This is a genomic window from Schaalia odontolytica (assembly GCF_009730335.1).
Classification (GTDB): Bacteria; Actinomycetota; Actinomycetes; order Actinomycetales; family Actinomycetaceae; genus Pauljensenia; species Pauljensenia dentiphila.
Map to the genome: position 1 here is coordinate 288358 of NZ_CP046315.1, position 461373 is coordinate 749730.

Below are 461373 nucleotides of genomic sequence, written 5' to 3' on the forward strand. Positions count from 1 at the left end.
CTATCACCGCAAGTAGTTGCGGTGGCGCGCTCGAGGCCGCTTGGTGGCTGTTCCCGCGATTGTTTCACGTGAAACATTGACGCTGAGGCCCCAGCCCACGATGGTGGGCTGGGGCCTCAACATTCAGATTCCTGAAGATGCGGGATCACACCGCCTGCCTCATCTATGAATTTCTATGGAGTCAATCAAGGGTTCTATGAGATAGAAATGGGCTTCTATGACATAGAGGTGAGGGTCTATGAGATAGATGGGCGGGTCTATGAGATGGTGCCATCGGAGGGGCGGCTGCTCCTGCTGCGCCATCGTCGACGATAGCGATGAGGAGGCCCTCAGCAACGCCGGTGTACGTGGAACAACAGCGAGTATCAGGAGCGCTTCGGTGTGAGTGTGGAAGAAGTGCGTTCCGATCTCCGTGATCTTGTTTCGTGAGGCCTGGTACGGTCCACCGGACAGCGCCGTTGGGTGCGTTACGAGCTTGTTCAGGGGAACTGAGAGCTTCTTATTGCTGTCCTGGCAGTAATTGCACGTGAAACATCGCTGCTGAGGCCCCAGCCCACGGCGGTGGATTGGGGCCTCGGCATATGGTGCGTTTGAGCTATGGCACCACGGATGCGTAGGTAAGGGTCAATGAACAAAGTTGATTCCGCATCCTGTTGTGATCAGTGACTAACGATTTTCGGCGGTTATTAGTGATACCAGATGTGGGTGACGACCCATGTGTCCCCCCGCTCTTCAAGAAATAGGACACGGAAGAGTGTTTGTTCGTTGTTGCTTTCCTCGTCGGTCACTGTGCTTATGGTGTCGTATTGTTCTGATGCCTTTTCTTCTGTTAGGTGGTGGAATCCTGCAGGTGTTTGCAAATATGTGAATTCGATACAAATTCCTTGAGTGCCTGCCTTTTGGAGTGAGCAGTCATAAATCTTATTTGTTTGAAGATACGTATTGGTGAGCGGCTTGACGAGATATGCATCTGTATGCATGCGTTCCAGGTCATGTGCAAATGCATCGCAGTAGCCCTCAACCTGGCATACCTTCATAAAGTCTTCTGTGTCCCCGGTGTTGAACGCATACGCCCATAGGTCGATGTACCACTGTGATGTCGCTTGGGCACCAATTTGTCCGCCTGCGTAGAGGTGAGGCGGGGGAGTGGGCTTCGTAATCTCGGCCGGTGTTGGTTCTGCGGATTGAGGGGCGTCTCCTGATTGGGGGCCAGATTGTTCGGTGCTGTCAGACTGGGGTGACTGCGCTCTGGACTGAAGCTCAGCATTCGCGTGGGCTCGAGCGTTGAACGCGTGGAAACCTGTGAACGATGCGCCGATGATGACAACAGTGGCAATGACGGCGATGATCCACTTGCCGATGGTGGAGAGTTTGCTGATCATGGTGCATCACTCGCTTAGTGGCCTTGTTTTTCTTCTGAGGTGTCGGTGTTGTTGACGATGAGTTGGCCGAGGGGGAACGGGCCGGTTGTTTCGGTGGTGGTGACCAGGCCATTGATCGTCTGGGTGTCGCCCGTGAAGGGGTTGGTGGCCGTGCCCGCCCACGTCGTGGTGAGTGTGATGGTGCGCGTGGCACTGGGATATGGGCCGTCCAGGAAGGACTTCCACCCGTTGGGAGCCGTGTAGTAGTGGCGGATGAGCCTGGGGTCCTTGTTGGGGTCCATACCTTTTTCGAAGGCCATTCCTTGGTAGGCGGTGATGGTGTTCGGGGTGCCGTCGCCCCAGTCCCATTCGTATTTGGTGGCCTTCAGCGTGATGGTGATGTCGTGTCCCAATAGGTTGATGATGTGAGTCTGGGTCGGGTTGGTGACTGAGACGAGCGTAGGAATGTACTTGTTCGTGTACGAGACATGTGGGGGCTGCTTGTAGATCCCTGCGCCATCCGCGTGAATTGTGGCAGCAGCGTGACGCAGAATCTTCTGGGTTGAAGGAGGATCTGATGGCGTTTCTACGGACGGCGGAGGATCGTCGCATCTCCAGTAGGTAGGGAACATCAGATGACCCGAATCGTAGGAAACTGGGTGTTCACAATGGTAGCCAAGCGCAAAATCCAAAGCGCTGTTCGTGGTTGTTGGTTCAGTTGCTCGAGGTGAGCCCGTGTCATCTTCTGATGGTTGAGAGGGGCTTCCTACTGTGCCAGGACTATCTTCGTTCTCATCCTCCCACATATCAGTGTTGACATCCCTATCGATTCCGTTGGCGTCAAAACCTGAACTTGGTGCGAGGGCTATCGCGGGTAGGCAATTTAAAATTAGTAAAGAAGATGAAGTGGCGGTGATTGCAAGGAAAATACGTAATTTATTCGTCATCATGATCGGTGGCGCTTCCTTGTACCTCTGTCCAGCGGTTATCTTTCCATGTCATGAATAAGGTAATTGTTGAACTATGCTCAGAATCGTCAACAATAATGCTCTGCCCCTTGCACCTTGTTCCATTATTTGCGCTGACACGAAAGCGAACTCCGACGGTATTTGGTGGAATCGTTCCATCTTGCGATGAAACTGCTTCAAGACGAAGCACCTCCTGTACTGTTACTGAGTTTCCAAATGACCAGCCATTTGTATACATTTCTTGAGTATTGGCAATGTGGTTCTTTGCAAAGTTTGATGACGGGTCAGACATATCGGCTAGTGGCTGAGTGTCGCCAGTATTCCAAGAATAGATCAGGAGCGCGAGGTAGTGTTCTGCGGCTGCTTCTGCTCCTCGTTCTGTGTTTTCCTTGGCTTCTTCAGGTAGTTCGGGTTTGGTGTAGGTGTCTGCCGCGAACTGGGCGGGGCGCACGAGGACTCCGTCGGGGCCGATCTCGTAGCCGCCTGACATGGCGGCCTCGCTCGATACTGACGGCATGGGTGCTGGGTGCACGGTGGGTGTCGCCGCAGTGCTGGGGCGATCGTTCCACGAGCCGATGCTCGCGCCCAGCGTGTAGGCACCAACAGCTGCCACAGCCACCAGTACGGTGAGCCCGATACCTATTGCCCACGGGCGCAGCGCAGCGCGCCTGGCTGCTAGGGAGCGCTTCTTGCGGCGCGACGGTGGGGCGAGGAAGTCTTGCTCTTCTTCCTCGGCGTCGGGTCGCTCGGATAGGGGTGGGACCTTCATGGTGTGTGTGCCTCCACGGTGAGGTGTCCTCCGGCGCCCCCATCGTTGGGGGCCCGTCCTTTCTCATCAGGGTACGCGCAGAACCGACACGAAACACCAACAATGCTGCGCAACCATCACGCAAATCCTCCCACCCAAACCCCGAAAACCGCACGGATGTGCATGCCTGGCCCCGACCTCGTCGGGAGATGCGGGTACGAGAGTTCTCCCGGATTGCCAGCGACCACGATGCTGAGTTGCTGCCATCTAAATTGCCGCGTTCTGCCACCTCCGTGCGGTATGGTTATTGAGCAATGAAGCGGCTTTGCTCATCGACGCGCGGGAACGAACGACGCATGTCGGCGCGATGTGGCGGCGTATTTCTCGCATCGGAATCCACACCGTATAGAGAAACGGCAGAAACGACGAGAGCTCTCGAGGCAGAGAGGCCTTCCGTGGAGACACAAGGAGCACAACTATGGAAGCCATCGATGAGTTGATTAGTGCTGCGCAGACTTTCTACGACGATGCGCGCGCGAATGAGAATGGTCGCTCCCGCTCGTGGGAGCATTGCTATCGCGTCTTTCGAGATGCGCGGACCGACCCTTCTCCGGACTACGACTATTTGAGCCTGCACCTCGCTTTCTACCTGGCGAGCTGGGGGATGTATCGGGGTTCGTCCTTCCTGCTTCAGAAGGACTACAAGGTGCTGTCGCCCGTTGTCGAGGAGGTCCTGAAGCCTGAATACGATTGCCTATTTGGGGTCGCCTGCGTGGGTCTGCGGGAGGACGAGGTTCAGGCGAGGCTCACGGAGGTAAACGAGCGTATCTCCGCCCATTTCTGGCCGATCCGCAATGACATTGCAGGGCGCACGGTCGCGAGCCCAGTGTCGCCGGTCCTCATCACGAAAATCCTGATGGGAACGCTCGGGTGCGTGCCCGCGTACGACAGGTTCTTCGTCGACGGCATCAAGACATACAAAGTGACGACCCAGGAATACAGCCCGAAGTCAGTCCTCAAACTCGTGGACTTCTACGAGGCCCACAACGACCGCCTCGAGGAAGCGCGGCGCGGAATGCAGGCCGATGACCTGACCTATCCCCAGATGAAGCTGCTCGATATGGGGTTTTGGCAGATCGGGTTCGAAAAAGAAGCGAAGGATGCCAAGTGACCCGTCACTGACCGTCTGTGGGGTCGGCGACGCCGGGTTTATCGGTCGTCGCCGACCCCACCAAGAGTCGCTTACCCCCTCGATGCGCACGTGCCGCCCGCCGTGACGACGGTGGGTGGCCGAATGCTTATGGGCCACCCTCACAACCGAGTACTACTACCGGCGCACCTTCACCACCCGCAACCAGGTCTACACCGGGGTCGCCACCTGGATCGAAGACTTCTACAACCCCCGCCGCATCCACACCAGCCTCGGCGCCAAATCCCCCCATCGAAGACGAACGACACGAAGCAGCCTGGACAACAGCCGCATAAACAAACCGTCAACAACTTGCGCACAGGCCCAGACCCCAACTACACCCCAATTATGAAGAGCCCCAAAAGATGAGTCAGCCATGGGAATTTCCTCCTGTGTTCACGCTCATTCGGGCTGTAGACTTGGGGTATGTCAACGACCATCGACGTCTATCCGACAACGAGCTTCATGCCGCTCGTGGAGCAGACACGCGCCCGCACACAGGAGCTTTTCCAGCAGCTCCTTGACAGACACGGAGTCGGCTCTCGGATCGAAGTCAAGGCGTTCTACCCCTCTGCGGGGGGCTCGCAGCTCCGCTTCGTTGGCGAAAGTTTGGCCTGGGAACCAGGTATGGAACTTGGCTTTGGCTACTGGATTAACGGCGAGTGGGACTCCACCTCTTGGCCTGGTTGTTTCGCTGTCGAGGATGATGATCGGATCACTGAAGAAGATCTCATTTATCCGTTCAACTCAAAACCAGAACATCTTGGACTGTGGAGCATTGTTGAGGAGTTTGAGGATCTACTGCCACCCGAGCAGCTAACAAAGGTACTTCGTCAAGATCATTACTGGTATGAATACCGAAACATGGCCGGCCCTGCTGTTGCGTCGACAGGGTACGGGCTGGTTGCAGCAGCTCTTGCCGAAGCAACCAACGGAGTCATCGCCTCATTCGACAGCGCATTCGACATTGAACACAATGGCGAATCTGCTCAAAAATTCCTCACCTGGTGGGGCGAGAAGCAAATGACTTTCTACGGAACTGAATCATTTAAGAAGTCGCGTAACGTTTAGATGCCGGCTGGGATGATGTCGTCGATGAGCCAGATGCGTGCAGGCACGGCTTGATAGGGGACCACACGGTATTCCACGTGGTTCCTCACTGGCGAGCCAATCCTGCAATGATGGCTCCCTCAAAGCGCAACTGTCGGATCGCCCAGCGGATCGCCCGCACACCCAAACGTGCCCGGGGTGCGCACACCTTCTCGCTATGCTCCAGGAATGTCGCCGTCTGGCAGGTGCGTTTGCGGCGCATCCAGCGGCGTTTGTGCCACCGGATCCGCACGGGACCCCGGCCCAAGGGCGCGTCGATCACCTCCACCACGACGCACCCGTGACCGTGAGCAAGTCACCCCACAACTCGGGCAGCCAGCACAGCGGTCACAGGACTCTCTGTCGAGCACCAGAGCATTTGGGGTGCGAACCACGATCATCGGATGGAAACCCTCCAAGTCAACGAGCAGATCACAACGATCAAGCGACACAGAGCAGCAGCAGGTGGGTGATACACCGCCCGGTGCCCTTGAAGACAGCGGGGGTTGAAGTCCGCTCATCATCAAGGACCTTGACCTCTACCCGCAACCCCGACCAACACCCGGTCACCCACACTCACCTCAGAAGAGCCCTATTTCCGGCCGATCCCTGACGAGGTCGCAGGGCGTGAGGTCGCGAGCCCGGTGTCACCGGTCCTCATTACGAAAATCCTCATGGGAACGCTCGGCTGCGTGCCTGCGTATGACAGGTTCTTTCAGGATGGTGTTGCGAAATACAAAGTGACGACGCAGGAATACAGTCCGGAGTCCGTCCTCAGGCTCGTGGACTTCTACGAGGCCCACAACGACCGTCTCGAGGAAGTGCGGCGCGGAATGAAGCGCGATGACCTGATCTATCCGCAGATGAAGGTGCTGGATATGGGATTTTGGCAGATTGGGTTCGAGACTAGCTGAGGTGTCAAAATGGCGCTGAGGTGCTCATCTTCGGAATCAGTGTGTATGCGGTCTGTCAGCGTTGATAAGTCGATTGGTTAAATTGTTCAACACTTGATTACCGCACAGCTTGCTGTGGGGCGTTCGCAGTTTGATACATATGTTTGTGAAGTAATGTCCGGTGATAAAGTCTCAGTGAGGCTGTCGATGTGGACATGACTTGACTGACGAAGGAGTAGTTGTGGAGTGGATTGACTATGCTGTGAAAGGCATTGGTTTCCTCGTAGCGCTCGGAACATTCACAAAATTGGCGATCGAAATTTATAAGGTAATTAAGAATGGTTTCGATTTTAAGAATTGGTTTAGTTATCGACGAAAGGTGAAAGGGCTCAAGTATCTGCGCATTTTTCAAAAGCGTGGCGCGCTCGGATTTAGGAATGAAACATCAAATATGGTGAGACAGCAGCTGACGCGTGAAATTGCCAAAGATATTGTCCATTCTTATAGTCTTGAAAAGCGTGTAAGTAGATTTACTAGGAGCACTAGGGAAGTAGTCAAAGCTCTCGTAACACTTTTCATCCAATTTGTTATCCTGGTATGTATTGCTGCATTGTTGAGTATTACAGAAGCTACGCCCTCGCAACAGAAATTAATTGATGCAGGCAAATATGCGCTTTGGTGGTTTTTTGTAGGTACCGTTGGAATATCGATATTGCAACTAATTGTTGCTTTGAGTCGCGCTTGCGAGGAATTCCGAAGCATGGTTGAAACCTCACGCCTCAATGTAGTACAGGTTCCGATTGAATCGATTCCCTACTGTGTTGAGAAAGATAAAGACTACATCTTCGTTGACGCGACCATCAGAAAGCGATATCAAGTCCCGTTTATGGGGAGAGCGGACAGTGTACAGATGCTCCTCGATCATGGTGCAGTCACAGAAGTCGAAGTGGCTTTGAAGAAGTCTGAAGCCAAACAAATCAAGGCTGACGACTACGAAGAAGTGGCCGCTCAGCTTGTCGATTCGTTCCTCGCAAAGACTCGGGAGCATGGCAGCGAGCCGGTCTGTTTCGTCTTCTCACAGGCAGGTATTACCGCAGTTCTCGTCACGCAGCTGTTGCGAAGTAAAGGGCTACGAGCGTTCTATATTGGCGCTACAAATGGCTACGAGTCGGAAGTCAGAGAGGCTATTCGGGAGATTCGTATACTCCGTGAGAGTGGTCTGATCTGAGTTGCTCAGAGCTTTGTTGGTGTGCTGCATGAATAGATTGACGGGCGACAGCCCGGATCGAGACCAAATGTTGATGCTGGCAGAGCGACGACTTAAGCGGCTTGCGACATGGCGGGGCGGTCAGAGGAGAGTAGTCGTTTCACTTGGCTGCGGATCGCGAAGTGCAGCATGACCGCCGCATCCACACCAGCCTCGGCGGCAAATCCCCCCATCGAAGACGAACTACACCAAGCGGCCCGGACAACAGACGCAAAACAAACCGTCAACAATTTGCGCACAGGCCTACTCTTGCGTTGGCGGGTTGTGGCACGGGGTGTGTATCGGGTGTGGGGCGTGTGGCTTCTACGGATGAACGCATCTAAGCCTGCGATTCCTGTTGCTTTACACGAGCCGCTTGGATGATTGCCTGGAGAAAGGGCGCGTCCGCCGATCGTGTTTCAGCATCGAGTTGGTCAAAAGGACGAGCAGCTTCATGGTCGGGGTCCGTCTCGCTGATCCAAGCCGCCCAAGCGTCGTGGACGTCTTCGCAACGGGTGTTCGCCCCCTTGGCTCTCATGAGAACCGCATAGGCGCGGAAGAGCGCCTCCGAATGTGCCGGTATCTCGGTACCGTCGGGAATCTGCTGTCGGATTAGTTCAGCATCACGTTCGATGTAGTTCATCTACGCACCCAAGCATCCCAACACAACATAGAGTGCCGCATACACGAGTGGGACGTACTTTTCGACGTTTCCCAGCTGCTTGTACTCAACCTTTAGTCGCTGGATGCGGCTAATGGGCTCATCAGAATTCCCCAATTTGATCCATTCATCTCTGAAGGGCTGAACTGGCAAATACTCATGTTCGATAGCGTTGATGACCTTAAACTTTGCCTTGTTGAGTTCACGGTAATTGCGCAATAGCAAGAACCAGCAGAACGCTAGTACAGCACCCGCTAAACAGGTCGCCCGCAATGCCCAGGGACCAGAGTTGGAAGGAAACAGTCCGGCTACCGCGACTAAGCCTGTGTTGACGGTCAGAAAGAAGGCATTTGCCGTAGCACGCCGGGAAGAGACCCGATCCGCCATTTCAACCGCCAACTTGTAGATGTCAAGGACTTGGGGGTCAACTGAAGCTGGCTGATCGTTCATCGACTTCCTCCGACCAGGATCTTGAGGTTGTCCCAAGTCCACTCGTAGAGCTTGTCAGAGAGCAGTGCTGTGCTCGGCTTAGTGACATCACCGGTGGAGTAGCCTGCAAGAAGGAAATACGGGATGCCTTCCTCCTGCGCCATCTTAAGTTCTTCGGCGACACCGGTCGCCGTGTGTGCATGACGACCGCACAGGACGATCACCACGTCACATTGGCGAATTCTCCTGCGTGCCTCGCTCTTCCAAGTGGGCGATGCTTCCTTGATGGACCAGTCGGCGATAGCGAATGGGCTGTCGCTCAGTTCGGATTGCGCCAGTAGCGCGACCTTAATTTCGAGGTCGTGGTCGTAGTCGAAACTGACGAAGGCTCGAGTAAGCATTGTGTGCTCCAATCTCTAGATTCGTTTGAATTTCACAATATGCGATGACTTGGGATGTTCCCTTGCCTCAAGAGACCTCCCAGGACACGGTGAATAGTTCGTTGGTTTCTTCCTTGGGTTCGAGGGCCATCGAGGCTTTGTCGAGGTAGGCGTCGGATTCGTCGCGGAGTTTGTCGCGTTGGCGGCGGTATTCGTCGTCGGCTTCTTCGGCTTTGCGCCGCCATGAGCGTGCTTCACGGGTGAGTTTGAGTTGCTCGGCCGTGTTCTTGGCTTTGCGTGCTGCCTTGGTGGCGGTCGTTTCTTTGGCGTGGTAGTCGCGAATCTTCGCGTCGAAGATAGCCTTGAGGTCCAGGCGGGCGGCGTCGATGAGTTCTTCTTGCTGGAGGTAGAAGGTGGCGTTGCGCTCTTGCACGTCAACCCCAACGGTTTGGCGCAGCTGCTCGATCGCGTCCTCGAATCCTTGGGTGTTCACCTGGTTGGGTTGTGTGGAGACGCAGTTCAGGTCGAGTAGGTCGCGGATTTGTTCTTGGTCCATGGGGGTGCCGTCAGCGAAGAAGCCTGCCAGGAGTAGGTAGGTTTCTTTGAGGGGCTGGTCTGCGGCTTGCATGGTGAAGGTGACCTGGTGGGCGCTGATCCGTCCGCTGCGGCCACGCAGCCGTTTGGCGATGGCCGTAGCCCTGTCGCTTCCGTGGGTTTGGAAGACCAGGTGTGCTGGTGGGGTGGTGCGTGTCTTAGCGGTGGTGACTACCCATTGGGCTAGATCGCTGGCGTAGCGGTATTGGTGTGCGCCGGTGCGTGGCTGGGATTTGAAGAAGTAGTTGCCTGTGGGGATACCTGCTGCTGGGGCGCTGGTGAGGGTGAACTGGGTGCCGGTGTCGTTAAAGGACGCGTAGCCGCCTAGTTCGTGGCGGGTCAGGTCGATGAGGAGGCGTTCGAAAGCGTTGAGCACGACGCCAGTTTGAGCGTCGTAGGACTTGAGCTTGTCGCGCACCTTGGGGTCGAGGTTGTCGAAGACTTTCTTGCGGGTGCGTTTCATTTCCCGGTCGATTTGCGCACTGTAGCGGGCTTCGAGCTCGTTGAAAGCTTCCTCGATCTGCTCTGCGGTGGTGCACCGTTCGAGGATCGCGGCAATGTTTTTCTCGAAGTCCAGGCCGTCTTCGATTTGGCCGAGGACTTCGTCAGAGGCCCCGAACACGGAGGTGAAGAGTTTGAACTTTTCGGTCAGCAACTGCAGGATGCGTTCTTCGGCGACGTTGCCTTTGTTGGAAAAGTTCACCACGATCACGTTGTGTTTCTGCCCGAAACGGTGGACGCGGCCGATGCGTTGTTCCACGCGCTGAGGGTTCCATGGCAGGTCGTAGTTGACCAGCATGGAGCAGAACTGCAGGTTGATACCTTCTGCGGCGGCTTCGGTCGCGATCATGAGCCGGCCACGCTTGCGGAACTCATCGACCAGGGCTTTGCGCCGGTCAGCGGCCGGGATACCAGTGATCAGGTCACTGCCCTCGTTTTCTTTGAGCCAGGCCTGATAGATCTGGTTCGCGTGGGCACTGTTGTTCGTGCCGTTAAACATGACAATGCCTTCACCCCATCCAGCCTCCGCAAGGCTGCGGGCGAGGTAGTCCTGAGTGACGGTGGAGTCGGTGAAGATAATGGCTTTTTCAGGCGCGCCGATCTCACGTAGCCGATCAAAACCTTGCTCGAGCGCGTCGACGAGTTTGACGGCTTTCTGGTTAACCGTGATCGAGCGCGCCAGATCCGCATAGGAGCGAAGCTCAGCAACCTCAGCCAGCATCGACTCCCGCTCCATGCCAGACAAGGGGGCAGAATCAGATGCAGTGTCGGTTTCGTTGCTCTCTTGGGCATCTTCTCGTTCTTCACCGGTCAAGTCCGGGTCGCTGATGAAACCACCAGCGTCGTTACGCCGCATGCCTGCTTTGGCTTCTGCCTCCAGGCGGGCGGCGATAGACGCCAGTGTGGAAGCGACCGCGTAAGACGACGAGCCCAGACGCTTACGCACGATGAGCGCTGACAGGTGGCGTTGGGATTTGGAAAACGCCCATAAAAACGGCCGCTGCAGGTAGGCGTTGATCTTCTCATACAGTTCGACCTCAGCCTGGCTGGGGTTGAACGCGACTGTCAGCGGCATGCGGGTAGTGAAACGAATGTACTTATCCGCATCCCGCCGCAGCGTGCGCTTAGCGATCTGAGCGATCCGCTTAGACAGATCATCATTACCCACGCCGCCTGGATTCTTGACGTAGCGTTCTTTGAACGTGTCTAGGGAGCGGAAGAAATCCGGATCAAACACGGCCACGAGCCCGTAGAGTTCTTCGAGCCGGTTTTGCAGGGGTGTGGCTGTGAGCATCACGGTCTTGGACGAGGCCCGGCAGATACGTGCCACGTTCGTCGCGATCTTGGCCTGCCCGGTCCAGTAGGCGCGCAGCCGGTGGGCCTCATCGCATACCACCAAATCCCAATGACGCGTCAAGGTCAGATGCTGGGAATTAGCGAACTCATAGGAGCAAATCAACACCTGCTCAGCAGCATTGGGGGCCAGCAGTTCATCCAGGTTTCCGCGCTCAAGCAGTGAGGCTGGGAGTGCGAATTTCTCGTCCAGCTCTTGCCGCCACTGCTGGCGCAGCGAGGAGGGCACGATGATGAGGATGCGGCGTTTGCGTTCAGCCCAGTACTGGCTGATCACGATCCCGGCCTCGATGGTTTTACCCAAGCCCACCTCGTCAGCCAGGATCACGCCCGGGGTGAAGGGGGTGCGCAAAGCGAACAGTGCCGCGTCCACCTGGTGGGGTTTGGGCTCGACCTGGGCGTCAAAGAGCAACCCCGCCAGTTTACCTACGTGATCACACGCGTAGGAGCGATCCAGTTCGTAGGCGTAGAACTTGGCTTGGTAATCGCTGAGCACACCACCCTCCATCACGTTTACAGCCCCCAGTTGTCCGGTGCGGCGACCTTGTAGTTCACCCCGATGGCTTCGAAGTGCTTGATCGCCGCGTTAATCTTCGCGTTCTCACCCGGGCGACGCTTAGTCGGATCCAGGCTCGACTTCGTCTCCCGGATCAAATACAGGCGGTCCTGGCCGTCCTCGGTTTTGATGATCGCCCAGTCCGGGTTGTAATCCCCAACAGGGGTTGGGATACGGAACTTGTTGGGCAGTTTCATGAACAAGCGGATGTCTTCTAGCCCGTCCAGGTACTCGGCGAACTGACGCTCGACCGCGGAGTCAAAGACGACGTAGTCAAAGTCCGTCTTGTCCGTGTTGGTCACCTTGTAGAGCTGGTCAAGGAAACGGTCTTTCTCCTCAAGGCCGTCTTCTTGCAACTCGCGAAGCTCGTAAATGCTCCCGCCGATCTTCTCGTACTGGATACCCTCAACCACCACGTGAGCGAGCTCTTCTTGAATACAGACAGTGGCCATCTTGATGAAGTCGTTTGGGTTACCCAAAAACTCTCCAAGCCGCCCCGAGCCGATGAGGATGTCGATGATCGTCCGCCGGGTCAGCGAGGTCGCTTCCTGTAGCTGGGCCACGATATCGGGCAGCGGGTAGGAGCCGGTTAGGTCTGCGCCACGCGACCCTAGCGTGTTGCCCTTGGTGCCACCACGAGTCATCGTCATTTTCGTGCGCGTGACCTGGATACGGATCGGCTCGGTCCTGGGAGCCGTCTTGATCCGGTTCACGCACGCGTCCACCAGTGCTTGGCGTTCAAAGTTGACCCGGTAGGTGGTGCGCTGGGTGATTTTGTCCCAGAACTCCTCAAACCCAGGGGCCGCATACAGTTCCTTGTTCAGTTTGCGGGCCACACGCTTGCGCTTGCGCTTGATGATGGTTTCCATCTTGCACGCGTTAACGATGTTGATGACATCGTCCTCATACTCCGCATAGGGCTCGGGCAGATCAACAGTGAAGCCAAGCTGCTCGGGCCCCCAGCTTCCCTGGACCTCACCCTGCTCGTTAATGAAGCCGCGCCGGTGGAGGTGATCCCAGATCTCGGCCGACCGCTTCGCACCCAGCGCGGTCTCTTTTCCATCAACCGTGATCGGCAGGCGCGAAAACTCCTGCTTACGCACAAACCCGATCGCCACGCCCGCCTTCTGGTACTCGTTCTGCAGTGCTGAAGCGAACGCCTTATACGACTCGTTAGACACCACCGTCAACTGCGCCAGCCCAGTATCGCTGATGCGCTCACCGTCCTGGTTCACTGGTAGACGCAGGCCACGACCGATCGTTTGGCGGCGCTCGGTTTCCGAGGCCATGTCACGCAGCGTGCAGATCTGGAATACGTTCGGGTTATCCCAGCCCTCACGCAAAGCAGAGTGGGAGAAAATGAAGCGCACCGGCTCATCCATACTCAACAAGCGGGCCTTGTCACGCATGATCAACTCATACGCGTCATCATCAGCCTTGGTCTTGCCAGACGAGTCCTTGAACGTCATCACCGCGTTCTTGCCCTTACCAGACTTCATCTGGGCGAAATAGCCACTACGCGCATCCAACGCCGTAGCAGGCATGATGTCCCTGGCTTCGGGCTGGCGATCTAGTTCCTCGGTGTAAAGCTCATCGAACCAGGTAGCAAAGTCGCCGTTTGCGTCCAGGTTGTTGATCCCGTCCCCCAGATACGAGGCGACCTTGTCGATAAAGAACAAGGACAGCACCTTGATGCCCCGGGCGTGGACCTGGAGTTCTTTACGGATGTGTTCGCGGATGGTCTCGCGGATCATTTCCCTGAACACCGCGTCCTGGTTCGAGCCGATCTCATCCCCAACAGACAGGTATCCGTAATTGGACAGTTCGATGCGTTCAGGCTCAACGCTGATCTCGCTGACCCGCCAGTTACCCTCATAAGCCGGGTTACCGCCAGAGATACGCTCCAAGTCATCACCCTGAGCGGCGATCACTTTGCGCTTGGCATACGATCCGTCCTTCTTACGGCACACCAACTCCAGGGAGGCTTTGAACGGGTCACGAGACACCCTAAGTAGCTTCACATACGGTTTAGCGCTCCCGCCAAGCTCCTGAGCGTCCGAGACCACGATCGTTTTCACCAGACCCAGCTGATGGGCGTCCAGCGGGTCCAGCCGGTACACCACGTTACGGGTCACCCGGTGGGTGGCGGAATAGCGCAGCGTGCACAACGGATCCAGATCAGCCACCGCTGACTGAGCTAGCATCGACTCCATGTTCTGGGGCTCATCCATGATCACGATCGGACGAGTCGCCCGCAGATAATCCAGGGGCCGTAGCCCAGCAAGCTTGTCCCTGTTCTGGTACATGATGCGCGTGTTCTTATCCCCACGCAGCGAATCGATCGTCATCACCAGAAACTGCAAACTCGTCGCCGACGCGAAATCACGCACCTCCTCAGCACGCTCGCCCGCATACACCGAAGCATCCATATTGATCTCCGGATACAAATGGCGGAAATGCTCCCGCATCAAGTCAATAGAGGTCTTCACGCCCTCACGAATCGCCACCGACGGCACCAGAATGATGAACTTGGTAAACCGGTAACGCTTAGCCAGCTCAAACGCGGTACGCAAGTACACGTAGGTCTTGCCCGTACCGGTTTCCATCTCCACATCAAACTGCAAACCATCAGCAAGCGCCTGCGCACTCTCCAGGCCGTTACGATCTTGGACCCGCTGCAAGTTCGCCAGGATCGTGTCCTCATCCAGCACCAGGTTGTTACCCACCGCGCCAACCTCGGCAGCGATATCCAAACTCACCTGACCAGACACCTCAGCACGGTCAAACAAGGCAGGCTCGGACGGCAACAGCCGGAACGTGGTCACCAACTGGTCCGCGTCCGCGGGCTGCCCATCGAACAAGTCCGTGACCGCTTCGATCGCGGAAGCCTGATAAGGCTGATGGGGATCAAACTGAAAACGCATCACACCCGCTCCCTCTTAGGCCGTCCACAAGTCCACGCCGTGGGAGCGGCATTCCTGAACCAGGTTTGTCTTGAGCACGTCGTCACCCTGGAAAGCGTCTTCCAGCACCACCAGGCGACCCGGTTCAAGGGCGACCATGGCGCGCAGTTGCTCCAGGGTGGGCTTGACGTGCTCGTTCAGGTAAGCGACCAGCAGGCCATCAGCGACGCTGAACGCCTCCAGCCCGGCCACATCCACACGCTCAACCTGCTCGGTCAGCGAGAAACCAAGCTTGAGCAGCACCTCGGTCAGTAGCGCTTCTGGGCGGGCGTCATCATCCGCAGACTCTCCCATTCCAGCGAACAAATCGGCCAGCTCCTCCTCGGACAGTGAGGAATCCGCACGCCACTTCGCAAAGTTCGTGTCAACAAGCTTGTAAGCACGGAAGCCGATATCGAGAGAATCTGCTCGACCGTCGGGCTTGCTTACCTCATTTTCAAGGATTTTTTTGCCAGCACGACGGATGCGCTCGCGCGAAATTTCAGCGATAGTTTGAAATCCTGCTTCCTGTGCCGCCGATCCTGCCGGCGTCGGCTCCGGTAGCTGCACAGAAATGCTTCGACGGTTCCCCCTGTCTTCAGCGTTTAGCTGCATGACCGCATGAGCAGTCGTACCCGAACCCGCGAAGAAGTCGAGAATTATGTCATGGCTATGAGGCTCGGTTGCGATTGAAACAAGAAATTTGATCAATCTCGCGGGTTTTGGAAAGTCAAAGACCCCCGCAACCCCTAGAGCATCCTCCGCCTCCTTCTTTCCAGTACGGGTAACGCCGAACGTCTCTCCCGCTAGTAAGCTTCTGACTTTGACTCCAGATTTCTTGTAGTTCTTCGTATAGACATTCCCGTTGTGGAAAACTAGCTGATCCATGCATTCGGCGACCTTTTCACGCGACCAACGCCAGATCGCGTTCGGTGCCTGTGGGTTCCTGTGACTGAGACGATAGATTTCACCGTCCGGGCCGACGAGATCGTAGTCAAGGGACGCAGAATACTGTAGGTTCTGCTGATCTAACCGAACCAGAGAATAGTCGCCATGCTCGTCAGAGTGATTGTATTGAGTCGTGGTCTGCCTATACTGGTCAAGACCAAACCGAGCTTCAGTGTACCTGCGGGCATAAACCAAGATGTATTCGTGCTCCACGACCGCGAACTGCGAGTCGTTCTTGCCTGTTCCACCCTTCTTCCAAACTAATTCTGCAACGAAATTTGCTTGCCCGAACACTTCATTGCAAAGCAATTTCAGATGTGCAACCTCGCTGTCATCAATACTTAAGAAAATAAGACCGTCTGGCACCAACAGGTTTCTGGCTAGCTTAAGACGCGGATACATCATGTTGAGCCAATTGGAATGGTAGCGACCATCACTCTCAGTGTTTGAAGATACTTTCCCAGATTCGTTTACCTGGTTGGTCCACTCAAGGTAGGCGGACATGCCATCGCGGAAATCATCGTGGTAGACGAAGTCCTTACCAGTGTTGTAGGGAGGGTCGATGTAGATCATTTTGATCTTGCCGTAGTAGTGCTTCTGCAGTACTTTCAACACTTCGAGGTTGTCGCCCTCGATGAACACGTTTTGGGTGGCGTCCCAATCTACAGAGTTCTCTTTGTCGGGCATCAGGGTTGCCGTCGTCGGTGTTTGCGCTGCACCGATGGCTTGTGCCTTGCCCGGCCAAGTTAGTCCGAACCTCTCACGGGCGTCATCAACATGGACTCCGAGGATGGTTTTAAGCTTCTCGATGTCAACTTTTCCGTCCGCCACGACTTCCGGGAACAGTTGAGCGAGTTTGTTCGCTGCCTCTGTCGTGAAATCGGGTGTGGTGTCTGGGACTTGATTAATTGTGTCTGACATTGATTGCTCCGTTGCTTAGTAGGTGGAAGTCTGGGGGTCGCTATGCGTGCTCATGGTTTTCGTCGCTTGGATCGCTGCGCGACGTAGCTAGGGCGATTTGTTCCAAGCTGCAGTCGGCGTGGCAGATGCGGGCGAGGACGTTGGTAGTGACGTTGCCGTCTTTGCTGGGTTTGCCCTGCGAGGGTGGCGTTGACGATCGTGAGTCTGTTGTTGATCTCGTCGAGCTGCTGTGTGAGCGGTCGCAGTTCGGAGCGGCGCAGCGCCTGTTCCTCCCTGGCTCTCCGCTCGGCGTCGAAGAGATCAAGGTCGGCGTGGGTTCGCAGCTGTTTCGCTTCGCTACGAGCCTGGAGGAGTTCTTTCTGCGGGGCGTTACGTTCTTTCTTCGTCGTGAACTTGATGTAGTTGGAGTACTTGCCTTTCGCCATCGCGCTGAGCGCGTCGACTTCTTTGCGTACCTGGTCGTAGGGGAATTGGATCTTCTCGATCTCCTCGTACGCGCCGAACAGTCGCAGGAGTGCTTTCGCACCTTCGATGTCGTTGGCACGCTCCGCGCGCGCACGGTACTCGTCCAGCAGGGCGTCGAGAGCGGACTTCGAGGAGGCCGGGGTCGCGTCATCCGAGCGGAGTCGAGCCGTGTCGTGGGCGTTGGAATCCGCCTCCATACCGGGCAGTGCCATGAAGTCGTCGTCGCGCGCAGCAGTCATGTGACCAAGGATAGCGGGTAATCTACGACACACAAGCTAGGTGCGTGTTGCGGGCGGGGATACAAGGGGATTGCTGCGACACTGCGCCGCGGCAGCGCGCCGCATTCCACGCTTAACTCTGCGCGACCTCAGCCCGGATGAGGGGGATCGGGTATGCCGCCGCCGAGATGGGGGAGAGGAATGAGTCCGTGATGCCCGCCGTGAACGCGTCAATGCCGAGGACCTTGTACAGGGCGTTGCGGCCGAACTTCGTCGAATCCGCGACGAAGTAGGCGGTCGACGCGATCGAGCGGACCTTCTGCTGCAGCTCGATCGAGTAGCCGGACGACGCGTAAATGCCGTCCTCCATCACCGAATTCGCCCCGAAAACGGCGGTGTTCACGCGGATGTGGTCCAGCTGGTCGATGGCGGTGGGCCCCCACATGTGGGTTCGGTTCGGCAGCAGCTCGCCGCCTACGAACACCAGGTTGAGCGACGGCTTCTTCAGAATCTCGAGGCCCACCAGCAGATCGTGCGTCACGACGGTCACGCGGCGCGCGTCGAGGGCCCGAGCCACCTCGAGACACGTCGACCCCGAATCGATGAACACGGACTGGCCGTCGAGGATGCGCTCCGCCATGGCCGGGCCGATCGCCCGCTTCTCCGCGCGGTTCGGGGAATCCTGCAGGAACTCCTCGGTGTCCTCGTCCTGGGGGATCGGGATCGCGCCACCGTGGGTGCGGCGCACGAGGCCGGCCTCGGCCAGGTGCTCCAGGTCCCTGCGGATGGTTGACACATTGACGTCGAGAGCCTCTGCCAAGGAGGACACGGTCTCGAAGCCTGTTGCCTCAATCATGGAGACAATGGTGTCTTGCCGGGTCACGATGGTTCCTTCTGCTGGCTATGGTCTACGCGGGTGCGACGAGGGGTACGGATGATGCCTGCAATAGTGCATCGTGATCGCCGCCCGCTTGACACTGTACCGAACTTTCGGCGCGAATGTGCGCGATACCGCGCAACGATGGCATTTGCCTAAATCACCAGTCCATAGGGGCGTTTTTCGCTCAGCATTTGCGTATAACCGTGCGTTGAGCTGCGCGTCCATGAGCAGTTATCGGCGAATCAAGCCGTCAGATATGCGCGAAAGTGAGTTGCCACTGCGCGAAACCGCGTGTAATGTAAGTGATTGCGACGCGGGTCACGCCATGATGCGTGCGTCATCGCAGGAGATGGCGAACCCGGAACGTCCGACAACTAGATCACGAGGAAGTGACGACATGAAGATCGGAAGACTGACGGCAGCATCGGTGTCCATTGCATCGATGCTTGCTCTGACTGCCTGCTCGACCGTCGGAGGGACGACAGGCGACAACTCCGCATCAAACACCGGCTCGGCCGCGGGCGATTCCGGCAAGACGATGGTCACCGTCGTCAAGGTCAAGGGCATCGCATGGTTTGATCGCATGGACGTGGGCGTCAAGGAATGGGGCGCCGACAACGGATACGACACGCGAACGGAGGGTGGAACCGACGTCGCACCGGAAAAGCAGATCCAGATCATCCAGGACCTGATCGCGCAGAAGCCGGTCGCCATCACCGTCGTTCCCAACTCGCCCGAAGCCCTCTCCGCAGTCCTCGAACAGGCGCGCGCACAGGGCATCAAGGTGGTCTCTCACGAGGCGACCGGCATTAAGAACGTTGACGTGGACATCGAGGCATTCGACAACGCCTCCTACGGTGTCGACATCATGAAGAACATCGGGGAGTGCACGGGCGGCACCGGCAAGTACGTGCAGTTCGTCGGTGGTCTGACCGCCAAGACCCACATGGAATGGGTCGAGGCCGCCTACGACTACCAGCAGAAGAACTTCCCCGGCATGGAGCGCGTCGAGACGCCCATCGAGTCGACCGACAACGAGACCGCAGCCTACGAAAAGGCCAAGGAAGTCCTCGGCAAGTACCCGGACATCAAGGCCTTCCAGGGCTCCGCCGGTAACGACGTGCCCGGCATCGCCCGCGCGATCGAAGAGGCCGGCCTGTCCGATCAGGTCTGCGTCATGGGCACCTCCATCCCCTCGGCCTCCGCGAAGTACCTGGCAACCGGATCGATCGACAAGATCTTCTTCTGGGATCCCGCCCTCGCCGGCAAGGCCCAGCTGCAGATCGCGAAGATCCTCGCTGACGGCGGCACCATCACCGAGGGCACGGACCTCGGCATCGAGGGTTACAACAACCTCCACAAGCTCGACGGCTACGACAACGTCTGGGTCGGCAACGCCCAGATTGCTGCGGACGCCGAGCAAGCGAAGAACTACGACTTCTGATCACGCAGCCCCGGCCTCGTGACACATCGGCACGAGGCCGGGGCGGGCGTCCCACGACAGCGCAGTCGACAAGACACTCGAAGGAGAGCACATGCGCAGCAATGTGGATGAAGCACCGCGCCCCCACGGAGAAGGCGTCAGCGTGCAGGAGAACCCCTTTCTAGAGGTTCGGGATATCGTCAAGAACTTCGGCGGTGTTCGCGCCCTCGATGGCGTCAACATGGCCGTCTGGCCGGGAGAAGTGCTGTGCCTGGCCGGCGAGAATGGCTGCGGAAAGTCCACTCTCATCAAAGTCATCTCCGGAGTGCACGCGCCCGACGCGGGACGCATTCTCATCGACGGCCACACCGTCTCCTCGCTGACGCCGCTGAGCGCCATGGACGCCGGCATCCAGGTCATCTACCAGGACTTCAGCCTGTTCTCGAACCTGACGGTCGCCGAGAACATCATGATGACCTCCTCGGTCACGGAAAAGAAGAAGTTTTTCAGCTCCACGAGCGCGAAACAGCAGGCCGCGCAGATCGTCGAGCGCCTCGGCGTCCCGCTCCCGCTCGACGCCGACGTCGAACAGCTCTCCGTCGCGGACAAGCAGCTCACCGCCATCTGCCGCGCCCTGGCCGGCAACGCGAAGCTCCTCATCATGGACGAGCCGACGACCGCCCTCACCCAGCGTGAGGTCGCGCGCCTGTTCATGGTCGTCGAAAAGCTGAGCGCGCAGGGCGTCGCCCTTATCTTCGTGTCGCACAAGCTCGACGAGGTCATGGCGATTTCGCAGCGTGTCACCATCATGCGCTCGGGACGCAACGTCATCGATTCGCCGGTCGAAGACCTCGACCGCGAGAAGATCACCCACTACATGACAGGCAAAGAACTCGACCAGAGCCGACGCGTCCCACCCCTCGCGGAGGACGCCGAGGAGCGCCTGCGCGTCGAATCCCTCACCTCCCAGGGAGGCTTCGAGGACGTCAGCTTCTCCGTGAAGAAGGGCGAAATCCTCGGAATCACCGGGCTTCTCGGATCCGGGCGTACCGAAATCGCCCAGGCTCTCTTCGGCCTCCTGCCCATCGACTCCGGTCGCGTCTACATCGATGGCGAACACGTCGAGGTGGGCTCCATTGGACAGGCCATCAAGGCCCACATCGGATACGTCCCCGAAGACCGACTCACCGAGGGCCTCTTCCTCGACAAGTCGATTGCAGACAACGTCATCGCCGCGTCCATCGACCACCACACCTCGAAACTCAACACGCTGCGCAAAGACAAGATCCGCCAAACCATCGCCCACTACTTCGAGTCGCTGCGCATCAAAGCCCCCGACGTCCTCGCCCCCGTGCGATCCCTGTCCGGCGGCAACGCCCAGCGCGTCGTCCTCGCGAAGTGGCTCGCGCGCCACCCCAAGGTCCTCATTCTCAATGGGCCCACGGTCGGCGTGGACGTCGGCTCCAAAGCCGAGATCCTCGACATCCTGCGCGAACAAGCGGAAGCCGGCATGGCCATCGTCATCATCTCCGACGACGCGCCGGAACTCGTCTCCTGCTGCCATCGAGTGCTCATCACCAAGGGCGGCCACATCGCCGCCGAACTGGCCGGCGATGACGTCGATGCTCGAACGATTAGAAAGATGGTCGTGTCATGAACATGAATACCGTCGCACGGCGCGTCCTGCGCTGGATCTGGGGACCCAACCGTGAAGGAATCGTCCTGTCCGTACTGGTCCTCCTGACCATCATCATGTCCGCAATCAGCCCCGCGTTCTTCACGGTCTCGACGCTCTTCTCCCTCCTGCGTTCCTCCATCGTCCCGATGATCTACGCCCTCGGCGTCCTCCTCGTCATCATCTCCGGCGGCATCGACGTCTCCTTCGCGGCCATCGCCTCGTTCGCCTCCTACGCCACGATCGTGTTCCAGCTGAGCCGAGGAATCAACATCGGCCTTGTCGGGTCCTTCGCGATGGCGCTGGCCATCGGAGCGCTCCTCGGCCTACTCAACGGCTACCTGATCTCCAGGTTCAAGCTCCCGACCCTCATCGTCACGCTCGGCACCCAGGGAATCTTCCAAGGCTTCCTCCTGGCATACATCGGCTCGAAGTACATCGCCCAGCTGCCCGAGGGCATGGCGTCGGCCTCGACCGCGAACCTCGTCTCCGTCGAAACGTCGACGGGCGTCGCGCTGCTGCACTCCATGATCATCCCGGCCATCATCCTCGCGATCGTCATCGCACTGGTACTCAGCCGGACCATGTTCGGGCGCGCAATCTACGCGATCGGCGGCGACACCGAATCCGCCCACCGAGCCGGCATCAACGTCAAACGCACCCAAATCTGGGTGTACGTCATCGCCGGAACCCTCGCCGCAACCGCCGGCATGGTCTACATGATCCTCGGCAGGTCCGCCAACCCCCAGGAGCTCGTCGGCCACGAACTCGACATCATCGCCGCCGTCGTCCTCGGAGGTGCGTCGATCTTCGGCGGACGCGGGTCGGTGCGCGGAACGATCCTCGGTGTGCTGCTCGTCCAGCTCATCAACAACTCGCTGATCCTCATCGGCGTCCCCAGCGCCTGGCAGCGCGCCGCCGTCGGCCTGCTCCTCGTCGCCGGTGTCGGCATCCAAGCGCTCGCCGCAAAGCGCGCCGCGCGAACGCTGCGCGCCAAGAGCGCCCAGGCCGACAACAGCAACGCCGTCCCCCAAGCCGTCGAAGGATGAGTCCCATGAACAAAACACTCCGCGACACAAACTCCCGGATTGATGGCTTCAGCGCCTCGCTCCTCTCCCGGCTGCGCCGCGACCGGTCGATCGCCCGCATGGTCCTCATCCTCCTCGTGGCCATCGGAGTCTTTTCGATCCTCTCCCCGAGCGTGTTCCTCACGGGCCTCAACCTGCAGAACATGCTGCTCGGCGTCGCAGAAATCGGCATCCTCTCCATCGCCATGATGATCTCGATGGTCACCGGCGGCATCGACCTGTCGCTCGTCGCCATCGCGAACCTCTGCGCGATCACCGTGTCAACCCTGTACACCTCGAGCGCGCTGGGCGGATCCGAACAATGGGGCCCCGTCATCATCCTCATCGGGCTGGGGGTCGGACTCCTGTGCGGCCTCGTCAACGGCGTCCTCATCGCCTACGTCGGCGTCACCCCGATCCTCGCCACGCTCGGCACCATGCAGATCTTCAACGGCCTCGCAGTCGTGTGGACGGGCGGCAAAACCCTCTACGGATCCCCCGAGGCGTTGACGGCGTTCGGTAAGACCGCAGTCGCAGGAGTTCCCCTCCTCTTCATCGTCTTCGGACTCGTCGCCCTCCTCGTCGGATTCATCCTCAACCGCTCCCCGCTGGGACTGTCCCTCTCCCTCGAAGGGTCCAACGGGACGGCCGCCCGATTCTCCGGAATTCGTTCCTCCCGAATCCTGCTGAGCTCCTACCTGCTCACCGGATTCCTCGGCTCCCTCACGGGCATCGTGTTCATTGCACGAAATCCCACGGCCTCGGCGGACTATGGCGCCTCCTACGTGCTGCTCGTCATCGTCATCGCCGTCCTCGGTGGGACCAATCCGAACGGCGGTTTCGCCACCGTCGGCGGTGTTTTCCTGGCAGCCCTCACCCTGCAGGTCGTCCAAAGCGGCTTCACCTCCATGCGCCTGTCCGCCTTCCAGTACGCGATCGCCCAGGGCGTCATCCTCATCGGCGTCCTCGTTCTCGACTGCGTCGACTGGAAAGACGTTCGAACACGCCTGACGTCAACGTTCAGGCGCCCACAACCAGCAGCCGCCCTCAATAGCGGCGCAACAGAAAGGAAATGATCATGAAGAAGATCATTAACAACCCCGACCAGTTCGTCGATGAGATGGTTGAGGGCATTCTCCTGGCACACCCCGATCAGGTACGCACCCCCGGAGACGACAGGCGCGTCCTCGTCCGCGCTGACAGCCCCGCACCCGGCCGGGTCGGCATCGTCACCGGCGGCGGCTCCGGTCACCTCCCCCTCTTCAAGGGCTACGTCGGCAAGGGTCTGTGCTCCGGCGTCGCCATTGGTAACGTGTTCTCCTCCCCGTCTGTCCAGCAGTGCGCCGACGCCGCCAAGGCCGTCGACGGCGGAGCGGGCGTGCTCTTCCTCTACGGCAACTACGGCGGCGACGTCTTCAACTTCGACCTGGCCGTCGACCTCCTCGAACTCGACGGCATCGAGACGCGCACCGTCCTCGGCTGCGACGACGTGGCCTCGCAGCCCAAGGAACGCGCGAAGGACCGCCGCGGCGTCGCCGGCATCTTCTTCGCCTACAAGGCCGCAGGCGCTGCCGCTGAGCGCGGCGACAGCCTCGACGAGGTAGCCGCCGTCGCGCAGAAGGTCGTCGACAACACTGCCACCATGGGCGTCGGCCTGTCCCCAACGATCCTCCCGACCACGGGTGCCGCATCCTTCGACCTGCCCGAAGGTGAAATGGAAATCGGCATCGGTATCCACGGCGAACCCGGCATCCACCGCGGCCCCCTCGGAACCGCCGACGAGATCGCGGACCAGATCCTCGACTCCGTCATCCCCGACCTGGGCCTGGCTGAAGGGGACCGTGTCGCCGTCCTCGTCAACGGCCTCGGTGCCACGCCCCTCGAAGAGCTCTACCTGCTCTACCGCCGCACCCACCAGAGGCTCGTGGACCTCGGAGTCGTCATCGAGCGCCGCTACATCGGTGAATACGCGACGTCCCTCGAAATGGCCGGCGCCTCGATCTCGCTGCTCAAGGTCGACGACGAGCTCCTCGAACTCCTCGATGCGCCCGCCCAGTCCCCGTTCTTCAGGGAGGCATGACAATGCGTTCACCCGAACTCATCCAGCGCATTCAGGATTCGATGACGCTGCTCATCGAATCATCGGACGAGCTGCGTGACCTCGACCAGGTGCTCGGCGATGGCGACCTCGGCATCACGATCTCCGCGGGAGCCCGCGCGGTCATCGAGGCGCTCAAGGCCATGCCGACCGAGCCCGAACCCGCCCCCTCCGACGTCGCGCGCGCCTGCGCGAAGGCGTTCGCCAACGCCAACCCGTCAACCATGGCGGCGTTGGTCGCCGGCGGCCTTCTCGCCGGGTCCAAAGTGTGGGTCGGCTGCGAGGACGTCACTGCCGTCGAAGCCGAGGCCTTCATCCGCGCTGCGGCAAGCTCCATCTCTCACCGAGGCAAGAGCCAGGTGGGCGACAAGACCATCCTCGACGCGATGGTCCCCGCCGTCGATTCTCTCGCCCGCAGCATCGAGGCCAACCCCGCGGTCGCTTCGGAGAGCGCGCTCGCGGCGGCGGCCCTCGACAGCGCCATCGCCGACGCCGCCGAGGCCGTGGTCGCCACCCGAGACCTCCAGTCGCAGCGCGGCCGCGCCTCCTGGCTGCAGGACCGCTCGATCGGCCTCCAGGACCCCGGCGCCACAGCGTTCTTGCGGGCCCTCGAGGCCTGGCGCGACGCATCCACAGGCGAGCGCGGCCCCCGCGCGGCGGTCGTCGAAAACCTCTGAGGCTGCGGCTTAGTTGGTGGGGGGTGGGGTTCCCGGTTGGGAACCCCACCCCCTCTCCCTATGTTGTGCATTCGTTGGTTGCCCGAGTGCCGTGCCAATGCGGCAGCGAAGCGCGCGTCACGTCGACGCGCATGTCTGCCAATGGCAGCGTTAAGACTCTTCTGCTGGCGATTCTGACTCTTGAGTATCGACCGAGCCGACTTCGGTGTTAGCGGCTTCCTTGGAGGAGTCAGACGCTAGGCCCCACAGCTTGACGAGATCGATCGTCTCGTTGTCGGGTCTGCGCTCCGCGGGCAGTTCATCGATCTTAACGATCGCGGGAATCTGGACGCTGGTGCCGGAAATGATGCAGGTGCCACAGGGTAATAATGGAATCGATTCGAATGATTTCCCGTCGATAAACGTAACGGCGTTCTTCACGGACCCAAGGTCGACAGAACTGATCAGTCGGTGAAGAAAATAGTGGTGAAGCTGTGAAGAAATTGTCGGAGAAATCTCGGCAGGCCTCTGTGATGCGAGAGTGATAAAGACGCCGAACTTTCGCCCCTCTTTGATAATTATTTCGAAGGTTTCAAGGCGTGTATTTCTCCATGAGTCGCTCGCCAAATTAACTTCACGAGATAAAATATTATGTGCTTCCTCAATTATAATATTAAGATAATGAGAGCCTTTAGAGGAAGTCTGAAGCCTTTTATGTTCCACATACTTCGCGCGAGTGACAATAAGTGGAATCAGCTGGCGTTCGTCAAGTGAGGCAAACTTGAGGTTGATGATCTCCAATAGATGATGCGGTGTTTCAGACTTACTTGTAAAAGTGAACCAAGAGCGAAGCATGTGAACGCAATTGTCAAGTCTTAACATGAGAGGGTGAAGAGTGTTTTCATTGGCGATGCTACTAATGATTTCTTCCATGAAGCGAATCTTCACCTTGATTGTAAACAGCGACAGGTCGCTCAGGTTTGGTAGAAACCCTTGGGGAAACAATGATGCAAAGATGTTATTTAGCTCACGTCGAAAATTTGGATCACTGGGATATGTGTATCCGGTAGCTGTTTTGATGTGAAAAGATTGAGTCCCTGTATGAAATCGAAGTTCATTGCGAAAGCTGTCAAGGATGTTTAGAAAATCGTGGTTCCATTGCGGGGTGAGATGGTGTACAGAAACTAGGAAATCAAATAAATGATTTACTTCGGTAGCATGCTCATGTAGAACGGTGAAAAACTGTATGAAAATGGCGTGAATTTGTGAAGCTAGGTCGAAGTTGTCTAATAAGCGACGAAGTGCGCTTAGGATGAAAGGGCGCTGGATTTGCTCAGATGCTTCAAGAAGTGTGAACCAAAAGTCCTTGTCATTGAGAATCTTGTAATCTAGCGGAATGTGTGCATATTTAGGGCAGTTACCCATGGTTCCTGAGTTTGCTGGGCCGTACACTATTCGAAATGCGTCTTCGCAAAGCACTTGGTCTGAGTGGCTTGAGCAATACTCTCCGTTGAAGTCGAAGAGTAAAAAGTGTGAATTTGTGAGTAGTGTTCTTGATGACTTGGTTTGTTTGAGCTTCGTAAATAGTTGTGTATAAAGTTGGGTGAGTGTATATGATTTTCCCGAACCGGTCGTTCCGAAAATTCCGATATGACCAGAGAAGAGTGTGTTGATGTCAAGGTTGATTGGAATTGTGCTGTCGGATGCGAGATGGCCGATTGTTATCTGTGTGTTCGGTTTGAAGGATGATACGTAAATTTTTGAAGTTTGTTCTGGAGATGCTAGGTAAGCGATATTGCCGATCAGTGGACTTGTTTGCGATCCCGAGACAAAGTGCGTCTGGAACGGTGATACCGAAGTGTCCTTTTGGAATTCACCGAGCAGAGAGGTCTTTAGGATGCGTGTGTTGCGATCTACATCCCGCTGGTAGTCGCTGTTTTCCCAAGCGCTACTCTCGATGAGCTCTTCTTCATCGACCTGTACGACGAGGTGTGCGTAACCCCGACGGACGACAAGAAACGAGCCGATCGAGACGTTACTGATGATCTCGCCCTGAAATATCAGGCTGGAGTCGTTTTTGTCGACGTCAACAGTGATGTCAATCCGCCGTCCACGTACCGCCGTCACCGTACCGATTCGCAGCGATGAGATCTCTTTCCCGGTATAGGAGGTCATGCGCTTGCCTTTCGCAGAATATCCGCGATCGCGTGGATATCAAGACGTTGATGGTCTTTCGCTTCGGTTCCGAGCGCTTGCCCAAAACGGGGGCCGACCACTAGCTCGATGTTCGGGTATTCTTTGGGGGAGTAGCCCAGGTAGTCCGCGATCGTCGTCGTTGTGTCTCTGGAGTAGCAGAAGATAATGACCTTCAGGGTTGGATTCGCCTTAGCGGCACGAGTTACGAGTGAACGGATGTGCTCGTCTGCGAATGAAAAGCCCATCACAAGAAGGCTCGTATTAGGAAGCTCTAGCTGGTTCGAAAGGCGCCGTAGTTGGTCGTAATACGTCTCGTTGAGAACGGTTGAGGCGAACTTTCCTTTATTTGGAAGCACGACGGCCAACTTGTTGCGCGCTTTGTCTAGCTCATCGAGCTTTGCAACTAGATTATTCTTTCCGTGTTTGCGCTTTTTTGCGAGCTTAAATGTGGTCTCCGCTTGAATTTTCAGCGTCTCGAAGTCTGCTGATGTTTTGGTGCTGGTCTCTGTTGTGCGTGATTCGCTCGGCTCCGAGGTGTTCGGCCTGATCTCAGGCTGGCGTTCACCAAATCGGCTAATTGCGCCAAACAGTTCCTTGATCTCTTCGAGAATTTGGTAGCTATCATCTATGGTCAGCTGGTCACCGTCGTGGCGCCACGATGCGCATCCGTGAATCTTCACGAGGTTCGCCGATGGGATTTCGGTTCGGTACCCAAGGCCGATTCCGTTCGAGAAGACGCGATTGCCAAACGTTTGTTGCCCGACAATGCGGGAAAAACGACCCAGGTATGCAGAGTTTGTCGGGATTCCCGCCTCATCCAGAGCCAGGTCCATACCTAGGTCGTAATTTGAGGTGAAGAACGTGACCTGTTTTGGCTTATCAACAGATTCGCGGTTTGCAACCGTCTGAATTGCCTCGGTGCAGAAGTCCTTGTAGGCAGCTCGGGTTTGTTGAATGTCGTCTTCGGAGTCCTCTTTACTCCCAGTCACATATTCGATATTTCGATAGATGGAACCCATGAAGAAACGGCGATCTATCTCCGCCTCGATCAGGCGGTAGATCACTTCGCGGTCTTTTCCTAGGGTGTTTTTCTTGTCGTCGAGTTTTACGCGCAGCTCTTCCAAATTACCCAGAGTTCGGAACGCAGGCATCGAGCATCCAGCGCCGAGGAGGAAGTTGATGTTCGTGCTTTCCAGGGTCTTGCGCAAGTCACTGAAGAAGTCCTGGTCTACCTCCCTGAATGGAACGTGCGTCGTGTCGTTGGCTGCGTGATCTTCAGGCACGGTTCTTCCTTCATTGGCTAGTTGGACTGCAGAATCTTGTTGCTGAGACGTCACTTGAGCGAGCGAGTTGGACCGTGTTTGCCCTCGCCATTCATGTACGTCTTTGTCATGTGTCTCACGATAGCGTGTTTGTTAGTAAGTGTGTGCGTTGAGCCTCGGGGCATCGTACATACAAGTCGAATGCTGCTCGCCTACGCGCCTCATGGAGTCCACACAACAAGGTGGGGGACCCCCACCCGGGGGTCCCCCACTTCAACAACAAACTCTCAGCCCTCCGCTTCGAGGGCTTTCTGCTCCTCGGGCGTGAGCTTCGCGATGCCGATGCCCGTGGCCGCCCACACGAGGGCGAAGAAGATGGCGATCCAGTTGGAGATCGCCCAGGGCATGTAGGCGAGGGTGGCGACGCCCAGGGTGCCGGCCATGTAGGCGCCCGCAGACGTCCACGGCAGGATGGGTTCCCACACGGTGGCCGCGTCCTCGATGGTTCGCGACAGGTTCTTCGGGTGCAGGCCCCGCTTGATGTACTCGCCGCGCAGCATCTCGCCCGGGATCAGCAGGGACACCTGGCCGTTCGACGTAATGCCGATGACCGCCAGGCCGATCACGATCGTCGACGCGATCAGCGCGAAGGTCGACTTCACGGGAGCCAGCAGGCTCGAAATCAGCACGTCCAGCGACCCCGACACGGACACGGTGCCCGCGAAGGCGATCGCGCAGAAACAAATCAGCAGGACGCTCATCATCGAGTTCATGCCGCCGCGCTCCAGCAGGCGCGTCACGTCCTCGATGACGGAGTCGGCCTGGAAGCCGCTCTTGCCGACCATGTCAACCTTGAAGCCGTTCACGGAGGCGACGACCGAGTTCGAGAAGGACACTCCCTGGAACACGACCGCGTTGAACATGGCGGTCGCGCATGACACCAGCATGACGGGCACGGTCGGCATCTTCATGACCGAACCGACGAGCACGACCAGGACGGGCACCAGCAGGAGCAGGTTCCAGTTGAAAGCCGAATCGAGGGTCGAAAGGATCGTGCCGACCTTCTCGGGCACGGTTCCGCCCGAGGACTGCAGGCCGAAAATCAGGTACACGACCGCCGAGGTCAGGAACGCCGGAATGGTCGTCCACATGAGGTGTCGAATGTGCGTAAACAGGTTCACGCCCGTGGCCAGCGACGCGATGTTCGTCGTGTCCGACAGGGGAGAGAGCTTGTCGCCGAAGTAGGCGCCCGCCACGATAGCGCCCGCCACCATCGGCAGGTTCGCATCCATGCCGACGGCAACGCCCATGAAGGCGACGCCGATCGTGCCCGCGGAACCCCACGAGGTACCCGTGCACAGCGACACGATCGCCGTCACGACCAGCGCGATGAGCGCCAGGAACTGCGGGTTAATGATCTTCAAACCGTAGTAGATGAGCATCGGGATCGTGCCTCCCGCCATCCACGTGCCGATCAAGGCGCCGACGACGATGAGGATCAGAACAGCCGGCATGGTCTTTGCGATCTTCTCGGAGATCGCGCCGATGATCTCGTCCCACGTGTAGCCCAAGGTCATGGCGACAATGCCGGCAACCACGGCCGACGCGATGAGCAGCGGCTCCACCGGGAGGCTCGCCGCAATGTAGCCGCCGCCCAAAAGGACGATCAGTGTGACCGCGGGAATCACCGCGACCAGGAGAGATGGAGTGCGGTGAGCCCGCTTCTCCGAGGAGGTGACTGACATCGTCAATCCTTTCTTTTTCATTGCGTCCGCGCGCCAGTGCGCGTCCGCTTAGTTCGATGCGAGCGCCGTGATCGCTTCGCACAAGCGCTCCAAAGCCCGCACCAGGTCGCGCTCGGGAAGCGCCACGTTGATGCGGAAAAATCCCTCGTACTCGGAACCGAAGTCCTCGCCCGGGGACACCGCGACCCGGGAGGTGGCCACGGCCTCGTCGAGAGAAGCGGACGAGGCCAGGTACGCCCGGGCGTCCACCCACACCAGGTAGGTACCGTCGGGGTCGACGACTCGTGCCCGAGGCAGCGTGTGGCGCAGGTACTCGACGGCCACGCGAAGGTTTGCGTCGATGCGATCGCGCAACTCATCCACCCAGGCCTCGCCGAGGTTCCACGCGGCGATCGTCGCGGGAATCGCGAAGAAATTCGGGTTGTGCAGGCCCATGAGGCGCTTGGCTTCCTCGAGGTGCGCCCCGAGTTCGCCGCGCACCGCGATCGCCGAGGCCTCCAACCCCGCGCTGTTAAACGTCTTCCCGGGGGATGCGCACTGAATGAGGCGCCCCGTCTCCCACAGGCGCGGCGCGACGGCCGCGAGCGGCCGGTACCGGTTCCTGCCCGGCCGTTGGAAATCCGCGTGAATGTCGTCGGAAAGCACCAGCAACTCCCACTGACGTGCGAGAGAAGCAACCATCTCCATCTCGCTCTCAGTCCACACGCGACCCGTCGGGTTGTGTGGGCTGCACCAGAGCAGCAGGTCCGCGCCCTCCATCGCGCGGGCGAACACATCCTCAGGAATCCGAGGGGTATCGCCCGACAGGTCGAGGGGCACCCGGCGCAGCTCGCACCCGGCGCGTTCCACGACCTCGATGATCGGCCCATACGCCGGTTCCAGCGTCACCACGCGCGGAGGGCGCCCCAGTGACCCCGGAAGGACTATCGAGCACAGGGCCGACACGCACTGGACGATGCGCGGGAAAAAGTGCACGTCGCCCGGATCGACCGCCCACCCGTGGCGGCGCTCCTGCCAGCGGGCCGCGGCCTCGCGAAAGTCATCGAAGACCTCCGTGTAGCCGAAAATCCCCTCCGCGCACGCGTCCACGATCGCGCGCGACACCTCCGGGCACGTCGCGAACTCAATGTCCGCGACCGACAGGGACAGCGCATCCTCGCCCAGGTGCGCGGCCAGCAAGTCCCACTTCGCGCTGTGCGTCCCCCAGCGGGTGATCGTCTCGTCAAACATCGGAGCCGCCCGCCCCCGGGTCCGCCACGTTCAGGGCGGCCGCCTGCTTCGCCGCCCCCAGGGCGACGTACTCGGCGGGGGAGGGGACCTCCACCTCGGCCCCCAGGATGCCCGAGGCCAGGGCCCGAACCGCTCTCGACCGCGCCCCGCCGCCGACCATGACCACCCGCTCGATGGGCACACCCTGCGCGCGCACCGCGTCCAGAGCCCCGCGCATGAGCGTCAGCAGCCCCTCGACCGCCGCGCGAGCCACGTGCGCGGGGTCGCAATTCGCCAGCGTCATGCCCTCCAACGTCGCCGTCGCATCCGGCAGATTCGGGGTGCGCTCGCCCTCGAAGTACGGGATCAGGCGCAGACCTCCCGCGTCCGGAACCGACAGGGCGGCCTCGTCGAACTCCTCGTACCCCAGGCCCGTCACCCGCCTCATCGCGTCGATAATCCGCGACGCGTTCAGCGTGCACGCCAGCGGCAGCCACCGGCCCGACGCGTCCGAAAAGCCCGTGACCAGGCCGGACGGATCCGACACGGCAGACTCCGACACCGCCGCGACCACGCCCGACGTCCCCAGACTCAGCATTGCCGCGCCCGGACCCAAGTCCACGCCGAGGGCCGCCGCCGCGTTATCACCAGCGCCCGGCCCCAGGGCGATCTCGCCCCAGCCGCGCGCCTCGTCCCCGTGAGCCACAACCTCGTACGGTTCCGCGATCCGCGGCAGCACGATGTGCTCGGCCCGCTCCTCGTCACAGCGCAGCGCCTGGGCGAGAATGTCACGCCGATACGCCGACCCCGACCGATCCACGTACCCCGTCCCCGAGGCATCCGACCGATCCGTCGCCAAGCCCTCCAGGCCCAAGCGCTCGAAACCGCCCGCGATCCGCCACGTCAAATAGTCGTGCGGCAAGCACACCGCAGCCACGCGCTGCGCCGCCTCCGGCTCGTGATCCGCCAACCACCGCAGCTTCGTGACCGTTAACGACGCGACGGGAACCGAGCCCGTGGCATCGGCCCACCAGGCCTCGCCCGTCGAATCCCCCTCGCGCTCCGCGATCAAATCCCGAGCCGCGCCCGCGCTCCTCGTGTCATTCCACAGCAGCGCCGGACGAATCACCTCACCGCGCTCATCCAACACAACCATGCCGTGCTGCTGGGCGCCCACGCTGAGCGCCCGCACGTCATCCAACCCGCCGGCCGCAGCCACGGCCTCGTTCAACGCGTCCCACCAGGCGCGTGGATCAACCTCGGTGCCCTCCGGATGCGGCGCGCGACCCTCGCGCACCACCTCGCCCGACACCGGATCCCACACGACCACCTTGCATGACTGCGTCGACGAATCGACGCCCGCAACGAAAGGCCTCTCGCCCATCACACAACTCCTCGTCGAAGAGACGATCAGCCGATCAGGTGACGCATCGCCTGCTGGTACAGCTCCACGAAGTGGTACTCGCGCTCGCCGGCGGCCTGCGCGTCGAACTCCTCGTAGGAGCTGCGATCCGCCAGGAAGTCCTCGAGGGACTCGCCCGCGGCCAGCGTCGACTCGCCCAGCTCGGGAACCGATGCAGCCTCGAGCAGTTCCTGGGTGACCGGATCCTCGCGGAACCCGCGGGCCTTGGCCGCCAGCGTCAGGTACATCTCGATGTTCGCGCGCGCGGACTCCCACACGCCCTCCATGCCCTCCGTGCGGCTCGGCTTGTAGTCGAAGTGGCGCGGACCCTCGTAGCGCGGGCCACCTCCCGGGAAGCCGTTTTCCAGCAGATCGACCGTGAAGAACGCGCTGGCCAGGTCGCCGTGACCGAACGCCTTGTCCTGGTCGTACTTAATACCCGACTGGCCGTTGAGGTCAATGTGGAAGAGCTTGCCCGCGTTGAGCGCCTGCGCGAGCGCATGCGTGTAGTTCAGGCCCGCCATCTGCTCGTGGCCCGTCTCCGGGTTCAGGCCCACGATGTCACCGTGCTCAAGCTGCGCGATGAGGGCCAGCGCGTGGCCGACCGTCGGCAGGAAAATGTCGCCGCGAGGCTCATTCGGCTTCGGCTCCAGGCCGATCTTCAGGTTGTAGCCGCGCGACTTGATGTAGGCGGCGACCGTATCCAGGCCCTCCTTGTAGCGGTCAAACGCCGCATTTAGGTCCTTCGACGAGTCGTACTCCGCGCCCTCGCGCCCGCCCCACATGACGAAGGTCGTCGCGCCCATCTCCGCAGCCAGATCCACGTTGCGCAGGATCTTGCGCAGGCCAAAACGGCGGATCGAACGGTCGTTGTTCGTCAGGCCTCCGTCCTTGAAGACGGGGTGCGTGAACGTGTTCGTCGTGACCATCTCAATGACGAGGCCAGCCGCGTCGGCCGCCTCCTTCACCTTCATGACGCGGTCGTGACGCTCCTGATCCGACGCGTCAAAGCCGAACACGTCATTGTCGTGGAAGGTAATGCCCCATGCGCCGACCTCCGCGAGCTTTTCCGTGTACTCCCACGGATCCAGGACCGGGCGGGTCCCCGTACCAAAGGGGTCGACCGCATTCCAGCCGACTGTCCACAGGCCGAAGGAGAACTTGTTGTCGGGGGTGGTTGTCATGGTGGTGTCCTTTCGAACGTCGGTGTTCAGTTGGAGGCGATGGTGCTGCGTCGTCGGTGGCGCTGCGTATCGTTGTGCGGTGGCGGATCTTGGTGCGTGTGCCGGTCCCGCGGATTTGGTCGCGCGGGCGTTGCGCGCCGTGTTTGCGTCGTCACAATTTATTTGTTGTGGGATAAAACTTAATACCTGTGTGCGCGTTCGTCAAGGCCCTCCGACAAGTCCGTGCGACGGGTGGGCACCGCTACCCCGACACGGTAGCCTGGGTCCATGCTGACCCGTTCCGACAGCGCCAACGACGCCGGCCGCATCAGTCGCGGACCGGTCGCTTCGCCGTGCCCCTCGGAGCGGGGGATGGGTGCTCAGAACCGTGGTGTGAAGTCGGAAAATGTGCGCGCATCCAACATGTCGACGGTGCTGCGCAACATCCTCACCTTGCCGGGCGAGGTCACGCGTGCAGGCCTCTCGCAGCGCACCGGAATGACGCGCGCGACTATCTCGCGGCTCGTGGACGACCTGGTGGGTGCCGGACTCGTGCGAGAACTCGAACCTGGCGACGGCGGCGGTCGTGGCCGACCGGCCAACCGCCTCACCCCCGCGGAGGGCAGCGCCGTCGCCCTCGGCGTCGAAGTGGACGTCGCGAGCCTCGATGTCATGCTCGTCGACATTGCAGGACGGGAGCTCGGGCGCCGCCGGATTGAGCGCGATTTCGCCGACAGCGCACCGGAGGAGACGATGGCGCTCGCGGCCCGAGAGGCCCACGCTCTGTTAGAGGGCACCCTGCCCGATGGCGCCCTGTTCCTGGGGACGGGCGTCGGGTTGCCGGGCTTGGTGTCGCCGACCCGGCTGGCGCTCGCCCCGAACTTGGGGTGGCGAGACATCCCGCATGACCAGCTACTTGCCCCGCTCGCCGACCTGAACCCGGTGGTCGTCGCGAACGAAGCGGACCTGGCGGCCTACGCGGTTGCTTACACACGACCGGGGGTGGCCGGTGGTCCGTCGACATTCGTGTACGTGTCGGGCGAGGTGGGCGTCGGTGCTGGCGTCATCGTCGATCATCGACCGATGAGTGGGGCGCGTGCCTGGTCCGGCGAAATCGGGCACATGTGCGCGGATCCGAATGGGCCGCTGTGCCGCTGCGGGGCGCGCGGATGCCTCGAGGCTTACCTGGGTGTGCGCGCCCTCGCCGAGCATGTGGGCGCCCCCGCGGGGTCCGGGCCGCGTGGGATTCTGCGTTGCGCGGGCCTCGTCGACGAGGCCGGGGCGAAGACCTCCGGGTCTCTTGGTGTGAGCGCGGAGCAGGAGCGTGCCCGAGCCGTGCTGGCGGAGGCCGGGGCGGCCCTCGGGCGCGTGTTGTCGGGGGTCATCAACGCGATGGACATCCCGCACGTCGTGCTGGGCGGTGCCGTCGCCGAGCTGAGTGGTGCCCTGCTGGATCCGGCGCGCGAGGAAATCGAGACACGCACGCTGCAGGCCCCGTGGTCCTCGCCGATCGTTGAGGTGCTGCCGGATTCTGCGTCGCTGACGGTTCGGGGTGCGGCGTTCCGAGTGCTGGATGCACTCGTGGATGATCCCGCTGCCTTCCTGGGTTAAGCGCGTTCTATCGGAGCGCTCACCAGTTGCCCAAGCCCAGGTAGTACAGCGGGTGGGTGAGGACTGCGACGACGCGGTCGCGGTATTCGAGGGGCAGCATCGGGAAGATGACGATCGCGGCCAGGACCGCGACGATCAGCGTCACGAGGATGCGTTTCTTGGTGCTCATGCGTGGCTCCTTTGTGTGGTTGCGAGTTCCATGTGGGCCTCGGCGAGGATGTCGTTGACGAGGTCGACGCCGTCCGGTGTGGCCAGGAGCGGGCGGTCTTTGGGGTGCTCGTTGAAGTGTCGCATGAGGGCGTCGAGGCCGGTGAAGGGGATGCCGATGCGCTCGGAGGACATGCTCCACGGCCCGCCGTATGTGTCGGGGTCTGCTTCGAGAAACATCGTTGGATGGATGATGTCATCGATGGTGACGTTATCCGTCCACAGGATGGTGATGTCCCGGTCGTTGGAGTCTTCCTCGACGGACAGCAGCTCCGGGAAGTGGAAGGAAATTCCCTCAGGGGTCAGAGTTGTCTTTTGCTTGTCAGTGAGGGCGATGACGAGATCCTTGCCGGGGTTACGTGTGCACTCGAGATAGGCCATGGACGCAGCGGCGAACACATACAGCGCCGCATGGAAGGGTTGTCCGGTCGTGAAACCCGCGGCCATCGTCCAGCCTGCGAAAGCGTAGAGCAGGAATCCAGTCGTGACGAGCGCGATGGACTGGTGGTTGCCCGGAATGACGATGGAGCCGTCCTCGTAATGGGGACGTGATGACCAGAATGGTCGCACACTTTGCTCGACGAGGTGGGGGAGTGCGGCGGCCAGGTACAGAGGGAACCAGATGAAAATGAGCGGTATTCCGTCGGTGTGAGTGAATGAGGAAATCCCGTAGGCGCCCACCGCCAAGGCGGCGTTAACAACAATGGCGATCGCAGTGAGCTTCCAGAAACCTCGTGCCGCCAGGTCCACACCCCGAGGAGAACTGTCGTGGGGTCTTCTTGCCAAAAATGAGGAAGGCCGAGCCACGCTTACCACTCCACCTGTGCACCGGTGGTCTGCCTCCGAAGGGTGCAGAAAGGCTCGTTGTTCATGATCCGACGCTACCAGGAGTGTGACGGAGGCAGCAAGCATGAGCGTCTGAGCGCCTTGCTACGAATCAGCAGCCCTGATTCGATGTCTGATGAAACCGGCGACGCCTTTGCGGGTGCTCGGCGAGGGGTGCATGAAACCCGTGACACCTTTGCGGGCGGAAAATGGACTGAATTTGGCTGTTTTGTGCGAGCAGAGGTGTCATCGGTTTCAAACGTGTGCGCCAAGGAGCTCGCAGAGGTGTCAGTGGTTTCATCTCGGGGCAGTGATCCACCCGCATTGGTGTCATCGGTTTCAGGCGAGGTGGTTGGCGGGTGTTGTGAGGCGGCTGTGACTCTCAGCGGCGCGAAAAAACTCGCCCAGCAGGAGTGGATTCTGGAACAAACCGCGAAAAAGTTCGCCCTGCGAGTGAAAATAGGCTGATTTTGGGCAGTTTTGGCGGTGCTGGGCGAACTTTTTCGCGCGTGGACACTGATGGAGGCGAGCAGGGCGAATTTTTTCGCGCTTGTGTGGCCTAGTCGCGGGTGAGGGGCCTGGCTGTGGTGACTGTGGTGGTGTTCGGAGTCGGCCCCCCGAAAAGTCGCATGCAATTCGATTGGGAGAAGTTTCAATAAAGTCTGAAAACGTTGCAATTCCAATGATCTCAATTCAAGGTTTGAAATAGTGTCGGGGGAATTGCATGCGAAATTGCGTGTGGGTTCAGGAATGAGGGGCGTGAGGGCCGGGTGTTAGGGCTGGGGGCGAGCGACGGGGTCCCAGTAGGGGCCTGGCTGCGGTGCCCGTGGGCGGTGGCGGGGCCTGGCCGGGCTTCGAGACGACGCGCCGAGCGAAGCTCGCGGCGCGGACGGCGAGCGGGCGGGCCGCCGCCCACGGGCACACCAAGCAGCCAGGCCTGACACAGCACGCGGCGCCCAGGCAAGCAATCGAGAACACAGCAAGCAAAACCCCAGAAACACAACGAAAAGTGCCCGCTCAAACACTGGCATTCACAGCTTCACAGCAACATGCCGAAAAGTCATATGGGAAATATGAGAGCTTCATAGGTTCTTCATAGGGTCGAGTGGGGAAATTGGTGCATCGACAAAAGGAGACACCAATGACCGCCCTGATTCTGATCGCCATTGACCTGGTTGCCATGGCCGCTCTCGTGTTCGGCCTGTACTTCCCACGGCACCGCCGCGCTGACCTGGTCGCAGCTTTCCTCGGTGTGAATGTCGGCGTCCTCGCCGTCACGATCATCCTCGCGAACTCGACAGTGAGTGCGGGCCTCGGCCTCGGCCTCTTCGGTGTTCTCTCGATTATCCGACTGAGGTCCGACCAGATCTCGCAGACGGAAATCGCCTACTACTTCGCCTCGCTGGCCCTCGGCCTGCTGACGGGCATGTCCTCGGCGGTGACCCCGCTGCTGGGAGGACTGATCGCCCTGATCCTTGTGGCCCTGGCCTTCGGTGACTCGAAGCTGATCTTCGGCCGCTACACCTCGCAGACCGTCCAGCTGGACCGCGCGATCGCCGACCCGGCCGAACTCAAGGCGGCCCTCGAGCAGCGCCTCGGCGCGTCCGTCGCCTCGGTCAGCGTCGTCAAGCTCGACCTCGTGAACGACCTGACTCTCGTGGATGTGCGCTCGAAGGTCGCCTGACACGCCAGCCCACCCGCCGCCCGCCAGCGAACACCCCACAGACCGCCACTACCAAGGACACGACTCATGAACGCCACCCTGAACTCGATTCTCGCCGACCTCGACTCGATCGGCCTCGATGAACTGAATAAGCGCGCGGCGATGCTGACCCGAGTGGACCGCAAGTACGCGCTGGACGCCGCCACGGCCTCGGCGATTCTGAGCCGCCTCCCCGAGGACGTGTTGGTCCTGAACATCGACGGCCAGGTGTCCCAGGGCTACGCCTCCACCTACTACGACACCCCCGACATGGATTCGTACTTGCTGACCGCGCTCAAGCGTCGCCGTCGCTTCAAGGTCCGCACCCGCTCTTACCTCTCGTCCAAGGCCTCGTTCCTGGAGGTCAAGACCCGCGGCCCGCGCGGCGTGACCGTCAAGAAGCGTATGCCGATCTCTTGGGACGAGGCCGGGGCTCCTCTCGCGGGTGAGCGCCGCCAGTGGGTGACCGGCAAGGTTGAGAAGACGGGATACGGCCATCTGGTGCCCGCCCTTGAGCCGGTCCTGGCTGGGTCCTACGAGCGCAACACCCTGCTCCTGCCCGGTGGCGTGGGACGCGCGACGGTGGACACGAACCTGTTGTGGCGCTCGCTGCGCACGGACGGCACCGAGGTTGCTCGCCCCGACCTGGTCATTATCGAAACGAAGTCGGGTGCGACCCCATCCGTGGTGGACCACCTCCTGTGGGAGGGCGGCGTGCGACCCGTGAAGATCTCCAAGTACGGGACCGCGATGGCCGCCATGCACCGCCTGCCCGCGAACAAGTGGCACCGCACGCTGGACCGTTACTTTCACGAATACGTGGAGGTCCCCGAGCTCGCGCACGACGCGCCCCTCGCGATGGCGGCCTGACAGACCTAACACCGGCGCCCGCAGTTTCGACAGCACATGAAACGAAAGCGCTGAGCATAAGAAACACAAGCTTTAACTGCACGAAAGAGACAGACATATGAAAGCCCTTCAGAAAATTTGGACCCCCGCCCGGACGATCGGCGCGATCGCCCTCGTTGGAACGCTGGCGCTGGGTGCGTGCAGCGCATCGGGAACGGCCTCCTCGTCCTCCGCGACGACCACCGCCACCGCAGCCGTCGCCGCCTCCGGAACCAACGGCGACACGACCGCGCCGCCCACCGCGGCCGACGCCCTGGCCTCGAACGCGAAGGCCTCCCACGTGAAGGACAGTGACTGGAAGGCCTCGGACGCCGTCGACGTGACGCTCAGCGGCGCGACCGCGACCTCCTCGTCCGACGCCGTGTCCGTCAGCGACGGCGTGCTGACCATCTCCAAGGCTGGCGTCTACAAGCTCAGCGGCTCCTTCACCGGAAAGGTCGTCGTGGCCGCAGGGTCCGAGGACCAGGTCGTCCTGATTCTCGACAATGCGACCATCACCTCCTCCACGGGCACCGCGATCGAAGCGACCAGCGGTGACGACCTCGTCCTGTCTCTCGAGGGCACCTCGACGATCACCGACGGCACCTACACCGGCACGGAGGACGCGAACGCGGCCATCTACGCCGACATGGACCTCACCGTCACCGGCTCGGGCACGCTCAACGTGACCTCCGGCGCCTCGGACGCGATCACCTCCAAGGATGACCTCTACGTCCTGAGCGGCACGATCAACGCGACCGCCTCGGATGACGGCCTGCGCGGCAAGGACTCCCTGACGATTGCGGGCGGCACCGTCACTGTGAACTCCGGCGGCGACGCCCTCAAGTCCGACCAGGACAACGACGACACCAAGGGCTACGTGTCCATCGTGGACGGCACCGTCACCCTGACCTCGGGAGGCGACGGCATCGACGCGTACACCGACGCGATCGTCACCGGCGGCACCCTGTCGATCACCTCGGGCGGCGGCGCCTCGGCCGGCAAGCCCTCCACGGGCTCGACCAAGGGCATCAAGGCTCAGACCTACATCATCGTCGACGGCGGCACGACCACCATCGACGCGGGGGATGACGCCATCCACTCCAACGGCGCGCTGCGCTTGAGCTCGGGCACGATCACCGCCGCCTCCGGCGACGATGGCGTGCACACCGAGGTCGCGGCCGTCCTGGACGGCGCAACCGTGACCGTCACGCAGTCGAACGAGGCCCTCGAGGGCGGCCTCATCACGATCTCCGACGGCACCGTCGACCTGACCTCGAGCGATGACGGCATCAACGCCTCGGGTTCGATCACTGTCGAGGCCGGCCTGGCCGCCGTCGCCGAGTCCAGCTCCGATACGACCACCACCACGACCACCACCCAGCAGATGGGCCCCGGTGGCATGGCTGACGGCGGCGGCTCGATGGAGGACACCGGCGAGCAGCTGAACATCACCGGAGGCACCGTGACCGTCAACGCGAACGGCGACGGCCTCGACTCCAACGGCTCGCTGACCATCAGCGGCGGCACGACGACCGTCTACGGCCCGGCGTCCGGCGCGAACGGCGCCCTGGATTCCAACGGCGCCATGAGCATCACGGGCGGCACGGTCATCGCCTTCGCCACGAACGAGATGGTGGAGACGCCGACCACGACCGACGGCCAGGGCTGGATCTCCGCTGCGGCTTCCGGCTCCGCAGGGGCGACCGTGACGATCACGGACTCCTCCGGCTCCGTCCTGGGTACCTACACCTCGCCCAAGGCCTTCGGAAACGTCATCTACTCGACCTCCGGCATGACCAACGGCTCCACCTACACGGTGAGCGTCGACGGCACATCCACTGAGGCGACCGCCGGCCAGGGCGGCGGAATGGGCGGCCCCATGGGCCCCGGTGGCCCGGGTCAGGGTGGCCAGCCCCCGGCGGGTGGCCAGCCCCCGGCGGGCGGTCCGGGTCAGGGCGGTCAGCCCCCGGCCGCACCCCAGGGCTGAGGCTTCCCAGTAGTGCGCCCCGCGTGATTGTCGACACGTGGGGCGCACGCATGCCTGCATCGCGTCTTTTTCGCCGAGGCCTCGGCCGGTATCTCACGCCCGCACCCTCGCTCGCCACCCCCGGGATCAGCGCAACTAAACTGGACCCAAAGGACGAGGCCCCGGCCTCGTCGATGACAATGAAAGGACCCCTCATGCTCCCCTCCGAAAAGCTCGCCGAGCTCGGCCTCGAACTGCCCGCCGTCGCCACGCCCGTCGCCGCGTACGTGCCCGCCGTCATCGACCGTGGCGTCGTGCGCACCTCCGGCCAGATCCCCGTCGTGAACGGCGAGCCCGTGTGCATCGGCGCGGTCGGCGAGGACGGCGCGGACCCCGAGGACGCCAAGGACGCGGCGCGCGTGTGCGCCCTCAACGCCCTGGCCGCAGCCGCCTCCGTTGCGGGCGGCATCGACAACCTCGCGGGCGTCGTGAAGGTCGTGGGCTTCGTGTCCTCGCGCCCCGACTTCTACGGGCAGGCCGGCGTCATCAACGGCGCCTCGGAGCTGTTCGGTGAGATCTTCGGCAGCCAGCACGCGCGCAGCGCCGTGGGCGTCGCCGCGCTGCCCCTCAACGTCAGCGTCGAGGTCGAGGCCGAGTTCCTCATTAAGTGAACGCGCGGACGCGGCTGAGGCATGCCTACACTGGGTAAGGTTCGCTGAAATGGCCCGTCGGGCCGAAGGATAAGGAAAAGACATGACTGACCGTCAGATGTTCAAGCTGGTCGACGCCAACACCGTCCCCTCCGAGGGCGGCGGCTGTGGTTGCGGCTGCGGTGGCGAGGGTAAGAAGGCGCGCGCCGAGCAGGCTCCCGAGCAGGCGCCCGCCGAGCACGCCGGCTGCGGCTGCGGCGGCCATGAGGCCGCTGAGCAGGCCCCCGCCGAGCACGCCGGTTGCGGCTGCGGCGGACACGACGCTCCCGCCGAGGCTGCTGAGGCCCCCGCCGAGCAGGGCGGCTGCGGCTGCGGTGGCCACGACGCTCCCGCCGAGCGTCCCCACGAGATGGCCGCCGAGCCCATCGAATCCACGGCCGGTGGCTGCGGCTGCGGCGACGGCGCCCCCTCGGCGGGCAACGTCCACGCTGGCGGCGCCGGCGTCATCCACCGCCCCGGCGCGGACGAGCTGGTCATCCACTCGATCCCCCGCGTTGTGCGCCACGCGGTCCTCTTCGCGGCGGTCGATAACCTGCCCGTCGGCGAGAACATCCAGATCTGCGCGCCCCACCAGCCCGAGCCGCTGTTCGCGCACCTGCAGGACTCCGAGCAGCACTACCGCGTGGAGACCCTCGAGGTCGGCCCCGTGGATTGGCGCTACCGCATCACGCGTCTCGCCTGAGGCTCTTTGACACGACGAGGCCGTGGCCGACTCTCGCTTTCCCGCGTGGCTGGCCACGGCCGCGTCGTATGCGCACGAAGACGTGGCCTTCCAATGCCTCGCGCATCTGTGCGCCGACGTGCTCGCACGGGCGCCTATTCCCATGACTGGTCCGGTGCCTGACGACGTGCGGAGATGGGCGCGCGTTGGGGTGTCCATTCGCGTGCCTGGGAGCGTCCGACCCGGTACCGTTGGTGTATGAGCTTCTTTGACATGACTTCTGACGCCGACGTTGAGGACGACCTGGATCGCGTTGAGACCGACGTGGTCGTGGACTGCGACATTGAGGCCGCGTGGGCGCTCGTGTCGGAGCCGGGCTGGTGGGTCAACGATGGCCCGCTGGGTGACCACGAGGTGACGCTCGGGGATGACGGAATTTATCGCGTGAGCGACCCGGACGCCGGCGACTGGCTGATCGAAAAGGCCGACGAGGATCCGACGGACGTCGTCGCCTTCCGCTGGTACCCGCTGGCCGACGACGAGCTGCCGGACGAGTATGCGACCCGCATCGAAATCTCCCTGTCCGAGGAGCGTGGCGGCGTCGCCATCCACGTGGAGGAGTCGGGTCTGGCGTCGGTCTCCGACGACGAGGCCGAGGCCCGCCAGGCGTACGAAGACGAGGTCGGCATGTGGGAGCAGGTCCTGAGTGCCGCGAAGAACTACCTCGAGGGCCGCTGAGTCTCTGAGTTTCTGCGCCGGCATCTGGGGATGCCGGTGGTGTTCCGCTGTCGTGGCATTTCGCGGGCGAATGACGCGTAGTGAGCGCGTTGCCCGACTTTGCACCCCCGCAGCCTCACGGCTGCGGGGGCTGTTTGTTAGCGGTGTGGTTCATGGATCGTGAGCTGAGTGTCCGTCCGTGTGTGTCCCCGAAATTTCGCATGCAATTCCCGTGCGGATACTTCAAAAGTTTAAGTCAGAACGTTGAAATCCTGCGGTTTTCAGCGTGTTGTTGTGTGTGGCCGTCAGGGAATTACGTGCGGAATTGGTGAATGTGGGAACAGTGGCGGGGCATAGGCTGCGGGCTGCCGGGCGCTCGCCGAGGTTGTGCTTGTGGGCGTGGGCGCTGCACCCGATCCGTAGGCAGTGCACCCGTTCTGATCGGGTGTAGCGTCCCGTAAGAGGTGTAGCGTCCCGTAAGAGGTGCAGTGCCGGGTGTAGGAGTTGTCGGGCGAACCATGGTGGAGCTTGTGACTCCGAAGCGTTGCGCCATTTTGGGGAGCAATGCACTAGATGGGGGGCATTGCACTGGATAGTAGCTAGTGCAATGCCCTGCTAAGTAGTGCAATGCTGGCGAAAATAGTGCAATGCCTCCCGGTGCACGCCTCCTGCGCTGTGAGCTGCGCTCTACCGTTCCGAGGCCTCTCGTTCTGTTGCCACATGATCAGTGGCCTCACGTTCAGCCGCCTCACGCTCCGCCTCGCGGGCTGCCTTCTTGGCGCGGGCGTGCGCTTCGACCTCTTCGGGGGTGAGGGGTCCCTGCGTCGAACCTTCGCTGCCGTCGGTGCGCTCCCACGAAATAGCGAGGCTGTCGCGTGCGCCGAAGCGCGCCAGGTGGATGCCGACGATGAATTCGAGGCGATCGGCGCGCTCGGGCTCCGTGCGCAGCTCAAGCCTCAGATCAGAAGCCGACGCGATCACGTCAAAGCGCCCCAGAACCGGACCCTCGCGGTCGAACAGCAGGTATCCGCTGCCCGCCTCCTCGTCCCAGGAACCCGTGATCTTGTGGCCCATGTGGCTCACGAGCTGCTTGCCGTAGCGCGCAGCCCGCTCGGTGGGAACCGTGGCCACGGAGATCAGGGGGTACGAGGTCTCGCCCGTCGAACGCGTCGAATTCTGTGTCATAAGGCAAACCTAACTTGAATGCGCTTGCTCTGCCATGCGTAGCTCTGGATTCGGTTATGAGCGTACCTGTGCGGTAGCGTTGGATAGTCAAGCGCGTCACGCGAGCGCGCAAAGGCCTCGCAAAAAGTCCCCGGGCAGGGAGCAGGCGGAAGGAACAACGATGACAGTTGAGCACGTCGAACACGGTAAGCCCCAGCAGGGTGGTGAAAAGCTTCAGCGCACGCTGAAGAACCGCCACATTCAGCTGATCGCCATCGGTGGCGCGATCGGTACGGGCCTGTTCATGGGCTCGGGTAAGACGATCTCGGTCGCGGGCCCCTCGATCCTTCTGGTCTACATGATCATCGGCGCGGTCCTCTTCCTGTTCATGCGCACCCTCGGTGAGCTGCTGCTCTCCGACCACAAGTACGCGACCTTCGCGGATATCGCCCGCGACCTCATCGGCCCGTGGGCCGGCTTCGTGACGGGGTGGACCTACTGGGCGTGCTGGGTGGTCACCGGCGTCGCGGACATGATCGCTATCACCGGCTACACGCACTTCTGGTGGCCGGACCTGCCCGCGTGGATCCCCATCGGCGCGACGACTCTGCTGCTCTTTGCCCTCAACGCGATGACGGTCAAGGCCTTTGGTGAGACGGAGTTCTGGTTCGCGCTCGTCAAGATCGTCGCGATCATCGCCCTGGTCATCGTCGGTTTCGCCATGGTCGCCATGGGTACGGTTGACGAGGAGGGAACCGTGGCCGCAGTCTCGAACCTGTGGAGCCATGGCGGCTTCTTCCCGACCGGATTCACCGGCTTCCTCGGCGGCTTCCAGATCGCCCTCTTCGCCTTCATCGGGATCGAGATGGTCGGCACGACAGTCGCCGAGACCGACGACCCGGACAACACCCTTCCCAAGGCCGTCAACTCCATCCCCGTTCGCATCATGCTCTTCTACGTGGCGGCGCTCGCGGCCATCATGATGGTGACCCCCTGGGATCAGGTGAGCCCCGAGAAATCGCCCTTCGTCACGATGTTCTCGCTGACCGGGCTGGGCGCCGCGGCCACGATCGTCAACCTGGTGGTCCTCTCCTCGGCCGCGTCGAGCGCGAACTCGGGTATCTACTCCACGTCGCGCATGCTCTACGGCCTGGCCCGCCAGGAGCAGGCGCCCGGCGTCTTCGCCCGTCTGTCCAGCCACCATGTGCCCCTCAACGCCCTGTTCCTGTCCTGCGTGTGCCTCCTGTCGGGCATCGTCATCATGGGGATGGGCGGCTCGATCTCCGCGGCCTTTACGCTGGTGACCTCGGTGTCGGCCACGCTGTTCATGGGCGTGTGGGTGGTCATCGTCGTGTCCTACCTGGTCTACCTGCGTAAGCGCCCGCAGCTGCATGCCGCCTTGAAGTTCAAGGCCCCCGGCGGCGCGATTAGCGCCTGGATCGTGCTTGCGTTCATGGGCTGCATGGGCGTCATCCTGGCGATGTGGGACGATACTCGCCCCGGCCTCGTCTATTCCCTGATTTGGATTGCGTTCATCGTGGGCGCGGCCTTCGCGAACCGCCATTTCCTGCTGCGTCGCGCGTCGCGCGGTGTCCTCGGTGACGGGGGCACGGGAGAGGGCCCTCATACCGGCCCCCACCTGCATGAGTAGCGCAATGAATACCAAGTGACTATGCTCACCAGAGTGCCACGGGAGCTCGAACCGAGCTGAGAGGGGACCACCCCCGACCGTAGAACCTGATCCGGATCATACCGGCGTAGGAAGGCTCTTCCCTCGTGGCCGCTGTGCAACACGAAGGGAGTATTTTCGCATGGCATCCACTGCTCCGTCCCTCCGCTGGAGGGTCATTGACATCGTCACCGCCGCCGTCCTGGGCGTCGCCTGCGGCCTCATTTTTGTTGTCTGGAACCAGGTGGGCGGCGCAAGTTACGAGTTCCTCAAGACCATCGGCCCCGGCGTGGGTGGCCTGGTGACGGGTGTCTGGCTGCTGGGCGGCACGCTCGGTGGCTACGTCATCCGCAAGCCCGGCGCCGCGCTCTTCGTCGAGCTGATGGCGGCGACCGTCTCCATGGCCCTGGGTTCCCAGTGGGCCGTCGAGACCATCTACTCGGGTCTCGCGCAGGGCCTCGGCGCGGAGGTCGTCTTCGCCCTGGTCGCCTACCGCCGCTTCAACGCGACGATCGTGGGTGCTGCGGGCGCCGTGTCCTTCGCGTTCGAGTGGGTTCTCGAGCTCTTCCTCTCCGGCCACCTCGCAAAGGGCGTGCTCTACAACGTGATCTACCTCGTGTGCGGCATGGCGTCGGGCATCGTTCTGGCCGGCCTGCTCGCGTGGGCGCTGACGAATGCGCTCGCGAAGACGGGTGCCCTGGATCGCTTCGCCTCCGGCCGTGGAGCGCGTGAGCTTGTCTGATTCCCGATCCATGGACGAGGCCCACTCCGCCTCCTCCCGCCCCGCTTCCTCCCCGGACGGCCAGGTGCCGCTGGGTGAGGGCGCGCGCGTGTGCGCGCGCGGCTGGGGATGGCGTCACGCCGGGCGCAAGAACGCCGTGCTGTCGGGTGTTGATCTCGATATCGCGCCGGGCGAGCGCGTGCTGGTGTTGGGCCCGTCCGGGTCGGGCAAGTCGACGCTCATGGGTGGCTTGGCCGGCCTGCTGGGCGGCGCTGAGGAGGGCGATGCCACCGGCACGCTCACCGTCGACGGCGTCGCTCCGGCCGAGGCGAGGGGCCGCGTGGGCCTGCTCATGCAGGACCCCGAGGCTCAGGTGGTTCTCGCCCGCGTGGGCGATGACGTGGCCTTCGGCATGGAAAACCTGGGGGTTGCGCGCGAGGAGATCTGGCCGCGCGTGGAGAACTCGCTCGAGGCAGTGGGCCTGAGCGTCCCCCTGGATCATTCGACGACGGAGCTGTCGGGCGGGCAGAAGCAGCGGCTGGCCCTGGCGTCGATTCTCGCGATGGGCCCTGGCCTGCTGCTCCTGGACGAGCCCACCGCGAACCTGGACCCGAGCGGCGTCGCCGAGGTGCGCGCCGCCGTCGAAACCGTCGTCGAGCGCACGGGCGCGACCGTGGTCGTCGTCGAGCACCGCGTCGACGTGTGGGCCTCCCTCGTGGATCGCGTCATCGTGGTCGCGGACGGTGCGATCGCCGCAGACGGCCCGCTCGACGAGGTCCTCGCGCAGCAGGGCGACGCCCTGCGCGAGCGCGGCATCTGGCTTCCCGGCGACGACGTCGCCGCCGAGGTCGGACCCGCCCCCAAGGTCCCACCGGCCTCGTCCGAAAGCCCGGAAGGGGGAGCGCGAGGCACCACCCCGATCACCCGCGTCACCGACCTGACGATCGGCTACGACGCGTCCGCCCCCGTACGCAGCGGCATCGACCTGACGATCGAGCGCGGCGTCTCCACCTGCATCGTTGGCGCTAACGGCGCCGGAAAATCAACCTTTGCCCTGACGCTCGCGGGTCTCCTGCCGCCCCTTGCGGGCACGGTCGAGGTCGAGACCGCCGACGGCACGGACGGTGACCCGCACGAGTGGAGCAGCAAGCAGCTGCTCGGCCGCATGTCCATGGTCTTCCAGGAGCCGGAGTATCAGTTCCTGGCCGCCACCGTCGCCGAGGAGCTCGCGATCGGCCCGCGCGCCGCCGGCATGACCGACGAAGAGATTGCCCCCCTCATCGACGAACACCTCGAGGCCCTGGGCCTGACCAAACTCGCGCGCGCCAACCCCATGACGCTGTCAGGCGGCGAGAAGCGCCGCCTGTCGGTGGCGACCGCGCTCATCAGCGCCCCCGAGCTGCTGATCCTCGACGAGCCGACCTTCGGCCAGGACCGCGGCACATGGCTGGGCCTCGTGCGCCTGCTGCGCGCCGCCCTGGAGCGCGGCGTCACCCTGGTGTCGATCACGCACGACCCCGCGTTCGTGGCCGCGATGGGCCAGCGCGTCGTCGACCTCGGGCAGGTCGGCACGCGCGGCGCGGCCCCCGAAGATTCCACGGACGAGGCCGGGTCCGCCCCCGCCGGGAACGTTCACGATCGCGGCCCGAAGCGCGGCGCCCGAGGCCTCCTCGTGCGTACGAATCCCGTTGCCCGCGTGCTCGCCCTCCTGGTCGCAACCACGCCCCTGCTGATCACGATTGACCCGGTGAGCGCGGCCGTTGCCGTCATTCTCGAGCTCGCGCTCATGCCCCTGTCGGGCGTGTCGGCGCGCAGCTTCTTCCTGAAGGCGACGCCGCTGCTGCTGGCCGCGCCGCTCGGCGCGCTGTCCATGCTGCTCTACGCCTCACCGGGAGGAACCGTGTACTGGCAGTTCGGGCCGGCAGCGGTTTCGGACCACTCGATGTGGCTGGCGCTGGGCATCGGCCTGCGCATGTGCGCGATCGTCCTGCCTGCGATTGCTCTGCTCGACCGCATTGATCCGACAGACATGGGTGACGGGCTCGCGCAGATCCTGCACCTGCCCGCCCGCCCCGTGCTGGCGGCGCTCGCGGGCGCGCGCATGACGTCGCTGATGGCGGCCGACTGGAAGGCCCTTGAGCGGGCGCGCCGTGCCCGAGGCGTGGGTGACTCCTCGCGCATCCGTTCCTTCCTGCGAGGCTCCTTCTCGCTGCTGGTGTTCGCGCTGCGTCGCTCCGGCAAGCTGGCCACCACGATGGAGGCAAGGGGCTTCGGCGCGGAAGGCAAGCGAACGTGGGCACGCCCCTCGCGCCTGCGCGCTGCCGATGCCGTCCTCATGGTTGTCGCCATCGCCCTGCCCGCGATCGCGCTGGCCGCGAGCATCTGGGCGGGTACCTTCGCCCCGGTGGGCCGATGAGAGGCCCGACCTGGGAAGACGTGAGCGGGGGAGTGGGCCTGAGGGTCACCGTCCCCGTCACGATGGGCCCCGATGAGGCCGCCCGCGAGCTCGCCCCCCGCCTGAGTGCCCTGGCGGGGGAGCGGGCCCCGGCCTCGTCTGGTGAGGCGGGCGCGCGCCCCGGCGTCCCGGTCGTCACGATCGACGGCTACTCCGGCTCCGGCAAGTCCACGCTGGCCGCCGCGCTTGCTCGGCTCGTGAACGGCTGGCAGGTCCTGCACCTTGACGACTGGTACCCCGGCTGGGACGGCCTCGCGGAGGGCGCCCACATCGCGCGTCGAATTGCCGCCGATCTGCGGGGAGGGCGTGCCTCCTCCTACGAGGCCTGGGACTGGGAGAACGGTAGAACCGGGGCGACGATCAGCGTCCCCCTCGCCCCGACGATCATTGAGGGCTGCGGCGCCATCGACGCCGAAGCCGACCTCAGCGTGTGGATCGCCGACCCCGGCGAGGACGAACGACGCAGCAGGGCGCTCGCGCGCGACGGGCAGACTTACGCGCCGCATTGGCAGCGGTGGGCCGACCAGGATCTGGGGCGCTCGCTACCATAGGTGTATGCTGCCGCCACATCCTGAACTGCCGCTGTGGGCGTGGCTCCTCTTTGGGGCTTTCGAGTTCGCCATCCGTATCATTGCGCTCGGCATCGTCCCCAAGCATCGCCGCGCCTCCACGTCGACGGCGTGGCTGCTGCTGATCTTCCTGTGGCCGCTCCTGGGTGTGCCGCTGTATGTCATCTTCGGTTCGTGGTGGGCGATGGGTCGGCGGCTCGACGACGACCCGGAGGCCCGCCAGCTGGTCGATGCCATCGTGGCCGGCTCGACCGCGCCCGACCCTGAGAACTACGAGGTGCCGGACTGGCCCGACGGCTTGCCCGCAGGCTCGGACGATGACACCGCCTCGATCATGCGACTGTCCGGGACCCTCAGCGGCTTCCCGGCCTCTGTGGGACGGGTTGGTCGCCTCTACAACGACACTGCCGAGACCTTCCGGGCCATGGCCGCCAGCATCGACGCGGCGACCCACCACGTGAACGCCCTGTACTACCAGACGTCCTGGGATGAGTACACGGCCCCCTTCTACGAGGCCCTCGAGCGCGCGGTCGCGCGTGGCGTCACCGTCCGCCTGCTCGTCGACCACCACGGCATGCGCACGATCCCGGGCCACAAGGACTTCCGCCGCCGCCTGAACGCCATGGGCATCGAGTGGCACGAGATGCTGCCCTTCGCCCCGCTGCGCGGGCAGATTCGCCGCCCCGACCTGCGCAACCACCGCAAGATCCTCGTCATCGACGGGCGTGAGGCCTACGTCGGCTCCCACAACCTCGTGGCCCCCGACTACGACACCCCCTCGTACGCGAAGTCCGGCATGCTCTACGACGACACGAGCGTGTCCGTCACCGGCCCCATCGTCGCGCAGATCCAGGCGGTCTTCGCCGTCGACTGGTACTACGCGTGCAAGGAGATCCTCACGCCCGAGGTCCTCACCCCGCCCGCCGCGCAGCTGGCGGCCAAGAACGAGGACACGCACATCTCGGCCATGCAGATCATCCCGTCGGGTCCCGCGTTCAAGGGCGAGCCGAACCTGCGCGCCTTCGTCCACATGATTTCGTTGGCGCGCACGCACGTGTCGATCACGAGCCCCTACTTTATCCCGGACGAGGCGCTCATGACCGCCCTGATGAACGCGGCGCTGTCGGGCGTGGAGGTCGAGCTTTTCGTCTCCGAGCAATTTGACCAGTTCCTGGTCGGCCACGCGCAGCGCTCGTACTATGGGCCGCTGCTCAAGGCGGGCGTGCGCATCCACCTGTACCGCAAGCCGCGGATGCTGCACTCCAAGTACATGATCGTCGACGGCAGCCTGTGCTTCATTGGATCGTCTAACATGGATGTGCGCTCCTTCGGCCTCAACTACGAGATCGTGCTCGTCGCCGACAGCTCGCGCCTGGTGGAGATGCTGCATGGCAACGACGAGCGCACACGTCAGCAGTCGCGCGAACTGACCTACGAGGAGTGGCGCGGCCTGCCGTGGCACGTCCATTACATCGACAACGTGTGTCGACTGGGGAGCTCGCTCCTGTGAGCGCTCCCGACAACGAGGCCGTGGCGGGGCGCGCGGCCACCACTCATTCGTGGCCTCAGTACGGGGATCGTGACGCGATATCGAACAGTGTGTCCGCTTCGCTCGATGTCAATCCCTTCGTCGGTGAGGGCGGCGCCTACGATTCCGTGCGCCCCGCCTACCCGGACGAGGCTGTGGCCGCGTTGATCGACGCAGCGCAGCGCGCGCGGAGAGAGAACATGCCGGGCCGGGGCGGCCCACTGCGCGCCGCCGACATCGGCGCGGGCACCGGCAAGATGAGTGAGCTCCTGGCTCGCGGCGGTCTCCTCGTCGACGCGGTCGAACCGTCCAAGGCGATGCGCACCCAGGCCTCGTCGATCGAAGGCGTGACGTGGCACGGCGGCGTTGCGGAAGACATAGGGTTACCGAACGGCGTGTATGACATCGTCGTGTTTGCCCAGTCCTGGCATTGGATGGATCCGGAGCGTGCGGGCCTCGAGGCCGCCCGGATCCTGGCACCCGGCGGCGCGCTCGCCATCGTGTGGAACCAGATGGCCGTGTCGATTCCGTGGGTGCATCGCCTGACGCGCATCATGCGCTCGGGCGACGTACACCGCCCCGACAGGCCGCCCATGCCGGGCGGCGGCTTCGCCCCGATGACCCTCACCCAGGTCGCATGGGAGGACCGTATGACCCCCGAGGAGATCCTCACCCTGGGCACGACCCGCTCCTCGTACATCCGCTCGTCGGAGGCGGGGCGTGCGCGCATGCAGGAGAACCTACGCTGGTACCTCTACGAGCACCTTGGGTACGCGCCGGGGGAGCTGGTCACCATCCCGTACGCGACCCTCGTGTGGCTCACCCACCTGTGAGAGGTGGGCGAGCCGAGCGCGCGGGACGTCAGTGAATGGGCTCCAGGAACCTGTCCGAGGAACCCTCAGGCATGGGGAGCGGGCGCTCCCGCGCGGCACGCAGAGCGGGGTCAAGGACGGCCAGGACCGGGTCCCAGGTGTGCAGCGGATGAGTGATCGTGAAGCCTGCTGACTGGCTGTTCAGAACGATCTCCTCGTAGACCTGGATCGTCACGCCGTTGTACTCGTGAGCGACGTGCTGGAGGAAGTAAGAGTTCGGGAGGTAGGTGACCTCCTGGAGGTTGAAGTTGGGAGCCCCCTGAAGGATCGGCGTGAGGTCGCGCCCGTTGGCGCCGACGACGATGGCGACCTCCGGCCGGGCTAGGTTGTTCGTCGCGATCTCGAGGCTGTGCGTCGTGGCGGTGAGCGTCGGCGAGCCGACGACCCGCACCCGGTCCACTGCGCGATCGACGTAGCCGCGGAAGGTGATCTGCGGCTTGGCGGGCAGCTTGTTGAGGAGGTTGAGGAGCGCGCGGGTCTGATCGGAGTAGTTGTCGGTCATCGGTCTTCCTGGGTCGTGTGGGGTGCGTCGTGGGTCCGTTGCGCCGTTGTTTGAACCGTTTCCGGTGGTGACGAAGTCGGTGGTGCTATGCCCACGGTATCCGATTGTGACCGTGTGGGCGACACTGAATGATCGGGCCCCGTATGAACGTCATGCGCGACGTGAATGCGGTGGTCGTGTGCTCAGCCCAGAAACGTGTGGGAGCAGGTGCCTCGTGCCGCTCCTGAACGCCTCGGCTGCGCCTGGCACAATGGGGGCCATGGCTGTCTCGTTTCTGGGAGTGATCGCCGCCCTCGCCATGTACGCGGTGAGCGTGGCGCCGTCGCTGATGGCTCGCTCGTGGGCGTGGCATGCAGTCGCCTCGGGCGTCCTCGTGTCCTGCGGGTACATCGCGGGTGTGGTCATCCAGAACGTGGGTGCCCGCGTCATCGCCATGACAGGCCTGACGATCCGCGCATCCGAGCCCGTCGAGATCGGCTTCCGCGTCTGCGTCGCCGCCCTCTTTGCGATCTGGTGGCTTTACGCGGTCATCCAGTCCCACCGTCGCGCCCGCGTTGCGGCCAGGCTCGTGAACATGCCGGGGGAGACCTTCGGCGAGTATCTCCTGGGCACGGCCGGCACGGTCGTCATCGCCTGGTGCCTCATCGCGATCGTGGCTGGCCTGAATCGCTTGGGGCGCATGCTGATCGGGGTGCTCGGCGGCTACATGCCGCGCCCGGCGGCGATCGTCGTGGGCGTCGCGATCCTGGCCGCCATCGTCTTCTTCCTGACCTCCAACGTGATCCTGCGCGGTGGGATCGGCTTCTTCCGCCACCATGCCGAGCAGATGAACACGCGTACCGCTCGCGGCATCTACAAGCCTTTCGTGCCCGAGCGCTCCGCCTCCCCGGCCTCGCCCGTCACCTGGGAATCCGTCGGCGGTCAGGGGCGCGTCTTCCTGGGGCGCGGCCCCTCGCGCCTCGACATCGCCCAGGTCACCGGCGGCGAGGCCATGGAGCCGATCCGCGTCTACTCCGGCATGCCCGCGGGTGGGGCGGGCATCGAGCAGGCCGCGGCGACGGTGGTCGCCGAGCTGCGCCGCACGGGTGCCTTCGATCGTGCCGTCATTCTCATCGCCGCGTCGACCGGCTCCGGCTGGGTTGACGAGTGGCAGGTCCAGCCCCTTGAGTTCCTGACGCGCGGTAACTGTGCCACCGCTTCGCTCCAGTACTCCTACGTGCCCTCGGCCCTCAACTGGCTGACCGGCCTCGAGCCAGCGCAGGAGGCATCGGCCGTGCTATTTCGGGCGGTGCGGGCCGAACTCGACGCGATGGACGAGGCTGACAGGCCCGCTCTCTTCGTCTGCGGTGAATCCCTGGGGGCTTTCGCCTCGCAGTCGGTTTTCTCCTCGGTCGAGGAGGCGCTCTCCCAGGTGGATGGGGCCCTGTGGGTGGGGACCCCCGCCTTCACACCGATGCACGCCGAGCTGACGAGTGCCCGCCACAAGGGAAGCCCCGAGGTCGCGCCCGTCGTCTACAACGGTCGGCGCGTGCGCTTCGTGAACGAACCCTCCGACCTGCGCACCGACCTCTACGGGCGCGAGCTGGGGCCGTGGGGCTTCCCGCGCATCGTCTACGCCCAGCACGCCTCCGATCCGGTTGTGTGGTGGAACCGCAAGCTCCTGTGGACCCAGCCGGATTGGCTGCGCGAGCGGGCGGGCCGCGATGTGTCGCCCTTCGTTGAGTTCACGCGCTTCGTCACCTTCATTCAGGTGCTCGCCGACCTGCCCGTCGCGGGGACCGCTCCCGGCAGCCATGGCCACACCTACAACGAGGAGCTGATCCCCCTGTGGCGGGCGATCCTCGGCTTCGATCTCCTCTTCGATGAGGCCCCGACCCACCCGCGCTTGGCAGCCCTGGATGGTGAGTGGGTGGACGAGGAGATGGTGGAGCGTATCGGCATCGTCGTGCGGGCGAACCTGGAGCTGTCGGACCGGCAGTAGGGGGCCCGCGGCGTGCCGGGACGTGTTTGTCGAGGTCGCAGGCCTACCGCGTGCCTGTGTGTGTTAGTTCGCGATGATAGTTACCGTGTCAACTGAATTCTGGATCATCCAGAATTTCAGTCTTTTAAGAGGGTTGTCGGCGAACATGTGCACTTTTGTCGCGAAATGTATGTTCATCGGTCAGTGAATGTGTTGAAACCTCGCTGATAAGAAGGTTAAGGATCTCCTTTTTCCCTCGCAATGCCTTGTAGCTACTGAATGGTAAGTCAGTAACGCATTGCTAGGTATCTGGTTACACGTATCGCGTAAATTGTGAGCTGCTGAACCTAACCGTTTGGAATGGCTCGCACGAATCAACATTGGAGTGGGCATGTCATACACATTTCACAGGGCGTTGATCGCAGCCCTGGCAGTAACCTCTCGCCCGACGCGATCCTCTATCGCCGCGTCGTCGATTTCCCCGGCAACGTCACCGCTGACGGGAAGCACCACCACACGTTCACCATCACGTTGTCGGACATCCAGGCAGCCTGGTCCAAGGACGGCCACACTGACGCCCTGCCCGCGACCGTCAAGCTCGTCGCATGGGGCAGCGACGGCCTGCCGGAAAATGCCAACATGACGAAGGTCAATTGGTCCGGCGACGATATTGACGTCCTCAATGTCGATGAGAAGTCAGGCCTCGTGACTGCCCAGAAGGAAGGCTGTTCGGATGTTAGGGCTGTCGCCGACTACACGGATCCGACGGTCTTCGACCCGGTGATGGCCAGCGTACAGGTCTGTGTCAGCGAGCTGGACAAGGACGAGATTGCCGTCAATCACCTCTGCGTGGACCTGGAGGAGGGTGAGACTGTTACCCTTCAAGCCGTTGCTTCCCGAGAAGTTCAAGGATGCCACCCTGCCCGATGGAACTGTCACAACGGCGGCGACAATCGCCGTTGTGAAGTCTGTGAAGCAGGATGCGAATGCGCCTGCTCCGTGGGTTGAGCCCCAGCCTGCTCCCGATCCGCAGCCCGCTCCCGCCCCGATGGGCGCCTGGGTGATGGACTCGGTCGGCTGGTGGTACCGCAACGCTGATGGCAGCTACCCGACGAACACCTCGATGGTGATCGACGGACGCACCTACCGCTTCGATGGACGCGGCTACATGCGTACCGGCTGGGTCCTGGTCGACGGCACGTGGTACTACCTGCACGGCTCGGGCGTGTGGGTCATATGATCTGATCGAGGCCTCGACACCGGGCAATACTCCGGGTCCGGGATCGCAGCAACGCGCTCCCGGACCCTGTGCGTTAGACGCTTCAGCTCCTCTTCACATATCAGTAAGCAATACCGTGATTGTCAGGGGGATCACGTGAGGTATGTTGTAAGGAGACGGCTGGTACACCGACGTACCGGGTGCCACTGGCATTCCGTCCCCCAACATATCGGAGAAGGTTTATGTCAACGAAGAAACCGGCTGCCCTCCTCGCCTTCGTCGGCGCGTGCGCGCTCGCGGTCACCGGGCCGGCCACCCTGGCCTCGCCCGTGTCCCCGGGCTCATCCGGCGTCAGCGATGGCGCAGCTGCCCTGCCCACGGGCGACATCGATACGGCGCTGACCTCGAAGAGCGGGCAGTCCGCGCCCTCCTCGACCGACACAGAGGCGGACCCGGCGCGCGTCGTCGGCGTCATCGTCCAGCTTGAGGACAGCGCGTCCCGAGAAGGCACGATCAGTGAGATCAACGAGGCCGTGGCCTCCCTCTTCCCCGGCGCCTCGGCACAGGTGGAGCGCGAGTACGACAACGTCATGTCGGGCTTCTCCCTCAAGGCCCCCGCTGGTGCGCTGGACGCGATCCGCCGTGCCCCGGGCGTGCGTGCCGCGTTCCTTGAGCGCGAGGGGCGTGTCAGTGATGTGGCCACGCCCGATGCCGAGGGCGGCATCGAGTCCTCACAGACCGGCGGGCAGGACCCCGCTAACCTGAGTGCCCATCTCATGATGCATATCGACCAGGTCGCCCAGAAGGGCGAAGGAAAGGTCATCGCCGTCATCGACACGGGCGTCGACATGACGCATCCGGCTTTTACTGGCGAACTCGCGGGAACGCCCCCGCTCACCCCGCAGAAGGTCGCTGCGATGACCTCGCAGCTGGGTGAGGGCAAGACCGGCGTCTACGTCTCGCAGAAGTTCCCCTTCGCCTACGACCACGCGGATGGCGACAATGACGCGTCGCCGGCGAAGACCCCGAACGGCTCCCACGGGACCCACGTCGCCGGCATCGCCGCAGGTAACGCTGACAAGATCGTCGGCACCGCTCCGAACACCCAGGTGATCGTCGCGAAGGTGACACGCAGCGAGGACGATGCGCTGCTGGACTCGGCGCTGCTCGCCTCGCTTGACGACATGCTCGTCCTGCACCCTGACGTCATCAACCTGTCGCTCGGGTGGACGGCTGGCATGGATAACGAGGCCGACTCGGTGTACGCGACCGTGTACAAGAAGCTGCAGGAAGCGGGTATCACCGTCAACGCGGCCTCGGGTAACGCCTTCTCCACCGGGTACGGAAACAACTCTGGCAAGGGTCTGCCCTATGCCTCGGACCCCGACTCCTCGGTCATGGACGAGCCGGCCACGTATTCCTCGGTGGTTGCCGTCGCCTCGGTCGAAAACGCCCTGCTCCGCAACGCCTTCACCGTCAATGGGAAAGACATTGGATACCAGCGCGCTCGCGGCCTCAACGGTGAGAAGGTCGCCTTCTTCTCCGACCTGCCCGCCGGCACCTACGAGTACGTCGACGCCGGGTTCGCCTCCGAGGAGGACGCCGCCGCGCTCAAGGCGAAGTACCCGGACGGCCTCGCCGGAAAGATTGCGCTCGTTTCCCGCGGCAACATGACCTACCAGAAGAAGGTCGAGAACCTCTACGACCTCAAGCCCGCCGGAATCGTCGTCTACAACAACGTGTCGGTTGGATCCCTCATCGCCATGAATCTGACGACGCAGGACATGCCCGCCGCGTTCATCTCCCAGGCTGATGGCCAGGCCATGCTGGACGCCCCCGAGCACAAGCTCTCGATCGCCGAGGGCCAGGTCCTGCCGCAGTCCACCGTCTACGAGGCATCGGAATTCTCCGCGTGGGGCGTGTCCCCGGACCTGCGCCTCAAGCCCGAGATCGCGGCGCCCGGTGGCGAGGTTTTCTCATCGATACCGGACGGTGCGTACGAGCAGTCCTCCGGTACGTCGATGGCCACGCCGCAGATGGCGGGCGTCAGTACGATCGTGCTTCAGCGTGTGCAGTCTGATCCGCTGTTTGCGTCGATGAGTGCGCGTGAGAAGGTTGATGTGGTGCAGAACCTGATGATGGGTACGGCCCGGCCGCTGACGGACGCTGCGCAGACTTCGGGTGCGCTTTATTCGCCGCGTAAGCAGGGTGCCGGCCTTGTGGATGCGTTGGCGGCGACGACCTCGTCGGTGTATCCGACCGTTGTGGGTGCGCCCGAGCAGTCTCGTCCCAAGGCGGACCTGGGGGATGGGACGAAGGGTTGGCATTTTGATGTCACTTTGCACAACCTCTCGGGTGTTTCGGCTACCTATGAGTTGAGTTCGCAGGCCCTCTCTGAGATCGTCGAGGGTGGTTTCTTTACCGAGCATTCCGCCGATTGGCGAGGCCGGGGCGTGGAGATCGCGTACTCGGGCGCGGCGTCCGCGTCGGCTGAGGGCGCGACTGTCACAGTTCCCGCGAGCGGTGAGGTTAGCGTCGGCATTGACGTCACGCCCGGGGCTGAGTTTGCTTCCTACGTCGCGGACAACACGCCGAATGGCACGTTCCTTGATGGTTTCGTGCGCTTTGCGTCGAAGACCGAGGGCCAGCCCGACCTCTCTGTGCCTTACCTGGGCTTCTACGGTGACTGGGGCAAGGCACCTATCTTCGACGCCCTCGCCTCGGATGGCGGAGCGCACACCCGGGCCTCGGCTATCGTGAACGGCAAGACCGGGGAGTCCCTCGGCTACAACCCCCTCGTCAAGGCAGCCGACCGCACCGGAAACCCCAACCCGCAGCGCTACGTGATCTCCAGGTCCACAGCCTCGGGCGCATCGACGATCCTCGAACCCCGCACGGGCACGCTGCGCAGTGTCCACTCGCTGACCAGCACCTACACGAACGAGGCCGGGGAGACAGTCTTCTCCGTGACCAACCACCAGAACTGGAAGTCCGTCTACCTGACGAGCACCGAGGAGAACACCTGGGTCGAGGCCTACCACGAGTCCACGGCCTTCGATGCGAAGGCTGAGAAGTTCGCGCACATGCCCGACGGCGCCTACACGCTGCGGATTGCCGCCTCCAACGATGGCCCGTCGCGTGCCGAGCAGTCGATCTCCTATCAGTTCCGCCTCGACACGACGGCACCGTTCATCTCCGAGCTGTCGTATCGCCAGAAGGACGAGGACTTCGTCGTGACCTTCGATGTCGCCGACGACTCGCCGCTGGCGGCCGTCGACCTGCACGATCCCGCCGACGGGCTGTGGTTCTACCGCCACGTCTTCACCGAGAGTGAGGGTAGCGTCGGCCCCGACGGTCGGTACATGTACCACGTCGAGATCCCGCTCAGTGTTATCGAGCAGGCGTGGGCCGACCAGGGCGGCACTGGAGACGTCATCGCCAACCCCTACGTCCTCGCGTGGGACTACGGCCTCAACCCCTCCGAGGTCTTCCCGATCGACCTGCCCAGCGGCAACCTGGGCACGGCCAGCGCGTGCACGGATATAGCGGGAGGCCGCTGGATGCAGGACTCGGTCGGCTGGTGGTACCAGTGCGCCAACGGCAGGGACTACCTCTCGGGCGGCTGGTTCACCATCAACGGCCGTGACTACCAGTTTGGGCCCGCCGGGTATATGTCAACCGGTTTCGTCAAGCGCGACAATGTTGGCTGGATGTACATGGATTCCGAGGGCACCCCGGTGAGTGGCTGGGTGCTTGATAGCGTCTACGGTGGCCCCTACTGGTATTACCTCGATCCTGAGACAAAGGTGATGCGTACCGGATGGCTGGCCGATGGTGGCTCCTGGTACTACCTGACGGGCTCTGGTGCGATGGCTGTCGGCTGGGTCAACGACGGTGGGACCTGGTACTACCTGAGCGCCTCGGGCAAGATGGCGACCGGCTGGGTCAACGACGGTGGTACCTGGTACTACCTGTCTCCCTCGGGAGCCATGTTGACGGGCACGCACGTGATCAATGGGCGCACCTACGTCTTTGACGATTTGGGAGCCTGGGTGCGATAAGCTCCCCGTCTCTCATTCTGTCAAGACCCTGACCCGGGCCCGAGAACGTTGCTATGTAAGTGTTCTCGGGCCCGGGATTCATTACTGGGTAAAATAACCGTCATCTGTTTCTCTTTGTGAAATAAAGTTTGTCACAAGACTTGTCTGCGGTATGTTGGCAGTGACGGCCGACACGACGAGATTCTCGCCGTGCTCGAACACGGCCGTCCGTCGACACATTGGAGTAGGCATATGACAACGAAGAAACCAGCGACGCTCCTCGCGCTGGCTGGCACCGCCGCGCTCGTGGTTGCCGGCCCCGCGGCCCTCGCATCCCCGCCAACCCCGGCGGATACCCGACCCGACGCGGGCGCCACGGCCTCGTCCCTGCCCGTTGGTGACGTGGATACCGCGCTCACCTCGAAGAGCGGGGAGACCACCCAGACTGAGCAGGCCCCGACGACCGACGAGGTTGACCCCGCCGCAGTCGTCACGATCGTCGTCCAGCTCGACGACGGCGTAGACCGCACGGCCTCCCTCGCCTCGATCAACGAGGCCGTGGCCGGCGCATTCCCCGGCTCCTCCACCCAGGTGGAGCGCGAGTACGACAAGGCCCTGCAGGGCTTCGCGCTGAGCGCCCCCGCCGGATCCCTCGACGCGATCCGCGCGGTGAACGGCGTCAAGGCCGCCTTCCTCGATCGCGACACCCACGTCGATGGCGTCGACGATCAGGTCGCCGGAGAGGGTGCGACGAACTCCTCGCGCATCGCCACCCAGGACCCCGCCAACCTCAGCGCGCAGCTGATGATTCACGCTGACCAGATCACCCAGAAGGGCGACGGCAAGGTCGTTGCCGTCATCGACACGGGCGTGGATATGACGCACCCCGCGTTCGCGGGTGCCCTGCACGGGACTCCCGGGCTTTCCGAGGACAAGGTTGAGGCCCTGACCCCCCAGCTGGGTGACGGCAAGACCGGCAGCTACGTGTCAGAAAAGTTCCCCTTCGCCTACGACTACGCGGATAACGACCCGGACGCCTCGCCGACCGGCGAAGCCGGATCGCACGGCACGCACGTCGCCGGCATCACCGCGGGCAACGCGGGCGAAATCGTGGGCATCGCCCCCGACGCGCAGATCATCGTCGCCAAGGTCGCCCGCAGCAGCAACGGCGGCATCCCGGACTCGGCACTGCTCGCCGCTCTCGACGACATGGTCATCCTGCACCCCGACGTCGTGAACCTATCCCTCGGACAGACCGGAGGCATGGATAACGAGGCCGACTCCATGTACGCGACCGTCTTCAAGAGCCTCCAGGACGCCGGCGTCACCGTGAACGCGGCCGCCGGCAACGAGTACACCGCCGGATACGGCAACCTGTCCGGCAAGAACCTGCCCTTCGCCTCCGACCCTGACTCCTCGGTTCTGTGCGAACCGGCGTCCTACTCCTCGGTCGTGTCCGTGGCCTCGGTCGACAACTCGCTGGCGCACAGCGCCTTCACCGTCGGCGACCGCGACATCGCCTACCAGCGCGCCGGTGGCGCCGACGGCCAGAAGATGCCTGACCTGTCCGACCTGACCGGAGGTCCCTTCGAGTACGTCGACGGCGGCATCGGTTCACCCGAGGACGGCGAGGCTTTGAAGGCCAAGTACCCCGAGGGCCTCGCGGGCAAGATCGTGCTGGTCAAGCGCGGTTCTCTTACCTTCCAGGACAAGTTCAACAACATCGCCGGCTCCAAGCCCGCCGGCTTTATCGTCTACAACAACGTGCCCGGTGACTCGCTCGTGGTCATGAGCCTGGCGACGGACGGCGTTCCCGCCGCCTTCATCTCGCAGGCTGACGGCGAGGCCATGCTGGCCGCCGCCGACCACCACCTGAGCGTCGCCCCCGGCAAGGTCGTGCCCCCGAGCTCGAAGTACTCCATGTCGAGCTTCTCCTCGTGGGGCGTCACTCCGGACCTGCGCCTCAAGCCCGAGGTTAGCGCCCCCGGTGGCAACATCTACTCGGCCGTGCCCGGCGGCACCTACGAGTTCATGTCCGGCACCTCGATGGCGACCCCGCAGATGGCGGGCGTGAGCGCCGTCGTCCTGCAGCGCGTCCAGAACGATCCGCTGTTCGCGTCCATGAGCGCGCGCGAGAAGGTTGACGTCGTCCAGAACCTCATCATGAGCACGGCGGCCCCCATCGTCGACCCGCTCCAGGACACCGGTGCCCCGTATTCCCCGCGCAAGCAGGGCTCGGGCCTGGCGAACGTCCTGGCGGCCACGACCTCGTCCGTGTACCCGATCGTCGTCGGAGCCCCCGAGCAGTCCCGACCCAAGGCGGACCTGGGGGACGGCACGAAGGGCTGGCACTTCGACGTCACGCTGCACAACCTGTCCGGCGCCGAGGCCACCTACGAGCTGAGCTCGCAGGCGCTGTCGGAGATCGTTGAGGGCGGGTTCTTCACCGGCCACTCCGCCGATTGGCGAGGCAAGGGCGTGGACATCGCCTACTCCGGCGCGGCCGTGAGCGGCACCGATGAGGGCGCGATCATCACCGTTCCCGCGAACGGCGAGGCGACCGTGGGCGTGGACGTCAAGCCCGGCGCCGACTTCGATGCCTCCGTCGCACAGAACACACCCAACGGCACCTTCCTCGACGGCTTCGTGCGCTTCACCTCGAAGACCGCGTCCCAGCCCGACCTGACGGTGCCCTACCTGGGCTTCTACGGAAACTGGGGCAAGGCCCCCATCTTCGACGCCCTCGCCTCCGAAGGCGGTGCCCACACGCTCGCCTCCTGGGTCTACAACGGCACGACGGGCCAGCAACTGGGATACAACCCCCTGGTCAAGGACGCTGATCGTATCGGACTGCCCACCTCGAGCAAGAACGTCATCTCTCGCTCGGATGCCTCGGGTGCTCCCACGGTTCTCCAGCCCCGCACGGGCACGCTGCGCAGCGTCCACACCCTCAACGCCGCGTACACGAACGCCGCCGGAGAGACAGTCGCGACCTTCACGCGATTCATGAACTGGAAGTCCGCGCTCGATTCCTCCACCGGCAAGATGACGTGGGTCGAGCAGGGGCACGATCCGATGTCCCTGGACGCGCGCGCAGACGCGTACAAGAACCTGCCCGACGGCGCCTACAAGCTGACGCTGTCCGCGCACAACGACGGCCCCTCGCAGGCCGATCAGTCGATCTCCTACGAGTTCCGCCTCGACACCGCCGCGCCCGTCGTCTCCAACCTGGAGTACAAGGGCGAGGGTGCCGACACGGTCCTGTCCTTCGACATCACGGACGCGTCGCTGCTAGCCGCGATCGACCTGCACGACCCGGCCGACGGCCTGTGGTTCTACCGCCACATCTTCACCGATAACGAGGCCACCACCGCCGCGGACGGCACGCGCGCCTACCACGTTGAAATCCCCTTCAAGGACATCGCCCAGGCGTGGACCGACCAGGGTGGCTCTGGTGAGGTCATCGCTCACCCGTACCTGTTGGCCTGGGACTACGGCCTCAACCACTCCGAGGCCCTGACCCTGAACCTGCCCAGCGACAACACCGGCACCGCCGACGCGTGCGCGAGCACCGAGGGCGGCCACTGGACGAAGGACGCGGCCGGCTGGTTCTACACCTGCGCCGACGGTACGAGCTACCTCAAGGGCGGCTGGTACACGATCAACGGCTCGGACTACCTGTTCGGCCCGTCGGGCTACATGGCGACCGGCTTCCTCAAGCGCGCCGATGGCCAGTGGGTCTACGCGAACGAGTCCGGCGCCCTCGTGGGTGGCTGGGTGCGTGACGGCGGCTCCTGGTACTACCTCGACCCCACCACAAAGGTCATGGCCACCGGTTGGGTCGCCGACGGCGGCTCGTGGTACTACCTCACGTCTTCCGGTGCTATGGCCATCGGCTGGGTCAACGACGGTGGCTCCTGGTACTACCTGTCCGGCTCGGGCGCGATGGCGACGGGCTGGATCAAGGTTGGCGGCCTCTGGTATTACCTGGGACCCGATGGTGCAATGCTCACCGGCACCCAGGTCATCAACGGACGCACCTACGTCTTTGACGGTAGCGGCGTATGGGTTGGGTGAGATGAGGTGATCAGCACCTAACGGTGTTCATGTTCGGGTCCGGGAACCTTGCTGCGTAAGTGTTCCCGGACCCGAAATCATGCTGACAGTAAAATAATGTCCAATCGTTTCCCAATGTGAAACAAAGTTTGTCACATGCGTCTTGTGCGGTATTTTGACAGTGACGGCCGGCACGGTGGAGTCCCCTCCTCCTGCCAACACAGTCACCCGTCGACACATTGGAGTTACCCACATGACAATGAAGAAAACAACGGCGTTCCTCGCGTTCGCCGGCGCCTGCGCGCTGGCGGTGACAGGGCCCGCGACGCTCGCAGCGCCGCCAAGTCCCGCAGACGCGCATCCCGCTACCGGAGCCACGGCCTCGTCCCTGCCGGTCGGTGACGTCGATACCGCGCTCACCTCAAAGAGCGGGCAGACCTCCCAGCCCGACCAGGTCACGCCGACCGCCGAGCAGGATGCTTCGGCGATCGTCGGGATCATCGTGCAGCTGCACGAAGGCTCGGACCGCGCGGCATCCCTCGCCTCGATCAACGAGGCCGTGGCCTCGGCATTCCCGGGCGAGAGCGCCCAGGTGCAGCGCGAGTACGACAAGGCCCTCGAAGGATTCGCGCTGAGCGCGCCCGCCGGCTCCCTCGACGCGATCCGCGCGGCGAGCGGCGTCAAGGGCGCATTCCTTGAGCGCGAAACGCGCGTCAGCGATGTCGACGAGGTCGATGCCGAGGGCGGTAGCCAGGCTCCCCGGCTCTCGACCCAGCATCCCGACAACCTCAGCGCCCAGATCATGATGCGTGCCGACCAGCTCACCCAAAAGGGTGAAGGCAAGGTCGTCGCCGTCATCGACACCGGCGTCGAAATGACCCACCCCGCATTCTCTGGCGCAATGCCCTCGACGCCCGCGCTTACTGCGGACAAGGTGGGGGCCCTGACCCCGCAGTTGGGCGAAGGCAAGCAGGGCGTTTACGTCTCTGAGAAGTTCCCCTTCGCCTACGACTACGCGGACGGTGACAACGACGCGATGCCCGCCAAGGGATCGTACGGCTCCCACGGCACGCACGTCGCCGGCATCACCGCCGGTAACTCCGACCAGATCGTCGGAGTCGCCCCCGAGGCGCAGATCATCGTCGCGAAGGTCTCGCGCAGCTCGGACGGCGAGATTCCCGACTCGGCGCTGCTCGCCTCCCTCGACGACATGGTGGTCCTGCACCCCGACGTCGTGAACCTGTCCCTTGGACAGCTCGGCGGCATGGATAACGAGGCCGACTCGGTGTATGCCTCCGTATTCAAGAAACTCCAGGATGAGGGCGTCTCGGTCAACGCCGCGGCCGGCAACCACTACTCGGCCGGATACGGCAACACCTCCGGGCGCAACCTTCCGTACGCCTCCGACCCCGACTCCTCAACCCAGTGCGAGCCCGCGACCTACTCCTCGGTCCTCGCCGTGGCCTCGGTCGATAACCTCCTGTCCTACAACGCCTTTTCCGCCGCCGGAAAAGACATCGCCTACCAGCGTGCGCGCGGCGCGAACGGCGAGAAGGTCGCCGAAATCGCTGAGCTGGCCGCCGGATCCTACGAGTACGTCGACGCCGGATTCGCCACCGAGGAAGACGCCGCCGCCCTCACAGCCAAGTACCCCGGTGGCCTGGCGGGTAAGTTTGCCCTGGTCTCACGCGGCAAGCTGACCTTCCAGAAGAAGATCGAGAACCTGGCGGCGCTCAAGCCCGCCGGCATCCTCGTGTACAACAACGTCGCCGGCGACTCACTCATGCTCATGAGCATCACGACCCTGGACGTGCCCGCCGCGTTCATTTCCCAGGAGAACGGTCAGGCCATGCTCGCGGCCGCAGATCGTCACCTGACCCTCGTGGATGGCAAGACCATCACCCCGAACTCGAACTATTCGATGTCGGACTTCTCCTCGTGGGGCGTCACCCCGGACCTGCGCCTCAAGCCCGAGGTCAGCGCCCCCGGCGGCAGCATCTACTCGGCTGTCCTGGACGGAAACTACGATCACCTCTCCGGCACGTCCATGGCGACCCCGCAGATGGCCGGTGTCAGCGCTGTGGTCCTGCAGCGTGTCCAATCTGACCCGTTGTTTGCGTCGATGAGTGCGCGCGAGAAGGTCGACGTCGTCCAGAACCTCATCATGGGTACGGCTCGCCCCATCGCGGACGCCGCCCAGGAGAACGGTGTCTTCTATTCGCCGCGTAAGCAGGGCTCGGGCATCGTTGACGCCCTGGCTGCCACGACCTCGTCGGTGTACCCGACCGTGGTCGGTGCTCCCGAGCAGTCCCGACCCAAGGCGGACCTGGGGGATGGGACCACCGGATGGCACTTCGATGTCACGCTCCACAACCTCGGCGCCGCACCCGCGACCTACGAGCTGAGCTCCCAGGCCCTGTCCGAGGACGTTGACGGTGGATACTTCACCGGCAGCTCCACGGATTGGCGAGGCCGCGGGGTTGAGATTCGCTATTCCGGCGCTGCAACGGCTGCCGCCGAAGGCGCGACTGTTACCGTCCCGGCCGGTGGTCAGGCGACGATCGGCGTGGACGTCACCCCCGGCGACCAGTTCGCCGCCTTTGCGACGGCTAATACGCCCAACGGCACCTTCCTTGACGGTTTCGTGCGCTTCGCTTCGAAGACAGAGTCCCAGCCCGACCTGACCGTGCCCTACCTGGGCTTCTACGGAAACTGGGGCAAGGCCCCCATCTTCGACGCCCTCGCCTCCGAAGGCGGTGCGCACACGCTACCCTCGGGTATCTATAACGGCGCGAGCGGGAACATCCTCGGCTACAACCCGTTCACCAAGACGAGCGACCTTACGGGTCTGCCCAAGGCTGACCGCTACGTGATCTCTCGGTCCGAGGCCTCGGGTGCTCCTACCGTCCTCGAACCGCGCACGGGCACGCTGCGCAGCGTCCACACCCTCAACGCCGCGTACACGAACGCCGCAGGAGAGAAGGTTGCATCCTTCACGCGTTACCAGAACTGGAAGTCGGGTATCAGCCCGAGTACCGGCAGGATGACCTGGGTCGAAGAAGGCCACGAGCCGACGTCGCTCGACCTGCGTTCCGATGCATTCAAGGGCTTGCCGGACGGTGCCTACAAGCTGACGCTGTCGGCGCACAACGACGGTCCTTCGCAGGTGGAGCAGTCGATCTCTTACGATTTCCGTATCGATACGGTTGCGCCCGTTGTCTCCAACGTGACCTACACCGGGGAGGGCCAGGACATGGTCGTCTCCTTCGACGTCTCCGACTCCTCGCCGCTGGCTGGGATTGACGTGCATGACCCGGCCGATGGCCTGTGGTTCTACCGCTACGTTTTCTCAGACAGGGAGGGTAGCCTCGGGGCGGATGGGACCTACACGTACCACGTTGAGGTTCCCTTCAAGGATATTGATGCTGCGTGGGGTTACCAGGGTGGCTCGGGCAGCGTCATTGCCCACCCGTACCTGTTGGCCTGGGACTACGGCCTCAACCACTCCGAGGCCGCGACCCTCGATCTGCCCAGCGATAACCCCGGCACGTCCGAGGCGTGCGCGAGCACCGAGGGCGGCAACTGGGTCAAGGACGGCGCCGGCTGGTGGTATGCCTGTGCAGGTGGCAAGGATTACCTCAAGGGCGGCTGGTTCACGATCAACGGCTCGGATTACCTGTTCGGCCCGTCGGGCTACATGGCGACCGGTTTCCTGAAGCGGGTTGACGGCCAGTGGGTCTACGCGAATGAGTCCGGTGCCCTCGTGGGTGGCTGGGTGCGTGACGGCGGCTCCTGGTACTACCTTGACCCTGCGACCAAGGTGATGAAGACCGGCTGGGTTGCAGATGGTGGTTCCTGGTACTACCTCACGGGTTCCGGTGCTATGGCGTCCGGCTGGGTCAACGACGGTGGCTCCTGGTACTACCTGAACGCTTCCGGAAAGATGGCCACCGGCTGGCTCAACGTGGGCGGCTCCTGGTACTACCTGTCTCCCTCCGGCGCCATGCTGACGGGCACACAGGTCATCAACGGACGCACCTACGTGTTCGACGCGAACGGAGTCTGGGTGCGCTAATGCGCGTCTGCTCTGGATCACTGATTCGCTGATTCACGAGGCCGGGGCCCGGGAACGCTCACTGCGAGCGCTCCCGGGCCCCGTCGCATGCAATACCCTCAAGACCATCTTGTAAAGAGTATCTATCGTCGAAATTGCAACGTTTGCGGATGGTGATGAACAGCCGTGCAATCGAATTGCATACGAGTTTATGGTGATCGTGCGCGCGCAGCTTGATGTTGGGCCGCGAGCACCCCGGCTACGCGCCTGCGGTATGTTGGAGGTGTCAGCACGACAGTGCACGCCCGCAGCAAGGAGCAGATAACCATGAAGAAGCCAGCCGTTTTCCTGGCCGGGGTGGGTACGTGCGCACTCGCGGTCGCAAGTTGTTCCACCGCGACGTCGCCGACGCCCGCGTCGCAGTCCGGTCCTCCCGAGGACTCTGCCCAGTCCGCGCCGGGAGCCACGGCCTCGCCGACGATCGACCCCGACACCGCACTGACGTCCAAGAATGGGCAGAGCGGCCCGAGCGCGCAGTCCGGCCAGGAGGCCGATAGCTCGGTTGTCATCATCGTCCAGCTCGTGGAAGGCACGGACGGCGAGACGACCCTCGCCTCGATCAACGAGGCCGTGGCCTCGGCATTCCCGGGCGGGTACGTTTCCGTGGAGCGCGAGTATCGCAACGCCTTAAAAGGCTATGCGCTGCGCGCGCCCGCCGGGTCGATCGATGTCATTCGAGCGGTGAGTGGCGTCCAGGCGGCATACCCGGACGGCAACAACCTCCTCCAGTAAGCGAACATCCGGCTGCCTCGCGCCGGGACGCGTGACAGCCGGATGTAGATGCGCGCAGTAGGACCCTAGATGAGGTCCTTCTTCTCCATGTACTTCATGGCCAGCCAGCCGAACGGGATGCGGCCGTAGAAGGTGACGAGACGGTAGAGCAGAGCCGTCGCGATTGCGACCGACGAGGAGATGCCCGCGACCGTCAGGCCTGAGGTCAGCGCCGTTTCAACAGTACCGATACCGCCCGGTGAGGGGATGAAGGAGCCGGCCGCGTTCGCCGTCAGGTAGGTGATTGACACCGTGGAGAAGTTCAGCGAACCACCCATGGCGAGCAGGGCCGTCCAGAACGAGCCCACGTAGCCGATGTTCATCAGCAGGTTGCCGCCCACGACCGCGGCGAGGCGACGGGGCTGGCCGATGATCCACAGGAGGCGCGGGTAGACCTGCTGCCAGGTCGGCTGAATCTTCGACCAGATCCAGCGGCGCACCTTCGGTACGGCGACAATGATGCCGACCGCGACCATGACGACCGCGACGACACCCAGGATGGTGCCGTAGGGGACCGACACGGACAGCGAGGATCCGGCGATCACCATGACGAGGAGGAGCAGGATGATCGTGATGAGCGCCTGCGAAATCTGCATGAGCGTCACCGTCGTCACCGCCATGGCGGTCGGGACGCGGCGCTTGCGCAGGTAGCGCAGGTTGAGGGCAGCGGGTCCCACGCCGGCGGGCGCCACGATCGTAATGATCGAGGCCGCGACCTGGGCGACGAGCGTCTCGCGCAGGCTCAGCTTCTCGGGCGACAGAGCAACAAGCGGGACCGCGGAACCGACCCAGATGAGGCAGGCGAGCAAGGCGGAAGCGAGCATCCACCACAGGTTCGCGCTCTTGACCGTGGTCACGATGTCGCTGAAGTTCAGCGAGCTGACGACGATGAAGACGGCGATGAACGCCACCGCGATCGTGAAGATCGTGCGTGGGCGGAATCGCTGCAGGTCAGCGGTGTGCGCGGTCTCGGCCTCGGAGTCTCCCACGAGGGCGGCGCGCAGTTCGCCCAGCAGGTCGGAACGGCGTAGGCGCTGATTGATCTCGGCGGGCAGCACGGGCTTCTGGATGACGGGGGCGCACGCGATCAGCGTATCCTCACCGACGCAGCGTCGACCGGCCTCGAGCGCGCGCTCAGGTCCCACGGCAAGTGCGGTGAGGACCAGCATCTGCGCGATGTCGATGGACTGGTTCAGTTCGGTGGTCGCGACCTCGCCGGAATCCCAGTCGAGCAACCACACGTCCGAGGAAGAGTCGACGACCACGGCCTCGGGGGTGAGAGCACGGTGCGAGATGCCGCGCGAGTGCGCGAAGTGCAGCTGCTCCCATGCGCGCTCCAGGATCTCATCCGACGCGTTCTCGCCGAGCTCCGTGAGCGGAGTCGTGGGGGGCAGAGCGGACATGACCAGGATGATCGAGTCGGAGGCTGAGGCGATGCCGATCGGTTCCTGTGTGAACACGCCTGCGCGCAGCGCCTGCAGCGTCGTGAAGGAGGAGCGCTCGGCCTGAGCCTTGAGCGAGGGCGACACCCAGCGGCTGATGCCGCGCAGGCGCAAGTTGTTCCACATCTCGAGGAGCGTGCCGGTCAGTTCCTGGCCGGGGTCCATGGCGATGATCTCGTAGGCGAGGCCCGTGTCGCTCCATGCCTGGTAGTGGCGGTGATGGTCTTGGATCGGGCGGCGCGTCACCGTGACGCCCATGTCGCCGAGGTCGGCGGGCATCTGGGTGAGGCGGCCGCGCGAGTTCTCAGCGACGGCCCACGTAGCCAGGGGCTCCTCGGTCGTGTCGAGGTCGGTGCGTACGATCCGCGAGGGCGTAATCCCGATGTTGAGGAGTGCCTCGACGAGTTTGGCTCCCTTTGCCCGCTGGTCGTCATAGCCCATGATCCACCGCGAACCCGAGCCGAAAGCGCGGCCCAGGAAGACGGAGATGAAGGCGACGGGCAGGGTCATGGACGAGCGCAGCACGCCGAGGATGAGAATGATCCACAGGCCCGTCCATCCCCACTTGATGGCCTTCATCGACTGTGCCTCGCCGGCGGAGGTGAACAGCGCGCACAGGGTAACGATGACCAGGTTGATGGCGATCGCGATGCCGGTCTGTGAACCCTGCGTGGCAAGCGCGCGGTCGACGCTCAGCGGCGCCGTCAGGTCGGAGGGCAGCAGGCCCGTCAGCAGGATGATGATCCAGCCGCCGACCGCGGCCACGAGGCTCGTCACGAGGACCTGGATGATCGCCTGGAGGCGTTTACGCAGCGCGAGCGAGACGATCACGAGGATCGGCGTGGTCAAAATGATGAGGCCCTCGGTGATGCTCACGGGCAGGATGAGGATCTGGCGGACGAGCTGGAAGCTCAGGACGTCCATGGTGACGCCGCGCGTGGTCGCGCTGGCCAGCGCGCCGATCGTCCAGATGAAGAGAATCGCGATGAGGGAGATGACGACGTCGACGAGGTCTTCGCGGCGGCGGCGCACGGGCAGGATGCGGTCAGCGATGTAGACGGGGCGGGGCAGTCGCATGCGGCGTACGGGAAGGTTTGCGGCGATTTCGCCGGTAGCCGGGGGCGCGGCGGATTCAATATCCGCGTCCTTGTCGCCGGTGGTGGCCTCTGTGTCGGTCTCCGTGGTGGCCTCTGGCGCGCTGGCCTCGGCCTCGTCGGTGGGTTCCTCGGAGCTGGCAGCGGCGTTATCGGCCGTGGGCGCGGGCGGGGGAAGCAGAGGATCCGCCGCGCCCTCGTTATTCGTCGACGAGGCAGGGGTGCCCTGGTCGGCGTCCGCGTGGCTGGGAGGAATGCTGGGCGGCATGGCTACGGGCGCGGTCGTCGTGTCCGGCGTGACGACGGGCTCCATGACCTCGGTGCGCGCCTCCGAGGAAGGGGCCTCCGGGGGCGGGGGAGCCTGCGGGGGTGCCCCGGCCTCGTCGATCATCCCCATGAGGGTATCCACCCCGGATGTCAAGGGGTCGGCGGAGGAATCGGGGACGAAGAGGAGGTTCGTGCCCCCGACCGGAGAACCGTCGTGTGAATCCTTGCGCTTCCTCATGCCGCCTATCCTATATTCGCGGTCAACAAAGGTAGGGTTAGGGTGATACATCCCCGGCAGAAAAGGGCCCTATCGTGACCTGGTCGACACTCGTGACCGCATCAGATCCGTCGATGCTGCACACCGTTATCGAGTGGTTTAAAAATCCCGAGACTCTGCTCGTCGTCATGGGGCCGTGGGTGCTGTGGGGAACGATGCTCATCGTCCTCATCGAGTCGGGTGTCCTGTTCCCGGTGCTGCCCGGTGAATCCCTGTTGTTCACCGCCGGCCTGCTCCACGACCGCCTCGGCCTGCACCTGCCGACGCTCATCCTCCTCGTCGTCGTCGCGGCCTTCATCGGAGCGCAGATCGGCTACTTCCTGGGCGCCAGGTGGGGGCGTCGCTTCTTCAAGCCCGACGCTCGCATCCTCAAGACCGCGCACCTGGAGAAGGCGGAGCACTACTTCACGAACTACGGTGGCCGCTCGCTGGTCATCGGACGTTTCATCCCCTTCGTGCGCACCTTCATTCCGATCGCAGCGGGCATGGCTCGCTACCCCTACCCGAAGTTCCTGGCCTTCAACACGCTGGGTGCCGTCGTGTGGGGTGCGGGCTTCATCCTCGCGGGTTCGCTCCTGGGCAACGTGCCCTTCGTGCACGACAACCTGACCCTCATCCTCGGCGTCATCATCCTCGCGTCGGTCCTGCCCGTCATCATTGAGATTGTGGGCAAGCGCCGCGCCGCTTCCGACAAGGAGTAATCCATGCTGGCCTGGTGGATGCTGCTCCCGACCCTGCTGGCCATGATGGTCGCCCTGGTCCTGCCGGGGTTCATGTGGCTGAGGGCGGGAGGTCGTTCGTCGCTCGTCGCGATCGGAGCGGCTCCGGCGTTCACCTTTGGCCTGATCACGATCCTGTCCGTCGCCTACCCGGTGCTCGACATCGAGTGGGAGCCCTCGACGGCGCTGCCGATCCTCGGCATGAGTGCCCTGGGAGGTGCCGGCGCCTGGAGCCTGAGCTTCTTCCGCCGCAGCAACGACGGATTCTCCCTGCGGGGAGTTCCCCTGCGCGAGGCGATCGGCGTGCGCAAGCCGATCGGCGGACGCCAGGCCGCGATCCGCGCGGCCACGTGGGGAGCGATCCTGGTGGGCTTCGTCCTCGCGGCGTTGCCCCTCGTGATGGGCGCGGCCCCATCGAACCCTGTCCAGCAGTGGGATCCGACGTTCCATCAGAACGGCGTGCACGCGATGCTGTACGGCAAGAACGCCAGTCCCTTCGGTGGCCTCCACGAGCTGTACGGCGGCCGTAACGTCTACTATCCGACGGGCTGGCACGCTTTTGTCTCGCTGTTCGCGCGCTACGACTCGGTCATCCAGGCCTCGAACGTGTCCTCGCTGGCGCTCATGGCCGTATGGGTGGTCGGCCTGGCGGCCCTCGTCTCGGTGCTGACCGCGTCGCGCAGCGCGATCATGGCGGCGCCCATCATCGGCGGGTTGTTGCTCAATATGCCCGCCGATGCGCTCACCATGTACAACCAGTGGCCCAACTCGACGGGCACCGCTCTGGTGCCGGGTCTGGCGGCCATCGCGATCGTCGCGGGGCGCAGGCTGGTCGCCGACCTGCGCGCGGGCGAGGTGCTGCATGCTTTCCTGCGCCGTATCCCGCAGGCGGTGTTCCTCCTCATCGGTGCCATCGGCCTCGTCGGCGCGCACCCGAGCGCCGCCTTCTCGATCCTCGCGTTCCTGATCGCGCCGCTCCTCGCCTCCATCGCGTCCCTCGCCCGACGCGCCTACGGTCGCGGTGGACGAGGCCAGCTCGTCGCCCTGGCGTGGGGCGCCATCGCGTTTGTCGTCGTCGCGGCACCGCTCCTCGCGCTGTCGTCGTCAAAGATCCGGGCCATGGGCAGTTACCGGCGCGACGGCAGCAACTGGGGCGAAGCCTTCAGCCACGCATTCCTGCCCTACCCGCCCTTCTCCAACACCGCCGGCAACGCTCAGTGGATGATCGTCCAGCTCATTCTCCTGATCATCGGCATCGCGGCGACCGCCCGCCTCCACCTGCTGTTCCGTCGCACGGATCCCCTGGAGCGTGCCGCCGAGCGCGCCGGACTCACCGATGACGCGGGTGTGGAAGCGGAGGAGGGCACCCTGGCCTCGGCCCAAGAGATCGAGGAAGCCGAGGAGGAGGCGCAGCCCCTGCCGTTCTGGCCGTTGGCCTCCTATACGATCCTTGCGGCCCTCACCGCCCTGGCGTACTCGCCCGACTCGGCGCTGCGCACCTACCTGCTGGCCCCCTGGTACAAGGATGCCCGTCGCATTATGGGCGTCGAAGACATCGCGCTGACGATCCTCATGGCGGTCGGTGTCGCCGCCATCGTTCGTCTCATCCACGCCGCGTGGACGAGGTCGCTGCAGCGGATCCTCGCCGAACGAGGAGCCGACGACAATATCGAGGCGCCGCGTTGGCCAATCCAGTTCGCTGTCGGCCTGCTCGTGCTGGTCCTGTCCGGCTTTGGCGCCATCGACGCGCGGAACGCTGCGGTCGCCCAGGTGTACGATCCGAATCGCCTGGGCAAGCCGGGTATGGCCACGATGGGTGAGCTCGCCATGCTGCGCCGCATGCCGTACACGACCGCCCCCGACGCGCTCATTCTGGGCGACCCGATCGCGGGCGCGGCGTACTCCGAGATGATCGGCGGTCGTAAGGCGGTATTCCCGCAGCTGAGCACCGCTAACAAGGATGTGGCCTCGCAGAAGATCCTCATCCAGCGTTTCCACGATATCGGGACCGATCCCGAGGTGTGCGAGGTCGTGCGCAGGCTCGGCATTACCCACTTCTACGAAGAGGAAGACGGAGCCTACTACAACTTCATGAGATCCTCCCGTCACCCCGGCCTCTACAACGTGGACACGTCCACCGGCTTCGAGCTGGTCGACGCGGGCGGCACCGCGAAGCTGTGGAAGATCACCGCGTGCGGCGAGGTGACGCCGGGTGGTGGACGCGAGGCCTTCGCGAACGGCGTGACCGGCTCCCGCGACTGACGATCGGTCGGTTTCCTGGGGGAGTCCGCCGCCTGGGGGAGTTTCGCGCGAGGCCGGCGGCGCGCCTCCGTGAGGCTCGCCCGGCCTCGGAACCCGCGCGATTGGCCACAATGCGCCCTCGTCCCCGAAACGAGGCCGCGCCACTCTCTTCGCTCTCGTTACCCTTGACACCATGACGACGAACATTCCCGGCCCCGCGCCCCTCGGTGACAAGCTTCGTATCGCCTTCCTTGGCCCGTTCGGCACGTTTACCGAGCAGGCTGTCCACCAGGTCGCGCCCGCCGGCGCGATCCTCATGCCCATGACGAGTGCCCCGCAGGCGCTCGCGGCCGTGCGCCGCGGCGAGGCCGACCGTGCCGTCGTCCCGATCGAAAACTCTATCGAGGGCGGCGTCAATGCGACGTTGGATTCGCTCTCGCATGGCGACCCCCTCGTCATCGTTGCAGAGATGCACGTGCATGTTGTCTTCCAGCTGGCCGTCCTGCCGGGTACTCGCCCCGAGGATATTCGCCGTATCGGGACGCACCCGCACGCGTGGGCGCAGTGCCGCGGCTGGGTTGAGGAGACCTTCCCCGGCGCGATCCACGTGCCCGCCACGTCAACGGCCGCTGCCGCCGAGCTCCTCTCGGATGGTGACGCGTCCTTCGATGCCGCCTTGTGCAACGCGGTCTCGGTCAACACCTACGGCCTGGAGGCCCTGTTCACCGACGTCGCTGACAATCCGGGCGCGATCACTCGCTTCGTCCTGGTGGCTCGCCCCGGCGTGGTGCCTCCTCCGACCGGCGCGGACAAGACGACCATCCAGGTTGCCCTGCCGGTCAATAAGTCGGGTGCTCTGCTGACCCTCCTTGAGCAGTTCTCGGCGCGCGGCGTCGACCTGTCCCGCATCGAGTCGCGTCCGAGCGGTGACGGCCTCGGCAATTACACGTTCAGCATTGACATCGTCGGCCACATCCGTGAGGAGCGCGTTCAGGCAGCCCTCGTCGGCCTGCACCGTTACTCGCCGGATGTTCGCTTCATGGGTTCCTACCCGCGTGTCGACGGCGTGCGAGCGTCGGTTGCCCCTGGTACGACGGACGAGGCCTTCCGCGCGGGTCGCGCGTGGGTTGCGGACCTGCTGCACGGTGGGGATGGCATGGGTGAGGCTGCGGGCAACGCCCCGTCCTGGCCGCTGGCCTGACGCCCGCGTCGCCGCGCTGAGCCTATAGGCGTCGCCCCGGCCTCGTATCAGACGAGACTGGGGCACGCTCTATGACGGGGCCGACTTAGCCGGGCAGGAGCTCCATCCATGTGCGCTCCGCGGGCACGGCGATGTCGAGGGCGCCGGCCTGCATGCGAATGTGCATGGTGTGGGCGAGTCCGATCGCGTCGCCGTCCACCTGGCACACCTGGGCCTCTTCGGCCGTGACGGACGCACCCTTCGCCTGGCGGAACGCGACCTTGCCGGTCGAGACGGGCAGGTTGATCGGGCGTAGGCCGATGAGCTGGCCGAGCATCTTCCAGGTCACGTCAGCCCAGCCGAGCAGGCCGGCGAGCGCGTCAACCGCGATGACGTCGATGAGGCCGTCCGACAGCTCTGCATCGGGGGCGAGAACCAGCATCTTCAGCTCGCCCGCGTTCGCGAACATGACGGACCGGGCCTCGATGCGGGTGATCTCATCGGCGGGTGAGCGCAGGGGTTCGGCGCTAGCCGAGGAGGCCTCGTCCAGGGCCTCTCCCGTGATCTGATCGCCGACGCCCAGGGGGTCCGCCACTCGAGCGGCGGGTGAGCGTAGGGTGAGGCGCGCCTTCATGCGCGGAACGCCCATCGCACCCAGGCCGGCCCACACGTAGGCGATCCATCCGATGCGCTTCTTCAGTTCGGGGTTTGTGTCCGCCATCGTTGCACCGTCGTATCCCATGCCCGCGACGACGAGGCACGCGTACTCGTCCGCGCGCGGCTCATTCGACGAGGCGGGGGCGCCCTGGTCCGCAGCGCTGGCTTCGGGGTGTAGCGCGGTGCGTGCCGCGAGGCGCAGTCCGCCCTCGGCGGGCTGAGTGGACTCCTGGGTGACGTCTTCAATGCGTACCCACGCCAGGTCGACGGCGCGGTGGTTGCGGTCGAGCGCGACGGCGAGGGCCTCTTCGGGGTCGTCGGGGACGGAGAGGTTTCCGGCCAGGACGTTGCCGGTGCCCACGGGGATAATGCCCATGCGGACGCCGGATCCTGCCATGCCGGCTGCGACGGCGCGCACGGTCCCGTCTCCGCCTGCGGCGATCACGATGGTGGCACCTTCCTCAAGGGCTCGTACGGCCTGACCGGTGCCCGGGTCTTCGCGGGTGGTCTCGCGCCAGTGCATGTGGTCGACGCCGAGCTCTTTGGCCTTGCGGTTGATGCGGTCCTTGAAGGCCTGTGGGTCCTCGTGCTTCGAGGGATTCATGATGATCCAGGGGCGGGGACGTCCGCGCGTCGGGTCGTCCACCGACGCGGGGATGTCGAGGGCCTTGCGGCGGCGGTGCTTGCGGGTCAGGGCTGTTGCGACGCGTGCGGCTCCGATGGCTCCGGCTCCGACAGCGGCGGCGAGTACCCACGGTGTTGCGTCCATATGCCTAGCGTATCCCGCTTTATGCCTGTGGATGTGTTGTGAAGTGTCTTTTCGTTGCACTTCGTGTCATCGGATGGGACCTGCAGCGTGCTCGCCGCCATGTTGTTCACACGGTTATGCACCAAAGGTGGATAACTTTCAGGTTTTTGAGGACCTCATGGGTGTAGTTTGTGCATAACCTTGACCTCCTGTTTTGAATTCAGAATCGTGGTGGTAGGGGACACGGCGCGCCCACCTGGCATAGGATGGGACGCATGATTGATGTGCGTGCCCTGCGTGAAAACCCCGAACCCGCCCGCGCCTCCCAGCGTGCCCGCGGAGCGAACCCCGGCCTCGTCGACGAAATTATCGAGGCCGACGTCGCCCGCCGCGAGGCCCTGCAGGCTTTCGAGACGCTGCGAGCCACCCAAAAGGAGGTCTCCAAGTCGGTGGGTCGCGCCTCTAAGGAGGAGCGTCCGGCGATCTTGGCTCAGGCTAAGGAGCTCGCCGAGCAGGTGAAGGCCGCCGAGGCTGCCGCCAACGCCGCCGACGCCGAGGCCGACCGCCTCGCGCGCCTCCTGCCGAACCTCGTTCTCGACGGCGTGCCCGTCGGCGGCGAGGAGGACTTCGTGGTCCTGCGCCACGAGGGCCCCGCCCCCCGCGACTTTGCGGCCGAGGGCTTCGAGCCCCAGGATCACCTCGCGCTTGGCGAGGGCCTGGACGCGATCGACACCAAGCGCGGCGCGAAGGTCTCCGGCGCCCGCTTCTACTACCTCAAGGGCATCGGCGCCCGCCTCGAGCTGGCCCTCATGACGATGGCCATGGATCAGGCGCTCGCCAACGGCTTCGTGCCGATGATGACCCCGACCCTCGTGACCCCGCAGGTCATGGGCGGCACCGGCTTCCTCAACGAGCACTCTGACGAGATCTACTACCTGCCCGCCGACGACCTGTACCTGACGGGTACGTCCGAGGTGGCCCTCGCCGGCTACCACGCCGACGAGATCCTCGACCTGAGCGATGGCCCCAAGCGCTACATGGGCTGGTCCACCTGCTACCGCCGCGAGGCGGGCTCTGCGGGCAAGGACACGCGCGGCATCATCCGCGTTCACCAGTTCAACAAGGCTGAGATGTTCAGCTACTGCCGCCCCGAGGAGGCCGCCGAAGAGCACCAGCGCTTCCTCGCGTGGGAAGAGGAGATGCTCGCCAAGGTCGAGCTGCCCTACCGCGTCATCGACACGGCCGCCGGCGACCTGGGCACCTCCGCCGCCCGCAAGTTCGACTGCGAGGCGTGGCTGCCCACTCAGGAGCGCTACATGGAGGTCACCTCGACCTCGAACTGCACGACGTTCCAGGCGCGCCGCCTCGGCATTCGCGAGCGCCGGGAGGACGGCATGGCGCCGGTTGCCACTCTCAACGGCACTCTGGCCACGACCCGCTGGATAGTCGCCTTCCTGGAGAATCACCAGCAGGCGGATGGCTCGATCTATGTGCCCGAGGCCCTGCGTCCCTACCTGGGTGGACTTGAGGTTCTGAGCCCGGTCGCCCGATGAGCCAAGAGCGCTTCCTGACGGTCCCCTCCTCCGGGGAAGTTGCTCGCCCCTTCGAGGTTCTTCTCGACGAGGCCTCGGCCGCCCTGCCCGCCGACTTTCCGACGTCGGCGGGCGAGGTCCTTGTCGCGCTCGACATTGACGGCACGATCCTGACTGCCGCGGGGGCGACCCCGCGCGTGCTCGAGGGGATCCACGGCCTTGCCGCCGCGGGTGCCCAGGTGCTCATCGCCTCGGGCCGCGCGCTCGAGGGCGTCATCCCGGTCCTGGGTGCCCTGGAGTTCACGGACGGGTGGGCGCTGTGCAACAACGGCGCGACCCTCGTGCGCGTGAGCGGCGGGGAGTGCGAGATCGTCGAGGAACGCACCTTCGTGCCCGGTCCGATCCTGGAGGAGATCGCCGCCGCCGTGCCCGGCTCGGTGTTCGCATCGATGCCGCACCCCGACATCCTCCTCTCCGCTCCCTTCCCGAACAACGAGATCGAAGGGAGCGATCATCGCATCGTGTCGATGGAGGAGCTTGCCTCCACGCCCACGCCAAAGATCGTCGTGCGCGCCGCCGAGATGGATCGTGAGGAGTTCGGTCGGATCCTGTCGTCCCTGGACGTGTCGCGCACCCATGAGGTGTTCGTCGGCTGGACGTCCTGGGCGGACATCGAGCCGCTCGGGGTGACTAAGGCGAGTGGCCTGGAGTCTCTGCGTCAGCGCCTCGGACTGCCCGCGTGCGGGACCGTTGCCGTTGGGGATGGCACGAACGACATCGCGATGATCGAGTGGGCGGCCTTCGGTGTCGCCATGGGTGGTGCCTCCGAGGAGGTGCGCGCCCACGCCGACCACGTGACGGCCGCCGTCGACAATGACGGCGCCGCCGCGGTCATGCACGCGATTATGCGCCGCTGCGGGGGTGCTGGCCGCTGAGCCAGTCACCCATGATCTCAAAGGCCTGGTGAGGGTCGCCGATCTGGCAGTGCTGCGCCATGCGCAGAGTGCCTTGCCTCTCATGCAAAACCGTTTGCCTCTTCCTGAAAAGCTCACATTCATCGCACAATAACAAACAGAGTGTTGCATACCGGACGGGGCAACCGCTATGCGTAGGATAAGCCTATCGATAGTGGAAAAATGATCGGAGAGACATGTTCCTGCGTAGCGCAGATAAGCACGGGCGCGAAGCTGAGAAGAACCTTGACCTGCGCATCCGGAAGACGCGTCGGGCGATCCGTTCCGGCCTCGTGAAGGTGTGTCAGGCCAAGCCGTATGCGCACGTGAGCGTCACCGACATCTGCGCCGCGTCGATGGTCTCGCGCACGACTTTCTACGACCACTACACCGACAAGGACGCGCTCCTGGCCGAGGTCGTGTCCTTCCTCCTCGAAGAGATCACCCCTGCCCTCGAAGGCCTGTGGTTCGGTGAGGGACGCGACGCCCACGTTGTCGCCCGGCATCTCGCTGACGTGTACGCGCGCAATGGGCAAGCTCTGAAAACCCTGCTGGCAATCCGCGTGGGCGGCGAGGGGGATCTGCATGAGCAGCTTTATCGCACGTGCTGTTCGGTATTTACCGATTGGGCGCGCGGTCGCATGGATGACGAGGTGCTCCCGCTGGCCGCGGATGTCTACGCGTCCGTCGTCCTGACCTTCATCGAGCGCAGCGCCACCAAGCCCCTCACGGACAAGGAACTCGCCGCTATCGACCGCGCGCGTGAGCTCTTCATCGCGGGCTTCGGCGCTCAGTAAACTAGCGGTAGATTCGAGACCGGTGATCGATATGGATGGCGAGGATCAATAACTCATCATCTTCGATGGAAGCAATGATCCGGTAGTTGCCGACTCGGTATCGCCAGAAGCCCGCGAGGTTGCCGGTCAGTCCTTTCCCGCGCGAGCGGGGATCCTCGCCGCTCGCAGTCTCGCGGAGGTAGTCGATGATGCGGCGCGCGGTTGGCTTATCGAGCTTGCTGAGCTGCTTCACTGCACGCGGTGACAGCTCAGCCCTCCAGGCCAAGACTCTTCACCGCCTCGTCGAGGCTCACCGATGCGACTCGTCCGGCGCGAATGTCCTCGAGTTCGGCCTGCAGCGAGTAGGCGAGCTCAATCTCTTCAAGCGCTGACTCGATGGCGCGATTCATGTAGAACGACTTCGTTCGTCCCGTCCGCTGGGCGAGGGCCGTGAGGCGGGCGTCGATCTCAGGATCGAGCTTGACGGAGCGTGCGACCCGTGCGGTAGACATGTGTCCTCCTCTAATGTGACTACGCGTAGTCTACGCCCCCGAGTCGTCAGTTGGGAAAGGATTTTGGAGAGAGAAGGTGGGACATAGCGTTGATGTGATCAAACGACGTTGTCAATGCGGTGTAAATCTGCATATGGCGGACAGTGTGTCCGATAAACGTTCGTACGTCCCTGTCGCTACCTGCGCGAAAGTGTTACCGTTAACGCAACCCTGGCCCCGGCCTCGTCAATGAAGACTCAAGGAGCACACATGAGCACCGACCCTCGCGCCGCCATCGCCGCCGCTGACACCGCGCTCGGCATTGAGTTCGGCTCGACCCGCATCAAGGCCGTCCTGATCGGCCCCGACCACGAGGTGCTCGCCACCGGCGGCCACGGTTGGGAGAACCACCTCGAAGGCGGCCTGTGGTCCTACACCCTCGACGAGGTCGTCGCCGGCCTGCGCGCGGCCTACGCCTCCCTGGTCGCCGACGTGCGTGAGCGCTACGACGTCATCCCCGCGTCTTACGGCTCGATCGGTATCTCCGCGATGATGCACGGCTACCTAGCCTTCGACGCCGAGGGCAACCTGCTCGCGCCCTTCCGCACGTGGCGCAACACCAACACGGGGCGCGCAGCCGACGAGCTCACCCGCCTCTTCGGCTTCAACATCCCGCTGCGCTGGTCGATCGCGCACCTGCACCAGGCGGTCCTCGACTCCGAGGAGCATGCGCCGCGCGTCGCCCGCCTGACGACGCTGGCCGGTTGGGTCCACCACCAGCTGACGGGGCGCCACGTCCTGGGCGTTGGGGACGCCTCGGGCATGTTCCCGATCGACTCGGAGGCGGGCACCTACGTGGAGTCCTACCTCAACCAGTACGAGGCCCTGGTCGAGGCCCGGGTCCCGTGGCGCCTGCGCGACGTCCTCCCGACCGTGTTGAGCGCGGGCGAGGACGCGGGGACGCTGACCCCCGAGGGCGCCGCGCTCATCGACCCGACCGGCACGCTCCAGGCCGGGATTGCGCTGTGCCCGCCCGAGGGCGACGCGGGTACCGGCATGATCGCCACGAACGCGATCGCCCAGCGCACGGGCAACATCTCGTGCGGCACCTCCGTCTTCCTCATGGCTGTCCTCGAGCGCTCCCTCGCCGAGCTGCACACTGAGATCGACATGGTGACGACGCCCGACGGCTCGCCGGTCGCGATGGTCCACTCGAACAACGGCGCGTCCGAGCTAGATGCGTGGGTCGGCTGGTTCGCCGACTTCGCGCGCCTCGTCGGTGCCGACGTGAGTGTCCCGGCGATCTACGACGCCCTCTACAACCACGCGCTTACGGGCGAGGCCGACGCGGGCGGCGTCATGGCCTACAACACGCTGTCCGCCGAGCCCCTCATCGGCCAGGAGGTCGCGCAGCCTGTCTTTACGCACACGGTCGACGCGCGCGTCAGCCTCGCGAACGCGGTGCGCGCCCAGCTCATGAGCATCTTCGCGGCCGTTCGCATCGGCGTCGACATTCTTCGCGGCGAGGGTGTGCACCTCGACTCCCTCTTCGCTCACGGCGGCCTCTTCAAGACCCCGGGCGTCGCTCAGCAGATCCTCGCGGACTCGCTGAACATCCCCGTCTCCGTGGGCGACACAGCGGGCGAGGGCGGCGCGTGGGGTATCGCGGTGCTCGCGCGCTACCGTGCGGTCCTCGCAGGGGACGAGGCCGCACCCGCCCTGCCGGACTACCTCTCCGAGCGGGTCTTCGCGGGTGCCTCGGTCTCCACCCTCGAACCCACCCACGAGGGTGTGGCCGGGTACGAGCGCTTCCTCGACGCCTACCGCGCGGCTCTGCCCGGCGTGGAGGCCATCGCCCGGGGCTCCGCCCGCTGACGAGGTATGGGCTGGGGTGAGTGGACCGGCTCGCCCAGCCCCCACCTCGTTGATTGAGCGAAACCCGCTACGATTACACCCATGGGTAAAGCTAGCCGCCGTAAGAAGGTCACCGATCCCGCCAAGCTCAAGGCGTATCGCCCGCCGATCCCCTTCGTCGCGCGCCCCTACGAGGGCCTGCCGAAGGAGATCGAGCTGGTCGCCATGCGCGAGCTCATCCCGGCGGCCACGATGACCGCACGCACCGACGCCGACCACGGCGCCGTCGAATTTGACTTCGTCACTCTCCTGCCCGAGGGCCACCCCGCGATGGTGCGTCCCGACGGCCGCATCCTCGTTGCGCTGCAGACCCGCTCGAACTCCGCGGACCTCAGCCACGACGCGGGTGCCGCGCTGCTCGCGGCCATCGCTGCGAAGGAAGCGGGCGACGAGGGCGTCATCTCGATCGACGTGCGCGAGCCGTCCGAGCGTCTCCAGGACATTGTCGACGTCGACAGCTTCACGGATATGAAGCTCGAGGAGGACTTCTCCTTCTGGTTCGACCCGGCCGAGGAGATCGACGACCAGACGCGTCGCGCCCTCGAACAGAACCGCGACGAGATCATCCCGACCGAGCCCGTGCCCGGCGTCCCCGGCGCGTACTGGTGCGAGATGAACCGTAACTTCGTGCGTTTCCTGACGAATAACGACGAGACCAAGCTGTTCGACGCGCTCGCCCGTCTGGCCGCGCGCGGCGAGGCCAACGTCGGCGAGGGTTCCCGCTACGTGGGTTCCTTCCGTGCGTGCGGCCTGATCGTCCCGGTCTTCGAGCTGCCCGAGGGTGCCAGCGCGGCCGACGTCGCGCCCGGCACGCAGGCCCTTGCCAAGGCCCTCAAGGAGGCCCTCAAGGTCACCGAACGCCTGGATGACAAGGAGCGCCGCGCACGTCAGGGCCTCGTTTCCCGAGCTGTGACGATTCGCTGAGGATAATTTTACCTATCGTTTAGATAGGTTTGTCGCTCACATTACGGGCGGCGGGACGCGATCGCGCCCCGCCGCCCGTAAACTGTTAGTCGTGAACTATCCCGCCGGATCTCGAGGTTCCCAGCCGCAGCGAGTCGCCGCCGTCATCGCTGCGCACAACGTCGGACGCGCCGTCGCGGCCACCGTGCGCGCATGCCGCGCCATACCCAGCGTTGACCTCCTCATTGTTGTCGACGATGGTTCTACGGACGACACCGGCCGCGCCGCCCGTGCCGCAGGCGCCGTCGTCGTGCGCCACTCCGTTGAACGCGGGCGCGCCTCGGCCATCGAGACCGGCGTGAAGGTTGCCGCCATGCGCGACCGCCCCGACGGGCCGCCCCGCCACATCCTGCTGCTCTCTCCTGACCTCGGCGACTCCGCGGTCGAGGCCACCGCCCTCGTTGAAGCCGTTTTCGCCCGCCAGGCCGACATGGCGATCGCCGTCCCGGCGACGGGTCGCGAGTACTCGGGCTACGGGCCGGGCGTCGCCCGCCGCCTCATCCGCCGCAAGACCGGCTGGAACTGCCACTACCCGCTCAGCTACCAGCGCTGCCTGACGCGCGAGGCGATCGATGCGGCCATGCCGTTCAGCGGCCGCTATGTGCTCGAGGCGTCCACGACGATCAACGTTCTGCGCGCGGGGCTCTCCGTCATGGAGGTCCCCTGCAACTTCGCGCACTCGGGCGCGGACCGCTCGCTCGGCTCGCTCAACCGCCCGGCACGCATGTTCGATGCCGTGCGCGCCACGGTTAGCCAGCTCTTCCACTCCGACGCGCGCTCGAAGCGCCGCGCCGACCATGAACAGGGGATCGGCGTGCCCTACCCGGCCCCCGCCTCGGCCCGCGACGAGGCGGAGGCCTCTGATCCTTCCGACGCGCGCCGCACGGAGATGGTCGGGTGAAGGGCCCGGATCGATTAGCCGTCGGTCGCTTCATCGCGACCTGGTGGCTACCAGCCGTCATTGCGTGCGCCGTCGGCGCGCTCTACGTCTGCTATTCGGTGGCGCAGTGGCGCGCGCTCGTCGCCCCCTCCTGGGACCTGGGCATCTTCGCCGAGGCCGTCCAGGCATACTCGCGCTTCGAAGCACCCATCGTCCCCATCAAGGGGCCGGGCTACAACCTGCTGGGCGATCACTTCCACCCGATCCTGGCGCTCCTGGGACCGATCTTTCGTCTCTTCCCCTCGGCGCTGACCCTCCTCGTCGTCCAGGACCTGCTGATCGCCGCGTCGGTCCTGCCGATCGCGCGCCTCGCGCAGCGCCTCCTCGGCCGAGGCGGTGCCCTCCTCGTTGGGCTTGCCTACGGGCTGGGGTGGGGGTTGCAGGGAGCGGTCGGTGCCCAGTTCCACGAGGTCTGTATGGCCGTCCCGCTGCTGGCGTTCGGGGGTGTCGCCTTCGTCGAGCGGCGCTGGGGTGCGTGTATGGTGTGGCTGGCGCCCCTCGTCCTTGTCAAGGAGGATCTCGGGCTGACGGTCTTTGTTGCTGGCCTCGCTCTCGCGTGGCGGCGGCGAGGTGAAGGGCGTTCCGGTGTCCTGCGCTCGATAGCGTACGCTCTGTTCGGCATCGTCGCGTTTGTTCTGACAGTGAAGGTGTTGCTCCCGATGATGAATCCTGCGGGCACGTGGGCCTACTCCCTCGACGGTTCCGCCACCGGGGCGGGCACGCCGACCGGTGGAACCACCGCCGCGCGCGACATCCCCTCCCTGTGGGACATCCTGACAACCCCATCTGTCAAGCTCGTGACCCTCATTGTCCTGGCCGCCGGCGCAGGCTTCGTGGGCACTGCCTCGCCGTGGTTCGCGCTGGTGGCGCCGACGCTCGCGTGGCGCTTCGCTGGCTCGGTGGAGAGCTACTACGGCTGGGACTCGTGGCATTACAACGCTGTCCTCGTTCCCATCGCGGCGTGCTCGCTGCTCGACGTCATCGACCAGTGGCTCGCGCCCGAGCGCGCCGACGCCGAGACCGACGCGGACGCTGAGGACGAGGCCACGGCCTCGTCGAATCTGGGCTGGCGCGTGGCGGCCTGGGCGGTGGCGTGCGTGCCCGCTGCGTCGTTGGCTCTCACGGCCTCGTCGCTGCCGCTGTGGCACCTGCCTGACCTGAAGGAGGATCCGCGCATGGCTGCCGCCCTCGGCGCGCTCGACGCGGTGCCCGAGGGGGTGAGCGTCGAAACCGACACGACGCTGCTCGCGCGCCTCGTGCCCGGGCGCGAGGTTTACTGGGTGGGAACCACTGGCAGCATGGATACCCCTCCGGAGTATGTCGTCATCGACGCGCGCTCCTACGCGTGGGGGGACCAGCAGGTCGACGCAGAGTCGTGGGGGAGCGCCGCGCACCCCGGCCACTCCTACGAGACCGTCTACGCCAAGCAGGGCTTCCGCGTCGTAAGGCGTACCTCGTAATACGACAGGTGTTGCACGGTAGCGTTGCCCGCGACCTGGTCTCGACGCGCGCGACTACTGTGCGTTACGCGGGCACGGGGAGTCCCTTGCGAAAAGTTGTCGCTGGCCAACGACGTGCCTTTCATGTGGTTGGATCCCGGGATTAATAACGGCTTTATTGCAGTTAGTCGGCGTCGTGTGCGTACAGCCACGGCATCCCATTTCTCGCATACAATGATGAGTTAGTCTGAAAGTAGGGAAAAATATGTCCTCTCTCGTGCCTCGTCGCGCATGTGCGGCCACCTCGTCCCTGCTGCTCGCTGCCGTCGCGCTGTCGGGCTGCTCCCTCTTCGGTGGCGGTGGGTCTAAGTCCACCGATATCAGCAAGCTGCCCAACATTCCTCAGGGGCAGAAGCAGCAGCTGGTCCAGCAGATGCAGTCCGCGTCTGGCGATCAGAAGAAGCAGATCGCCGCGAAGGCTGTCGCCTTGAACAACATGGTCGGCGCGCAGCTGGTGGGCGTGGAGCCCAGCCTGATTGCTTCCCAGCAGTTCAAGCTGGATCCCAAGGGTCAGACCGTGGTCAACAAGAACGACATGGTGTACCAGATGATGTCGGCCACCGACTTTTGGCGGCTGGGCAATGACACCTACGACCTGTGCGTGGAGCAGAACTGTGAGTACTACTCGTCCTGGACTGTGGACGTGGAGGGTTCCGGCTCTGACCTGACCTACGTGTGGACTCTCAAAATTGAGGGCCCCGACCAGCCTGACAAGCCGCTGGTCCGCCGCTTCAAGGTCGCCAAGTAAGCAACCGGGCGCATTGCAGCGCTCTTTTATCTTCCATCGACAATTTAGGAGCCAACAATGACCGGAAACCCTGATCTTGAATATGACCACGAGCGCCAGACAGTAGCTGCGCCGAAGGTTGTCGAATCTTGGGGCGCCATGACAGGTTCGCGAAAGTGCACGTCTGCTCTGGGATCCGCGCAGACGTCCACTTTCTGGGGACATGAAGAAGGGCCAACAGCCGTGCGGATCCGTTCCGCTGACATGTTTGATGCTGTTTCCGAGCTACTCAATCGTGAGACGGCGATGCTTAAGGACTTTGAGGAAAAGATGCACGCTGCCATGACTCGTTTCACGGGTGCAGAATACGAGAACGCGCTGGGCTTCAAGGAAACGCAGGCTGATATGGAAGCTCAGTCAATTCGCTCAAAGGAACAGGACGAATATACGGCTCTACTCCATAGGATCGGTTTGACATTGGAAGATGTCATTCACCTGCCTGTCGACTCTGGTACCTCTACGACTGTGCCCCAGTCATCTTCCGGCGGTGCGGGAGCTTCGACCGGCAGCGGTCCAGCCACTCAGCCGAGCCAGAAGAAGATCTGAACTAACGAATAGCTTTTTGAAGGGAGTATTAGCATGGTTTCATCACCGATGTACGAACGTCTCAAAACCTTCATGGAGGCTGCCCGCGCCAATAAGGGACTGGAGGCGCGGGATAAGGATCATGCCAGGGCCTTGGAATACTTCGACGACGCTGTCGAACTCCTCCGCTCCTATCGAGACGGCCATGGCTTTACCGGTGCAACCGGTACCGCCATGGACCGCTGGGTTGACGCATCTGTCCAGCGAATTACGAAGTACCGAGAGGCATACGAGCGTGGCTTTAGGAGCTACTCGAATGGTCGTGGCGTCATGGCGACTGCACTTGCCGAGAGTGAGAAGATTTCCGCAGACCTCATTGACGCAGAGACTGAAGCAATGCGCGACGACTTGGTCGTCGCGGTTCCCGACAGTGAGCCCGGCCCGGGTATCCGCGCCATGGGCAAGCTCTTCACTACGGGCGCAGCATACGTGGAGGCTGTCGAAGCCCAGGCCAATGCACAGCGCGAAGCCGCTGCGGAGCGTATCCTCACGATGCTTAACTCCAGTACTAAGGCAATTAGCGTGGAGATGGAGGGACGGTCTAATTCTGTAGAATCCGGGAAAGGCCTGGAAGATTACGAAGAGGAAGAACGTCAGAAGGACAACAACTCCGGCGGTGGGGGAAGTAACGGCGGTGATAGCCATACTGCGGGCAGAGGGGCCGGTGGCTGGGGGTACAGTAGCGATGACGACTTCGGCCGCGCGAAGGATCGCAGCTCTACATCTGGGAATTACCCCGGAGGTTTCGACCAGCCGTGGTGGAGCGAGGCCGACGCGGCAGCAGCCCGTAGCCGCATTGTGTCTTCGGGCGCCGTGGAGACGCGCGAGCTTCCCTACGGAGAGCTCGGCTCGCGTACCAACCCCATCACGGATCCCCAGGAGCTGATGAGCAGGGATCTGCTGCACACGCGCGTCAACGGCACCACCTACCGCAACGGTGTCGTTAGCGGCCACACCCCGGCACCCCCCCGCAGATGTGGATCACCCACTGTGGCGCCTCAACGGCGGTGCTGCCTCCGACGCGAGCGCCGCAGGCCGGCTCGGTGGAGCCGGCGCGCTCGGTGCGGGTGCACTCGGTGTGCGCGGCGCTGCCCAGATGGGTACCAACGGAGCTGCAGGAGGGCTGGCCGGCATGCGTGGCATCACCGGTACGACCAACGGCCTGGGCGCCGCGGGTGCCTCCGCCCTCAAGGCCGGCTCCTACTCCGGTTCCGGCTTCGGCTCCTACACTCCCCCCGCGGGCGCAAATGGCGGCACTTCTGGTGCTGGAGGTGCTGCGGGCAGAGGTTCTGGTGGATTCATGGGCACCGGAGCCGGCGCTGGTGCTGGGGCTGGCAAGGAAGACAAGAAGCGTCGCAGGCGCCAGTACATGGCCTTCAAGTTCGAGGACGACGAGGACGCGCTGCCCGCAGGTTACGTGAATCCCCTGTCTCAGACTTACGGCTCGGATACGGATATTGCGCCGGCGAGGCGTACGGACGACGGATGGGACCCCCGCCAGTGGTGAACTTTTTCTCTCACGCTACGCTCCGTTCTCACTTCGGTTGCGAGGGGAGGGTGAGGCGCGCCGCGCGCGCCCTGACCACCGCCGCCTCCGCACTCGCGCTGGCCACAGGAGTCCTCACCCTGGCTCCGGCGCCCACGCAAGCGGACGACGCGGTGCCTTCGCAGGAATATTTTTCTTACTACTACCTGGACTCTGCTCGCGAGAAGGGCTTCACGGGTAAGGGGGTGACCATCGCCCTCATTGATGGCCCTGTCAACACTAGTGCCCCGGCCCTCAAGGGTGCCAAGATTACGGACAAGAGTCGATGCACCATCGAGGCTTCCCCGGAAAATGCGCGTCATGGTACGGATATGGCGACCATTCTGGTCTCTCCCTACACCGGTGTGGCGCCTGACGCGACTTTGTACACGTACCAAGTTTCGAACCTGACTTCGGTGTCGGGCGGAAGCTGTGACACGAGTACTGGTCGGCTTGATACCTTTGGGAAGCTCATCAATCAGGCTGTCGAGGACGGGGCCCAGATTATTTCAATTTCCCAGAGTGATCAGGATGGAACTGCTGAACTCAAGTGGGCCATTGCGAACGCGATCAGCAGGGGCGTCATCATTGTCAATTCCGCTGGAAATGGTGCCAGTGACGACAATGTGACGCACATAGGCAGGTTCTCTGGGGTCGTTGGTGTGTCCGCGATTAACGCCGACGGTACGTTCGCGTCATACTCCTCCTGGGGTGATGGTGTGGTTACCACTGCTCTCGGGGGTCCGTACAACACCTACGATGTGAACACTGGCGCACCGACGACGGTCAATGGATCATCAATCTCAGCCCCTATCGTGGCAGGCATCCTTGCTTTGACGCGTCAGAAGTGGCCTAACGCCACAACCAACCAGATTCTCCAACTCCTGGTTCACACAAGCTTGAACCCCAACCATGAGTGGAACAAATACACGGGGTATGGTGCTGCGTCTCTCGCTGACTTGATCAACACGGATCCGTCGCAGTACCCGGACGAGAACCCCATCATTCAAAAGCCCAATGGCTCCAGTCCTACCGTTAAAGAGATTCAGGACTACACGGACGGAATCGCTTTTTCCTCATATCAAGGTGACTTCCCTTCGTCTTACGTTTACCGGGGTGTAGATGAAGGTGTCGTTTCCGTAGCAGTTGAGGGAATGGAACTTCACCTGGGAACGAGTCCGCGCTACCACCGGAAGTGACCATGACATTCGCGCGATCAGACGCGCAGCTTGCGCTCCGTTCTCCCTTCGCCTTCGCGGGGAGGGCGGGGCGCGCCGCGCGCGCACTGACCACCGCTGTTTCCGCACTGGCTCTGGCCGTTGGTGCCCTGACACTGGCGCCCACCCCGGCTTTTGCTGACGATGCGGTGCCGTCACAGGATTATTTCTCCTACTATCCCCTGGATACTGTACGCGCCAAGGGGTACACCGGCAAGGGTGTCACGATCGCAGCCATTGGCGGACCGGTTGATACGAGCGACCCTGCGCTCAAGGGGGCTAAGATCACCGACAAGAGCCGCTGCACGGTGGAGGCGACCCCCGATGGGAAACGTCATGGTACCGACATGGCGATCATCTTGGTTTCACCCACGACCGGTGTGGCACCCGACGCGACCTTGTACACCTACCAGTCGTCGACTGTATCGACAACGTCGAACGGAACATGCAGCTCCGATGGTGGGCGGCTCAATACTTTCGCGAGCCTCATCAACCAGGCCGTTGAGGATGGTGCTCAGATCATTTCCGTCTCCCAAAGCGTCTCAGAGGACAGTCCTGAGCTGAAGTGGGCGATCGCCAACGCGATCAGCAAGGGCGTTATTATCGTTGCCTCTGCCGGCAACGGTGCCAGTGACGATAACGTGACGCACATAGGCAGGTTCTCTGGGGTCGTTGGTGTGTCCGCGATTAATGCCGACGGTACGTTCGCGTCATACTCCTCCTGGGGTGACGGCGTGGTCACAGCTGCTTTTGGTGGGCCCTTCAACACTTTTGACCCTGCGACAAACCAGCCGCAAACGGTCAATGGGACATCTGTTTCTGCGCCGCTCGTGGCCGGCATGCTAGCTTTGACGCGTCAGAGGTGGCCTGAGGCCACTACCAACCAGATCCTCCAGCTCCTGGTTCGCACGGGCCTGAACCCCAATCACAATTGGGATCAATACACGGGCTATGGTGCGGCGGCTCTGGGGTCGTTGGTCAACACGGATCCGTCGCAGTACCCGGATGAGAACCCCATTATTCCAAAGCCTAATGGCTCTTCCCCCAGTGTCGATGAGATGCAGGACTACATGGACGGGATCGCAGGGGCCACGCTGACAGATTCCTTTCCGTCGTCCTACGTCTATCGCGGAACAGACGAGGGAATCCTCTTGAGGGACAACAAGACAATCACCGTCCACCTGGGAACGAGCCCGCGCTACCACCGGAAGTGACCATGAGATTCGAGCGATCAAGCGCGCACCTCGTAATACGACAAGTGCCGCGCAGCCGGATGCCCGGCCACGCGGCACTCGTGCCGTTTGTGCGGCTACTTCGCGGTGCGCAGGCGCAGCGAGTTGAGGACCACGAACACCGACGAGCATGCCATCGCGGCGCTCGCCAGCATGGGGGAGAGCAGGCCCGCGATCGCCAGCGGCACCATCAGCACGTTGTAGAAGAACGCCCAGAACAGGTTCTCCTTGATGATGCGCAGCGTCCGGCGCGACACTCGTATCGCGGTCGCTGCCGATGTCAGCGACGAGTTCATGAGCGTCATGTCCGCGACCTCGATCGCCACGTCCGTGCCCGATCCCATTGCGATGCCCAGGCCCTTCGCGCTCGCCTGCGCCAGGGCGGCCGCGTCGTTCACGCCGTCGCCCACCATTGCGACCGTGCGACCCTCGGCCTGCAGGTCAGCGACGGTGTCGCGCTTGCCGTCGGGCAGGACGCCCGCGATGACGCGCTCGATCCCGACCTGATCCGCGACGTGGCGGGCCGCCGCCTCGTTATCGCCGGTCAGTAGGATCGGTTCGATGCCAAGCTCGCGCAGCTGGGCGATCGCATCCGCGGAGGAGTCCTTGACCGTGTCGCGCACGACGAGTGCGGCGATCGCGCGGCCTTCGACATGCTCGGGGATCACCAGGGACGAGGTCGGGGCCCCCTCCCGCTCGCCCGCGCCCGGGGTGGTGCCGGGCTGGGTGGGGGTACCGGTATCCCCACTCGCGCTGCCGCCAGCCGCGGGTGCGCCATCGGCGGTCGCGGCCTCAGAACGGGAGGTGACGGTGCCGGAATACCCGGCGGCGTTGACGACGGCCTCGAGCTCCTCGTCGCTGTGAGGGGCGGTGAGTGTGATGCGAGCGGATTCGGTGGCGAGGTTGACCTCTGCCTTCACGCCGTCGAGCTTGCCGAGCTTGCGTTCGACGCGGCTAACGCAGGATGCGCAGGTCATGCCGCCCACGCTCATGGTGAGCGTCGCGAGGGGCAGTTTGGCGTCGGGGCCGGGCAGGACGACGTGCGTGTGGGCCTCCGGCATGGGGGTGACGGCTTCGGTGGTCGCTACTTGGCCGAGCTGCGGCGCGAGGGCGGCGACGACGGCGGAGGCGCCCGAGGCCTCGGCCTCGCGCACGGCATCAAGGAGGGAAGTGGGCACGTCGATGCCCAGGGAAGCCAGCCACGACGGGCGCCCGACCAGCACGCCGCCCTGGGAGGTGATGCCGACGACGCCGAGCCCGGGCCGGTTCGCGAACGCCGTCACGGGGACGAGCGACAGGCCGCGGTCCGCGGCGCCCGACGTGATAGCGCGGGCGACGGGGTGCTCGGAGTGGGACTCGACGGAGGCGGCGAGGGACAGGGCCGAGGCCTCTCCCGCGCCGGGTGCGACCGCGACCGACTCGAGGGACATGACGCCCGTGGTCACCGTGCCCGTCTTGTCGAGCAGCATCGTGTCGATCGAGCGCGTCTGTTCGAGGATTTCCGCGTTCTTGATGAGGATGCCGAGCTGCGAGGCGCGCCCCGACCCGACGAGGATCGCGGTGGGCGTGGCCAGGCCGAGCGCGCACGGGCACGCCACGACGAGGACGGCGACGGCCGCCGTGAACGCGGCCTGCACGCTGCCGCCCGCGAGCAGCCAGCCCCCGAGGGTGAGCAGGGAGACGGCGATGACGATCGGGACGAACACGCCGGAGATCTGGTCCGCGAGGCGCTGGACGGGGGCCTTGCCCGCCTGGGCCTCGGCGACCATGCGCCCGATCTGCGCGAGCGTCGTATCCGAGCCGACGCGCGTGGCGCGCACCAGCAGGGATCCCCACGTGTTGACGGTCGCGCCCGTCACCGTGTCGCCGGGGGCTGCGTCCACGGGCACGGACTCGCCCGTCAGGAGCGAGGTGTCCAGGGCGGAGGAACCCTCGACGATGACGCCGTCGGTCGCCACCTTCTCGCCCGGGCGCACCGCAAAGAGGTCGCCAACCTGCAGGGACGAGGCGGGCACGACCGTCTCCGTGCGCTCGCCGGTTGCGGGATCGACGCTCACGAGCGTCGCCTCCTTCGCGCCCATGCGCAGCAGCGACCGCAGCGCGTCGCCAGCGCGGTAGCGTGCGCGCGCCTCCAGGTAACGACCCGTCAGCAGGAACACGACGATCATGCACGCGCCCTCGAAGTAGATCTCCGCGTGGCCGGCGTGCGCCGCGCGCGGGATCAGGCTCATGTGCATGCGCATGCCGAGCATCCCGGCACCGCCCCACAGCAGCGCCCACCAGCTCCACAGCGTCGAGGAGATGACGCCGAGGGAGACCAGCGTGTCCATCGTCGTCGACCCGTGGCGACCCGCCGCGAAGGCCGCCCGGTGGAAGGGCCACGCGCCCCACGTGACGACCGGGATCGAAGCTACCGCGACGACCCACTGCCACCCCGTGAACTGCCAGGCGGGCACCATCGACAGAATCATCGCGAGGATGCCCAGCGGCGCGCAGACGATGAGGCGTCGGCGCAGGTCGGCGGCATGGGCGTGTGTACCCTCGCCGACCTGGGGGGTCGGGTCCGAGGCCGGGGGTGCCTCGTGCGAAGAAGCGGTAGTTATGCGGTTGGGAGTCACGGAGTCAGTGGACATGGGTACCCTCCGGGGGTATGTATTTGGCGAAAGGAAACGAGGCCGGGGAAAGTGTCCCGGCCTCGTCGTTGAGGCGTGGAAATCCTCAGAAGTCGCGCGCGATGCCGACCAGCGTGAAGCCGGCCTCGGAGACCGCGTCGCTCAGTGCCGCGTCGTCCAGGGGGGTGTCGGTCAGGACCGTCACCTTGGAGGTGCCGCCCGAGTTGAGGATGACCTCGACGTTCTTGACGCCGGGGATCTCGCTCAGCTCCTCGCTGACGCTCATCACGCAGTGGCCGCAGGTCATGCCGTCGACGGACAGTTCAATGGTGCGATCGATATCGGTGGTCATGATGTCTCCTTGTTATTAGGACTTAATGAGGCGCGCGATGGCCGCGGCCGCCTCGTTGACTTTGGCCTGCGCGGCCTCGTCGGATTCGCGCGCCGCCGTGACGACGCAGTGGTTCATGTGGTCTTTGAGCAGGTTGACCGCGACCGAATCGAGCGCGGACTGGACGGCCGAGACCTGCGTGAGGATGTCGATGCAGTACTCGCCCTGCGAGATCATGCGCTGCAGGCCGCGTACCTGGCCTTCGATGCGGCGCAGGCGCGCGAGATGATTCTCGGTGTTGCCGTGGTAGCCGTGCTCGTTGCTCATGAGACTGAGTGTACCCCTAGGGGGTATGGGTGTCAAGGGGGTGCTGTCAACACGGGCTGTGGGGGTGGCGACACGCATCCCCCAATGCGGCGCGCCCGGCTCCCACCCGCCGTAGGGTGGAGGCAGCACACAGGTAAGGAGGGGACATGAAGCGACGCCCGCGTCGGCGCTACCGAGCGATTCGCCGTGTCCCCCAGGCCTATCCCGGCCTCTACCTGCGCCTCAAAGTCGCCCCCGTCCTGCCCGCTCTCGCGGCCACGGTCGCAGTTGGAGCGCTCGTGGAAATCTCCGCCCTGCCCGAGGACGTGCGCTCCCGCGCGCGCTCCCTCTCGGACGACATGGGAACCGCGATCAGCGAAAAATCGCAGCGTATCTTCTTCGATACCCCCGGCCTCGACACCCTCCTCATCCGCTCCCTCTCGCACGTCGCCCGGCGCACCGCGACCGTCGGGCGCGCGTGGGCGCGAACGGTCGTTGCGATCGGCGCAGACAGGGACGGGCGCATGGCCCGCATGCTGCCCCTCATCCCCAGGCGCGGATACGACGCCCTCATGACCGGCATGCTCACGATTGGCACCGCTGTGGGCGCGCTGCGCGGCGGCGCGGTCCACGTCGCCCTGCTGCGCGACTCGGACGCCGACCCCGCCTTCCAGGAGCCGCTCCCCGGCCACCCCGAGGCCCAGATTCGCCGCGTCGACGCCCCCGCGCTCCTCTCCGACATGTGCGCCGATATCGACGAGCTCTACTGGTCGCGCACGATCGGCCCCGCCGTCAAGATCACCCGCGTCGGTGAGGGCGATGCCCGCCGCTGGCTCCTCTCCCTGGTCGGCACCGAGTCCATGACCTGGCGCTCCACCAATAACCCCGCCGACGCCGAGACGAACATCCGACTCATGCTCGGCCTGGAAAGCGCGATGAGCGTCGGCGTCGTGCGCGCGCTGCACGCCGCCATGGAACGAGATGGGGTGCCCACCGATCGGTGGAAGCGTGAACCCGTCCTCATCTGCGGCCACTCCCAGGGCGGGATCGTCGCCGCCGCCCTCGCCTCCGTCCCCGCCGATGAGGCCGGGGTTAACGTCGCCGGCATCCTGTCCACGGGCGGCCCGAACCGCCGCATCCGCGTGCGCCCCGACGTGGTGACCGTCGCCGTCTACCACGACCAGGACGTCATGCCGAGCCTCGACGGCTCTCCCGACCGTGCCCCCGACCGGCGCGTCACCGTCGGACGGAGCCTCGTGAGGCCTCGTACCCGCCCCCTCTACTACGCACACTCCTCCTCGACCTACACCGAGACCGTCCGCCTCCTCGAGCGCAAGGTTCGCGTCACCCCGTGGGGCCGGCTGGCCTCGTCGATGGCTGCTCTGCAGGATTTCCTGCCGACTTCCGGCGAGCCCACGCGCGTCATGCACTACGAGATCTGGCAGGACATCCTGACCCCGACCTCCGAGAGCACGTGGGACACGGTCGCCGCGCTTGAACGCGGGGGCTCCTTCGAACCTGCCACCTACCCGATCGACTATGCGGTCACGGCCCCCCGCCTGCCCCGTATCGCCCGAGCCAGGCGCCGCGCGGCCCTCCCGCCGCGCATCGCTTCCGCTCTCTCCTCCCTCAGAAAGGACAGGTCATGACCGACCCCAACGCCCCCCTGCGCGAGGTGCGCCGATGGATGCGCGTCTCGACCCCCGTCAACAAGGCGGCCTCCGCGGGCCTGCGCGGTCGGCTCCCGCAGATCGCCGGGCCGCTCATGATCGGCGCGCTCGGCGTGGGTGCCCTGGGTGCGGGCATCGCGTGGCGCGCCCTGTCCTCGACGAGGGGCACCGGGCGCACGCAGCGCTTCGTGGACCTCGCGACTGCGGCGCTGGACTCCGGCTTCCCTGTGCGTGCGCACGAGGCCGGTGCGAGTGAGGGTCGCGCGCCGCGCCGCGTCGTCCACGTCGAGGTTGGCGAGGGCTTCGGGCGCCCCTCCCTCGTGTCCATCGACATCGTCGTGGCCTCCTCGGACGCGCTGTCGGAGCACGAGGCTGCCACGCGCGCCCTCGACGCGATCACCCGGGCAACCTGGAACAATCCCGAGATGGCGCCGGTCAGCGTGCGCGCACGAGTCCTCCTCGCTCACGACGAGGCCGGCGATCTTGAGGCCTCCGGTGCGCAGACCGACACGGTCGTCGACATGAGCGCCCTCGGCTTCGCCGACGAGATCGCGCGCCCCGACGAGCTGTACGACCGCTACGGCGCGCCCGAGTGCGACCCGGCGTGGAGGCCGTGACCGGCAGGTGAGAGTCGGCTTCGTCTTTTTGATGAGGCGGGGTGTCCCACCCCTTGGGGGCGCTGTTGTTCGCCTTATGACCGTTTGGTAGGGTCTGGCTTATCGGCACCGAAGTGACGTTGAAGGAGCATCATGGTCGGCGATCTAGTCATCGAAGAGGGGGACCTCGAAGTCCTGCGCGACCGCACGAGGGATGTGGCCAGCAGACTGCAGTCGGTGTCCGTCGCGACGGCGGGCGACTACATCTCCTCCGGGGTTGGCGGGAGCGAGCTCGCGGGGCTGGGACGTAGCGCCGGCGAGACGATCGACGACGCGGTTATGGCAGTGTCGCGCGACCTGGATGATTTCTCCCAGTCCGTGAATGACTCGATCAACGCCTATAACGCGACCGAAAATGACGCTGCGGTGACCTTCCAGCAGACCGCCCACGGCGGTCCGGCGATGACGATGGACGACCTGCGACGCAAGATGGAGGAGCAGTAATGGCAACCTGGGCGGACATTCAGAGCTGGGACCACAACGCCATCATCGAGGCCGAGGACCTCATCGAGGAAAAGGTGCGTGAGGCGCGCGAGATCATCGCCGACCTCGAGCACGCTGCGAACGATATCCGATCTCAGGGCGAGGGACCTGATCGGATGCGTCAGCGGCTCACCGAGATCCAGGACAAGCTGGACTCGCGCCTCAACGAACTCACCGAATACGCGCTGGCGACCGCGGAGCTGCACGGGTACGTGAGCCGGGTGGTGGCTATTCGCGAATCGGCGTACGAGGTCGCGGCGGAGCTTCATGAGACGATTCCGGAGAGTGGTTATGTAATGACGCCACCGATGGAGATGAGTAACAATCCTGATCGGTATGAGAAATACCGGGATCTGCATGCGTGCATTAAATCCGCGGTTGACCTGGCAACCGAGGCGGAAACAACCGTTGGCCCCAGGTTCAAGGCTCTGGCCGACGGCCAGTATGCCCTGGCCGAGGGGCGCCACTCGGAGTCCGCGGGCCTGGCAAATGATGCTGACCCCTCGTGGACCCCCGAGGAAGTCTCCGTGTGGTGGAAGCTGCTTTCCGATTCCGAGCGCGAGGCGCTCATCAACAGGGATCCCGAGAAATACGGAAACTTGGATGGCATCGACATGGCGTCGCGAGCTAAGGCAAATGAGCTTGCGTTGAATGGGTACTTCGACGCCGCGGGAAATCGGATTCCGGGACTACTTGAGAAAGCGCAGAAGGAGTACGACGAAGCGAAAGCTGCATATGAGAAGGGTAAGGATTCATTCTGGGGTAGTCAGTATAGTGATGATGAAGGATATGAACGCCTTCTCAACGCTCACAATAAACTGAATGATCTCAAAGCCATCAAAAAAGCCCTTGATGCTAAGTCAGATAACTCACTTGGTGACAATTCAGATATCTCACTTATTTCTCTTGAGTATGGTGAACCTGGAAAAAATGTGCTTGCTGCGTTGGCTATTGGAGATGTCGATAACGCTGAGTATGTCGCGACTCTGGTTCCCGGTATGACGACGAACTGTCGTGATAGCACCGCCCTCAACCTCAGTTACGCATCTAACCTGCGAGACGCTGCGGTTAAAGCAGGGGCTGATCGGGGAAACGTTGCCACCATCGCATGGCTTGGCTATGATGCGCCTCCAGCCTTGCCGGATCCGAGTGTCGCATCGACCGCACAAGCGGAAGCGGGGGCGGTTTCTCTTCGGAATTTCATGACGGGCATTCACTCTTGGCGCGCAGAGCGGGGTCTCGATGTGTACCAGACCGGAATCACCCATTCCTATGGATCGACAACCGGTGGTATTGCGATGCGCAGCATTGGTAAGGACGTGGTCGACGGCTTTGCGTATACGGGCTCACCCGGTGCGGGCGTCGCGTCAGTCGGAACCCTTGGCGTCGACAAAGATCATGTCTGGGTGTCTGCTGTCCCCCATCACGACGTTGTCCAGGGGGTAGGGACGGATGGAGACTTTGGTCTCGATCCCAAGGACCTTAAGGGCATTGGACATTTGTCGGGAGATGCAAGTGGGGCAAAAGACTATTCGACATTTGGCCTTAATCCGGTTGCTAATCACTCGAGTTACTTTGTTGCCCCTGAAGCCGGAAAAGAGAATCATGCTCTCGATGACCTCGGCAAGGTGATCGCCGATGCCAAGGAACGATGATGAAAAAGAAGGTGCTGTCCTGTCTGTCGGCTCTGTCGGTGTCCTGGCTGCTTGCAGCGTGCGTGCCGGGGCTGTCGGATGATGCTGGCCTGTATTTTGGGCGCAGCAGTGGCAGTATCCCGCTCTCCGAGGGGCAGACGACGGAGGTTCACATCAGGGATACCCTGCCCCGGTATCTGGGCATCATCGAGGAGGTCGTCGTCGAGTCCGGTGGCGTGCTAGGAGTCAGTGGCAAGAATCGAGTTGACGGTTGCGCGACGAAGGACACGGCCGACATGGATATCCACTGGATGATGATGGTTATTCCTGCGATCGATTATGAGGATTTGCGTCGGATGGTTGTCGAGGGGGCGCAGCGTAACGGCTTCGGATATTCGTGGGATCCGGTACGCAGAGATAAACTCAACTCTCGCACTGTTACTGTCGGGGATGAATACGGGAATAAGCTGAGTTTCTATCACCACGAGGCTAAGGACGGCATTGTCATTGATTTGTATTCGGGGTGTATGTTCCCGTCCCAGCCTCTCGATCCGGACACCCCGCGGTGGTCATATCCGCTTCCTAGCCTTGAAGAGATGTTTCCGAATCTGACAATCGTGCAGGCCTTTGATGATAACGGCGATGAGAATCCTGAGTTGCGTCCGCAGTCGGGAACTCAGTCGGGGGGATGAATATGACGAAGAAGTGGACTCCGGCACGCGTGGGTGCGTGGTGCGTCGCGGTGGCGGCGGTGCTCGTCTTCTGCTGGCTGACGTTGATGCGGTTCGGCGGTGTCGTGCCCTTCCGTGAGCGTCAAAGCCTTGAAGCCTACGTTGATGAGAGGCTGCCTCAGATTTCACAGATTGCCGGGCAGGTGGCCGCCGAGACCGGTGGTGAGCTGACGGCGATGGGCTTGCCGTACGTACAGGTGTGTGGCAGTGGTGATACCCAGGGGTATCGGGTGGTTGGCTACACCACGGTGGCTCCGTCGATGTCCTTTGAGCAACTCGAGAAACTGGTGACAGAAAACAAGCCCGATTGGGCGGTGGCCGTGCAGGTTGAAAAGGAAAAAGACAGGGATGCTACTCGGGATATTCGGCTGATCGACACCTATGGTGGCCTTGCCGAGTTCAAGTTTTCGGAGGACTCTATCGCCATGAGGTCGCGCTCCGCGTGTTTGCCGACGGATAAGCCCCTGGATGATCCGGGTCAGTTCGTTCTGCCGTCGGTGGAGGAGGCGTTCCCGGGCGTGCACGTGACGGTCAGCGACAACACGGATCCTGACCTGCACCCGGTCCCCACGCTCACCCCGGGCGCTCACGTCACCCCCCAGTCCGGCGCCCAGAGCGGCGCCCAGTCGGGGGAGTGATGGTATGAGTTCTCGGTGGATGATGACAGCGGCTGCCGCCTGCACTTCGCTGCTCCTTGCAGCGTGCGTGCCGGGGCTGTCGGATGACGCTGGCCTGTATTTTGGGCGCAATGACGGGAGTGAGGCTATCTCGGAGCGTCAGACTGTGGAGGTTTACATCCGTGATACTGCACCTCGGTATGCGGGCATCATTGAGGACGTTGCACGCGAAGCCGGTGGTGTTCTTGGGGTTAATGGCGATTCTCGATATCGTGATTGCGCGACGCGGGATGAGACAGAGGTCAATATCGCTTGGGCGGACTTGTACGTCGCATTAATCGACTATGACGACCTGCGTCGGATCGTCTGGGAGGGGGCTCAGCGCAACGGTTTTGCCTACTCAGCAACACCGGACTACAGCGGAAAGTACAATAGCCGAAGTGTTGCCGTTGGGGACGAGGGCGGGACTCTTGTCGCTTTTACCCATCTTGAGGGCAAGGGCTTCATCAACATTAGCTTTCATTCGGGGTGCATGCTTCCAACTCATACCTATGATTTGGATACCCCGTACAAGCAATTGCCACTTCCTTCTGTTGAAGAAATGTTCCCGAACCTCAGGATTGTTGATGCTTTTGACGAAAACTCCAATCTGAACCCGGAGTTGAGGCCGCAGGCCGGGCCCCAAAGCGGTGCCCAGTCGGGGGAGTGATGGCATGAGTTCTCGGTGGGTAGTGGCAGCCAGCGCTGCCTGTGCTTCGCTGCTTTTGGCGGCTTGTTTTCCGGAACTGCCGGACTCTGTCCCCTACCCAGATAGCGGAAGCGTTCCCGTGACCGAACGCCAGACGTTGGAGGCCTTTGTCAGCGGCACGATGCCTCGGTACATGAGCATTATCGAGGAGGTTGCGATGGAATCGGGAGGGGTTATCGCTGACGTCGGGCACTCGGAGAGTTGGGCCTGTCGATCTGCAGTCAATGGGTACGAGATTAGTGCGGTTCGCTTTAATATTCCGCTGATCGATTTTGATGATCTGCGCCGGATTGTCGGAGATGCTGCTCAGCGCTACGGGTACAGTTATTCGACGGATCCGGTTCCTCGGGATAAGGAGAATATGCGTAGTGTTGGTCTTGGCGACCAGGATGGCAATTCTCTCATATTTGATCACTTCGAAGATGACGTTATCTTTGTCCAATTCTCTTCCGGATGCCTGCCGTCTTTGCGTTCCAGGGACATCTACGGCCAATTTGCGCTCCCATCCGTGCAAGAGATGTTCCCTCGCTTAACAGTCGTCGACGCGTACGATGCGAATGAGCAGAGGAATCCGTTGATTTTCCGTCAGGTGACGACGGGCTCTGATAAGAAGTCGGGGAGTTGAGGGCGATGAAGTGGACGCCAGCGCGTGTTGGTCTCGCGGCGGTCGTGGTGGTGGCCGGTTTGTACGGGTGGGATGCGGCGATGCCTCGTAAGGGTGAACTTGTTCCTTTCCCTCAGCGGGTGAGTTTCGAGGAGTACATGAGCCGTCAGCTGCCGGAGCTGTCGCGTATGGCCGGGCAGGTGGCCGCTGAGACCGGTGGTGAGCTGACAGTGATGGGCCTGCCCTACGTGCAGGCGTGCGGGATCGGCAACACGCAAGGCTATCGGGTCGTTGGCTACAGCACGGTGGCTCCGCAGATCTCCTTTGATCGGCTTGGGGAGGTCGTGAACACTCATCGGCGTGACGGTACGTCTGGCCTGTGGATGCAAGACGACTTCCGTGAAGATGGGAGCCGGAAGATCTACTTCACGGACAATGACGGTAACTCCGCTCAGTTTAAGTACACCGAGACCGGTATCGAGATGAGATCCTACTCCGCGTGCCTGCCCTCCTCTCATGCCCTGAATGATCCCGGTCAGTTCGTTCTGCCCTCGGTGGAGGAGGCGTTCCCGGGCGTGCATGTGACGGTCAGCGACAACACGGATCCGGACCTGCACCCGGTCCCCACGCTCACCCTAGGTGCCCAAGCTGACCCCCAGTCCGGCGCCGAGAGCGGCGCCCGGTCGGGCTCGTAACCCCCGCCCCGGCCTCGTTCCTTTGATGAGGCGGGGTGTCCCACCCCTTGGGGGCGCTGTTGTTCGCCTTATGACCGTTTGGTAGTGTCTGGCTTAACAGCACCGAAGTGAGCGCGGGGGAGAATCATGGCCGGCGATCTTGTTATCGAAGAAGGGGACCTCGAAGTCCTGCGCGACCGTACGAGAGACCTGTCCGGCAGACTGCAGTCGGTGACCGTCGCGACGGCGGGCGATTACATCTCCTCCGGGGTTGGCGGGAGTGAGCTCGCAGGACAGGGGCGCGGCGCCGGAGACACGATCGATGAGGCGGTCATTGCGCTGACGCGTGACCTGGACGATTTTTCCCAGTCCGTCAACGACTCGATCAACGAGTACGCCGCGACCGAGGATGACGCGGCAGTGAGCTTCCAGCAGGTTCGCCACGACGGCCCGGCGATGACGATGGACGACCTGCTGCGCATGAGGGAGGAGCAGTAATGGCAACCTGGGCGGATATCCAGAGCTGGGACCACAACGCCATCATCGAGGCCGAGGACCTCATCGAGGAAAAGGTGCGCGAGGCGCGCGAGATCATCGCCGACCTCGAGCACGCTGCGAACGACATCCGATCTCAGGGCGAGGGACCTGATCGGATGCGTCAGCGGCTCACCGAGATCCAGGACAAGCTGGACTCGCGCCTCAACGAACTCACCGAATACGCGCTGGCGACCGCGGAGCTGCACGGATACGTGAGCCGCGTCGTGGCAAAGCGGAAGTCCGCGTGGGAGGTCGCGGCAGAAGTTGGGTATGACATTCCGGAGAGTGGTGTTGTTCAACCGTCACTGCCTGAAATGAGGTTCGAGCCGGTAGCGAGTAAGTTTGCTGAGCTACGCAATTGTGTTGACGATGCAGTGCGAATTGCGACGGAAGCCGAGGAAACGGTGGGGCCACGCTATCAGGCGTTGGCCGACGGCCAGTACGTCCTGGCCGAGGGACGCCACTCGGCGTCTGCGGGCCTGGCCGACGACGCCGACCCCTCGTGGAGCCCCGAGGAGGTCTCCGTGTGGTGGGCGCTTCTGTCGGAGTCCGAGCGCGAGGCGCTCATCAACAAGGATCCCGAAAAGTACGGCAATCTCAACGGTATCGACATGGCCTCGCGGGCGAGGGCAAATGAGCTCGCGTTGAACGGACACCTCGACGCTGCGGGAAATCGTATTCCTGGAACGGGTCTGATTGAGAAGACCCAGAACGAACTTGATGAACTGAACCAAGAGATAGAACGTGCGCGTGAAAATGGACAGGAGGTCTCATCGGACCTTCGCGACAAGCAGGAGAATCTCCAGAACCGCTTGGCGGATCTGGAAGCTGTTCGGGATCAGGTCCGGGGCAACGCCGGGGCGACGCTCCTCGTTCTTGAGCCTGGGGAGCTTGGTGAGAACGTTCGTGCCGCAATCGCCATCGGAGACGTCGACAACGCGCAGCACGTGGCGACGTTCGTGCCGGGGATGGGCTCGAATTTTCGCGATAATGGGAGGCTCAATGTCGAGTTCGCGAAGAATCTCAAGTGGGCGGCGGACACATATGGAGCTCCTACAGATGGGAGCGTGGCTACCATCGCCTGGATAGGCTACGAAGCTCCGCCGGACATAGTGAAGACGTGGGACCCGTCTGTCATGTCGATCGACAAAGCAGAGGCTGGAGCTGAGAAGCTGAACGGCTTCGTGACGGGAATCCACTCGTGGCGTTCAGAGCGGGGACTGGACGTGCATCAGAGCATCATTCCGCATTCCTACGGGTCGACGACTGCGGGAGTTGCGATGCGCGACATCGGAGAGGGCGTTGTCGACGACCTTGTGTACACGGGTTCCCCGGGCGCAGGTGTGCATTCCGTCGGGACGCTGGGGGTAGATCCCGAGCACACGTGGGTCTCGGCGACCCCACACCTTGATCCGGTTCGGGGAAGGGGGCCCGATTATACCTTCGGGCGCAACCCCGAGCACCTGGAAGGAATCGGGCACCTCTCGGGAGATACGAGCGGGGGAGAAGGATACAAACACGGCATATGGCACAGGCCTGATGCGAATCACTCGTCGTATTTCCACAAACCGGAAACTGAGGATAAACATAACTATGCCCTCGAGGACATCGGCAAGGTCATCGCGGATAGGAAGAAGAGGCAATGAATCGGAAACGGCTGGTCGCGCTGATGAGTTCAGCCTGCGCCTCGTTGCTCCTGGCGGCGTGTATTCCGATCCCAGCGGACGATGCTGACCTGTATTTTGGGCGCGGCAGCGGGAGTATCCCGATCTCCGAGGGGCAGACGACAGAGGTTCACATCAGGGATACCCTGCCCCGGTATCTAGGAATTATCGAGGAGGTCGTCGTCAAGTCCGGTGGCGCGGTAGCTATGAACGGCAAGAATCGAGTCGACGGTTGCGCGACGAAGGATACGACCGATATGGATATCCATTGGGATTCGATGGTTATTCCCGCGATCGATTATGAGGATTTGCGTCGGATGGTCGTTGAGGGGGCGCAGCGTAACGGCTTCGGATATTCGTGGGATCCGGTACGCAGAGATAAACTCAACTCTCGCACTGTTGCTGTTGGGGATGGCTACGGGAATAGTCTGATTTTCTATCACCACGAGGCTCAGAACCGCATTATCATTAGTTTGTATTCGGGGTGTATGTTCCCGTCCCAGCCTCTCGATCCGGACATCCCGCGCTCGTCCTATCCGCTGCCTAGCCCCGAAGAGATGTTTCCGAATCTGACAATCGTGCGGGCCTTTGATGATAACGGCGGTGAGAATCCTGAGTTGCGTCCGCAGTCGGGGATTCAGTCCGGAGCGCAGACGGGGGAATGAACATGACAAAGAAATGGACCCCAGTACGCGTGGGTGCGTGGTGCGTCGTGGTGGTGGCCGTGTTGGGTGGGTGTCATGCAGCAAAGTCGCGCGATGCTGAGTTCGTTCCCTTTCCTCAGCGTGTGAGCATTGAAGAGTACACGAGCCGTCAGCTGCTGGAGATATCGAGTATGGCTGTGCAGGTGGCCGCCGAAACCGGTGGTGAGCTGACGGTGATGGGCCTGCCGTACGTACAGGTGTGTGGCAGTGGTGATACCCAGGGGTATCGGGTGGTTGGCTACACCACGGTGGCTCCGTCGATGTCCTTTGAGCAACTCGAGAAACTGGTGACAGAAAACAAGCCCGATTGGGCGGTGGCCGTGCAGGTTGATAAGGAAAACGACAGGGATGCTACTCGGGGTATTCGGCTGATCGACAACTATGGTGGCCTTGCCGAGTTCAAGTTTTCGGAGGACTCTATTGCCGTGAGGTCGCGTTCTGCGTGTTTGCCGACGGATAAGCCCCTGGATGATCCCGGTCAGTTCGTCCTGCCGTCGGTGGAGGAGGCGTTCCCGGGCGTGCGCGTGACGGTCAGTGATAACACGAACCCGGATCTGCATCCCCTTCCCACGCTCACCCCGGGTGCTCACGTCGCGCCCCAGTCCGGCGCCCAGAGCGGCGCCCAGTCGGGGGAGTGATGGTATGAGTTCTCGGTGGATGATGACAGCGGCTGCCGCCTGCACTTCGCTGCTCCTTGCAGCGTGCGTGCCGGGGCTGTCGGATGACGCTGGCCTGTATTTTGGGCGCGGTGATGAGAGTGAGTCTAACTCTGAGCGTCAGACGATGGAGGTATTCATCGACGAGACCGTGCCTCGGTACATGAGCATCGTTGAGGATGTTGCGGTGGAAGCGGGAGGAACGCTCGGAGTCGGTGCGGAGCCTTACGTATGGAGCTGTGGTCCCACGTCGAATGGGTTTGATATCCGTTTAGCCCGCTATTACATCCCCTTGATCGATTTTGATGATCTGCGCCGGGTTGTCGCAGATGGTGCTCAGCGCTACGGGTACGGCTATACGGCTGAACCGGTTCCTCGGGATGAGGATAAGAGGCGTAGTGTCGTCCTCGGCGACCAGGATGGCAATCTGCTGAGTTTCCACCACTTGGAGGACGATACGATCTCTGTCTTCTTCGATTCAGGGTGCCTGCCCGCGTCGCAGCCTGACGGCATGTCTCAGCGTCTTCGTTTTCCTGAGCCCGAGGAGTTGTTTTCTCGGGTGACGATTGTTGACGCGTACGACGCGAATGAGCAGAGGAATCCGTTGATTTTCCGTCAGGTGACGACGGGCTCTGATAAGAAGTCGGGGAGTTGATAGCCATGAAGTGGACGCCAGCGCGTGTTGGTCTCGTGGCGGCCGTGGTGGTGGCCGGTTTGTACGGGTGGGATGCGGTGATGCCGCGTCAAGGTAAGCTCGTTCCCTTCCCTCAGCGTGTGAGCTTCGAGGAGTACATGAGCCGTCAGCTGCCGGAGCTGTCGCGCATGGCCGGGCAGGTGGCCGCTGAGACCGGTGGTGAGCTGACAGTGATGGGCCTGCCCTACGTGCAGGCGTGCGGGATCGGCAACACGCAAGGCTATCGGGTCGTTGGCTACAGCACGGTGGCTCCGCAGATCTCCTTTGATCGGCTTGGGGAGGTCGTGAACACTCATCGGCGTGACGGTACGTCTGGCCTGTGGATGCAAGACGACTTCCGTGAAGATGGGAGCCGGAAGATCTACTTCACGGACAATGACGGTAACTCCGCTCAGTTTAAGTACACCGAGACCGGTATCGAGATGAGATCCTACTCCGCGTGCCTGCCCTCCTCTCATGCCCTGAATGATCCCGGTCAGTTCGTTCTGCCCTCGGTGGAGGAGGCGTTCCCGGGCGTGCATGTGACGGTCAGCGACAACACGGATCCGGACCTGCACCCGGTCCCCACGCTCACCCCGGGTGCTCACGTCGCGCCCCAGTCCGGCGCCCAGAGCGGCGCCCAGTCGGGGGAGTGATGGTATGAGTTCTCGGTGGGTAATGGCAGCCACTGCTGCCTGCACTTCGCTGCTCCTTGCAGCGTGCGTGCCAGGGCTGTCGGATGATGCTCGATTGTATTTTGGGCGCGGTAGCGGGAGCATACCTATCTCCGAGGACAGACGACGGAGGTCCATATCAGGGATACCCTGCCCCGGTATCTGGGCATCATCGAGGAGGTCGTCGTCGAGTCCGGTGATGTGCTAGGGGTCAGTGGTAAGAACCGAGTCGATGGCTGCTTGACGAAGGACACGACTGACATGGATATCGACTGGATGATGATGGTTATTCCTGCGATCGACTATGAGGACCTGCGTCGGATCGTCTGGGAGGGGGCGCAGCGCAACGGTTTTGCCTACTCAGCAACACCGGACTACAGCGGAAAGAACAATAGACGAAGCGTTGCCGTCGGGGACGAGGACGGGACTCTTGTCGCTTTTACCCATCTTGAGGGCAGTGGCTTCATCAACATTAGCTTTCATTCGGGGTGCATGCTTCCAACTCATACCTATGACTTGGATACCCCGTACAAGCAATTACCACTTCCTTCTGTTGAAGAGATGTTCCCGAACCTCAGGATTGTTGATGCTTTTGATGAGAACTCCAATCTGAACCCGGAGTTGAGTTCGCAGTCGGGGCCCCAGAGCGGCACCCAGTCGGGCTCGTAAAACTGCCCCGGCCTCGTCGATACAGGGCAGAAACGGGAAAGGCGGCGAGGCGCGGACCAACCGCGCACCCGCCGCCCCAGCCGATAGGGCTCAGGCCTCCCAGCGCGCCAGGCGCTCGGACAGGCCGATGTAGGTCGCGGGGGTCAGCGCGAGGAGGCGCTCCTCCACCTCGGCCGGCAGACCCAGGCCCGCGATGAACTCACGCATGTCTTCCGCACCCACCTCGTGGCCGCGCGTCAGCTCCTTAAGGCGCTCGTACGGGTTCGCCATGCCGGTCGCGCCCGCGATCGCCGCGGCGCGCATCGCCTGCTGGACGGCCTCGCCGAGCACCGCCCAATTCGCGTCCAAATCCTGCGCCATACGGGCCGCGTTGATCTCGATGCCATCCAGGCCACGCACCAGGTTGTCGTAGGCCAGCACAGCGTGACCGAACGCGACGCCCACGTTGCGCTGCGTCGTCGAATCCGTCAGGTCGCGCTGCATGCGGCTGGTCACCAGCGTCGCGCCGAGCGAATCCAGCAGCGCGTTCGACACCTCCAGGTTCGCCTCCGCATTCTCGAAGCGAATCGGGTTGACCTTGTGCGGCATCGTCGACGAGCCCGTCGAGCCCTGCGCCGCCAGGTTCTGGTGGAAGTAATCCATCGAAATGTAGGTCCACGCGTCCGTCGCCAAGTTGTGGGCGATACGACCAGCGCGCGCCACGTCCGCGTACAGCTCGGCCTGCCAGTCGTGCGACTCGATCTGCGTGGTCAGCGGGTTCCACGTCAGGCCCAGGCCCTCCACGAAGGAGCGCGCCAGCGTCGGCCAATCCGCACCCGGCACCGACACGACGTGCGCGGCCCACGTGCCCGTCGCACCGTTAATCTTGCCCAGGTACTCCGTGGCCTCGACGCGCTTGATCTGGCGCGACAGACGGTGCGCGAACACCGCCATCTCCTTGCCGACCGTCACCGGGGTCGCCGGCTGGCCGTGCGTGTGCGCCAGCATCGGGACGGCCGCCCCGGCCTCGGCGAGGCCACGCAGGCGATCGAGGAGCGCGCGGATCGCGGGCAGCCACACCTGCTCGGTCGCCGCCTTGATCGTCAGCGCGTACGCCAGGTTGTTGATGTCCTCGGAGGTGCAAAAGATGTGGACGACCTCGCGCAGGGACGGCAGATTCGTGCCCTCGCCCAGCTTCTCGGAGGCGGCCTCGAGGTATTCGCCGATCAGGTACTCGACGGCCTTGACGTCGTGGCGGGTGACGGCCTCGAACTCACCCAGGCGCTTGATGTGGTCGGCGCCGAAGTCACGCGTGAGGGCGCGCAGGTAGTCGCGCTCGGCGTCGGTCAACGTCGGGGCGCCGGGCAGGACCGAGTTGTCGAGCAGGAAAATCAGCCACTCGATCTCGACGTGCACGCGCGCGCGGTTCAGGCCCGCCTCGGACAGGTAGTTCGCCAGCGGCGCGGCCACCGCGCGGTAGCGGCCGTCCAGCGGGCTGAGCGGTTCACCCCCGCCCGCCAGGTCCGAATAGCCGTGGGCAGTGGAGAACAGTGTCATCGTGTCGCTCATACCCCTATTTTCCCAGAAAGAGGGGCCTTCGGGCCGCAGAGTCCGCCCGGTGGTTCGTGGCGTGGGTAACGTACGAGGCCGGGGCTGAGTGGGTGTGCGCGTGAGGGCCCCGGGTGTGTCGTCCACAGGGGCGGGTGGCGTCAAGTGGTTATCCACAGGGGGTGCCGTGCGGCTGGTGATAGGGCAGTGAGGCGGCGTAGCGTGCGAGGACAAGCAACGACTCTTCCGATGATGGGAGACACCATGATCCTCGATCCGACCAGCCCAGGCCTGTCCCTCCAAGCCGCCCAGGGCCTCGTCGACGGCCTGCGCGGGGTACTTGTGGGCGCGACGTGCCCGCAGTGGACGGGAGTGGGAGGCGACTCCTACCGGGCGCGCTGCGGCGAAACCATCGCCGGCGCTCAGGCAGTCCTCGACCAGATCCAACATGCCCTTGACCTCATCCCAGCCTTTGACACGGAGCGGACGCAGGGCCTCGCGCGTAGCCTCTCCGAGTCCGCCGAATCAGCAGTACTTCATCCCGAACTCGTCATGCTGGGAGCGTGGTGACCGTGGCTTTCGATCCGAACCGACACGTGTCCGTGTCCTCGGGCTCCTTCAGCGTCGACGTCAACGAGCTGTGCGCCACGCACACCCTCGTCACGTACGAAGAGAACCTCTCGATCGGACCCGCGCGCCTTGCGCTCAACGCCGCCCTCGCCGAGGCCGACCTGGCCTCGCTGTTTGCCCCGGAAACGGCTGCTGGACTCATCTCCGCGATCAGCGCCGCCATCAGTGCCCTCGACTCTCTCGAGTCCAGCGTCGACGACCTGCGGTGGAAGATGCAGGACGCGGCCCTCACGTACGCGGATGCGAACGCAGCCGCCTCCCTGTGGGAGGCAGTCCCCGGCAGCCCGTTGGGGGCGCAGCTCAGCTGGCGGAGCCTCGGAGCGTTCGCCCTCTCCCCAGGCGGTGCCCTGGCCGCTGGTGGCGTGGCGCTCTACCACGGGTTTCAGGACGCATCCGCGAGCGCGGGAGTGCCCTGGTTGCCCGCGGTCCTCCTACCCGAGATGACGACCATGGTACGCGGGAGGGACCTGTGGAACACCGCGATCGACGGCGTCTCCTTCGCTCTGCACGGGGACGAGGAGTCCGGGGCATTGTTCCAGCGTGACCTCGGCAGATTCGCCCTCGACGTGAATTCCCTGCCTGCGTTCCGAGGCGTCGCGCAGTCACTGGCCGGGCAGGGGGTGAGCCAGGACCTGAACTCAACCTCCACGCAGCCCGCCTCCGGTATCGCCGCGCTCGCTGTGCCCTGGGTGGTAGCCGCCCTCTACAACCGCATGGGTTGTGGGCACGGAGCCAGCTACGGGGTTGCGGTTCGGGGAACGGACGGGAACGCGCGCGTCCATCACAGCGAGGCCGCCGCACGTATTCCGTCCGGTGCCCTCGACGCGCGAACACAGGCCGCGCTCGCGGCCATGCCCGACGCGGCACCCGACACCCACTACGAGGGCATCGCTACCAGTGCCGACACCATCGAGCACATCGTCGACATGCACGGAGGCGACGCCGACAACGGAGAGATCGCCATCGAGGAACACGTGACCGTGGGGGAGGATGGCGCGACGACCCGCTCGTGGACCGTCGACATTCGAGGCACCCAGTCCTTCGCCATCGGGCAGTCGGGCCCTCAGGACATGACCACCAACCTGCAGGGCGTGGCGGGAATGGCCTCGGATCAGCTCGACGCGATCATGGAAGCCATGGACGCGGCCGGTATCACACCCGAGGAGGCCGTCGAGTTTTCCGGCCACTCGCAGGGCGGCATCATGGCGGCTCAGCTGGCCGCCGACCCTGCCGTACGCGCACGCTACAACGTCGTCTCCGTCGTCACCGCCGGCTCGCCCACGGCGACGGTTGCGCCCAGTGACGTGCCCGTCCTCTCCTACGAAAACTCGGGCGACATCGTCCCCGGTCTGGACGGGAATGCGACCCGCGGGGACAACGTGACGACCGTCAGGTTCCACGACTACGAGGCCACGGCTCACCCCGAAGACCCGGTTCCCTCCTCGCACAGTGCGCCGCTGTACGTGGACGAAATCCGAAGCACTCTGGACGCCGCCCGGGCCTCGTCCGATCCGGGCCTGAGCGCCCTGGCGGCCGCCGAGGCCCGCCGCACCCAGGCGCTCAGCCTCACCCAGGACACGCAGACCACCATCCACCACTATCAAACAAGGCGCATCACCCAGGGGTAATGCGCCTCGACGGAGAGGGGAACCGATACGTCAGTCCCGCTTGTCCTTCTTATCCCGCAGGATACCCGAGACGATCGAGGAGACCACGGAGGTGATGACCGCGCCGGCCAGGCAGGACCAGAAGCCGCCCGTCGTCATAGGGAATCCGAGCGACGTGGACAGCCACCCCGTCAGTGCGAACAGCGCAGAGTTCGTCACCAGGGCAAACAGGCCGAAGGTCAGGAGGTACAGGGGGAACGCCAGCGTCGTCACGATCGGCTTGATGATCGAGTTCACCGCCGTGAACACCAGGGCGACGGCTGCCAGAACGATGATGGTTTGCGATGCCGACGACGACTCGATCGAGATCGACGAGACCACGCGGGTCGTCACCCACAGGCCGGCCATCGTGGCCAATAAACGAGCAATAAAGTCCATTTCTCCATTCTTGCGCAGTGGGATGATCCTTGCATGGTCCATGTCCATGGGATAGGACTACACACATGACCAACCTGCGCATCCGTCCCGCCGTCGCCTCCCTGCCTCGCTACGTTCCCAGCAAGACCGCGCCTGACGCCGTCAAAATCTCCTCCAACGAGATGCCGACGCCGCCCAGCCCTGCGGTGCTCGAGGCGATCGCCCGCGAACTCGAGACGATCAACCGCTACCCCGACCTGACGGCCGCGCCCCTGCGCGAGGCTCTTGCGCAGCGCTTCGGCGTCGGTGCTGACCAGGTTTGTGTGGGCACCGGTTCCTCGGCGATCCTCGTCGCCGCACTGTCCGCCGTCTGCCAGCCCGGCAGCCAGGTCGTCTTCCCCTGGCGCTCCTTCGAATCCTACCCGATCGCCATTCCCTCCGTGGGTGGCGAACCCGTGCCCGTCGAGCTCCTCCCGGATGGTACCCACGACCTCGACGCCATGCGCGCCGCGATCACGCCCGACACCGTCGCCGTGATCGTCTGTTCGCCCAACAACCCGACCGGTCCCGCCCTGACCTACGAGGAGATCGCCGGTTTCGTCGCCGACGTGCCCGAGGACGTCATGGTCATCGTCGACGAGGCCTACATCGACTTTGCGACCAAGCCCGGCGTGCACACCGCGGTCCCCCTCATCGAGGAACACCCCAACGTCATCGTCATGCGCACGTTCTCCAAGGCCCACGCCCTGGCCGGTGTGCGCGTCGGCTACGCCATCGGTGATCCCGAGGTGATCGGCGCAATCCAGGCCCTCCTCGTCCCCTTCGGTGTCAGCTCCCTCGCGCTCGCCGCAGCCCTCGCCTCCCTGAAGGATGCCGAGGGCGTGCAGCGCGCGGTCGCCGAGATCATCGCCGAGCGCGAGCGCATCATCCCTGCCCTGCGCGGACTCGGCTACGACATCCCCGACAGTCAGTCGAACTTCTACCTGATACGAGGCGACGTCTACGGCCTCGTCGAGGCATGCGCGCGCGTCGGCCTCATCGTGCGCCCCTTCCGCGTGGGCGTGCGAGTCTCGGTCGGCTCGCGCGAGCAGAACGACCGCTTCCTGTCCGTGGCCGTTGAATTCGCGCGCACCGCGGGCATCGGCGCGTAGGGTCAGTAAGCCAATGGGCGCGCCCGACGAAACGGACGCGCCCACGACCACCCACCGGGGTGCAGCGGATTACGGAATCAGCAGCGAGGCGATGAGAAGAAGCGACCAGCCGAGCTCGCTGAATCCGATGAGCTTGGGCGAGAAGGGGCGTGCGCGGGTCCGGTTCAGCGTCGGCATGACCCACGCGCGCGCGGTCAGGCACGCCCACATGAGGACAGGCCAGATCTCAAGAGCGCCGAACCACCACGCCACAGCCGCGCACAGCGTGAACGCCGCGTGCAGCAGCGTGGAACCCATTGCCCAGCGCGGGTCCTTACGGCCGCGGATCATCGACCGAACCAGCGGAACAGTGCCGATGTAGTGCAGGCCGAACGCGGCGCACGTCGCCCACGCGTGGAGGGTCACCGCAGCCGGTGAACCGTCTGCGATCGCCAGCGAAAACGCCACGGGTCCCATGATGTTACCCGCTAGGATCGAGGCCGCGCGGGCACCCAGGGAGCGCTCGCGGCCCTTCCACACGAGGTAGATCGCGGACGAGGCCAGGGGTACGAAAGCGACCGCCCACCACAGCAGCTGTGGGCGCAGGGCCAGGAGGGTCGCGCCGGGGAGCGCCGCGAGCACGCCGTAGGTCAGGACCGCGGGGGCAATGCGAGAGCGGCGCTTGGCGGGTGTCTTGACCCACAGGCACACGGCGGAGAACATCTGGAAGGCCATCGCCCATGCGACCAGCATGAGGACGACCGTCCACGAGAAGGTGAAGGACAGCGCCCACCCGAGCAGCGGCGGGAAAGCCATCATCGTCCACGCGCCGTGCTGGTCGGAGATCCAACCGTTGCGGGCAAGCTTACGCATGCGGGGATTGTTGTGGTGGCGCGGCTTCGGGCGCCCCGGTGCGCGATTGGTGACGCCATCCGCGGTGCGTTCGGGCGTTGTCTGAGTCTGCAGCGCTGCACTGTGCATAGCCTTAGCTTAATGAAGTACGCCTGTGAAGCTCAATACTGGGAGGGTCACAACGTGAGACTGAAGCGAGAATAATTCAACAATCGGTGAAATATGGGGGCATGTCCACATCAGACGCAGTTACAACTCAATCCCCCGTCCTTTCCTCCGAAGATCGCAGCGCGCGCATCGCCGTCACGGTCTTCCCACTGCTGATCCTGGCGGCCTTTGCGATCGCCATGATCACGCCCGACACGTTCAAGCCGCTAGCTCCCGGCGTGAACTGGGCGCTCGGCGTCATCATGTTCGGTATGGGCCTGACCCTGACGCTGCCCGACTTTGGGCTCATCATCAAGCGTCCGCTGCCCGTGCTCGTGGGTGTTGTCGCCCAGTACCTGATCATGCCCCTCGTCGGTTGGGCCCTGTGCTACGTGTTCGGTCTGCCCGACGCGGTCGCGGTCGGCGTCATCCTCGTCGGCTGTGCGCCCGGTGGTACGGCCTCGAACGTGATCTCCTACCTGGCGAAGGCGGACGTCGCGCTGTCGGTCACCATGACCTCGATCTCGACGCTGCTCGCGCCCCTCATGACGCCCCTGCTCACCGCCTGGCTGGTGGGTAATCGCATGCCGGTTGATGGCGCGGCGATGGCGAAGAACATCCTGCTGATGGTTCTCGCCCCCGTCCTGGGCGGCTTCATCGTGCGCTTCGTCGCGGGCAAGCTTGTGGAGAAAATCCTGCCGCTTCTCCCCTGGATCTCCGTGTTTGGTATCTGCTACGTGCTGCTGGTCGTCGTGTCTGGCTCGGTCAACAAGATCCTGACCTCCGGCGCTCTCATCATTGCCGTGGTCATCTGCCACAACCTCCTGGGCTACCTCTTCGGCTACCTGGCCGGACGCGCCGGCCGTGGCTCCGACAAGGCGTCGCGGACGACCGCAATCGAGGTCGGCATGCAGAACTCGGCGCTGGCCGCGACGCTGGCGAAGACCCACTTCGCCTCCACCCCGGAGACCGCGCTCCCGGCAGCCGTATTCTCCGTGTGGCACAACCTGTCCGGCGCGCTGCTGGCGATGTTCTTCCGTCGCTGGAAGAACGGCGGACAGGCCTAAATGGACGAGGCCGGGGCGCGGGGGCGCTGATCCACAGCTCTGGTTATCGGTCGAGCAAACAGTGCGGAGGGGCGGCGCATCGGGCCGCCCCTCCTGCGTTGCTCATGAGTCAGTGGTTGCTCACTTGTCCACGTTGCACAGGTTGGTGAGCGTCTCCTGGTGCGAGCTCATGTTCTGGATCGCGTTGCCGCGATCCTCGTGCCCCTTCTTCCCCTGGGTATGGCCGCCTGTGGGTCCCAGTCGAAGGCTGACGCCTGCAAGCTGCTCGAGAAGCCTCTCAACGACGCGGGCCTCGCCCTCGTGAATTCAGCACAGAATGGTGACGCTGCCAACATCGCCGACACCTACACCACGTTTGCCACCACCTACGAAGAGGCATCGAAGAGAATCACCAACAAGGAGATTAAGGAGTCCGTCGATCAGGTCGCGGCCGGATGGCGCGCCGCCGCTGACAACTCGGGTGTCCTGAAGGCGGACCCGTTGAGTATGGACGTCCAGAAGCTCGAGGAGTACCACAAGATCATGGAAGATCTCAGCGCGAAGCAGACGGAACTGTTCAACAAGTGCGGATACCAGCACTGATTGGTCACTGAGTCGAATATAGCGATTGGGGGCGGCCCAATGGGCAGCCCCCAATCGCTATGCGATCAATGACTGAGCGCTTACAGTCGCGTCATTACTTCAGCATCGCGGGGCACAGGTTGCCGAGCGTGTACAGCGACGTGGTCAGGTTCTCCGTCAACCGCTGAGCTTCATTCGGGTCGGCGGCATTCGGGTTCGACTGGTACTTCTTGCCGAAGTTGACCATGTCCGAGAGGGCCGAGGCCACCTTGCTGGACGCCTGCTTCACGTCGGGGTTGGTGATCTGCGGAGAATTCAGAGTATTGATGGTGGCCTCAGCAGCTGCCAGTGCCTGCGCGAAGTCGTTGGGGTCGCTGTAGCTGTCGGCGAATGACCTCAGCTGGCTGTCGACCAGGCTGCAGGCCTGCTCGACGGACTGGCCGGAGGCACCGGGGGCCTGGCCGGGGGTCTGGCCGGGGGCCTGCGTCGGAGCGGGGGTCTGGCCGGGGGCCTGGGTCGGGTTAGCGTTGGCTGTCGCAGCAGGCGCCGGGGTGCTGGGGGTGGCCTTGCGGGACTTCGTGCCGTGGCATGCTGCCATGCCTAGGGGGAGCGTGATGATGAGCAGGGCTGCTGCAAGACGACGCTTCATAAAGATTCTCCTCAAAGTGAGTGATGGGTACGACCTTAGTCTAATGGGCGATCGCGCGCTTTCGACCCATTGGTCAGTGATTCTGAGCATAGGGCCTATACAAAAGTCGCCGGGACCTTTTGGTCCCGGCGACTACCGGTCGGGGTGGCGGGATTTGAACCCACGGCCTCTTCGTCCCGAACGAAGCGCGCTACCAAGCTGCGCCACACCCCGGTGCCGTTCGAGTATAGCCTCACCCTGTCGATATTCCCAAACGGAGACGGAGTGAGCACTCGAAGTGTGGTCCACGCCGCATATTGTCTGGCTGCGTGGAGCCCAGAAAGCCCGGCAGCCGGCGGTGGTGACACCCTCCTACGCGGGGTGCACGTGCAGCAGAGACGCCTCGGGGCGCGTCGCGATGCGAATCTTTGCGTAGCGTGAGGTTCCCAGGCCAGCCGAGACGTGCAGCCACGCCTCAGTACCGTCCGGAGCCTCCCACCGCTTCAAGCCCTTCGCGTAGGGGCGTGAAATGTCGCAGTTCGTGATGATCGCCCCGGCTCCGGGAATGCCGATCTGGCCGCCGTGCGTGTGCCCGGCGAGGATCAGGTCCGAGCCTGCCGACGTCAGCGCGGACACGACGCGCGTGTAGGGGGCATGCGTGACGCCCAGGTGCAGAACGCCCGGCGCTGCCCATGACGAGGCCGGCGCTCCCACACGATCCCGGTGGATATGAGCGTCATCCGTGCCCAGCAAAGACACCGTGCCGACGGGCAGGCTGATCGTGCCGAAAGCATTCGACAGATCGACCCAGCCAGCCTGACGCATGCGACGCACCATCGGCAGGTAGGGAAGATCGGGAACAACCCGCGCGGGGTGCGGCTTTGATCGTGACAGGTAGCGGCTCCAGCGCTTCGGAATTGGCGAGTAGTAGTCGTTCGACCCGAGCACGAAAGCGCCCGGATAGGACAGGAACGGGCGATACGCGTCCATCACCATGTCCAGCGCATCCATAGATCCGAAGTTGTCCCCGGTCGCTACGACCATGTCGAAGCGCTCTGAGGCTGCGACATCGGACAGGAAACGCAGGAGAAAATCCTGTCCGGGGAACAGGTGCAGGTCTGCGATCTGGAGGATCGTCACCTCTGGAACGTCGCCCTGAATCGGGACGTCGTAGCGGCGTAGCACCGGCATCGTGCGCTCGACCGACCCCCACGCGAGCGCCGCGCCACCCGCGGCCAGGCCGGCGAGACCCAGACCGCCGACGATCGCTCCCGCGGTGCGCAGGAACCCACGGCCTCGTCGAGTGGACGAGGCCGTAGCCCCTGCGAGTGTAGACGCAACGTCAGTGGTCATTGCTGTTGGGTGATGCGTTCGGCGCGGGGGTCGTCGTCGCGCTGCGCCGAGGCGTCGTCGCGCCGATGTTCGCGTTCGAGACGGCTTCGACGGGTGTGCCCGCCAGGGCCTGCGTCATGTAGGGGGCCCAGATGTTCTGGCCGACGTAGGTCTCACCGAAGATCTCGCTGTGGTACACGCCGTTGATGACGACGCCAGAAACTTCCTGGGAGGAGTTGTCGCCGTGGCCCACCCACGCGGAAGTGGCGAGCGAGGGGGTGAAGCCGGTCAGCCACGTGTTGGCGTGGCCGTCGGTCGTACCCGACTTCGCCGCGAAGGGTCGGCCCTCGCCTAGGCGAGTCGACGTGTAGTACTGGCCGGCTGAGGCCGTCAGAAGGGCCGCCGTCTTGTTCGCGATGTCAGCGGAGATGACTTCCTTGCAGTCCGCCGCAAACTCTTTGAGAACGTTCTCGTCGCGGTCGGTCACGGACTCGATGGACTGGGGCTTGCACTGCTGGCCGGAGTTCGCGATTGTCGCGAACACGGAGGCCATCTGCAGCGGGGAAGCCGACACCGAGCCGAGGATGTTGGCGGGGAAGGGGGACGGAACTTCGCCGTCCTCTGTGACGCCCAAATCGTAGGCGGTCTCGAAGATCGAGCAGAAGTCAACGCGTGACGCCATGTTCACGAACGCCTGGTTGGCCGACTGGCCGGTGGCGCGCACGACGTTCATCGTGCCGGTCTTACCCGCGAGGTCGTTGACCTGATAGCCCTCGGTGGTGATGGAACGGCCGTCGCACTTGAAGGCGCCGTTCGGGTAGAAGGTGTTGGTCGAACCCACGGTCTCGTAGGCCGAGTGCCCCTCCTTGAACCACTGCAGGAGCGTGAACACCTTGAAGGTCGAACCCACCTGGAAATTGCCGTCGGCCGAGTAGTTCGACATCGTCTGGCCAGCCTCGACGCCGTATGCCGTGTTCTGGGCCATCGCGAGTACCTTGCCGGTGCGCGGGTCCAGCGATACGAGCGCGTCGTTCAGGCCGGAGGCGTCGCCCACGGGAATCGCGTTCGTCAGGGAGGCGTAGGCTGCGTCCTGCTTCGCGGTATCCAGCGTCGTACGGATCGTGATGCCCTGAGTCTTGAGCAGACGCTCGCGCTCGATGCGCGTCGCGCCGAATGTCGGGTCCTCCAGGAACTGGGAGAGGACGTAGTCGCAGAAGTATGCCTTCGAGGAGTCGGCGCCGGAGCAGCCCTCCGAGGAGACCGTCGGGTGCAGCATCGAATCGACCGACGTCGCGATGCCCGCGTCGTACTCTTCCTGCGTGATGACACCCTGGTTGAGCATCGTTGCCAGGACCGTGTCGCGGCGTTCCTGAGCGGCTTCCGGATGGGTCAGGGGATCGTACTGGACAGGAGACTGGACGAGGCCGGCGAGGAGCGCAGCCTCCAGGTAGTTCAGTTCCGACGCGGACTTGGAAAAGTAGCGCTGCGAGGCGGCCTCGACGCCGTAGGTGATGGGGCCGAAGGGGGCGATGTTGAGGTAACCCGTCAGGATTTCGTCCTTCGACTGGGTCTTCTCCAACGCCAGCGCGTACTTGATTTCGCGCAGTTTACGCTCGGTGGTCTGCTCGGTTGCTGCGCTCACCTGCTCCGCGTCGCCCTCGAGGTAGCCGCGCTCTGCCAGCGAGTTACGCACGTACTGCTGGGTGATCGTCGAAGCGCCCTGGCGGCCGCTCTCGCCCAGGTTCGTTACGAGCGCGCGAGCGATGCCGGTGGCATCGACGCCGTTGTGCTCGTAGAAGCGCTTATCTTCGATCGCGATGATTGCCTTCTTCATAACGTCAGCGATGTTGGCGCTGGGCACCACGATGCGCTGCTTGTCGTAGAAGTGCGCGATCACGCCGCCGGACGAATCGAGGAGCTGGGACTCCTCGGCCGGGGCCACGGTCTGCAGGTCACCGGGCAGCTCGTTGAAGACGGAGGGAACCGACTTCGCCACCAGTGCGGTGGGACCCGCGACAGGGACGAGCATGCCGGCCGCGACGAAGCCCATGAGCGAGGACACGCTCAGGAACGCCAGCAGCAGCGCGAGCAGCTGGGCCGGTCGGACAGCGCGAGAGTGAGAGTACGACATATTCCTAGCTTACGTGTCGGCCCGCTCATCTGGCGTTTGGCGACGCGTGAGAATTGCCTGATGAATCACCTTGAGATGCCTTCGACAGTGGTCGCAGCGTTTGCACCCACACACGTATGTGTGTATGGTCACAGGCAGGGCTCGAAATACAGTGAAGTGGAGTTCCACGATGCCAACGCAAGGCGACGACCAGAGCTGGGTCGCTCGCGCGCTCTGCGCGTCCATCGAACCGGACGTGCTGTTCGTGCAGGGTGCCTCCCAGCGTCAGGTTCGTATGCGCTGCTACGAATGCGAGGTTCGCCTCGAATGTCTCGCCGACGCTCTCGAATCCGAGGCGAACTACGGCGTGTGGGGCGGCCTGACGGAACGTGAACGTCGCGCGATTCTGCGCCACTATCCTCACGCGGACAACTGGCTGGAGTGGTTGCGCACCTCCGACGAAGCGCTGGCCCGCGAGCTCCGCAGCCCCCACGTCCCGAAGGTCCTGTCCTTCGTGCGCCCCCAGTTGGCGGGCGGGTAAGATAGAGCCATGACTAAATGGGAATACTCCACGATTCCGCTGCTCACGCACGCGACGAAAGCAATCCTCGACCAATGGGGCGCCGACGGGTGGGAACTCGTCCAGGTGATCCCCGGCCCCACGGGTTCCGAGAACCTGGTGGCCTACCTCAAGCGTCCGATTGAGGAAGCGCCCACCGTTCAGAACTGACGCGCAGCAGCTCTGCGCACCTACGAGGCCGTGGCCGGCACGTGCGGAAAACACGCGAGCGGCCGCGGCCTCGTTCATATCGACAAGCAAAGGGTTGGGCCCGGCACCGTGAGGTGCCGGGCCCAACCCTGTGTAGGCTGCGGTCAGCGAGCGCGACGCGCCAGGCGATCGACGTCGAGGAGGGTCACGGCGCGACCTTCCAGACGGATCCAGCCGCGCGAAACGAAGTCAGCCAGAGACTTGTTCACGGTCTCGCGGGAGGCGCCGACCAGCTGGGCGAGCTCTTCCTGCGTGAGGTCGTGGGGGACGTGGACGCCCTTGTCGGTCGCGGTGCCGAAGCGATCTGCAAGGTCCAGGAGGGCCTTGGCGACGCGACCGGGAACGTCGGAGAACACGAGATCCGAGAGGGACTCGTTGGTGCGGCGCAGGCGCTGAGCGAGGGCGCGCAGCATGTGCTTGGCAAGGGTCGGGTTGGTGTCGAGCACGTGCATGAGATCCTCGTGCTCGAGGTAGAGGAGGGACGCCGGGGAAACGGCGGTTGCGGTGGTCGAGCGCGGACCCGGATCGAAGAGCGTGAGCTCACCGATGATCTCTCCGGGGCCCAGGACTGCGAGCAGAGACTCGCGGCCGTCGCTGGACGTGTGGCCGAGCTTCACCTTGCCCTCGGTCACGATGTACAGGCGATCGCCGAGATCGCCTTCGTCGAAGAGAGTCTCTCCGCGACGCAGGGTCGTATGACCCATCTTCTGCTGGAGGGACACCTGCTGTGCATCATCAAGGCCACTGAACAGCGGCACCTGGCTGATGAAGTTTCCGTCACCGATCATGGTGCGGAGCTCCTTCCGCTCGTGCCCGATTGCTCGGGCGTTTCGATTTGGATTGCGCAGTGGATCCCATACGTAATACCACTCACGAGGAGGTACCGCGCATCACACCATTATGCCCTATCTATCAGGTGAAATGGGCTTCATTTCGCGTTTTGTGTGACCTGTCTAATGAAACATAGGCTATTTGGCGTGGGTGATGACGTGCTCTGACAGAGCCTCGGCCACAGCCTGCGGTGCTTCTTCGGGGAGGAAGTGTCCCGCCTCGCGAATGACGATCTGCGTCAGAGGTGCATCCACGAACTGGGCGTCGGCCGCGTGATCCAACGCCGACCATGCCCCGTCGTCGCGTCCCACCAGGGACAGGACGGGCACGCGCAACGGCTCCGAGAGGATGCGCCGCTCCAGGCGCGAGATCTTGCGTGCGGCGCTCAGACCGCGCAACGCGGTGTGTGCGGCGAAGGGGCGACGCAGCGCGGCGCGGTACGTGCCCGACTGGGAGACGAGGCCATCGACATCCCCGGGCGAGGCCCACGCGCGGAAAACGGTCGTCACGAAAGAGCCCGAACGCAGCGCGCGCTCACGCCCGGTGGGCAGCGCGAGGCGCCCCTGCAGGACGCGGCCACCCGCCCAAGGTGCGCGAACGATCACGGGCTGCACGCCGAGGGGGTGCGGCGCCGACAGGACGGCCACCGATCGCAGCTCGAGGGGTGCCAGGGCGCCGATCATCCACGCGACCGTGCCGCCGATCCCCATGCCAGCCACGGAGAACGAGGCCACGCCGAGTGCGCGGACGACGCCGATCACGTCGTTCGCCATCTGCTGCAGGTCGCAGTCTCCGCGCGTCAGGTCGGAAGTGCCGAAGCCTCGCAAATCAAGGGCGAACACGCGCGAGGTCGACTCCGCGAGGGCGGGCAGGACGTCGCGCCACGCCCACCAGTGCTCGGGGAAGCCGTGCAGGAGGACGAGCGCATGGTCCATGCCCTCGCCCATGTCAGCGACGTGGAATGCGGCGCCGCCAGCGCTCACGTGCCGATGGGTCCACGGACCCTCGAGCTCGATCGCGCTGGCGGGAATCAGAGTTTTCACTTGCGGGCCGCTTCTTTCGCCGCCTTCTTACGGGCGCGCTTGGAGTAGAAGGCACCCGCTGGGTTGGTGGCCTCCAGCGAGACGCGCAGCGCCTCCTCGGCGCGGCCGGTGCGGCGCGCCGAGTGGGACACGTACGCCAGGCCCATGAGGGCGATGCCCAGCAGGGCGAAGCGGCCGGAGTAGCCGGAGGCCTGCAGGTGGTGCGAGAGGTTCGCGCCCAGCGAGCCCGTGTTGGTCAGCGCGGTGAGCGCGGACAGCACCGACGCAGCGGTGATGCCGGGGGCCATGAGCCATGGCAGACCCACGATGAGGGTCACGATGCCCATCAGCCATGCGCCCAGCGACGAGCGGCGCGCGGTCACGAAAAGGATCGCGGAGATGATGATCGCGCCGAGGACCTCGCCCAGGGCCACGATCGAGGCGACGCCCGTGTACATGGGGGCGGCGTCCGCCAGAGTCATGCGGGCACCCGCGTCGGCGGCCAGGTACCAGCCGGCGGGCACGAGCAGCAGGAAGAGCAGGAAGGACAGCCAGTGGGCGCCCGTGCGCGAGGGCATCTCCGTGATCTCGGGGGCGGCGGAGAAGAGCTCGTCGTCCAGGCTCGAAGGCGCGTCGGACTTGTCGCCGCGCGCGGCGGTCGCCGCGATGGCGGCCAGGGTCGCCGCCTCGCTGTCCTCGTCGCCCTGGCCCAGCAGGGAGCGGCGGCGCGGGCGTGCGGCCTCGGCGGCATCCTGATCCTCGAAGGAGTACGAGGCCTCGGTGTCCTGCGTCGGCAGCTGGGTCGTCGGCTCGGTGAAGGGGGCCTCCTCCTCAGCCTCGGGTTCTTCCTCCGCGGAGGTTTCGGCGGGAGCGTTCTCCTCTTTGGCCGCGACTGCGGGAATCGAGGAGGACAGGGTCTCGTCGTCGCCGAAGATCATGGAGCGGCGCGAGGACGGCGAGTGCGCGTAGGTCTCGGCAGCAGCGCCACCGACAACGGCAACCTCGCTCTCGGCGACCTCGTCCTCGGAGGGCTGCTCGTCGCTCGAGGGGGCCTCGGCCTCGTCGGTCGCCGCGTCGCTGGCCTCGCTCAGGGCGGCGGCCGCCTGCGCGGGCGTCATCACGGGGGCGAGCGCGGGCTCCGGATCCTCGGTCACGTCCTCGGTCGCCTCGTCTGCGGCGTCCTCGTCTGCGGAGGAGAGCAGGGAAGCAAAGGAATTCTCGCCTTCTTCCGACTGGTCCGCGGAGGCCTCGGGCTGCTCGCCCTCCTCGTTCGACGAGGTGTGGGCGTGCTCGTCGGAAGCGGTGTCCTCTGCGGGGGCCAGCTCCTCGGAAGCGGTGTCCTCTGCGGGAGCCTGCTCCTCGGTCACGTCCTCAGCGGGGGCCTCGTCGGTGGTCTCGGGCTCATCGGTCGCCTCTGCGGACGGAGCGTCGGCCGCGGCAGACTCATCGGCGCCCTGGTCGGCGGCCGGAGCGTCGGCGGGAGAATCCTGCTCAGCCTGCTCCTGCTCGGGGGCGGAGCCGGCCTCGTCGGAGGAAGAAACGACCGGGAGATCGCCCTCGGGGGTGGACACGACGGGCAGCTCGCCCGTGGAGATCTTGTCCTCGATCGTCGGCTTGAGCGGCGCTGCGGCGGGCACGCGGCCCGTCAGGCCGCCGATTGCGACCGCCTCGATTTCGCCCGTGTGGATGGGCTCGCTGGGCTCGCCGATGATCGCCGACGCGTCGGAATCCTCACCGGGCAGCTCGATTTCCTCACCGGTCAGCACCAGGTTGTCAGGTGCCTCCTCGGCGCGGTCGCGCTGGGCGTCAAACTCGATATCAGACATGCTTCCTCCTTGTATCTGCCCACATATTACGGTCAGCGTGAGCGCTTACGCGCATTAGCCCTCGGCAGGCCCTTCTTTTGCCGTCGAATCGTCATCCGCCTCGAGCTTCTTGAGCGCCCGCACGCGGGCCCACAGGACACCCATCGAAGCGCAGCCGGTCGCCATTCCGAGCGCCGCCAGCGGCGGGCTCGCGAGCGCCATCTTCGTCAGCAGGGACGGGCCGGGGACGATCACGTTGCCCGTCAGCGACGCCCACACGGGCAGGACCACGTACGTGGGGAGCACCAAAATGAACCAGCTCGCGATCTGCGTGCCCGTGATCGACCAGCGGGCGCTCACGACGAGCACCGCGAACGCGATGCCCGCTCCGAGCGCGAGCCAGTGCATCGGCTCGAAGCCCTCGGTGACCCCCTCCAGGCCCATGGCCGCGACGTTTGTCGTGTCCGAGGGGGCCGCCGCGACCATCAGCGTGCCCGCCGCGACCGCTGCGGGAAGCGCTACCGTCGTGCCGAATCCGTGGCGGTGTACGCGGGCCAGAGGCACGCGCGTGCTCTTACCGGCGCGCACTCGCACCGACTTGATCGTCAGCGCGCACGCACCAAGCATGAGCGACATGCACACCGGGTACAGGCACCAGGACACACCCGCGATGACATCCTCGGCGCCCACGGATGACTTCATGAGAAAAGGAAGGCGCGCCACGCCGAAGAACTGGGCCACCCCCACGACGATCGACCACACGAAGGTCACGACCATACCCGCGCTCGACTCCTCGCAATTGAGGGCGATGAGGGCCAGCAGCAGTGACGCGAGCGCCATGCCGATGAGTCCCTCGACCGAGGCCAAGGGCTGGCCGACCGAGGCCAACGCCTGCACGTCAACCATCGAGGACCCCAGGAACACCAGGGCGATCGGGGCGAAAACGAACGCGAACAACCCCGAGCGCAGGCGCGCGGAGAGGTTTCGATGCTGCAAAAGCGTCATGCCCCTAGTGTAGAGGGGTGAGTATCGAAGCCCTCGTCGACCCCGCACCCGCCGTGTTGTGCGCGGCGGCAGCCTGCCCTGACGTCGCCTCCGCCATGAACGAGGCCCACACGGCACTCGCCGACCTGCGCTTTAGCGAGGGACTGCGCCGAGGCTGGGAGGAAGCGCGCGCGGAGGCCGCTGTGCGCGAGGCCGCCGCCCTGTCCATCATCGAGGGCGCCCGCACGAGCGTCGACGACGTGCGTGCCCTGTCCATGGCTGACGAAGGGGGAGCGGCCTCGGATCCGGGGGCCGCCCTCGCGCTGGGGATCTGGCGCTCGCAGTGGAACCTGGCCTCGCGCTTCCCCGCGCTCAACACCCGGTCCCAAGGCGTTGCGCGCGTCGCCCCCACGCCCCTGCCCGCGCTGATCGCTGGACTGCACAGGGATGCCTGCTCGGGTCTCGTTGCCGCCGGCCTCGTCGAGTCGCGGTCCGTCGCCGTGCCCGCCGACCCGTCCCTGCTTGCACCCGCCCTCGCCTACACGTGCTGCGATGCGCCCGGCCTCGCCGTCGCTGCCGCCCTGACCGCACATTTCCGTTTCCGGCGTGTCTTTGACCCGGCCTCGTCCGTCGTGGGAGGCGGACTGGCGCGCTGGATCCTCGTGACCCGAGGCGTTGACCCAACCGGTGTGTGCGTGCCCAGCGCCTACGACGCGCTCGATCCGGCGCGCGCGGGACGCGAACTCGCCGGGTGGGTGAGCGCCGACGAGGCCGGCCTGGCCCGGTGGATCATCCACTACTGTGCGGGAGTCGTCTACGGCGCCCAGGTGGGGCGCGACGTCGCCCGCCACGTGCAGGCAGGCCGCCTCTCCTAGGGCTGTTTCTCAGCGGCGCAGGAGCGCGCAGGCCGCCGCGCCAACGGCGATGCCGGCGATGAAAGGCACCGCGACCTTCGCGGGCGTAGGAACCTCGCGCGGTAGGACGCGCACCGTGGACGTGAACGTGAGGGTTGGCCAGCCTTCGCGCTGCGCCATCTCGCGCAGGCCGCGGTCCGGGTTGACCGCGTAGGGGTGGCCGACGAGGCGCAGGAGCGGCGCGTCTGACACCGAATCCGAGTAGGCCGAGCAGTCTGACAGGTCCCAGCCGCGCGCGCGAGCCAGGGCCTCGCAGGCATCCGCCTTGCCCTGTGCCTGGTTGAAGTGCGTGATCTCGCCCGTGAAACACCCGTCCTCGTCGACCGCTGCGCGCGAGGCGAGGACCTCGTCCGCCCCCAGCATCTGCGCGATGGGACGTACCACCTGCTCGACCGATGCCGAGGCGATGACGATGATGTCTCCCGCGCGCTTGTGCTGCTCGATGCGCGCGAGCGCCTGCGCGTAGCAGACGGGCTGGATCGTGCGCTCGAGCGCGTCCTCCACCGTTGCCTCAAGGAACGCGGCGTTCCAGCCTCGCCCCATGCGTCCCAGCGCCTGCGCCATCTGCTCCATGCGCGATTCGTCCGCGCCCGCGAGCAGGTAGGGCAGCTGAACCAGGACGGAGGCGAGGGCGGTGCGCCGATTCATGAGGCCGGCCTCGATGAACGGGCCGGACAGAGCCACGTTCGAGGACGTGTCCAGAATCGTCTTATCCAGGTCGAAGAAGGCCGCGCGTACCATTGCGTTTACTCCAGCGTTGGCTCAATCCACAGGGGTCCTCCATCGGACCCCTCTATGCACAGCCTCGCACCTCGGGTTGGCGTTGTCCACAGGGACGCGCACGCGGGTGGACCAGACAACCGGTGCGGGCGCATTGTCGTCTTATGAACGCCCATGTCGCCCCACATCGAGGAACCGTCGCCCTCATCGGACTCGTTCCACCCGACCTCGACGGCGTGCGCAATGCCGTAGTGCTCGCAGGGGCGCGCGTGTGCTCGAACCCGGGCCAGGCCTCGTTGATCCTCGCTTCCGCGTCGGCTCCCGTGCCCGAGGGAACACCCTGCGTGCGCGTCGGGCAGGGCGGTCAGGTGAGCCTACCGGGGGACACCGCGCTTCTCGTGTCCCTCATCGCCGAGGCATCCTCCCGCACGCGCCGATCGGGTGCGGTGTGGGTGGTCGCCGGGATCGCCGGCGGGGTTGGGGTCACCGGCATTGTGCGGCTGCTGGCACGTGAGCGCGGGCGTCGTCGGAGTGTCCGAGGGGGTGTATGGCGCCGGGAGCGCGGTGCCCGCCGAACGAGGTCGGGCGATGCAGTCGTCGTCGACGCGTCCGGGTCCGTGCCCGGTGTTGCGCTCGCGGCTGACCATGATGTGCCCGGCGTGCGCTGGGCGGATCTCGACGCATCCGAGGACTCCTATCTACCGTCGCTGCGTGAGCACCTGCCCGTCGTCGGGGGCGTGCGGGCCCTCGTCGGGGACTCCCGAGGCGGTGCCGCCGCCGACGATCCCCGCGTGGTCGCCGCGTGCCGATCCCTCGACGCGCCCCTCATCGTGGACGCGGGCCGATGGGACGAGCGAGCCGCCCGATGTGTGTCCGCGATCCACGCCGACGCGCTTATCGTCGTGACCCACGGGGACCTGGAGGGGGCCGCCGCACTGTCGGCGACATGCACGGCGGTTCCCCCTCCATGTCCCGCGATCACGCTTGTGAGTGCTGGTGAGCGTTGGGGAGCCGGTCTGCGCGCGTGCGCCCCCGGTTCCATCCTGCGCGCCCCAACGCGCTCCGGGCGGGACCTGCGCGGCCTCATCCGCGCTCTCGAATCCGCCTCCGCCGCGCATGCAGGCGGGGCCGTGTCGTCACCGGGTGAGCTCCTCGCGATCGAGGCGCGCCATGCGTGACGCGCTGCGCCTGCTCGCCCGCGGTGAGGACCCCGCTCGTGCGGCCGCCGCGTCCGCGCCGCCTGGCTGCGGAGCCGCCGCGGTCACCTCCACCCTGGAGACCCTACGCGCCCGGCAACGCGGCATGGACCCGCCCCTCGCGAGCCTCCTCGACGACCCAGCCGTCACCGACGTCCTCATCAACGGCACTCAGGCGTGGGTTGACCGAGGAGGTGGCCTCGTCCGCGTGGACGCCGGTATCAAAGACGAGGCGGACGCCCGCCGCGCCGCCATCCGCCTCGCGAGCGCCAGCGGCGTGCGCCTCGATGATGCGCGCCCCATCGCGGACGGCACCCTGCCCGGGGGCGTGCGCCTCCACGCGGTCCTCGCGCCCGTGTCGGGATCCGGCACACTCATCTCCCTGCGCGTCCTCGGCACCCGTCGGCTGGGCATCTCGGACCTCGCGGCCTGTGGGACTCTGCCCGGCTCGGTGGGGACGCTCCTGCGGGCCCTTGTCGCCTCGCGCGCGAACGTCCTCGTCAGCGGGGCAACCGGAAGTGGGAAAACGACGCTCCTGAGCGCCGCGCTCGCCCTTGTCCCCGCTGGTGAGCGGATCGTCTGCATCGAAGAGGTCACAGAAATCGCGCCCGCTCACCCGCACTGCGTGCACCTCATCGAGCGCGCCCCTAACGTCGAGGGGAGGGGCGCGGTCACCCTCGCTGACCTCGTGCGCGCGGCCATGCGCATGCGCCCCGACCGCCTCGTCCTCGGCGAGTGCCGAGGCCCCGAAGTGCGCGACGTCCTCACCGCCCTCAACACCGGGCACGACGGCGGTTGGGCGACGATCCACGCCAACGGGGCGCACGACGTGCCCGCACGGCTTGCCGCCCTCGGAGCGCTCGCCGGGATGAGCGAGCATGCCGTCGCCGCCCAGGCCGCCAGCGCCATCGACGCCGTCCTCCACCTGCGCCGAGCCCCCTCCGGGCACCGATGGGTGTCCGAGGTCGGGGTCCTCACGCGCGCTCGCGGGTCTCTTGAGTGCGCTCTCGCGCTCAGCGCCACCGCCGATGGCTGCGTCACCACGCATGAGGCATGGGCCTCCCTCGCCCGACGGGTCGGGCTATGAGGTCGGGCTGGGATGCGTTCGTGGACTGCCTCGGCCTTGGCGAGGTGGCGGCGGTCAGCGTGTTCGTTATAAGCGTGGTTGCGTTGTGTTGTCAGTGTTGTGGCGCGGTGTATCGGGGAGCGCGTGAGAAGCGCATCGTGTGCGCGTGGGCGCGGCCGACGCGCGTGTGTAGCCCGGGGCGCGAGGCCCGGGGGCGGTGGGGTCGGCTAATCCCCGGGCCGGGAAGATCCGCGCGCCACCGAGGCCGCGCACAGGGTCCACCCACCCCGCGCGAGCTCTCCCTCCTCGTCGCCGAGGTTGCGACCCGTCTGCGCGCGGGAGCCCCCACCTCCCTTGCCTGGGGCCTCGCATTGGCGCGCATCGATGCGGGAGGGAGCGTCGGCGTGGATGATTCCTACCCTGCCGTCCTCGACGAGTGGGCGCGCGCGCCGACGCGCTGGCGCTCCCTGCGCAGAGCAGAAAGGGCACCGGGAGTGGCCGCATCCCGTGTGAGCGCCGCATCCGTCGCCCTCGCCTGCCGATTCAGCCACGACCTCGGCGCTCCCCTCGCCGACGTGCTCGACGCGATCGGCAGCGCGATAGACGACGCGCAGGCGCTCGAGGAGGCGCGTCGCGTCGCCGCCGCCGGCCCGCTCATGTCCGCGCGTGTCCTCGCGGCCCTTCCCCTCGTGGGGATCGCGTGCGCGCTCGCGTTGGGGGCATCGCCCTGGCAGTTCTACATGGGAGGAACAGTGGGCCGTATGTGCGCCTTCGTGGGGGGAGTCGCGTGGGCGGCGGGCGTCGCCTCGTGTCGACGGATCCTCGCCCGGTGCAGGCGCGTCGAGGAGGGGATAGACGGCGCGCTCGCCTGCGACCTCGTTGCCTCCGCCCTGGCCTGCGGCGCGGCAATTCCCCGCGCTCTCGACGCGTTGGCCGACGCCAGTACCACCGAGGCACTGACGTGGGCCGCCGCCTCGCTGCGGCTCGGGGCAACCTGGGCGGACGCATGGGAGGACACCCCCGAGTGGAGCCATCCCCTGCGTGATGCGCTTGAGGCCTCGTGGACCAGCGGAACCGCCCCGGAAACGCTGCTCGCCCGAAGTGCCGCGTGGGAGCGCCGCTCCCGCCTCGTCGACGCGAAGGCGCAGGCCGAGGAGCTGAGCGTCCGCCTTGTCGGTCCGCTCGGCGTCTTCTTCCTGCCCGCCTTCCTGTCCCTGGGTATCGCACCCCTGCTTGCGCATCTCGTGGGAGGAATCGGTGTGTAGGCGGGTTATCCACAGGGGTTGCGGGGCCTCGTTGGTTATCCACAGGGGTGCGAATCCGCCTGGAAACGTGGGCCGGCCCCGCGCACACTGGTCCTGCGCGTGACCGCGCGCGAAGGAAGAAAGGACAGATCAATGACGATCATCGACAGAATCGACTGCGCAGCCACGCGCGCTCAGCTCATCGCGATGGCGGCCGTGCAGGAGGGCGCTCGGGCCCTGCGGCCCCGGACCTCAGCCGAGCCCACCGAGGGACGCGATCCCGAGGAGGGTGCGACCACCGTCGAGTACGCGATCGGCACCATCGCAGCCGCCGGATTCGCGGGCCTGCTCATCGTAATCCTCAAATCGGACACGGTGCGAGCCGCCCTCGAATCCATCATTCAGGAGGCGCTGAACACCCGATGAACAGCGACGAGAACGGATACGTCACCGTCGAACACGCCATCGGTTTCGTCGCCGTCACCCTCGTCGTCGGTGTCATCGTCGCTGCTGCTCAGGCGGGGATGACCGGAACATCCCTGTGTCAGGCGGTGCGCGAGGGCGCGCGGGCCGCCTCCATCGGGCAGACCGACCCGCAGGGAGCGGCCTCGGCCGCCTACCCGCCCGGATCCTACGAGGTGACACGCACCGGCGGGTGGGTGAGCGTCACCGGCACCGCCCCCTACCGAGGGGCAGCCGGCTGGATCGGGGGCATCGCCCGATGCTCGGTGACCACCATCGACGAGGGGGACCTGCCGTGACGCTGCGATCACGAGGTAGGGGGGCGGCTGTGTACCGAGGTGAGCCTGTCGTGTATGGGCGTGCCGGCGACCGTTCCGACGAGGAAGGGTCGGGGACCATCAATTCCGTGGGGCTCATCGTCCTGGCCCTCGTGCTTGTGGTGGTCCTTGGCGGTGTTGGCGTCGCTCACCGCGAGCGGGTGCGCCTGCAGGCCGTCGCCGACCTGGCGGCTCTGGCGGGGGCAGAGCAGTCAGCAACGGCCGGCTGGGAGGACGTGGGGGAGCGGCCATGCGGGGCGGCCTTCGCCGTCGCTGAGGCGAATGGCGTGGGCGTTCAATCCTGCGAGGTGCGTGATCTCGACTGCCTGGTGATCCTCACGCAGCCAGTAAGAATCGCCGGTTTTTCAACGAATGTGAGCGCTCGGGCTCGCGCCGGACCCGAGCGGTGATAAATTCACAGGAAATTGCCAGGTTCGTTCAATGGTTCCCACAGGTGGGGTCCGTACACTAATAGTCATCAAGCCAAGGGCGACACCCACAAAGGGTGAGCCAAGAAAGGGAGCGCATCGGAAGACTTGCACTGTGTTGATGGGATACTCGAAGGGGTCGGCCTTATGGCCGGCCCCTTCGAGTATGTGCTGGCGGGTTTCGTGCACTGAGCGCATTCGGCCCGAGCGATGTCACGGATGCGGGGTTATAGGACACTGCGTGTTGCTGGTAGCGTGACTTGTCAGCGCCGACGGCGCGGCCACCGCGTGCAACGAGAGGTGGGACCCTTCGGGGTCTTGCCTCCGTCGTCTCCCTGGGCATATAGATAGAGGGCGTCGGGATGCCTGCGAGTCGTCAGGCCCCGCTTCTGTTTCTGTGAACGCGTCCTGCGCACGCGGGCCCGATGACATGCACCCGGGCCCTCTTACCCGCACGCGGGCCCGATGACATGCACGTAGGCAGCCCCGCCCAGGTGCACATCTAGGGGTTTACGTGCGTATCAACGGGGTAACGCGCATGTTGAGGGGTTCGTGTGCGAGCAGCACACCGAGAGTGACACCGAATCCGCCAAAGTACAGACCCATTCATCCAAAACGGCCTATTTTTGGCTGTTTTCAGCTAATGGGTCTGCACTTTGGCGAGCACACCACCTCACGTTGCGGCCTCGCCACCACCAAACGGGGGGGAATTGCACGACATGAGGGTCACCAGGCGCTGCGTCAGGCGGTGATCGCACCACCAAATGGGGGAAATAGCGTCATTAGAACCGCGACACGCCGGTGACACGCGGCCGGAGAGCTTCATGTAGTGCAAAATCCCCACCATGTCCCGAGCCTTGACGTCCCCAATGCCCGGAAGGCACCAGCGTGGAGCACAATGAAACCGACAGCACCACTGCACGCCTCCCCGAGGCCGAGCAATGAAACCAACAGCACCATTGCGAGCCCACAACACCCGGAAAACCAGCATTTTCCCCACGCAAAGGCGTCATCGGTTTCAAGCCCGCACCCACACAGACCTGCAAAGGTGTCACCGGTTTCAAGCCCGGCAACGCGTCGCACCGAATAGGCAAGCAGTGCACCCGCTCGCACACCATTGCGCTAGCTACTAGGCAGTGCATACTCCCGTAAGTAGCGCAATGCCACGAGGAACAAGCGCGGTTATAGAGATGAGTCTTCATCCCCCAATTCCGCATGCAATTCGATTGGATGAAGTTTCAGCAATGCCTGAAAGTGGCGCAATTCCAACAATGCAAATTCAATGTTTGAAAGAGTCACGGGGGGAATTGCATGCGAAATTGCTGGTTGACAGCCATAGCTGGGCATCAGGGCAACGCGCCGAGCAACATCAGCCGCGAAGGCCCCTCCGGTACCGAGGGCACCGGAGGGACCGCACGGCCTGGCCGCGGTGCCCGTGGGCGCCGGAGAGATCGGAAGGCTGGGCGGCGGGGCCTGGCCGGACAGCGAGCCGACGCGCCGAGCGAAGCTTACGGCGCGGATGGCCGAAGCGCGCGGCGCTGACACCACCGCCAGCTAATTTTGCATGCAATTCCCCCGCGGCGCGAATCGATACAAGCTAAGAAACCGCAGAATATCAACGATTAGATCCCAAAGCCCGACATCCACTCACGGGAATTGCATGCGGAATTGCTGGTTGGTAGCCATAGCTAGGCATCAAGCGGACACACCAAACGACACCCCGCGCCCCCGTGGGCTTACTTGCCGTGGTAGCGCGGGCTGGTCCCCAGGTGAGTGGGGTAGGGGTTTTGGCTGTCGCCGATCACGTTCTCGTCCAGGCCCCGGTAGGTGTAGGAGTTGTCGTAGGCGATCGCAAAGGGGGAGACAACGCCGTCGGTGTACTGCTCGATCTCCTCGGGCGTCGGTTCTGGACCCGTGCTCTTGTTTGTGAGAGGGTTCTCGTCCGGGTACTGGATGGGATCGGTGTTCACCATCGCGCCGGGAGCGACGCCGCCGTAGCCCGTGTACTTGTTCCACGTGTGGTCCGGGTTGGTTCCCGTGTGAATGAGGAGCTGCAGAAGCTGATTCGAGGTGGCCTGGGGCCACTTCTGTCGGGCGAGCGCAAGAGAACCAGCGACGAGGGGAGTCGCGAACGAGGTGCCGAAAGCCTGTTCGTTTTGTTGTGTCTGTAGGTTTCTTACGGTGATAGGCCCACCTACCGCAGCGCTGACTACACCTTCTCCCCACGAGGAGTAGTCTTGGCGATTACCGTCGGTGCCAATCGCGCTGACGCTGACAACTCCAGACCAATGGCCGAAAGACCCATAGGTTTGTTCCTTTGCATCATTGCCTGCACCGGCAGTGATAATGACCCCCTGTGAAAGAGCGCGAGCCATCGCCCACTTAAGTGAGTCGCTATTACTCGTTCCGGCCAGTGACAGGCTGATAATCATTGCCCCATCGTTCATGGCCGTGTTGAGCAGAGAAGAAATATCGTCTTTACTGACACTGCGCTGTCCGCGACAGTCGCTTCCAGAAGTGTCGCCAGCAGACGTCAGGGGAATGCGATACGTCAGCAGTTTTGCCTGGGGAGCAATCCCGTAATCATGCGCTACGAGTACGGATGCGACATCCGTTCCGTGCTGCCTGGTGGATGCGCTGGAGGTGACGGTGCAAGGTGTCTTGTCGGTGATGTCGGCACCCGCCAGCTCGGGCGCGCTGGTGTCGACCTCGCCATCCAGGATGGCGATCGTGACCCCCTGCCCGGTGTAGCCCTTCGCGCGCGCCTGGTCGAGGTGGTAGTACGCGAAATAGGGCTGGTCGGCAGCAGTGATGATGTCCGCCGCCTGCGCTGGTCCGGACGGCAGGGTGGTGGCCCCGGCGGCGAGCACCAGGGTTGAGGCCGCGACGCCGAGCAGGCGCGCCGTGTTGTTCCTACGTGTCACCATTGGCGGGGATCCCATCCGTCGTCCTTGCGTGGTGCGGGCGAAAGGTCCTTGTCGGACCCGTAGGTCTGCGACAGTGGGTTCACGTAGCCCTCGGGCAGCTCGTCCTCATCGTCCTCAAATCGGAATGGAGTGTAGCGGCGTCGCTGGGCCTTCTTCTCGTCCTTCTTTCCTCCAGCGCCAGCGCCGCCAGCGCCCATGAAACCGCCGGCTCCCTGGGTGCGACCGCCGGCCGCGGAGCTTCCAGCGCCATTCGCGCCGCCGGGCGTCCCCGACATGCCCGTCACTCCGGAGGTTCCGTTGGCACCAGCCCCCGTCGCACCGGCAGGAGCAGGGGGTGTGTACTTGCTGAATCCCGCACCGGAGTAGGAACCGGTGCGCAGGGCAGCTGAAGCAGCTGAGCCTCCGACTCCCGCTCCACCGGCTCGCCCCATGCTGGACGTGGCAGAACCCATGCGAGCGGAGCCGCGAAGACCCAGCGCCCCTGCGCCGAGGATGCCGGCTCCACCGAGGCGACCAGCCGTCGATGATTCGCTGGCAGGGCCACCGTTGAGACGCCACAAAGGATGATCGCGATCGACGGGGGAAGCCGGGGTGTGACCGCCAATGACGCCGTTCGCGTGACGGTCACCGTTGACGCGCGTGTGCAGCAGGTCGATATCCATCAGATCCTGCGGATCGGTGACGGGGTTCAGGCGTGATCCAAGCTCTCCTTCGGAAATGTATTGGTTGGGAATACGCTTCGAAGACATGACGCGGGAATCGATGGGACCGCCCTCGTCGTATCCGTCCGCGTACAAGCCCGACCCTTGCCCCCGAAGGTCGGAACGGCCGTAGTCGTCATCGCGGCTGGCTCCGTACACGCCTGCTTCGTGGGGCGATACCCACATGTTGCCTTGGTTCAGCTGATCGCTGACAGAAGGAGATGAAGGGCCGTTTGTGGGAGGTATTTCAACGTTCGTGAGTCCCGTGGTGAATTCCTCTACCCGCTGAGTATGAGCCTGCAACTGATCGGCAAGCTTCTGCGCCTCGTCGTTGACTCGCTGCAGGATTGCCGTGGCCGCAGCCTCGCGCTGCGCGTTTGCCTGTGCCTCGATCGCGTCCACGTAGGCGGCGCCGGTCGTGGCGATGGTGTTGATGGTCTCTCCGAATGGGCCCATGTGCTTCGTGACAGGAATGACGACCTGAGCAAGCCCCCGCATTGCTTCGGTTGCCTTGTCTAGGAGCGTTGGTGATAGGAGCTTAGCGTCCTCGGCGGCGTGCACGAGCAGGCGCCGTCCTTCGACGTAGTGCTCGGTGCCGGTCACGTACCCCTGTCGCTCGCTGTTGTAGCGTTGCTGCGTCCGATCGATCCAGCCGTCAATGGCCTCGCCCGTTTGTCCCTCGAAACCCTGGTATTCCTTGAAGTGGGACACCCTGGCACTCATCATCCCCATTCCGGCAATGATCGCGGAGTGTTCGGAGTCGTAGCCGCTGAGTTTGCGGGATTCCTCCACGCCCTCAACGAACTTCATGAGGCGGTCGTACATGGGGCTACTCACCATGTCTGTCTCCTATCGAGCTCTCCGTGCTAGAAATCTGTCTGTGCGTCCTGGGTGGGCGCGCCGCTGGTGCCCGCCGTCGTTGCGGGATCGGTACTTGGTGCTGATCCACCGGCAGGTGAGGAGGAAGGGTTCGTCGAAGAAGTGGGTGTTGGTGAGGTGTAGGTCGATGGGTCGCCCATCGACTCGCGAAGCGCCTTCAGCTCGTCCCCCGTAGCCTGTTCAACGGCGGCAAAGTCTTCGATCGCTTGATCGACATTGCGCCCGAAGGAGCGGAGAGTGTCGCGCTCGGTAGCGGCAATTTTGTCGTATGCGCCGAGGAAAGCGATAAACGCGTTCCGCAGTGCCTGGGGACCCGCCTCATCGGTCCAGAAACGCTCGTATTGTCCGTAGGAGAGACGAGTGATTGCCTCGGAGCTGGAGGCTATTGCCGCCCTCCCCTTGTTCGACGTCCTGCCGAGTTTGGGCGTGCTTGTTGGAATCGAAAGCGACGTCAGCCATGGCGCACCTCCTGCGTAGTGAGTCCGCCCAACGCGTGTCCTGCGGAACATAATGAGACGCTGATCAGCATATGACCAGGCGTTCAAGAAAACAAGTCATATGACGGCACCGCATCACGCCCCGGGCGCGCGCTCCAGGAGGTAGGTAAGCAGCGTGATCGCGCCCTGTTTGGACAGGGGTTCGTTGCCGTTGCCGCACTTGGGGGATTGGACGCAGCGTGGGCACCCGGACTCGCAGTCGCAGGAGGAGATGGCCTCGAGGGTCGCGGCCACCCAGGACCGAGCGCTGTGAAAGCCGGCGAGCACGTGCCCGGCGCCGCCTCGGAACGCATCGTGGATAAAGACGGTGGGCGCGCCCGTGTCGTCGTGCAGCTCGGTGGACAGGCCACCCAGGTCCCAGCGGTCGCAGGTCGCGACGATGGGCAGGATCCCGATCATCGCGTGCTCGGTGGCGTGCAGGGTGCCCGCCAGGTCCGCGGCCTCGATCCCCATCGTGGCCAGCGCCGCCGGGGTGAGGGTGAACCATGTGGACTTCGTGGGCAGCGTGTGGGTGGGTAGGAACAGCTCGATGTTGCGGATGAATTCGAGCCCGGGCAGGCGCAGTAGGTCATAGTCGGTGACCCGCGTCGACACGTTCGTCGGCCCGTGATGCCAGGTGACCGTGCCGTCCCCGCACACGTAGGTCTCCTCGACCGCGCAGACCTCGACGCTCGTGTGGGTCGTCGAGCGTGTGCGCAGGGGAGTGCGCACCTCCTCGACCAGGGCGACGCGCGCGTCGCCCGTCCGCGCGGGTGGGATGATGATCGACGAGGCCTGGGCCCCCTCCCGCTCCCCGCCCCCGAGGCGCTCGGTTCCCCGGGTGCCGCCCGGGGCCTCGGGCAGGAGTGCGCGTGGCCACCCCTGGGTGGCGGGAGCGGTGGGTGTGGTGAGGGAGGTGATGCTCAGCACGTGGAAGGTGCGCCCCTGGTGGATGTAGATGGCGCCGGGGAAGACGTGGGCGTCGGCGGAGGCCTGGTCGATGGTGCCGACGACGGTGCCGGTGGCCACGTCGACGATCTGGACGTCGCCGGCGGCTCCGCGCAGGTCGGTGAGGTCGCTGGGACGCTCGGCACGAGTGGCGTCCCAGAAGTATCCGGCGGGCCTGTGCTTGAGGTACCCGTCGGCGACGAGGCGCTCGGTCACGCCTCGCAGTTCCTGGCCAAAGTAGGTGATATCGGATGGGGTGATCGGTATTTCGGCAGCCGCGGCGGCGACGTGTGGGGCCAGCACCCACGGGTTGGAGGGGTCGATGACGGAGGCCTCGACCTCGCCGAGAATGTGCTCCGGGTGGCGCACCAGGTACGCGTCGAGAGGGTTGGCGGAAGCGATGAGTACGGACGTGCCCGGCGCGCCCGCGCGACCCGCGCGCCCGATCTGCTGGCGCAGGGACGCGCGCGTGCCCGGCCAGCCGACCGTGATCGTCGCGTCCAGGCCTGAGATGTCCAGGCCCATTTCGAGTGCGGACGTCGTGGCGAGCGCCCGCACTCCTCCCGTGCGGATCGCCTCCTCGAGCGCTCGGCGCTCCTCGGGCAGGTAACCGCCGCGATACGCGCCCACCCGGCCTGCGTTCGCGGAACCACGCGCCGAGAGCCGGTCGCGCACCTGAGCGGCCACGGCCTCCGCCCCCGCGCGAGAACGCACAAAGGCGAGGAGGCGCGCCCCCTCCTCGACGAAAGCGGTGGCCAGGTTGGCGGCCTCAACCCCGGCGCTGCGTCGAACGATCGGGACCTTGAGGGTGGCCGTGCCGGGCGGCGCGTCGAGGGCCTCCAAGAAAGAAGAGATGTCGACTTCGGACTCGTCGGCCATGATCGCGCCCTGCCACAGCACCAGCTCGTGGGCGCCCGCAGGCGATCCGTCCTCGGTGATGGCGACCGCGTCGCGGCCCGTGAGCGCGTGCCCGACCGCAGCCGCGTCGCGCACGGTCGCGCTCAGCATGACGACGCGCGGATCCGCCCCCAGGTGGTGGGCGACGCGCAGCAGACGGCGCACGACCAGCGCGATGTGCGAGCCGGTCACGCCTCGCCAATGGTGGGCCTCGTCGATGACGATGAGGCGCAGCGACGCCAGGAAACGCGACCACCGCTGGTGCGACGGCAGCATCACGTAGTGCAGGAAATCAGGGTTCGACAGGATCAGGTCAGCGCCCGCGCGCGCCCACTCCTTCGCCTCGCGCGGCGTATCCCCGTCCACGGTCGTCGCGCGCACGCGGCGCAGCCTCTCATCGACGAGGCTGGGGCTTCCTTCCGCGTCTGCGCTCGCCTGTACGTCGGCGGGCTTGCCATCCTGGCCAAGCAGCGACATGAGCGAAGCCAGCTGGTCCGCCGCCAGAGCCTTCGTCGGAGCCAGGTACAGGGCCGTCGGGCGGCGGTGAATCCCGGAAATACGCGAGGAATCCTCGGCCTCCACCAGGTCGGAGAGGATCGGCGTCCACGCGGCCAGCGACTTGCCAGACCCCGTGCCCGTCGCGAGCACGGGGTCAAGGCCCTCGCGCACAGCGTCCAAGGCCTCGCGCTGATGAATCCACGGGTGCTCCACGCCCCGGCGCGCCCACGCGTCCACGACCGCGGGCGACACCCACTGCGGCCAATCCGCGATCTTTCCCGATCGGCCCGGCAGCGTCACGTGGCCGAGCAGCCGATCATCCCCGGCGCTCATGCGCTCCAGAACATCGAGCAGGTGCGCGGGAGAAGGAGAGGACAGGCCATTGCGTGCCTGACCGGGCGAGGAAGCCCCGGCCTCGTTCGACGAAGACGTCTGTGAAGAAGGTGAGAGGTCAGCGCTCATTCGCGCCCGGATTCACCGAGCCCCAGCGCCTCGGAGGCGGACTCCTTCACGTACTGGATTGCCGCGATACCCGTCGAAATACCCGACGAAATCGCGTCACGCAGCTGCACGTCTGACAGGCCGGCCTCCGTGTCCACCACGAAATCCGCGTACACGCCCAGCGTCCCCTCCGGTGAGGTCGCCGTGTACACCGTCGGGAAATACTTCTCGCGATTCCAGTTGTCGGCCGTCGCGAACAGCGCGGGCTCCGCGCTCTCGGCCGGCAGATCCGACTCCCACAGCGCGCGAATCGACAGGAAGCGACCCGCCGCATCGAAAGACACGAGGAACGGAATCTCGTCAAAAATAGCGCCCGCCGCACGACCCTTCTCGATCACGTCCAGCGCGTAACCCATCTCGCGCACGGCCTGAACGACCCGCTCAAAATCGGCCGGGTAGGGGGTTACCTCATCCTCGGGCACCAGGTATGGAACGTTCACAGCGACACCTCCCGACCCTGGGAATCCCAATCGACGAACCCGGGCAACGTCACCTCAAGATCCGCGAAGAAACCCATGATCATCGACATGGACGTCTCAAAGAAATTATCCAACTGAGCCTGCGTAAGTCCCGACATGACCACAACGTTGCACTCTGCGATCAGGCCGTACTGCGTGCCATCCTGTAGGGGCGCCAAGTACGCCTTCGGGCCCGTGCGCGTCGAATTGCAGGCCGCGACCTCGTGGGCAAGCTCACCGAACTGCTCCGGCGTGCGCGCAATCCCGCGCCACTGAGCGCGCAACTGCAAAATCTGAGGGTTTGTCGCATTCCAGAAAAAAGCGGCGTTCGGCGTCAGATACGCCAGCTCGCCCTCGTTGTAGTCGCCGAAACGCACGTCCCGGGAACGCAGCAAATCCCGAATGCGATCGGTGCTGACAGGTGAAGATGCAGCCACTGACAACTCCCGCGTGAGACATACAGAATCGGACACCCCCACTGTAACCGAGGCCTCTCTCCCGCGCGCGCCCACGTTGTCCGACAAGTCTTGACACGGGGCCTCCCACGCCTTTTCGACGAGGCGAGGGCAGGTACGCGGGCCGCCCACCCGCTGTGTGCTTGCCTTCGATTCGCGAGAAGGCGGAACCAATACACGCGCCCGCGCGTCCCTCCACTACAGTGGATACGAAATATCGAATCGACACGAACGGAGGACACCATGGACGACCCCAACGCCGCCCTGCCCTCCGACCCCACCGTCGACGAGTCCTACACCAAAGGCTCACGCCCCGTGCGCCCCCGCGCGCGCTCGTCGGCATCCGCCGAGACCGCCGGTCGCTCCTCCCGAGCGGACAGCGCCCCCGCTACCCAGCGGCCCACCCGAGGGCGCGCTCCCGGCCCCCAGACCAACGGCGAGGCCCCGGCGAGCGGGCCCCAGCCTCGTCGCCTGACCTCCGACTCCTGGTACCGGCGCAAGCTCGCCCGACGCCTCGGGGGAGTCGCCACCTGCCTGGTGCTGACGATGCTCATCAGTTACGTGGCGCTCTCGACCGCGCCCGGGCAAGTCCTCGACACGATCCTCATGGAGGGCACGATGCGCTCCGCGAGGCGCTACGAGGCCTTCTCCACCCTCATCACCGGCATCGTGTCCGTGCCCGTTATGGTCGCGGCCGGCATCGTCGTCGCCCTCGTCGCCGCTGCGCGACGGCGGCCCACGCTCGCAGGGCGTGCCCTCGGCGCTGTCATCGGCGCTAACATCACGACGCAGATCCTCAAGGATTACATCCTCACCCGCCCGAATCTGGGCGTCACGACGGGTGCCGGCAACTCCCTGCCCTCCGGGCACACCACCGTCGCCGTCACCCTGTCGCTGGCCCTCATCGTGGTCGCACCCCAGTGGTTCCGCAGCCCGTCCGCGTGGATCGGCTGGGCGTGGACATCCCTCATGGGCGTGTCCGTCATGATGGAAGGCTGGCACCGCCCCTCCGACGTCATTACCGCCGCCCTCATTGCTGGGGCGTGGGCCCTCGCCCTGTCGCCCATCGAGCGGCGCCCCCGACACGGCGCGAAAGTCCAACGCGTCATGGTGTGGGTGAGCCTCGGACTCATCGTCATCGCGCTGCTGGCCACCGGCGCCGCCATGTGGGGCTTCAGTATGTCCGCCGCGTCCCCAGGATCCGGCTACGGTTTTGAGGACTTCCTGCAGGTAAGGCCCTGGCGTTCCCGCGTCCTCGGCGTCGCAGCCGTCGCGTGGGTGAGCGCCGTGTGCGGCCTCATCATGCACGAGGTCGACCGCCTCGCGGGCGAGTAATTCCTTCTGAGCGCCGCTGGTGTTCCGGGCGCTGTCGGGCCTGGCCGCTGTGTGTGCCGGTGGGTGGCGGCCCGCCCGCTGGCCGTCCGCGCCGCGAGCTTCGCTCGGCGCGTCGTCTCGAAGCCCGCCCGTGCCCTCCGGTCCCTCCGGCGCCCTCCACACCGGTGGGGCCGGGTCGCTGATTGGCGCGTCGTCTCGGAGCCCGGTCAGGCCCCGTCGCCACCGCACAGGTGTCGCGTCCACACCTCGCTTGCCGCATTGCTTGCCTTTTCGGTGCAACGCGTTGCCAGGCTGAAACCGCTGTCACCTTTGTGGCCCGGTCTTTGTGCGTGGGTGAAACCGCCATTACCTTTGCTCGCTCGAAATGTGTGTTTTTGCTGCATTGTGGGCGAGCAAAGGTGTCGCTGGTTTCAAGGTTGCCCCTGGACGCCTGAGCAGTGGTGTCACGGGTTTCGCTGGGCCGCCACTTGTGTGCAGTTGTTTGCTCGATGGCCTCATCAACCTCGCGACATCCTCCAGTTGGCTCGCTCAGTGAACCGCCCCTAGCGTTGCGCGGTTTGGGCAGTGGATAATGGGAGAGGGCGGCACGCTGTCGACGCCCACACAACGCCCACCTGCAGTTCCGTCCCGAAAGGACCGACATGCCTCGTTCCGCATCAGCCGTCGTCACCTCCAAGCCCGCGCGCTTCGTCCTGGCCCTGCTGCGCATCGCGGTCGGCTTCATTTTCCTGTGGTCGTTCCTGGATAAGACGTTTGGCCTGCACTATTCGACGGGCCCCTCGCGCGCGTGGATCAACGCCGGCACGCCAGCGCAGAGCTACCTGACGGGCGCGACGACCGGCAAGCCCCTGGCCTCCTTCTTCGAGTCGCTCGCCGTGCCCGCCATGGATTGGCTGTTCATGCTGGGCCTGCTGGGCATTGGCCTGGCATTCTTGTTGGGGATTGGCACGCGCCTCGCGGCTGTCGCAGGCGTTGTCATGCTGGGCTTCATGTACGCGGCGGTCGCCCCGTGGGTGTGGGGTTCCCTCAATCCGGTCGTCAATGAGCACCTGGTCTACGCTCTCGTTCTCATCCTGATTCCGCTGACCAGCGCGGGCGATACGCTCGGCCTGGGCTTGTGGTGGAAGGGCCTGGGGCTCGTCAAGAAGCTGCCCTTCCTCATCTGATTCGTCCGACAGTCTCAACGAGGCCGTGGCCGTGTTTCCGGTCGCGGCCTCGCTGTGTTGGCGGCAGGCTGGGGAGCGCGGGGCGCGGCTCCACAATGGGACGTTAGTCCTCGGTGGATGCTGAAAAAGCGCGCGCGTGATGAGCGGAACTGATCGTCGCGCGCGTCGTGCTTCTGACGCACGTATGACACTAGATATAGTGGTGACTGTTCGCATCAAGCATTACATCTAGTGATTGATGGTCGCATTCCCCTAGATCTAGGGGGGCCTCACGCCGGGCGGAGGAAACCACCTCCGCCCACAGTGCCACGGCCTCGCCCCACGAGGGTGGAGCATCCACGACGTGTCGATCACGCGACCGAACAGCAGTACCGGCCCGCCGCCCACCGAAGCGCAGGGTCAGAGGCGCACGGCGCCCCACGCAGTCCCACGACACCACACACATCTCCCACCCAGTGCCCAGCAGCCCGCAGCACACAACGGAATCAAGACAGGAAGAACAATGACTAGCGCACCCCGCTACGACGTCGACGCCATCGCAACCGTGCAGGAGTACCTCGACCGCTCCGATTGGCGGGTGAATGCCAACGCGAACCAGGGGTATTCGCTCGGCGGCCTCGTCCTGAACTCGGCGGGCAAGATCGTCGCCAACTACTGGCTCGAACACGTCTACACCCCCGAGATCGGCGCGCCGCACCGCGAGGGCGACTACCACATTCACGACCTCGACATGTTCGCCGGATACTGCGCCGGCTGGTCCCTCAAGCGCCTCATCCAGGAGGGCTTCAACGGCGTGGGCGGCGCGATCGCCTCGGCCCAGCCCAAGCACTTCTCCTCGGCGTGCGGCCAGATCGTCAACTTCCTCGGCACTCTCCAGAACGAGTGGGCGGGCGCCCAGGCATTCTCCTCCTTCGACACCTACATGGCCCCCTTCGTGCGCCTGGACGACATGGAGTACGAGGACGTCGTGCAGTGCATGCAGGAGCTCATCTACAACCTGAACGTGCCCTCGCGTTGGGGCAGCCAGTGCCCGTTCACGAACCTGACCTTCGACTGGACGTGCCCGGATGACCTCGCGGACGAGCATCCCCTCATCGGTGACGAGGTCGTCGACTTCACCTACGGTGAGCTGCAGCGGGAAATGAACCTCATCAACCGCGCGTTCATCGAGGTCATGACGGGCGGCGACGCGGACGGCCGCGTCTTCACGTTCCCGATCCCGACCTACAACATCACGCCCGACTTCGACTGGGAGGGCGAGAATGTCGACGCCCTCTTCGAGATGACCGCGAAGTATGGCCTGCCCTACTTCCAGAACTTCATCAACTCCGACCTGGACCCGCACATGATCCGCTCCATGTGCTGCCGCCTGCAGCTGGACCTGCGTGAGCTCCTCAAGCGCGGCAACGGCCTCTTCGGATCGGCGGAGCTGACCGGATCGATTGGCGTGGTCACGCTCAATATGGCGCGCCTCGGCTATCTCTACAAGGGCGACGAGGAGGGTCTCGTTGCGCGCATGGATGAGCTCATCGACCTGGCCTCGAAGTCCCTCGAAATCAAGCGCGAGACTATCCAGTACCACATGGACCACGGCCTCTTCCCCTACTCGCAGCGATACCTGGGTACGCTTGATAACCACTTCTCGACGATCGGCGTCAACGGCATGAACGAGATGGTGCGCAACTTCAGCGACGACGCCTACGACCTGACGGACCCCCGCGGCTTCGACATGTGCGTGCGCATCCTGGATCGAGTGCGCGAGCGCATGGTCGAGCTCCAGGAGGCCACCGGCCACATGTACAACCTGGAGGCGACCCCCGCGGAGGGTACGACCTACCGCTTCGCGAAGGAGGACCGCAAGCGCTTCGCCGACATCATCCATGCGGGCACGCCCGATGAGCCCTACTACACGAACTCCTCGCAGCTTCCCGTGGGATACACGGATGATCCGTTCCAGGCCCTCGAGGATCAGGAGGTCCTGCAGGGCAAGTACACGGGCGGCACGGTCCTGCACCTGTACATGGGCGAGCGCGTGTCCTCGGGCGAGGCCTGCAAAGAGATGGTGCGCCGCTCGCTGACGGCCTTCAAGGTCCCCTACATCACGATCACTCCGACCTTCTCGATCTGCCCGGTCCACGGCTACCTGGCTGGCGAGCACTTCACCTGTGAGAAGTGCGCGGCCGCCCACCCCCACGCGGAGCCGCAGGCCTGCGAGGTGTGGACGCGCGTCATGGGCTACTTCCGCCCGGTCCAGTCCTTCAACATCGGTAAGAAGGGCGAGTACCACGAGCGCCAGATGTTCTCCGAGAGCGCCGCGGATGCGCACGGTGAGCTCGTCAGCGCGTTCCCTCCCGCGGGGAGTCGCTGACGTGGGCGCCCGTCCCCATGACGACGATGCCGGGGCAACCCGGGAGGGCACGCCGAGCCTGGGCGTCCCCGGCCTCGTCGGGGGGCGGGATGCGCGCGAGTGGACGCCGGACGACCTGCAGATCGCCGGCCTCGTGCCGATGTCGACCGTGGACTGGCCGGGGAGATTCGCGGCGTCCCTGTTCCTGCAGGGGTGCCCGTGGGCGTGCCCGTACTGCCACAACAGTGCGATTATCGACCCGCGCATCCCGGGCGTGGTCGCGTGGGGGGCGCTCGAGGATCTGCTGGCGCGCAGGCGAGGCCTCCTTGATGGCGTCGTGTTTTCCGGCGGCGAGGCAACCCGCCAGATCGCGCTCGGGGCGGCGATGGCGCGCGTGCGCGAGCTCGGCTTTGGCGTGGGCTTGCATACCGCGGGACCCTACCCGCGGCGCCTCAAGGAGCTGCTCGGCGCGGGCCTCGTCGACTGGGTGGGCATCGACGTGAAGGCGACCCGGGGCAATTACGAGGCTGTGGCCGGGCGCAGCGGCGCGGGCGAGCGGGCGTGGGAGTCGCTGAGCATCGTTTTGGCCCACCCCGAGGTGGACCACGAGGTGCGCCTGACCGTCTACCCGGACGGCCCTGGAGACGGCTTCGAGGTGGCGGCGCGGGCACGCGAGATGGGGGTGAGGATCTTCGCCCTTCAGCAGGCGCGCGACATGGGGACGCCCGACGGCTTTTCCGCGACGAGGCCTGGGTGGGACGACCAGGTTCGTTCCCTCGCGCGGGACATCGAAACGCTGGACTTTGAGAGGTTTATCTTCCGTGGGGACTCGTAGAGCATTTGTCAAGTGACAGCGCCGCATGTTGGGAATAAATATGGGGAAGGTTTCACTTGTGACCACGGATCGCGGTATTGTGTAACAACCTCGTGACCGTGAAGTCTGGAGTTTCGATGGCTGAAGAGCTGCACTTCGACGATCCTGCGGCGGCTGCCCAGGACCCGTCGACCGACGCCGAAGCGCTGCGCCAGCTGGCGTACCGCTACCCCGAGCTGCGCCCGGCCGTGGCCGCGCATCCGCACGCTTATCGCGGGCTGCTTGACTGGTTGCACCAGTTCAACGACCCGCAGGTCAACGCGGCCCTCGAGGCTCGCGACGACTATGACGGCTACATCGACTCCAACGGCTACCTCGTTATGCACGGAGACGTGTCCGGCGCGGTCGCCGGCTCGTCGATCCGTACCTCCGAATCCGGCATGTACGTCCTCGGTCAGGGTGGCGTGAACTCCTACTCGCAGGTCGAGCGCACCACCCCCTACTCTGCGGTCGTCGGCACGAATGCTCCCGTCCCGCAGGTGGGTGCCCGCGAGCAGGTCGTCGCCCAGGTGCAGCGTCAGTCCATCATAGGCAGCAAGGGGGCTCAGGATCCCGAGGCGACCGCCGTCTACCCGAGCGCGTCCTCCGGCTCGTCCTACCCCAGCGCGTCGGCTACCCCCGCGCGCCCCCAGTACACGCCGCAGGCCTACCCGGGCGTCGGCGCCTCCCACCAGGTGCAGCCCACTGTCTCGCAGGAGGCTGCGCCGAAGGAAGAGAAGGAACGCCGTGGCTTCCCGATGATGGGCCTCGTCCTGGGCATCCTTGGCCTGATCGCAGTGATCCTTCTCGGCTTCGTCATCTACGTTTTCACGCGCGGATACGAGGGCCCGGCCACGAGCTCGGACGCGACCCCCTCGGCCTCCTCTTCGTCGCCCGCACACGCGACGCCCTCCCCGAGCGCGACCACGGAGGAACCCGTCAAGTACCCGGCGCCCGCCGGCGCGATCACCGTGGACTCTTTCTCGTCCCCGTCCGGCAACATCACCTGTTCCTTCACCGCTGATGGCGTCAGCTGCGGCATCAAGGAATCCGACTGGGCCGAGGACGGATACGCCTCCTGCTCCGGCGGCAGCCAGGTCGGCGTCCTCACCGCCTCGAAGGACAAGGCGGGCCAGTCCTGCGAGGCCGCGGTGCCGGGCGGCGGCAACGCCCTCGCGTACGGCGCCGCAGCGACCAAGGGTGACTACGCCTGCCACTCCACGCAGGATGGCATCAGCTGCTGGAACACGAAGACCGGCCAGTCCTTCGCGCTGGCACGCGGCGGCTGGATGACCGGTACGACCGGCGAGATCGGCCCCCAGAAGTTCAGCTGGAACGACTGACCCCACGCGCATGACGCGCGCATAACGGAGGGCGGGCCCGAGGACATCCTCGGGCCCGCCCCTTAAGTCTGCGCAAGCCTACTGAGCCTTCTCGATGGGGCCCAGGATCAGGTTTGCCCACGCGGCGTGCAGGGACTCCTGATCGGAGGGCTGGAAGAGGCCGGCGAGCGCGTCGCGGTACAGGCGCGAGAGCTCGTGCGTGTTGTAGTAGGCGCTGCCGCCGCATGCGCGCATGGCCTGCTCGACGGCGCGGAGCGTGGCCTCGGCGGCCGCGTTCTTCGCGGCGGACAGCTGCGGCATCCACGAGCGACCGCGGTCCACGCCCTCGTCGATGTCGCGCGCAAGCTCGCGGATCTGCGGGCCGACCGCATTCATGATGAGGGCGGCCTCGGCGATACGCCAGCGAATGTCGGGATCGTTGGAGTAGGTCGTCTGGTTCTTCACCGAGCGGCGCGTTGCCACGTGCTCGGCGGCCACCTCGACCGCGCGCTCGCCGACGCCCTGGTAGGTGGCGGCCAGCAGGATCTCGAAGTGGGAGAAAATGCCGAAGATGACCGGGTCGGCACTCGGTCCCGGATCCGTGATCGTGAGGATGCGCTCCTCGGGCACGGTCACGCCCTCGAGCAGGGTCGTCATGGACTGGGTGGCGCGCATACCCAGCGTGTTCCAGTCGTCCTTGATCGAATAACCCTCGTCGTCGCGGTGGACGATGCCGAACACGGACTTGGGGCCCTCCTCGGTCTCTGCGCGCCCGAAGATGAGCAGGCGCGTCCACACGGGGGACAGGGAGGTGAAGATCTTGGTGCCCTCGAAGGAGTAGCCGCCGTCTGCGGTCGCGATCGCGCGCGTTGTGGAGCCGAAGAGCACGAGGTCGTTGCCCGGCTCGGAGATGCCGAAGCCAAAGACCTCGCCGGCGACGGCGTCGCGCAGGATCTGCTCACCGCGCGCGTTGCCGTTGGCGACCAGGTAGCGACCGAGGCCGACGATGATCTGGTGCATGTTGATGCCCAGTGCCGTGCCGGGAGCCGCTTTGGCTAGCGCCGTCTGCTCGGCGGCGATCTCGGTCAGGCTCAGACCCGCGCCCCCGAATTCGGTGGGGACGAAGGCCGACAGGTATCCGGCCTCGCGCAGCTCCTCCAGATCCTTCTCGGGGTAGGTGTTGGCGGCGTCCGCGTCGGCGGCGCGCTCGTGGATGCGGGCGAGCAGGTCGGAATCCAGGAAGCTCATCGCGGTCCTCTCTTCGGTGGGGGTGAACGAGGCCGGGGCGCCTAGCACACGGCGGTGCCCTTCGAGGGGTGGTAGCGCGTGTAATGGCCCCGTTACTCAGGGTGACCTAACTGTAACGCTGAGTGGGACGTGCTGGCGAGATGTAATGTGCCTGACGGGGCGTTGTCTGGCCTCGGGCCGCCCCTATTAGCTAGGGTGGATGCTGTGAGTACTCCGAACGCGCCCCGTCCTGCCCTCACTCCGCGTCAGCGTTTCCTGCGCGAGCGTCAGCAGCGCCAGAACACGACGTTCGCTATCATCGGCATTGCGATGATAGTGGCCGCGGTGGCGGCCGCCCTCGTGTTCACGGGAATCGTTCCCGTCCCGTTCGGCAATGACTTCTCCGTCAAGGTCAAGTACGCCGAGACCGGTGACATCCCGTGTCCGAAGGTGGACGCGAAGCCCGTGGCCCCCTCGCAGGTCACTGTCACGGTCATCAACACCACCCAGCACCAGGGCCTGGCCTCCAAGGCCACGGATATGCTCTCAACCGCCGGCTTCCAGACCGAGGAACCGGCGAACTCGGACGTCGAATACACCGGCAAGGTGCGCATCACGGCACGCGCCGACTCGGTGGACGCCGCCTATTCGGTGGCCCGATTCTTCCCCGGCTCCCACGTGCGCCTCAGCGACGCTGAGGATGCTACCGTCACGGTCGAACTTGGCACCTTCTATGACGACACGATGAGCGCCGAGGACGTGCAGCGCGTCCTCAAGTCCAACGACTCGATCGAGCAGCCCGCGAAGTGCCGACCGATGTCGGGCACGAAGCAGGACTAAGACAGAAGAAAAGGCCGCCCCGAGTGGGCGGCCTTTTTATGTCGATGAGCATCGTTTTGTTCGCGGATTATAGGACGCTACGTGTTGCTGGAAGGGTGACTTTTCGGCTTTGTCGAGCAGGAAAGCCGCTATTTTAGTTGGTTGTATGTGCCTCGTTCCCGTGACTATGACATCGTGCCCAGTGCACGTGCCCTGATAGCGCACGTGGGCCCGACAACTCGCACGTGGGCCCGATGACATGCGTGTGGGCAGCGCCGCCCACACGCATGTCTAGCGGTTCACGTGCGCATCAAGGGGTTTGCACGCACAATCAAGGGCTAACGTGCGAGCGCGCAACGTGGGCCCGAGTCACGAGAACCCCGGCCAGGCCCTCGACAGCGTGCGCATCAGAGTGGCCGGGCCCCTCGGCGGGGGGAATTGCATGCGAAATTGATGGGAGAGCGGCCCGTGGGGCCACAAGCAGCATCACACCGGCGGGCTTGCCCGCTCAGCGGCTGGTCAGCGGCCCGGCTGTGCCACGGCCTCGTATGTTCTCCAGGAGCGCCTCGCCGTCCGACCCGTACCAGACGGGGACGGACTCAGGGACGGTCCACAGGGCGTCGGGCACCATGGCCTCGAAGCTGCCGTGTGCCATGAACTGCTCGATCTCGGACAGGGAACGAATCGCGATGCCGGCGACGCACTGCGGGAACTCGCGAGTGAACTCCGCGTAGATCTCCGGGTCGTGCTGCCCGTCGTCGCCGACGAGGAGCCAGCGCATGTGCGGGAACATGCGGGCCAGGCGGCGCAGCTCGCGGCGCTTGTGCTCAGGCCCCGAACGGAACCATCCCGTATTCGAGGGGCCGAAGTCCGTCATGAGGAAGCCGCCGGCCGGGTAGCCGGAGCGCTCCAGGAAGGAACGCACCGTCGGCACCACGTTCCACGCGCCGGTGGACAGGTACATGACGGGGGAGTGGGTGCCCTCGGGCACGCCCTCCGATGAGGCCGACGACGTCGTCAGCGTCGTCAGCAGGTGCGCCATGCCGGGGACGGCCTCGCGCGAAGACACACGGTCCAGGAAGGCGTGCTTCGCGGCCGTGACCAGGCGCGGCAGCATCGACACCATGACGGTGTCATCGATGTCAGAGACCACGCCGAAATGCTCGTGATCCGACACGATGCGCAGTCGAACGGAGGTGGGGCGGCCGGCGCGGATATGGCCCTTGCGGGGGCGCTCGTACATCGCCGAGGCCGGGGCAGGCAGAGGGGTCGCCGTGCGCAGAGTGGTCGCGAGTTTGGTGGCGGTGTCCTCGGACAGGCCGAGTGCGCGCACGTCGCCCGCGTGCAGGACCTGGATGGTCGCGTCGTGCCAGCCGGGCTCGAGGCCGTGGCCCAGAACCGTCATGTCGACGAATCCGCCGCGGTCCGCGAAGGTGAGTCGGCGCGCGTTGCCGACCGTGATGAGCACGGGCTGGCGGGGGACCTGCGCGTTGAAGAACTGGCGCCATCCGCGCCGGGTCTGCAGCCAGGAACGACCGTCGTCGCCGCGCGCCATGAGGACGCGGCCGAGGATGCGGGCGCTGCGTTCAGAGCCGATGCCGCCGAATCCGACCACGCCCGGGTAGTACCAGCCCTGCGACATGGCGGCGACCAGCAGAGATGAGGCAAATTCACCCACGCCTGCCGTCAGGGCGAGCGCGAGCGAGGGTGATTCGTCGTCGATGAGGGGCGGTCGGAGGCGCATGATGGCAATCATAGGTCCTCGCGCCCGTGCGGGCGCAAGAATCGACGGGGTTGCGTCCTCAGTCGAGGGGCAGCGTGGGCTTGGGGGTGGCCGCGGTGCCCTTACGCAGCGCGGGCAGGCCGATGAGCATGAGGAGGACCATCGCCCACCCCGCGCCGGCCATGGTGAACAGGCCGCCGCGCGCGCCGATTGCGTCGATCGCGGGTCCGGCGATCGCCGTGCCCAGCGACGTGCCCAGGTTGATCGAGGTGGACATCCAGGTCAGGCCCTCGGTGAGCTTCGCGGGGGAGACGGAATTCTGGATAATGACGTTGACGTTCGTCATCGTGGGGGCGCAGGTGAGGCCCGTGATGAGGATGACGATGGCCATTGTCCAGACGCTGAATGCCACGGGGAACAGGCTCATGCCGATCGCCATCGCGATCACGCCGATGACGAAGAGCTGCCAGGTGGGGCGCCTCCACGTGCGGGCGCCGTACACGAGGGCGGCCGTCAGTGAGCCGATCGAGAAGAGGGCCAGGAGGATGCCGCCGAGTGCGGGGGCACCCAGCTCCTCGGTGAAGCTGACCATCGACACTTCCATCGCGCCGAACGTCATACCCATGCCGATGTAGGTCGCGGCCATGACGAGGACGACGGGCTTGCGGATAACGGACTCGCGCGGGGCGCTCGGATCGTAGGGGATGATCGCGGGCTCGGAGTCGCGGCGCGACAGGAAGAGAGCGCCGCCCACCGCCAGGCTGACGATTGAGATAATGAGGCCGGTGGCCGGGTGCAGGGCGGTGCCCAGGACCGTGGAGAGCACGGGGCCCACGATGTAGACAAACTCGTCGACCGCGGACTCGAGGGCGTAGGCGGTCGGCAGCTGGCCCGGTTTGTGCAGGATCGTCGACCAGCGCGAGCGCACGAGCGCACCGGGCGCTCCCCACGTGGCGCCCGCGAGGGCCGCCGGGATGAAGAGTAGCCACTCGGGGGCGTGCATGAAGACGGCGGCGACGAGGCCACACATCGACAGGGTCGCGATGATCCACGCGGGACCCATGACGCGCAGCTGCCCGTAGCGGTCGACGTGGCGCGCGAGAATGGGCGCGCATATCGCCATGACGATGATGTTGACTGCGGAAACCGCGCCGGCCAGCGTGTAGTTGCCGTACTCAGTGCGCACCATGAGGATCGTTGACAGTCCCACCATGGACATCGGCATGCGTAGCACAAGTCCAGCCGCGGAGAATTTCCAGGACTGGCGGTAACGCAGAATGTCAAGATAGGTGCCGAGCATCCATCCATTCTATCGCCGGGCAGCGTGCCGAAAGCCAAGTGGAATGGGGTGTTCGTAACCATTCGGGCCCTCCGCACGGGGAGGGGAGTCCGCGAATAAACCACGGCCTCGTCACAAAGGACGAGGCCGTGGCCGGGGAACGGGGAAAGGTCTAGTCGGTCACCTCGAAGACGCCGACCTGGCCCTTTTCCGCCAGGGAGAGAGCGTGGTTGACGAAGGTGTAGTGGCCGGCCTCGAGCGGCGTGAACTCGACGAATCCGCCCTCGGCGGCGCCCAGTGTGAGGACCTGTCCCCAGCCGCCGCCGCTTCCGCCGCCTCGGATCACGTAGGCGCCCTCGCGCCACACGGTGTCGAACTGGGTACCCACGACGTGGAAGGTGGTTGCCAGGTTCGGGCCCGCGTCCATGACCCACACGCGCACGCGCTCGTTGGTCTTGATCTGGATCGGGTGCGCCTTGTACTGGAAGGGCACGCCGTTGAAGGCCATCGCGTTGGGCTGCAGGGCCGACAGGAGCGAGGCGTCAGCGGGCTGCCCGTCCGCGCCCAGGTAGAGCTCGGAGGCAACCATGATGTACTCGCGGTCGACCTTATCCAGGTCGGTCGGGTCGATGATGACGGCCCCGAACATGCCGTTTGCGATGTGCATCGACATGGGCGCGGTCGAGCAGTGGTAGAGCCAGATGCCCGCGTTCTTGGCGACGAAGGTGTACTCGAGCGTCTGCCCGGGCTCGATCGAGCGCATGACGTTGTCGGGGGCGACGAGGCCCGCGTGGAAGTCCAGCGAGTGGCTCATCGTCCCGTTGTTGACGAGCGTGATATGGAAGGTGTCGCCGATGTGTCCGCGCAGGATCGGGCCGGGAGCGTCCCCGTTGAAGGTCCACGACTCGCGCGTCAGTGAGCTTGTCACGTTGACGGTCTGCTCGGTGACCGTGAAGGTGTAGTGGCGCTCGGTCTCGTTCGTGGCGGGCGGCAGCACAGGGTCTCGCGCGTCGATGGTCTCCGCGTAGTCCGTCAGGGCCGTCGGGGTGGCGGGACCGGCGGCGGCGTCTTGGCCGTGGTCGTGCCCGTGGTGCGCGTGGCTGCCCGAGGCCGAGGTTCCCGAGGAGGACGAGGACGACGATGACGCGCCCGTGGCCTGCACGTGCAGGGTCATGCCGAGCTCACGGTGTCCCGGTAGGGAGCACCAGCCCTCGACGTCGCCGGAGATGATGCCGAGGTCCAGTTCCTTTGTCTCACCCGACGCGAGCGACCCGGACGACACGCCCGTCTCAAATACCAGGTCATGGCGCTGGTCCCCCGAGTTCGTGAAGTCAATGACCAGGCGGTCGCCGACCGGCACCTCAATGTGGTTTGGTGTGAAAGCGATGCCCTCGACCCCCACCGACACGCGGGTCGTGTGTCCGGTCGGTGTCACAGACGAGGCCGTGGTCCCGGTCCCCGTTCCCGTGCTCTGCGTCGTGGGCGCGGACGGGTTGGACAGGAAGATCGCGAGAGCGAGCGCCACGACGGAGACGACGCCGACGATCGCTCCGGCCGTGCGGCTCACGGGCGAGTGATCGCCCGCAGGGCTCATGCGCAGCTTGGGGGTTCCCGTCGTGGGGACTTTCGGGGCGGGCGCCTTCGGCTTCTTGCCTCCCGACGACGGCGAAGCGGACAGGTTCAGGTCAGCCACGGCTGCCTCCTTGTGTGGTGGGGGATGAAGCGGCGGCGCGTTTGGCGCGCGCCTGGGCGACGCCGCAGCGGGCCATGAGGACGATGTCAACAAGGTAGGTGGCCAGCAGGACCACCCACGCGGCGATGGTGAGGCGTTCGGCGGAGGTTCCGCCCAGGGCCGCGACGGCGAGCGCGAGGACCGCGGCCACGTTGCGAGCGGTCTCCCGGATGGGCGCCCCGGCCTCGAGCACGCCGACGCCGACGCGCACCGCGGATGGGCCGCCGCCAATCACGACGGGCATCAGGTAGGTGAGCGCACCGACAAAGAGCTGGCCTAGCCCGGCCGCGCCCAGGATCGGCATCCACGCGAGGAAAGCCGAGCGCAGCCCGGTCGCGTCCGTCGCCTGGAAGGCGCGCAGGGACGTTCCCGCGCCGGCAACGAGGATCCATGCGGCGCCCAGCATGAGAGACCACGCACCGTATTCAGCCGGCCCCTTCTTAAGCGCCACGCGGACCAGCGGAATGCCCACGCCCAGGGTGGCCGCGCCCACGACGACGAGGAGACCCACGGAAGTCACGCGCATCGACCCGGCCACAGCGCCCGTGCCGGCGACGAGAAGCGCAGCCACCCACAGGGGCAGGGCGCTCGTCGCGAAGGACACGGCTCGCGGATCCATGCGCGTACGCATCGCGGTTGGCCCCAGCGTCACCAGGGTCCCGCCCATCGTCAAGCCCACCCATCCGGCGATCCCCGCCAGCGCGTGGGCGACCGTCAGGCGGTCCCGGGCCTTGGCCAACCACGTGGGAGCGTCCGCGTCGAACATGGCCGCCGTGACGAAACCCGCCAGCGTCGCGCCCACCACCAGGAAGAACGCGGCCGCGATGTAGTAGCGGATGATGACCGCGAAACGCGAGGCCAGGCGCTCGCGGGACGCGGTGAGCAGCGCCCACCCGTGCCAGGCCGCGATCGCGCCGACAACGGTCGCGCCCGTGACGGTCGCGTGCCACAAGCCCGACCACATGCCACCGATGAGGAGCAGGAGGGAGAGATTAAACGCCGTGATGCGCACGGTGTTGTCGCGCCCGGCCCGCCGATCGTCCGGGGCCAGGTGGGCGAGCGCGCGCGTGAAGTACCAGGACCACTGGAAAATCCCGTTTGACAGGACGCCGAGGGTCACCAGGTGGATCATCGTCCACAGGTTCTGCGGGATGCGGCCTCGGGCGATGATCGTGATCGCCGCGGCGATCGCTGCCACGCACATCCAGACGGAGGTCGCGCGGTCGGTGCGGGGAACGCGAGGCTTGTTCATCGGGCCTCCCGAGCATTGGCGCGCGCCCGGCGTATCGTCACCGTCAGCGTCGTCGCGACGAAGAGGAGCATGCCGACGACCCCGAGGGTGCCGCCCAGGCGCCACGGGTAGGCGGCCTCGCGCGCGCCCGCGAGGAGACGCAGCAGGAGGGAGACCTGCAGGAATGCGAAGGGGACCCACATGGCGCCGTGGTAGGGGACCTCGCGCCGGGCGACGGCCGGGATGATGACGGGAGCGTGGGCCAGCAGCATCGAGACGACGAAGCCGATCGTGATCGCGTGGACGCCCGCATCGTAGCCGTATCCGTCGAAAGCGGGCGGAGCGATGACCCACATCAACGCGGGTACAAGCGCCCATGCGTAGCCGCTCAGCATGCACACGGCCGCCAGGCGAGGCAGGCCGCTCATGCGCACGGTGCCGCGCGCGACGTCGTGCCACGCGGTGTCCGCTGCGAGGACGCCGAGGGAGAGACCGATCAGGGGGTAACCGATCGTCGGGGAGTAGAGCGCGACGGTCAGGCCCACCATGAGCGCGGCGCTCTCGGCCGTGATGCGCCGCTCGGTCGAGCCGGACGCGAAGGCGAGGCGCGCGAGCTCGACGCGCTCGCCGACGATCGTGACGATCAGGAAGGCCAGCCACCAGGGCACCGCTCGCGGCGTCTCGAGGCCTCGCCACCACAGGAGGATGCCGCCCAGGCCAATGAGAGCGCCCATCAGCTGGATGAGGACCGCGTGGGTGGCCTGACGGCGCGCCCACACGTAGCAGTAGATCGCCGTCAGCAGCGCCATGCCGAGGGTGACGAGGAAACCGGGCATCATCCGCTCGGGCGCGAATCCGGGCAGGTGGGCGGCCAGGAAGCGGGGGACCGGGAGGTTCGTGAGCACCTCGCGCACCCCCTCGTTCAGGGAGATGATGACCGCGCTGATTCCGCCGGCTCCGGTGAGTAGGGGAGCGGCGTACGCCCACGCGCGCCGCCCGTCGGACTGCAGGGCGACCGCGCGCTCGAGGCAGATCGCGGTGCCCAGGAACCCGTAGATCATGAGGAGTCCGTGCACGGTCCCCAGGCTCGTCGCGGCCACGGGTGCGAGCGCCCCCAGGCGCACGAGGGATGCGTCAAGGCCCGCCAGGAGCGCGGCGCCCGCGAGGAGCAGGAACGCGAGGCGGCCGGCGGGCAGCCGGGGGATGGGAGGCCTCGTCGTCGCTATCGACGAGGCCTGGGCTGGTGCATCCGGTCCCGCGTCGCGTGCGGGTGGGCGGGATGCCTCGCTCATGTGGGCTCCTGGAGTAGGTGGGCGTTGCCGGTGTTCCCATCTGGGGACAGTGCCAAGGTAGCGACCTTGCTCGCAATTTTCTAGGGATGAAGGCGGTGAAATTGCGTGCTGGGACGGTTATGGTGGCCTTCGAAGGGAAAACGCACCTCGTGACTACCCGTCCGGTAATATTGTGCGGGTCACTATCAAGAGTCAATGGAGCAATTGATGAGCGATCTTCATTTCGTCGCCGGCGAGTTTCGTCGTCTTGCGTCGACGGCCCGCGACGTGGCGGATGCTGTTCGGCAGGCTCGTCCTGATGGAGGGGCCAGCGCCTTTGCCTCCGCAATGCCGGGTGCGGAGCTCACGTCACTGATGCAGAGCGTCGAAGAGAAGTGCGTGGACACGTGCACGGTGCTCGGACGAAACTTGGATAATCACGCTGATTCCCTCGACGCTGCCGATAGGGACTTCATCGCTACCGAAGAAGACAATGGTCAGCTCATGTCCTCGATCATTCGGGGACTTGGCTTTGGGGGCGTGAGCGAACGATGAAGTGGGCTGATCTGCGTCAGTGGCAGATGGGGCCGCTCAGCGAGCAGGCTCGGTCTTATGCGGACAAGCAGCGGGTACTTGCGCAGGCCGGTGACGACCTGCGCGCCGGAGTGGATGCTCTGGGCGGCGTCGGTCGGACGGTTACCGCGGCTCAGGCTGCCCTTCGCCAGGACGCGGCCGAGATAGCGAAGCAGGAAGATAAGCTGGGCGCGCTGAGTGACGTCCTGTCGTTCGCCGCGCATGGAGTCGCGAGCATTTGTTCGGCAGTGGCGAGCGCGGAAGCAGCTGCCGCCCGCAATATGCTGGCCATTCACCCGGATGGTTCCATCGGGTATGTCGGCCCCATGGAGGTCTCGAAAGACGACGCGCGCCGGATTCGCCAGTCGATGAAGCAGCTGGCCGATCGCGTCGCAGAGATCCTCCGTGCAGCGCGGGACATGGTGAGCGAGATACGGTCGAAACTGCTCGCCCTATCGATGCCCGGCGTAGCCGGAGCGCTGGGTGCAGTGGCGTCCATCGGCAAAGACTCGTCGCCGAAGCTGCCCCCGCCGGGCGCAACGGCGAAGGAAGTCGCCAAGTGGTGGTCCTCGCTCACCCCGGAGCAAAAAGAAAAGCTCATCAATGAGCACCCGTATGAGATCGGCAAGCTTGACGGTGTCGACGGGACGTCGAGGGATAAGGCAAATCGCCTCGTGCTCGACATCGAGCTGCCGAAACTCGAGGCTGAATACGAGGAGTATAAGAAGAAGGTCGGCCTGATCATTGACCCGTTCGAGGCTGCAACTCTCAAGAAGCTCAAGGAGCGAGCAGAAGCCGTCAGGAACATCAGAACAACGCTGGATCGCTCGGACGAAGACGGTATGCCTCGTCAGCTTCTGGGGATCGACACCTCTAACCCGCGCGTGACGGCGATCGTCGCACAGGGAAACGTCGATACTGCCAAGCACATTGGTGTCATCGTGCCGGGACTGTACTCGAACGTGGCCAACAACCTGGATGACTACGATGACAAGGCCTCCGTCATGGGTGCGAACGTCCGCAAGCATGCCCACGGCGAGGAGGTTGCGATGGTCTCTTACCTTGGCTACGACGCGCCACAGAATAAGATCGAGGCAGCGATGATCCGCAAAGCGGATGCTGGCGCCAAGCAGCTCGCTGGCTTCTTGAATGGCATGCACGCGTCGCGTGAATACGGTGCGGGCGACGCGCACGTGACCGCCGTGACCCACTCCTACGGGTCGACGACTGCTGGAAAGGCGCTGACGATGACCGACAAGGGAGCCGTCGATGATCTCATCCAGTTTGGCTCCCCAGGGTCCGGCGTCCAGAGCGTCGACGAGTTCCATCTCGAAAAGGGGCACGCCTGGGTGAGCGCGGCGCCGTATCGAGAAGACATCGTTCAAGGCCTCGGTGATGACGGACGATACGGTAAGAATCCTGCCAAAATGCCCGGCTACAACCACCTCTCTGGGGATGTCGGCCCCGGTGAGGGATGGTTTGTACCCTTCCGGAAACACAGTTCCTACTTCAACGAGGGGAGCGAGGCGCTCGACGACATTTCGAAGGTCGTTGCGGGGCGCGGCGTGCCAAGGAGTACGCGATGAGGGAGTCGATGAACGATATCCTGGCAGCTGTGGCGGCGCACGTATCTGGTGCCGCGTTTCGAGGAGAATAACGGATGAATTCGGAACAGAAGGAACTGCTCGCTCGAGCGTCACGCATGGAGTCGATCGAGGCCTTCCAGCGCGACGTCGAGCCGGCGATCATTGCTGCCCGCGATCAGCTGATGACGCGGGAGAACTATCGCGGCTACTACCGCAACGATGTGATCACCAGGAACAACGTCGGCGACCATGTCCTGTACGCCTTCATCTCGCGCAGCTACGACTTCGACGAGCACGACCCTATTCGCGTTCGCGACGTGTTTGATGCCGCGCTGGCCCCTCGCGGTTTCGTGTGCAGTGAAAAGGCGGACGTCCTGCAGGACGGGACGACGGACACCGTGTTGATCTGGGGTAGCGAACGCTTCGGTGCGACCGTCCACGTCATGGTGTCCGAGAGCTGGCTGACGTCCGTCAACTACTACACGGATCCCCTGCTCAGCGACGGGTCCGTGGGTGACCCGAAGATGCTCATGGAGCTGCCCGGCCGCATTCCGCAGTGGTTCCTGGACGTTGCCGCAGGCACGCAGTCGTGACGAGATCCAACTCAGCAACCTGCTAGATGACGAAGGGGGGGGCGGCGCTCGATTGAGCGCCGCCCCCCCCTTCGCAACCCGCGTGAGCGGGCACCATCAGAGCGTCAGCCGTTCAGGGCGTCGGACACGACCTGCTTGGCGGCCTCCTGGACCTGGGCCAGGTGCTCGGCACCCTTGAAGGACTCGCCGTAGATCTTGTAGACGTCCTCGGTGCCCGACGGGCGAGCTGCGAACCACGCGGACTCGGTCGTCACCTTCAGGCCGCCGATGGGCGCGTCGTTGCCGGGCGCGCGCACCAGCTTCGCGACGATCGGGTCGCCGGCCAGCTCGGTCGCGGTCACGTCGTCCGCGGACAGGGCCGCCAGCTTCGCCTTCTCCTCGCGGGAGGCAGCCGCGTCGATGCGGGCGTAGGCGGAGGCGCCGAAACGCTCGACCTGCTCCTCGTGCAGCTGGGAGGGGGTCTTGCCGGTCACGGCCAGGATCTCCGAGGCGAGCAGCGCCAGGATGATGCCGTCCTTGTCGGTCGACCACACGGTGCCGTCCTTGCGCAGGAACGAGGCTCCCGCGCTCTCCTCGCCGCCGAAACCGACGGTACCGGACAGCAGGCCGGGGACGAAGTACTTGAAGCCCACGGGCACCTCGATGAGGTCGCGGCCCATGGTGGCGACGACGCGGTCGATGAGCGCGGAGGACACGAGGGTTTTGCCCACGGCCGCGTCGGCGTTCCAGCCGGGGCGGTGCGTGAACAGGTACTCGATGGCGACGGCCAGGAAGTGGTTCGGGTTCATCAGGCCGTCGGGGGTGACGATGCCGTGGCGGTCCGAATCCGCGTCGTTGCCGGTCGCGATGTCGTAGGGGGTGTTTCCCTCGGCGTCGGGGGTCATGGCCTCGCGCAGGGACGCCATCGCGTAGGGCGAGGAGCAGTCCATGCGGATCTTGCCGTCCCAGTCCAGGGTCATGAACGGCCACGCCGGGTCGACCTCGGGGTTGACGACGGTCAGGTCGAGGCCGTAGTGCTCACCGATGGCCGCCCAGTAGTCGATGGACGCGCCGCCGAGCGGGTCGGCGCCGATGCGCACGCCCGCGTTACGGATGGCCTCGATGTCGATGACCTGGTCGAGCTGCGAGACGTAGTAGTCCAGGTAGTCAAAGGGCTTGATATTCGGGTCGTGCAGCAGATCGGAGCCGGTGACGCGGGGAACGTTCTTCCATTCACCCGAGTCGAGGAGCTCATTCGCGCGCGCAGCGATCCAGCCGGTTGCGTCGGTATCGGCGGGGCCGCCGTGAGGCGGGTTGTACTTGAAGCCGCCGTCGCGCGGGGGGTTGTGGCTGGGGGTGACGACGATGCCGTCGGCCAGGCCGTCGCCCTCGGTGCGCAGGTTACCCGGGGCGCCGTTCGCGCCGAGGATGGCGACGGACACGGCGGGGGTGGGCGTGTAGGAGCCGCGCGAGTCGATGCGCGTGTCGATGCCGGCGGCCGCGAGGACCTCCAGGGCGGTGCGCCACGCGGGCTCGCTCAGGGCGTGGGTGTCGCGGCCGATAAACAGAGGACCGTTGAAGCCCTGGGAGGCGCGGTACTCGATGATCGCAGCGGTGATGGCGATGATGTGCGCCTCGTTGAACTTGGCGTCCAGCGAGGATCCGCGGTGACCCGAGGTGCCGAACGCGACGCGCTGTCCCACGTCGGTCGGGTCGGGCACGATGTCGTAGTAAGCGGAGATGACATCGTCGACGTTGATGAGGTCTTCAGGTAGGGCACGTGTGCCAGCTCGTTCATGCATAGGGACAGTGTTGCACGTTACGTCCCTTTGTGTGTAGCACCGTCCCACGGCGTGGACTTTTCCTTGTTTTCTCTTGTTCGAGGCCGTGGCTGGGAAGGTGAAAAAGGCCAGGTGAGAGCGGGGGCGGCCCCGGCCTCGTCCCCGGGGAAGAAATAGGGATATGCACGTTTTCCCAAAATCGGCGCCGAGCGACTATCCTATGAGATGTCGGTCACCGCAGACCGTGACTGTGTTGTCAGGAGGAACATCGTGGGATGGTTTGATTCCATCGAACATAACCGTTGGCTGAGCGGCCACATGCAGGCACTCATTGAAGAGGCAGAAGGCGCGATCGTCGCGACTGGTTTCGCGCACCTCGATGCCGATGGAAAGCCCGATCTGACCCGATCGATTGACCTGGCCGTCACTGGTCGCATGGCCTACGTGTTCTCGCTGGGCGCGCTCATGGGGCTGCCCGGCACTCGTCGCTACGCCGACCACGCCGTCAAGGCGCTCACCAACTGCTTCACGGACCCCGTCAACGGCGGCATGTGGTTCGCGATCAAGCCCGAGCCCGATGCCGACGGTCACGGCGTACCGTGGGACGAGGATGCGCGCGTCAAGTCGCAGTACCACACGGTGTACGCGCTACTGGGCGTCGCCGCTGCGACGGTCGCAAACCGCCCCGGAGCCCACGAGTTGCTCAACCGCATGCTTGAGGAGCAGAAGGAGCTCTGGACCGACGACTTCGGCCTCGTGTGGGATCAGTATGACGAGGCCTTCAACGAGCCCGTCCCCGTCCACACCCTCGGCACCCTCATCCACACGATCGAGGCCTACATGGCCGCGGCCGAGGCGACAACCGAGCCCGAATGGCTCGACCGCGCCGAGAAGATGACGGCCTTCGCCTACAAGATCGCCTCCAAGAATGGCTGGCGCATCCCCGAGTATTTTGACGAGAACTGGCAACCCAGCCCCGAGGCCGGCAAGCTCCTCAACGACGGACGTCGCTACTACGAGGGCTACGTCACTGGCCACTCAATGCAGCTTGCGCGCTTCGCGCTGCAGGTGCGTGCCGGCCTGCGCTCAATGGGGTGGACCGTGCCCGACTACCTCCTCGAGATGGGAACCGAGCTCTTCGAGCGTGCCCGCGTCGACGGCTGGCGTCGCACCGACGGCAATCCCGGCTTCTCCACAGGCGTCAACGACGAGGGCGACCCCGTACCCGGCGAGGACGAACATCAGCAGTGGGTCGTCTGCGAGGGCGTGTGTGCCACCGTCGCCGTGCGTCGCGCCATGCTGGACGACGGCGCGCGCGTCTCCGACGTCGAGCACTTCGAGCACTGCTACCGCTCCTTCGTCGACTACATCCACGACTACCTCATCAGCCAGCCCGGTCGGTGGGTGCGTCGCCTCGGCCCCTGTAACGAGAACGTGCAGCCTGCGAAGTCGTCGCGCTGGGACGTCTACCATGCCGTCCAGGCGACGCTCGCGATCCGCCTGCCGCTGTGGCCCCCGACGGCCCCCGCGCTCTCGCGCGGCCTCCTTGACCGCCCCGAGGAACCGGCCCCCGACAAGAAGTCCTGGAACTTCTTCGGGCTGCGCGGCTGACGCATCGGATCTCTGATGGGCTCGGGCCCGGGGATGCGAGGGTCGCATCCCCGGGCCTGGTCCTGTAGGATGTTCCGCGTCTGGAGGGCTGTCTGAGTGGCCGAAAGAGACGGTCTTGAAAACCGTTGTGTCAGCAATGGCACCGGGGGTTCGAATCCCTCGCCCTCCGCCGAGCCGGCCGCCTTCGGGCGTCGCGGCGGGCGCACGTTCGCGCTCGCGGCGAAAATGCCCTAAAGTAGTCGGCACTGGAGACGTCGCATAGTCCGGTCGAGTGCGCCTCCCTGCTAAGGAGGTAGGGGTGCATAGCCCCTCGCGGGTTCAAATCCCGCCGTCTCCGCGCACAACCCCCGGGATTCCATCGGAATTCCGGGGGTTTTCGTTGCTTGTAGAGTGATTGTCACGGCCGTCATCAAGCGTCAGGGGTGGCACGAATAGCGGGACTGTTGGGCGACTTGTGACGCTGGTACTCGTCGCCTCCTGGGGGCGTGGAGCTGCGTCACTATGTGGTCTTCCCGTCGTGTGGAGCCCACCGGAGTCCCGTGACTCGATGATGGGGCGCTTGGGTGCGACAGGGCGCTCCGGTGGGACAGGGTAGGTGCCGTGCGCCGAGGAGTGGGTGTTGAGAAGGATCTGAAGAGGGTTTGGTCAACATTGAGGCACCCTCGTTGTGAACTGATGGACAGTGCACCGTTGTGTGTGGGGTGAGTGTTGCGTTGGTAGTTCATTGTTCCAGCAAGTAACAGATCGTTGTGTCGAGGCATGCGCCTGTCTTGACCCGATGGTCATTGTGCGTGCAGCTTCAGGTGATAGTGGAGTGACTACTGTTGGAATTTAGGGCAATTAAAATCAGAGTGCCGGCGATTATTCACAGGGGTGCTTCTAATTCTGACCGAGATGATAAGTGTCAAGCCTGAAAGTAGTTTATAAAAGTGTTCTCGCAGGCCGCATGGGTCAGATGGTAAAGCTCACATCAATCATTATCATTCAGAAATTACATGGATAACGTTATTCAGTATCCTAATGAGTGGTGCGCGTCGCTGACTGTCCATAGTTTTCGGTACAACGTCTCTGGTGTGATGCGCAAAGGGCTCAGACGAACAAAGAGGATAGTATGCAACGCCTACGCCCCCTGCACTCGCGGCATTCCAACAGAGCTGCTCGCTATGCCATGCTGTACGCAGTGATCGTCCTGTCATTCTTGGCTGGCTTCCTGACTCCCCTGACGACACCGGCTTTTGCGGCGCAGCAGGAAGCCGACGCTGCTCAGGTCGCCTCCGATGGCGCCGATGCACCTGAAGGAACTGTCGTCGGAGACTCCGACGGGGCAGGCGCCCCATCAGCGCAAGCAACAGCTGAGGAAGAAACGGCCGGGGACCCGGATGGAGATCAGAGCGGTGGTCAAACTGATGGGTCCGAGCAGCCGCGTGCCAGGTCACGTCGTTCAATAGACGAGGCGCAGGACACGGCGAATCTGACGATGACAATCGCCAATGATGCCGATCGAGTCAAGGTTCGCGACACGCAGATCACCACTGTTAACTTCGCGTGCTCATCGGTCAACGTGCCGTGTCGCGGCGGCGTCATTACCGTGGATATCCCAGCTCCCACAACACCCGACGGGCAGGTCCTGACGACCCGGATGGCTGCGAGCGTGGTGTCGGGGAATAACGTGCAGCGTCTGGTGCCCTCCTACCCCTTCGCCGGATCCGGTCTGTACCGCCTCACCTTCTACATGAAAGAGCCCCTGGCTGCGGGCACTTCCGACCGGTTGCAGATCAACTGGTGGTACCCGAACAATGACGCCCCCGACGGGTCCACGGTCGATGTGACTGCCTCCTTCAGCGCGAAGAACGCTGAATCTGTTGATGCGCGTGCAACCACCACATTGACGGCATCGTCGGATGTTGCCATCGAAAAGAAGAAGTTGGGTGCACCCCCTGCTTTCGGGTCGACGGCCTCCTACCAGCTGCGCTACGGATACCAACAGATTGATAACACCGATTCGAACTATGTGGGCATCCGCTGGAACGGCTCGGCATACAACGGCAATCAAAACGGCCTGGGTTTTGTTGAACTGCAAAACATCAAGGTCGTCGACCCGCTGCCCGACGGTGCCGAGTTCGTCTCCGCGACCGGCGGTGGCGTGTATGACTCGGCAACGCGTACGGTGACGTGGAGCTACGATTCGTGGAGTTGGCAAAACCCCATCCAAAACACGGTTGTCCTGAGATACCCGCAGGGAAGCTACGACATTAGCGATCAGGTGACCAACACGGCGACGATCACCGCTGAGCAAAAGAACAACCCCGCCGTCACCTACAGTAAGTCGTCGCACGCAACCCACGGATTCGCCCCGTCGAATCCTCGCGGCCAGATCTCTAAGCAGGGAGATGACTATAACGGGGCGTTCCGCAAGGGTACGTACCAGTGGCGTTTCGCCGTCAACAACTCAGGCAATACAACCCTGCACCAGGTGTGGGACGATACCTTGCCGTGCACCTGGAGCACGCAGGATGCGGCAGCGGGTAACTGTGACACACCTTCCCTTGTGGGGCCCTACGAGTTCTATATCTTCCGCCCCAATGGCAGTGAAGAAGGGTGGAACTGGGAGTACTGGACCAACACGGGCGAGCACGTGGTGCTCAACAACCAGACGGAAACGAAACGTGTGGAACTCCCGGAGGGGCAGTACATTACGCGCATCCGTATTGAATCGGATGTTGCTCCAGGTAACGGTGCCACAGTGTGGTTCCGCGGACATGTTCCGGAAGACTTTCCGCGCGAGGAACCGTCTGATTTTGACTCACGGTACAACCCCGCCTCCAAGCCTGAATCCTACTTCAACTACGTGAAGTCGGACGAATACGTTCGCGTGCAGAACTGCGCCTCTGCGACGTTGACGGACGTAGCAAGCGGACGGGTTCTAGCTTCCAACGACAACCTGTGTTCGTGGAATCGTGTCAAAACGGACTTCCCGTCGCTGCACCCGTCGGTGGACGCCCCGCGCGGTTTGGTAAAGGTGGGCGATCGCCTCCCCCTCACACTGAACGTTTCCATCAGGAATCCGGAGGATCGTGGCGTTGCTGCACCTTTTGTGGTGACGGATCTACTGCCGCTTGGCGTGGATATGGACGAGATCCCTGATTCGGCGTTTAGAGAAACCGCTCTGAAGAACCCTGATGGTTCCCCCTATGACGTCTCACAGATCAAGCGTGAGATCATCAAAGACTATGAGGGGACGGGGCGAACGCTGATTCGCCTGACTGTGCCCACCCCCGCCTACAATCTGCTGCGCGTGATTCTGGAGACGACGACTGACTCGCGCCTCAGCGCGGGCAAGGTTGAGAATCGGGTGCAGGCGAAGTTCGTCGACTCTGAGGTCGAGCCCTACACCAGAACCTCCTCGTTCCGCCTGAGGGAATATTGCCCCAGAGCGGTTGTCGCGCAAGATACTCTCGATCTTAACGGGAGTGGGGGCACTACCGACTACATGTGCGAGACCCCCTCGTCCTTTGTCGTCGCTGTTTCGCCGGGCATGACCATTGAAAAAGAGGTGCGTGGAAACCGCGACGCCGACTTCGTCTCCTCCCCCAAGATTGCTCAGATTGATCCCGGATCAGACGGTGCATATCGCTTTACGATTTCCAACACCGGTAATGTGGCTCTGAAGCAGGCAGTGGCCTACGACCTGTTGCCTCACCTCGGCGACACTGGTGTCGGTCCAGCAGCCTCCCAGGAGCGAGGATCGAAGTGGAAGCCGCAGATTAACTCGACTCAGTGGACTTTTGAGTCCGTCACCGAAACGCCGGGTCAGGAGGCAACTGTCTCTGCAGTTCCGGCCTCCGACATCACTGTGCAGTACACGACTGCACTGAATCCGTGTCGCGGAGAGGTGCTCAGCGCTGGTGGCGCCATGAATCAGGCGCCCGCCGGATGTACCCCCAACGCATGGGGTGACGCTCCGGCAAACCTTGCCGATGTTACCGGTTTCCGACTGGTGATGAACCGCGATATCGCGCCGGGAGAGAAGATTCGCTTTGTTGCGCCTATAACCTCACCGGCAGACGCGAACTACACGGCGTGGAACTCTGCTGCGCTTTCCGGTGGCTACGATCAAAATGGCAAGACCCTCTACCTCTTGCCCTCTGAAGCGCCGAAGGTTGGTATTGAAGTCGTCACCGACCTGGCGCTGAGCAAGGATGCCGTCAAGGCCGTCGTGGACAGCGGCCAGCCGGTGCTGGGCGGGGACGGATTGCCGCAGACCGCCACACCACGACAGCTGCTGAGCGCTGGCGACTACGTTCTCTACAGGATTAGCGTCGTGAACAACGGTCCGGCTGCGGCTTCTGGCATTACAGTGAGCGACGCACTGCCCGAAGGGGTTGAGTACGTGGCGTCCTACACGCGCCTGTGCCCCCCGGGTGGTGATCAGCAACCCGTCGTCCCCTGCGCCGGGACGGTGGAGAACGGAAACTATGACCCCGCCTCGAGCACGTGGCAGGTGATGCCCTCGGAGCAGGCGGGTACCAACTTGCCCGTGTGGGCCAGCTCAACCCTTTACATCCTCGCCAAGATCAGCGACACAACCAAGGGACGCACCATCAAGAATCGTGCGGAAATAGGTCAATACGATCAGATCGATCGTGACCCGTCCAACAACGAGGCGTCCGCTGATATCTCCGTTGGCGGCACTATTTCGGGCCTCGTCTATAACGATGCCGACGCAGACTGGAATCGTGCGGATGATGGCGAGCCGCCGTTTGAGGGAGTGACGCTGACCCTGCTCGACAGCAATGGCCAGCCTGTCTTGGACGGCAGCGGAGCTGAAGTTACAACGACGACCGACGCTCACGGAGCATACAGCTTCCCGGGGCTGCCCATGGGAACCTACTCCGTCAGGATCACTCGAGGAACCGCTACAGTGGATGGCGCGCAGGTGTCTATGGATGACTACACCGCGACCTATGCGTGGGGCCGTTCGCCGGACCGCTCGTACGCTGGCGTTGATTCCTCGACCACGTCGCCGATCGCCTTGACGCAACAATCTCCCGATGCCTCGAACGTGGACTTTGGTTTCACGAAGCCGGCAAAAATCGGTAATCGCGTGTGGTTTGACGCGAATAAGAACGGACTCCAGGATGAGGGAGAACGAGGAGTCCCACACGTAGGCGTGTACGTCATGTATTCGGATGATCTGGGAGCGCTCGATGCGTCCGGAAATCCGGTGCAGCAGGTCTTTACCGATGAGAATGGCGAGTATCATTTCGACAACTTGCTCCCGACTCCGAAGAACTCGGACGTCCAGTATCGACTCCTGTTCTTCCTTCCCGAAGGGTATTCGGCGACTACCAGCCAGGTGGGTGAGGATCGTGCTATCGACTCCAATGGGGACGATAGCTTGTTCTCGCTGAAGCAGGGCCAGGTGGATGACACCTTTGACCTGGGGCTGGTCGCTGACGGCCGCGTTGAGGGAACGCTGATCTGGGATATCAACAACCAGGGTGGAGCTGTTCCGACCTCCGTGGATCGTCCCCTCGCCGGCGTGACAGTGACACTGACACGCCGAGATGGCGGGACGGACACAACCATCGAAACACAGACGGACGCCGATGGACACTATTCCTTCAAGGACCTGGCTCCCGGCGACTACACGGTGACCGTTGATAGGGACTCGTTGGCGCGCATCTGCCCCGAGTGCACGGCTCAGACGCACGCGCCTTCGGGTGACATGGTTGCTTCTGTGGGGCAGCAGCTGTCCCTGACATCGAAAGTCAGCCTGGTGCCGACACACATGATGGTTGGATCGCAGGACTTTGCGTTCACCGGACCGGCGAATACATCGGTCGAAAAGGCAATCACCAGCCCTGCGACAGAGCCTGACGGTGGCTTCGAACCCGGTGCCGAAGTGACCTACACGCTGACGATGACGAACCGCGGACCCAGCCCGGTCACCGGGTGGAGTGCCAACGATCCATTGCCCGCCGGCGTTGAGTTCGTCAGGTCGGCCGGAGACGGGACGTATTCTGCCGACACAGGACTGTGGGATCTGTCCGGTCAGCTGATTGAGAAGGACGCGACGCGGTCCCTGACCATCACTGTGCGGGTCACGGCTGAGGCAGCTGGACGCGTCGTCACCAACACCGTGACGGTGGCCCGGCAAGACCAGATCGGTGACGACGCATCCGATAACACCGCGTCTGCGGACCTGAGCGCCGGATACGTGCTCTCCGGCAAGGTGTACAACGATGCCGACGCCTCGTTCAGCGCTGGCAACAATGAGACTCCGTACGCGGGAGTGCGCCTGACACTGACGCATCCGGATGGGACGCCGGTCCTGGGCAGCGACTCTCAACCGGTGACGGCTGAGACGAAGGCGGATGGAACATATTCTTTCACGCGCCTGCCCCTGGGCGACTACCGGGTGAGCATCATGAATCCTGACGGCGGAGCGCTGCAGGGAACAAAGCCCACCGAGGCATACAACAGCCGCTACAAGAACACCGCGGACGTGTCGATTGCCAAGGCCACGGGCTCGGTCGTTGACGTCAACTTCGGTCGAGTCAAGCCCGCTTCGATCGGCGACTCCACCTGGATCGACGTGAACCGTGATGGCCTGCAAGGTGCCGACGAACCGAAACTTCCCGGTGTCCGCGTCCGGCTCACAGACGTCAACGGCAGCCCCGTCACCGATGCTGACGGCCACGACGTGGCCGATGCCGTGACGGATGAGCAGGGGCATTACACCTTCGAGAACCTCTTGCCGGGCACCTACAAGGTGTCCTTCCAGGCGCCGGCCGGATACACCCCAACTCAGGTGAGTGCGGGCAGTGACCCGAAGGCAGACTCGAATGGGGACAACGCTGACGTGACGCTCGAGCAGGGCAGCAGCGAGGACACCATCGACTTCGGCGCCGTCGGCACCGGAGTGGTCGGTGACCGCATCTTCGTCGACGTCAACCACAACGGTGGATCTGAGCCTGATCGGGCAGATCGCCCGCTGAGTGGTGTCACCGTGAAACTCACCTGGCGCGGCCCGGCGGGTGCTACGGCAACCTACGAAGCGGTGACGGACGCACAGGGTGCCTACCGCTTCAACGACCTGTTGCCCGGAGACTACACAATCGAGGTTGACCGCGATTCGTTGACGAAGGCCGAGGCTCTGCTGAATGTCCAGACACACGCGCCAGGCGGCGACACCGATCGCACACCTGGGAATGAGTGGACCCTCACCAATGAGTTCACGCTGACCGGCGACCACATGACCCGCACTGATCAGGATTGGGCATTCGCGATCTCGGCCGACGCCGCCATCGCGAAGGCGATCACCAACCCCAGCGCTGACGAACAGGAGAACTTCCAGTTCACGCCGGGGAAGCAGATCAGCTACACGCTGACCGTCACCAACAACGGTCCCGGACCTGCCACCGGCGTGACCGCCTCGGACCCGCTGCCCGCGGGGGTGTCCTTCGTGTCAGCAACCGGTGACGGCACCTTCGACCAGGCCTCGGGGGCGTGGGATCTGTCCGATCAGGTCATTGCCTCGGGAGAGTCGCGGACCCTGGTGATTACTGTTCGCATCAAGTCCGAAAGTGCGGGAACCCTCGTGTCGAATGTCGCTCAGATAACCCATCAGGACCAGTCGGGCGACGACACGACCAACAACCGGGCGTCTGCCCACTTTAAGGGGGGATACAACCTGGGTGGGCTCGTCTACCGAGACTCCGATGGCTCGTACACGAAGGGTGAGCAGGAAACCCCCTTCGCGGGAGTTACGGTGGCCTTGCTGGACGCGGATGGACAACCGGTGACCGGACAGGACGGCCAGCCTCTGACTGCGGCGACCGATCAGGATGGCCGCTACCAGTTCGTCGGAATCGCTCTGGGGACCTACCGCGTGAGCGTCGTCGGTACCGATTCGGGTGACCTAGCTGGCCTCCTACCCACGCAGGCCTACAAGGGACGCGGACAGATCAACGAAAAGTCCGTTGCCGCGCAGGTGAGCGTGTCGGCTGAGACCGGTTCCGTCGAAGGCGTTGACTTTGGTTTCGTGTCCCCGGCCTCCGTCGGAGACCGCGTCTGGATTGACGCCAATCGTAACGGGACGCAGGACCCCGGCGAGGCTAGCCTGGGCGGAGTCGTCGTCATCCTGAGTGACGGATCCGGGACGGAGATTGCCCGGCAAACCAGCGATGCCAACGGTTCATACCGCTTTGACGGGCTGCTTCCCGGCACCTACACCGTCGCCATTGAGGTACCTACCGGGTACGAGGCAGTAGCTACGACGACCCTCGAAGTGACCTTGTCTGAGGGTGAGGTCAAGGACGATGTGGACTTCCCGTTGGCCCCCATCGTCATCCCCTCGAATCCGATTCTTCCCTCTGCGGCGGGAGCGTTGGCGCGCACCGGTGCAGACACGGTGGTTGGTTGGGCCGCGTTGCTCGCCATGGCGGGTGTCACCGCCGTGCACGCCAGACGGCGCAGGAAGTGAGTGACGTGTGAGGGCCCGAGGCTTGAGTCTCGGGCCCTCACACGTGCGGGGCGCGCAGCCGGATGCGGGCAGTGTCAGCATCGACGCGCGTTGCCTCACGATTCATGCGAGAATCCCGGCACAGGCTTCCCGGTTGCGCGTCATCCCCTTCCGGGTCATCAGATAGGGGCGTGAGCTGCGTGCGCCTCCGGCTGGCAGACCCCGAGCGCCGGGGCGCTCAGTAGATCGTCACGTAAGTCCCCGAGGGGATCGTGTCGTGGAGCCACTTGGCATCCTCGTAGCGCAAGCGCACGCACCCGTGCGAGACGTGTCCACCCAGGGTTCCATCCATGATGGTGTAGGTGCCCTCGTAGTAGAGGACCGAGTGGAAAAGGTAGTCTCCCGAGAATTGCGTCCACCAGTAGGCGGTGTAGCCGTGCCCGAAGGAGCGACCTCGGTTCTTGATGGTGAACGTTCCCGTGATCGTCGGCGTTGAGGGTTTGCCCACGGAGCACGGCATGTCGGTAAGCGGCTGCCACGATCCGTCGGCCCAGTAGAAGGTCATGCAGTGGGGGGCGTTGGTGTCCACCACGACCAGGTAGTTCGTGGGGCTGTACAGGCTCTTGGCGTAGTTCCAGTCGGCCTCAAACCCCGTCCGATCGCTCACCCAGAAACCCTTCCAACGGTCGAAGTAGTTCCACGTTCCGCCGACCTGGGACCACCCGGTGGCCATCGCGCCGCCTCGGGCTGAATCCAGGTAGTACCAGCTCCCGCCCCCGTCGCGCAGCCAGCCGGTGGAGAGCGCGCCAGAGGAATCCAGGTGGTACCAGGAGCCGTCGGAGAGAACCCACCCGGTGGTCATCGCTCCGTTCCATTCCGCGTAGTACCACCTGCCTCCGGCGATGAACCAACCGGTTGCCATCGCACCGCTGTCCCCCAGGTAGTACCACGAACCCGAACGCACCCATTTCGAGGCGTTCATCGCCCCGGATGCATCGAAGTAGTACCAGGAGCCGTCAATGTGGGACCAGCCGGTGACCATCTGTCCGCCTGCCGACAGGTAGTACCAGGAACCGCCCGAGGAAAGCCAGCCGGTCGTCATTGTGCCGCCGTCACCGAGGTGGTACCACGAACCTCCCTCGTGGTACCAGCCTGTGCGCACGCCGTTCTCGGTCGACGCATACCATGCGCCACTTGGGTCCTTGTACCATCCGACCGGGACGTAGCCCCGAACGTCGAACGCGTAGCGGCGTCCCTCCACGTCGAAGATGCCGTCCTTCATCCACGTTCCGTCCACTAGCTCGTAGCGCCAGCCGGCCTCGTGGCGAACCCAATGGCCGGAGGTTGCCTCCGGACTCGTCGGTTCTCTCTCTGCGTCAGCCGAGGTGGAATCGTGATCTAAGGAGGGGGTTTCCACCGAATCGGTGGCCGCGTCGGCCTGGGAGGTCGCTTGGCGTTCCGAGGTCGGCCCGGAAGCATCGGCCGCGGGGGATGAATCCTCGTGGCCGCTTGGATCGGGTGCCTCGGAGCCGACGTCGGGACTGGCCGCCGCGGAAGGCGAGGAGGCATCGACCGACGGGATATCGTTCGCGCCCGAGGCTGTTGCGGCCAGCGGAAATAGGCCGATGCAAGCGATCGTGGCTGCCGATGCGCCGATGCATCGTAGGAGGCGGACACTGATGTTTCTCATGATTGCACCTCATTCACGTGTGATGACCAATTCTTCACTGTGATGAATCAATGGTAAGCGTCGGGGGTTTGCGAGGAGGGCGTTTGGGTGCCGTCGTTGGTGTCATCTTTTCTTGCCCGGCGTTACGCTGGTGACGTCGATGGCGACGGGTAAGGACGACTGAATCCGTGGACCGCATGTGAGCGTGAGGGGGCGGTGATACGCAAACGACGACGTCACCCACTACCCTGGAGGGGTGACCACAGCTCTGTATCGCCGGTATCGCCCCGACACCTTTGATCAGGTGATCGGCCAGGAACACGTGACGGAGCCGCTCAAGGCGGCGCTCCGCGCGAATCGCGTGACGCACGCGTACCTGTTCTCCGGGCCGCGCGGATGCGGCAAGACCACCTCAGCGCGCATCCTGGCGCGCTGCCTGAACTGCGCGCAGGGCCCCACGGACACCCCGTGCGGCCAGTGCGAATCGTGTCGTGAGCTGGCCACCGGCGGCCCCGGTTCGCTCGACGTCGTCGAGATCGACGCGGCCTCGCACGGCGGCGTCGACGACGCGCGCGACCTGCGCGAGCGCGCCACCTTCGCGCCGGTGCGCGACCGCTACAAGATCTTCATCATCGACGAGGCCCACATGGTCACGAACCAGGGCTTCAACGCGCTGCTCAAGCTCGTCGAGGAGCCGCCCGAGCACGTCAAGTTCGTTTTCGCGACGACGGAACCCGAGCGCGTCATCGGCACGATCCGTTCGCGTACCCACCACTACCCGTTCCGCCTGGTGCCGCCGGATGTCCTCGGCCCTTACCTGACGGGCCTGTGCTCCGAGGAGCACATCGGCGTGGGCGAGGGCGTCCTGACCCTCGTGATGCGCGCGGGCGGCGGCTCGGTGCGCGACACCCTGTCGGTGCTCGACCAGCTGATGGCCGGCGCGATCGATGGCCAGGTCACCTATCAGACGGCCGTCGCGCTGCTCGGCTACACGGACTCCGCGCTGCTGGATGAATCCGTCGATGCTCTTGCGGGTGGCGACGGCGCCGCGGCCTTCCGCGTCGTCGAGCGCATGGTCGAGTCCGGCCACGACCCGCGCCGCTTCGTCGAGGACCTCCTGCAACGTCTGCGCGACCTCCTCATCATCGCGGTCGCCGGCGACGGCGCGCGCGACGTCCTGGTGGACACCCCGCACGACCAGTTCGAGCGCATGCAGCGCCAGGCGCAGAACTGGGGGCCGCACGGCCTCTCCCGTGCCGCCGACCTGACCGACGAGGCCCTGCGCGCCATGACGGGTGCGACCTCGCCTCGCCTGCAGCTTGAGCTCCTCGTCGGCCGCATCCTCGTGCCTTCCCCCGGCCCCGCCCAGGCCCCCGTGCAGGGCACGGTTGGCATGACCGGTGGGGGAGCGCCGCGAGAGGCTTCCGCGCCATCGTCGTCCGAGGCCTCCTCGGGTCGTTTCGGCGCCCGCGAGGCCCGCGAGGCCCTGGCTCGCAAGAAGCAGGAGCGCGCCGAGGTTTCGGCCCCGGCCGCTCAGGCGCCCGCATCGTCTGCCGCGCCTGCTCCCCAGGGCATGCCCGCGTGGGGGAGCGGCCCCGACTGGTCCGCTCAGAAGCCTGTGGCCCCGGAGCCGAGCTCCGCTCCGGCGCAGGCCGCGCGACAGGAGGCTCCGCGCCACGAGGCCGCCCACGAAACGGCACCCGCCCGCGAGGCCACGCCCGTCCAAGCCGAGCCGCGCCCCGCCGCGCCTCCGCAGCAGCGCCACGAATCCAGCGCGCCGCAGCGCTCGGAGGCGCCCGCCCGCGCAGAGGCCCCTGCTTCGGGCCGCGACGCCGACATGCTCCGTGGCCGCTGGAACGAGGTCGTCGAGCGCCTGTCCTCCATCAGCCGCGTCACGTGGTCGATGGTCGGCGGCAACGCCCAGCTCGGTGCCGTTGACGGCCCCCAGGTGGTCCTCCTCTTCCCCGTCGAGGCCATGGTCAACGCCTTCTCGCGGGGCCCCCGCGCGGCCGACGTCGAAAAGGCCATCAACGAGGTCACCGGCCTGACCGTGAGCGTATCCGCGCAGGTCGGGCAGGCCTCGGGCGGAGCCGCGACGACCGGACCGTCGGCGCAGGCATCGCACCCCGGCCCTGCCGCGCAACACTTTCAGCCTGGCAGCTGGGTTTCGGAGCCGCCCCCTTTTGATGAGGCCGCCGCGCAGGCGGCACCCCAGGGCGACCTCGAGCCGGCTGACACCGGTTGGCCCGAGCCCGTGCTCCCGCCGGAGCCCGCACAATCCGGTTGGCCCACAACCGCTCGCGCCCCCGAACCCGCTCTCGAGCCGGAGCCGGTGGAATCCGCCTGGCCCGAGCCTGCGACGGTGACGCCGATCCGACGCGATGAACCCGTCGCGCCCGCACCGGCACCGATTACCCGCGCCCCAGACCCGCAGCCCGCCGAGCGCCCCGCGCTACCCGAGCGAGCTGCCCGTGCCCTCGCACAGGCTCCCGCCGATACGCCCGAGGCCGCCCAGGCCTCGTCCCCGAACGGTGACGCGGCCCCGCGCAAGCGTTCCTTCACGGTCTTCCGCTACCCGGGCGACCCGGAGCCCGCCGACGATCCGGCGGACGCACCCGTGCAGCCCGAGCCGGCCCCGGCCTCGTCCCCTGTCTTCGATGATGCGCCCATCGAGCCCGCCGCGCACACGCCGTCGACCCCGACGGGATGGGGAGACCCGGTCGTCATCTCCGGGGGTGCGTCCGTGAACTTCGACGACGGTGCCGACTCGTGGGCCCCGCCGGAGTCCACAGCCCCCGCCGACGTGACCCCGATCAGTGCGGCCCCGAGCGCTCCCGCGCACGCCCCCGCCTGGCTGGCGGCAGCCCCTGAGCCGACGTCGGATCCCGCGCCCGGATTCGGCGCCCCGGAACCCCAGCGCGACGCCACAGCTGCGCCCGACGGGCCGCTGACCGGACGCGCCGCCGCCGAGGCCGCCCTGCGCGAGAAGGCTCAGCGTGAGGCTGCCGTCGACTCGACCCGCACTCACGCAGCCGACGACGATAGCGCCAGCATCGACGACGAAAATATCGAAAACTCGCAGATGATCGGCCTGGCAGCGGTCCTGGAGATCCTCGGCGGACGCGTCATCGAAGAAAAGATGACCGAGGGAGGATACTGACATGTACGACGGCGCCCTGGCCGACCTCATCGACCAGTTTGGGCAGCTGCCCGGCATCGGCCCGAAGTCCGCGCAGCGCATGGCCATGCACGTCCTGGACGCGGAGCCCGAGGACGTCGCGCGCCTCGTCGACGCGATCAACGCCGTGCGCGGGCGTGTGCGTCACTGCGACATCTGCGGCAATCTCACGGAAGAGGACGAGTGCTCCATCTGCCGCGACGTGCGCCGCGACCCCAGCGTGATCTGCGTCGTCCAGGAGCCCAAGGACATCCAGGCGATCGAGGGCGCGCGCGTATTCCGCGGTCGCTACCACGTCCTCGGCGGCGTCATCGATCCGATTCACGGGGTGGGGCCCGACCAGCTGAACATCGCCTCGCTCATGAGCCGCCTCGCGGACGGCACCGTCGTCGAGGTTATCCTGGCGACCAACCCGAACGTCGAGGGCGAGGCGACGGCCGCCTACCTCGCGCGCATGCTCTCCACGATGGGTGTCGAGACCTCGCGCTTGGCGATGGGCCTGCCCATGGGCGGCGACCTGGAGTACGCGGACTCGGTGACGCTGGGCCGCGCGCTCGAGGGGCGCCGCCGCCTCTAGGCTCTCATCGACGAGGCCGTGGCTGCCTCGCGTTCTCAACGCGCGGGTGGGTACGGCCTCGCGTTGTGTTCGAGCGGGCACCCCAGGCGCCGCGGCACCCGTCCTGCCCGCGACCTGCGGAGTTTGTCGCGCTGCGGGCCGCGCGTCCCCCTGTCGATGACGCACGTGTGACACAATCGGAGGGTAACGCTCCGACACGTGAGGAGGCCATGATGGCGACCCAGGCGAGCTCAGACGCGCCCCGAGTACTGGTTGTTGACGACGAGGCGATGCTGGCGGACCTGCTGTCGCAGGCCTTGCGCCACGAGGGCTGGGAGACGGCAACGGCGAAGGACGGCCTGGACGCCCTGGCGAAGGCGACGAGCTTCCACCCGGACGTCGTGATCCTCGACGTGCAGATGCCGCGCATGGATGGTCTGGAGACGCTGGAGCGCCTGCGCGCTCGCGACCCGGAGCTGCCGGTCCTCTTCCTCACTGCCCGCGATGCGGTCGCGGATCGCGTGCAGGGATTGCGCGCGGGCGCGGATGACTACGTGACGAAGCCCTTCGACCTGGACGAAGTGGCGGCCCGCGTGGAGGGGCTGCTGCGCCGGGCGGGGCGCACCCAGCAGGCGGCGTCGACGGTGCTGCAGGTCGCCGATCTGACTCTCGATATGGATTCTCACGACGTTCGCCGTGGCGGGGAAGAAATCACGTTAACGAACACTGAGTTCGAATTGCTCCGGTATCTCATGGAAAACGCTGGAATTGTGCTGTCCAAGCAGAAGATTCTGGACGCCGTGTGGAGCTACGACTTCGGCGGCCAGGTCAACGTCGTTGAGCTGTATATCTCCTACCTGCGTAAGAAGATCGACGCGGATCGCCCGGCCCTCATTCGCACGGTGCGCGGCGCCGGTTACATCATGCGGGAGCCCCAGTGACGCGGCGTCGGTCCCTCGCCGGGCGCCTGTCGCGAGCGTTGGCCGCGTGCGTGGCTCTCGCGCTCATTGTCATGGTGGCCGCGTCCACCCTGGTGATGCGCTCCTGGATGCTCGGGAACATGGACTCCGAGCTGCATCGCCTTGCCCAGCGCGCGGGAGAGCATCTGGATGTTGATGATGCGCCGGACCCGAAAGTGGAGGGGGGCGACGCGGACGCGAGCGCTGACGGCGACGACGGCACACGAACGATGTCCCAGTCTGGCGGCCGTGGGCCACGTCCTGGCGGGCCGGTCATTCCCGGTGGACCCACGGGACCCGGCTTCGGCGGGTCTGGCATTTCCGAGGGCACACTCCAGTATGTGAGCGAGGATGGGGAGGCAGCCGGCGCGGTCATCTCCAACTTCTCGGTGAAGTACCTGGATGAGCGTGCGCTGGCGATCCTTGCCGATGTGCCGACGGATGGCGCCCCGCACACCGTGCGCCTGAAGGGGCTGGGCACGTTCCGAGTGACCTCCCAGGTTGTCGATGGCAAGACTGTTCTCGTGGGCGTGCAGATGGACAGCGTCGACGACGTCATCTTCATGCTTGTTGCGGTTGAGGTGGGCCTGTCCCTCGTCGTCGCTATCGCGGCGGGTTTCGCTGGTCGCGCGTGGGTGCGCCGCGAGCTGCGTCCCCTCGGTGTCGTGCGCGCGGCGGCCGCGGATATCGCGAGCCGCGACCTGGCTGACGATGCCGAGGAGCTGACCCGCGTCGGCGAGGAGGCCACCTCCGGCCCCGTTGAGGTCGCGGACGTTGCGGGGGCCCTGAACTCGATGATCGACGCGGTCGAAGACGGTATGGAACGTCGCGCCCGCAGCGAGGTGAAGCTGCGCCAGTTCGTCGCCGACGCCTCGCACGAGTTGCGCACGCCGCTGGCCTCCGTGCAGGGCTACGCGCAGCTCGCGCGCCGCGACATTGACGACGCCTCACGGACCCAGGCGCTCGAGCGCATCTCCTCGGAGGGGGCGCGGATGGCGTCCCTCGTGGAGGAGATGCTGACGCTGGCCCGCCTGGACGGAGACCGCGCTCTCAAACGGGAGAATGTCGACGTTATCCCGCTGATACTGGACGCTCTGTCAGATGCCCACGTGGTCGCTCCCGACCATGCGTGGGCGCTCGGCGAGGCAGTCGACGTGCAAGTCCTCGGCGACGAGGCTGCACTGCGCCAGATCCTCACGAACCTCCTCGCGAACGCTCGCGTGCACACGCCCGCTGGCACACGCGTGACCGTCTCGCTGACCCGCGTACCCCAGGGGGCGGAACCCGCGAAGGGCGCCCCGGCCTCGTCGATGGTGACCCTGCGCATCGCGGACGACGGTCCCGGCATCCCGGCCGAGATCCGCGACCGCGTCTTCGACCGTTTCGTGCGTGGCGACTCCTCGCGGACGCGCGACGGCCGCGGCTCCTCCGGCCTGGGAATGTCGATCGTCGAGTCGCTCGCCCGTGCGATGGGTGGGGCCGTTCGGCTGGTCGACTCCGAGAAGGGGACCGTCATCGACGTGACATTGCCCGCCGCCTGAGCGCGCCAGCGCGGACGAGGGCTTCGCGCGCTGATCAGGATCGTTGCATTTCCGGGCGTCACGGGCCCGTGTGTCCTGGGTCGCCCCGGCGCGTCCCATGTCACCTGTGCCCACATGCCGGTCGTTCCCGGCGCGATGCCGGGCGGGCCGTAGGATTGTTGTGGTGGCGTGCGCCACTCGAAGGCGTGCGAATCGGCACGTACCGATAGAAATGAGGCTCTAGTGGCACTGATCGTGCAAAAGTACGGCGGTTCTTCCGTCGCCGACACCGAAGCCATGAAGCGCGTCGCCCAGCGCATCGTGGACACGCACAACGCGGGACACCGCGTCGTTGTCGTCGTATCGGCGATGGGTGACACGACCGACGACCTGCTCGACTCCGCCGCAGCCCTCACGGACGCCCCGCCCGAGCGCGAAATGGACATCCTCCTGTCGGCCGGCGAACGCATCTCGATGGCCCTCCTCGCGATGGCCGTCAACGAGCTCGGCGTCGAAGCGCGCGCGTACACCGGCGCGCAGGCCGGCATCCAGACCGACAGTCACTTCGGCGCCGCCCAGATCGTCGGCATGGTGCCCGAGCGCGTCGCCCGCGCCGTCAAGGACGGACAGGTCGCCATCGTCGCCGGTTTCCAGGGCATCTCCAAGGACGACGACGTGACCACGCTGGGCCGAGGAGGCTCCGACACGACCGCCGTCGCCCTCGCAGCCGCCCTCCACGCCGACGTGTGCGAAATCTACACGGACGTCGACGGCCTCTTCTCCGCCGACCCGCGCATCGTCCCCAAGGCCCACCGCCTGCGCACCCTCACCCAGGAAGAAACCCTGGAAATGGCCGCGCACGGCGCCAAGATCCTCCACCTGCGCGCCGTCGAATTCGCGCGCCGCTACGGGGTCCCCCTGCACGTGCGCTCATCGTTCTCCGAAAAGAACGGCACCTGGATCTCCGACTCCCCCGCAAACCCTGAACTCAAGGGCCTCGTGCCCGACGCAGCCCTGAAGTCTCCCGAGGAAAACGCCATGGAAAAGCCCGTCATCTCCGGTATCGCTCACGACCGCTCCCAGGACAAGATCACCGTCACCGACGTGCCGAACAGCCCCGGAGTCGCCGCCCGCGTCTTCGCCGTCGTCGCCGAGGTCGGCGCCAACATCGACATGATCGTCCAGAACCTGCCGATCTCCGACCCCACGAAGGCCAACATCACCTTCACCCTGCCCGAAGGAGATGCGCGCAAGGCCCTCGACGCTCTCGAAGCCCACCACGACGAGATCGGCTTCAACGAGCTGCGCTACAACCCCAACATCGGCAAGCTCAGCCTCGTCGGCGTCGGCATGCGCACCAACCCCGGCGTCTCCGCGCGCCTCTTCAGCGCCCTGTCCGACGCGGGCATCAACATCGACCTGATCTCCACCTCCGAGATCCGCATCTCCGTCGTCACCCGCCTCGACGACCTCGATCGCGCCGTCCAGGCTGTCCATACCGCCTTCGGCCTCGACGCGTCCGAAACCGAGGCCGTCGTCTACGGCGGCACCGGCCGCTGATCGTTCATCGACGAGACCCGGGCCGGTTCCGCTGATCCGCGCGGTTCCGGCGCTCCCGAGAGTGCGCCCCGGCCTCGTCCCCATAGATTTCACCCAGCGTTCGCCCCGTCGTATGGGCGCGCGCACCAACACAAGGAGAACACCATGAGTGGATTCAATGTCGCCGTCGTCGGCGCTACCGGCCAGGTCGGCCGAGTCATGCGCACCCTGCTGGAGGAGCGGGGTTTCCCGGTCGAGACGATTCGATTCTTCTCGTCCGCGCGCTCCGCGGGCCAGACCCTGACCTTCAAGGGCCAGGACATCGTCGTCGAGGACGTCGCGACGGCCGACTACTCCGGCATCGACATTGGCGTGTTCTCCGCGGGCGCCACCGCCTCGCGCGAGTACGCCCCCAAGTTCGCGGCCGCCGGCGCGGTCGTCGTCGACAACTCCTCCGCGTGGCGCAAGGACCCCGAGGTTCCGCTCGTCGTGTCCGAGGTCAACCCCGACGACGTCGACAACCGCCCCAAGGGCATCATCGCGAACCCCAACTGCACCACCATGGCCGCCATGCCCGTCCTCAAGCCCCTCGTCGAGGCGGCCGGCGGCATCAAGCGCCTCTTCGTCTCCTCCTACCAGGCCGTCTCCGGGTCGGGCCGCGCCGGCGTCGCCGAGCTGACCAGCCAGATCGAGGCCGGCGTCAAGCAGGACCTCGCGGGCCTGGCCCTCGACGGCCGCGCTGTCACCCTGCCCGAGCCCGGCGTATACGTTGCGCCCATCGCCTTCGACGTCGTGCCGCTCGCCGGCTCCATCGTCGACGACGGCTCCGAGGAAACCGACGAGGAGCAGAAGCTGCGCAACGAGTCGCGCCGCATCCTGCACGCCCCGGACCTCGCCGTGTCCGGCACCTGCGTGCGCGTCCCCGTCTACACCGGCCACACCCTCACCATCCACGCGGAGTTCGCCGGCGACATCACGCCCGACCAGGCGCGTGCCCTGCTGGCGCAGGCTCCCGGCGTGCGCGTCGTCGACGTCCCGACCCCGCTCGAGGCCGCCGGCCGCGACGAGGTCCTCGTCGGCCGCATCCGTCATGACCAGGCCGTCGACGGCAACCGTGGCCTCGTCCTGGTTGTCTCCGGTGACAACCTGCGCAAGGGCGCTGCCCTGAATGCGGTCCAGGTCGCCGAGGTGGTGGCTGCGCGACTGCGCTAAGTGTTCCACTGACTGTGTGAACGCGCGGCGGCCCGGCGGGCTGCCGCGCGTTTGCGTTGCGTGTTGCGTCGCTGCTGTTCCGGGTGCCGGAGAGCCGGCCGCTGTGTGTGCCGGTGGGCGGCGGCCCGCCCGCGAGCCGTCCGCGCTGCGAGCTTCGCTCGGCGCGTCGGCTCGTTGTCCGGTCAGGCCCCGCCGCCGCCCACCGGCACTGCGGCAGGTCCCTCCGGCGCCCTCCACACCGGCGGCACCTGGCGTGCTGGCGTGTGGCCCGGTGCGCCGTCTCGAAGCCTGGCCTGGTCCTGCCGCCACCGCTGCTGGGCCCTGTCGGAAACATCAAACCCGATAGAGCCAAATCCACCGAGACAATCGACGGAGTCGTCGCCACCATCATGGCCCTCGACCGAGCTAACCGAAACGGCGGACAACACAACGAATCCGTCTACGACTCGCGCGGCATGTTGGTGCTGTAAGCGGGCTAGAGGTCGAGGTGTTCGACCGGGACGGGCTCGGCTTTGCCCTGTAGCTTGGCGACGATCTCGGCATCGAGCTGCGTGCGGAGTTCTTCCCACGTGTCAGCGACGAAGAGTGCGTAGGTGGGCTGCCACCACTCATTGCCGTTCGCGATGCCGGCCCAGGTTTCTTCGTTCAGGTGAGCGCTTGCCTGCCACGCCACCGCGGAGCGCTTGGTGACCGCGATCTTGTCTTTCGGGGTGGCGTAGGCACGGTAGACGGTTTCTCGACCGTCACGCACGTATGCGACGCGACTCAAGCGGCGCCCTTGGAAGGCAACGACAACAGGCTTTCCGTCTCGTTCGATTTCAACACGAACTTCCTCGAATTCAGTGCTGCCTGACATGTCGTACCTCGCTAACTGCTGCTTATTTCTCCGAGGAGCACCCTATGGGCCTGAATACATGGATACGAAACAATGCTACGCACAAGGCCACCGACCAGACCCTGGGTTCATCCTACAGCTTCCTGTTCGGGCCCGCGAGTAGCGGCCGTGCGGTGACCGAGCGCTCCGCTATGCAGATGACCGCGGTGTACTCGTGTGTGTGGATTCTGGCCGAGGCGATCGGGGGCCTGCCGTTGCACGTGTACCGGGTGCGTGCAGATGGTGGGAAAGAGAAAGCCCCCGACCATCCGCTCTACCGGCTCCTGCACGACGAACCCAACCCGGAGATGACGAGCTTCGTGTTCCGGGAAACGCTCATGACCTACCTGCTGCTGTGGGGCAACGCCTACGCCCAGGTCATCCGCAACGGGCGCGGCGAGGTCATTGGCTTGTATCCGCTCATGCCAAACCGCATGGCCGTGGGGCGCGACAGCGCGGGCCGGCTGTATTGCGAGTATCAGCGCACCACAGACGAACCACCCAACGCCCAATACGAGCGAGTGGTCCTGTCATCGTCTGAGGTCCTGCACATCCCAGGCCTCGGCTTCGACGGACTGGTCGGGTACTCACCGATTGCGATGGCGACAAACGCGATCAGCATGGCCCAAGCCTGCGAAGACTACGGGGGCAGCTTCTTCGCCAACGGTGCAGCACCCGGAGGCGTCTTGGAGCCCCCAGGTGTCATCAGTGACCCAGCCAGAGTACGCGAATCATGGACCCAGACTTTCGGTGGGGCAAGGAACGGCAACAAAATCGCTGTCCTGGAAGAGGGCATGAAGTACACGCCCATCTCGGTGGAGGGGTCTGGGTTTTTCGGTCCGTTTGTTGTGAGAGGGTTGTTCTGAGTAGTCCCGGCTGCTTGTTGCCGGGCAGAATGGATGACCATGAGGAAGTTCTCGAAGCACACGCCTGAGTAGATTGTCGTGAAGCTGGAGAAGGCCGAGGCGTTGGGAGGTGAGGGCATGAGTACGGCCCAGGCCTGCCGCGTGCTGGGTATCAGCGAGGCGACGTTGTGTCGGCGGATTCAAACCCGAACTACACCCTCAATTATGAGGAGCCAGAAAACTGGCTCTTCAGAGTTGAGTGTGGGTGAGTGGGTGTTGGTCGGGGGTTGCGGGTTGAGGTCGAGGTCCTTGATGATGAGCGGACTTGTACCCCCGCTGTCTTCAAGGACCTCGGGCGGTGTCTCACCCTACCTGTGGGCTTTGGCTGGTGTTGTTGACTCTTCGTAAAGCGGGTGTGTGTGCCTGCGGAGCGTGGGGTGCCTGGTATGGGATCTCGTCGTCGTTTGACGCCGGGGTATCGTCGTGATGTTGCGACTCTCGAGTTGGATACGGGGTCTGCGATCGCGTCTGTGGCTCGGGATTGAGGGCTGGGTGGAGTCGGTGGTGGGCCGGTGGGTCACACTCGAGCGCGTGCGGCGCCAGGCTGTGCGTGAGGGCCGTCCTGATCCACGCGAGATGGAAGCTGAGATCACTGCTGTGCGTCGGCGGGTGCGCGAGCTGGAGAAGGAGAATGAGTTTGTGGGAAAGCCAGCGCCTTCTTCGCGTCGCATCACCACAACACCAGCGGTTTGAACTGCTGAACTTGCAGAAGGCTTCCTCCTCGATCGCTGTGATGGCTCAGGTTTGAGGGGGCACGCGCGCAGGCTATGACGCGTGGAAATACCGAGCGTCCTACACGGGGTGAGCGTGCGCTGGCGGGCAGGCGTGTGGATGAGGCGGTGGCCTGGGAACACGAGGTGTCGGGTGGCACGTATGGGGCTCCTCGCATCCGCCATGCTCTCATGCGCGGCGGTGTGGATGTGGGTGTGCGGGCGGTTACCACATCGATGCGCCGCCTGGGCCTCACAGGCCTGAACACGCGCCCGCGCCCGGCCAGGCCCCGGCGCGGCCTCATTGATTTCGCACGTAATTTGCCTGCGACTGTTTCAAACTATGAATTCATGTTGTTGGAATTCCAATGTTTCGGTGCTTTGTTGAAAGCTCAGGCAATCGAATTACGTGCGACTATCTGGGGGTCTGGCCCCGCCGCCCCAGTAAGTTCGCATGCAATTCCTTCACGGGTGTTTCATAGTGTGAGGCTTGATTATTGGAATTGCATGCGGAATTGGGGAGGTCTTTTTTCCGTGGTTGAGCTTGTTGCTCAGGGGTATTGCACTACATGCGCGGGCGATGCACTGCTTAGTTGCCAGTGCACTGCTGCGCTATCTGGTGCATTGGTTCTGTATCTAGTGCATCGCTTCGCTGTGGTGAAACTGGTGACGCCTTTGCGACCTTGTGTGAGCGCTGGCTTGAAACCGGTGACGCCTTTGCGCGGGGAAAATGCTGGTTTTCCAGCTGTTGAGGGCTTGCAAAGGTGCTGGCGGTTTCATTGGTGAGCTCGGGGAAGCGAGCAGTGGTGTTGTTGGTTTCAATCTCGCCATGTTTGTACGTCCTGTGCGCGAAGTTTTTCGCGCCAAACGGCGCGTCCAGGTTTTGTAGCTGACGTGCGCCCTTCATGCCGGCAGGGGGTACGACACGAAGCCGTCGCACAGCGTGTCGCCGGTGTGTCGGACCCTCATGTAGTGCAAATCCCCAGCACAGGCATAACAAAACCGCCCGGCGCGCGGCTGGGCGGGGTGGAGCGGGCGACGGGAATCGAACCCGCCTCTGAAGCTTGGGAAGCTTCCATTCTACCGATGAACTACGCCCGCAACTCATCGTCCCGAAGGAATCGACCTGTCGATCATATCGTCACGCCGGATAACAGTGCAACCTGCGTTGCTTGGGCATGGCGTGGGAGTGCTGGGCGGAGGGTGCGATGACGAGTCGTGGTGGCGGCGTCGGGAGGGGTGGGTGCGGCGTCGGGAGGGGGTGGGTGCGGCGTCGCCCGGCACTCAGCCTCTGTCCCATCCGCACGCTACCAGGCCCGATACACTGGGTTCGCCTGACTGATTGGAGTTCCCATGCCTCGTCCCGTGGTGGCGGCCGCGATCGTTGATTCCCTGAGCGACCCCACGATGCTGCTCGCCTGCTCACGCGCCTACCCGCAGGAGCTGCGCGGCCAGTTCGAGCTGCCCGGCGGCAAGATTGAGGAAGGTGAGGACCCAACAGCCGCCCTCACGCGCGAGATCGCCGAGGAGCTTGGCGCCCGCCTGACGATCGGCGAACGCGTGTGCCCCGAGGGCGGTCAGTGGTGGCCGATCCTGGGCGGGCGCATCATGGGCGTATGGCTCGCCGAGGTGGCGGCCGGCTCGCCCGCACCGCGCGCGAGTGCGTCGCACCTTGAGGCCAGGTGGGTGCCCCTCGCGGACCTCGCTGCGCTTCCGTGGATCGTCGCCGACCTGCCGATTGTCGAGGCCGTGGTCGCCCGCTGCGCTCGCTGACAGTGCGGCGTTGCGCTTGGGGTGTGGGACCCGGCAACGGGTGTACGTGCGCGTCGTGAGCAGTGTCGTTGCGTGAACATGCAGTTCACTCCGCACGCTCTCCCATTTGACGACACATAGGGGCAAGATGTCAGAATAAGCGCATGCCGAAGATTATTGGCGAGTCCCTCGCCTCTCACCGCGAGCTGACTCGCACGCGCCTGTTTGAGGCGCTCGGGTCGTTGATGGCCGAGCAGGCCTTCGAGTCGATCACCATGAGTCAGATCGCTGAGCGTGCGGGCGTTGGTCGCACGGCCGTCTATAACCATTTTGCGGACAAGGAAGTGCTCCTGCTGGCCTACATGCGGCAGGTGACCGAAGAGTTCGCGCGGGTGCTGACGGAACGTCTCGACTCTGAGCCGGATCCGCTCATGCGTCTGCGCCTCTACATCCGCGCGCACCTGCAGATGATTAGCCGCTACCACGTCAAGGCCGGGACGGGCCTGCGTCGTCAGATGTCGGGCCAGGGCGCCTCGCATCTGCATGATCACGCGGGGATCGTCGGAGAGCTCCTCATTGGGATCCTCGACGAGGCCATGGAGCGCGGGCTGATCGTCGAGCAGAACACACTGGGCGCGGTGCACCTGATTCATGCGACGCTGCAGGGGCAGCGTCTGCCTCAGGATCCGGCGCATCGTGAGTCTGCACTATTGTTGGTTGAGACCTTCATCTTGCGAGGCCTGGGCGCTTCAGAGGAGAATGTGCATCAGGTCACCGCTTCCTCTCTCGTTTTGGGGGAATAGAGGACGCGTCGCGCCCGTTGAATCGTATAGTTCACTCAGGGGCTTTTGCCCCGACCAACAGACCGGTGACAGTGCCGGCGATAATAGGAGAAACATGGCTACCGTTACCCTCACACAGGAGAACTTCGAGCAGACCGTTTCCGCCGGCGGTATCGTCCTGGTGGATTTCTGGGCGACTTGGTGCGGCCCGTGCCGTCAGTTCGGCCCCATCTTCGAAGAGGCCTCCGAGAAGTACCCGGACATCGTGTTCGGCAAGGTCGATACGGATGATCAGCAGCAGATGGCGATGGCCGCTCAGATCACCTCGATCCCGACCCTGATGGTCTTCCGCGACGGCATCGTCGTGTTCCGTCAGTCTGGCGCTCTGCCGCTGTCCGCGCTCGAGGACCTGATTTCCCAGGTGCAGAACCTCGACATGGATGAGGTTCGCAAGCAGATCGCCGAGATTGAGGCTGAAGAATCTGCCGAGTGATGAGCTCGTGAAAAGGCCCCGAGGCGCGTTGCTTCGGGGCCTTTTCGTTTGTGGTAGCGGTTCATTCGCTTGGGAGATGCGCCGGTCGGCGGGTGATCAGTTCGTAGTCGGCGTGGTCTCCCACCATGAACGAGTAGTCGCCGACGATCTCAAATCCGTGGCGCGCGTAGAAGCGTTGTGCCCCGTAGTTTTCGCTCCACACGCCGATCCACAGGGTGCGCGGACCGTCGCGTTCGAGCCACTCAAGCGCTGTGGTGAGCAGAGCTGTCCCGCGGCCGCCGCCCTGGTGTCCCTGCAGGATGTAGAGGCGCTGAATTTCCCCGTCGCCGGGCGCGACCTCGGGGTGGGGTAGGTGCGCGGGGCATGCGGTCACGTAGCCGATCGGGGCTTGGGGCGCCGACGAGGCCGGGGCTTCGTCGCTCGGATCGTCGAAGAGGAGCCACGTCGCCCGGTGTGGGTCCTCGAGTTCGGCGCGCAGGACGGTGGGGGAGTAGGCCTCGTCGAGGAAGGCCTCCAGGTCACCGGGATCGTAGAGGTGCCCGAAGGTCTGCGTGAAGCAGGTGCGCGAGAGGGTGGAGAGTGCCTCGGCGTCTGCGGGGGTGGCGCGGCGGATCATGGCTGCCTTTCGTCGGTTTGTTACCCATCGTAGGGGCGAGGGGGCGCGGCGCCCAGCCGGCGGGACAGAACCTGAGAAAACCCTGAAAGGACGGGGGTAGCGTTGCTGCATGAATGAGGCGCACCTTACAATCGAGTGACGCCGTTCATCAAAGGAGACGCACGTGGCACACAAGACCCGCACCGCCCAGGTGCTCGACATTGTCAAGGTTCTCGCGTGGGTAGTCATCGCGGTGGCCTTGGTGAAGTTCGCGTTCTTCCCCGCCGTTCAAGAGGATGAGGGCAGCGACGGGATGGACCCGGGCGGTAACTTCGGGCAGATGACGATCGAGGTGGGCCGCGCGGACATCACGAATACAGTGAGCGTGACGGGGACGATCCAGGCCGATGAGCCGGTAGTGGCGCGCGCGACCTTGGACGGCAACGTCGTGCGCACATTCGTCAACGACGGCGACAAGATTGCCAAGGGTGACGCCATCGTCCAGATCCGCAAGGACTTCCCCGGCGAGACCCGCCAGGTCACCGACGAGGAAGGCAACGTGAGCGTCGAGACCGCGGAGCCGACCTACAAGTTCGAGACCGTCGTGTCCCCCGGTGACGGCACGGTGTCGACGGGCGTGCTGGTCGGCCAGCAGTTCGCGATCGGCGACACGGTCGCGACTGTCGCCCCCGCGACCTTCTCTGCGGTCGCCTCCCTGAGCGCGGACCAGATGTACCGCCTCCAGGATGCCCCGTCGACCGCGACCGTCACCATTAAGAACGGCCCCGCACCCTTCGAGTGCACGGGTGTCAAGCTGGTGAGCCCGACCGGCAAGGCGCAGGACCCGAAGTCGAACGCTGGGTCCGATAACGGGGCCTCGTCCTCGACGGACCTGAAGGCTCGCTGCGCGATCCCTTCCGATCAGACGGTGTTCGCTGGCCTGCAGGTGACCCTCGAGATGACGGCCGGCTCGGCGACGGGCGTCCTCGCGGTGCCGATCTCCGCGGTCGAGGGACGCTACCAGTCCGGCACCGTCTACCTGCCGACCTCCGACCCCTCCAAGCCTGAAAAGCGTGCGGTGACCCTGGGGATCACGGACGGAAAGATGGTCGAGGTGAAGGAAGGGCTCACGGAGGGCGAGGAGATCCTTGAGTTCACCCCGACCTCGAACAAGGACAACCAGGACGGTCAGACCGGCCCCTATGGCGGCATGGACTCCGGCATGGCCGGGGGCTCGGGCGACTCGGCGGGCACGCAATGAGTCTCGTGTGCCTGCGGGATGTCATCCGCACGGTGACCCTGCCTGACGGGGACGACTTGCACATTCTGCGCGGCGTCAACCTGGACGTCGCCCAGGGCGAGCACGTCTCCATCGTGGGCCGCTCGGGCACGGGCAAGTCCACGATGCTCAACATCATCGGTCTCCTGGACGCCCCCACTTCGGGCACGTACGAGCTGGACGGCGTGGACACGACGCGCCTGGGGGAGGGGCGCCGCGCGCGGATGCGCGGAGAAGATTTCGGCTTCGTGTTCCAGCAGTTCAACATCTTTTCGGCGCGCACGGCCGCCGAAAACGTCGAGGTTCCCCTCCTGTACGCACCCGGCCCGCAGCTGCTGCGTCGGCGTTCGATCGCCGTCGACATGCTCGAGCGCGTGGGCCTGGGTGAGCGCGCAGACTCCTACCCGGGAGAGATGAGTGGCGGCGAGCAGCAGCGCATCGCGATCGCGCGCGCCCTCGTGCGCCGCCCGCGCGTCATCCTCGCCGACGAGCCGACGGGTGCCCTCGACCCGGACACAGGCGGCGTCGTCATGGCCCTCCTCGAGGAGGTCGCCCGCGAGTCCAACGCTGCCCTCATCGTTATCACGCACGACATGGCCGTGGCAGTGCGGGCGCAGCGCGCCTACGAGCTCTACGACGGCACGCTGCACGAGGTCGAGGATCCCTCCGCGCTCACCCAACGCGCGGAGGCCGGGCACTCGGGTGACGAGGCTGTGGCTGGGCAGGAGGGTGAGCAGTGAACGCTGTCAGTCAGATCCTGGGCGCTCTCATCGAGGCCTGGGGCGAGGTCAAAGTACAGAAGGCGCGCGTCGTCCTCTCCCTCGTAGGCGTGGTCGCGGCTGTGGCCGCCATGACGATCGTTATCGCGCTCGGTGACCTGCTCCTGCAGTCCTCGCGCGAATTGGCGGAACTGTACGAGGGTCGCTCCGTTACCCTGCGCCTAACCCCCGAAAGCTCCTCGGCCTCCTTGGAGGGGCCGTCAGCGAACGGCTCGTACCAGGACGCCTCTGATCCCGCCGCGGCCACTGGCGCGCAGACCGCGAAGCGTCCCGACGAGAAGGACACGCTCGGTGAGGCCATGGGCACCCTGGCCGAGCGCGCGGACATTCACTACTGGTCGCGTTTTTCCAGTGGTGGTGGGGATATCGTCGAGACTCGACAGGCCCGCTCCAGCGGACAATTCCGCGGCTATCCCCTGACGAAGATCGGCGACATGGTTGACGGCGTCGCGTTCCAGGGCGTGGACCCCTCCTATGCGGTCATCTACCGCACCCGCATGCTTGCGGGACGCTGGGTCGAGAGCAGTGATGCCGACCAGCGCCTGATTCCTGTCGTCATTTCGCAGACTCTCTGGGATCAGCTGGGGCGCGCCCCTATCGATCAGGTGCCGATCGTCCTGCATACGAGCGACGGCATCGCGATGCGCGTCGTCGGTGTCACCAAGTCGAAGAGCTCCTTCGACATGCCGACCGTGTTCGCGCATTACGACGCGGCGCGCGTCTCCTTCCCGCAGATGAACTCCCCTGCCATGATTGCGTGGGTGGGCACCGAGAATGCCGACCAGGCTCGCGAGACCCTGCCGCGCGCCCTGGCCTCGATCCTCGGCGAGGGGTGGAAGGTCTCCATCTCCGGCGGTGAGCATGAGGATATCGGCGAGGAACAGCTCGGCACGATCTCCAACGTCATCATGGTGATCGGCGGCATCATTGTGTTCCTGGGTGCCCTGGGCCTGCTCAACGTCGCGATCGTGACCGTGCGCCAGCGTGTGCGCGAGATCGGCATCCGCCGCGCCGTCGGTGCCTCCGCGGCGCGTGTCTTCTTCGCCGTCTTCATGGAGTCGGTCGTCGCCACCTTCGTCGCGGGCGTCATTGGCGTGGGTATCGCGGTCGTCGTCGTCCGATTCCTGCCCCTGGAGGCGCTCGGCATCACCCTGAGCGACACCCCGGCCTTCCCCGCCGGCGCCGCCATCGCCGGCGTCGCCATCTCCACGAGCATCGGCGCCCTGTGCGGCATCATCCCGGCACTCGCGGCCGTGCGCATCAAGCCGATCGACGCGATCCGCTACTGATTCACTGACGAGGTCGTGGGTGCCTCCCGGGTCCGCGCGCGGTGGGCATGGGGTGCCCCGGCCCCGTCCTATGAGTGTTAGCGGGGGAGCGTGACGCGCTTGGTGTCCTCGTTGTAGACGATCATGCCTTCCTTCAGGAGTGCCCGGTAGACGCGGGTGGGCTGGTAGCGGTCGCCCCCATCGATGTGGGCGGCGTCGAGGACTTTGCGTTTGGTGAGGCCGTCGGTGCCCTCGAAGTGGGCGGTGCGCAGTGCCTTCATGATGCGTCCGCGCGCCTGGCGGTCGGTGCCCGCGTAGGGCTGGGGCGTGGGACGCTTCTCGTCCTTGGGGAATCCGGCGGCGGCCCACGCGCAGTTGTCGTGGATCGTGCATTCGTCGCAGGAGGGACTGAGCTGCGAGCAGACCAGGGCCCCGAATTCCATGAGAGACAAACTGACCTCGGCCGCTTTGTGCCCATCTTCGGGCAACATTGCGTCGGCCCGCATCGTTTCCGCTTTCGAGGGCGTGGTATGGGGAGGAAACTCCCGGCCGTCCAGAAATCTGACCAGCACGCGACGCACGTTCGTGTCTAGGACCGGCACTCGGATTCCGTGGCGGAAAGCGAGCAGCGCGGATGCGGTGTAGGTGCCGACGCCCGGCAGGAGCGTCAGCTCCTTGAGGGAGAGGGGGACCTCGCCGCCGTGCTTCTCAACGATCGCGGCTGCGCAGGCCTTGAGACGCAGGGCGCGGGAAGGGTATCCGAGGTTTGCCCAGGCAACGATGATGTCGGCGGAGGAAGCGGCCGCCACGTCCGCCGGCGTGGGCCAGCGTTCCATCCATTCGAGCCAGATCGGCTGGACGCGCGCGATGGGTGTCTGCTGGCTCATGATCTCAAAGACGAGGGTCCCCCAGTCAGAGACGTCGGCTGCGCGCATTGGTAGGTCGCGCTTGTGCGTCGCGAACCAATGGGGCAGGTCGCAGTGGAGTGCTCGTGTGGCCTCCGCCGATGGATTTATGAACACTCAGTCAGTCTATGGAACAAAACTTCATCGTGATGAACGAAAGGAATTATGCTGTGATCTGCTCCATAATAACGGATGGATATTGTACAAAATCAGAAGGTTCCGCTAGTCTTACCATGCTTTCAAAAATGCCCTTATGGGCTCCCATCAACGCATAGGAGGCACTATGTCCGCTCCTCAGCAGCCCGTCTTCAATCAGCCTGCGCAGGGCAAGTCCCGTATCGTCGCCGGCCTGCTCAACCTGTTCCTCGGCGCCCTCGGCGCCGGTGAGTTCTTCCTCGGCTACACCCAGTACGGCATCTACAAGCTCGTCATCTCCATCGCGTTCATCGTGCTGGGCTTCCTGGATCTCGGCTTCATCTCGACCCTTATCGGCCTGCTCAACTACGTGTGGTGGGTCGCTCTGCTCGCCATGGCCGTCCTGACCTTCATGGGCAAGTGGATCTACGAGAAGGACGCCAGCGGCGTTCCTACCGTCTGAGTTGTGTTCATGCGCACAGTGGGTGCGCGTGAGTAACCTCGAGCGCGGGGCCCGGCATTATGCCGGGCCCCGCACCTTTTCTCCGACCGGGTGGTGTTCTCCGGGATTGATCAGGGGGGTATCGGGGATGGACTGGGTATCGCCAAGTGCCGACCGCACGCTACCCTGTACCGGTACGGCCATTTCGGCCCCCACGTCTATCGAAAGGCTTTCCCATGACGACGCCCGATCCGCAGGCCACCCCCTTCCAGCCCGAGGACGCCGCTGAGGCTCCCGCCTTCCCCCAGGCCTCGACCCCCGGCTACGACGAGGCCACGGCGACCCCCGGCGCGACGACCTACGGCACTGCGTACGACGCGCCCGCGGCCGACCCCTACGCCCAGCAGGGCTACGGTGTCCCCGGCCCAGATGCGAACGCCCAGGGTGCCTACGGTGCGGAAGCCTACGGTCAGCCCGGCTACGAGCAGGCTGCCTATGCAGCCGGTCAGCAGGCTTACGGCCAGCCCGCCTACGGTCAGCCCGCCTACGGTCAGCCCTTCGCCGCTGGTGCTCCCAAGCAGTGGATCGTCGCGCTGCTCCTGGCGTTCTTCCTGGGTGCCCTGGGTATCCACAACTTCTACCTTGGTTACACCACCAAGGGCATCATTCAGCTGATTCTGACGATCACCATGATTGGTGCGCCTATCGCCGCCATCTGGGCGTTCATTGAGTTCATCATGATCATCGCTCGCTCAGGCTCGTACGCATACGACGCTCAGGGCCAGCCCCTGCAGTGATCCCCTGAGGCTGTTGTCGCGGCGCTGAGTATGCGACAATCGAGTCATGCTGCTCAGTGACCGCGACATCAAGGCCTCTCTGGATTCTGGACGTATCCAGCTCGACCCGCTCGACCGGGACCTGGTCCAGCCGGCCAGTATCGACGTGCGCCTGGATCGCCTGTTCCGGCTCTTCGATAACCACCGCTACCCGGTGATCGACCCGGCGGCGGACCAGTCGGACCTCACTCATCAGGTCGACGTGGGCCCCGATCAGCCCTTCGTGCTGCACCCCGGCGAGTTCGTCCTGGGCGCCACCTACGAGCTGGTGACCCTCGGCAACGACATTGCCGCGCGCCTTGAGGGCAAGTCCTCCCTTGGCCGCCTCGGCCTGCTCACCCACTCGACGGCGGGCTTTATTGACCCCGGCTTCTCGGGCCACGTGACTCTGGAGCTGTCGAACACGGCGACGATGCCGATCCTGCTCTACCCCGGCATGAAGATCGGGCAGCTGTGCTTCTTCGACCTGTCCTCCCCGGCTGAGCACCCCTACGGTTCTAGCGGCCTCGGCTCTCATTACCAGGGCCAGCGCGGGCCGACTCCCTCGCGCACCCACGAGCGCTTTACGCGCACCCGCATCGAACGGTGATACCCGATGTCGGCTCTTCCTCCTCCAACGCCCTCCCGGCTTGAACGCATGCGCGCCGAGCGTGCCGAGCGTGCGGCCCGCGAGGCGAGCTATCCGCCAGCACCGGATTCCGCCGACCTGCCGGAGCCTCCCGCTCCCGAGCCGGCTGACTTGCAGGCACCGCCCCCGCCGGAGCCACCTGAGCCGACGCCGGTCATGGGTGTTCCTCAGGTGCAGGTCGCGCCGCAGCGAAGCGCCGGTCACGAGGTTGAGGCCGGCATCCCACCGGTGGCTCCCAGTCAGACGCGCACGGGCGTCATTCAGGGCGTTGCTCTGCCCGGTATGACGCCGCGTGAGCAGGTCACCAACAGGGACGAGGCCCCTCAGGCCGCGCCGGTGAGGCGTTCCCTCAAGGAGCGCATGGCCTCGGCCCCCCATTCGTTCGCGGACCCGACGCCGATGAGCGTGACGGACAACCCGCTCACCCAGACGAACGTCGGCCTGACGACGATGACCTCGACGGACGCTGCCTTCCAGATCGCGGCCGACGGTGAAGTCACGAGCGCTGAGGCCACCATCCCGATCGCCGCCGCCATCGAGGTGAGCGAACCCGCCGGCGTCCTCGACTTGGACGTTGCGCGCGAGCATCACCTGTTCCTTGTCTCCGACGCGGTTGATCCCGCCGAGCTCGAGGCCCTCGCGATTTCCATGTGGGACGAGGCCGGATGGATCGCCCCGGGACGCCTGCGCCTCTCCTCCGACGCCGAGCTGGAAGGCCCGTGGACCCTCGACCAGCCGACGCGCGCGGCGCTGGGCACCCCGGCCTCGCTGTCCAACGCGTGGGTCCTGCACTGCCCGCAGGCGCCCGCCCGCCAGCACAACAACGGCGTCATGGGCGAGTGGGACAAGGCGTTCCCCGACGGCCTGCCCACGGGCCTGGAGTACCGCGTGCTCGAGGCGCTGCGCCGCATGGCCCGCCGCCTCGCGGGCGGACTGCGCATCGCGGGCAGCGGCTACGTCATGGTCCCCGACGCCGACTCGGCCGTGAACCTGACGGTGTACTCGCCGCGCTGGATCAACCCCGAGGATCTGCTCTCCGCGATGCGTGAGCGCGCCGGTTTCGAGCAGATGAAGGATGCGCGTGACATCACGCCCGAGGCCCCCAAGCCCGTCCCGCTGACCCCCGCGCAGATCGCCCAGATCGAGAAGCTGAAGGCCGAGCTGGGCCCGGTGCGCAAGGACATCGCCTCCAAGATCGCCAAGGCCCGCGAGGAGCACGAGGCACAGCGCGACAAGCCGCAGGTCGTCGACGGCTACGCCCTCATGAGTCCGATCGGCCATCGCTCGGACATGATGATCGAGGTCCACGCCGTGCCCACGCCGCCGCGCGTCCTGCGCTGGGAGCCGTGGACGGCCGGAGCCATCATCGAATACCAGGTCCGCTGGCTGCCCACCTCCGCGCCGACGCCCGGCGTTGGCGCGATAAGCCGCACCGCTCGCCTCGAGCGCCTGCGCTCGACCCAGGACGTGGAGAAGGCCGCCGGCATGATCGCGACCCTGGTGGGCGGCAACGTCATCGACGAGGACGGCTTCCTCGTCGGCCTTGAGGAAATCTCCCCTGAGGACGGGGAATAGGCCATCCGTAGACGGTGGGGGTGTCACCCGCTAAGGTGAATGTGTTTTCATATCCACACGAAGGAAAGGACACGCCATGAAGCTCTCTGCACGCAACCAGCTCCCCGGCACCGTCGTTGAGGTCTCTCAGGGCGCCGTGAACGGCATCGTCAAGATCGAGGTCGCCCCCGGCCTGGTCATCTCTTCGTCGATCACGAACGCCGCCATCGAAGAACTTGGCCTGACCGTCGGCTCCAAGGCTGTCGCCGTCATCAAGGCCTCCAACGTCATCGTCGGCGTCGAGGACTGATTTTCTTTCGTTAAAGGGTGGCCCCGCAGGTTTTCCTGCGGGGCCACCCTCTTGTCTGTGTGCGTGCGTTACTGGCCGCGCTTGACGGACTCAAGCAGCATGACGGCTACGTCCCGCACCTCTGGGAGCTTCCCACCCGACGAGGCTGTGGCGGCGTCGTTGTTCGCGCCGCCCTGGTCGGCGTCGGAGGAGACGAAGCCGGCGGACGTGCCCGAGGCGGAGCCGAGCATCTGGGAGCAGAAGGGGCAGGCCGTCGCGACGACGTCCGCGCCCGTGGAGGCGGCCTCGACGATGCGGGCGTCCGCGATCCGGGTCCCGCGCGTCTCCTCGAACCAGGCGTGCGCGCCGCCCGCGCCGCAGCACATCGCGCGGTCGCGGTTGCGCGGCATCTCGACGAGCTCCACGTTCGGCAGGGAGCCCACGAGCTCGCGCGGCGGCTCGTAGACGCGGTTGTGGCGTCCCAGGAAGCACGCGTCGTGGTAGGTGACCTTCAGGGGCGCGCCGACCGAGGGAGCGCTGTCCGCGGACTGTGCCCCGGCCTCGTCCGTGGAGTCCGTGCCCGCGGAGGCAGGCGAGGCGGTGGGGGCCACCGGCGTGAGGAGGCCGTCGCGCACCAGGCGGTTGAGGAGCTGCGTGTGGTGGACGACGTCGAAGGAGCCGCCCAGCTCCGGGTACTCGCCGGCGATCGTGTTGAAGCAGTGCGCGCAGGACACGACGATCTTCTGAGGCTTGGCTTCCTTGAGCGTGTCGATCGCCTGGGCGGCCAGCATCTGGAAGAGGGCCTCGTTTCCGGCGCGGCGGGCCGGGTCGCCCGTGCAGGACTCGCCCGATCCGAGGACCGCGAAGGACACGCCCGCCGTGTGCAGCAGCTCGGCGACGGCCGCGCTGGTCTTCTTCGCCGTGTCATCGTAGGCGCCCGCGCAGCCCACCCAGAACAGGTAGTCAACCTCGGAGGCGTCCTCGATGTCCTCGCCGACGACGGGGATGTCGAAGTCCAGCTTCTTCGCCCAGTCCATGCGCTTGCGGGCCGCCTGGTTGTAGGGGTTCGCCTTGGATTCCATGCCGCGGAACGCGCGGCCCAGCTCGCGGGGGAACGCGCCCTCCATGAGGACCTGGTGGCGGCGCAGGTCAAGGATGTGGTCGATGTGCTCGATGTCGACGGGGCACTGCTCGACGCAGGCGCCGCAGTTCGTGCAGTCCCACAGGACCTCTTCGGAGACGACCTCGGGGACCAGGGGAGCGGTGACCGCGGAGACGCCCTCGGGACCGGTCGCGCCCGACAGGGACAGAGCGGACACCAGGTCGAAAGAGTGCGGCGAGGCCGGCACGCCCTTGTCGAGGAGGACCTCCCCATCCTCGAGCTTCTGGTGGCCCTCTTCCTGCTCGACGATCTGCACGTTAGAGGCGGACTCCATGTGGTCCCGCAGGCCCATGATGAGCAGCTTCGGGGAGAGAGGCTTCTGCGTGTTCCACGCGGGGCACAGCTCCTGGCAGCGGCCGCACTCGGTGCACGAGTACAGGTCCAGGCGGGCCTTCCACGAGAAGTCGTCGATCGTGCCCACGCCGAGGACCGTGTCCTCGGGGAGGTCGTCGAAGTCGTCCTCGCTGGTCACGGGCTTGCCGTCAATGAGCATGTGGTCGGCTGGTCCCAGGGACTTCGTGCCGTCCGCGTTGCGACGCGTGTACAGGTTGAGGATCGCGACGAAGCGGTGCCAGGCGACGCCCATGCCCGTCTGGATGCCGACGACCGTCAGCCAGGTCATGGAGGTGAGGACCTTGAGGGCGCTGACCAGCACGATCGCGTTGGCCAGCGAGGCGGCCGAGGAGGAGACAGCGGCCGCGAAGAGCGCGCCCAGCCAGCCGGTGAGGGGGAAGTGCAGGACGGTCGCGTGGGCCTCGAGGCCCGGGGTGGCGCTGAACAGCGCGTATTCGAGGCCGCGCAGGGCCACGACACACGCGCACACGATGAGGATGACCCACTCGACGAAGAGCGCCTGCCAGCGGGTCGAGCCCAGGAAGCGGGAGGCCAGGCCGCGCGGGGAGGAGTCACGCGGGTGGGGCTTGGCCAGGGACGAGGGCGGGGTGCCTTCCGGGTCGGCCGCGGCAGCAGCGGCGTCGGGGTCGTCGTTCGAGAGGGCCGCCTCGGCGGCCGTGCCGCGCCCGGCGCGCTGGCGCACGACCATCAGGGCGATGATGCCTGCCAGGCCGCCCCAGGCGAAGACCTCGGTGAGCCACTCCCACGGCGCGAAGTGGCCGAGGAGGGGCAGCGTGAAGGTCTGGACGCGCAGCTGTGCGTAGCCTGTGATCAGGGTGAGGAAGAGGATCGGGAAGGACACCATGACCAGCCAGTGGGCGGCCTTGATCCAGGGGCGGCCCTTGAACTCGCGGTGCGTGAGGGCTGCGGAGACGACGCCCCAGAGGCGTTTGCCGACGGGACCTAGGCGCCCCGGGTCGGGCGTGCCCGCCGAGACCGTGCGCCACATGTGTGTCAGGCCTCGTGCGAACGACAGGACGGCCACAGCGCTCACTAGCAGGGCGAGTCCCCACATGATGGCGCTCAGCGTCGGATTGGCCACGTTTCCTCCTCAAGATTGCTGCACTCCATTGTGTCATCTCGACACTGGAGAGAACGGTTCTGCCCCGCAAAGCGTGCGCAATTACGCGCTGCGCGTCATGTTTGCGGGGCCTGCGTGTGTGCGCCACAACGTGGATACATGCCACGGTCTGGGGAAAAGTGTGGGAGAGTGAGAGCGTGCTTCCCGTCTCGCAGCCAGACACGACACTGTCCGACCAGGAACTCTTCGGAGACGATCACCCGCACGATCACTGCGGGGTCTTCGGAGTATGGGCCCCGGGTGAGGACGTTTCCCGCCTGACCTACTTCTCCCTCTACGCCTTGCAACACCGCGGCCAACAGAGCGCCGGTATTGCGACGTCGAATGGCAAGCAGATCCTCGTGTACAAGGATCAGGGCCTCGTCTCGCAGGTGTTCTCCGAGCAGTCCCTCCAGGGCCTGCGCGGCCACATCGCCCTGGGACACGTCCGCTACGCGACGACCGGCGCGGACGTGTGGCGCAACGCCCAGCCGACGCTGGGCCCCACCCCCACGGGCACGCTCGCCCTGGCCCACAACGGCAACCTCACCAACACGGCCGAGCTGCGCGAGCTGGCCGTCGAGATCGCCGATGACGGCGAGGACTTCGAACGCGGCGCCTCCACCGACACCTCTCTCGTGACCGCGCTGCTGGGTATGGCCGACCGTATCCCGGGGCCGACCCCCTTCATCGCGTCCCCGTCCGTGACTCCGTCCGAGACCGATGGGGACGAGGCCGCCCCGGCCTCGTCGCTTGCTGAGGACCTTGAGCCCGCACCCCTCGTCGGCGCCGCCCTGAAGGTCCTGCCGCGCATCAAGGGCGCGTTCTCCCTGGTCTTCATGGACGAGAACACGCTGTACGCCGCGCGCGACCCGCACGGCTACCGCCCGCTCGTGCTGGGCCGCCTGGCCTCCGGCTGGGTCGTCGCCTCCGAGACTGCTGCCCTGGACCTGTGTGGCGCGACCTTCGTGCGCGAGGTCGAGCCCGGCGAGCTCATCTCGATCGACGCGTCGGGCGTGCACTCGCGCCGCTTCGCCGTGCGCCGCTCCAACACCTGCGTCTTCGAGTACGTGTACCTGGCCCGCCCCGACACGACGATCGGCGGGCGCCGGATCGTCGCCGCGCGCCACGAGATGGGTGCCGCGCTGGCGCGCGAAAACCCCATTGAGGCGGATCTGGTGATCCCCACGCCCGACTCGGGTACGCCGGCCGCGATCGGCTACGCGCAGGAGTCCGGGATTCCCTTCGCCCAGGGCCTCGTGAAGAACGCGTACGTGGGCCGAACCTTCATCCAGCCCACGCAGTCCCTGCGCCAGCTGGGCATCCGCCTCAAGCTCAACCCGCTGCGTGAGGTCATCGAAGGCAAGCGCCTGGTCGTCATCGACGACTCGATCGTTCGCGGCAACACGCAGCGCGCGCTCGTCAAGATGCTGCGCGAGGCCGGGGCCGCCGAGGTGCACATCCGCATCTCGTCCCCGCCGGTGCTGTGGCCGTGCTTCTTCGGTATCGATTTCCCGACGCGCGCCGAGCTCATCGCCTCGTCCATGAGCGTCGAACAGGTCCGCGAATCCATCGGCGCCGACTCGCTGGCCTACCTGTCGATCTACGGCATGGTTGGTGCCACCGGACAGGGCACGTCCCTGTGCATCGGCTGCTTCACCGGCGAATACCCTGAGACGATCCCCGCCGGGACCCCCGTGCCCGGAACCCCCGATGCCACCCCCTGCTAACCTCCACGCCCGCGACGCCACCCGGCGCCGCGGGCGTTGTTCTCAACCCGACCACCCAGACACGGCCTCGTCGAGCGCCATCCGCGAAAGGCACCACCCATGACCGACATCCCCCTGGACTACGCGACCGCTGGCGTCGACACCGCTGCGGGCGACCGTGCCGTCGAGCTGATGAAGAGTGCCGTCGCCGCCACCCACGACTCCACCGTCCTGGGCGCGACCGGCGGATTTGCCGGCATGGTTGACGCGTCGGCGCTGCTGGGCATGCAGAAGCCGCTGCTCGCGACCTCCACGGACGGCGTGGGCACGAAGATAGCGATCGCGCAGGCCATGGACGTGCACGACACGATCGGCCAGGACCTGGTCGGCATGGTCGTCGACGACATCGTCGTGATCGGCGCGCGCCCCGTCCTCATGACCGACTACATCGCTTGCGGGCACGTCGTCCCCGAGCGCATCGCCTCCATCGTCACCGGCATCGCGCGCGCCTGCGAGGCCACGGGCACGCCCCTCATCGGCGGCGAGACCGCCGAGCACCCGGGCGTCATGGAACCCGACGACTACGACATCGCGGGCGCCGCGACCGGCGTCGTGGACGCCTCCAAGCTGCTGGGCCCCGAGCGCGTGGCCGACGGCGACGTCGTCATCGCCATGGCCTCCTCCGGCCTGCACTCCAACGGCTACTCGCTGGTGCGCTCCGTCGTCTCCCGCGTCGGCGCCTCGCTGGAGTCCCACGTGGCCGAGTTCGGCCGCACCCTCGGCGAGGAGCTCCTCGAGCCCACGCGCCTGTACACGCGCCCGTGCCTCGACCTGGTCGAGCGCTTCGGCGTCGGCGGTATCCACGCCTACTCGCACGTGACCGGCGGCGGCCTGGCCGCGAACCTGTCGCGCGTCCTGCCCCAGGGCGCCATCGCCACCGTCGACCGCTCCACGTGGACCATCCCCGCCGTGTTCGACTGGGTGCGCCGCGGCGGCGATGTCACCTGGGTCGGAATGGAGGACTCCCTGAATCTGGGCGTCGGCATGGTCGCCGTCGTCTCGGCCTCCGTGGCCTCCGAGGTCCTCTCCGCGATCAATGAGTCCGGGGTGGCCGCGTGGGTCCTGGGCTCCGTCACGTCGGCCGGCGCCGACGGAACCGTGGCTGGCTTCGGGTCGGTTTCGGACCTCGGCGCGGATTCCTCCGGCGTGCGCCTCATCTCCGGTACGAAGGGCGTCCAGGCGGGCGCCGTGCTGCTGCACGGCGAATACCGCGTCGGCTGAGCGTTACGTGGCTTGAGCTGAGCTGAGCTGAGCTTCGCTGAGCGGTGCGCCTGCTCTGAGTGCGTGAGAGGGGTCGAGGCCTGCGGGCCTCGGCCCCTTGTCGTGCGGGTGCCCTTCTGCGGGCGTGCGAGTGGGTGCGGGTGTGCGAGTGGGTGCGGGCGTGCGAGTGGGTGCGGGTGTGCGGGGTGGCGCGTGCGGGCCCGAGCGTGCGCGTGCGTCAGAAATAGTGTTTCGGGTACGCCAAAGCGGCGGACCGGTTCTCGGTCCGCCGTGTGGCTGAGCCGTTACTTAGTGGAGGATCCACCCGTCCAGAAGGACTCATCGAGCTGTTCCGGATCGATGTCGTCTTCTTCCGCGGGCATCTCGGCGAAGTCGGCGTATTTCGAGTAGAGGTCGTCGTCGATCGCATCGTCCTCTTCGGGCTCGTCCGCCGGCACGTGTGCCAGGTACGAGTCCTCATCCGCCAGCTCGCGCTGAAGTGCGTTTAGGTCGGTGTCGGGGCTGAAATACTTCAGCTTCCGAGCGACTTTCATCTGCTTAGCCTTTTGACGGCCGCGCCCCATGGCGTCGACCCCCTCCGCGTCGTTCGGGTCCGCGTGAAGCGGTTCCCTGGGTGTTCAAAATGTTTCGTGGGACCATCATAGCTAATGACGGGCCTTGACCTCACCTTGGATTGGGTTTTGCGCGCTCAGCGGAGCGGGTGAAGGGGCGCGGATGCCCACGAAACCGGGGAAATAGAACCGGCGCAACCCTCGGCCAGTGTGGCCGGAGTTACGCCGGTTCGCGTCAGTTGGTGCTTACAGGGCCTCGGTCACGTCGGACTTGAGAGCCTGAAGCGTATGCGCGGCGGCCTCACGGGCAGCGCGGCGGGCCTCGCGACGGGAACGACGCGACGAGCGGGTCGCCAGCAGGACGATCACGCCGATAGCGCCGACTGCGGACAGGGCGACGACGCCGATCTTCTTGAGGGCCTCGGCGTTACCGCCGGCGGCGTCCTGCAGGGTCAGCGACGCGGACTCCTTGAAGGACGCGAAGCGGGCGCTGGCCTCTTCCTTCGCCTCCTGGGCGAGGGCTGCGGGCTGCACGCGCGCGTACAGCTGGTCGATCGTGGCGGCCAGTTCGGCGCGCTGACGCTCGAGGTCGGCGGTGATCTGGGCTTCTGTGCGCGGCTCGGCGGGTGCGGCCTCGCCGACGGTCACGTTACGCGTATCGAGGTTGGTGCTCACTTGCCCAGTCCCTTCTCGATGGCTTCCTTGGTGGCGGCGACCGACGCGGCCGGGTCGGGGCGGTGGGCCTGCGCGCTCTTCAGGGAGCTGACGCCCACGAGAGCCAGGATCAGCACGATCAGGAGGAGGATGCCGACGACGATCAGCGACGCCGCCCACGCGGGGACGACGAGTTTGAGGGCGACCTCGATCGTGTGGAAGACCCAGCCCAGCAGGTAGAGCGCGAAGACCGCGGCGGCCACGAGAAGGCCGATGCCCTTACCGCTCTTGGACGCGAAGGCGCGCAGCTTCGCCTTATTCAGCTCGACCTCGTCGCGGATGATGCTGGAGATCTGGCCGGTGACCGACGCGAAGAGGGCGCCGATGCTGGGACGCGCCTCGCCGGCGGCGGGTGCGGGGGCAGCGGGCGGGTACTGCCCGGGCTGAGGGGTGGGCTGAGTCATGGATGCTCCTGCGCGTACGGGTGAACGAGGCGATGCCTCGCCTGATACGCCTAGTGTCTCACGAAGAATGGCGGCTCGCAGTGACCGTTACGTTACTCCTGCGGGGCGATCGAGCCGGGCAGGTCGGAGAGGATCTTGCGGGCGCGCACGACCAGGTCGGAGACCTCGGGCTCGGCCAGGGCCGGGTCCTCAGCTTCGACGACGGGGATGCCGCGCATCGCGGTCTCGGTGCGGGGTTCGGGCGAGGCCTGGGGGACCTCGGTCGACTGGGTTGTTTGGGCGGGGGCGGCCTCCACGCGGGTGGTCGCCGCGTCGAGGGCGGCCTCGGCCGGGTCGGTTTCCTCGGGTTCGGAGGCCTGCTGAGCGTCCGAGGTCTGCGCCCCGGCCTCGTCGGAGGTGCCGAGTGGGTGCCACGCGGGGGCCGAGGCGGACCCGGTGGGGGAGATGACCTCGTCGAAGGAGGCGGGCAGCGCCGAGGGGATCGGGCCGAGGAGGGCCTTCGGGTCCTCGGGGTTGGCTTCCAGGGAGGCGGCGATGATCGCGGCCGAGGGGTTGGGTGCGTCGAGCGCGACCCGGCCGTTCGTCAGGAGGATTGCGCGGTCGGAGGCAGCCGCGACCTCGGCGTTCGGGGTCGCGATGACGACCGCGCAGCCCGCGTCCGCGAGGGAACGCAGGAGGGGGCCGAGTTCTTCGCGCGCAGCGGCGGGCAGGGAGACCGGGTCTTCGATGAGGAAGACCTCGGCGCCGGACACGATCGCGCGGGCGATGAGGGCCTTGAAGCGCTCCCACTCGGAGAGCTCGGAGGGGTGGACCTCGACGCGCTGGGCGAGGCCCGTGATCTGCAGGGCGCCCACGAGGTTATCCCAGTCGGCGACGGAGCCCGTCGCGGACAGGGGCGCGAGGATGTTCTGGCGGATCGTCAGGGACTCGTCGAGCGGGGAGTCCGCGCGGATCAGCGCGACCGAGCCGATGCGGCCGGCGAGGCGCGCGGCCAGCGAGCGCGAGGGGGCGGCCACGATGCGGCCGGCCTGCGGCTCCTCGAGGCCCGCGAGGATCAGGAAGAGAGCGCGGGCGCGGCGGCCCGTCGGGTCCAGGATCGCGCTCAGCGAGCGGGCGCGGAAGCCCAGGTCGATGTTCGCCAGGAGGACCGCGCCGGTCACATGGTCCGTGTAGGTCAGGCCCAGGCCGGCGACCTGGACGCGGCCGCCGCTGCCCTTCGCGGAGAAAGAACGACGCGAGCGGTACCAGGGGCGAGGCTCGGCGGGCGGCAGGTGCACGGGGGCGGCGATGGCGTTGTTGACGTTCGTTGATGCGGTGTTGCCCGTGGTGTTGGTGCTGTTGGCGGGCGTGAGCTCCTGGGCAGGCTGCTCGGGATCGGCCTGCGGGGTCGCGGTCTCGGGCGCGATGTCGCTGGCGGTCTCCGCTGTGGTCTGTGCTGCTGCCGCCGCGTCGGTGGTGAGCGCGGCGGGGGAGGCCTCGGCCTCGTCGGTTGTGACGAGGGGAGTGGAGGACGCGAGGGGCTCCTGCAGGTCCTGCGCGCCGTCGTCGGCGAGCGTCTCTGCGGGGGTGTCGGCGGTGGGGGCGTCGGCCTCGTGGGTGGTGCCGCTGAGGATCTCCTCGAACGACGAGAGGGCGCTGCGTGGGGCGGGCGCCTCGTCGGAGGTGTGGGCGGGGGTCGAGGCGGCTCGCTCGGCGCCGGCGCGCGCGGCGTCGGCCGTCACGTCGGCCAGCTCCTGGCTGTCCGAGCCATGCAGGTTTTCACGCGGGTCATTCGACATGCCCCCATTGTTTCAGGATCGTGTCGATTGTGTCGTAATGGCACGCGGAAGTGGGTGGGGTGATACGTTTGTGAGGTCCTGCGAGTGCTCGACGCGACCGCGGTCGCGGTGTTCCCCGACAGGGGATGATCCCGTGTAGTGCATCAGGAGGACGTATTCCCCGCGAAAGCGGGGATTTTTCTATTTGAAGACGGGTGAATGAAATCCTGTCTGCAATATCGAGAACGTGTATTGTATAATAGAATTTCTTCTGTTATGGTTACTCCATCACCTCCGAGGGGGTGGTGACAGCTCCGCTGGTGCTGTCGGGCTCAACATTTTCAGAGTAACCGCATGAGCTCATGCTAGTGCGCATGCCGTACTCAGAGGATGGTTTCGACTCAAGGAAGAGGAAATGGCCCGAAAAGACAGGCAGAGAGTTTCGTTATCGACGCCAGCAACTGCGGAACCCCCAGTTTTCCCTGCCGCCCAGCCTGGCCTCGGTGCTGCTGATCTCTCCGAAATGGCCAGGAGTTTCTGGGCGAAGAGTGGAGACTCCGGCAGCTGGCTATCCGTCGTCCAGCATCTGATGGATGCCGCTGACGTTGCTGGATTCCTCTTCGATGACTACCTGAGCGAGCATCATCGCAGGCTCATGGCCTCGGTCTGGGGAGGAGATCGCGCCAAGGCTCGGGCCTCGTTTGTGTTCCTCGCAGGGGTGCACGATGCGGGCAAAGTGAGTCCCCAGTTCGCATGCCAGCGCCAAGATCTGGCTCAGCTGATCCGCAGCGAGGGGCTGGTCGTCATGCGCAAAGCCGACTACGCTGAACGTTCCTTCCTTCCCCATGGCCTCGTCAGTCAGTTTGCGCTTCAGGAGGAAATAGCTGCGGGTGGCGGTGATGGATCCCGGGCTCTCCAATGGGCGATCCTCGTTGGGGTGCACCACGGTCGATACCCGGACGCAGGTGCCGTGTATGTCGCACGACAGCAGTACAAGACGCAAGAAGGTTCGCGTGAGGATGATCCCCGTTGGGGTCAGGTTCGCTCGGAGATTCTTCGATGGATGGCTGCGCGCAGCGGTTTCCCGCTCGTTGCACCCGGAACTGCCCTGCCGGAGCTGCCCATCGCAGTGGCATCCGCCTATGCCTCGGCCCTCGTGATCGCAGACTGGCTCGCTTCCAACGAGGATTACTTCCAGCTTCGACCTCGACCGGTCGATGAGGCTGGAAAGCTGTCGATCGATGGGTACCCCGAGCTCACTGCGAATCAGCAGCGCGATCGTGTCCGGCGCGCATGGAAGCGAGCGGCCTTCCCAACCCCTCTGCGTATTCCTACAACGCCGAGCGATGAGGTCACAGACTTCTACCGTCACCGTTTCGGGTGGCCGGCCTCGTACTGTCCGACCGAGGCCCAGCGCGCCGCCATTGAGATTGCAACACACGAGGACCCGGATCTCATGATCGTCGAGGCTCCGCCGGGGTCCGGGAAGACTGAGCTAGCCTTCGCGGCCGCCGAGGTTCTCATGCGCGCTCGGGGGCTGCAGGGGGTGTTTGTTGCGCTGCCCACGCAGGCCACGACGAACGCGATGTTTGAGCGCGTCACCGCCTGGCTGACGAGCATTCTGGGCGATGAACCGCAGAAGCTTGGCATCCAGCTCGCGCACGGAAAAAACAGCCTCAATGAGTCCTTCGTGAAGCTCCTCGCGCGCGGCAAGAGCCCCCTTGAGGTGCATGATGATGAGGAAGACCTCGGTCTATATGCGAGCCGATGGATGGGTCAGCGGTGGCGCTCGACGCTGTCGCCGGTTGTGGTTGGCACGATCGACCAGGTGTTGCTCGCAGCCCTGAAGTCGCGTCACGTGCTGGTGCGTCACCTCGGGCTCATGGGCAAGGTCGTCGTCATCGACGAGGTGCACGCCGCCGACGAATACATGGAGACGTACCTGGAAGCCGCCCTCACATGGCTCGGTATGTACGGGATCCCCGTCGTGCTGCTGTCGGCTACCCTGCCGCCCGCGCGGCGTCTTGCTCTCCTGAACGCGTATCGCCGCGGCCGTGGTTCGTCGGGCGTGAGCGCTGAGTCGGTCGATGTCATGATCGGCTATCCGGCTATTTCAACGGTCTCCGCCGCAGGCGTGCGTGTTCATGAAATTGTTGGTGAGGCTGAGGTCCCCAAGCGGATCATCCCGACCTCGCTCGGCTCGCCGCTGGAGATCGCGGAGCTTCTGGACCGCGAGCTCGCCTACGGTGGATGCGCAGTCGTCATCCGCAATACGGTCCGTGAGGCCCAGGAAACATACGAGGCTGTGAGGTCCGTGTTTGGTCGTGAGCAGTCGACCCTGTTGCACTCGCGTTTCCTGGCCGCCGAACGTGCCGCCCGCGATCGCCGCATGCTCGAACTTTTCGGGAAAGATAGTCAGCAACGCCCCTTCAGGCACGTTGTCGTGGCAACGCAGGTGATCGAGCAAAGCCTTGACGTCGACTTCGATCTAATGCTCACCGACCCCGCGCCCATGGACCTCGTGCTGCAGCGTATCGGGCGGCTTCACAGGCACGACAGAGCCGAGCGGCCAAGTGGGCTTCGTGGTGCCAGGTGCCTCTTGATTATTGAAGACATGACTTCCGATCCCTGGGCATACTCTCGTGGCACCGACTACGTGTACGCGCGCTACGCCGTCCTGCGGACCCTGGGGATCATCGCTGGTCGCGGAGAAATACTCGTCCGTGAACCGCGGGACTACGCGGAATTGACAACTCTGGCGTATGACGATGATACGCAGGTCGGTCCCACGCCGTGGCGCGAGGCCTTCGATGCGGCGTTGGAAGAGCGAGATAAAGCACGCGCCCAAGCGCAAGCGAAGGCGACCACCTGGTGTCTCGGCGAAGAGAACACACCCTCCTGGCAGTCCCTCGAACTCGAAGAAAAATTCCTCGGCAATGCCACGACCGGTGACGAATCAAAGGGACCGGGAGTCGCAGCTGCCCGCGCTGCCGTGCGCGATGGAGAAGACCAGATCCCCGTCCTCGTTGTCGCCCTCGACCCCGAGCTGGGCAACGTACCAATGGCTCCTCCCATCAGCGGGGCGCCAGAAGGTGACACGCCTCTCGCAGTCGGTGAATACAACGCACGAGGGCGTATCGCCGACATCTGCTCGTGGAGCATCTCACTGCCGCCGTGGGCATTGCGCGCTCGCGGGCAGAGCATCGACGAGGCGGTGGACGCAGTTGCAGGTGCTATCTGGGATGATCCCATCACGACGGAATGGTCGTGTCGCGAGCATCCGTTCCTGGCGGGGGAACTGATCCTCGCGATGTACAAAACTCCCGACGGGGAGCGCCTCACGCGCGACCTGTGCGGACACACATTCACATACTCTCTCGAAAGAGGAATGGAGGTGCAGGGCCAATGAAGAACCCTGAGTACAACCTACTCGATGAGCCGTGGATACCCGTGCGGCTCGTCGATGGGACCATCACCGATGTCGGCCTGCTGGAGCTACTCCGGCGCACGACCGACATCGCGGACCTAGCGTGCGAGCTACCCACGCAGAGCATCGCGATTCAGCGACTGATCCTGGCAATCATGTATCGCGTGGCCACTCCGCGCGATACGCGTGACTGGGTCAGGCAGTGGGACGAGGGTGCGCCCACGGAGCAGATGATCGAGTACCTCGAACGATGGAGGGATCGTTTCTACCTCTTCGGCGGCCGCTTCCCGTTTATGCAGGTGGCTGATCTGCGCACAGCGAAGGATGCTGTGTCTGGACTGGAGAAGCTGATTGCCGATGTTCCTAACGGTGAGCAGTTTTTCACGACCCGTCACGGTCGCGCCCTGGCGTGCATACCAGCCTCCGAAGCTGCGCGCTGGTTAGTTCACGCGCAGGCGTATGACCCCTCGGGCATCCGTTCGGGAGCAGTCGGTGATTCCCAGGTCAAGGGAGGGAAAGGCTATCCCATTGGCCCAGCGTGGTGCGGACACCTCGGACTCGTGTGGCTCAAAGGAAAGGACCTCGACGAGACGCTCGTCCTCAACCTGATCCCTGCGACCACCGCGGAGTTGCGTGGCGTCGACAGCTCGACCGACTGGGGAGCATGCAGCTGGGAGGATCCCGAACCGGAAACCTCCGTTCGCGGTGACTACTCCCTCCTCGACCCCGCGGGTACTCCGAAGGAGCTGAGTATCCCTCGACTTCTCACCTGGCACTCTCGCCGCATCAGGTTGGTTGGCGACTCGTCCGGCGTGACGGGCGTTGTTTTGGCACAGGGTGATAAACTCGCCCCCCAGGAGATGCGACTCTATGAGCCTCAGAGCCTGTGGAGGTACTCAACCCCGCAATCGAAGAAGTTTAAGACCGACGTATACATGCCTCGTAAATTCGAGGCGGGCCGCGCGCTGTGGCGTAACCTTCCCGGCACCCTGCCCACCGTGACAACCGTGCAGGGCGTGGATAAGCAGCCCAAGCGTGAGTTCCTCCCCTCCGCGACGCTGTCCTTTCACTACCAGCTCGACAATGCCTCGATCCAGACCAGCTATCCCAAGGTGATGAGGATTCAGGCTGTTGGCGTTACGTACGGTCCGCAGGAAGCGACGTTCGAGGATATCTACTCGGACGAGCTGACGTTGTCGGTTGCCGTCATGCGAGTCGAACGCGAGGACCTGTCCGCCCAGATCGACCGTGAGGTTCGTCTGACAGAAGAGGTTGCCAGGGATGTGGGAACTCTTGCGGCGAACCTCGCGCGTGCCGCAGGCGAGAGCGGTGACGGTGCCGGTGATGGGGCTCGATACCGCGCTAAGGAACTCTTCTTCTCCGCTGTCGACAACGATTTTAGGGCATGGCTGACCCAGGTCGATGGGCACGAAAGCGCACGGGATGTTGGGTGTCGGTGGGAGTGTATCTTGAGGCAGCACGCTTTGGGAATCCAGACCGAACTCGTCAGGAGTGCGTCATCGTCGGCAATTGTCGGTCGGGATACCGGCAGGGGATACATGAACGTCGGTATTGCCGAGAACTACTTCCGGTCGGCTCTCAACAAGCGTCTCCCGGTACAGAACACCAATCAGGAAGGAACGAAATGACCAGCAATGATGCTGCTCCGGAGACCCCTCCGGATGGCGGTGCGAAAGGTTTGTCAACACGGCGTGCAGTGTACGGACGTGTCGGTGGGCTGATTGTGACTCGGCTCTGGAACAAGACTCCTTCGGCCCGTGCCCTTCGCGCGCAGCTGAGGGGAGCGCTTTCACAGGAAGCGGGATCAGTGCCCGAGCTGTGGGACCTGACGCTCGATGACCGCCCTGGTTATCTGGGCGATGAGCCGACCAGAGGCGAGAAGGCCGTTCACGGAGCTCTCACTCTCTGGGCCCTCCATCAGGGCTCAAATTCGAGACCCATGCACGACACGTCGGACCGTCCGCGCAGCTTCGCGTCCGCAGTCCGAGTTGTGGCCGAGGGACAGAGCGGCGACAAGCGGGCTGAGGAGACTCCGATTTATCGGCGTTTTTCAGCGGCCGTTCAAGCGCCGACGTTCGAGGGACTTCTTGTGCATCTGCGTTCGCTCATCTCTCAGCTCGAAGCCGCCGAAATTCCCTGTGATTACGCGCAGCTGGCAGCCGACCTCTTCACGTGGCAGGATCCGCGTGACCGCACGTCCGTCATGCGCAACTGGGGGCGTCAGTTCGCTCGCCCCGCTGAAACCATCCACACCGAAACCGATTCCGACGACTGACGTCGGACACCACAATCAATCGCTTCATTTGTGAAAGGAAAGACAATGTCCGTCTTCGTTGATATCCACGTCCTGCAGACCCTCCCTCCCTCGAACCCGAATAGGGACGACACCGGCGCGCCCAAGAGTGCGACTTTCGGTGGAGTCCAGCGTATGCGCATTTCGTCGCAGGCCATCAAGCGTGCGACGCGTCAGGACTTCGAGGGAAAGATCGCCGACGGAAACTATGGTGTACGCACGAAGAAGATCGTCGAGCTGGTTGCGCGAACGATAACCGAGAAGCGTCCCGACCTGGCGGCCGCATCGATTGAGCTCGCTGAGATGGGGCTAAAAGCCATCGGATTTAAACTTGCTGAGCCGCGTGGAAATAAGAGCGACAAGGAGTTGAAGGAATCTGGATTCCTCGTCTTCCTGTCGGCCAAGCAGATCGAGCATGTTTCGGACGCGTTGATTTCGGTCGCTCATGAGGACGATCCCGCGGCAGCATTCAAGGAATTGAAGCCGCGTAGCCTCGTGGATACGGATCACTCGATCGATATCGCTCTGTTCGGGCGTATGGTCGCCGAACCGAATGCTTTGAACGTCGATGCCGCATGCCAGGTTGCCCACGCGATTGGTGTCGGCGCTGTTGAGCGCGAGTACGACTACTACACGGCCGTCGACGACGCGAAGAAGCGTAGCGACGAGGCCGACGAGGGTGCGGGAATGATCGGCACGATCGAGTTCGCGTCCGCGACGGTGTACCGCTACGCGACGATTAACGTAGACCTGCTGCGCGAAAACCTGGGCGACGATGCGGTTGCGGATCGAGCCGTCGAACTCTTCGTGGATAGCTTCGTCCGCTCGATGCCGACCGGAAAGGTCACGACTTTCGCGAATCGCACGCTGCCTGAGGCTGTTCTGGTTCAGGTCCGTGATGACCAGCCGATCAACATGAGTGGCGCTTTTGAGGAACCGATTATCGCCGGTCAGCACGGCTTCGCCGAGCTTGCCATTGCGCGATTCGTTGAGTTTGAGTCGCAGCTGCGTGAGCTCACGGGTCTGGAGGCTGTCGAGTCTCTCGTGTCGTGGACGACGCCTCGTGGCGAGAGCTTCTCGGAGCTTGGCAAGCAGGTGCGCCTGGCGTCTCTCGGTGAAACCGCAGCGGAAGCGGTGCGAGGCACGCGATGAGTGCGGTGCTCGTCTTGAGGCTGGCGGGTCCCATGCAATCGTGGGGCGCGGACAGCCGATTCACGCGAAGGTCGACGGAGGCTTTTCCCACGAAAAGTGCGCTGGTCGGTCTGCTCGGTGCGGCACAGGGGCGCAGGCGCAGTGATCCGATCGAGGACCTCGCTGAGCTGAGCCTTGCCGTCCGAGTTGATCAACCGGGGCAGTTGCTCCACGACTTCCATACGGCGCACAGGGGCGATACGTCGATGCCCTTGTCCCACCGTTTCTACCGGGCGGATGCTGCGTTCGGAGCCTTCATCGAGGGGCCCGACGACATGATTGATGCGCTTGCGCAGGCAATTGTTCGCCCAGTGTTCCCGCTGTACCTCGGCAGACGTTCGTGCCCTCCGACCTTGCCGCTACGTCTCGCTGTCCGGGAGGGCAACGCCTGGGACGCCGTGCGCGAAACTCCGTGGATGGCCTCGACCTACTACCAGAAGAAGCAGCGTCACGATCATTTTGTCCGGATGCGAGTCGTCGCGGATCTGGGAATTATTCCTCCCGAGGTGGAGAAAGTCGCCCAGCAGACGCTTCAGGATATGCCGATCAGTTTCGACTCGGAGAATCGCAAATACACCCTGCGTACCGTTGAGGAGACATATATCGACCTGGAGAATCCGCAGTACGTGGAGACGAAGCTGCAGGCCCACCCCGGCCTCGTGCATGATCCGATGGAGGTGCTCTGATGTATCTGACACGCATCTACCTCAACCCGCACCGTCGTGGGGCGAAGCAGCTCATGCGCAGCCGGCAGACGCTGCACGCGGCTGTGCTGAATTGCTTCCCTCCGAGCGTGCTGGATGATCCCGGCGCACCGCGGGTTCTCTGGCGGCTGGACCGTCCGCCGGCCGTTCGGGGAGCTGCTCCTCGTCAGGGGAGTCCCTCGTGTTCTCTCTACATATCGAGCCCGGTTGCTCCGGATCCCTCGCATATCGTCGAAGAGGCTGGTTACGCGACCGAGGGCGGGGTAGTCATCCGCGACATGAGTAGTTTCCTTGAGGGGCTGTGGGCTGGGCAGCGGTGGGGTTTCCGCCTCTGCGTCAATCCGACGTTCCGGGAGGGCAGCCAGGTCAATGCACGGGGACGCAAGAAGGTTCTCGCACACGTCACGCAGGATCAGCAGACGCAGTGGGTCCTCGAACGCGCTGAGAAATGCGGGTTCAGGGTGCTCACCTCCGCTGAGCTTGGTGGCGAACTACCGGTTCTCGAGGACAGCGACGGGCAACGCGTCGACGGAGCGAATCTGCTGATCAACGGTGTTGAACGCAGTATCGCTGAGTTTAAGCGTGGGGAGCGTCGCGTGACCCTTGGGGTCGCCACCTTCGAGGGTGTCCTTGAGGTGACAGACCCTGATGCTCTGCGCAGAGTCCTTACTCACGGAATCGGCCGAGGGAAGGCCTACGGCTGCGGCTTGATGACTTTGGCTCGGCCATGAGACCGATCCCCGGGGCGAAGCCGCCAGAACCGAAGGATCTGGTCCGTGTTCGAGACCGGTTGACGTTCCTCTACGTCGAGCGGTGCACGATCAATCGTGACTCGAACGCGATCACTGTGGCTGATGGTCATGGAATCGCCCACGTCCCAGCGGCAGCGCTGTCGGTGCTGCTGCTGGGACCCGGGGTTCGGATCACTCACTCGGCGGTGTCTGTCCTCTCCGAGAGCGGATCGACCATCGTGTGGGTTGGCGAGAATGGGGTGCGCTACTACGCGCACGGCTCACCGCCCTCGCGTTCCTCGAGGTTGTTGGAGGCGCAGGCTCGCGCGGTGAGTGATCCGTCGATGCGGCTGACTGTCGCGCGCAACATGTACTTGATGCGCTTCGCAGGTGAGGACGTGTCGAAACTGAGTCTTCAGCAGTTGAGGGGACGCGAGGGTGCTCGGGTGCGTCGCTTGTACCGGGAACACTCGCAGCGTACGGGGGTGCCCTGGGATCGGCGCGAGTACGATCCCGAGAACTATGAGGATGGTACGGTTGTGAACCAGGCTCTCTCGGCTGCGAATTCGGCGATCTACGGGATCGTTCACGCGGTGATCGTTGCACTGGGATGTAGTCCTGGGCTGGGTTTCGTCCACAATGGGACTTATAGATCGTTTGTGTACGACATCGCCGACCTGTACAAGGCTGATCTCACTATTCCGATCGCTTTTGATGTCGCGGCTTCTCCGACTGACGAGGCCGTGGGCAGTGCCGCTCGTAAGGCCGTCCGCGATGCTGTGCGAGAGTTTCGTTTGCTCGAGCGGTGTGTTGCGGACATCAAGGGGCTGCTGTTGGTGTCGGGTGCCTTGAGTGTTGAGGATGATGACGATCTGATTGTCGCTGATCTGCGGTTGTGGGATGACCGCGAGGGCGCGGTCGCTGCTGGGGTGTTGTATGAGGAGAGTGGATCCTGGTGATCGTCCTCGTGCTGTCCGCAGTGCCTGAAGGTTTGCGAGGGCACGTGACTCGGTGGTTGATGGAAATCTCCCCGGGGGTATTCGTGGGGACGCTGTCCGCACGGGTTCGTGAACGCTTGTGGGATATTGTCACCGAGAACATGAAGACTGGGCGTGCCGTCATGGTCTATCGGGCGCGCAACGAACAGGGCCTGGAGTTCTTGACGTGGGGAGACCCCTGGAAGCCCGTCGACTTCGATGGGCTGACGCTCATGATGCGTCCCTACTACTCCGAGGGACGAGGCCAATACTCCGAACCTGATCCTGCGGCGCGTCAGTTGCGTAAGCGTCCTGCGATGAGTAACTTTCAGAAGAGGCGCAAAGCTCAAGGCTTTCCAAGATCTGACCGATCTGCGCGATAAAAACGCAGGTCAGAAAGTGTTTTCCCCGCGTGAGCGGGGATGAGCCGTGACCGAGATGCTCATCCCCGCCAAGTACAAGGTTTTCCCCGCGTGAGCGGGGATGAGCCCGGAAGTGTGGAAGGAAGGAAGTGTGCGGGGATGTTTTCCCCGCGTGAGCGGGGATGAGCCTTCGATCGCGCAGCCGTCGTCGAGGCGAACCGTGTTTTCCCCGCGTGAGCGGGGATGAGCCGCCGATCGACCTAGCCGCGTCCCGCCGCTCGCCGTTTTCCCCGCGTGAGCGGGGATGAGCCTCGGGACAACACAAGTATGTCCCGAAACCGGGAGTTTTCCCCGCGTGAGCGGGGATGAGCCCCCCGATCCCAGCGGGCATCACGCCGCCCACACGTTTTCCCCGCGTGAGCGGGGATGAGCCATGGGAACACATCGGCGCACTACGTGGCCAGCGGTTTTCCCCGCGTGAGCGGGGATGAGCCGGTTTTCCTCTTCTCTCAGGGCTTCTCGGCTCCGTTTTCCCCGCGTGAGCGGGGATGAGCCGGACCGCGCAACCAAGGCAAAGCTCATTCATTGGTTTTCCCCGCGTGAGCGGGGATGAGCCTCGCGCGGCGACCTCGATGCCTGCCTCGGTTTCGTTTTCCCCGCGTGAGCGGGGATGAGCCGCTAACGGATTCGCTGGGCGAAATCATCGACCAGTTTTCCCCGCGTGAGCGGGGATGAGCCTCGTCTCCTTCGACCCCGGCTCGTTCTGGGACAGTTTTCCCCGCGTGAGCGGGGATGAGCCCCCGCCAATGGCGTGCGCCGCATGAGCTCCCTCGTTTTCCCCGCGTGAGCGGGGATGAGCCCTGGGATGACGTCGAACCCGTCGACATCATATGGTTTTCCCCGCGTGAGCGGGGATGAGCCGTGGGTCGCAGAAATGCGCCGCACGCCCGTCGCGTTTTCCCCGCGTGAGCGGGGATGAGCCGCCAGCACGCAGCGAGGCATCAAGACCCCGCTGGTTTTCCCCGCGTGAGCGGGGATGAGCCGGTTTTCCTCTTCTCTCAGGGCTTCTCGGCTCCGTTTTCCCCGCGTGAGCGGGGATGAGCCGGACCGCGCAACCAAGGCAAAGCTCATTCATTGGTTTTCCCCGCGTGAGCGGGGATGAGCCTCGCGCGGCGACCTCGATGCCTGCCTCGGTTTCGTTTTCCCCGCGTGAGCGGGGATGAGCCGCTAACGGATTCGCTGGGCGAAATCATCGACCAGTTTTCCCCGCGTGAGCGGGGATGAGCCTCGTCTCCTTCGACCCCGGCTCGTTCTGGGACAGTTTTCCCCGCGTGAGCGGGGATGAGCCCCCGCCAATGGCGTGCGCCGCATGAGCTCCCTCGTTTTCCCCGCGTGAGCGGGGATGAGCCCTGGGATGACGTCGAACCCGTCGACATCATATGGTTTTCCCCGCGTGAGCGGGGATGAGCCGTGGGTCGCAGAAATGCGCCGCACGCCCGTCGCGTTTTCCCCGCGTGAGCGGGGATGAGCCGCCAGCACGCAGCGAGGCATCAAGACCCCGCTGGTTTTCCCCGCGTGAGCGGGGATGAGCCCCCAGCTGACCTGCAGGCTGAGGAGATGCTCTTGTTTTCCCCGCGTGAGCGGGGATGAGCCCCCGCCTGGGAGCCGATCGTCGTCGCGCGCCGCGTTTTCCCCGCGTGAGCGGGGATGAGCCTCGCCGCCGCATGGCTCGACGACGAGGGCGACCGTTTTCCCCGCGTGAGCGGGGATGAGCCCCCAGCTGACCTGCAGGCTGAGGAGATGCTCTTGTTTTCCCCGCGTGAGCGGGGATGAGCCCCCGCCTGGGAGCCGATCGTCGTCGCGCGCCGCGTTTTCCCCGCGTGAGCGGGGATGAGCCTCGCCGCCGCATGGCTCGACGACGAGGGCGACCGTTTTCCCCGCGTGAGCGGGGATGAGCCGAAGCCGAAGCCTTCCAGAAAGCGATCACCGACGTTTTCCCCGCGTGAGCGGGGATGAGCCGTACACCGTCGATGGTGACGGACGCCTCGGTGGGTTTTCCCCGCGTGAGCGGGGATGAGCCCCGCGTTGAATTGGCGCTCGCCGCGTACAACGCGTTTTCCCCGCGTGAGCGGGGATGAGCCGGAAGCCCTCAACCGTGAGCTCGCGCAGATGACGTTTTCCCCGCGTGAGCGGGGATGAGCCGCTCAACGGGCACGTCGATTTCTCACTCTCTGAGTTTTCCCCGCGTGAGCGGGGATGAGCCCGTTTCCAGGTGGTCAGGGTTATAACCGTCGATGTTTTCCCCGCGTGAGCGGGGATGAGCCGAACGGCGGCACGAGCATCGATCAGCTCGCAGGGTTTTCCCCGCGTGAGCGGGGATGAGCCCGAGAAAGGCCGCGCCGGCTGGCGCATCCCCGCGTTTTCCCCGCGTGAGCGGGGATGAGCCTAGATTCGGGGGTTATTTACGTGGGGTGAGTGCGTTTTCCCCGCGTGAGCGGGGATGAGCCCCGACGATCGCGCACATCATCACGTCGCCGTCTGTTTTCCCCGCGTGAGCGGGGATGAGCCGGCGACATCGGCGAAGCAGGACGCCAACTCATCGTTTTCCCCGCGTGAGCGGGGATGAGCCGTCAATAACTTGGTTGTGTGTTGTTGGTTACTTGTTTTCCCCGCGTGAGCGGGGATGAGCCGCGCGTCTACGCGCGCCTGGACGAACGCCTGTCGTTTTCCCCGCGTGAGCGGGGATGAGCCCACGTCGATGGGCGGCTCGCAGGACAACGGCAAGTTTTCCCCGCGTGAGCGGGGATGAGCCGGGCTGGTAATCGGCGGGGATCTGCGCGTGGAGGTTTTCCCCGCGTGAGCGGGGATGAGCCCCCGCATTTACCTACCAACAGGGCCGGGTTGTCGTTTTCCCCGCGTGAGCGGGGATGAGCCTCGATCGCGCGGGCGCTCGTGATGGTGTTGACGGTTTTCCCCGCGTGAGCGGGGATGAGCCGCTCTCGGCGCTCATCGACGGATCGGGACAAAAGTTTTCCCCGCGTGAGCGGGGATGAGCCGCCGCTGCCGCCTGGTTCGAGGCCAACCTCCCCGTTTTCCCCGCGTGAGCGGGGATGAGTCCCGCAGCTATCCGCGCGATTCGTCGAATGGATGGTTTTCCCCGCGTGAGCGGGGATGAGTCGGCGCGGCCCACGCACGCCTGGTACGTGGACAGGTTTTCCCCGCGTGAGCGGGGATGAGCCGCCGACGATCTCGGTCCCTTCGTGACGGAGTGCGTTTTCCCCGCGTGAGCGGGGATGAGCCGCCGACGATCTCGGTCCCTTCGTGACGGAGTGCGTTTTCCCCGCGTGAGCGGGGATGAGCCGCCAGATCGTGGTGCCCTTCTTCTTAATCAGATGTTTTCCCCGCGTGAGCGGGGATGAGCCGGGCGGCTGGGACTGGCTCAAAGACGCCGCCGACGTTTTCCCCGCGTGAGCGGGGATGAGCCGCCGCTCCACGTCAGCCGTCGCTTATCGAAGTCGTTTTCCCCGCGTGAGCGGGGATGAGCCGCGTGCCCGCAGCTGCGTCACGTTCGCGATACCGTTTTCCCCGCGTGAGCGGGGATGAGCCCCTCCACGAAGTAGCAACCGCTCTCCTGCCCACGTTTTCCCCGCGTGAGCGGGGATGAGCCGACACCCCGACGAGCGCCCTCGAGGCCGTGGATGTTTTCCCCGCGTGAGCGGGGATGAGCCTGCCCCCGGCCCCACGTCTTACGCCGGCAACATGTTTTCCCCGCGTGAGCGGGGATGAGCCCTTGTCGGTCGCATCTGACGCGGCCAAGGCCTCGTTTTCCCCGTGTGAGCGGGGATGAGCCGTCCTGCCCGTCATCGGGAACCTCCTCAACCAGGTTCTCCCCGCGTGAGCGGGGATGAGCCCCTCCACGAAGTAGCAACCGCTCTCCTGCCCACGTTTTCCCCGCGTGAGCGGGGATGAGCCGACACCCCGACGAGCGCCCTCGAGGCCGTGGATGTTTTCCCCGCGTGAGCGGGGATGAGCCTGCCCCCGGCCCCACGTCTTACGCCGGCAACATGTTTTCCCTGCGTGAGCGGGGATGGGCCGTACTGGCCGATCGGTGGGCAGGATTATGCGATGTTTTCCTCGCGTGAGCGGGGATGAGCCGGCCACAAGGCAGTTCAGGACCAGGATCATGACGTTTTCCTCGCGTGAGCGGGGATGAGCCGTGCACGATTCCGGTGGTTGTCCCTGTCGTGTAGTTTTCCCCGTGTGAGCGAGGATGAGCCCGGCCGTTCAAGGAGTGCCAGCCCGACGAGCGGGTTTTCCCCGCGTGAGCGGGGATGAGCCCTCGCCTTGACGCCAGGGGGTGACGATGAAGGTGTTTTCCCCGCGTGAGCGGGAATGATCCCGAGCCGCCTACCTTGGTAAAGCCCAGCTCAGCGTCTTCCCCGCGTGAGCGGGCATGAGCCGTATGGTCCGATCACCATCGACGGGGTTAAGCAGTTTTCCCCGCGTGTGCGGGGGTGAGCTGGACGACTGGCGTGAGCTCGCGGTCGAAACACCGTTTTCCCACCTGAGCGGGGATGAGCCCGGCACCAAGCGTATGAGTGGGCTGGTAGCCTAGTTTTCCCCGTGTGAGTGGGGATGAGCCCATGGCCGGGCCCACGCCCTCCGTGAGTGCAACGTTTTCCCCGCGTGAGCGGGGATGAGCCCCGGGTGCTGTCAGCCAGGAGCGTGAGCTCCTCGTTTTCCCCGCGTGAGCGGGGATGAGCCCGCCGCCCGCAAGGCCATTGGCGTGCCCTACGTGTTCTCCCCGCGTGAGCGGGGATTAGCCCGCACATGCCGACCCTGTTCGCACGGGCACAAGGTTTTCCCCGTGTGAGCGGGGATTAGCCCCCGACACGCCAGCCCCGAGCCGATCGCACAGGGTTTTCCCCGCGTGAGTGGGGATGAACCCACCATGGGCGGCTTCTTAAACGGCTTAGGGAAGTTTTCCCCGCGTGAGCAGGGATGAGCCTGTGTCAGGCTGGGGGATACCCCGGTTATGGGCGTTTTCCCCGCGTGAGCGGGGATGAGCCGGACTTGGCGCGGCGCTCAACGGCGACCCGCAGGTTTTCCCCGAGTGAGCGGGGATGAGCCGTACGAACCGGGAATGATGGCGAAGCTGCTCCCGTTTTCCCCGCGTGAGTGGGGATGAGCCGTACTGGCCGACTGGTGGTCAGGATCATGTAACGTTTTCCTCGCGTGAGCGGGGATGAGCCCGACAACGGCGGTGGTCGATGGGTTGTGCCGGCGTTTTCCCCGCCCGCGCGGGGATGAGCCGAAGAAGAGCGGCGGGGATAAGTGGCTCCTCATGTTTTCCCCGCCCGCGCGGGGATGAACCACTGGGTATCAAACACCAGTCCCTGTGGTACACGTATTCCCCGCTACCGCGGGGTTCTCCAGTGCGCCGTTGGTGTGCATACCCACCGGAATAAACGACAACGAGCCTTGCGCTTCCTAGTATCTCTGCCGTATCCTGCTCGGCTACCTAACACACGGATGAAGGAGAAATAAGGATATGAACGAGGCACAGGTGACGGACTTGGGTGCTGGTGAGGCGACGGAGATGCAGCAGGACGCAAGCGAGGCAACGGCGACGTAGCAGGGCGCGCGCGGGGCGGCTCAGACGCGGATTCGCGCGTACATCACGCACGTGGGCAGCGAGTATCGCAAGGACGTCACCTCGGGCACCTGCGAGCTCTGCATCGTCGACTGGAGCGCCCGCATCCGCGACATCTCCTTCGAACTCACGGACGTCGACACCGGCGCCACGTGGCAGGCAACCACCCCACCCTTCACGTCTGCCGGTGGAACGACATCTGGGAGATACGCGTGAACCCCTTCCACCTCTCCAAAGCCCTCGCCCACGTCACCCTCGTCGTCGATACGGACCGCCTGGACGATGCAGACGGTCGCACTCTCATCGCGCTCGGCATCCTCGAGGCCGTTGAAGCCTGCACCCGCTCCTCCGAGATGGTCGAGTGTCTCGACGGCGCCTACATCCACGACGACGACTGGGACGAGGAACAACTCGTCCTCAAGCCCTGGCCCGCCGCAAGATGACTCTGACGAAGGGTAGAAGTCCTTTCGGCGGTGCTTGGGCAGGCGCAAACAGTCGCGCACACGTTCGTCGAAAAATGGTCATCCAAACGCGCACGCACACAGTCAATGCCTGTTGCGCTCGTCACTGTTCCTCAGGAGCTCTCTATCTCTCACTCCTGTGAAACATCCTGTGTAAATGGATGCGCCCACGCGACCGCTCGCCGCCGGTCTCCACCTCACTCTCCCGGAGTCTCGAGCCTCGCGTGGGCGCGTTCGCGTAAGACTCAGCCCCGACCTCGTGATCAGAGGTCGCGGCTCTTGTTGGGCAGGAAATTGTCTGGCATCACCTTTTCGCTCAGTTCTGCTAGTGGTGTAGGCCGCGCGTTCCGCCTTGCTGTCGGGATCATGGAGCGTGACCTGTTGATGACTGGTGGTGGGTAGGGTTTTGCAGCATTAGGAGCTGGCTGTCGGCGTGTCGCCGGCGTGTCGTGCTCCTAATGGTGCAATTCCGCCTGTTGGGTGGTGGTGAGGCTGTGGCGGCAGGTCTCGTGGTCTCCAGAAATTTCGCATGCAATTCCCGTGAGCATATTTCAAATTATGCAATCTAATCGTTGATATTCTGCTATTTTTGGGGTTGGGCCGATTCGTGCTGTGGGGGAATTGCATGCGAAATTTGTCTGGTGGCGCGTGTTGGTCGCGCGTGTGCGGAGCTGTCGGGTGCGCATTCCTCCAACCGGCCCCTGTCCCAGGCGAAGCTCATGGGCAAAACAAAAACCCCGAAGCAAAAGCTTCGGGGGCTTGCTGGTGGCTCCGACCGGCGTCGATCCGGTGACCTTTCGATTTTCAGTCGAACGCTCTACCAACTGAGCTACAGAGCCAAGACCTGAACCAAAAGGTCTGGTCGGCGACCCCGACGGGACTTGAACCCGCGACCTCCGCCGTGACAGGGCGGCGCGCTAACCAACTGCGCTACGGGGCCTTACAACAGGTAAGACCTATTGAATTGTTCCAATCACGATTGCGACCGGTGGTACCCCCAACGGGATTCGAACCCGTGTCGCCGCCGTGAAAGGGCGGTGTCCTAGGCCGCTAGACGATGGGGGCCTGCTTGGCCGTCGAACTGGCGTCCGAAGACGGGAGATAGTTTAGGCAGAACGCGCGCGGCACGTCAAAACGAAATTAAGTGACAGCTAACACATTACCGAAAAACGTTGCAATTGTGCGGAATTCCCAGGATTTCATCAGCTGTCCGACCTAGGCTTGATGCATGACTATGACACCAGCACTCGGTGCCCTCGCCCAGGTTTCGGACGCCCTGACGCGGGCGGCCGCAGACGCGCAATCAGGAGCGGAGGCCGCCGTAACCACGACCATCGACCTCACCCTCCTGATTCTCGGCCCGATTATCGGTGCCTTCGTGGGTGTCGTCGTCTCGGTCCTCCTCTCCGCCCTCTTGCGTAAGGCCCTCGCAAAGGCAGCCACGGCCTCGTCGATCCTGGCGCGCGTGCGCCGCCCGGGCCACTTCACGTTCGCGGCCTGGGGAGCGTGGGCGGGACTCGGCATCGCCCTGGTCAACCCCCACCTGTCCGACTGGAACGGCACGTCGATCACGACGTTCCTCATGCACGTGCTGCTCATCGTCGCCCTCGCCTGCCTGACCTGGATGGCGTACGCCGCCGCGTGGGTCTTCGAGGACGCCGCCAAGGCCCGCCAGGATTCTGACCAGGGACGCTCGCGTCGCTTTGAGACCCAGGCCCAGGTGCTGCGCCGCCTCACCCAGTCGATCGTCGTCGTCGTGGGCGTGGTCGCCATCATCAGCACCTTCGAGGTCGCCCGCCAGGCCATGACCACCGTCCTGGCCTCCGCCGGCGTGATCTCGGTGATCTTCGGTCTCGCCGCCCAGCAGACCCTCGGCAACGTGTTCGCTGGCCTGCAGCTAGCCTTTACCGACGCGATCCGCGTGGGCGACGTCGTCGTCGCCGGCGAGAAGAAGGAAACCGGCTCCGTCGAGGAAATCACGCTCTCCTACGTGGTCGTGCGCATCTGGGACGAGCGCCGCCTCATCATCCCGTCGCGCTACTTCACGCAGACGCCCTTCGAGAACTGGACGCGCCGCGCCGCCGCCCAGCTCGGCACCGTCGAGCTCAAGCTCGACTGGTCCGCGCCCATGACCCTCATCCGCGCCAAGGTCGAGCAGCTCCTGACCGCCACCGACCTGTGGGATGGTCGCACGTGGGGCGTGCAGATCACGGACTCCGACGAGTACACGGTCACCGTGCGCGTCCTCGTCTCCGCGAAGAACTCCGGTCACCTCTCCGACCTGCGCGCCTACATGCGCGAGCAGCTCATCTCGTGGATCGTCACCGAAGAGCCGTGGGCGCGCCCCGCCCAGCGCATCGAGCCGCGCCAGACCGTCACCGTCGAGCAGGACATGAGCCGCGAACGCATCGCGCGCCTGGCCGCCGAGCTCGCCGGGATCTCCGGCACGAACGAGGCCGTGGCCGCCACGGGCACGTCGGCTTCCCACGCGGGTACGCCCGCGTCGGCCGGCGAGCAGTCCGGCGCCGCGACGGGTGGCGCCGCCTCCGCGATCTCCGCGTCCGCCGCCACGGCTGCCGCCCCGAAGGACCCCGCCCACGCCGCGCGCATGGTCGCCGCCCGCCGCAAGGCCAAGCGCGCCCGCCGCCGCGCCATGGCCGACCGCCAGCGCGAACTCGCCGAGGGCGGCCCCAGCACCTCCCGCGACGAAACCCAGGTGATCTCCAAGAGCGCGCTCCGCAAGATCATCGAGGCCGCCGGCAACGCGAACCCGCAGCTCACTCAGACCCTCACCACAACCTCCATCGGCCGAGGCGAACGCTTCTTCTCGGGCTCCGCCGAGGCCGAGGAACGCGCCGCCGCCCTCACGGGCCCGGGTGAAGAGGTCTACGCCGAGCGCGAGGCCGAGGCCCGCCGCGCCCAGGAGCGCCGCGAGGCCCACAAGCGCCGCGAAGCCGATGCTCTCGACCCCGCGGCAACCCTTGCCCTGGCGGCCGTTGGCGTTGAGCCGGTGGTTGCTGGCAATGAGGCGCCCGACAACGAGGAGCCCGACGCTGCTCAGGATGTGGCCGCTAATTATGCGGCCGCCGAATCTGCTGCCGCTGGATCCGAAATCGCTGACGACCAGACCGAGGGCGTAAAGCCTGAGGCCGACGCGCAGTCCGCCGATGGCTCTTCCGCTGAGGAACAGGCCACCGACGTGCAAGCTGCTCCCGCGCAGGGTGAGGCCCCCGCCGACGCTGCCACCGATGCTGGCGCATCCGCCGATTCCGGCGACTCGCGCGCCGTCGATTCGCAGGAGGGCAGCGCCCCCGTCGAGGACGCTGAACCTGAGGGCGCACCCGCCCCCGACGCACCCGAGGAAACGGGCGACGAGGAGGAGGCCCAGGCCTCGTCGGACGTCGAACTGTCCGCGGACGAGCAGGAGACGACGCCGATCCCCGCGCGTGAAACATCCGTGAAACATCCCGTGCAGGTGCCCCCGCCCGTGCGCACGGGCCGACCCGTCATGACCGACACAGTCCAGGCGATCGCGCCGGCGCTCGTGCCGCCGCCCGCGCCGACCCCTGCCGAGATGGCCGCATCGCGCGCGCCCGAGGACGAGGCCGACGAGCCCGCCGTCCACCCCGGCTGGTACGCGGTCGCCGAAGAGGCCCGCCTCGACGCGGAAACCCGCCCCACGCCCACGGTGAAGCACGCGCGCGTGTCCATCATGGACTTCTTCCCCGCCGTTGCCCCCACCGGCGCCGAGGCTAACGTCCTGCGCGCCGTCACCGGCCAGATCCCGGCCATCGAGCCCCCGGAACCCAAGCCCGAAAACGCTGAGTCTGCGGTGGCCGAAAAGGCCGCGACCGATGAAGCCGCGGCGCCCGAGAGCGCGCCCGCGGAGGACGTGGCCCCCGAGGTTGAGGCGCGCGAGGCCAAGGCTGCGGAGAACGACGCCGCCGACGGACCCACTGCCGACGAGACCGCCGTCATGGATCCCGTGGAGGCAGCAGAGGCTGGCGCGCTCGACTCGGACGCCACGCAGGTCCTGCCCTCGGTCGACGAGCCCGTGGACGAGACCCTCGTGATGCTCGCTGCGGACATCGCCGAGCCGGCTTCTGAGGCCGCGAAGGCTGCGGAGGCCGCCGCGACAGACGTCTCTGCGGCGGAAGAGGAAGCCCCGAGGAACAAGGAGCCCGCCAAGAAGACGGCCTCCACCAAGACCGGCGCGAAGAAGGCTCCCACGAAGAAGGCAGCCACCAAGAAGGCCACCGCGAAGAAGCCCGCCGCCAAGAAGGGTGCCGCCAAGAAGGCGGCTCCCAAGAAGGCAGCAGCAAAGAAGACCTCCAATGCAGGGCCCTCCACCAATGAGTGATGGGGATAGGTGAACGGGCCCCGGCCTCGTCAATGAGGTCAGCGCGAGGAAAACGGACCGCCCGGGCCCGTGCACACATGTGCGTGGGCGCGGGCGGTCCGCGACAATAGAGGCGTGACCGCTCCCGATCCTGCCTCCCGCAATGAGATGCCCGACCTGAATCCTGCCCCTGACCAGCAGGCCGTCCTCGACCCGCAGGATGCACCCGACCAGAACGATCCCCCCGGCGGGCACGTCACTGGCGCCGACCATGCTGCCCTCGCTGCCAGGCTCGTTCTTCCGATCATCGGTATTGCTCTGGCCGGAACGATCCTGGGTGTCGCAACTCCCATCACCATTGCGTGGATGATCCTGGTCCCTGCGGCGATCGTCCTCCTCGTATGGAAACGGCCCTGGCGTCAGCGCCTCGACCTGCGTGGGCTGGGCATTGCCGTGCTCGTTGGGCTCCTGGAAGTCGGGTACGCCAGCCTCGTCTTCTCGGCGATGAACCATCTGCTCGTAGGTACCGTTGCGGTGTTCTTGATGACCATCATCATTCCTGTTGGTGTGGTCCACGGGCGGGGGAAGCTTCGCTTCCTCAGCTTGGCTCTCGCCCTGGCGGGGCTGGTCGCGTTCGTGAGCCAGGCACCCCCGAGCACCGTTAACGGCAATGTGCAGCAGGCGAGCATGATGGCGAGTATCTTTGCTGGTCTCTCCCTGTTGCTCCTAACGGCGGTGCAGGCTGCCGTACCGCGCCTCGGCTACGACCGCGGCACGATCCGCGGGGTGGGACTCACGATCGCCGCCGCGGGATTTGGTGTGTGGGACGCCGTCTCCGGTGTAATTCCCGCCCTGACCGGGTCTTTTATCGCGGTCATCGTTGCGGTAAGCCTCCTGATGTTCATCATTCCCGCCGTGCTGCTTCGCGTCGGCGATCAAGGGGCATATACGCGAACTGCAGCCCGCTACAACGCCTTCTACCCCGCAGTTGCGATGGTTGTCGGTGGCATCGTGCTCGGACAGGTTCCCAGCGTCCTCGATCTCCTCGGTCTCGCGCTCGTCACCGGCGCGCTCTGGATCATGTCGGGCGTGACGATCGTTCCGCGGCGCCTCTTCGGCAAGCGCGGGTCCGGAGCGGTGACCGCGGACTGAGCCCCCGCCTCGTCGATCGAGGCGCGCAAGGAAAGCGGCCGCACGCGTGCGAGGGCGCGGGCGGCGCGGGACAATAGATCCATGAACGCAACTGATCCCGCTGCCCGCACCGACGCCGAGTGGAAGAAGCTCCTGAGCCCCATGCGCTACCACGTGCTGCGCGAGGCCGGCACCGAGCGCCCCTTCACCGGTGAGCTCCTCGATGAGGCGCGCGTCGGCACCTACTCGTGCGCGGCCTGCGGATCCAAGCTCTTCGACTCCGACGCGAAATTCGACTCCTCCTGCGGGTGGCCCTCCTTCTTCCAGGCGCACGACGGCGCGACCGTCGAGAGTGTCGACACCAGCCACGGCATGATCCGCACCGAGGTGCGCTGCGCGACCTGCGGCTCCCACCTCGGCCACGTGTTCCCCGACGCGCCCGACCAGCCCACCGGCATGCGCTACTGCATGAACTCGGCGGCCCTCACCTTCGCGCCCGCCCAGTGAACGCGCCCGCCCAGTGAACGCGCCCGCGCAGCGCCCCGTCACCGACCGCATCCCGCCCCAGCTCTACATCGTCGGCTCTGGCCTCATCCAGTACGTGGGCGCGGCTCTCGCGGTTATTGCCTTCGCGTCCGTCGAACCCGCCTCCGTCGCCTGGTGGCGCGTCCTGACCGGCACGATCGTTCTCCTCGCCTGGAAGCGCCCGTGGCGCGGCGGCCTCACGCGCTCCGACCTGGCTATTTCCGCGCTCTTTGGCGTCATCATCCTGACGATGAACTCCTCGTTCTACGAGTCGATCGCGCGGATCCCTCTGGGGACCGCCGTGTCTATCGGGTTCATCGGCCCGGTTGCCGTCGCCGTCATACGAGGCCGTGGCTGGCGGCCGCGCATTGCCGCTGTCCTCGCGTTCGCGGGGGTGGCGTGCATCGGCGGGCTCGCCCTCGACCTCAGCGTGCCGAGCGTGCGCGTCGGCGTCGCCTGGATTCTCCTTGCGGCCCTCGCCTGGTCGGCTTACATCGTCGTCGGGCAGAAGGCCTCGACCACGCGCGACGGGGTCACGAACCTGGCGCTCGGATGCGCGTGGGGTACCCTGTTTTTCGCGCCCATCCTCGGGCCGGGCGCGATGGCACCCCTAGCCTCGTGGAAGCTGATCGCCATCGTCGTCGGGGTGGGCCTCCTGTCCACCGCGATTCCCTACACCTTCGAGGCGCTCGCGATGCGGCGCCTGGCGGCGTCGACCTTCGCGCTGTTTGCCGCGATCCTGCCGGCCACCTCCGCCCTGGTCGGGGCCGTCATGCTCCGTCAGATCCCCGGCGTCTTCGAGCTGATCGGTCTGGTCCTGGTGTCGGTCGCGGTCTGGCTGGCCTCGCGCGATTAAGGGTTTTCGGCGGGGCACTTTCCCGGTTTTCTGTGCCGGTGTGTCCGCGCCATCCCTCAGGTGCGCGTCAGTGCGGCCTAACGCCTGCCGATGTGCCGGCGGTCGGATGCGCGCACGTTGCGATGTTACAAACGTCGTCAAACCACCCCGTTTTTCAAGGGGGTTTAGCGCTCCTTGTTACAAACGTCGTCAATCCGAGCCCGAAATCGGCTTTTTCTGGCGTTTTAGCCCGCGGATTGACGACGTTTGTAACATACGGGGTCGGAGACGCGTTGAAAATGCTGCGGATTGACGACGTTTGTAACAACAGCCGGGCGCGTCGGCCTTTCGAGGGGTTCCTATGGGTTTTGTCCTGGGGTGTTGAAGCCCCTCAGTCGAGGTTGAGCTGGCGGGGCGTGTGCTTGCCGCCGCGGGCGATCACCCAGAACGCGAACCATGCACCGGCGGAGCCGACGATCATGACGAGCACCATCGGCACGGCGCTGTCGCCGCCCGAGGTCGCCAGGGGAGCGGCGATGCCGTTCGCGATCGACTGGAACACGCCCATGACGGACGAGGCCGTGCCCGCGTGCTCGCGCGCCTCGCTCATGGCCTGCGCGGCCGAGTTGCCGAAAATGAACGCGTTCGCCGTCATGACCAGCGCGAAGCCCATGCACGTGAGAATCAGCGGCAGGTCGAGGAGGAAGATCGAGATCGCGAGTGTCACCACGCCGGTCGCGGCGATCGTGAGGCCCGTGATGATGAGCGTGCGCGGCGTGAAGTGCGAGATCAGGCGAACGTTGACCAGAGCGAATCCGGTCGACAGCAGCGCGTTGAACGCGAACACCCATGCGAAAGCCATGGGGGACAGGCCCAGCGGGCCCTGCAGCACGTAGGTGGCGTTCGAGATGTAGCCGAACATGCAGAAGCTCGAGAAGGCGTTGGTCAGCATGAAGCCCACGAAGGGGCGGATGCGTACGACCTGAACGAGGCCGTGGAAGAACCGTGGAATACCGCCGGGGTGGCGGCGCTCCTCGGGCAGGGATTCGTGTACGACGAACCACGCGAGGGCCGCCATGAGCAGCGTGAAGGCGGCGAGCGCCCAGAAGACGACCCTCCACGTCGCGTGCGTGATGATGAACGCGCCGAGGACCGGGGCGAGCATCGGCGCGAAGCCGACGATCGCCTGGAGGAGGCTCATCGCGCGAGCCAGCGTCTTGCCGTGCGCGACGTCGACGAGGATCGCGCGCGCCACCGAGGAGGCGACGCCGCCGCCGAGGCCCTGGAAGACTCGGCCAACGAGGAGCACCCAGATGTTGGGCGTGAACACGCAGATCATGGAGCCGACGAGGGCGATGATGCCGCCTGCGATGATGGGGCGGCGGCGGCCGATCTGGTCCGAGATGGCGCCGCCCAGGACCTGGCCGGACGCGTAGCCCACGAAGAAGGTTGTGAGAGTGAACCCGAGCATCGTCGAGTTCGTCGCCAGGTCCGCCGTGATCTGCGGGAACGCGGCTGAGTACATGTCGGTCGCCATCGGGGGCACGGCGTTCTGTACGGCCAGCGTGATCAGCAGGGCAACCGTGAGCGCCCCGCCGACGATCCCGCCGCGGTCCTGGGTGTCGTGACTCGTCATGATGTGATTGTGCACCCTCGGGGGCGCAAAATAGACGACTCGGTTGAATATTTGATGCATCTCGCACGTCGCAGGCGGTGACGTGCACACATGTGCACTGGCTGGCAGCGCTCCTTCCGCGCGAACGGCTCGACCGCGCTCACTCCTCGTCGTTGCTCGCCTCCAGCGCGTCCGCCGCGGCCTCGATCTCCTCGCGCGTCGGGCAGGAGGCCGGCCCGACGACCGTCGTGGACAGGGCGCCCGCGCAGTTGGCGAGGAGGAGTGCCTGCTCGGTGGGAATACCCTGAGCGAGGGAGGCCGCCAGGACTCCGGAATGCGCGTCGCCCGCGCCGTTCGTGTCGATCGCCTTGACGCGAGGCGTCGGGACATGGATCACGTCCTCATTGCGGGCATTCGGGGCTGTCCCGGCGGGGAGCACAAAGTATGCGCCCTCGGCTCCCGCGCGCACGAGAACGGGGCGATCCAGCACAGCGAGCACCCCTTGAGCCACCTCGCGAGGCTGGTCGCATCGGTTGCGAACGCTCGCATGGCCTCTCTGGTGAACGATCTCCTGAGCCTCCCTGTGGTTCATCGAGACGATGACGTCGTCAGAGGGCAGTCCCTCCGGGATTCCAATGACAGGGGAGACATCCAAGACGACGTGTACGCCCTCGGGGAGGGCGCGCAGCGCTGCCTCCGCAGCCTCGCGGTTCGCGGGGTGGTCCATCAGGTAGCCGTCAACGTAGAGCACATCCCCTGGATTCATCGTGCGCACGAAGTCTGCCCACGCGCTCGCGGGTGCCATCGTCTCGGCGCCCTTTGTGGAGATGAAGGTGCGCTCGCCCGTGCGGTCCGTGAACGCGATGCAGAACCCGTTGTCAATGCCCGTCACGCGAGGCCCGAGGTCAGTGATCCCCTCGTGCGTCAGCGCCGCTTGGATGAGAGAGGAGTAGGGGCCGTCGCCGATTGGGCTGAGGGAGACGGCCTCGGCCCCCATGCGCCGCGCCGCCACGAGGGCGTTGAAGCCGCCGCCCACGTGCATTCCCTCGTCGATGGCCCACACGTCACCACCCGGCGAGGGCAGAGCCTCGCCGCGCACGGCGAGGTCCACGAGGATCTGCCCCATGAGGACGACCCGCCCGACAGGACCGTTCCCGTTGGTTGAACCGCGACCGCAGGGAGGCGTCGGTTGTGCGTCCGGAATTGGATGGGTGGTATCAGAGAGCGGAATCATGCTGTTTCTCCTCAGTTGGATGTCGCATCATCGGAGACGTGCACCCGCCGTTCGACGAGGCGCTCGGCCAGGGGAGCTATGCCCGGGTGGGAAACCCTCTCGATGGTGGCGAGGTCGTCGGGAGAGAACATCGTGATGCCGCAAATCGCCCCTTGAACGGCGCTGGAAATCGCCGCGATCAAACTTGTCTCCCCGCCGAGGATAGCGGCGTTGGTAGCGGCGAAGCGTGATTCGCTCTTGTCAACGAGTGCGAAGGCAGCAGGAACCGACTGCGTCGGATCCGCAGACGTGCCGATCGATTCGCGCAGGCGCTCGTATATGTCGTCACCGAAGTGGAGGACAATGCCAATCGCCTTGCACGTCGCTTGCAGCACGTCAGGCCCGCTGCTCGCGGAACCATGCGGGGGAAGATCGGCCACGTAGTTGATGACTTCTTGCAGGAAAGAAACGATTCCACTGGCCCTGTAGTTTTTCTTGTCAATGCCCAACGAGATTGCCGCGGCGACGAGAGCGGCGGCCTGGAACTCCTGCCGGGTGAGGTTCTCGTTTCCGCAGGCCTGCCACACGGCCTCCGCGAAGGCCTCGGGATCTGTCGTCACGGTCGCGATGCCCACCGGAATAGCGCGCAGGACGTAGCGAGAACCCGCCAGCTCATCACCCGCACGGTCCTTGGCCTCGCCCCTGAGAGGGGAGGTGCCTTCCGAGAGTAGCGCCGATGATGACGCGAGAACCTCGCTCGTGACAGCAGTGAGTGTTCCCGCGGGTGCTCCTGGCATCGCGGGGTGCGAGGTGGGCGCATCCTTCAGAGAGGAAGACCGATGGTAGAGCTCCTGAACCTGCTCCGTCGGCATACCCATAGCGGGAATGCCGATTGCGTCGCCGAATACGACTCCCGCCAGGGCCCCGAGGGCGCGGGCACGGCGCTCCAGCTCAACATCGTCTCGCTCTGGCAGGGCGCGAGCCGAGGCCTCGATCTGTTCGCGCGTGGGGCACGAGGCCGGACCGGGCATCGTCGAGGCCAAGGCCCCCGCGCAGTTTGCAAGGATGATGCTTCGCTCTATTGCGTTCCCCTCAGCGAGGGCGGACGCGAGGGCTCCCGTCCAGACGCTGTACGCCCCGTCGTGGTCGGTGGACACGACGGTAGGGGCATGGAAACGGGTTCGTGGCTCGCTCGCCTCGTCCGTCGCGTGGCGCGGTCGCGCGAGGAAGGACTCGTACGTCATCGTGCTGATGAGCGCGGAACGATGGAAGAGGGACAGGATGAAGCTCGCGGCGTGAGCAGGGACGCGGGAGGCATCGAAGGCAGTGCGATCAGACATAAAGCGCATGCCCAAGGGCTCCACCGACCCCTGGTCCAGCACCATCAGCACGTTATCGTTCGGAAGAGAACGCGGACCGATGAAAGCTCCCGACACGTCCAGGACGACGCGCACGTGACGGGGGAGGTGGGCCAACGCATGCTCGGCCGCCGCTAGAACAGGCGGGTTGTCTTCGATGCTCGCGTCGATGTAGAGCACGTCGGAGCGACCCAAAGTGCGGATGACCTCGTCCCATGCGTCCTCGGGCATGCCGCTGATCCTGGCGTTCTTATATCCCCCGGCCTGCGTGGTGACGGGTGAAGCAAAGCCGTTGTCGCACCGAGTGACGCGCGGACCCGCGTCGATGATCCCTTCGCGTGCCAGGGCATCAGCGATGATCGAGGCCCGGGGACCCTCGCCGATCGGACTGAGGGAGACGACCTCCACCCCCATGGCGCGTGCTGCGCGCATCGCCGGGAAGGGGCGTGCGAGGTGGACGCCCTCACGGGTCGACCACTCAGCGCCTGTGGGAATGCGCTCATCTTTGGTACGTCGGTCGAATCGCAGCATCAGTTCAGACATGATGATGACCCGGCCAGACGACGCCCCTGCAGCGTTGGAATCCCGCGGTTCATCGGCGCTCTGGTCATCGGCATCGGCGCGGGTGGACGCACCAGATTCAGACGCCTCGAAGGGGGAAGGGTCACGCCGGGGCACGCGCGGAATGGCGTCGCCCAGCGCTCGACGGATCCAGTCGATGGGAGCCGGAGGGTACAGTTCGAGGAGCTGGCCGGCAATCCCCAGCCAGTCCACGTGAACGTCCTCAGAACATTGTGCGAGATCGAGATCCGAGAGTACTCCGCTGGGTGCAAAGACCCCAGAAAGCGTCTCCGCAACCGCCTCGCACAGCGCCGGTGAGCCGCTCAACGCGAAGCACTTCGAGGCCTCGTCGGCGCCTTGTGGAGAGGCGGCCAAGAAGAAAGCGAGCGGAACGATCCGGCTGGAGGGAGTGCAGTCTGACAGCGTTTCCTGAAGTACAGGCGTGGGCGACGAGCGCAGATCCGATTGGGTATTGGCAACCGCCTTCAGGGTGCGCTGGGCCACCTCGAGCACGTCCGCGCCGCCGTCTTCTTCGCCGCGCGGGGACACCGCGCTCACGACATCAACCGCGTCCCACAGGGTGTCGATGTGGGAGCGACGTTGGGTATTGATGCCGATGGACACCGCAGCAGCAAGAAGTGCGGCGGACTGGAACTCGTTCCGGTTCGTGCACCCGCACGCAAACCATACGGTCTCGGCAAAGGCCTCGAGGTCGACCGTCGACAGTGCGATGCCGACCGGAATCGCACACAGGAGGCGAGCATCCGCGCTCGCGGCGGGGGTTGACCAACGTCCGGAGCGAATGCTGCGCAGGCCGTCTGGGGCTTTCATGAGTCGCGTGGCAACGGCTATCGCCGATGTTACGACCGCGCCGACGGGCCTGTTGGGCACCTCGAGCGTGGCCGAATGTGCTGCGTCTGCGCGGGCCAAGCCTGCCAGCGCACCAAGAGCGTAGGGGAGTCGTAGATCCATTCTCGTTTCTCCTTGTCAGGCCTGATCGCGGCTCTTTAGTCCAGTGGCCGCCGTCTCGATAGCGTCTCGAGCGGACAGTGAGGTCAGGGTCCCCAGAGCAGCCGCGCAATTGGCCAGCAGGACCCCTCGTTCGGCACTCATGCCCAGCGCGAGGCAGGCTGCCAGCGTTCCGGAATGAACGTCCGCCATTCGCTCGGCCCTGACCGTTGGGCTGAACGGAGGTCCCGGAACCCGCGTGAGAGAAGGGGACAGAATGCGGGCGTCATCCAGCGTGGGGCGAACGAACAGCGCCTCGTTGTCGGCGTTGCGCAAGACGATGTGGCGTTCGCTGAGCAGGCAGAGAGCTGTTGCCTGATGCTCGGGCCGGTCGTTGTAACGCGCGAGAGAAGAATCCACGCCGAAATGCTCCCTGAATGTCGTATGGTTGCCGACTCGTAGCGACACGAGAACATTGTCGAGGGGGAGATTGCCGGGGACGCCCTCGTCCGATGCCCCGTCGAATACGACGCGCACGTGTTCGGGAAGTCCTCGTAGGGCCTCGTTCAAGGCTTGTGCCGTGGGCTCGTGTCCCATGAGAGCCCCATCGATCCACAGGATGTCCGAGGGACCCAAGGCCTGGAGGGATTCCGCCCACTCGCGCGATGCCAGGGAGGGAAGTGGGGTGGTCGTCGAGAGGGTCATATGCCAGTCGCTATTGGTCCCGCGCAGGATCATGCGGTACCCCTCGTCGGCAGAGAACTGGAGGCGGTATCCGTTATCCACTCCGCTCAGGTGAGGGCCCGCGTCGATGATGTTCATACGTCGCAGGGCCTGCGCGATGATCCGCGCGTTGGGCCCCTGCCCGATTGGGCACAGCGAGACGACCTGAGCGCCCATGTGGCGAGCCGCCTCCATGGCCCTGTAACAACCTCCCGCGGTCCACCCGCGGTCCGACGCCCACACGTGTTCCCCGAATTCTGGGTACTTGTGCCCGTGCATGATGTGGTCAGCGAAGAGTTCGCCGAGGAAAACGACGCGTCCGAGCTGAGCGTCGGCGCGGAGCGCCTTGAGGGATACGTGTGGGGCTACGGAGGGGAAGTAGCGTTGGCGCGTGTTCTCGCCAGAATCGGTGTCCTCGAACGAGGAGGGGCCCGACGGTGCGATCGGGCACGAGGGCCCGTCAGGGACGAGGGGATCGCCCGGGTAAGGGACCCGGCAGGAGAGAATTCTCTTCGCGTTCTCATTCGGATCAAATCGGAGGGATTCCTCGACCATGCGTGCCCCGTAGGAGCGTAGGAAATCTGCGCCCCGCACCGCTCCGACCAGGGCGCATGCGGTGGAAAGGATTGTGCTTGAGTGAACCCCTAGCCGAAGGGGAGAGGTCAGGATGCGGCGGTCCTGGTAGCGGGAGGCCAGGGCGAAGGTCATGGGAACGATCTGCGAGAGCGAATCGCCCGCACCGATCTCCTCGACGAGACGCTCAAGGGGCGACTCGGCGCTTGCGTTCATGTCGCTGACGATGTTCATTGCCCTGCGCGTCGCGGCTACGACGTCAGGCTCCGGGCTCCACTCTCCGCGTGGCTCCAACGACGCAGCGACATCGATAGCGCGGACCAGGGTGTCTTCGACGCTAAGGTTCGGGCTGTCGAGGCCGAGCGAAACAGCTGCTGCGACCAGTGTTGCCGCCTGAAACTCCCGGCAATGTGGTTCCTCGTCCTCGCAGTAGTTCCATACGGCGTCTGCGAAGGCCTGCCGGCCGCAGGTTGACGTGTATGAGCCAGCCTGGGCGGCGTGGACCAGCAGCTGAGCCAACCGGTGGGATGACAACTTCATGGAGGGGAACGAGGGCTTTTCTGCGGAATTTTGGAGCCTCAGCAGCGCGAGGATGCGCTCGCTGAGGCTTGCCGCCTCGTTGCCGTTCTCGACCAAGGTATCCATCGTGAGGACGTGGTCGAAAGCGAATCCGATCGTGGGCCCCTGGGCGCGGTCAAGACGTGGGTCCATCGTTCAGTCCTCCTGCTCGGCCAGTGCGTCTGCTGCGGTCTCGATCTGGGCTCGGGGTGGGCATGTTGCGGGCCCCGCTGCGGTTGATGCCAGGGCTCCCGCGCAGTTGGCCAACAGGAGCGCCCGTTTGAGGGAGACCCCTTGCGTCAGGCAGGCGGAGAGAACGCCTGAGTGGGCATCGCCAGCGCCGTTGCTGTCGACGGCCCGGATTCTCGGGGTTGGGATATGGAAGGTGGGCAGAGCATCCGAGGGGGCATACGGTGCGAAGTAAGCGCCGTTCGCATCCTTATGGACGAGTACGTCGCGGTGAAGTCGCGAGGCCAACGTTGTTGCCGCGTTATCTGCTGGCGTCCAGGAGAGAAACTGTCGTTCCTTCTCTGGAATCCTGGTCCACAGAACCTGCGATTCCTCGTAGTTCATGGAGATGATGGCGCTCGAGGGCAGTCCGTTCGGGATACCGATGGTGGGGGAGACGTCGAGGACGACTCGTACGCCCTCGGGCAGGGCGCGCAGGGCATTCTCTGCGGCAATCCTGTTGGCAGGATGATCCATCAGGGACCCATCGATATACAGCACATCCACGGGGTGCAACGAGCACACATAGTTTGCCCATACGTTCTCAGGTGCCATCGCCTCCGCGCCCTTCGTCGCGATGATCGTGCAGCTGCCGTTGCGCGCAATGAGCACGGTGCGCATAGCGTTGTCGCAGTCTGGAACCCGCGGGCCTGCGTCGACGATTCCCTCTCGCTTGAGGGCCTCCTCGATCAGCGAGGCGTTCGGGCCGTCACCGATCGGGCTGAGGGAGATGGCCTCGGCTCCCATGCGGCGAGCGGCCACGAGGGCGCTGAAACCAGCCCCAACGTGTATGCCCTCATCTGTGCCCCGCCCAGAGCCGCCGCCGTATATCGGCCCGGTGCCCTGCAGGACCCGGTCCACGAGGATCTGGCCCATGAGGACCACGCGGCCCGCGGGGGAGGCAGGCGACGAGGTGGGGGCTGGCTCCTCCGGAGAAGTGACGCCGCGCGAAACCTCGGGCCTGGCGTCTGAAGAGGCATCCGTTGCAGCGTCCTCCGGGCGCCCGACAAGCGCCTGATCGCGCAGCGCCAGGAGATCCCCGGCGACGCTGGACAGGCCGAGGTGGGAGATCTCCTCGATCATCGAGAGGTTGTCTGTGGGGAGAACCTCGACCCCGAGGGCCGCGCCCAGGATTGCGCCCGCGATCGCGCCGATTGTGTCGGTGTCCCCGCCGATGTTGGCGGCGTCCAGGAGGGCCTGCGGGGAGGGATCTCGCGCGAGCAGCGCGAAGGCCATAGGGATCGCGTGCGCCGAGGCCACGGATGTTCCCACCTGTTCGACGAGGCATTCCAGGGATGAGGAGGCGGGGTTGACGGCCAGCTGCATGGCCCTGCGCGTCGCGGCAATGACGTCCGGGTCTGGGGTCCACGCGCCGCGATCGGGGAGGGAATCGACGTAGGTGAGGGCCTTCCACAGCAGGCCCCTCAGATCCAGGGATGGTGAGCGCGTCGCGTCAATACCCATGGATACGGCTGCCGCCACGAGGGCAGCCGACTGGAAGCCCTGTCGCGTCGCGTGCGTGACCCGGCACGACGACCACACGGCCTCGGCGAAGGCCTCCGGATCCTCCGTCGAGACCGCAATACCGATCGGGGTGACGCGCATCGCCGCGCCGTTTGTGGTGCCCTCGCCGCCTACGGTCAGCGGGTCCTCGCCCGCGCGCACGCGCTCGAGTGCCGCCTTCGTTGAGGGGCCCAGCAGGTCGAGTGACCCTCGCTCGATCATTGAATCCTCCCAGGCCAGCAGGGCGTGGGCGAACTCGACCGCATTGAGGGCAACGCGACCCGAGGACGAGCCCCGGCTTCGTATTAAGAGGGACGCGACCAGCAGCGCCTGTTCCGTGTCGTCCGTGACCGACCCCGCCGGCATCCCCGGCGCGTAGGGCTGGGAGGCGTCGCCGTCGACGAGGCCGGTGATGCGCCCGTACACCGCGCGGATCTGCGCAGGTGACATCTCCTGCGTCGGCATGCCCAGCGCGTCTCCGAGCGCCAGGCCGGCCAGGGCGCCATGCGCGTGAGAAAGACGAGGATCCATGCTGCACCTCCAGCGCGGGCGCGCGCCCGCAGATAGCGTGAACGCCCCGGAAAATCCCGAGGCGACCAGTAGGCCCAGGGGGACTCGAACCCCCAACCTACGGATTAAAAGTCCGCTGCTCTACCATTGAGCTATAGGCCCAGCAGCCCCATTGTAGGAGGAAGAAGTCCACATGGCCCAATCGAAGATGCCGCGACGCCCCGCCATGCTTGACGCCGCCAGGGCTGACGCCATCATCGGCGACGAAGACCCCGCGGCCAGCGCCGCCGTCGCCCACACCGCCGCCTGGGCCCTCATGGGCGTGGGCGACGAGACCTTCACCGACGCCGACGTGGCTCGCCTGCGCGAGACCGTGCGTACTAGCGGGGTCGACACGATCGCGCACGTGTGGTCGCGCAGCCCAGAGTTCACCCTCCCCGGCGCGCTGTGGCGCGTCTACCTGCTGCACGAGTGGTACCACCGTGACCCTCTCCTGGTGGCCGAGCGCTACGCCGAGGGCTCGCGCGCGCCCATCATCCAGGGCCTCGAAGCCCCCGTCGAGCTGCGGCCCCTGAGCCTCATCATGGAGGAAGTCGACTCGCTGCTGCGCGGCGACCTGACCGACGACGACCTCGAATACGTGCTGGGCGAGGCTTCGCGCGCCATGCGCGTGCTCGCCGCCGGCGAGGCCGGGGCCCTGTGGATCGAAGACCCCGCCGACCCGCTCGCCCACCGCGTCACCATGCGTCACTCCGCGCTGCTGGTCACTGCCGACGAACTCGATGTCGCCGCGCGCGAGGCGGCCGTCGGCACCCTCGACTGACCCCGCGTTCGCTGCGTCGTTGCTGATCTCGGCGTACCCTGGACGGCCTCGTGGAAGGCCCGAACCGGGGTGACGTGGCGCGCCCACCAGGGCACGGGCGCGCGCGGGCGACTACCCTTGTCCCTATGCGTCCGATGCCAGCCCCCCGCCCCCAGCGACTCGTTCGCTCTGCGGGCGCGCTTGTCTGGCGCTTCACGGACCCCGAGCGCGTCGCTGTCCCCGGCGAGTCCATCGACCCAGCGGACATCGAAGTCCTCATGGTTCATCGGCCGCGCTACCACGACTGGTCCTGGCCCAAGGGCAAGACCGAACACGGTGAATCCCTCGTCGCCGCCGCCGTGCGTGAAGTCGAGGAGGAAACAGGCCAGATCATCACGCTCGGCGCGCCTCTGACGACCCAGCGCTACCGCCTGGGTGGCGGACAGACCAAGGAAGTCCACTACTGGGTGGGCACCCCCGTCCCCGCCGGTCACGCGTCCGAGCGCCTGCGAGCCCCCGTCGCGCGCGCCCCGCGCACCGAAATCGACCAGACCGCGTGGACCTCGCCCGAGCGTGCCGCCGACATGCTCACGCGCCGAGGCGACCGCCGCCTCCTCGCCGACATCGTCGCCCGCGCCCGCGAGGGCCGCCTCGTGACAACCACGCTCCTCGTCCTGCGTCCGGGGCAGGGCCTTACTCCGCGCCTCGACGAGGCCGGGGGCGCCCGCGCGACCGCCTCTCCTTCCGCTTCTTCCGGCGGTTCCGCGGCACCTGCTGAGGCAGCGGCTCCTTCCAAGCCTCGCCCCGCGCCGACCCCAGCGATGGTGGCGTCGGCCGCGGCCAGGAGGGCCGCCCAGGTGGAGCAGGGCTCGGCGAAGAAGGTTGAGACCGCGCCGGAACCCGTCGACCCGCCGCTCAGCCGATTCGGCGTGCGCCAGGCCTTCGACCTCATCGACCTGCTCTCGAGCTTCGGCGTGGCCCGCGCCTTCGCGTCGCCGGCAGCCCGCTCGCGCCAGAGCCTCACCCCGTGGGCGTCGATGGGCGGGGGCTCGGTGACGCTCGTCGAGTCCCTCGACTTGGCCGTCTCCGGTCCGGACGCACAGATCGACGGCGAGGCGCGCCTCGGACGCGTCCGCGCCTTCGCGGCCGAGCGCCTGCGCGAGCACGCGTCCCCCACGGTCCTGTCGGTCGCGGGAACGGCTCGCGACGCCATCATCGAGGAAATCCGCGCCTACGCGTCGGCTCCCGTCGCCGGCGGCGAGGCGCCGTGCCTGAGGCACGGCCAGGTCCTCGTCGCCCACGTCGAACACGCCGGTGATTCCCTGACGGTCGCCGCCCTCGAAACGCACGGCGTCACCACGAAGGACCCCGCCGCCCGCGCGCGCAAGGCCTCCAAGAAGCACTGAGGCGGCCCGGCATAAGCCGAGCCGCCTCCTCTCCATCCGCGAGGCAGCGGTGTGGAAGAGCGGCCTTCGATAAAGAGTGATCCGCATCGGTCGCATTCGCAGTAGATAGAACGTAAAAGTATCGGGTGGTGTGCGACCTAAGGTCACACACCACCCGATGACGTTCGGAGGGTCGACGGACCCTACAGGCCCGACTCCTTCACCGACGAGGTGAGCTTCGAATGATCCAACGGACGCGCCAGGCACACGATCGATCGATCGTTTTGCGCCCACGAATCCTTCGTCGGGATCATCCACGTTGCGTCGAGCGACGAGGTCAGGTAATCCGACCCCACGTACGCGTCGAACGCGGAAATGCACTCGGTCTCGGCCTGCCGGTTGAGCGCCTCGGCGCCCGGGAAATCCCCGTCCGGCGCGGACGCCAAGGCGAAGACCTCAGCGTCGTGCTCGCCCGTGCAGCTGGTCTTATCGATCGTCGTCGCCGTGGTCGCGCTCTTATCCTCCGGCAGGAGGATGCACTGCCCGACTCGCATGTGCATGACGGACGAATCCGAGCATGCCGCGAGCGGGGCGGCGGCAAGAGCCACTACCGCAGCTGTCACGACGAAGCGACCACGCATCAGTGAACTCCCAGAGGCAGCGCCACGACGAGGTACACGATGCCTGACACCAGGGCGGCGGCCGGCAGGGTGAGGAACCACGCGATGACGATGTTGCCCGCGACGCCCCAGCGAACCGCCGAGAAACGCTTCGTGCAACCCACACCCATGATCGCCGTCGACACGACCTGCGTCGTCGAGATGGGGGCGTGAATGACGTAGGAGCACAGGTACAGGATCGAGGAGGACACGGCCTCGGCCGTGAAGCCGCGAGCCGGATCCAGGTCGATGATCTTACGGCCGATCGTACGCATGATGCGTCCGCCGCCGGCCATCGTGCCCAGCGAAATCGCCAGAGCACCCGAGACCTTGACCCACAGCGGCACGTTCATCTCGCCCGTGATGGGATCGAGGATGTTGTGGTGCTCGCCGTAGCCGCCGGCCAGCAGCGCCATGACGATGATGCCCATCGTCTTCTGCGCGTCCTGGATGCCGTGGCCCAGAGCCATGGCCGCCGAGGAGAAACGCTGAGCGGCGCGGAAGCGGCGCATCGTGCGGTGATACTGCGCCTTGCGCAGCGCCCACAGCACGATCTTCATGGCGATGTAGCCGATGACGAAACCGATGATGGGGGAGGCGAACATCGGGATCACGACGTGGCTCATGATGCCCCACCAGTGCACGACAGTGCCGCTCATGAGGCCCGCGCCCACCATGCCGCCAATGAGGGCGTGCGAGGAGGACGAGGGGAGTCCGAACCACCAGGTGATCAGGTTCCAGATACAGGCGCCCAGCAGGGCGGCCAGGATAATGACCAGGCCCTTTTGCTGCATCTCCACCATGGGAGACTCGGCATAGTCGCTGATCGAAATAATGCCTTTGCCGACAGTCTTTGCGACGGCCGTGCCCATCATGGCGCCGATGACGTTCATCGCTGCGGCCATGAGGAGCGCCGCGCGAGGAGTCCACGCGCGCGTCGACACGGAGGTCGCGATCGCGTTCGCCGCGTCGTGGAAGCCGTTGGTGTAGCTGAAGAACAGCGCGACGGCGATGACGACGCAGACGAGGATCAGATTCAGATCCACGGCTCAGGATTCCTTCAGTGCGAGGGACTCGATGACGTTGGCCAGCTCCTCGAACGCGTCGGCGCAGGACTCGAGGCCCTGAACGATGTCCTTGAGCTTGATGATCGTGACCGGGTCAAGGCCCGAGTCGAACAGGGCCGTCAGGGTGCGGCGGTAGGCCAGGTCGCCCTCGTTCTCGAGGCGGTTGACCTCGATCCAGTAGTCGCGCATGTCCACGGGCGACTTGAGCTTGGGCATGTTCTCGGCGGTCAGGTCCGCGCAGTGCTGGATAACCGCGATCTGCTCGTTGAGCAGGGAGACCAGGGAGGAGGGGATGTCGGCAATGCCGTAGACGACCAGGAGGTCGCCGGCCTCGTCGATGAAGTCGAGGCAGTCGTCCAGGTGCGACGCCAGCGACTGCAGATCCTCGCGGTCGAAAGGCGTGATGAACGAGGAGTTAATGCGCTGAACGATCGCATGGTTCAGCTCGTCGCCGCGGTGCTCAACCTCGTGGAGCTGATCGCGCAGGGCGATGCGCTCTTCGGGGGAGGCGGCGTAGATGTGCGAGAGGAACTCGACGGCCTGCACGAGCTGGCGGGCCTGAGAGGTCAGATCTTCAAAAAAGTCAGGGCCTTGGGTCTTAGAACGGAGTCCCATGGTGTATTCGGTCCTTCCAATGGTGAACAGCACTGTTGTGCTACGTGTAATCGTCGGTCATGGGGTGGTGAGACTTCAAGTTCAGAGATGGAATTGCGACCCCATAATCGGTGTTCTATCTCACGACGATGGGTGATTGGATGACTTCCGTCGCATCCACGAGGTCGGGGCGGGGTGTGGCCTTCATAAAGACCCTTGTGGGTGGGTTGAAGGTCCCTATCGGTCGGGCGGTGTGTGACGTGTTCGACTATGATTGAGGTGTGACCGGGACCAAGCTCCCGCAAGCGCGGGTGAGGGGTCCGGCATGATTGATTCTGTCAATCGAGGACGCAACTGCGACCTCGACAATCCGAAATGCCTCAGGAGGCAAAATGTCCGTGACCGAACAGGACGTGCGTGCAGCCGCTCCGGCGAACGCTCCCGAAGATGTCATCAAGTGGGTTGCTGAAATTGCTGAGCTGACCACGCCTGACGCCATCGAGTTCTCCGACGGCTCCCAGGAGGAGTGGGATCGCCTGACCTCTCAGATGGTCGAGAGCGGCATGTTCACCAAGCTCAACGAGGAGAAGCGCCCCAACTCGTTCCTGGCTCGCTCCAAGCCGTCCGACGTTGCGCGTGTTGAGTCCCGTACCTTCATCTGCTGTGAGAAGGAAGAGGACGCTGGCCCGACGAACCACTGGGCCGACCCCAAGGAAATGAAGGCCATCCTGCGTGAGAAGTTCACGGGCTCCATGAAGGGCCGCACCATGTACGTGGTGCCCTTCTCCATGGGCCCCCTGGGCGGCCCCATCTCCCAGCTCGGTATTGAGATCACCGACTCCCCCTACGTTGTCGTCAACATGCGCATCATGACCCGCATGGGTGCTGCTGCCATGGACCTCATCAACGAGGGCCGCGTGTGGGTTCCCGCCGTTCACTCCGTCGGCGCTCCCCTCGAGCCCGGTCAGGAAGACTCGACCTGGCCCTGCAACGACGAGAAGTACATCACCCACTTCCCCGAGACCAACGAGATTTGGTCCTTCGGTTCGGGCTACGGCGGCAACGCCCTGCTCGGCAAGAAGTGCTTCGCCCTGCGTATCGCCTCGACGATGGCAAAGCGCGACGGCTGGATGGCCGAGCACATGCTCGTCCTGCGCCTGACGCGGGAGTCCACGGGCCAGCAGTTCCACGTCACCGCCGCCTTCCCGAGCGCCTGCGGCAAGACCAACCTCGCCATGCTCCAGCCCACGATCCCCGGCTACAAGGTCGAGACCGTCGGCGACGACATCGCGTGGATGCGCCCCGGCCAGGATGGACGCCTGCGCGCCATCAACCCCGAGGCGGGCTTCTTCGGCGTCGCCCCCGGCACCTCCTACAAGACCAACCCCATGGCCATGGAGACCGGCAAGGCGAACTCCATCTTCACGAACGTCGCCCTGACCGACGACGGCGACGTGTGGTGGGAAGGCATCGACGGCGAGGTCCCGGCGCACCTGATCGACTGGCACGGCAACGACTGGACGCCTGAGTCCGGCGAGAAGGCTGCTCACCCGAACAGCCGCTTCACCGTTCCGGCCTCGCAGTGCCCGATCATCTGCCCCGACTGGGAAGCCCCCGAGGGCGTTGCGGTTGACGCCATCCTCTTCGGCGGCCGCCGCGCCACCAACGTCCCGCTGGTCGCCGAGCAGTACGAGCCCGCCCACGGCGTGTTCATCGGCGCCTCCGTGGCCTCCGAGGTCACCGCGGCCGCGACCGACGTCAAGGCAGGTTCGCTGCGTCACGACCCCTTCGCCATGCTCCCCTTCTGCGGCTACAACATGGCCGACTACTGGGGTCACTGGCTGGAGATGCAGGACAAGCTGGGCGACAAGTTCCCGAAGGTCTACCAGGTCAACTGGTTCCGCAAGGACGAGGACGGCAACTTCATGTGGCCGGGCTACGGCGACAACGCCCGCGTCCTGGACTGGATCGTTCGTCGCGCGGCCGGTGAGGTCGAGGCGATCGACGGCGTGACCGGCCGCTACCCGAAGTTCGAGGACTTCAACCTCGACGGCCTGGACATCGACGAGGCCGTGTGGGCCAAGCTCTTCGCGATCGATCCCGACGCGTGGGCCGCCGAGATGGACGACACGGAGGAGTACTTCTCACAGTTCGGCGATAAGCTCCCCGCCGCCATCACCGAGCAGCTGGCGAAGTTCCGCGAGCGCATCGCCGCCGCGAAGGCCTGAGCCGCAGCATCGTCCGCTTCAAGCGGAGCAGCGGGGGACCCGACCGAAAGGTCGGGTCCCCCGCTGCTTGTCCCCTCCGTCCCCGGTAGCGTCCAAGACGCTGGACGAGGGGAGCGGGCGCTCCCGTCCCACGGGTTCCCGAAAACGTGGTGAGCGCACTAAACTAACCACAGCACCACTTTTCCCGTGCCCACTAGGAGACTTCGTGGCCGAATACCTCACAGATGCGGAACTCGCCCAGGCGAAGGACATGCTCAACCGCATAACCATGATCTACCAGGCGAAAGTTGTCGGGCAGGAGGATCTGCGGACGGCGCTGACGGCATGCCTGCTGGCAGGCGGTCACGTCCTGGTCGAGTCGGTGCCCGGTCTGGCCAAGACCACCGCAGCCCAGACTTTGGCCTCGGCGGTGTCGGGAACGTTCCACCGGATCCAGTGCACGCCGGACCTCATGCCCAACGACATCGTTGGATCTCAAATCTGGAACCAGGCCTCGGGTGAGATGGTCACCCAGCTGGGACCCGTCCATGCGAACCTGGTCCTGATGGACGAGATCAACCGTTCCAGCGCGAAGACTCAGTCCGCGATGCTGGAGGCAATGCAGGAAGGGCAGACGACGATCGGCGGAGTCAACCACCGCCTTCCCCGCCCGTTCATGGTGATGGCCACCCAAAACCCCATCGAAGAGGAGGGAACGTACGTCCTCCCCGAGGCGCAGATGGACCGTTTCCTGCTCAAGGAGATCATCACCTACCCGGCCCCCGTCGAGGAGCTTGAGGTCCTTGAACGCATCGACTCGGGAGTGATGAGCCTGCCCACCTCCTCCGAGCCCGTGTCCATCACGGACGTGCTGCTGCTCCAAGACCTGACGCGACGCATCTACGTGCACAGCACGCTCAAGGCGTACATCGTCGACATCATCAACACCACGAGGGGCGCCGGACCCAATCCGCTGCCGGGTTGGACCAAGCACGTGCGTGTGGGCGCCTCGCCGCGAGGCGCCATCGCACTCATGCAGATATCCCAGGCGCTGGCCCTCATGGATGGGCGCAACTACGTGGTTCCCGACGACATCAAGAAGCTGCGCTACGGCATCCTGCGGCACCGTATCATTCGTACCTTCGATGCCCTCGCCGACAACGTGTCGGTGGAGGGGCTCATCGACGCGGTGTTCAACGCGGTTCCGGTGCCGTGACGGGGGCGCTCGTGGACCGGCGATCACCAGGAGAACCAGCATGCCAGTGAGGTCGCGTGAGATCCACGCACTGTCGACGCGGATCCAGTTGCCCGTCCTGCGCAAGCTGCTGTCCGTCATGGAGGGGCAGCATTCGGCGCTGAGGTGGGGCCGTGGCTGGGAGTTCATGGACCTGGCGCCCTACCAGCCCGGTGACGACGTTCGCGAAATCGACTGGGCGGCGACGGCACGCACTGGTTCGCCGGTCATCAAGAGGCACGAGGCCACGGCGAACCTGCAGGTTATGCTCGTCGTCGACACGGGCCGCGAAATGGGCGCTCTCGCCCCGTCGGGCGAGTCCAAGGAAGAGGTCGCCCTCACCGCATGCGAGGCGATCGCATGGCTGAGCGTGGCGCGCGGAGACCAGATCGGCCTCGTCGCCGGTGACGCCGAGCGCGTGCGCTTCATGCCTGCCCGATCCGGCAACGCCCACGCCGAAACCATCATGCGCCGCATCGAGGAGGACATCACGCTGTCCTCCCCGCACTCGGATGTGCCCAAGCTCCTGGCGCGCGCGCGGACGGTGACCCGACGCCGCAGCCTCATCGTCATCGTCACGGACGCAACCCAGCCCGAGCCGACGCGTCTGTCCGATGACATCATCAAGTCGCTGAGCGTGCGCCATCAGGTCATCCAGGTGTCGGTGGCCGACATGAATCCGGCGGATATTGACCAGGATAAAACCGTTATCGACGTCAACGAGGGGCCCCTTCCGGACTTTCTGCGCAGGGACGAACAGCTGGCCCGCGAGGCGAGCATGGTTGTTGAGCAAAGGCGCGCCGCTGTCGCGCACATGCTTGACATGCGCGGCGTCATCCAGGTGAGCGTGGGCTCCTCGGAGGAGGTTCCGCGGGCGCTGCTCAGGGCGCTGCAGCGCTCGGGAGCCCGCAGATAAACAGGGGTTGGTCCCCCGTGGTCGCCGCGCGTCTCTCTACCGAGTGGTATTCAACTGAGAGCTAGCGCACAGAATTGCCGGTATTTTACATGGGGTCGTGAGATAGCTTTCAAATTTCCCGGCAATCATAGTTTTCTCGGGTCACCTCTCATATATTTGTTGCTGAACCATCCATCCCGTCACACATAGTGCGGAAGTTATGAGAGGAAGACTAGTGAGCAGGAAGTACGCGCCCCTCGGGCGGCGAATGATCGCCGCCGCGGGTGCTCTCAGCCTCGGCGTCGCCGGGGTCGTTGCGACCAGCGTCGCCACCTTCGCCGAGGATCCGGCCTACGGCACGATCAACCAGAACGCTACGGGTTCGATCGTCGTCCACAAGCACCTGAAGAACGCCACGGGCACCATGGGCAAGGTTGACGGCACCGCCGACTCCGGTGGCGACGGCGTCGACGGCGTCACCTTCAAGGCCTACAAGGTCTCGGGCCTGGACCTGTCCAAGCCCACCGACTGGGACAAGCTCGCCGCCCTGGCCGACAACGTCCCGTCCAACGCCTGCGCGGATCCCGCCCACCCGACCCTGGGCGACAACGCGCCCGCCGTCGACACCGCGGCTTCCGCCGAGGGCACGACCGCGGGTGGCGGCACGACCACCCTGGCTGGCCTGTCCGTCGCGGCGTACCTGGTCTGTGAGACCGAGGCTCCCGCCAACATCGTCGAGAAGGCCAAGCCCTTCGTCGTCACGATCCCCTTCCCCAACACCACCAACGGTGGCGAGGGCAAGTGGCTCTACGACGTGCACGCCTACCCCAAGAACCAGAAGATCGAGATCGACAAGACCATCTCCGATCAGACCGTCAACGGCGTGGGCCTCGGCTCGCGCGTGACCTTCCCCGTCTCCACGACGATCCCCAGCCTCGACGCTGATACGAACTTCACCTACTTCTACATCCGCGACCGCCTGGATGATCGCCTCGCCGACGGCAAGGTCGACAAGATCACCCTGGGTGCCGACACGCTGGCCGAGAACACCGACTACGTGCAGTCCAACACGGGCGGCCTGGTCGTCGTCTCCTTCACGCGCGCCGGCCTGGCCAAGCTGAAGGAGAACCCCAACAAGAAGCTTGAGGCGATCTTCTCCGGCACGGTCTCTGCCATCGGCGACGGCACCATCAAGAACAAGGCCAACCTGGTGCAGGACACGCACTACGGCGCCATTCCTCCGAACGAGCCGCCGTCGACTCCTCCGACCGAGCCGAACAACCCGCCGACCTCCCCCGAGGTCTCCACGGACTGGGGTAACGCCCAGCTCCTGAAGTTCGACGCTAACTCCGGCGCCGCCAAGACCGGCATCAAGGGCGCGAAGTTCAAGGTCTACAACGCCACCGAGCCCTACGCCGCCGACTGCTCCGCCGCTACCAAGGCCGGCGACCCGATCACGGTGAATAACAAGACCGAGTTCGTCTCCGATGACGCGGGCCTCGTGGCAATCGACGGCCTCTACGTCGGCGACTCCGTTGGCTCCGCCGGCCAGGGTTCCCAGGGCGCGACCAAGCGCTGCTACGTCGTCGAAGAGGTCGAGGCCCCCGCGGGCTACGTCCTGCCGCAGAAGACCACGACCGGCATCTCGGTCTCCAAGGGCACCCTCGCCGCTGCCACGTACAGTGCGGAGATCGCCAACAACAAGCAGCCCGTTCCCCAGCTGCCCCTCACGGGTGCCAACGGCCAGCTGCTCATGACCATCGGCGGCATCTCTCTGGGACTCATCGCCGTTGGTTCCACTATGGTGATCCGCTCGCGCAAGCGCAGCGAAGCCTGATACCCCGGTTCTTCAGCGGTTCCTTCCGCTGAAGAACCGGGCCCCGCACGGGTCGGCGCGGCCGCGAGAATGGCTCTCGGATCGTGCCGACCCGTGGCCCGTCCCAGTCAATACTTGTGCGAAAACGATTTACGTCGAACTAATCATTGGAGTTGAAGTGACCCAGCACGCCCGAACACAGCGCCGCGCCACGCGGTTCTCACGCTTCGCGGTCGCGTTCGCGGTCTGCGCGGCCGTCACCGCCGCGCCGATCCTGCCCAACGCGGCCCAGCCTGCCCAGGCTGCGGCCGAGGGAGTCCCCAGCGGGTCTCTGCCCGCGACCTTCGCCACGGGGGGCATGGGACGCTTCAAGGACTCCATCCAGTGGCTCCAGTGGGCCGACTACGACAAGGACTTCAAGGGCAAAGAGAAGCCCAATGTCCCCGTCCTCGGCGTGGGCGAGGGGCCGAAGGAGTTCATCAACCACCGCGACCTGGGCGACGCGGGCTCCCTGGTGACCACCTGCACCCTGTCCAACCTCACCCACGACACCCCCGCGCCCGGCACGCCCAAGCAGCAGACCGAGGGGCCCCTGGTCGCCACCATCCCGGGCGCCTGGGCGGGCGACGCCCTGGACAACCTCTACAACGTCGGCGGACCCGGCTCGTGGAGTGACGGCTCCGAGGTGTGGCACTCCGGGCTGACCTACCCCAAGGACTACGTCAACAAGAATCAGATGGTGATCGGCCTGGCCAACGGATACGCCTACAACGGGGGAAACGCCTGGGACGGCAAGAAATGGGATCAGACCACCGACCACCGACCCACCGGCTACAACGCCCGGGTGAGCGTCGACTACAGCTGCAAGGCCGAGATCTACGGCAGCGACGGCACGATCACCAACGTTCCCATCCAGGGCCTCGTCTTCGCCGACGCCGAGGCCTCCTCCAGGCGCTTCGGCATCAAGAGCTGGGCCACCAGCGACCGCCAGGATGAGTGGGTCCAGGCCACCGTGAAGAAGACCGACGGCAACAGGCCCCCGCGCTGGAGGGTCCTGGACACCATGCGCTCGCGCGCCTGCATCAGCAAGAACACCGGCAAGCAGGTCACCACCGACGGCATCGTCTCCGACGGTGGGCGTACCCTGCGCCTCATGCCCTCCGACGAGGAATGCGTCTACCAGTCGGGCGGCACCTACTCCAAGCCGAACGGCTACGGAGGCCCCGACGCCGTCATGTTCATGGAGGGCGCCACCTCCGCCACCGTCACCATGCAGGGCGCGGGCTACTCCGCCGTTGCGCTCGGCCTCGTGGTCGCCACCGACTACGGCGACGCCCCCGACTCATACGGCATCGCCTCCTCCGTCTTCCAGCCCACCTGGGAGGGCGGCGAGGTTCGCTCGACCACCGACCTCTTCAAGGTCTCCCCCCAGGCCCGAATGAACATGGACAGGGTGTCCCCCCGCCTCGGCGCCTACATCGATGCCGAGCCCAACCAACCCTTCAGCGCCGACGCCCTCGGCGACGATATAGACGATTCGACGAACGACGAAGACTCCGTGACCCTACCCGCCGACGGTATCCGCACCCAGCCCGGCGCCACCTACAACCTGTCCCCCACGTGCGCGGGCGCGGGCAAGGTGGCCGGCTGGATCGACTGGAACCACAACGGCACCTTTGATGCCGGTGAGAAGTCCAACGAGGCGCCCTGCGCATCCGGCAAGGCGCAACTGTCGTGGACGGTCCCCGCCGACGTCGTGCGTTCCGTCGACGGCGAGGACGGAGTCGGCAGCGCCACCTACATGCGACTGCGCATCACCGCCGACAACAACGGCAACGGCCAAAAGCCCGTCGGCGGCACCGCCACCGGCGAGGTCGAGGACTACCGCGTCGCAGTGCGCGTTCCCACCCTGCAGCTGGTCAAGAACGTCGACAACAAGTACGCCACCGCCGAGGTCGCGGGCCTGGGTGCCGACCAGTGGACACTCACCGGCGGCGCGGGCACCTACACCGCGACGGGCAACGGCACTACGGGAGGGCCCACCGTCGTGCGCACCGGCAACAACGACCTCTCCGAGACCACCGCCAACCCCGCCGGCGCGGGATACGAGATGGGCCAGTGGAGCTGCGAGCAGGCCCCCGGAACCGTGGGCGAAAACTACTCCTCGTCCCTCAGTGGCACCACGACGGACGGACGGGCGCAGCTCCAGGTGCGCGGCACCGACCGCGTCCTGTGCACGATCACGAACACCGCGAAGCCAGGCTCGCTGACCTGGAATAAGGTCGACTCCGACGGAATCACACCCCTGGCGGGCACCACCTGGACTCTGACCGGGCCGAGTGTGCCCCGCAACGCCACGGTCGAGGACTGCACCGCCGGCCCGTGCCCCGCCCAGCCCTACAAGGACCAGGATCCGGCCCCCGGATCCTTCGCGATCAAGGACCTCAAGTGGGGGACCTACACCGTGCGTGAGACCAGCGCCCCCGTCGGCTACCAGGTGAACCTGCAGGCATACACCTTCCCGCAGATCGCCCCCGCTTCCCTCGAGGCAACCCTGAATGCCGCCGTCGTCAACGAACGCAAGACCGGATCACTCACCTGGAAGAAGGTCGACGCATCGAACACGGCTACCGCGCTGGAAGGCTCGGAGTGGACCATCAGCGGCGGTGCGCTGCCGGGCGCCGTGACCATCATGGACTGCAAGGCCGCCTCGGCTGCCCAGTGCCCCAAGCCGGCGGGCGCGACCTACTACGACTCCGACCCTGCCGCGGGTTTCTTCGCGGTGACGGGCCTGCCGTGGAGTGACACTGCGTATGCTCTGACGGAGAAGAAGGCCCCGGCCGGCTACCGCCTCGACGCGACGCCGCGACCCTTCACCATCACTAAGGATGCGCTCGACTACGCCTTCGCGCCCATCACCAACGACAAGCAGGGTGTTCCCGCCATCCCGCTTACCGGTGGTTTTGGCGCTGACGCCTACGTGATCGGCGGCATCGTCGCTGGCCTAGGCGCCACCGGCGCGGCCGCGGCCATCAGGCGCCGTAAGGCCCGCACGGCATGATGCGCCCCGGGGGACCCGAGAGACGGGTCCCCCGGCGCACGCGCGCTATGGCTCCAGCTCCCGACACCGCACCGGCAACGCCGAGTGCCTCCGCAACCTCCTCGACCGCTCCCCGCGACGCGCGGCGGTGGAGGTTCTCCGTGATCTCCCTGATTCCCTCCCTCCTCGCCCTGGCGGGAATGCTCCTCTTCCTCTACCCGTCGATCTCCGCGTGGATCGTTCAGTACAACCAATCCCAGATCATCGCCCAGTACGAGGACTCCGTGAGCAAGGCCGATCCCTCCGCCGCGGAGCAGCTTGCCCTCGCCCACCGCTACAACGACGCCCTGAGCTCGGGGGCCGTCCTCCAGGCCAACTCGAACGTGCCCACCGGCGACGGGACAAGCGGGGACGCGAGCCTGGACTACAACGCGATCCTCGCCGCCGACAGCTCCGGGCTCATGGGCAGGCTCAAGGTTCCCGCCGCCGACATCGACCTGCCCATCTACCACGGCACCGACGATGAGACGCTCCTGCGCGGCCTCGGACACCTGGAGGGAACGTCGCTCCCCGTCGGCGGGCAGGGGCAGCGCACCGTCGTCACCGGACACCGTGGGCTGGCCGAGGCGCGCATGTTTACCGACCTCGACAAGGTGCAGGTCGGAGACACCTTCACCTTCGAGGTGTTCGGGGAGGTTCTCACCTACCGGGTCTTCGACAAGAAGGTCGTCAACCCCGAGGAGACCGAAGCCCTGCGCTCCGAACCCGGCCGAGACCTCGCCACGCTCGTGACGTGTACCCCCCTGGGCATCAACACGCACCGCATCCTCGTCACCGGGGAGCGCGTCTACCCCACGCCGCAACGCGACATTGACGCTGCGGGTGCCGCCCCCGACATCCCCGGCTTCCCCTGGTGGGCGCTCGGTCTCCTGGGGGGAGTCTCACTGATCGGTCTGTACATCTGGCGATCCGGTTACCCGCCGCGCCCCAAGAGGCGTCCAACACTGAACAAATGAGAGAAAATATCGCCGATTAGGCCCCGTGGTGGCGCTCGCGCCGCAGGGTGACGCCGAGCCGGGCATTAGCACTATCGCGCCCGGCGTGGCACAATCAGGTGAACGCGGCGTCGGTGTGACCGCAATATGCACGGTCGACCGACGCCCCGATGGCGACGGGGAAGAGGGTGCAATGACACGACGAGCGACGGCGGTGCCTCGCACCGATCGCGCCCGGACCGTCCCGCTCCCGCGCCCAGGCGAAAGGTACGGCAATGTCCGGTAACCTCATTGAAGGCCTTCAAGAACCCGTCATATACCCCCACTGGATGTGGATCTTGGGGGTCGCACTGCTCCTCGCCGTCCTCGGCTGGGTAGCGTACAGTCTGTGGGCCTGGTGGCACTCACGCGAGGGCAGCGTCACTCACCTGCAGACCATCTCCCAGGCCAGGCGGGCCCGATACCACGACTACGTCAACCAGATCGCCCAGCGCCGCGCCTGCGGAGAACTTGACGAGCGCGGAACCCACCTGGCGGTGGCCGGCCTCATGCGCGCCCTCGGCACCGAGCGCTCCGGCCGCGACCTCGAGGTGGCCACCGTCGCGGAGATCCGCGCCCTCGTCCCCACCTGGCCCCAGCTGGCTCTCGTCCTGGAGGCCTGCGAGACGCCGAGCTTCATCGGCGAACGCGCCGATGGCGCCGCTGGGGGACCCTCCCTGCCCGGCGGCGCACAGGGGGCGGGCGGCACCGACATCCTGATCCTTGCCTCGCAGGCGGTAGACGCATGAGATTCACCTGGCTCATCTTCGTCGTCCTCGGTGTCGTGCTCGCCGCGACCTGCGCCGGCTGGCTGCTCGCCCGTCGAGCCGGCGTGCGTTCGGGCAAGAAGGGGTGGGTGGCAAACACGGGCTACCTGCGCGGCCTGCCGAAGTACCAGGCGCTCGTGCGTCGCACGCGCGCCTCGCTGGCCATGGCCTTCGTCTGCTTCCTGATCGCCGTCATCGCGACCTCCGTGTCGGCGGGCGCGCCCGTCGACCGCTACGTCAAGCATGACAAGTCTGCGAGCCGCGACATCGTCCTGTGCTTGGATGCCTCCGGATCGATGCTGCCCTACGACTCGAAGATCGGCGGGGCTTTCCGAGAGATCATCTCCCACTTCGAGGGTGAGAGGATCTCGCTGCAGCTGTGGGACGCATACTCGATGACGATGTTCCCGCTCACCGACGACTACGAAATGGCCACCGACGTTCTCCAGGACATGTCGGACACGATCGACACCGGCCTGACGCGCATTGGCGGCAGGTTGAGCGCGACGCAGGAACTCTTCGACTACCTTGCGCCCGTCATGGATGAGAACCAGGAAGTCTCCTCGATCGTCGGCGATGGCCTGGCCTCGTGCGTCATGGGTTTCGACCATAACGACAAGCAGCGTTCCCGCACCATCCTGCTGGCCACCGACAACGAGGTGTACGGCGACGGCGTCTACAACCTGAGCGAGGCGATCGAATTCGCGAAGAGCCAGGGTGTGACGGTCACCGCGCTGTACCCGGGATCGGATATCACCCTGAGCTCCGAGGCCCTGCAGCTGCGTGACGAGGTCCGTAAGACCGGCGGCGACTTCTACGATGCCTCGTCCCCATCGTCCGTGGATCGTGTGGTGAAGCAGATCGAGGCCGAACAGAAAGAAGAACTCGACTCCGCTGGCAAGATGCTGGAGACGGACCGCCCCGGCGCCGCCCTCGGGTGGACACTCTTCGGCGTCGTGTCCCTGCTCGGTCTGCTGGCGTTCGGGAGGCTCTGACATGATTTTTCGCCCCGTCTTTCACCTGGCTGTCCTGGGCATCATCGCCGTGCTCGGCGCGCTCTTCGTGTTCCTGTCGGCCAAGCGTGCCACCCGCCGCCACGTCATGGATGTTCTGCGTCGCTTCCTCATCGTCGTCACAGTCATCATCATGGGCGCAGGCCCGTCGATCCCCGGCGAGGCCCAGGAAGTGACCTCGACCCTCGAGGTCTACTTCGTCATTGACCGCACCGGCTCCATGGCCGCCGAGGACTGGGACGGCAGCAAGCCCCGCATCGACGGCGTGCGCAACGACATCTCGATCATGATGAACATCCTCACCGGCTCACGCTTCTCCATCATGTCCTGGGATTCGAGAGCCCACACGGACCTGCCGTTAACCTCCGACGCCTCCGCGGTCATCTCATACATGGATTCCTTCGACCGCGAGCTCTCCAGTTCCTCCCAGGGATCGTCGGTGAACCGACCCGCCCAAGACCTCGCCAAGCTCCTGAAGAAAAACAAGGAACGCCACCCCCAGAACGTGCGCGCCCTCTTCGTCTTCTCCGACGGCGAGACCTCCAACCAGAACCACTGGACCAGCGCACCCTCGGGTGAGGCCAGCGACTGGGATGCTGTCAAGGAGTACATCGATGGCGGCCTCGTCCTCGGCTACGGTACCGAGGAAGGTGGCCCCATGAAGGTACTGCGCCTGGGCGACAGCGGCTCCCAGAGCGGCGGTGAACCCGAGTACATCCACGACTCCTCGCAGCCTGGTAACCCGATCGCCATTTCGAAGATCGACGAGGCCGCCCTGAAGGATGTCGCCTCACGCGTAGGCGTCGACTACGTGCACTCGCCCGACAAGTCGGCGATCGAATCGCACGCTCGTTCCGTGCTCGACAAGGCGACGACGCTCGCCGAGTCGCGCAATCTGAAAGACACGTATCGCTACATCATCTGGCCCTTCGCGCTCCTTCTCGGGGCTCTCCTCGCGTGGGAGGGTGCCACGCTGGCGCTGCGCGCCCAACAGTTGAGGAACTCCCATGCCATCTGAGAACTCGCAGCCTGAAGCAGACCTCCTCCCCTTTGGCGCGCCCCAGGTCGATCCCGTCGATGCGTCCGTTCGTGCGAAGCTCACCAAAGCCTCGTCGGGCAAACAGAAGATCCAGCGCAACCCCCGTGCGCTGCGCCCTCTGTGGTACTCCATTCCGATCCTCGTCATCGTGCTGAGCGTCGCCGCGTACCTGATCGGCCTCTCGCTCTGGTCGCGCTCGTCCCTGAGCCACTGGAAGGCGCAGGAATACAACATCGCCCAGACGGGCTACGAAGGCCAGATGGCGTGGACGAAGATCGGCATCGAGCGCTGGGTCGCGCACTACAACCGCGGCACCACTCTCGTGCGTCAGGGACAGACCGACGAGGGCGTGACGGACCTGCGTACCGCCTTCGACCTCGTCCCCAAGGCCACCGAGGTCAAGCCGGGCCGACTCGAGCCCTTCTCCTACGAATGCCGCGTTCGCGTCAACCTCGCGATCGGCATCGAGATTCAGGGCGACGTGCAGGCTGCCGCCGGCGCGTACGCAAATGCCGCGACTATCTACCAGGAAGCCGAAGAGACCGTAGCGCCCTGTCAGACCGCCTCCAATTCCAGTCAGAACCAGTCTGACGACCAGAACCAGTCCGATAACAAGGACCAGTCGAGTAACCAGAACCAGTCCGGCAAGCAGGGCCAGTCCGGTGACCAGCAGCAGTCTGGCAACCAGTCCGATAACCCCGCCGACCAGAACAAGGAACGCGTCGAGGACAAGAAGCAGAAGGCTGAGGAGCAGTCCCAGGAGCAGGGCGACCAGCAGCAGGACCAGCAGGACAAGGGATCGAAGGATCAGCAGGACAAGGGATCGAAGGATCAGCAGACGAACCCGAGTCCCAGCCCGAGCCCCTCGCCGAACCCCTACGAGGGCGAGACCCCGGAAGAGAAGCAGCGCCGTGAGGAGCTGCAGCACAAGAACGATCAGCGTAACAAGGACCAGCGCGACAAGAAGGATGACCGCCGCAGCGGCAACCCGAACGGCGCCTGGTGAGGGCCGCAAGCCCGTCTCACTTTCGCTGTGACGTGCACCCATAAAACACCACGGTGGCCCGGAAGGCCACCAAACACCGATAGGCTTGAATCGTGAAGGTTCTTCTCGTTGGTAACGGGGGTCGCGAACACGCGATCGCCCGTGCGCTTGTACGAACGTCCACCCCCGAGCATCCTGTTCAGCTCGTCGTCCAGGCGGGTAACCCCGCGCTGGAGCAGCTGGGTCGCTCCCTGACAATGGATCCCCTGGATCCGAAGGACGTCGTCCGTCGCGCCACGTCTGAGAACGTCGACCTCGTGGTCGTCGGCCCCGAGGCGCCGCTCGTCGCGGGCGTCGCGGATGCGGTCCTGGACTACGGAATCCCCGTTTTTGGCCCGACGAAGGACGCGGCGCGTCTCGAGGCCTCCAAGTCTTTCGCGAAGCAGGTCATGGCCGATGCCGGCGTGGCGACGGCTCGCGCCTTCACGTGCACCACGATGGACGAGGTCGAGGCCGCGTTCGACGATCTGGGTGCCCCCTACGTCGTGAAGGATGACGCGCTTGCCGCCGGCAAGGGCGTCGTCGTGACCACCGACCGCGCCCAGGCCTCGGAGCATGCGCGCGCCTGCCTGTCGCGCGACGGGGGAGCGGTCGTCATCGAGGACTACCTCGACGGCCCCGAGGTCTCCCTCTTCTGTTTCGCCGACGGTGCTACCGTCGTGCCGCTGCAGCCCGCGCAGGACTTCAAGCGCGTGGGCGACGGCAACGAGGGCCCGAACACGGGCGGCATGGGCGCCTACAGCCCCCTGCCGTGGCTCCCCGAAGAGGCCACGCAGCGCATTGTCGACGAGGTGGCCCAGCCCGTCATCACCGAGATGGCGCGTCGCGGCACCCCCTTCCGCGGCCTCCTGTACTGCGGCCTCGCGATGACCTCGAAGGGCATCCGCGTCGTCGAATTCAACGTGCGTTTCGGCGACCCGGAGACCCAGGCGGTCCTCGAGCGCCTCGACTCCCCGCTGGCCCCCATCCTGTACGCGGCCGCGACCGGCACTCTCGCCAAGGTCCCCGCCCCCGTGTGGAGCGAGGACGCGGCCGTCACGGTCGTCATGGCCTCGGGCGGCTACCCGGGCCCCACGGATACCGGACATGAGATCACGGGTATCGAAGCGGCCGAGGAGCTCGACGGCATCCACGTCATCCACGCCGGTACCTCTGAGGAGATCACCGACGACCCGACCGACGTCGCAGCCGGATGCTGCGGCTTCGAACCGACCTACGCACTGGTGAACTCCGGCGGCCGAGTTCTCGATGTCGTCGCCCGAGCGGCCACGCTCGACGAGGCGCGGGCGCTCGCCTATCGCGGCGTCGACCTCATTCACTTCGACGGGGAGCACCACCGCAGCGACATCGCGACGTGGCCCGCCGACCTGGTCGTCACCCTCGACTGAGAAACCCCTGAGGAACATCATGACCGCCACCCCCCACGGCTGGACCCCGCTGAGCGCGGGCAAGGTTCGCGACATCTACGCTCCCGACGAGGCCGTGGTCGGCCCCGCACCGCAGACCGCTACTCAGGCGGACCGCCCGCGTCACGCGAAGGCTGGCCCGGAGGCACTCCTCATGGTGACCTCGGACCGCATCAGCGCCTACGACTACGTGCTGCCCACGCTGATCCCCGGCAAGGGCGCGGTCCTCAACCAGCTCGCCATCTGGTGGATGGGTCAGCTGCGTCCCCTCGTGGAAAACCACCTGCTGGCCGTGGGTACGAAGGCGCCGGCCGAGGCCTCGCGCGCCCTAGAAGGCGCCCAGCCCACGCGCTTCACGGTGCCCGCCGAGGTCGATGGGCGCGCGGTCGTGTGCCGCAGCCTGCACATGATCCCCATCGAGTGTGTCGTGCGCGGCTACCTGACCGGCTCCGGCCTGGCCGAGTACCGCGAGTCCGGATCCGTGTGCGGCATCAAGCTGCCCGAGGGCCTGACCGAGGCCTCGCGCCTGGAGGAGCCGATCTTCACGCCCGCCGCGAAGGCCGAGCTGGGCGAGCACGACGAGAACATCACTTTCGAGCAGACCGTCGAGCGCATCGGCGAGGAGCTCGCGGTCGCCATCCGTGACCTGTCGATCTCCCTGTACCGGGCCGCCCGCGACATCGCCGCCGAGCGTGGCATCATTATCGCGGACACCAAGTTTGAGTTCGGCATCGACGTGACCACGGGCGCGCTCGTACTCGCGGACGAGATCCTCACGCCGGACTCCTCGCGATTCTGGCCCGCCGACCAGTGGGTGGAAGGCCAGGTCGCTCCCAGCTTCGACAAGCAGTACCTGCGCGACTGGCTGGTCTCCGAGCAGTCCGGCTGGGACCGCTCCTCGGGCGCCAACCCGCCCGCGCTGCCCGAATCCGTGGCCGCCGCGACCGCCGCGCGCTACGTCGAGGCATACCGCCGACTCACCGGGTCGGACCCCATCCTGTAAACAAACTTGCCCGCCGGGCAAGATGCACGGCGGGATCCTCACCAACAACACAAGGAGGAACGCCGTGGGGCGAATCATCGTGGAAGTGATGCCGAAGCCGGAGATCCTGGATCCCCAGGGTAAGGCTGTCGGTTCGGCGCTGCCCAGGCTCGGAATCACGAGCTTTGAGGCCGTGCGCCAGGGTAAGTGCTTCCACCTGAGCGTGGACGGTCCCGTCACCGACGAGCTCCTGGACCAGGCCCGCAAGGCAGCCGAAGAGGTCCTGTCCAACCCGATCATCGAGGATGTCGTGCGCGTCGAGGCCATCGACGAGGCCGACGCCCGTTACGCGGGAGGCGTGCAGTGACCCGCGTCGGAGTCGTCACCTTCCCCGGCACCCTCGACGAACGCGACGCCGCCCGCGCGGTTGAAATCGCGGGCGCGCAGGCTGTGTCCCTGTGGCACAAGGACGCCGACCTGCACGGCGTCGACGCGGTCGTCATCCCCGGCGGCTTCTCCTACGGTGACTACCTGCGCTGCGGTGCGATCGCGGCGACCGCTCCCGTCATGAGCGAAATCGTGCGCGAAGCCGGACGAGGCCTGCCCGTCCTGGGCATCTGCAACGGTTTCCAGGTCCTGTGCGAGTCGCATCTGCTCCCCGGCGCGCTCATCCGCAACGACCACCAGAAGTTCCTGTGCCGCGACCAGGTGCTGCGCATCGAAAACGCGGACACCGCGTGGACGCGCGCCTACGGCGCCGGCGACACCATCACCGTCCCCCTCAAGAACGGCGAAGGCAACTTCCAGGCGGCCCCCGCCGAGCTCGAACGGCTCGAGGGTGAAGGCCGCGTCGTGTTCCGCTACGTCGACTTCAACCCCAACGGCTCCGCCAACGACATCGCGGGCGTCACCAACGCCGCGGGCAACGTCGTCGGCCTCATGCCCCACCCCGAGCACGCGACTGAGGCCGGCTTCGGCCCGCTCTCCCTCGGACCCGACGGCGCCAGCCACCACGGCGGCACCGACGGACTGGGCATCTTCCGTTCCGTCCTCGCATCCCTCGTCGGCTGACGACGCCACCGCACCCTCACCCGTGAGGGAGCCCCGGCCTCGTCCCAGACCTTTCGAATGGAAACACGAATGACCTCCGAAAACACCCGCGAGCTGCCCGACACCGTCGAGAACGCCGCCGCGACCCCCGGCCAGGACATGCCCTGGAAGGAACTCGGCCTCAAAGAGGACGAGTACCAGCGCATCTGCGACATCCTCGGGCGCCGACCCACCAACGCCGAGCTCGCCATGTACTCCGTCATGTGGTCCGAGCACTGCTCCTACAAGTCCTCCAAGAAGCACCTCGCCGAGCAGTTCGGCGCGCGCACGACCGACGCCATGAGGAAGAACCTCCTCGTCGGCATGGGTCAGAACGCCGGCGTCGTCGACATCGGCGGCGGCTGGGCCGTCACCTTCAAGGTCGAGTCTCACAACCACCCGTCCTTCGTCGAGCCCTACCAGGGCGCGGCCACCGGCGTGGGCGGCATCGTCCGCGACATCATCTCCATGGGCGCGCGCCCGATCGCCGTCATGGACCAGCTGCGCTTCGGCGCCGTCGACCATCCCGACACGGCGCGCGTCGTCCACGGCGTCGTCTCCGGCGTCGGCGGATACGGCAACTGCCTGGGCCTGCCCAACATCGGCGGCGAAACCGAGTTTGACCCCTCCTACCAGGGCAACCCTCTCGTCAACGCGCTGTGCATCGGCAAGCTGCGCCACGACGACATCCACCTGGCCAACGCGACCGGCGAAGGCAACCTCGTCGTCCTCTTCGGCGCGCGCACCGGCGGCGACGGCATCGGCGGCGCCTCCATCCTCGCCTCCGAGACCTTCGAAGACGGTATGCCCGCCAAGCGCCCCTCCGTCCAGGTGGGCGACCCCTTCATGGAGAAGGTCCTCATCGAGTGCTGCCTCGACCTGTTCGAGGCCGGCGTCGTCCAGGGCATCCAGGACCTCGGCGCCGCGGGCATCTCGTGTGCGACCTCCGAGCTGGCCTCCAACGGCGACTCCGGCATGCACGTCGACCTCGAGAACGTGCTCCTGCGCGACCCCACGCTTACCGCGGGCGAGATCCTCATGAGCGAGTCCCAGGAACGCATGATGGCGATCGTGACCCCCGAGGATCGCGAGCGTTTCTTCGAGATCATCGACAAGTGGGACGTCGAGGCAGCGGTCATCGGCCACCTGACCGGCGACGGCCGCCTCACGATCGACCACCACGGCCACCGCATCGTCGACGTCGACCCGAAGACCGTCGCCCACGAGGGCCCCGTCTACGACCGCCCCTACGCGCGCCCCGCGTGGCAGGACGACCTGCAGGCAGCCACCTCGGAGGATCTCTCGCGTCCCGCTACGCGCGAGGAGCTGATCGCCGACGTGCGCGCAGTCCTCTCCGACATCAACCAGGCCTCCAAGGCGTGGGTCACCGACCAGTACGACCGCTACGTGCAGGGCAACACCGCCCTCGCCCAGCCCGACGACGCGGGCGTCATCCGCATCGACGAGGAAAGCGGCCTCGGTGTCGCCCTGTCGACCGACGCCAACGGCTGGTACACGAAGCTCGACCCGGCAGCTGGAGCCCGCCAGGCCCTCGCCGAGTCGTACCGTAACGTCGCCGTCGTCGGCGCCGAGCCCGTTGCCATCACGGACTGCCTGAACTTCGGCAACCCCGAAGACACGGACGCCATGTGGCAGCTGGTGACCGCCATGACCGCGCTCGCGGACGGCTGCATCGAGCTCGAGATCCCCGTGACCGGCGGCAACGTGTCGCTGTACAACTCGTCCGGCACCGAGAAGGGCCTGCCGAACTCGTCGATCAACCCGACGCCCGTCATCGGTATGCTCGGCATCCTCCCCGACGTCACGCGTGCCAACCCCTCCGGCTTCACCGAAGAGGGCCTCGCCGTCATCCTCCTGGGCACCACCCGCGAGGAGTTCGACGGGTCCGCGTGGGCGCGCATCGCCCGCTCGCACCTCGGTGGCCTGCCGCCCGAGGTTGACCTGAAGGCCGAGGTCGCCCTCGGTAACGTCGTGCGCGCGCTGAGCGCCGCCGACGGTCCGGACGGACGACCCCTCGTGCGCGCCGCACACGACCTGTCCAACGGCGGCCTCGTGCAGTCCCTCGTGGACTCTGCGCTGCGCTTCGGCATCGGCGGCGTCTTCGACGTGGCCGGGGCCGCCCGCCGCGACTGCGTCGGCGACCACGAGATGCTCCTGTCCGAGTCCCAGGCCCGTGCCTTCGTCGCGGTGCCCGAGGCGGCCGTCAAGGCCGTGTTTGTGGCCGCCGAGGCCGAGGGCGTGGACGCCGTGCGTATCGGCACGACGGGCGGCGACATGCTAGCGATCAGCGGCGTGGACCTGCTCGCCGCCGAAGGCGAGGGCTGCGGCTGGATCGCCTCGATCGACGAGCTGCGCGAGCTGAGCGACACCGGACGCACGTACTTCTGAGCGTTCGCGTCTGAGTTGTAGCGCCAAGGGGCGCGGGCCTGCGGGCCCGCGCCCCTGTGCTGTGTTGGTGCTTGATCTGTGGCTCTGCTTGTGTTGCTTGTAGCGCTGCTGGTGTTCCGGGCACTGTCGGGCCCGGCCGCCCGCGAGACTAGGCGACTTCGCTTCGCTCGGCGCCGCGTCTCGAAGCCCGCCCGTGCCCTCCGGTCCCTCCGGCGCCCTCCACACCGGTGGGGCCGGGTCGCTGATTGACGCGTCGTCTCGGAGCCCGGTCAGGCCCCGTCGCCACCGCACAGGTGTCGCGTCCACACCTCGCTTGCCGCATTGCTTGCCTTTTCGGTGCAACGCGTTGCCAGGCTGAAACCGGTGATACCTTTGCGGCCCGGTCTTTGTGCGTGGGTGAAACCGCCATTACCTTTGCTCGCTCGAAACGTGTGTTTTTGCTGCATTGTGGGCGAGCAAAGGTGTCGCTGGTTTCATGCGTACCCGTGAACGAGCTAGCAAAGGTGGTGGCGGTTTCATTTGGGCGCGAAATAGTTCGCCCTGCGCGCTCAAAATACCCCAAATTTGGCGTTTTTGTGCTCGCTGGGCGAGTTTTTCGCGGAAGAGCCGCTGGAGCGGCTGTGCTGGGCGAGTTTTTTCGTGCGACCGAGTGGTGATAGCTGGTGCTGGGCTAATTTTGTCTCGTCGTGGTACGGTCCTTCTGCACTGTTGCCCGGCTTCTATCGTCTGTGGGAACCGCAGCCAGGCCCCGCAGGCTTCGGGACGGCCTCCAGACCTGTGGCGGTGGGGGTTTTGCAGCATTAGAAGGTGGCGGGCGCTGTATGCCCGGCGTGTCGCAGCTCTAATGATGCTATTGCCCCCGTCTCACGTCGGTGAGTTGGTTGTTTGAGGCGGTGTAACGCCCGAAGAGCAGACCACCCCGCCCACAACGGCCCGTTACATCGTTTTCGCCGAGGTGGTCTGCGATTTGGGCACAACGATGCCGGGCGTGGCGTGTTCTTCGCGCCTAAACCCTTGAACATACGTGTTAACCCCTTGATACGCACGCGAACCCCTTGATACGCACGTAAACCACTAGACATACATGTGGGCGGCGCCGCCCACATGAAAACCATCGGGCCCACGTGCAGGTCATCGGGCCTGCGTGCGTATTCGCGGGTGTGCATGTGGCTCAGCTGCTTCGTGAGAGCTTCTCGTGCCGCGGTGAGAGCGATCGTGCAGGCAGCGATGGCAGCTGGGCCCATCTACTGGCAGTGTTAACCCGTCAATGCGCAGCTAAACCCAGCTACTGGCAGCTGGGCGCAGCCGCCCACACTCCACCAGGTGGGTTAACGTGCGCATCAAAGGGCCCAGGCGGCCACCTGCTCGACCCGAGCGCACGCAAGTGAGCTGGCACGCCCCCGCGCATACGCCCAGGTACTCCAGCCACCAACGAGTACCGGTGCGAAGCGTCATGAAGCAATGTCACGGTGAACAGAAGCAGCGTCCACCGTGTTCTGTGAGAACGCCCCGAACGCGTGCCATTTGGTCGAAGTGCTACCAAAAGCCCACCAATCTTTGGCATACTGAGGGGCGGAAATTATCCACCATCACAGGAGCTGCCCGTGCCTGAGCAAAACGTCCCCACTACAACTGAGCAGGCCCAGGCCTCGTCTGAGAGTGCCAGCAAACCCAGCCTGGGCCGCGTGATTGCCGCCTGGGCGGTGCACGCGTTCACGATCTCCGGGCTCGTGTGGGCGACGCTCGCGCTGTTCGCGATTCTCGACAACAACATCCCCATGATGTGGCTGTGGTTCGTCATCGCCCTGATTGTTGACGGTGTTGACGGCACGCTGGCCCGCAAGGTCGGAGTCCGTCAGGTCATTCCCTGGTTCGATGGCGGCGTCGTCGACAACCTCGTTGACTACCTGACGTGGACGTTCCTGCCGGCGCTCTTTATGGCGGTGTATCTGCCGTTTGGGCCCAAGCCGCTTCCGGTCATCATGATGGTTGTCATCATCGTCTCCTCTGTATTCTGCTACGCGAACGACGGAGAGAAGTCGAACGATAACTACTTCGTGGGTTTCCCGGCGGCGTGGAACTGCGTTGCGATTGTCATGTACGTGCTTCAGACTCCTGCGTGGGTCAATATCGCCGCGACGATTTTCCTGGCGATCATGACGCTGGTCCCGCTGCACTACACGCACCCGGCGCGTGTGAAGCGTTTCCAGATCCCGAACATCATCGGTGCGGCCGCGTGGATCGTCGCGTGCGCGTACCTGGTGGTCGTGTACCCGGTCCAGCCCCTGTGGACTCTGATCCTGTTCTGGGTTGGCGGCGGCTGGTTCATGATCGCTGGCTTCATCCGCACTGCGACCGGTGAGGACAAGTAATCTCGCGCGCCGCGAACGAATACGAACGTCCCCCGGGCATTGCGCTCGGGGGACGTCGTCATGCAAGGTCGATGAACGGGTGCGCACTGATGCCACGCGAGGATAGGGCGGGTCTCAGAGGAACGAGGCCGGGGTGGGCTTCGACACGCGGCGCCGAACGTAGTGAGGCTGCCAAGTCTCGCGGGCGGCCGAGGCCTCCGGCACCCGGAGCGCCAGCTGGACGCAGCCGCATCGGCGTGCCTACAGCTGCTCTGCAAGGCCCTTCTTGACGGCGCGGTCGCGCTGGTAGCGGAAGACTTCGAGGAAGATGCCGCCGAAGAAGATCAGCGCGATGGCAGTCCACACGCCGGGGGGAGCGTGGCGCCCGTACATGAGGAAGTACACGTAGGGCGCGATGAAGGTGATGGCGGCGGTGATCGCGCCAACGACGCGGTGCCAGAGCTTCTGCCCGGCGACCATTTCGATGAGGCCCCACGTGTAGGGGATGGCGGTGATCATGTCGATGGCCCACAGGATGCGCCAGTCGCCGTGGAAGTGGGGGACGTACATGACGGGCACGGCTCGCGCCACCGAATACACGAGGACGACGACGTAGGCGATGAATTTGGGGTTGCGGCACAGCCGGAGGAACGCGGAGCGCTCAATGATGGATGCCCCGACGGCGCGCGAGGCGTGGGTGGCGTGTGACGAGGTCGTGAGCGTGTCGAGTCCGGCCATGGCGACGCGCATGAATTCGCGTTGCTCGTCGGTGCCGGCCGCCCAGTGCTCCAGCAGCTCGAGGGGAGACAGGGCGATGGGGGTGTAGCCGTCGCGTGGCTGGCCGGCGTCGTGGATGACGTCGTCGCCGAGGGCTTCGCGCAGGCGGGCAAGCTGTTCGGTGGGTATTTCAGCGATCCACAGGCGGACGCGGCGTTGGATGGCGTCGTGGAGTTCGTGGGAGAGCGCGTGTCCTGCGGCGGAGTGGGGGGAGAAGCCTTCGGTGGCGATGTCTGCGAGGGCTCCGGGATATTCGACGATCCGGGTCGTAAGGTCGCCGGCGCGGTCAACGCCGGAGACTTTGATGATGGTGGCCGCGTCCCACTGGTAGCTGCGTGCGATCTCGATGTCGAGGATCGAACGTAGCGTAATCAGGGAAGCTATGTCGGTCACGGGTGGCCTCTCGTCGGAAGTGATGTATCCATTGTGCCTGACAAGGCGGTCGGAATGCACGCCCGGGGACGGGGTGGCAGTGCCGCGTAGAATCGGGGTATGGCGAAACGACGGATTGACCCCGGTGAGGGGATGGTGGCGCTGCGTTCGTGGCGCGATGCTGTGGAGCGCGGCGAGGAGCCTGCGCGTGCGGTCGTATTGACGGCGGTGCGCTTCACCCTCGAGGAGCTTGGTATCTCGCATCCCGGCCGAGCGGTCGAGGTGCGCGTGCCTCCCGCCGGCGCGGTGCAGATCCTGCCGGGGACGACGCACCGGCGCGGTACGCCGCCCGCCGTCGTGGAGACCGACGCGCGCACGTGGCTGTCGCTCGCGTGCGGCCTTCTCACGTGGGACGAGGCCGTGGCTGCCTCCCGCGTCAGCGCGTCGGGGGAGCGCACGGACCTGGGGCCCCTCCTGCCGGTCGTGTGAACGCAGGGGAGGGGCGTCGGTCTGCGGGGCTCAGGCCTCGAGCTGGGGCACGCCGAAGCGCGCCTCGAGCTTAGGGGCAAGCCACTTCTGTGAGCCCTTGTACGCGTAGCGCTGGGCGACGGCCGCGATGGCGGCGGAGGTGGCCGCGAAGAGGACCAGCGAAGCGATGGTGACGTCGTCGGAGTCTTCGGCGGGAATGGGGCGTCCGGTGGCGACCTTCCAGCCGACTTCGAAGACCTTGGAGGCGGCGAAGGCCGCTCCGGCGATGACGGCGGTAGTGGCGAGCTTTTCGATGGTGGCTGAATCCATGGTTGCCTCCTGGTGTGGGGGTGGTTGTCCCTGTGCGCGTGCGCACGCTTCCATGATGCCCCACGCGGCGCTCTTGCGCGAGGCCCACAGGTACCCTGTCTTATGCTTGGACGGTAGTGTTCCCGGCTGAAGGATTCCTTATGGCTCGCGCCCGCTCTGTTTTTGCGTTGTCTGCCCTCCTTGTTGCGGCGACGACGGTGGCGGCTTGTACGCCGTCCGTGTCCTCGAGTGCGCCTCGGGATCCGTTTGCGTCGCCGATCGTTCCTGGCCAGAGCGCGCGCGCCTCGTCGAGCACGGCGGGGCATGGGACGATCGACGCTCCGACTCCTCGTAGTGGCTCGGGCACGCTGACCGTCGCCCTGGTGGGTGGCGCGCAGCTGCCGATGGAGACCGCGCAGGAGTTCACGAAGGCGACGGGCTTCACGGTTGTGGCGGTGCCGGTGGATGGTGTGGATGCGCTGTCAAAGGCGGGCGTGGACGTGGTGCTCGGCCTGGATGGAGCGGACGCCCTGCAGGCGACTGCGGCGGGCACGATCGCCGCTTCGGCGCCTCAGGATACTGCGACGCTTGCCGGCACGGTCGTGGACGGTGCCGCTGCGGCGATCGCCTACGGCCGCGACGACGTGTGCGTCATCGCCGACAAGTCGTGGATGAGTGCGAACGGCCGCCCGCTGCCGACTTCGTTCGGCGATCTGACCTCGCCGCGTATCCGCGCGCTGCTGACGGTCCCGGACCCGGCCTCGTCGTCGGTGGGCCGCGCCTTCGTGCAGGAGGCAGCCGCGCAGACGGGCGAGGGACTGGGTTCTTTCGCGCAGTCCCTCAACCCGCGTGTGGATTCCTCCCTGGGTGGTGCCATCGCCGCGTGGACGGCCGGCGCGCACGTGTCCGAGGGCTACCTGTCCGAGGTCGCGGGTGCCTCCGCGGGTTCTTCCGGCGCGTATCCGCTGATCGTGGCCCCGCGTTCGCTGGCGGCCGCTGCAGCGACGAATACGGGCGCCGATTCCTACGGCACTGCGATCTCCTCGACGTGTATCGCTCGCATCATGTACGCGGCCCCCACGTCCTCGCCCGCGTCGGACGGTGCAGAATCCCTGATCGCGTGGCTGCAGGGTGAAACCGCGCAGCGCTCCCTGGCCACGACGGGTGCCGTCTACCCGATCGATGGTGTGCTCGCAGCCGACACGAAGGCCGGCTGGCTGATGGGCATCACCGGCGACCCGATCGTCGCCGACGAGACCGTCGGTTCCCTCGACGCGATGAGCGCATGGCTGGCCACGTGGACCTCGGCGCTGGCCTCCCCGGCGCCGGCCGCGCCGAGTACTCCCGATCCCGTGACGGATCCGGGCACGCAGGACGTCGAACCGGAGCCGGCTCCCGCGGATAACCCTGCGGCCGACACGGGATATGAGGATTCGAGCGACGACGAGGAGTAATCCCCGCCGGACGCATTCCTTTGGAGTCAGCCTCGCAGCATTGCGGGGCTGACTTTGCATTCCTCTCCGATGCGCATGGGGGCGATGAGGCCGGCTTCGCGCAGCTTGAGGAGGCGCGGTACGGTGCGCTCGACGACCTTCCACGGGTCGATCGTGTTGAGGTAGATGCGCGTGCCACCCTCGAAACCCGCGAGTGTCGAGATGCGCCACTTGAGCAGGATTCGCCAGCGCATGGGCGTGGACACGGTGGGCGGGCGGTGGTACCACTCCTCGTTGGCGGGCACCTCCACGCCCGTCGCGGCGTGCGCGGCGTGCAGGATATCTGAGATCCCCCGCATGGCCTCGGGGCTGACCTCCCACGGGTTTTTCGGCTCGTCCAGGGGCCAGATTGCGATGCCGGGGAAGCGATGCCCGAAGCCAGCCAAGGCGACGGCGTGCTCGTTCTGGGCGATGAGGAGCTTGCGCGTGGCTGCGACCGTGAAGATCTGGTCGTAGATGTCGGGCTGGGCGCGCAGGCGCTCCAGCTCGGCCTCGGTCTGTACGGACATGTCGTCGATCGCGACGAGCTGCTTGTGCAGGTGGTCGAAGGACGCGCCCGCGGGGCGCAGCCAGTTCTGGAATGTCGCTACGTAGCGGACCGCGGGATCCAGGTCGTACAGGTCGCGCATTGAGCGGGCTGTGTAGGCGGTGTACTGCTCATGTTCGTCGGGGGTGAGGGTGCCGGACCCGGCCAGCTGGTGGGCCTCGGTGGCGCCGTCGACGAAGTGGCGCCTGCCGATGATCAGGTCGTGCCCGCCGGAGAAAAAGCCGTTGGCGGATTGTAGGCGCGCGGTCTCGCTGGTGGCTGCGAACTCGCCTTCGCTCATGCCCGAGGCCAACATGCGCGAGCGGACGACGTTCATGACGTGCTCGTAGCCCGCGTCCGAGGCCAGGTAGTGGGCCATGCGGCGACGGTCGTCCTCGGAGGGGACGTGCCCGTGGTTGAGATGCCAGTAGTTGTAGGAGACGATCTCGAACAGGTTAGGAATGCGTCGGAATTCTGCGACCGTGTCGCCGAGCTGATCCGCGCCGAGGGCGTCCAGCTGCTCCCAGGACCCGTCCTCGTGGCGCACCAGGCGCGACTTTTCGGGCGGGGTTTCAAGGTATCGGCCGGAACAGAACGCGCAGTGGTGTCCGTCGGCCTCGTGGTCGATGGGGTTGTGATCCGTGTGCGGTGCGGTGAGGGGCCGGTTGCTGCGGCCCGGAACGGTCCACACCTCTGTGCCCGTGAGGAGGTTCTGCTGTTTAACGGTACCGTCGGCCAGTCGAACGATGGCGCGGTCGGCGCGCGTGAGCTTGGAAGCCATACTTGTATCGTACCCGTCCTCAGAGTCGGTCCATGGTGGCCGGATGTGACCCCATGCGACCGGACTCGCCCGCGTCGAGAGCGTCGATGCGTGCGGTCTGTTCGGGATCCAGCGAGAAGGAGAACACGTCGAAGTTGGCGGCCATGCGCTCACGACTCAGGGTCTTGGGGAAGACGACGTGGCCGCGATCCAGCGCCCAACGCAGCGTGACCTGCGTTGGTCCCACGCCGAGCTCAGCGCCGATCTCGACGAGCGTCGGGTCGGTGACCGCGCGTCCGCGCGCCAAGGGGGACCATGCCTCGAACACCATGCCGAGTCCCTGTGCGTAGGCGCGCAGGTCGGCGTTGGGGAAGAAGGGGTGGGATTCAACTTGGAGGACGTGCGGGGCGACCGTCGCGACCTCGCGGACTGCCTCGACGTGCTCGCGCTCGTAGTTCGACAGGCCGATCGCGCGTGCGCCGCCTGCGTTGAAGGCGTCCTCGAGGGCGGGCCAGGGCAGGGCGACGTCGCCTCCGTAGAGTGTGGGCAGCGGCCAGTGCACGAGGAGGAGGTCCACGTAGTCGGTGCGCAGGTCCTCGAGGGAGCGCCGGATGGATGCGGCTGCCCGATCGGGTTCGTGGTTCGAGTTGTCGACCTTCGTCGTGATGAACAGGTCCTCGCGCGCGATGCCCGATGCCTCGAGCGCCGCCCCGACTTCGGCCTCGTTGCCGTACATCTGAGCGGTGTCGATATGACGGTACCCGACCTCGAGGGCGCGGCTCACCGCGCCGTACGTGTCCTCGGGCGCGACCTTGTAGGTGCCGAAACCGAGCACGGGGATGGGTGATCCCGTCGGGAGCATAAAGGTTGGAATCGGGGACGAGGCCGGGGCGTTCTCGGCGGGAAGCGGGGTGTTCATCGGTGAATCCTCCTAGTCGTTCCCAGTGTAGCCTCCCGCACGCGCTGCGGTCGCTGTCGTCTTCGATATGAGCGGGCTGGAGTGCGAGGAGGTCTGCGAGGTGCTGGCCGGTGTTGAATTCACTGACCTGCACCCCGACGAAATGCCCCTGCTGGCGAGCGCAGATGGTGAGTTCTGGGCGGTTACTGCGCCTTCATCGCCGGGGGTGCTCTGGGAAAATATCGAGGATGTTCTCTCCGAGTAGTCCAACTCCTGAACCGCAGATCTCACAGTCTGAGAACGTCGGGTGACAAATTATTTCTGTCCTGGCGGTCAGTTGGTCTGTTTGCGGCGTTTTCCTGGATTTGGATGCTCGCGGTCCTCTCTTTTGAGGGGTCTGACCGTGTGAGTAGAGAAGCGCTGAAATGTCGCTGAAAAACCCTTGAATAGCGTCTGCAATGTGGTTGATTCTTAAATTCGTATAACGGTCAATATCTGTGATATAGCGCGAAAATTCGGGGACTCCTGTCTAATCAGGCGGTAGACTTTATGTTAGGTAACCCTCCGTCAATTCCCCGCTCTAAGTGCAAAATTCGCGTACGATAGATACTGTTCAACCACGATCGTCTACACGTCCAGACAACGAACGGAGAGTTATGTCGGTTCGCAATGCCCTGCTGGCGCTTGTTGCGCAGCAGCCCGCCGGGGTCTACCGCCTGAAGCAGATGTTCGAGGAGCAGACGTGCGGAGCATGGCCGCTGAATATCGGCCAGGTCTACCAGACGATGCAGCGCCTTGAGCGCGACGGCCAGGTTGTGTCTCACGCCGAGACCAACGCCGGCCGTGATTCCGAGGTCTTTGAGCTGACCGATGCCGGTCGCGATGTCCTCAACGCCTGGTGGTCCACCCCCGTTCCTCGCGAACACCCCGAACGCGATGAGCTCGTCATGAAGCTCGCCGTGGCCGCCGCCGACCCCACGGTCGACGTCGAGGCCATGATCCAGACCCAGCGTCGCTCGACCCTGGGCTCCCTGCGTGATGTCACCCGCCTGAAGGCATCGGCCGATGAGGGCGAGCTCGCGTGGAAGCTCATCCTGGAGCGTCACATCTTCGACCTCGAGGCCGAGCTCAACTGGCTCGATCACATCGAGTCCGGTGCTGTTTCCGAGGCCGCTCGTCGCGCCGCCTTCGCTGCCGCGAAGGGCCGCTCGATGAACTGGGCTCAGGCAGAAGCTGGCATTTCGGAGCATGCCGGGGTGCGATGAGCCAGCCTGTGCCGCTACCGATCAGGATGGCGGGTGTCGGACATGAGTTCGGCGCCGACGGCGTCCGAGTGAGAGCGCTCGACGGGATCGACCTTGAGGTCGCCCCCGGCGAGCTTCTCGCTGTTATGGGCCCTTCTGGATCCGGCAAGTCGACCCTGCTGTCGATCGCTGGCGGACTGGAGCGTCCGACGCGCGGAAGTGTCTTCATCAACGGCGTCGATATGGCCACGATGGATGCGGCTCACCGTGCTGCGGTGCGTCGCCGTTCCATCGGTTACGTCTTCCAGGACTACAACCTGATCCCGTCCCTGTCGGCCCTCGAAAACGTTGAGATGCCGCTGCAGCTGGACGGCGTCAGCCCGTCGAAGGTGCGCGAGGCCGCCATGGCTGCTCTCGAAGAGGTCGGCGTCGCCGAGCTTGCGGATCGCTTCCCCGAGCGTCTTTCGGGTGGTCAGCGTCAGCGCATCGCGATCGCCCGAGGCCTCGTGGGTAGCCGCTCGGTCATTCTTGCGGATGAGCCGACGGGCGCGCTGGACTCGCACACCAGTGACCAGATCCTGTTGGTGTTGCGTGACCATATTGATGCGGGTGCAGCCGGTATCCTCGTTACTCATGAGGCCCGAATGGCCGCATGGGCGGATCGCACAGTCTTCCTCCGCGACGGTCGCATCGTCGACCGCTCGCGCGGAGACTCACTGAGGGATCTGCTGGCAGACACTGCACCAAGGATCTGATGAGTCGACTCAACACACGAATGAGGCGATGGGGAGTAGTACTCCGCATCGCCTCTCGTGATGCGCGCCAAAGCCTGGGGCGCACGCTGACGGCGGTTTTTCTCATCTCGCTGCCGATCATTATCGCGATCGGCTCGATCACGTTCTGGGACGTGACGACCTCTCAGCGCTACCAGGCAGCGTCGTGGCTCGGCCACCGTTCCGACGTTCAGGCGGTCACTTTGCGCCGCTCGTCGACTGCCATCGAGCAAGACATCACCGCTGACTTCCTGTCGAAGACGGCCTCTGATGAGGAAGTGACGGTCACCCAGAGCACCCTCACCAACTGGGTGCCGGCTGGGGACCAACTGATCGCCGTCGACACCCTCTACCAGCTCCACCTGACGACGCAGGACGGAACGGGGTACACGGTTGACTCAGGCACCCAGACGGCAACGCTGGATGCCCCACGCGTGAATGCGAGTGGAAAGAGCGGTGCGCTCGCTGCGAACCACGCCGTCATTTCGGATGACGTCGCGCGGGCACTCAAGGCCGAGGTGGGCGATACGCTCACGCTGTCGCTGACTGTCGCCAAGGATCGCACCACTCAGGACCTCACGGGAAGCATCGTCATTGACGAGATCATTCCCGGTACGAATCGGGCGATCATCGGTGAGGGCACGCTCGAGATTGACCGTCTTGCGGTGGCAGGACGCACGCAGACGGCGTGGTTCGTCACCGGCCCGACTCCGGTGACCTGGGACAATGTCCACCAGATCAACCAGTCGGGATTCTCTGTCGTGTCGCGACAGGTACTCGCCGATCCGCCGGACGCTTCGGCTCTTCCTGCCCAGTTGGCTCAGTACGAGGTCGACCAAAACAATCGGGCTACTAATCCCTGGCAGTACCTTCTGCTGGTCGCAAGCATCCTCCTCATCCTCACCGAGATGATCCTGCTCATCTCGCCGCTCTACACCGTCGCACAGCGATCGGTCATGCGCACGGCAGCCATGATCGTCGCCAACGGCGGCGACCAGTCCGACGGTCGTCGCCTGACGATCGCCCATGGCCTCGTCATCGGCCTGTATTCGGGGCTTGTCTCCGTCGCGCTATCCGCGTGCGGCATGGTGGGTATCGGTATCTGGTCGGGCCTCGGCATCGGCATCGTGCCGTGGTGGCCGCTGGCCCTGTCGGTGCTCCTGCCGATCCTGCTGTCCCTCATGGCGTCCGTGTCGCCGGCGCACACCTCGTCGCACATCAACACGTCCGCGGTCATCGGGGGGCGCGTGTGGGAGCCCTCCCGCCTCGTGCGTCGTCGCATGATCTACCCCCTGGCGCTGCTGGCCGGACTCCCGCTGCTGGGTATCGCCGCCTGGCGCGGGTGGGTGCTCGCCCTCGTCGTTGGTGTCGGTCTGCTCGAGGCCGGCCTCATCGGGTCGATCCCCTACATCTTCACCCGCTGGCGAGTGCCCAATCGTCGCGCGTCGATGAGCATGCGCCTGGCGCTTCGCGACGCCGTGCGTAACGGCCACCGCACGTTCCCCGCCATGGCCTCGATCCTGACGACCGTGTTCGTCGCCTGCGGCCTACTCATCACCCTGTCCTCGTCGAACGAGGCCGGCTGGAACTCACGCCCGCATGCCGGACAGCGTGGGCAGGTCTTCCTCTCGACGGTCGATAAGACTGACTCGGTGACGCGCACCCGTAACCTGCTTCAGTCGGCCCAGCAGGTCGTCGATGCGGAGCGCACGGTCACCTCGAGCGCCATCATGAACGGCATGGCGTGGAACAGCGGCCCGGGCGGCCCGGAGACCATGGTCGAGGCCGTGAACCCCATCGACAAGTCGACGCTCACGATGCGCAACGACATGGGAACGATGGCGGAGATCGACGTCGCCTACATCGTCGATGACGGCACCTACCTGCGCGAGGCCGGCTACCTGAACGAGGACGAGATGGTCCGAGCGATCGCAACCCTGAACGCCGGGGGCGTCCTCGTGCCCGACCCGAAGCTGGTTAACGGCGCCGGTCAGGCCGACCTACGCAGCCTCGACATGTCGGCGATTGCTGCCGCCAAGGCCGCCGGTGCCTCCGATGATGACCTGCCGGACGCTCTCGTCCAAAGGACGATGACCTTCCCGGCCTCGCCCCTCACGCGTATCAACGTCATGGTCCTATCCCCGCAGGCCTCCGAGGCCCTCGGCTTGCGCGCCGTGCCGCTCGGTGAGCTCCTCACCGTCGAGAAGCCGGTGAATCTGGTGGACGCGCCCACCTTCCAGACGACGATTGCACGTCAGGTTCCCGGTGCCTCCGCCCAGGTGATTGCCCCGACGATGCGGTCGCTGGTTCTGCCGTACGTTGCCGCCCTGATTGCTGTCGTTGCGGCTGCGGCAACGGTTGCCCTCGTGGTGGCACTGTCTTCCTCGGATATGCGCCCGGACCTCGACACCCTCGATGCGATCGGTGCTGTTCCCTCGATGCGCCGCCACGTCACCACGTGGCAGGGTGTGGTGCTTGCGCTCAACGCGATTCCGACGGCTGTGCTCTCCGGCCTCGTTGTGGGCGTGCTGGCCGTCATCACCTTCGCGAATTCGGGGATATTCCCGACGCTGACGACGACGCTGCGCCCCATCATTCCTTGGGGAGCCCTGCTGGGCATGCTGATCGGCATGCCGATCCTGTGCGCCCTCGTTGCAATTATCTTGACGCCCCGCCACCAGAAGCGCATCCGCCGCATCAACTAGGCGGTTGCGATGAGTGAGATCCCCGAAGAAGTCGTTATCCCCGCGGGTGCCCTCGCCTCGTCGGCCGTGCGCGTCGATACGTGGCTGTGGGCGACCCGCCAACTGAAGTCCCGATCGCAGGCGACGGCCGCCGTGCGCGCCGGGCATGTGCGCGTCAACGGCGAGCCCGTCAAGGCCGCCTACAAGGTGCGCGTCGGCGACGAGGTGCGCCTGCGCATTGAGGGCTTCGACCGCATCCTGGGGGTCAATCTGCTGCTGAACAAGCGCGTGTCCTACCCGCAGGCGCGCATAGCCTACGACGATCGCACGCCTGAGCGCCCGCGCGTGCACATTCCCGTCGCCATGCGCGAGAAGGGGAGCGGGCGCCCCACCAAGAAGGAACGGCGAGAGCTGGATCGGCTGCGCGGATACGACTCACACGAGCACTACTAAGCACCCGAGCGAGTCCGAGGTAGGCGTACGTCGCGATGTGGACCGCGCGCCTGCCTCTGGTGAATACGCGTGGTCCCGCCGCCCGGAATGGGGCGACGGGACCTGTGCGTTCGATGAGAGTGCCTGGCTCACATGTTCGGGAAGTACTTCGCGACCTCGACCTTGTAGTGGGAGCCCCAGCTCGTGTCGAAGGGAAGCGTGAAATCGACGCTCACCTTCTCGCCCTTCGTCATCGTCGCAGTCGCGACGTCGTCGACGACGTGATCCGGGGTGCCGAGAACAAACTGCGACTCGTCAAACCAGATCTTCAGCGTCAGGTCGGTCGTCTGGAAAGCTTCAAGCTTGGTCTTCATCGTGTCGCTGGCGGGGGAGACGTCCACGGAGCAGTGCAGAGTCGTCTGAGCGTCGTCCAGCTCGCAGGTAGAATCAATCGTGAACGCGTTTTCCGCGTCGTTGAACTTCAGCAACTGGACGGCGTCAACCCGATCCTTGCATTCCTTCTTCACCGCTTCCTGAGCGGCCGAGGACATCCTGTCGTACGTGGAGTACAGCTCGTCGACCTTGTCGGTGTTGTCCGGGGTCACCTGCGCGCACCAGGCCGGGGCAGCGAGGGCATCCTTCTGCTCAGTGAGCGTCTGGATCTCATCCTGCATATCCTTCTGTGCCTTCGTCTTCTGGACGGCGAAGGTGAACAGGGTAGTCGTCGCGATGACGAGGACGAGGAGGAGGACGAGCGCGACGCGGTTGTAGATCGACAGTCCCTTGCTCTTAGGTGCCTTGGTCGCGACCGTCACGGGAGCCGGGGTGGTTGCCGCGGGCGTGGGGATGTTGTTGTCACTCACTTGGCGGCCTCCTGCGCTTCCTGAAGCTCCTGCTGGACGGTGCTGAGCTCTTCCTGGGTCTCGGTGAGGTCCTTGCTCTTCATGGAGTAGATGCCAGCGGCCATGAGGGTCGTAATGGCGAAGAGGACGACGAGGACCGACGTGATGACGGCAATCGCGATCTGCCCGCCAGTCGCGCGCGGGCGAGGGGCAGTCAGCGGGGTGAACGTCGGCGTGGCGGCCGCGACCGCGGGGCTCGGCGCAGTCGGCACCTGACCGGCGGGGGGAACGGGGATGCCGGCCGGTTCTTGAGGCAGGATGGGGGGTGGGGTGCTCACGGGGAAACTCCTTTCACTGTGTCTCCCCAATTCTATGCGAGTCGAAAAAATTGGATTTGGTGCGGTGACGGGATTCACCGCGCATCACAGGTTGGAGGGCCACCAGCTGGTCATCGTCGCGCCGCACTCGGTCTTATCGGTCATCGCGGGATCGTAGGGAATCGACAGTGTGAAAGTGGCGGGCGAGCCGGGCGTCAGAGTGATCGTCGTCGTGCCCTGGTACGGTGAGCCGGGGCTGGGGTTCTTCCCCTTGTCCGCGGTAAACCCGTTGATCTCCACATCGAGTGTGCCCAGCGACGCGATCAGGGAAGAGTCCTTGAGCGTGAGCGTGCCATTGACCGTGGTTGTCACCTGGTCGGTTGTGCATTCGCCCACCGCGATGGTGAAATCAGCGTCCTTGTTGGTGCGGTAGACCTGTGCGAGAGTCTCCTTGGCCGCGCACTGTTCGTGGATCGCGTCCTTGGTGGCCTGGGTCGCCGAATCGTAGGTCTTGAGCGAGTCTCGGATCGACGCGGCGGATTCGCGCGTGATCGAGTCACACCAGCTCTCGGCATCCTTGCGCACGGTGGCGGCATCCAGCGCGGCCTTTGCCTCCGTGATCTGCTGATCGACCGCGGCCTTGTCGGACTGGGCCTGCTCAGCCTGTGCCTCGTACGTGGATGCAGAATGTGTGCGCCACGCGTTGATGCCCCCGACGATGGCGGAGAGGACGATGAACGCCGTGGCGAGGATGGCCCCCGCGACGGTCGCGGCACGCAGGGGTGCGGGAGCGCTCACTTGGTGGCCTCCTGGAGCTGCTGGTTGATGGACTCGAGCGTCGAGCGGGCCGTATCGAGCTCACTCTGGGCGGTCTCGGCGCGGCTCTTCGCGTTCTCCTGGATGCGGCCGCTGGCCCCCAGGTGCGACCAGACGATGACGAGCACGGTAATGAACACCGCGACGAGCACCCACGATGCTGCGCATGCGAGAACCCACTTGAGCGTTCCGCTCTTCTCGGGTGCATCCGTCTCGTTGCTGTCTTTTTCATCGACGGGGGAGCCGGGCATCGGAATCGGTGCGACCGGTGCCTCCGCTACCGACGAGGCCGGGGTGACCTCCTGCGGGAGGGAGGCCTCGGGCATGGGGATGGGTGTACCGGCGGAAGTGACGGCCCGCTCCTCGGGGGACGAAGCCGGGAAGGCCTCGTCCACCGCCGGAACTGCGACCTCAACGTCCTCAGGAGAGGGCGCCGGTGCCTCGTACGGCTCGACGTAGTCTGTCCACGCGTGGCCGTCCCACCAGCGCAGCTGGTTTGTGCCGCTGGGGTCGGCGTACCAGCCTTCCGCAGGTTCAGTCATCGTGATTCCTTCTCTCGTGTCAGGAGACAGCTGTGAATACGGCGCTCACAGACCGGTGGGCCAGATGCTCTTGACGCGCACCGCACAGTAGAAATCGCCGGTTGTTGCGAACGGAACTGTTGTTGAGAAGTTGCCGGTTCCACCCGGGGGTACGGCGGCAGTGGTCGTTCCGAGCGGAGAATCGGAATCGCTGATCTCGTGATTCGCCGCGAATACCTCGTAGACAACGTCGATGCTGCCGATCTGGGCCAGGGTGGGTGCGTCGAGCGATACGGTGCCGGAAATGGTGACGGTGGTCCCGTCTCCATTGCATGTTGGCGTCGATGTGTTGACCATGCCGCGCTTGAGGTCCTTAGCGAATGCCTCTGCGAATGCCTTCTTGCCGCCGCAGACCTCTCCGACTGCGTTGCGCTGTGGCTCCGACATTGTCTTGAGGGTGGTCGCCATCTTGTCGAGGTCGGTCACCTTCATCGAGTCTTTATCGAAGTCGGTGCACCACTCCTCAGCATCCTTCTTCGCCTTGGCCGCGGCGATCTGCTCCTGAGTGGACGTGATTTCGCTGTCGATTTCCACGGTCTTAGCGTCCGCGGACTGGATCTCGGCCCGCATATCCTCAATCTCCTGCGCCTTCGAGCGAGCGCTGACGTACATGGTGGCGCTGACAAGGAGGAAGATGACGGCAAGAACCGAGCAGATGATCGTCAGGATCCTAGGAAGGCTGGAGGGCTTCTTCGCCGGGGGCTGGACTCCGTAGCTCACTTCTGTGCCTCCTCGAGTTCTTTCTTCACCTTGTCGAGTTCATCCTGCTTGTGGTCGAGGCTGATCTTTGTGGAGTTGCGCTGGTCCTGCACGTCGCGCCACTCGACGTTCTGAGCGCGCAGCTGTATGCCCGCGTACACCATCGTGCCGAAGAAAACGACCATGAGGAGGACGGAGACAATAGCGCCGATGACCCATCCGCGACCGCTCTTCGGAGCGGCGTCTCCCGCCTGTGGGCCCATTCCAGCGGCGCCCAGCTGCGGGGCGACGCCCGACGGATTGTAGGGGTCGGAGGAAACGGTCGGGGCCTGCGACTGGGCGGGCATGTAGTGCCCCGCCGTCTGGTCTGCGGGCGTTTGCTGCGTGACAGGCGCTCCCCGCTGCGGCATATCGTGGAATTGTTCGGTCCACTCGCCGCCACTCCACCAGCGAAGGCGCTGGCTTCCTGCGGGGTCGGGGTACCATCCGGGTGCTGGTTGAGACATGACCGTCCTTTCAGTTTCTGGCACCAGTGTAACCAATCCGTGAGGTCCATAACGTAGGCAATATGACAGTCGTGGGGAACGTCGGACGCGCGACAGGTACTCTGAAAGCTATGGCCTCTCTTTTTGCGTCTTCACCCCTGCTCGCACTGTTTGTCGTCGTTGCGTTGGGTGCGGCGATTGGGGCCATCCGGATCGGCCCGCTGCGCTTCGGAGCGGCCGGTGCGCTCTTCGTGGGACTGACCGTCTCGGCCCTGCATCCCGAGGTCGTCAGCACCCACATGTCGATCGTCCAGCCGATGGGCCTAGCCTTCTTCGTGTATTGCGTCGGCATTTCCGCGGGTGCCACCTTCTTTCAGGATTTGCGCAAGCAGACGAACCTCCTCGCCCTCACGACAATTGTGTGCGTCGTCGGTGCGCTTATCGCGCTCGTGGGAGGCCGCCTCCTCGGCCTGTCTTCGGGCCTGACCTCGGGTCTGTTCACGGGTGCTCTGACGGCCGCTCCCGCCCTCGATACAGCTACCCGACTCACGGGAGATCCCAACGCGGCGGTCGGCTATGCCTTCGGCTACCCGGTGGGCGTTATCGGCGGCATTCTCATTGTGACGATCACCGTGACGAGGAAGTGGGTCGGCCCCAAGGACACACCTTCCCTCGCGGGGTCGTCCCTGGAAGCCGTCAGTATTCATGTCTCCAAGCACATCAACACGCGCGACATCGACGCGTGGCGCGACCAGCGCGTGCGCCTGTCCTACCTGCGTCGTGACGGGCGCACTCGCGTCATCGCTCCCGGCGAGGATCTGCTGCCCGGCGATCACGTCGTCATGGTCGGTGATCCCGCGTCGATCAAGGAGGCGGCACCCCTCGTCGGCGAGATCCTCGACCACAATCTCGAGGACGACCGTTCCGACCTCGCCTTCGAGCGCATCGTCGTGTCCAACCCCGACGTCGCCGGCCGCAGTGTCTCCGAGCTGAACGTCACCAAGCGCTTCGGTGCTGTCATTACGCGCGTGCGCCGAGGTGACCTGGACCTTCTGGCTCGCGACGACCTTGACCTGCAGCTTGGCGATCACGTTGCCGTCGTCGTTCCCACGGACGAGCTCGACGACATCGCCGAGTGGCTCGGCGACTCCGAGCGCCGTGTCGCCGAGGTTGACGGCATGGCTTTCGGTATCGGCCTCGTCCTCGGCCTGCTCCTGGGTATCGTCTCCTTCCCGCTGCCCGACGGCCAGGGCTTCCAGCTGGGCGCCGCCGCCGGCCCCCTGATCGTCGGTATGCTGCTCGGCGCACTGCGCCGCACTGGACCGCTCGTGTGGACCCTGCCCGCCGCCGCGAACCTGACGATCCGACAGATCGGCCTCATGCTCTTCCTTGCCGCCCTCGGCCTGAATGCAGGACCGCAGTTCGCGAGCCTGCTCGGCAGCCCTGAGGGTTGGCGCGCCGCGCTCCTCGCCGCCGTCATGGTTGTCGTCTGCTGCGTCATCCAGGCCCTCGGTGCCAAGTTCATCGGCTTGTCCTCCGCGCGCGCTGCGGGCGGCATCGCGGGCTTCCTCGGCCAGCCGGCCGTCCTGCAGGCCGCCGACGCCCGCGTCACCGACGAGCGCATCGAGGCCGCCTACGCGACCCTCTTCGCCTTCGCGATTATCGTCAAGATCCTGCTCTTGCCGCTCATCACCTCCTTCCTGTGAACGCCGTAGACTAGGGCTATGGCTACCCCTGACTTCGTCCTCGAACTGCGCCGTCATGTCGGCCATGCGCCCCTGTGGATGCCCGGCACGACCGTCGTTATCCTGCGTCCCGCCCCGGGCCAGGTGGCGATCGACTGGGAACGCCCCATTGCTCCCGAGGCGGTTGAGATCCTGTGCGTGCGCCGCTCAGATAACGGCGCCTGGACCCCCGTGACCGGCATCGTTGACCCGGGCGAGGAGCCTGCGATCGCCGCCGCGCGCGAGGCCTTGGAGGAAGCCGACGTTCGCATTGAGGTGCGCCGCCTTCTCTCCGTCGAGGTCGTCGGTCCCGTCACCTACTACAACGGAGATGTCACCACCTACCTGGACGTCGCCTTCGCCGCGCAGTGGGTGAGTGGCGAGCCGAGCCCCGCCGACGGCGAAAACAGCGAGACCACGTTCTTCCGCGGCGACCAGCTCCCTCCCATGAAAGACCGCTTCCGCCGCGCCGTCGCCAAGGCGCTGAGCGCCCGCCCCGACGCGGACTTCCTCACCGCCTGACCTCGCGTGAGTGGAGGGGCACGTCTCTGCCTCGTCGAGGTGAGCGCGATAACGCTTGTATTTTTGTCAAACCCCTTGCGGGACTGAAGTCCTAGTGGTGAAATAGGGTCATGGATACACCTAACGAGATCGTTTACGCCGTCACCGCCGACTCCACCGGTGGTCGCGCCGGCACCTCCACCGTCCCCGCGCTCGGCATCAGCCACGTTATGCGCGCCCCCAAGGAACTGGGCGGCCCCGGCGACGGCCCCAACCCCGAAGCCCTCTTCGCCATGGGCTACGGCGCCTGCTTCCAGGGCGCCATGGGCCTGGCCGCCAAAGAACTCGGCATCGACACCAAGGACTCCGTCGTGCGCACCACGATCGGCCTCGGCCCCGAGGGCGACTCCTTCGCCCTCACCGCCGACATTAAGGTCTTCATCCCCGGCGTCGAGCTCGACCGCGCCCAGGCCCTCGTCGACCGCGCCCACCAGCTGTGCCCCTACTCCAAGGCCACGCGCGGCAACGTGCCCGTCACCGTCACCGCGGTCGCCGCTCTCTGAGAGCGCCCGATAGACGCAAGAACCCCGGCATCGTCTGAATGAACTGCCTCCCGTTTCTTGGACATCGAAATTGAAGTCCGGGGAATGGGAGGCTTTTCATGTCTGTGGATCTGCGGTTGAGGCATGATCGTTTGCTTCGGGAGCAGGCGGTGTCGATGTTTGAGAGGGGTTGTGGCTATGCTTTGACCGCCGGGAGGCTTGGTGTGTGTGCCGAGACTGTGAGAGAGTGGCAGAAGACATACCGCGCAATTGGGAGGAGCGGACTTTTGGCCATGGGAGTGAAGTACGCCAGATACGACTATGAGACCAAGGTCGCCGCAGCGAGGGCCGTGGTAGACGGCGGGATGAGTAAGCCTGAGGCGATGGTGCGCTTCGGTATTGCGAGCGCGACACCGTTGAAGCAGTGGTGCAGGCTGTACCGCGAGGGCGGCGCGCAGGCCCTTAAGCCTAAGCCCAAGGGCAGGCCGAAGGGGTCGGTGCGGGCGGTGCCACCAACGCGTGAGGAGGAACTCCAAGAGCGCGTGCGTAAGCTTGAGGCGCAGGTGGCGTACCTAAAAAAATCGATTGCCCTGAAGGCGCAGAGGCGCTCCCAAACCGGGACAAAGCCCTAGTGGTTGCCGAGCTTTCAGGGCATGGACACAGGGTGTGTGATCTCCTCGAGGTGGCAGGCCTTGCCAGGTCGAGCTACTACTACGCGCTGACTCACCCCCAGCAGCCAACCAGAGCGCAGCTACGTCCCAAGGTCGCCCAGATCTTTTCACGCACCCCCAACGGGTGCGGTCACAGGCAGATAGCCATGTGCCTGCGCGCTGAGGAAGGGGAGCGCATCGCCGACAAGACGGTCTTGAAGATGATGCGCGAGATGGGTCTGCGCTGCGGCATACGCCGCGAGAGGGCCTACCACAGGTACAACTCCTACAAGGGGGACGTGGGACACAGCTTCGACAACATCATCGGCCGCGACTTCAAGGCCGATGGCCCCTGGCAGAAACTGGGTACCGACGTCACCGAGTTCAAGCTCTCCTTCGGCAAGGCCTACCTCGCTCCGGTCTACGACTTTGCCAGCAAAGAGATCGTCGCGCACTCCATTTCGATGTGCCCCAACCTCGCCCAGCAACAAGAGATGCTCCAGATACTCATGGACGCCAAACCAGCAGGGGCCGAACCGATCTTGCACTCGGACATGGGATGGCAATACCAGCACGAAACCTACATCAGCACGCTCGCCGATAACGGTTTCATCCAGAGCATGTCACGCAAAGGCAACTGCATCGACAATGGCGCCACCGAGCAGGTCTTCGGACACCTCAAGGACGAATTCTTCCGCGGCCAGGACTGGCAGACCTTCGAGAGCTTCAAAGCCGACCTCGACGCCTACATCACGCACTGGAACACAACAAGACGCCAAGTAAAGCTCAAGGGCCTGACCCCGGCAGAATACCGGGATCAGGCCCTACAGGAAGCCGCATAACGGCTACCATTTAAAGCGTCCAAGTTTCGGGGCGCAGTTCAAGATGGACGAGGCCGGGGTTACTTCGTGCGCTCAGGCACCCCGGGCGTCAGGCGCCCTGCTGCGGGTGCCGCGCGCACGGCTTCACCCTTCGGGCTCGCCGCACGCGGGCGTCAGGCGCCCTGCTGCGGGTGCCGCGCGCACGGCTTCACCCTTCGGGCTCGCCGCACGCGGGCGTCAGGCGCCCTGCTGCGGGTGCCGCGCGCACGGCTTCACCCTTCGGGCTCGCCGCACGCGGGCGTCAGGCGCCCTGCTGCGGGTGCCGCGCGCACGGCTTCACCCTTCGGGCTCGCCGCACGCGGGCGTCAGGCGCCCTGCCAGTACGCCTTGAGGACCCGGGCGAGGTCGAGGAGATCATCCACATGGCTCATCTCGCGCGCCGAGTGCATCGACAGCAGGCCCACGCCCACGTCCACCGTCAGGATCCCTAGACGGGTCGCCGTGATCGGGCCGATCGTCGTCCCGCACGGCATCGCGTTGTTACCCACGAAGTTCTGCGAAGAAACGCCCGCCGCCGCGCACGCACGATTCCACAGGGCGATGCCCTCCGCGTCCGTCGCGTAACGCTGCTTCGAGTTGATCTTGATGATCGGGCCGCGGCCCATCATCGGACGGTTATCCGGATCGTGGTGCCCCGCATAGTTCGGGTGCACCGAATGCGCCGCGTCCGCGCTCACGCACGACGAGGCCGCGAGCATCCGCTCGAAACCGTCCTCGTCGCGGCCCAGCGCCTTCGCCGTGCGGCGCAACACCGTCTCCAGGATCGGGCCAGCCGCACCCGTGCGAGACTCCGAGCCCACCTCCTCGTGATCGAAGCACATGAACACCGTGACATCGCCGCCCGCGGGTGTACCCTGCGCGGCCAGGCGCTCCAAGGCCACCAGACCCGGGTGCACGCTCGACAGGTTGTCCTGGCGCGAGGCCGCGATGAACTGGCCCTTATCACCAAAGAAACCCGGTCCCTGGCTGGGCGTGAGGATCAGGTCGAACGCCGCAACCTGCGACGCGTCATCCAGGCCTGCCGTGCGCGCCACGTACTCCAGCACGTTGCCGTACGGGTTGTCCACCGTCCATACCGGGTGCAGGTGCTTCTGCGGATCCAGCTTCAGCCCGCCCGGATTGACGTCGCGATCCAGGTGAATCGCCAGCTGCGGGATGCGCGCAATCGGGCCCGTGCGAGCCAGGACGACCTCGCCGCTATTCAGCACCAGGCGGCCCGCCAGCGTCAGCTCACGATCCAGCCACGAGTTCCACATCATGCCGCCGTACACCTCGACGTCAATCTGGCCCCAGCCGTCCGGCGTCGTCGACTGTACCGATGGTTTCACCGAGAACGCCGGTGAATCCGTGTGCGCGCCCACGATGCGGAAGCCCGCGTCGTCGTCGACTGTCTCGGGCACGAACCACGCGGCGACCGCGCCACCGCGTACCATCACATGACCGCCCGGGGACGCGTCCCACGCGCCCTTCTCGTCGACGCGCGTAAAGCCGGCGTCCACCAGGCGCTGTGCCACGACCTCGGCCGCGTGATAGGGAGAAGGAGAATCAAGGAGGAAATGCTGATAGTCCACCGCGTTCGCGTGGACCTCGTCCAGTTCAAGCTGTGCCATACCTCCCATGGTAGAACGCCGCGCGGGGCGAGGCCTACGATTGACACATGAGTGAGATCCCCGCATACACCCTGAACGATGGCCTGGACGTTCCCGCGATCGCGCTGGGGACCTACAACCTACGTGGCGCCTCGGGCGTGTCCTCAATGGTCTCGGGCATCGAGGCCGGGTATCGCATGCTCGATAGCGCCTTCAACTATGAGAACGAGGGCGCCCTCGGTGCTGCCGTGCGCCGCTGCGGCATCCCCCGCGAGGAACTGCGCCTGGTCTCCAAACTCCCCGGACGCCACCAGCGCTACGACGAGGCCGTCTACACGCTCGAAGAATCCCTCATGCGCGCGGGCCTGGACTATTGGGACATGTACCTGATCCACTGGCCCAACCCCAAGCACGGCCTCTACGTCGAGGCCTTCCAGGCGCTGCTGGAGGCCCGCGACCGCGGCCTCGTTCGATCCGTCGGCGTCTGCAACTTCCTGCCCGAGCACCTTGAGCGTGTGCACGCCGAGACCGGCGAATACCCGAGCGTCAACCAGATCGAGCTGCACCCCTACTTCCCACAGGCCGCCGCGCTGGAGTATCACGCGCAGGTCGGCGTGCTCACCGAATCATGGAGTCCCCTGGGCCGCAAGTGGCGTATCGTCGAAGACCCCGCGATCGTCGCCCTGGCATCCGGGGTGGGCGTGTCCCCGTCGCGTCTCATCCTGCGCTGGCACTACCAGCTCGGCACGATGCCCCTGCCCAAGTCCGGTAACCCTGAGCGCCAGCGCGAAAACCTCGATATCTTCTCATTCTCCTTGTCATCCGAGCAGATGGCGGCGATCAGTGCACTTGGCCGCCCCGACGGCCGCCAGGCCGACCAGAACCCGGAGTACTACGAGGAGTTCTGAGGCTTCTCCGTTCGGTGGTGCTTGTGGCGCCGCTGGTATTCCGGGCGTCGCGTGGCCTGCCCGCCCGCGAGGCTAGGCGACCTCACTTCGTTCGGCGCCGCGCCTCGAAGCCCGGCCAGGCCCCGCAGGCCCCGCGGCGGCCTCCACACCGGCGGCGCCTGCAGTGCTGTGCGGTGATGCGTCGTCTCGATGCCCGGCCAGGCCCCGCCACCGCCCACGGGCACCGCAGCCAGGCCCTCTTACGTCCTCCGGACCCTCCTGTGCCCTCCACGCCGGCGGCAGGTGCTGCTATTGCTTGGCAATTTCGCATGCAATTCCCTGACGCCTGTCGTCTATGACTCCGCAGAAAGCTTGGAATTTCAACGATTGCATGCTGACGCATGAAGTGTCTGCGGCGGAATTGCATGCGAATGTGCGTTGATCAGGACCCCCAATAGCCCGCGGGCGTCGCAAATCTCTCGCGTGAAACCGGCGTCGCCTTTGCTCGCGCAGGCCGAGCCTCAGATGAAACCGCTATCGCCTTTGCTCGCTCGTGCGCGCGTGGGGTTGAAACCGCCATCACCTTTGCGGGCGAGAAATGGGTGTTTTTCGTGCATTTTTCGGTTGCAGAGGTGATGGTGGTTTCAATGGTCGCTGTTCTGGGGCGAGCATTGGTGATGGCGGTTTCACGTTGGCCTGCATCAGTGGTTGCAGTGGTGTCGTCGGTTTCAACGTCGCCACCTCACAGCTGCCTGTGCGCGAAAAAGTTCGCCCAGCGCACGAAAAATGGCCCAAAATCGTCGGTCTGTGGCGTGCTGGGCGAACTTTTTCGCGCCTGTTGTGGCAAAGGTCGTCATTCTGACGGATTTTTCTTCGAATAGAGTCGTTTTTTGAGTAGGAACGACGACGTTTGTAACGCTGGGCGCTCTCAGGCCCGGCAGCCCGGCTCAGGCTAGCCGTGCCTTCAACGCCCCAAACGAAGCGCCCGCCCACGCGTCACGCGGGGGCGGGCGGCAACTCAGGAATGCAAGTGGCTCAAGAACGCAAGCGTCGCGCGCTCACTTCTTCTCGAGCGTCACGCGGTACACGTTGGTCTCGCGCAGCTGGAAGCCGGCGCGCTGGTACAGGCGGTTCGCGGCCTCACGCGAGGGGCGCGACGTCAGGTCGACGGTGCGGGCACCGATCTTCTGAGCGTGCTCGATCGCGGCGACCACGAGGGCCTGGCCGGCACCCTGGCCGCGGGCGGCCTCGTCGACGACGACGTCCTCGACCCACGCGCGCACGCCCGTGGGGATCTCGAAGGTGGCCAGCGACAGCATGCCGAGGATCGGGTGGTTGCCTTCGGCGTCGGCTGTCTCGGAGCGGAACACGAAGAAGTGCACGCCGGACTGGGAGAGGAAGCGCTGCACGTCGGCCTCGCTCATGGGGGCGGCGGAGCGGGACAGCTGGGGGATCAGGCGGCCCATGGCCTCGTGGATTTCGGGTGTGGCGGCGGTGATAAGTTCGACGGTCATGTTTCTCCTAACGTCTGGGTCCAGTGTAGCGGGCGCGCAGCGCGAGGCGTGGAAGAGGGGTCTTGCAAGGCGACGCCAGTTGGCGGACACGTGGGTGCTCCGTGCAGTTATTCGCCCACGATGGAACCTATGCGACTCGGTGAGCCGCGTGAGGTTGATGGCAGAAGCATCGACGATAGTGCGCACGCAGCGGCATCAGATCGTGATCTCGATCTGGTTTCCCTCGATGGCCACGACGCAGCTCTCGTAGTAGCCGTCGCCGGTTGTTCTGGGGCCGCTCAGGACCTCGTACCCCCCAGCGTGGAGGGTGGCGGTCAACTCGTCGACCGCTTCCTCGCTTCCGACAGAGAAAGCGATGTGCGCGTACCCCGTGCGATTGATGCCCTTGACGGCATCGTCCATGCGCGGCTTCGTCATGACTTCCAGGCGCGGGCCTTCCTCGAAAGTGATGAAGTAGGATCGAAAACCCGTGGTCGTGTTGTGGTAGCCGCCGTCGGAGCGGCCTCCGAGGTAGCGGACGAAGAAGTCGCGCGCGGCCTCGAGGTCGTTGATATACATCGCGACGTGTTCGATCCTCATGGACGCAAGCCTTTCGGGGGCAGTGTCGTTTCGCGTCAGTGTATCGGTTGCGTGCGAGGTGTGTGTTTGGCCTGTTCCGAGGAGAGGGCCGGGAATTCGTCCCCGTGGCGGTCCGGCGCTACAGTAGTCTTTCCGCTACGCGCGCTCTCGCTCGAGGAGGAGGGCGACCTCCACGTGGGTCGTGTGCGGGAACATGTCGAAGATGCGGCCCTCGACGGGTCGCAGGGATGGCATGAGCTGCAGGTCTCTCGCCAACGACGCGGGATTGCACGAGGAGTAGATGACGCGGGGAGCGGCGCATCCATTGAGGTAGGCGGCAAGATCCGCCCCAATGCCTCGACGCGGCGGGTTGACGACGATCACGTCGGGCACATCCTCGGGCGACTGGGCGCGCGCCCACGCGGTCGCGTCGTCTGCGATGAAGGTGGCGGCGCCTCGGGACAGACCCGCGTGTCGGGCGGCGCTGATCGCAGAAGAAATCGCGCCGGGGGAGACTTCGACGCCGGTGACGCGCGGGAACCCGGAGCGAGCGCACGCCAGCGCGAATCCGCCGACGCCGCAGTACAGATCCCACAGGCTTTCGGGCAGCCGCCCGTCGGTGAAGGGCCGCGACGCCCACACCGAGGCCTGCTCGTACAGGGTGGAAGCGACGTGTGCGTTGGTCTGCGCGAAAGAGCGAGGCCCCAACTCGAGGCCCTCGACGCTGAGCGGTAGCGTGCGGGTCCGCGTCAGGATGATCTCGTCGGGCCCCTCCACGATGGCCTCGTGCGTGGGGTGAATGTTCGCTGTGACGACGTGCGCGCTCGGCACGAGATCGCGCAGGAGCGGCAGTGCCGAGCGGATGTCAGAGACTCGCTCGCGCGTGCGTAGCACGAAGCGAATCATGAGGCGCTCCTCCGCCCCCACGGTGACGAGGATGTTCTTGAGTTCTCCGCGCTTGGTGGGCACGTCGTAGGGGGTGAGGTCCAGTGCCCGGATGAAGCGCTTGAGGCCGGGCGTCGCGCGATTGATCGCGGGGTGCTGGATGGGGCAGCCGGGTAGGTCGACGCCGCGCCGGTCGGGCCCCAGGAGGCCCAGGGTGGGGCGGCGGCGACTGCCTCCGACCACGAGCTTGACGCTCGTGCGGAATCCCTCTTCGGGGGACGAGGCTGGGCTTAGCCACCGGATCTCCTGGGTTCCCGGGACGTGGGCTAAAGCTGCCACGACTGCGTCAACCTTCTCCGCGAGCTGTCGCTCGTAGGGCTGGGGGAGGAGCGAACAGGAGTGGCAGGTGCCGGCGTCAAAGTGGTCGCAGCGCATCTGTTAAGTGTAAGTGTGGGCGGGGTGTACCGTCAGGTACGCCCCGCCCACTTGAGTGGTGGTTATGCCCACGCGGCGCTTAGGCCTTGGTCAGACGCGAGCGGCGGATGAGCACGGTGCCGACACCGGCGGCGATCAGCGCGCCAGCGACGACGATCAGCGCGTTGGTACCGGTTCGGGCCAGGCCTCCCTTGCCGCCCTGCTCGGGGGCGGGTGCCGGGGCTGCGGAGGGCTGGACGCTCGGAGATGCGCTCGGCTCCGCGGAGGGAACGGCTGGCGCGGTCACCGTCAGCGGTGCGGATGCCGTAACTGCTGGCGAAGTGGACTCCGCGACGACCGTGTGGTCCCCGGCCTCGGTGTTGGCGGGAACCGTTACCTCTGCGGAGAAAGCCCCGTTCTCGTCAACGGTGGCGGTGCCGACCTCAACAGGCTCGGAGTGCAGCGTGAGGGTCACGGCGGACTCGGGAGCGAAGCCCGTGCCCTTCACAGTGATCGTCTTTCCTGCCTCGACGGTCGACGGCTTGACGGTCACGGCGGGGGTCGAGAGCTTCTCGGCCTTGACGGTGACCGACTTGACGGTCGTGTCCTTGCCGAAGCCCTTGAGGACGTATGCCGGGTTGTCGTATTCCAGGGTCACGCGAGCGGTCTGGTTTGCTCCGATCGCGAAGGGGCCGACGCCTTCCTTGAGCTCGGCGACTGTCAGGCCCTTGATGACCTGTCCGTCGACGCTGACCTTGTACTTCGCGTAGGCGTCCGTGAAGCCCTCGGTGTCGAAGGAGACGCTTACGCCCGAGGCGATCTGGTCACCCGAGGTGATGGAGGCCGTGAAGCTGGTCTCGCCGGTCTTGGGGGTGGGGGCCTTGAACTTTTCGAGGCCGGAGGCGGGGATCGTGGTCGCCTCGGTGCCGATGGTGGTCAGGCCGGTGGGCACGTAGTTGGGTGCGCCGTTCGTGGTGGCCGTGACGACGGGGAGGATCTCGTCGGGCTGCGCGGGCAGCGTGATGACGAGGTCGTTGCCCTCGACCTTGTAGGTCAGAGCCGCGTCGGAGCCGTCCAGCTTCACCGAGGAGATGTCGTTGGCGCCGGCGCCGCGTAGGGTAATCACGCCGTCAGCGGGCCACTTCTCGATGCCCATGTAGATGTGGGAGTCATCGACCATGGTCTTGCCCCAGGACTCGATGGGGAAGTGGGTCGGGCGCGAGTTGTTGAGGATGCCGGGGTGTGCGCGGTTCCAGTCGCCGATTCCCTTGAGGACGGAGGCATCCCACGGGTCGTAGGAACCGTCGAACTTTGGGCCGACGTTGAAGAGGAACTGGCCTCCCAGGGCAACGGTCGAGAACATGTTGCCCACGATCTCGGTGGTCTTCTTGTGGGCGCCGCCGGGCGCTTTACGCAGCGCCGTCGTGTTGTCCACGTTGATCATGTGGTCCCAGTTCGGGTAGTCCGGGTAGCCGGTGTCCTTGAACTTGGGAGCCGCGTCGTCCCAGTTCGCGTAGCCCCATGTCTTGTGGAAGATCGAGACGGCCGACTCCCAGGGGCCCTGGGTCTGCTCGGACTGCATCTCGTTGTCCCAGCCGACCTCAAAGTCCGCGCGGTCGTTGCCCACGCGCGAGTTGATCATGATGTTCGGCTGGAGTTCGTGCGCCCACTTGCGCAGCTGGTCAGACTGGGCAGGGTTGGGCTTTCCCATGTCGTACCAGAGCTCGGCGATCTCGCCGTACTTACCGCCGAGGAGTTCCTTGAGTTGGGCATGGATGTATTCCATGTAGCCCTCTTCGTCGAGCGTGTTGGCGTTTTGCCAGGGGTTCTCGGGCTGCTTCTCCCAGTCGATGTTGGAGAAGTAGAGGCCGAACTTAATGCCGACCTGCTTGCAGGCCTGGGACAGCTCGAGGAGCGGGTCGCGGTGGGATGGCGACTGCTTGGTGAAGTTGTAGTCGGTTGTTGCCGTGTCCCACATGGCGAAGCCGTCGTGGTGTTTGGAGGTGATGAGCAGCATCTTCATGCCGGTGTCTTTGGCCTGCTGGCACCACGCGGTGGCATCGAAGTTGGGGGCCTCGAATGTTTGGGCGGTGGCCAGGTACTCTTCGCGCGGGATGCCCTGGAGCGGGATACGGGAATCCCAGGTCTGCTGGTGGCCCCATGCCTTGATCTGCTCGGGGTAGCCCACTTCCTGCTTCTGGCCCTTGTACCAGCCTGCGTAGGAGGAGTAGACGCCCCAGTGGATGAACATGGCGTACTTCATGTCCTGCCACTCGGATACCTTCGCCTCGCTCGAGGCTGCGACGGCTGCGGGGATCGCGTAGCGCGCGTCGTAGGTGGCCTGGGGGGCGGGGGTGCCGGACTGGGCACCGTCGGCTGTCGGCGTGTCGGCCAAGGCGGGACCTGCCATTCCTAGTGTTAGGAGGCCGGCGAGGAGGGTACCAGCCACTCGTTTCGTGATGTGCATCAAGTCTCCGTTGATTGATGAGAAACTCCGGTTTGGAGGCGGTCACAGTCTAGCGAAGGAAAGTGATGAATGCCATTTGCTGCCACATTGCTACGGCGTGTCGAGCTGGTTGTGATCAAGTGCATATTTTAAATGCTGACTGGTTGGAAAGTTGTTGCTGGCGTCTCCTGTTGGCTCTGTGGGTGCGTGGAACCTGGTGGTCGAGCTAACTTCCAGAGGATGGTCAGGGTTTGTTGAGCTTTGGGTCTTATGGGTCATTCCGATCATACGTAGTGTGTCTGGTAACCGTCGTGGTCACCACTATGTCCAGGCCGCGCGGATTGAAACGAACCCTACGGAGGATGAATTGATGACGATGTTCCGCGCTAAGTGGGCGCGGGTGGCAGCTAGCGCCTCGGCGCTTGTTCTTGCCGCAACGGGGATAGGCGTCTTTGGCGTCTTTTCGGCCGCGCCCGCCGAGGCTGCCGTCAACCCCAACATTAAGGTTGCGATCAAGCCCCTCGTTCTGTCTGACCAGGACGGAGTGGAGATCCCCGGGGCGGGTGCCCAGGTTGAGGATCCGGTGAGGATGTACGTTGAGTGGGATGCCAGCGATGCCAATCCGCAGCCGGGCGACTCTTTCACGGTCGGGCTGCCGACCACTGGGGCCGCACTGCCTGACATTACGAACTACTACCGTTTCCGCGAGGTTGGGCGTAGCGATCCGCTGATGTTTGAAGGCGTGCAGGTCGGCGAGTGTGTGACCGCCGCCGATGTCATGACCTGTACCTTCAATCAAGCTGTCGCGGCCCAAAGCAACGTCAAGGGCAAGATGAATCAGATGCTCATGGCTCAGAAGGAAACTCCTCTGACCAAGCTTCCTTTCAATGCCAACGGTGTTGAGACTCAGGTTCCCAACCCGAACGATGAGCCCATCACCCAGCGCCTGTGGACCGAGAAGAACGTCGGCAAGTATGCCAACTCCCTCAAGCGCGACTCGACCCAGATCAACTGGCACATTACTGGTTCCGGGCGCCGCCTTTCGGAGCGTTCTGGAATGCCTGCGGGAACCTATGCGAACAAGGTCGTCTTCAACGATGTCCTCGGTGCTGACGGTCAGACGCTGCTGCCTGATGACTCCACCTGGTACGTTCGAGTGGACCCCAAGAGTGCGCCGAACCAGTACCCGACGGTCGCGCGAGTCGGGCAGCCCGGCATCAAAACGACCTACGGCAACTACACGCTGGAGCGTACGATCTCCGCAGACGGCAAGTCTGCGACGGTGACTCTCACCCGTACTGACGGCAACTTCGACCCGGCGATTAACTACGAGATCGTCTACTCCTCGAAGATCGACGGTAACGTCATCCCTGAGAAGCAGTACACGAACAGTGCGACGCTGGTGGGTGACAAGGAAGGCCCGATCACCTCGGCGATCAGCTACCGCGACCCGATCACCTACACCATTGAGATGAAGCCCGGCTACGGTGCCTTCGGCGTGAAGAAGTACGTCCTCGGAGCGCAGGTCGGTGCCGACGCGGGACAGATCCCCGCCGCCACGGCCGTCACGGTTAACGTCAAGTACGAACTTCCCGCTGGCTGGGACCCGGCTCTCCACCCCGAGTGGACCGCTCCCGAGGGCGGAACCAACCCCTACACGATGAAGGTTCCCGTTGAGCAGGGCGTGGCCGGTGTGGCCTTCCCCAAGGGCACCAAGGTGACGCTCACGGAGTCCCTCGACTCCGCACAGCTGCCTGCTGCACTGCGTTGGCAGGGGGAGCCCTCCTTCTCCGTCGGATCCACGAGCGCCGTGAACGAGGTCTCCTTCACCATCGCTGAGAACAACGTCTCTGCGGTCACGCTGACCAACACCGCAGCCCCGGCTCCCGGCAAGATTGCTGTGACCAAGAAGGTTGTTGGTGACATTCCGGCTGGTAAGACCTTCGCTTTCGATTACGTGTGTGACGATGCTGCGAAGACCTCCGGTTCGATCACGGATGTTGTTGCCGGTCAGGCCAAGGAGTCTGCTGAGATTCCCGCTGGTGCGACTTGCACGGTGACCGAGCGTGATGCGTCGGTTGCTGGCTTCACCCTCCAGACCTCCACGATTGATCCTGTGATGGTTAAGTCCGGTGAGGTGGCCTCCTTCGAGGTGACCAACACCTACACCCCGGTTCCGGGCAAGATTGCTGTGACCAAGAAGGTTGTTGGTGACATTCCGGCTGGTAAGACCTTCGCTTTCGATTACGTGTGTGACGATGCTGCGAAGACCTCCGGTTCGATCACGGATGTTGTTGCCGGTCAGGCCAAGGAGTCTGCTGAGATTCCCGCTGGTGCGACTTGCACGGTGACCGAGCGTGATGCGTCGGTTGCTGGCTTCACCCTCCAGACCTCCACGATTGATCCTGTGATGGTTAAGTCCGGTGAGGTGGCCTCCTTCGAGGTGACCAACACCTACACCCCGGTTCCGTCGCCGACCCCGACGCCGAGTGAGACCCCCGGTGGCAACGGCGGTGGAGACCGTCCCAAGCTGGCCAAGACTGGCGCCGATGTGATCGGTGGATCCCTCGCGACCCTGATCCTGCTGGGAGCGGGTGGAGGACTCCTCGCCCTGCGCCGCGCGCGTCACTGATGCGCTCAACGGTTGAGCGAGCGCTCTGAGCGCTGAGCTCCGGACCCCCGGGCCCCACGGGCCCGGGGGTCCGCCGTATCATCCGGGAGAGTTGTTCGGCCATAGCTGGGTAAATAACGCTCATTGTGAAACCTGAGCATATGTGACTCAAGTTCTGTCTCTTCAGGTTGCGGAATAAAAGGTCTGCTCGTAAAGTTGAGTACATCAGACTCAAGGGTCTGTCGGGATCATCCCGGCACGAGACAGCAATGCGAGCCGCTCCGGTGAGACGGAGTCGGCCTCGCCGATGAAAGGAACACACACTATGGCACGTGCAGTCGGCATCGACCTCGGCACCACCAACTCCGCTATCGCCGTCCTCGAAGGCGGCGAACCCACCATTATTCCGAACGCTGAAGGCGCTCGCACGACTCCCTCGGTCGTTGCCTTCTCCAAGACCGGCGAGGTCCTGGTTGGTGAGATAGCCAAGCGTCAGGCGGTCACGAACGTTGATCGCACCATCTCGTCCGTCAAGCGCCACATGGGCACCGACTGGACCACGGAGATCGACGGTAAGAAGTACACCGCGCAGGAAATCTCCGCGCGCATCCTCATGAAGCTGAAGGCTGACGCCGAGGCCTACCTGGGCGAGCCCGTCACCGAGGCTGTCATCACCGTCCCTGCCTACTTCAACGACGCTCAGCGCCAGGCCACCAAGGACGCCGGTCAGATCGCCGGCCTCAAGGTCGAGCGCATCGTCAACGAGCCCACCGCCGCGGCCCTCGCCTACGGCCTCGAAAAGGGCAAGGAAGATGAGCTCATCCTGGTCTTCGACCTCGGTGGCGGCACCTTCGACGTGTCCCTCCTCGAGGTGGGCAAGGATGACGACGGCTTCTCCACCATCCAGGTGCGCGCCACCTCCGGCGACAACAACCTGGGTGGCGACGACTGGGATCAGCGCATCGTTAACTGGCTGATCGACCGGGTCAAGGCCAAGACCGGCGCCGACCTGTCCAAGGACGCGGTCGCCCTCCAGCGCCTGAAGGAAGCCGCTGAGCAGGCGAAGAAGGAGCTGTCCTCCGCGACCTCCACGAACATCTCGCTGCAGTACCTGTCCATGACCGCCGATGGCCCCATCCACCTGGATGAGTCCCTCACACGCGCCAAGTTCGAGGAGCTCACCTCCGACCTGCTTGAGCGCACCAAGAAGCCCTTCCGCGATGTCATGGCTGAGGCTGGCGTGACCGTCTCCGAGATCGACCACGTCGTGCTCGTCGGCGGCTCCACCCGTATGCCCGCCGTCACCGAGGTCGTCAAGGAGCTGACCGGCGGTCGCGAGCCCAACAAGGGCGTCAACCCCGATGAGGTCGTCGCCGTGGGTGCCGCCCTGCAGGCCGGTGTCATCCAGGGTGACCGTAAGGATGTCCTGCTCATCGACGTGACCCCGCTGTCGCTCGGTATCGAGACCAAGGGTGGCGTCATGACCAAGCTCATCGATCGCAACACGGCCATCCCGACCAAGGCCTCGGAGATCTTCTCCACCGCCGAGGACGGCCAGCCCTCCGTGCTTATCCAGGTCTACCAGGGCGAGCGTGAGTTCGCCCGTGACAACAAGCTGCTCGGCACCTTCGAGCTGTCCGGCATCGCCCCGGCGCCCCGTGGCGTGCCGCAGATCGAGGTCACCTTCGACATCGACGCGAACGGCATCGTTCACGTCTCCGCGAAGGATCGTGGCACCGGCAAGGAGCAGTCGGTGACGATCACCGGTGGTTCGTCCCTGTCCAAGGAGGAGATCGACCGCATGGTGCGCGAGGCCGAGGAGCACGCCGCCGAGGATAAGAAGCGCCGCGAAGAGGCCGACATCCGAAACCAGGCTGAGCAGGCCGTCTACGCGACGGAGAAGCTGCTCAAGGACGAGGCCGACAAAATCTCTGAGGAGACTCGCGAGGCCGTCCAGAAGGACGTCGACGCCGTCAAGGAAGCCCTCAAGGGTGACGACATCGAGGCCGTGAAGACCGCCACGGCGACCCTGTCCGAGTCCGGCATGAAGATCGGCCAGGAGATCTACGCCAAGCAGCAGGCCGACGAGGCCGGTGCCCAGTCCGCGCCCGCGCAGGACGACGTCGTGGACGCCGAGATCGTTGACGAGGACAACAAGTGAGCACCGAAGAAACCAACGGTTTCTCGGCGCCCAACGAAGACGCCAACGTCGCCGGGGCCGACTCCTTCGAGTCGGCCCCGGCCGGCCAGGCGGCCGAGAACAACGAGACCGCACTCGGCGCGGATGACGCTGCCCAGGCCTCGTCCGAGGGCTCGGCCGACGACATGAGCGCCTTCGAGGAGCAGATCGAGGACTCCGACCTCGCCACGGCCCTCGAGCGCATCGCGAGCGTTGAGGACCAGCTGGCCCGCGCCAACGCGGAGCTGTATAACCAGGGCCAGGAGTACGCCAACTATGTGCGCCGCTCCAAGGAGGCCATCCCCGGCTACAAGACCGCGGGCCAGGACGAGGTCATCGAGTCGCTCATCAGCGTCCTCGACGACATCGCCGCCGCCCGCGCGCATGGCGACCTGGAGGATGGCCCCTTCGCGTCGATCGCCACGAAGCTCGAGGAGACGCTCAAGACGCGTTTCGAGCTGGAGCGCTACGGCGCCCCGGGCGACGACTTCGATCCCGCCCTGCACGACGCCCTTATGGCGACCACCAGCCCGGACGTCGACCATCCCGTCATCGGGCAGGTCCTCACGAGTGGCTATCGCCGTGGCGAACGCGTCGTGCGCGCCGCGAAGGTGCTGGTGAACAACCCTGAATGACATCGACACGCTCGCAACTGAAAGAGAGGTGACACGCGCGTGAGTGAACAGGAATGGTTCTCCAAGGACTTCTACAAGGTCCTCGGAGTTGACAAGACAGCGGATAAGAAGGCCATCACCAAGGCCTACCGCAAGCTGGCTCGGCAGTGGCACCCGGATCAGAACCCGGGCGACAAGGCCGCTGAGGATAAGTTCAAGGAAATCGGCGAGGCCTACGCCGTCCTGTCCAATGACGAGGATCGCAAGCGCTATGACGCGATCCGCGCGATGGCTAGCGGCGGGGCACGCTTCTCCGCCGGATCGGGCGGCGCGGGCGGCTTCGAGGACCTCTTCGGTGCCTTCGGCGGTGCCGGCGGCTTCGGAGGCGGCGGTCATAACGTGCGCTTCCAGACCTCCGGCATGCCCGGCGGTGGTGGCTTCGAAGACATCCTCTCCGGTCTCTTCGGCGGTGGCGGCGGTGGCGCGCGTTTTGGGGGCGACCCCTACGGTTCGCCCTTCGGCGGAGCCGGTCACGCCCAGCAGGCGGCGCCCACCCCTGAAAAGGGTGGGACCGTGCGCGCGAAGCTTTCCATCTCCTTCCGCCAGGCCCTCAACGGCGCGACCCTGACCATCAAGGTCGGCGGCTCTCCGATCAAGGTCCGCATTCCCGCGGGCATTAAGGATGGCCAGAAGGTCCGCGTCAAGGGCCACGGCAAGCCCGGTATCAACGGCGGTCCCGCCGGCGACCTCGAGGTCGCCGTGACCGTCAAGCCGCATCCCGTGTTCTCGCGCGAGGGCGACGACCTGGTTCTCACCCTGCCCGTCACGGTGTCCGAGGCGATCCTCGGTACCGTCGTCGACGTGCCCATAATCGATGGCAACACGGCCACGGTCAAGGTGCCTGCGGGTTCCTCCTCGGGCTCCGAGATTCGCATGCGCGGCGGGGGAGTGAAGACCTCCAAGGCGACGGGTGACCTGATTGCCCGCGTGGCCATCCAGGTTCCCGCCAAGCCGAGCCGCGACCTCAAGAAGCTCGCGAAGGAGATGGCGACGGCCGAGGGTGACCTCGACGTCCGCGCCTCCCTGTTCAAGGCCGTGGAGGAGTAAGCCATGGCGACGACGGGATCGGACGATGCGATCACGTTCGTCATCTCGGTTGCGGCTGAGCTGGCGGGCATGCATCCGCAGACCCTGCGCCAGTACGACCGTCTCGGCCTGGTGATCCCGGCCCGTACTAAGGGGCGGGGACGCCGCTATACGAAGCGGGACGTGCAGCGTCTGCGCGACGTGCAGCGGATGAGCCAGGAAGAGGGCATCAACCTGGCGGGTATCCGACGTATCCTCGAGCTCGAGCGGCGAGTCGAGGCCTTGGAAGAGGAACGGGACGCTCTGCGTGGGGCGGTCGCCGCGGCCGAGGCTAAGCGCAACCGTGTGTTCGCTGCGTCTGCGGACGGTCAGGTCATGCCGATGCGACGAGGCCAGCGCCCATGGGATAGCTCCTCGAGGTCTGAGGCTCGCTCTGGGGGCTCTCTCACCGTGTGGAATCCGGTGCGGGCGCTCGCGGCGCTCGCCTCCTCCGAGGCTTCGGCGCGTTCGGCCCTTCCGGCTGCGCCGCGATCGAACGCGCGCGCGGTGATTGAAGGGACGATCGTCTCTCGCAGCTAGGACATCGAGACATAAAGGACTGCGGGACCCATCCAAAGGATGGGTCCCGCAGCATATTCGATCGAGGATCCGGGGGCACACAGGATCCCCGACCGAAGCCTGGAACAGGCGACAGGCTTTCGCCTGCTGAACATAGTTTTACCAGGTCACAGCCGGTTTCGATAGTTGATTGTTGGGGTGTGGACCGCTTGGCGCAAACGTGCAGGGGCTGCGTGAAATGTGTGCGTCAGATTCGCTACTATTTTTTGGAAATGCCCTCTGACCTGCAAGTTTGTTGGTGGGTACGCCTTTTCCTTGAAAATGCTCATGTTGTGGGCCGGTGGGACGATGCTCGTGGGTGGCTCATCGGTCGGTATTGACCGTTAGGAAATATCGATGCCATCACAGAGAGATGGCGTGGATAACGTCGGTATGCAATACGTAACTATCTGTGCAGGTCAGATGGGTATCAGCGTGTTGCGCGAGGAAGGCAGTCTGAGAGGTGTCCCTCGTCTGTGTCCTGATAGAAAGGATCGAGATGCGTCAGCGGTGCGACCGATGCCCCGCATGCGTTAACGTGGACGCATGACGAAATCTTCGCATCACCTGTCGGTGCGCTCGCGCGTGGCCAAAGCGGCCGGCGGTGCCGCCCGCTTCGCCTCCCGGGCCCTCGGGCGCGGATCCGGCGGCATGATTGGCGGTGAGGTTGCCATGCGCATCTCGCCGACGTTCCTTTCGGAGCTGGCAGCCCCCTACTCTTCCGTCATCGTGACCGGTACGAACGGAAAGTCGACGACGACGCGCATGGTGCGGGCGGCCCTCGAAAGCGCCGGACCCGTCGCTTCGAACATCAATGGTGACAACATGACCTCGGGCGTGATTACGGCCCTCATGCAGGGTAAGGGGGCGACGCGAGCGGCCCTCGAGGTCGACGAGATGCACGTGCCCGCCGTCGCCGCCGACGTGAAGCCGGCGGTCTTCGTGTACCTGAATCTCTCGCGCGATCAGCTTGACCGCGTCGGCGAAATTGGCTCCGTCGAGCGTCGCCTGCGTGACGGGGCCTCGGCCCACCCGGGCGCCGTCGTCGTCGCCAACTGCGATGACCCGCTGATCGTTTCCGCCGCCGCCGACAATCCGAACGTCGTGTGGGTGGCCGCAGGCGCCGGTTGGGGAGGGGACTCCGCCGCATACCCGCGCGGTGGCCGCGTCGTTCGCTCCGGCGAGGACTGGCACCTGATCCCAGCCTTCGACGGCGAGGAACTCCCTGAGCTCAGCAGCCGTCCTCAGCCTCAGTGGTGGCTCGAGGACATCGAGCTGGCCCCCGAGGGGCCGCGCGCGACGCTGCGTGGACCCGACGGCGTCAGCGTCCCCCTCAAGCTGAAGCTTCCCGGGCGCGCCAACCTTGGCAATGCCGCGCAGGCCGTCGCCGCCGCCGTCGCGATGGGCATTGACCCCGCTGCTGCCGCCGCGGCCGTCAGCAGCGTCGCCGAAGTCGCGGGACGCTACTCCGTCCACGATGTCAACGGACGCAGTGCGCGCCTCATGCTCGCCAAGAACCCCGCCGGATGGCAGGAAGCCATGACGATGATCGACCCGCGCGTCGACCAGGTTGTCATCGGCGTCAACGGCCAGGTGCCCGACGGCCAGGACCTCTCCTGGCTGTGGGACGTCGACTTTTCCGCCGTCAAGCAGCCCGGCCGCCGCGTTGTGACCTGCGGTGAGCGCGGCGCCGACCTGGCCGTGCGCCTCGAATATGCGGGCGTCCACTGCGACCTCATTCCGCTGCCCATGGACGCCCTCGCCGCGTGCGAGCCCGGCCGCGTCGAGATGCTCCTCAACTACACGGCCATGCGCGACTTCAAGGTCCTGCTCGATCGAAAGGAAGGCGCGCGATGAGTGCCTCCACGCTGCGAATCGGCGTCCTCATGCCCGAGGTCCTGGGCACCTACGGTGACAGCGGTAACGCGCTGATCCTCGCCGAGCGAGCCCGCAGGCGCGGCATCGACGCCGAGGTCGTCCACGTCGGCTTGACCGAGGAGATCCCGGACAGCCTAGACATTTACACTCTCGGAGGTGGCGAGGATACCGCCCAGGCGCTCGCGGCCGACAAGTTCCGCGGCACCTCCGGTCTCGCCCGCGCCCTCTACGCGGGGCGCCCGCTCCTCGCGATCTGCGCCTCCCTGCAGGTTCTCGGCCACTGGTACGAGGATGCTCGGGGCGTGCGCGTTCCCGGTATGGGCGTCCTCGATATTACGACGCGCCCACAGGGGCACCGAGCGATCGGTGAGCTCGTCTGTGAGCCCGTTCTTGACGGCCTTACGCAGACTCTGACGGGTTTCGAGAATCACGGGGGCGGCACCGTTCTCGGCCCAGACGCCTCCCCGCTGGGACGCGTCATCTCGGGCGTCGGAAACGGCACACCCCAGGGAGAGGAAGCGCCCGAGGTGCGCTATGACGGCGCCGTTCAGGGGTCCGTCATCGCCACCTACATGCACGGCCCCGCTCTCGCCCGTAACCCCGAGCTGGCGGACCTGCTGCTCGAGCGCGCCACGGGCGCAACGCTGGAACCACTCGACGTGCCGGGTGTCGCCGAGCTACGCAAGGAACGGCTGGCCGGCATTCAGCTGTCCTGACCTCGCCTCAGCCTCATTCATCCGTCGCCGATTCCCGGCGGGGGGCGGCGACGCACAATCTGGTCCTGTCGCGCTCTGGTTGCGGGACTCTAGTATTCTGAGCTCGATCTTCCATCAGAAAGGCATAGACATGTCGAATCCCTCCTACGGTCCCGCGGACCAGCAGAACGCGGTGCCCACGAACGGCATTTCCTACCCGGGTGCCGCAGCCCCGCAGGGCTACGGTGCTCCCGCGCCCGTGGTCATGTCGAAGCTGCCCGGTCGAGGCGGCGCCATCACCACGCTCGTTCTCGGCGTGGTACTCATGGTTTTCATCGCGCCGATTGTCTTCTTTGCCACGATGATCGCCGGTGTGGCTGGCACCGATGGCAACGCGGTCAAGGGTGGCACCACCGCCAACGGCAGCGTCGTCACTGTGACCGCGGATGGCATCTTCATGGTGCGGGCCGACGCGCACAAGGACCCCTCCTGCTCGCTGATTGGCGCAGATGACAAGAGCTACGAGCTGGAACCCTACGCTGGCAGCGAGGACGTGTATCTGGCAGAGAACCTGCCCGCGGGCTCGTACGTGCTGCAGTGTGACGGCATCGCCAGCGGCGCGAACATCACCGCATTCAACGCATCGCCTGAGGTCGTGACAAAGGTCTTCGCCATGCCCTTCGTGTGGGGCACCGTTGTCGGTGTTGTCGGCCTGATTCTCCTGATCGTCGGCATCGTTCTCCTGGTGAAGGTGAACGGCAAGCGCCGCCGCATCACGCAGGAATCCATGCTGAGCGCCGTGCGCTGACTCGGATTCCGACAAGGGGACGAGGCGGGGGGAACTATCCCGGGCCTCGTCCCCTTTGTGGTTCCCTCTGGCGTTTTCCCCCACGGCAGGAAACAGCGTACGATCGAGGGTTATCTGAGCGTTCCAATCGCGTCGGCGCACTGTTCAGTCTGCCTGCCGCATTGTTATGCTTAAGCAAAGTTTTCTTCAGGAAGGCACGCACATGTCGAATCCCCCCTACGGTGTCCCGGGCGATCAGGGCACACCCTGGCCCCAGTACGGTGACAACGGAGCGGGAGCTCCGATGCAGGGTATGCCGATGCAGGGTATGCCGATGCAGGGAGGGCCTCAGAACTTCCAGGGTTACGGTGGTCCGGCCCCGATGCCGATCGTGAAGGGCCCCAGCAAGGCCCCCGGCACCATTCTCATCGTCCTGGGCGTCCTCGCGTCTTTTGTCGCCGCTCCCATCCTTTTCTTTGTCCTGTGGTTCCAGGGCGTCACGGATATGGCTGGCGCTCTGGCTCAAGGTGCCACCTTCTCGAATGGCGGCACCGTTGAGGTCGGCGGAGCCGGCAGCTACATGCTCCAGATCTCGGGCGGCGAGGCAACTACGTGCAAGATGATTGACTCGGGCAACAACGTGTACGACATGTCCCCGTTCCAGAGCGACAAGTCGCTCTACTACATCGACGGCCTGAACAATGGCACCTACACGGTCCGCTGCGAAGGTGTCGACCAGAAGGCGTCCATGACGGGCATGAGCGTGAGCCCCAATGACTTTACGAACACGGTCGGCTTCGCATTCCTGTGGAGCACCGTGGTTGGCGTCACCGGTGTCGTCCTGCTGATCGTTGGTATCGTCCTCGTGGTTCGAGCCGGCAGTAAGACCAAAGAGCTTCAGCAGCAGGCCATGATGTCAGCGATGTACTGACCCATGTAACGCGATCAGGGGCGAGGCCCGGACAGACTCTCCGGCCTCGCCCCTTTTTCGCACCGGCACCACCACGAGGAAGGACACCATGCGTACCCTGTCTTTCACGGGAGAACGCCAGCTTCGATACCCGGCCCCCGACGTCGCGCGTGGCTTTATGCTCGCGCTCATTGCGCTGGCAAACGTCCCCTTTTGGCTGAGGTACTTCCCGGAGGCGCCTCACGCCGGGCATGCGGCGCTTGCGGCGATGGGCAGCGCCGACCAGTGGTGGTACCTGGCGCGGACCCTGTTCGTTGACCGCAGGGCCTACCCGCTGTTCTCGATCCTGTTCGGTTTCGGCATGGCGATCATGGCCTCGCGCACGATGGAGCGTGAGCGCCGGGCCGTCATGGAGACCTTCACTGCCGAGGAGGTTGCCGGCTGGCATCCCGTCCAACGACAGATTGTCGAGGAGAACGTCGAGCGTTATGCGCGCCGCACGGCCTCGCGCCTGATTCGCCGTCGCGGCTGGTGGATGCTGGCCTTCGGCTTGGTGCATGCTGTCTTCTTCTCGGGTGACATCATCGGGGCGTATGGCCTGGTTGCGGTGGTTTTTGCTGAGGTGATCGTCATGACGCGCGCATGGGTGCGTGTGCTGGTCGGCGTACTTGTTGGCTCCTTGAGCCTGCTGGGAATCTGGTCGATGGCGGCGTTTATGGGCCGAGAAGCGATGATGTTGGAGTTCCACGATCCTGTATCGCTGGACGCGGGGTATCCGCTGGTGTCTGTTGCCTCCTGGCTCATCGCGACGCCGATGACTGTCCTCACGGCTCTGGTGGTTCCCTGCGTCATGATCGGCGTGGGCGTGGCGCGCTGGGGCCTCCTCCAGGACCCGCGTGGGCGTGGGGCGTTGCTGTCCGGAATTGCGGCGTGCGGCCTGGGGATCGGAGCGCTCGGAGGGTTGCCTTTCGCGCTCATGCAGCTGGATTGGGCGTTCGCCGGCTCGGCCGCCTGGTCTTACCCGCTGTTCCACGCCTCGGGGGTCGCGGGTGCGTGCGGCTGGCTGGCGCTTCTGGCCCTCGTGGGTGGCGGCCCACGCGAAAAGCTGGGCACCGCGTGCGCCTTCCTCAGCGCGATCGGTCGCCGTTCGATGACCGCCTACCTGTCCCAGACGCTGCTCTTCATCCTCATCTGCGGGTTGTCAATCTCCTTCGGTGTGCGCTCGCTGGGCGTCGCCGTGTCCGGACTGATTGCGCTCGTCGTGTGGGCACTGATCGGCCTGGGCTGTGTCATTGCCGAGGCAATGGGATCTTCGCGCGGTCCCGCTGAGTGGGCGCTGCGCTGGCTGGTCGCGAAGAGTGCCAAGAAGAGGCCGATGCCGGTCTTCGTTCCCGTTCCCGTCGTTCGCTCGGATGTGTCCATAGGAGTCACGCAGGCCTCGTCGTTCCCTGTGGCTCCGGTCCCCGCATCGGGTGTCGAGCCCAATGGGAATGTGCAGGGGAGTACGTGCGACAGCGAGTGAACTTTTCCTATTTAATAGAAATAAGCTCTACTTGCAAGGGCTATGTAAAAATGTGAGAGACTACACATTTAGCATGGAGGGATGTGAACTCTGCCGGGTGAGCTGCGACGACGGTGATGCGCCGTCTTATTGTGCATCCCCTCCGCGGGGCTGAATCTGTCAGGGGCGTTGGTTTTTCGCGGTTTCTGCGCTACTGTGAAGTTACCAAGACACGTGCTGGTAACACGATGAGGTGAGCTGAGGAGGCGCCAATGGGTATGCATGTGCAGACCGCTGTCAGGGGTGATCGGCGCGCTCTCGCCCCATCGGTAGCGACGCAGTGGCGCGTCACCAATCATCGGCGCGACTAGGGGTGCATCATGGGCTGGCTATGGCGGGCGGATGTCGACGGCGGGACCGATGGTGAGGAGACTCCTCGCCGCCGCGAACTGCCGGACGATACCGCCCCTGATATGGAACAATGGGGAGGTAGCAATGCAGCACCTCCGGAAGGAATTGTCACGGGTAATTCGGAGTTTGAAGCCAATCGTTTCGATATGGTTCGTCCCATCACGCAGGAGCGCTTAGGACTCCTTTTTGATTCTGAGGGGTGGGCGTGGCGTATCGATAGCGATGGAGACCTCTGCGGTTTTTGGGAGGGGCATCTGTTCTGCTTCCGCTTCCTCGGAGACTCGCGCGAGGTGCTGTCGATCGTTGCCGTCATGAAGAGCCTCGTTCCCATTGAATGTGGTGAGGATCTGCGTGACTTCCTGCAGGCGTGGCACGGCGAGTTCCTGTGGCCCAAGGCCTACGTTGCTGATCAGGACGAGGGAGACCGTGTCGTCGCCGAGGTGAATGCCGATTACGAGTATGGCGCGACGGATGCGCAGCTCGTGCAGCAGGTGATGTGTGCGCTGGCGACAACCCTTCAGCTTTTCCGCGCGCTCGAGGAGCGCTATGGCCTCGATGATGATGAAGGGCCCGGTCCTGCCGGCGGTCATCAGCGCGGGTTTGATGGCCCTGCCTGGCTTCCCGAGAGCTGACTCACATCCCCCTCAAAATTGAAGTTGAGTGGAATAGACTCAATTTCAGCTTCGTTGTGTCTGTCAGAAGGCGTTGACTGTCTCGACGCCACCAGACAAACCATTTGGAGGAGTGATTTCATGGCACGTGAAATGACGACAAAGGCGCAGGAGGCCGTCTCCTCTGCGCTTCAGGCTGCCGGTGCAGCCGGTAACCCGCAGGTGGAGCCCATCCACCTGCTGGAAGCACTGATCGAACAGCGCGAAGGCATCGCGCTCTCCCTGCTCGAGGCCGTTGGGGCCGACGTTCGCGCGATCGGCGCACGCACTCGCAATGCCCTCGTGGCGCTCCCGAGTGCGCAGGGCGCATCCGCCGGAAGCGCCCAGCCCTCGAACGCTCTGCTCGCGGTCGTTCGCGACGCCGGCGAGCGGGCTGAGGCTGGCGGCGACCAGTACATCTCGACCGAGCATCTGCTCATCGCGCTGGCTGCGTCGCAGACCGAGGCGGGTCGCATCCTCGCCCAGGGCGGCGTCGAGGCCGACGCGCTGACTCAGGCTCTCGCGCAGCTGCGCCCCGATCCGATCACCTCGGCGGACCCCGAGGGGTCCTTCGAGGCCCTGTCCAAGTACGGGCGCGACCTCACGGAGGTGGCGCGCGAAGGCAAGCTCGATCCGGTTATCGGCCGTGACAACGAGATTCGCCGCGTTGTGCAGGTCCTGTCCCGTCGTACTAAGAACAATCCTGTTCTGATCGGCGAGCCCGGCGTCGGCAAGACGGCCGTCGTTGAAGGCCTCGCCCAGCGCATCGTCGCGGGCGACGTCCCGGAGTCCCTGCGCGACAAGCGCCTCGTCTCCCTTGACGTTGCGTCGATGGTCGCCGGCGCGAAGTACCGCGGTGAATTCGAGGAGCGCCTGAAGGCGGTTCTGTCCGAGATTTCTCGCTCAGACGGGCAGATCATCACCTTCATCGACGAGCTGCATACCGTCGTTGGTGCGGGTGGCGGCTCCGAGGGTGCGATGGACGCGGGCAATATGCTCAAGCCCATGCTCGCCCGCGGCGAGCTGCGCATGGTCGGTGCGACGACTCTCGATGAGTACCGCGAGAACATCGAAAAGGATCCGGCGCTGGAGCGTCGTTTCCAGCAGGTGTTCGTCGGCGAGCCTTCGGTTGAGGACACCGTTGCGATCCTGCGCGGTATCGCGCCGAAGTACGAGGCTCACCACAAGGTGACCATCTCCGATGGTGCGCTCGTTGCTGCGGCGACCCTGTCGAACCGCTACATCACGGGGCGCCAGCTGCCCGACAAGGCGATCGACCTGATCGATGAGGCGGCCTCGCGCCTGCGCATGGAGCTGGACTCCTCGCCCGTCGAGATCGATGAGCTGCGCCGCAGCGTGGATCGCCTCCGCATGGAGGAGTCCTACCTGACCGAGTCCGATCCGGAGGGCCTGGATGAGGCTACCCAGGAGCGGCTGAGCAAGCTGCGCGCCGACCTCGCTGACCGCGAGGAGAGCCTGCGTGCTCTGACGGCTCGCTGGGAGGCTGAGAAGGCTGGTCACAACCGTGTTGGTGAGCTGCGCGTCCAGCTCGACTCGCTGCGTACCCAGCTGGACCTGGCCGTGCGCGAGGGGCGTTGGGAGGAAGCCGGGCGCCTGCAGAACGGTGAAATCCCGGCAGTCGAGCGTCAGATCGCCGAGGCTGAAGCGCAGGCTGAGGAGCAGGATGCCCGTAGCGACGACGAGCCGATGATCGCCGAGAAGGTCGGCCCCGCAGAGATCGCCGAGGTCATCGAGGCGTGGACCGGAATTCCGACGGGTAAGCTCCTGCAAACGGAGACGGACAAGCTCCTGCACATGGAGGATGAGCTCGGAAAGCGCCTGATTGGTCAGAAGGAAGCCGTGCGTGCGGTGTCCGATGCGGTCCGTCGCTCCCGCGCAGGCCTGTCCGACCCGAACCGTCCGACCGGTTCGTTCCTTTTCCTCGGCCCGACGGGCGTGGGTAAGACGGAGCTGGCCAAGGCGCTCGCGGAGTTCCTCTTCGACGACGAGCGTGCGATGGTGCGTATCGACATGTCCGAGTACTCCGAAAAGCACTCGGTGGCGCGCCTCGTCGGCGCCCCTCCGGGGTACGTGGGCTACGAGCAGGGCGGTCAGCTGACCGAGGCGGTGCGCCGTCGTCCCTATTCCGTGGTTCTGCTGGACGAAGTCGAGAAGGCCGATCCTGAGATTTTCGACATTCTTTTGCAGGTTCTGGATGATGGACGTCTCACTGACGGACAGGGGCGGACGGTCGACTTCCGCAACACCATTCTGATCCTCACCTCGAACCTCGGATCGCAGTTCCTGGCGGACCCGGACTTGACACCCGAAGAAAAGCGGGAGTCTGTCATGTCTGTCGTATCGGTGGCCTTCCGTCCGGAGTTTCTCAATAGGCTGGATGAGACGGTCATGTTTGACGCTCTTACCCGTGAAAATCTGGGTGAGATCGTCGATTTGCTCGTCGCGTCGCTGGAGTCTCGTCTGCGCGAGCGTCGCATCGGATTGACAGTAACCGAACCGGCCCGTGGATGGCTCGCTCGAGTCGGCTATGATCCGGCCTTCGGAGCGCGCCCGCTGCGCCGCTTGATTCAGCGCGAGATTGGCGATCGACTGGCCAAGCTGCTGCTCAGTGGAGACGTTCAAGATGGTCAGAATGTGACAGTTGACATCAACGATTCCATTGACGGGCTTGTCATGAATGTTGATAAACCCTGAGATTGCGCGGTACACTGACTACCAGTGTGTTTTTCGGGCGCTCGGTATGTGGTGCCCGCAACAGCAGGAGATGATATGACAACCCAGAGGAAGGCCCGTGGCGCCTACTCCGTAGGACAGGCGACGCGTGAATCCATCCTCTCGGCAGCGATGGTTCTGATTGCAGAGCGAGGCTATAACGGCTTTTCCCTGCGTGACCTTGGTCGCCGAGTCGGCATTTCGCACCCCGCGGTGGTCTATCACTTCCCCTCGAAGGAAGCCATCCTGCGCAGCGCGATTCAGCGTCACGAGGAGATGAACGCACTCTTCGACGTTTCCATTAACGACGAGACCGAAGGCGGGTTCGACGAGGGCGGTATCACCGTGGGCTCGTTTGTTGACTGGGCAGTCGGGGAAATGCGCTTCGCCATCAAGCCCGGCGCCGATGCGGCCATCGCACTGGACTGTGTCCTGTGGGCGGAGTCCTCCTCTGAGGCGCACCCTGCACACGCACACTACAAGTACCGCACCCAGCAGATGGAGGAAACCCTCACTGCGATGATCCAGACCTTCGTGGAGGAGGAGGGTGCCGAAATCGGTACGACTCCTCGTACGCTTGCGAGGATCCTCATTCGCTACTGGTACGGCTCCGTCGTCTCGGCTCGTTACAACGACGAGCCGATCGACGCTCGTGAGTTCGTCGCGGACTTCCTCGCTGTGTGTGTGCAGCTCCTGCGTCTGCCTGCGCACTACGTGCTGCAGCTCGGGGCCTCGGTCCCCGAGGAGGTCGCAGAAGTTTACGCGCGCACCCTGCGTAAGATCAGTGAAAAGACCACAGCAGCCGCCGAGGCAGGTGTGGCTCCGGCTCCGGAGGCCACCGCGTGATCGGCCCACTGCCATCCTTTGATGTCGCCCTCGTCCTTCGTGTCGGGGGCGACGTCGTCTATACGTACGGAGACGTCGATCGCGTTTTCCCGCTCGCGTCGGTAACCAAGCCGATCGTCGCGTGGTCGGTGTTGGTCGCGGTCGAACGAGGCCTGATTTCCCTCGATGATCCCGCGGGTCCCGAGGGTTCGACGGTCCGGCACCTGCTGGCTCACGCCTCGGGCCTGCCGTTCGAGGGGCGTCGCCCCGTCGCTGCTCCGGAGAAGCGACGGATCTACTCGAACGAGGGCTTCGACGTCCTCGGTGAGGTGATCGAGGCTGCGACCGGCGTCGGCATTGCGCAGTGGGTGCGCGAGACGGTCTTTGAGCCGCTCGGCATGGCGACGGCCGATATTCCCGGTAGCCCCGCTCATGCGGGGGTTGCCAGTGCGTCCGACGTCAGCCTCTTCGGTGCCGAGCTCGCACGCCCAACGTTGCTGAGTGGACCCTTGGCTGCGCTTGCCGCTCTGTCGCAGTTTCCTGCGCTCGCTGGCGTTGTGCCCGGCTACGGGCGTTTCAATCCCTGCCCGTGGGGCCTCGGCCTCGAGATTCGCGGTGAGAAGTCGCCGCACTGGACCGCGCCCGACGCCTCCCCGCGCACGATCGGGCACTTCGGACAATCCGGCTCGTTCGTGTGGGCGGACCGTGACCTTCGTGCCAGCGCCGCCTTCGTTGGCGCGGAGCCTTTCGGGCTGTGGCATCACGACAACTGGTCAGCCCTCAATGCAGAGTTGCTGCGCCTCGCGCGCGAGCACGCCTAATCGATACGGAACGAGGCCTGGGCGCGCGCCCAGGCCTCGACCCATATCGGCCGGCTGAGTTCCGGCCTCGTTCGCCTCTTAGTCGACGTCGACGATGACGGGCACGTGGTCGGACGCTCCCTTGCCCTTGCGCTCGTCGCGGTCGATCTGTGCGCCGCTCACGCGCGCAGCGAGGGCCGGCGAGCAGTAGGCGAAGTCGATGCGCATGCCCTCGTTCTTGGGGAAGCGCAGCTTCTGGTAGTCCCAGTAGGTGTAGTTTGTGACGCGCTCGCGCGTGACCTCAACCCAGCCGTCCGCGGCGAAAGCGGCGAAGGCCTCGCGCTCGGGCGCCGACACGTGCGTGGCTCCCTCGAAGGCGCTCATGTCCCACACGTCCTCGTCCAGGGGGGCGACGTTCCAGTCGCCGACGAGGGCGATCAGGGCGCTCGGGTCGGTGAGCCAGCCGCGGCCCTGCTCGGCGAGGTTCGCGAGCCACTCCAGCTTGTAGGCGTAGTGCGCGTGCGTGAGCTCGCGGCCGTTGGGCACGTACAGGCTCCAGATCGTCATCGACGAGGCCTGCCTATCCTCGGAGGGGAGTGTGTTAGTCGTGTCGATGGTGACGCCGAGCGCGCGGGCCTCGACGACGGGCGGCTCGCCGAAGGCGGGCTGGGTGGGGAAGTGGTCCTGCACATCCAGGATGGGCAGACGGGAAGCGACAGCGACGCCGTTCCACTGGTTGAGACCATGGATGGCGACGTGGTAGCCGGCCTCCTCAAAGGCTTCCGTCGGGAACTGGTCGGGGCGGCACTTAATTTCCTGCATGGCCAGCACGTCCGTACCAGAGCGCTCGAGGAAAGCAATAACGCGGTCGACGCGCGTGCGGATGGAGTTGACATTCCAGGTCGCAAATCTCATGGGGTCGAGCCTATCGGCGGGGGAGAGAGGAGGCCGCGTGAAACACGCGTGAAACAAGCCTGATCGGTGTGAGTTGTGTGTGAGCTTATTTAGAGTGATAATGATTCTCACCGACAACATAGCTAGAAAAGGCACTCGAATGTCACACCTGCGACGCATCAGCACGGCTGCGCTCGCCCTCTTCCTGGCATTGACCCCCGCCGCCGCGTGGGCCGGTCCCGACCAGGACAAGGAATGGATCGTTACCGGACAGCACGTTGATGCACCCATCCCCGTCTGGCATGACGACACCAACAGCTTCTCCCTGAACACCATCAACATGCCGATGGAGAAGACCGCTCTGTGGATCCCCAAGGCGTGGACCGGCACGAGCGACAAGGATGAGGCGAAGTCGCAGCTCGTCATCCCCGCGAAGCGCCCTGACCTGGCCTTCCTGGGTGCCGAGGGCACCGTCCTCAACGCCGCCCCGCAGAACCCCGGCCCCGGTAACACGCCCATCTGGGCAGGCCTCGGAGCCGGCGAAATCGGAGACACCGACAAGTTCGAGGGCGAGACCTACACGCTCGACCTCATCAGCGTCGACGGTCCGGGCCGCATGGAGATGTTTATCGACAACGGCGACAGCGTGAACCGCTTCCTCTCCAGCCATGACACTGCCTACCGCAGCGTCTACAATCCGCGCCACACGCACCTGTACACGACCTTCACGCAGCCGGGTCGCTACGTCGCGAACTACAAAATGACAGCGCGAAGTGCCGACGGGAGTGCCATCTATTCCTCGCCGATCACGCCACTGGTCTGGCAGGTCGGCGGTGCGAACCCCGCCAACGGCACCATCAAAGATATTGAATCCGCCTATAACGGAGCCCGCGCTGAGCGCGGTGACGGCAACTCCGCGGCGCCCACGCTCACCCTGTCCCACCACGCTGAGCGTGAGCATCCCGGCGACAATCACCTGACCGACATTACGATCGATACGGGTGTCACCACCGACACGGGGCGTGCGTGGATCACCGTCAATGGCTACTTCCTGACCGAGGTCGCCGTCGAAGGCGGCCGCGCGACGGTCTCCGAGCTGCTGGGCGCCGATGCTGCTGCCGTTCAGGCGATCTACGTCCCCGGCGACTCCGCCTCGGCTCGCTGGATCTCGCAGACCGTTCAGTACTCACAGCGGGAGACCGAACCCGTCACCGTCGGCGGCACAGACACGATCCTCGGCCCCTCCAACCCGGACCCTGCACCCGTGTGGAACCCGGACCACCTGCCGATCTCCTCGCGCCGCGTCGAGGTCTCCTACGACCTCATCCCCGGCTCGACCGACCAGTACACCGCCACGGTGCGCGCCAACGACCCGACCCTGCGCGCCACCTACAAGATCGAGTTCCTCGAATCCAAGTGGGATTTCAGCCCCTGGTGTTCGATGGAAGGCACCCTGGGCGCGGGAGGCATGGACTCCAAGACGCAAGACCTCGGCGTGTGCCAGTCGGATCCGATGTACATGCGCGTCACCCTGAGCCCGCACCCCCTCTCCGACGCGGTCATGACCGTCGCCGAGGCCTCCGATGTCACCGTCGGTTCCCACGTGGGCCTCACCGCGATGCTCAAGATGCGTGACGGCATCGCCGCCCCCGAAGAGCCAGAACCCGCTCCTCAGCCGACTCCCGATCCTGCTCCCACCCCCGATAACGGCGGAAACGACACGACCCCGGACCCGGCCTCGTCCCTGCTGAATGATCCCGTGGAGATCGCGCGCGGACACCTGGACGTGCGCCTGACTCAGGCGAGCGGAGGCAACGGTCTTACCTACGGCCTGGCCGTTAAGGACGACTCCCTGACCAACGCTCGCACCTCCGTGCTACGTACCGTCGGATCCACGACCCTCGGGGTCGCCCCGAACGCGCGCTTCGTACGTCCCGCGTCTCTGTCTGACCCGAGCTACGACGTGCTCGGCCCGGTGGGCACCGCCACATACGTGCTGCCGGAGACGCAGAAGAGCGACATCGTGTGGCCGGGCCTATCCACCGAGGGCATCGACTACGCTGCCCTGCCCGAGGGCGCCGACCTGACCCTGCACCTCGCGCAGGCCCCCGAAGGCGCCCGCGTCGCATTCTTCCAGGGCGGCACCTTCGGTGCGGGCGCGAAGGTCCACTTCGACTCGTCCAAGGGCGACGGCCTCGTCCACACGACCGAAGCGACGCACATGCACGGCAACTGGGTATTCAGTGCGCCCGGCACCTACCGCATCGAGGTGGGCGCACGCAGTGGCGAACGCAGCCTCGTCGAGCCCCAGTCCTTCACGGTGATCGTCCGATCCGGACACCACAATGAGCAGCCCGCACCGGTCGAGGAAGAGCCCGTTCCGACGCCGTCGCCCGGGCCCTCCCCGGTGCCTGAGCCGGTCCCCACCCCGGCACCCGAGCCGACGCCCGCCCCCGCGCCGAGCGTGGATCCCGCACCCGCGCCGAGCGTGGATCCCGCACCCGCCCCGAGCCTCGATCCGACTCCGGCCCCCGCGCCGACCGCAGATCCTGCACCCGCTCCGGCTCCGAGCGTGGACCCCGCTCCGGCTCCCGCACCGACGACGGACCCGGCTCCGGCTCCCGCACCGACGACGGACCCGGCTCCGGCTCCCGCACCGACGACGGACCCAGCTCCGGCTCCGGCCCCGATTGCTGACCCTGCACCGATGCCGCGCCCCTTCCCGTCTCCCGCTCCCACTGGCGGCCCGGTTCGAGTGCCCGCAGCGCCCGCGACAAACGCAGGTACCCCGGCCTCGTCCGGCGCGACCCGTTCCGCAGCCCCCGCTGCGACCGGTGGTAGCGCGACCGGCACTCCGGCCGCTCGCAGCAACGGAGCGGCAAGTGGAACAACCGGTGCGGCCAGTTCGGCACCAGTGACCGCCCCGAAGGCGGTTCCTGCGCCCGCCCCGTCCGCGAGCCCCTCGGCTGCGCCCCAGAGCGGTGCGCAGAGCGGTGAAGTCGCGCAGAGCGGTGGCGTGCCTGCCCCCGAGAACGGGACGGCCGACGCATCGGGCGCCATGCCGATCGCCGCGGCCGCCGAGACCGGCCGATCGGGTGGATGGAGCCCCTACTGGCTCGTCCTGCTCGTCATCCCGGCGGCCCTCGCCGGCGGTGGAGCCGGATACCTGATCCGGACCCGATGACATGGTAAGCCGGGGTGGGACGCACGCGCGTTCCCGCCCCGGCTTCGTGCTGCGCGCACCATGCGGCGCTAGACTTCCCCCATGGGAACAGCGCTGGTCACCGGAGCAACCTCCGGCATTGGTGAAGAATTCTGTTGGCAACTGGCCGCCGCGGGCCACGACCTGGTGCTCGTCGCGCGCAACGAAGACGCCCTGTGCGCGCTCGCGGACTCGCTCGCGAACGTCGCCGGCGTGCGCGCCGAGGTGATCGCCGCCGACCTGTCCACCGACTCCGGCTGCGGACGCGTCGCCGCTCGCCTTGACGTGGGAGGACCCGCAGAACGCGACAAGCCTGACCTGGCTCCCGTGGACCTCCTCGTCAATAACGCCGGCTTTGGATTGGGAACAGAGTTCCTGGACAACAGCCTTGAGAATGAAATCAAGGGCCTGAACGTCATGGTCCGCGCCGTCATGACCCTGGCCCACCACGCCGGCATCTCCATGCGCTCGCGCGGACGCGGCGCCATCCTCAACGTCGGCTCTGTCGCCTCGCGCACGGGCGCGGGCACCTACTCCGCCCACAAGGCCTGGGTCGTCGCCTTCACCGAGGGCCTCGCCGCCGAGCTCAAGGGATCTGGAATCACGGCCACAGTCGTGTGCCCCGGCCCTGTCGACACACCGTTCTTCGAGCGCGCGGGCGTCGACATGCGTGCAACCCCCTCCTGGCTCATGGCCAGCCCCGAGCAGGTCGTCACGGAGGCCCTCGACGCCGTGCGTGCGGGCCGCGTTCAGGTCACCCCCACCATCCCCTACAAGGTCGCCATGGGCACCATGAAGCTGGCCCCGCGTTGGGTGACCGCGCGCGCCATGCGCTCCGTCCCCCACATGTGAGGGCGCGCGCACAGATACGAGGCCGGGGCCGGGTTCACGCAGAACCCGGCCCCGGCCTCGTCAATGCATGCGGAGAATCAGGCCAGGCCGATGTCCTCCAGGCCCAGCGCGTAGAAGTACGGGAAGCCCTCGGCCTCGATACGCTCCTTCGCGCCCGTCGCGCGGTCGACGATGACGGCGACGGCGACGACGTTCGCGCCGGCCTCGCGCAGTGTGAGCGCGGCCTCCAGCGGGGAGCCGCCGGTCGTGGACGTGTCCTCGAGGACGACGACGTTCTTACCCACGACGTCCGGGCCCTCGATGCGGCGCTTCATGCCGTGATCCTTCGCGGCCTTACGCACGACGAATGCGTCCAGGTCCAGGCCGCGCGACGCTGCGGCGTGCATCATCGCGGTCGCGACGGGGTCGGCGCCCATCGTCAGGCCGCCGACGGCCACGTACTCCTCGCCCACCGCGAAGCCGGACTCCTCCAGGAGGTCCAGCATGACGTGGCCGATGAGGGGGGCCGCCTCGTGGTGGAGGGTCGATCGGCGCATGTCGACGTAGAAGTCGGACTCGCGCCCCGACGCCAGGGTGACCTTCTCGTGGATGACGGAGAGTTCCTGGACGAGGGTGGCCAGGCGCGCCTTGTGGGAATCGTTGGTCATGGGTGTTCCTTCCGGATCGGTGTGGGTCAGTGCGCCGCCTCGACGAGCTCGATGAGATCGCCGATGCCCTCGTGGATGCCGAAGGGGCGGAACGGGAAATTGTTGATGTCCTCGCGGGCCGTGGAACCTGACAGGACCAGGTGGGTGCGCAGGCCGGCCTCGACGCCAGCGCGCACGTCCGTGTCCATGCGGTCGCCGACCATTGCGGCGCTCTCGGAGTGCGCGCCGATCTTGTTCAGGCCAGCGCGGATCATGACGGGGTTCGGCTTGCCGACGAAGTAGGGTTTCTGCCCGGTCGCCGCCGTGATCATCGCCGCGATGGCGCCGCAGGCGGGGAGGGTGCCCTCGTCGGAGGGGCCAGACACGTCGGGGTTGGTCGCGATGAACTTCGCGCCGCCCTCAATGAGGCGGATCGCGTGAGTCAGCGCATGGAAGTCGTAGGAACGCACCTCGCCGAGCACCACGAACTCGGGATCGATCTCAGTCATGACGTATCCCGCGGAGTGGATCGCGGTGGTCAGGCCGGCCTCTCCGATGACGTACGCGGTTGAGCCGGGCGACTGCTGGTGCAGGAACGCGGCCGTCGCGTTCGCGGAGGTCCAGATGTTCTCTTCGGGGATGTCCAGGCCGGAGTTCGCCAGGCGTGCGGACAGGTCGCGGTTCGTGAACACCGAATTGTTGGTGAGGACCAGGAAGGGGATGTTCTTCCCGCGCAGAGCGGCGAGGAACTCGTTCGCGCCCGGAAGCGCCCGATTCTCCTTGACCAGGACGCCGTCCATATCGGAGAGCCACGCGGTGACGGGAGGCAGATCGGTTAGGGGTGTCGGTTCGTGCGTCAGGGCAGTCATGCCTCCATTCTACGGTGCCGCTAGGGTGGGATCCGTGAACGAGTTCGAAAACGGGTGTGACATCGCGCGTGATGGCGCGTGCGGGAACGACGAGGCCTGGGCTGCGCAGTCCGGGCAGGTCGGGGTCGGTCCGTGGCCGGGTGGGGAGGCCGCCTGGCCGGTCGGCGAGTACTACGATCGGGAGCTCCTGAAGGCGGGGGATCGGCGCAACGTTGAAGACCGCTACCGCTACTGGACGATGGACGCGATTCGAGCGGACATTGCTGCCCGCTCGCTGCCCTTCGAGGTGGCAGTGGAGAATCTCGATCACGACTTCAACATCGGGTCGATTGTGCGAACGGCGAATGCCATGGGTGCGCGCCGCGTGCACGTCGTGGGGCGCAAGCGGTGGAACCGACGCGGCGCGATGGTCACCGACCGCTACCTGCCGGTGGATCACCGTCCCGAAGTGCGTGAACTCGTGGAGCATTGCTCGAAGGAAGGCTTGACACTCGTCGGCGTCGACAATGTTGAGGGGTCCGTCGCGCTCGAAGGCGCGGTGCTGCCGGAGCGCGCGTGCCTCGTCTTTGGATCCGAGGCTTCCGGATTAAGCGAGGAGATGATCCGGGCGTGCGATATTGTCGTCGCCATTACTCAGCGCGGCTCGACTCGGTCCATGAATGTTGGTCATGCTGCCGCGATCGTTATGTGGGCGCACGCGTCGCGTCTGGAGGGCGCGGAAACCTCATGACTTGTAGGCGAAGTATCAAACTGAAATCCCTCAATTAACCCGGTTGGCCGATATTCTCGCTGACCCACCGATCTTTTTCCGTTTCTATTGTTTTTATCCTCCGATCTTTGATGCTATGTGCAAGCTAAAAAGTAGTCGGAATGGACACTGAGCATCCTTTTTAATTCGGGCTTTGGGCAGTTTGCGTGGAAGCAAAACGTTGAGCAGGAGAATTAATGCGTCAGTCATCGCCAAGCCATGCGCGGGCGCCGCGGCTCGCGCGCACCCGAGCGAAAGTCGCGCTCATCCTCACGTCCGTGTGAGCCCTCGTCGCCGCGGTTCTCGTACCCTTGACCTCCCACCTGAACGCGCAGGCGGCCAGTCAAGTCCCCGGAACGATCCCCTCCCTCAAGGGATGGGCCCCGGCCTCCAACGCCCTCACGCTCACGATCAACGCGTCCCGTACCGACCTCGGTGATGAGGGCCACCAGCTGACCGTCAACGCAAACGGAGCCGAGGTCGTGGCTGCCAACCGCTCCGGCCTCCTGTGGGGTGCCCGCACCATCGAACAGGCGGTGCGCACCGGCCAGGGAACCGTGCCCGCCGGTAGCATCACCGACATCCCGCGCTTCGCCGACCGTGGCGCCACCCTGTGCGCCTGCGGCACCCACATCACCCCGGACTGGATCACCCGACAGATCGACCGCATGCCCGACCTGAAGATGAACTACCTGTCCCTCGAGCTGCGCATCAAGTCCGACAAGTACCCCGTCGCCCAGCAGTTCCCCTTCGACCGCATCGACGAGTACATGGAAGCCTTCGGGTCCACCGAATGGCACATGGGCGCCGACGAGTTCTTCTTCAAGCAGGGCCCCGGCGACTTCAAGAAGTACCTCGCACAGATTCGCAGTCACTACGGCGCCCAGATGTTCTGGAACACCAAGACCCCCAAGGCTGATGGAAACGCTGAGGCTTTCAAGGCGCGCATCAAGGCCGAGGCCGCGGCAGCCGACTCCGTCGAAACCCGCTGGGAGCGCGGCAAGGAATCCATGGCCACCGACGGTGACCCCGCGACCTACTGGCACTCCCAGTACATCGACGCCAACAAGGCCAAGCTGCCCGGCACCGACAACGCCCGCAAGTAGCCCCACTGGATCGACCTGACGATCGGCGACGGCGCCACTGGATACGAAGTCTGCGCCGTCTCCTACACGCTGCGTGCCGGCAACGGCTCCTACCTTCGATTCCGCGGTACCTCGGCCCGGGCCGACGTTGCTAAGGACCTGACGGACGTCATGTCCGTCGCCGAACTCGGAGTCCGCATCGGCCGCTCCAACTGACGCATACCAGTCGGGGAAGGGTTGGAAGAAAACCGTCCAAACGGGACTTCCTTCCCCTCCCCGCTCGTGCAAAATGTGAGAGAATCTATCACGACAAAACTGTCACTCGATTAGGAGGCTCCAAGTGCCTATCGCAACCCCTGAGGTCTACGCAGAGATGCTGAATCGCGCACGGGATGGCAAGTTCGCCTACCCTGCGATCAACGTGACCTCGTCCCAGACCATCACCGCCGCCCTCCAGGGCTTCGCCGAGGCCGAGTCTGACGGCATCATCCAGGTGTCTGTTGGCGGCGCCGAGTACGGCTCCGGCTCCACCATCAAGAACCGCGTCACCGGCTCGCTGGCCCTCGCCGCCTACGCCTACGAGGTTGCCAAGAACTACGGCATCACCGTGGCTCTGCACACCGACCACTGCGCCAAGCAGAACATCGACTCCTGGGTCCGCCCCCTCCTCGAGATCGAGGCCGGCCAGGTCGCCGAAGGCAAGCTGCCCACCTTCCAGTCCCACATGTGGGACGGTTCCGCGATTCCGCTCGACGAGAACCTCGAGATCGCCAAGGAACTGCTCGCCCTGTCCGTCAAGGCCAACACGATCCTCGAGATCGAGGTCGGCGCGGTCGGCGGCGAGGAGGACGGCGTCGTTGGTGAAATCAATGAGAAGCTCTACACTTCCACCGCGGACGGCATCAAGACCGTTGAGGCCCTGGGCCTGGGCGAGAAGGGCCGCTACATCACGGCCCTGACCTTCGGCAACGTGCACGGCGCCTACAAGCCCGGCCACGTGAAGCTGCGTCCCGAGCTGCTCGGCACCATCCAGAAGGAGGTCGCTGAGCACTTCGGCCTCGACCACCGCCCCTTCGACCTGGTCATGCACGGCGGCTCCGGCTCCACCGCCGAGGAGATCGCCACCGCTGTCGCCAACGGCGTCATCAAGATGAACGTCGACACCGACACGCAGTACGCGTTCACCCGCCCGGTCGTCGACCACATGATGCGCAACTACGACGGTGTCCTCAAGATCGACGGCGAGGTCGGCGTGAAGAAGCAGTACGACCCGCGCACGTGGGGCAAGTCGGCCGAGGCCGGCATGGCCGCCCGCGTCGTCGAGGCCTGCGAGCGCCTGGGTTCTGCCGGCACGCAGATGCGCTGAAACAATCGCTGAGAGCCGCCTAGCGGCCTGATGCGTGAGCCGCCCGGCCCCCTGTGGGGTCGGGCGGCTTCGTTGTGTTTGCTGGGCCGGGCCGCTGTGTGTGCCGGTGGGCGGCGGTCACGCCCCGGTGGGCGTTGGTAGACCACCACGCATCCCATTGGCCCAATGTGGACCCTTGAAACAAGGCGATGAGGGGCCGTATGATGGGGTAACTGCGAAAAGGTACGCGGCGATCATCGCCCAACGACGCGCATAGGACAGGGAAAGCGGAAGCGCAATGAACACAGGCCCGATGCATTGAGGAGTGAGCCCCCTACCGCTCACCCGTTTTCGCCCAGGTGTGGTCTCATTCTTTACCGCGAGAGGCTAGCAGTAGACACCTCAAAATCATGCAGGAGCTGCGCACCAGGTAAGTGCCGGCGCAGTGATACAAATTCTCGTCACTGACCGTGCGGCCGAGCGAAAATGCGATCCGCACGACACAATGGAACTATAGAGTGGTGAGACGATCTCACCACGGACAGGAAGGTAGCGACATGGCCCAGGAATGGACTCGCATTGAAGGCATGATCATCGGCCACGATCTGGATCCCAGCGTGGTCGCCGGCGAGCTGAAGGAGCGTTCGATCCTCGCCCAGCTCGAGTGGTTCCCCTCCTCGCCCCAGCTGCTTGGCCTGAACGTTGCCGTCGGCAGCGAACGCGTTGCGACTGTTCCCGCCGGCTCGACCGAGGTTGTTCCCGGCCCGACTCCCGCGGAACTGGCCAACGAGCTCGCCATCCTGTTCGACGCAGAGGTGCGCATCGGTAACGCGACGGCCGATCACCTGCCCGAGGGTGACTCGCCGCTCGGCAAGGTCTGGCCCTCCGATGAGGAGGAGGCCGCCGCCGTCGAACCTACCCCGACTCGCATCGTCGAGATTGGCCGCACCCCTGCCTCGTCCGTGCCGCTCCTCGCGGCCCTTGAGGGTGTGGATCTCGGAGACCTCGAGCTCGCCGATGATCACCGCGCACTTCTCGCTGAGCTGCCCGCCGAGAAGGAGGGCTGGAACTTCGGTGATCTGCCGCTCGTGACTCTCTCCGTGACGGACGGTGAATTCCAGGTCTTCCTGGTCACCGACGATCACCTCGAGCACATCATCTCTCACAACTGGGGCATGGATGCTGCGATCGTCCCCGGTGGACACGACCGCACGTCGGAACTGCCCGGCGAGGTCATTGATCTCGTGGGCGACCGTCTCGACCTCCTGGAGATCGCCGAGGCCGTCCCGGGCTCCGACGCCGACGCCCTGTGGGCCTCTGTGGCCACGACCGGCGAGGAATCGGTGTGGAAGGTCGTGCGCGCCCTCGGCCTGCACGGCTCCGTCGCCGGCTTCCTCCTGGGCACCACTGACCTCGAGGACGTTGAGGGCGTCTCCGTGCACCTGGCTCGCGGTATCTCCAACGCGATTGGTCGCAGCGTCGACATCATGATGGGCCAGCCGCAGTCGGTCGTGAAGCCCCTGTGGAACTCCTACGAGTCCGTGGCCGTCGAGCGTCCGTGGATCATCCACGCCGCCGTCGCCGCCGAGGCCATCGGCGGTACCGGCATGCTTGTGGCCGCGGTGCGCGCCTCCTCGCCGCGTTCGGGTTGGATGCGCTTCGCGGGCATCGTGGGAGGCCTGATGGTTGTCGACTCGATCGCCGAGCTGTCTCTGGCCAAGCACGTCTCCAAGCGCTTCACGCGCCGCGCGGGCGAGGCGTAAGGAGCCTTCCGGCGCATACCTAAGAGGCAGCCGGGGTCGCGTGAGCGACCCCGGCTGCCTTGTCTGTCGGTGCTGGCGCGGGCGCAGGCCGCGCTCTTGTTCGTTAGGGATCCAGGGTGCTGACGCGGAAGCGCCCGCACCCGTCAGGCCTTCAGGGCCTCGGCGGGGAAGTCCTGCGGGCGATCCGTGAAGATGCCGGTGACGCCCCATGAGGCCAGCTCGCGAGCCTGATCGACGTCGTTGACGGTCCACACGTTGACCTCGAAGCCCGCGTCGCGCATCGCGCGCACGTCAGGCTCAGTGAGGCCCTCAACGCCCGGATGAATCGCTGTCGCACCCAGGGCGGCCGCGCCCTCGCGCCACTCCTCGGAGGCGCGCTCGATCAGCCAGCCGAGCGCAACCGTCGGGCAGGCCTCGTGGAAGGCCGCGAGGAGGTCGTGGTCGAAGGAGGAGACGATCAGTTCGGAGGGAACCTTGTCGCCGGCCAGCGTGACGGCCAGGGCATCGATCAGGCGCTCGCGCAGCCGATCCCCGCCCGCGCAGGGCTTGATCTCCAGGTTCGCGCCCATCTGCTGGGCGTGCGCGAACGCGAGGGCATCCGCGGCCTCGGGAATGCGCTCGAAGCGGTACGTGTCCGAGAACCAACGGCCCGCGTCGAGTCGGCGGATATCCGCGAATCCGAGCTGGTAGTAGGAGCCGGACCCCGTCGTCGTACGGTCCAGGGTGTCGTCGTGAATGACGATCAGCGAGCCGTCGCCGGTGATGTCCACGTCGAACTCGAACCACCGCGCGCCGACCTCCATGGCCTTAGCGAACGCGGCGATTGTGTTCTCGGGAGCCAGGGAAGACGCGCCCCTGTGGGCGAAGATGCGGGGGAATTCAGACATAGGTGCTCCTAGCGTGAACGGGACGGGGCGTTGTGCCCCTTCACCATAGGTCGGGGTTCGCCTCGGCGCTGAGCATGGACGCGCGCCCTGGGCCGGGTTCGATGAGGACGGCCTCGTCGCGCTTGGACGGCAAGATGTTCTCGATGTAGGAGGCGACGGCCTCCTCACCGGGAATGTCGTGACCGGCCTGCTGGGCCATGTACCATCGGTGTTCGAGGTACTCGTGATACAGCTGAGCCGGCTCGAGCTTGCCAGCGAGTTCGCGTGGGATCGCGCGCACGACGGGCGTGAACACGTCGGTAATCCACTCGTGAGCGGCCTGCTCAAGGGGAATGTCCTGCAGCCCACTCGTCGCGCGCCACACGTCAATGTCTGCGAGGAGGCGGGCGGCCTGGTGTTCGCCGACGTCCATCCCGGTCAGGCGCATGAACTTACGGTTGTGGTGCCCGGCGTCGACCACCTTGGGCTGGATGACCAGATGCTCGCCCGACGAATCCGATGCCATGTGCAGCTCGGCGACGTCGAAACCGAGGTCGTTGAGGCGGCGAATGCGCTCGCTGACGAGGTACTGGCGCTGCTCGTTGGGAATGGATTCCTCGGCGGTGACTTCGGTCCACAGCAGGTCGTACTGGGTGCGGATGCGGTCGCCGACGTCGATGGGGTCGGCGTCTTCGGGGAAGAAACCGCCGGCCTGGAGATCCATGAGTTCGCCGATGATGTTCGTGCGGGCCAGGTCGACGTCGTACTCGCGCTGGCCGGGGGTGAGCTTTGGGTGCAGTTCGCCGGTTTCGGCGTCGACCAGGTAGGCGGCGAACTCGCCCGCGTCGCGGCGGAACAGCGTGTTCGACAGGGAGACGTCGCCCCAGTAGAAGCCCAAGAGGTGGAGGCGAACGAGGAGGAGGGCGAGCGCGTCGATGAGGCGCGTCGCGGTGTCCTCGCGCATCGACAGGGAGAAGAGTGCGCGGTAGGGGAGGGAGAACTGCAGGTGCTCGGTGATGAGTACGGCGTTGAGTTCTTCGCCCTCGGGGCTTTCGCGTCCGGTGATGACGGCGACCGGTTGGACGGACGGGGCGTTCAGGCGCGTCAGGTCACGCAGGCAGTCGTATTCGTGATGGGCGACGGTCGGACCAATCTCCTTGACCGCGAGCACGCGGCCAGACAGGTTCACGAAGCGCACGATGTGGCGGGAAATACCGCGGGGAAGTGCCGCGAGTAAGTTGGATGGCCACTCCTCGAGGGGAACATCCCACGGGAGGTCCAAAAGGGCGGGGTCAATTGCGGCCGCCGTAATGTCCAGAGCCATGGTTCCCATTGTCTCATCTCGAGCGCCGTGCGTATAGTTCCGACTCGGCACCTGCGCTAGTCGCGGCCAAGAACACATGCGGGTATAGCGAAACCCCGGCCTCGTCCTGGAGGTACGAGTGGACGAGGCCGGGGCCGATTATCGCTGTGCGTGAGCGCTATGCGTCACTCGGGCAGGCGAACGCCCGTTGCAGCGGAGAAGTTGTGCTGCTGACCCTCGCGGATGCGCACGTGCAGGACGCCGCCGCGCGCGGGAGCGGTGCGCGGGGGAACGCGCACGATCAGCTGCTTGCCGGTGCCCTCGGAGCCGGAGCCCAGGGTCTCGCCCTCGGCGGCGCCGGCCAGGTGGCCGTACACGTAGGCGTCCGAGCCGAGCTCCTCGACGAAGTCGACCTCGACGGGGATGGAGCCCTCGGAGCCGTCGGCAACGACATCCAGGCCCTCGGGACGGAAGCCGATCTTGATCTTTCCGCCGTCCTCAGGGGTCATCGCGGCGCGGGCGGCCTCGGAGACACGTACGCGTGCGGGGCCGAGCTTGGCCCACTCGCCCTCGACCGTGAAGGTGCCCAGGTTCATGGCGGGGGAGCCGATGAAGCCAGCGACGAACTCGTTGGCGGGACGCTCGTACATCTCCTGCGGGGTGCCGCACTGCTGGAGGAGGCCGCCGGCGAGGACCGCGATGCGGTCGCCCATCGTCAGAGCCTCGGTCTGGTCGTGGGTGACGTACACGGTGGTGACGCCGAGCTCACGCTGCAGGGAGGCGATCTGCGTACGGGTCTGGACACGCAGCTTCGCGTCCAGGTTCGACAGGGGTTCGTCCATGAGGAACACCTGGGGCTTACGGACGATCGCGCGACCCATGGCGACACGCTGACGCTGGCCGCCGGACAGAGCCTTGGGCTTGCGGTCCAGGTAGGGCTCCAGGTCGAGGATCTTAGCGGCCTCTTCGACGCGCTTGTTGATCTCTTCCTTCGGGGTGCCGGCGATCTTCAGGGCGAAGCCCATGTTCTCGCGCACCGACATGTGGGGGTAGAGAGCGTAGTTCTGGAAGACCATCGCGATGTCGCGGTTCTTCGGCGGAACGTCCGTGACGTCCTTGTCGCCGATGAGGATGCGGCCGGAGTTCACGTCCTCCAGGCCGGCGAGCATACGCAGCGAGGTCGACTTGCCGCAGCCGGAGGGGCCGACGAGAACGAGGAATTCGCCGTCCTTGATCTCGAGGTCGAGCTGGTCGACGGCGGGCTTGTCGGAACCCGGGTAGACGCGGGTGGCCTTGTCAAAGGTAACGGTTGCCATGGAGTTTTCCTTCCCACCGGCAGGTACGTGCCGGACGATCCGTAGTGGGGTGACCGTGGAGCGTCTTCGCCCACAGAGTGCGAACGCGGATCGTTCCGCGCGCGCGACTAACTGCGAAGTTAGCATGCTCGCTCGCGGCTGTACAGTTCGGGCCACATGGTGGATTGACAGCGTGTGTTTGCTCGTCACATTCAAGGACGAGGCCGGGGCCACCCCGCGCGGGTGACCGCAGATGGGGGAGGGGACAGGTAGGCTGAGGGCGTGGAAGAAGGCGAGGAACTGGGCGGCTACAGGCTGATCCGTCGGCTCGGTACGGGCGGGGCTGGGACGGTCTGGCTCGCCGAAGACGGGGGCGGCACGCGTGTCGCCCTCAAAGCTATGCATCCGGCGATGGCCGCCTCGGAGGAGTCGCGCCAGCGGCTGGAGCGCGAGACGCGCACGGTAAACTCCGTGCGCTCGCCGTTCGTCGCGCACATCGTTGATGCGGAAACCGAGGCCTCCCAGCCTTTCGTTGTCTCGGAGTACGTGGAGGGTCCCACGCTCGCGGAAATCGTCGTCTCCGGGCCGGTTCCGCTGCGCGGCGTCGCCGCCCTCTCTTACCACTTGGCGTCCACGATCGCGGCCGTTCATCACGCCAACATCATCCACCGCGACATCAAGCCGTCTAACATCATCTGTTCGCCGCGAGGCCCGGTCCTCATCGACTTCGGTATTGCGATGGCGACCTCCGATCAGCACCTGACCAGCACCGGCCTCGTGTCGGGGACGGCTGGGTACACCGCGCCCGAACTCCTGCAGGGCCACGGTGCCACGAAGGAGTCGGACTGGTGGGCGTGGTGTGCCACCCTGCTGTCCTGCGCCACCGGGCGCCCGCCGTTCGGCAAGGGCGACGTGTCCGCCACGATGCTGCGCGTCCTCGAAGGAGACCCCGACCTCGCCGGACTGCACCCCATGGTCGCCGACGCGCTCGCGGGTGGACTTGCTCCCGACCCCGATGAGCGTCCCTCGCCCTCCCTGATCGTCGCCGACCTGATGAGCGCAGTCGGGTGGGCTCCCGGCGAGCTTGACTACGTGACCGTGAACTGGGCGCAGCTGCTCGACACGGGCATGCGCACGCAGATGGTGAACTCGGACCCTCAGGAGATCGCTGCGCCTCCCGAGTGGGAGGATGCGGGGCAACGCCCGGACGCCTCCGGTGCGCGAGCCGTCTCCTATCCGCAGCACCCGCGCCGCGACGCCTCGGAGTTCACCGCGGCAAACGATCATACGGAGGTCGTGGATATCGCCTCAGTGGCGGAAGGCTACGGTGCCTGGGAGGATGAATCCGCAGAGGTCGCCTGGCATGACGATGCGACCGACACGTGGCAGGCCGTCGATGATGCGGACCCCACCGAGGTGTTGGCACCCTATCCGCAAGCTCCCTACGCGCACCCGCAGGGTGCCTATGGTCCCGGGCCTGGTGTTGCCCCCGGTCCCGCGCAGCAGCCGTACCCTCAAGCGGGCTTCGTGACACCTCCGGTGGGCGCGGTTCCGCAGTGGAACCCGAGCCCTGCCGCAGGTGTCGTCGGCGCGCACGACGAGACGGCCTCGTCTCCGAAAAAGAAAAATGCCTGGATCTCCGGTGCCGCTGTGCTCGCGCTCCTGGCCTCACTGCCCTTCGTCCTCGGTATGAGCGGCACCCTCATCGTCGGCATCGCCCTGACCGCCTTCGGGTTGGTTGGAGCGATGAGTCGGTGGGTCGAGCGGCGGCGCATCCTGCGCGGCCCTAGGCCATCGGATGGGGCAGCCGTTATCGCTATGTCCCCGATCCTGCTCGCGCGTTCGATCGTGACCACCGCCCTGGGCCTCGTTGTGGGGGGTCTTATCCCCTATCTCGTGTGGGCCGGCGTTTCGTATTCTTATGAGGGACGTGTCCTGTGGACCTGGCCAGTCGACGTAGCTACGTCAAGCGGCCTCGATCGCAGCGATTACTGGCTCAGTGACCCCCGTGGGACGATCACCGTGTGGGCGCTTGCGGCGGCCACCATCTGGGCGGCCTGGCTGATGCCGTTCGCCGCAGATCTGCGTGTTGGAACGGCGACATCGCTGCGCGCGATCGTGCGTCCTGCCTGGGGACGTGCGCTCCTCACGGTAGGCTGTGGTGGGTTCCTGGCAGGTGCATGGCTGATCGTTACGGGTGGGCTGTCGCACTAAGCGCAGCCGCGCTGCGCCCGATATTCTTGCAACATTCAACTACTTTCGGAAGGTGAGTCCATGGCTCAGAAGAAGAAGCCGGCCGTCGATCCCGTGCGCGCGAAAGCCGCCCAGATGCGCCAGGCGCAGGAGCGCGCTGACCGCCGCACCCGCATCATCGTCATCTCCGCCGTCGCTGTCATCGTCCTCGCGGTCGTCGCAGCCGTCGGCGGCGTGATCTGGAAGCAGCAGGCGCAGGTCAACGCCGCCCGCAACGTCGACGCCTCCGACGTCCTCGGCGCCTACGCCGACGGACGCCCGATCATCGTCAACGCAAACGGCGTCGTCGCCGAGGCGGATCCGAACCTGCCCACCCTCACCGAGTACTTCGACTACTCCTGCCACGCGTGCGCCGACCTCGACGCATACCTGGGCGAGGATCTCACGACCTGGGCTGCCGAAGGCCACTACAACCTCGAGCTCCAGCCGGTCATCACCGTTAACATGGACTACCTGAAGCCCGCGGCCAGCGCATCGCTCGTCGTCGCGCAGAAGGCACCCGATAAGTGGGTGGACTTCCACCACGCACTGCTCGCATACTTCCGCACCCAGTACCAGGCCTCCAACGGCACCGTCGTCCAGAACCTCGACGCCTCCTGGAAGCAGGTCAAGGTGATCGCCGCCGAGGTTGGCGTCCCCTCCGACGTCATCGACACCTTCCCGGTCAACGCCGTCGAGGACTACCTCAAGGCATCGACCACCGCCTGGCGGAACGCCGGCTACAACGGTCGTGGCGACGGCCTCGGAACTCCTGAGCTCATCAAGGACCGCTCCACTGTCATCCCGCTCGGAACCCAGCTGCCCGCGCTGCGCGAGACCATCGCGCAGGAATACGGCATCACCGATTCCGCGAGCCAGGGCACCTCACAGACCCCGGCTCCCGAGGCCACCGAGCCCTCGCAGAGCGGAGCCGACGAGGGACAAAGCTCTGAGACGACCGACAGCTCCAACTGAGCCTTCAATCAGTGAGGGGCGGGACCGCGCGGTGGTCCCGCCCCTCACTTCTGTGGCGTGAACGTCAAATCCCTCCGGCTCATTGGAGGTCCTTGAGGCGCGCGCCAGTTATCCACACTGCGCAATGGGGAATCGCATTGCTGCGTGCTCATTGACCCCGATCTGGCCCGCCCGCGCGCGCGAGCCCCTACCTGTGGCACACTAGTGTCCGCCGCCGGCTTAGCTCAGTTGGTAGAGCAGCTGTCTTGTAAACAGCAGGTCATCGGTTCGAGTCCGATAGCCGGCTCCACGGAGTCCCTCACCGCGGCATCGCAGCCGCTCCCACCGACACTCGAACGGGTGGTGTGCTCCGGCCTCGTCAATGAGAAGCGCCCAGCGACCAATCCACGCCCGACGCGCCCTGCGCCTCCAACAGTTCATTTGCGCGCGAGAACGGCTTCGAGCCGAAAAACCCTCGATACGCAGAGAGCGGCGACGGGTGGGCGGACGCAATAGTCGGCGTGTCACCCAGACGCGGTGTGAGCGACTGCGCATCCTTGCCCCACAAAATCGCCACGAGGGCAGCGCGCGAGCCATCCGAACGCTTCCGGGACACCAGGGCGTCAATCGCGCACTGCGTCACCTCCTCCCAGCCGCGGCCTCGATGCGATGCGGGCGCACCCGGGCGCACCGTCAACACGCGGTTGAGCAGACACACGCCCTGCTCGCACCAGGGCGTCAGGTCACCCGACGTCGGAGCGGGAACGCCCATATCCTCGCTCAGTTCGCGGAAAATGTTGATGAGCGACTTGGGCAAGGCCACCCCCGGGTGCACCGAAAACGACAGCCCCATCGCATGCCCCGGCGTCGGATACGGATCCTGCCCGACAATCAGGACCTTCACCTTGTTGAACGGGTACGTGAAGGCACGGAGAACATCCGTGCCCGCAGGCAGGTAGCCATGTCCCGCCTTGACCTCAGCGGCCAACATCGCGCCCAACTCGTGGACGCGCCCCTCCACCGGAGCGAGCGCCTGAGCCCAGCCCGGATCAATCAACTCGGCCAACGGACGCGGATTGTGTTCACCCATAGCACCAGCCTAATGCCGCACAGGCCACGCCACATTCCCCGCGCGCCACCCGCGCCCCACTCCCTCTTTTCCGATAGTCTGAACGCGTGAGTTCTCAGTACCCCAGGGATGAATTTGACCGCACCGGCGAAGACATGCCCGTCGGCATGCACCGCCCCAAGCCGTCCAAGTGGAAGAACGTCTGGCCTTTCCTGGCCATCCTCGTGATCGTTCCTGCCCTCGGATGGGCAGCGGCGACCGCACTGTCGCGCCAGCAGGCCACTGTCAGCAACGTGCCCAGCCCCGCCGCGACCACCCCGAGCGCCGCCGCTCCCTCCGCGTCACCCACGGCCGAGGCCACCGCGTCCGCTGAACCCACGCCTTCCGCCAGCTCCTCCTCACCGTCGGCTTCCTCTGAGCCCGACCACGGAGCTGTCATCCAGGTCCTCAACGGCACCGGAACCCAGGGATACGCCGGCCAGCAGGCTCAGATCCTGAACCAGGCCGGCTACGCGGGCACCTCCGCAGCGAACGCTGACGGCTGGGCCACGCAGACCTCCACCGTCTTCTACGAGGATCCCCGAATGGAGGCAACCGCGAAGGACGTTGCCGCCAAGCTGGGTATTTCCAACGTTCGCCAGGAGAGCGGCCTCGGAGACCCCGACATCATCGTGATCCTGCGATGAGCCTCTGATACTGACTAAGCCGCCCGGCCCCTGTGGGGCCGGGCGGTTTTGTGTGCCCACGGGTGTTCCGGGCGCCGGAGGGCCCGGCCGCCCGCGAGGCTAGGCGTCCTCACTTCGTTCGGCGCCGCGCCTCGAAGCCCGCCCGTGCCCTCAGGTCCCTCCGGCGCCCTCCACACCAGTGGGGCCTGGTGTGCTGATGTGTGGTTGGGCGCCTCGTCTTGACTCCTGGTCAAGCCTCGCCGTCGCCTGTGGGCGCCCATAGGGGTTCTGGTGAAAGAAATATCGCCCCAGCGTGGTGCTCTTGTTCGTGGCGTGGCGTTTCACTGAAATAAAAACCGCCCATGCGTGCTCACAATCGTCGAAAATTGGCCTTTTTGGGTGTGCTGGGGCGAATAATGTTTCACGGTGCACCGTAACAACTGAGGCATGGGCGTTTTTTCTTTCATCCCAGTCCCGCCCACGGACTCCGCGCGTGTGTGCTGCAGGCGAGGCGTGGCGGTGGTTTGAAACCGCGATCGCCTTTGCTCGCGTGTGCCGGTGTGGGAGTGAAACTGCCATCTCCTTTGCTCGCGTGTGCCGGTGTGGGAGTGAAACCGCCGTCGCCTTTGCGGGTGAGAAATAGGCGTTTTTGGTGCAGTTTTCGGGCGCAGAGGTGATGCCGGTTTCACTGGTCCCATCTTGGGGGCGAGCAGAGGCGTCATCGGTTTCACTGTCACCATGTTTGTGCGTGCTGTGCGCGAAATTTGTCGCCCTGCTCGGCCTTGGTGTGGGCGTGAGCGCGAAAAAGTTCGCCCAGCGCGCTCAAAACACTCCAATTTCGGCGTTTTTGCGCTTGCTGGGCGAGTTTTTTCGCGGAAGTGCCGCTGGAGGGGCCGTGCCGGGCGAGTTTTTCGCGGAACGGTCACCGGAGGGGTTGTGCTGGGCGAATTTTGTCGCGCGCGGCCCGAGAGGGGGCATGACGTGCCAACTTGGCTCGGCATAACCAGGCCGATGCTTGTTGAGTGAAACGGGTGGTTCCGTTGCACACCTGTTTGTTGTCTTGATTGAAACCGGTGACACCTCCGCCAGCGGACAATGGCTGTTTTCACGGCCTCTTCGGTGAGCAGTGGTGTCGGGGGTTTCAAGTTTCTGATGATCGCCGCCTGCAGAGGCGTCACTGGTTTCATATGCCCGACGCCTGTCCTGTGGACCGGGCTGGCGCGTGTGCCCACGGTGTTCCGGGTGCTGTTGTGCCCGGCCGCTGTGTGTGCCGGTGGGCGGCGGCCCGCCCGTGAGCCGTCCGCGCCGCGAGCTTCGCTCGGCGCGTCGTCTCGAAGCCCGGCCAGGCCCCGCCGCCACCCACGGGCGCTGTAGCCAGGCCCCGCGGTCCTGCCCGGCCTCGTCGTGGATTGTTACGCCCTGAGCGCAGCGGGCTCAAGGCTCGTGACCTCGCCTTGCACTCTGGGATGGTGAGTGCCAAAATCATAGTTAGCACTCCGACATGGAGAGTGATAAGACCACCGGTTCGATGAGGCCACCTCAAAAGCGTGGCCGTCCGTCGCGGGCATCGAACCCGATCCGCATCGCGGAAGGACACATTTCCAATGAGCAAGATCATCAAGTTCGATGAGGATGCCCGTCGTGGCATGGAGAACGGCCTCAACCTGCTGGCCGACACCGTCAAGGTGACGCTTGGCCCCAAGGGCCGCAACGTCGTGCTCGACAAGAAGTGGGGCGCCCCCACGATCACCAAGGATGGCGTCTCCGTCGCTAAGGAAATCGACCTCGACGATCCGTTCGAGCGCATCGGTGCCGAGCTGGTGAAGGAAGTCGCCAAGAAGACCGACGACGTCGCGGGTGACGGCACCACCACCGCGACCGTTCTGGCCCAGGCGCTGGTCCACGAGGGCCTGCGTAACGTCGCCGCCGGCTCCAACCCGATCGCCCTTAAGCGCGGCATCGACCAGGCCGTCGAGGCCATCGTTGAGCAGCTTCACGTGGACGCCAAGCCCGTCGAGACCACCGAGCAGATTGCTGCCACGGCCTCCATCTCCGCCAACGATCCCGCCATCGGCAAGCTCATCGCCGAGGCCTTCGAAAAGGTCGGCGCCGAGGGCGTCGTCACCGTCGAGGAGACCAACTCCTTCGACACCACCCTGGAGACCACCGAGGGTATGCGCTTCGACAAGGGCTACCTGTCGGCTTACTTCGTGACCGACCAGGAGCGCCAGGAAGCCGTCCTCGAGGATGCCTACGTCCTCCTCATGGACTCCAAGATTTCTAACGTCAAGGACATCGTCCCCGTCCTGGAGAAGGTCATGCAGACCGGCAAGCCCCTCGCGATCATCGCCGAGGACGTCGAGGGCGAAGCCCTCGCCACGCTGGTTGTCAACAAGATCCGCGGTACCTTCAAGTCCGTGGCTGTCAAGGCCCCCGGCTTCGGCGAGCGCCGCAAGGCGATGCTGCAGGACATGGCTATCCTGACGGGCGGCCAGGTCATCTCCGAGACGGTCGGCCTCTCCCTTGAGAACGCTGACCTTGAGCTGCTGGGCCGTGCCCGCAAGATCGTTGTCTCCAAGGACGAGACCACCATCGTCGAGGGCGCTGGCGACAAGGACATGCTGGATGCCCGCGTGCGCCAGATCCGCCAGGAGATCGAGAACACCGACTCCGACTACGACCGCGAGAAGCTGCAGGAGCGCCTCGCCAAGCTGGCTGGCGGCGTCGCCGTCATCAAGTCCGGCGCGGCCACCGAGGTTGAGCTCAAGGAGCGCAAGCACCGAATCGAGGACGCCGTTCGTAACGCTCGCGCGGCTTCCGAAGAGGGCCTGGTCGCCGGCGGCGGCGTCGCCCTGATCCAGGCTGCCACCGTGGCGCTGCCCAAGCTCGACGCCCTCACCGGCGACGAGGCGACCGGCGTCAACATCGTGCGCCTGGCCATCTCTGCCCCGCTCAAGCAGATCGCTGAGAACGCGGGCGTCGAGGGCGGCGTGGTTGCTGACCGCGTTGCGAACATGGAGCCCGGCCACGGCCTGAACGCTGCGACCGGCGAGTATACCGACCTCATGGCCGCCGGCATCTCTGACCCGGTCAAGGTCACCCGTTCTGCGCTGCAGAACGCTGCGTCGATCGCAGGCATGTTCCTGACGACCGAGGCCGTTGTCGCCGACAAGCCCGAGGCTCCGGCCGCCGGTGGCGACGACGCTGGCGCTGGCATGGGCGGCATGTACTGATCCGCTCGGTGTTAAGCTGATCCGCCTGGGGGCGGGACTCGTGAGGGTCCCGCCCCCAGGCGTTTCTGTCTGTCTGCGCCGGTGTGCCACACGGTCGTGGCGCCTCAAAGGACAGGGGCGTAGTGCGCGGTGTCAGACCCCCGCAAAGAGGGAAGCGGAATGTGTCTCTGCGTCGGCGTAGGTGGAGGCTGCGACCTGCATCTGCGAGGAGATCGCATCCAAGGCGTCGTGTGTCTGCGCCTGGATGCCCTGCCACTGGGTGATAGTCGCCTGGAAGTTCACCTGCGCCCCGCCGGTCCACGTGTCCTGAAGGGCGAGCAGCTGGGCCATCATCGTGTCCACTTCGGTGCGGATGGTGGATGCGGTTGTGCAGGCCTGCGCGGAGGCAGCAGCAATTTGTTCGGCGTCGACGGCGTATGCGGTCATGATGTCACTCCTTTGTGGGACCCCGGGTGGGTCCGTCGACATCGACGCTACGCGCATGAAGAAGCGTGATCCAGGTAGAAACGAAGCCCTGTGGATAACCGCCCGCGCCGAAAAGTGCCTGTGGATAGCCCAAGGTATACCCGTGCGACTCATGCGCGAGGTGCCGCCGACCACGGGCGCACTGAGCAGCCCGAGCAGGCAAAGACAGCCGCGGCCTCGTCAGTCGGACGTGGGAAGGTCCAGGGATTCGACGGCGGACTCAAGGGAGGAGGTGGCCTCCTCGTCCTCGTCCGAGTCGGTGTCTTCCTCGATCTTGCGGGGCAGGACGCCGGTGGACGTGGCCTCGTCGTCCGGGGAAGCAACGGGGATGCACTTCTTGATCGAACGGCGCTTGATGATCAGCGTGCCGGTTGTCGTCGTGGAATCCTCCACGACCTCGTCGGTGTCGTCCGCATCCTCGGTGTCGTCCGTGTCCTCGGCCTGGGCGGCCTGGCACAGCTGGGCATTCTCGCGCTCAAGGCGGGTGAGCTCAACCTCGAGGTTTGCGCGGGCGGTGTCCTCCCACGCGGAGCCGAGGGGGGACTGGTAGATCGTCTCGTAGCTCAGGAGCTTCTTGACGAGTGCCATACGAGCCTTGGTGAACTGCAGGTCGTCGAGCTCGCTGAGCTCGGCGCGCAGGGACGTGCGGAGCTTCTTGTAGTCCTGCGGGCTGCAGGCCAGGACCGCTAGGTCCGCGTCGACAAGCACCTGCGCGTCGAAGTCGGTGCGAGGCGCGCGGTGGCGCGTGAGGAACGCGATCAGCTCGTCGATGCGGGCGACGACTTCCTCGGGCACACCGAGGTTGGTGAGGCGGTTGTGCGCGTGATCGATGCAGCGGGTGGAGGCGAAGTTCGCTTGGAACCCGCCGAGCTTGATGTCGAGGGCCTTGTTGAGGAAGGCGCCGTGGTACCACGCGGCGACGCGCAGGATGTCGGGATCGTGCGCGGACGACGAGATTTCATCGATATGGGTGAGCGTGTTCATGAGCCGACGCACGTTGTGCAATTGGCGTTCGGGCGCGCTCCAGCGCTCCGCGAGGTCGATGCTCTCGGTTTCGAGGTCTGACTGGGTCGCGGTTGCGCCGATTTGCTGCATGGCGTCGACGAAAGACGTCAGCAGCCACTGAGGTGCTTGAGCACCCATGGGCCACTCTCCTTGCTGAGGAATACCCGAGCCATGCTAGTGCGGTTTTGAGCGAAGGTCACGTTCGTTGATAAAAAATCGGGGAAAATCCCGAGGGATTTCGTGAAACTGTTAGGTGAAAAATGGCGAAAACTGAGCGAAAAAGCCGTGTGTGCTGACCGGTGCGTTACGTCGTTCACGCTGTGGGGAGTTCGATGCGAACGGTGAGGCCGCCGCCTTTCGTTTTGGTGAGCGATGCGTTGCCCCTGTGAGCTGTGAGGATGCCGGAGACGATTGCGAGGCCGAGGCCGGAGCCCCCGGACTTGCGGTTGCGCGATGTGTCCGCGCGGTAGAAGCGTTCGAAGACGCGTCCGCGGTCAGTTTCGTCGATGCCGGGCCCGTGGTCACGCAGTTCGACGATCGCGGTGTCGCCGCTGCGTCCAAGCGCGATTTCGACGGGGGAGCCTTCAGGGGTGTAGCGCACGATGTTGCCGATGAGGTTGGTGAAGACCTGCGAGAGGCGGTCGCGGTCGCCCGGGACGATGAGGGTCATCGGGGGAGTGCGGCTGTTGATGCCGGTGAGTCCGACCGTGCGCGTGGGGTCGAGGGCTTGGAGGTCGAAGACGGCGTTATCGGCGAGCTTGACGAGATCGATGTCGGTGATCTCGAGGGGGCGGCCTTCGTCGAGGCGGGCAAGGGTGAGGAGGTCTTCGACGAGGGTGGCCATGCGCGAGGATTCGGAAGCGATGCGCCCCATGACTTCCTCGATGCGCTCGGCGGGCACCCCGCCCATGGCGTAGAGCTCGCAGTAGCCGGAGATGGCTGCGAGGGGGGTGCGCAGCTCGTGGGAGGCGTCGGAGACGAATCGTTTGATCTTTTGTTCCGAGGCCTGGCGGGCTTCGAAGGATTGCTCGACCTGGGTGAGCATGGCGTTGAGCGAGAGTGAGAGTGAGCCGACCTCGGTCGTGGCCGGGTGCGGGGTGACGCGCTTGGTGAGGTCGCCGGCGGCGATCTTTCCGGCGGTGGATTCGATGGAACGCAGGGGGAGGAGGGCGCGGCGCACGAGGACGCGCCCGGTCCAGCCCCCGATGAGGACGATGATGATGCCGGCGACCGCGAAGTACGAGGCCGTGGTGCGCAGGGTGTGCTGCATGTCCGACAGGGGCAGGGCGATCGTCATGTATCCGGAGAACAGGCCGGAGTCCTGCTCGTACACGGGGACGACGAGGGCGCGCCAGCCGAGGCCGGCCTTGGAAGAGGAGACGGTGACCGGGAGGGTGCGGAAGGAGGAGATGGGCGCGGAGCTCGTGTCGACGAGTTCGGGTAGGTTGGGCTTGCCCGAGGCCTTGAGGGTGTCCTCCGAGTAGAAGTACCGATCGCCCCCGGCGGTGTCGTGGATGTGAATGTAGTAGAGGGTGGGGATGCCGCCCTGGCCGTCGGCAGAGAAGGTCGCCGCCGATCCGGAGATCTGCATGGTGTGCGCGGTGGCGACGAGCTGGTCGTCGATCTGGGAGGTGAGGTGGCGCTGGAGGAGGCCGATCATGACCGTGCCGGACAGGGATAGTCCGATGGCCAGGAGCAGCGTGATGAGCGTGACGAGCTGCGCGGATAGCGGCTTGGAGTCCCACCATGCCTCGATGCGTTGGGCCAGGCTACGGTGCACGTCAGTCCTCAGCGCGCAGGATGTAGCCGACCCCACGCTTGGTGTGGATCAGCTCCCCGGAGGCTCCCTCGACGGCGAGTTTGCGCCGCAGGTAGGAGATGTAGGACTCGACGATGGCGACTTCGCCGTCCCAGTCGTATTCCCACACGTGGTCGAGGATCTGCATCTTGGAGACGACGCGCCCCGCGTTGATGACGAGGTAGCGCAGGAGCTTGAATTCGGTGGGGGACAGGTCGATGGGTACGCCGGCGCGCGTGACTTCGTGGGCGTCCTCGTCGATGACGAGGTCTCCGACGCGCAGGAACGCGTCGTCTTCTTCGGAGCCCATGGTGCGGCGCAGGATGGCGCGGATGCGGGCGACGACCTCTTCGAGGCCGAAGGGCTTAGTGACGTAGTCGTCGCCGCCGACGGTCAGGCCTTGGATCTTGTCGCGCATGTCGTCGCGCGCGGTGAGGAAGAGGACCGGGGTGGTGATGCCGGCGTCGCGCAGGCGCCTGGTGACGGTGAAGCCGTCCATGTCGGGGAGCATGACGTCGAGGACAATGAGGTCGGGGCGCGAGGCCTGGGCCTCGTGAAATGCGCCGCTGCCGTCCTCGGCGGTGATGACGTCGAAGCCGGCGAAACGCAGGGAGGAGGCGAGGAGGTCGCGGATGTTGGGCTCGTCGTCGACGACGAGCAGTTTTGCTTCAGTTCCCGGGGTACTCATGAAACTAGTGTCACTCATCTGTCTGAATGTTTCCTGTGAGGTAGGTGGGAGTAATGACGCTACTTCTGTTTGCTTCGTCACCTCGGTTGGTCGCGCAGAAATAAAGGACAGGAAAAGGCGCGGAAAAGATGTGCAAGAATTGAAGCATGTCATCTCAGAACGCAGCAGACGTCATGTCCCCCGACGGCGTCGACTTCCAGCACGTGTCCCCCAAACTCGCGACCCTGCGCCTCGGAAACGCCCTGGCTCTGTGCGGTGCTCTGTGTGGCGCGATCTCCGCCCTCGTCCTCATCGTCGACATCCCGGCGCTGTGGTGGCTCATGCTCGTGCCCGCCGCCATCGCACTCTTCTGCCTGTGGCTCGTGCCCGCCCAGGTGCGCGCCCTGCGCTACGCACTGGCCGATACGGACTTCGTGATCCGTCGCGGCGTCTTCAGTCGCTCGCTGACCCTCGTGCCCTATGGCCGCATCCAGTACGTCGACATCTACCAGGGCCCCGTGCTGCGCCTGCTCGGCATCTCGACGATCAAGCTGTCGACCGCGAGCGCGAAGACTGACGCGACGCTGAGCGGCGTGCCCGTCGCGGATGCGGCGCGTCTGCGGGACGTCCTGGCGGAGCGTGGTTCGGCGGAGCTGATGGGCCTATGAGCACGGACCTCTCCTCTGACGGCATCGCCCCCGAGGACTGGAAGCCGCTTCACCCGCTCACCTACGTTCCCCGCGTCGCGGGAAGTGTCGCGGGTATCGTGGGCGCGGTGTCCCTGAGCAACGCTTCTGCGATCGGGCGCATGCTCAACGGTGAGACGCCGCAGTGGTTTGAAACCACCGGTATCTTCCTCGGTCTGGCGTTTATCGCGGGCCTCGTTCTGGCCATTGCGGGCGCGTACTGCTACCTGTCGTGGACGAAGACTCGCTACGCGGTGAGCAACACGGCGATCTGGTACCGCGCCGGCATCCTGAAGCGCACGCAGCGCCACGCGAGGCTGACGCGCATCCAGACGATCAACGTGTCCTACTCGCTCATCGGGCGCCTCCTGCGCCTGGGCTACCTGGATATCGAGGTCGCCGGCGGCACTGACTCGAGCATCAAGCTGGGCCTGCTGCCCGCGCAGCGTCTCGAGGAACTGCGTGCCCTCCTCCTCGCGCTCGCTTCGGGTGCGATCGACGAGGCCGTGGATCCCGCTGACCTTTCCCCGGCCTCGGACCGCGTGGCGACGGCGAAAACCCCGCTGGAGGCCCCCGAGCGCTCCGTGTTTAAGGTCGGGTTCGTCAAGCTCCTGGCATCCATGCTGGCGACCATCGACAATGCGATCGCCCTGTTCTTCGGCATCTTCCTCCTGGGTCTCAACGGCTTCCTCGTGGGTGTCGTCGGGGTGACGTCGATCATGAGTTTTCTGGGTATCGTGGCGGGTGCGTTCAGCCTCCTGGCGGGCGTCTGGGCGCGTTTCGATCGAGAGTTCGGTTTCACCGCGGCGATTGCTGCTGATGGCGTGCGCATCGACCGCGGCCTGACGGCTCGCCGCCACGTGACGATCCCTCCGGGGCGCATCCACGCTATCGAGGTCACCCAGCCGCTGATCTGGCGACTGTTTGGCTGGTATCGCGTGGAGATCACGCAGGCCGGCAACGCGGCGCACACGACGGATGAGAAGAACAAAGGCATGCAGGTGGATGTGGCTTCCGACGTGCTGGTTCCCGTCGGAAGCCGCGTGGAGGTCATCCAGGCGATCGCGATGGCGATCCCGGACCTGGGGGCCGATGATCCCGACGGCTTCCTTGAGTCCCTTCGTGTGGGCACGGGCGAGGACCGCTGGATGACACCGATCCCGCCCAGCGCGAGGATTCTGGATCCTCTCGTGTACAAGCGCCGAGCCTTCGGCCTGACCGATGCCGTGTTTGCGATCCGCGATGGCTTCTTTAACCTGCGCTTCTCGATTATCCCTCTGACACGCATCCAGTCGGTGTCGCTGCATCAGGGGCCCATTCAGCGCTGGCGCCGCGTCGCCTCGGTGCGCGCCGCGCTGGTCCCCGGATCGGTGGCATCCATGGCCGAGCACGTTGAGGCGGGCCGCTCTCTACAGCTGTGGGCGCAGCTGTCGCAGGCCTCGAAGGTCCGCCGCGAGGCCGAGGTTCCCGAGCGCTGGCTCTCTCGCGTCACCGAGATCGTCGAGGCGACCTCGCAGCGTGCGGAGGACGACAAGTAGCCCGATGATCGGCGACAATGGAGGCATGAGTACCCCCGGACGCCTCGGAATCGGCATCATCGGCATGGGCCACGTCGGGCCCGTCATCGGCTCTGCGCTGCGCGCGGTCGGGCATCAGATCGTCGCCGTCTCCGCGTCGTCGGACGCGTCGCGCGAGCGTGCCGACGCGATGCTCCCCGGCGTGCCGATCGCCACGCCCGAGGAGGTCGTGCGACGCTCCGAGGTGGTCATCGTGGCCGTTCCTGACGACCAGATCGGCCCCCTTGTGAGCGGCCTGGCCGACCTGGGCGCCTGGCAGAGCGGGCACATCGTCATTCACCTGTCGGGTGCTTCCGGCGTGGGGCTGCTCGGCGCCGCCGCGGGCGCGGGAGCGGTCCCGCTCGCCATCCACCCGGCGATGACCTTCACCGGTACCAGCGTCGACGTGGCGCGTCTCGTGGGCACGCCCTTCGCGGTGACGGCTGCGGCACCCTTCCTGCCGATCGCCCAGGCCCTCGTCGTCGAAATGGGCGGTGAACCCGTCGTCGTTGCCGAGGTGGACCGCCCCCTCTACCACGCGGGCCTCGCTCACGGCGCCAACTTCATCGCGGGCATCACGGTGCAGACGACCCGAATCCTGGCCGAGGCTGGCATCGAGAATCCCGCCCTGTACGTGCGCCCGCTTCTCGAGGCAGCGCTCGATCGCGCCCTCACCGAGGGGGTTGCGGGCATCTCCGGGCCCGCCGCCCGCGGGGACGCGGGAACGATCGCCGCGCACGCGCGCTGCCTCGGGGCCCGGGAGGATCTCGCCGGGGAACGCGACACCTACGCGGACATGACCCGTGCCCTGACCCGCCTGCTGCGCGACGCGCGTCTCCTCGACGAACGGGCCGCCGCCAGCGTCGAGGCCGCCCTCCTCGACCCGGGCGCCTGATCATCACACACCCAACGAGCCCACAACGCGGGAGAGAGAACGCGCGCAACCCAGGCCTCGTCGCGAAAACGCGAGGCGTGAGGAAAGCGACTCGATTACGCACCGGCGGGCCGAAGTTGCAAGAATAGAACTATGACTCACCGTCCTGTCCTGACCCACACGCGTGCCGAGTTGGCCGATGCGCTGTCGCGCCTGCACGGCACGAAGGCACTCGTGATGACCATGGGTGCTCTCCACTCCGGGCACCTGCAGCTCGTGCGCGAAGCCCGCGAACTGGCCGATCATGTGATCGTCACAATCTTCGTCAACCCGACGCAGTTCGCGCCCGGCGAGGACTTCGACGCCTACCCGCGCACCCTGGACGCGGACATGGACGCCCTCGAGACGGTGGGTGCGGACCTCGTGTGGGCGCCCGCGCCCCAGGACGTGTACCCCACGCCCGCGACCGTGACGATCGACCCGGGCCCCATCGCGCGCGTTCTCGAAGGTAAGACGCGCCCCACGCACTTCGCGGGTGTCGCGCTCGTGTGCACCAAGGTTGTCAACCTTGTGCGCCCCGACGTGGCCCTGTACGGACAGAAGGACGCCCAGCAGCTGGCCGTCCTGCGTACCGTTTTCTCCCAGCTGGATATCCCCGTGCGCGTTCACCCCGTGCCGATCGTGCGCGCCGAGGACGGGGTCGCCCTGTCCAGCCGTAACCAGTACCTGAGCGACGATGAGCGCATCCGCGCCCGTGCCCTCTCGCGCGCGCTTCGTCGCGGCGCCGAGGCCGCCGAGGCCGGAGCCAAGCCCGCGCAGATCGTCGCCGAGTGCCGCTCGGTTATCGACGCCGAGGGCGGTATCGAGATGGACTACATTGCGCTCGTGGACGCGGGGTCTTTCGAGATTCTCGCGGGCACCGAGTCCGTGCCCGTCGGCGAGGGTACTGCCGCGCCCACGATCCTGTCGGACGGCTCGCGTGAGGGACGTATCCTCATCGCCGCCAAGGTGGGCACGACGCGCCTCATCGACAACATGGAGGTGCCGCTGCGCGACGCCTCCGGTTCCTCCGGCCGTCTCGCCGAACGCGCGGGGGACCTCGCATGATGGAAATGACCCGCGAGATGGCCATCGGCAAGATCCATCGCGCCGTCGTCACCGGCGCTGACCTGCACTACGTCGGCTCGATCACGGTGGACGAGGACCTGCTGGACGCCGCGAACATCGTGCCCGGACAGAAGGTCGACATCGTCGACGTCAACAACGGTGAGCGCCTGTCGACCTACACGATCGCGGGTGAGCGAGGCAGCGGCACGATTCAGCTCAACGGCGCGGCCGCGCACAAGGTGAGCGTCGGTGACCTCGTCATCATCATGGCCTACGCCCAGGTGCCCGAATCCCTCGTGCGTACGATTAAGCCCTCCGTCGTCTTCGTCGACGAGGCCAACACAATCGTGAGCGCCGGCGACCACGCGGGAAGCGTCCCCGAGGACTCACCCCGTGCCCGCGAGCTGGGGCTGAAAAGCTCCGGCGTCTGATTGACACGCCGGTAGGAGCGCCCACTCAGCTGAGTGGGCGCTCCCTTGTTTTGCCTCGTTTCGTGCACCTTTGCTCGTTTGACGGCATGCGATGTTCACAATTGTCCATACCTTGTCTTCGCCCGGCGCTGATGCGCCCGTCACACCTATCCTCGAAGAACCGAACGAAAGGAAGGTGGGGCATGAGCAAGCGAGCGTCTCGTACGCGCCACGCACTCGTCGGATACGCGTTCCTGTCGCCCGCCCTCATCGGCGTCCTCATCTTCATGGTTGTGCCCATCGGTGTCATCATGTGGGTGAGCCTGTACCGGTGGGACCTCATCGGGGATACGCGATACGTGGGCCTGGCCAACGTCACGAACGTACTGAGCGACCCGTCCTTCCTGTCGTCCCTGCGCACGACGATTTTCTTCGTCCTCCTCGTGGTCCCCATCCAGATCATCCTGGGCCTCCTCCTCGCGAACCTACTGACGAAGGGCGTGCGAGGAACCGTCGTCTATCGCACGCTCATCGTCATTCCGTGGATCGCGCCTCCGCTGGCCCTCGGCGTCGTCTGGTCGTGGATCTTCGCCCCCACCGGTGGTCTTCTTTCCGCGCTGGCGGGCACGCGACTAGAAATTCTCGTGTCGCCCACCTGGGCGCTGCCCGCGGCGGCTTTCGTCGTCGTCTGGTCGAACGTGGGGTACACGGCTCTCTTCTTCATCGCCGGATTGCTCGCGATCCCGCGTGAGCTCACCGAGGCCGCGACCGTGGACGGGGCATCCTCCTCGCAGGTGTTCTGGCACATCAAGATGCCTCTCCTGCGCCCGACCTTCTTCTTCGTCTCGGTCACCTCCGTGATCTCGGTCTTCAACGTTTTCGATCAGATCTACGCCCTCACCAAGGGAGGCCCATCCGGCTCCACCGAGGTCCTCGCCTACCTGATCTACAAGGAGGCCTTCGAGACCGGAAACGTCGGCCGCGCCGCAGTCATGGCGTGCGTGATGATGCTGCTCCTCATGGGATTGACGCTGGCCCAGAACCTGTACTTCCGGAAGAGGACCACGTATGAGCTCGTCTAAGTTGCACTCGCGTCGGCCCTGGTGGTCGACCCTGGGGATCTACGGGGGGCTCTCGCTGGCCGCGTTCATCATGGTCGTCCCGCTCCTCTTCAGCTTTGTCACGGCCTTTAAGTCGCCGCAGGACTTCGCCTCGCACTCGCCCTTCGCGCTGCCTTCCCCGCCCTCCCTGGCCTCGTTCCAGGCGATCCTCACGGGACGGGTCAACTTCGGCGACGCGATCATCACGACGCTTCTCATGGTCGTGGTGATGGTCGTCGGGCAGCTGGTGTCCTCCGTGCTGGCCGCCTACGCGTTCGCCCGTATCGAGTTCCCGGGGCGCGAGGTCATCTTCTGGCTCTTCCTGGGCACCATGATGATTCCGGCGTCGGTTCTCGTCATCCCGCTGTACCTCATGATGGCCAAGATGGGGCTCAACAACACCTTCTGGGGCATCGTCCTCCCCTTCGTGTTTGCGTCGCCCTACGCGGTGTTCCTGCTGCGTCAGTCGTTCCGTCAGATCCCCCAGGAAATCATCGACGCGGCGACCATGGACGGCGCCGGGCAGATGCGCATCCTCTTCTCCATCGTCGTTCCCGTGTCGAAGCCGATCATTTCGACGCTCGTGCTCATCACGGTTGTGAGCCAGTGGAACTCGTTCATGTGGCCGCGGATCATTGCCGCGACCAGGCCACGCGTCCTCACGGTCGCGACGGCCGCGCTACAGAGCCAGTACAACGCGAATTGGACGTACGTCATGGCGGCGACCACTATCGCGCTCGTGCCCCTGATCGCTCTGTTCATCGTCTTTCAACGTCACATCGTTGAATCGATTGCCCTGACGGGAATCAAGTAACAACACAACCCATCACAACTGGAGGTCTTCATGAAAAGGCGTTTTGTTACCGCTACCGCTCTGATTGGTGCCGCGTCGATGCTGATGGCCGCCTGCTCGCAGGGTGGCAGCGCGTCGAGCGAGACGGGCACGTCCCTGACCCTGCGTCTGTGGGATGATCAGGCTGCCCAGGCGTACGAGGCGGCGCTCCCCGAGTTCACCGAGGAAACGGGGATCACGGTCAACGTCGAGGTCGTCCCGTGGTCGGACTACTTCACGGGCCTGCGTTCTGAGCTCGCCGCGGGCACCGGGCCGGACGTCTTCTGGTCCAACACGAACAACTACACGGAGTACGCGCGCGGCGGCAAGATCGTCAACATCGACGAGGAATTCCCCGCCTCCGAGCGCGACGGCTGGCTTCAGGGCGCCATCGATCAGTACACGGTTGACGGAAAGCTCTACGGTGTCCCGGTCCTCACCGACCCGTCGATCGCGGTGTACTACAACAAGTCGCTGCTGGACGCGGCCGGCGTGAGCATCGAGGACCTACAGAACCTGTCGTGGGACCCGAGCGCCTCCACCGACTCTCTGCGAGAGATCACCCGAAAGCTGACGTTGGACTCGTCGGGCCGCAACGCGGCTGACCCTGCATTCGACGCGGACCACATCGTCCAGTACGGATACAACGCCGCGCTGGATGGCCAGGCCATGCTCATTCCGTACCTGGGGTCGGCCGGTGCCACCCTGCAGGATGAGAGTGGGCACTTTACGTTCGCGAGCCCCGAGGGCGACGCCGCGGTCGGCTACCTGGTGGACCTGATCAACAAGGAGCACGTGGCCCCCTCGGCGGCCGACACGAACGACAACGGCGACTTCAGCCGCGACCAGTTCCTGCAGGGCAAGATCGCTCTGTTCCAGTCCGGTTCCTACAACCTGGCGAATGTGGCCGAGGGCGCTTCCTTCGAGTGGGGCCTGGCTCCCCAGCCGAAGGGTCCCGCCGGTGCGGTGACGGTCGGTAACTCCGTCGTCGCCGCCGGTTCGACGGCGAGCGCGAACCCCGAGGCTCAGCACAAGCTGCTGGCGTGGCTGGCTGGCAAGGACGGAGGTGCCGCACTGGGCAAGACCGGCGCCGGCTTCCCCGCGAACGAGAAGGCCCAGGCGACGTGGATCGCGTACTGGTCGGACAAGGGCGTCGACACTTCGGTGATGGCGAAGACTCCTTCGGGCACGATCATGGCTCCCTTCGGCGCGAAGCTGGGCGCGGCAATGGACGCGTACAACGGCGTGCTCAAGGAGGTCTTCCTGGGACGCACCGGCGTGCATGAGGGCGTCCAGGCCGCTCAGGACGCCGCCAACGCGGCGATTGATCAGTAGCCGTCACAGACTCGGGACAGGCGCCGGCGGGACATGATCTCGCCGGCGCCTCGGTAAGGAGTACACGAATGGATACCGTGCTGGGCATTTACGCCCACCCCGATGATGCGGATGTGGACGCGGGCGGGACACTCGCTCGCTTCGCGCGCGAAGGGTCGAGAGTTGTCGTCGCAGTCGTCACGGACGGTGACGCGGGAGGCTCCGACCAGGATCTGCATCAGCAGATGGGGGAGTTGCGTTGCGATGAACAGCACCGCGCGTGCGAGCAACTCGGCGTCACGGAGCTCGTCTTCTTCGACGGCTACCCCGACGGTATGGTGACCCCGTCCCACGGCCTCGTGCGCGATATCGTTGCCCTCATTCGGCGCGTGAAGCCGAACCTGATCCTCAGCCTCTCGCCCGAATACAACTGGTCGTCCATCTACGCCAATCACCCGGACCACCGGGCCGTGGGCGCCGCGGTCACGGATGCCGTCTATCCGGCCGCGCGCAACCCCTTCGCGTTCCCCGAGCTACTCGACGAGGGCCTGGACCCCCACGTGGTCGAAGAAGTGTGGTTCCAGGGGGGCCCGTTGACGAACCACGTCGTCGAGCTGGACCAGGCAGACGTCGAGGCCAAGGTCAGGGCGGTGCGCGAGCACGTCACCCAATTCGACGACCTCGACCGGATGGAGTCCTGGATCCGACAGGGCATCCGCGACGCGGGGAAGCCCCACGGCTACGCGGGGGGAGAAGAGTTCTTCCGCTGGGACACGCGCGGGTGATCTCCCGACACCCGGCGTGCCCCTGAGACTGTGCCCCTGCCTCGTCCGTACGAGGCAGGGGCACAGTGCGTTGATGGGCGCGGGGAGGACGGCGCCCATCAGTCGAAGGCAGCGGCGACCAGTGGGTTTGTGCGGATCGCCTGGTCGAGCACGTCGCGCGCGACGTTGACCGAGTCGACCAGGGGGTGCAGCGCCAGCGCCTGCCACGCGAGGCTGCGGTCGCGCTCGCGCGCGGCGTCGATGACGAGATTCTCGCAGGCCTTCACGGATTGGACGAGGCCGAGAGCTGCCCCTTCCAAGGGAGCGACCGGAATCGGATGGACGCCCGAGGCGTCGACGTCGCAGGGAACCTCGACGACGTCCGCGTCGCGCAGCGTCGGAATCGAGGAGAACCCGCCGTCGCCGTTACCGACGTTGAGGATCATGCGCGCCGGTGTGTCCGTAGCGAGCGCGTTCATGAGGTCGAGGGCCACCTTTTGGTAGCCGCCGCCAGCGATGTCCTCGGCGCGCCTGCCGGAACGCTCGTCGACGTCGCGGGCCTCGGCCATGTAGGTCGCCTCCCGGTCGGCGAGTGCATCGATCCACGTCCGTCCCGCCTGCTCGGGGGCGGAGAGGACGGCGTTGTAGAAGGCTTCCTGCTGATCGCGCAGGTACTCGCCGCGTGATTGGTCCTGGTGAATGCGGGCCATGGCTTCGCGATGACAGTAGTAGTAGAAGAGGTATTCGTTGGGCAGGGCGCCCAGCGCGCGAATCCAGCCCGTGCCGATGGCGCGGGATTCTTCCATGGATCCCAGGGCCTCCTCGTCGGCGAAGAGGCGCGGGAGAATGTCGCGGTCGTCGACTGAGAGGGAGCGCAGCCAGCCGAGGTGGTTGAGGCCCACGTAGTCGAAGGACACGTCGGTGCGCTCCTCCTCGGGAACGCCCAGGGCGTTCAGCGTGCGATTGACGAGGCCAATGGGGGTGTCGCAGATGCCGATGACGCGCTCACCGAGCGCGGAACGCATCGCCTGGGTGATGATGCCGGCTGGGTTCGTGAAGTTGATGAGCCAGGCGCCCGGGCACAGGCGCTTGGCGGCGCGTGCCAGCTCGAGTGCCGGTCCGAGCGAGCGGAACGCGTAGCAGTAGCCGCCCACGCCGACGGTCTCCTGGCCGAGCAGCCCGTGATCGAGACCGCAGTGCTCGTCGAGGACCCTTCCGCAGGTGCCGCCCACGCGCATCGCGGAGAAGACGAAGTCGGCTCCCGGAAGCGCCTCGTTGATGTCGGTCGTCGCACGAACGGTCGGGGAGTGCGGGAAGTCCAGTGAGGACAGCACGGCCATCATCGCGTCGAGCCTGCGCGCGTCGGTGTCGTACAGGACGACGCAGTCGACGTCGAGGGACGCGTAAGCTCCCTGACCCGACCGCGAACGTGCCAAGACGTCGATCATCGCGGGGACCCGGAAGCCCCCTCCTCCGACGATGGTGAGCTGCATGGCGGGCATCCTCTCTGGATACGTATAGTGGTGGCTCAGTGACATATTGTAGTCGCGCTCACGTCTAGGAGGACCTGTGGAATCTCGAGCATCTGACGCGTCCGAGTTCGCGGTGTACGGCCCGACCTTCCTTGACGTCGTCATGGGCCCCCTCGACGGTCCTCCGGTTCCTGGCCGCGAGGCCTGGGTGGAGGGAGCGCTCATGTGCGCGGGCGGCGCGGCGAATCAGGCGATTGCGCTGGCTCGCCTGGGCGTGCCCGTTCGCCTGCACTCTCGCGTGGGCGTCGATCAGATGGGAGCGTTCGTGGACGAGATGCTCGCGCGCGAGGGAGTGGACACCTCGTCGTGCGAGCGTGTGGGCGATCAGAACGTCACCGTCTCCCTGTCCTTCGACGGTGATCGCGCGATGACGACGCGCGGGACGACCGCGTTGCCGCTCCTCGGCGGCGACGCGCCGGCGTGTCTGCTCGCGGACGTGCGGGGGATCGGCGCGAACAGCGAGGTCGTGTCCTCCTGGCGCGCTCGCGGGACCTGGGTGCTGGCGGACACTGCCTGGGACGAGGCTGGGGCCTGGGACGAGGCGGACCTAGAGTCTTTGCTTCTGGCTGACGTGTGCACGCCCAACGAGGAGGAGGCGCTCGCCTACGCGCGCACCGAGAGCGTGGAGGATGCCGCGCGGTGGTTCGCGTCCTTTGAATGCGACTGCGTGGTCACCTGCGGCAAGAACGGCGTGATCGCGTGCGTCGATGGACAGATCCTGCGCGTGCCAGCGCCCGCCGTGAACGCGGTGGATACGACGGGCGCGGGGGATGTCTTTTCGGCGGCGCTGGCCTGGGCGCGCCGAGCTCGCCGCATGCCGTGGCCCGAGGCGCTCGCCCTCGCCTGCGCGGCCGCCGCACACTCCACGCAGGGGATCGGTGGATCCTCGTCGGCCCCCTACGCGGCCGACCTCCCGGGTGCGTGAGGAGCCCAACCGGGCCCCTGCCTCGTCACGGGGTCAAATCCCGGTACGATAGGCGCATGACCGATTCTTCTTCCACGCCCACGCAAGCACCCGCAGACGACACCCCCGAGCAGGTCAAGGTTCGCGCGGCCAAGCGCGCGCGCCTCATGGAGGCCGGCATCCCCGCCTACCCAGTGCGCCTGCCGATCACGACCACCATCAAGGCGGTGCGTGAGAAGTACGCCCACCTCGAGGCTGGCGAAGAGACCGAGGACTACGTGGGCCTGGCGGGCCGCGTCATCCTCGCGCGCAACGGGGGCAAGCTCTGCTTCGCGACCCTCATGGACGGTGAGGGCAACAAGATCCAGGTCATGCTCTCGGCCGCCTCCGTTGGCGCCGAGTCCCTGGCCGCCTACAAGAACGACGTCGACCTGGGCGACCACCTCTTCGTCCACGGCCGCGTGATCTCCTCGCGCCGCGGTGAGCTGTCGATCTTCGCGACCCCCGCCGAAGTCACGCCCGAGGCCCAGGCCGAGTACGACGCCGCGCCCACCGCACTGCCCGCCCCCGACGCCTCGTGGGCCATCGCCTCCAAGGCGATCCGCCCCCTGCCCAAGACCTGGACCACCGAGGACGGCGAAGAGATCACTCTGTCCGAGGATCAGCGCATCCGCCGCCGCGAGCTAGACCTGATCACGCGCCCCGCCGCGCGCGACATGGTCCGCATCCGCGCGGCCGTCAACCGCTCGATCCGCGAGAACTTCTTCCGCCGTGACTACATCGAGCTTGAGACGCCGATGCTGCAGATGATCCACGGTGGTGCGGCTGCCCGCCCCTTCACGACGCACATGAACGCGCTCGACACCGATCTCTACCTGCGCATCGCGACCGAGATCTACCTCAAGCGCGCGGTTGTCGGCGGCGTGGACCGCGTCTTCGAGATGAACCGCAACTTCCGCAACGAGGGCATGGACTCCTCGCACAGCCCCGAGTTCACCTCCCTGGAGGCCTACGAGGCCTACTCGGACTACAACGGCATGGCTGAGCTGACCCGCGACCTCATCCAGCAGGCCGCGCGCGACGCCTTCGACCTGTCCGAGGGCGAGGAAATCGTGCGTCTGGCCGACGGCACCGAGTACGACCTGTCGGGTGAGTGGGACCGTATCGATCTGTACGGCTCCACCTCCGAGGCCCTGGGCGAGGAGATCACGGTGGAGACGCCGCGCGAGACCCTCGTCAAGTACGCGGAGCGCATCGGCCTGGAGGTCGACGACTACGCCGTGTCCGGCAAGATCGTCGAAGACATCTTCGAGGAGCTCGTCGTCTCCAAGCTGTGGGCGCCGACCTTCGTCTACGACTTCCCGGAGGACACCTCCCCGCTGACCCGCTACCACCGCTCGCGCCCCGGCCTCACCGAAAAGTGGGACCTGTACGTGCGCGGCTTCGAGACGGGCACCGCATACTCCGAGCTGGCCGACCCGGTCGTCCAGCGCGAGCGCTTCGAGGCGCAGGCCCTCGCGGCTGCCAACGGCGACCCCGAGGCCATGGTCATGGACGAGGACTTCCTCATCGCCATGGAGCAGGGCTTCCCGCCGTGCGGCGGCATGGGCATGGGCATCGACCGTCTGCTCATGGTCCTCACCGGCCAGGGCATCCGCGAGACGATCCCGTTCCCGCTGGTCAAGCGCCTGGGCTGATCTGAGTCGATGAAAGGGCCTCGGCCTCGTTCCCATCGTGGACGAGGCCGAGGCCCTTTCATGTGCGTCGGTGTCTCCCCGGCTCAGATGTAGGAGCGGCGGGGAGTCATGCGCGTGTGAACGAGGTCGAGGAGCTCGTGCGCGGCCCCGTCGTCGAGGACGAGGTCGGTGGCGACCCCCGCGCGCAGGGCGCCCAGCAGCGGGAGGGCCTTCGAGGCGCCGGAGACGACGCAGAGGCGGCGTGGGATCTTCTTGAGCGTGGCCGGGCTCGGGCCCGAGGCGCGCTCGTTGAGGTGCATGTTCGTGGAGCCGTCCTCGCGGATGAGGACGGTGCACACGTCGCCGACGACCCCGTCGTTCTGGGCCGCCGCGATCTCGTTGGGGTCGAGGAAGCCCCCCGAGTAGACGTGGGAGGGGAGGCGGGCCGACATGGAGCCGACGCCGAACAGGGCGACGTCTGCGCTGTCGATCGTGTTGAGGACCGACTGGACGGAGCGTTCGCGCCAGAGTGCCTCTTTGGTGTCCGCGTAGTCGAAGAATGCGGGCACGGGGAAGTTGACGATGCGCCCGCCGATGGCCTTCGCGGCGCGGGCGATGATGGCCTCGGCGTAGGGCATGCCCGACTCGGTGGCGGTGGCAGCTCCGTTGAGCTGGACGACGGTGGAACCCGCAAAAGACACGTGGGGCATGGCCCGCGTCACTTCGGCGGTGGTGTTTCCCCAGGCGATGCCAAGGGTGACGCCGGGGAAGAGCATGTCGATAAGGTGTTCCGCCGCGACGAGCGCAACGTTGTGCAGGCGGTTGACCTCGGTGTGGACGTCGTGAACGGGAACGACAGAAACCTGGACGCCGAAGAGGTCGGCAATTTGTCCCGCGAGGGTGCCCTTGAGACCGGGGGAGGTAGACACCGAGATGCGCACCAGGCCGACCTCCCGCGCGTGGGCGAGAAGTCGCGAGACCGAGGAGCGTGATATCTGCAGGTGGCGGGCGATTGTCTCCATCGTCTGCCCCTGGAGGTAGTACATCGAGGCGGCCTCATGCGCCTGTTCGTCACGTATTGTCACGTTTTCTAGTGTGCCATGCACAAGCGTGCAGATGTGTGACTTTGGGAATTAAAGGGTCTGAAGGGGCGACAAGTAAAATGCGTGTCATATGGTCAGGGTCACACGCGAGGGCCTGCACGGATGTGCAGTCAGTTTGGGCTAACGTGCATCAAGTGTCATACTGTGATGTGACCCGCGAAGCTTATCCGAGCGGATATTGTTCGACGGTACACAGTTGGCGGTGAAAGAACACCGGTGACCCGGCGCGAAGACGCGTCGGAGAAAGATAGGGAAACATGCTCACAACACTGCTCCCGGCAGCCGCTGATGCGGCTGTCCCTACCACGGGCCAGATTTTCTGGTCTGAGTTCCTCGGCACCACGATCCTGCTGCTCCTCGGTGGCGGCGTCGTTGCTACGAACCTGCTGCCCAAGTCCAAGGGCAAGGGCGGCGGCTGGCTGCTCATCAACTGGGGATGGGGCCTGGCGGTCTTCGCCGGCGTCTACGTTGCGTTCCGCACCGGTGGCCACCTGAACCCCGCGGTGACGATCGCCAAGGTCGTCGCCCACATGTTCGACTCCAACGTCACCCTGGCGGGTGACATTCCCGTCACCGGCACCAACGTCGCGGTCTACATCGTCGCCCAGTTCCTCGGTGCCTTCGCCGGCGCCGTCCTGTGCTGGCTGACCTTCAAGAAGCACTTCGATGAGGATTGTGACCCCGCCCTCAAGCTCGGCGTTTTCTCCACCGGTCCCGAGATCCGTTCCTACGGTTGGAACTGCCTCACTGAGGCCATCGGCACCGCCGTCCTGATCCTGTGGGTCTTCGTCTCCGGCTACACCGAGACCGCGGTCGGCCCTCTCGGCGTCGCGCTCATCATCGTCGTCATTGGTAACTCGCTCGGTGGCCCCACCGGTTACGCCATCAACCCGGCCCGTGACCTCGGCCCCCGTATCGCTCACGCGATCCTGCCGATCAAGGGCAAGGGTGGCTCCGACTGGGGTTACTCCTGGGTTCCCGTTGTCGGCCCGATCATCGGCGCCATCGTCGGCACCGTTCTCTACTACCTCATTCTCGCCTGAGAGTGAGTGCGCGGCCTCGCCCGCGTCATACCCCGCCGCCGGGGTGACATTTTGTGGGACTGCGAAGTCCCGCCCGCCGCGCAGGTGGATCGACGCGGCATACACAACGACGTGATAACGCCTCCGAAAGGACACTCATGACCACCGAAAAGTTCGTTCTCGCCATCGATCAGGGCACCACCTCGACCCGTGCGATCATCTTCAACCACTCCGGTGAGATTATCTCCGTCGGACAGAAGGAGTTCACCCAGATCTTCCCGAACCCGGGTTGGGTGGAGCACAACCCCATTGAGATCTGGGAGACCACCCGCACCGTCGTCGCCGAGGCTCTGCAGAAGGCGGAGATCAACCGCCACAACCTCGCGGCCGTCGGTATCACCAACCAGCGTGAGACCACCGTCGTGTGGGACAAGAACACCGGCGAGCCCGTTTACAACGCGATCGTCTGGCAGGACATGCGCACCTCCGACATTGTCAAGGAGCTCGAGGGTGACGAGGGCCCGGACCGCTTCCGCCAGATCTGTGGCCTGGGTCTGTCCCCCTACTTTTCCGGTTCGAAGATCAAGTGGATCCTCGACAACGTTGAGGGTGCTCGGGAGCGCGCCGAGGCCGGCGACCTGCTCTTCGGCAACACCGACTGCTGGGTCCTGTGGAACCTGACGGGCGGCATCAACGGCGGCGTGCACTGCACCGACGTCACCAACGCCTCGCGCACCATGCTCATGGATATCCGTACGCTGCAGTGGCGCGAGGACGTCTGCGAGATCTTCGGCATCCCGATGTCGATGCTCCCCGAGATCAAGTCCTCCTCCGAGATCTACGGCTACGGCCGCAAGAACGGTCTGCTCGTCGACACCCCGATCGCCGGTATCCTCGGCGACCAGCAGGCGGCAACCTTCGGCCAGGCCTGCTTCGAGAAGGGCATGGCGAAGAACACCTACGGTACCGGCTGCTTCATGCTCATGAACACCGGCACCGAGCCCGTCTTCTCCGACAACGGCCTGCTCACCACCGTGGCCTACAAAATCGGCGATCAGCCGGCCGTCTACGCCCTTGAGGGCTCGATCGCCGTCGCAGGATCGCTGGTCCAGTGGCTGCGCGACAACCTGGGCATGATCGTCAAGTCCTCGGACATTGGCGACCTGGCCAGGACGGTCGAGGACAACGGCGGCGTCTACTTCGTCCCCGCCTTCTCCGGCCTTTTTGCCCCCTACTGGCGTTCGGACGCTCGCGGCGCGATCGTGGGCCTGACCCGCTACGTCAACAAGGGCCACATCGCCCGTGCCGTCGAGGAGTCGACCGCGTTCCAGAGCGCCGAGGTCCTCGACGCGATGAACGCCGACTCCGGCGTGCCGCTCAAGGAACTCAAGGTTGACGGCGGCATGACGCACGACGACCTGGTCATGCAGTTCCAGGCCGACCTGTGCGGCGTCGACGTCGTTCGCCCGAAGGTCATCGAGACCACCGCGCTGGGTGCCGCATACGCCGCCGGTCTGGCGGTGGGCTTCTGGTCGGGCACCGAGGATGTCGTGGCCAACTGGCAGGAAGGCAAGCGCTGGAGGCCGTCCATGGATACGGCCGAGCGCGACCGCACCTACCGCCTGTGGAAGAAGGCCGTCACGCGTACGCTCGACTGGGTTGACGACGACGTGTTGTGACAGTCGCTCCATAGAAAGTGACGAGGCCGGGGCTGCGTGAAGCGGTCCCGGCCTTGCCGCGTGTGGGGAGGGGAGTGTTAGAACGTCTCGTAGGAGACGCGTGCGCCCCCGGCCTGGATGATGCGCAAAATGTCGCGGACTATGCGGGCGGAGCCGCACACGTAGTACGTGGCCTGGGGATCGATGCCCTCGGCGTTCAGGTAGTCGGTGATGCGCCCGTGAAATGTGCCGGGTGCCGCCTCGCGGCTGACGCATTGAATGAGCCGGGGCAGCGGTGTGTCGACTCGGCCTGTCAGGTCGTCTTCCGTCCGTGAGCATCCGACGATGAGTATGTCGTCGTCGCGCCTGCCAGCCTCGAATGCCGCGAGGAATGGGGCGATGCCCGTCCCTGTTGCGATGAAAATGCGCCGGTGTGGTGCCTCGGCGTCGGTCGTGCCCCGGTCTGGCGTGACGAGCCAGTGGCCGTAGGGCAGCTCAAGGTCGACGTCGTCGCCGGGTGCGGTGGTGCTCGCCCAGGAGGCGCCCATGCCCTTCGTGCGCACGTCAACGAGGAGCCTGACGGTGCGCCCAGGGGCTGATGCGAGCGAGTAGGGTCGCCATTCGAATGGGGCGACCCGAACGAGCGCGTACTGGCCTGCCTCCCACGTCGCGCATTCCGGTAGCTCGAGTGTGATGTCGCGGGTGGTGGGGCTCATCCAACGAGCGCGTTGTACTGTCGCCCGATGGCGTGCCGCCCCGGCGGTGCGTTCAGTCGTCGTGTCGTGGGAGGAGCTCGCGTGATCCTGGGTGGGGACCTGATCGCGCAGTGCGCGCATGATGCGGGGATATCCCGCGGGCCCGAGTACCTTGCAGGCCGTGGACATGCCGGCCATGGCGGCACCCACGATGCCGGGCATTCCGGCGTCCTGCCCGGTCAGGTAGAGGCCGTCGATGGGGGTCGAGGGAGAGACGAGGTCGGCGGCGAAGCGCTCGGGCGTGAGGGGTAGTCCGTAGAAGCATCCGCCCTCGTGTGACGTGAAGTGTTCGATGGTGAGTGGGGTGGCGACCTCGACTGAGCGCACGGCGTCTGTCAAGCCGGGTATGGCCGTGTCCGCGAGGCCAATGAGTCCGCGTGCCATCGCCGACGTCAGGCGTTCGTAGTCCTCCCCGCGCATCCCCGGCCTCGTCCCCAACCATCGGTCGAAGGCCTGTGGCTGGGCGAAGGACACGATCTCCACTGTCGCGTGGCGGTCTCCGGCTTTGATTCCGGGGAACGAGATGAAGGCTGATTGAGGGCGTCCCCGGCATAGGTCCTCGGTCATCTGCTCCAGGTTGTCGGGTCCCTGGGATGTATTCACCCAGATGTTCGACCCGTCCACGCCGGCGGGGTAGTGGTCGAGGGTGAGGTAGACGGTCACCGCGGAGCCTCCGTGCCCGAGGCGGGCGATCCTGTCGCGGACACGTGCAGTGAGCGCGCCGACCGGACCGGTCGTTGGTAGTAGCCGGGTGTAGGTTTCCCGTGCGCCGACGCCGGAAATCACGATGGGAGCACGCTCCTCGTAGGAGACAGGCGTGGGACCGCTGCGATCGCTGACGCGTACGCCCACTGCTCGCCCGTTGTCGATGAGGATGTCGTCGACGTCCTGGCACAGGCGGATCTCACCTCCGGTTGCGCGGATCCGTTCTTCGATCATGCGCGCGATCTGCCCGCTTCCGCCGCGTGGGAACCATGCGCCGTCCATGTAGTGGCACACGATCATCGCGTGGGCGACGAACGCGCTGCGCGTAGGCTCCACCCCGTAGTCGCCCCAATGCGTGGTGAGGAGGGCGCGCAGGGCCGGGTCGCGGAAGCGGCGCTCCATGTAGTGCTCTGTATGTTCTAGGGCGCATCCTGTCCGCAGGCGGAGTGCGAGGTGAATGGCGGGGGATGCCTGTGGTGGGACCATGTCGGCCATGTAGCGCAGCGACATCCATGAATAGGCGCGCTTCACATCCCGGCAGTAGCGTTGAATGGCTCTCTTCTCGTGTGGAAACAGAGAGATCAGGAGGTGCTGGTATTCCTTGAAACTGGATGGGATTGTGACGGTCAGGCCGTGGCCGGGCAGGATGAAGCGGTCGTAGCCCGACGGCATTCGATTCCATGTGAGCGCGCCGCCGGTGAGGTACTCGAAGAGCTGGCGTGGGCGGGATCCGGGGTGCATGTCGCCGACGTAGTGCAGCCCGACATCCCAGGAAGCGCCCATCCGACGGAATGAGTGGGTGAGGCCGCCTGGGGTGCTGTGTTTTTCGAGGACAAGCACGCGCGCTCCCGCGACTCCGGCAAGGAGGCCGGCCGTCGTGAGTGCGCCGATTCCCGAGCCGATAACGATCGCATCATACATGGAAACTCCCAAAACTAGACAGTGTCTACTTATGACAACATGCCTGCTAGACATTGTCAAGTCTGGCTGCTGTCTCGGATACACTGAGTGCATGACGCGCTCTACGACATCCGAGGGGCTGCGCGAGGCAATCCTCGCGATCAGCCGCGATCTCCTCAATGAGGGTGGGCCCTCTTCTCTCTCCATGCGCGAAGTTGCTCGTCGTGCGGGCTGTACGCACCAAGCTCCCTACCACCACTTCCAGGGGCGCGAAGGGATCCTCGTGGCGCTTGTCGAGGAGGGTTACCGCTCCCTCGAACGCGTACTGCGTGAGGCCAGGGAGCGTAGTGATGGGGCGCCGCCGCAGGACGTGACGCGAGCCGCCGGACACGCCTACCTGTCGTGCGCCCTGGCAAATCCTGGTGTCTTTCGGATCATGTTCCGATCAGACATGTACGACGCCGACGCGCATCCGGGGCTGAGGCAGGCCAGCCTGGCCGCGCGCTCCCAGCTACGTTCGTTGGCGCACACCGCCTACGGAACCGACGATCCCCACGCGGAAGTGACCCTGTGGGCATACATTCACGGCCTTGCCACTCTCGTCCTTGATGGGCCGCCCGCCCTCGGCAGCGGACAGGACGCGCAGTGCTTCGCTCGCCAAGCCATCGAATCCCCCTTCTTTATCGATGGAGTGACGGGAGCATAACGGGCTTTGTCGCGATGGGGAGGAATGTCTAGGACTCAAGGCCGCATAGGTCCGGATAATCGTCGGATACCCTAATCCCATGGAAAACCCTAATAATCAAACAACATATCTCGTTGTAGACGGCGAAAATATCGATGCCACGCTGGGCCTGTCCGTTCTTGACCGGCGTCCGAACCCCGAGGAGCGCCCCCGCTGGGACCGCGTTCTCGAGAGTGCGCACGGCCGCTGGGGGCAGAAGGCCAAGGGCCTGTTCTTCCTGAACGGCTCCTCCGGCTTCCTGCCGATGGGCTTCGTGCAGGCGCTCACGGCCATGGACTACTCGGTCATCCCCCTGTCGGGCCCGGCCGACATGAAGGTCGTCGACGTCGGCCTCCAGCGCACGATGGACGCGATCGCGAATCTTGGCTCTGGCGACGTCATCCTGGCCAGCCACGACGCTGACTTCCTGCCCCAAATCGAGACCCTCCTCGACCAGGGCCGCCGCGTCGCGGTCATGTGCTTCAAGGAGTTCCTCTCCTCCCAGCTCCACGAGCTGGAGGAGCGAGGCCTGGAGATCATCGACCTCGAATACGACGTGCACGCCTTCCAGGTGCGTCTGCCCAGGCTCCACATCATCGACATCGACGACTTCGACCCGATGTCCTTCCTGTAAACCCTGGCCGCGCGTTCGTGAGTGGGTGCGTTGCCACCGACATGACGAGCCGGGCGGCCCCGCGAGGGGCCGCCCGGCCTGTCTATGCATGCGGCAGGGCCGCGTCCGCTCACGCCTGCGTGTTGTTGCCCTTCAGGGCAGCCAGGCGAGCCTCGATCTCCACCTGCGAGGAGTCGGTCTGGAGCTCAGCAAACTGGGCGTCCAGCGAGGATGCGGCCAGCTCCATCTTGCCCTGGGCGAGGGCCTCCTGCTGACGCACGCGGTCCTCGAAGCGGCCGAGCTCGCTCGTGGGATCCAGGATGTTGATCGAGCCGAGGGCCTCCGTGACCTGAGCCTGGGCCTTGGCAGTCTTCTCGCGGGCGATCAGCTGGTCGCGGCGGCTCTTGAGCTCGGAGAGCTTGTCCTTCATCTGAGCCAGGCCGGACTTGAGGCGCTCGGCCACGTCACGCTGAGTGGCGAGAGCGGGCTCCTCGGTCTTGATCTCGTTCTCGAACTGGATCTGCTTGCCGAGGGCGACCTTGGCCAGGTTGTCCCACTTGTCCGCTCCGGCCTCGTCGCCGGCAGCGCGCAGAGAGTCAGCCTTCGCGGAAGCGGCGGCGGCCTTCTGGCCCCAGTCGGCAGCAGCCTTGACGTCTTCCTCGTAGTCACGCTCGGCCATACGCAGGTTGCCCAGGGTCTGAGCGATCGCGTTCTCGGCCTCGATGATCGAGTTGGTGTAGTCGCGGATGAGCTGGTCGATCATCTTCTGCGGGTCCTCGGCCTTGTCGAGGAGCGCGTTGATGTTCGCCTTGGCGAGCTGAGCAATGCGGCCCAGGATCGTCTGCTTTTCGGCCATGATGTTCTCCTTAGAGGTGGTGCGCATCTGCGCGGTTTGGGTTGGTGCGCGTGTGCGCGGGTTGTGAGCGAGATGAGGCCTCGCGCGATTGGTGGGTGGGCTACGAGTCGCCCGAACTGCTTGTCGAGTGAGTGTATGTGGGGGAGTGGGGTGCGGTGACGCTGAGCGTGTGCCTCCCGAGCGGCGCCACGCGAGACGAATTGGATCGAGCGTGGCGTCTGGCCTGGCTCGCGTGGTGCTCACGTGTTCGAGAGTCTCGAATCCGTGGCATGTGATCCTCCTCGGTTAGTGGCGAACAGATCAAAATACATCATTGCGAGCCGCAACGCCCTCAATCTAATGTATTTTGAATCACATTGTTTTGGTATGGGACCAGTGTACGTGATGGTCGGGTGCGGGTGGAAATCGGCCGGGCGTGAGCCGGTGTCGGGTATGGTCATGCGCAACGTCGTCATGATTGTCAGCGCGTGCGGTGATGAATGTTCGTCAACCTCCTCTATCGTTGTCCCGGTGCCGCAAGCGCGCGTAGGGCGAGTGTGGTGGCTCGCGAGGCCGCTGCGATTGCCTGTAGGGGGCATCTAAGTCAACAGGAAAAAGGGCTCTTCATAGTTGGGGGTGTCGTTGGGGTTTGAATCCTCCTGTTTCGAGGAGTGCTCGGGTGGTGTAGTTGGTGAGGTTTCGCAAGTTCGAGTGCGGAGCCGCGTAGGTGTTCGAGGTGGCCGTTGATGGCTTCGGTGGGACCGCCTGTGGTGTGGGGGTGGTCGAAGTAGGCCAGGATATCTCTGGATTGCCGTTTGAGCGTCCTGCCCAGTGTGACGATCTCCGTGAGGGCGGTAGGGACGCCCGCGCCGCTGGTGACGTTCTTGCCCGATGCGCCTGCGGCACTCATCGAGAGCATCCCCGGCCGGGTGCGTGACGTGAAAGAGATCCATGACCGCCCTCGCGCCGGGAGTTCTTCGGCGGCTGCGCTCTTCAAGCCGGTGAATCGCTCCATTGCGACGATCTCCATGCGCTCGCGTTACGTGTTGGGCTGGGAGGCCAGCCAGATGTGGGACGCCACCCGCAGGGCTCGTGAGCCAAGCGCCTGACCGCAGTGCCACAAGAAGTTCCCTGGCACGCGCAGTGTCGGCACCACCGATCCTCACCAGCAATACGGCATACCAACACTGCAGGGTCTGGCTCAATGCGCTGACCCGTCACCTCCAACCCCAGGTCATCCAGGCGAGCGCCCGCGCTCAGATTGGGGCGATCACAGATAATACTGTGAATGGTGAGGTCTTTCAGATGGACGGTGTAGGAATCAGTAAATAGTCCATCTCTGATTACGAAATACAAAATGGCTATCCTACCTTTGTAAATCATGGATAATATAGCAGAATGTTTTAATGCAACTTCAACCTAACTATTTGGAATTAGTGAAGAGATTGAGTTAGAAGAGAGTTATATGTTGATTCAACTTCTCAGAAAAGGACATTTCGTAACCAAAATGAACATGGTTTTATTGTAGCGAGAGAAAATCTCCATTAGAGCTCTTGATTGAAAACAAGGAGCTATTAGATTTAATAATAAGTGAGGATTATCTCACTTTTATATTGAAACACTATGAGTTTATTTGTTGCACTATGTTCTAAAATGTATGTTATGATAACTTGCAGCTCTACGATAGAAAGGTCTTAAGGTGGCAACTCTTATTCAGCATAAACGTGTCGAATTTTCAGAACTATTTTATGACCTAGTGTTTGTTTTTGCAATTTCAAAAGCAACTGCTTTAATTCACCCTCTTCATGGCGGTGTTGTGGCTTGGGATTCTTTACTTGATTTCTTCATCTCTGTCATGGTTATCATCAATTCCTGGATGATTCAAACCATTTATACCAATCGCTATGGAACAAACTCGTTATTTAACATGGTAATCATGTTTATCAACATGGGACTTATGCTCTTTATATCCAATATGATTGGATACAATTGGCAGCAATGGTACTATTATACCTGTTGGGCTGTTGGCACATTAACCCTTACCTTATTTTTTCAATATTTGGTTCAGTTTTTTAGAGGATCAACCGATAATGCTGATCGGGAAAGCATTAAAGGTTTTCTATGGTTAACAGGTCTACAATGCTTAGGAGTCTATCTGGCAGCCCTTTTTCCAATTCACGTTGGAGTCTATGTCTTTATTGCTAGTATTCTGCTAACATTTATTGTGCCAATTTTCTTGATTACTAAAGATGAGCGTTTCCAGGTAAATCTTCCCCATTTAATCGAGCGCGTCTCCCTTCTTGTCATTATTACGTTTGGAGAAATGGTTATTGGGCTAGTCAGCTTCTTTACAGTTGAGAATTTCTCGATTTATTCGGTTCTCAATTTCGTTATCATGCTTTCCCTGTTCTTGTTTTATTTTGGCGAATTTGACCATGCTATTGATGAAGAATCCAGTCAAAAGGGATTATTTGTAATTTATAGTCACTATCCTATTTTCATCGGGCTTATGTTGATGACAGTTTCGATGGGTTATCTCCTGAACCCCGAGGCTAATCTTCTCGTTGCAATCAGCTTCTTTTATATCGGAATTGGCCTCTTCCAAGCTGCTGTCCTAGCAAATGGGCCCTATAACAAAAACTATCTTCGCTATCCGAGAAGTTACTACAGTGCTCAAGCGACACTCTATCTGGCTGCCTTGATTCTCTCTTTGCTTTTCGCTTCTAATCCTATAACAGTGTTGAGTATTGCAACCATTTTTACTCTAGCTATAGCTAGTCATTTTATTTCTTTCTGGGTTACACGTACTAAACAATATTCCGTGCCTTACTGGGGGTTCTTCTAAACTAAATTTGGCTATTATTCGTCTATCAACTTCCGTAGGTATCGTAGATTTTAGAACCAAATGGGAGTCATTAGTTATTGTCTCGCTTTTACCCCATTTTAAAATCCTGACATTGAAAGTACCTAAAAGTAATTCCCTGAAATCAGCTGAGTTTTAACATCCTGTTCGTTTTCAATGCGGAAGGTTCTTACAAATTCATCTAGGGGATCTTCGTCGTGGGCTGCGCGCGCTTCGGTCATTGCCTGGTCGGCTTCGCTCATCAGCTTGTTCACGTCGAACAGTGCCGTACCCTCGTGGTCCTTCAGTACTTGCGAGCCCAGGCGACGGTGGCATCAGCGTCACGAATATGGCGCTGGGCGGTACCTTTCGCCTTGCGCTTAACTTATTTCTGAGTCATGAGTGGAGCGAGGATCGCATCCATTCGGAGCTCCACGTCGCGAAGGTTTTCGAGCGCACCGAGGGGATCCTCGTCGCTGACTAGCGCGCGCTGTCCCCTGGTGATTGCGGCCTCGGCCTCGTCCAGAAGGGGAGAGAAAGCGTCGGAGGAATCGTGCTGCTTTATGTCCGACAGGGCGGCGGACACGGATCCGATGGAAACGGTGAGCCGCTTCCGGAACTCGTCAAGATCGGTCTTCGCGGAGAAGATTGCATCCGTCTGCGCATTGGCCATGGTTAGTGCGCGCTGGGCGGTATCCAGCGCGGATGCTGCGCGGGTGGCATCGGTGTCGAGATGTGCGCCGGCCGTCTCCAACGCCGCGCGAGCGGACTCCAGCAGCTGTTTCGCGCGCTGCGGATTGTCCTGGAGGGAAGCGAGCATGGACTCGGGGTAGAGGCCCGCGATGCTGGAGAGTTCTTCCTTCGAGCGCTCCAGATCGGCGAGCTCTTCGACGAGACGTTCGCGAGCGTCGGCAAGCTGCGTGGGAAGCGATGAGCGCTTCTCGCGCTGTGCGGCAAACTCCTTGCGAGCATCGCGCAGGGGCGCCAGGTTCTTGTCGAGATCCTCCGTGATTGTTGTGGCGAGGCGTCGCTTGGCGTGGGAATCAGGGGTTTGCTCGATCTGTTTGTGTGTGTCGAGGCCGCGCGCAACAGCTGCCTTCGCCGCCTCGAGGCGACGTCCGTACTCCTCAGCCGCAGCACTACCGAACTGGGCGCGAGCGAAGTTCCAGTCCTCTTCCGCGGCGCGCACCTGTTCCTCGGCCTCCGACAGGCGTCGCCGTGCCTCCGCGGCGACCCTCAAGGCTTCTCGCCTCACGGGGTCGACGAGAGGGGTGAGGTCCGCGGATCTCGTGCCTCGTCCGTCGTCTTGCTCTTGTTCGCGCAGCTTGGCGCGCAGCTCGAGAAAAAGGAAGAAGACGAACAGTCCGATCGCGATGACCCAAGCGATCATGCGGTGGGTTGTATAGTCCTCGTTTCTACTGTCCTGCCCTTGCTGCGTCGTGATGTTGTAGCGATTCACATGTGCGTGAATGTAGGAGGTGGTGTCTATATCGCTGATAAATGAGCTGATGCCGGCGCTCACCGCGTCGCTGGTCAATGGGCTCGATGTGTAGTTGTTTCGAGCGTTCGCCAGGGCGTCGTCGAAAGTGCGCTTGAGGGACGGGTCCGTTGTCAGGTTTCGAGCAAATTGTGCATCTGCGCAATAGGTGTCTGTGCCATCCTCGTAGGAAACAACGTAGAGGATGCCTTTTTCTGCAGTCCGTGATTTCTCGAGGGTGGCCTGGCACCAAACGGACGGTTTCTGGTCGGAGAAATTAGGGACAACGACTGCGTCGATAATCACGCCGTAGGTGGAGCGCAGTGATTCTGCATCACTCTCAAGGTGGGCGCGCTCATCGGCGCTCAGGAAGCCGTCGGGATCGGTGACGTGTCCGCTCGTGGTGAGCGGCTCGGTCGCGTACGCCGGGGCGCCGCCGACCAGCAACGCGAGCATCGTGATGGCTGCGAAGCCCAGGCGTCAGGTCCGTGACACGGTGCCTCCTGCTCGTCGGTGAAGCGATAAACCGCTGCTGTGTGGCTCGATAGCGCCGACAACACACTGTGTGGTGCGGTGCCGCTGTGCGATCGTTCTTAGTTTACGAGGAAATATGCCGAGCTGTGACGGACTCGCTTATGTTTCCCGAGGCCATGGCGGCACTGTGAGGCCCGCAAATACCGATTGTCGGGGGCCTCACGGGTGGAACAAAACTCAGAAGCTGCCGGAGGCGGAGGACCAGCCGCCCGAACCCCAGTCGGAGCTGCTCGAGCTCGAGCCCCAGTCGGAGCCGCCGCCGGAAGCGAAGGACCAGCCGGATCCGGACGAGCTGGAGCCGCTGTGGAAGGGGTCGAAGTCATCTCGGTGGTGCGAACCAGAATTCGAGAACAGCGTCGACCACAGGAGGAAGTCGCCCAGGGACGAGCCCGTGTAGGACCCGTTGCCCGTGGTGGGCTGCCCCCACGACCCGCCGAAGTTCTGGATGGGGGTCGCCATGACGCTGTCCGCGAGGGCGCGTGCGTTCATCGCGTGCGTCGACGCGGCCTCGGGATCATCCTCGAGTGAGCGCTGAGCGGTGCTCAGGGCCGTCTCGGCGTTGTTCAGGGTTGAACGCAGATCCAGACCGATGGCTCCACGTCGGCCCTGCACGTAGCGCTGGGCCTGGGTGACGGCGGACTCTGCCAGCGAAATCTGCGCCTCGGCGGCCGTGCGAGCCTTCTCGTAGGCCTCCTCCTTGGTGCGCAGCGGCTCGAGTGCCGCGTCCAGGGTGGCCTCGGACATGCGCAGGTGCTCGAGGGCCGCGAGCGGATCGCCCGTGTTCGCCAAGGCCGCCTGGGCCTCGGCGATGGCCGCGTGAGCGTCGGCCACCATCGGGTTAAACACAGCCGGATCCGTGTGCAATTCGTTGACATCGGTGATGTCCGACGAAATCGAGCTGATCGCCGCGACGAGGCGATCGCGGATTGCGTCCAAGTCGGACTTCGCCGAGAAGATCGCGTCGGTCTGGTGGTTGGCCATCGTCAGTGCACGCAGGGCGGTGTCGAGGGCGCTCGCGGCGTGCGCGCGATCGGTGGACGCGGATGCTTCTGCGGTGTCGAGCGCGGTGCGCGCGGAGGTGAGGAGCGCCGAGGCCTGCTCCGGGTTGTCCTGAAGGGAGGCGAGCATCTGCGCAGGGTAGAGCGCCGAGATGCTGGCCAGCTCGGACTTCGCGCGCTCCAGATCCGTCAGCTCTTCCGCGAGGCGCTCGCGGGCCTCGGCGATTCGTTCGGGGAGCGAGGCCTGCTCGGCGCGCTTCGTTGCGAACGACGCCTGGATGGCGCTGAGCGGGTTCATGTTGGCACCCAGATCCCGCATGATCGCGGTCGCCAGGCGGAGCTGTTCGGCGGGCAGGGTCGCGGAGTTCATCTGCCCCTGGGCGCTGAAGCCACGCGAGACCGCCGCCTTACCAGCTTCGATGGCTCGGGCGAATTCGTCCGTGGAGCTCAGGCCGAACTGTGCACGTGCGTAGTTGAGTTCGTCCGTCGCGGTACGCACCTGCTCATCTGCGGACAGGAGCTGTCGATTCGCTTCCTGAGCGGCACGCGCCGCGCTCTGGGCATCGACCTGTGCGGCCTGCTGGGCCGCGAGCCTGTTGCGCCGCGACGAGCGCGCAACTCCGATGGCGACGGCAATGACGCCACCCACGAGCAGCAGGAACATGACGAACATGCCGAAAAGTGATCCGGTGTCGTCGTTGGTCGCGCCGGCGTTGCTCGAGTAACTCGAGCCAGTGGAACTGGAACCCGAACTGGACGTACCGCTCACGAGGGCATTGACGAATGAGTTGACACCGTTGGCGACGGCGGAAGACGTGAGAGGATTGGGCGTCAACTGGCCCTCGGATGCGCGCACGGCGCTCTGGAGAGAGGAACTCGAGGGGCCGTTGTAGGAGCACGCCGCGTCACGGCGCTGCGAGTACGCGATGACGTAGACGACGGTGCCGTTGGTCAGGGAGGAGCGCTCGACGGTCTGCTTGCACCAGGAGTCTGCGTCCGTGCCCGAGAAGTTTGCGACGACGACGACCTTGACGGGTTTGCCCGAGGAGACGGCCCTGCTCGTCGCGGACTCAATGGATGAGCGGTCGGCGCTGGAGAGCCAGCCGTCGGGATCGGTGACCGAATCGCTGATGGACATGGGCGATGCTGCGAGCGCGGGAAGGCCCAGTGCAAGCAGTATCGCTGTGAGAACAGCGATGAGGCTGAAACGGCGGATTCGTGTCACGGGGTCCTCCTGCGATGTGGCGAACAGGTCAACATACACCATGTGCGCCGTGTGCGTCTAGCGTCTGATGCACCGCGGCGTCGGTGATTGTTTCCGTGGGGTCAGTCTACGTGAAAGCTCAGAGGTAATGGGGGAGCGGTGCTGTTCGCTACAGGCGTCGGCCGCTTCCACGCGCGCGGAGGAAGAGGGCCCTATGATAGGGAGAGCCTATATAGGCTTTCAGACTATTGAGAGAAGGAGGGGACCATGCCCACCGGTAAAGTGAGGTTCTTCGACGCAGATCGCGGTTTTGGCTTCATTGCGGGAGATGACGGCGCTGATGTCTTCCTCCACTCGTCCGCGCTGCCGGCCGACCACGCTAACCCGCGAGTGGGTGCTCGCGTGGAGTATTCGGTGGCCGACGGACGAAAGGGACCGCAGGCTCTGAGTGTGCGTTTCCTGAAGGAGACAGCTTCCGTTGCCCGAGCCAAGCGCCGCAAGCCGCAGGCGATGGTGCCCGTCGTCGAGGACCTGATTAAGCTCCTCGACTCGTCGAGCGCCGCGCTGCGCCGCGGTTCCTATCCGGACAATGCGACCAAGATCGCGAAGGTGCTGCGCGCCGTCGCAGAGGAATTTGATGCCTAAGACGAGTGCCCGCCTGCGGGCAGTGAAGAAGGACGCCGTCCTCGAGGCCGCCGTCGACGTCGCGCGCGCCGGTGCTGAGGCTGTCGCGCACCCGCGTCCCGTCGGCGAGCACGTCGGATTCGAGATGGTGTCGGAGCGCCTGGCTACCCACTACTTCGCGTCGACCGACGCGGGTTACGTGGGCTGGTGCTGGGCCGTGACCGTTGCCCGCGTGCCGCGCGGACGCGTCGCCACCGTGTGTGAAGTTGGTATGACCCCTCGTGAGGGTGCGCTTCTGGCCCCCGCGTGGGTTCCGTGGGAGGATCGCCTGCGTCCCTCGGATATTTCTCGCGACGACGTCTTGCCTTACAAGGCGGACGATGAGCGTCTTGTGCAGAGCTTCGAGGACACGAGCGTGGACCCGGACCTGCCGGTCGTGCGAGAGCTCGGCTTAGGGAGGGTGCGCGTGCTCTCGCCGGAAGGGCACAGCCAGGCCGCGAAGCGCTGGTACGAGTCGGAGCGCGGCCCGAAGTCCGGGCGTCGCCCGCGTAACACGTGTTCGACGTGCGGCTTCCTCGTGAAGATGGGCGGCGACATGCGCACGATGTTTGGCGTGTGTGCGAACGAATGGGCGACCGACGACGGCGCCGTGGTCTCTCTCGACCACACGTGCGGCTCCCACTCGGAGACCGACGTGCCCAAGAACGGCACCGCATGGCCCGTGCGTCCCTCGCGCGTGAACGAGGGGGCACTCGACGCCGAGCCGATGCCGCGCGCATCGAACGAGGCGAAGAAGGACGAGGCAGCGGTCGCCGAAGTGACGTCCGCCCAGGCCGAGGCACCGACGGGTGAAGAACCGGAAGGCTGACGTTTCCTTCCGCTATAAACTGACAGAAAGTACTCGGGACTGAGTGCCGGGTGCTTTCTCAGCAAGTGGGCAAATGGTGAGTTTGTTTGCATGCGGGCGGCCGAACAGGCACGATTATCCGGTGAGCACACAAGAAAAGACCGCCCCGTCCCACGGCGGCTTCGCACAGTCACTTGATTCGTTCTTCCAGATTTCCGAGCGTGGCTCGACTATTAGTCACGAAATCCGCGGTGGAATTGTCACCTTCTTCGCGATGGCATACATCCTGGTCGTCAACCCGGCGATCCTGGGCAATGCCGTTCCTGAAGACGGCTCCATCACGACCCAGGGCATCGCAGCCGGCACCGCGCTCGTCGCGGGCATCATGACGATCCTCATGGGTGTTGTCGCGAACTACCCCCTGGCGCTCGCCGCAGGCCTCGGCCTCAACGCGGTCGTCGCCTTCACCCTGGTCCTCGGTGCCGGCCTCAGCTATGGCGAGGCCATGGGCATCATCGCCTGGGAAGGTATCCTCATCTTCCTGCTCGTCCTCACGGGCTTCCGCGAGGCCGTTTTCCGTGCGGTTCCCGCCGCCCTCAAGACTGCTATCACGGTGGGCCTGGGCCTCTTCGTGGCGCTCATCGGCCTCGTGAACGCGGGCATCGTGCGTACCGGCGCGACCCCCGTCCAGTTCGGCATCTCGGGCTCGCTCGACGGCTGGCCGGCCCTCGTCTTCGTGTTCGGCCTGTTCCTCATGATGATCCTCTACGTGCGCAAGGTGAAGGGCGCGGTGCTGATCTCGATCATTGCCTCCACGATCCTCGCAGTCATCGTTCAGGCCTTCGCCCACATCGATCGCATCTCCGACACCAACCCGACCGGCTGGGGCCAGACCGTCCCAGAGCTCAAGGGCTCCCCGATCGCGGTTCCCATCTTCGACACGCTCGGCAAGGTGGATCTCTTCGGTGGCTTCGGCAAGCTCGGTGTCGTCTCCGTGATCCTGCTGGTCTTCTCGCTCATGCTCGCGGACTTCTTCGACACGATGGGCACCATGGTGGCCGTCGGCGCCGAGGGTAACCTGCTGGACAAGGACGGCAACCCGCCCAAGACCCGCCAGATCCTGATCGTCGACTCCCTGGCCGCGGTGGCCGGCGGCGTCGGCGGCGTCTCCTCGAACACCTCTTACGTCGAGTCCGCTTCGGGTGTTGCCGAGGGTGCTCGTACCGGCCTGGCCTCCGTAGTCACCGGCATCCTGTTCCTGCTGTCGACCTTCCTGGCACCCCTCGTTGAGCTGGTGCCGACCGAGGCTGCCTCCACGGCCCTCGTGTTCGTCGGCTTCCTCATGATGACCCAGGTGACCGGCATCGACTGGGATTCGCCGGAGGTTGCGATCCCCGCCTTCATGACGATCGCCTTCATGCCCTTCGGTTACTCCGTGTCCGTCGGCATCGGCGTGGGCTTCGTGACCTATACGGTCATCCAGCTCGTCAAGGGCAAGGCCGCCAAGGTGCACCCGCTCATGTGGCTGGTCGCCGGTCTGTTCATCATCTACTTCCTGATGGGCCCGATTCAGCGCCTCCTCGGCGTCGGCTGATTCGTCACGCTTCACGCGCTTCCCGCCCCGCCGGAGCCTTCCTCCGGCGGGGCGGTCGTATCCTGGGAAGGTGCACCGATGGGGGCCGGTCAGCGCCGCCAGCCCCTGCCTCGTCCAGTGCGCGAAGTGAGAGTAGGAGGAACGGCATGTCGGCAACGTTTGCATCCATGCGCTACGTGAACTACCGGTACTGGTTCGTCGCCTCCCTCATTGCATCGACGGGCGTGTGGCTCCAGCGCGTCGCCCAGGATTGGTACGTCCTGACGGTCCTCACCGATCATGACGCGTCGCAGGTTGGCCTCGTGACGGCGCTTCAGTTCCTCCCCATCATCCTGTTCTCCGCGTGGGCGGGGGTCCTCGCGGATCGCATCCCGGGGCGTCGCCTCCTGCAGTGCACGCAGGTCGGCGTCGGCCTCGTGTCCCTCATCATCGGTATCGTCGTCCTGACGGGGACGGGCGAGCTCTGGCACCAGTACGTCCTCGCGTTCATCTCGGGGACGATCTCCGCCGTCGATACCCCGGCGCGTCAGGCCTTCGTGGGTGAGCTCGTGCCCCACGAGAAGATGGCGAACGCCGTTGCCCTGAACGCTACCGCCTTCCATACCGCCCGCCTGATTGGCCCGGCCTCTGCGGGCTTCTTCATCGACTGGTGGGGGATTGGTCCGGTCTTCCTCATCGATGCCGTGATGTTCATGGCGCCCGTCATCGCGCTGGCCCTCATGCGCGGAGACCAGCTCTATCCGCGCACCCTCGTGCCGAGCGCCCCGGGGCAGCTGCGCGAGTCCGTCGCGTACGTGCACAGCCGCACCGACATTCGCATCATCCTCGCGCTGATCTTCGTTGTGAGCGCGCTGGGTATGAACTTTCAGATGACGAGCGCCCTCATGGCGACGACGGTGTTCGGAAAGGCCGCCGGCTCTTTTGGCATCCTCTCAACGTTCATGGCGGTGGGGTCGATCCTCGGCTCCACGGGCGCCGCCCGCCGCGCTCCCCGCCTGCGCATCATCCTCATCGGCGCCGCCTTCTACGGGACCGCCGAGATTCTCCTGGCCCTGTCGCCCTCCTACTGGTGGTTCGCGCTCCTGTCGATCCCGACGGGTTTCGGCATGCTCACGATGAACACGAGCGCGAGCGCCCTCGTGCAGACGCGCACCGATCCCGACAAGCGCGGGCGCGTCATGGCCCTGTACTCCCTCGTGTTCCTCGGAGCGACGCCGATTGGGTCGCCGCTCATCGGATGGGTGGGCACGACGTTCGGCGCGCGCTGGTCCATCCTGGTCGGCGGCATCGCCTCCCTCGGCATCGCGCTTATCTGCGGAGCGTGGGCGATGATCCACTGGAAGGGGCGTGTCGTGCGCCGCCGCTCGTTGCCGTGGGTGGGCATCGAGGCGGATTCCTCCGCGGACGCGCCGCGGCGCTCGGTCGACCCGCTCTGATCTCCCCGGCGAGAGACTAGAGCGCGCGCTCCAGGCAGTAGTCGATACAGGCGAGGAGTGCCTCCACGTCCTCGATCTCAACGCTCGGCCACGTGCCGATGCGCAGCTGGTTGGTGCCCACGCCGCGGTAGGCACCGATGTCGACGATCCCCCGCGCGCGCAGGTGCGCGGCCAGCTCGGAGGCGCTCGCGGCCTCGTTGATCTCGATCGTGGCGGTCACGGGGGAGCGCCACGCCGGGTTGTCCACGAAGGGGCGTGCGGCCAGGTTCGCTTCGGCCCAGTCGTAGATGAGGGACGAGGCCTGGGTGCAGTGTGCGCTCACCGCGTCCATCCCGCCGCGCTCGAGGAGCCAGCGGACCTGACGCTCCGCCATCACGATCGTTGCGAGCGCGGGAGTGTTGAGCGTCTGGTCCTTGCGCGAGTTGTCGATGGCTGCGGACAGGGAGAGGAACTGTGGGACCCATCGCCCGTCGGTGCTCTCCTCGACGCGGCGGGCGCGCTCGACGGCGGCGGGGGAGAGGACCGCGACCCATAGGCCGCCGTCGGACCCGAGGGCCTTTTGGAGGGAGAAATAGTAGGCGTCGACCTGGGTCAGGTCGACGGGTGCAGCCCCCGCGATCGACGTGCCGTCCACGAGGGTGAGCGCGTCGGGCGCCTCGACCCGGTAGACGGGGGAGGTGACGCCGGTGGAGGTCTCGTTGTGGGGGTAGGCGTAGACGTCGATGCCCTCTGAAGCCCCGCGCGGGGAGACGGTGACGAGAGATCCGTGTGCGGCCTCGTCAATGAGGGGGGCGGTGAGGTGAGGTGCGTGGACGGCCTCGGAGGCGAACTTTGCGCCGAATGCGCCCCAGGAGCCGAACGTCGCGCGCGAAGAGATGAGGCACGCGCAGGCCACGTCCCAGAATGCGGAGGCGCCGCCGTTGCCCAGGACGACCTCGTAGTCGCTGGGGACCGACAGAAGGGCACGCAGCCCGTCCTTCAGCGAGGCAACCACGTCTCGCACGGGGGCTGCGCGGTGGGAGGTGCCCATGAGGAGAGGGGCGGAGAGCGCCTCAATCTGTGCGGCGCGCACCTTGGAGGGGCCGCAGCCGAAGCGTCCGTCAGCGGGGAGGAGGGCCTGGGGGATGTCGGGGAAAGCCACCATGGCAACAGACTAGTCTTCTCGGGCAGGGTATTTCCATCACGTTCATTAATCGAATTATCGTGAGGGCCCCCACGCCGACACGCCCGTTTTTCCGCATCAACGCGTCGTTGCTCTTGCGGGAAGGAAGGTGACCCTATTCTGTGTTTATCACCTACCTGATGAAGGAGGCCGACGTGGCAGACCTGATCGACACCACCGAGATGTACCTCAAGACCATCCTTGAGCTCGAGGAGGATGGGGTCACCCCCCTGCGTGCGCGCATCGTCGACCGCCTGGGGCACTCCGGCCCGACGGTCTCGCAGACGGTCGCGCGCATGGAGCGCGATGGCCTGCTGCATGTCATGGGCGATCGTCGCCTCGAGCTGACTGACACTGGCCGGGCGCGCGCCACCGAGGTGCTGCGTAAGCATCGCCTGGCCGAGCGTCTCCTCCTCGACGTGATTGGCATGGACTGGGCGCAGGTGCACGACGAGGCGTGCCGCTGGGAACACGTGATGAGCGACGCCGTCGAGGCACGCCTGGAGGAGCTGCTCAGCAATACGTGCGTGGACCCCTACGGCAACCCTATGCCTGGCTGTGCACCGCTGGAGGGCGCCTATTCTGCCGAGCTGGCGGTGCGTTCGCTCGAGGCGGGGGCGCTCACGCTGGCGCGCATTGGCGAGCCGATTCAGGCGGACGCGGAGCTGCTTGCCTCCTTCGATGAGCTGGGCCTGCGTTCGGGTGCGCGAGTGGGCCTCTCTGCGCACGGTGACGTCGTGCGTGTCGCCGCTCTCGACGAGGCCGGCGAGGTTCGCGGTTACCTGACGATCCCGATGGCGCTGGCCGCGCACCTTTTCGTGCGGGATGAGTGAGCGCTGACGATTGACGAGGCCGGGGCGATAAGCCCCGGCTTTTGTCGTCTACGGGGTGTGTCTCGAATCGCGAAACGTGTGAGGGGACGGGGTTTTTCCTGAGATCGCGGGACGCAAATGTCACGGAATGGTAACGATGAGGATTGTCACTGTTACCAGAACGTGACATTGGTCGGGTGATCAAGGTATAGTTGCTGTCGGTCATCAGACCACCCGCCCATTCGGAACCCGAAGTGAGACGACGAATGGAGCGGAAAAATCGTCTCACGCGGGGAACCCAGATGTGGCTCCTTGAGCCTTGGGGTGAAGCTCGCACGCCGAGCCGGACCTCCCGTCCGAACCCGACAGCTAACCTCGCAGGGAAACAGGGAGAATATGAGTGAAGACTATTAAGCCTGCTCCGCGTCACCGCATGGCACGTCGCCCGCTGACCGATTCCGTGGTCGAGGGTGTGAACGTTTCCGGCACCGCTCGTCCGATCGCTTTCGCGTCGGCCGCCGGTGTTGCGCTGACCGCGATTGCCGCCGGCGTTGCGAACGCCGCCCCGGCGACCCCCCAGTCTGAGCCGCAGAGCGCTGACCTTAACACGACGACCGTCGCCGTCGATGACGTGACCACCGTTGAGGTTCCGGACATCGAGTGGACCGCTGAAGAGGACGTCACCGCTTCTGCGACCGCTGAGGCTCCCGCGCCGACCCCCGCCGCCGCGACCCCCGCCGCCGATCAGTCCGACTCGGCTGCTTCCCGCTCGGAGACCCGTTCCGACGCGACCTCCGACACCTCCGCTCGTCAGGCCACCCTGAACGCGGCCGGCGGTGACATCGTCCCCGTCGCCCTCGGCCTGACCGGTATCCCCTACGTCTACGGTGGCGAGACCCTCGGTGGCCTCGACTGCTCCGGCCTGGTCAAGTACGCGTACGCGGCTGCCGGCATCAACCTGCCACACTCCTCGTCCGCTCAGGCCGCTGGCGGTACCATCGTGTCCGACCCGCAGCCTGGCGACATCGTGTCCTACCCCGGTCACGTCGCCATCTACATCGGCGGTGGCCAGATGGTTGAGGCCACGGTGCCCGGCCGTCTCTCCCAGGTCTCGCCGGTCCGCCCTGGCGCCACCTACGTGCGCTACTGAGCCTGCGATACATAGCTGATGATCCCCGCAGCCCCTACGGGCTGCGGGGATCGCTGTTTGTGCTCGGGTTGGGCTTTCGCGGATCGTTAAAATGCGGCACAATATAAGTGACTGCCACCACGAGGAGGACATCATGAGTTCTACCGAAGTCATTCTGGTCGGTGTCGATGGCTCGACGGAGAGCCTTGCCGCCGTCAAATGGGCCGCTGATCGCGGCGCGCGCACCGGAGCGCGTATCCATTGCCTGTGCACCTACGCGCTGGCCTCGTACTCAGCGGCCGCCCTGGACGGCGGATACGCCGTTCTCGACGATGAGGCCCTGAAGGCGGGCGCCGAACAGGTCGTCGAGGAGGCGAAGGCCCTGGCTCGCGAACGCGGAGCGACGCATGTCTCCGGTTCGACTGAGCCCGGAGACCCGGCGGGGGTGCTCATCGACTTCTCCGCCGAGGTGGACATGATCGTTGTCGGTTCCCGCGGCGGTGGCGGATTCGCTGATCGTCTCCTCGGTACCGTTTCGTCGGCTCTGCCAGCCCACGCGAAGTGCCCCGTCGTCGTCGTTCCCCGCCACACCTCGGGCAAGAAATTCACGCCCGTCGAGCGCGTCGTCGTCGGTATCGACGGCACCGATCAGCCCTCGTGCGCGCTCAAGCGCGCGATCGGCGAGGCCCGCCTGTGGGATGCGCGCCTGACCGCGGTGTCCGCCGTGCCGATCGCGGTGGGCCCGTCCGTCATGACGTGGACCCCCACGGGCGTCGATCACTCGGCCCTGCTCGCGCAGGTGCGCGAGGGAATGGACGCCGCGATCGCCGCCGCCCTGGATGGCGATGACATGCACGTCTCCCGCCACGCCCTCGACGGCTCAGCGGCATCGCTGCTCATCGAGTTCTCCACCGCGGTCGACCTGGTGGTCGTCGGCACCCGCGGGCGCGGAGGGCTGGCCGGTGTGCTCCTCGGTTCTACGTCGCAGACGGTGCTCGGTCACTCGACCTGCCCGATCATGATCGTTCCCTCCGCTCACCTCGGGGATGCGGGAACGGCCGTGCACACCGAATGGGAGCGCCGTTAATCGCATACGTTCACGAGGCCGGGGTCCGAAGCGTGGGTACCCCGGCCTCGTCCGTGTGTGGAGGCGAATATTCGCCGGGGTGAGGCTCCCCGCACGGCGACGCAGGGCAGCGGTGCGCGCACTTTGCTACAGTGGGCGCGGACAACTTGTCACGCCCTCGTAGCTCAGGGGATAGAGCACCGCTCTCCTAAAGCGGGTGTCGGACGTTCGAATCGTCTCGGGGGCACAGTAGAAGGACGCTATGCGCAACGCCCTTGGGTATCTCGTGACCGTCGTGGCCGCCCTGTGTTGGGGCGCCTCCGGCGTCTCCGCCGACTACCTCATGGAGCATCACGGCATCGAGCTGACCCTCATCAGTTTCTTCCGTATGTTCGTCTCGGGCATCCTCGCCCTCGTTTACGTTCTCGCGCGCTCGCGCGGGGTATCCGCTCGTCATCGAGAATTGGTGTCCTCATCTCGCAACTGACGAGACCTTGTGATCTACGCGGTTTTTGGGCTCGCGGCCTGTCAGATCACCTACATGGGGGTGATTCGCGCCTCGAACGCGGGCACCGGCACCGTCCTTGAGTACCTGGGCCTCATCCTCATCGTCGTCTGGGTGTGTCTCACCCACAGGCGATGGCCGCGTGCCTCCGAGGTGATCGCCATCGTCCTCGCCGTGACCGGCACCTTCCTGCTGTGCACGCACGGGTCGCTGGACTCCCTCGTTATCACGCCCACCGCGCTCGCCTGGGGAGCCGTCGCTGCGCTCACGCTCGCGACATACACACTGCTGCCCGCTCGGCTTATTGCGGCCTATGGCGCGGACGTCGTCGTGGCATACGGCCTCCTGATCGCCGGTGCGTGCGTCGGCCTGGTCGGTCGAGTGTGGCGTTTCCACATCACCTGGACGCCCGACGTCGTGCTCGCTATGTTCAGCACCGTCGTCCTCGGCACCGCCGTCGCCTCCACCGCCTTCCTGTGGGGCGTGGACCGCATTGGGCCCGTCAAGGCCTCGCTCATTGGGAGCCTCGAGCCCATCGCCGCGACCGCCTTTTCCGCCCTCGTCATGGGAAGCTCCTACACGGGCATCGACATCGCCGGTATGGCCCTCATCGTCGGCGCCGTTGTGACCATTTCCGTTGTCGACCTCCTCCGGGCGCGCCGCGTCACACAATAGGGCGGTGCTGCCGTAGGGTTAAAACGTGGTTCCTAGTATCTTTTCGCGCCGTTCCGCCCCTGAGCCCGAGGCCCCCGAGGCTTCGTCCACCTCGACGCACCCGACCACCCTCGTCGGCTCTGCGCGCGAGAAGTGGCGCTCACGTCTCGACCAGGACATCGCCGCAGACTCCACGTCTCTGCCGACGCTGTCCCTGTCCGGCGCGCACCCCGGAGGCCTCGCCCAGCTCTACACGGAACACCCCGTACGCCTGAGCCTCCTCATCCGCGAACCCATCGCCCTGGGCCGCGCCCTCGAGCGCGCCCGGTCCATCATCGCACGCTCCGAGCAGCGTGCCTCCGCGCACGGCACAGGCCCCATCCACCTGGGAATCGGCACGGCCTCGTGGCGCAACGGAACCGACGCCGTCACCGTCCCCGCCCTGCTGCGCCCCGTGCGCCTCGTGCGTCGCGACGACGACGTGCTCATCGCGCTCGGACGCGGCGGCCTGCTCGCTCCCGAACTGGCCGAGGCACTGCGCAGCCACGGCCTCGACGTGGACGGGGACACGATCCTCGCCCAGGCCAGCGGAGCCCACGGGTTCTCCTCCTCCCAGGCGATGGCCGCCCTGCGCGATGCCTGCGCCGCCCTGCCCCGCTTCGAGGTCCGCGACGACCTCGTCATTGGCCTGTTCTGCCACCCGGCCGGCGCCCTCGCCGCCAGCCTGGCCGAGGACGTGACAGCCCTCGAGGACTCTCAGGTGATCCGCGCGCTCGCGGGCGACCAGGACGCGCGCAACGACCTGCGCTCCGAGGCTCCGGTCCCCAACCCCGCCGACCGTGACCCGTGGGCAGAAAAGGGCGTCGGCGACCTGATTCCCTCCCAGCAGGACGCGGTCGAGGCCGCCTCCGGCGGTCGAAGTGTCTTCATCGACATCCCCGCGCACAGCGACGACGCCTCCGTCGTCGCGGCCATCCTCGCGGACGCGGCCGCCACTGGTCGGTCGGTCCTGCACGTGTCGACCTCCCCGTCACGTTCGATCGCCGCCTACACGCGCCTGGCCGATCTGGGCCTCGCCGACATCGTCGCCAACATCGATGGCTATTCCGACGCGCGTAAGACCCTCGCCGCGCGCGTGAGCGCCGCAATGGAGGACACCTCGCCCGTCGTTGACCAGGCAAGCGTTGACGAGATGCGTGCCCGCCTGCGTCAGGTGCGCGGCCAATTGGCCTCGTACGTGGCCGAGCTCCACCAGCCCTACGGCCGCTTCGGCGTGTGTGCGGCCGACGCGCTGCGTGCTCTCACGGACCTAACGAGCGGCGAGAATGCGCCCACGACCCGCGTGCGTCTGGACGAAAAGACCCTCTACGAGATTGCGGTCGATCAGGGTGAGAGCGCCCGCGCCCTACTGCGTGAGGCCCTGGCGTCTGGGACCCTCAAGGGCTCCGCCTCCTCCGCGTGGGGCAACGCCGTCCTGACCTCCGACGAACAGGCCTCCGACGTGCTGCTGCGCGTCGACCGCCTCTCCAAGACCCTGCCCGAGCTGCGCGTGCGCATCGCGACCGTCGCCGGCGAGGCCGGCATCAAGCCCGCCGGCACGCTCGCCCAGTGGGACCGCCAGCTCGCCATGTTCGACGGCATCGCCGACCTCCTCGACGTATTCCTGCCCCGCGTGTTCGAACGCAGCGCCGCCGATATGGTGATCGCAACCGCGCCCAAGCAGTGGCGCAAGGACCACGATATTTCGATGGGCCGCTCCGAGCGCAACCGCCTCGTCAAGCAGGCCCAGGACCTCGTGCGCCCGGGCGTGCACGTTCCCGACCTGCACCGTGCCCTCATTCGCGTCCAGGAGCGCCGCGACGCGTGGTGCGCGGTCTGCGGCGACGACTCGTGGCCCATCCTCCCCGCGAAGATCGGCGAGATTTCGGCCCTGACGGATGCCGTGCGTGATGACCTTGACGCCATCGCCCCCGTGTTCGCGGCGGAGGAGCCGGACCTGGTGGGCACCCACCTGCAGCGCCTGACGACCCTCATCGAACGCTGGGCCGGCGACACGTCCGCCGCTCGCGAGGTGCCCGCGCGCCTTCAGATGCGTGAGCGCCTGGCCGCTCACGGCCTCGACAAGCTCGCCCAGGACCTCGCCGATCGCGAGGTCGAAGACGCCGCGATCGATACCGAGCTCGATCTTGCGTGGTGGGCCTCGCTGCTGCGCGCCATGCTCGCCTCCCAGCCCGCGCTCGGCGGGGTGGACCCTGCCTCCCTCGAGGACCTGGCGCGTGAGGGGTGCGAGCTTGATGAGGCTCAAGTGGCTTCGCTCATCCCGCAGGCCATCACGGGCGTGCGCCGAATCCGCACGAACGCCCTGGCGGCCCGACCCAGCCAGTACGAGGAGCTGCACGACCTGCTCGCCGACGGAACGGCTCCCTCCGACCTGGACCTGCTCACGTCGTACCCGCTCGTGCGCCACCTGCTGCCCGTCCTCATGACGGTGCCCGCGATGGTTCCGGCCCTTGCGCCGACGGGACGTACCGTCGACGTCGTTGTCCTGGACGGCGCTGACGGCCTGCCGCTCGCCGAGCTGGCACCCATCATCGCGCGTGGCCACCAGCTGGTTGTGATCGACGATCTGACCGGCGCCTCGGAAAGCGGCGCGACCCGCGAGCTGGCGGGCGTCCTGCCGGTCGTGCGCGTCGAGCCCGGTCCGCGCCGCCTCAACGATCAAGTCGCCCTGCTGCTCGCCCGCTACGGCTACGAGCACGCCGGTATCCCCGTCCCGTGGACCGCCGCGAACGCGCCCGTGTCCGCCCGCTGGGTGGAGGCGACGGGCATGCCCGCGCCCGGTGCGCACGCGATCGAATCGACCGCCGCCGAGGTGCGCGCAGTTGTCGACGCCGTCATCGAACACGCGGTCGAGGCCCCGGAGCGTTCCCTCGCGGTCGTCGCCCTGTCCGAGCGGCACACGCAGCGTATCCGCGAGGCCCTGGAGAGCGTGAAGGCCGACGAGCCCGGCCTGGCCTCGTTCTTCGATCCCGCGACCCCGGAACCCTTCGTTGTCGTCGGCCCCGATCAGGTGGCTGGCTTGACCCGCGAATCGCTCATCCTGTCCGTTGGGTTCGCGAAGACCCCGCACGGGCGGGTCATTCACGACTTCGGCGTCCTGTCGAGCGAGGAGGGCGCGGATGCGCTCGCCGAGGTCCTGCGCGTCGTGCGCGGCGACCTGACGCTTGTCTCCGCCCTGCACAGCGCGGAGATTGACCGTGACCGCCTGGGCCACGAGGGCTCGCGTATGCTCGTCGACCTCCTGGAGATTGCTGAAGGCCACGCGGGCGAGGGCATGGACGCCTGGCCCGTCCTGGCCGGTGAACCGGATCGCCTGCTCGTCGACCTTGCCGAGCGCCTGTACTCGCGCGGCCTCGAGGTTGTCGCGAACGTCGGTATCCCCGGCGGCATGCGGATCCCGCTCGCGATCGGTCACCCGGAGTCTCCGGGGCGCCTGCTCCTCGCGGTGCTCACGGATGACGAGGAGTACCTGGCGGAACCCAGCCAGCGCGTGCGCGACCGCGCCCGTCCCCGCTGGCTCGAAGCCCAGGGCTGGGCGGTCTACACCGCCCTGTCGATGCCGCTGTTTATCGACCCCGACAAGGAGGCATCGCTCGTCGTCGATGCCCTCCTGGATGCGCTTGAGAAGCTGCGCGCCACCGACGACGAGCCCGTCGTCGAGGTCCCCGAACGCATCGCCGATGACGAGGCCGCGGACGAGCGCGTCGAAGAGCGCGCGGAAGAGGCTTCCTCCGGTGACGGTGACGAGGGGGCGGACGAGGCTGAGGACTCCTCGGACGCCTCGGCCCCGCGCATGCCGATGCTGGACGACGGCCTCGACGAGGAATCCAAGCGCCGCAAGAAGGCCGACGAGGACACCACCGGCATGCTGCTGGCGATCAAGCGCAAGGAGCGCGCCTCCGAGGAGAACCGTGGGCCTCGCCCCGCGATCGCCAAGGGCCTGCCGCTGGCCGCCTACTCCGACGACCAGCTCGACGAGATGGCCGCCTGGGTGCGTTCCGACGGCGTCGAGCGCACCGACCTGGAGACCGCCGAAGAGCTGCGCGAGGCCCTGGGTATCACCCGACGCGGCTTCCAGTCCGACGCGGTCCTAGGCAACGTCGTGCGCCGCACGAAGCCCGCGGCCAGCGCGCAGGAATCTGACGAGGCTTCGGCCTCCGATGACGCGCAGCTGGAGGACTCCTCCGATGAGTGAGACGACGCCGCGTAAGCGTCGCCGCGTCGCCCGCTACGTGTCCGACGTAGACCGCCGCCTTATCGAGGAGGGCCTGCCGCCCTCCTGGGAGGATCGCGTGCGCCCCGAGGACACGCGCCCCGGTTCCATGGCTGATGCCCCCGACCGGGGCGACGGCGCCAACGACGCGCAGCTGCTTGAGAACGTCCCGCCGCACGCGCAGGTGCGGGCGTAGGGGGTTGGTGCGTGAGCGCGAGTGTTCTTCGCTGGAGCGGCGCTCTCGTGTTGTGCTGATACAAAAAGGCGGGGCCGATGCGACAAGCATCGGCCCCGCCTTCGTCCCTCACGAGGAGGGATCAGATGCTCAGTGGCGCGGCGTGCCCTGGGCGAGGGCGTCGCGGATCTCGGTGAGGAGCTTAACCTCGTCGCTCTCTTCCTTGTTGGCCTCGGCCTCGGCCTCATCGGCGGCGGCCTGCTTCTTCATGCGCTCGTTGAGGGCGTTCATCGGGACGATGATGCACAGGTAGAGCGCGATGGCCATGAGCAGGAAGTTGATGACCGCGGAGATCAGGACGCCGAACTTCACGTCGGTGCCGTTGAGGGTGAGGATGAAGGCGTCCGAGAAGTCGGGCTTGCCGATGACTGCGGCGATGAGGGGGTTGATGATGCCGTCGACGAGGGCGTCGACGATGTTCTTGAAGGCGGCACCGATGATGACACCGACGGCGAGCTCGACGACGTTACCGCGAGAGATGAATTCCTTGAATCCCTGGATCATGTTGTCTCCTGTGAGAGCGGCCGGGTGAGCCGGCAAGTCTGAACTGCCGAAAGTCTCGGCGTGGCGGCTTTGTGCCGCCGGGGAGCGCGCTCCCTGCTGGCGCTCCTTCACAGCCCCTCACCCTAGTGTGGACTAAGGTCGCACGACAGTGCTTAGGAGGTAATCTTCATCGCATTTTTGTAATTCGGTCAGTGAGGTGCGGATTTAGGCCGAAAAGTCCGCTGTGAGAGGTATGTGACAAACGGGTGCTGGCGTTGTGCTTAACAGGAAAAACCCCGAAAAAGGCTTATCGGAGGTTTACTGCGATCGTCCGTGTCGGCGTCACAATTCCGTCGACGGGAACGTCGTGAGGCTCCGCAGGAATTATCTCGGCCTCCAGTACCTCATCGTCGAAAATCACCGCAACGACCGGGGTGCCGGGGGAGCGGTGCGTGAGCGCGCGGTCGTACCAGCCTCCTCCCTGGCCGAGGCGAGTCCCGTCCGCGGACGCAGCGAGCCCCGGAATGACGATCAGATCGGCCTCCTTGAGCGACTCCGCGCCCAGCACCTCACCGCTCGGCTGAGCGGGTGGTCGCCCGAGCGTCACCAACGCCTGGCCCGGCTCCCACAGTCCCCAGCGCGGTGCGCCGAGGGGAGCCCCGGCCTCGTCGAGGAGGACCGGGAGGAGCGCACGTTCAAACAGCCCGAGCGCAAGGGACATGTCGGGTTCGAGGGGGGTGGGGACGAACAGTGCGGGCAGGGTGACTGCGCCCATCGACGAGGCTAGGGTGCGAATCTGGTGAGCGAGCCCTTCCGCTTCGGCGCGGTCGCGCACCGGGATCGGGGACTGGTTGAATTCTGTGGCTAACGGGGCCTCGACCGTGGACGTGCCCGCGCGCCGGGCGCGGCGCCTGCTACGCACCTCCGCGCGGAGAGTTGTTTTTGTGTCCATCGTCTCCCTCTCGGGCGTTTTCTTCGCTACTCTGTGAAGTATGTCAGATAAAAACCAGCCAGTAGTGCACGCTGTCGTTCCCTCGGCCGGTCGCGGAACCCGCTTCCTGCCTATCACGAAGTCCGTGCCCAAGGAAATGTTGCCCGTCGTCGACCGTCCCTCGATCGAGTACATCGTGCGCGAGGCCACGGATGCCGGCATCGAAGACATCCTCTTCGTGACCCGCGCCGGCAAGCAGTCGATCGAAGACTACTTCGACGCCGAACCCGGCCTCGAGGCCGACCTGGAGAAGGCCGGCAAGGAGAAGGCCCTCGAATACGTCAACGAGTACAAGAAGTACGCGCGCGTCCACTCCGTGCGCCAGGGCCACCCCCTCGGGCTCGGTCACGCGATCCTGCAGGCCAAGTCCCACGTGGGCGACGCCCCCTGCGCGGTCCTGCTGCCCGACGATCTCATGGAGCCCGGATCGCAGCTGCTGCGCAAGATGATCCAGGTGCGAGGCGCCCTGGGCGGCACCGTCGTCGCCCTGCTGAAGGTCACCCCTGAGCAGGCCACCGCCTACGCGTCGACCGCCGTCGAGGTCCTGCCGATTCCCGAGGGCGTCGACCTCGAAGAAGGCCAGCTCATGCGCATCACCGACGTCACCGAGAAGCCCCCGCTCGAAGAGGTCAAGTCCGAGTACGCGGTCGTCGGTCGCTACCTGCTCGACCCGGCCGTGTTCACGGCCCTCGAGAATATCGAACCGGGCGCCGGTGGTGAGTATCAGCTCACAGATGGGTACGCGCGCATGATCGACCTCCCCGAAGAAGAGGGTGGAGGGTTGTACGGTGTAGTCATCGACGAGCGACGCTTCGACACCGGGGACAAACTCGGCTACCTCGAAGCTAACGTCACGCTCGCCCTTGAGGACCCGGCGCTTGGAGCGGAACTCAAGGAGTTCCTGCGCTCCAAGCTCGAGGACTAACAACTATGCGAAGCGTTGCCGACTTCTACCAGGACTGCATGGCCGTTGCCCACGCGCTGCCGCCGCTTGACGTTCAGCTCGCTGACGCGGTCAGCTGCGTGCTCGCAGAGGACGTGCAGGCCCCCTTCAACCTCCCGGTCGCCGACCTGTCGGCGTGCGACGGATACGCCGTTCGCATCCGTGACTGTGAGGGAGCCACCCTGGAGTCGCCGGTGACGCTTCCCGTCACCGAGGAGATCCGCGCTGGCGCCGTCGACCCGGCGGCCCTCGTGCCCGGCACCGCGATCCGCATCGCGTCCGGCGCGCCCATGCCCTCCGGCGCCGAGGCCGTGGTCTCCCTCGAGTTCACGGATCACGGCATCGCCCAGGTCGCCCTGCGTACCGCCCCCGCCAATGGGGAGAACATTCGCCGCCGCGCGGAGGATGTTGCGCAGGGCGACACGGTCCTGCGTTCGGGTACTCGTATCGGTGCCCGCCAGATGGCGCTCCTCGCCGGCGTGGGCCGCGACCGCGTGCTGGTCCACCCGCGCCCGCGCGTCGTCATCATTTCGATCGGTGACGAGATCGTCGAGCCCGGCGGCGAGGCCCGCCCCGGCACCGTCTTCGACGCGAACGGTCACGCCCTGTCGACGGCGGTCGCTGACGCCGGTGCACAGACCTTCCGTGTCGCCGCCGTCCCGGACGAGCGTGCTCGCCTGCGCGAGACCATCGAAGATCAGCTGGTCCGCGCGGACCTGATCCTGACGACCGGTGGCATCTCCTACGGCAGCGGCGACACCGTCCGTGAGGTCCTCGGTGCGCTCGGAACGGTCCGCTTCGACAACGTCGCCGCCTGGCCCGGCCACATCATGGGTGTGGGTACCGTCGGCGCCGAGGACGGCCAGCCCGGCACGCCCATCGTCTGCCTTCCCGGCGACCCCGTCTCCGCCCAGGTCTGCTTCGAGGTGTTCGTCCGCCCCGCGCTGCGCCACATGCAGGGCTGGACCGCCGTCAACCGCCCCGTCGTGCGCGCCGCCATCGACCGCTCCTGGTACTCTCCGCGAGGCCGCCGCGAGTTCGTGCGCGTGCGCCTCACCGGCTCCCCCCGCTCCGGCTACAACGCTGCCGTCATGGGCACCCCGGCCTCGCTGTTGCTGTCCGCGCTCGCGGATTCCAACGCTCTCGCGGTCGTCCCCGAGGACGTGACGACGGTGCGCGCGGGTGACCGCCTGCAGTGCCTGGTTCTCGAATGAGGCATCTGTTCCGTCGCTCCCCGCGCGTGTGGGGCCGCGACATTGAGATGCTCACGCTGCGCGTGGCCGACCCGGTCGGCCGCGACTTCCTGCGCAGTGGCACCGAGCTGAATCCGCGCCCGCACGAGCTTGTCGTGCGCCCCGTGCACGGCGAGGAGCATCGCACGCTCGACGCCGTGCGCCGCACCGACGGGCACTGGCTGCGCCCGTGGGAGGCGACCCTGCCCCCGGACACGCTCGAACACATTCCGACGTTTTCGCAGTACATGCGTCGCGCTGATCGAGACCATCGCGAGGGGACAGGCCTGATCTTCGGCGTCCAGATCGATGGGCGTTTCGTCGGCCAGTTCTCCATCTCCAACGTGCACTGGGGTGCGATGTCGACGGGCATGCTTGGCTACTGGATCGTCTCCGAATGGTCGGGGCGAGGTCTGGGATCCCTGGTAGCGGCGCTCGTTCTCGACCTCGTCGTCGGCGAGTTGGGGCTGCATCGCGTCGAGGTGTGCGTGCGTCCCGAGAATGAGCGTTCCCTGGGCGTGTGCCGAGGCCTCGGCCTCGTGGAGGAAGGGCTGCGTCCGCGCTTTATGCACATCGGTGGGCAGTGGGCGGACCATATCGCGTTCTTTATTGATGCTGAGTCCCTGCCTGAGGGTGGCCTCGTGCGACGTCGGTGGGGGAGTTCGGCGATCGACTGAGTCAGAGGCTTTCTTTGCTTGCTGAACGGTGCATGTGGGGCAAATGTTACAGGTGTGACACCTGTGGTTACTTCTCTTTTTACCGAGAGGTTTGAGAGCCCGACACGCGCCCATCGCACAAAGCGCAGCGTCACAAACGCCCGTACTTTGTGAGGGTGGAGATTGGTGGACTCGTCATTGCAGCGATATTCGTCGCGCTCATCGCGACGGTACCGTCGCTCGTTGCACGCAGGACAGCAATCGTTCAGTCTCGAGAAATTGACCGTTTCTCTCCGAGGCTGCGCATGATCCACACGAATGAGCCAGAATTAGACACATGCGACCACGCCAGCGGAACCATCCTGGCGCGGGGCGCATTGACGAGCGGAGGCAGCATGCACCAGGGCACCACGGGGCGCACGCGTCCCGTTATCGACCGTCGCAACAACAAGGCGGTCCGTGAGATCGCGAAGCTGCGTGCCCGTCGCGCCGCCCGTCTCGCCGCCGAAAGCGCCGCTGGCCGCCGCCGCATGGTCGTCACCGGCGTGTGTGCGCTCGCGACCGTCGTGCTCGGCATCGTGATCGCAGCGACCTCCATCGCGTGGGTATGGATCGCCATCCCGGCAGCCGCGCTCGTCGCGTCGCTGGCTACCTCCCGCGTCGCCGCCGTGCGCTCCCAGCGCGCCTCCGAACGTGAACTTGAGCTGCTGACCAAGCTTCGCGGCGACGTGCGCGGCGCTGGGCGTCCCACCGCTGCCGCTCCTGCGGATACTCAGGCTTCGTCTTCCATTTCGGAGGAGGTTTCCGAGGTAGTCGAGGCCACGGAACCCCAGACCGGCTCCGTCCCCTCCCTCGTCTTTAATGTCGAGGTGCCCGAGGTCGTCGAGGTCGCTGACACCCCGGCCCGCGCATGGACCGTCGCGCCGATCCCCGCTCCGACATACGCGTCGCGCGAGCGCGTGCGCGGACGCATTGTCCACGCCGACACCGACCTGCGCGGCATCCCGCGCATCGCCGCCGCCGTCCCGGCGCGCCCGATCGCACAGACCGCCCAGGTGGGCGCCCGCTCCACCGCCGAGGTCGTCGCCGATCAGGCCGTCGCCCTGGACCTGGATGCCGTCCTGGACGCGCGACGCGCCCAATAGGGGACCTCTCAGCTGCTGATGCCGCGCCGCGGGCCTTCGGGCTCGCGGCGCGGTCGTTTATCCGGGCTCGTGGGTGGCTGGTGCGGATGCGTGCGTTCAGAGAAGTAGGGGTGTCGTCCCTCGTGGAGTGTTCGCAGTGGGGTGCTCGTTAATGCCGCGCTGCCTGCCTGTGGCCCTTCTCGGTTCCCTCTCCGTGTCATGCCGCACGCGGCGGTGGTCGGCTTGCATGGCCGATTGTGATGGTGCTAAGCTGTTTGAGTCCTTGGGGCTATGGCGCAGTTGGTAGCGCGTCTCGTTCGCAATGAGAAGGTCGGGGGTTCGAATCCCCCTAGCTCCACCACAGGCCGACATCCGATCCGGATGTCGGTTTTTTGTATGCCTGGGTGTTGTTGGGGTGGTGCGTTGTTGTGGCGCCGCTGGTGTTCCGGGCGCCGTCGGGCCCGGCCGCGTGGCCGGGCTGCTTGGTGTGCCCGTGGGCGGCGGCCTTCCTGCATTATGTTGCTTGAGGCCCCACGGGTGTTCCGGGCGCCGTCGGGCCCGGCCGCCCGCGAGATCGCCACACGCGAGCCTAAAGGCTCGGAGTGGTCGATCTCGAAGCCCGCCCGTACCCTCCGGACCCTCCGGCGCCCTCCACACCGGCGGCGCCTGCGGTGCTGTGTGCGGTGGCACGTTGTCTCCAGACCCGCCCTGGCCCTACCGCCGCCCACCGGCACCGCGGCCAGGCCCCACCGCCGCCCACCGGTGCGTTCGGGAACTCTCGTGAAACCGTCATCGCCTTTGCTGGCGCGTGCTCCGTCTCTGGTGAAACCGACGGCACCATTGCGAGCCAGATACACCCGTTTTCGGCGCTATTTCATCGAGCAAAGGCGTCGTGGGTTTCATGGAGGCGTCCTGAGGTCCCTGCATTGGTGTTGATGGTTTCATCTCACGGCGCGGTAAGCAGCGTGGGCGCGATAAAGTTCGCCCAGCGCGACCTGTCAATGCCGATAGCGCGACAATATTCGCCCAGCGCGGGCAACATGGCCCAAAAGGGGCGTTTTGTAGCCTGCCGGGCGAGTTTCTTTGCGCGTGTGGGCGGGTGGGCTGTCTGTTGGGCGAACTCTGTCGCGCCCTCTGGTACTGCAATCAGGCCTCGATGTCCTCCACCGGCCATGAGGCCAGGCCGTCCCGTGCGTCACTGCCCTCTATCCCGGCGAAACCAGTCACGTACGCGGATAGGTTATTGCGACATGGATAGGTTATGAGGATGCGGATAGCTTATTAACCTATCCGCGTTCCGATAACCTATCCGCATCAGGACAACCTATCCACGTAGGTACAGGTGTGGTCCTCGCGCGCTCGAAGCGCCGACGGTGGTGGGGTTTTGCGCCATGCGAAGCCCTCTGGAGGCGTTTCGCCGGCGTGTCGGAGCCTTGGATGGCGCAATTCTCCCCCGCTGGGTGGCGTAGGGCCGTGGGCTGGAGCGTTGTTGTTGCCAACGTGCATACCCGTTGGGCGAAAAGCGCCCAACGACGACGGTTTTGGCTGAATGGGTCTGCGCTTTGGCGGATTCATTGTCTCGCGTGGTGTGTTGTGTGCACGTGGACCCTTGAATATGCGTGTTAACCCTTTGATGCGCACGTTAACCCTTGAGTATGCACGTGGGCGGCGCTGCCCGCGCGCAGATCATCGGGTTCACGTGCGAGTCCTTGGGCCACAGTGTGCGCACAAGAGGGTGCCCAGATCCGGTTACGTCTGACAACGGTTCTTTGTCTCTTGTCCCCGTTCCTAGCCCGGAGTGCGCAACGTAACCAGCAATTGTGTGGGGCTGCGAAGGTTTTCTGGTTGCCCTGGTGATGCAACATCTTGGAAAGCAATCATCGATTGGATCTTTCAATTGGCTTTGAGGAGTTAATCGAATGGATAGCATTGACAACCATGAACACAGTGTCCTGGGCCGAGTCTGTCGCTGCATGGTCGTCCTTTGCGACTGCCGTTTTTACTTTGGGGCTACTAGTTGCAGCGGTGTGGGCCGGCTTCACAGCTGTATCAGCTATGCGCGCCTCGAAGGCAGCGAGTAACGCAGCTGCGGAAGCCAATGAGCAGATGAAATTGGATAGCATCGCACAAACGCGTCCATACGTGTATGCCGATATTGTTCCGAGTTTGGCTGGACGTCGTCATTTTGATCTTCGGATCACGAATGTCGGTAAGACAGCTGCGAGAAACTTGCATATCCAATTCGACAACTGGCCGGAAAAGATCGATGACGTGGCTGAACACGTTAAGATCCTTTTTGAGACTGAACGAACTCTGCCTCCTGGCTGCTCGATTCGGACTTACTGGCGCCTCGAGGGCAATTTTTCAGATGGAACGACCGAAGCTGGGATGCCTAAAGAAGGAACGATCGAGTTGTTCTATGGCTCTGATGATCCAGCAGCGCCGCAGTACCAGGAACAATACGAGGTTTTGATCTTCCGTTCGGGTCTATTTCCTGTAGCGGAGGATGGGCCGGAACCCGACAATCTGCATGGCACAGAGCGTAGCTTCTATCTTCTCGGTCAAGCCATCGCCCGCTCGATAGGGAACTTGAGTCGTTAGCGATCCACTCTCGAGCGGACGACCTGCAACTTTTCTGAGCGTTGGAGGAGTCCCGGATGCCTCGCATAACCCTTGATATCGTGGACTCGTCGCGTGCTGAAGCGCCAAGAGACGAGGGAGCGCCGCAGCTTCCACGCAGATAGGAGGTAACACACGATGGACACCATCAGGAAAGCGGATAGCCGCCGCGGGCGGATCGCCTACGAGGTCGCGGGCCTCGCGTGGCTGGCCGAGGCCTCGGACCCCGGGGCAGCCGTCGTGCCCGTCCTCGATCTCGGCGCGACGTGGCTCGAGGAACCGCGTCTGGTCTCCGTCCCTCCAACTGCCGAGGCCGCCGAGCGGTTCGGCCGCGCCCTCGCCCACACGCACGCCGCCGGCGCACCCCACCTGGGCGCGCCACCGCCCGGGTTCGAGGGCGACGGGTGGATGGGGGAGGCTCACCTGACCTTGCCTCGGCATGCCCACAATGACGACAATGGCGACAGACATCATGCGGGCATCGGTGTGCCCAGTGATGCGGGCCATCCCGGCCGCCCTGCGCGCGGCGAGACAGCGCACGACCGGGCCCCGGCCTCGTGCCGATCCTGGGGTGCCTTCTACGCGCGCGAACGCATTGCCCCCTACCTGTACGCCCCGGCCTTCAGTGCGTCCAACAGGACTCTTATCGAGCGCCTGTGCGAGCGCCTCGAATCTGGTGCGCTCGACCACGGCCAGCCGCGCCTCGTCGCCGACGCGATCGCCCGTACCGGAGGCGTCGGCGCGGCCCGCACCCATGGCGACCTGTGGAGCGGAAACGTCATGTGGACCCCCGAGGGTGCCGTCCTCATCGACCCCGCCGCGCAGGGCGGCCACGCCGAGGAGGACCTGGCGGCGCTCGCGGTCTTCGGCTGCCCGCACTACGAGCGCATCCTCGCCGCCTACAACGAGGCCTCGCCCCTAGAGGACGGCTGGCGCGAGCGCGTCGCCCTGCACCAGATGCACATCATCATGGTCCACTGCGCGCTCTTTGGCCGCTCCTACGTGCCCGAGGCGGTCTCGATTGCCCGACGCTATAGCTAGAAGGGGATGCCTTCGCGCTGGGCCGGAGTGCATGGTGCGCTCCGAATGACTGCGATACGGCCGATTGTTGACCCCGTGCACGTGGATGTGCGGCGCAAACAACCAACCCGACGACGGATGCGTGACGGTGACGTTTCGATGGGAGTGCTAGCCTGTGTGCATGTTGGTGGTACTGCGAAAGTATGACACAGCTATCGCATTCGTCTGTGGCGCCTTGATTGTCGCGTTCATTGCTGCAGCCTTCACGGTGCCGAGCTTCTGGGACTGGCTATGGCAACGCCACCAGAACCAGCTGAGCTGGTATATTCGGCCGCTTTTCCTCATTCCATTGTGCTGGTTCGCCTACAAGCGCAGCGGCGCGGGGATTATGGCGACGGTGCTCCTCCTCCTCACCAGCATGGGATGGTTTCCCCCACCGCGTCAGGTGAGCCCGCGCGTGCAGCAGTTCCTCCAGTTTGAACAGCAGTACCTGCAGGGTGATTGGACGCCCGGTAAGGTCCTCCTCACGGTCATGGTTCCACTGTCGTTGGCGGCGCTAGCGGCAGCATTACGGCGGCGCAATCTCTGGCTCGGTCTAGCGGTCATGGCGCTGATCGCCATCGCAAAAACCCTGTGGAGCGTGGCGTTTGCGGGTGAGGCGGGGGCCTCCGTCATTGTCCCCGCAGCCCTTGGACTTCTCCTGTGCGGCGGGGGCTTGTGGTGCGTGGCCAAGCTCGTGCGTTCGCGGGCCGACACACGATCCCCACGTTAAACGTGCGTGAGGCTGAGGGCGGGTTGCGTGAACGACCCGACCCCAGCCTCGCCTTCGGGGGCGACGCACGACCTACAGCCGCGGGATGTTGCGCATGTTGGAGGTAGCCATTGAGAAAGCCTCAGCGATGCCGCGGTTGAGAACGATCTTGCTCATCGCGGTCGCGAAACCGACCACCTGGCCGCCCGTGATGGCCGGCGGGAGGGAGAGGGCGTTCGGGTCCGTGATGACCTCGACGAGGGCGGGGCCGGGCGCAGCGAATGCCTCGCGGTACGCGTCCTCCAGGCGAGAGGCGTCCTCGACGCGCTCCGCGTGGAAGCCAATTGCGCGGGCAATGTCCGCGTAATTCGTATCAGGGACATCTGTCTGGAAGTCAGGCAGGCCGTTGACCAGCATCTCCAGCTTCACCATGCCCAGCGTCGAATTGTTGAAGACGACCACCTTGACCGGCAGGTCGTACATCTTCGCGGTGATGAGCTCGCCGAGAAGCATCGAGAGCCCGCCGTCGCCCGACACTGACACGACCTGGCGATCCGGGTAGGCGACCTGAGCGCCCAGGGCCATCGGCAGGGCGTTCGCCATCGACCCGTGCAGCAGGGAGCCGATGAGACGGCGCGTGCCGAGCGGATCAATGTAGCGGGCGGTCCACACGTTGCACATGCCCGTGTCCGCGGTGAAAATCGCGTCCTTCGCGGCCGTCTCATTGAGGAGGTGGGCCGCGTACTCGGGGTGGATCGGGCGCATCTTCTCCACGTTGCGCGTGTATGCGCCCACGGGAGCGTGCATGATCTCCGAGTGCTTCTTGATCTTGGACTTCAGGAAGGAATCGGAGCGGTTCGCGCGCAGGTGGGGGAGGAGTGCCTCGATGAAGGGCTTGACCTGCGCGTGGATCGCGAGGCCGACGTCCGTGCGGCGGCCCAGCTTCTCCGCGTGCGTGTCCACCTGAATGGTCGGGGTGTCCGGCAGGAACTGGTCGTAGGGGAAGTCGGTACCCAGCAGGATCAGCACGTCAGCGTCGTTCATGCCCTCGGCGGCCGCGCCGTAGCCCAGCAGGCCCGTCATGCCCACGTCGAAGGGGTTGTCGTACTGGATGAAGTGCTTGCCGCGCAGCGAGTGGCCGATCGGTGCCTTGAGCGCATCCGCCAGCGCGATGACCTCGTCGTGAGCTCCCTCGACACCGGCGCCAGCGAAGATAGCGACCTTGTCGGCCTTGTTCAAGAGCGCTGCAGCCTCTTCAATATCGGTGGCGTTGGGAGCAAGCGTCGCGGGGCGCGCGGGCGCGTAGGTGGGAACGTGCTCAACGGCCTTGAGGTCAGAGACGTCGCCGGGCAATGTGATGACCGAGACGCCGCCCAAGCCGACCGCGTGGCGGATCGCTGAGTTCACCGTGCGCGGCGACTGTGCCGCGGAGGAAATGAGCTCGTTGTAGACCGAGCACTCCTCGAAGATACGGTCCGGGTGGGTCTCCTGAAAGTACATCGACCCGATTTGGACGCTCGGAATGTGCGAGGCAATGGCCAGGACCGGCGCACCCGTGCGGTTTGCGTCATACAGACCGTTGATGAGGTGAAGATTGCCCGGGCCGCACGAACCCGCACACACCGCGAGCTTGCCCGTCAACTGAGCCTCCGCAGACGCGGCAAACGCCGCAGCCTCCTCGTGGCGGACGTGAATCCAGTCGATGCCGCCCTTCTTCGAGCCGCCGGTCTTGCGTACGGCGTCAACGATCGGGTTCAGTGAATCGCCGACGATTCCATAGATCCGATGGACTCCCGCGTCAACGAGTTGAGTCACGATCTGCTCCGCGACGTTCATGTCATCTCCTTAATTTGTTTGGGTCAAGCCTTGCAAAATCACAATAGGAATGACTAGGGTCCCGTGTCGCTACAGCGTGATCGACGGATCAGCGAGCGGCGTCGGTGGAAGACTCGCGCCTTCCTCCGTTAGGATAGCAGGGCCCCAATAGCTCAGTCGGTCAGAGCAGCGGACTCATAATCCGTGGGTCGTCGGTTCAAGCCCGACTTGGGGCACCATCTCCCAAGCCCGGGTTCTGCCAGCGTCGCGCCTGACGAGCAAACTGGCCGCGGCCTCGCCCGTGAAACCGTGCACATATCACACGCAGCCTTGACTCGCGATGCGACTCACGGTAGGCTGAGTAGTTGCGCCTTATCATGCCCGAGGTGACCCGTATCCAGCCGTCGTAACAGGCGCTTGACGGACCAGGACGCGTCAGATAATGGGTGATAAGGCAGCGTGCGCACCGTTAATGCAGGGAAGGATCCCCTTTGGCTGCCAACAGCACCGCCAAACAGCCCAAGCACCGCATCTCGTTCGCCAAGCTTCGTGAACCCCTCCAGGCCCCCAATCTGCTGGGCCTGCAGGTTGAAAGCTTCGACTGGCTGCTGGGTAACGACGCGTGGAAGGCCCGCGTCGAAGCCGCTCAGGCATCTGGCCACGGCGACGTCCCCGACGTCTCCGGCCTCGAAGAAATCTTCCACGAGATTTCCCCCATTGAGGACGTCGCAGGCACCATGAGCCTGTCGTTCCACGACCACCGCCTCGAATCCCCCAAGTACTCCATGGAGGAAGCCAAGGCGAAGGACTACACGTACTCCGCACCGATGTACGTCACCGCCGAGTTCATGAACTACGAAACCGGCGAAATCAAGTCCCAGACCGTGTTCATGGGCGACTTCCCGCTCATGACCCCGCGCGGTACCTTCATCATCAACGGCACCGAGCGTGTCGTCGTCTCCCAGCTCGTGCGTTCCCCCGGCGTGTACTTCGAGAAGCTCTCGGACCGCTCGTCGGACAAGGAAACCTTCGGCGCGAAGGTCATCCCCTCGCGCGGCGCTTGGCTCGAGTTCGAGATCGACAAGCGCGACGCCGTCGGTGTGCGCATCGACCGCAAGCGTAAGCAGTCGGTGACCCACTTCCTCAAGGCCGTCGGCATGACTGAATCCGAGATTCGTGAAACCTTCGCCGCCTACCCCGTCCTGCTCGAGACCCTCGAGAAGGACACGGTCGCCACGCAGGAAGAAGCCCTGCTCGACATCTACCGCAAGCTGCGCCCCGGCGAGCCCGCGAACGTCGACGCCGCCCAGACCCTGCTCAACAACTTCTACTTCGACTCTCGTCGCTACGACCTCGCCAAGGTCGGCCGCTACAAGATCAACAAGAAGCTGGCCATCGAAGCCGACCCCAAGGCCTCGACCCTGTCCCTCGAGGACATCGTCGCGACCGTCAAGTACCTCCTCGCCCTGCACCAGGGCGACAAGACCTTCGCCGGCACCCGCAATGGCGAGGCCGTCGAGGTCCGCGTTGAGGTCGACGACATCGACAACTTCGCCAACCGTCGCATCCGCGCCGTCGGCGAGCTCATCCAGGGTCAGGTCCGCACCGGCCTCGCCCGCATGGAGCGTACCGTGCGCGAGCGCATGACCACCCAGGAGACGGACTCGATCACGCCCCAGACGCTGATCAACATCCGTCCCGTCGTCGCCGCGATCAAGGAGTTCTTCGGAACCTCCCAGCTCTCGCAGTTCATGGACCAGAACAACCCCCTCGCCGGTCTGACCCACAAGCGTCGTCTGTCGGCCCTGGGCCCCGGCGGTCTGTCGCGTGACCGCGCGGGCATGGAAGTTCGAGACGTCCACCCCTCGCACTACGGCCGTATGTGCCCGATCGAGTCCCCTGAAGGCCCGAACATCGGCCTCATCGGCTCGCTCGCGACCTTCGCGCGCATCAACCCCTTCGGCTTCATTGAGACGCCCTACCGCGTCGTCAAGGACGGTAAGGTCACCGACGAAATCCGCTACCTCACCGCGGACGACGAGAAGGGCCACTACATCGCCCAGGCCTCGTCGCCCCTCGAGGCCGACGGTTCCTTCGCCGAGCACGACGTCCTGTGCCGTGTTGCCGGCGACGACCCGACCCTGATCGCCCGCGATCGCGTGGACTACATGGACGTCTCCGCACGTCAGATGGTCTCCGTCGCCGCGGCGTTCATCCCCTTCCTCGAGCACGACGACGCTAACCGAGCCCTCATGGGCGCGAACATGCAGCGTCAGGCCGTGCCGCTGCTCACCACGGAGGCCCCGCTGGTCGGCACCGGCATGGAGATGCGCGCCGCGCACGACTCCGGCGAAATGATCCTCGCCGCGCACTCCGGCGTCGTCTCCGAGGTCTCCGCTGACCTGATCGTCGTCTCCACGGACGAGGGCGGCCGCGACTCCTACCGCCTCGAGAAGTTCGAGCGCTCCAACCCCGGTAACTGCACTAACCAGCGCGTTATCGTGGACGAGGGCGACCGCGTCGAGGTCGGCGACGTCCTGGCTGACGGCCCCGCCACCTCCAACGGTGAGGTCGCGCTCGGCAAGAACCTCCTCGTCGCCTACATGTCGTGGGAAGGCCTCAACTACGAGGACGCCATCATCCTGAGCCGTCGCGTCGTGGAAGAGGACATCCTCACCTCGATCCACATCGAGGAGTACGAGGTCGACGCCCGCGAGACCAAGCTCGGTGAGGAAGAGATCACCCGCGACATCCCCAACGTCTCCGAGGAATCCCTCGCTGACCTGGACGAGCGCGGCATCATCCGCATCGGCGCCGAGGTCACCGCCGGCGACATCCTCGTCGGTAAGGTCACCCCGAAGGGTGAGACCGAGCTGACCTCCGAAGAGCGCCTGCTGCGCGCCATCTTCGGTGAGAAGGCCCGCGAGGTGCGCGACACCTCCCTGCGCGTCCCCCACGGCGAAGAGGGCATCGTCATCGGCGTTCGCGAATTCAACGACGACCAGGACGACCTCAACCCCGGCGTCCGCCAGACCGTGCGCGTCTACGTCGCCCAGCGACGCAAGATCACGATCGGCGACAAGATGGCCGGCCGCCACGGTAACAAGGGCGTCGTGTCCAAGATCCTCCCGGTCGAGGACATGCCCTTCCTCGCCGACGGCACGCCCGTCGACATCATCCTCAACCCGCTGGGTGTCCCCGGCCGAATGAACGTCGGCCAGGTGCTCGAGTACCACCTCGGGTGGCTCGCCCACCAGGGCTGGGATGCCTCGGCCGCTGTTGAGGCCGGCGAAGAGTGGGCGGCGCACCTGCCCGCCGACGGCATCAAGACCGAGCCCGGCACGCCCGTTGCTACCCCCGTGTTCGACGGCCTTGAGGCCGACGAGCTCGCGGGCCTGCTGCGCAACGTGAACCCGAACCGCGACGGCGACGTCCTCACCAACTACGAGGGCAAGGCGCGTCTGTTCGACGGCCGCTCCGGCGAGCCGTTCCCGTACCCGATCTCGGTGGGCTACACCTACATGCTCAAGCTCCACCACCTGGTCGACGACAAGATCCACGCCCGCTCCACGGGCCCGTACTCGATGATCACGCAGCAGCCGCTGGGCGGTAAGGCCCAGTTCGGCGGCCAGCGCTTCGGCGAGATGGAGGTGTGGGCCCTGGAAGCCTACGGCGCCGCCTACGCCCTCCAGGAGCTGCTGACCATCAAGTCCGACGACACCACCGGCCGCGTCAAGGTGTACGAGGCCATCGTCAAGGGCGAGGACATCCCCGAGCCCGGCATCCCCGAGTCCTTCCGAGTCCTCATCCAGGAAATGCGCTCGCTGTGCCTGAACGTCGAAGCTCTCGACGCGGCCGGCAACGTCATTGACCTGCGTGAGCAGGACGAAGACTTCAATGCGCGTGAGGATCTGGGCATCACTCTTGAAGCCCGTCCGAACGCTGCGGCGACCATCGATGCGATCTGATAGGGAGAGATAACTTTGCTGGACGCCAAAACGTTCGACAGCCTGAAGATCACCCTGGCCACCGGCGACAACATCGCCGAGTGGAGCCACGGTGAGGTTAAGAAGCCGGAGACCATCAACTACCGTACGCTCAAGCCCGAGCGCGACGGCCTGTTCGGTGAGCAGATCTTCGGCCCCACCCGCGACTGGGAGTGCGCGTGTGGCAAGTACAAGCGCGTGCGCTACAAGGGCATCGTCTGTGAGAAGTGCGGTGTCGAGGTCACTCGCTCGCGCGTTCGTCGTGAGCGCATGGGTCACATCGACCTGGCCGCCCCCGTCACGCACATCTGGTACTTCAAGGGTGTTCCCTCGCGCCTGGGCTACGTGCTCAACCTCGCGCCCAAGGACCTCGAGAAGGTCATCTACTTCGCTGCCTACATGATCACCGAGGTCGACGAAAAGGGTCGCCACGAGGATCTGGCTGAACTGCGCGCCGAACTTGAGGTGCAGAAGAAGCAGATGGAGAACAACCGCGACGCGACGATCAACGACTTCGCGGAGCAGCTTGAGTCCGACATGGCCGCCCTGGAAAAGGACGGCGCCTCGCAGGCCGAGCGCGAGCGCGCCCGCAAGCAGGGCGAACGCGAGATGGCCAAGATTCGCCGCCGCTTCGACGGCGACATCGAAGGCCTCGAGGCCGTGTGGGAGCGCTTCAAGGACCTTAAGGTTGGCGACCTTGAGGGCGACGAGCGCCTCTACCGTGCGATGGTGGCCCGTTACGGCACCTACTTCAAGGGTGACATGGGCGCTGCCGCTATCCAGAAGCGCCTGGAGACCTTCGACCTGGAGGCCGAGGTCGCTGCGCTGCGTCAGACCATCGCCTCTGACTCCGGCCCGCGCAAGGCCCGCGCCATCAAGCGCCTGAAGGTCATCAACGCCTTCGTCGCGACCGGCAACTCGCCGGCTTCGATGGTCCTCACCAAGATCCCCGTGATCCCGCCGGACCTGCGCCCGATGGTTCAGCTGGACGGCGGCCGTTTCGCGACCTCCGACCTCAACGACCTGTACCGTCGCGTCATCAACCGCAACACCCGACTCAAGCGTCTGCTCGAGCTGGGCGCCCCCGAGATCATCGTCAACAACGAGAAGCGCATGCTTCAGGAGTCCGTTGACGCTCTCTTCGACAACGGCCGCCGTGGTCGCCCCGTCGCGGGCCCGGGCAACCGTCCGCTGAAGTCGATCTCGGACATGCTCAAGGGTAAGCAGGGGCGTTTCCGTCAGAACCTGCTCGGTAAGCGCGTCGACTACTCGGGTCGTTCCGTTATCGTCGTCGGCCCGCAGCTGCAGCTGCACCAGTGTGGTCTGCCCAAGCAGATGGCCCTGGAGCTGTTCAAGCCCTTCGTCATGAAGCGCCTGGTTGAGAAGAACTACGCGCAGAACGTCAAGGCCGCCAAGCGCAAGGTTGAGCGTCAGCGCCCCGAGGTGTGGGATGTCCTCGACGACGTCATCCGCGAGCACCCCGTGCTGCTGAACCGTGCACCTACGCTGCACCGCCTCGGCATCCAGGCGTTCGAGCCCCAGCTGATTGAGGGTAAGGCTATCCAGCTGCACCCCCTCGCCTGTGGCGCCTTCAACGCCGACTTTGACGGCGACCAGATGGCTGTCCACCTGCCGCTGGGCGCTGAGGCGCAGGCCGAGGCCCGCATCCTCATGCTGTCGACGAACAACATCCTCAAGCCCTCCGACGGTCGCCCCGTGGCCATGCCGTCGCAGGACATGATCATCGGTCTGTTCCACCTGACCTCGACGCCCGACCCGTCGGTGCCCGTCGAGAAGGACGAAGACGGAAACCCCGTGATTCCGTACTTCTCCAGCCAGGCGGAAGCCCAGATGGCGTACGACGCCGGCAACCTGCACCTGAACGCGACCGCGCGCATCCGCTTCGCCGACGGCACCGTGCCGCCCGAGGGCTGGGAAGCCCCCGAGGGCTGGGAGCCCGGCGACGAGCTGATCCTCGAGACCAGCCTTGGCCGCGCGATCTTCAACGAGCAGCTGCCCACCGACTACCCGTTCATCAACGAGGTCGTCGGCAAGAAGCAGCTCGGTAACATCGTGAACACGCTGACCCAGCGTTACCCGAACGTGCTCGTGGCGGACTGCCTCGACGCGCTGAAGTCGGCCGGCTTCCACTGGTCGACCTGGTCGGGCATCACGATTGCGTTCTCCGACATTCAGGCCTCGCCGCGTAAGCGCGAGATCCTGGCCCGCTACGAGGCCAAGGCCGCCGAGATCGTCGAGCAGTTCGAGACGGGTATCATCCTCGAGGAGACCCGTTACGAGGAGCTCGTGAAGCTGTGGCTGCAGTGCACCGAAGAGGTCGCCGACGACATGCGCGCGAACTTCGACGAGCGCAACACCGTGTACCGCATGGTGAACTCCGGCGCCCGTGGTAACTGGTCTCAGGTTCAGCAGATCGCCGGTATGCGTGGCCTCGTGTCCGACCCGAAGCAGAAGCTGATCGAGCAGCCCATTAAGGCGAACTACCGCGAGGGCCTGACGGTTCTCGAGTACTTCATCGCCACGCACGGCGCCCGAAAGGGCCTGGTCGATACGGCTCTGCGTACCGCCGAGTCGGGCTACCTGACCCGTCGTCTGGTCGACGTCTCGCAGGACGTTATCGTCCGCGAGGCCGACTGTGGCACCCGCGCCGGCCTGAAGATCGATATCGCTCACAAGAACGAGTTCGGTGAGTGGGAGGCGTCCGAGACCATCGAGACGACCGCCTACGCCCGTAACCTCGCCCGTGACGCGGTGAACGAGACCGGAGAGGTCGTCATGCCCGCGGGTACCGACCTGGGTGACGACCAGCTCGCCGAGCTCGTCGCAGCAGGCGTCGAGCAGATCGTCTGCCGTTCCGTCCTCACCTGTGAGTCGCAGGTCGGCACCTGTGCGGCCTGCTACGGTCGCTCGCTGGCCACCGGCAAGCAGGTCGACATCGGCGAGGCCGTCGGCATTATCGCCGCTCAGTCGATTGGCGAGCCCGGCACGCAGCTGACGATGCGTACGTTCCACACCGGTGGCGCCGCCTCCGCTGCGGATATTACGCAGGGTCTGCCCCGTGTCCAGGAACTCTTCGAGGCCCGCAGCCCGAAGGTCGAGGCGAAGATGAACGAGGCCGCCGGCCGCGTCCACATCGACGACGAAGACCCGAGCGCGCGTAAGGTCGTCATCACCCGTGACGACGGCAAGGAAGACCTGGTCATCGAGGTCTCGCGTCGCCAGAAGCTCCTCGTCTCCGAGGGCCAGCACATCGAGGCAGGCACCCCGCTGACCGAAGGCCAGCTGGATCCCAAGGAAATCCTGCGCATCATGGGCCGCAACGTGTCCCAGAAGATGCTCGTGGACGAAGTCCAGAAGGTGTACCGCGACCAGGGCGTGGGCATTCACGCCAAGCACATCGAGGTCATCGTCCGTCAGATGCTGCGCCGCGTCACCATCCTGGAGCCCGGCGACACGACGTTCATGCCCGGCGAGCTCGTCGACCGCATGGCGTACCTGACGCAGAACCGTCGCGTCGCAGCCGAGGGCGGCCAGCCCGCCTCCGGTCGCCAGATGCTGATGGGTATCACGAAGGCGTCGCTGGCCACGGATTCCTGGCTGTCGGCCGCGTCCTTCCAGGAGACCACCAAGGTCCTGACCGAGGCCGCCATGAACGGCAAGTCGGACTCCCTGGTGGGCCTCAAGGAGAACGTTATCCTCGGTAAGCTCATCCCGGCTGGCACCGGCCTGTCGCGCTACAACGACGTCATCGTCGAGCCGACGGCTGAAGCCATGGCGAACTCGAACTACTCCGAAGCCGACTTCGGTGACGGCTCCGTGTCCGAGGACTTCCTCGACGCGCTGGGCGCCATCGACTTTGGCATGAACTTCCGCGAGTAATCCGGTTCGTGACCGCTTGGGGCCCCGGCCTCGTCCGTGAGAACGTGACGAGGCCGGGGCCTTTTTGCGTGCCCGGGAGTGGTTGGCACGTGAGGTGGGGGAGTGTGGCTGGTGCCTGGGGACGCTCGCTGCCAGTTGTGCCAACTGGGGAACCCCGGCCTCGAACATGTGCGACCTGAGCCGTGCGGCGAGGTACGGGCCTGATGGCGGGCAGGCTGTGCTCGTCGATGCGCACGTTAACCGCTAGATGTGCGCGTGGGCGACGTTGCCCACGTGCAAGTGATCGGGTTTGCGTGCGTATGAAGCGGTTAACGCGCAGGTTATCGGGCACAGTGCGATGGGGCCAGCGCGTCGTGCGGTAAACATGCCGGGGTGTCATTCTGAAACTGGAGGTGTCTCTGCGCACAGATGAGTATGGAATGCTACGTACTGCCGTACAGGTGGACTTTCCTCCAATGATGACGACGGTGGTGTGGGTAGAAGTGAATCTCCGCAGCGCTCTCCTACTTGTGAGTCCTTTGTTTGCGGGGTACATGCTGTTGTCGGGGCTCTGCCCACAGGCGGAGTGATTGCTGCGTCAGCGGCAGGTGCTCGATCTGTATCTGTGCTGCGATGTTCGTTCGGAAGGTAACGAGATCCTCCGTATCGTGCCAGCGGACGCGTATGACCCTCCACCCCGTGTTGGTCAGATCGTGCTGACGGGCGAGCCACTTACCGGTGTTCTCGCGTACTTCCTGCTCGGTGTCTCCGAACTTCTTGCGGCCGTCGGGTTCGATGATGACCTTGAGATCAGGGAGAACGATATCCCCGAAATAGATGTGGTCTTCGACCGCGATCGGGAACTGGGTAACGACGCGACCCGAGTACAGGCTTTTGATAATCCAAAGCACCGTGGCCTCGAAAATGTTGTCGCATCCGCCATCCGTTGCTTCGATGAGTGCCTTGGCGCGAGGGAAACCATGGTGGCTGGAGAAACGTGAGAGTTCTTCAAGCATCTCGCGCCGAGTCTGCTCGCATCGACGTCGTGACTCTTCTAGCTTGAATCTGTCGAAATGCGTGAGAGCATGTGTCGCCATGCATAAGGCAACGAAAGCATCGCGAGGTTGCTCATTGAGGGCGAGACGGACGACGGCCTCAATGGGAGATTCTGCTTCAAGGCCGCCGATTTGAACGATGGTGCGTGGCGGCCTGCTCCGACTGATAACCGGAGTACTGGGGACGACTGTTTGACGGTGGCGCACCGCAGGAAAAGGCCGAAGGTGGAGGACCGTCTTGCTCGGCCATGCCTCGATCCATGAATTCGTTGACCAGGTCGGAATATCGTGAAGCAGTAGGGAGCTGTTCCCGGTGAAAACCACGCGTTGTGTGGACTGGTAGTCGAGTGCATGCAGACGTGCGATGTTGATGCTCCGCCATATTTCCCACGGTTGAGCATTGCGATCACCGTGCAGACGTACGCGGTAGCCACGACGAATCACCAGGATGTCCGGGTTATCGACGATGCTGGGACGAGTGTGCCGGTGAGTTCTGAAGGTCTCGATAGTGATCATGTGCCCGGTGTATATCTCAGCAGAAGTAGAGTGCAAGCAGATTGTGGTTGCCTGTGGATAACCGTTGCGGTGCCACGTTGCCTGTGGACAGACGGTTTCACTGAATGACTCGGTGACCGTTGAAGATTCTATGTTCGCAATTGACACCCTGAGAACCGCACGTTAACCCCTAGATATGCGCGTGGGCCTCTTAATCCGCACGCTAACCCCTGGATATGCGCGTGGGCGACGTTGCCCACGTGCAAGTGATCGGGTTTGCGTGCGTATGAAGCGGTTAACGCGCAGGTTATCGGGTTAACGTGCGCATAGGGCTCAGACGGGTAGTGCGAACTGGGAGGAGGTGTGCTTCCTCCGTGGCAGGTGGTAGCGCGATGAGGCCCATGCTGTCTTGCGTACTGGAGTGAACCCACATGGGGCATCCCCACCTCGCGACAGATTGTGCGCGCAATCCGACAGAACACACGAGGTCCCACCTCCAGGTGCCGACCGTGCGGTTGAATAGGTGGTGGCGGTTCCCATCTGCCCTCTGGTCTGCGGCGACCCACGTCTATGGAGACACATACGGGGATGGAAAGGGAGCTGATCTGGCTCTGGGATGCAGGGTTTCGGAACTGAAAGAGGACATCAACAATGCTTTCCATCAACTGGTCTGATGTGTGGAAGATGGTTGAGTCGATCAAGGTCCCCTTGATCGTCATTGGCGTGGTGCTGGCGCTCGCCATCATCGTCTCCCTCGCTGTTTTCAAGATGGGCAAGCCTGCCCGTAAGCTCACGAGCTCGACGGCCTGGGTCGCGGCGCTCATCACCGTTGTCGTTGCGGTCGTGTCGATGATGTACGGCGGTTTCAAGACGGTGCTCGACCTGGCGGCCGGCACCGGCGCCCTCACGGACGCGTCGAAGGCCCAGGTTGAGGACCTGGGCAACGACATTTCTGACGAGGGCATGGTCCTCCTGAAGAACCAAGGAGGCGCCCTGCCTCTCGCTAAGGGCTCCGCGATCAACGTGTGGGGTTGGGGCTCGACGAACCCGATCTACGGCGGCACCGGCTCCGGCTCGCTGTCGAAGGATAACCCGACGACGTCGCTGCTCGACGGCCTGCACAACGCCGGCTTCACCACGAACGATGAGCTGACGAACCTGTACACCTCCTACCGTGCTGAGCGCCCCGAGGTCGGCATGTTCAAGGCCGACTGGTCGCTGCCTGAGCCCACGCAGGATAAGTACTCTGACGACCTGCTCTCCGACGCCACCGCCTTCGGTGACACCGCGGTCGTGACGATCGCCCGCTCGGGCGGAGAGGGCTTCGACCTGCCTCGCGACGTCAACCAGGAGATGGCTGACAACCCGTACTTCAGCTACACGAACAACTCCGAGGACTACACGGACTTCGAAGATGGCCAGGGCTACCTCGAGCTGACGCGTCCCGAGAAGGACATGATCGAGCTGGCGAAGAAGACGTCGACGAAGACGATCGTCGTCATCAACGCTGCCAACGTCTTCCAGCTCGGCGACCTTCAGGACGACCCGGAGATCGACGCGATCGTGTGGGCAATCCCCGGCGGCCAGGTTGGATTCAACGCGCTGGGCCGCATCCTGGACGGTGAGGTCAACCCCTCGGCGAAGACCCCCGACACGTTCCCGCGTGTCATCAAGGCGGGCCCCGCGGCCAACAACTTCGGCGACTTCCAGTACACGAACATGACGGAGTTCGCCCAGGACGACCCCTTCAACAAGGGCACCCAGACACAGCCGTCCTTCGTCAACTACAACGACTCGATCTACGTCGGCTACCGCTGGTACGAGACGGCCGCCGTTGAGGGCGTCATCGACTACGGTAACGAGGTCGTCTATCCCTTCGGCTACGGCCTGTCCTACACGACGTTCTCCCAGTCGATGAGCGACATCTCGGTCGACGAGGCCACGGGAACCATGTCCGCGGACGTGACCGTCACGAACACCGGCCAGGTCGCCGGTAAGGACATCGTCCAGATCTACGACAACCCTCCCTACACGGACGGCGGCATCGAAAAGGCTTCCGCGAACCTGCTGTCTTATGAGAAGACGAAGCTGCTGGAGCCCGGTGAGTCCCAGACACTGACGGTCACCTGGAACCGCGATTCGCTCGCCTCCTACGACTCGGTGAATGCGAAGGCCTACGTGCTTGAGGCCGGCGACTACAAGATCTCCGCGCGCACCAACTCGCACGACGTCATCGATGAGAAGACCTACACGGTGGATGCGACGCAGACCTTCAACGCCGCCGACAACACGCACGACGGTGACGAGGTCGTGGCCACCAACCAGTTCGACGACGCGAAGGGTGATGTCACCTACCTGTCGCGTGCGGGTCGCTTCGCCAACCTGGCTGAGGCTACCGCGGCTCCCACGAACTTCGAGATGAGCGAGGCCAACAAGGCGAAGTTCCTCGCGACGTCGAACTACGACGCAGCAGCCGCCGACGCTGACAGCAGCGCCACGATGCCCACCACGGGTGCGAAAAACGGCCTCGTCCTGGGTGATCTTGCGGGCCTCGATTACGACGACCCGGAGTGGGATCAGCTCCTCGACCAGCTCACCGTCGAGGAAATGAACACCCTCATCTCCAAGGGTGGCTACGGCTCCCCGGCGATCTCCTCGATCGGCAAGCTGCGCGTCTCCGACGTGGACGGCCCCGCCTCGCTGAACAACAACTTCACGGGCGTCGGCTCGATCGGCCTGCCCTCCGCGGTGTCCGTTGCGGCCACCTTCAACAAGGAGCTCGCGCGTTCCTTCGGTGACGCGATCGGCACGATGGCGCACGATATGCAGGTCTCGGGCTGGTACGCGCCGGCCACGAACACGCACCGCTACGCCTACGCGGGCCGTAACTTCGAGTACTTCTCGGAGGACCCGGTCCTGGCCGGCTCGCAGGTCGCCGAGGAGATCAAGGGGGCCCAGGCGAAGGGCGTGTACGCCTTCCTCAAGCACTTCGCCCTCAACGACCAGGAAACCAACCGCACGCACATGCTGGCGACCTGGACGAACGAGCAGGCGATGCGCGAAATCTACCTGCGTTCCTTCGAGATCGGCGTCAAGGACGGCGGCGCGCACGCGATCATGAGCGCGTTCAACTACATCGGCCCTGAGTATGCGGGTGCGAACTCGGCGCTGCTCAACAACGTCCTGCGCGACGAGTGGGGCTTCCGCGGTATGGTCCTCACCGACTACTTCGCGGGCTACGGATATCAGAATGCCGATCAGATCACGCGTAACGGCGGTGACCTGATGCTCGCGACGATTGACATGCCGATCTCCACGGTCAACGTGCAGGATGCCGCGGGCGTGACCGCGCTGCGCGGTGCCTCGCACAACATCCTCTACACGGTTGCGAACTCGTGGATGTACGAGAACGGCCAGCCCGAGGTCACCCGCAATACGTGGGAGTACATCACGTGGGCCGTGGCAGGAATCCTGATCTTGTCGCTGCTCGGCCTTGAGGTGCGCTCGATCCGTCGGTACCGCAGCCGCAAGGCACAGGCAGTGATTACCGTTGAACCCAACGCGTCGATCGACGAGGCCGGGTCCGAGACGGTGGAAGAATGACCGATCCGGGAACAGACGGACGGAGCATGATCTCCGGGTGACATTGAGTGCCGTTCACCCGTGGGGGAGGGGTCCGCAGGCAAGCGCCTGCGGGCCCCTCTGTGTGCCACTGAAATGACAGCCGGCGCGCCTGAAACGCAAAGGGGCTTGCCCTTCACGGCGCAAACGGGGGAGCGCGGAGGAAACGATCTGAGCGATCCTGTGCCCCGGCCTCGTCGATGAGGGGGGAACCACAATGCACCCCCTTTGACGAACGGCGACGTTTCGCACTATCCTTGAGGGTGGTTCCCGCTTCTGTGGAACCTCTGTGCCCGGGAAACCGGGAGCGGGCTCCGTCCGTCGGAGCTCCGGGCGTCATTCTCTGACCATCGTGGTTATCATGGCGCGCCGGCCCCCAGGCGGACACGTGTGCCCACACGGGGGTGACAGCAGTCGCGGAAGACTGACAATCAGGGCCGCCCCTTAAAGCGAGGGGAGGCCGCCGACGGAAAGAAACTGGAGACCCAGTGCCTACCATTCAGCAGCTCGTCCGCAAGGGACGTGTCTCGAAGCGCGCGAAGGTGAAGACCCCCGCGCTGAAGGGCTCCCCCCAGCGTCGCGGCGTGTGCACCCGTGTGTACACCACCACGCCAAAGAAGCCGAACTCGGCTCTGCGAAAGGTCGCTCGTGTGCGCCTTTCGTCCGGCATCGAAGTCACCGCCTACATTCCCGGTGAGGGCCACAACCTGCAGGAGCACTCGATCGTGCTCGTGCGCGGTGGTCGTGTGAAGGACCTGCCCGGCGTGCGTTACCGCATCGTCCGCGGCTCGCTCGACACCCAGGGTGTCCGCGGCCGTCAGCAGGCTCGTTCCCGTTACGGCGCGAAGAAGGAGAAAAAGTAATGCCTCGTAAGGGCCCCGCTCCCCGTCGCCCCCTCGTCGATGACCCGGTTTACGGCTCCAAGGTCGTGACCCAGCTGGTCAACCGCGTTCTCCTCGACGGCAAGAAGACCGTCGCCGAGCGCATCGTCTACGGCGCACTTGAAACCGTTCGCGAGCGCACCGAGCAGGAGCCCGTCTCCGTGCTCAAGCGCGCTCTCGAGAACATTCGTCCGGCCCTCGAGGTCCGCTCCCGCCGCGTCGGTGGCGCGACCTACCAGGTCCCCGTTGAGGTTCGCCCCGCGCGCGCCACGACGCTGGCCCTGCGCTGGCTGGTTGACTTCTCGCGTCAGCGTCGCGAGAAGACCATGACTGAGCGTCTCGCCAACGAGATCCTCGACGCCTCCAACGGCCTCGGTGCCGCTGTGAAGCGCCGTGAGGACATGCACAAGATGGCTGAGTCCAACCGCGCCTTCGCGCACTACCGCTGGTGATTTAAAGACGAGGCCTGGGCAACCGGGCCTCGTCTCACGCAGCTTTCACACCCATTACTTCGAACGAAGGAACCACACTCGTGGCACTAGAGGTGCTGACGGATCTCAACAAGGTCCGCAACATTGGCATCATGGCTCACATCGATGCTGGCAAGACGACCGTGACCGAACGAATCCTGTTCTACACGGGCATCAACTACAAGCTGGGCGAGACGCACGACGGCGCCTCGACCACCGACTGGATGGAACAGGAAAAGGAACGCGGCATCACGATTACGTCCGCCGCCGTTACCTCTTTCTGGAACGGGAACCAGATCAACGTTATCGACACCCCCGGTCACGTTGACTTCACCGTTGAGGTTGAGCGCTCCCTGCGCGTCCTCGACGGCGCTGTCGCCGTGTTCGACGGCAAGGAGGGCGTTGAGCCCCAGTCCGAGACCGTGTGGCGTCAGGCCGACAAGTACGACGTTCCGCGCATCTGCTTCATCAACAAGATGGACAAGATGGGCGCCGACTTCTACTTCTCGGTTGGTACCATCCGCGACCGCCTGCACGCGACCCCGATCGTCATGCAGATCCCGATGGGCGCCGAGAACGACTTCGTCGGCAACATCGACCTGCTGACCATGGAGGCCCTGACCTACCCGGCCAAGGACGACAAGGGCAACGACACGTTCGGCTCCATCGTCGAGCGCGGCCCGATCCCCGCCGAGTACCAGGAAAAGGCTGAAGAGTACCGCGAGGCGCTCGTTGAGGCCGCCGCCGAGGGCTCCGACGAGCTGACCGAGGCCTACCTCGAGAACGGCGAGCTCTCGCTCGAGCAGATCAAGGAAGGCATCCGCCTCCTTACCATCTCCTCGCGCGCGTTCCCCGTCTACTGCGGTACCGCTCTGCGCAACATGGGCGTGCAGCCCGTCCTCGACGCCGTCGTGGACTTCCTGCCCTCCCCGCTCGACATCGGCGACGTTCGCGGCTTCCTCCCCGGCTCTGAGACCGAGGAAGAGACCGAGACCCGTAAGCCCGACGAGAACGAGCCCTTCTCCGCTCTGGCGTTCAAGATCGCCGCTCACCCCTTCTACGGCAAGCTCACCTTCATCCGCGTGTACTCCGGTAAGGTCGAGTCCGGCGCTCAGGTCCTCAACTCGACCAAGGGCAAGAAGGAGCGCATCGGTAAGATCTTCCAGATGCACTCGAACAAGGAGAACCCCGTCGACGTGGCGCACGCTGGCCACATCTACGCGGTGATCGGCCTCAAGGACACCACGACCGGCGACACCCTGTCCGCGATGGACAAGCCGATCGTCCTCGAGTCGATGACATTCCCCGCCCCCGTTATCCAGGTCGCCGTCGAGCCCAAGTCGAAGGCCGACCAGGAGAAGATGGGCGTCGCCATCCAGAAGCTGGCGGAAGAGGACCCGACGTTCACCGTCGAGCTCGACGCCGAGACCGGCCAGACCATCATCGGTGGTATGGGTGAGCTCCACCTCGACATCATCGTCGACCGTATGCGTCGCGAGTTCAAGGTCGAGGCCAACGTGGGTAACCCGATGGTTGCTTACCGCGAGACCATCCGCAAGACGGTCGAGAAGTACGAATACACGCACAAGAAGCAGACCGGTGGTTCCGGTCAGTTCGCGCGTGTCATCATCGCCCTGGAGCCCCTCCCGGCCGACTCCGAGGAAGAGTACGTGTTCGAGGACAAGGTCACCGGTGGCCGCGTTCCTCGCGAGTACATCCCGTCGGTCGACGCGGGCATCAAGGACGCCATGCAGTCCGGCGTTCTCGCCGGCTACCCGATGGTCGACATCAAGGCCACGCTGCTCGACGGCGCCTACCACGAGGTTGACTCGTCCGAAATGGCGTTCAAGGTTGCTGGCTCGATGGCGCTGAAGGAAGCTGCTAAGAAGGCTAACCCCGTCCTCCTCGAGCCGATCATGGCCGTTGAGGTTCGTACTCCCGAGGAGTACATGGGCGATGTCATCGGCGACCTCAACTCTCGTCGTGGCCAGATCTCGTCGATGGACGAGCAGCACGGTGTGCGCGTCGTCAAGGCTCAGGTCCCGCTGTCCGAGATGTTCGGATACGTTGGTGACCTGCGCTCCAAGACGCAGGGCCGCGCTGTCTACTCCATGGAGTTCGACAGCTACGCCGAGGTTCCGCGCGCCGTCGCGGACGAGATCGTCGGCAAGTCTCGGGGCAACTGAGTCCCACCGGGGGCTCGCGGGGCAGGTCATCTGCCCTGCGAGCCGCCTCACACACAAGTAAACCCAGTAGGTCTCAAGCCCCAGTGGTGTTAAAGTGGCACCTAGCCGTAGGCTGAGAGTATCTACCCGAGTCCAGGAGGACACAAGTGGCGAAGGCCAAGTTTGAGCGCACCAAGCCGCACGTCAACATCGGCACGATTGGTCACGTTGACCACGGCAAGACGACGCTGACGGCAGCTATCACCAAGGTGCTGCACGATAAGTACCCCGATCTGAACGAGTACACGCCCTTCGATCAGGTCGACAACGCTCCCGAGGAGCGCGATCGTGGTATCACGATCAACGTCTCCCACGTCGAGTACCAGACCGACAAGCGCCACTACGCGCACGTTGACGCCCCCGGCCACGCCGACTACGTCAAGAACATGATCACCGGCGCGGCCCAGATGGACGGCGCGATCCTCGTGGTCGCCGCCACCGACGGCCCCATGGCCCAGACCCGCGAGCACGTTCTGCTCGCCCGTCAGGTCGGCGTCCCCACCATCCTCATCGCCCTCAACAAGGCCGACATGGTCGACGACGAGGAGATGCTGGAGCTGGTTGAGGAAGAGTGCCGCGACCTGCTCGAGTCCCAGGACTTCGACCGCGACGCCCCGATCATCCAGGTCTCCGCTCTGAAGGCCCTCGAGGGCGACCCGGAGTGGGTTGCCAAGGTCGAGGAGCTCATGGACGCGGTGGATTCCTACATCCCCACCCCCGAGCGCGACATGGACAAGCCCTTCCTCATGCCGATCGAGGACGTCTTCACGATCACCGGTCGTGGCACGGTCGTCACCGGTCGTGTTGAGCGCGGCAAGCTGCCCATCAACTCCGAGGTCGAGATCCTCGGTATCCGTGAGCCCCAGAAGACCACGGTTACCGGCATCGAGATGTTCCACAAGTCGATGGACGAGGCCTGGGCTGGCGAGAACTGTGGTCTGCTCCTCCGCGGCACCAAGCGCGACGAGGTCGAGCGTGGCCAGGTTGTGGCCGTTCCCGGCTCCATCACGCCTCACACCGACTTCGAGGGCCAGGTCTACATCCTCAAGAAGGAAGAGGGCGGCCGTCACAACCCGTTCTTCTCGAACTACCGTCCGCAGTTCTACTTCCGTACCACGGACGTGACCGGCGTCATCACCCTCCCCGAGGGCACCGACATGGTCATGCCTGGCGACACCACCGAGATCTCCGTCCAGCTGATCCAGCCGATCGCTATGGAGCCCGGCCTCGGCTTCGCCATCCGTGAGGGTGGCCGCACCGTTGGTTCCGGTCGTGTCACCAAGATCATCAAGTGAATCACCCTCTGAGGTTGACTCAGATTTGATTCGCTGCTGATCCAGCGGCATTGAAGGCCCCGCCTCTTTTCAGAGGCGGGGCCTTTCGCTATTCGCCTCGTGAGTGAATGGTTCAGCTCATGGAGTCGCTGTGTGGAGGTGAATGCTCTGCGCTGCGCCTTCTGTGACATAGGTGACTCCAGAGGCGCATGGGCATACTGTGCTTCGGCGCTACGTGGCGTACTCGCATGGCTGCCCCGGCCTCGTTCATGGAGATGTGACTGATCCCCGGTTGCGACACGCCCGAGTGCGGGGTACGGTAGTTCCTTGGTGACGGTCTGGGCTGTTATGTGCAGCTTTGGCCACTATCCACGCCAATCTGTCGGTGGTTTCACATGCGAGAACCCCCTTTCGGGTTTGTACTCGCGGGTGGAACTCTGACAGAATGGCACGGTTGCCTCAGCATCTCTGGGGTGGTCCATGCGTGCCATCACGTATGGATCGGGCAATATGCCCAAGATCTTTGGACAAGACGTCGGTCCAGCGCGAGCAATTGCGCGCACAACGGCTGCGACACGCCCGAGTGCGGGGACCGGCGGCGAATCTGTACGAGAAGAGGTAAGACGGCATGGCGGGACAGAAGATCCGCATCCGGCTCAAGTCGTATGACCACGAGGTCATCGACAGCTCCGCGCGCAAGATCGTGGACACCGTACAGCGTGCTGGCGCCACGGTCGTGGGCCCGGTGCCGCTGCCGACCGAGAAGAACGTTTTCGTCGTTATTCGGTCGCCCCACAAGTACAAGGACAGCCGCGAGCACTTTGAAATGCGCACGCACAAGCGGCTCATCGACATCATCGATCCGACCCCCAAGGCCGTCGACTCGCTCATGCGCCTCGACCTGCCTGCGGACGTCAACATCGAGATCAAGCTCTGAGGACATCTGCAATGACTAACAAGAAGCAGCACGCTGGCGCGCCCATCAAGGCGCTGCTCGGCCGCAAGCTCGGCATGACCCAGGTGTGGGATGCCGACGGCCACCTCGTGCCCCTGACTGTCGTGCAGGTCGGCACCAACGTCGTGACCCAGGTTCGTACCGATGAGGTCGACGGCTACTCCGCTATTCAGCTTGGCTTCGGTGAGATTGACTCCCGTAAGGTCACCAAGCCCCTCCAGGGCCACTTCGAGAAGGCTGGGGTTGCCCCCCGTCGCCACCTCGTTGAGGTCCGTACGTCCGAGCAGGACTCTTTCGAGCTCGGCCAGGAACTCGACGCCACCACCTTCGAGGCTGGCGAAGGCGTCGACGTCTCCGGCACCACCAAGGGCAAGGGTTTTGCCGGCGTTATGAAGCGTCACGGCTTCGCTGGCGTTTCCGCCTCCCACGGTGCGCACCGCAACCACCGCAAGCCCGGCTCGATCGGCGCCTGCGCAACCCCCGGTCGCATCTTCAAGGGCCTCCGCATGGCCGGCCGCATGGGTGGCAACCGTCGTACTGTTCAGAACCTGACGATCCAGGCCGTGGACGCCGAGAAGGGCCTGCTGCTCATCAGCGGCGCCATCCCGGGTCCGAAGAACGGCGTGGTCCTGGTTCGCTCCTCCGTGAAGGGTGCGTGATCATGGCTGACGATCGTAACGTTGACGTCATCGACATCAAGGGCAAGAAGGCGGGCTCTGTCGTCCTCCCCGGTTCGATCTTTGACGTTCCCACCAACATTCCGCTGATGCACCAGGTTGTCGTCGCTCAGCTTGCAGCCGCTCGTCAGGGCACGCACGCGACGAAGACCCGTGGTGAGGTCGCTGGCGGCGGCAAGAAGCCGTTCCGTCAGAAGGGCACCGGTAACGCCCGTCAGGGTTCGATCCGTGCGCCTCACTTCACCGGCGGCGGCATCGTCCACGGCCCTCAGCCGCGTGACTACGACCAGCGCACCCCCAAGAAGATGAAGCAGGGCGCTCTGCGTTCCGCTCTCTCCGACCGTGCGCGCGCCGACCGCATCCACGTTGTCACCGCCCTGTTCGAAGGCGACAAGCCCTCGACCAAGGCTGCTCTCGCCGCTCTGAGCGCGATCGTTGAGGACCGTCAGGCTCTCGTCGTCCTTGAGCGTGGCAACGAACTGACCGCGCTGTCCCTGCGCAACGTTCCCGAGGTTCACGTCCTGTGGGCCGACCAGCTGAACACGTACGACGTCCTGGACGCCGATGACATCGTCTTCACGCAGGCCGCCCTTGAGTCCTTCCTCGGTACCAAGGAGGAGACCAAGTGAGCACGATTGAAGCGGGTAAGAACCCCCGCGACATCATCTTGAAGCCGGTCACCACCGAGAAGTCGCTCGCCCTCATGGACCTGGGCAAGTACACCTTCGAGGTTGACCCCCGCGCGAACAAGACCGAGATCAAGATTGCCCTCGAGCGTATCTTCGGCGTCAAGATCGGTTCCATCGCCACCCAGAACCGCAAGGGCAAGACCTACCGCACCCGCAACGGGATCGGTAAGCGCAAGGACGTCAAGCGTGCCATCGTCACCGTGCGTGAGGGCACCATCGACATCTTCGGCGATCAGGCCTGAGGACCGAAGGGACATTTGAACAATGGGAATTCGCAAGTACAAGCCCACGACTCCGGGCCGTCGCTTCTCGTCTGTCTCTGACTTTGTCGAGATCACCCGCGACACCCCCGAGAAGTCGCTGCTGCGCCCGCTGCACAAGACCGGTGGCCGTAACAACAACGGCCGCGTGACCTCCCGCCACCGCGGCGGTGGCCACAAGCGTCAGTACCGCGTGATCGACTTCCGTCGTCACGACAAGGACGGCGTTCCGGCGACGGTCGCTCACATCGAGTACGACCCCAACCGCACCGCTCGAATCGCTCTCCTGCACTACGCAGATGGCGAGAAGCGCTACATCCTCGCTCCGACCGGCCTCAAGCAGGGCGATCAGATTGAGGCTGGTGTTGGCGCTGACATCAAGCCCGGCAACTCGCTGCAGCTGCGCAACATCCCCCTGGGTACCGTTGTGCACGCCGTTGAGCTCTACCCGGGTGGCGGCGCCAAGATCGCCCGCTCCGCTGGCACCTCCGTGCAGCTCGTCGCTAAGGAAGGCCGCTTCGCCCAGCTGCGTATGCCCTCCGGCGAGATCCGCAACGTCGAGGCCACCTGCCGCGCCACCATCGGCGAGGTTGGCAACGCTGAGCAGTCGAACATCAACTGGGGCAAGGCCGGCCGTATGCGCTGGAAGGGCAAGCGCCCGCACGTCCGTGGTGTCGTTATGAACCCGGTTGATCACCCGCACGGCGGTGGTGAAGGCCGCACGTCCGGTGGTCGTCACCCCGTGTCGCCTTGGGGCAAGCCCGAGGGCCGTACGCGTCGTCCGAAGAAGGCGTCCGATCGCATGATCGTCCGCCGTCGCAAGACCGGCAAGAACCGCTGAGTAGGAGTCGATTGAAATGCCGCGTAGTTTGAAGAAGGGCCCGTTCGTCGACGACCACCTGCTCAAGAAGGTTGACGCCGCGAACGAATCCGGCTCTAAGAACGTCATCAAGACCTGGTCGCGTCGCTCGGTCATTACCCCGGACTTCCTGGGTCTGACCATCGCCGTCCACGACGGCCGTAAGCATGTGCCCGTTTTCGTCACCGAGTCGATGGTGGGCCACAAGCTCGGCGAGTTCGCTCCCACGCGTACTTTCCGCAGCCACGACAAGGACGATCGTAAGGGACGTCGGCGCTGAGCCGGCCCCACGGAAGAAGAGGCAGATACATGGAAGCCAAGGCGCAGGCGCGATTCATCCGCGTCACGCCCCAGAAGTCCCGCCGTGTTGTGAACGAGGTTCGCGGCAAGCGTGTTCTGGAGGCCGCCGACATTCTGCGGTTCGCCCCGCAGGCCGTCGCCACCGATGTCCGCAAGGTGCTCCTGAGCGCCGTCGCCAACTCGAAGGTCAAGGCTGAGAATGCCGGAGAGACCTTCAACGAGGCCGACCTGCTCGTCCTGGAGGCATACGTGGACGAGGGTCCGACCATGAAGCGCATTCGTCCCCGTGCACAGGGGCGCGCCGGTCGTATCCTGAAGCGCACCTCCCACATCACCATCGTGGTGGGGACCAAGGAAGATAAGAAGAAGGGAGACCGCTGATATGGGTCAGAAGGTCAACCCCCGCGGGTTCCGTCTGGGAATCACCACTGACCACCGGTCTCGCTGGTTCTCCGACTCCACCACCAAGGGACAGCGCTACGCGGATTACGTGGCCGAAGACGTCGCGATCCGCAAGTTCCTGACCGACAACCTCGAGCGCGCCGGCATCGCCGAGGTGAGCATCGAGCGCACGCGTGACCGCGTTCGCGTCGACCTGCACACCGCTCGCCCGGGCATCGTCATCGGTCGCCGTGGTGCAGAGGCTGACCGCCTGCGCGTTCAGCTCGAGAAGCTGACGGGCAAGCAGGTCCAGCTGAACATCCTTGAGGTCAAGAACCCCGACCTCGAAGCGCAGCTCGTTGCGCAGGGCATCGCTGAGCAGCTCGCCGCTCGCGTGTCCTTCCGTCGTGCGATGCGTAAGGGCATCCAGTCCGCGCAGCGCGCTGGCGCCAGGGGCATTCGTGTCCAGGTGTCCGGCCGTCTGGGTGGCGCTGAAATGTCCCGCTCCGAGTTCTACCGTGAGGGCCGCGTGCCGCTGCACACCCTCCGCGCGAACATCGACTACGGATTCCACGAGGCCCGTACGACCTTCGGTCGCATCGGCGTCAAGGTGTGGATCTACAAGGGCGACATCACCGAGCGCGAGTTCGCTCGCCAGCAGGCCGAGCAGGCCCAGCGTGGCGGCCGTCGCGATGGCCGCCGTGGCCCCCGCCGCGGTGGACGCCCCAACCAGGAGACCGCTGCGCAGCAGGCTCCCCGTGAGGCTTCGGCCTCCGAGGCCACTGCGCCCACGACCGGATCGGAGGCCTGAGCCCAATGCTCATTCCCCGTCGGACTAAGTACCGCAAGCAGCACCGTCCTCACCGCACTGGCTTTGCCTCCGGTGGCACCGAACTCGCGTTCGGCGACTACGGCATCCAGGCTCTCGAGGCTGCGTACATCACCAACCGTCAGATTGAGGCGGCACGTATTGCCGTGACGCGTCACATCAAGCGTGGCGGTAAGGTCTGGATCAACATCTTCCCGGACCGTCCCCTGACGAAGAAGCCCGCCGAAACCCGAATGGGTTCCGGTAAGGGTGCTCCGGAATGGTGGGTTGCCCCCGTCAAGCCCGGACGTGTCATGTTCGAGCTGGCAGGCGTCCCCGAGGAGCTCGCTCGCGAGGCCCTCAGCCGTGCCCAGCACAAGCTTCCTATCAAGACCCGCTTCGTGGTCCGAGAGGGTGGTGACATCTGATGGCAGATAAGGGTCTGACCACCGAGCAGCTCGACGCCATGGACAACTCCCAGCTGTCCAAGGAGCTCGAGAAGGCTAAGGCCGAGCTGTTCAACCTGCGTTTTGCGCAGGCCGTTGGCAACCTCGAGGATCACGGTCGCATGAAGACCGTGCGCCGCGACATTGCCCGGATCTACACCATCGCGCGTGAGCGGGAGCTTGGCTACCGCACCGCCCCGAGCACTGAGGAGTGAGCCTGATGGCAGAAACCACCGCTCGTAACGAGCGTAAGGTCCGTCGCGGCTACGTCGTCAGCGACAAGATGGACAAGACCGTTGTCGTCCAGATCGAGGACCGCGTCAAGCACGCCCTCTACGGCAAGGTCATGCGCAAGAACAAGAAGGTCAAGGTTCACGACGAGCACAACGAGTGCGGCGTCGGCGATCTCGTCCTCATCATGGAGACCCGCCCGCTGTCGGCCACCAAGCGCTGGCGCGTTGTGGAGATCCTCGAAAAGGCGAAGTGACCTTCGCTCACAGACCGAAATCCGTTCGGCAAGGCTCGACCGGTACAATCCGGAAGAGAACCGGCACGACGACAGGAGTCAATAGAAAATGATTCAGCAGGAGTCGCGACTGAAGGTCGCCGACAACACAGGGGCCAAGGAGATCCTGACCATCCGTGTTCTCGGTGGCTCGGGTCGGCGCTACGCGGGTATCGGCGACACGATTGTCGCCACCGTGAAGGACGCCATTCCCGGCGGCAACGTCAAGAAGGGCGAAGTCGTCAAGGCAGTGATCGTTCGCACGCGTAAGGAAACCCGCCGCCCCGACGGTTCCTACATTCGTTTCGACGAGAATGCGGCCGTCATCATCAACAACAATGGCGAGCCGCGTGGCACGCGTATCTTCGGCCCCGTGGGCCGCGAGCTGCGTGACAAGAAGTTCATGCGTATCGTCTCCCTCGCTCCGGAGGTGATCTGATCCATGGCAGCCAAGATTCGTAAGAATGACCTCGTTGAGGTCGTTCGCGGACGCACGTCCGACGAGAAGGCGCTGGCTGAGCGCAACGCCCGCCGTGCGGAAGAGGGCCTTGAGCCCCTGACCCCCGGCGACAAGGGCAAGCAGGGCCGCGTCATCCAGGTGTTCCCGGCTGAGGGTAAGGTCCTCGTCGAGGGCATCAACCTGAAGACGCGCCACGTGCGTCAGGGCCAGCAGGGCAGCGCCGGCGGTATTGAGACCATCGAGGCCCCCATCTCGCTGTCCAAGGTCGCACTGGTCGACCCCGAGACCAAGAAGCGCGTTCGAGCCGGTTTCCGCGAGGACACCGTCGAGCGCGGCGGCCGCACCCGCACCGTTCGAGTCCGCGTGGCTCGTGGTGGTGCGAAGCGCGGCGTTGAGCAGGGCAAGGAGATCTGAGCATGGCCCCGCGTCTGAAGGAAAAGTACGTCTCCGAGATCCGCGAGGCGCTCCGTGCTGAGTTCAAGCACGAGAACGTCATGCAGGTCGGCGGACTGACGAAGATCGTTGTCAACATGGGTGTCGGCGAGGCCGCTCGCGACTCGAAGGCACTCGAGGGCGCGCTCCGCGACCTCACCGCGATCACCGGCCAGAAGCCCGTGACCACCCGCGCCAAGAAGTCCATCGCGCAGTTCAAGCTGCGTGAGGGCCAGGCGATCGGTGCGCACGTCACGCTTCGCGGCGACCGCATGTGGGAGTTCCTGGATCGCCTCCTCTCGACGGCGCTTCCCCGTATCCGTGACTTCCGCGGACTGTCTCCTAAGCAGTTCGACGGTCACGGCAACTACACCTTCGGTCTCACGGAACAGTCGATGTTCCACGAGATCGATCAGGACTCGATCGACCGAGTGCGCGGCATGGACATCACGGTTGTCACCTCGGCCACCACCGACGAAGAGGGTCGCGCCCTTCTCCGTCACCTCGGCTTCCCGTTCAAGGAGGACTGACCCATGGCCAAGACATCCCTGAAGGTCAAGGCTGCCCGCAAGCCGAAGTTCGGCGTGCGTGCCTACACCCGGTGCAACCGTTGCGGTCGTCCGCACTCGGTGTACCGCAAGTTCGGACTGTGCCGCGTGTGCCTGCGCGAGCTCGCCCACCGTGGCGAACTCCCCGGTGTCACCAAGAGCAGCTGGTAAAACGAACGTCGCAGGTCCCGGGTAACCGGAGAAACCGCGACGAGGAAGGGGAATAAACCCCCATGACAATGACAGACCCGATTGCAGATATGCTGACGCGTCTGCGCAACGCGACTCGTGCGCACCACGAGACGGTTTCCATGCCGTACTCGAAGCTCAAGAACGCGATTGCGAACATCCTGGTCGAGGAAGGCTACATTGCCTCGACCTCCGTCGAGGATGCCCGCGTGGGCAAGACCCTGACGATCAACCTGAAGTACGGCGCGCACCGCGAGGCCGCGATCCAGGGGCTCAAGCGCGTGTCCAAGCCTGGTCTGCGCGTGTACGCCAAGTCCACCAACCTGCCCAAGGTCCGCGGCGGCCTCGGCGTGGCTATCCTGTCCACGTCCTCCGGCCTGCTCACGGACCGTCAGGCAGCCGAGAAGGGTGTGGGTGGGGAAGTCCTCGCCTACATCTGGTGATGAGGAGGCTGAACAATGTCGCGAATTGGTAAGAACCCCATCGCAATTCCCGCCGGTGTTGACGTCACGATCGACGGCCAGAACGTGTCGGTGAAGGGCCCCAAGGGCACCCTCTCCCACGTTGTTGCCGAGCCGATCACCGCCAAGATCGAAGACGGTCAGGTTGTCGTCGAGCGTCCGAACGACGAGCGCACCTCGCGTTCGCTCCACGGACTGTCGCGCACCCTGATCGCCAACATGATCGTCGGCGTGACCGAGGGCTACAAGAAGGATCTCGAAATCACGGGTACCGGTTACCGCGTGGTCGCCAAGGGCAAGGACCTCGAGTTCTCCCTGGGCTTCTCCCACACGATCACCATCACCCCGCCCGAGGGCATCGAGTTCACAATTGCGCCGAAGTCCCAGACGCTGTTCACGGTCTCCGGAATCGACAAGCAGCTCGTCGGTGAGACTGCTGCTCGCATCCGCAAGCTGAAGAAGCCGGAGCCCTACAAGGGCAAGGGCATCCACTACGTGGGCGAGACCATCCGTCGCAAGGTCGGAAAGGCTGGTAAGTGATGGCTTACTCGATCAAGGGCAAGGGCAAGTTCGTCGCTCGCAAGCGCCGTCACCTCCGCCTCCGCAAGAAGATCAACGGCACGCCCGAGCGTCCCCGTCTGGTCGTCACCCGTTCGAACCGCCACATGGTGGCTCAGGTCATCGACGATACGGTTGGTCACACCCTGGTGTCGGCCTCCGACATCGAGACCGAGGTCGCTGGTTCCGAGGGCACGAAGACCGACAAGGCTCGTAAGGTCGGCGCACTGATCGCCGAGCGTGCGAAGGCTGCCGGTATCTCTGCTGTCGTCTTCGACCGCGGTGGTAACAAGTACACAGGTCGCGTTGCGGCCGTTGCCGAGGCCGCCCGTGAGGGCGGACTCGAGCTGTGAACGAGCCGAAAGAAAGAGAGATCATCTGATGGCTGCACAGCAGCGAGACAGGAACGGTTCGGGCGCGGGCGAGAACAACGATCGCCGTGAGCGCCGCTCCGGCCGCGGCAACGATCGCGATAACCGCCGGAACAACGAAAACAAGAACGAGTACATCGAGCGCGTCGTGACGATCAACCGCGTCTCCAAGGTTGTGAAGGGTGGACGTCGTTTCTCCTTCACAGCCCTGGTTGTCGTGGGTGACGGCGAAGGCACGGTGGGCGTCGGCTACGGAAAGGCCAAGGAAGTTCCTCAGGCCATTTCCAAGGGCGTCGAGGAGGCGAAGAAGAACTTCTTCCGCGTCCCGATGATCCGCCGCACGATTACGCACGTGGTGCAGGGCCGCGACACCGCCGGTGTCGTCCTCCTGCGTCCGGCTGCCCCCGGTACCGGCGTTATCGCCGGCGGCCCGGTGCGCGCCGTCCTGGAGGCCGCAGGCGTCCACGACGTGCTCACGAAGTCGCTGGGCTCGTCCAACGCGATCAACATCGTCCATGCGACGGTTGACGCACTCAAGCAGCTCGAGCAGCCCGAGGCTGTCGCCGCACGTCGCGGCCTGCCCCTCGAGCGCGTTGCTCCCGCGTCCATGCTGCGCGCTCGCGCAGAGGGCGAGGCCGAGAAGCGCGCGGCTGCCGAGGCCGCCGAGGCCGACAAGGCCGCTGCAGGGGAGGCTAAGTGATGGCGAAGAACATCAAGATCACGCTGGTCAAGTCCTCTGCTCACGCGAAGCAGAACATGAAGGACACGCTGCGCACCCTCGGGCTGCGCAAGATCGGCCAGAGTGTCGTGCGTGAGCAGACGGACGTCGTTCTGGGCGCCGTTCGCACCGTGCGTCACCTGGTGACCGCTGAGGAGGTCGACTGACAATGGCTGACTCCACGAACAAGACGCAGATCGTTAAGCTGCACCACCTGCGTCCTGCCCCGGGAGCCAAGACCGCGAAGACCCGCGTGGGTCGCGGTGAAGGTTCGAAGGGTAAGACCGCTGGCCGTGGTACCAAGGGCACCAAGGCTCGTTACCAGGTTGCTGCCGGCTTCGAGGGTGGTCAGATGCCGATTCACATGCGTCTGCCGAAGCTTCGCGGCTTCAAGAACCCCTTCCGCGTTGAGTACCAGGTCGTGAACGTAGGCAAGCTCGGGGAGCTCTTCCCCGAGGGTGGCAAGGTCACGGTTGAGGATCTCATCGCCAAGCACGCCGTTCGCGACTCCGCGCCCGTCAAGGTGCTCGGTACCGGCGAACTGAGTGTCAAGCTCGAGGTTGAGGTCGACTCCTGGTCGTCCTCCGCCGAGGCGAAGATCACGGCTGCTGGCGGGTCCATCTCGGCCCGCTGACGCTGAACGGGGGTGGTCCCGCGAGGGGCCACCCCCGTTACGTGTCTGTCTTGTCGCGGGTGAGGAGCTGTCAAGCGGCGCCTCAACCGCGAAAGCAACTCACCCCATGAGATGGGGATTTCGCGCGTCGCGTCTCGTTAATTACGCGGCAATGCGCTTTTTTAATGATTGGATATCGCCAACCACTACCCGTGTCGGGTAAGCTGGATCAGTCTAGGGGCTTTGCCCCGCATGCCCATCACCCGTAGGAGGAAGCCTTGCTCGGTGCATTCGCCCAGGCGTTCCGTACCCCCGACCTGCGTCGGAAGCTGCTCTTTACCCTTTTCATCATGGCCGCGTTCCGGCTGGGTTCGTTCATTCCGACGCCCGGTGTCGACTCGCAGGCCGTGCAGCGCTGTATGGCGCAGGAGTCGGAGGCGTCGCTGCTCGACCTCGTCAACCTGTTCTCGGGTGGAGCGCTTCTGCAGCTGTCGATCTTCGCCCTGGGCATCATGCCCTACATCACCGCGTCGATCATCATTCAGCTGCTGAGGGTAGTTATTCCTCGCTTCGATGACCTCCATAAGGAAGGTCAGACGGGCCAGGCGAAGCTGACGCAGTACACGCGTTACCTCACGATCTTCCTGGGCATCCTGCAGGCGACCACGACGATCTCGCTGGCCCGCAGCGGTCAGCTCTTCCAGTCGTGCAACCACGACATCATCAAGGACCGTTCGGTCATGACCTTCATCATGATGATCATCGTCATGATGGCCGGTACCGGCGTGATCATGTGGCTGGGCGAGCTCATCACGGAGCGCGGCATCGGTAACGGCATGTCGCTGCTGATCTTCACGTCTATCGCGGCCCGTCTGCCCGAGCAGCTCCTATCTATCGGCCAGGCCGGCAAGTGGGGTTCGGTCGCCGCTATCGTCGCTCTGCTTCTCCTCGTCGCGATTGCCGTCGTCTACGTTGAGCAGGCCCAGCGCCGCATCCCGGTCCAGTACGCCAAGCGCATGATTGGGCGTCGCCAGTACGGCGGCACCACCACCTACATTCCGCTGAAGATCAACATGTCGGGCGTTATTCCCGTCATCTTCGCCTCCTCGATCCTCGCCCTGCCTCCGATGGCGGCGCAGTTCGGCAGCCCGGACGACAAGTGGGTTCAGTGGATTTCTGCGCACTTCACGCAGGGCAGCTCGTTCTACCTGACGATCTACGCCCTGATGACTCTGTTCTTCACCTTCTTCTACACCGCTATTACGTTCAACCCGGACGAGGTTGCGGACAACATGAAGAAGTATGGAGGCTTTATCCCCGGTTACCGTGCGGGTCGTCCCACGGCCGAGTACCTGCGCTACGTGATTAACCGAATCACCACTGCTGGTGCCCTCTACCTGGTGATCATTGCCCTCCTGCCGTCTCTCGCGATCATTCCGCTGCAGCTGTCGAGCTCGCAGATGCCCTTCGGTGGCACCACGCTGCTCATCATCATTGGCGTTGGTCTGCAGACGGTGAAGGAAATCAACACGCAGCTGCAGCAGCATCACTATGAAGGATTCCTGAAATGACAGTCGTCATCCTCCTCGGCCCTCCCGGAGCTGGCAAGGGCACCCAGGCCTCGCGTATCGCTGAGCGCCTCGGTATTCCGGCTATTTCGACGGGCGACATCTTCCGCGCCAACATGGCGGAAGGTACGGAGATCGGCAAGCAAGCGCAGGCCTACATGGACCGCGGCGAGTTCGTTCCTGACTCGGTCACGAACGCCATGGTAAAGGCGCGCCTTGCAGCCCCCGACGCTGCCGACGGTTTCCTCCTTGACGGCTACCCGCGTACCGTGGAGCAGGCGCACGTCCTGCGCGACATGCTCCTCGATCTGGGCAAGTCCATTGACGTTGTCCTGGAGATCCAGGTGGACGAGGACGAGGTCGTGGAGCGCATGCTCAAGCGCGCTCAGGAGCAGCACCGCACGGATGACACTGAGCCCGTCATCCGTCACCGCCTGGAGGTCTACCACCAGCAGACGCTGCCCGTCGCCACCTACTACGTCGACCAGGACCTCCTGGAGGTTGTCGATGGCAGTGGCACGATTGACGAGGTCACGGCTCGCATCTTCGCGATCCTTGACTCGGTGGCAAAGAACTGAGCGATGCCTCGCATTGAACTGAAGTCCGCGCAGGAGCTTCGTTGGATGCGCGAGGCCGGTCTGGTCGTCGCGTCCATCCACGAGGCCCTGCGCGGCGCTATCCGCCCCGGCATTACAACGCGTGAGCTGGACGAGGTCAGCGCCCAGGCGATCGCCGACGAGGGAGCGACCTCTAACTTTAAGGGCTACTACGGCTATCCGGCGACGGTGTGTATCTCGGTCAACGATGTGATCGTTCACGGCATCCCGGGCGACTATGAGCTGGCTCCCGGAGACATCGTGTCTTTCGACTGCGGTGCGTACGTGGAGCGCGGCGGCCGTCAGTGGCACGGAGACGCTGCCTTCAGCGTCATCGTAGGTGAAACTTTCGTGTCGGACGCTGACTTCGCGGCGGGGGAGCGGGCTACCGGCGCTATCGCCGGAGTGGACGAGAACCTGCTTCGTGAGCGTCGCCAGCTGGATGCCGTGACGCGTGAGTCCCTGTGGGCTGCCCTCGCGGGGCTCGCGACCGGTAAGCGTATTAGCGCGGTCGGCAATGCGGTCGAGACCGTTGTTGCAGAGAACGCTCTGATCAATGGCTGGGAAGCTGGCATTATCGAGGAGTTCGTTGGCCATGGCATCGGTACGAAGATGCACATGCCTCCGGATGTTCTCAACTACAACGTTCGCGGCATTCAGGCTCGCCTCAAGCCGGGCATGGTCCTGGCGGTCGAGCCGATGCTGACGCGTGGTGACATTGCCTGGCAGACGGACGACGACGAGTGGACGGTGCGCACGGTCGACGGTCGCGACGCCGCCCACTGGGAGCACTCGATCGCGATCACCGAGGACGGTGTCTCCGTTCTGACGGCGCGCGACGGGGGAGTGGCCGGCCTGGCGCCCTACGGTGTTACTCCGGTGTCGCTTGACTGACACGATGGATGGCTGCGGGCCCGGTGCCTCACGGAGGTGCCGGGCCCGACTCGTTCGTCGACGAGGTCGCGGCCGGATCCCAGGTGTTTCTGCTGGCTGCGCCACCGGTGTTCCGAGCGCCGTCGGCCCGCCCGTCCACTCGCCGTCCGCGCCGCGAGCTTCGCTCGGCACGTTGGTTCGAACCCCGGCCAGGCCCTGCGGCCCCACCGGCGCTCTCCGCACTGGTGGCCCGTGGCGAACCCCGGCCTCGTCGATATGAGACAGACTGTGGCGGCGTTTCGCTGAAATGTGACGCATTAAACGTGAGCGAACCGACAGGGGTCCTGACTACCGCCGATGGGCGTGAATGCCGTAGAGTAGTTCCTTGGGCGTATCTGCATCCGGCATTCGTTGGTGCACTATGCCTAGCGGCATCCGCCGCAACCTATCCGAGACATGTAGAGGATAAACGGAGGATATGGCGAAGAAAGACGGCGTCATTGAGATGGAAGGCACGGTCGTTGAGGCCCTGCCTAACGCGATGTTCCGTGTGGAACTGAAGAATGGCCACGTGGTTCTCGGCCACATTGCGGGAAAGATGCGTCAGCACTACATCCGCATCCTGCCCGAGGATCGAGTTGTCGTCGAGCTGAGCCCCTACGACCTCTCCCGAGGCCGTATCGTCTACCGCTACAAGTGACCCGACACAAACTGCCCAACGGGCAGTGGAGGTAACAACCATGAAGGTCAAGCCGAGTGTCAAGAAGATCTGTGACAAGTGCAAGGTGATTCGTCGCCACGGCAACGTCATGGTCATCTGCGACAACCCCAGGCACAAGCAGCGCCAGGGCTGAGACCCGCTGCGACCCGCGGGGCACAAAGCCCCACAGCATCACTCTAAGCGCCCACTCGTGGGTGACCCTCGGTTCGGAGGCCGAGGCCGGGCTGCTCGCCCGGACTGAGCGATGACGACCTCCGATGAACAACTGGAGCAACATCACCATGGCACGTATTGCCGGCGTCGACCTCCCCCGCGAGAAGCGGCTCGAGATCGCGCTCACATACATCTACGGAGTCGGCCGCACCCGCGCGGCAGAGACCCTCGCCGCCACCGGCGTCAGCCCGGACACTCGCGTGAAGGACGCGACGGAAGAGGAACTCGTCAAGCTTCGTGACTACATTGAGGCAAACTTCAAGGTTGAGGGTGACCTCCGCCGTGAGGTTCAGGCCGACATTCGTCGCAAGATCGAAATCGGTTCGTACCAGGGCCTTCGCCACCGTCGTGGCCTGCCGGTCCACGGTCAGCGTACCAAGACCAACGCGCGTACCCGCAAGGGCCCCAAGCGCACCGTTGCAGGCAAGAAGAAGGCCAAGTAAGGCCTAGGAGAGCGAATCCCCTCGGGATAGCTTTCCGCGACAAGAAGGAACTGAACCAGAAATGGCAGCAGCAAAGACCTCGCGCTCGGGCGGTGCCCGCAAGCCGCGTCGCAAGATTTCGAAGAACGTCACCAACGGCCACGCCTACATCAAGTCGACGTTCAACAACACCATCGTTTCCCTCACGGACCCCACGGGCGCGGTTGTCGCCTGGGCGTCCTCCGGCCAGGTTGGCTTCAAGGGTTCGCGTAAGTCGACCCCCTTCGCCGCGCAGCTCGCGGCCGAGGCTGCGGCTCGTCGCGCCCAGGAGCACGGCATGAAGAAGGTTGACGTTTTCGTGAAGGGTCCCGGCTCCGGCCGTGAGACCGCGATCCGTTCCCTCCAGGCCGCAGGCCTCGAGATCGGTTCGATCCAGGACGTCACGCCTCAGGCCTTCAACGGCACCCGCCCGCCGAAGCGCCGCCGCGGCTGACTTGTGGACGGGAGGGCATTGCCCTCCCCACGTCTGAACCTTCGGGTTCTTACTCCCTTAGCCTGCTTCAGCAGGTTCCCATATCCGGTGTCATATAGCGGGCACCGGCCAGAAAGGAATAGACGTGCTCATTGCAGAGCGACCCATCCTGACCGAAGAAAAGGTCAGCGACCTGCGCTCCCGTTTCACCCTGGAGCCCCTCGAGCCTGGGTTCGGCTACACGCTGGGTAACTCCCTGCGTCGTACCCTCCTGTCCTCGATCCCGGGTGCAGCGGTGACGTCCATCCGTATTGATGGCGTCCCCCACGAGTTCCGCACGATCGAAGGCGTGAAGGAAGATGTCGCTGAGATCATCCTGAACATCAAGCAGATCGTTCTGTCCAGCGAGAACGACGAGCCTGTCGTCATGTACCTGCGGAAGGCTGGCCCCGGCGAGGTTCTCGCCGGCGACATCACGCCTCCCGCCGGCGTGGAGATCCACAACCCCGATCTGCACCTTGCCACCCTCAATGAGAAGGGCAAGCTGGAGATCGAGCTGACCGTCGAGCGTGGCCGCGGCTACGTGTCGGCTGCTCAGAACAAGGATCCGCAGGCCGAGATCTCTCGCATTCCGATTGATTCGATCTACTCGCCCGTCGTCAAGGTGACCTACAAGGTCGAGGCGACGCGTGTTCAGCAGCGCACCGACTTCGATCGCCTCGTCATCGACGTGGAGACCAAGCCGGCGATCACCCCGCGCGATGCCCTGGCCTCGGCCGGCAAGACGCTGGTGGAGCTGTTCGGCCTCATGCGTGAACTGAACGAGGAAGCGGAAGGCATCGAGGTGGGTCCGTCCACCACCGACGCCACCCTCGCAGCCGATCTGGCTCTCCCGATCGAGAACCTGAACCTGCAGTCGCGTTCCTACAACGCGCTGCGTCGCCGCGGCATTCTGACCGTCGGCGAGCTGGTTGCTCACTCGGAGGCCGACCTGCTCGACATCCGCAACTTCGGCACCAAGTCGATCGAAGAGATCAAGGAGTCCCTGGCGGCCCTTGGTATGACGCTGAAGGACTCGGTCATGCCGAGCTTCGGTGACTCGGAGTCCGCCGCGATCTTTTCGGACGACCAGTCCATCTGACCCCGTGCGTCCGATGGACGCATTGAATCCGTAGGAGAAACTCATGCCCACCCCCAAGAAGGGTGCTCGTCTGGGCGGTAGCCCGGCACACCAGAAGCTGATCCTGTCGAACCTGGCAGCTCAGCTCATCGAACACCGTGCGATCACGACGACCGAGGCCAAGGCTAAGGCCCTGCGCCCCTACGTCGAGAAGCTCATCACCAAGGCCAAGCGTGGCGACCAGCACGCCCGCCGCACGGTCATGAAGAAGATCCCCAACAAGGGCATCGTCGCGATCCTCTTCGAGGAGCTCGTTCCCGCGATGGATTCCGAGCGCGCCGGCGGCTACACCCGCCTCATCCGCGTCGGCAACCGCAAGGGCGACAACGCTCCCCTGATGCGCATTGAGCTCGTCATGGAGAAGGTCGAGAAGAAAGCCGTCGTGAAGGCTGCCGAGAAGACCGCCGCCAAGGCCGTTGCCGACGAGGCTGAGAAGGCCGCCGAGGCTGCCGCCGAGCGCGCCGAAGAGGCTCGCGAGGAAGGCGATCTCGCCAAGGCCAACGAGGCCGAGGAAGTCGCCGCCGAGGCCGGCAAGGCTGCTGACGCCGCCGAGCAGGTCGCCGACGAGAAGTGACCGTGAGTCACTGATCAACTCGAGCATTAGGCCGGACATTCCGCAAGGAGTGTCCGGCTCTTGCCGTATCCGGTAGCCTGAAGCCATGACTCGTGAGATGACGTTGGCGATTGACTGCGGCGGCGGCGGTATTAAGGGCTCCGTCGTGGATGAGCGTGGCACGATGATGGCCCCGCCTCGCAGGGTGCCCACTCCCTACCCGCTGCCTCCTGAGCTCCTCGTGGAAACCGCTATTGGCCTCGCGCGTGAGCTTCCCACTGCGACGCGAGTGACGATGGGTATGCCGGGAATGATCCGCCACGGCGTCGTCATCGCAACGCCGCACTACATCACCCGCGATGGGCCGCGCTCGCGCGTGCTGCCCGAGCTGGTCGAGCGGTGGGACCACTTTGACATGGGCCGGGCGATTGAGCAGGCCCTCGCACTGCCCACCAAGGTCTTGAACGACGCAGAGGTCGCTGGCGCTGGCGCTATCACGGGCCGCGGTCTCGAAATGATCATCACCCTGGGAACCGGCCTCGGTAACGCGGTGTTTGACGGCGGCCAGCTGGCGCCTCACGTGGAGGTCTCTCAGGGACCCGTTCGCTGGGGTCTGACCTACGACGACTACATCGGCGAGCATGAGCGCCTGCGCTTGGGCGACGTGCACTGGTCGCGCCGGGTCCGTCGCGTCGTGGATGGCCTACGCCCCATGTACATGTGGGATCGCCTCTACTTGGGTGGCGGCAACTCCAAGCGCATCACGGCCTCGAACCTGCGCCTCATGGGCGATGACGTGATGGTCGTGCCCAACGACGCGGGCATCATCGGCGGCGTTCGGGCGTGGGAGCTGTGAGCACGCGGCGCCTGCGCCTCGACCTGGGCTACGACGGCACCGACTTTCGGGGTTGGGCCGCACAGCCCGGACTGCGCACCGTCCAGGGTGAGGTCGAGGCGGCGCTGGCCATGGCCTCGCGCGAAGACGTCGTGACGACGGTCGCCGGTCGTACCGACGCGGGTGTTCATGCGCGTCACCAGGTCTGTCACGCGGACATCTCCGAGGCCGCCTGGGCACGCCTGTCGCCCAGGGGAGGGGAGTCCGACGAGCAGGCCGTGGCCTCGGCGATTGTCCGCCGACTCAACAAGATCCTCTCCGGCCGCTACGGCGAGCGCGCTCGCGGGCGTGACCTGGCTGTTGCACGCGGCACCTGCGACGTGCGCATCTACTCGGCCGCCGTCGTTGACCCCAGTTTCGACGCGCGCTTCTCCGCTCTCGGTCGTTCGTATGCCTACCGGGTGTCCGACCGTCCCGAGCCCCTCGGGCGCTGGGATCGCCTGTGGGTCGAAGAACCCCTCGACGAGGCTGCCATGAACGAGGCCGGGGCCGCGCTCCTCGGGGAACACGACTTCCTCGGGTTCTGTCGTCCGCGCGAGGGAGCCACGACGATCCGAACCCTGCGTACCCTGCTCGCCGAGCGTGACGCCGAGGGGACCCTCGTCTTCCGAGTCGAGGCGGATGCGTTCTGCCACTCGATGGTCCGCTCCCTGGTGGGGGCGCTGCTGCTGGTGGGCTCGGGCGCGCGCGACGTCGCCTACCCCGTGCAGATCCTGCGGGCCCGGTCCCGCTCCGAGGCCGCGCCGATCGCCCCCGCACACGGGCTCACCCTTGAGGGCGTGGAGTATCCCGATCCCTCGCAGTGGCGCGCGCGGGCCGAGCAGGCCCGGGCCAGGCGCGACACGTGCTGCGGCGACGATGGCTGAGGAATGTGACACAGTATTCGCCGCGCTTTGACCGCCGGGCTGAGCACAGATACTATGGCTAGTGCTGTGCGTCAGCAGAGTACCTAGTGTCTCCCACTCGCTAGGAGCGCTCGCCGACGCCTCGCGCGAACCGTTTCATCGCGGATGCCCCCGGAAAAACCGGCGCGGCGTCCCATGACCAACAAGAATTGAAGGTTACGCCCGTGCGCACCTATTCACCCAAGCCTGGGGACGCGGACAAGAAGTGGTACGTCATTGACGCCACCGACGTCGTCCTCGGTCGCCTGGCAGCCCAGACCGCTGCCCTCCTCCGTGGGAAGCACAAGCCGACGTTCGCCCCTCACATGGACATGGGCGACTACGTCATCATCATCAACGCGGACAAGGTCGCTCTGACCGGCAAGAAGCTCGACCAGAAGATGGCCTACCGTCACTCCGGTCGTCCCGGTGGCCTGACCGCGACCGCTTACCGCGACCTCCTCGCCGCGACGCCTGAGCGCGCCGTCGAGAAGGCCGTTAAGGGCATGCTTCCTCACAACTCCCTCGGCCGCGCGCAGTTCAAGAAGCTGCACGTTTACGCTGGCCCGGAGCACCCCCACGCCGGCCAGTCGCCGGTTCCCTACGAACTGACCCAGGTGGCTCAGTGACCTTTGGTCGCTGAACGCCTTTGACCCTGAGGAGAACCGTGGCTGAGACCATCGTTTCCGCTGAGCTGGACGAGGAAGTCGTCCCCAGCTCCTACACGTCCGAGACCGAGTCGGCTCCCGCCGGCGCCGGTCAGTCCATCACCGCGCCCGGCGCGGGCCTGGGCCGCCGCAAGGAGGCCGTCGCCCGCGTTCGCCTGGTCCCCGGCTCCGGCAAGTGGACCATCAACGGTCGCACCCTTGAGGACTACTTCCCCAACAAGCTGCACCAGCAGCTGGTGAAGTCCCCCTTCGTGCTGCTCGACATTGACGGCCGCTTCGACGTCATCGCCCGCATCAACGGCGGCGGCGTCTCCGGCCAGGCCGGCGCCCTGCGCCTCGGCGTGTCGCGCGCCCTCAACGAGATCGACCGCGACGCGAACCGTCCGGCCCTCAAGAAGGCTGGCTTCCTGACCCGCGATGCCCGCGCCACCGAGCGTAAGAAGGCAGGCCTCAAGAAGGCCCGCAAGGCTTCGCAGTTCTCGAAGCGCTGATTTCACTCAGCACTTTTTCTGTTGGCCGCGCCCCGCTCCTGCGGGGCGCGGCCTTCGTTTCCCCATCAGCATGTGCCGGGATGTGAGCGTCTCCGCTGTCCGTGCCCCGGCCTCGTACCGAGGACAAGGCGTTCGCGCGGTACGCTTAGTGCAGTCGTATGACCCACTGAACGGAGAGACTATGCCCAGGATGTTCGGCACGGACGGCGTGCGAGGACTGGCGAACGTTGACATCACTGCGGACCTCGCGCTGCAGCTCGGCGAGGCGGCTGCCCGCCAGTTCGGCGGCTCCCTGCGTGCGGACCGCTCCAAGCCCCGCGCGATCATCGGGCGCGACACCCGTATCTCGGGTGAGTTCCTCGACCACGCCCTTGCGGCGGGCCTGGCGAGCGCCGGTATGGACGTCACCCGGATTGGCGTTGTCACCACGCCGACGGTTGCGCACCTGACGGCTACGGAGGACACCGTGGACCTGGGCGTCATGATCTCCGCCTCGCACAACCCCATGCCCGACAATGGCATCAAGTTCTTTGCCCACGGAGGCTATAAGCTGGCCGACTCCGTGGAGGACCAGATCGAGGCGCTCGTGAACACCGAGTGGGATCGTCCCACCGGTGACGCCGTCGGTGAGATCAACGCCGATCACGCGTGGGCGAAAGACTCCTACATCGCGCACCTTGTCGAGGCGATCGGCACCGATCTGCGCGGCATGAAGATCGCGATCGATTGCGCGAATGGTGCGGCTTCCGAGCTGGGGCCGGCCGTGTTCCGCGAGCTCGGCGCGGATATCACCGTCATCAACGCGTCCCCCGATGGGCGCAACATCAACCTCAACGCGGGTTCCACGCACCCCGAGTCCCTGCAGGCTGCCGTCGTCGAGGCCGGCTGCGACTTCGGTGTTGCCTACGACGGCGACGCGGATCGCTGCCTGGCTGTCGACCACGAGGGCAATCTCATCGATGGCGACAAGATCATGGGTTCTCTGGCCGTGAACGCTCTTGAGCGCGGCACTCTCGCCAAGGACACCCTCGTCGTGACCGTCATGAGCAACCTGGGCCTGCTCATCGCTATGCGCGAGGCCGGCATCAAGACCGTGCAGACCGGCGTGGGCGACCGCTACGTGCTTGAGGAGATGCTGGCGTCCGGCTACTCGCTCGGTGGCGAGCAGTCTGGACACATCATCGCCCGCGACCATGCGACCACCGGCGACGGCATCCTGTCCTCGCTGCTCATCTCCCGCATGGTGAAGGAGTCGGGCCGCTCCCTGGCGGACCTGACCTCCTTCATCCAGCGCCTGCCGCAGACACTGATTAACGTGGGCGGCGTGGATCGCGCTGGTGCCTCGACGAACGAGGCTGTTGCTGAGGCCGTGGCGGCCGCAGAGGCCCGTCTGGGAGAGACCGGCCGCGTGCTTCTGCGTCCCTCGGGCACGGAGCCGCTCGTGCGCGTCATGGTCGAGGCTGCCACGCAGGAAGAGGCCGACTCAGTCGCCGCTTCGCTGGCGGACGTCGTCAAGGAGAACCTGGCGCTGTGAGCGTCTGAGAGATGTACGCGTGAGGGCGGGCACCAGCCGGTGCCCGCCCTCTGTGTATGTGTTGTTGGCGTACGAGGCCGCCTGTCGCCCTCCTGTGTGGAGTGTGCAGCAGGCGGCCTCGTGCTGGTGTACGACGAGTCGTCAGATCTTGGCGGCCTCGATCCACTCCAGCGGGATGCGGCTGAAGTACAGGCCCTGCATCTCACGCTCCCACAGCAAGCCCAGAGCCCCGTCGGGGAGGATCGTCATGCACTGGTAGACGTAGTGGGCCGGGTTGAATGTGCGAGATGCGATCCACGTCCGCCCGCCGTCTTCGGACAGGCGCAGAACGCCGCGGCCGCGGTAGGGACGCATCTGCGAGGCATTCGCGAACACCACGCGCTCGGGGCAGTCCTCCGTCGGCCAGGGAACCGCGTTCGGCTGGCAGAAGATTTCGGTGATCTCCTCGGCGAAGAACACGTCGCTCCAGGTTTCGCCTCCGTCGGTGCTGACGGTCGCCGCGACCTTTCCGCTGGGGTGCTGGTTGCGCATGAGCATCAGGAGCGAACCGTCGGCGCGCTCGATGAGCGTGGCCTCGTGCGTCGCGGCCGCTTCGGTGTCGAGCGTGCGTGAGTCGATCTCGCGGCCCTCGAAGATGCGCCCGTCGTTGGGAGACTTGCCGCGCTTCCATGTCGTACCGCCGTCATCGGAGTAAACGACGGATGCGGAGAAGTGACGCTTGTGGTCCCCGTTGTAGTAGATCGGGATGACGAGGCGCCCGCTGCGCAGCTGCACGCCCGTGCCCGGGGAGGTCCCGCAGAAGGACATCCATTCTTCCTTCACGTCTTGGTTGAGGTTGAAGGGGCCGGACCAAGTCTCGCCGTCGTCGTCGGAGTAGATCATTTGAAGGAAGCAGGTCCGGGCCGTCAACAGTGTCTGGTGGGGATCGACGCCATCGGCGAGGAATACGTTGCCACCGGAGGATTCCTGTCCGCCTTCCGTGACGGTGACGTCGCCGCGCTCGGAGACCGTGAATGCAGTGGTGTTGCCGTCGGCGTCCGTGACGCTTCCATCCTGGTTCCACGTGTAGGTGGCACCGTTGGCGTCGTGCAGGATGTACCGGCCCCGTTCGTCGACGCCGAGGCCGGCCTCGGCGTTTGGCTGGCCGATGCCGCCTGGGAAGTGGTCGATGAGGATAACGAGGCGTCCGTTGCGGCGGTCCTGCACGACGCATGAGTCGATGACGGATGCACCCTTGGCGCCGTGACCGGGGTAGGTGAGGACTGTCTGGAGGTCGCCCCACGTGTGTCCTCCGTCGAACGAGCGGCGAACCGTGAAGTTGATCGAGTTGGGTGAGTCGTTCGCGATGGTCTCACGCTGGTCGGCGCCTGCGACAACGACTCCGGATTCCAGGGTGATCAGTGAGGGGATGCGGTAGCTGATCGAGTCGTGAAACCCGGCATCGAACAGGCATTGCGTGTCGACCGGAGCGATCGAGGAGAGCTTCTTGATCTGCGAATCGTTGAGGACCGACGAGTAGAGCGCCGCGTTACGGACCTCGCCGAAGAGGCGAGACCCGGAGGTGTCCTGACCGATGACGACCTCGTCGAGGGAATCGACGGCTGCGAAGAATGCCTGTCCGGGCAGGTGAGCCTCGAGATAGCCGTCCACGTAGATCTGTACTGCGCCGTGTCCAACGCGAACGACGACGTCGTGCCAGTGTCCCTGGTCCCAGTGTCCGTGGGCCGTAAATGTACGCCACTCGCCCCGTCGCCCGAGGACCTTGTACTCGATGCCTTCTTCCGTCACGGACAGGTTGAGCTGCTCGGTGCCGCCACCACCCGCCGCGAGGATCGTGCCGTGCTGGCCCGGTCCGCGCACGCGGTAGCGGGCGAAGATCGTGCCCGCAGTGAGCTCAGAGAGTTCGGCGACGTCGTAATCCGACAGGCGAGCGGCGGCAAACTCGATGAGCGGAGTGGGGGCGGGCGAGAGTGCGAGGATCTCTGCGGGGGAGAGAACGCCGTCATGCTCTGTGAAGGATCGAATGTCGATGCCGGCTCCCGGCGTGAGTTCCAGAGTAGCCTCGGGGCCGCTTGCAGCGGGGGATAGGTCTGCGGTCGTAGAGAAGCACTGGTAGCCGTCGAGGAAGATCTTGGAGCCCGCGCTGGTGGCCGTGATCGCGAGAGAATGCCAGGTTCCATCCGTGACGGAAGCGGTGTCTTCCATGTCCAGGGCGAAGGACATCGCGTTTGTTGATCCCTCCAGGAAGAGGGCGCTGGAGCGGATGAACAGGTGCCACCCTGTGTCGGCCGTGCTGTGGAGCTCGATCAATGCTCCATCGATGCGTGCTCGGAACTGTAAAGTCCAGGAGATTCCCGGGTGACCCGCGTCGATGCTCATGCTTGACACCTTTCTGTTAGTTGCTGATTTCGCCTCGCATCATTGCGAAGCTGAGCGTGCGATCAGTCACAATGCGGAAGTTGTCAGACAGATTAGCACTGTGGTGTTTCGTTGGCAATATAGAGATTTTGCCAATATTTCGTATTGACTCCAGAATGAGAGAGAGCTAACATTGCTGCAAGTTGTCTGACAACTTGCTAGTTAGACATCTGGACTCACAGCCCCTCGTTATTCGACGATGAAATTTCAGGAAGGCACTCATCATGAGTACGTCCCCCGCACAGGCGCTTACGAAAAAGCCCTGGTATCAATACCTGACCAAAGAAGATCGCAAGGCCTTCTTCGCCGCATGGATCGGCGTGCTGCTGGACGGCTACGACTTCGTTCTGATCTCCTTTGCGCTCCCCGCGATCAAGGAAGCGTTCAGTCTGACGCTGGTCCAGAGCGCATCCCTGATTTCGGCCGCCTTCATCAGCCGCTGGATCGGTGGCCTCGTGCTCGGAGCTATTGGCGATCGCTACGGACGTAAGCCTGCGATGGTCCTGTCGATCTTCATGTTCGCCTTCGGCTCTATCGCCTGCGCTCTCGCTCCTAACTTCTGGATTCTCTTCATCCTGCGCCTCGTCATCGGCTTTGCAATGGCCGGCGAATACTCGGCATCTGCTGCCTATGTCATCGAGTCGTGGCCCAAGCACATGCGCAACAAGGCGTCGGGTTTCCTGCTCTCCGGCTACGCCTTTGGTGTTATCGCCGCTGCTCAGGTCGACAAGTACTTCGTGACCTGGGTCGATTCGGTTCACCCCGGTTGGGGCTGGCGAGCCCTCTTCCTCACGGGCATCGTCCCGATCGTCGTCGCCATCTACATGCGGCGCACCCTGCCCGAGGCTGCGGACTGGAGTGAGGCCAAAGAGAAGGGTGATGGTGAGAAGAACGATATGCTCGCCGTGCTCTTCGGTGGGCAGCGCAAGATCCTCAACTATGCCGTCGTTGTGATTGCCTTCGTCGGTCTAATGGTGATCTTCACTCAGCAGGTGGGTGGCATTGTTGCGGTCAGCCTGATCGGTGTCGTGTGCGCGATCGTCTTCATCTACCTGATCATCCAGTTCGACTCGAATCGCTGGATCATCGGCATCGCGATCATGCTGACGATCTTCGCTTCCTTCATGTACACCTGGCCGATCCAGGGCCTTCTGCCGACCTACCTGCACGGTGTTGGTATGGACCAGAAGGTCGTCGCGAACGTCGTGTCCTTCGCCGGCCTCGGCAACGCTGTGGGCTACATCATCGCCGGATTCGCGGGCGACAAGTTCGGCATGCGTCGCTGGTACGCCATTTCCCTGCTGCTGTCGCAGATCATCGTCTTCCCGCTGTTCACGCAGGATGGGAAGTACGTTGCTCTCGTTGCCGGTCTGCTCTTCTTCCAGCAGATGTTCGGCCAGGGTGTTTCGGGCCTGCTGCCCAAGTGGGTGTCCTCCTACTTCCCGGTCGACAAGCGCGCTGCCGGCCTCGGCTTCTGCTACAACGTCGGTGCCCTCGGCGGCGCGGTCGGCCCCGTCCTGGGGGCTGCGATCGCCGATCAGCTCGGCCTCGGTATGGCCCTCGCGATTCTGTCCTTCGGATTCGCTGCGGTCGTTATGGTCTCCATCGGCGCGAACATTCCGCGTCTGCTGCAGAGGATGGTGGGACCGGAGTATGTTCGTCCTGAAGATGGAAACGACGAAATCATCGCAGAAGGATGACCACCATGACACTTCCTTTCGTTATCGGCGCGTACGCGTCGCATCCGGCACCGGAGCTGGAGGCAGACTACTACCGACTCCTCGCGGATCAGCCGTGGGTGAGTGGCGTCGAGATCCCCTACCCGGGGCAGCTCGCCACCCAGGGCGACGTGCTGGCTGGCCACCTGGCCGCCCACTGGGACTTCAACACGATCACCGCGATTCCCGGCACCATGCAGAACGTGTGGAAGAACGAGAACTTCGGCCTGGCCTCGCCCGACGAGGCCGGACGCGCCGCCGCTCTTGACTTCACCCGCGCGCTGCGCGATGACCTCGCCGCCCTGTGCGAGCGGGCAGGTCGCCAGCTGGTTGCCCGCGTGCAGCTGCACTCGGCGCCCACGCGCCTGGCGCAGGTGGACGCCTTCAAGCGTTCGCTCGCCGAGGTGGCCACCTGGGACTGGTGCGGGGCCACGCTCGTCATTGAGCACTGCGACAAGTACATCCCCGAGCAGAACCCCGAAAAGGGCTTCCTCTCCCTCGAATCCGAGATCGACATCGTCTCCGAGGCGGGCATCGGCATCCACCTCAACTGGGGCCGCTCCGCCGTGGAGGGCCGCAGTGCGGACACCGCCTACGAGCACGTGCTCGAGGCTGGCAAGCGCGGCGTCCTGGACGGCATCATCTTCTCGGGCGCAGGCCCGGAGGAAACCCAGTACGGCTACTCCTGGATCGACGGCCACCTGCCCGCGCAGGCCGACGAGCCGACCTCGCTCATGGACGAGGCCGAGATCGCTCGCTGTGCACGGGCCGCCGTCGAGGGCGGAGCCAACTACCTCGGCGCGAAGGTCTGCGTCCCCAAGGATGCGTCCCTCGAGCAGCGCCTGGCCATGCTGACCAACATCTACCGGGCCTGCGGCATCGGCGAGTAACGGCATCGTCGCCAGGCGCGGCATCCGCATCGTGCGGGAGGCGCTCGGCGCGAAGCAACAATAGACGGGAGGGGCGGATGCCATGGGGCATCCGCCCCTCCCGCTGCGCTGTCACGGTGTGCGCCTGGCGACCGATGAACGCCACACCGGGCGCGTCGGGATCGTCGCGATCGGGGTGCCGTCCGGGGCCTCCTCGTCGATGGAGGCCTGCGGGTGAATGTCGGTCATGGGGGAGCGCCCCTCGATCACGTTGATGATCGAGGAGACGGCGGCCTCGGTCATGTCCTTGAGGGGCCACTCGACCGTCGTGAGGCCGAGAGCGGAGGCGCTGCGGTGGTCCTGGTTGCCGAAGCCGAGGATCGACAGGTCGCCGGGCACGGACAGATCCAGGTCTGCGGTGGCCTGGAAGACGCCGGGGGCCTGCGAGTCGTCGGCCAGGGCGATGAGCGAGATTGACGGGTCTTCGTCGAGGAGGCGCAGCGCGGCCTGGTAGGCCGTGGTGGGTTCCCAGTCGGGCAGCGAGTACATCGTGAACCTCGTGCCAAACATCCGCGCGATCGGGTTCTGGCGCGCGTGATTCGTGTTCGGGCCAGCCAAGAACACCGCCCGCCCGCTGCCCGTACCGGTCGACGGATCCACGAGTGCGCAGTCAGAGAGAACGTCGCGCACGCCGGCACCCTCGTCGATGCGAATGAGGGAGGATTCCGATCCGGTCGGGTTGGCCTCGATCATCGACATGGCGACGACGGGGATGCCGAGGTTGGCGAGCAGGCGCGAGGTGAAGGCCTCAGCCGACGTGGTCTCGCGGATGATGCCGGCCAGCTGGGTGTCGCCCAGGACCCCGCGGATCACCTCCGCGTCGGAGGCGCCGTCGCCGGACTGGAAGAGGGGGAGGAGGAGGTAGCCTCGTCGCTGGATATCGATCATCGCGGTCGTGAGGACCGTGTGGACGACGGGCACGAAGGGGTCGTCCGGAAGCTCGGCCATCAGAAGGGCGATGAGGTGGGACTTGCCGCGTCGCAGTGAGCGGGCGGCCGCGTTGGGGATGTAGTTGAGTTCGCGTGCGGCCTGCTTGACGCGATCGATGGTGGCGGGCGCGATCTTGACGTCTCGGCCTCGTCCGTTGAGGACGAGCGAGACGGTCGACGGTGCGACGCCTGCCGCGCGGGCGACGTCGGCCCGGGTTGCGCGCTCCATGCTAGGCTCCCAATCCTCGGTTGCGTTTCGTTAAAACACAAGAACTATAACGTGTTAGTCTTATCTCTGACGATCGGAGTTTCGACGACGACATCCGAAAGGCACACAGACGTGATATCGATACTACCTTCCTATGCTCCCGGCGCGGGCACGCTTGTGCCTCCGCGTGCGCACCTCGCTGACGACTGCGGGGTTCTCACCCTCGATGGCATGTGGAGCTTCGCCTATCACAGCACCGACCCCGCGCCCTTCGTCAACGTCGAGCAGCCCTGGGACGAGCCCGCTCCCGTCGGCGACGCGTCCGAGATTGACGTGCCCAGCCACTGGGTCCTGCGCGGTGAGGGTGCCTGGGGCCACCCCGCCTATACCAACGTCGACTTCCCCTTCCCGGTCGACCCTCCGTTCCCGCCCGACGACAACCCCGTCGGCGACTACCGCCGCACCTTCGAACTCCCCGCCGACTGGCAGGGCGGCCACATTCGCCTGCGTTTTGACGGCGTTGAAAGTCAGGCCACCGTGTGGGTGAACGGCACGTGGATCGGCATGGCTCGCGGTTCGCGCCTCGCCCACGAGTTCGACGTGACCGAGGCCGTGCACTCCGGCGTCAATACGATCACCGTGCGCGTGCACCAGTTCAGCCCCGGTTCCTACCTCGAGGATCAGGATCAGTGGTGGCTGCCCGGTATCTTCCGCTCGGTGAGTCTGCGTCGCCTCGCTCCCGGAGCGATCGAAGACCTGTGGGTCGACACTGACTACGAGGCCGGGGTGGGTTATGTGACCATCGAAGCCCGGGTGCTCGGTGCCCAGGAGGCACATCTGTCCGGGCATCTCAGCATCGATGGCCTCTGGTCGTTCGCCTGCTCGCTCGAACGCGGCGAGGATGGCCGCTACCGCAGCGGACGCATCGAAGTGGGCAGCGTGCGCCCGTGGAGCGCGCAGGACCCTGCCCTCTACGAGGCGCGCGTCAGCGTCCAGGGCTCGGAACGCCTCGACGCGGGTGAGCGGTGCCTGCGCATCGGCTTCCGTCGCGTGTACATCGAGGGCGGCGTGCTCAAGGCCAACGGTGAGCCCCTGACCCTCAACGGCGTCAACCGCCACGAGGTGCGCGCCGCCGAGGGGCGCGTGTTTGACGAGGCCTGGGCGCGCGAGGATCTCGCCCTCATGAAGTCCATGGGAATCAACGCGATCCGTACCTCCCACTACCCGCCCCACCCCCGCGTGCTCGACCTGGCGGATGAGATCGGCCTGTGGGTGATGCTCGAAGGCGACATTGAAACGCATGGTTTCGAGGGCGTGGGGGAGTGGATCGATAATCCCTCCGACGACCCGTGCTGGGCCGATGCCTACATGGATCGCACGGTCCGCGCGTTCGAGCGCGACAAGAACCATCCCTCGATCATGAGCTGGAGCCTCGGCAACGAGTCTGGCACCGGCGCGAACCTGGTCGCCTGCGCGCGCTGGGTCCATGAGCGCACGGGTTCCCGGGCGATCGTTCACTACGAGGGCGACCATGCCCTCGAATACACGGACATCTACTCGCGCATGTACCCGACCCTGGAGGAGGTTGCCGCCGTCCTCGACGAGAGCGATCCCCACGCCGAGGTTGCCGTGCCCACGCACGTCGCTGCGCGGGTTGACGATGCGGCGCGCGAGCGCATCCGCCGCGCTCCCTACATCATGTGCGAATACCTGCACGCGATGGGGACAGGCCCCGGAAACGCCGCCGCCTACGCCGCGCAGATGGGCCACCGCCGCCATGCCGGCGGCTTCGTGTGGGAATGGCGCGATCACGCGCTCTGGCGCACCCTGCCCGACGGGCGACGAGCCCTGTCCTACGGCGGCGACTTCGGTGAAGAGGTCCACGACGGCAGCTTCGTGTGCGACGGCCTGATCGATGCCCTCTCGCGCCCCTACGCCGGCACCTGGTCGTGGGTTCAGGCGATGGCTCCGGATGCTCCGGCACTCGCGAAGGCTATTGAGTCCTCGCGCGGACACGGCCCGGATGAGGCCCGACTGCGCGCGCTCCTCGGCGCCCCCGTCGCGGTCGTCCGCACGGACGATGACGTGGCAGCCCCCTACGCGCTCGATGCGCGTGGGCGCCTCGCGCGGATCGGCACCATGCCCGTGAGCGTCGACCTCAGCGTCTTTAGGGCCCCCACCGACAACGACCGCGGGCGCGGCCCGGTCGACTACTGGGGGATTGACGAGGACGACCTCGGCCCCCTCGGGGTCGGGCGCGGCGAGCATGGAACCTCGCACGCAGCCCGCTGGGAGCAGGCTCGCCTGCACCTGCTGCGCCGACGTCTCGTCTCCATCGAGGAGGAAGGCACCTGCCAGCGCGTCACTGAACGCTGGGCCCCGCCTGTCGCGCAGTTTGGCGTCACCCTCACCTGGGAATATCGTCCTGTGCTGCTGGGGGAGACCCCGGCCCTGTCGGTGTCTGTCCGCGTCGCGCCCTACGGGGCCTGGCCCGAGCGCGTCCCGCGCCTCGGCGTGCGCATCGAAATGCCCGGATCTCAGTGGGAAGCCTCGTGGCTCGGCGATACTCTCATCGGATACTCCGACATGCGGGTGAGTGGCGCTCGCGGATATGGGCACGCTCCCGTGCGCGAGCTCTGGGACGTGAGCGTGTGCCCTCAGGAAGGCGGGCAGCGCCTCGACCTCGAAGCCCTCCGTCTGCACGGTGAGGCGGGCGACGTCCTCGTCGTGCCGACATCGTCCCTGGGCTGGAGTGCCTCGCCGTGGAGCGAGCGTGAATTGGCCGAGGCCTCGCACTGGGAGGACCTGCCGGACAGTGAGCGGACGTTCCTGTGGCTGGACGCCTTCCAGGATGGGATTGGCACACGTTCGTGCGGGCCTGACTCTCGGCCCGAGTTCGCCGGTTGTATGCGCGATGCTGACCTGACATTCGTAATTGCCCAGGTTGGGGGTGATTAAGCCCCAACCTGTTATGTTGCGGCTTGATAACGATGCGCAAAGTTGTTGGCAAATGATGCGAGCTTCGCAACAGGTCGCTATGATTCATGTATCAACTAACACGAGATAGTTAGTGACTCGATCCCATCGATCGACCAGCAAAAACGGACCAATGGAGGTTTCGCATGTTGAAGAAGAAGATGGCCGCAGGCGTTGTCGCCCTCGCCATGTTCAGCACCCTCGGCCTGGCCGCCTGTAACCCTGGTGGCTCCAGCTCCGACAGCTCGAGCGGCGGTTCGGCCGCCGCCGGTTCCATCCCTCAGCCCGACGTCGCCTGCGACATCCCCGAGGGCAACCTTGACGACTCGAAGATCGACACCTCGAAGGTCGAAGGCGAGATCACGTTCCAGACCCAGGGTCTGCAGAACGACTTCGGCGACTTCTTCAAGGCCAAGATCAAGGAATTCGAGGACGCCAACCCCGGCGTGAAGATCAACTGGACCGACCAGGGCGGCGGCGCCGAGTTCGACCAGACCGTGACCGCTCAGGCCTCGAACTGCAAGATGGCGGACGTCATCAACGTTCCCTCCTCCACCATCCTCGCCCTGTCCAAGTCCAACCTCCTCATGGACTACGACGTCAAGGCTCCCGGCATCGGCGACAAGTTCGTGAAGTCCATTTGGGACTCCACCGCCCTGGGCGCCAACGACCACCACACGGCTCTGCCCTGGTACTTCGGCCCCTACATCACCACCTACAACAAGGAGGTCTTCAAGCGCGCTGGTCTCGATGAGAACATGCCGCCCAAGACCATGGATGAGCTGTTCGAGGATGCCGCCAAGGTCGGTGCCGACGGGCAGGGTGACTACGGCATCTATGGCTCGCCCGAGTGGTACATGATCGCTCAGCTGCACGGCATGGGCGTCAACCTGCTCAACGCCGACAAGACCGCCTTCAACTTCGCCGACAACGAGGCCGCGATCAACTACGTCACCAAGCTCTCCGAGCTCTACGCCTCCGGCGCCATCCCGAAGGACTCCCTGACCGGCGAGCCCGACCCGGGCAAGGCCTACACCGACGGCAACCTCGCCTTCGGTACGCCCAACGCCTCGTTCCTCAAGTCCGTCAAGAAGAACAATGAGACGGTCTACCAGAACACCGGCGTCGGCCCGTTCCCGACCAACCCCGGCATCAAGCCCGTCTTCGAGGGTCAGTACATCGGTGTCTCCGTCACCACGCAGAACGCCCCGCTGGCGATGAAGTTCGCCGAGTGGATCACCAACGCTGAGAACGAGTACGCCTGGACGCACGACGGCGGCGCCATCATCTTCCCGGCTGCCACCGACGCCCTCGACAAGCTCGTTGCCAACCCGCCGGAGATCGCCGACGACCCGGTCTTCAAGGCCGCCTACGAGGAAGCCGCTAAGGCCGCCAAGGACGCCGAGGCCTACACCGACGTCTTCTACGCGACCGGCGCCGTGAAGGACGCCCTCATCGAGAACGTCAACAAGGCCATCCGCGGCGAGGTCGATCCCAAGACCGCCCTCAAGACCGCTCAGGATCAGATGAACGAGAAGCTCAAGGCTCTCGGAGACTGATTGATCGCTCGGGGGCCGAGGCATGGCCTCGGCCCCCGATGCATTCCTCGCCCAGCGTCGGGCCGCCGGCTCACGACCCCGCGCATCCCTGAAAAAGGACTTTGGTATGCCGATACGTAAGAGTGCGCAGACGCGCTCCCTCAATGGCGCCGCCCGATTCCGCCCGGGCTGGGTTCCCTGGCTGTGGGTGACCCTCCCGGTCCTCGCGGTCATCTCCTTCTACATCTACCCCTTCATCACGACCGTCTACGTGTCGTTCACGAAGACGAAGCCGATGGGACGCATCGGTCGCTTCGTTGGTATTGACAACTTCACCGCGGTACTGTCAGATCCCGAGTTCTGGCAGTCGCTGACAAACTCCCTCATCTACGCGGTCTGCGTCGTCCCGCTGATGGTGCTCCTGCCCCTGCTGCTGGCCCTCCTCGTCAAGTCGCACGTGCCCGGCATCGGCTTCTTCCGCGCCCTCTACTACCTGCCGGCCATCTCCTCGTTGGTCGTCATTTCGCTCGCGTGGCGCTACCTCCTGGACCAGCGCGGACCCATCAACAACATGTTGGCCTCCTGGGGCCTGGACCCCGTGCCATTCCTGTCGAATCAGTGGATGATTCTCTTCTGCGCCATGATCATCACCCTGTGGCAGGGCCTGCCCTACTACATGATCCTCTACTTGTCGGCCCTCGCGAACGTCGACAAGTCGCTGTACGAAGCCGCCGAACTCGACGGCGCCGGACCGATCCGACGCTTCCTGACGGTCACTGTTCCGGGTGTCAAGGTCATGATGTTCCTCGTCGCCACCCTGACGACGATCGGCTGCCTGAAGATCTTCACCGAGGTCTACCTGCTGGGTGGCTCCGCCTCGCCCACGAAGACCCTCACGATGTACATCCGAGACCGAATCGTCGACCCGACCTTCGGATCTCTGGGACAGGGCGACGCCGCCTCGGTGTGCCTGTTCCTCATCACCTTCGGCTTCATCATTGCTTCGCAGAGCCTGCAGAGGAAGGCTGAAGACTCATGAGTACCGCAACTTCGAGCGCCGCGACCTTCGGTGAGCGCTTCGCCCAGTGGCGCAAGGAACGCCGACTCGAGCGCCAGGGGCGCAACGTTGCCTCGCGTCAGATGCGCGGCGGCGCCCTCATCGCCCGCTACGCCCTCCTCGTCGTCGTCGCCCTCATCCTGGTCGGCCCCCTCGTCCTACCCCTCATGGCCGCCTTCAAGGCCCCCGGCGAATCCGTCTTCGGTCAGGGCGCGACCATGCTGCCACAGCAGTGGTCGCTGGACTCCTTCTACGTCCTCTTCGAGCGTACCAACATCCTGCTGTCCATCAAGAACTCCGCGATCCTGGCGACCCTGACGGTCTCCTCGAACGTCATCCTCTCGTGCATCGGCGGCTACATGCTCTCGAGGCGCGGGTGGACCGGCCGCAACGTCATGTACTTCGTCGTCCTGTCCGCCATGATCTTCCCCTTCGAGTCGATCATGCTGTCGCTGTTCAAGATGATGGTGCAGCTGGACCTGTACAACACGCTTCCCGGCGTGTGGATGGTTGCCATGATCGGCCCCTTCCAGATCCTCATGATGCGCGCCGCCTTTATGGGCATCCCCGACGAGATCGAGGATGCGGCTCTCATCGACGGAGCGGGGGAGCTGCGTCGCTTCTGGTCCATCTTCCTGCCCCAGGTGCGTGGCACGCTGACGGTCGTTGGTCTGACATCCTTCATCGGCGCGTGGTCCGACTTCATCTTCCCGCTGCTCATGCTGCCCGATCCGAACAAGCAGACCCTGATGTTGACGCTGACGGCCATCCAGAACTCGCCCCAGGGTGTCACCTACCAGCTCGTGCTGGCGGGCGCCGTCGTGGCGATGATCCCCGTCGTGCTGGTCTTCGCCTTCAGCCAGAAGTTCTTCTTCCGCGGCATCGAAGATGGCGGTCTGAAGTTCTGATCCTCATCCCCGCGGGTGCCCCTCGCACCCGCGGGGATCTTCTCTACCTAAAAGGAGGTTATTTCACAAATAACTAACACGTGTTAGGTATTGTGGATCTGTGGCCATCTAACGGCCGATCCCAGCCACCACCCCCATACTGACGAAGGAGTTAAACTCATGGGGACTAGACCCATCATCGGTGCACTCGGAGCCCCGATTCTTGCGGCCACCATGCTTGGCCTCGCACCCGCCGCGGCCGTCGCCGCCACCGAAACCCCGTATCACCCGACCGTCCTGTGGGCGACCTCCGAAGAGAAGGTCGGCGAAAGCGCACCCAACGGTACGATCGCAGCCCTCGTCGACGACGACACGACCCGTACCGACGCGACCAAGACCTTCTGGACCACCAAGTGGAAGGGAGGGCTCGATACCTACCCCCACGCCCTCGCCGTCCAGAACCCCACGCCCGGCACCCAGGTGTGCGGCCTCGGCCTGACCCCGCGCCCCACCTACGATTCGACCCTGGGCAACGACCAGTTCCCCGGCGAATACCGCGTCTTCGCCTTCGACGAGGACCCCGGTAACCCGGCCGCCGAAGCCTCCTTCGCCGACTGGAAGACCAACGTCGCTGCGGGCACGTGGGAAGGCGGCACCGAGGTCAAGCACGGAAGTGACCTTCAGTTCGGGAACAAGGAACAGTACGTCACCTTCCCAGCGACCACGAAGCGAGTCTTCGCTCTGACCGGCCTGCGCTCGCTAGCCCCCGGCAAGAAGGACATGGCGCTGTCGGACATCAAGCTCCTGCCCTGCGACGCCGACGGTAACGCCATCACCTCCTACGGCAACGAGGACACCGGCGGTAACCACGAAGCAGCACGACCCGTCGTACCTCACCCCGATGCCCCCGAGCAGGGATCGGGCGCATCCGACCTCGTCGTTGACTTCGTCATCGACCAGCTGCCGTACGGCGAGCCCGGTAAACCCGTTGACTTTGCCCCCGGCACCCACACCTACACGGCCACCGGCTACTACCACGCGAAGACCGTCTCGGCCCGTATCCGTGCGGTCGACGGTGCCACCGTCACCATCAACGGCGTGACCCCTGACGCCGATGGACGCGTGTCCAACCTTGACCTCACCACGGGCCTGAACGTCATCACCGCCACCGTGGCCAAGGACGGCAAGGAAGCCACCTACGTCGTTAACATCACCAAGGTTGACACCGACTTCCGCGGCAACGTGATGATCCCCGCGACCGCTCAGGCGAATGGCGGAACCGAGGCCGACAACGCGGCCCTCACCGACCTCGACCCGACAACGACGTGGACCTCCGATCCGCTCGTTCGTGCGCATGAATGGTCGAGCAGCGTCACCGGCATCGAGCTGCACCTGGGCGAGGCCCGCTACGTGCACCGCATCAACGGATGGGGCACCCCGATCCTGCCCGCGGGCGTCCAGGGATGGCACGGCGGCAACTCCGTGGCCATCGCGGTCCAGGAGGCCGACGGCGGCGAATGGAAGACCATCGTCACCCACGGCTCGCTCACGCGCGACGCGCGCGGCCTGTGGTACTGGGACTTCAACAGCTATCACCTCGCCAAGAACATCCGCATCTGGATGAACGACGAGACCGAGCCCCAGACCCCGCAGAACATCGCCACCGCGGTGACCTTCAACGACGTCGAGGTGTGGGGCCTGCCCGCCGGCAAGACCCCCGTGGCTCCCGTTGTCGACAACTCCATGTACGAGCGCTACTCCGGCTTCAATCCCGGTGACGGCAAGTGGGGCGTCAACCGTGCCCAGGCCCTCGCGCTGCAGTACGGCGTCATGATGCCCGCGTGGGTTCCCTCCGAGGGCTACGGCCGTGGCGGCTTCGACGCCAACGAGCGCGACCTCACGGGTGGCGCGTTCCCGATGTTCTACGACCTGCCCATGTTCAACACCGCCATGATGGAGTCCCTGGGTAAGGGTGCGCCGTGGGCCCTCGCCAAGGCCCCCACCGGCAAGAACAGCATGTGCAACGCTGGCGAGCCGCGCGACTTCATGAACGAATACATGAAGCCCTACGCCTCCACGCTCGTCGACATCCAGTACGGCGATGAGGGCGGCTTCAACCGCGGCGAGTCCGAGTGCTTCAAGAACTGGTTCTCCTGGTCCAAGGAGAACATCCCCGGCGCCGTCGTTCATGCGAACTCTTGGGACGACCCCTCCTGGTACCGCGACGCCAATCTGAGCTACTACGTCGAGAATGCCAAGCCCGACCTGCTCAGCTGGGACAAGTACTACTGGGGCGCCAACGGCGGCCCGGCCCCGAGCAACGTCGTCATGAACCTGCTGGGCACCAACACCTGGAAGAAGCAGCGCGAATACGGCCTCAAGGGCCTCACCGGTGACGGCTCCAGCCCGATCCTGTACGGCCAGTACCTGGACTACAACTGGGATGCGAACGTGTCCGCCTCTGAGAAGTCGATCGTTCCCTCCCTGGGCCTGGCGACCGGCCAGAAGTGGTTCGGTCTGTTCCGCATGGAGTACAACGGCTACGACCGCTCCTCGATCATCGACCACGACGGCGCGCCCACGCGTTCGTTCTACGAGTTCTCCAACATCTTCGGCAATGTCACCTACATCGGTAACTACACGAAGGCCATGAACTCCACGTTCGTCGCCTACAAGCCCGGCCAGTACGCGGCTCGTGGCGCGATCCCCTCGCTGAGCGGCTACAAGTACGGTGACTTCGCCTCCGGCGACGAGGCCAAGGCCGCCAACGAGTCCGTCGGCCTGGTTGACATGTCGGTGACCAACGTCGGCTCCGTCAACGACGGCCTGCCCGGCGACGTCGTCGTCGGCTACTTCGAGCAGCTGAAGGGCCTGGAGACCGCCAAGTCCGCCGAGATCTTCGGCGACTCCACGACGGCCCCCAAGGGCTTCATGGTCGTCAACGCCCTGACGGGCCAGACCCGCTACCCGTCCTACCTCCTCGACCCGCGAACCGACAACGGTTCGCTGGCCGAGACCGCTCAGGACATCACCCTGACCGTCAAGAAGCCGGCTGCGAACGCACACCTGATGCTCGTCAACCCGGCCGACAAGACGACGCAGGAAGTCGAACTCGGCGAGGGCGAGACCTCGCAGGTCGTGCTCCATGCTGTTGGTGGCGGCGACTCGCGCTTCCTGTACTGGGTGACGATCGAGGATCCGACCCCCACCCCGGATCCGACCCCCACCCCGGACCCGCAGCCCACCCCGGACCCGACACCGGCTCCTGAGCCGACCGTGGACCCGACACCGGCTCCGACCCCGGATCCTGCGCCCCAGCCTCGCACGGGCCAGTGGAAGTCCGGCTACTTCGGCTGGTGGTACAGCTACTCTGACGGCACCTACGCGGCCAACGAGACCCTCGTCATCGATGGGCAGACCTACCGCTTCGATGCGCGTGGCTACATGAAGACGGGCTGGGTCTACGACGGTGGACACTGGTACTACCACGGTTCCAGTGGCGCCCAGCAGACCGGCTGGATCATGGACCGCGGTAACTGGTACTACCTCGACCCGTCGAACGGTGTGATGGCGACCGGCTGGGCCCAGATCGATGGATCATGGTTCTATATGTCGCCCTCCGGAGCGATGCGAACCGGATGGGTGAAGGACGGCGGTGCCTGGTACTACCTGTCGCCCTCCGGCTCGATGGCCACGGGCTGGCAGCACCTGGATGGCTCCTGGTACCACCTGGGCGCCAACGGTGCGATGACCACTGGCTGGCTCAAGGATGGACCCTCGTGGTTCTACCTGCACGGCAATGGCTCGATGGCCACCGGTTGGGAACTGATCGGATGGACCTGGTACCACTTCGCGCCCTCGGGCGCGTGGATTGAGTAGTTAGCTCCACACAGGACGAGGCCGTGGCCGGGTTATCCGGCTGCGGCCTCGTTCGCGTGCGAAAAGGTTCATTCCTTGCGGATCGACAGTGATTCGACGCGGTGGTCGTGGCCCTTCGTGAAGATGAGGGTCGCGCGCTCGCGGGTGGGGCGGATATTCTCGCGAAGGTTCGGCAGGTTGATCGCGTTCCACACGACGTGCGCGGTCGATGCGGCCTCGGCGTCGGTCAGGGAGGCGTAGGTCTTGAAATAGGAATCCTCGCGAGAAAACGCGGTCGCCCGCAGCTTGAGGAAACGGTCCACGTACCACTGCTCAATCTGTTTCTCGTCGGCGTCGACGTAGATCGAGAAGTCGAAGTAGTCCGAAACGGCCACCGACACAGAACCGGGGGCGGAGCGCGGCGGCTGGAGCACGTTGAGGCCCTCGACGATGAGGATGTCGGGGCGGTCCACGTCGACGTAGGCGTCGGGCACGATGTCGTAGGTGACGTGGGAGTACACCGGCGCCTTCGCGTGCGGGTTGCCCGCCTTGACCGAAGCCAGGAACGAGATGAGGGCCGAGCGGTCGTAGGACTCGGGGAAACCCTTGCGGGCGATGAGGGAACGTTCCTGCAGGATCCGGTTCGGATAGAGGAAGCCGTCGGTCGTCACCAGGTCCACGCGCGGGGTGGAATCCCAGCGGGAGAGCAGCAGCTGGAGGAGGCGCGCGACCGTCGACTTGCCGACGGCGACAGAGCCGGCGATGCCGATGACGAAGGGGGTCGAGTGGCCTTCGGGCTCGCCGAGGAAGGCGTGCCGCTCGGCGGCTGTGCGGCGTCGCCCGTCGATGTAGAGCTGCAGCAGTGCGCTCAGGGGACGGTAAATCGTGTCGACCTCGGTCATGTCGATGGGGTCGCCCAGGGATGCGATGCGGTCAATGTCCTCCTGCGTGAGCGGCAGGGGAGTGCGATCGGCGAGGCGGTCCCACTCGCGGCGGTCGAAGCGTGCGTAGGGGTTGGGTGCGTTGCGCGCGGGGGCCGGGTTTTGCTCGTCAGACGAGACGCTTGACGAGGCCGGGAATGGGATGGGCGAGGGGCTCTCGGTGATGCTCACGATCCCATTGTGCCCCACATGTTTGTGGTCGTGCGCACTTAGTTCACCACGTGAAGCCACACACGTTACTGACCGGTGGAGGGGTTTGGTGTGTTGCAATGGGTGCTATGTGCGGAATTGTTGGACATATTGCATGCAAGGCGTCCCAGCGTAGTCGCGAGGTTGTCCTCGGCGGCCTGGCGCGCCTCGAATATCGCGGGTACGACTCGGCGGGTATCGCCCTGGCGTCCCCGGATCGCCTCGACGTTCGCCGCGCGCTCGGCAAGCTCATCAACCTCTCCGAGGACCTCGACGCGCAGCCTCCGGCCGATGCCTTTGCGGGCATTGGACACACCCGCTGGGCGACCCACGGTCGCCCCACGGTCGCGAACGCCCACCCCCATTCCAGCCCGGATGGACGTTTCTCTCTCGTTCACAACGGCATCATCGAGAACGCGGACGCCCTGCGCGCCGCCCTCATCGCCGACGGCGAGACTTTCGCCTCGGAGACCGACACCGAGGTGGTCGTCCACCTGCTGGCCCGCGCCTACGACCGGGCTGATCCGGCCTCGTTCCAAGGGGCGGTCGCCGGACTGACCGGAGCGGACGAGGAGGTGGCGCGCCGCCTGGTCGTCGCCTTGCGCGCTGTCACCGAGCAGCTGCACGGCACCTTCACCCTGCTGGTGCTGAGCACGCAGTCCCCGAACGTCATCGTGGCGGCACGCCGCTCCTCCCCGCTGGTCATTGGCCTGGGGGAGGGGGAGAACTTCCTGGGCTCCGACGTCCTGGCCTTCGTCGAGCACACGAACCGCGCCGTCGAGGTCGACCAGGATGAGGTCGTGGTTGTCTCCGCGACCGGCGTGACCGTCATCGACCCCGCGGGTAACCCCGTCGAGCGTGAGGCGTACGAGGTCGACTTCTCCTCCGACCGCGCCACCAAGAACGGGTGGCCGACTTTCATGGAGAAGGAGATCCACGAGCAGCCCGACGCCGTCGGCGCCACTCTGGCCGACCGCATCGACTCCCACGGCCACCTGGCCCTGGACGAGGTGCGCATCCCCCAGCACGTCCTGCGCTCCGTCAACAAGGTCATCATGATCGGCTGCGGCACCGCGTCCTACGCCGGACAGGTCGCCCGCTACGCGATCGAGCACTGGTGCCGTATCCCCGTCGAGGTCGAGCTCTCCAGCGAGTTCCGATACCGCGACCCGGTCGTCGACGAGAAGACCCTGGTCGTCGCCATCTCCCAGAGCGGCGAGACCATGGACACGATCCAGGCGATCCGCCACGCCCGCGAGCAGGGCGCGAAGGTCGTCGCCATCGTCAACACGCCCGGCTCAACGATCTCGCGCGAGTCCGACGCGGTGATCCTCACGCACGCGGGCCCCGAGATCGCGGTCGCCTCCACCAAGGCGTTCACCGCGCAGGTCACCGCCTGCTACATCCTGGGCCTGTACCTGGCGCAGGTGCGCGGCAACAAGTACGCCGATGAGATCGCCGACTACATGGACAAGCTCGGCGCCATCCCCGACGCGATCTCACGTGTCCTCGACAGCGGCGAGAGCGTGCGTCAGTTCGCTCGTACTATGCAGGACGCGACGTCGGTGATCTACCTGGGACGCCACGTGGGGTTCCCCGTCGCCCTCGAAGGGGCGCTCAAGCTCAAGGAAATCTGCTACATCCACGCGGAGGGCTTCGCCGCCGGTGAGCTCAAGCACGGTCCCATCGCGCTCGTAGACGAGGGCCAGCCGGTCATCGTCATCGTGCCGACCCCTCGCCGCCCAGAGCTGCACGGCAAAGTCCTGGCCAACATCGCCGAGGTCCGCGCCCGCGGTGCCCGCACGATCATCATCGCCGAGGAGGGGGATTCCTCCGTCGACGAGTTCGCCGAGGTCGTCTTCCGCGTGCCCGCCGTGCCGACCCTGTACGCGCCGCTCCTGACCGTCGTGCCGCTGCAGATCTTCGCCTGCGAGCTTGCCGCTGTGAAGGGTCTCGACGTCGACCAGCCGCGTAACCTCGCCAAGTCCGTGACGGTGGAGTGATCCTCCGGCGCGGGGCTGGTGCCTCGTGAACGCTCACGGGCCTCGTTCCTCATCAGGGACGAGGCCCGTGCTGTCTTTGCGCGACTGCTTCGTCGTCGCTCAAGCGGCCACCCCAGGCGCGCACGGTGTGAAACAATATGGCGCATGTTCACGATTGATCGAGCCGCCCTGTCCTTCGCCGACGCGCGGGAACTGGAGACAAAGTGCGTTGACCAGGCGGTTTCCGAGGGCGATCCGGACCGCTACATGCTCGACGTCGCGGGCGAGGTCGCGGCCGCGGTCGTGCGCCATGCGGACCTGCCCGTGAGCTGGAATGGCGAGGACAGTGAACCGGGCGTGGATGCGGAGGAACGCGGCGACGCTGAAGGGGTCGACTGGATCGCTAGCCGTGTTACAGCCTTCGTTGGAGGCGGAGACAACGGCGGGGATGCCCTCTACGCCTGCGCGATCCTCGCGCGCGGAGGAATCGGAGCGACCGCCTACCTCCTCAAGAAGCGCTGCCACCGCCGCGCCCTCGCCGCCGCCCAGGAAGCGGGCGTGCGCATCATCGACCTCGGCGGCCAGTCGCTGCGCTCCATCGAAAACACCCCCGCATGGTCCGATGTCTTTCTCGCGCACGCCTGGATCGACGGCATCGTGGGCACCGGTTCCCACGGCCCGCTCACGGGCGCGCTCGCGGAATCCGTGGAGCTCCTCAACAGGCTTTCCGCCATCAAGCCTCGCCCCGTTATTGCGATCGATGTCCCCTCTGGTCTGACCGACGACGACGGCACGATCACGGGCCCGATCCTGCGTGCTACCCACACCCTCGCGGTCGGCACCTACAAGCGCGCGCAGGTCCTGCCTCCCGCCGTCGAGTTCACCGGGGACATCAGCCTCGTGACGATGGACCGGGATAGCAACGGGACGGGTCGCACACAAGGCGATGACGGAATGATTGGCGCGGATGACCTCTACGTCGTCGACGAGGCCTTCTCCGCCCGCGAGGTCGTCCCCGTCCCCGCTTTCTCCGACGACAAGTACGTGCGCGGCGTCGTCGGCCTTGTCGCCGGATCCGACACCTACCCGGGAGCTGGTCTCCTCGCGACGCGCGGTGCACTGGCCGCGGGTGTGGGCATGGTGCGCCTGAACTCGACCCGGCGCGTCCAGGACCTCGTGCTCGCAGACCAGCCCGGCGTCGTCACCGTCGGCGGGCGCATCCAGTCCGCCCTCATCGGCCCCGGCCTCGACGAGGATCGCCGCGAGGACGCGCTCGAACTCGCGCAATTCTGCGGTCAATCGGGCATGCCCCTCGTCATCGACGCGTGGGCCCTCGACCTTGTCCCCGAGCTGGCGACTTCCATCAAGCTCGACGCCACCGTCCTCACCCCGCACTACGGCGAGGCCGCGCGCCTCCTGGGACGCCTCGGGACTCCGGTGACGCGGGCCGAGATTGCTGCTTCTCCTCTGCGCTATGCCCGTGCGCTCCACGAGGCGACCGGCTGCCACGTGATCCTCAAGGGGCCCGTCACGATCGTGTACTCCTTCGAATACGTCGATACGGAGGTGCAGGAGGCCTTCCAGCGTGCGCTCAACGCCGCGGAGGCATGGCCCGACGTGGACGCGCTGCCGCAGGGCCGCCTCGTGCGCTCCTACACCCCGACTGTCGGCCAGGTGACGACCTCCTGGGCGGGTGTCGCAGGCAACGGGGATGTGCTCGCCGGATTCCTCGCCGGCGTCCTCGCCCGACCGGTCGATGAAGGGGACGCCGTGGCGGGCCCCGATGGGCAGCCCCAGCGCGTCACCCCGGGACGCCTGACGGCGGCGGTGAGCGTTCACGGGCGAGCCGCCCAGGTGGCCGCCGAGGCTGCCGGTGGAGTTGCTCCCATTCAGGCCTCCGACATCGCGGCCGCGATCGGGCAGGTCCTGTCGCAGCCCACGCGGTGACACTCTGGTCGCCATGCTCGCGACGGCAACGAACGCGGGGCGGGCGGCGCGCGCCGTGAGATACTGGAGGTGTGATTTCCACAGACGAACGAGTCGAAGGACGGGACTACCCGTCATCCGCGGCCGTTGACCTGGCCGCGATCCGTCACAACCTGGGCGTCCTGCGCGCAGCCGCCCCCGGCGCGCTCCAGCTCGCGACCGTCAAGGCGAACGCCTACGGGCACGGCCTCCTCCCAGTCGCCCGCGCTGCACTGGACGGTGGCGCCGACTGGCTGGGTGTCGCCCAGCTGGCCGAGGCCTTCACGCTGCGCCGTGGCCTCGACGAGGCCGGGGTCGCCCGAGCCGACGCGCCCATCCTCGCGTGGATCTCCACCTCGTCCTCGGATTTCGCGGCCGCGATCGAGGCCGACATCGACCTGTCCGTCTCGTGGACGTGGGTCCTTGCCGACATCTGCGCCGCAGCCCGAGAGGCCGGCCGCCCGGCCCGCGTCCACGTCAAGATCGACACCGGCATGTCCCGCGCGGGCTCCACGCTCGCCGACCTGCCCGCCCTGGCCTCGGCCCTGCGCATGGCCGCCGACGACGGCCTCGTCGATGTCGTTGGCGCCTGGAGCCACATGTCCCGCGCCGACGACCCCAGCGAGGCAGGAAACGCCTCGACCGCGAGCCACGTGCGTATCTTCGAGGAGGGGCTCGCGATCCTCGCCGACGCGGGCGTCACTCCGCGCATCCGACACCTGTCCGCCACGTCGGGCATCCTGTGGCACCGCGAAGCTCACTACGACATGGTTCGCGCCGGCATCGGCCTGTACGGGCTGAGCCCCGACCCGGAGGTGGCCACGTCCGAGCAACTCGGCCTCACCCCCGCCCTCGAGCTGCGCGCGCCCCTGACCTCCGTCAAGGTCATCGAAGAGGGGACCCCGGCCTCGTACGGTGGAACCTGGGTCGCGCCCACGCGCCGCTGGATCGGCCTCGTCCCCCTTGGCTACGGCGACGGCATCCTGCGCGCCGCCTCCAACCAAGCGCGCGTCGTCGTCCACACCGCCTCGGGCCCCTTTAACGCGCCCCTCATCGGACGCGTGTGCATGGACCAGTTCATGGTCGACCTCGGGCCAGCCGAGGGAAGCCCCGGAACGCCGACCGCGCGCTCCGGGCAGGCCCCCGCCATCCCCGGCGACATCGCCACCCTCTTCGGCTCCGGGATCAGCGGCGAGGCCTTGGCCGACGACTGGGCGCAGGCAGCCGGTACCATCAACTACGAAATCGTCACCCACCTGGGCGCACACATCCCCCGCATCTACCGGGATGGCGCCGACGCGACCTTCGGGAGCAACTCATGACCCAGCCCATCGCCTCCTACGAGGTGTCGACGCGCGACGCCGACCAGACGCGCGCGTTCGGCGAAGACCTTGGTCGCATCCTCGCCGCCGGAGACCTTCTCATGCTCTCCGGGGGCCTCGGTGCGGGCAAGACCACCCTCACCCAGGGCATCGGCGTCGGCATGGGCGTGCGCGGGCGCGTCGCATCTCCGACGTTCATCGTCGCTCGCGTACACCCCTCACTGAGCGGCGGCCCCGACCTTATCCACGCGGACGCCTACCGCATCACCGACCTGAACGACCTCGAGACCCTCGACCTCGACTCCTCCCTCGACGAGGCCGTCACCGTCGTCGAATGGGGCGAAGGCAAGACCGAGGCCATGAGCGACGAACGCCTCTCCATCGAGGTGCGCCGGGCCTCGGGCGGCGAGGCCGCCCACGACGGGGACGTCATCGACCTGGAGAACATGGATGACGGCACACGCGTCATCGTCCTGCACGCCCACGGGCACCGCTGGGACGGCGTCCTTGACGGCGTCGTCGCCGCCCACGGCGGAACCCGCATCGACGAGGCAGACACCGACGAGTAGGATCACACCGTGCGAGAGATAGCCCTAGACACCCAAGCAGCCACCACCGTCGCCATCATCGACGACGGCTGCGTTCTCGGCCGCGCCCAGAACGACTCTGGACGTCACCACGCCGAATCCATCACCCCGCTCGTGCGCGAGGCGCTCGCGGCAGCAGGCCTCCCCGCGCAGCTCGCGGACGCCGGCATTGATCGAGTCCTCGTGGGCACCGGCCCCGCCCCCTTCACCGGTCTGCGCGCCGGTCTCGTCTCCGCGCGCGTCCTCGCCTCGGTCGCCGGCGTGCCCGCTTACGGCGTGTCCGCCCTCGACGTCATCGCCCGTCAGGGCCTCGACCGCCTGCCTCCCGACACCCGTGTCTACGCGATCGCCGACGCACGCCGCCGCGAACTCTACTGGGGCTCGTACGTGGCCGCCGGGCCCGACGACGTCACCCTCGAGGGACGCCTCGAGGTGGGGGACGTTTCTGCACTGCTGGGCGCCATGCGGACCGCCCCCGGCCTCGTCGTCGCGGGAGCGCCGATCCCCGCGCACAGCGCCGATGCGCTCGCGCGCGTGGACCTCGGACCCCAGGTGAGCCTCGATCCCGCCGTCATGAGCCGCATCGTCGCCACGCGCCTGTCGCGCGGCGAAGACGATCGCCTGCGCACCGACCCCCTGTACCTGCGCCGCCCCGATATTCAGGGCCAGCCCACTGCGCGCCTGTGAACGCCACGCTGCGCGTCGCGGGCCCGGGCGACCTCGAACTCTTCGCCGCCCTCGAGGCCGAGGTGTTCGCCGAGGACCCCTGGACCCCCTACATGATCGCCGAGGAACTCTCGTCCCCGGCTTCGCGCTATTGGATCGCCACGGATGAGTCAGGCGATGTCGCCGGATACGGCGGAGTCAAGGTCGGTGGAGACCAGGCCGACGTCATGACCATCGGCGTGCGCGCTCACGCGCGGGGGCGAGGCATCGGCTCGACCATCCTGGATGCCCTCCTGGAGTGGTCGCGTGAGGCTGGAGTGCGCGAGGTCTTCCTCGACGTGCGCCCCTCCAATAAGGGGGCCATCGGCCTGTACGAGTCCCGAGGTTTCGTTGAAATCGGGCGTCGTCCGCGCTACTTCCGTAACCCCGTCGAAGAGGCCGTCGAGATGAGGGCGCCCCTGATCTGAGGCGATGCGACGACCGCCACTAAATAGGTATGGTCGGTGTATCAAAATTCGTATCTGTTTACCCCCGTTTGCGGGGCCGATGGTCCTAGGTGTCTTCCTCGCGATAGCCGCTCAAGCTGCCCCAGATAACCGCGGAAAATGGCCGAAAACGACACCGTGTTGAGATCCTTGGCGGGCGGCCTCGTGCCATGGTCCTACGAAGCGGAGGAAAAGCGTCGATATGCTCATGGCATGGCCACTCAAAATGTCGCAACGAAGAAGCGCCGCGCGTGGACCACCAGCGTCTTTATTAAGCAGCTGATGGCTGTCTCGGGCTTCGTTTTCGTTTTCTTCTTGCTGTTCCACTCCTATGGCAACCTCAAGATGTTCCTGGGCGCGGAGGTCTACAACGACTACGCGCACTGGCTGCATGAAGAGGCTTTCGTGCCGATCTTCCCGCACGGCGGATTCATCTGGGTATTCCGCGCCGCCATGGTGCTGATGCTCATCATCCACCTGTGGGCCGCCGCCTACACCTGGAAGCGTTCGCGTCGCGCTCGCTCCACCCGCTACGTCGTCAAGAAGTCCGTCTCGGACTCCTACGCGGCTCGCACCATGCGTATGAGCGGTGTTCTCATTCTGCTGATCCTGATCTTCCACATCGCTCACTTCACCACCGTGAGCCTGCCCGCGAAGGTCGCGAACTTCGGCGCTGACGTCACCACGCCCTACGCCCGTATGGTTGCTTCCTTCCAGTCGCCGGTCCTGGTGATCCTCTACGCCGTGTTCGTCGGCTGCGCCTGCATCCACGTCTCCCACGGCTTCTGGTCCATGTTCCAGTCGCTCGGGTGGGTGCGCAACGCGACCCGCAAGCCGCTGGTTCTCCTCTCGGGCCTGGTCGGTCTGGTCATCTTCGTGATGTTCATGGCCCCGCCCGTCGCCATCGTCACCGGCTTGATCCACTGAGGAAGGGCACGCAATCATGACCGATACACTCATCCACGGCCTCTACCGTGAAGGCGAGAAGATCGCCGACACGAAGGCCCCCCACGACGTCCCGATCGCGCAGCGCTGGGAACAGCGTAAGTTCAGCGCCGCGCTGGTCAACCCCGCCAACCGCCGTAAGCTGCGCGTCATCATCGTCGGCTCCGGCCTCGCGGGAGGTGCTGCCGCCGCCTCGCTCGGCGAAATGGGCTACAACGTCGACTGCTTCTTCTACCAGGACTCCGCCCGCCGCGCGCACTCCATCGCCGCGCAGGGTGGTATCAACGCCGCGAAGAACTACCGCAACGATAACGACTCCGTCTATCGTCTCTTCTACGACACGGTCAAGGGCGGCGACTACCGCGCTCGTGAGGACAACGTCTACCGCCTCGCCGAGGTCAGCGCCAACATCATCGACCAGTGCGTCGCGCAGGGCGTCCCCTTCGCCCGCGAGTACGGCGGCCTCCTCGACAACCGCTCCTTCGGTGGCGTGCAGGTGTCCCGTACGTTCTACGCGCGCGGCCAGACGGGTCAGCAGCTGCTGATCGGCGCCTACCAGGCGCTCGAGCGTCAGGTCGCGGCCGGCACCGTCAAGGAATACGCCCGCCACGAGATGGTCGAGCTCATCGTCGACGAAGGCAAGGCGCGCGGCATCATCGCCCGCGACATGTCCACCGGCAAGCTCGAGACCTTCGTCGCCGACGCGGTCGTCCTGGCTACCGGCGGCTATGGCAACGTGTTCTTCCTGTCCACCAACGCGATGGGCTGCAACGCGACCGCTATCTGGCGTGCGTACCGCAAGGGCGCCTACTTCGGCAACCCCTGCTTCACGCAGATCCACCCCACGTGCATCCCCCAGCACGGCGACCAGCAGTCGAAGCTGACCCTCATGTCGGAGTCGCTGCGTAACGACGGCCGTATCTGGGTTCCCAAGCGCGCTGAGGACTGCGAGAAGGACCCGCGTCAGATCCCCGAAGAGGATCGCGACTACTACCTGGAGCGCATCTACCCCTCCTTCGGTAACCTCGTGCCCCGCGACATCGCGTCGCGTCAGGCCAAGAACATGTGCGACGAGGGCCGCGGCGTCGGCCCGAAGATCAACGGCGTCGCCCGCGGCGTCTACCTCGACTTCTCCGACGCGATCAACCGTATGGGCCTGGCCGCAGTGTCCGCCAAGTACGGCAACCTCTTCGACATGTACGAGCGCATCACGGGCGACAACCCCTACGAGGTGCCGATGCGCATCTACCCGGCCGTCCACTACACCATGGGTGGCCTGTGGGTTGACTACGACCTCGAGTCGAACCTGCCCGGTCTGTACGTGGCCGGCGAGGCGAACTTCTCCGATCACGGCGCGAACCGCCTGGGTGCCTCGGCGCTCATGCAGGGCCTGTCGGACGGCTACTTCGTCCTGCCCAACACGATCAACGACTACCTGGCGCACTGCTTCCACCTGCCCAAGCTGGACGAGAACTCGCCTTCGGTGAAGGAAGCTCTCGAGTCGGCTCAGGGCCGTATCGACACCCTCATGTCGATCAACGGCACCCGCTCCGTGGACTCGTTCCATAAGGAGCTGGGCAAGATCATGTGGGAGTACTGCGGTATGGAGCGTACCGAGGAAGGCCTCAAGAAGGCCATCGGTATGATCCGCGAGCTGCGCGCCGACTACTGGAAGAACGTTCGCGTTCCCGGCAAGTCGATCGGTGAACTCAACCAGTCCCTCGAGAAGGCCGGCCGCGTCGCCGACTTTATGGAGCTGGGCGAGCTCATGTGCATCGACGCGCTGCATCGCGAAGAGTCGTGTGGCGGCCACTTCCGCGCGGAGTCCCAGACTCCCGAGGGCGAGGCCCTGCGTCACGACGACAAGTTCCTGTACGTGGCGGCTTGGGAATACGCTGGCGAAGGCGAGCCCCCGATCCTCCACAAGGAAGACCTGATTTACAACGACATCGAGCTGAAGCAGCGGAGCTACAAGTGAACCTGACACTGAGGATCTGGCGCCAAAACGGTCCCGAAGACAAGGGCGCAATTCATGAATACCAGGTGAAGGGAATCTCGGAAGAGTCCTCGTTCCTGGAGATGCTCGACGTCCTGAACGAAGAGCTCTTCGCACGCGGCGAGGAACCCATCGCCTTCGACTCCGACTGCCGCGAGGGCATCTGCGGTCAGTGTGGCATCGTCATCAACGGTATCGCTCACGGCCCGGAGGTCACCACGACCTGCCAGCTGCACATGCGTTCCTTCAACGATGGTGACGTCATCACGATCGAGCCGTGGCGCGCATCGGGCTTCCCGATCATCAAGGACCTCGTGGTCAACCGCAGCGCCCTGGATCGCATCATCCAGGCCGGCGGCTACATCTCCGTGAACACGGGTGCAGCCCCCGACGCGCACGCGACCCCGGTCCCGAAGCAGGACGCGGATCGCGCGTTCGAGGCCGCTGCGTGCATCGGCTGTGGTGCGTGCGTGGCTGCCTGCCCGAACGCCTCCGCGATGCTCTTCACCTCGGCGAAGGTCACGCACCTCGGCCTGCTCCCGCAGGGTAAGCCCGAGAACTACAAGCGTGTCGTCAACATGCTCAACCAGATGGACGAGGAGGGCTTCGGCTCGTGCTCGAACATCGGCGAGTGTGCTGAGGTCTGCCCCAAGCAGATCCCGCTTGACGTGATCGCAAACCTCAACCGCCAGCTCGGCAAGGCTGCCTTCAAGGGCGTCTGATTCGGATGGAGTGGCCTCGCGGAGGGCCCGGCGCGCAGGCGCCGGGCCCTCCCGCGTTTATGTGGAGTAAACGTGGTGGCATAGTGATGTTATCGCGGTGCGATGACGCGGCGAGACAGCCGCCGTAGCGCACGCAAAATGCGCATGACGGTGCGGTTGGCGTCGTATCATGGAGGCATCATTGGCTCAGAGAGGAGCACGCCATGCAATTTGATGAAACCGGTCCGAACACGCATACGCGCCGCTACTGGGTCAGCGCGACCGTCGGCATCACGGCGATGATCGCCTTCGCGATTCTGTCGATCCTCCTGCTCCTGGGTATGCTCTTTGGCTCCCCCCAGATCAAGCCGATCGCCGATTCGCTGTTCCCCTGGAGCCTGCTGGTCTTCGCGGTTGCGGGTGTCTCGATGTTCATCGCGAACGCGCGTTCTCGCGATTAGATCGACGCCGACTGCACGCGACGGACCTGCGCGCCACGCGCGTGCGGCGCCGCCCGCATGGGCAGATTAAACTGGGGGTGTGAGTGAACCCCTGGTCCTTGGTATTGAGTCAACCTGCGACGAGACCGGCGTCGGCCTCGTGCGCGGTACGCAGCTGCTGGTCGACCGCACGGCCACGTCGATGGATGAGTACGCCCGCTACGGCGGCATCATCCCCGAGATCGCGTCGCGCGCGCACCTGGAGTCCTTCCTGCCCACGCTGGATGCAGCGCTCGACGAGGCCGGAGTGGCCCTGGCGGATGTGGATGCGATCGCGGTTGCTGCCGGACCGGGTCTCGTCGGTTCGCTGACCGTCGGTATCTGCGCGGCGAAGGCGCTGGCCTCGTCGCTGGGCAAGCCCCTGTACGGCGTCAACCACGTGATTGGTCACCTGGCCGTCGATAAGCTCGCTGACGGGCCGCTGCCCGAGCACTTCATCGGACTCGTCGTCTCCGGAGGCCACTCCAACATCCTTGAGATCCGCAATATCGCGACGGACGTCGTCGAGCTGGGTGGCACCCTGGATGACGCCGCGGGCGAGGCCTTCGACAAGGTCGGGCGCCTCCTCGACCTGCCCTACCCGGGCGGCCCGCACGTGGACCGCCTGTCCCAGCAGGGGGACTGCGAGGCGATCCGTTTCCCGCGCGGCCTGGCTGCCGGCAAGGACAAGGAGCGTCACAAGTACGACTTCTCCTTCTCGGGTCTGAAGACCGCCGTCGCCCGATACATTGAGGGCGCGACCGCGCGCGGCGAGGTCGTCAGCAAGGAAAACGTGTGCGCCGCCTTCTCCGAGGCCGTCAACGATTCCCTGACCGCGAAGGCAGTGCGCGCCGCGCTGGACACCGGCTGCGACACGATTGTCGTGGGCGGCGGTTTCTCCGCGAACTCCCGACTGCGAGCTTTGCTGACGGAGCGGGCCGAGACGGCCGGCGTTCAGGTTCGCATGCCCCCTCTGCGCTTCTGCACGGACAACGGTGCTCAGATCGCGGCGATTGGCTCCGAGCTGGTCGCGGCGGGTCTGCCACCGTCGGACTGGGACTTCTCCCCGGATTCGGGCTTGGAGCTGACGACGACGTATCTGGCGCCGCGCGCCTGAGAGCGGCGCGCGGGCCTAGCGTAGGCCGTCCATGAAGCTCTGCGCGATCGAGCTCCATGAGGTGTAGAAGCCGCCCGCCATGTTGGCGGCAATGCCGACGAGGAGCGCGGCGCTTACCGTGGCCGCCCCGAGGGACATCAGACGCGCTAGGTAGCCGAGTGCCCGGAGCGCGGGGCGCGGCACAGAGGTGAACAGGCCCGAGCGCTGCGCGCGGTGACGTGCCCGGTGTCGATGATCGGCATGGTCGTCGGTGTCGCCCTCGTGACGGCGCAGCTGCCAGCGCGGCGCGATAAGCCACGTGAGCGCGAGCGAGACGAGCACTCCGGCGATCAGGAGCGCGAGCGTCAGGTACCCGTTCGGGGCGGTCGGCCGGACCTCGTGGGTCACGGTTGTCACCGGTACAATGGATGCGCTGGCCTCGGAGGACTGTGCGGTCGCCGCCGTCGAAGTGGCGCCGACGGCCCGGGAGACCCGGTCGGAGGACCCCCACCACGCCAGCATTG

382 protein-coding genes, 12 tRNA genes, 3 pseudogenes, 1 CRISPR repeat array and 2 riboswitches (2 of these 400 cut by a window edge) are annotated in these 461373 nt (G+C 65.0%); of the genes and pseudogenes, 279 read left to right on the top strand and 118 right to left on the bottom strand.

Translation table 11 applies throughout. From position 1 onward, the window contains the following. On the top strand, nt 1-16 hold the 3' portion of the coding sequence (locus tag FOC40_RS01305) for a S8 family peptidase (RefSeq protein ID WP_004565375.1). 1151 nt of this gene lie to the left of the window's left edge; only the last 16 of its 1167 coding nucleotides appear in the window; the start codon falls outside the window, past its left edge; its stop codon occupies nt 14-16. Between the two features lie 670 nt (nt 17-686). Here FOC40_RS01305 and FOC40_RS01310 read toward each other — a convergent pair. The 3 genes from FOC40_RS01310 to FOC40_RS01320 are packed head-to-tail and all read right to left on the bottom strand — an operon-like array spanning nt 687 to nt 3098. Then, nucleotides 687-1382: a DUF6318 family protein gene (locus tag FOC40_RS01310; protein ID WP_004565372.1), complete on the bottom strand. Its 696-nt coding sequence runs from the start codon at nt 1380-1382 to the stop codon at nt 687-689. A gap of 14 nt (nt 1383-1396) precedes the next feature. Next, the gene (locus FOC40_RS01315) at nt 1397-2311 is read right to left on the bottom strand and encodes a hypothetical protein (protein WP_231126038.1); all 915 of its coding nucleotides are present in this window, start codon (nt 2309-2311) and stop codon (nt 1397-1399) included. Further along, nucleotides 2298-3098, bottom strand: a complete 801-nt coding sequence (locus FOC40_RS01320) for a DUF6318 family protein (RefSeq protein WP_004565370.1) — start codon at nt 3096-3098, stop codon at nt 2298-2300. Before FOC40_RS01320 ends, FOC40_RS01315 begins: the two co-directional genes overlap by 14 nt. Nucleotides 3099-3555: 457 nt before the next feature. Between FOC40_RS01320 and FOC40_RS01325 the strand changes: the two genes are divergently transcribed. The 5 genes from FOC40_RS01325 (at nt 3556) to FOC40_RS10625 (ending at nt 7476) form a co-directional block, all read left to right on the top strand. Next, a complete protein-coding gene (locus FOC40_RS01325) occupies nt 3556-4248 on the top strand; it encodes a hypothetical protein (RefSeq protein ID WP_004565367.1) in 693 nt (230 codons plus the stop codon). 115 nt (nt 4249-4363) lie between these two features. After that, entirely contained in the window at nt 4364-4618 is a 255-nt protein-coding gene (locus tag FOC40_RS10860) for an integrase core domain-containing protein (RefSeq protein WP_004565366.1), read from the top strand. Nucleotides 4619-4692: 74 nt separating this feature from the next. Continuing rightward, nucleotides 4693-5337, top strand: coding sequence for a hypothetical protein (locus FOC40_RS01335; protein WP_004565365.1), 645 nt, complete (start codon nt 4693-4695; stop codon nt 5335-5337). Nucleotides 5338-6029: 692 nt separating this feature from the next. Continuing rightward, a complete protein-coding gene (locus FOC40_RS01340) occupies nt 6030-6269 on the top strand; it encodes a hypothetical protein (RefSeq protein ID WP_004565363.1) in 240 nt (79 codons plus the stop codon). Between the two features lie 220 nt (nt 6270-6489). Next, nucleotides 6490-7476 (top strand): hypothetical protein, encoded by a 987-nt coding sequence (locus FOC40_RS10625; RefSeq protein ID WP_231126039.1) that lies wholly within the window; start codon nt 6490-6492, stop codon nt 7474-7476. A 358-nt stretch (nt 7477-7834) separates the two neighbouring features. On the opposite strand, the gene FOC40_RS01350 is transcribed toward FOC40_RS10625, so the two are convergent. The 8 genes from FOC40_RS01350 to FOC40_RS01385 form a co-directional block, all read right to left on the bottom strand. Beyond that, on the bottom strand, nt 7835-8137 hold the full coding sequence (locus FOC40_RS01350; RefSeq protein WP_004565360.1) for a DUF7701 domain-containing protein: 303 nt from the start codon (nt 8135-8137) through the stop codon (nt 7835-7837). Further along, on the bottom strand, nt 8138-8605 hold the full coding sequence (locus tag FOC40_RS01355; RefSeq protein WP_004565359.1) for a RipA family octameric membrane protein: 468 nt from the start codon (nt 8603-8605) through the stop codon (nt 8138-8140). Next, on the bottom strand, nt 8602-8985 hold the full coding sequence (locus tag FOC40_RS01360) for a TIR domain-containing protein (RefSeq protein WP_004565358.1): 384 nt from the start codon (nt 8983-8985) through the stop codon (nt 8602-8604). Before FOC40_RS01360 ends, FOC40_RS01355 begins: the two co-directional genes overlap by 4 nt. Before the next feature lie 67 nt (nt 8986-9052). Beyond that, nucleotides 9053-11908, bottom strand: a complete 2856-nt coding sequence (locus FOC40_RS01365; protein ID WP_231126040.1) for an SNF2-related protein — start codon at nt 11906-11908, stop codon at nt 9053-9055. Between the two features lie 17 nt (nt 11909-11925). Continuing rightward, the gene (locus tag FOC40_RS01370; protein WP_004565356.1) at nt 11926-14892 is read right to left on the bottom strand and encodes a DEAD/DEAH box helicase family protein; all 2967 of its coding nucleotides are present in this window, start codon (nt 14890-14892) and stop codon (nt 11926-11928) included. A gap of 15 nt (nt 14893-14907) precedes the next feature. Beyond that, nucleotides 14908-16779, bottom strand: a complete 1872-nt coding sequence (locus tag FOC40_RS01375; RefSeq protein WP_004565355.1) for a site-specific DNA-methyltransferase — start codon at nt 16777-16779, stop codon at nt 14908-14910. 50 nt (nt 16780-16829) lie between these two features. Continuing rightward, entirely contained in the window at nt 16830-17483 is a 654-nt protein-coding gene (locus FOC40_RS10540; RefSeq protein WP_004565353.1) for a hypothetical protein, read from the bottom strand. Nucleotides 17484-17595: 112 nt separating this feature from the next. Beyond that, a complete protein-coding gene (locus FOC40_RS01385; RefSeq protein WP_081445528.1) occupies nt 17596-18345 on the bottom strand; it encodes a DeoR/GlpR family DNA-binding transcription regulator in 750 nt (249 codons plus the stop codon). A gap of 394 nt (nt 18346-18739) precedes the next feature. On the opposite strand from FOC40_RS01385, the gene FOC40_RS01390 reads away from it, so the two are divergent. The 6 genes from FOC40_RS01390 to FOC40_RS01415 all read left to right on the top strand — a co-directional run bounded on the left by FOC40_RS01390 (nt 18740) and on the right by FOC40_RS01415 (nt 25282). After that, nucleotides 18740-19786 (top strand): substrate-binding domain-containing protein, encoded by a 1047-nt coding sequence (locus tag FOC40_RS01390; RefSeq protein WP_039929637.1) that lies wholly within the window; start codon nt 18740-18742, stop codon nt 19784-19786. A 91-nt stretch (nt 19787-19877) separates the two neighbouring features. After that, on the top strand, nt 19878-21422 hold the full coding sequence (locus tag FOC40_RS01395; protein WP_004565349.1) for a sugar ABC transporter ATP-binding protein: 1545 nt from the start codon (nt 19878-19880) through the stop codon (nt 21420-21422). Continuing rightward, nucleotides 21419-22489, top strand: coding sequence for an ABC transporter permease (locus tag FOC40_RS01400; protein WP_004565348.1), 1071 nt, complete (start codon nt 21419-21421; stop codon nt 22487-22489). Before FOC40_RS01395 ends, FOC40_RS01400 begins: the two co-directional genes overlap by 4 nt. Nucleotides 22490-22494: 5 nt before the next feature. After that, complete coding sequence (locus tag FOC40_RS01405; RefSeq protein ID WP_231126041.1) at nt 22495-23583, top strand: ABC transporter permease; 1089 nt, start codon at nt 22495-22497, stop codon at nt 23581-23583. Nucleotides 23584-23585: 2 nt separating this feature from the next. Further along, on the top strand, nt 23586-24587 hold the full coding sequence (locus tag FOC40_RS01410) for a dihydroxyacetone kinase subunit DhaK (protein WP_231126042.1): 1002 nt from the start codon (nt 23586-23588) through the stop codon (nt 24585-24587). Beyond that, nucleotides 24584-25282, top strand: a complete 699-nt coding sequence (locus FOC40_RS01415) for a DAK2 domain-containing protein (protein ID WP_004565345.1) — start codon at nt 24584-24586, stop codon at nt 25280-25282. Before FOC40_RS01410 ends, FOC40_RS01415 begins: the two co-directional genes overlap by 4 nt. A 150-nt stretch (nt 25283-25432) precedes the next feature. Here FOC40_RS01415 and FOC40_RS01420 read toward each other — a convergent pair whose 3' ends face one another. From FOC40_RS01420 to xylA, 6 genes are all read right to left on the bottom strand, one after another. Beyond that, nucleotides 25433-27436: an ATP-binding protein gene (locus FOC40_RS01420; RefSeq protein ID WP_081445527.1), complete on the bottom strand. Its 2004-nt coding sequence runs from the start codon at nt 27434-27436 to the stop codon at nt 25433-25435. Then, complete coding sequence (locus FOC40_RS01425) at nt 27433-28740, bottom strand: SIR2 family protein (RefSeq protein WP_004565343.1); 1308 nt, start codon at nt 28738-28740, stop codon at nt 27433-27435. Before FOC40_RS01425 ends, FOC40_RS01420 begins: the two co-directional genes overlap by 4 nt. Nucleotides 28741-29006: 266 nt before the next feature. Beyond that, nucleotides 29007-30464 carry a Na+/H+ antiporter NhaC gene (gene nhaC, locus FOC40_RS01430; protein ID WP_039929635.1) on the bottom strand — a complete coding sequence of 486 codons (1458 nt, stop codon included), beginning with the start codon at nt 30462-30464 and terminating at the stop codon, nt 29007-29009. A 48-nt stretch (nt 30465-30512) separates the two neighbouring features. After that, nucleotides 30513-31694 carry a MalY/PatB family protein gene (locus FOC40_RS01435; RefSeq protein ID WP_004565341.1) on the bottom strand — a complete coding sequence of 394 codons (1182 nt, stop codon included), beginning with the start codon at nt 31692-31694 and terminating at the stop codon, nt 30513-30515. Continuing rightward, nucleotides 31687-33057: a xylulokinase gene (locus FOC40_RS01440; RefSeq protein ID WP_004565340.1), complete on the bottom strand. Its 1371-nt coding sequence runs from the start codon at nt 33055-33057 to the stop codon at nt 31687-31689. Before FOC40_RS01440 ends, FOC40_RS01435 begins: the two co-directional genes overlap by 8 nt. 26 nt (nt 33058-33083) lie before the next feature. Next, entirely contained in the window at nt 33084-34259 is a 1176-nt protein-coding gene (gene xylA / locus FOC40_RS01445) for a xylose isomerase (protein WP_004565339.1), read from the bottom strand. Between the two features lie 267 nt (nt 34260-34526). Between xylA and FOC40_RS01450 the strand changes: the two genes are divergently transcribed. Next, nucleotides 34527-35849 carry an ROK family transcriptional regulator gene (locus FOC40_RS01450; protein ID WP_039929634.1) on the top strand — a complete coding sequence of 441 codons (1323 nt, stop codon included), beginning with the start codon at nt 34527-34529 and terminating at the stop codon, nt 35847-35849. Nucleotides 35850-35868: 19 nt separating this feature from the next. On the opposite strand, the gene FOC40_RS10545 is transcribed toward FOC40_RS01450, so the two are convergent. Continuing rightward, the gene (locus FOC40_RS10545) at nt 35869-36018 is read right to left on the bottom strand and encodes a hypothetical protein (protein WP_003791260.1); all 150 of its coding nucleotides are present in this window, start codon (nt 36016-36018) and stop codon (nt 35869-35871) included. Continuing rightward, nucleotides 36015-36806: a hypothetical protein gene (locus tag FOC40_RS01455; RefSeq protein WP_004565337.1), complete on the bottom strand. Its 792-nt coding sequence runs from the start codon at nt 36804-36806 to the stop codon at nt 36015-36017. Before FOC40_RS01455 ends, FOC40_RS10545 begins: the two co-directional genes overlap by 4 nt. A gap of 120 nt (nt 36807-36926) precedes the next feature. Between FOC40_RS01455 and FOC40_RS01460 the strand changes: the two genes are divergently transcribed. The 7 genes from FOC40_RS01460 to FOC40_RS01490 all read left to right on the top strand — a co-directional run bounded on the left by FOC40_RS01460 (nt 36927) and on the right by FOC40_RS01490 (nt 43549). Beyond that, entirely contained in the window at nt 36927-37349 is a 423-nt protein-coding gene (locus FOC40_RS01460; RefSeq protein WP_155844099.1) for a hypothetical protein, read from the top strand. A gap of 673 nt (nt 37350-38022) precedes the next feature. Next, nucleotides 38023-38565 (top strand): DUF4956 domain-containing protein, encoded by a 543-nt coding sequence (locus FOC40_RS01465; RefSeq protein ID WP_003796082.1) that lies wholly within the window; start codon nt 38023-38025, stop codon nt 38563-38565. A 66-nt stretch (nt 38566-38631) separates the two neighbouring features. Then, nucleotides 38632-39453, top strand: a complete 822-nt coding sequence (locus tag FOC40_RS01470; RefSeq protein ID WP_003796081.1) for a polyphosphate polymerase domain-containing protein — start codon at nt 38632-38634, stop codon at nt 39451-39453. Nucleotides 39454-39550: 97 nt separating this feature from the next. Next, nucleotides 39551-41461 (top strand): carbohydrate-binding domain-containing protein, encoded by a 1911-nt coding sequence (locus tag FOC40_RS01475; protein WP_039929633.1) that lies wholly within the window; start codon nt 39551-39553, stop codon nt 41459-41461. Between the two features lie 194 nt (nt 41462-41655). Then, on the top strand, nt 41656-42111 hold the full coding sequence (locus FOC40_RS01480; protein WP_003791248.1) for a RidA family protein: 456 nt from the start codon (nt 41656-41658) through the stop codon (nt 42109-42111). 82 nt (nt 42112-42193) lie between these two features. Continuing rightward, on the top strand, nt 42194-42832 hold the full coding sequence (locus tag FOC40_RS01485; protein WP_155844100.1) for a DUF2249 domain-containing protein: 639 nt from the start codon (nt 42194-42196) through the stop codon (nt 42830-42832). Between the two features lie 237 nt (nt 42833-43069). After that, nucleotides 43070-43549: a hypothetical protein gene (locus tag FOC40_RS01490; protein ID WP_003791244.1), complete on the top strand. Its 480-nt coding sequence runs from the start codon at nt 43070-43072 to the stop codon at nt 43547-43549. Between the two features lie 666 nt (nt 43550-44215). On the opposite strand, the gene FOC40_RS01495 is transcribed toward FOC40_RS01490, so the two are convergent. Continuing rightward, complete coding sequence (locus tag FOC40_RS01495) at nt 44216-44713, bottom strand: DUF2218 domain-containing protein (protein ID WP_003796066.1); 498 nt, start codon at nt 44711-44713, stop codon at nt 44216-44218. A 160-nt stretch (nt 44714-44873) separates the two neighbouring features. On the opposite strand from FOC40_RS01495, the gene FOC40_RS01500 reads away from it, so the two are divergent. The 6 genes from FOC40_RS01500 (at nt 44874) to FOC40_RS01525 (ending at nt 52467) form a co-directional block, all read left to right on the top strand. Beyond that, nucleotides 44874-46343: an amino acid permease gene (locus FOC40_RS01500; RefSeq protein ID WP_003796064.1), complete on the top strand. Its 1470-nt coding sequence runs from the start codon at nt 44874-44876 to the stop codon at nt 46341-46343. A gap of 28 nt (nt 46344-46371) precedes the next feature. Further along, nucleotides 46372-46473, top strand: a riboswitch (TPP riboswitch). A gap of 30 nt (nt 46474-46503) precedes the next feature. Continuing rightward, entirely contained in the window at nt 46504-47103 is a 600-nt protein-coding gene (locus FOC40_RS01505; protein WP_003796062.1) for an ECF transporter S component, read from the top strand. Nucleotides 47104-47113: 10 nt separating this feature from the next. Then, nucleotides 47114-49498: an ATP-binding cassette domain-containing protein gene (locus tag FOC40_RS01510; protein WP_155844154.1), complete on the top strand. Its 2385-nt coding sequence runs from the start codon at nt 47114-47116 to the stop codon at nt 49496-49498. Continuing rightward, a complete protein-coding gene (locus tag FOC40_RS01515; protein ID WP_003796057.1) occupies nt 49495-50088 on the top strand; it encodes a hypothetical protein in 594 nt (197 codons plus the stop codon). Before FOC40_RS01510 ends, FOC40_RS01515 begins: the two co-directional genes overlap by 4 nt. Nucleotides 50089-50092: 4 nt before the next feature. Continuing rightward, nucleotides 50093-51616 (top strand): phospholipase D-like domain-containing protein, encoded by a 1524-nt coding sequence (locus FOC40_RS01520; RefSeq protein WP_003796055.1) that lies wholly within the window; start codon nt 50093-50095, stop codon nt 51614-51616. Continuing rightward, on the top strand, nt 51613-52467 hold the full coding sequence (locus FOC40_RS01525; protein ID WP_003796053.1) for a class I SAM-dependent methyltransferase: 855 nt from the start codon (nt 51613-51615) through the stop codon (nt 52465-52467). The genes FOC40_RS01520 and FOC40_RS01525 overlap by 4 nt, the downstream gene beginning before the upstream one ends. Before the next feature lie 28 nt (nt 52468-52495). On the opposite strand, the gene FOC40_RS01530 is transcribed toward FOC40_RS01525, so the two are convergent. Further along, the gene (locus FOC40_RS01530; RefSeq protein WP_003796051.1) at nt 52496-53008 is read right to left on the bottom strand and encodes a hypothetical protein; all 513 of its coding nucleotides are present in this window, start codon (nt 53006-53008) and stop codon (nt 52496-52498) included. 250 nt (nt 53009-53258) lie between these two features. Here FOC40_RS01530 and FOC40_RS01535 point away from each other — a divergent pair, with 250 nt between their 5' ends. The 7 genes from FOC40_RS01535 to FOC40_RS01565 all read left to right on the top strand — a co-directional run bounded on the left by FOC40_RS01535 (nt 53259) and on the right by FOC40_RS01565 (nt 69129). Then, nucleotides 53259-54989 (top strand): alpha/beta hydrolase, encoded by a 1731-nt coding sequence (locus tag FOC40_RS01535; protein ID WP_003796050.1) that lies wholly within the window; start codon nt 53259-53261, stop codon nt 54987-54989. 339 nt (nt 54990-55328) lie between these two features. Beyond that, nucleotides 55329-55976, top strand: coding sequence for an Ig-like domain-containing protein (locus FOC40_RS01540; RefSeq protein ID WP_003796048.1), 648 nt, complete (start codon nt 55329-55331; stop codon nt 55974-55976). Next, the gene (locus tag FOC40_RS01545; protein WP_231126043.1) at nt 55930-56208 is read left to right on the top strand and encodes a hypothetical protein; all 279 of its coding nucleotides are present in this window, start codon (nt 55930-55932) and stop codon (nt 56206-56208) included. The genes FOC40_RS01540 and FOC40_RS01545 overlap by 47 nt, the downstream gene beginning before the upstream one ends. Nucleotides 56209-56429: 221 nt before the next feature. Continuing rightward, nucleotides 56430-60248 carry a S8 family serine peptidase gene (locus tag FOC40_RS01550; RefSeq protein ID WP_003796045.1) on the top strand — a complete coding sequence of 1273 codons (3819 nt, stop codon included), beginning with the start codon at nt 56430-56432 and terminating at the stop codon, nt 60246-60248. A gap of 231 nt (nt 60249-60479) precedes the next feature. Beyond that, nucleotides 60480-64304 carry a S8 family serine peptidase gene (locus FOC40_RS01555; protein ID WP_003796041.1) on the top strand — a complete coding sequence of 1275 codons (3825 nt, stop codon included), beginning with the start codon at nt 60480-60482 and terminating at the stop codon, nt 64302-64304. Nucleotides 64305-64536: 232 nt separating this feature from the next. After that, nucleotides 64537-68358: a S8 family serine peptidase gene (locus FOC40_RS01560; protein ID WP_003796037.1), complete on the top strand. Its 3822-nt coding sequence runs from the start codon at nt 64537-64539 to the stop codon at nt 68356-68358. A 306-nt stretch (nt 68359-68664) separates the two neighbouring features. Next, nucleotides 68665-69129 carry a hypothetical protein gene (locus tag FOC40_RS01565; RefSeq protein ID WP_039929629.1) on the top strand — a complete coding sequence of 155 codons (465 nt, stop codon included), beginning with the start codon at nt 68665-68667 and terminating at the stop codon, nt 69127-69129. 65 nt (nt 69130-69194) lie between these two features. On the opposite strand, the gene FOC40_RS01570 is transcribed toward FOC40_RS01565, so the two are convergent. Continuing rightward, entirely contained in the window at nt 69195-72209 is a 3015-nt protein-coding gene (locus FOC40_RS01570; RefSeq protein ID WP_003796034.1) for a lysylphosphatidylglycerol synthase transmembrane domain-containing protein, read from the bottom strand. Between the two features lie 113 nt (nt 72210-72322). On the opposite strand from FOC40_RS01570, the gene FOC40_RS01575 reads away from it, so the two are divergent. From FOC40_RS01575 to pheA, 3 genes are all read left to right on the top strand, one after another. After that, a complete protein-coding gene (locus FOC40_RS01575; RefSeq protein WP_003796032.1) occupies nt 72323-72949 on the top strand; it encodes a DedA family protein in 627 nt (208 codons plus the stop codon). A 3-nt stretch (nt 72950-72952) separates the two neighbouring features. Beyond that, nucleotides 72953-75229 (top strand): DUF6541 family protein, encoded by a 2277-nt coding sequence (locus FOC40_RS01580; RefSeq protein WP_003796030.1) that lies wholly within the window; start codon nt 72953-72955, stop codon nt 75227-75229. A 172-nt stretch (nt 75230-75401) separates the two neighbouring features. Continuing rightward, nucleotides 75402-76409, top strand: a complete 1008-nt coding sequence (pheA, locus tag FOC40_RS01585; protein WP_003796028.1) for a prephenate dehydratase — start codon at nt 75402-75404, stop codon at nt 76407-76409. A gap of 85 nt (nt 76410-76494) precedes the next feature. On the opposite strand, the gene FOC40_RS01590 is transcribed toward pheA, so the two are convergent. Beyond that, nucleotides 76495-77814, bottom strand: a complete 1320-nt coding sequence (locus FOC40_RS01590) for a diacylglycerol/lipid kinase family protein (RefSeq protein WP_003796026.1) — start codon at nt 77812-77814, stop codon at nt 76495-76497. Between the two features lie 254 nt (nt 77815-78068). Between FOC40_RS01590 and serS the strand changes: the two genes are divergently transcribed. The 3 genes from serS (at nt 78069) to FOC40_RS01605 (ending at nt 81075) form a co-directional block, all read left to right on the top strand. Then, a complete protein-coding gene (gene serS / locus FOC40_RS01595) occupies nt 78069-79346 on the top strand; it encodes a serine--tRNA ligase (RefSeq protein WP_003796024.1) in 1278 nt (425 codons plus the stop codon). After that, the gene (locus tag FOC40_RS01600; RefSeq protein WP_003796022.1) at nt 79343-80260 is read left to right on the top strand and encodes an HAD hydrolase family protein; all 918 of its coding nucleotides are present in this window, start codon (nt 79343-79345) and stop codon (nt 80258-80260) included. Before serS ends, FOC40_RS01600 begins: the two co-directional genes overlap by 4 nt. Nucleotides 80261-80475: 215 nt before the next feature. Then, nucleotides 80476-81075 carry a TetR/AcrR family transcriptional regulator gene (locus tag FOC40_RS01605; RefSeq protein WP_003796020.1) on the top strand — a complete coding sequence of 200 codons (600 nt, stop codon included), beginning with the start codon at nt 80476-80478 and terminating at the stop codon, nt 81073-81075. A 1-nt stretch (nt 81076) separates the two neighbouring features. Here FOC40_RS01605 and FOC40_RS01610 read toward each other — a convergent pair whose 3' ends face one another. After that, complete coding sequence (locus tag FOC40_RS01610; protein WP_003796018.1) at nt 81077-81307, bottom strand: type II toxin-antitoxin system RelE family toxin; 231 nt, start codon at nt 81305-81307, stop codon at nt 81077-81079. A 16-nt stretch (nt 81308-81323) separates the two neighbouring features. Then, nucleotides 81324-81566 (bottom strand): ribbon-helix-helix protein, CopG family, encoded by a 243-nt coding sequence (locus FOC40_RS01615; RefSeq protein WP_003796016.1) that lies wholly within the window; start codon nt 81564-81566, stop codon nt 81324-81326. 249 nt (nt 81567-81815) lie between these two features. Here FOC40_RS01615 and FOC40_RS01620 point away from each other — a divergent pair, with 249 nt between their 5' ends. The 9 genes from FOC40_RS01620 (at nt 81816) to FOC40_RS01660 (ending at nt 92189) form a co-directional block, all read left to right on the top strand. Next, nucleotides 81816-83420 (top strand): xylulokinase, encoded by a 1605-nt coding sequence (locus FOC40_RS01620; protein ID WP_003796013.1) that lies wholly within the window; start codon nt 81816-81818, stop codon nt 83418-83420. Nucleotides 83421-83501: 81 nt separating this feature from the next. Beyond that, the gene (locus FOC40_RS01625) at nt 83502-84383 is read left to right on the top strand and encodes a DUF5926 family protein (RefSeq protein ID WP_003796011.1); all 882 of its coding nucleotides are present in this window, start codon (nt 83502-83504) and stop codon (nt 84381-84383) included. 91 nt (nt 84384-84474) lie between these two features. After that, complete coding sequence (locus FOC40_RS01630; protein ID WP_039929627.1) at nt 84475-85323, top strand: glycosyltransferase; 849 nt, start codon at nt 84475-84477, stop codon at nt 85321-85323. Then, on the top strand, nt 85320-86822 hold the full coding sequence (locus FOC40_RS01635) for a DUF2079 domain-containing protein (RefSeq protein ID WP_003796006.1): 1503 nt from the start codon (nt 85320-85322) through the stop codon (nt 86820-86822). Before FOC40_RS01630 ends, FOC40_RS01635 begins: the two co-directional genes overlap by 4 nt. A 244-nt stretch (nt 86823-87066) precedes the next feature. Then, the gene (locus FOC40_RS01640) at nt 87067-87609 is read left to right on the top strand and encodes a hypothetical protein (protein ID WP_003795999.1); all 543 of its coding nucleotides are present in this window, start codon (nt 87067-87069) and stop codon (nt 87607-87609) included. 57 nt (nt 87610-87666) lie between these two features. Beyond that, on the top strand, nt 87667-88194 hold the full coding sequence (locus tag FOC40_RS01645; RefSeq protein ID WP_050755239.1) for a hypothetical protein: 528 nt from the start codon (nt 87667-87669) through the stop codon (nt 88192-88194). Between the two features lie 1015 nt (nt 88195-89209). Beyond that, nucleotides 89210-89740, top strand: a complete 531-nt coding sequence (locus tag FOC40_RS10630) for a hypothetical protein (RefSeq protein ID WP_155844101.1) — start codon at nt 89210-89212, stop codon at nt 89738-89740. Next, complete coding sequence (locus tag FOC40_RS01655) at nt 89719-90957, top strand: S8 family peptidase (RefSeq protein WP_039929626.1); 1239 nt, start codon at nt 89719-89721, stop codon at nt 90955-90957. Before FOC40_RS10630 ends, FOC40_RS01655 begins: the two co-directional genes overlap by 22 nt. 2 nt (nt 90958-90959) lie before the next feature. Next, complete coding sequence (locus FOC40_RS01660; protein WP_003795989.1) at nt 90960-92189, top strand: S8 family peptidase; 1230 nt, start codon at nt 90960-90962, stop codon at nt 92187-92189. Between the two features lie 95 nt (nt 92190-92284). Here FOC40_RS01660 and FOC40_RS01665 read toward each other — a convergent pair whose 3' ends face one another. From FOC40_RS01665 to FOC40_RS01675, 3 genes are all read right to left on the bottom strand, one after another. After that, nucleotides 92285-94840, bottom strand: a complete 2556-nt coding sequence (locus FOC40_RS01665; protein ID WP_003795987.1) for a heavy metal translocating P-type ATPase — start codon at nt 94838-94840, stop codon at nt 92285-92287. Between the two features lie 85 nt (nt 94841-94925). Beyond that, nucleotides 94926-95171 carry a heavy-metal-associated domain-containing protein gene (locus FOC40_RS01670; protein ID WP_003795985.1) on the bottom strand — a complete coding sequence of 82 codons (246 nt, stop codon included), beginning with the start codon at nt 95169-95171 and terminating at the stop codon, nt 94926-94928. A 15-nt stretch (nt 95172-95186) separates the two neighbouring features. Further along, on the bottom strand, nt 95187-95477 hold the full coding sequence (locus tag FOC40_RS01675; RefSeq protein ID WP_003795983.1) for a metal-sensitive transcriptional regulator: 291 nt from the start codon (nt 95475-95477) through the stop codon (nt 95187-95189). A gap of 146 nt (nt 95478-95623) precedes the next feature. Here FOC40_RS01675 and FOC40_RS01680 point away from each other — a divergent pair, with 146 nt between their 5' ends. The 16 genes from FOC40_RS01680 to FOC40_RS01755 all read left to right on the top strand — a co-directional run bounded on the left by FOC40_RS01680 (nt 95624) and on the right by FOC40_RS01755 (nt 108850). After that, on the top strand, nt 95624-97105 hold the full coding sequence (locus FOC40_RS01680; protein WP_155844102.1) for an alpha/beta hydrolase: 1482 nt from the start codon (nt 95624-95626) through the stop codon (nt 97103-97105). Further along, nucleotides 97102-97743 carry a hypothetical protein gene (locus tag FOC40_RS01685; RefSeq protein ID WP_003795977.1) on the top strand — a complete coding sequence of 214 codons (642 nt, stop codon included), beginning with the start codon at nt 97102-97104 and terminating at the stop codon, nt 97741-97743. The genes FOC40_RS01680 and FOC40_RS01685 overlap by 4 nt, the downstream gene beginning before the upstream one ends. 132 nt (nt 97744-97875) lie before the next feature. Then, nucleotides 97876-98226, top strand: a complete 351-nt coding sequence (locus tag FOC40_RS01690; protein ID WP_003795975.1) for a hypothetical protein — start codon at nt 97876-97878, stop codon at nt 98224-98226. After that, entirely contained in the window at nt 98226-99920 is a 1695-nt protein-coding gene (locus tag FOC40_RS01695) for an alpha/beta hydrolase (protein WP_003795972.1), read from the top strand. Before FOC40_RS01690 ends, FOC40_RS01695 begins: the two co-directional genes overlap by 1 nt. Next, nucleotides 99917-100591, top strand: a complete 675-nt coding sequence (locus FOC40_RS01700) for a DUF4853 domain-containing protein (RefSeq protein WP_003795970.1) — start codon at nt 99917-99919, stop codon at nt 100589-100591. The genes FOC40_RS01695 and FOC40_RS01700 overlap by 4 nt, the downstream gene beginning before the upstream one ends. Then, nucleotides 100588-101268 carry a DUF4853 domain-containing protein gene (locus FOC40_RS01705; RefSeq protein WP_003795968.1) on the top strand — a complete coding sequence of 227 codons (681 nt, stop codon included), beginning with the start codon at nt 100588-100590 and terminating at the stop codon, nt 101266-101268. Before FOC40_RS01700 ends, FOC40_RS01705 begins: the two co-directional genes overlap by 4 nt. A gap of 4 nt (nt 101269-101272) precedes the next feature. Further along, a complete protein-coding gene (locus FOC40_RS01710; RefSeq protein WP_039929624.1) occupies nt 101273-101956 on the top strand; it encodes a DUF4853 domain-containing protein in 684 nt (227 codons plus the stop codon). A 4-nt stretch (nt 101957-101960) separates the two neighbouring features. Beyond that, nucleotides 101961-102620, top strand: a complete 660-nt coding sequence (locus tag FOC40_RS01715) for a DUF4853 domain-containing protein (protein WP_039929623.1) — start codon at nt 101961-101963, stop codon at nt 102618-102620. A 5-nt stretch (nt 102621-102625) separates the two neighbouring features. Further along, the gene (locus FOC40_RS01720) at nt 102626-103294 is read left to right on the top strand and encodes a DUF4853 domain-containing protein (protein WP_003795962.1); all 669 of its coding nucleotides are present in this window, start codon (nt 102626-102628) and stop codon (nt 103292-103294) included. Between the two features lie 126 nt (nt 103295-103420). Then, nucleotides 103421-103771, top strand: a complete 351-nt coding sequence (locus FOC40_RS01725; protein ID WP_003795961.1) for a hypothetical protein — start codon at nt 103421-103423, stop codon at nt 103769-103771. Further along, the gene (locus FOC40_RS01730; RefSeq protein ID WP_003795959.1) at nt 103771-105456 is read left to right on the top strand and encodes an alpha/beta hydrolase; all 1686 of its coding nucleotides are present in this window, start codon (nt 103771-103773) and stop codon (nt 105454-105456) included. Before FOC40_RS01725 ends, FOC40_RS01730 begins: the two co-directional genes overlap by 1 nt. After that, the gene (locus tag FOC40_RS01735; protein ID WP_003795956.1) at nt 105453-106139 is read left to right on the top strand and encodes a DUF4853 domain-containing protein; all 687 of its coding nucleotides are present in this window, start codon (nt 105453-105455) and stop codon (nt 106137-106139) included. The genes FOC40_RS01730 and FOC40_RS01735 overlap by 4 nt, the downstream gene beginning before the upstream one ends. Beyond that, nucleotides 106136-106816, top strand: a complete 681-nt coding sequence (locus FOC40_RS01740; RefSeq protein ID WP_003795954.1) for a DUF4853 domain-containing protein — start codon at nt 106136-106138, stop codon at nt 106814-106816. The genes FOC40_RS01735 and FOC40_RS01740 overlap by 4 nt, the downstream gene beginning before the upstream one ends. Nucleotides 106817-106820: 4 nt before the next feature. Further along, nucleotides 106821-107489, top strand: a complete 669-nt coding sequence (locus FOC40_RS01745; protein ID WP_039929622.1) for a DUF4853 domain-containing protein — start codon at nt 106821-106823, stop codon at nt 107487-107489. 5 nt (nt 107490-107494) lie between these two features. Further along, nucleotides 107495-108163 carry a DUF4853 domain-containing protein gene (locus FOC40_RS01750; RefSeq protein WP_003795951.1) on the top strand — a complete coding sequence of 223 codons (669 nt, stop codon included), beginning with the start codon at nt 107495-107497 and terminating at the stop codon, nt 108161-108163. 189 nt (nt 108164-108352) lie between these two features. Then, the gene (locus FOC40_RS01755) at nt 108353-108850 is read left to right on the top strand and encodes a DUF4853 domain-containing protein (protein WP_231126071.1); all 498 of its coding nucleotides are present in this window, start codon (nt 108353-108355) and stop codon (nt 108848-108850) included. A gap of 90 nt (nt 108851-108940) precedes the next feature. Here FOC40_RS01755 and purB read toward each other — a convergent pair whose 3' ends face one another. After that, nucleotides 108941-110398: an adenylosuccinate lyase gene (gene purB / locus FOC40_RS01760; RefSeq protein WP_003795945.1), complete on the bottom strand. Its 1458-nt coding sequence runs from the start codon at nt 110396-110398 to the stop codon at nt 108941-108943. Nucleotides 110399-110599: 201 nt separating this feature from the next. Here purB and FOC40_RS01765 point away from each other — a divergent pair, with 201 nt between their 5' ends. Continuing rightward, nucleotides 110600-110947: a hypothetical protein gene (locus tag FOC40_RS01765; RefSeq protein ID WP_231126044.1), complete on the top strand. Its 348-nt coding sequence runs from the start codon at nt 110600-110602 to the stop codon at nt 110945-110947. Continuing rightward, nucleotides 110941-112635: an alpha/beta hydrolase gene (locus FOC40_RS01770; RefSeq protein ID WP_003795942.1), complete on the top strand. Its 1695-nt coding sequence runs from the start codon at nt 110941-110943 to the stop codon at nt 112633-112635. The genes FOC40_RS01765 and FOC40_RS01770 overlap by 7 nt, the downstream gene beginning before the upstream one ends. 30 nt (nt 112636-112665) lie before the next feature. On the opposite strand, the gene FOC40_RS01775 is transcribed toward FOC40_RS01770, so the two are convergent. Continuing rightward, a complete protein-coding gene (locus tag FOC40_RS01775) occupies nt 112666-113052 on the bottom strand; it encodes a phage holin family protein (protein ID WP_039929621.1) in 387 nt (128 codons plus the stop codon). Between the two features lie 65 nt (nt 113053-113117). Here FOC40_RS01775 and hisC point away from each other — a divergent pair, with 65 nt between their 5' ends. Continuing rightward, complete coding sequence (gene hisC, locus FOC40_RS01780) at nt 113118-114182, top strand: histidinol-phosphate transaminase (RefSeq protein ID WP_003795938.1); 1065 nt, start codon at nt 113118-113120, stop codon at nt 114180-114182. A gap of 69 nt (nt 114183-114251) precedes the next feature. Here the strand turns inward: hisC and FOC40_RS01785 are convergent, their stop codons facing one another. Further along, the gene (locus tag FOC40_RS01785; RefSeq protein ID WP_003795937.1) at nt 114252-115034 is read right to left on the bottom strand and encodes a YwiC-like family protein; all 783 of its coding nucleotides are present in this window, start codon (nt 115032-115034) and stop codon (nt 114252-114254) included. A gap of 209 nt (nt 115035-115243) precedes the next feature. On the opposite strand from FOC40_RS01785, the gene FOC40_RS01790 reads away from it, so the two are divergent. After that, nucleotides 115244-116227 carry a bile acid:sodium symporter family protein gene (locus FOC40_RS01790; RefSeq protein ID WP_003795936.1) on the top strand — a complete coding sequence of 328 codons (984 nt, stop codon included), beginning with the start codon at nt 115244-115246 and terminating at the stop codon, nt 116225-116227. Nucleotides 116228-116386: 159 nt separating this feature from the next. Next, nucleotides 116387-116809 carry an RNA-binding protein gene (locus FOC40_RS01795; protein WP_231126045.1) on the top strand — a complete coding sequence of 141 codons (423 nt, stop codon included), beginning with the start codon at nt 116387-116389 and terminating at the stop codon, nt 116807-116809. 94 nt (nt 116810-116903) lie between these two features. Here the strand turns inward: FOC40_RS01795 and FOC40_RS01800 are convergent, their stop codons facing one another. The 4 genes from FOC40_RS01800 to FOC40_RS01815 form a co-directional block, all read right to left on the bottom strand. Continuing rightward, nucleotides 116904-117437 (bottom strand): hypothetical protein, encoded by a 534-nt coding sequence (locus FOC40_RS01800; RefSeq protein WP_003791140.1) that lies wholly within the window; start codon nt 117435-117437, stop codon nt 116904-116906. A 139-nt stretch (nt 117438-117576) separates the two neighbouring features. After that, nucleotides 117577-117650: transfer RNA gene (locus tag FOC40_RS01805), tRNA-Pro, on the bottom strand. A 138-nt stretch (nt 117651-117788) separates the two neighbouring features. Continuing rightward, complete coding sequence (locus FOC40_RS01810) at nt 117789-118769, bottom strand: metallophosphoesterase (RefSeq protein WP_003795932.1); 981 nt, start codon at nt 118767-118769, stop codon at nt 117789-117791. Next, nucleotides 118759-120879, bottom strand: a complete 2121-nt coding sequence (locus FOC40_RS01815; RefSeq protein ID WP_003795930.1) for a transglycosylase domain-containing protein — start codon at nt 120877-120879, stop codon at nt 118759-118761. The genes FOC40_RS01810 and FOC40_RS01815 overlap by 11 nt, the downstream gene beginning before the upstream one ends. Before the next feature lie 169 nt (nt 120880-121048). Between FOC40_RS01815 and FOC40_RS01820 the strand changes: the two genes are divergently transcribed. After that, nucleotides 121049-121399 carry a WhiB family transcriptional regulator gene (locus tag FOC40_RS01820; protein ID WP_003795928.1) on the top strand — a complete coding sequence of 117 codons (351 nt, stop codon included), beginning with the start codon at nt 121049-121051 and terminating at the stop codon, nt 121397-121399. A 9-nt stretch (nt 121400-121408) separates the two neighbouring features. Further along, nucleotides 121409-121588 carry a DUF4177 domain-containing protein gene (locus FOC40_RS01825; protein ID WP_003795925.1) on the top strand — a complete coding sequence of 60 codons (180 nt, stop codon included), beginning with the start codon at nt 121409-121411 and terminating at the stop codon, nt 121586-121588. 143 nt (nt 121589-121731) lie between these two features. Here FOC40_RS01825 and FOC40_RS01830 read toward each other — a convergent pair whose 3' ends face one another. The 4 genes from FOC40_RS01830 to FOC40_RS01845 form a co-directional block, all read right to left on the bottom strand. Further along, on the bottom strand, nt 121732-122415 hold the full coding sequence (locus FOC40_RS01830; protein ID WP_003795924.1) for a Crp/Fnr family transcriptional regulator: 684 nt from the start codon (nt 122413-122415) through the stop codon (nt 121732-121734). A gap of 180 nt (nt 122416-122595) precedes the next feature. Beyond that, nucleotides 122596-123501 (bottom strand): alpha/beta fold hydrolase, encoded by a 906-nt coding sequence (locus tag FOC40_RS01835; protein WP_003795922.1) that lies wholly within the window; start codon nt 123499-123501, stop codon nt 122596-122598. Next, nucleotides 123498-125306, bottom strand: a complete 1809-nt coding sequence (locus tag FOC40_RS01840; protein ID WP_155844103.1) for a hypothetical protein — start codon at nt 125304-125306, stop codon at nt 123498-123500. The genes FOC40_RS01835 and FOC40_RS01840 overlap by 4 nt, the downstream gene beginning before the upstream one ends. A gap of 54 nt (nt 125307-125360) precedes the next feature. Further along, a complete protein-coding gene (locus tag FOC40_RS01845; protein WP_003795916.1) occupies nt 125361-126290 on the bottom strand; it encodes a hypothetical protein in 930 nt (309 codons plus the stop codon). Between the two features lie 17 nt (nt 126291-126307). Between FOC40_RS01845 and FOC40_RS01850 the strand changes: the two genes are divergently transcribed. Then, a complete protein-coding gene (locus tag FOC40_RS01850) occupies nt 126308-127144 on the top strand; it encodes a hypothetical protein (protein ID WP_003795915.1) in 837 nt (278 codons plus the stop codon). A gap of 9 nt (nt 127145-127153) precedes the next feature. Here FOC40_RS01850 and FOC40_RS01855 read toward each other — a convergent pair whose 3' ends face one another. Next, nucleotides 127154-127924: an HAD family hydrolase gene (locus FOC40_RS01855; protein WP_003795913.1), complete on the bottom strand. Its 771-nt coding sequence runs from the start codon at nt 127922-127924 to the stop codon at nt 127154-127156. A gap of 143 nt (nt 127925-128067) precedes the next feature. Here FOC40_RS01855 and FOC40_RS01860 point away from each other — a divergent pair, with 143 nt between their 5' ends. From FOC40_RS01860 to FOC40_RS01885, 6 genes are all read left to right on the top strand, one after another. After that, on the top strand, nt 128068-129081 hold the full coding sequence (locus FOC40_RS01860; protein WP_003795910.1) for a hypothetical protein: 1014 nt from the start codon (nt 128068-128070) through the stop codon (nt 129079-129081). Next, nucleotides 129074-130186, top strand: coding sequence for a TadA family conjugal transfer-associated ATPase (locus tag FOC40_RS01865; protein ID WP_155844104.1), 1113 nt, complete (start codon nt 129074-129076; stop codon nt 130184-130186). The genes FOC40_RS01860 and FOC40_RS01865 overlap by 8 nt, the downstream gene beginning before the upstream one ends. A gap of 383 nt (nt 130187-130569) precedes the next feature. Next, complete coding sequence (locus FOC40_RS01870; protein ID WP_231126046.1) at nt 130570-131430, top strand: type II secretion system F family protein; 861 nt, start codon at nt 130570-130572, stop codon at nt 131428-131430. A 132-nt stretch (nt 131431-131562) separates the two neighbouring features. Next, entirely contained in the window at nt 131563-131835 is a 273-nt protein-coding gene (locus tag FOC40_RS01875; RefSeq protein WP_004565678.1) for a DUF4244 domain-containing protein, read from the top strand. Next, entirely contained in the window at nt 131832-132170 is a 339-nt protein-coding gene (locus tag FOC40_RS01880; protein WP_004565677.1) for a TadE/TadG family type IV pilus assembly protein, read from the top strand. The genes FOC40_RS01875 and FOC40_RS01880 overlap by 4 nt, the downstream gene beginning before the upstream one ends. Nucleotides 132171-132220: 50 nt before the next feature. Then, on the top strand, nt 132221-132598 hold the full coding sequence (locus FOC40_RS01885; protein ID WP_004565676.1) for an Rv3654c family TadE-like protein: 378 nt from the start codon (nt 132221-132223) through the stop codon (nt 132596-132598). Between the two features lie 1754 nt (nt 132599-134352). On the opposite strand, the gene FOC40_RS01890 is transcribed toward FOC40_RS01885, so the two are convergent. The 5 genes from FOC40_RS01890 to FOC40_RS01910 form a co-directional block, all read right to left on the bottom strand. Then, entirely contained in the window at nt 134353-135543 is a 1191-nt protein-coding gene (locus FOC40_RS01890; protein ID WP_004565674.1) for a S8 family peptidase, read from the bottom strand. Further along, nucleotides 135537-137084: a hypothetical protein gene (locus tag FOC40_RS01895; RefSeq protein WP_004565673.1), complete on the bottom strand. Its 1548-nt coding sequence runs from the start codon at nt 137082-137084 to the stop codon at nt 135537-135539. The genes FOC40_RS01890 and FOC40_RS01895 overlap by 7 nt, the downstream gene beginning before the upstream one ends. Nucleotides 137085-137695: 611 nt before the next feature. Continuing rightward, nucleotides 137696-140275, bottom strand: coding sequence for a DEAD/DEAH box helicase (locus FOC40_RS01900; protein WP_004565671.1), 2580 nt, complete (start codon nt 140273-140275; stop codon nt 137696-137698). A 125-nt stretch (nt 140276-140400) separates the two neighbouring features. Further along, on the bottom strand, nt 140401-140883 hold the full coding sequence (locus tag FOC40_RS01905; RefSeq protein WP_003791098.1) for a YbjN domain-containing protein: 483 nt from the start codon (nt 140881-140883) through the stop codon (nt 140401-140403). Beyond that, complete coding sequence (locus tag FOC40_RS01910) at nt 140880-141338, bottom strand: YbjN domain-containing protein (protein ID WP_039929669.1); 459 nt, start codon at nt 141336-141338, stop codon at nt 140880-140882. Before FOC40_RS01910 ends, FOC40_RS01905 begins: the two co-directional genes overlap by 4 nt. 261 nt (nt 141339-141599) lie before the next feature. On the opposite strand from FOC40_RS01910, the gene FOC40_RS01915 reads away from it, so the two are divergent. From FOC40_RS01915 to FOC40_RS01940, 5 genes are all read left to right on the top strand, one after another. Then, complete coding sequence (locus FOC40_RS01915; RefSeq protein WP_004565667.1) at nt 141600-142691, top strand: phosphatase PAP2 family protein; 1092 nt, start codon at nt 141600-141602, stop codon at nt 142689-142691. Between the two features lie 641 nt (nt 142692-143332). Beyond that, entirely contained in the window at nt 143333-143857 is a 525-nt protein-coding gene (locus FOC40_RS01920; RefSeq protein WP_004565665.1) for a DoxX family membrane protein, read from the top strand. 502 nt (nt 143858-144359) lie between these two features. Next, nucleotides 144360-146225, top strand: a complete 1866-nt coding sequence (locus FOC40_RS01925; RefSeq protein ID WP_004565661.1) for a ribonucleoside triphosphate reductase — start codon at nt 144360-144362, stop codon at nt 146223-146225. Then, complete coding sequence (locus tag FOC40_RS01930; RefSeq protein ID WP_004565659.1) at nt 146176-147039, top strand: anaerobic ribonucleoside-triphosphate reductase activating protein; 864 nt, start codon at nt 146176-146178, stop codon at nt 147037-147039. The genes FOC40_RS01925 and FOC40_RS01930 overlap by 50 nt, the downstream gene beginning before the upstream one ends. 116 nt (nt 147040-147155) lie before the next feature. Next, complete coding sequence (locus FOC40_RS01940; RefSeq protein WP_004565655.1) at nt 147156-148400, top strand: hypothetical protein; 1245 nt, start codon at nt 147156-147158, stop codon at nt 148398-148400. Between the two features lie 78 nt (nt 148401-148478). On the opposite strand, the gene FOC40_RS01945 is transcribed toward FOC40_RS01940, so the two are convergent. Then, nucleotides 148479-149627 carry an acyl-CoA dehydrogenase family protein gene (locus FOC40_RS01945; RefSeq protein ID WP_039929668.1) on the bottom strand — a complete coding sequence of 383 codons (1149 nt, stop codon included), beginning with the start codon at nt 149625-149627 and terminating at the stop codon, nt 148479-148481. A gap of 204 nt (nt 149628-149831) precedes the next feature. Here FOC40_RS01945 and FOC40_RS01950 point away from each other — a divergent pair, with 204 nt between their 5' ends. Then, entirely contained in the window at nt 149832-150446 is a 615-nt protein-coding gene (locus FOC40_RS01950; RefSeq protein ID WP_196773357.1) for a LytR C-terminal domain-containing protein, read from the top strand. Nucleotides 150447-150933: 487 nt separating this feature from the next. Here FOC40_RS01950 and FOC40_RS01955 read toward each other — a convergent pair whose 3' ends face one another. The 5 genes from FOC40_RS01955 to FOC40_RS01975 form a co-directional block, all read right to left on the bottom strand. Continuing rightward, nucleotides 150934-152181, bottom strand: a complete 1248-nt coding sequence (locus tag FOC40_RS01955) for an App1 family protein (RefSeq protein ID WP_004565652.1) — start codon at nt 152179-152181, stop codon at nt 150934-150936. Nucleotides 152182-152227: 46 nt separating this feature from the next. Continuing rightward, a complete protein-coding gene (locus FOC40_RS01960; RefSeq protein ID WP_004565651.1) occupies nt 152228-153448 on the bottom strand; it encodes an MFS transporter in 1221 nt (406 codons plus the stop codon). Between the two features lie 151 nt (nt 153449-153599). Next, the gene (locus FOC40_RS01965) at nt 153600-155120 is read right to left on the bottom strand and encodes a multicopper oxidase domain-containing protein (protein WP_196773358.1); all 1521 of its coding nucleotides are present in this window, start codon (nt 155118-155120) and stop codon (nt 153600-153602) included. After that, the gene (locus FOC40_RS01970; protein WP_004565649.1) at nt 155113-156411 is read right to left on the bottom strand and encodes a hypothetical protein; all 1299 of its coding nucleotides are present in this window, start codon (nt 156409-156411) and stop codon (nt 155113-155115) included. Before FOC40_RS01970 ends, FOC40_RS01965 begins: the two co-directional genes overlap by 8 nt. Continuing rightward, complete coding sequence (locus FOC40_RS01975) at nt 156408-157682, bottom strand: hypothetical protein (RefSeq protein WP_004565648.1); 1275 nt, start codon at nt 157680-157682, stop codon at nt 156408-156410. Before FOC40_RS01975 ends, FOC40_RS01970 begins: the two co-directional genes overlap by 4 nt. A gap of 207 nt (nt 157683-157889) precedes the next feature. Between FOC40_RS01975 and FOC40_RS01980 the strand changes: the two genes are divergently transcribed. The 3 genes from FOC40_RS01980 (at nt 157890) to FOC40_RS01990 (ending at nt 160413) form a co-directional block, all read left to right on the top strand. After that, a complete protein-coding gene (locus FOC40_RS01980; RefSeq protein WP_050755242.1) occupies nt 157890-158216 on the top strand; it encodes a hypothetical protein in 327 nt (108 codons plus the stop codon). Further along, nucleotides 158213-159820: an alpha/beta hydrolase gene (locus tag FOC40_RS01985; protein ID WP_004565646.1), complete on the top strand. Its 1608-nt coding sequence runs from the start codon at nt 158213-158215 to the stop codon at nt 159818-159820. Before FOC40_RS01980 ends, FOC40_RS01985 begins: the two co-directional genes overlap by 4 nt. A gap of 74 nt (nt 159821-159894) precedes the next feature. Then, complete coding sequence (locus FOC40_RS01990; RefSeq protein ID WP_004565645.1) at nt 159895-160413, top strand: DUF4853 domain-containing protein; 519 nt, start codon at nt 159895-159897, stop codon at nt 160411-160413. A gap of 104 nt (nt 160414-160517) precedes the next feature. On the opposite strand, the gene pgm is transcribed toward FOC40_RS01990, so the two are convergent. After that, nucleotides 160518-162194, bottom strand: coding sequence for a phosphoglucomutase (alpha-D-glucose-1,6-bisphosphate-dependent) (pgm, locus tag FOC40_RS01995; RefSeq protein WP_004565644.1), 1677 nt, complete (start codon nt 162192-162194; stop codon nt 160518-160520). 249 nt (nt 162195-162443) lie between these two features. Between pgm and FOC40_RS02000 the strand changes: the two genes are divergently transcribed. From FOC40_RS02000 to FOC40_RS02015, 4 genes are all read left to right on the top strand, one after another. Next, nucleotides 162444-163784 carry an AGE family epimerase/isomerase gene (locus FOC40_RS02000; protein WP_039929667.1) on the top strand — a complete coding sequence of 447 codons (1341 nt, stop codon included), beginning with the start codon at nt 162444-162446 and terminating at the stop codon, nt 163782-163784. Between the two features lie 82 nt (nt 163785-163866). Then, nucleotides 163867-163953: transfer RNA gene (locus FOC40_RS02005), tRNA-Ser, on the top strand. A 78-nt stretch (nt 163954-164031) separates the two neighbouring features. Beyond that, a tRNA-Ser gene (locus tag FOC40_RS02010) sits at nt 164032-164121 on the top strand. Nucleotides 164122-164964: 843 nt separating this feature from the next. Then, entirely contained in the window at nt 164965-172272 is a 7308-nt protein-coding gene (locus FOC40_RS02015; protein ID WP_231126047.1) for an SdrD B-like domain-containing protein, read from the top strand. Nucleotides 172273-172489: 217 nt separating this feature from the next. Here the strand turns inward: FOC40_RS02015 and FOC40_RS02020 are convergent, their stop codons facing one another. Continuing rightward, the gene (locus tag FOC40_RS02020) at nt 172490-173941 is read right to left on the bottom strand and encodes a L,D-transpeptidase family protein (protein WP_004565638.1); all 1452 of its coding nucleotides are present in this window, start codon (nt 173939-173941) and stop codon (nt 172490-172492) included. A 235-nt stretch (nt 173942-174176) separates the two neighbouring features. On the opposite strand from FOC40_RS02020, the gene FOC40_RS02025 reads away from it, so the two are divergent. The 7 genes and pseudogenes from FOC40_RS02025 to FOC40_RS10815 form a co-directional block, all read left to right on the top strand. Then, nucleotides 174177-177080 (top strand): DNA polymerase III subunit gamma and tau, encoded by a 2904-nt coding sequence (locus tag FOC40_RS02025; protein WP_155844105.1) that lies wholly within the window; start codon nt 174177-174179, stop codon nt 177078-177080. 1 nt (nt 177081) lies between these two features. Further along, a complete protein-coding gene (gene recR / locus FOC40_RS02030) occupies nt 177082-177675 on the top strand; it encodes a recombination mediator RecR (RefSeq protein WP_003791045.1) in 594 nt (197 codons plus the stop codon). A 209-nt stretch (nt 177676-177884) separates the two neighbouring features. Continuing rightward, nucleotides 177885-178595, top strand: coding sequence for a response regulator transcription factor (locus FOC40_RS02035; RefSeq protein ID WP_004565633.1), 711 nt, complete (start codon nt 177885-177887; stop codon nt 178593-178595). Beyond that, nucleotides 178592-180154 (top strand): sensor histidine kinase, encoded by a 1563-nt coding sequence (locus FOC40_RS02040; protein WP_039929666.1) that lies wholly within the window; start codon nt 178592-178594, stop codon nt 180152-180154. The genes FOC40_RS02035 and FOC40_RS02040 overlap by 4 nt, the downstream gene beginning before the upstream one ends. Before the next feature lie 222 nt (nt 180155-180376). After that, a complete protein-coding gene (locus FOC40_RS02045; protein WP_004565631.1) occupies nt 180377-181693 on the top strand; it encodes an aspartate kinase in 1317 nt (438 codons plus the stop codon). 144 nt (nt 181694-181837) lie between these two features. Beyond that, nucleotides 181838-182884, top strand: a complete 1047-nt coding sequence (locus tag FOC40_RS02050) for an aspartate-semialdehyde dehydrogenase (protein WP_004565630.1) — start codon at nt 181838-181840, stop codon at nt 182882-182884. Between the two features lie 320 nt (nt 182885-183204). Next, nucleotides 183205-183354 (top strand): annotated as a pseudogene (locus tag FOC40_RS10815) (terminase); the annotation flags it as partial. A gap of 5 nt (nt 183355-183359) precedes the next feature. Here FOC40_RS10815 and FOC40_RS02060 read toward each other — a convergent pair. Then, nucleotides 183360-183740, bottom strand: coding sequence for an EXLDI protein (locus FOC40_RS02060; protein ID WP_004565628.1), 381 nt, complete (start codon nt 183738-183740; stop codon nt 183360-183362). Nucleotides 183741-183784: 44 nt separating this feature from the next. Here FOC40_RS02060 and FOC40_RS02065 point away from each other — a divergent pair. After that, a pseudogene (locus FOC40_RS02065) lies at nt 183785-184576 on the top strand (phage portal protein); the annotation flags it as partial. Nucleotides 184577-185962: 1386 nt separating this feature from the next. On the opposite strand, the gene FOC40_RS02075 reads toward FOC40_RS02065, so the two are convergent. Further along, nucleotides 185963-186280: a hypothetical protein gene (locus FOC40_RS02075; protein WP_131240572.1), complete on the bottom strand. Its 318-nt coding sequence runs from the start codon at nt 186278-186280 to the stop codon at nt 185963-185965. Between the two features lie 120 nt (nt 186281-186400). Then, nucleotides 186401-186474: transfer RNA gene (locus tag FOC40_RS02080), tRNA-Gly, on the bottom strand. A gap of 252 nt (nt 186475-186726) precedes the next feature. On the opposite strand from FOC40_RS02080, the gene FOC40_RS02085 reads away from it, so the two are divergent. The 3 genes from FOC40_RS02085 to trxA all read left to right on the top strand — a co-directional run bounded on the left by FOC40_RS02085 (nt 186727) and on the right by trxA (nt 188400). Continuing rightward, the gene (locus FOC40_RS02085; protein WP_004565623.1) at nt 186727-187146 is read left to right on the top strand and encodes a (deoxy)nucleoside triphosphate pyrophosphohydrolase; all 420 of its coding nucleotides are present in this window, start codon (nt 186727-186729) and stop codon (nt 187144-187146) included. Nucleotides 187147-187289: 143 nt separating this feature from the next. Next, nucleotides 187290-187928: a TetR/AcrR family transcriptional regulator gene (locus FOC40_RS02090; RefSeq protein WP_004565622.1), complete on the top strand. Its 639-nt coding sequence runs from the start codon at nt 187290-187292 to the stop codon at nt 187926-187928. A gap of 94 nt (nt 187929-188022) precedes the next feature. After that, complete coding sequence (gene trxA / locus FOC40_RS02095; protein WP_004565621.1) at nt 188023-188400, top strand: thioredoxin; 378 nt, start codon at nt 188023-188025, stop codon at nt 188398-188400. A 61-nt stretch (nt 188401-188461) separates the two neighbouring features. Here trxA and FOC40_RS02100 read toward each other — a convergent pair whose 3' ends face one another. Beyond that, nucleotides 188462-189016 (bottom strand): GNAT family N-acetyltransferase, encoded by a 555-nt coding sequence (locus tag FOC40_RS02100; protein WP_004565620.1) that lies wholly within the window; start codon nt 189014-189016, stop codon nt 188462-188464. Nucleotides 189017-189179: 163 nt separating this feature from the next. Between FOC40_RS02100 and FOC40_RS02105 the strand changes: the two genes are divergently transcribed. The 3 genes from FOC40_RS02105 to FOC40_RS02115 are packed head-to-tail and all read left to right on the top strand — an operon-like array spanning nt 189180 to nt 192342. Beyond that, nucleotides 189180-190256, top strand: coding sequence for an efflux RND transporter periplasmic adaptor subunit (locus tag FOC40_RS02105; RefSeq protein WP_004565619.1), 1077 nt, complete (start codon nt 189180-189182; stop codon nt 190254-190256). Then, complete coding sequence (locus tag FOC40_RS02110; protein WP_004565618.1) at nt 190253-191014, top strand: ABC transporter ATP-binding protein; 762 nt, start codon at nt 190253-190255, stop codon at nt 191012-191014. Before FOC40_RS02105 ends, FOC40_RS02110 begins: the two co-directional genes overlap by 4 nt. After that, nucleotides 191011-192342: an ABC transporter permease gene (locus FOC40_RS02115; protein WP_004565617.1), complete on the top strand. Its 1332-nt coding sequence runs from the start codon at nt 191011-191013 to the stop codon at nt 192340-192342. The genes FOC40_RS02110 and FOC40_RS02115 overlap by 4 nt, the downstream gene beginning before the upstream one ends. 77 nt (nt 192343-192419) lie before the next feature. Here FOC40_RS02115 and FOC40_RS02120 read toward each other — a convergent pair whose 3' ends face one another. Next, the gene (locus FOC40_RS02120) at nt 192420-193256 is read right to left on the bottom strand and encodes an A/G-specific adenine glycosylase (RefSeq protein ID WP_004565616.1); all 837 of its coding nucleotides are present in this window, start codon (nt 193254-193256) and stop codon (nt 192420-192422) included. 253 nt (nt 193257-193509) lie between these two features. Between FOC40_RS02120 and FOC40_RS02125 the strand changes: the two genes are divergently transcribed. The 5 genes from FOC40_RS02125 (at nt 193510) to FOC40_RS02145 (ending at nt 197131) form a co-directional block, all read left to right on the top strand. Then, nucleotides 193510-193824: an NINE protein gene (locus FOC40_RS02125; protein ID WP_004565614.1), complete on the top strand. Its 315-nt coding sequence runs from the start codon at nt 193510-193512 to the stop codon at nt 193822-193824. A gap of 215 nt (nt 193825-194039) precedes the next feature. Further along, nucleotides 194040-194600: a TM2 domain-containing protein gene (locus FOC40_RS02130; protein ID WP_004565613.1), complete on the top strand. Its 561-nt coding sequence runs from the start codon at nt 194040-194042 to the stop codon at nt 194598-194600. Between the two features lie 46 nt (nt 194601-194646). Further along, nucleotides 194647-195228: a dCTP deaminase gene (gene dcd, locus FOC40_RS02135; protein ID WP_003791007.1), complete on the top strand. Its 582-nt coding sequence runs from the start codon at nt 194647-194649 to the stop codon at nt 195226-195228. Nucleotides 195229-195276: 48 nt separating this feature from the next. Then, nucleotides 195277-196842, top strand: coding sequence for a hypothetical protein (locus FOC40_RS02140; RefSeq protein ID WP_039929665.1), 1566 nt, complete (start codon nt 195277-195279; stop codon nt 196840-196842). A 76-nt stretch (nt 196843-196918) separates the two neighbouring features. Then, complete coding sequence (locus tag FOC40_RS02145) at nt 196919-197131, top strand: TOBE domain-containing protein (protein WP_004565611.1); 213 nt, start codon at nt 196919-196921, stop codon at nt 197129-197131. A gap of 68 nt (nt 197132-197199) precedes the next feature. Here FOC40_RS02145 and FOC40_RS02150 read toward each other — a convergent pair whose 3' ends face one another. Then, nucleotides 197200-199707 carry a (Fe-S)-binding protein gene (locus tag FOC40_RS02150; RefSeq protein ID WP_155844106.1) on the bottom strand — a complete coding sequence of 836 codons (2508 nt, stop codon included), beginning with the start codon at nt 199705-199707 and terminating at the stop codon, nt 197200-197202. Nucleotides 199708-199883: 176 nt separating this feature from the next. Here FOC40_RS02150 and purF point away from each other — a divergent pair, with 176 nt between their 5' ends. Both purF and purM read left to right on the top strand, forming a co-directional pair. After that, nucleotides 199884-201455, top strand: a complete 1572-nt coding sequence (purF, locus tag FOC40_RS02155; protein ID WP_039929661.1) for an amidophosphoribosyltransferase — start codon at nt 199884-199886, stop codon at nt 201453-201455. Between the two features lie 99 nt (nt 201456-201554). Further along, the gene (purM, locus tag FOC40_RS02160; RefSeq protein ID WP_004565559.1) at nt 201555-202715 is read left to right on the top strand and encodes a phosphoribosylformylglycinamidine cyclo-ligase; all 1161 of its coding nucleotides are present in this window, start codon (nt 201555-201557) and stop codon (nt 202713-202715) included. A 284-nt stretch (nt 202716-202999) separates the two neighbouring features. On the opposite strand, the gene FOC40_RS02165 is transcribed toward purM, so the two are convergent. The 4 genes from FOC40_RS02165 to FOC40_RS02180 form a co-directional block, all read right to left on the bottom strand. After that, nucleotides 203000-203278 (bottom strand): DUF3073 domain-containing protein, encoded by a 279-nt coding sequence (locus FOC40_RS02165; RefSeq protein WP_003790993.1) that lies wholly within the window; start codon nt 203276-203278, stop codon nt 203000-203002. A 234-nt stretch (nt 203279-203512) separates the two neighbouring features. Then, a complete protein-coding gene (locus FOC40_RS02170; RefSeq protein WP_004565558.1) occupies nt 203513-203941 on the bottom strand; it encodes a DUF3618 domain-containing protein in 429 nt (142 codons plus the stop codon). Then, on the bottom strand, nt 203938-204384 hold the full coding sequence (locus FOC40_RS02175; protein WP_004565557.1) for a phage holin family protein: 447 nt from the start codon (nt 204382-204384) through the stop codon (nt 203938-203940). Before FOC40_RS02175 ends, FOC40_RS02170 begins: the two co-directional genes overlap by 4 nt. A 92-nt stretch (nt 204385-204476) precedes the next feature. Next, a complete protein-coding gene (locus FOC40_RS02180; protein ID WP_155844107.1) occupies nt 204477-206162 on the bottom strand; it encodes an ATP-binding cassette domain-containing protein in 1686 nt (561 codons plus the stop codon). Between the two features lie 502 nt (nt 206163-206664). Here FOC40_RS02180 and FOC40_RS02185 point away from each other — a divergent pair. The 10 genes from FOC40_RS02185 to FOC40_RS02230 all read left to right on the top strand — a co-directional run bounded on the left by FOC40_RS02185 (nt 206665) and on the right by FOC40_RS02230 (nt 221943). Further along, a complete protein-coding gene (locus FOC40_RS02185) occupies nt 206665-209550 on the top strand; it encodes a CRISPR-associated helicase/endonuclease Cas3 (protein WP_004565442.1) in 2886 nt (961 codons plus the stop codon). Continuing rightward, entirely contained in the window at nt 209547-211217 is a 1671-nt protein-coding gene (gene casA, locus FOC40_RS02190; RefSeq protein ID WP_004565441.1) for a type I-E CRISPR-associated protein Cse1/CasA, read from the top strand. The genes FOC40_RS02185 and casA overlap by 4 nt, the downstream gene beginning before the upstream one ends. Then, complete coding sequence (casB, locus tag FOC40_RS02195) at nt 211214-211864, top strand: type I-E CRISPR-associated protein Cse2/CasB (RefSeq protein ID WP_231126048.1); 651 nt, start codon at nt 211214-211216, stop codon at nt 211862-211864. Before casA ends, casB begins: the two co-directional genes overlap by 4 nt. Nucleotides 211865-211909: 45 nt before the next feature. Beyond that, nucleotides 211910-213034: a type I-E CRISPR-associated protein Cas7/Cse4/CasC gene (gene cas7e / locus FOC40_RS02200; RefSeq protein ID WP_004565440.1), complete on the top strand. Its 1125-nt coding sequence runs from the start codon at nt 211910-211912 to the stop codon at nt 213032-213034. Beyond that, nucleotides 213031-213759: a type I-E CRISPR-associated protein Cas5/CasD gene (cas5e, locus tag FOC40_RS02205; RefSeq protein WP_004565439.1), complete on the top strand. Its 729-nt coding sequence runs from the start codon at nt 213031-213033 to the stop codon at nt 213757-213759. Before cas7e ends, cas5e begins: the two co-directional genes overlap by 4 nt. Continuing rightward, nucleotides 213759-214508, top strand: a complete 750-nt coding sequence (cas6e, locus tag FOC40_RS02210; RefSeq protein WP_004565438.1) for a type I-E CRISPR-associated protein Cas6/Cse3/CasE — start codon at nt 213759-213761, stop codon at nt 214506-214508. The genes cas5e and cas6e overlap by 1 nt, the downstream gene beginning before the upstream one ends. Next, nucleotides 214505-215467, top strand: a complete 963-nt coding sequence (gene cas1e, locus FOC40_RS02215; RefSeq protein WP_004565436.1) for a type I-E CRISPR-associated endonuclease Cas1e — start codon at nt 214505-214507, stop codon at nt 215465-215467. The genes cas6e and cas1e overlap by 4 nt, the downstream gene beginning before the upstream one ends. 44 nt (nt 215468-215511) lie before the next feature. After that, nucleotides 215512-215868: a type I-E CRISPR-associated endoribonuclease Cas2e gene (cas2e, locus tag FOC40_RS02220; RefSeq protein ID WP_419555131.1), complete on the top strand. Its 357-nt coding sequence runs from the start codon at nt 215512-215514 to the stop codon at nt 215866-215868. A gap of 18 nt (nt 215869-215886) precedes the next feature. Next, nucleotides 215887-221221: direct repeats of the CRISPR family, unit length 28 nt; unit sequence GTTTTCCCCGCGTGAGCGGGGATGAGCC. A gap of 312 nt (nt 221222-221533) precedes the next feature. Beyond that, a complete protein-coding gene (locus tag FOC40_RS02225) occupies nt 221534-221716 on the top strand; it encodes a hypothetical protein (protein ID WP_039929645.1) in 183 nt (60 codons plus the stop codon). Then, nucleotides 221713-221943, top strand: coding sequence for a hypothetical protein (locus tag FOC40_RS02230; RefSeq protein WP_039929644.1), 231 nt, complete (start codon nt 221713-221715; stop codon nt 221941-221943). Before FOC40_RS02225 ends, FOC40_RS02230 begins: the two co-directional genes overlap by 4 nt. A 781-nt stretch (nt 221944-222724) precedes the next feature. On the opposite strand, the gene FOC40_RS02235 is transcribed toward FOC40_RS02230, so the two are convergent. The 3 genes from FOC40_RS02235 to FOC40_RS02245 all read right to left on the bottom strand — a co-directional run bounded on the left by FOC40_RS02235 (nt 222725) and on the right by FOC40_RS02245 (nt 223026). Beyond that, nucleotides 222725-222800 (bottom strand) — tRNA-Phe (locus FOC40_RS02235). 27 nt (nt 222801-222827) lie between these two features. Beyond that, a tRNA-Asp gene (locus tag FOC40_RS02240) sits at nt 222828-222901 on the bottom strand. Between the two features lie 49 nt (nt 222902-222950). Then, nucleotides 222951-223026: transfer RNA gene (locus tag FOC40_RS02245), tRNA-Glu, on the bottom strand. A gap of 163 nt (nt 223027-223189) precedes the next feature. On the opposite strand from FOC40_RS02245, the gene FOC40_RS02250 reads away from it, so the two are divergent. From FOC40_RS02250 to FOC40_RS02265, 4 genes are all read left to right on the top strand, one after another. Further along, entirely contained in the window at nt 223190-226321 is a 3132-nt protein-coding gene (locus tag FOC40_RS02250; protein WP_155844108.1) for a mechanosensitive ion channel domain-containing protein, read from the top strand. Between the two features lie 114 nt (nt 226322-226435). Then, entirely contained in the window at nt 226436-227452 is a 1017-nt protein-coding gene (locus FOC40_RS02255; RefSeq protein WP_196773359.1) for a hypothetical protein, read from the top strand. Between the two features lie 81 nt (nt 227453-227533). Continuing rightward, the gene (gene msrB / locus FOC40_RS02260) at nt 227534-227938 is read left to right on the top strand and encodes a peptide-methionine (R)-S-oxide reductase MsrB (protein WP_003795901.1); all 405 of its coding nucleotides are present in this window, start codon (nt 227534-227536) and stop codon (nt 227936-227938) included. Between the two features lie 13 nt (nt 227939-227951). Further along, the gene (locus tag FOC40_RS02265) at nt 227952-228812 is read left to right on the top strand and encodes an EamA family transporter (RefSeq protein WP_003795899.1); all 861 of its coding nucleotides are present in this window, start codon (nt 227952-227954) and stop codon (nt 228810-228812) included. 370 nt (nt 228813-229182) lie between these two features. Here FOC40_RS02265 and FOC40_RS02270 read toward each other — a convergent pair whose 3' ends face one another. The 6 genes from FOC40_RS02270 to FOC40_RS02295 all read right to left on the bottom strand — a co-directional run bounded on the left by FOC40_RS02270 (nt 229183) and on the right by FOC40_RS02295 (nt 238743). Beyond that, nucleotides 229183-230427: a multidrug effflux MFS transporter gene (locus FOC40_RS02270; RefSeq protein ID WP_039929672.1), complete on the bottom strand. Its 1245-nt coding sequence runs from the start codon at nt 230425-230427 to the stop codon at nt 229183-229185. Between the two features lie 139 nt (nt 230428-230566). Beyond that, nucleotides 230567-231640 (bottom strand): PfkB family carbohydrate kinase, encoded by a 1074-nt coding sequence (locus tag FOC40_RS10820; RefSeq protein ID WP_331251208.1) that lies wholly within the window; start codon nt 231638-231640, stop codon nt 230567-230569. A gap of 11 nt (nt 231641-231651) precedes the next feature. Continuing rightward, nucleotides 231652-234510 (bottom strand): ADP-ribosylglycohydrolase family protein, encoded by a 2859-nt coding sequence (locus FOC40_RS02280; protein ID WP_003795894.1) that lies wholly within the window; start codon nt 234508-234510, stop codon nt 231652-231654. Nucleotides 234511-234525: 15 nt separating this feature from the next. Further along, nucleotides 234526-236493 (bottom strand): hypothetical protein, encoded by a 1968-nt coding sequence (locus FOC40_RS02285; protein WP_003795891.1) that lies wholly within the window; start codon nt 236491-236493, stop codon nt 234526-234528. A gap of 3 nt (nt 236494-236496) precedes the next feature. Then, nucleotides 236497-238602, bottom strand: coding sequence for a PfkB family carbohydrate kinase (locus tag FOC40_RS02290; protein WP_003795889.1), 2106 nt, complete (start codon nt 238600-238602; stop codon nt 236497-236499). Between the two features lie 69 nt (nt 238603-238671). Next, nucleotides 238672-238743: transfer RNA gene (locus tag FOC40_RS02295), tRNA-Lys, on the bottom strand. Nucleotides 238744-238774: 31 nt separating this feature from the next. Here FOC40_RS02295 and FOC40_RS02300 point away from each other — a divergent pair. Both FOC40_RS02300 and FOC40_RS02305 read left to right on the top strand, forming a co-directional pair. Further along, entirely contained in the window at nt 238775-239404 is a 630-nt protein-coding gene (locus tag FOC40_RS02300) for a hypothetical protein (protein WP_003795887.1), read from the top strand. Nucleotides 239405-239538: 134 nt separating this feature from the next. Further along, nucleotides 239539-240789 (top strand): NUDIX hydrolase, encoded by a 1251-nt coding sequence (locus FOC40_RS02305; RefSeq protein WP_003795885.1) that lies wholly within the window; start codon nt 239539-239541, stop codon nt 240787-240789. A 182-nt stretch (nt 240790-240971) separates the two neighbouring features. Here the strand turns inward: FOC40_RS02305 and FOC40_RS02310 are convergent, their stop codons facing one another. From FOC40_RS02310 to FOC40_RS02320, 3 genes are read right to left on the bottom strand one after another with little or no spacing between them, the layout of a single operon-like run. Then, nucleotides 240972-241409, bottom strand: a complete 438-nt coding sequence (locus FOC40_RS02310) for a septum formation family protein (protein ID WP_003795883.1) — start codon at nt 241407-241409, stop codon at nt 240972-240974. Next, complete coding sequence (locus tag FOC40_RS02315; protein ID WP_003795881.1) at nt 241409-242473, bottom strand: inorganic phosphate transporter; 1065 nt, start codon at nt 242471-242473, stop codon at nt 241409-241411. Before FOC40_RS02315 ends, FOC40_RS02310 begins: the two co-directional genes overlap by 1 nt. Before the next feature lie 3 nt (nt 242474-242476). Next, complete coding sequence (locus FOC40_RS02320) at nt 242477-243109, bottom strand: DUF47 domain-containing protein (RefSeq protein ID WP_039929620.1); 633 nt, start codon at nt 243107-243109, stop codon at nt 242477-242479. A 371-nt stretch (nt 243110-243480) separates the two neighbouring features. Between FOC40_RS02320 and FOC40_RS02325 the strand changes: the two genes are divergently transcribed. The 16 genes from FOC40_RS02325 to FOC40_RS02400 all read left to right on the top strand — a co-directional run bounded on the left by FOC40_RS02325 (nt 243481) and on the right by FOC40_RS02400 (nt 265436). Continuing rightward, on the top strand, nt 243481-245316 hold the full coding sequence (locus FOC40_RS02325) for a phosphoenolpyruvate carboxykinase (GTP) (RefSeq protein ID WP_003795878.1): 1836 nt from the start codon (nt 243481-243483) through the stop codon (nt 245314-245316). Nucleotides 245317-245521: 205 nt separating this feature from the next. Next, the gene (locus FOC40_RS02330) at nt 245522-246511 is read left to right on the top strand and encodes an AAA family ATPase (RefSeq protein WP_003795877.1); all 990 of its coding nucleotides are present in this window, start codon (nt 245522-245524) and stop codon (nt 246509-246511) included. Nucleotides 246512-246551: 40 nt separating this feature from the next. Then, nucleotides 246552-247445: a DUF58 domain-containing protein gene (locus FOC40_RS02335; RefSeq protein ID WP_003795874.1), complete on the top strand. Its 894-nt coding sequence runs from the start codon at nt 246552-246554 to the stop codon at nt 247443-247445. Nucleotides 247446-247659: 214 nt separating this feature from the next. Further along, nucleotides 247660-249261: a SpaH/EbpB family LPXTG-anchored major pilin gene (locus FOC40_RS02340; RefSeq protein ID WP_155844109.1), complete on the top strand. Its 1602-nt coding sequence runs from the start codon at nt 247660-247662 to the stop codon at nt 249259-249261. Nucleotides 249262-249418: 157 nt separating this feature from the next. After that, entirely contained in the window at nt 249419-252301 is a 2883-nt protein-coding gene (locus tag FOC40_RS02345; RefSeq protein ID WP_003795872.1) for a CshA/CshB family fibrillar adhesin-related protein, read from the top strand. A 140-nt stretch (nt 252302-252441) separates the two neighbouring features. Continuing rightward, nucleotides 252442-253296 (top strand): class C sortase, encoded by an 855-nt coding sequence (locus FOC40_RS02350; protein ID WP_003790882.1) that lies wholly within the window; start codon nt 252442-252444, stop codon nt 253294-253296. Nucleotides 253297-253550: 254 nt separating this feature from the next. Then, nucleotides 253551-254063 carry a hypothetical protein gene (locus FOC40_RS02355; protein ID WP_003795867.1) on the top strand — a complete coding sequence of 171 codons (513 nt, stop codon included), beginning with the start codon at nt 253551-253553 and terminating at the stop codon, nt 254061-254063. Next, on the top strand, nt 254060-255076 hold the full coding sequence (locus FOC40_RS02360; protein ID WP_003795866.1) for a vWA domain-containing protein: 1017 nt from the start codon (nt 254060-254062) through the stop codon (nt 255074-255076). The genes FOC40_RS02355 and FOC40_RS02360 overlap by 4 nt, the downstream gene beginning before the upstream one ends. Before the next feature lies 1 nt (nt 255077). Next, the gene (locus FOC40_RS02365) at nt 255078-256112 is read left to right on the top strand and encodes a vWA domain-containing protein (protein ID WP_003795864.1); all 1035 of its coding nucleotides are present in this window, start codon (nt 255078-255080) and stop codon (nt 256110-256112) included. Beyond that, a complete protein-coding gene (locus tag FOC40_RS02370; protein WP_003795861.1) occupies nt 256102-257139 on the top strand; it encodes a hypothetical protein in 1038 nt (345 codons plus the stop codon). Before FOC40_RS02365 ends, FOC40_RS02370 begins: the two co-directional genes overlap by 11 nt. Before the next feature lie 92 nt (nt 257140-257231). After that, nucleotides 257232-258566 (top strand): phosphoribosylamine--glycine ligase, encoded by a 1335-nt coding sequence (gene purD / locus FOC40_RS02375; RefSeq protein ID WP_003795858.1) that lies wholly within the window; start codon nt 257232-257234, stop codon nt 258564-258566. Nucleotides 258567-258585: 19 nt separating this feature from the next. Further along, entirely contained in the window at nt 258586-259587 is a 1002-nt protein-coding gene (locus tag FOC40_RS02380; RefSeq protein WP_003795856.1) for a phosphoribosylaminoimidazolesuccinocarboxamide synthase, read from the top strand. Nucleotides 259588-259651: 64 nt separating this feature from the next. Continuing rightward, complete coding sequence (locus FOC40_RS02385) at nt 259652-259933, top strand: phosphoribosylformylglycinamidine synthase subunit PurS (protein ID WP_009054370.1); 282 nt, start codon at nt 259652-259654, stop codon at nt 259931-259933. Next, the gene (gene purQ / locus FOC40_RS02390; RefSeq protein WP_003795853.1) at nt 259930-260637 is read left to right on the top strand and encodes a phosphoribosylformylglycinamidine synthase subunit PurQ; all 708 of its coding nucleotides are present in this window, start codon (nt 259930-259932) and stop codon (nt 260635-260637) included. The genes FOC40_RS02385 and purQ overlap by 4 nt, the downstream gene beginning before the upstream one ends. 69 nt (nt 260638-260706) lie before the next feature. After that, the gene (gene purL, locus FOC40_RS02395; RefSeq protein WP_003795851.1) at nt 260707-263064 is read left to right on the top strand and encodes a phosphoribosylformylglycinamidine synthase subunit PurL; all 2358 of its coding nucleotides are present in this window, start codon (nt 260707-260709) and stop codon (nt 263062-263064) included. A gap of 1604 nt (nt 263065-264668) precedes the next feature. Next, on the top strand, nt 264669-265436 hold the full coding sequence (locus FOC40_RS02400; RefSeq protein ID WP_003795847.1) for a CDP-alcohol phosphatidyltransferase family protein: 768 nt from the start codon (nt 264669-264671) through the stop codon (nt 265434-265436). Between the two features lie 240 nt (nt 265437-265676). On the opposite strand, the gene FOC40_RS02405 is transcribed toward FOC40_RS02400, so the two are convergent. Then, the gene (locus tag FOC40_RS02405) at nt 265677-266585 is read right to left on the bottom strand and encodes a hypothetical protein (RefSeq protein ID WP_003795843.1); all 909 of its coding nucleotides are present in this window, start codon (nt 266583-266585) and stop codon (nt 265677-265679) included. A 99-nt stretch (nt 266586-266684) separates the two neighbouring features. Here FOC40_RS02405 and FOC40_RS02410 point away from each other — a divergent pair, with 99 nt between their 5' ends. Further along, nucleotides 266685-267053 (top strand): sterol carrier family protein, encoded by a 369-nt coding sequence (locus tag FOC40_RS02410; RefSeq protein WP_003795841.1) that lies wholly within the window; start codon nt 266685-266687, stop codon nt 267051-267053. Between the two features lie 30 nt (nt 267054-267083). Here the strand turns inward: FOC40_RS02410 and FOC40_RS02415 are convergent, their stop codons facing one another. Next, nucleotides 267084-267362, bottom strand: coding sequence for a DUF4235 domain-containing protein (locus FOC40_RS02415; RefSeq protein WP_003795839.1), 279 nt, complete (start codon nt 267360-267362; stop codon nt 267084-267086). Nucleotides 267363-267502: 140 nt separating this feature from the next. On the opposite strand from FOC40_RS02415, the gene FOC40_RS02420 reads away from it, so the two are divergent. Next, nucleotides 267503-268795, top strand: coding sequence for an ABC transporter substrate-binding protein (locus FOC40_RS02420; protein WP_003795838.1), 1293 nt, complete (start codon nt 267503-267505; stop codon nt 268793-268795). Between the two features lie 26 nt (nt 268796-268821). Here FOC40_RS02420 and FOC40_RS02425 read toward each other — a convergent pair whose 3' ends face one another. Together FOC40_RS02425 and FOC40_RS02430 are read right to left on the bottom strand one after the other, a co-directional pair. Continuing rightward, nucleotides 268822-270141, bottom strand: a complete 1320-nt coding sequence (locus tag FOC40_RS02425; RefSeq protein WP_003795837.1) for a DUF4921 family protein — start codon at nt 270139-270141, stop codon at nt 268822-268824. A gap of 19 nt (nt 270142-270160) precedes the next feature. After that, nucleotides 270161-271039 carry an aldo/keto reductase gene (locus FOC40_RS02430; RefSeq protein WP_003795835.1) on the bottom strand — a complete coding sequence of 293 codons (879 nt, stop codon included), beginning with the start codon at nt 271037-271039 and terminating at the stop codon, nt 270161-270163. Nucleotides 271040-271106: 67 nt separating this feature from the next. On the opposite strand from FOC40_RS02430, the gene FOC40_RS02435 reads away from it, so the two are divergent. From FOC40_RS02435 to FOC40_RS02455, 5 genes are all read left to right on the top strand, one after another. After that, a complete protein-coding gene (locus FOC40_RS02435; protein WP_003795833.1) occupies nt 271107-271283 on the top strand; it encodes a hypothetical protein in 177 nt (58 codons plus the stop codon). Nucleotides 271284-271674: 391 nt separating this feature from the next. Next, nucleotides 271675-272283 (top strand): PadR family transcriptional regulator, encoded by a 609-nt coding sequence (locus FOC40_RS02440; RefSeq protein WP_003795831.1) that lies wholly within the window; start codon nt 271675-271677, stop codon nt 272281-272283. After that, nucleotides 272280-273017, top strand: a complete 738-nt coding sequence (locus FOC40_RS02445) for an ABC transporter ATP-binding protein (RefSeq protein ID WP_003795830.1) — start codon at nt 272280-272282, stop codon at nt 273015-273017. The genes FOC40_RS02440 and FOC40_RS02445 overlap by 4 nt, the downstream gene beginning before the upstream one ends. A 20-nt stretch (nt 273018-273037) precedes the next feature. Next, complete coding sequence (locus FOC40_RS02450; RefSeq protein ID WP_003795827.1) at nt 273038-275740, top strand: hypothetical protein; 2703 nt, start codon at nt 273038-273040, stop codon at nt 275738-275740. 9 nt (nt 275741-275749) lie between these two features. Continuing rightward, nucleotides 275750-276172 carry an RNA-binding S4 domain-containing protein gene (locus FOC40_RS02455; RefSeq protein WP_003790844.1) on the top strand — a complete coding sequence of 141 codons (423 nt, stop codon included), beginning with the start codon at nt 275750-275752 and terminating at the stop codon, nt 276170-276172. A 128-nt stretch (nt 276173-276300) separates the two neighbouring features. On the opposite strand, the gene FOC40_RS02460 is transcribed toward FOC40_RS02455, so the two are convergent. The 6 genes from FOC40_RS02460 to FOC40_RS02485 all read right to left on the bottom strand — a co-directional run bounded on the left by FOC40_RS02460 (nt 276301) and on the right by FOC40_RS02485 (nt 279912). Then, entirely contained in the window at nt 276301-277014 is a 714-nt protein-coding gene (locus FOC40_RS02460; protein ID WP_003795825.1) for a hypothetical protein, read from the bottom strand. Further along, on the bottom strand, nt 277011-277331 hold the full coding sequence (locus FOC40_RS02465) for a small transmembrane and glycosylated protein (RefSeq protein WP_231126049.1): 321 nt from the start codon (nt 277329-277331) through the stop codon (nt 277011-277013). The genes FOC40_RS02460 and FOC40_RS02465 overlap by 4 nt, the downstream gene beginning before the upstream one ends. An 84-nt stretch (nt 277332-277415) precedes the next feature. Then, nucleotides 277416-278108, bottom strand: coding sequence for a hypothetical protein (locus FOC40_RS02470; protein WP_003795821.1), 693 nt, complete (start codon nt 278106-278108; stop codon nt 277416-277418). Beyond that, nucleotides 278105-278668 carry a DUF2510 domain-containing protein gene (locus FOC40_RS02475; RefSeq protein ID WP_003795818.1) on the bottom strand — a complete coding sequence of 188 codons (564 nt, stop codon included), beginning with the start codon at nt 278666-278668 and terminating at the stop codon, nt 278105-278107. The genes FOC40_RS02470 and FOC40_RS02475 overlap by 4 nt, the downstream gene beginning before the upstream one ends. A 45-nt stretch (nt 278669-278713) precedes the next feature. Beyond that, nucleotides 278714-279427: a hypothetical protein gene (locus FOC40_RS02480; protein WP_003795816.1), complete on the bottom strand. Its 714-nt coding sequence runs from the start codon at nt 279425-279427 to the stop codon at nt 278714-278716. Further along, nucleotides 279424-279912 (bottom strand): DUF2510 domain-containing protein, encoded by a 489-nt coding sequence (locus FOC40_RS02485; RefSeq protein WP_081445525.1) that lies wholly within the window; start codon nt 279910-279912, stop codon nt 279424-279426. The genes FOC40_RS02480 and FOC40_RS02485 overlap by 4 nt, the downstream gene beginning before the upstream one ends. Nucleotides 279913-280022: 110 nt before the next feature. On the opposite strand from FOC40_RS02485, the gene FOC40_RS02490 reads away from it, so the two are divergent. The 5 genes from FOC40_RS02490 (at nt 280023) to FOC40_RS02510 (ending at nt 284150) form a co-directional block, all read left to right on the top strand. Next, nucleotides 280023-281597, top strand: coding sequence for an aspartate:alanine exchanger family transporter (locus FOC40_RS02490; protein WP_003795813.1), 1575 nt, complete (start codon nt 280023-280025; stop codon nt 281595-281597). 18 nt (nt 281598-281615) lie between these two features. After that, on the top strand, nt 281616-282137 hold the full coding sequence (locus FOC40_RS02495; protein WP_003795811.1) for an NUDIX domain-containing protein: 522 nt from the start codon (nt 281616-281618) through the stop codon (nt 282135-282137). A 110-nt stretch (nt 282138-282247) separates the two neighbouring features. After that, nucleotides 282248-282679, top strand: coding sequence for an Ohr family peroxiredoxin (locus FOC40_RS02500; protein WP_003795810.1), 432 nt, complete (start codon nt 282248-282250; stop codon nt 282677-282679). 98 nt (nt 282680-282777) lie between these two features. Then, nucleotides 282778-283290 carry a helix-turn-helix domain-containing protein gene (locus FOC40_RS02505; RefSeq protein ID WP_003793785.1) on the top strand — a complete coding sequence of 171 codons (513 nt, stop codon included), beginning with the start codon at nt 282778-282780 and terminating at the stop codon, nt 283288-283290. A 32-nt stretch (nt 283291-283322) separates the two neighbouring features. Beyond that, nucleotides 283323-284150: an IS3 family transposase gene (locus tag FOC40_RS02510; RefSeq protein WP_231125988.1), complete on the top strand. Its 828-nt coding sequence runs from the start codon at nt 283323-283325 to the stop codon at nt 284148-284150. Nucleotides 284151-284494: 344 nt separating this feature from the next. On the opposite strand, the gene FOC40_RS02515 is transcribed toward FOC40_RS02510, so the two are convergent. Then, on the bottom strand, nt 284495-285799 hold the full coding sequence (locus FOC40_RS02515) for a M18 family aminopeptidase (protein WP_003793781.1): 1305 nt from the start codon (nt 285797-285799) through the stop codon (nt 284495-284497). Nucleotides 285800-285846: 47 nt separating this feature from the next. Here FOC40_RS02515 and FOC40_RS02520 point away from each other — a divergent pair, with 47 nt between their 5' ends. After that, nucleotides 285847-286686: an aldo/keto reductase gene (locus tag FOC40_RS02520; protein WP_003793780.1), complete on the top strand. Its 840-nt coding sequence runs from the start codon at nt 285847-285849 to the stop codon at nt 286684-286686. A gap of 1037 nt (nt 286687-287723) precedes the next feature. Here FOC40_RS02520 and FOC40_RS02525 read toward each other — a convergent pair. The 4 genes from FOC40_RS02525 to FOC40_RS02540 all read right to left on the bottom strand — a co-directional run bounded on the left by FOC40_RS02525 (nt 287724) and on the right by FOC40_RS02540 (nt 292503). Next, nucleotides 287724-288179, bottom strand: a complete 456-nt coding sequence (locus tag FOC40_RS02525; RefSeq protein WP_003793776.1) for a GNAT family N-acetyltransferase — start codon at nt 288177-288179, stop codon at nt 287724-287726. A gap of 195 nt (nt 288180-288374) precedes the next feature. Further along, a complete protein-coding gene (locus FOC40_RS02530; protein WP_003793775.1) occupies nt 288375-288758 on the bottom strand; it encodes a VOC family protein in 384 nt (127 codons plus the stop codon). A gap of 135 nt (nt 288759-288893) precedes the next feature. Beyond that, on the bottom strand, nt 288894-290057 hold the full coding sequence (locus FOC40_RS02535; RefSeq protein WP_003793773.1) for a methyltransferase domain-containing protein: 1164 nt from the start codon (nt 290055-290057) through the stop codon (nt 288894-288896). 79 nt (nt 290058-290136) lie between these two features. Then, the gene (locus FOC40_RS02540; protein WP_003793771.1) at nt 290137-292503 is read right to left on the bottom strand and encodes an alpha-L-fucosidase; all 2367 of its coding nucleotides are present in this window, start codon (nt 292501-292503) and stop codon (nt 290137-290139) included. A gap of 349 nt (nt 292504-292852) precedes the next feature. Here FOC40_RS02540 and FOC40_RS02545 point away from each other — a divergent pair, with 349 nt between their 5' ends. From FOC40_RS02545 to FOC40_RS02610, 14 genes are all read left to right on the top strand, one after another. Next, the gene (locus FOC40_RS02545) at nt 292853-295114 is read left to right on the top strand and encodes a DUF5979 domain-containing protein (protein WP_155844110.1); all 2262 of its coding nucleotides are present in this window, start codon (nt 292853-292855) and stop codon (nt 295112-295114) included. A gap of 304 nt (nt 295115-295418) precedes the next feature. Further along, a complete protein-coding gene (dnaK, locus tag FOC40_RS02550) occupies nt 295419-297254 on the top strand; it encodes a molecular chaperone DnaK (protein WP_003793768.1) in 1836 nt (611 codons plus the stop codon). Further along, a complete protein-coding gene (locus tag FOC40_RS02555) occupies nt 297251-297907 on the top strand; it encodes a nucleotide exchange factor GrpE (RefSeq protein WP_003793766.1) in 657 nt (218 codons plus the stop codon). The genes dnaK and FOC40_RS02555 overlap by 4 nt, the downstream gene beginning before the upstream one ends. 39 nt (nt 297908-297946) lie before the next feature. Further along, nucleotides 297947-298993 carry a DnaJ C-terminal domain-containing protein gene (locus FOC40_RS02560; protein ID WP_003793763.1) on the top strand — a complete coding sequence of 349 codons (1047 nt, stop codon included), beginning with the start codon at nt 297947-297949 and terminating at the stop codon, nt 298991-298993. A gap of 3 nt (nt 298994-298996) precedes the next feature. After that, nucleotides 298997-299551: a heat shock protein transcriptional repressor HspR gene (locus FOC40_RS02565; RefSeq protein WP_003793762.1), complete on the top strand. Its 555-nt coding sequence runs from the start codon at nt 298997-298999 to the stop codon at nt 299549-299551. A 564-nt stretch (nt 299552-300115) separates the two neighbouring features. Continuing rightward, the gene (locus tag FOC40_RS02570) at nt 300116-301426 is read left to right on the top strand and encodes a Mur ligase family protein (protein ID WP_003793756.1); all 1311 of its coding nucleotides are present in this window, start codon (nt 300116-300118) and stop codon (nt 301424-301426) included. Continuing rightward, nucleotides 301423-302163, top strand: a complete 741-nt coding sequence (locus FOC40_RS02575) for a type 1 glutamine amidotransferase (protein WP_003793754.1) — start codon at nt 301423-301425, stop codon at nt 302161-302163. Before FOC40_RS02570 ends, FOC40_RS02575 begins: the two co-directional genes overlap by 4 nt. A gap of 130 nt (nt 302164-302293) precedes the next feature. Then, nucleotides 302294-302950: a hypothetical protein gene (locus FOC40_RS02580; RefSeq protein ID WP_231126050.1), complete on the top strand. Its 657-nt coding sequence runs from the start codon at nt 302294-302296 to the stop codon at nt 302948-302950. Between the two features lie 202 nt (nt 302951-303152). Next, nucleotides 303153-303860, top strand: coding sequence for a hypothetical protein (locus tag FOC40_RS02585; RefSeq protein WP_231126051.1), 708 nt, complete (start codon nt 303153-303155; stop codon nt 303858-303860). Nucleotides 303861-303948: 88 nt separating this feature from the next. Then, entirely contained in the window at nt 303949-305361 is a 1413-nt protein-coding gene (locus FOC40_RS02590; RefSeq protein WP_003793747.1) for a DUF418 domain-containing protein, read from the top strand. A 359-nt stretch (nt 305362-305720) separates the two neighbouring features. Next, the gene (locus tag FOC40_RS02595) at nt 305721-306383 is read left to right on the top strand and encodes a YbjN domain-containing protein (RefSeq protein ID WP_050755223.1); all 663 of its coding nucleotides are present in this window, start codon (nt 305721-305723) and stop codon (nt 306381-306383) included. A gap of 120 nt (nt 306384-306503) precedes the next feature. After that, entirely contained in the window at nt 306504-309116 is a 2613-nt protein-coding gene (gene clpB / locus FOC40_RS02600; RefSeq protein ID WP_039929121.1) for an ATP-dependent chaperone ClpB, read from the top strand. A gap of 75 nt (nt 309117-309191) precedes the next feature. Further along, the gene (locus tag FOC40_RS02605; RefSeq protein ID WP_003793742.1) at nt 309192-309980 is read left to right on the top strand and encodes a TetR/AcrR family transcriptional regulator; all 789 of its coding nucleotides are present in this window, start codon (nt 309192-309194) and stop codon (nt 309978-309980) included. Next, on the top strand, nt 309977-310780 hold the full coding sequence (locus FOC40_RS02610; RefSeq protein WP_003793740.1) for a serine hydrolase domain-containing protein: 804 nt from the start codon (nt 309977-309979) through the stop codon (nt 310778-310780). Before FOC40_RS02605 ends, FOC40_RS02610 begins: the two co-directional genes overlap by 4 nt. A gap of 78 nt (nt 310781-310858) precedes the next feature. Here FOC40_RS02610 and FOC40_RS02615 read toward each other — a convergent pair whose 3' ends face one another. Next, nucleotides 310859-311674, bottom strand: a complete 816-nt coding sequence (locus tag FOC40_RS02615; protein WP_003793738.1) for an exodeoxyribonuclease III — start codon at nt 311672-311674, stop codon at nt 310859-310861. 139 nt (nt 311675-311813) lie between these two features. Between FOC40_RS02615 and FOC40_RS02620 the strand changes: the two genes are divergently transcribed. Further along, nucleotides 311814-314837 carry a choice-of-anchor M domain-containing protein gene (locus tag FOC40_RS02620; protein WP_155844111.1) on the top strand — a complete coding sequence of 1008 codons (3024 nt, stop codon included), beginning with the start codon at nt 311814-311816 and terminating at the stop codon, nt 314835-314837. 81 nt (nt 314838-314918) lie between these two features. Further along, the gene (locus tag FOC40_RS02625; protein WP_003795798.1) at nt 314919-315707 is read left to right on the top strand and encodes an SDR family NAD(P)-dependent oxidoreductase; all 789 of its coding nucleotides are present in this window, start codon (nt 314919-314921) and stop codon (nt 315705-315707) included. Nucleotides 315708-315784: 77 nt separating this feature from the next. Here FOC40_RS02625 and pyrE read toward each other — a convergent pair whose 3' ends face one another. Continuing rightward, nucleotides 315785-316354: an orotate phosphoribosyltransferase gene (pyrE, locus tag FOC40_RS02630; protein ID WP_003790773.1), complete on the bottom strand. Its 570-nt coding sequence runs from the start codon at nt 316352-316354 to the stop codon at nt 315785-315787. Nucleotides 316355-316380: 26 nt separating this feature from the next. Beyond that, nucleotides 316381-317202: an HAD-IIA family hydrolase gene (locus tag FOC40_RS02635; protein WP_003795797.1), complete on the bottom strand. Its 822-nt coding sequence runs from the start codon at nt 317200-317202 to the stop codon at nt 316381-316383. Here FOC40_RS02635 and FOC40_RS02640 point away from each other — a divergent pair. The 4 genes from FOC40_RS02640 (at nt 317201) to FOC40_RS02655 (ending at nt 322143) form a co-directional block, all read left to right on the top strand. Beyond that, nucleotides 317201-317932, top strand: a complete 732-nt coding sequence (locus tag FOC40_RS02640; protein ID WP_003795796.1) for a TrmH family RNA methyltransferase — start codon at nt 317201-317203, stop codon at nt 317930-317932. The two genes, FOC40_RS02635 and FOC40_RS02640, sit on opposite strands and share 2 nt — an antisense overlap. 329 nt (nt 317933-318261) lie before the next feature. Continuing rightward, on the top strand, nt 318262-319056 hold the full coding sequence (locus tag FOC40_RS10760) for a glycoside hydrolase family 20 zincin-like fold domain-containing protein (protein ID WP_003795794.1): 795 nt from the start codon (nt 318262-318264) through the stop codon (nt 319054-319056). Nucleotides 319057-319375: 319 nt separating this feature from the next. Next, on the top strand, nt 319376-320401 hold the full coding sequence (gene fbaA, locus FOC40_RS02650; RefSeq protein ID WP_034511832.1) for a class II fructose-bisphosphate aldolase: 1026 nt from the start codon (nt 319376-319378) through the stop codon (nt 320399-320401). Nucleotides 320402-320937: 536 nt separating this feature from the next. After that, the gene (locus tag FOC40_RS02655) at nt 320938-322143 is read left to right on the top strand and encodes a hypothetical protein (RefSeq protein ID WP_003795793.1); all 1206 of its coding nucleotides are present in this window, start codon (nt 320938-320940) and stop codon (nt 322141-322143) included. 143 nt (nt 322144-322286) lie between these two features. Here the strand turns inward: FOC40_RS02655 and FOC40_RS02660 are convergent, their stop codons facing one another. The 3 genes from FOC40_RS02660 to FOC40_RS02670 form a co-directional block, all read right to left on the bottom strand. Continuing rightward, on the bottom strand, nt 322287-323030 hold the full coding sequence (locus FOC40_RS02660; RefSeq protein ID WP_003795792.1) for a glycerophosphoryl diester phosphodiesterase: 744 nt from the start codon (nt 323028-323030) through the stop codon (nt 322287-322289). Nucleotides 323031-323070: 40 nt separating this feature from the next. After that, nucleotides 323071-324333 (bottom strand): DUF4032 domain-containing protein, encoded by a 1263-nt coding sequence (locus tag FOC40_RS02665; protein ID WP_039929593.1) that lies wholly within the window; start codon nt 324331-324333, stop codon nt 323071-323073. 164 nt (nt 324334-324497) lie between these two features. Continuing rightward, a complete protein-coding gene (locus FOC40_RS02670; RefSeq protein ID WP_003795790.1) occupies nt 324498-325628 on the bottom strand; it encodes an ABC transporter ATP-binding protein in 1131 nt (376 codons plus the stop codon). A gap of 261 nt (nt 325629-325889) precedes the next feature. On the opposite strand from FOC40_RS02670, the gene FOC40_RS02675 reads away from it, so the two are divergent. The 3 genes from FOC40_RS02675 to FOC40_RS02685 all read left to right on the top strand — a co-directional run bounded on the left by FOC40_RS02675 (nt 325890) and on the right by FOC40_RS02685 (nt 329103). After that, a complete protein-coding gene (locus FOC40_RS02675; RefSeq protein WP_003795788.1) occupies nt 325890-327821 on the top strand; it encodes a serine/threonine-protein kinase in 1932 nt (643 codons plus the stop codon). A gap of 60 nt (nt 327822-327881) precedes the next feature. After that, the gene (locus tag FOC40_RS02680; RefSeq protein WP_003795787.1) at nt 327882-328814 is read left to right on the top strand and encodes a hypothetical protein; all 933 of its coding nucleotides are present in this window, start codon (nt 327882-327884) and stop codon (nt 328812-328814) included. 213 nt (nt 328815-329027) lie between these two features. Then, nucleotides 329028-329103 (top strand) — tRNA-Thr (locus FOC40_RS02685). A 69-nt stretch (nt 329104-329172) separates the two neighbouring features. Here the strand turns inward: FOC40_RS02685 and FOC40_RS02690 are convergent. Continuing rightward, on the bottom strand, nt 329173-329883 hold the full coding sequence (locus tag FOC40_RS02690) for a uracil-DNA glycosylase (RefSeq protein WP_003795785.1): 711 nt from the start codon (nt 329881-329883) through the stop codon (nt 329173-329175). Between the two features lie 134 nt (nt 329884-330017). On the opposite strand from FOC40_RS02690, the gene FOC40_RS02695 reads away from it, so the two are divergent. After that, entirely contained in the window at nt 330018-330548 is a 531-nt protein-coding gene (locus FOC40_RS02695; protein WP_003795784.1) for a LytR C-terminal domain-containing protein, read from the top strand. Between the two features lie 1583 nt (nt 330549-332131). After that, nucleotides 332132-333760, top strand: coding sequence for a chaperonin GroEL (gene groL / locus FOC40_RS02700; RefSeq protein WP_003790742.1), 1629 nt, complete (start codon nt 332132-332134; stop codon nt 333758-333760). 132 nt (nt 333761-333892) lie between these two features. Here groL and FOC40_RS02705 read toward each other — a convergent pair whose 3' ends face one another. The 4 genes from FOC40_RS02705 to FOC40_RS02720 all read right to left on the bottom strand — a co-directional run bounded on the left by FOC40_RS02705 (nt 333893) and on the right by FOC40_RS02720 (nt 337734). Next, nucleotides 333893-334186, bottom strand: a complete 294-nt coding sequence (locus tag FOC40_RS02705; RefSeq protein ID WP_034465355.1) for a WXG100 family type VII secretion target — start codon at nt 334184-334186, stop codon at nt 333893-333895. 219 nt (nt 334187-334405) lie between these two features. Continuing rightward, nucleotides 334406-335368: a hypothetical protein gene (locus tag FOC40_RS02710; protein WP_003795775.1), complete on the bottom strand. Its 963-nt coding sequence runs from the start codon at nt 335366-335368 to the stop codon at nt 334406-334408. A gap of 175 nt (nt 335369-335543) precedes the next feature. Further along, the gene (locus FOC40_RS02715; RefSeq protein WP_003795773.1) at nt 335544-337010 is read right to left on the bottom strand and encodes a sensor histidine kinase; all 1467 of its coding nucleotides are present in this window, start codon (nt 337008-337010) and stop codon (nt 335544-335546) included. A gap of 1 nt (nt 337011) precedes the next feature. Beyond that, nucleotides 337012-337734: a response regulator transcription factor gene (locus FOC40_RS02720; RefSeq protein WP_003795771.1), complete on the bottom strand. Its 723-nt coding sequence runs from the start codon at nt 337732-337734 to the stop codon at nt 337012-337014. Between the two features lie 128 nt (nt 337735-337862). Between FOC40_RS02720 and FOC40_RS02725 the strand changes: the two genes are divergently transcribed. The 9 genes from FOC40_RS02725 (at nt 337863) to FOC40_RS02765 (ending at nt 346359) form a co-directional block, all read left to right on the top strand. Next, on the top strand, nt 337863-338363 hold the full coding sequence (locus FOC40_RS02725) for a PH domain-containing protein (RefSeq protein WP_003795769.1): 501 nt from the start codon (nt 337863-337865) through the stop codon (nt 338361-338363). Further along, a complete protein-coding gene (locus tag FOC40_RS02730; protein WP_003795767.1) occupies nt 338360-339919 on the top strand; it encodes a PH domain-containing protein in 1560 nt (519 codons plus the stop codon). Before FOC40_RS02725 ends, FOC40_RS02730 begins: the two co-directional genes overlap by 4 nt. Before the next feature lie 25 nt (nt 339920-339944). After that, nucleotides 339945-340832, top strand: coding sequence for a Rossmann-like and DUF2520 domain-containing protein (locus tag FOC40_RS02735; protein ID WP_039929591.1), 888 nt, complete (start codon nt 339945-339947; stop codon nt 340830-340832). Between the two features lie 132 nt (nt 340833-340964). Then, nucleotides 340965-341918, top strand: a complete 954-nt coding sequence (panC, locus tag FOC40_RS02740) for a pantoate--beta-alanine ligase (RefSeq protein WP_003795763.1) — start codon at nt 340965-340967, stop codon at nt 341916-341918. Next, a complete protein-coding gene (gene panD, locus FOC40_RS02745) occupies nt 341915-342349 on the top strand; it encodes an aspartate 1-decarboxylase (protein ID WP_003795761.1) in 435 nt (144 codons plus the stop codon). The genes panC and panD overlap by 4 nt, the downstream gene beginning before the upstream one ends. 182 nt (nt 342350-342531) lie before the next feature. Beyond that, complete coding sequence (locus FOC40_RS02750; RefSeq protein ID WP_003795760.1) at nt 342532-343410, top strand: carbohydrate ABC transporter permease; 879 nt, start codon at nt 342532-342534, stop codon at nt 343408-343410. Further along, nucleotides 343397-344242 (top strand): carbohydrate ABC transporter permease, encoded by an 846-nt coding sequence (locus tag FOC40_RS02755; RefSeq protein ID WP_003795758.1) that lies wholly within the window; start codon nt 343397-343399, stop codon nt 344240-344242. Before FOC40_RS02750 ends, FOC40_RS02755 begins: the two co-directional genes overlap by 14 nt. A gap of 30 nt (nt 344243-344272) precedes the next feature. After that, nucleotides 344273-345595 carry an ABC transporter substrate-binding protein gene (locus FOC40_RS02760; RefSeq protein WP_003795756.1) on the top strand — a complete coding sequence of 441 codons (1323 nt, stop codon included), beginning with the start codon at nt 344273-344275 and terminating at the stop codon, nt 345593-345595. 68 nt (nt 345596-345663) lie between these two features. Continuing rightward, complete coding sequence (locus tag FOC40_RS02765; protein WP_003795755.1) at nt 345664-346359, top strand: PIG-L deacetylase family protein; 696 nt, start codon at nt 345664-345666, stop codon at nt 346357-346359. A 98-nt stretch (nt 346360-346457) separates the two neighbouring features. Here the strand turns inward: FOC40_RS02765 and FOC40_RS02770 are convergent, their stop codons facing one another. Next, the gene (locus FOC40_RS02770) at nt 346458-347831 is read right to left on the bottom strand and encodes a 6-phospho-beta-glucosidase (protein ID WP_039929488.1); all 1374 of its coding nucleotides are present in this window, start codon (nt 347829-347831) and stop codon (nt 346458-346460) included. Between the two features lie 76 nt (nt 347832-347907). Here FOC40_RS02770 and FOC40_RS02775 point away from each other — a divergent pair, with 76 nt between their 5' ends. After that, a complete protein-coding gene (locus FOC40_RS02775; protein ID WP_003795751.1) occupies nt 347908-348795 on the top strand; it encodes a carbohydrate kinase family protein in 888 nt (295 codons plus the stop codon). Between the two features lie 56 nt (nt 348796-348851). Next, nucleotides 348852-350471, top strand: coding sequence for a lysine--tRNA ligase (locus tag FOC40_RS02780; RefSeq protein ID WP_003795749.1), 1620 nt, complete (start codon nt 348852-348854; stop codon nt 350469-350471). Between the two features lie 83 nt (nt 350472-350554). Here FOC40_RS02780 and FOC40_RS02785 read toward each other — a convergent pair whose 3' ends face one another. Next, nucleotides 350555-351496, bottom strand: coding sequence for a sugar-binding transcriptional regulator (locus tag FOC40_RS02785; RefSeq protein ID WP_003795747.1), 942 nt, complete (start codon nt 351494-351496; stop codon nt 350555-350557). Nucleotides 351497-351810: 314 nt separating this feature from the next. Here FOC40_RS02785 and FOC40_RS02790 point away from each other — a divergent pair, with 314 nt between their 5' ends. After that, nucleotides 351811-352596 (top strand): MIP/aquaporin family protein, encoded by a 786-nt coding sequence (locus FOC40_RS02790; protein ID WP_003790706.1) that lies wholly within the window; start codon nt 351811-351813, stop codon nt 352594-352596. Nucleotides 352597-352733: 137 nt separating this feature from the next. Continuing rightward, nucleotides 352734-354254, top strand: coding sequence for a glycerol kinase GlpK (glpK, locus tag FOC40_RS02795; RefSeq protein WP_003795743.1), 1521 nt, complete (start codon nt 352734-352736; stop codon nt 354252-354254). A 77-nt stretch (nt 354255-354331) separates the two neighbouring features. Here glpK and FOC40_RS02800 read toward each other — a convergent pair whose 3' ends face one another. After that, complete coding sequence (locus FOC40_RS02800) at nt 354332-356614, bottom strand: FAD-dependent oxidoreductase (protein ID WP_003795741.1); 2283 nt, start codon at nt 356612-356614, stop codon at nt 354332-354334. Between the two features lie 91 nt (nt 356615-356705). Here FOC40_RS02800 and FOC40_RS02805 point away from each other — a divergent pair, with 91 nt between their 5' ends. After that, nucleotides 356706-357299, top strand: coding sequence for a TetR/AcrR family transcriptional regulator (locus tag FOC40_RS02805; protein ID WP_003795739.1), 594 nt, complete (start codon nt 356706-356708; stop codon nt 357297-357299). 79 nt (nt 357300-357378) lie between these two features. Further along, nucleotides 357379-357951, top strand: coding sequence for an NYN domain-containing protein (locus tag FOC40_RS02810; protein ID WP_003795737.1), 573 nt, complete (start codon nt 357379-357381; stop codon nt 357949-357951). 109 nt (nt 357952-358060) lie between these two features. Here the strand turns inward: FOC40_RS02810 and FOC40_RS02815 are convergent, their stop codons facing one another. Beyond that, nucleotides 358061-358786 carry a PspA/IM30 family protein gene (locus FOC40_RS02815; protein ID WP_039929483.1) on the bottom strand — a complete coding sequence of 242 codons (726 nt, stop codon included), beginning with the start codon at nt 358784-358786 and terminating at the stop codon, nt 358061-358063. 603 nt (nt 358787-359389) lie between these two features. Continuing rightward, nucleotides 359390-359831, bottom strand: a pseudogene (locus FOC40_RS02820) (transposase); the annotation flags it as partial. A gap of 633 nt (nt 359832-360464) precedes the next feature. Between FOC40_RS02820 and FOC40_RS02830 the strand changes: the two are divergent. Next, on the top strand, nt 360465-361610 hold the full coding sequence (locus FOC40_RS02830) for a low temperature requirement protein A (protein WP_039929478.1): 1146 nt from the start codon (nt 360465-360467) through the stop codon (nt 361608-361610). A 122-nt stretch (nt 361611-361732) separates the two neighbouring features. On the opposite strand, the gene FOC40_RS10645 is transcribed toward FOC40_RS02830, so the two are convergent. From FOC40_RS10645 to FOC40_RS02840, 3 genes are all read right to left on the bottom strand, one after another. Next, nucleotides 361733-361882 (bottom strand): hypothetical protein, encoded by a 150-nt coding sequence (locus FOC40_RS10645; protein WP_003795724.1) that lies wholly within the window; start codon nt 361880-361882, stop codon nt 361733-361735. 110 nt (nt 361883-361992) lie between these two features. Further along, entirely contained in the window at nt 361993-363540 is a 1548-nt protein-coding gene (locus tag FOC40_RS02835) for a TPM domain-containing protein (protein WP_003795722.1), read from the bottom strand. 255 nt (nt 363541-363795) lie between these two features. Beyond that, nucleotides 363796-365883 (bottom strand): hypothetical protein, encoded by a 2088-nt coding sequence (locus FOC40_RS02840; protein WP_003795720.1) that lies wholly within the window; start codon nt 365881-365883, stop codon nt 363796-363798. Nucleotides 365884-366087: 204 nt separating this feature from the next. On the opposite strand from FOC40_RS02840, the gene FOC40_RS02845 reads away from it, so the two are divergent. The 4 genes from FOC40_RS02845 (at nt 366088) to FOC40_RS02860 (ending at nt 370321) form a co-directional block, all read left to right on the top strand. Further along, nucleotides 366088-366465 (top strand): cold-shock protein, encoded by a 378-nt coding sequence (locus tag FOC40_RS02845; protein WP_003790694.1) that lies wholly within the window; start codon nt 366088-366090, stop codon nt 366463-366465. Then, nucleotides 366458-367312, top strand: a complete 855-nt coding sequence (locus tag FOC40_RS02850) for a DUF3027 domain-containing protein (RefSeq protein WP_003795718.1) — start codon at nt 366458-366460, stop codon at nt 367310-367312. The genes FOC40_RS02845 and FOC40_RS02850 overlap by 8 nt, the downstream gene beginning before the upstream one ends. Nucleotides 367313-367433: 121 nt before the next feature. Next, nucleotides 367434-368885, top strand: coding sequence for an NCS2 family permease (locus tag FOC40_RS02855; protein WP_039929476.1), 1452 nt, complete (start codon nt 367434-367436; stop codon nt 368883-368885). A gap of 146 nt (nt 368886-369031) precedes the next feature. Continuing rightward, nucleotides 369032-370321 (top strand): MFS transporter, encoded by a 1290-nt coding sequence (locus FOC40_RS02860; RefSeq protein ID WP_039929474.1) that lies wholly within the window; start codon nt 369032-369034, stop codon nt 370319-370321. Between the two features lie 16 nt (nt 370322-370337). Here FOC40_RS02860 and serC read toward each other — a convergent pair whose 3' ends face one another. Next, the gene (gene serC, locus FOC40_RS02865; protein ID WP_003795711.1) at nt 370338-371465 is read right to left on the bottom strand and encodes a phosphoserine transaminase; all 1128 of its coding nucleotides are present in this window, start codon (nt 371463-371465) and stop codon (nt 370338-370340) included. Between the two features lie 173 nt (nt 371466-371638). Between serC and FOC40_RS02870 the strand changes: the two genes are divergently transcribed. The 8 genes from FOC40_RS02870 (at nt 371639) to FOC40_RS02900 (ending at nt 380118) form a co-directional block, all read left to right on the top strand. Further along, entirely contained in the window at nt 371639-372316 is a 678-nt protein-coding gene (locus tag FOC40_RS02870) for a metal-dependent transcriptional regulator (protein WP_039929589.1), read from the top strand. Nucleotides 372317-372540: 224 nt separating this feature from the next. Further along, nucleotides 372541-372693, top strand: a riboswitch (cyclic di-AMP (ydaO/yuaA leader). 2 nt (nt 372694-372695) lie between these two features. Then, a complete protein-coding gene (locus FOC40_RS02875) occupies nt 372696-373445 on the top strand; it encodes a C40 family peptidase (RefSeq protein WP_331251209.1) in 750 nt (249 codons plus the stop codon). Between the two features lie 133 nt (nt 373446-373578). Continuing rightward, nucleotides 373579-374511 carry a universal stress protein gene (locus FOC40_RS02880; protein WP_039929470.1) on the top strand — a complete coding sequence of 311 codons (933 nt, stop codon included), beginning with the start codon at nt 373579-373581 and terminating at the stop codon, nt 374509-374511. 153 nt (nt 374512-374664) lie between these two features. Next, a tRNA-Arg gene (locus FOC40_RS02885) sits at nt 374665-374737 on the top strand. 15 nt (nt 374738-374752) lie between these two features. Further along, on the top strand, nt 374753-374977 hold the full coding sequence (locus tag FOC40_RS10650) for an EamA family transporter (RefSeq protein ID WP_003795702.1): 225 nt from the start codon (nt 374753-374755) through the stop codon (nt 374975-374977). 9 nt (nt 374978-374986) lie between these two features. Further along, complete coding sequence (locus tag FOC40_RS02890; RefSeq protein WP_003795700.1) at nt 374987-375670, top strand: DMT family transporter; 684 nt, start codon at nt 374987-374989, stop codon at nt 375668-375670. Nucleotides 375671-375695: 25 nt separating this feature from the next. Further along, nucleotides 375696-379904: a hypothetical protein gene (locus FOC40_RS02895; RefSeq protein ID WP_003795698.1), complete on the top strand. Its 4209-nt coding sequence runs from the start codon at nt 375696-375698 to the stop codon at nt 379902-379904. Continuing rightward, on the top strand, nt 379897-380118 hold the full coding sequence (locus FOC40_RS02900) for a hypothetical protein (RefSeq protein WP_003795697.1): 222 nt from the start codon (nt 379897-379899) through the stop codon (nt 380116-380118). The genes FOC40_RS02895 and FOC40_RS02900 overlap by 8 nt, the downstream gene beginning before the upstream one ends. A gap of 129 nt (nt 380119-380247) precedes the next feature. Here FOC40_RS02900 and mscL read toward each other — a convergent pair whose 3' ends face one another. After that, nucleotides 380248-380661 (bottom strand): large conductance mechanosensitive channel protein MscL, encoded by a 414-nt coding sequence (gene mscL / locus FOC40_RS02905; RefSeq protein WP_003795695.1) that lies wholly within the window; start codon nt 380659-380661, stop codon nt 380248-380250. Between the two features lie 286 nt (nt 380662-380947). Beyond that, nucleotides 380948-381592, bottom strand: coding sequence for a 5-formyltetrahydrofolate cyclo-ligase (locus FOC40_RS02910; protein WP_003795694.1), 645 nt, complete (start codon nt 381590-381592; stop codon nt 380948-380950). A gap of 40 nt (nt 381593-381632) precedes the next feature. Between FOC40_RS02910 and FOC40_RS02915 the strand changes: the two genes are divergently transcribed. The 8 genes from FOC40_RS02915 (at nt 381633) to FOC40_RS02950 (ending at nt 389997) form a co-directional block, all read left to right on the top strand. Next, on the top strand, nt 381633-382556 hold the full coding sequence (locus FOC40_RS02915) for a UTP--glucose-1-phosphate uridylyltransferase (protein ID WP_016460371.1): 924 nt from the start codon (nt 381633-381635) through the stop codon (nt 382554-382556). A gap of 5 nt (nt 382557-382561) precedes the next feature. Beyond that, nucleotides 382562-383788 carry a gephyrin-like molybdotransferase Glp gene (glp, locus tag FOC40_RS02920; RefSeq protein WP_003790664.1) on the top strand — a complete coding sequence of 409 codons (1227 nt, stop codon included), beginning with the start codon at nt 382562-382564 and terminating at the stop codon, nt 383786-383788. Then, nucleotides 383785-384483: a GNAT family N-acetyltransferase gene (locus FOC40_RS02925; RefSeq protein WP_003795691.1), complete on the top strand. Its 699-nt coding sequence runs from the start codon at nt 383785-383787 to the stop codon at nt 384481-384483. The genes glp and FOC40_RS02925 overlap by 4 nt, the downstream gene beginning before the upstream one ends. Nucleotides 384484-384857: 374 nt before the next feature. After that, on the top strand, nt 384858-385607 hold the full coding sequence (locus FOC40_RS02930) for a hypothetical protein (protein WP_231126053.1): 750 nt from the start codon (nt 384858-384860) through the stop codon (nt 385605-385607). 264 nt (nt 385608-385871) lie between these two features. Then, nucleotides 385872-385947, top strand: a tRNA-Ala gene (locus FOC40_RS02935). Nucleotides 385948-387452: 1505 nt separating this feature from the next. Beyond that, nucleotides 387453-388187: a hypothetical protein gene (locus FOC40_RS02940; RefSeq protein ID WP_231126054.1), complete on the top strand. Its 735-nt coding sequence runs from the start codon at nt 387453-387455 to the stop codon at nt 388185-388187. A gap of 156 nt (nt 388188-388343) precedes the next feature. Next, the gene (locus FOC40_RS02945) at nt 388344-389246 is read left to right on the top strand and encodes a fructosamine kinase family protein (RefSeq protein ID WP_155844113.1); all 903 of its coding nucleotides are present in this window, start codon (nt 388344-388346) and stop codon (nt 389244-389246) included. A gap of 160 nt (nt 389247-389406) precedes the next feature. Next, complete coding sequence (locus FOC40_RS02950) at nt 389407-389997, top strand: hypothetical protein (RefSeq protein WP_003795682.1); 591 nt, start codon at nt 389407-389409, stop codon at nt 389995-389997. Between the two features lie 72 nt (nt 389998-390069). Here FOC40_RS02950 and FOC40_RS02955 read toward each other — a convergent pair whose 3' ends face one another. Continuing rightward, nucleotides 390070-391812 (bottom strand): pyruvate dehydrogenase, encoded by a 1743-nt coding sequence (locus FOC40_RS02955; protein WP_003795680.1) that lies wholly within the window; start codon nt 391810-391812, stop codon nt 390070-390072. A 141-nt stretch (nt 391813-391953) separates the two neighbouring features. On the opposite strand from FOC40_RS02955, the gene FOC40_RS02960 reads away from it, so the two are divergent. From FOC40_RS02960 to FOC40_RS02970, 3 genes are all read left to right on the top strand, one after another. Continuing rightward, nucleotides 391954-392030: transfer RNA gene (locus FOC40_RS02960), tRNA-Ile, on the top strand. A gap of 252 nt (nt 392031-392282) precedes the next feature. Further along, nucleotides 392283-395759, top strand: a complete 3477-nt coding sequence (gene rpoB / locus FOC40_RS02965) for a DNA-directed RNA polymerase subunit beta (protein ID WP_003795679.1) — start codon at nt 392283-392285, stop codon at nt 395757-395759. A 15-nt stretch (nt 395760-395774) separates the two neighbouring features. Then, entirely contained in the window at nt 395775-399677 is a 3903-nt protein-coding gene (locus FOC40_RS02970; protein WP_003795676.1) for a DNA-directed RNA polymerase subunit beta', read from the top strand. Nucleotides 399678-400180: 503 nt separating this feature from the next. On the opposite strand, the gene FOC40_RS10655 is transcribed toward FOC40_RS02970, so the two are convergent. After that, nucleotides 400181-401227 carry a hypothetical protein gene (locus tag FOC40_RS10655; protein ID WP_231126055.1) on the bottom strand — a complete coding sequence of 349 codons (1047 nt, stop codon included), beginning with the start codon at nt 401225-401227 and terminating at the stop codon, nt 400181-400183. Nucleotides 401228-401857: 630 nt separating this feature from the next. Here FOC40_RS10655 and FOC40_RS02980 point away from each other — a divergent pair. The 40 genes from FOC40_RS02980 to glmM all read left to right on the top strand — a co-directional run bounded on the left by FOC40_RS02980 (nt 401858) and on the right by glmM (nt 430977). Then, entirely contained in the window at nt 401858-404809 is a 2952-nt protein-coding gene (locus FOC40_RS02980) for a glycoside hydrolase family 3 C-terminal domain-containing protein (protein WP_003795669.1), read from the top strand. A 506-nt stretch (nt 404810-405315) separates the two neighbouring features. After that, nucleotides 405316-405690, top strand: a complete 375-nt coding sequence (gene rpsL / locus FOC40_RS02985) for a 30S ribosomal protein S12 (protein ID WP_003790639.1) — start codon at nt 405316-405318, stop codon at nt 405688-405690. Continuing rightward, the gene (gene rpsG / locus FOC40_RS02990; RefSeq protein WP_003790637.1) at nt 405690-406160 is read left to right on the top strand and encodes a 30S ribosomal protein S7; all 471 of its coding nucleotides are present in this window, start codon (nt 405690-405692) and stop codon (nt 406158-406160) included. Before rpsL ends, rpsG begins: the two co-directional genes overlap by 1 nt. Before the next feature lie 80 nt (nt 406161-406240). After that, complete coding sequence (gene fusA / locus FOC40_RS02995) at nt 406241-408364, top strand: elongation factor G (RefSeq protein WP_003795666.1); 2124 nt, start codon at nt 406241-406243, stop codon at nt 408362-408364. Between the two features lie 146 nt (nt 408365-408510). Beyond that, nucleotides 408511-409698, top strand: a complete 1188-nt coding sequence (tuf, locus tag FOC40_RS03000; RefSeq protein WP_003795663.1) for an elongation factor Tu — start codon at nt 408511-408513, stop codon at nt 409696-409698. A 607-nt stretch (nt 409699-410305) separates the two neighbouring features. After that, entirely contained in the window at nt 410306-410614 is a 309-nt protein-coding gene (gene rpsJ / locus FOC40_RS03005; protein ID WP_003790631.1) for a 30S ribosomal protein S10, read from the top strand. 11 nt (nt 410615-410625) lie between these two features. Further along, nucleotides 410626-411291 carry a 50S ribosomal protein L3 gene (gene rplC / locus FOC40_RS03010; protein WP_003795659.1) on the top strand — a complete coding sequence of 222 codons (666 nt, stop codon included), beginning with the start codon at nt 410626-410628 and terminating at the stop codon, nt 411289-411291. Nucleotides 411292-411293: 2 nt separating this feature from the next. Further along, nucleotides 411294-411938 carry a 50S ribosomal protein L4 gene (rplD, locus tag FOC40_RS03015; RefSeq protein ID WP_034463473.1) on the top strand — a complete coding sequence of 215 codons (645 nt, stop codon included), beginning with the start codon at nt 411294-411296 and terminating at the stop codon, nt 411936-411938. Beyond that, nucleotides 411935-412240, top strand: a complete 306-nt coding sequence (gene rplW, locus FOC40_RS03020; protein ID WP_003790626.1) for a 50S ribosomal protein L23 — start codon at nt 411935-411937, stop codon at nt 412238-412240. Before rplD ends, rplW begins: the two co-directional genes overlap by 4 nt. A gap of 22 nt (nt 412241-412262) precedes the next feature. Next, nucleotides 412263-413099, top strand: a complete 837-nt coding sequence (gene rplB, locus FOC40_RS03025; protein ID WP_003790623.1) for a 50S ribosomal protein L2 — start codon at nt 412263-412265, stop codon at nt 413097-413099. Nucleotides 413100-413115: 16 nt separating this feature from the next. Continuing rightward, complete coding sequence (gene rpsS, locus FOC40_RS03030; RefSeq protein WP_003790621.1) at nt 413116-413397, top strand: 30S ribosomal protein S19; 282 nt, start codon at nt 413116-413118, stop codon at nt 413395-413397. A 29-nt stretch (nt 413398-413426) separates the two neighbouring features. Then, nucleotides 413427-413798 carry a 50S ribosomal protein L22 gene (gene rplV / locus FOC40_RS03035; RefSeq protein ID WP_003790620.1) on the top strand — a complete coding sequence of 124 codons (372 nt, stop codon included), beginning with the start codon at nt 413427-413429 and terminating at the stop codon, nt 413796-413798. A gap of 1 nt (nt 413799) precedes the next feature. Beyond that, nucleotides 413800-414609 (top strand): 30S ribosomal protein S3, encoded by an 810-nt coding sequence (gene rpsC / locus FOC40_RS03040; RefSeq protein ID WP_003795653.1) that lies wholly within the window; start codon nt 413800-413802, stop codon nt 414607-414609. A gap of 5 nt (nt 414610-414614) precedes the next feature. Beyond that, nucleotides 414615-415034: a 50S ribosomal protein L16 gene (rplP, locus tag FOC40_RS03045; RefSeq protein WP_003790615.1), complete on the top strand. Its 420-nt coding sequence runs from the start codon at nt 414615-414617 to the stop codon at nt 415032-415034. Further along, a complete protein-coding gene (rpmC, locus tag FOC40_RS03050) occupies nt 415034-415267 on the top strand; it encodes a 50S ribosomal protein L29 (protein ID WP_003790613.1) in 234 nt (77 codons plus the stop codon). Before rplP ends, rpmC begins: the two co-directional genes overlap by 1 nt. A 5-nt stretch (nt 415268-415272) precedes the next feature. Further along, nucleotides 415273-415539 carry a 30S ribosomal protein S17 gene (gene rpsQ / locus FOC40_RS03055; protein WP_003790611.1) on the top strand — a complete coding sequence of 89 codons (267 nt, stop codon included), beginning with the start codon at nt 415273-415275 and terminating at the stop codon, nt 415537-415539. Nucleotides 415540-415627: 88 nt separating this feature from the next. Beyond that, complete coding sequence (gene rplN, locus FOC40_RS03060) at nt 415628-415996, top strand: 50S ribosomal protein L14 (protein WP_003790609.1); 369 nt, start codon at nt 415628-415630, stop codon at nt 415994-415996. Nucleotides 415997-415999: 3 nt separating this feature from the next. Next, on the top strand, nt 416000-416431 hold the full coding sequence (gene rplX / locus FOC40_RS03065; protein WP_003790606.1) for a 50S ribosomal protein L24: 432 nt from the start codon (nt 416000-416002) through the stop codon (nt 416429-416431). Between the two features lie 2 nt (nt 416432-416433). Further along, nucleotides 416434-416979 carry a 50S ribosomal protein L5 gene (gene rplE / locus FOC40_RS03070; RefSeq protein WP_003790605.1) on the top strand — a complete coding sequence of 182 codons (546 nt, stop codon included), beginning with the start codon at nt 416434-416436 and terminating at the stop codon, nt 416977-416979. Nucleotides 416980-416982: 3 nt separating this feature from the next. Further along, nucleotides 416983-417168, top strand: coding sequence for a type Z 30S ribosomal protein S14 (locus FOC40_RS03075; RefSeq protein ID WP_003790603.1), 186 nt, complete (start codon nt 416983-416985; stop codon nt 417166-417168). Between the two features lie 62 nt (nt 417169-417230). Then, nucleotides 417231-417629 (top strand): 30S ribosomal protein S8, encoded by a 399-nt coding sequence (gene rpsH, locus FOC40_RS03080; RefSeq protein WP_003795649.1) that lies wholly within the window; start codon nt 417231-417233, stop codon nt 417627-417629. A 15-nt stretch (nt 417630-417644) separates the two neighbouring features. Next, nucleotides 417645-418187, top strand: a complete 543-nt coding sequence (rplF, locus tag FOC40_RS03085) for a 50S ribosomal protein L6 (RefSeq protein ID WP_003795648.1) — start codon at nt 417645-417647, stop codon at nt 418185-418187. Further along, nucleotides 418187-418558, top strand: coding sequence for a 50S ribosomal protein L18 (gene rplR / locus FOC40_RS03090; protein WP_003795646.1), 372 nt, complete (start codon nt 418187-418189; stop codon nt 418556-418558). Before rplF ends, rplR begins: the two co-directional genes overlap by 1 nt. 28 nt (nt 418559-418586) lie before the next feature. Continuing rightward, nucleotides 418587-419276: a 30S ribosomal protein S5 gene (gene rpsE / locus FOC40_RS03095; RefSeq protein ID WP_003790589.1), complete on the top strand. Its 690-nt coding sequence runs from the start codon at nt 418587-418589 to the stop codon at nt 419274-419276. After that, complete coding sequence (rpmD, locus tag FOC40_RS03100) at nt 419276-419461, top strand: 50S ribosomal protein L30 (RefSeq protein WP_003790588.1); 186 nt, start codon at nt 419276-419278, stop codon at nt 419459-419461. The genes rpsE and rpmD overlap by 1 nt, the downstream gene beginning before the upstream one ends. 2 nt (nt 419462-419463) lie before the next feature. Further along, nucleotides 419464-419928, top strand: a complete 465-nt coding sequence (gene rplO, locus FOC40_RS03105) for a 50S ribosomal protein L15 (RefSeq protein ID WP_003790587.1) — start codon at nt 419464-419466, stop codon at nt 419926-419928. A gap of 257 nt (nt 419929-420185) precedes the next feature. Then, nucleotides 420186-421478 carry a preprotein translocase subunit SecY gene (secY, locus tag FOC40_RS03110; RefSeq protein ID WP_003795645.1) on the top strand — a complete coding sequence of 431 codons (1293 nt, stop codon included), beginning with the start codon at nt 420186-420188 and terminating at the stop codon, nt 421476-421478. Next, the gene (locus FOC40_RS03115; protein ID WP_003795644.1) at nt 421475-422053 is read left to right on the top strand and encodes an adenylate kinase; all 579 of its coding nucleotides are present in this window, start codon (nt 421475-421477) and stop codon (nt 422051-422053) included. The genes secY and FOC40_RS03115 overlap by 4 nt, the downstream gene beginning before the upstream one ends. Nucleotides 422054-422056: 3 nt before the next feature. Continuing rightward, the gene (locus tag FOC40_RS03120) at nt 422057-422965 is read left to right on the top strand and encodes a type I methionyl aminopeptidase (protein WP_003795642.1); all 909 of its coding nucleotides are present in this window, start codon (nt 422057-422059) and stop codon (nt 422963-422965) included. A gap of 457 nt (nt 422966-423422) precedes the next feature. Further along, nucleotides 423423-423644 carry a translation initiation factor IF-1 gene (gene infA / locus FOC40_RS03125; RefSeq protein ID WP_003790580.1) on the top strand — a complete coding sequence of 74 codons (222 nt, stop codon included), beginning with the start codon at nt 423423-423425 and terminating at the stop codon, nt 423642-423644. Nucleotides 423645-423684: 40 nt separating this feature from the next. Further along, nucleotides 423685-423798 carry a 50S ribosomal protein L36 gene (rpmJ, locus tag FOC40_RS03130; protein WP_003790577.1) on the top strand — a complete coding sequence of 38 codons (114 nt, stop codon included), beginning with the start codon at nt 423685-423687 and terminating at the stop codon, nt 423796-423798. 148 nt (nt 423799-423946) lie between these two features. Further along, complete coding sequence (gene rpsM / locus FOC40_RS03135; protein ID WP_005872704.1) at nt 423947-424321, top strand: 30S ribosomal protein S13; 375 nt, start codon at nt 423947-423949, stop codon at nt 424319-424321. 61 nt (nt 424322-424382) lie between these two features. Then, a complete protein-coding gene (rpsK, locus tag FOC40_RS03140) occupies nt 424383-424793 on the top strand; it encodes a 30S ribosomal protein S11 (protein WP_003790556.1) in 411 nt (136 codons plus the stop codon). 124 nt (nt 424794-424917) lie between these two features. Beyond that, the gene (locus tag FOC40_RS03145; RefSeq protein ID WP_003790553.1) at nt 424918-425913 is read left to right on the top strand and encodes a DNA-directed RNA polymerase subunit alpha; all 996 of its coding nucleotides are present in this window, start codon (nt 424918-424920) and stop codon (nt 425911-425913) included. Nucleotides 425914-425956: 43 nt separating this feature from the next. Further along, nucleotides 425957-426526, top strand: coding sequence for a 50S ribosomal protein L17 (rplQ, locus tag FOC40_RS03150; protein WP_003795639.1), 570 nt, complete (start codon nt 425957-425959; stop codon nt 426524-426526). Nucleotides 426527-426611: 85 nt separating this feature from the next. Further along, nucleotides 426612-427361 (top strand): ROK family protein, encoded by a 750-nt coding sequence (locus FOC40_RS03155; RefSeq protein WP_003795637.1) that lies wholly within the window; start codon nt 426612-426614, stop codon nt 427359-427361. Continuing rightward, the gene (locus tag FOC40_RS03160; protein WP_003795635.1) at nt 427358-428266 is read left to right on the top strand and encodes a tRNA pseudouridine synthase A; all 909 of its coding nucleotides are present in this window, start codon (nt 427358-427360) and stop codon (nt 428264-428266) included. The genes FOC40_RS03155 and FOC40_RS03160 overlap by 4 nt, the downstream gene beginning before the upstream one ends. A 203-nt stretch (nt 428267-428469) precedes the next feature. Further along, complete coding sequence (gene rplM / locus FOC40_RS03165; protein ID WP_009054754.1) at nt 428470-428913, top strand: 50S ribosomal protein L13; 444 nt, start codon at nt 428470-428472, stop codon at nt 428911-428913. Between the two features lie 38 nt (nt 428914-428951). Then, entirely contained in the window at nt 428952-429443 is a 492-nt protein-coding gene (gene rpsI / locus FOC40_RS03170; RefSeq protein WP_009054763.1) for a 30S ribosomal protein S9, read from the top strand. A gap of 181 nt (nt 429444-429624) precedes the next feature. Further along, nucleotides 429625-430977 carry a phosphoglucosamine mutase gene (glmM, locus tag FOC40_RS03175; RefSeq protein WP_003795632.1) on the top strand — a complete coding sequence of 451 codons (1353 nt, stop codon included), beginning with the start codon at nt 429625-429627 and terminating at the stop codon, nt 430975-430977. 141 nt (nt 430978-431118) lie between these two features. Here the strand turns inward: glmM and FOC40_RS03180 are convergent, their stop codons facing one another. After that, nucleotides 431119-433356 (bottom strand): sialidase family protein, encoded by a 2238-nt coding sequence (locus FOC40_RS03180; protein WP_003795630.1) that lies wholly within the window; start codon nt 433354-433356, stop codon nt 431119-431121. A 263-nt stretch (nt 433357-433619) separates the two neighbouring features. On the opposite strand from FOC40_RS03180, the gene FOC40_RS03185 reads away from it, so the two are divergent. Together FOC40_RS03185 and FOC40_RS03190 are read left to right on the top strand one after the other, a co-directional pair. After that, nucleotides 433620-435095 carry an MFS transporter gene (locus tag FOC40_RS03185; RefSeq protein WP_003795627.1) on the top strand — a complete coding sequence of 492 codons (1476 nt, stop codon included), beginning with the start codon at nt 433620-433622 and terminating at the stop codon, nt 435093-435095. 5 nt (nt 435096-435100) lie between these two features. Next, a complete protein-coding gene (locus tag FOC40_RS03190) occupies nt 435101-436003 on the top strand; it encodes a DUF4862 family protein (protein ID WP_039929584.1) in 903 nt (300 codons plus the stop codon). A 111-nt stretch (nt 436004-436114) separates the two neighbouring features. Here FOC40_RS03190 and FOC40_RS03195 read toward each other — a convergent pair whose 3' ends face one another. Continuing rightward, nucleotides 436115-437200 (bottom strand): LacI family DNA-binding transcriptional regulator, encoded by a 1086-nt coding sequence (locus FOC40_RS03195; RefSeq protein ID WP_003795623.1) that lies wholly within the window; start codon nt 437198-437200, stop codon nt 436115-436117. A 111-nt stretch (nt 437201-437311) separates the two neighbouring features. Between FOC40_RS03195 and FOC40_RS03200 the strand changes: the two genes are divergently transcribed. The 5 genes from FOC40_RS03200 to FOC40_RS03220 all read left to right on the top strand — a co-directional run bounded on the left by FOC40_RS03200 (nt 437312) and on the right by FOC40_RS03220 (nt 447516). Next, entirely contained in the window at nt 437312-440137 is a 2826-nt protein-coding gene (locus tag FOC40_RS03200) for a glycoside hydrolase family 2 TIM barrel-domain containing protein (RefSeq protein WP_039929432.1), read from the top strand. Between the two features lie 164 nt (nt 440138-440301). Continuing rightward, on the top strand, nt 440302-441714 hold the full coding sequence (locus tag FOC40_RS03205; RefSeq protein ID WP_003795619.1) for an extracellular solute-binding protein: 1413 nt from the start codon (nt 440302-440304) through the stop codon (nt 441712-441714). Between the two features lie 106 nt (nt 441715-441820). Next, nucleotides 441821-442732: a carbohydrate ABC transporter permease gene (locus FOC40_RS03210; protein WP_039929430.1), complete on the top strand. Its 912-nt coding sequence runs from the start codon at nt 441821-441823 to the stop codon at nt 442730-442732. Beyond that, nucleotides 442729-443658: a carbohydrate ABC transporter permease gene (locus FOC40_RS03215; RefSeq protein ID WP_003795616.1), complete on the top strand. Its 930-nt coding sequence runs from the start codon at nt 442729-442731 to the stop codon at nt 443656-443658. The genes FOC40_RS03210 and FOC40_RS03215 overlap by 4 nt, the downstream gene beginning before the upstream one ends. 159 nt (nt 443659-443817) lie before the next feature. Further along, nucleotides 443818-447516 (top strand): cadherin-like beta sandwich domain-containing protein, encoded by a 3699-nt coding sequence (locus FOC40_RS03220; RefSeq protein WP_003795614.1) that lies wholly within the window; start codon nt 443818-443820, stop codon nt 447514-447516. A 68-nt stretch (nt 447517-447584) separates the two neighbouring features. Here the strand turns inward: FOC40_RS03220 and coaA are convergent, their stop codons facing one another. Further along, nucleotides 447585-448625: a type I pantothenate kinase gene (gene coaA / locus FOC40_RS03225; RefSeq protein WP_003795611.1), complete on the bottom strand. Its 1041-nt coding sequence runs from the start codon at nt 448623-448625 to the stop codon at nt 447585-447587. A gap of 89 nt (nt 448626-448714) precedes the next feature. Here coaA and glmS point away from each other — a divergent pair, with 89 nt between their 5' ends. The 11 genes from glmS to tsaD all read left to right on the top strand — a co-directional run bounded on the left by glmS (nt 448715) and on the right by tsaD (nt 460870). Further along, nucleotides 448715-450628 (top strand): glutamine--fructose-6-phosphate transaminase (isomerizing), encoded by a 1914-nt coding sequence (gene glmS / locus FOC40_RS03230; protein WP_039929427.1) that lies wholly within the window; start codon nt 448715-448717, stop codon nt 450626-450628. A gap of 144 nt (nt 450629-450772) precedes the next feature. Next, nucleotides 450773-452554 carry a bifunctional ADP-dependent NAD(P)H-hydrate dehydratase/NAD(P)H-hydrate epimerase gene (locus FOC40_RS03235; protein ID WP_003795608.1) on the top strand — a complete coding sequence of 594 codons (1782 nt, stop codon included), beginning with the start codon at nt 450773-450775 and terminating at the stop codon, nt 452552-452554. A 71-nt stretch (nt 452555-452625) separates the two neighbouring features. Continuing rightward, nucleotides 452626-453894 (top strand): alanine racemase, encoded by a 1269-nt coding sequence (gene alr / locus FOC40_RS03240; RefSeq protein ID WP_003795606.1) that lies wholly within the window; start codon nt 452626-452628, stop codon nt 453892-453894. Next, nucleotides 453891-454463: a tRNA (adenosine(37)-N6)-threonylcarbamoyltransferase complex ATPase subunit type 1 TsaE gene (gene tsaE / locus FOC40_RS03245; protein WP_003790512.1), complete on the top strand. Its 573-nt coding sequence runs from the start codon at nt 453891-453893 to the stop codon at nt 454461-454463. Before alr ends, tsaE begins: the two co-directional genes overlap by 4 nt. A gap of 9 nt (nt 454464-454472) precedes the next feature. Then, complete coding sequence (gene tsaB, locus FOC40_RS03250) at nt 454473-455168, top strand: tRNA (adenosine(37)-N6)-threonylcarbamoyltransferase complex dimerization subunit type 1 TsaB (RefSeq protein WP_003795604.1); 696 nt, start codon at nt 454473-454475, stop codon at nt 455166-455168. Then, a complete protein-coding gene (gene rimI, locus FOC40_RS03255; protein ID WP_003795602.1) occupies nt 455165-455614 on the top strand; it encodes a ribosomal protein S18-alanine N-acetyltransferase in 450 nt (149 codons plus the stop codon). The genes tsaB and rimI overlap by 4 nt, the downstream gene beginning before the upstream one ends. A 231-nt stretch (nt 455615-455845) precedes the next feature. Then, on the top strand, nt 455846-456559 hold the full coding sequence (locus tag FOC40_RS03260) for a succinate dehydrogenase cytochrome b subunit (RefSeq protein WP_034466371.1): 714 nt from the start codon (nt 455846-455848) through the stop codon (nt 456557-456559). 16 nt (nt 456560-456575) lie between these two features. After that, a complete protein-coding gene (locus tag FOC40_RS03265; protein ID WP_003795599.1) occupies nt 456576-458555 on the top strand; it encodes a fumarate reductase/succinate dehydrogenase flavoprotein subunit in 1980 nt (659 codons plus the stop codon). Then, nucleotides 458552-459295, top strand: a complete 744-nt coding sequence (locus FOC40_RS03270) for a succinate dehydrogenase/fumarate reductase iron-sulfur subunit (RefSeq protein WP_003790501.1) — start codon at nt 458552-458554, stop codon at nt 459293-459295. Before FOC40_RS03265 ends, FOC40_RS03270 begins: the two co-directional genes overlap by 4 nt. A gap of 203 nt (nt 459296-459498) precedes the next feature. Next, the gene (locus tag FOC40_RS03275; RefSeq protein WP_003795596.1) at nt 459499-459735 is read left to right on the top strand and encodes a hypothetical protein; all 237 of its coding nucleotides are present in this window, start codon (nt 459499-459501) and stop codon (nt 459733-459735) included. A 79-nt stretch (nt 459736-459814) separates the two neighbouring features. Next, entirely contained in the window at nt 459815-460870 is a 1056-nt protein-coding gene (gene tsaD, locus FOC40_RS03280; protein WP_003795593.1) for a tRNA (adenosine(37)-N6)-threonylcarbamoyltransferase complex transferase subunit TsaD, read from the top strand. 15 nt (nt 460871-460885) lie between these two features. Here the strand turns inward: tsaD and FOC40_RS03285 are convergent, their stop codons facing one another. Next, on the bottom strand, nt 460886-461373 hold the final stretch of the coding sequence (locus FOC40_RS03285) for an alpha/beta hydrolase (protein ID WP_003795591.1). It continues 1087 nt past the right edge of the window; 488 of the gene's 1575 nt are visible here — the last part of the coding sequence; its start codon lies beyond the right edge, outside the window — the gene reads right to left on this strand; the stop codon is at nt 460886-460888.

Coding starts and splice junctions, on each gene's coding strand:
- FOC40_RS01775 (WP_039929621.1), bottom strand. CDS start 113,052: ATGGACTTTATTGCTCGTTTATTGGCCACGATGGCCGGCCTGTGGGTG.
- FOC40_RS02355 (WP_003795867.1), top strand. CDS start 253,551: ATGTCCGGTAACCTCATTGAAGGCCTTCAAGAACCCGTCATATACCCC.
- FOC40_RS02625 (WP_003795798.1), top strand. CDS start 314,919: ATGGGAACAGCGCTGGTCACCGGAGCAACCTCCGGCATTGGTGAAGAA.
- hisC (WP_003795938.1), top strand. CDS start 113,118: ATGACCAACCTGCGCATCCGTCCCGCCGTCGCCTCCCTGCCTCGCTAC.
- FOC40_RS02380 (WP_003795856.1), top strand. CDS start 258,586: ATGACCGCCACCCCCCACGGCTGGACCCCGCTGAGCGCGGGCAAGGTT.
- FOC40_RS10820 (WP_331251208.1), bottom strand. CDS start 231,640: ATGATTCCGCTCTCTGATACCACCCATCCAATTCCGGACGCACAACCG.
- rpsH (WP_003795649.1), top strand. CDS start 417,231: ATGACAATGACAGACCCGATTGCAGATATGCTGACGCGTCTGCGCAAC.
- FOC40_RS02410 (WP_003795841.1), top strand. CDS start 266,685: ATGGCGAAACGACGGATTGACCCCGGTGAGGGGATGGTGGCGCTGCGT.
- FOC40_RS02445 (WP_003795830.1), top strand. CDS start 272,280: ATGAGCCAGCCTGTGCCGCTACCGATCAGGATGGCGGGTGTCGGACAT.
- FOC40_RS01450 (WP_039929634.1), top strand. CDS start 34,527: ATGCTGACCCGTTCCGACAGCGCCAACGACGCCGGCCGCATCAGTCGC.
- FOC40_RS03190 (WP_039929584.1), top strand. CDS start 435,101: ATGACACTTCCTTTCGTTATCGGCGCGTACGCGTCGCATCCGGCACCG.
- FOC40_RS02310 (WP_003795883.1), bottom strand. CDS start 241,409: ATGCGTGGTCGCTTCGTCGTGACAGCTGCGGTAGTGGCTCTTGCCGCC.
- rpsS (WP_003790621.1), top strand. CDS start 413,116: ATGCCGCGTAGTTTGAAGAAGGGCCCGTTCGTCGACGACCACCTGCTC.
- FOC40_RS01800 (WP_003791140.1), bottom strand. CDS start 117,437: ATGAAGCGTCGTCTTGCAGCAGCCCTGCTCATCATCACGCTCCCCCTA.
- FOC40_RS01750 (WP_003795951.1), top strand. CDS start 107,495: ATGAAGTGGACGCCAGCGCGTGTTGGTCTCGTGGCGGCCGTGGTGGTG.
- FOC40_RS02290 (WP_003795889.1), bottom strand. CDS start 238,602: ATGGATCCTCGTCTTTCTCACGCGCATGGCGCCCTGGCCGGCCTGGCG.
- FOC40_RS01975 (WP_004565648.1), bottom strand. CDS start 157,682: ATGAGCGAGGCATCCCGCCCACCCGCACGCGACGCGGGACCGGATGCA.
- FOC40_RS01730 (WP_003795959.1), top strand. CDS start 103,771: ATGGCAACCTGGGCGGATATCCAGAGCTGGGACCACAACGCCATCATC.
- FOC40_RS02455 (WP_003790844.1), top strand. CDS start 275,750: ATGAGTGAGATCCCCGAAGAAGTCGTTATCCCCGCGGGTGCCCTCGCC.
- FOC40_RS02710 (WP_003795775.1), bottom strand. CDS start 335,368: ATGGGTGCTCAAGCACCTCAGTGGCTGCTGACGTCTTTCGTCGACGCC.
- rpsJ (WP_003790631.1), top strand. CDS start 410,306: ATGGCGGGACAGAAGATCCGCATCCGGCTCAAGTCGTATGACCACGAG.
- FOC40_RS03205 (WP_003795619.1), top strand. CDS start 440,302: ATGTTGAAGAAGAAGATGGCCGCAGGCGTTGTCGCCCTCGCCATGTTC.
- pheA (WP_003796028.1), top strand. CDS start 75,402: ATGACGACGAACATTCCCGGCCCCGCGCCCCTCGGTGACAAGCTTCGT.
- FOC40_RS01830 (WP_003795924.1), bottom strand. CDS start 122,415: ATGATCGGTGACGGAAACTTCATCAGCCAGGTGCCGCTGTTCAGTGGC.
- FOC40_RS02300 (WP_003795887.1), top strand. CDS start 238,775: ATGGCCCAATCGAAGATGCCGCGACGCCCCGCCATGCTTGACGCCGCC.
- FOC40_RS02765 (WP_003795755.1), top strand. CDS start 345,664: ATGGATACCGTGCTGGGCATTTACGCCCACCCCGATGATGCGGATGTG.
- FOC40_RS01605 (WP_003796020.1), top strand. CDS start 80,476: ATGTTCCTGCGTAGCGCAGATAAGCACGGGCGCGAAGCTGAGAAGAAC.
- recR (WP_003791045.1), top strand. CDS start 177,082: ATGTACGACGGCGCCCTGGCCGACCTCATCGACCAGTTTGGGCAGCTG.
- FOC40_RS01440 (WP_004565340.1), bottom strand. CDS start 33,057: ATGGGCGAGAGGCCTTTCGTTGCGGGCGTCGATTCGTCGACGCAGTCA.
- FOC40_RS02525 (WP_003793776.1), bottom strand. CDS start 288,179: ATGACCGTCGAACTTATCACCGCCGCCACACCCGAAATCCACGAGGCC.
- FOC40_RS01310 (WP_004565372.1), bottom strand. CDS start 1,382: ATGATCAGCAAACTCTCCACCATCGGCAAGTGGATCATCGCCGTCATT.
- FOC40_RS02120 (WP_004565616.1), bottom strand. CDS start 193,256: ATGCGCGCAGCCGACGTCTCTGACTGGGGGACCCTCGTCTTTGAGATC.
- FOC40_RS02175 (WP_004565557.1), bottom strand. CDS start 204,384: ATGACTCAGCCCACCCCTCAGCCCGGGCAGTACCCGCCCGCTGCCCCC.
- FOC40_RS03210 (WP_039929430.1), top strand. CDS start 441,821: ATGCCGATACGTAAGAGTGCGCAGACGCGCTCCCTCAATGGCGCCGCC.
- FOC40_RS01960 (WP_004565651.1), bottom strand. CDS start 153,448: ATGCTCGGCACCTATCTTGACATTCTGCGTTACCGCCAGTCCTGGAAA.
- FOC40_RS02950 (WP_003795682.1), top strand. CDS start 389,407: ATGTTGGTGGTACTGCGAAAGTATGACACAGCTATCGCATTCGTCTGT.
- FOC40_RS02980 (WP_003795669.1), top strand. CDS start 401,858: ATGCTTTCCATCAACTGGTCTGATGTGTGGAAGATGGTTGAGTCGATC.
- rplE (WP_003790605.1), top strand. CDS start 416,434: ATGGCCCCGCGTCTGAAGGAAAAGTACGTCTCCGAGATCCGCGAGGCG.
- FOC40_RS01990 (WP_004565645.1), top strand. CDS start 159,895: ATGAATTCGGAACAGAAGGAACTGCTCGCTCGAGCGTCACGCATGGAG.
- FOC40_RS03185 (WP_003795627.1), top strand. CDS start 433,620: ATGAGTACGTCCCCCGCACAGGCGCTTACGAAAAAGCCCTGGTATCAA.
- FOC40_RS01560 (WP_003796037.1), top strand. CDS start 64,537: ATGACAATGAAGAAAACAACGGCGTTCCTCGCGTTCGCCGGCGCCTGC.
- FOC40_RS01500 (WP_003796064.1), top strand. CDS start 44,874: ATGACAGTTGAGCACGTCGAACACGGTAAGCCCCAGCAGGGTGGTGAA.
- FOC40_RS01355 (WP_004565359.1), bottom strand. CDS start 8,605: ATGAACGATCAGCCAGCTTCAGTTGACCCCCAAGTCCTTGACATCTAC.
- FOC40_RS01925 (WP_004565661.1), top strand. CDS start 144,360: ATGACTAGCGCACCCCGCTACGACGTCGACGCCATCGCAACCGTGCAG.
- FOC40_RS03215 (WP_003795616.1), top strand. CDS start 442,729: ATGAGTACCGCAACTTCGAGCGCCGCGACCTTCGGTGAGCGCTTCGCC.
- rplO (WP_003790587.1), top strand. CDS start 419,464: ATGGCTGACTCCACGAACAAGACGCAGATCGTTAAGCTGCACCACCTG.
- FOC40_RS01505 (WP_003796062.1), top strand. CDS start 46,504: ATGGCATCCACTGCTCCGTCCCTCCGCTGGAGGGTCATTGACATCGTC.
- FOC40_RS01480 (WP_003791248.1), top strand. CDS start 41,656: ATGCTCCCCTCCGAAAAGCTCGCCGAGCTCGGCCTCGAACTGCCCGCC.
- FOC40_RS01470 (WP_003796081.1), top strand. CDS start 38,632: ATGAACGCCACCCTGAACTCGATTCTCGCCGACCTCGACTCGATCGGC.
- FOC40_RS10655 (WP_231126055.1), bottom strand. CDS start 401,227: ATGATCACTATCGAGACCTTCAGAACTCACCGGCACACTCGTCCCAGC.
- FOC40_RS02725 (WP_003795769.1), top strand. CDS start 337,863: ATGTCATCTCAGAACGCAGCAGACGTCATGTCCCCCGACGGCGTCGAC.
- FOC40_RS02755 (WP_003795758.1), top strand. CDS start 343,397: ATGAGCTCGTCTAAGTTGCACTCGCGTCGGCCCTGGTGGTCGACCCTG.
- xylA (WP_004565339.1), bottom strand. CDS start 34,259: ATGACAACCACCCCCGACAACAAGTTCTCCTTCGGCCTGTGGACAGTC.
- FOC40_RS01980 (WP_050755242.1), top strand. CDS start 157,890: ATGAGCGATCTTCATTTCGTCGCCGGCGAGTTTCGTCGTCTTGCGTCG.
- FOC40_RS01955 (WP_004565652.1), bottom strand. CDS start 152,181: ATGATTGCCATCATGCGCCTCCGACCGCCCCTCATCGACGACGAATCA.
- FOC40_RS01495 (WP_003796066.1), bottom strand. CDS start 44,713: ATGACACAGAATTCGACGCGTTCGACGGGCGAGACCTCGTACCCCCTG.
- FOC40_RS02580 (WP_231126050.1), top strand. CDS start 302,294: ATGTCGAATCCCTCCTACGGTCCCGCGGACCAGCAGAACGCGGTGCCC.
- FOC40_RS01710 (WP_039929624.1), top strand. CDS start 101,273: ATGAGTTCTCGGTGGATGATGACAGCGGCTGCCGCCTGCACTTCGCTG.
- FOC40_RS01855 (WP_003795913.1), bottom strand. CDS start 127,924: ATGGTACGCGCGGCCTTCTTCGACCTGGATAAGACGATTCTGGACACG.
- FOC40_RS03075 (WP_003790603.1), top strand. CDS start 416,983: ATGGCCAAGACATCCCTGAAGGTCAAGGCTGCCCGCAAGCCGAAGTTC.
- rplF (WP_003795648.1), top strand. CDS start 417,645: ATGTCGCGAATTGGTAAGAACCCCATCGCAATTCCCGCCGGTGTTGAC.
- FOC40_RS01320 (WP_004565370.1), bottom strand. CDS start 3,098: ATGAAGGTCCCACCCCTATCCGAGCGACCCGACGCCGAGGAAGAAGAG.
- glmM (WP_003795632.1), top strand. CDS start 429,625: ATGCCCAGGATGTTCGGCACGGACGGCGTGCGAGGACTGGCGAACGTT.
- FOC40_RS02475 (WP_003795818.1), bottom strand. CDS start 278,668: ATGACTGAACCTGCGGAAGGCTGGTACGCCGACCCCAGCGGCACAAAC.
- FOC40_RS02790 (WP_003790706.1), top strand. CDS start 351,811: ATGCTCACAACACTGCTCCCGGCAGCCGCTGATGCGGCTGTCCCTACC.
- FOC40_RS01920 (WP_004565665.1), top strand. CDS start 143,333: ATGCCTCGTTCCGCATCAGCCGTCGTCACCTCCAAGCCCGCGCGCTTC.
- FOC40_RS01930 (WP_004565659.1), top strand. CDS start 146,176: ATGCGCACGGTGAGCTCGTCAGCGCGTTCCCTCCCGCGGGGAGTCGCT.
- FOC40_RS01900 (WP_004565671.1), bottom strand. CDS start 140,275: ATGAGCGCCGGGGATGATCGGCTGCTCGGCCACGTGACGCTGCCGGGC.
- FOC40_RS02690 (WP_003795785.1), bottom strand. CDS start 329,883: ATGGGTGAACACAATCCGCGTCCGTTGGCCGAGTTGATTGATCCGGGC.
- FOC40_RS02505 (WP_003793785.1), top strand. CDS start 282,778: ATGTCTGTGGATCTGCGGTTGAGGCATGATCGTTTGCTTCGGGAGCAG.
- FOC40_RS02840 (WP_003795720.1), bottom strand. CDS start 365,883: ATGGTGTATGTTGACCTGTTCGCCACATCGCAGGAGGACCCCGTGACA.
- dnaK (WP_003793768.1), top strand. CDS start 295,419: ATGGCACGTGCAGTCGGCATCGACCTCGGCACCACCAACTCCGCTATC.
- FOC40_RS02910 (WP_003795694.1), bottom strand. CDS start 381,592: ATGGACACAAAAACAACTCTCCGCGCGGAGGTGCGTAGCAGGCGCCGC.
- FOC40_RS01340 (WP_004565363.1), top strand. CDS start 6,030: ATGGGAACGCTCGGCTGCGTGCCTGCGTATGACAGGTTCTTTCAGGAT.
- FOC40_RS01390 (WP_039929637.1), top strand. CDS start 18,740: ATGAAGATCGGAAGACTGACGGCAGCATCGGTGTCCATTGCATCGATG.
- FOC40_RS01400 (WP_004565348.1), top strand. CDS start 21,419: ATGAACATGAATACCGTCGCACGGCGCGTCCTGCGCTGGATCTGGGGA.
- pgm (WP_004565644.1), bottom strand. CDS start 162,194: ATGCATGAACGAGCTGGCACACGTGCCCTACCTGAAGACCTCATCAAC.
- rplD (WP_034463473.1), top strand. CDS start 411,294: ATGGCTGACGATCGTAACGTTGACGTCATCGACATCAAGGGCAAGAAG.
- FOC40_RS02575 (WP_003793754.1), top strand. CDS start 301,423: ATGAGTGCCTCCACGCTGCGAATCGGCGTCCTCATGCCCGAGGTCCTG.
- FOC40_RS02100 (WP_004565620.1), bottom strand. CDS start 189,016: ATGATCCGCCGCGCCACCCCCGCAGACGCCGAGGCACTCTCCACCCTC.
- rplR (WP_003795646.1), top strand. CDS start 418,187: ATGGCTTACTCGATCAAGGGCAAGGGCAAGTTCGTCGCTCGCAAGCGC.
- cas6e (WP_004565438.1), top strand. CDS start 213,759: ATGTATCTGACACGCATCTACCTCAACCCGCACCGTCGTGGGGCGAAG.
- FOC40_RS02430 (WP_003795835.1), bottom strand. CDS start 271,039: ATGAACACCCCGCTTCCCGCCGAGAACGCCCCGGCCTCGTCCCCGATT.
- FOC40_RS02955 (WP_003795680.1), bottom strand. CDS start 391,812: ATGAACGTCGCGGAGCAGATCGTGACTCAACTCGTTGACGCGGGAGTC.
- FOC40_RS01985 (WP_004565646.1), top strand. CDS start 158,213: ATGAAGTGGGCTGATCTGCGTCAGTGGCAGATGGGGCCGCTCAGCGAG.
- cas5e (WP_004565439.1), top strand. CDS start 213,031: ATGAGTGCGGTGCTCGTCTTGAGGCTGGCGGGTCCCATGCAATCGTGG.
- FOC40_RS01875 (WP_004565678.1), top strand. CDS start 131,563: ATGACGATCATCGACAGAATCGACTGCGCAGCCACGCGCGCTCAGCTC.
- purB (WP_003795945.1), bottom strand. CDS start 110,398: ATGAGCGACACGATGACACTGTTCTCCACTGCCCACGGCTATTCGGAC.
- FOC40_RS03115 (WP_003795644.1), top strand. CDS start 421,475: ATGACAGTCGTCATCCTCCTCGGCCCTCCCGGAGCTGGCAAGGGCACC.
- FOC40_RS01575 (WP_003796032.1), top strand. CDS start 72,323: ATGCTGCACACCGTTATCGAGTGGTTTAAAAATCCCGAGACTCTGCTC.
- FOC40_RS02860 (WP_039929474.1), top strand. CDS start 369,032: ATGTCGGCAACGTTTGCATCCATGCGCTACGTGAACTACCGGTACTGG.
- FOC40_RS02485 (WP_081445525.1), bottom strand. CDS start 279,912: ATGTCTCAACCAGCACCCGGATGGTACCCCGACCCCGCAGGAAGCCAG.
- FOC40_RS02660 (WP_003795792.1), bottom strand. CDS start 323,030: ATGTCTGAATTCCCCCGCATCTTCGCCCACAGGGGCGCGTCTTCCCTG.
- FOC40_RS02165 (WP_003790993.1), bottom strand. CDS start 203,278: ATGGGGCGCGGCCGTCAAAAGGCTAAGCAGATGAAAGTCGCTCGGAAG.
- FOC40_RS02520 (WP_003793780.1), top strand. CDS start 285,847: ATGAGTGAGATCCCCGCATACACCCTGAACGATGGCCTGGACGTTCCC.
- panC (WP_003795763.1), top strand. CDS start 340,965: ATGACTCACCGTCCTGTCCTGACCCACACGCGTGCCGAGTTGGCCGAT.
- FOC40_RS01460 (WP_155844099.1), top strand. CDS start 36,927: ATGATCCGACGCTACCAGGAGTGTGACGGAGGCAGCAAGCATGAGCGT.
- FOC40_RS01580 (WP_003796030.1), top strand. CDS start 72,953: ATGCTGGCCTGGTGGATGCTGCTCCCGACCCTGCTGGCCATGATGGTC.
- FOC40_RS02180 (WP_155844107.1), bottom strand. CDS start 206,162: ATGTCGAATGACCCGCGTGAAAACCTGCATGGCTCGGACAGCCAGGAG.
- FOC40_RS01475 (WP_039929633.1), top strand. CDS start 39,551: ATGAAAGCCCTTCAGAAAATTTGGACCCCCGCCCGGACGATCGGCGCG.
- FOC40_RS02495 (WP_003795811.1), top strand. CDS start 281,616: ATGGCTACCCCTGACTTCGTCCTCGAACTGCGCCGTCATGTCGGCCAT.
- FOC40_RS02800 (WP_003795741.1), bottom strand. CDS start 356,614: ATGTATGATGCGATCGTTATCGGCTCGGGAATCGGCGCACTCACGACG.
- FOC40_RS01810 (WP_003795932.1), bottom strand. CDS start 118,769: ATGACCACTGACGTTGCGTCTACACTCGCAGGGGCTACGGCCTCGTCC.
- FOC40_RS02565 (WP_003793762.1), top strand. CDS start 298,997: ATGGCGACGACGGGATCGGACGATGCGATCACGTTCGTCATCTCGGTT.
- FOC40_RS01335 (WP_004565365.1), top strand. CDS start 4,693: ATGTCAACGACCATCGACGTCTATCCGACAACGAGCTTCATGCCGCTC.
- FOC40_RS01405 (WP_231126041.1), top strand. CDS start 22,495: ATGAACAAAACACTCCGCGACACAAACTCCCGGATTGATGGCTTCAGC.
- FOC40_RS01865 (WP_155844104.1), top strand. CDS start 129,074: ATGCGTGACGCGCTGCGCCTGCTCGCCCGCGGTGAGGACCCCGCTCGT.
- rplQ (WP_003795639.1), top strand. CDS start 425,957: ATGCCCACCCCCAAGAAGGGTGCTCGTCTGGGCGGTAGCCCGGCACAC.
- glmS (WP_039929427.1), top strand. CDS start 448,715: ATGTGCGGAATTGTTGGACATATTGCATGCAAGGCGTCCCAGCGTAGT.
- rplX (WP_003790606.1), top strand. CDS start 416,000: ATGGCAGCCAAGATTCGTAAGAATGACCTCGTTGAGGTCGTTCGCGGA.
- FOC40_RS01530 (WP_003796051.1), bottom strand. CDS start 53,008: ATGACCGACAACTACTCCGATCAGACCCGCGCGCTCCTCAACCTCCTC.
- FOC40_RS02835 (WP_003795722.1), bottom strand. CDS start 363,540: ATGCTCGCGTTGCTGGTCGGCGGCGCCCCGGCGTACGCGACCGAGCCG.
- FOC40_RS02915 (WP_016460371.1), top strand. CDS start 381,633: ATGTCAGATAAAAACCAGCCAGTAGTGCACGCTGTCGTTCCCTCGGCC.
- FOC40_RS01490 (WP_003791244.1), top strand. CDS start 43,070: ATGAGCTTCTTTGACATGACTTCTGACGCCGACGTTGAGGACGACCTG.
- FOC40_RS02140 (WP_039929665.1), top strand. CDS start 195,277: ATGCGCGCCGAGCGTGCCGAGCGTGCGGCCCGCGAGGCGAGCTATCCG.
- FOC40_RS01890 (WP_004565674.1), bottom strand. CDS start 135,543: ATGGTGACACGTAGGAACAACACGGCGCGCCTGCTCGGCGTCGCGGCC.
- FOC40_RS03195 (WP_003795623.1), bottom strand. CDS start 437,200: ATGGAGCGCGCAACCCGGGCCGACGTCGCCCGCGCGGCAGGCGTCGCA.
- FOC40_RS01790 (WP_003795936.1), top strand. CDS start 115,244: ATGTCCACATCAGACGCAGTTACAACTCAATCCCCCGTCCTTTCCTCC.
- groL (WP_003790742.1), top strand. CDS start 332,132: ATGAGCAAGATCATCAAGTTCGATGAGGATGCCCGTCGTGGCATGGAG.
- FOC40_RS01555 (WP_003796041.1), top strand. CDS start 60,480: ATGACAACGAAGAAACCAGCGACGCTCCTCGCGCTGGCTGGCACCGCC.
- FOC40_RS02530 (WP_003793775.1), bottom strand. CDS start 288,758: ATGAGGATCGAACACGTCGCGATGTATATCAACGACCTCGAGGCCGCG.
- FOC40_RS01370 (WP_004565356.1), bottom strand. CDS start 14,892: ATGCGTTTTCAGTTTGATCCCCATCAGCCTTATCAGGCTTCCGCGATC.
- FOC40_RS10540 (WP_004565353.1), bottom strand. CDS start 17,483: ATGACTGCTGCGCGCGACGACGACTTCATGGCACTGCCCGGTATGGAG.
- FOC40_RS01915 (WP_004565667.1), top strand. CDS start 141,600: ATGGACGACCCCAACGCCGCCCTGCCCTCCGACCCCACCGTCGACGAG.
- FOC40_RS02750 (WP_003795760.1), top strand. CDS start 342,532: ATGAGCAAGCGAGCGTCTCGTACGCGCCACGCACTCGTCGGATACGCG.
- FOC40_RS02085 (WP_004565623.1), top strand. CDS start 186,727: ATGCCTCGTCCCGTGGTGGCGGCCGCGATCGTTGATTCCCTGAGCGAC.
- FOC40_RS01715 (WP_039929623.1), top strand. CDS start 101,961: ATGAGTTCTCGGTGGGTAGTGGCAGCCAGCGCTGCCTGTGCTTCGCTG.
- FOC40_RS02670 (WP_003795790.1), bottom strand. CDS start 325,628: ATGGCAACCGTTACCTTTGACAAGGCCACCCGCGTCTACCCGGGTTCC.
- FOC40_RS02770 (WP_039929488.1), bottom strand. CDS start 347,831: ATGCAGCTCACCATCGTCGGAGGAGGGGGCTTCCGGGTCCCCGCGATG.
- FOC40_RS01880 (WP_004565677.1), top strand. CDS start 131,832: ATGAACAGCGACGAGAACGGATACGTCACCGTCGAACACGCCATCGGT.
- FOC40_RS02535 (WP_003793773.1), bottom strand. CDS start 290,057: ATGCGCTGCGACCACTTTGACGCCGGCACCTGCCACTCCTGTTCGCTC.
- glpK (WP_003795743.1), top strand. CDS start 352,734: ATGACCACCGAAAAGTTCGTTCTCGCCATCGATCAGGGCACCACCTCG.
- FOC40_RS01665 (WP_003795987.1), bottom strand. CDS start 94,840: ATGTCCACTGACTCCGTGACTCCCAACCGCATAACTACCGCTTCTTCG.
- FOC40_RS02570 (WP_003793756.1), top strand. CDS start 300,116: ATGACGAAATCTTCGCATCACCTGTCGGTGCGCTCGCGCGTGGCCAAA.
- FOC40_RS02730 (WP_003795767.1), top strand. CDS start 338,360: ATGAGCACGGACCTCTCCTCTGACGGCATCGCCCCCGAGGACTGGAAG.
- FOC40_RS03155 (WP_003795637.1), top strand. CDS start 426,612: ATGACTCGTGAGATGACGTTGGCGATTGACTGCGGCGGCGGCGGTATT.
- FOC40_RS02270 (WP_039929672.1), bottom strand. CDS start 230,427: ATGACGAGTCACGACACCCAGGACCGCGGCGGGATCGTCGGCGGGGCG.
- rplV (WP_003790620.1), top strand. CDS start 413,427: ATGGAAGCCAAGGCGCAGGCGCGATTCATCCGCGTCACGCCCCAGAAG.
- tsaE (WP_003790512.1), top strand. CDS start 453,891: ATGACCCAGCCCATCGCCTCCTACGAGGTGTCGACGCGCGACGCCGAC.
- FOC40_RS02640 (WP_003795796.1), top strand. CDS start 317,201: ATGCCTCCATTCTACGGTGCCGCTAGGGTGGGATCCGTGAACGAGTTC.
- clpB (WP_039929121.1), top strand. CDS start 306,504: ATGGCACGTGAAATGACGACAAAGGCGCAGGAGGCCGTCTCCTCTGCG.
- FOC40_RS02110 (WP_004565618.1), top strand. CDS start 190,253: ATGAGTCTCGTGTGCCTGCGGGATGTCATCCGCACGGTGACCCTGCCT.
- FOC40_RS01485 (WP_155844100.1), top strand. CDS start 42,194: ATGACTGACCGTCAGATGTTCAAGCTGGTCGACGCCAACACCGTCCCC.
- glp (WP_003790664.1), top strand. CDS start 382,562: ATGCGAAGCGTTGCCGACTTCTACCAGGACTGCATGGCCGTTGCCCAC.
- FOC40_RS02760 (WP_003795756.1), top strand. CDS start 344,273: ATGAAAAGGCGTTTTGTTACCGCTACCGCTCTGATTGGTGCCGCGTCG.
- FOC40_RS02590 (WP_003793747.1), top strand. CDS start 303,949: ATGCGTACCCTGTCTTTCACGGGAGAACGCCAGCTTCGATACCCGGCC.
- FOC40_RS03260 (WP_034466371.1), top strand. CDS start 455,846: ATGGCCACTCAAAATGTCGCAACGAAGAAGCGCCGCGCGTGGACCACC.
- FOC40_RS01815 (WP_003795930.1), bottom strand. CDS start 120,879: ATGTCGTACTCTCACTCTCGCGCTGTCCGACCGGCCCAGCTGCTCGCG.
- FOC40_RS01695 (WP_003795972.1), top strand. CDS start 98,226: ATGGCAACCTGGGCGGACATTCAGAGCTGGGACCACAACGCCATCATC.
- purL (WP_003795851.1), top strand. CDS start 260,707: ATGACCTCCGAAAACACCCGCGAGCTGCCCGACACCGTCGAGAACGCC.
- FOC40_RS02280 (WP_003795894.1), bottom strand. CDS start 234,510: ATGGATCTACGACTCCCCTACGCTCTTGGTGCGCTGGCAGGCTTGGCC.
- FOC40_RS01745 (WP_039929622.1), top strand. CDS start 106,821: ATGAGTTCTCGGTGGATGATGACAGCGGCTGCCGCCTGCACTTCGCTG.
- FOC40_RS01690 (WP_003795975.1), top strand. CDS start 97,876: ATGGTCGGCGATCTAGTCATCGAAGAGGGGGACCTCGAAGTCCTGCGC.
- FOC40_RS02370 (WP_003795861.1), top strand. CDS start 256,102: ATGCCATCTGAGAACTCGCAGCCTGAAGCAGACCTCCTCCCCTTTGGC.
- FOC40_RS01655 (WP_039929626.1), top strand. CDS start 89,719: ATGGGACCCCCGCCAGTGGTGAACTTTTTCTCTCACGCTACGCTCCGT.
- FOC40_RS01600 (WP_003796022.1), top strand. CDS start 79,343: ATGAGCCAAGAGCGCTTCCTGACGGTCCCCTCCTCCGGGGAAGTTGCT.
- FOC40_RS02930 (WP_231126053.1), top strand. CDS start 384,858: ATGCACCAGGGCACCACGGGGCGCACGCGTCCCGTTATCGACCGTCGC.
- FOC40_RS02925 (WP_003795691.1), top strand. CDS start 383,785: ATGAGGCATCTGTTCCGTCGCTCCCCGCGCGTGTGGGGCCGCGACATT.
- FOC40_RS02320 (WP_039929620.1), bottom strand. CDS start 243,109: ATGGGACTCCGTTCTAAGACCCAAGGCCCTGACTTTTTTGAAGATCTG.
- FOC40_RS01350 (WP_004565360.1), bottom strand. CDS start 8,137: ATGAACTACATCGAACGTGATGCTGAACTAATCCGACAGCAGATTCCC.
- FOC40_RS02365 (WP_003795864.1), top strand. CDS start 255,078: ATGATTTTTCGCCCCGTCTTTCACCTGGCTGTCCTGGGCATCATCGCC.
- FOC40_RS01895 (WP_004565673.1), bottom strand. CDS start 137,084: ATGGTGAGTAGCCCCATGTACGACCGCCTCATGAAGTTCGTTGAGGGC.
- FOC40_RS03265 (WP_003795599.1), top strand. CDS start 456,576: ATGACCGATACACTCATCCACGGCCTCTACCGTGAAGGCGAGAAGATC.
- pyrE (WP_003790773.1), bottom strand. CDS start 316,354: ATGACCAACGATTCCCACAAGGCGCGCCTGGCCACCCTCGTCCAGGAA.
- FOC40_RS01825 (WP_003795925.1), top strand. CDS start 121,409: ATGACTAAATGGGAATACTCCACGATTCCGCTGCTCACGCACGCGACG.
- FOC40_RS01360 (WP_004565358.1), bottom strand. CDS start 8,985: ATGCTTACTCGAGCCTTCGTCAGTTTCGACTACGACCACGACCTCGAA.
- FOC40_RS02720 (WP_003795771.1), bottom strand. CDS start 337,734: ATGAGTGACACTAGTTTCATGAGTACCCCGGGAACTGAAGCAAAACTG.
- FOC40_RS02785 (WP_003795747.1), bottom strand. CDS start 351,496: ATGTACTACCTCCAGGGGCAGACGATGGAGACAATCGCCCGCCACCTG.
- FOC40_RS01740 (WP_003795954.1), top strand. CDS start 106,136: ATGAACATGACAAAGAAATGGACCCCAGTACGCGTGGGTGCGTGGTGC.
- FOC40_RS01860 (WP_003795910.1), top strand. CDS start 128,068: ATGAACGCCCATGTCGCCCCACATCGAGGAACCGTCGCCCTCATCGGA.
- nhaC (WP_039929635.1), bottom strand. CDS start 30,464: ATGTCAGTCACCTCCTCGGAGAAGCGGGCTCACCGCACTCCATCTCTC.
- FOC40_RS01680 (WP_155844102.1), top strand. CDS start 95,624: ATGAAGCGACGCCCGCGTCGGCGCTACCGAGCGATTCGCCGTGTCCCC.
- FOC40_RS02130 (WP_004565613.1), top strand. CDS start 194,040: ATGACGACGCCCGATCCGCAGGCCACCCCCTTCCAGCCCGAGGACGCC.
- FOC40_RS01325 (WP_004565367.1), top strand. CDS start 3,556: ATGGAAGCCATCGATGAGTTGATTAGTGCTGCGCAGACTTTCTACGAC.
- rpsK (WP_003790556.1), top strand. CDS start 424,383: ATGGCAGCAGCAAAGACCTCGCGCTCGGGCGGTGCCCGCAAGCCGCGT.
- FOC40_RS01620 (WP_003796013.1), top strand. CDS start 81,816: ATGAGCACCGACCCTCGCGCCGCCATCGCCGCCGCTGACACCGCGCTC.
- FOC40_RS01945 (WP_039929668.1), bottom strand. CDS start 149,627: ATGAGCTTCCTGGATTCCGACCTGCTCGCCCGCATCCACGAGCGCGCC.
- FOC40_RS03180 (WP_003795630.1), bottom strand. CDS start 433,356: ATGAGCATCGACGCGGGTCACCCGGGAATCTCCTGGACTTTACAGTTC.
- FOC40_RS01845 (WP_003795916.1), bottom strand. CDS start 126,290: ATGACGCTTTTGCAGCATCGAAACCTCTCCGCGCGCCTGCGCTCGGGG.
- FOC40_RS02585 (WP_231126051.1), top strand. CDS start 303,153: ATGTCGAATCCCCCCTACGGTGTCCCGGGCGATCAGGGCACACCCTGG.
- rpsQ (WP_003790611.1), top strand. CDS start 415,273: ATGGCAGAAACCACCGCTCGTAACGAGCGTAAGGTCCGTCGCGGCTAC.
- FOC40_RS02125 (WP_004565614.1), top strand. CDS start 193,510: ATGTCCGCTCCTCAGCAGCCCGTCTTCAATCAGCCTGCGCAGGGCAAG.
- FOC40_RS01415 (WP_004565345.1), top strand. CDS start 24,584: ATGACAATGCGTTCACCCGAACTCATCCAGCGCATTCAGGATTCGATG.
- FOC40_RS01315 (WP_231126038.1), bottom strand. CDS start 2,311: ATGATGACGAATAAATTACGTATTTTCCTTGCAATCACCGCCACTTCA.
- FOC40_RS02805 (WP_003795739.1), top strand. CDS start 356,706: ATGACGCGCTCTACGACATCCGAGGGGCTGCGCGAGGCAATCCTCGCG.
- FOC40_RS02060 (WP_004565628.1), bottom strand. CDS start 183,740: ATGTCAGGCAGCACTGAATTCGAGGAAGTTCGTGTTGAAATCGAACGA.
- trxA (WP_004565621.1), top strand. CDS start 188,023: ATGGCTACCGTTACCCTCACACAGGAGAACTTCGAGCAGACCGTTTCC.
- infA (WP_003790580.1), top strand. CDS start 423,423: ATGGCGAAGAAAGACGGCGTCATTGAGATGGAAGGCACGGTCGTTGAG.
- FOC40_RS02425 (WP_003795837.1), bottom strand. CDS start 270,141: ATGGCTTCCAAGCTCACGCGCGCCGACCGCGCCATCGTTCGACTGGCC.
- FOC40_RS01375 (WP_004565355.1), bottom strand. CDS start 16,779: ATGTCAGACACAATTAATCAAGTCCCAGACACCACACCCGATTTCACG.
- FOC40_RS01590 (WP_003796026.1), bottom strand. CDS start 77,814: ATGGACGCAACACCGTGGGTACTCGCCGCCGCTGTCGGAGCCGGAGCC.
- mscL (WP_003795695.1), bottom strand. CDS start 380,661: ATGATCCAGGGATTCAAGGAATTCATCTCTCGCGGTAACGTCGTCGAG.
- FOC40_RS01515 (WP_003796057.1), top strand. CDS start 49,495: ATGAGAGGCCCGACCTGGGAAGACGTGAGCGGGGGAGTGGGCCTGAGG.
- FOC40_RS02810 (WP_003795737.1), top strand. CDS start 357,379: ATGGAAAACCCTAATAATCAAACAACATATCTCGTTGTAGACGGCGAA.
- rpsC (WP_003795653.1), top strand. CDS start 413,800: ATGGGTCAGAAGGTCAACCCCCGCGGGTTCCGTCTGGGAATCACCACT.
- FOC40_RS02415 (WP_003795839.1), bottom strand. CDS start 267,362: ATGGATTCAGCCACCATCGAAAAGCTCGCCACTACCGCCGTCATCGCC.
- FOC40_RS02020 (WP_004565638.1), bottom strand. CDS start 173,941: ATGAGAAACATCAGTGTCCGCCTCCTACGATGCATCGGCGCATCGGCA.
- FOC40_RS01625 (WP_003796011.1), top strand. CDS start 83,502: ATGGGTAAAGCTAGCCGCCGTAAGAAGGTCACCGATCCCGCCAAGCTC.
- msrB (WP_003795901.1), top strand. CDS start 227,534: ATGAACGCAACTGATCCCGCTGCCCGCACCGACGCCGAGTGGAAGAAG.
- rpsM (WP_005872704.1), top strand. CDS start 423,947: ATGGCACGTATTGCCGGCGTCGACCTCCCCCGCGAGAAGCGGCTCGAG.
- FOC40_RS01700 (WP_003795970.1), top strand. CDS start 99,917: ATGATGAAAAAGAAGGTGCTGTCCTGTCTGTCGGCTCTGTCGGTGTCC.
- FOC40_RS02440 (WP_003795831.1), top strand. CDS start 271,675: ATGTCGGTTCGCAATGCCCTGCTGGCGCTTGTTGCGCAGCAGCCCGCC.
- FOC40_RS02620 (WP_155844111.1), top strand. CDS start 311,814: ATGTCACACCTGCGACGCATCAGCACGGCTGCGCTCGCCCTCTTCCTG.
- FOC40_RS01735 (WP_003795956.1), top strand. CDS start 105,453: ATGAATCGGAAACGGCTGGTCGCGCTGATGAGTTCAGCCTGCGCCTCG.
- FOC40_RS02665 (WP_039929593.1), bottom strand. CDS start 324,333: ATGGCTCTGGACATTACGGCGGCCGCAATTGACCCCGCCCTTTTGGAC.
- FOC40_RS01540 (WP_003796048.1), top strand. CDS start 55,329: ATGGCTCGCACGAATCAACATTGGAGTGGGCATGTCATACACATTTCA.
- FOC40_RS01535 (WP_003796050.1), top strand. CDS start 53,259: ATGGGGGCCATGGCTGTCTCGTTTCTGGGAGTGATCGCCGCCCTCGCC.
- rpsE (WP_003790589.1), top strand. CDS start 418,587: ATGGCTGCACAGCAGCGAGACAGGAACGGTTCGGGCGCGGGCGAGAAC.
- FOC40_RS02850 (WP_003795718.1), top strand. CDS start 366,458: ATGCCTAAGACGAGTGCCCGCCTGCGGGCAGTGAAGAAGGACGCCGTC.
- FOC40_RS10545 (WP_003791260.1), bottom strand. CDS start 36,018: ATGAGCACCAAGAAACGCATCCTCGTGACGCTGATCGTCGCGGTCCTG.
- rpmD (WP_003790588.1), top strand. CDS start 419,276: ATGGCGAAGAACATCAAGATCACGCTGGTCAAGTCCTCTGCTCACGCG.
- FOC40_RS02900 (WP_003795697.1), top strand. CDS start 379,897: ATGAGTGAGACGACGCCGCGTAAGCGTCGCCGCGTCGCCCGCTACGTG.
- dcd (WP_003791007.1), top strand. CDS start 194,647: ATGCTGCTCAGTGACCGCGACATCAAGGCCTCTCTGGATTCTGGACGT.
- FOC40_RS01720 (WP_003795962.1), top strand. CDS start 102,626: ATGAAGTGGACGCCAGCGCGTGTTGGTCTCGCGGCGGTCGTGGTGGTG.
- FOC40_RS02335 (WP_003795874.1), top strand. CDS start 246,552: ATGCCAGTGAGGTCGCGTGAGATCCACGCACTGTCGACGCGGATCCAG.
- FOC40_RS02845 (WP_003790694.1), top strand. CDS start 366,088: ATGCCCACCGGTAAAGTGAGGTTCTTCGACGCAGATCGCGGTTTTGGC.
- FOC40_RS01615 (WP_003796016.1), bottom strand. CDS start 81,566: ATGTCTACCGCACGGGTCGCACGCTCCGTCAAGCTCGATCCTGAGATC.
- FOC40_RS02605 (WP_003793742.1), top strand. CDS start 309,192: ATGACAACCCAGAGGAAGGCCCGTGGCGCCTACTCCGTAGGACAGGCG.
- FOC40_RS02880 (WP_039929470.1), top strand. CDS start 373,579: ATGAGTTCTACCGAAGTCATTCTGGTCGGTGTCGATGGCTCGACGGAG.
- cas1e (WP_004565436.1), top strand. CDS start 214,505: ATGAGACCGATCCCCGGGGCGAAGCCGCCAGAACCGAAGGATCTGGTC.
- serS (WP_003796024.1), top strand. CDS start 78,069: ATGATTGATGTGCGTGCCCTGCGTGAAAACCCCGAACCCGCCCGCGCC.
- casB (WP_231126048.1), top strand. CDS start 211,214: ATGACCAGCAATGATGCTGCTCCGGAGACCCCTCCGGATGGCGGTGCG.
- FOC40_RS02185 (WP_004565442.1), top strand. CDS start 206,665: ATGGCCAGGAGTTTCTGGGCGAAGAGTGGAGACTCCGGCAGCTGGCTA.
- FOC40_RS02705 (WP_034465355.1), bottom strand. CDS start 334,186: ATGACCGCATACGCCGTCGACGCCGAACAAATTGCTGCTGCCTCCGCG.
- FOC40_RS02595 (WP_050755223.1), top strand. CDS start 305,721: ATGGGCTGGCTATGGCGGGCGGATGTCGACGGCGGGACCGATGGTGAG.
- FOC40_RS02050 (WP_004565630.1), top strand. CDS start 181,838: ATGAGTGGATTCAATGTCGCCGTCGTCGGCGCTACCGGCCAGGTCGGC.
- purM (WP_004565559.1), top strand. CDS start 201,555: ATGACCGACATCCCCCTGGACTACGCGACCGCTGGCGTCGACACCGCT.
- FOC40_RS02780 (WP_003795749.1), top strand. CDS start 348,852: ATGACCGATTCTTCTTCCACGCCCACGCAAGCACCCGCAGACGACACC.
- FOC40_RS10650 (WP_003795702.1), top strand. CDS start 374,753: ATGCGCAACGCCCTTGGGTATCTCGTGACCGTCGTGGCCGCCCTGTGT.
- FOC40_RS01785 (WP_003795937.1), bottom strand. CDS start 115,034: ATGCGTAAGCTTGCCCGCAACGGTTGGATCTCCGACCAGCACGGCGCG.
- FOC40_RS01820 (WP_003795928.1), top strand. CDS start 121,049: ATGCCAACGCAAGGCGACGACCAGAGCTGGGTCGCTCGCGCGCTCTGC.
- FOC40_RS01670 (WP_003795985.1), bottom strand. CDS start 95,171: ATGACCACCGATATCGATCGCACCATTGAACTGTCCGTCGACGGCATG.
- FOC40_RS02490 (WP_003795813.1), top strand. CDS start 280,023: ATGGCCTCTCTTTTTGCGTCTTCACCCCTGCTCGCACTGTTTGTCGTC.
- FOC40_RS02735 (WP_039929591.1), top strand. CDS start 339,945: ATGAGTACCCCCGGACGCCTCGGAATCGGCATCATCGGCATGGGCCAC.
- FOC40_RS01940 (WP_004565655.1), top strand. CDS start 147,156: ATGGCTGAAGAGCTGCACTTCGACGATCCTGCGGCGGCTGCCCAGGAC.
- FOC40_RS01970 (WP_004565649.1), bottom strand. CDS start 156,411: ATGAACAAGCCTCGCGTTCCCCGCACCGACCGCGCGACCTCCGTCTGG.
- FOC40_RS01725 (WP_003795961.1), top strand. CDS start 103,421: ATGGCCGGCGATCTTGTTATCGAAGAAGGGGACCTCGAAGTCCTGCGC.
- cas7e (WP_004565440.1), top strand. CDS start 211,910: ATGTCCGTCTTCGTTGATATCCACGTCCTGCAGACCCTCCCTCCCTCG.
- rpmC (WP_003790613.1), top strand. CDS start 415,034: ATGGCAGATAAGGGTCTGACCACCGAGCAGCTCGACGCCATGGACAAC.
- FOC40_RS02420 (WP_003795838.1), top strand. CDS start 267,503: ATGGCTCGCGCCCGCTCTGTTTTTGCGTTGTCTGCCCTCCTTGTTGCG.
- FOC40_RS02075 (WP_131240572.1), bottom strand. CDS start 186,280: ATGAAGGGCGCACGTCAGCTACAAAACCTGGACGCGCCGTTTGGCGCG.
- FOC40_RS02615 (WP_003793738.1), bottom strand. CDS start 311,674: ATGAGATTTGCGACCTGGAATGTCAACTCCATCCGCACGCGCGTCGAC.
- FOC40_RS01435 (WP_004565341.1), bottom strand. CDS start 31,694: ATGTTTGACGAGACGATCACCCGCTGGGGGACGCACAGCGCGAAGTGG.
- FOC40_RS01565 (WP_039929629.1), top strand. CDS start 68,665: ATGAAGAAGCCAGCCGTTTTCCTGGCCGGGGTGGGTACGTGCGCACTC.
- FOC40_RS03120 (WP_003795642.1), top strand. CDS start 422,057: ATGCCTCGCATTGAACTGAAGTCCGCGCAGGAGCTTCGTTGGATGCGC.
- FOC40_RS01410 (WP_231126042.1), top strand. CDS start 23,586: ATGAAGAAGATCATTAACAACCCCGACCAGTTCGTCGATGAGATGGTT.
- FOC40_RS01510 (WP_155844154.1), top strand. CDS start 47,114: ATGGACGAGGCCCACTCCGCCTCCTCCCGCCCCGCTTCCTCCCCGGAC.
- FOC40_RS02250 (WP_155844108.1), top strand. CDS start 223,190: ATGACTATGACACCAGCACTCGGTGCCCTCGCCCAGGTTTCGGACGCC.
- rplB (WP_003790623.1), top strand. CDS start 412,263: ATGGGAATTCGCAAGTACAAGCCCACGACTCCGGGCCGTCGCTTCTCG.
- FOC40_RS02500 (WP_003795810.1), top strand. CDS start 282,248: ATGGATACACCTAACGAGATCGTTTACGCCGTCACCGCCGACTCCACC.
- FOC40_RS02635 (WP_003795797.1), bottom strand. CDS start 317,202: ATGACTGCCCTGACGCACGAACCGACACCCCTAACCGATCTGCCTCCC.
- FOC40_RS02090 (WP_004565622.1), top strand. CDS start 187,290: ATGCCGAAGATTATTGGCGAGTCCCTCGCCTCTCACCGCGAGCTGACT.
- serC (WP_003795711.1), bottom strand. CDS start 371,465: ATGGTGGCTTTCCCCGACATCCCCCAGGCCCTCCTCCCCGCTGACGGA.
- FOC40_RS02360 (WP_003795866.1), top strand. CDS start 254,060: ATGAGATTCACCTGGCTCATCTTCGTCGTCCTCGGTGTCGTGCTCGCC.
- FOC40_RS02545 (WP_155844110.1), top strand. CDS start 292,853: ATGACGATGTTCCGCGCTAAGTGGGCGCGGGTGGCAGCTAGCGCCTCG.
- FOC40_RS02680 (WP_003795787.1), top strand. CDS start 327,882: ATGGCTCAGAAGAAGAAGCCGGCCGTCGATCCCGTGCGCGCGAAAGCC.
- rplP (WP_003790615.1), top strand. CDS start 414,615: ATGCTCATTCCCCGTCGGACTAAGTACCGCAAGCAGCACCGTCCTCAC.
- FOC40_RS02435 (WP_003795833.1), top strand. CDS start 271,107: ATGAGCGGGCTGGAGTGCGAGGAGGTCTGCGAGGTGCTGGCCGGTGTT.
- FOC40_RS03235 (WP_003795608.1), top strand. CDS start 450,773: ATGTTCACGATTGATCGAGCCGCCCTGTCCTTCGCCGACGCGCGGGAA.
- casA (WP_004565441.1), top strand. CDS start 209,547: ATGAAGAACCCTGAGTACAACCTACTCGATGAGCCGTGGATACCCGTG.
- FOC40_RS02035 (WP_004565633.1), top strand. CDS start 177,885: ATGATGGCGACCCAGGCGAGCTCAGACGCGCCCCGAGTACTGGTTGTT.
- rplN (WP_003790609.1), top strand. CDS start 415,628: ATGATTCAGCAGGAGTCGCGACTGAAGGTCGCCGACAACACAGGGGCC.
- rpsG (WP_003790637.1), top strand. CDS start 405,690: ATGCCTCGTAAGGGCCCCGCTCCCCGTCGCCCCCTCGTCGATGACCCG.
- FOC40_RS02285 (WP_003795891.1), bottom strand. CDS start 236,493: ATGGACCCACGTCTTGACCGCGCCCAGGGGCCCACGATCGGATTCGCT.
- FOC40_RS02305 (WP_003795885.1), top strand. CDS start 239,539: ATGCCAGCCCCCCGCCCCCAGCGACTCGTTCGCTCTGCGGGCGCGCTT.
- FOC40_RS01520 (WP_003796055.1), top strand. CDS start 50,093: ATGCTGCCGCCACATCCTGAACTGCCGCTGTGGGCGTGGCTCCTCTTT.
- FOC40_RS01685 (WP_003795977.1), top strand. CDS start 97,102: ATGACCGACCCCAACGCCCCCCTGCGCGAGGTGCGCCGATGGATGCGC.
- FOC40_RS02540 (WP_003793771.1), bottom strand. CDS start 292,503: ATGCACATCACGAAACGAGTGGCTGGTACCCTCCTCGCCGGCCTCCTA.
- FOC40_RS03220 (WP_003795614.1), top strand. CDS start 443,818: ATGGGGACTAGACCCATCATCGGTGCACTCGGAGCCCCGATTCTTGCG.
- FOC40_RS01645 (WP_050755239.1), top strand. CDS start 87,667: ATGACCGGAAACCCTGATCTTGAATATGACCACGAGCGCCAGACAGTA.
- rplC (WP_003795659.1), top strand. CDS start 410,626: ATGACTAACAAGAAGCAGCACGCTGGCGCGCCCATCAAGGCGCTGCTC.
- FOC40_RS02815 (WP_039929483.1), bottom strand. CDS start 358,786: ATGGCCGAAAAGCAGACGATCCTGGGCCGCATTGCTCAGCTCGCCAAG.
- FOC40_RS01570 (WP_003796034.1), bottom strand. CDS start 72,209: ATGAGGAAGCGCAAGGATTCACACGACGGTTCTCCGGTCGGGGGCACG.
- FOC40_RS01395 (WP_004565349.1), top strand. CDS start 19,878: ATGCGCAGCAATGTGGATGAAGCACCGCGCCCCCACGGAGAAGGCGTC.
- FOC40_RS01420 (WP_081445527.1), bottom strand. CDS start 27,436: ATGACCTCCTATACCGGGAAAGAGATCTCATCGCTGCGAATCGGTACG.
- FOC40_RS01840 (WP_155844103.1), bottom strand. CDS start 125,306: ATGTCTGATATCGAGTTTGACGCCCAGCGCGACCGCGCCGAGGAGGCA.
- FOC40_RS01550 (WP_003796045.1), top strand. CDS start 56,430: ATGTCAACGAAGAAACCGGCTGCCCTCCTCGCCTTCGTCGGCGCGTGC.
- FOC40_RS03275 (WP_003795596.1), top strand. CDS start 459,499: ATGCAATTTGATGAAACCGGTCCGAACACGCATACGCGCCGCTACTGG.
- FOC40_RS01705 (WP_003795968.1), top strand. CDS start 100,588: ATGAATATGACGAAGAAGTGGACTCCGGCACGCGTGGGTGCGTGGTGC.
- FOC40_RS01465 (WP_003796082.1), top strand. CDS start 38,023: ATGACCGCCCTGATTCTGATCGCCATTGACCTGGTTGCCATGGCCGCT.
- FOC40_RS02450 (WP_003795827.1), top strand. CDS start 273,038: ATGAGGCGATGGGGAGTAGTACTCCGCATCGCCTCTCGTGATGCGCGC.
- FOC40_RS02695 (WP_003795784.1), top strand. CDS start 330,018: ATGCCCGTCGGCATGCACCGCCCCAAGCCGTCCAAGTGGAAGAACGTC.
- FOC40_RS02325 (WP_003795878.1), top strand. CDS start 243,481: ATGTCCGTGACCGAACAGGACGTGCGTGCAGCCGCTCCGGCGAACGCT.
- FOC40_RS01660 (WP_003795989.1), top strand. CDS start 90,960: ATGACATTCGCGCGATCAGACGCGCAGCTTGCGCTCCGTTCTCCCTTC.
- FOC40_RS02145 (WP_004565611.1), top strand. CDS start 196,919: ATGAAGCTCTCTGCACGCAACCAGCTCCCCGGCACCGTCGTTGAGGTC.
- rpmJ (WP_003790577.1), top strand. CDS start 423,685: ATGAAGGTCAAGCCGAGTGTCAAGAAGATCTGTGACAAGTGCAAGGTG.
- FOC40_RS01640 (WP_003795999.1), top strand. CDS start 87,067: ATGTCCTCTCTCGTGCCTCGTCGCGCATGTGCGGCCACCTCGTCCCTG.
- FOC40_RS02515 (WP_003793781.1), bottom strand. CDS start 285,799: ATGGCACAGCTTGAACTGGACGAGGTCCACGCGAACGCGGTGGACTAT.
- FOC40_RS02945 (WP_155844113.1), top strand. CDS start 388,344: ATGGACACCATCAGGAAAGCGGATAGCCGCCGCGGGCGGATCGCCTAC.
- FOC40_RS02655 (WP_003795793.1), top strand. CDS start 320,938: ATGGCCCAGGAATGGACTCGCATTGAAGGCATGATCATCGGCCACGAT.
- FOC40_RS01675 (WP_003795983.1), bottom strand. CDS start 95,477: ATGAGCAACGAGCACGGCTACCACGGCAACACCGAGAATCATCTCGCG.
- panD (WP_003795761.1), top strand. CDS start 341,915: ATGATGGAAATGACCCGCGAGATGGCCATCGGCAAGATCCATCGCGCC.